We start from the raw sequence: 447,869 nt of genomic DNA on the forward strand, positions 1-447,869 counted from the left end.
AATTTTTCCAGTAGTGCGACAGGGGGTAATAACTCGTTGATCTCTTTAATACGTAAATCGTCGTTCTGATAATTCATGATTATTCCAGCGTTGCCATACTTATCTAAATGAATGCAATCCCTCCAATCTATATCCTCAGCCTAAAAGTGTAAACGGGCTTTTACACTTCGGACGGATTAATCCTGGAATTCAGCTAAAAAACGCCAGAAAGTAGCGAAAAACGAGATCTAACCTACAATTTTTAACTGTAACTACTCTGTTTATGATTCTTTTCAAGATTCTCTGCTGAGCTTTTGCGCTCGCCTGGGATCTTTAACCATTGCCTGACCCTTTGACTGGCATATGCACTGTTGGAAGACGTTATCCGACATCTCAACCAAAACAGGAGCATCTTATGAAAATGACAAAACTGGCTTCACTTTTTCTGACCGCTACGCTCAGCCTTGCCAGCAGCGCTGCGCTGGCCGCCGATACCGGCACCCAAAGCAATAATGGCCAGGCGAATGCCGCCGCCGACGCCGGACAGGTCGCTCCGGACGCAAAAGAAAACGTGGCCCCAAATAATGTTGATAACGACAATATCAATACTGGCGGCACCATGCTGCATCCGAATGGCTCTTCCATGAATCACGAAGGAATGACCCAGGATGAGGTGCACAAAAACACCATGTGTAAGGACGGACGCTGTCCGGACATGAACAAAAAAGTGGAAACCGGTGATGGTATGAACAACGATGTTGATAGCAAAACCGATGGTACCACGCAGTAAAACTGGCAATAGGGCTAATAATGGGAGAGCGCTGGCTCTCCCTTTTATTTTATTCGGCCAGAAACGGTATGATGTCATACAGTTAAGATGAAAATAACAAAGGGATGACATTATGGCGCACTCACACTCTCATTCTGCTCCTCACCTGCCCGAGGATGGTAATGCTCGCCGCCTGCTGCTCGCATTTTGCATTACGGCGGGCTTTATGTTGCTGGAGGTAGTGGGTGGAATTTTATCCGGTTCACTGGCGCTGCTCGCTGATGCCGGACATATGCTGACTGATGCCGCCGCGCTGTTGTTTGCGCTACTGGCCGTTCAGTTTGCCCGACGACCGCCGACTATCCGCCACACCTTTGGCTGGCTGAGACTGACGACGCTGGCCGCATTCGTCAATGCGATTGCATTAGTCGTGATTACGATTTTAATCGTCTGGGAAGCCATTGAGCGCTTCTACACGCCGCGTCCGGTGGCGGGCGGCATGATGATGATCATCGCCGTCGCCGGATTGCTGGCCAATATCCTGGCCTTCTGGATCCTGCACCGCGGCAGCGAAGAGAAAAACCTGAACGTTCGAGCCGCGGCACTGCATGTGATGGGCGATTTGCTGGGTTCGGTCGGAGCCATTGTCGCGGCGGTGATTATTATCTGGACCGGTTGGACGCCAGCGGACCCCATTCTGTCAATACTGGTTTCGCTACTGGTCCTGCGGAGCGCGTGGCGCTTATTGAAAGATAGCGTGAATGAGTTACTGGAAGGAGCCCCGGTTTCACTGGATATCGCGGCACTGCAACGCCACCTCAGCAGAGAGCTTCCTGAAGTGCGAAACGTTCATCATGTACACGTGTGGATGGTAGGTGAAAAACCGGTCATGACCCTGCATGTTCAGGTGATTCCGCCGCACGATCATGACGGACTGCTGGAACGCATCCAGCATTTTCTCATTCATCATTACCAGATTGAACACGCCACCATTCAGATGGAATATCAGCCCTGCCACGGGCCGGACTGCGATCTGAATCAGAAAGTGTCCGACCACTTACATCACCACCACTAATGGGACAGCGCGTGTGAGCCTCGTTCTCGCGCGCTGTTAATCCACATCCGGCTGCCGTTGAGCGCAATGAAGGTCAGGAGCAGGTACTCGAGCGACATCGCATAAACTCCCTGCAGGGCAAATATCACCACGCTAATCACATTGATCATAACCCATAACAGCCAGTTCTCGACATATTTGCGGGTCATCAGGATCATCGCCACAATCGACAGCACCATCATGCAGGAATCCCAGAACGGGAAGGCATCCGGCTGTAATGCCGGAACGACAACCTGTAAACCCAGCATCTGCATGACCGTCACCGCAGTACGGGTCAGAAAGGCAAAAACCGGGTCGATATAGACCGTCATCAGACCGATCGCCACCACGCAAACCGCCAGCCAGCCCAGCGCCTTAGGCAGGGGTAGCCAGCGAATCTTGAGTTCCGCTTCGTTCTGCGTGGTCTGTCGCGACCACGCATACCAGCCGTAAATGTTGGCGACGAAAAAGAAAAGCTGCAACAGCAGGCTGGCGTAGAGCTGGATCTGAAAAAAAATGATCGCAAACAGCGTGACGTTGATCAGGCCAAAAGCGTAGTTGCTGATCTTCTCCAGACTGGCGAGGCCAATACACAGTAAACCGGCGATAGTGCCTACCGCTTCGATCCACGACAGATCGTACCCCCCTGCGCCAATGGGAATATGTACCAGAATGTTCTGCGTGCTAAAAAAGTCCATCTTTTCCCCCAGAGCGTATGATTATCTACGCACGTAGTGTAGCCGCAAATTCCAGCATCCGGTTTAACGGCGCTAATGCGCCTTCTCGCAACGCCTCATCAACATGTATCTCATGGGCCTGCCCCATCTGTTCGAGACCCTCAGCAATTGCTTTGAGGCCGTTCATCGCCATCCACGGACAGTGCGCGCAGCTGCGGCAGGTGGCACCTTCTCCGGCAGTGGGCGCTTCCAGCAGCTCTTTACCCGGTACCGCCTGCTGCATTTTGTAGAAAATACCCCGATCGGTAGCGACAATAAGCTGCTGATGCGGCAGCGTTTTGGCTGCATTAATGAGCTGACTGGTGGAACCGACTGCATCGGCCATATCCACTATCGCCTGCGGTGATTCCGGATGAACCAGGATCGCAGCGTCCGGATACAGCCCTTTCATGCGACTCAGCGCCTGCGTCTTAAACTCGTCATGAACAATGCACGCCCCCTGCCAGCAGAGGACATCCGCTCCCGTCTGCTTCTGGACATATTTCCCGAGATGGCGATCCGGTGCCCAGATGATTTTTTCACCCAAACTATCCAGATGCTCAATCAGTTCAACCGCGATACTGGACGTCACCACCCAGTCGGCGCGAGCCTTAACCGCCGCAGACGTGTTGGCGTAGACCACGACGGTGCGATCCGGATGAGCATCGCAGAACGCGCTGAATGCGTCGATCGGACAGCCAAGATCCAGCGAGCATTCCGCCTCGAGGGTTGGCATTAAAATGGTTTTTTCCGGGCTGAGAATTTTGGCCGTCTCACCCATAAAGCGTACACCTGCTACGAGCAGCGTCGAGGCAGGATGATTGGCGCCAAAGCGGGCCATTTCCAGTGAGTCAGAAATACAGCCGCCGGTCTCTTCGGCCAGTTGCTGGATTTCGGGGTCGGTGTAATAGTGGGCAACCATCACCGCATCACGCTCCTTCAGCAGTCGTTTGATTTTTTCGCGATAGAACGCTTTTTCATCAACGCTTAGCGGTACCGGCTTTGGGGGAAACGGATAAATTGCGGTTTCAGGGTCAAACATCACGCTCATCATGCTTTCTCGTTTTACTGGCTTAACGAATTAACCGACTTAAGACGTGATGCATGTCATGATCGGTTATATTTGTTTTATATGCTAAACAAGATAGCGGATTGAGCGGCAAAAGTCACAACAATTGCGTTTGCTAACGCCGGATGGCGACTGACGTCTGATCCGGCCTACGCGACTGGTGGGTCGTGCAGGATGACTCGCTTCGCTCGCCCTTCGGGCCGTCGCCGCAGGCGGCTCCGTTGTCTCACTTCGTTCGACCCGAACCTGCTGCAGGTTCGAATCGTCACATTCAGCGCATAGCAAAAAGGCGACCCCTTGCGGGATTTTCTTACTTAATCATTCAGGATGGTGGGTCGTGCAGGATTCGAACCTGCGACCAATTGATTAAAAGTCAACTGCTCTACCAACTGAGCTAACGACCCATTCGGGTGTTGCCTGAAAGATTTGTTTTTTTACTCGGCACCAATTTAATATTTGATGTTAAATTGGTGGGTCGTGCAGGATTCGAACCTGCGACCAATTGATTAAAAGTCAACTGCTCTACCAACTGAGCTAACGACCCGAGTGGTGGGTGATGACGGGATCGAACCGCCGACCCCCTCCTTGTAAGGGAGGTGCTCTCCCAGCTGAGCTAATCACCCGATACTACGCTGGTAAAGATGTTTCCATCTTTAAGTGGTGGGTCGTGCAGGATGACTCGGCTTCGCCTCGCCCTTCGGGCCGTTGCTTTCGCAACGTTATCCTTCACGTTCTGCTATCGTGTCCACCAGAACGATTGGTGGGTCGTGCAGGATTCGAACCTGCGACCAATTGATTAAAAGTCAACTGCTCTACCAACTGAGCTAACGACCCACTTTTATGCGGCTTTGGGTATGTTTCATATCCCTTGGCAACGGCGGCATATATTACTGATTTAAGATTTGAGCGCAACAAAAATTTCGATGTAGATCACTCAACTGCTTAGGAATCGCACGACGCGACCAGAAATAATTCGATTTCTGGTCGCATGCTGTGCATTACATCGCGCCCAGACGTTTCTGCGCCTGTTTTGCGCCTTCGGTGCCTGGGTATTTGCTGATAACCTGCTGATATACCGCTTTTGCTTTCGCAGCGTCACCTTTGTCCTGCATGATCACGCCGACTTTATACATCGCGTCTGCAGCCTTAGGTGACTTCGGGTAGTTTTTCACCACCGAAGCAAAATAAAACGCGGCATCATCTTTTTTACCCTTGTTGTAATTCAACTGACCAAGCCAGTAGTTGGCATTCGGCTGATAAGTCGAATCAGGATACTTTTTGATGAAGTTCTGGAACGCCACAATTGCATCATCCTGGCGGGATTTATCCTGCACCAGGGCAATTGCCGCATTGTAATCGGTATTCGCGTCACCACTTTGTACTGGCGCACCCGACGTCGCAGCACCTGAATCAGGCGCAGGCGTCGCTGCAGCTCCGCTTTGATCGCCGCTTGCAGGCTGCGCGGAAGCGCCACCGCTGCTCAGACTGTCCATCTGTAACAGGATCTGCTTCTGACGCTCAACTACCTGATTCAGTTGATACTGACTTTCCTGAATTTGACCACGCAGGGAGTCGATATCGGACTGATTATCAGAGAGTTGCTGCTGGAGTTGGGTTAAAAGCTGACTGTGAGCGTTAGAAATACGCTCGAGTTGAGTGACACGGTCTTCGACCGAGCCTGAGCCGACACTACTGATTGGCGCCTGAGCAAAAGCGGCCCAGGGGGCCGCTATGCCAACCAGTAACGACAGACTCAACAGATGATGTCTGAAGTTACTGCTCATGCAATTCTCTTAGTAAACCAGTACGGCACGACGGTTTTTGGAGTAAGCCGCTTCGTCGTGACCCAGTACTGCAGGTTTTTCTTTACCGTAAGAAACGATGGAGATCTGGTCAGCAGAAACGCCTTTACCCTGCAGGTACATCTTAACAGCGTTCGCACGACGTTCACCCAGGGAGATGTTGTACTCAGGAGTACCACGTTCGTCCGCGTGACCTTCTACGGTGACTTTGTAAGACGGGTTGCTACGCAGGAAGTTAGCGTGTGCATCCAGCATTGCAGCGAAGTCAGAACGGATATCGTACTTGTCCAGATCGAAGTAAACGATGTTGTTCTGCTGCAGCTGTTGCATCTGCAGACGAGCCTGCTCTTCGGAGGACATGTTGCCGCTGCCGTTTGCATCCATACCAGTGCCGGCACCCAGCATGCCTTCGCTGCCGTCATTGCTGGCGTTCTTGTTAGAAGAACATGCCGCAATTGCCATAACAGGCAGAGCGATCATCAGCCCTTTCAGCACTTTGTTCAGTTGCATTTCAATGATTCCTTTATTAATCAATTATTTATTATCACAGATACGGCGACCAGGCAGGGAATTTGACCTGTCCATCAGTTGCCGGAAGACGCGCTTTGAAACGCCCATCTGTAGAAACCAAATTCAGCACGGATCCCATCCCCTGAGAAGAGCTGTAGATTACCATAGTGCCGTTAGGTGCCAGACTTGGCGTTTCGTCCAGGAACGTTGACGACAGAACTTGTACGCCACCCGCTACCAGATCTTGTTTGGCAATGTGCTGCTGACCATTGGCCGAACTTACCATTACCATAAATTTGCCGTCGCTGCTGACATCAGCATCCTGGTTTTGTGAACCTTCCCAGGTAATACGCTGCGGAGCACCGCCGTTAACATTAACTTTATACACCTGCGGACGACCCGCCTGATCCGATGTAAAGGCCAGGTTCTGGCTGTCCGGGAACCAGGTCGGTTCCGTATTGTTGCTGCGACCATCGGTCACCTGACGAATCTGGCCAGAGCCAATATCCATCACGTACAGGTTCAGACTCCCGGTTTTAGACAGGGCAAACGCCAGTTTGCTGCCATCCGGAGAAAACGCTGGCGCACCGTTGTGACGCGGGAATGACGCAACCTGACGGACCGCGCCGTTAGACAGCGTTTGAATGACCAGCGCAGAACGACCGCTTTCGAAGGTGACATAGGCCAGTTTAGAACCGTCTGGAGACCAGGCCGGAGACATCAACGGCTGCGGTGAACGGTGAACCACAAACTGGTTATAGCCATCATAGTCAGACACGCGCAGTTCATACGGGAACTGGCCGCCATTAGTCTGAACAACATACGCAATACGGGTACGGAATGCGCCTTTAATGCCGGTCAGCTTCTCAAACACTTCGTCACTGGCAGTATGGCCGGCATAACGCAGCCACTGCTTGTTGACTTTGTAAGAGTTCTGAGCCAGTACAGTACCCGGCGCACCGCCGGTGTCAACCAACTGGTAAGCGACATTGTAGGAACCGTCCGGATTCGGAGTCACCTGACCGACCACGACCGCGTCAATCCCAAGTGCAGACCAGGCAGCAGGCTGAACGTCCTGCGCAGTCCCTGGCTGTTGTGGCAAACGAGACCGATCTAACGGATTGAATTTACCGCTGTTGCGCAGGTCCGCGCCAACGATGCCACCGATATCTTCAGGTGCCGCGCCCGGCCCCGCCCACTGGAATGGCACAACGCCAATCGGGCGCGCCGAGTCCACCCCCTGGGTGATCTCGATACGTACTTCTGCGTGCAGCACCGCTGCCCACAGCATGAGAAAACCAAATGCTACTCGTAATGCCTGCTTCATCATATCTCCCTTATCCAGGCGATCAGCCCACGATAATTTAGCAGAATGTTAACAAACTCAAATACACAAAACTACCAGAACCCAGCGACTACCGCAGATTGTTTCCCCGCCATAACGGGGAAAGTTTAGCTTACGGTTTAAAGTCCAGAGGTGCGTTTTTAAACACTTCATATACCGCCTGGCTCGGTGGTTTTGGAATCTTCGCTTGTCGGGCTGCAGCAAGCGCTGCCTGACAAAGCGCGGGATCGCCACCTTCAGACTGGATGTCGAGCAGCATACCGTCAGAAGCCAGTTTTATCCGCAGCGTACAGGTTTTACCTGCATAAGACGATGCGTCGTAGAACTTGCTCTCAATGGCAGATTTAATCTGCCCGGCATAGTTGCTGATATCCGCGCCTGATGCGCCATTATTTTTAGTATTACCACTCCCCGCAGGAGAAGCGTTGTTCCCTTTTGCCCCACCGCCGGTTTTCGGCGCATTCTTACCGGAGCTGAGATCGCCAAGCAGATCGTCAACGCCAGAGGCCGCAGCCGCTTTTTCAGCAGCGGCCTTTTTGGCCGCAGCGGCTTTATCGGCTGCTGCTTTCTTATCGGCAGCAGCTTTCTCAGCTGCAGCTTTTTTATCAGCGGCGGCCTTTTCTGCAGCGGCTTTTTTCTCAGCTGCGGCTTTCTCCGCGGCGGCGGCTTTGGCTGCAGCCGCTTTTTCCGCGGCAGCTTGCTTAGCGGCTTCGGCCTCGGCTTTCTTCTTCGCATCAGCAGCGGCTTTAGCGGCTTCAGCTTCTGCTTTCTTCTTCGCGTCAGCCGCGGCTTTTGCCGCCTCTGCTTCGGCTTTCTTCTGTGCGTCCGCTGCGGCTTTCTTCGCCGCTTCTGCGGCTTCTTTCACCTGTGCGTCTGCTTTCGCTTTGGCATCCGCCGCAGCTTTCTTCGCCGCTTCTTCAGCCTGTTTCTGCTGTTCCTGCGCTTTCTTCGCGTCAGCTTCAGCCTGCTTCTGCTGTTCCTGAGCCGCTAAACGTTCTTTCTCGATCTGCTTAAGCCGTTCCTGTTCGGCAGCCTGCTTCTCACGAAGCTCTTCCGCCTGCTGCTGCTCCAGTTTTTCACGTTGCTCTTTGGCACGCTGCGCACTTGACTGTTGCTGCTGCTGACGTTCGTACTGCTGAACCACGGCGCCAGGATCAACCATTACGGCATCGATGGACGAACCACCGCCGCCGCCGGCTGAAGCCTCAATATGCTCATCGAACGAACTCCAGATCAGGACTGCAAATAGGATGACATGCAGCACCGCTGAAATAATTATCGCCCGTTTGAGCTTGTCGTTTTGTTCGGTTGCCTTTGACACTCTCGGTTCCCAAAAACTGTTCGCCTGTTACACGCTCTCTTTCAAACCAGAGACGCAAATGATCAGATAGGCTGCGTCATTAAGCCAACCGACTTCACACCCGCACTGTGCAACAAGTTCAGCGCTTTAATTATTTCATCGTAAGGCACGTCTTTCGCGCCCCCGATCAAGAAGACCGTTTTCGGATTGGACTCCAGGCGACTTTTCGCCTCGGCAATCACCTGTTCCGGCGGCAGTTGATCCATACGATCTTTCTCAACCACCACGCTGTACTGCCCTACTCCGGAAACCTCAATAATGACCGGTGGATTATCGTTACTGCTCACGGCCTGCGACTCGGTCGCATCCGGCAGATCGACTTCCACGCTCTGCGTAATGATCGGCGCTGTCGCCATAAAGATAAGCAGTAGCACCAACAGAACGTCGAGCAACGGTACGATGTTGATTTCGGACTTCAGGTCGCGACGACCTCGTCCACGCGATCTGGCCATGGCTTACCCCTTGTTGCTTTCGCTAACGGTAAACGCCTGACGGTGCAGAATCGCGGTGAACTCTTCCATAAAGTTGTCGTAATTCAGTTCCAGCTTGTTAACACGCTGATTCAGACGGTTGTAGGCCATGACCGCCGGGATTGCCGCAAACAGACCAATCGCCGTAGCAATCAATGCTTCCGCGATACCCGGCGCAACCATCTGCAACGTGGCCTGTTTTACCGCCCCGAGCGCGATAAACGCATGCATGATCCCCCACACCGTACCGAACAAACCGATATACGGACTGATGGAACCCACGGTGCCAAGGAACGGAATATGCGTTTCCAGCGTTTCAAGTTCACGGTTCATCGAGATCCGCATCGCACGAGATGCGCCTTCCACCACGGCTTCTGGCGCATGGCTGTTTGCCCGATGCAATCGTGCAAACTCTTTGAACCCGCTATAGAAGATTTGTTCCGAACCCGCCAGATTATCACGGCGTCCCTGGCTCTCCTGATACAGGCGAGACAGTTCAATTCCGGACCAGAATTTGTCTTCGAACGCTTCGGCTTCACGCGCGGCGGCGTTAAGAATACGCGTCCGCTGGATGATAATGGCCCAGGATGCGATTGAAAAACCAATCAAAATCAACATGATAAGTTTAACCAGAAGGCTTGCCTTCAGGAACAAATCAAGGATATTCATGTCAGTCACTGCTTAAACTCCGCGACAATAGACTTGGGAAGCGCACGAGGCTTCATTTTGAGTGGATCAACGCAAACAATCAGAACCTCAGCCTCATTGAGCACGGAGTTCTCTGCGTTGACAATGCGTTGCGTGAAAACCAAAGAGGTGCCACGCATTGACGTAATTTCTGTTTGGATTTCGAGCATATCGTCGAGTCGCGCAGGCGCATAGTATTCCAGCGTCATTTTTCGCACCACGAAGGCAACTCGCTCAGCCAGCAGCACCTGCTGACTGAAGTGATGATGACGCAGCATCTCTGTGCGTGCTCTTTCATAAAAAGCGACGTAACTGGCGTGGTAAACCACACCACCGGCGTCGGTGTCTTCGTAGTAGACACGTACCGGCCATCGAAATATATACTTACTCATTCCTGCTGCCTCTTTGTTGGCTTCGTCCACTCACACCAGTCACTTACTCCTGTAAGCTCCTGGTGATCCGCGCACTTGCCGCCGCGATGCATCAAGAATGCTGTTGTATATAGCGTTGTATTCACTTTACATCCCGGTAATGCAACAAAAGTTAGTGCTTTTAAACGTTGCTACTATACGCGCGCGATCGAGGCTTGGGAATGGGGTGAGGTTAAGGGAGAGTAAAAATTTATGGGCTTATGCAAGCCCATAGATCATTAAGGATGTTTCTTATTCAAAAGAAGAAGAAAATGAGACCGATAATAAGCACGATATCGGCGAGTAGCGGAGAGAAAATTCCCTGCCAGTGCGCAGCGCGAGGACGAAAACCCACGCCATGAATGATGCCTGCACAGACCGCCCACATCAGCAGCAGTCCATGCCATATTTCCAGCCCGCTGGTTTTTGCTGCGAAGCGGGAGGGATCCCAAAACATACATCCTGCTAACACTAACGCCATCACCAAAGAAAGCGCCCGTAACGGGCGCTTGTCCATCGCGTTATATTGCATCGCGATCAGGGTGGTCATCAGTGTTCTTCTTGACCGTCTTTGCTTGCCTCGACGTGCTCAAGGGCCAGCGCGGTGATGATCCCAAATGCACAGGCAAGAAGCGTTCCCAGAATCCAGGCGAAATACCACATAATTAGCTCCTTACTTAGTACAGAGAGTGGGTATTGTTTTCAATGTGCTCTTTGGTGAGGCGACCGAACATTTTCCAGTAACACCAGGCGGTGTAGATGAGAATGATCGGTACAAACACCACAGCAACCCAGGTCATCACATTCAGCGTCAACTGACTGGACGTCGCATCCCACATGGTCAGGCTCGCATTCATCATGGTGCTTGAAGGCATCACGAACGGGAACATCGCAATACCGGCAGTCAGGATGATGCAGGCCAGGGTCAGAGACGAGAACAGGAATGCCCATGCCCCTTTTTCCATACGGGAAGTCAGAATCGTCAGCAAGGGCAACGCCACACCCAGTGCCGGGATCAGCCACAGGATCGGTGCATTATTGAAGTTGACCATCCAGGCCCCCGCTTCACGCGCCACTTCTTTGGTCAGCGGGTTAGAGGCCGCATAATGATCAACCGCAGAGGTCACCACGTAGCCATCAATACCGTACATCACCCAAACACCAGCCAGCGCGAAGCAAACCAGCGTAACCAGCGCTGCAATCTGCGACGTTGCACGTGCACGCAGGTGCAGTTCACCCACGGTACGCATCTGCAGATAGGTCGCGCCCTGAGTAATGATCATCCCCACACTCACCACGCCTGCCAGCAAACCAAACGGATTTAGCAACTGGAAGAAGTTACCGGTGTAGTACAAACGCAGATACTCGTCGATATGGAACGGTACACCCTGCAACAGGTTGCCGAATGCCACGCCGATCACCAGCGGCGGCACGAAGCTACCCACGAAAATGCCCCAGTCCCACATATTGCGCCAGCGGGTATCTTCAATCTTGGAGCGGTAATCAAAACCGACCGGACGGAAGAACAAGGACGCCAGCACGAGGATCATCGCCACATAGAAACCAGAGAACGCCGCAGCGTAGACCATCGGCCAGGCCGCAAACAGCGCGCCGCCCGCGGTGATCAGCCATACCTGGTTACCGTCCCAGTGCGGGGCGATGGAGTTAATCATAATTCGACGCTCGGTGTCGTTACGACCGAGGAAACGGGTGAGCATGCCCACCCCCATGTCGAAGCCATCGGTGACCGCAAAACCAATCAGCAGAATGCCAACCAGCAGCCACCAGATAAAACGTAGTACTTCATAATCGATCATTTGACGACTCCTGTCTTAGCGTGCCGGCTGAGTAGTCGCAGTGGACTGCTCAAAGTGATAGCGACCGGTTTTCAGGCTGCTTGGGCCAAGGCGTGCGAACTTGAACATCAGGAACAGTTCAGCCACCAGGAACAGGGTATAGAGGCCACAAATCAGGATCATGGAGAACAGCAGGTCGCCGACGGTCAGCGACGAGTTCGCCACTGCGGTTGGGAGTACCTCACCAATTGCCCACGGCTGACGGCCATATTCGGCGACAAACCAACCGGCTTCTACTGCAATCCACGGCAGTGGAATACCGTACAGCGCGGCGCGCAGCAGCCATTTTTTCTCGCCGATGCGGTTACGAATCACGCTCCAGAAGGAAAGCGCAATGATCGCCAGCAGCAGGAAGCCACATGCCACCATGATACGGAAGGCGAAATAGAGCGGCGCAACGCGTGGAATAGAATCTTTCGTCGCCTGTTGAATCTGTGCTTCCGTTGCATCAGAGACGTTCGGAGTATAGCGTTTCAGCAGCAGACCATAACCGAGGTCTTTCTTCATGCTGTTGAACCGATCGCGAACAGCCTGGTCGGTCGAACCGGCACGCAGTTGCTCCAGCAGTTCATACGCTTTCATCCCGTTACGGATGCGCTCTTCATGCTGTACCATCAGGTCTTTCAGACCAATAACCGGCGTATCGACAGAACGCGTGGCAATGATGCCCAGTGCATAAGGGATCTGAATTGCCAGTTTGTTTTCCTGCGTATCCTGGTCAGGAATCCCAAACAGGGTAAAAGCAGCCGGAGCAGGCTGAGTCTCCCACTCTGCTTCAATGGCCGCGAGTTTGGTTTTCTGCACGTCGCCCATTTCGTAACCGGATTCATCACCCAGAACGATAACAGACAGCACGGCAGCCATACCAAAGCTTGCAGCGATTGCGAAAGAACGTTTTGCGAAAGCGACGTCGCGCCCTTTAAGCAGGTAGTAAGCACTGATACCGAGGATGAACATCGCACCAGTCACGTAGCCAGACGCCACGGTGTGAACAAATTTCACCTGGGCTACCGGGTTAAGGACCAGTTCAGAGAAGCTCACCATCTCCATACGCATGGTTTCGAAGTTGAAATCCGATGCGATAGGGTTCTGCATCCAGCCGTTTGCGACCAGGATCCATAGAGCTGACAGGTTAGAACCTAAAGCAACCAGCCAGGTTACCGCCATGTGCTGAACTTTGCTCAGACGATCCCAGCCGAAGAAGAACAGACCTACAAAGGTGGATTCGAGGAAGAAGGCCATCAGACCTTCGATCGCCAGCGGCGCACCGAAGATATCCCCAACGTAGTGAGAATAGTATGACCAGTTGGTCCCGAACTGGAACTCCATGGTCAACCCTGTTGCCACACCCAGAGCGAAGTTGATACCAAACAACTTGCCCCAGAACTTAGTCATATCTTTATAAATCTGTTTGCCGGAAAGGACGTAGACCGTTTCCATAATGGCCAGCAGGAACGCCATACCGAGCGTCAGTGGCACAAACAGGAAGTGGTACATCGCGGTCAAGGCAAACTGTAAGCGCGACAGTTCGACTATATCTAACATCATGACTCCTTGCTCATCGCATGAAGACTCCGAGAGTAACCCCGTTAGAAAGGGTCACACGCATGCCCCAATACAAATTTATTTGCGCGCTTTCGCCGTTATCGTTTTCCTGGAGAAGGAAACAGAAAGGGTGAAAGGTTACAAACATGTTAATAAAAAACTCAAATTGATCCCGCAATTATATTACGCCGCAAAATCCTTACAATAAACAGGTTTTTATTGAGGAAGATTTGCATTTTTCGACAGTGATCAATTTATAGCGAATTTATCACTTTTCCACCAATTTGATCGGCGACAATTTAACGTGTTTCTCCACCTTTTTCCAACGTTTAAACATTGATTTAAATCAAAAACAGTGCTTTTTGTTAATCGTGTTTAAATTGAGTGATCGTAGTGAAAAACATGTTGCCGACATGTGTCTTTGCGGAAGGGGATGGTTAACATGTGAAAATGTATATATAAAAAAACAGTGTTTTAATTAACGCGGTAACGGCATTTTCCGTGGCCCTGACACGCTCAATTTAGCGTAGTCAATTTTCAGTTATTTTCCAGAGACGAAGAATTTGCACGTTGTTATTCACAATTATTTTACTTTTACAGAAAAATGAATTAACACCACATTGTTATTATTCCGTTAACAATAAAATAATGCTGTGAGCAGCACCGATCTGTTTGCTGATTATTCCGCCAGGCATGCTTCTGCCCGTCCAGCATGTTGACGAAGAATCGTTCTCCTCCCCGGGCATGAACTCTCATTTAGCCAGGTTCAGCACCCCGTCAGTCCAACAGTCCGACATGATACGTTTGCGGAACTGACTTACGTGAAACGACAAGAAATGACCAGAATGTGACACGGTGTTGCCTGGAATGGTGTACAGCTTAAATGAATAATACAAACGCACTCGGAACAAATTATTATCTTTTCATTAACAGTTATTTTTATGTCTATATTAAGGGTTCCGTTAATTCCGTTACCTATCTCACACTTCTTCTTCTGAAGTTATTTAAAGATGCCTTTCGCTAACAGACAAATAAACAGGATTCAGATCACAAACATGAAACTCCGTTTAATAGATACCTTTTTATTAAAATATTAATGCGTTGAAATTACAACCACAACCACATGAAAGTAAAGGGGTTTTATTTTAATTTCATAGAACAGTCGTTTTTCGAAAGATATTTTGAAAATAGATCAATTGCATCCATCACGCCTCCCCACGACACTCCGTCTCTATTAAAACATTTCAAAACATTTTATTTCTTACCCTGAGTCCTGGAGAGGATTACCCATGAAAAAATCAACACTCGTTATTGGCGTCATTGGTGCTGATTGCCATGCCGTTGGCAATAAAGTTCTGGACCGCGTTTTTACTGCCCATGATTTTCGCGTAATCAATCTGGGCGTAATGGTAAGCCAGGATGAATATATTGATGCCGCAATCGAAACCGGCGCCGATGCGATTGTCGTCTCTTCCATTTATGGCCACGGCGACATTGATTGCCTGGGTCTGCGCGAGCGCTGCATCGAACGCGGTATAGGCGATATCCTGCTTTACGTCGGCGGCAACCTGGTGGTCGGCAAGCATGACTTCGCAGATGTCGAAGCCAAATTCAAAGAAATGGGCTTCCAGCGCGTCTTCGCCCCAAGCCACGATCTTGAAGATGTATGCCAGTTGATGGCAGCGGATATCAACAAGCGCCACGGCGTTGAACAGCGTTGTCTGGAAGAGGCCATCTGATGCAAACCGTCTCTGTCGATATCGGCTCGACGTGGACCAAAGCTGCCCTCTTCGCAAAGGAGGGGGATGCGTTAACACTGGTTAACCACGTTCTGACTCCGACGACGACCCATCATCTGGCGGACGGTTTTTTCGCCAGCCTGAACCAGGTGTTGAACGTTGCCGATGCGCGCCCGCTGCTCAACAGCGGTGAAGTGACCCTGAAGTACTCCTCGTCGGCGAAAGGCGGTCTTGCTGTCGCCGCAATGGGACTGGTGCCGTCGATCACCCTGGAATCGGCAAAAGTCACGGCGCATTCTGCGGGGGCAAAAATCGCCCAGTACTATTCGTACAAGCTAAATCGCCATGATATTCAGGCGCTGGAAGCCTCACCACCGGATATTCTGCTGTTCACCGGCGGCACCGACGGCGGCGAAGAGAGCTACGGTCTGGCCAATGCGCATGCGCTGGCGGAGTCCAGCCTCGACTGCGCCATTATCTACGCCGGAAATCGCGACATTCAGGACGATATCCAGGCGATTCTGGGACACAAAGATCTGACTACGGTAGACAACATTCTGCCCGATCTCGATCACCCGAATCCCTTCGCCGCACGTAAGGCGATTTGTGATGTTTTCCTGTCCCGCATTGTGAAAGGCAAAGGCCTGGATGTGATTGTCGGTGAAACCGGCGAAGAACCCATGCCAACGCCCTGGACGGTATACGAACTGGTCAAAGCCATCAGTGAAGTCGATAGCGCATGGAAAGAGTTCATGCTCATCGACATGGGCGGCGCAACCACCGACGTCTATTCCGCCAGCGCCAATACCCTCTCGCCCGATACCGTGCTGCACGGTGTCCCGGAGCCCTTTGTTAAGCGCACCGTGGAGGGCGATCTCGGCATGCGCGTCTCCGCCGTAGTAGTAGGCGAAAGCACCCAGGAACTGGTGAAGGTGGTATTCGCTCAGCAGCCGGCGCGCCAGGAGGCCTTCTATGGATACCTGCGGCATCTGGTGGCGCATCCTGATTATCTGCCGCAGAGCGAGGACGAAAAATACTTTGATTCTCTGTTAGCCGGGCTGTGCGTCGGTTACGCCGCAGAGCGTCACGCAGGCACCAAAAAGCAGGTCTGTACCTGCGTTGGCAACGTCGATTTACAGATGGGACGCGACCTGACCACCGTGCGCAAAGTGGTCGGCTCGGGCGGCTGGCTCTCCCGCGCCAGTCAGTTTGATATCCATCACTGGCTCAAATATCGCGAACTGGACGACGACGGTAGACGCATTCTTTTACCCACTCAGTTTGAGTACTACCGCGATGCAAAAGGTCTGCTCCCGCTGCTGGCAAACGTTGCCAGACTGGATCCCCAGGCCGCTGCGCGCACCAGCATTCACTGTTTAACCCTATAAAACCTAAGGCAGCGACGAATGGAACTTCGAAATAAAAAATTAACCCATGACGAATTTATGACCGAACGGCATCAGGTATTGCAAACGTGGCATACCGGCAAAGACGTCGAACATTTTGAAGATGGCGTGAAGTATCAGCAGACCATTCCTGAGAAAAAACGTTTCTCTCATGCCTTGTTGAAGGCGGATCAGGAAGGGAAAACCCTGAGCCAGCCGCGTGCGGGTGTAGCACTGATGGACGAGCACATCGCGCTGCTGAAAACCCTCCAGGCAGAGTGTGACCTGCTGCCGAGCACCATCGATGCCTATACGCGTCTGAATCGTTATGAAGAAGCCGCCATTGGGATCCAGAAATCCATTGAGGCCGGGACGTCAAAGCTCAACGGACTGCCGGTGGTTAACCACGGCGTGGCGGCGTGTCGTCGGATGACCGAAGCGCTGGAGAAACCGATTCAGGTCCGTCACGGTACGCCGGATGCGCGTCTGCTGGCGGAGATCGCCATGGCCAGCGGCTTCACCAGCTATGAAGGCGGCGGGATCTCCTACAACATTCCTTACGCCAAACGCGTTACGCTGGAAAAATCCATTCGCGACTGGCAGTACTGCGACCGTCTGATGGGACTGTATGAAGAACACGGCATTCGCATTAACCGCGAACCGTTCGGCCCGCTGACCGGCACGCTGATCCCGCCGTTCATGTCTCACGCGGTGGCGATTATTGAAGGTCTGCTGGCCCTGGAACAGGGCGTGAAGTCCATTACCGTAGGCTACGGCCAGGTGGGCAGTCTGACGCAGGATATTGCCGCGATCCAGTCACTGCGCGAACTGTCCCACGAGTACTTCCAGAATTACGGCTTCAATGATTACGAGCTGAGTACCGTCTTCCACCAGTGGATGGGCGGCTTCCCGGAAGACGAATCCAAAGCGTTCGCTATTATCTCCTGGGGCGCAGCGGTCGCCGGCATGTCTGGTGCGACCAAAGTGATCACCAAGAGCCCACATGAAGCCTTTGGTATTCCAACGGCGGCGGCAAACGCCCAGGGGCTGCGCGCGTCACGTCAGATGCTCAACATGGTCAGCGACCAGAAATTCCCGCCGTGTGCTGCGGTAGAGCAGGAAGTGGATCTGATTAAGAGCGAAGTTCGTGCGGTCCTGAAGAAAGTGTTTGAACTGGGCAACGGCGATGTCGCACGCGGCACCGTGCTGGCCTTCGAAGCAGGCGTGCTGGACGTACCTTTCGCCCCGGCCTCCTGTAACGCAGGAAAAATCTTGCCGGTTCGCGATAACGCCGGCGCGATCCGTATTCTGGAAGCAGGCTCAGTTCCGCTGCCGCAAGACATTCTCGCCCTGCACCACGATTACGTGGCCGAGCGTGCCCATTATGAAGGACGTAAACCCTCATTCCAGATGGTTGTTGATGACATCAACGCTGTATCCCACAGTCAATTAATAGGAAGACCATAATGAAAATTAAACAGGCGCTTTTCACCGCTGGCTACTCCTCATTCTATTTTGATGACCAGCAGGCGATCAAAAATGGCGCAGGTCATGACGGGTTTATTTATACCGGCGAGCCGGTTACCCCAGGCTTTACCTCTGTGCGCCAGGCTGGCGAGTGCGTTTCCGTACAGCTGATTCTGGAAAACGGCGCCGTCGCAGTGGGTGATTGCGCCGCGGTGCAGTACTCCGGTGCCGGTGGTCGCGATCCGCTGTTCCTGGCGGAACATTTCATTCCGTTCCTCAACGATCACATTAAACCGTTGCTGGAAGGTCGCGATGTAGATGCGTTCCTGCCGAACGCCCGTTTCTTCGACAAACTGCGCATCGACGGTAATTTGCTGCATACCGCCGTTCGTTACGGTCTGTCACAGGCGCTGCTTGACGCCACCGCGCTGGCCTCGGGCCGCCTGAAAACGGAAGTGGTGTGTGACGAATGGCAACTGCCATGCGTACCGGAAGCCATTCCTTTATTTGGTCAGAGCGGCGACGACCGCTATATCGCCGTCGACAAGATGATCCTCAAAGGTGTTGACGTCCTGCCGCATGCGCTGATCAACAACGTTGAAGAGAAGCTCGGTTTCAAAGGCGAAAAACTGCGTGAGTATGTGCGCTGGTTATCCGACCGCATTCTCAGCCTGCGCAGCAGCCCGCGCTACCACCCGACGCTGCATATCGACGTGTACGGCACCATCGGTCTGATTTTCGATATGGATCCGGTGCGCTGCGCTGAGTATATCGCCAGCCTCGAAAAAGAAGCCCAGGGTCTGCCGCTGTACATTGAAGGCCCGGTTGATGCAGGCAACAAGCCGGATCAGATCCGCATGCTGACGGCCATCACCAAAGAGCTGACCCGTCTGGGTTCCGGCGTGAAAATTGTCGCCGACGAATGGTGTAACACCTATCAGGACATCGTGGACTTCACCGATGCCGGCAGTTGCCACATGGTGCAGATCAAAACCCCGGATCTCGGCGGCATTCACAACATCGTTGACGCGGTGCTGTACTGCAACAAACACGGGATGGAAGCTTACCAGGGCGGTACCTGTAACGAAACCGAAATCAGCGCCCGCACCTGCGTACATGTGGCTCTCGCCGCACGTCCGATGCGTATGCTGATCAAGCCTGGCATGGGCTTCGATGAAGGTCTCAATATCGTATTCAACGAAATGAACCGCACCATCGCGCTGTTGCAGACTAAGGATTAAGAGATGGCACGCACATTTAAGATCTTATCGCCGACGGCTATCCTGGGTTATGGCTTCCCGGAAGAGAGCTTTCGTAAAGCCATGGAAGAGTCACCGGATCTGATCGCCGTTGACGCAGGCTCCTCCGATCCTGGCCCCCATTACCTGGGGGCGGGTAAACCGTTTACCGACAGGGCCGGAGTGAAACGCGATCTGCGCTATATGATCACGGCGGGCGTTAAGAACAACATTCCGGTGGTGATCGGCACCGCCGGGGGATCTGGTGCTGCACCGCACCTTGAGTGGTGTCGGCAAATTATCCTTGAGATCGCACAGGAAGAAAAACTGTCCTTCTCAATGGCGCTGATCCCATCGGATGTGAATAAAGAGGTAGTTCATCAGGCGCTGGATAACGGCAAAATCACCGCGCTGGACTTTGTTCCGGCACTGACCCACGAGGCGATCGAAGAGAGCACCTATATCGTGGCGCAGATGGGGATCGAACCGTTCCAGCGTGCCCTGGAAGCGGGTGCGCAGGTGGTGCTGGGCGGACGTGCTTACGATCCGGCCTGCTTCGCGGCGCTACCGATTATGCAGGGCTTTGATGAAGGTCTGGCGCTGCACTGTGGCAAAATTCTGGAATGTGCGGCCATTGCCGCCACCCCAGGTTCCGGTTCCGACTGCGCGATGGGGATTATCGACGACAACGGCTTTACGCTGAAGACGTTCAACCCGAAACGCAAGTTCACCGAAACGTCGGCGGCGGCACACACCCTGTATGAGAAGTCCGATCCGTACTTCCTGCCAGGTCCGGGCGGCGTGCTGAACCTGAAAGGGTGCAGCTTCAAAGCGGTAAACGATGGCGAAGTGTACGTCAGCGGTTCCCGTCATGAAGAAACGCCCTATGCACTGAAACTCGAGGGCGCGCGTCAGGTGGGCTTCCGTTGCCTGACCATCGCCGGTACCCGCGATCCGATCATGATTGCCAGCATCGACACCATTCTCGAAGAGGTTAAGGCCAGTGTGGCACGTAACCTCTCGCTGAATGATGACAGCATCCGCATGACGTTCCACCTGTACGGCAAAAACGGCGTGATGGGTAATCATGAACCGGTGCAAACCGCCGGGCATGAACTGGGCATTTTGCTGGATGTGGTCGCGCCAACGCAGGATATCGCCAACAGCGTCTGTTCGCTGGTACGTTCTACTCTGCTGCATTACGGCTACGAAAACCGGATCGCCACGGCAGGCAACCTCGCCTTCCCGTTCTCGCCATCCGACATTCAAAGCGGGCCGGTGTATGAGTTCTCAATCTATCACCTGATCGAAGCCAGCGACGCCCTGCGTTTTGACTTCCATATCGAACAGGTGACGCCGGAAGGAGTTCAGGCATGAAACACGCTATTTGCACCCTGGCGCAGGTGATTCGTTCCAAAAACGCCGGACCGTATGAACTGGTGTTAGATATTTTATTTAAAACACGCGAAGACTATCAGCGGGTAAAACGTTCTGAGCAATTAACCCCGCAGTTAATTGCCCGCTTATATAACGTTGAACCTGATTTTATTCATCGCATCGTCTGGTTTGACCCTGCGAATGCCGTAAAAATCGTGATGCCTCGCGATATTATTTCCGGCAACGTTGGTGACAATGATGTTTATGGCGCGCAGCAGCATGCGCCGTTATTAAGTATTGAGTTCGATCTGTAGCAAATAAAATACAACAACGTCCATTGGCGTACAGGATTTCGCTGTATCACTGTATTCCAGATAATTCATGCGGTTGGTCACAACCAGCGTGCGCCTGAGCTGCTGTCCAGGCTCAGGCGCACGCTACCCTACAACACTTCACAGACCAGCCTTGATCCGATGGAGTAATAATGAAGAAAATAAGTCTAACCAAAATGATCATATTAGGCCTGATCCTCGGCATGATTGCCGGGGTGGTCATTAATAATATGGCATCGGCAGATACAGCAAAATCGTACGCGCAGGATATTTCTATTTTTACCACCATCTTTTTACGTATGGTAAAAATGATTATCGCGCCGTTGGTTATTTCAACCCTGGTGGTCGGGATCGCGAAAATGGGCGATGCCAAAACACTGGGACGTATATTCTCAAAAACCTTTTTCCTGTTTATCTGTGCCTCACTGTTGTCGATTGCGCTGGGTCTGGTCATCGTCAATCTGTTCCAGCCAGGTGCGGGCATTAACTTTGTCGCCCATGACGCGGCGGCAGTGGCGGGCGTACAGTCAGAGCCGTTTACGCTGAAAGTGTTTATCTCTCACGCCGTGCCGACCAGCATCGTCGATGCAATGGCGCGTAACGAAATCCTGCAAATCGTGGTGTTCTCCATTTTCCTCGGGTGCAGCCTGGCCGCCATTGGCGAAAAAGCAGAACCGATCGTGAAAGTGCTCGATTCGCTGGTTCACGTCATGCTGAAGCTGACTGGCTACGTCATGTTGTTCGCCCCGTTAACCGTATTCGCCGCTATTTCTGGGCTGATTGCCGAACGTGGACTGGGTGTGATGGTTAGCGCCGGGATCTTCATGGGCGAATTCTACCTGACACTGGGCATGCTGTGGGCGATTCTGATCGGCCTGTCGACGGTGATTGTCGGTCCCTGCATCAGCCGCCTGACGAAAGCGATCCTCGAACCGGCGCTGCTGGCGTTTACCACCTCCAGTTCTGAAGCCGCGTTCCCGGGAACCCTGGATAAGCTGGAAAAATTTGGCGTCTCATCCAAGATTGCCAGCTTCGTGCTGCCTATCGGCTACTCCTTCAACCTCGTGGGTTCAATGGCCTACTGCTCGTTTGCCACGGTCTTTATCGCGCAGGCGTGCAACATTGAGCTGAGCATGGGTGAGCAAATCACCATGCTGCTGATCCTGATGTTGACCTCCAAAGGCATGGCGGGCGTACCGCGTGCCTCGATGGTGGTCATTGCCGCTACCCTCAACCAGTTCAACATTCCGGAAGCTGGTTTGATCCTGCTGATGGGCGTCGATCCGTTCCTCGACATGGGCCGTTCTGCGACCAACGTGATGAGTAACGCGATGGGCGCCGCGATTGTCGGTCGCTGGGAAGGTGAACACTTCGGTTCCGGCTGCCGGGGTACGGCACCGGTCAAAACGCCAGAACAGGAGCGTCCTGCAACTGAGCAGTCAGAAGTGGTGATGTCCTGATGATATAAGGTTGCCGGATGACGCCAGGGCTTATCCGGCCTACACATCCAGCATTAACCTGTAGGCCGGATGGCGCTTATGCCCATCCGGCCTGGAATCAGCCATTTTTTAGGTCGGATACGGCGCAACGCCGCCCTCCGGCGATATCAACCTTTACGTGAGAAGTAACATGTCTAAACCCTTTGTCTGGCAAGAACTCTTTGTACAAAGCAAAGAGAGTACGGAATACGAATTACTGAGCAATCAGCATGTTACGGTGACAGAATTAGATGGCGAAGAGGTCATCAAAGTGGCACCGGAAGCATTAACGCTGCTGGCGCAACAGGCATTCTATGAAGCATCGTTCTTTCTGCGCTCCGGACATTTAAAGCAGATCGCCAGCATCCTGCACGATCCGCAGGCCAGCAGTAATGACAAGTATGTCGCGCTTCAGCTGCTACGTAATGCGGAAGTGTCGGCGAAAGGCGTGCTGCCGAACTGCCAGGACACGGGTACGGCGACGGTAGTCGCCAGCAAAGGCCAACAGATATGGACCGGCGGCGATGACGCCGAAGCGCTCAGCAAAGGGATTTACACCACCTTTAAGGAAAATAACCTGCGCTATTCGCAAAACGCCCCGCTGGATATGTATACCGAGGTCAATACCGGCACCAACCTGCCGGCGCAGATCGACATCAGCGCCACGCCAGGTAACGAATACCGTTTTCTGTTCGTCAATAAGGGCGGCGGTTCAGCTAACAAAGCGGCGCTGTTCCAGGAGACCAAATCGATCCTGCAACCGGAAAAGCTCACCGCCTTCCTGATCGAGAAGATGAAATCGCTGGGCACCGCAGCCTGCCCGCCATATCACATCGCTTTTGTCGTCGGCGGTCTCTCCGCAGATCAGGCGCTCAAAGTCGCCAAACTGGCCTCAACCAAGTATTACGACAACCTGCCCACCAGCGGTAACGAACTGGGTCAGGCGTTTCGTGACACGGCGCTGGAATCCACGCTGCTTAATGCCAGCCGTGAATTTGGCATTGGCGCGCAGTTTGGTGGCAAATATTTCGCCCATGATATTCGCGTGATTCGTCTGCCGCGCCACGGCGGCTCCTGCCCGATCGCGATGGCGCTCTCCTGCTCTGCCGATCGCAATATCAAAGCGAAGATCAACAAACACGGGATCTGGCTGGAAAAACTCGAGCATAACCCGGGCAAATTTATCCCGGAATCCAGCCGCATCGAGAACAGCGCGCAGAGCGTAAACCTGGATCTGAACCGTCCGCTGCGCGAGATCCTGCATGATTTATCCGCCCTGCCCGTCGGCACGCGACTTTCGCTTAACGGCCCGATCGTGGTTGCCCGCGACATCGTTCACGCCAAACTTAAAGAGCGTCTGGACAACGGCGAAGCGCTGCCAGGGTACATGAAAGATCACATCGTCTACTACGCAGGCCCGGCCAAAACGCCGGATCAGATGGCCTGTGGTTCGCTCGGGCCAACCACCGGCGGGCGCATGGACGGTTATGTCGATGCCTTCCAGGCCGCTGGCGGTAGCCTGGTTATGCTGTCAAAAGGCAACCGCAGTTCACAGGTGACCGAGGCCTGCCATAAACACGGCGGATTCAACCTCGGCAGCATCGGCGGCGCCGCAGCCTTGCTGGCGCAACAATATGTGAAAAGCCTGCGCTGCCTCGAGTATCCCGAACTGGGAATGGAGGCGGTCTGGATGATGGACGTTGAAAACCTGCCGGCTTTCGTGCTGGTGGACGATAAAGGGAACAATTTCTTCAGCCAGTTTGAACAACAGCACCGTTGTGCATCCTGCCCGGCGGGACATTAAGGAGCGTTTATGCAAGCGCGAGCCAATGGCGACCGTCATCGCCAGCGTCAGCAAAAGCTGAAAGAACAGGTAGATATCCGCGTGGCCGCCGCCACGGAACAGAAAGGAATTGTGATCGTTTTCACGGGTAATGGAAAAGGGAAATCCACGGCCGCCTTTGGCACCGCTACCCGTGCAGTAGGTCATGGTAAAACCGTTGGCGTCGCGCAGTTTATCAAAGGCCAGTGGGATAATGGCGAATACAATACCCTGCATCCGCTGGGCGTTGAGTTTCACATTATGGGTACCGGGTTTACCTGGGAAACGCAAAACCGTGAGACAGATATTGCGGCGGCGCTTGCCGTCTGGGCAGAGAGCAAGCGCATGCTGGCCGACGCGCATTACGATCTGGTCGTGCTGGATGAACTCACTTACATGCTGGCATATCACTATCTTGATACCGAAGAGGTGATTGCCGCCATCCGGGAACGCCCGGCACAGCAGAGTGTGATTGTGACCGGACGAGGGTGTCACGCGCAGTTACTGGAGCTTGCCGATACGGTGAGCGAATTACGCCCGATCAAGCATGCGTTTGACAGCGGAATTCAGGCTCAGGCCGGAATTGACTGGTAGTGATCTCATTGCCGGATAGCGCATGCGCTTATCCGGCTTACCATTAACCTGTCACCCGCCCTCAGCGTTCCAGGTGAGATACCACTGATTTTTGCAACAGCCAGTCGCGGAATACCTGTAAATGACGGGATTCCGCTTTTTCTTCCCGCCAGGTCATAATGAAACGATTACCCGTGCGCATAGGCACATCGCAGGGGATCACCATATCTCCGTTGTCCAGATCGTGCTGGATCGCAAAGCGCGGGAGCAGCGCAACCCCCAGATTTGATCGCACTGCTGCGATCAGCATCGACAGCAGATCAAATCGCGGCCCCTTGTTGGCCAGAGGACTACTGACATCCGACAGGGCGAACCACTCCTGCCACCCGTTAATTCGCGTACTTTGATGCAGCAATGGAAACTCATTAAGCAACTCTTCAACAGCCAGTTTCTGGTTAGGCTGTGACAGCAGACTGCCGCTACAGACCGGCAGAATTTCCTCTTCGAAAAGATACTCCACTTCTGACCACGGCGAACAGAAGTCCTCACGCATAATAGCCGCATCATATTCACGGTTGAGAAAATCACCCATGTTCGCCAGCGAATGAATATTAACGATAATATCGGGGTTAAGTTTGTTGAATTCACGCAGATTGGGGATCAGCCAGTGGGTACTGAACGTCGGATTGACTGCCAGTTCAATGACTTCGACCGTAGGCTGCCAGGTCATAATGGTATTCGTATCACGCTCAAGTTTATTTAGCGTTTCCTTAACAATGCTCAAATAATGCTTCCCGGCCGCGTTTAGAAAAATCCGCTTTTTAGCATGACTAAATAATGCAGTATGCAGAAAATCCTCAAGTGCATTCACCTGGCGAAATACGGCACTTTGCGTTAATGCTAACTCCTCCGCCGCACGCGTATAACTTTCATGACGTGCCACTACTTCAAACGTCACCAGTAATTCAGTCTTTGGTATCTTTCCTCTCATAACGTCTTCCATATGCCGCGTACAAAAATAGTTTAATTTATAAAAAATAAATGCAACCGACTCCCGATTGGCCTGAGAGTTATATTTTATTTCCTACCTGGATGTCATTGATCCACTCCATGATTTATTCACACATAAGGCGAACAAATAATAACCAATAATACGCAAGACTGACCATAAACACAATTTAATTAAGGTTATTTTGCGACAAATAGCGTCAATAAGTTCTTAATAATTTTTCAAGACAACTTGTTTATCGGAGAAAAAACTTTGTGGGTTTAATCAATATTATTTACTTATTATTTCAGGAGAATTCAGTTCATTAAACGATAAGCAAACGATGGCGTTTTTCCATCTGCTTTTACCCTTTTTACCGTTTTTCCCGACAATAATTAAGGACGACATATGAAAGATTCCGGAAAAGTCTGGCTGGTTGGCGCAGGCCCAGGTGATATCAGCTTACTGACCCTTAAAGCCCTGCAATGCATTCAACAGGCTGATGTCATTATTTACGATCGGCTGGTTAACCCCAAAATACTCGAGTGGTGCACAGCAAGCTGTACCTGCATCAACGTTGGCAAAAGTCCGGGTTATCATTGCGTTCCTCAGGAGGAGATCAATGCTCTGCTTATCCAACATGCCCGGATGCAGCGGAACATTGTGCGCCTGAAAGGCGGCGATCCTTACGTGTTTGGCCGCGGTGCCGAAGAGGTGGAGTGCCTGGTCGAGGAAGGCATTGCCTTCGAGGTGGTACCGGGCATCAGTTCCGCTATTGGCGGGTTGGCTTGCGCCGGGATCCCAGTAACTCACCGTGACCTGGCATCGGGCTTTCATGTCGTGACGGGGCATACCCGCGAAGGCAATCAACAGCAGGACTGGCGGCAGCTCGCAAAGCTCAACGGTACGCTGGTGATTGTCATGGGGATCGCTAATCTGCCGTTTATCTGCGAAGAACTGCTAATGGGCGGCAAATCACCGGACACACCCGCCGCGATAGTGATGTCGGCCACCCGGGATAATCAGCGGCGCTTAACCTGTACGCTCGGCACATTGCTCACGAAAGCGCAGGAAGCGAATATTGTCCCGCCTGCGCTGATTGTGGTCGGCGACGTTGTGCGTCTGAGTGACCGTCTCTCTTTTATTCCAGAGGTGATGGAACGCGCTTACAGCGAAAGCTGTTCATGACGGAATGACTGCGGAGACGTCTGGTGAGCCGCCCGGAACACCCGACAAAAATAGCTGGTCTGCGCATACTGAAGTTTCCGGGCGATGCTGTCGATAGAGTTCGTCGGATCGCACAGCAACTCACTCGCCCGCTGCATTTTTTTCTGACTTACCCAGGTTTTAAAATTCACGCCCTGCCGTTTCTTAAAGAAGCGGCTAAAGTAGTTGGCGCTTAAACAGACATGCGCAGCCACCGACTCCAGCGTCAGTTCCTCATATAAGTGCTCATCAATATAGCGCAGCGCGGCGACCAGTTTCTTTTCATGGCGCGAAAGTTCCATTGCCGACAGGCGCAGGTCGCTCAACTGCACATCGGCAGTGTCTAACGTTTTACGCTGGACCGGGTGAAGATTATTAATAATAAACCTGAGCAGGTTTGCCGCCGCCATCAGATGATTATTTTCAACAATCGCAACCTGATTCCAGGCTGATTTAATTTTGGGATCGAAAACCCACTGTCGATCGTCATCAATGACAATGGTTTTATATTCCGGATACTTTGCACGAACCTGACCACAAATAATAAATCCCAGCAGGTGCCCCTGACTAATTAACGGCATAGAGAAAAAGCTTAACCCTGCATGACAGCAGAGTATTCTGACTTTTTCTTCTTTTAACCCTTCAAAGGCACAATATTTGTCACATTTGTGACAACTTTTTTGGTATTGCGGATGCGCGCGCAGTAATGAACAGAACGAATTAAAATTATGACAGGCAGAAATTTCCCGACCATGAATGTCCACAACCACGGCAGCAAGTCCTGTGGCCTTAGAAAACACCTCTGCCAGTGAATAAAAAGTGTGTAAGACATCGTCCTGATTATGCTGAGGCACGTTCCGCTCCGTCAGTGGTCTGGATAACGTCGCTACTATGCTTAATTTATCCAGGTGAAAAAATGACCCTGACCGCAAAAAATAATCTCATTTATTCAGGTGATTATGATCAAATTGCAAGAGTGGCGTCCTGTCTCCTCTACATCTTTCCCGTCACTGTTGTGACAACATTTCCCAAAGATTAACGAATCTTCACATCACTCTGTGAGTATCATTTCAATTTGAAATGGCATTTTTATCATTATTTTCAATTAGTTATTTGAAAACAATTCAATTTTATAATGTGTTTATTTGTGAGAATCATCATGTGAATGTGAAACGCCCTCCTGAATAATGGACGCAATTACCAGACAATCTGAACGGAGTGGATGTATGCCCGTCACGACAGGTGTTATCGCCGACGACTTTACTGGCGCAACGGATATCGCAAGTTTTATGGCTGAACAAGGCTGGCGGGTCGCGCTGTTGCCCGGAATGCCAGACGCCGCACAGCGGTGGGATGAAGAGGTCGATGCGATTGTCATCTCGCTTAAAAGCCGTTCTCTGCCGGCTGACCAGGCCATCGATCAGTCATTACGCTGCTGGCAATGGCTGCGCAACGCGGCTCGCGCACAGCAGATTTACTTTAAATATTGTTCCACTTTTGATTCCACCCCGGACGGCAATATCGGTCCTGTCAGCGATGCGCTGATGGATGCGATGCACGCGCCGTACATCATTCACTGTCCTGCCCTGCCGCAAAACGGACGCACGGTGATCCACGGTCATCTGTTTGTGAACGGCGTATTGCTGAACGAATCCGGCATGGAGAAACATCCGCTCAACCCGATGACCGATGCGAACCTGATTCGTCTGCTCGCGGCGCAAACGACCCGCACCGTCGGGCGCATTGACCTCAGCACAATTCAAAAAGGTGTGGAAGCGGTCACTCACGCGCTGGACCGCTACCAGTCTGAAGGTGTACGTCACGTGATCGTGGATACCTTCAGCGAAGCCGATCTGCAAACCCTCGCTCAGGCCTTACGCCGTGCGCCATTGCTGGCGGGCGGTTCTGGTCTGGGAGGCGCACTGGCCGCTTGCGCCGCACCACAGCGTGGGCGGGAAGTGGCGCATCCTTTCCCGCTGCCGGCAAAAACGGTGGTTTTTTCCGGAAGTTGCTCCGCCATGAGCAACCGCCAGGTGAATCGCTACAAAGCACAGGCTACCTCCCGTCAGCTTGACGTGGCGCGCTGCCTGGCAGACGCAGAGCGTTACAGCGATGAGCTGTCGCTGTGGGCAATGGCGCATGTCGATGATCCGTACGCGCCGTTGATTTACGCCACCCAGCCGCCAGAAGCGCTGAAACGTATTCAACAGGAGTACGGCGACCAGCAGGCCAGCCGGGCGATTGAACATACCTTTGCCAGGCTGACGGCCAAACTGCAGGCCGCGGGCGTGAACGGATTTATCGTCGCGGGCGGCGAAACCTCCGGTACCGTGGTGGAAGCGTTAAAGGTGAAGCGACTGACGGTTGGAAAAGCGATCGCCCCCGGCGTCCCATGGGTGTTTTCCGCCGAGCCGCCGCTCGCGCTGGCGCTGAAGTCGGGCAACTTCGGTGATGAAGACTTCTTTTTTACCGCGCAGGAGTATGCATCATGAGTCAGCTTAACGAACAGCAACTCCGTGAACAGCTGGTGCATTACGGTCGCTCCCTGTTTATGCGCGGTTTCAGCAGCGGTGGTTCGGGTAACCTGAGCGTAAGGCTGTCGGACGGCGGCTATCTGGTCACACCGACCAACTCCTGTCTGGGAGAACTGGACGCCGCTACGCTCAGTAAACTGGATGCCAACGGCGTTCACCTGAGCGGTGACAAACCGTCAAAAGAAGTGCCCATGCACCTGGCCTGGTACCGTCATCGTCCGACTTGCGGCGCGGTGGTCCATCTGCATTCACCGTGGCTGACTGCCCTTTCCTGTCTGCCGTGCAGCACACCGGAAAACTGTCTACCGCCGTTAACGCCGTACTACGTGATGCGCGTCGGGCAGTTGCCACTGTTGCCCTATTTCAAACCTGGCCATGAAGGTATTGCCAGCGCACTCAGTGAGATTGCGGCTGACCATACCGCCGCACTCCTGGCAAATCATGGTCCAGTTGTCAGTGGTCGCTCACTTCGTGAGGCGGTATTTAATGCCGAAGAGCTGGAAGACAGCGCCCGTATCTGGCTGACCTTAAAGCCCCTCGGCTACGTGCCGCTAACGGCGGAAGCGGTGGCTGAACTCGAACAATCCCGGCGAACATGAGGTGAGATGATGATCCCCGAACAACGACGTGATTTTATCTACCGCTACGTGCATGAAAAAAATGTCGCCTCGTTTAATGAACTGGCGGACCTGATGAGCGTGTCGCATATGACCGTGCGGCGCGATATTCAGTTACTGGAAGAAGAAGGAAAAGTCATCTCGATCAACGGCGGGGTGAAACTCAACAATCTGCTGAAATCGGAGCTGCCGTGGCGGGAAAAAGCCGAGTTGCATCATGAGGTGAAGCGGCGGATGGGGCAACTTGCCGCCATGCTGATAGAGCCCGGGCAAACACTGTATCTGGATGCGGGAACGTCGTTATTTGAAGTAGCGAAAGCCGTCGCCGCCAGCCATTGCTTTAACCTGACGGTGGTGACAAACGATTTCTCCATCAGCCACTATCTGATGGACATGCCACACATCACGCTGTACCACACCGGAGGACTGGTGGATCAGCGTAACCGTTCCTGCCTCGGGAAAAGCGCCGCCAGTTTTCTGCACACGATAAATATCGACGTGGCGTTTCTCAGCTCCTCCTCGTGGGATATCGAGCGCGGTATGTCGACCCCCAGCGAGGGCAAAGCCTCGGTGAAAGAGGCGGTGCTTACCGTCTCCCGCCGTCGGGTGCTGGTTTGCGACAGCAGTAAATTTGGCAAATACGGGATGTTTCATATCTGCTCTCTGAATCAACTGACCGACATTATTTCGGATAACCGGTTGCCCGACGTGGCGCAGGACAGCATTGCCAGTCAGGGCGTGAAACTGCATCTGGTTGATTGCCAGGAGGGAACGCATCATGCTGAAGTTAGCGGCTAATCTCGACTGGCTGTTTTGCGAACGGCCCATTGCGGCGCGCTTTCAGGCCGCAAAGGCGGCGGGTTTCCACGGTGTTGAAGGGCTGTTTCTCTGGCAGCATCCGCTGGATGTGCTACTGGCGGCACAGCGGGAAACCGGCCTGCCGGTAGCGTTGATGAATGCGCCAGCCGGTAACTGGCAGGCCGGCGAACGCGGGCTGGCCTCCCTGCCGGATCGTGACGAGGCGTTTCATCGCAGTCTGCTGATTGCCCGCGATTACGCCACGGCACTGGGCTGTCGCAAGGTGCACGTCATGGCCGGACTGCGCGTGGCCGGACATTCCACCAACGCCCAGCATGAGCGTTTAACCGAGCGACTGCGTATCGCCTGCGACGTCATGGTCGAGGCCGATATCGACGTGCTGATTGAACCGCTAAATCAGGAAGATATGCCTGGTTATTTCGTCGACAACTTCCCACTGGCTGAAAGACTTATTCGCGACGTGGGCAGAAAAAATATCGGCTTACAGTTTGATATTTACCATTGCCAAAAAATACACGGCAATGTTGCGCATCTTATTGACCATTATTTACCAATTATTAAACACTTCCAGATTGCTTCTGTGCCCGGTCGCCATGAACCGGGAACAGGAGAATTAAACGAAGCATGGCTCTTTGATTTTATTAAACAGACAGGTTATCAGGGCTGGATCGGTTGTGAGTATAAACCGTCAACACCAGGGCCCGAATCGTTACGCTGGATGACACCGTACTTATAATTTTAATATCTCTGTACCGGAAAACCGGAGGAACACATGTCGGATACTGTTATTATCTCGCTGGCACCCGTTGCCGCGGATTGCCCCAGAGTTATACCCGAAGAACTGGCACAAGAAATATTGGCCAGTGTCGAACATGGTGCGGCCATCGTGCATTTACACGTTCGTGATAAGCAAGGTCGCCTGACGTCAGACACCACCGATTTTCAGGCGACGATCGACCACGTCATGCGCCATTCTGACCTGATTATACAGGCCTCCACCGGTGGCGTCTCTGCCATGTCGATTGCCGAGCGCTGTGCGCCGCTGAACTGTCCCGGCGTCGAAATGGCATCGCTGAACGTCGGTTCCGTTAACCTCGGCGACGCCGTCTACTTTAATCCCGGACCGGACGTCGAATATTGTTCACAACAAATAACCCAACGCGGCATTATTCCTGAATTTGAAGTCTTTGAAATTGGGATGATTAATAACATTCTGGCGCTGGAAGAAAAAATACCGTTCAGAAAACCCATGTTATTTAATATTGTGCTTGGACACCGTGGAAGTTCGCCGGCGACGGTTGATGCGTTAATTGCCTTGCGTAGCATGATTCCACGCGATGCTTTATGGGGAATTACCCATTTTGGCCGCCACAATTTCGATATTATTGCAGCAGCGGTCGGCATGGGTGCCAGTGAAGTCAGAATTGGTTTTGAAGACAGTTATTATTTAAGCGCCGAAGAGAAAGCTCAACATAATTATCAGCAGGTTGCCAAACTCGCCACGCTTATTCGCAGTATGGATAAAAAGGTCGCCACGCCGGATATTGCGCGGCAAATGTTAGCTATTCCACCACGGCAGTAGTAACGAGAGAAAGGACATTTCATCATGACTATCACGACCGTTATTCACAAAACCGGACTGGGCGTCTGTATCGCCGGTGGCGCACTGGCGGCTATTGGCGCGCTGATGCAGTCTCCCGCCCTCTGGCAGCCGGGGCTGGTGATGCTGACGGTAGGCTTCGCGGCAGGCGCGGGCTACTGGACAAATCTTCGCAGCTATCAGTTTACCCTGTGGATCATCGCCGGCTTTGTTGCGGCGATGACCTGGTCAACCGATCTGATCGTCTGGGGCGGATTCAACATCACCCATAAATGGATCGTCTTTTTAGTGATCCAGGCGACCATGTTCAGCATGGGCACTAAACTCACGATCCAGGACTTTATCGACGTCGCTAAAATGCCATGGGCGGTGTTTATCGGCACCTTCTGTCATTTCGTCATCATGCCTCTGCTTGGCCTGAGCATTACGTTGATCTTCGACTTCCCACCGGAAGTCGCGGTAGGCATTCTGCTGATTGGCTCCTGCCCCAGCGGGCTCTCTTCCACCGTCATGGTATATATCGCAAACGCCAACCTGGCGCTGGCGGTCTCTATTGCCGCTGTCTCAACGCTGGCGGCGACGGTCATGACCCCGCTGTGGGTGAATCTGCTGGCGGGTTCGATGATCGACATCCAGCTCACGGCGATGGTGATGGACGTCGTGAAAATCGTACTGATCCCGATTGGCGCAGCGATTTTACATGACTACCTGAAAACCTACGCCGGTGTGCAGGGTCGTCGAACCGTGCAAATTCTTGCCGGGATCAGCGCCATCTGGCTGCTGTATATGATTGCCGGCGGCTGGGACTCACTGTTTGGCAGCGCCAGCGCCGACGCGCAAATGTATGCGGTGGTGCTGAACTTTGTGGCGGGTGGGATCATCTGGGCGCTGTTCTATAACTGGCTGTATGGACGTGTGGACGGCGTTAAGAAGATCATGCCGACTATCTCGATGATGGGCATCATTTTCTTCACCACCACGGCGGCAGCGGCCGGGCGCGACAATCTGGTTCAGGTCGGCTTCCTGCTCTGCTTCGCCATGCTAATGCACAACCTCGGCGGCTTCCTGATTGGCTATCTGATGAGCCGCTGGATCTTCCGTATGGATGTCCAGTCAGCGCGAACGGTGGCCTTCGAAGTCGGTCTGCAAAACGGCGGGATGGCATCAGGTCTTGCCGCCGCCATGGGCAAACTGGCCACCGTTGGTCTCGCCTCTGCGGTCATGACGCCGCTTGGCAACGTCAGCGGCTCGCTGCTGGCTAACTACTGGCGCAAAAAGGATGCCCGACAGGCGCAGGCCCAGAGCGAGAGTTCGCCTGCTCAGCCGGTATCAGAACCTCTGTCAAAAGGATAACTTACAATGATGACTCTAACCCAGGAACAGGCTCGACGCGCCGTAGACTGCGCGCTCGATCTCGCCGACACCCGTTATGCGCAACGTCCGCTCAGCGTGGCCGTGTGCGACGCCCACGGCGAGTTACTGAGCTTTGCCCGTATGGACAATGCCAAACTGTTGACCATTGAGCTGACGCAGCGTAAAGCGCGCACCAGCAGCCGTTTAGGCTGCACCACTCAGGCGTTTTTACAGCGTCTGCAAAACGAGGCGCTGGATATCAGCTACTTTGCTGACCCACGTTTTACCGCGCTGCCCGGCGGCGTACCGATTCTTCACAGCGGTAAATGTCTGGGGGCCGTCGCGGTGGGCGGACTGTCCGCGCAGGAAGATCACGATGCGGCCATGGCCGTTGCCGAATGTTTGCTCAAGGAGATCGCAGAATGAAAAAGATCGCTATGCTTCACACCAGCTCCGCCACGCTCGCCATGATGCAGCAACTGATCGGCGACATCATGCCAGAAGCGGACGTGATGCACCTCGTCGAAGAGTCGATGATCAAGCAGGTGATGAAGGCCGGTGGCGTGACGCCGAACATTGCGGCACGCATTGCCGACTACGTTCACATAGCCGAAAAAGCGGATTGTGAGATTTTCATTACCGCCTGTTCGTCCATTGGCACAGCGGTTGAGCAGTGCCAGTTTATGACGCCGCTGCAACTTGCGCGTATCGACTGCGCAATGGTGGAAAAAGCCATTAGCCTGGGTGAGAACATTGCCGTACTGGCCACCGTCGCCACGACCATGAAACCAACGCTGGAGTATGTCCAGCGCAAAGTGCAGGCCAGTGGTAAGCAATGCACCGTGACGCCAATATTGATGGAAGAGGCCTTCCATGCCCTGCTGGCGGGCGACATGGAAACCCACGATCGCATCGTCAGTGAAGGATTGCACAACGCGTATAAACAGGCTGATGTGGTGATGCTGGCGCAGGCGTCGATGGCACGCGTTCTGCAGCAGCTTCCGTCTCCGCCCGTCCCGGTGATGACCTCTCCGGAAAGCGGCATCCGTTGGCTGAAAACGCTAGCCGCAAGCGAGTAAGCGCCTGATGACGATGCTGGCGCATCTTAACAGGCCTACATCCGTAGGCCGGATAAGCGACAGCGCCATCCGGTAAACCTGCAGGCAAAAAAAAGGCCATCATCAGATGGCCAACCATGTCGAAAATGGACCAACCCTTTCCCCTGCATCACGGGTAAATGCAGGGGGTGGGCTGTTTTATTGCTTTTACTTAATGACGGCTTTCAGCGCTTCGCCGATATCGGCCAGGCTGCGAACGGTTTTCACACCAGCGGCTTCCAGAGCCGCGAATTTCTCATCCGCAGTCCCTTTACCACCAGCGATAATGGCCCCAGCGTGACCCATACGTTTGCCTTTCGGCGCGGTCACACCGGCAATGTAGCCAACAACCGGTTTGGTGACGTGATCTTTAATGTAGGCAGCCGCTTCTTCTTCCGCGCTACCGCCGATCTCACCGATCATCACGATCGCTTCAGTCTGCGGATCTTCCTCGAACAGTTTCAGAATATCGATGAAGTTAGAACCCGGGATCGGGTCACCGCCGATGCCCACACAGGTGGACTGGCCGAAACCGTAGTCGGTGGTCTGCTTAACCGCTTCATAGGTCAGCGTACCGGAACGAGAAACAATACCCACTTTACCCGGCTTATGAATGTGACCGGGCATGATACCGATTTTGCATTCGCCTGGGGTGATAACACCCGGGCAGTTCGGCCCGATCATGCGCACGCCAGCTTCATCGAGTTTCACCTTCACGGTCAGCATATCCAGCGTCGGGATACCTTCGGTGATGGTGATGATGAGCTTAATGCCTGCGTCGATGGCTTCCAGAATGGAGTCTTTGCAGAACGGTGCCGGCACGTAGATAACAGACGCGGTGGCGCCCGTCGCTTCTACGGCTTCACGCACGGTGTTAAATACCGGCAGGCCCAGGTGCGTGGTGCCGCCTTTGCCTGGCGTTACGCCGCCAACCATCTGCGTACCGTAGGCAATTGCCTGTTCGGAGTGGAATGTCCCCTGGCTACCGGTGAAGCCCTGGCAGATAACCTTGGTATCTTTATTAATTAAAACTGACATTATTTCCCCTCCACTGCGGCAACAACCTGCTGAGCTGCATCCGTCAGACTTTTCGCTGCAATAATATTCAGGCCGCTGTCAGCCAGTTTCTTCGCGCCGAGTTCGGCGTTGTTGCCTTCCAGACGGACCACCACCGGAACGTTAACACCCACTTCCGCTACCGCGCCGATGATGCCGTCAGCGATCAGGTCGCAACGCACGATACCACCGAAGATGTTAACCAGAACCGCTTTAACGTTGTCGTCAGAGAGGATAATTTTGAACGCTTCGGTGACGCGCTCTTTGGTGGCGCCGCCGCCCACGTCAAGGAAGTTAGCCGGTTCGCCGCCGTGCAGTTTCACGATGTCCATGGTGCCCATCGCCAGACCTGCGCCGTTAACCATGCAGCCGATGTTGCCATCCAGCGCGACGTAGTTCAGTTCCCACTGTGCTGCCTGCGCTTCACGCGGGTCTTCCTGAGACTGATCGCGCATTTCACGCAGATCCGGCTGGCGGAACAGCGCGTTGCCGTCAGCGCCCAGTTTGCCGTCGAGGCAGATCAGGTCGCCCTGTTTGGTGATGACCAGCGGGTTGATTTCGATCAGCGCCAGGTCGCGCTCAAGGAAAATGGTCGCCAGACCCATGAAAATCTTAGTGAACTGCTGAACCAGTTTGCCTTCCAGACCCAGTTTGAACGCCAGTTCGCGTCCCTGATACGGCATGGGGCCGGTCAGCGGATCAAGCGCCACTTTGTGGATCAGGTGCGGGGTTTCTTCCGCCACTTTTTCAATTTCAACGCCGCCTTCAGTGGAGGCCATGAAGACCACGCGACGGGAGCTACGGTCAACGACCGCGCCCAGGTACAGTTCTTTATCAATATCGGTCGCCGCTTCAACCAGAATCTGGTTTACCGGTTGACCGCTGGCGTCTGTTTGATAGGTCACCAGACGTTTGCCCAGCCAGTGTTCAGCAAAAGCGCGAATCTCTTCTTTGCTTTTGACCACTTTCACACCGCCCGCTTTACCGCGGCCACCTGCGTGAACCTGACATTTTACTACCCACGGACCTGCACCGATTTTCGATGCCGCTTCTTCAGCTTCACGCGGGGTAGTACAGGCATAACCCACCGGCGCCGGTAAGCCATAGCGGGCAAAAAGTTGTTTTGCCTGATATTCATGTAAGTTCATGTGTTCTGTCCATCCTTCAGGTAATCGTTATCTTAAACCGTAGGCCTGATAAGACGCGGTAGCGTCGCCATCAGGCATCTCATCAATGCCGGATGGCGGCATAAACGCCTTATCCGGCCTACGGGCAGGTGATACTCTTGTTTACTACACGTCCAGCAGCAGACGCGTCGGATCTTCCAGCAGTTCTTTGATCGCCACCAGGAAGCCCACGGATTCGCGACCATCAATCAGACGGTGATCGTAGGACAGCGCCAGGTACATCATCGGCAGGATTTCGACCTTACCATCTACCGCCATCGGACGATCTTTAATCGCGTGCATCCCGAGGATCGCGCTCTGCGGCGGGTTGATGATCGGCGTGGACATCAGGGAACCGAACACGCCACCGTTTGTGATGGTAAAGTTACCGCCCGTCAGATCTTCCACCGTCAGCTTACCGTCACGACCTTTGATAGCCAGCGTCTTGATGTTTTTCTCGATGTCAGCCATACCCAGCGTATCAACATCACGCAGAACCGGAGTCACCAGGCCGCGCGGCGTGGACACCGCCATGCTCACATCGAAGTAGTTGTGGTACACCACGTCGTCGCCATCGATAGAAGCGTTCACTTCCGGATAACGTTTCAGTGCTTCCACTACCGCCTTCACGTAGAAGGACATGAAGCCCAGACGGATACCGTGACGTTTTTCAAACGCTTCACCGTACTGCTTACGCAGATCCATGATCGGCTTCATGTTGACTTCGTTGAAGGTCGTCAGCATAGCGGTGGAGTTTTTCGCTTCCAGCAGACGCTCGGCCACGCGCTTGCGCAGACGGGTCATCGGAACACGTTTTTCACTGCGTGCGCCCAAAGCAGGCTGTGCCGCAGGGGCGGCTGCCGGGGCTTTGGCTTCAGCTTCGGCTTTCGCAGGCGCTTTCGCCAGATGTTTATCCACGTCTTCACGGGTGATGCGACCGCCCACACCGGTGCCTTTGATCGCACTGGCATCGAGGCTGTGCTCAGCCAGCAGGCGACGGATCGCCGGGCTCAGCGCATCGTTGTTTTGCTCTTCCAGAGAAGCCTGCTGACGCTGCGCCGGAGTAGACGCTTTTTCTTCGGATTTGGCGCTGGTTTCTTTACCGGCGCTGTTGCCTTCACGCAGGCGACCGAGGATCTGGCGCGAGGTCACGGTCGTGCCTTCATCTTCCAGAACCGCATCCAGAATGCCGTCCGCTGATGCCGGTACTTCCAGTACCACTTTGTCAGTTTCGATTTCTACCAGCACTTCGTCACGAACCACCGCATCACCCGGTTTTTTGTGCCAGGTGGCAACAGTCGCGTCCGCTACGGACTCAGGCAGGTCGGGAACAAGAATATCTACGCTACTCATTATTTATCCTTTAATTAATCGACGTTCAGCGCGTCATTAACCAGATCTTGTTGCTGTTTCTGGTGAACGGACATATACCCTACCGCCGGAGAGGCGGAGGCCGGGCGACCTGCATAACGCAGAGCGGACCCAAATGGAATTACTTCACGGAAATGATGCTGGCTGCAGTACCAGGCGCCCTGGTTGAGCGGCTCTTCCTGACACCAGACAAAATCATGTACGTGAGCGTACTGTTTCAACACGTCCTGCATCGCCTGATGCGGGAATGGATAGAGTTGTTCGATGCGCACAATGGCGACATCTTTCTGATCGTTTTTGCGACGTTGTTCCAGCAGATCGTAATAAACCTTACCAGAACACATCACCACGCGCTTCACGCCTTTCGGATCGATATCATCGATCTCACCGATGGCCGGCAGGAAGGTGCCGTTAGCCAGTTCGTCAAGGCTTGAAACCGCCAGCGGATGGCGCAGCAGCGATTTCGGCGACATCACCACCAGCGGACGACGCATCCCGCGCAGCGCCTGACGGCGCAGCATGTGATACACCTGCGCGGGGGTAGACGGTACGCACACCTGCATGTTTTGCTCAGCGCAAAGTTGTAGATAGCGTTCCAAACGCGCGGAGGAGTGCTCCGGCCCCTGCCCTTCGTAACCGTGCGGCAGCAGCATCACCAGGCCACACATCCGGCCCCATTTCTGCTCACCGGAGGAGATGAACTGGTCGATCACCACCTGCGCACCGTTGGCGAAGTCACCGAACTGCGCTTCCCAGATGGTTAGCGTGCGCGGTTCCGCCGTGGCATAGCCGTATTCGAATGCCAGTACCGCTTCTTCAGATAACACGGAGTCCCAAACGCGGAAGGAGCCCTGTCCGTTATGGACATGCTGCAACGGCGTCCAGGTAGAACCGTTGGTCTGGTTGTGGATCACCGCGTGGCGATGGAAGAAGGTGCCGCGACCCGAGTCTTCGCCGGACAGGCGAATCGGGATCCCTTCGTCAACCAGCGTGGCATAGGCCAGGGTTTCTGCGCCGCCCCAGTCGAACGGTTTTTCACCGTTCGCCATCAGCTGACGGTCGCCATAGATTTTGGCCACGCGGGACTGCATCTCAACCGCTTCTGGCACCGTACTGATGCGTTTCGCCAGTTCCTGCAGACGCTTCATTTCCACTTTGTTCGGGTAGGCTTCATCCCACTCATGGTTGAGGTATGGCGACCAGGTAAAGGAGTGCATGTTCATCGGGCGCCACTCTTTCACCACGCATTCGCCCGCGTCCAGCGCGTCACGATACAGGTTGACCATTTCAGTGGCGTCTTCCAGCGTCGCAACCTTATCCGCTTCCAGCTTGTCGGCATAGATTTTGCGCGGGGTTGGGTGCTTTTTGATTTTCTGATACATCAGCGGCTGGGTTGCACTCGGTTCGTCGGCTTCGTTGTGGCCGTGACGGCGGTAGCACACCAGGTCGATGAAGACATCGCGTTTGAAGGTGTTACGGAAGTCCAGCGCCAGGCGCGTAACAAACGCGACCGCTTCCGGATCGTCCGCATTTACGTGGAAGATCGGCGCCTGAACCATTTTACCGATGTCGGTGCAGTACGGGGTGGAACGCGCATCCAGCGGGTTGGAGGTGGTGAAGCCCACCTGGTTGTTGATCACGATGCGAACGGTGCCGCCCACTTCGTAACCTCGCGCTTTCGACATGTTCAGGGTTTCCTGAACCACACCCTGCCCGGTTACCGCAGCATCGCCGTGAATGGTAATCGGCAGGACTTTGTTGCTGCTTGGCTCGTCCAGACGATCCAGACGTGCGCGCACGGAACCGATCACCACCGGGCTGACGATTTCCAGGTGCGACGGGTTAAACGCCAGCGCGAGGTGAACCAGGCCGCCTTCGGTTTCAATATCCGACGAGAAGCCCATGTGGTACTTCACGTCGCCAGTGCCGAGATGTTCTTTATGTTTGCCCGCAAATTCGTCGAACAGGTCCTGTGGCTTTTTACCCAGCACGTTGACCAGTACGTTCAGACGACCACGGTGCGCCATTCCCAGTACCACTTCACGGGTACCGCTGTTGCCAGCATGGCGAATCATCTCTTTGAGCATCGGGATTAACGCATCGCCACCTTCCAGCGAGAAGCGTTTCGCGCCCGGGAATTTCGCCCCCAGATAACGTTCCAGTCCTTCTGCTGCGGTCAGTTCGCTCAGGAAGCGTTTTTTCTCTTCACCGCTGAACGCGGCGCGACCGGATTCAATCCGCTGTTGCAACCAGCGTTTCTCTTCGGTGCTGGTGATGTGCATGTATTCGGCGCCAATCGGGCCGCAGTAGGTTTGTTTGAGCGCAGAAATCAGCTCGCCCAGCTTCATCGTCTCTTTGCCGCCGGCAAAAGAACCTACGTTAAAGCTTTCCTGGAAATCGGCCTCTGTTAGATCGTGGAAGGAAGGATCCAGATCTGCCACAGTTTCTTGCTGCCACAGTCCCAGCGGATCGAGATTCGCATGCTGGTGACCACGGAAGCGATAAGCGTTGATGAGCTGCAGGACTTTTACCTGCTTCACATTGGTGTCAGGGTCGGAAATCGAAGAAGAGTAACGTGAGGCATCCTTCGCCAGACGACGGAAATAATCACGCGTTTTTGAATGGAATTGATCCGGTTTGACTCCGGTGCCAGGTAACTGCTGGAACGTCGAACGCCAGTTAGCGTCTACCGAGTCAGGATCGGTTAAGAAGTCTTCATAGAGCTGTTCTATCCAGCTCTGGTTTGCGCCAGAGAGGTAAGAAGAGTCCAACCAGGCTTTCAAAGCGCTGTTCTGCATCGTGATCCCTTAAGCATTTATATGCTTACTTCGCCGTGGATACTACCACGCATACGTCGTATGCGTGCCGGGGTTCACTTGTTACGGACTGTCGTGTGATCTGCGTCCGCTAAGGAACCTTTAAAAACTGTCAAACATAAGGGGCAGTTTTTAGAGGTTTCCTGCAATGATTTGCCTGATGGCGCTTCGCTGATCAGGCCTACGGGAAGGTACCCCGTAGGCCGGATAAGACGTTTACGTAGCCATCCGGCAACGGTTACTTACGCACTGCGTTGCAACAGCATCGACTTAATATGGCCGATGGCGCGCGTCGGGTTCAGCCCTTTAGGACATACACTGACGCAGTTCATGATGCTGTGACAGCGGAATACGCTGAATGCATCGCTTATCCCTTCCAGACGACTGTCAGTCTCGGTATCGCGGCTGTCGATCAGGAAGCGATAGGCCGCTAACAGACCCGCCGGACCGATAAACTTATCCGGATTCCACCAGAAAGATGGGCAAGACGTTGAGCAGCAGGCGCACAGAATGCATTCATACAGCCCATCGAGTTTTTCCCGCTGCTCTGGCATCTGTAAATGTTCACGAGCCGGAGGATTTTGCCCATTATTCAATAAGTAAGGTTTAATCTTCTCATATTGTGCATAGAATTGCCCCATGTCTACTACCAAATCGCGGATCACCGGCAAACCTGGCAGTGGACGGATGACAATTTTCTTGCCGGGCTGAACCAGCGCTGAGACCGGCGTGATACAGGCCAGACCGTTCTTCCCGTTCATGTTCAGACCATCTGAACCACACACGCCTTCACGGCAGGAGCGACGGAAAGAAAGACTGGGGTCTTTCTCTTTGAGCTGCATCAGCGCATCCAGCAGCATCATGTCACGCCCTTCTTCGCCTTCCAGGGTGTAATCCTGCATGCGCGGAGCGTCATCCACATCCGGGTTATAGCGATAAATTGAAAACTCGAGTTTCATTGTCCTGTCTCCGCATTAGTAAGTACGAATCTTCGGCGGGAATGCCGGGCGCAGTTTCGGTTCCATGTTGACTTCACGTCGGGTCATGGATTCCGTCTCTGGCAGATACAGGGAATGGCACAGCCAGTTTTCATCATCTCGCTCCGGGAAATCGAAGCGGCTATGCGCGCCACGGCTCTCGGTACGGAAGTTGGCGGACACTGCGGTTGCAAAGGCAGTTTCCATCAGGTTATCGAGCTCCAGACACTCTACGCGCTGGGTATTGAATTCGCTGGAGGTGTCGTCCAGACGGGCATTTTTCAAACGCTCGCGGATGGCTTTCAGCTCTTCGAGCCCTTTCGCCATCGCATCGCCTTCACGGAAGACCGAGAAGTTATGCTGCATACATTCTTGCAGCGCCTTACGAATCGCCACCGGATCTTCACCATCACGGTTGTTGTTCCAGCGGTTCAGACGCGCCAGGGACGCATCGATTTCGTCTTCTGTGGCATCGCGCAGTACACCCTGCTCGGCAATAGATTCCTGCAGATGCAGACCGGCCGCACGACCGAATACCACCAGATCCAGCAGTGAGTTACCGCCCAGACGGTTCGCGCCGTGTACCGATACGCAGGCAATTTCACCCACCGCGAACAGTCCTGGGATCACCACGTCTTCGCCCTGCGCGTTCACCGTCAGCGCCTGACCGGTCACTTTGGTCGGAATACCGCCCATCATGTAGTGACAGGTGGGGATTACCGGAATCGGCTCTTTTACCGGGTCAACGTGCGCAAAGGTACGGGACAGTTCCAGAATACCCGGCAGGCGCGACTCGAGAACCTCTTTACCCAGATGATCGAGTTTCAGTTTGGCATGCGGTCCCCATGGGCCATCGCAGCCGCGACCTTCACGAATTTCGATCATGATAGAACGCGCTACCACATCACGACCCGCGAGGTCTTTCGCATTCGGCGCATAACGCTCCATGAAGCGCTCGCCGTGTTTGTTCAGCAGATAACCGCCTTCACCACGGCAGCCTTCTGTCACCAGGACGCCCGCGCCGGCAATACCGGTTGGGTGGAACTGCCACATCTCCATATCCTGAACCGGGACACCTGCACGGATTGCCATCCCCACGCCGTCACCGGTGTTGATATGGGCGTTGGTGGTGGACTGATAGATACGGCCTGCGCCGCCGGTTGCCAGCACGGTCGCGCGGGCTTTGAAGTAGACCACTTCACCGGTTTCGATACACAGTGCGGTACAACCGACTACTGCGCCATCCGCATTTTTCACCAGATCCAGCGCATACCACTCGGAGAAAATGGTGGTATGGTTTTTCAGGTTTTGTTGATACAGCGTATGCAGCAACGCGTGACCGGTACGGTCAGCCGCCGCTGCTGTGCGTGCCGCCTGCTCGCCGCCGAAGTTTTTCGACTGACCGCCAAACGGACGCTGATAGATGCGGCCATCGTCAAGACGGGAGAAAGGCAGGCCCATATGTTCCAGTTCCAGAATCGCTTCCGGACCGGTTTTACACATATATTCGATAGCGTCCTGATCGCCGATGTAGTCCGACCCTTTAACGGTATCGTACATGTGCCATTCCCAGTTATCTTCATGGGTATTACCGAGCGCGACGGTGATGCCGCCCTGCGCAGAAACGGTATGGGATCGGGTTGGGAACACTTTGGACAGCAGCGCACAGGTCTGGCCGCTTTGGGAAATTTGCAGCGCCGCGCGCATACCTGCGCCGCCTGCACCAATGACTACAGCATCAAATTCTCTGACTGGCAGTTTCATTACACACCCCACACCACAACAAATCCATAAATCACGTAAACCACCAGAGCAACGACGATAGCCAGTTGCAGCGGCAAACGAATCGCCAGGGGTTTAACGTAGTCGGTCAACACCTGCCACATGCCGATCCAGGCATGAATCAAGATGGAAAAAAGAGCCAGCAGGGTGAAGACTTTGGTGAATGCCGATGAGAAGAAACCGGTCCAGACTTCCCAGGTGAGTGAACCGCTTGTGGCGAAGAAACCCACCATATAGATGATGTAGAGCGTCAGAACGATAGCGGTAGCACGGACCAGGATGAAGTCATGTACGCCATTGCGTCCTAATGCGGAGGCGTTGCTTACCATACGAGGACTCCTGCGAGAAGTGAAAGCACGACGGTGATAACAAATGAGATTTTGGCAGAGCGTTTACCCGCTTCGAATGTTTCTTCCAGATAACCAAAATCCATCATCATGTGACGAACACCGACCACGACGTGATACGCCAGCGCAGTAAGGATGCCCCACATAATAAATTTAACAAAAAAGCTACCCATGATGGCGGATGCCTGTTGGAATCCTTCAGGGGAAGAGAGGCTGGTGCCCAGTAACCACAACAGGATCCCGACCGCCACAAAGGTGATCACTCCGGAAACGCGATGGAGAATGGACGCTATCGCCGTGATTGGGAACCGGATCGTTTGCAGATCCAGATTGACAGGTCTTTGTTTTTTCACATTTCTTATCATGAATAACGCCCACATGCTGTTCTTATTATTCCCTTTGGACTTCGGGTACAGAGAGTGAATCTTCTGTAGCCTGAAAGACGACGGGATTTCCTTCCTCCGGTCTGCGTGCGGGTCAGACAGCGTCCTTTCTATAACTGCGCGTCATGTAAAACACTCCTTTCAGATGCTAAAACGACACGTTACAACGCTGGGTGGCTCGGGATTGCAGGGGTTTCCGGAGACCTGGCGGCAGTATAGGACGTTCACAAAATCATTACAATTAACCTACATATAGTTTGTCGGGTTTTATCCCGAACAGTGACACAGGTCACGATAACAACATTTATTTAATTTTTAATCATCTGATTTGACAATCATTAAACAAAGTTGTTACAAACAATACCAGAAAAGGCATATAATGCGTAAAAGTTATGGGGTCACTCTTTAACCTGCAAATAAGTTATGCAACAGTAGGAAGATATTGACCGATCCCTTCAGTACAGTTAATAGTGATAGACAGGTTGAATAATTCGGATTGCTAAGTTGTTGATTTGTTGCTAATTCACCATGAGTTAACTGATTTACCTGCAAGCGCCCATTGCTCTGTACCCTGGTTTTCTCCTCTATCCAGAGCGGCGAGCCGAATAACAAACTGGTAACGGTTGATTGATGTATCGATGGCAAATCTCACCTGAGTAGTCTTAAGCAATAAGGCGCTAAGGAGACCGTAAATGGCTGACACAAAAGCAAAAATCACCCTAAATGGTGATACGGCTATTGAACTGGATGTGCTGAAGGGCACGCTAGGTCAAGATGTTATTGATATTCGTAGCCTGGGTTCAAAGGGGATGTTCACTTTTGACCCTGGATTCACCTCTACTGCATCCTGCGAATCCAAAATCACGTTCATCGACGGCGATGAAGGCATTTTGTTGCATCGCGGCTTCCCGATCGATCAGTTGGCCACCGAGTCTAACTATCTGGAAGTGTGCTACATCCTGCTGAACGGCGAAAAACCGACGCAGGCAGAATATGACGCGTTCAGAACCACCGTAACTCGCCATACGATGATCCATGAGCAAATCACCCGCCTGTTCCATGCTTTCCGTCGCGATTCACATCCGATGGCGGTCATGTGCGGGATCACCGGTGCGCTCGCCGCGTTCTACCACGACTCTCTGGATGTTAACAATCCGCGCCACCGCGAAATTGCGGCATTCCGTCTGCTGTCCAAAATGCCGACGATGGCGGCGATGTGTTACAAATATTCTATCGGCCAGCCGTTTGTTTACCCGCGTAATGACCTTTCCTACGCCGGTAACTTCCTGAACATGATGTTCTCCACGCCGTGCGAAACCTATGAAGTGAACCCGGTACTGGAACGTGCGATGGACCGTATCCTGATCCTCCACGCCGACCACGAACAGAACGCGTCCACCTCGACCGTGCGTACTGCCGGTTCGTCTGGCGCGAACCCGTTTGCCTGTATCGCGGCGGGTATTGCTTCCCTGTGGGGACCGGCACACGGCGGCGCGAACGAAGCGGCGCTGAAAATGCTGGAAGAAATCAGCTCGGTTAAACACATTCCGGAATTTGTTCGTCGTGCGAAAGACAAGAATGACTCTTTCCGCCTGATGGGCTTCGGTCATCGTGTTTACAAAAACTACGATCCGCGTGCGACCGTGATGCGCGAGACCTGCCACGAAGTACTGAAAGAGCTGGGTACCAAAGATGACCTGCTGGAAGTGGCGATGGAGCTGGAACACATCGCGCTGAACGACCCGTACTTCATCGAGAAGAAACTCTACCCGAACGTCGACTTCTACTCCGGTATCATTCTGAAAGCGATGGGGATCCCGTCCTCCATGTTCACGGTTATCTTCGCCATGGCGCGTACCGTTGGCTGGATTGCGCACTGGAGCGAAATGCACACCGATGGCATGAAAATCGCACGTCCGCGTCAGCTGTACACCGGCTACGAAAAACGCGATTTTAAATCTGACCTTAAGCATTAATCGTCAGACTGCCGGATGGTGATGCTACTGCGTCTTATCCGGCCTACGGTAGTCACTTCGTAGGCCGGATAAGTGTTAGCGCCATCCGGCAACTTCCCTGTCTTTTCTTGACCCTCGATATATTAATCTTCTCTGCCCTTCTCTATGATTTACGGATAGTTTGTTCATTTTCTTCCGGGAGCACAGGATGCCAGTTCTGCAGTGGGGCTTGTTGTTTTTGCTGTCACTTCTTTTGTCCCTGCTCTTCCTCTGCATTCATCTTCCGGCGGCGTTACTGCTCGGCCCAATGATTACCGGTATTCTGTTCAGTCTTCGTGGTATTACTCTACGACTCCCTCGCTGCACGTTCCTCGGTGCGCAGGCCATTCTCGGCTGCATGATCGCACAAAATCTTTCGGTCTCCTTGTTAACCACCCTGGCGGCAAACTGGGCGGTGGTACTGGCGATTCTGCTGGTGACGCTGCTCTCCAGCACAATCGTTGGCTGGCTGCTGGTTCGCTACAGTTCGCTACCGGGCAACACCGGGGCGTGGGGCTCGTCACCCGGCGGCGCGGCGGCGATGGTTGCAATGGCCCAGGACTACGGCGCCGATATCCGTCTGGTCGCCTTTATGCAGTATCTGCGGGTACTGTTTGTCGCGGGCGCGGCGGTGCTGGTGACCCGATTCATCATGGGCGACAGCGCAGAGGCCGTCAGCCAACAGATTGAGTGGTTCCCGCCGCTGAGCGGCAATTTGTTCACGACGCTGCTGTTAGCGGCGGTAGCCAGCGTTATTGGACGGATGCTACGCATTCCCTCCGGTACGATGCTGGTACCGATGCTGGTCGGCGCAGTGCTGCACGCCAGCGGCGTGATGGTAATTGAACTGCCGGAATGGCTGCTGGCGATAGCCTATATGATTATTGGCTGGCAGATTGGTCTCGGGTTCGACAAGCAGGTATTTTTTATGGCGCTACGACCGTTACCACAAATCCTGCTCTCTATCTTCGCCTTACTGGCGATTTGTGCGGCGATGGCCTGGGGCCTCGCCCACTATATGCAGATTGATTTTTTAACCGCCTATCTCGCCACCAGCCCCGGCGGGCTGGACACGGTTGCGGTGATTGCCGCCGGCAGTCACGCCGATATGTCGCTAATCATGGCGATGCAAACCCTGCGCCTGTTCAGTATTCTCCTCACTGGCCCCGCCATCGCCCGTTTTATTTCAGCAAAGGCGCCACGACGGGCGCATTAATGCTGGCAATGCGGACACCAATAGAACGGGCGCGAAGAGAGCGTAGTTTTCGCGATGATCCCGCCACAGCGTTCGCAGGATTTACCGTCGCGGTGAAACACCTTAAAACGAAACAGCGCGCCATGATGTTTGTCGCCATCCGCCTGGCCGCGGGTGGTATACGACAGGCGTGGAATATCCAGCAACGCATGCGCTAACGCCGTCAACTGCGTATCGCTGAGATCGCGAGCTTTATGCTGACCGGTTAGCCCCACCTGCCAGAGGATCTCCACGCGCAGATAGTTCCCCAGTCCGGCGAGAAAGGCCTGGTCCAGCAACAGACCGGATAACTGGCGATTGCGAAAACGCGGCGAGAGTAACCGTGCTTTCACCGCGTCAGGCGTCATACGCAGGTCCAGCACGTCCGGCCCGACCCGTTGCAGGAAGGGATGCGTAGTGAGCTGTTCCGGCGTCAACATTTCAATGTCAGACGCGCTGTAGAGCAAAATGGTTTTATCCGCGGTTTGCAGTTTAACGCGCAGAATACGAGTGGTTTGCGGCATGTCACCCGTGTCCACCACGCGCCAGACGCCATACAGCTGGTTATGGCTGTAGAGCGTCAGACCAGCGGAAAAATGGGTCAGCAGCGCTTTGCCACGCGTTTCCATCGCCGTGACGGTCTGTCCCACCAACGGAGATTGATACGGTTTTAACTGCGCAAAGGCAAACCAGACATCCGTCAGAGGTTTACCTTTGATTGCCGCCTCCAGGTTATCCGCCGCACGGCGGATCTCCGGGCCTTCAGGCATGGGTCTGTCCTTATCTGAGAAAATTAGTGCGTGGCGCCACCTGTCACGGCGATGTCATCATCGACCTGTAATGCGGTAGCGATCGCCACTTCCAGCGCCAGACGCACCGTTTCCGCCGCCATACTGGGTGCACCCGGATGCGCCGCCGCCTGCTGCGGCAGATAAGGGATATGGATAAATCCCCCCTTCACCTCCGCGATACCGCTCAGTTTATGCAGCAATCCGTACATCACATGGTTGCAAACAAATGTTCCCGCGGTCTGTGAGACCGACGCTGGTACGCCCGCTTCACGCATCGCCGCCACCATCGCCTTGATGGGCAGCGTGCTAAACCAGGCCGCGGGCCCACCGGCAACAATCGGCTCATCCACCGGCTGCTGGCCTTTATTATCCGCAATACGGGCGTCGTCGACGTTGATCGCCACGCGCTCAACGGTAATATCCGTTCGCCCACCCGCCTGGCCGATGGCCAGCACCAGCGACGGAGAGAGCGTATCAATAGCGGAATTCAGCACACTGAGCGACTCGCCAAACACACACGGTAACTGGCGCGCCACCACGCGACATCCGGCGATGATAGCATTGTCGAGTTGCGAGACCACTTCCCAGGAAGGGTTAATCTGCTCGCCGCCAAAGGGTTCAAACCCGGTGATTAATACCGTTTTCATCCGTCCTCCTTACAGGAACATCAGGAAATACATCAGGAACACGTTGACGAACAGGAGCAGTATGCCGGTCGGCACCTGCGCTTTAATGACCGCGTTTTTATCTGGCAGTTCCAGCAGCGCGGCGGGCACGATGTTAAAGTTTGCCGCCATCGGCGTCATCAACGTACCACAATAGCCGGAGAACATCCCGATAGCCGCCATCACCGCCGGGTTTCCGCCGTGCTGGAGCACCAGAATTGGAATGCCGATTCCCGCGGTGACAATCGGGAAGGCGGCAAACGCATTGCCCATCACCATCGTCAGCAGGGCCATCCCAATGGTATATACCGCCACCGCAATAAAGCGACTGTCGACGGCCAGATACGCTTGAGTAAGATACGAAATTCCGCTGCCGACGCCTGCCGCCGTAAACAGCAGCCCTAACGTTGCGAGGATCTGCGGCAGAATAAATGCCCAGCCGATGGAATCCAACAGGCGGCGCGCCTCCTGAATCGGCTGATGCACCTTCTCATGGGTCATTTTGACAGCCATGCCCAGACCAATCAATGAACCAACAGTCATCGAGAATAGCGTCACCAGTGTGGCATGATTACCCGGCCCAAACAGGGCGTCCTGCAATCCCGGTATATGGTTAAACATCAGCACGCCAATCACGGTGACCACCGGAATGGCCAGCGCCGGATAAAACAGGCGATTCCCCAGTCGCGTGGCGCTCTCTTCACGCTGTTCGCGGGTGCGCTGATGATAACTCCCCAGCTTTACGCCGCCAAAACCGGCGATCAGCGCCATGAGCACCACCGCGACGCCTACGGCAATGTTAACCGTGCGTTTGTCGCCCACCAGTTGATACGTCCAGTCGCCGAGCAGGAACAACAGCCCGTAGACGCCCCAGAATAACCCGGTCGTTAACCGACGCGGATTCGCTTTATCCTGCCAGGACATAATGGCGACAATCAGCAGAACGATCCCCGCCAGCCAGTAGAGGTAGCTTTGCTGAAAATTCATTGCGCCTCTCCTTTGCAGGTATCAACAGAACCGGCTTTCGCCATTTCGCGTTGCAGATAGTTATCCAGCCGCCACAAACGCGCGCCATGAATAAGGAAGGCGCACAGGGCCGTTGGGATCCCCCACAGGGCAATATGCAGCGGCTCGGTCTGAATGCCGCCGGATTCCAGCATGAAGTTGTGCATGAAGATAATCGCCCCGAACGCGACGAAAATATCCTCACCAAAAAAGAGCCCCACGTTATCCGTCGCCGCCGACATCGCCCGCAGGCGATACCGCACCGCGCCGGGCAATGCCCCGTATGTTTTCTCCGCGGCACCTTCCGCCATCGGCGCCAACAGCGGACGCACCATTTGCGGATGGCCGCCCAGGCTGGTCAGCCCCAGCGCAGCGGTGGCTTCACGAATAAACAAATAGACAATCAGCAGACGACCCGAGGTGGCGCTCTGAATTTTAGCAATCCACGCCTGCGCACGCTCCTTCAGACCGTGACGCTCAAGCAAACCAATAACCGCCAGCGGGATCAGCAGGATAAACGGCAGGTTGCGGGTGTTGAGAAAACCTTCGCCCAGTTTTTCGAGGATCGTGGCGATCGGCATCTGTGCCGCCAGTCCGGTGACGATCCCGGCGACAATGACCACCAGCACCGGGTTAAAACGTAAAAGAAATCCAACCACAATGACGGCGATGCCCATCAGTGGCCAGAGCGTTATTGCATCTCCCATAATCCATTCCTGTATGTTGTGTTTTGTTGTGGTGTTTTTTATATGCGCCGTCTCTCTCTGGAGACAACGTCAATGGTATTTACGCGACTATCGCGATCCTGCGTTCATCAAATGCCGCACGTAGACGGCGAGCGAAGGCCAGTGCGTGCTCGCCATCCCCGTGTATACAGACCGTCTGAGCAACCACGTTCGCCCACTCGCCGGTGAGGCTTTTTACGCGTCCGGTTTCCACCATTCCCAGCGTTTGCGCCAGCGACTGTTCTTCGTCTTCAATTAGCGCGCCCGGTTGGCTACGCGGCACCAGACTGCCGTCCGCCTGATAGCCGCGATCGGCGAACACCTCCTGGCGCGTGACGAGACCGAAACGCTCGCCTGCACGGATCAGCTCGCTTCCCGCCAGGCCGACCAGAATCAGCGCCGGATCGCAGGCGTGCACCGCTTTTGCTATGGCATCCGCCAGTTGTGGATCTTTTGCCGCCTGGTTGTAGAGCATGCCGTGAGGTTTCACATGGCGCATGACGCCGCCTTCCGCCCGGGCCATTGCCGACAGCGCTCCGATTTGATACAGCGTTTGCGCGTAAACCGTTTCCGCGGGCAGCGTCATTGCCGTGCGGCCAAAGTTTTCCCGGTCCGGAAAGCTCGGGTGCGCGCCAATAGCCACGCCATTTTTCAGCGCCTCGCGCACGCTCGCCAGCATGGTTTGCGCATCGCCGGCATGAAAGCCGCAGGCAATGTTGGCCGATGAGACCAGCGTCAGCAGTTCTGCATCGCTGGCACAGCCTTCACCGAGGTCCGCATTTAAATCAATGTTCATCGTTGAGTCGCCATGTGAGTTGTTCAAGATAGCGCTGTTGGTCCTGCCGCGCTTTCAGCGCCTCCTCCAGCGAACACAGAACAAAGTGAATGGGTTGACCGAGCGGGATCTGCGCCAGGTGATACATGTCGGCCTCGATAATACAGGCAATGCGCGGATAGCCGCCGGTCGTCTGGGCATCGTTCATCAGCACAATCGGCTGCCCATTGTGCGGTACCTGAATCACGCCGGGCAGCAGACCGTGTGATACCAGTTCCCGATCCGTCGTTCGCGTCAGCGGTTGTCCCTGCAAGCGGTAGCCCATCCGGTTACTCTGCGCACTGAGATGCCACGGCGATCGCCAGAACGACTCCTGCGAAACGGCGTCAAATTCGTGGTACTCCGGCCCCGGCAGCGCCCGAATGCGATTTCCCCACAGCAGCTGTTTTACCCCTCGCGCTTCCCTGAACAAGCGCCGGGGTTTGCCGATGGCCAGCCGGTCGCCATCTTTGAGCAGACGTCCTTCCAGCCCGCCAATGCCCACTTTGAGATCGGTACTGCATGACCCCATCACGTCCGGCACGTCGATGCCGCCCGCGACAGCAAGATAGCTACGCATACCGTGATGCGGACGCTTCAGCGCCAGTCGCTGGCCCGCTTTCACCGGCAGACGCCAGCCCGTCCAGACGGGGTGATTATCCAGTTTCGCTTCACAACCCGCACCGGTCAGGGCAAACCAGCCGTCAGTTTCAAACTCCACAACCAATTGTCCGAGGGTAATTTCCAGCACTGGCGCACTGGACGCATTGCCCACCAACAGGTTGGCGATTTGCATCGCGGGCTTATCCAGCGCGCCACAGTGGCTGACGCCTGACTGACGAAAACCGTGGCGGCCGCCGTCCTGAACCGAAGTGTACAATCCAGCGCGAATAATATTCAGCATACCCCCTCCTTCTGCGGGATAAAGCGCACGCTATCGCCTGGCCGCAGGAGAACCGGTTCCGCTTTTTTCGGGTCGAACAGGGACAGTGAAGTATGACCAATCAATTGCCAGCCGCCTGGCGTTGGTAGCGGATAAATACCGGTTTGCGGCCCACCAATACCCACCGATCCCGCCGGAACGATCAGCCGTGGCTCTGCGCGTCTTGGCGTGTGCAACTGCTCTGGCAAGCTACCGAGATACGGGAATCCCGGCTGAAAACCTAAAAACCAGACCACGTACTCGACCGACGCGTGCAGTTCCACTACCTGCTTTTCACTCAGACCGCTGTGACGGGCGACTTCCGCCAGATCGGGGCCACCTGCGCCGCCGTAGGTCACCGGAATTTCGATGTAGCGCGAGTCAGGCTCCAGCGCCTCACTCTCCTCCCACCAGCGTTGCAGGCGTTCGATCGCATCCAGCGCCAGCGATTGCGGGTCGCGCAGGATCACGGTGATATTGTTCATTCCGGGAATAGCCTCGACCACGTTTGGCGTCTCAACCAAACGCTGGGCCAGTCGCCAGATACGTTTCTGACTCGCCAGTGTCACCGGCGGCTCAAGCTCCAGCACCACCGCCGTTTCACCTAACAGATAACAACGCGCTCGTTGCACTTGCGTTCCTCTTGTTCTTACCACCCGCTTTATCAGGCGTTATTGTCGCAGCCAGCCGGGACCCGGACAGCACGCAAAAACCGGAGCGTACAGGGAGTACGTGAGGGTTTTGAGCACAGCCCAGGGCCAAAATGGCAAGTAAAATAGCCCTTATAAGGCGGATTATGCAGGGTTTGGAATATCAATAAACGTCACATCCAAATCGGTGTTCTCTGTCAGCCATTCGCTGAGCGCACGGATCCCGCCGCGTTCGGTGGCGTGATGCCCGGCAGCGTAAAAATGTAGCCCCTGTTCACGGGCAGAGTGGATGGTTTGTTCGGAAACTTCGCCGGTAATAAAAGCGTCAACGCCTGACTGCGCGGCACTGTCGATGAAGCTTTGTCCGCCGCCGGTGCACCAGGCGACGCGTTTGATAGTATCCGGCCCGGTGTCGCCACACCACAGCGGTTTGCGTCCAAGACGCGCTTCGATCCACGACGCCAGTTCCAGCCCAGGAACCGGCATCGCCAGTTCTCCCCAGGGAACCAGCGGCTCGATTTCCCCCATCACGGTGATCCCCAACAGGGCCGCCAGTTGTGCGTTGTTGCCCAGTTCGGGATGCGCATCCAGCGGCAGATGCCAGCCGTAGAGGTTAATGTCATTCGTCAGCAGCGTTTTCAGGCGATTGCGCTTCATCCCGCGAATCACCGGGGATTCGCCTTTCCAGAAATAACCATGATGAACGATGACCGCATCGGCCTGTAGACGCACAGCTTCATCCAGTAACGCCTGACTGGCGGTCACACCGGTGACGATTTTCTGCACCGTTTCTTTGCCTTCAACCTGCAAACCGTTTGGCGCGTAGTCGCTGATAGCGGCGCTGTTCAGTTTCTCGTTGATCAGTTGTTCCAGTTCGGTGTTTTTCATCATCGATCCCTTGTTTATTTATGCACTCCGTTAACATAGCGTCCCTGTGCCTGTTCGTCGATAGACAATTATGAGCCCTATTAAGAAACTATTGCCTCCGCCGTCACCATAAAAAAGGGGGCGTGTTTACGCCCCCTTTCCTGAATAGTTATGGGATTTTGACCGCATAGTCACCGTCAGCTTTTTCGTGCGGCCTCATAGGCGGTAAGCGTCTCCTGACGTGCCTGTTTATGATCGACAATAGGCTGTGGATAGTTGAGCGACACGCCCTCTTTTATTGCCCATTTCCACGGCTCGTGAATCGCCTTGCCCGGCACAGCGCTAAGTTCCGGGATCCACTGACGGATAAACCCACCCTCGCTGTCGAACTTTTCGCCCTGCGTCGTCGGGTTAAAAATACGGAAATACGGCGCGGCGTCGGTTCCGGTGGAGGCAGCCCACTGCCAGCCGCCATTATTCGCAGCGAGGTCACCATCAATAAGTTGTGACATGAAATAGCGCTCGCCTTTACGCCAGTCGATCAGCAGATCTTTCACCAGGAAACTGGCCGTAATCATCCGCAGCCGGTTGTGCATCCAGCCGGTGGCGTTCAGTTGTCGCATCGCCGCATCAACAATCGGATAGCCCGTTCTCCCCTCCTGCCAGGCCAGTAAATCATCCGCACTGTCCCGCCAGCGCACGCGATCGGTCCAGAGAATAAAAGGGCGGTGTTTGCACAAATTAGGATGGTACGTCATCAGATGGCAATAAAACTCACGCCAGATAAGTTCGTTTAGCCAGACGCTGCCCGCGCCGCCGTCCAGCGCCTGCGGCTGTTCCGCCAGCAGGCGATGCAGACACTGACGTGGTGATAATCCCCCCGTTGCCAGACTGGCGGATAAACGACTGGTGCCCTCAATGGCCGGGAAGTCACGACGCTCGTCATACTCGCTCACCCCCTGCTGGCAAAACTGGCGTAGCCGGGCAATCACGTTTTTTTCTTCTACCGGGAAGAGGGTCTGGTCAAAATCCTGCTGCGGATAGTTGAGAGTGAGCGGAGACAACGATGGCAAAGCCGCATTCCTCTCACGTCGCGCAGGCGCGGAAACGCACTCCGGAATCCCTTCCTTTAGCCGTTTTAACCAGGCATTTTTAAACGGCGTGAAGACTTTATACATCTCATTGTTTCCCGTCATCACCGAACCTGGCGGCAGGATCACGCTATCATCGAACCCTTCGCAAACCACATTGGGCAGCGCGCTTTCCACTGCCGCATCGCGCTCGCGTTCATCCACTTCGTACTGATAGTGGTAGTACAAATGGCTGACGTTATGCTGTTCACATACCGCTTTCACCGTTTCAATGCTGGCCGCAAAATCATTGACCTCTTCAAAGAGCAGCGGAATGCCTTTTTCCGCCAGCGCCTGTTGTAAGGCGTTTAGCTGAGCCTGGATCAAGGCGGCCTGACGCGGTGACATCTCATGGTTTGCCCACTGTCCGGGCGTGGAGATAAACAGCGCCACGACGCGCGTGGCACGGTGACGGCAGGCAGCAGCAAGGGCAAGATGGTCATGCAAACGGAGATCGCGGCGAAACCAGACCAGATGGGTGGACATAACACTCCCGAAAGAAAAAAATCAACTCCCGTAGCGCAGTCGCAGGGCTTCTGGCCAGGGATCAAAGTAGCGTTGCCCGGAGAGATACGCATCCGGATATTCCGCCATATAGTGTTTGAGCAGCGTCACAGGCGCAAGCAGCGGCTGCGTAGCACGCCGGTAGCCATCAATGAGGGACGCCAACTCCTGCCGCTGACGGGCATTGAGTTGTTTGCGAAAATAGCCCTGAACGTGCATCAGGACATTAGTATGGTTACGTCGGGTGGCTGGATGGGACATCAGTTTCATCAGGCGCAGACGATATTCAATAAAAAAGTCATTGAGACTTTCCCACTCGTGTATCGCTGCGACAAAGCGCCCCAGTTCGCGATATTCCGGCTGTGAATGGGCCAGCAGCAGAAGTTTATAACGGCTGTGGTAGTCAATCAGCGCGCCACGCGTGAGTCCACGTTGACGCAGTCCATGCAATTCATGCAGGGCATAAATCCGCGCAACAAAATTTTCCCGTAATTGTGGATCGTGCAATCGCCCGTCCTCTTCAACAGGAAGCCACGGGTAAGATGCCATCAGGACGGAGGTGAAGATACCTCGACCGGCTTTGCGATTGTTTTTCCCATCGGCGTCATAAACACGAACGCGCTCCATCCCACAACTGGGTGATTTCGCACAGACAATATAGCCACAAAGGTGTTCGAAACGGCTGACGCGCTCTTCACTGAACGCGGTCATGGCCTGAGTTAAATCGCCTTCACGCCGATCGCTGAAACGCAATGCGATCGCCTCTTCCATTTTGACTAAACGCAATGCGGGGCGCGGCACCGGGAGGCCAATCGCCATTTCCGGACAGACGGGTTCAAAGTGCACCCACGGTGAAAGCTCTTCGACTGCAAAGCTCAGGCGTTTATGTCCACCATCAAAGCGAACCGCCTCCCCTAGCAAACAGGCGCTAATGCCTACAGGGATTTTCTCGCTCATGATGCCTCCTTTTCATTTCTGAAATAAGTGTAGACACTGAGGCATAAAAAAACCGCCACATTGCTGTTGGCGGTTTTTCTGAATGCGATTGTCTTAGTAAAAATCGCAGGTGGCTTTTTCAGCCTGATCCATCCACACCGGTTTATCGCTGGTTTTTGACCAGACACGATGTAAATAGCTGTAAAAACGGGCGCGGTCTTTCCAGAACAGCATTACCGGCAGTGCCAGTACCCCAGCCACAACGGCGAAAGTACGGCGCAACAATACAACATGTACTGGATATTCTTTGTACAACTCCATGATTCTCTCCCCTTTATCTGGCCGGTAATCATCACCGGTAAAGTCAAATTGGTTATCTGCTGAAAATAGTACCGCTTTGCGTGTAATTTTACTACTCATCCGACCACTTATTTTTAGCTATTTAAGCTTTATTTACATTCATCGCGTAATTAAGTTACAAGAAAGTTAAATTAATACTAAACATTAGTTAGATAATGGTCTTTGCCATTTTTATACTTTTTTTACATCCCCGACACCGATTTTTGCGACATCTTTGCAGCCAGATATTTACGCTTTGTTCATCACATTTAGGCCACGGGAGGTGCACTGTGAGTGCAGGCGTGATAATCGGCATCGTGTTGATTTTCTTATTATTAGGTTACCTGGTGTATGCATTGATCAATGCGGAGGCGTTCTGATGGCTGCGCAAGGATTTTTACTTATCGCCAGTTTTCTGCTGATTCTGTTCGTACTTGCCAGGCCGTTAGGCGCGGGCCTGGCGCGGCTTATCAACAATATCGCGCTGCCCGGTACGGCAGGCGTTGAACGTCTGATCTGGCGCGGGCTCGGCATTTCGTCGCACGAGATGAACTGGAAGCAGTATCTGCTGGCGATCCTCGGCCTGAACGTACTGGGGCTGGTAATTCTTTTTCTGTTGTTATTGTGGCAAAACCTTCTGCCGCTCAATCCACAGCAGTTGCCTGGCCTGTCGTGGCATCTGGCGCTCAACACCGCAGTCAGCTTTGTTGCTAACACCAACTGGCAGGCCTACAGCGGGGAAACCACCTTAAGCTACTTCAGTCAGATGGCCGGGCTGACGGTACAAAATTTTTTATCCGCCGCAACCGGGATCGCCGTGGTGTTTGCCCTGATCCGCGCCTTTACGCGCCAGAGCATGAGCACGCTGGGCAATGCGTGGGTCGATCTGGTACGCATTACGCTGTGGGTCTTATGCCCCATCGCGCTGGTGATTGCACTGTTCTTTATTCAGCAAGGTAGCCTGCAAAACCTGCTGCCCTATCAACCCTTCACCACCCTGGAAGGCGTGCAGCAACTGCTGCCGATGGGGCCAGTGGCCTCGCAGGAAGCCATCAAGATGCTGGGAACCAACGGCGGTGGCTTCTTTAACGCCAACTCGGCGCACCCGTTTGAAAACCCAACTGCACTGACCAACATGGTACAGATGCTGGCGATCTTTTTAATTCCAGCCGCGCTTTGTTTCGCCTTTGGTGACGCGACAGGCGACCGTCGTCAGGGACGGATGCTGCTATGGGCCATGTCGCTCATCTTTATCGTTTGCGTTGCCGTGGTGATGTGGGCAGAGGTTCAGGGGAATCCGCATCTGCTGCAATGGGGTGCTGATTCCAGTCTCAATATGGAAGGCAAAGAGAGCCGCTTTGGCGTGCTGGTAAGCAGCCTGTTTGCGGTGGTGACAACCGCGGCCTCATGTGGGGCAGTGATCGCCATGCATGATTCGTTTACCGCACTCGGCGGCATTGTGCCAATGTGGTTGATGCAGATTGGTGAAGTGGTGTTCGGCGGCGTGGGTTCGGGTCTTTACGGCATGCTGCTGTTCGTGCTGCTGGCGGTGTTTATCGCCGGGCTGATGATTGGCCGCACGCCAGAATACCTGGGCAAAAAAATCGACGTTCGCGAGATGAAAATGACCGCACTGGCGATTCTGGTGACCCCAGCCCTCGTTTTACTCGGCACCGCGCTCGCCATGATGACCGGGGCGGGGCGCAGTGCCATGCTCAACCCCGGCCCGCACGGCTTTAGCGAAGTGCTATACGCCGTCTCTTCAGCGGCCAACAACAACGGCAGCGCCTTTGCCGGTCTGAGCGCCAACACCCCGTTCTGGAACTGCCTGCTGGCATTCTGCATGTTTGTCGGACGCTTCGGGGTCATCATCCCGGTGATGGCCATTGCCGGCTCGCTGGTGGCGAAAAAAAGCCAACCGGCCAGTCCAGGCACGCTGGCAACCCACGGCGCGCTATTTATCGGCTTGCTGATCGGTACGGTGCTGTTAGTCGGCGCCCTGACCTTTATTCCTGCACTGGCGCTTGGCCCAGTGGCTGAACACCTTTCCTTACGCTGAGCGATGCGGAGCACAATGTTATGAGTCGCAAACAACTGGCGCTGTTCGAACCGTCCCTGGTCGCTCAGGCGCTGATGGACGCAGTGAAAAAATTAAGCCCACACACCCAGTGGCGTAATCCGGTGATGTTCATCGTCTGGATTGGCAGCCTCCTGACCACCGTGATTACCGTTGCGATGGCGACAGGACAGATGACGGGTAGCACGCTGTTTACCGGAGCGATCAGTTTGTGGTTGTGGGTAACCGTACTGTTTGCCAACTTTGCTGAAGCGCTCGCCGAGGGACGCAGTAAGGCGCAGGCTAACAGCCTCAAAGGGGTAAAAAAGACGGCTTTTGCCCGCAAACTGCGTGAGCCGAAGTACGGCGCAAAAATGGATCACGTCCCGGCCGATGAGCTGCGTAAAGGCGACATCGTGTTGGTGGAAGCAGGCGATATCATTCCCTGTGACGGCGAAGTGATTGAAGGCGGTGCCTCCGTAGATGAAAGCGCCATCACCGGCGAGTCCGCGCCGGTCATTCGCGAATCCGGCGGCGATTTCGCCTCGGTGACCGGCGGGACGCGCATTCTCTCCGACTGGCTGGTAATCGAATGTAGCGTGAACCCCGGTGAAACCTTCCTTGACCGGATGATCGCCATGGTCGAAGGCGCCCAGCGCCGTAAAACGCCCAACGAGATCGCCCTGACTATTCTGCTGGTCGCCCTGACGATTGTCTTTTTGCTGGCAACCGCAACGCTGTGGCCGTTTTCTGCCTGGGGCGGTCACGCGGTCAGCGTCACGGTGCTGGTCGCCCTGCTGGTTTGCCTGATCCCGACAACAATCGGCGGGTTGCTCTCCGCAATTGGTGTCGCCGGAATGAGCCGTATGCTCGGTGCGAACGTCATCGCCACCAGCGGACGCGCAGTGGAAGCCGCAGGCGACGTGGACGTGCTGCTGCTGGACAAAACCGGCACCATTACGCTCGGTAACCGTCAGGCCTCGGACTTCCTGCCTGCGCAGGGTGTCGATGAAAAAACGCTGGCCGACGCCGCACAGCTCTCTTCATTAGCCGATGAGACGCCGGAAGGTCGCAGTATCGTGATCCTCGCCAAGCAGCGCTTTAATCTGCGTGAACGTGACGTGCAGTCGCTGCATGCCACTTTCGTCCCCTTTACTGCCCAGAGTCGTATGAGCGGCATTAACATCGACAACCGGATGATTCGTAAAGGCTCCGTTGACGCCATCCGCCGTCATGTCGAGGCGAGCGGTGGGCAGTTCCCGGCGGATGTCGAGCAGAAAGTGGACAGCGTTGCCCGTCTGGGAGCTACGCCGCTCGTGGTGGTGGAAGGTTCCCGGGTGTTAGGCGTGATCGCGCTGAAAGATATCGTCAAAGGCGGGATAAAAGAGCGTTTTGCCCAGTTGCGTAAAATGGGGATTAAAACGGTGATGATAACCGGCGATAACCGCCTGACCGCCGCCGCCATCGCCGCCGAGGCGGGTGTAGATGACTTCCTTGCCGAAGCGACACCGGAAGCCAAGCTGGCGCTCATCCGTCAGTATCAGGCGGAAGGTCGCTTAGTGGCGATGACCGGGGATGGTACTAACGACGCGCCGGCGCTGGCGCAGGCTGATGTGGCGGTTGCCATGAACTCCGGTACGCAGGCAGCAAAAGAAGCGGGCAACATGGTCGATCTTGATTCCAACCCGACCAAGCTTATTGAAGTAGTGCACATCGGCAAACAGATGTTGATGACGCGCGGTTCACTGACCACCTTCAGTATCGCCAACGACGTGGCGAAGTACTTCGCGATCATTCCGGCCGCTTGTGCCGCGACCTACCCACAGTTAAATGCGCTGAACATTATGCGTCTGCATTCGCCTGATTCGGCCATCCTGAGCGCGGTAATTTTTAACGCCTTGATCATTGTCTTTCTGATCCCGCTGGCGCTGAAAGGCGTGAGCTACAAACCGCTTTCCGCGTCCGCCATGCTGCGCCGTAACCTGTGGATTTACGGACTGGGTGGTCTGGTGGTGCCGTTTATCGGTATCAAAGTGATTGATTTACTGCTGACCCTGCTGGGTCTGGTGTGAGGTGTCTGATGAGTGGCTTACGTCCGTTGTTTTCAACAATGCTTTTCCTGCTGCTGCTGACAGGCGGCGTGTATCCGCTGCTGACCACCGCGCTGGGGCAATGGTGGTTCCCGCATCAGGCCAACGGTTCACTGATTCGGGATGAGCACGGAGTGCGGGGTTCTGCACTGATCGGGCAGAATTTTACCTCTGAAGGCTATTTCCAGGGACGACCGTCGGCTACCGCTGAAATGCCCTATAATCCCATGGCATCTGGCGGCAGTAATCTCGCCGCCAGCAACCCGGAGCTGGATAAACAATTGCAAAGCCGGATCGACGCTCTGCGTGCTACCAACCCGCAGGCCAGTCGTAGCGTACCAGTAGAACTGGTGACTGCCTCCGCGAGCGGTCTGGACAACAACCTGACCCCCGCCGCGGTGGCGTGGCAAATCCCACGTGTGGCCCAGGCCCGCCATCTCACCATTGAACAGGTGACGCAACTGGTTGCAGAATACACGCAGAAACCGCTGGTGAGCTTTATCGGTCAACCGGTCGTGAATATTGTCGAACTTAATTTAGCGCTGGATAAGCTGTGATGGTCAATGATGAACCGGCACGCCCCGATCCCGATCGCCTGCTGGAGCAGGCGGCTGCTCCACATCGGGGAAAACTAAAAATTTTCTTCGGTGCCTGTGCGGGCGTCGGGAAAACCTGGTCAATGCTGGCGGAAGCCCAGCGCCTGCGCGCACAGGGACTCGACATCCTGATTGGCATAGTGGAGACCCACGGACGCAAAGAGACCGCCGCCCTGCTGGACGGTCTCAGCATTCTGCCGTTGAAACGCCTGGCGCGCCACGGACGTCATATCAGCGAGTTCGATCTCGATGCGGCGCTCGCCCGCCGTCCGGCACTGATCTTAATGGATGAACTGGCGCACAGTAACGCGCCAGGCTCGCGCCATCCCAAACGCTGGCAGGATATCGAAGAACTGCTCGATGCCGGTATCGATGTCTTTACCACCGTTAACGTGCAGCATCTCGAAAGCCTGAACGATGTGGTCAGCGGCGTGACCGGGATTCAGGTGCGCGAAACCGTACCGGATCCGTTTTTTGACGCTGCCGACGAGGTGGTGCTGGTCGATTTACCTCCTGACGATCTGCGCCAGCGCCTCAAAGAGGGCAAAGTTTATATCGCCGGACAGGCCGAGCGCGCCATCGAGCACTTTTTCCGTAAAGGCAATTTAATTGCGCTGCGCGAGCTGGCGCTGCGTCGCACAGCCGATCGGGTGGACGATCAGATGCGCGCATGGCGGGGCCGCCCAGGTGAAGAGAAGGTCTGGCATACCCGCGACGCCATTCTGCTCTGCATTGGTCACAACACCGGCAGTGAAAAACTGGTGCGCACCGCCGCGCGTCTGGCGTCGCGACTGGGCAGCGTCTGGCACGCCGTCTATGTCGAAACCCCCGCGCTGCATCGCCTGCCCGAAAAGCAGCGGCGTAATATTTTGCACGCCCTGCGACTGGCGCAAGAGTTAGGCGCGGAAACCGCCACGCTTTCCGATCCCAGTGAAGATAAAGCGGTAGTCCGCTACGCCCGTGAGCATAATCTGGGAAAAATTGTACTGGGGCGGACGACCACGCGGCGCTGGTGGCATCGCGATTCTTTTGCCGACCGGCTGGCGAAACGTGCGCCAGAACTGGATCTGATGGTGATCGCCCTGGACGAACCGCCGGTTCGGGTGCTGACGTCGATGCCCGACACCCGCACCTTTAAGGACAAATGGCGCGTACAAATTCAGGGTGGACTGGTCGCCGTTGCCCTCTGCGCCCTCACGACTTTTATTGCCAGCCAGTGGCTGGCCGCTTTTGATGCCGCAAACCTGGTGATGCTCTATCTGCTCGGCGTGGTGGTCATCGCCCTCTTCTATGGTCGCTGGCCGTCGGTATTTGCCACTTTTATTAGCGTGGTCAGCTTTGATCTGTTCTTCATCGCGCCGCGCGGCACGCTCGCCGTCTCGGACGTACAGTATCTCCTCACCTTCGGCGTCATGCTGACGGTCGGACTGGTCGTGGGTAACCTGACGGCAGGGGTGCGTTATCAGGCACGCGTTGCGCGCTACCGGGAACAGCGCACACGTCATCTTTATGAGATGTCGAAAGCACTGGCGATGGGACGCAGCGCACAGGATATCGCCAGCACCAGCGAGCAATTTATCGCCTCCACCTTTCACGCCCGCAGCCAGATTTTGTTGCCAAATGAAGAGGGAAAACTGGTCGCCCTCACCCACCAGCAGGGAATGACGCCCTGGGATGATGCAATTGCCCGCTGGAGCTTTGATAAAGGGTTACCGGCAGGTGCCGGCACCGATACTCTGCCCGGCGTGCCATACCAGATCCTGCCGTTACGCAGCGCAGACAAAACACACGGTCTGGTCGTTGTCGAACCGGGCAATCTGCGCCAGTTGATGATCCCCGAACAGCAACGACTGCTGGAAACCTTTACCCTGCTGGTGGCGAATGCGCTGGAACGCCTGACCTTAACGGCCAGCGAAGAGCTGGCACGGTTGGCCAGCGAGCGGGAAAGCCTGCGCAACGCCCTGCTCGCGGCACTGTCTCACGACCTGCGTACCCCGCTGACCGTATTGTTTGGTCAGGCGGAAATTCTCACCCTCGACCTCGCCAGTGAAGGCTCTTCACATGCCAGACAGGCCAGCGAAATTCGCCAGCACATACTGAATACGACCCGTCTGGTGAATAATCTGTTGGATATGGCACGGATTCAGTCCGGTGGTTTTAACCTTAAAAAAGAGTGGCTGACGCTGGAAGAAGTGGTGGGCAGTGCGCTGAAAATGCTCGAGCCCGGTCTGATTCATCCTGTCAACCTCTCCTTGCCCGCGCCACTGACCCTCATTCACGTCGATGGCCCGCTGTTCGAACGGGTGCTGATTAACCTGCTGGAAAATGCCATCAAGTATGCCGGACCGCAGGCGGAGATCGGCATCGACGCGCACGTTGAAGACGAGCATCTGCAACTCGACGTCTGGGATAATGGGCCGGGCATCCCACAAGGTCAGGAACAGCACGTTTTCGATAAATTCTCCCGGGGGAATAAAGAGTCCGCGGTGCCTGGTGTCGGGCTGGGGCTGGCCATCTGTCGGGCGATAGTGGAAGTGCACGGCGGGGCAATTGCCGTCTATAATCGCCCTCAGGGCGGCGCCTGCTTCCGTGTTACACTGCGGCAAGAGGCTCCGCCAGAACTTGAAAATTTTCATGAGGATATGTGACAAACGTTCTGATTGTTGAAGATGAGCAGGCCATTCGCCGCTTTCTGCGTACCGCGCTGGAAGCCGATGGGCTGCGCGTATACGACGCCGAGACCCTTCAGCGCGGTTTACTGGAAGCGGCAACGCGCAAGCCCGATCTTATTATTCTCGATCTCGGTCTGCCGGATGGCGACGGCATTGATTTCATTCGCGACCTGCGACAGTGGAGCGCCGTCCCGGTGATCGTGCTTTCTGCCCGCAGCGAGGAGAGCGACAAAATTGCCGCGCTGGATGCGGGGGCCGACGACTATCTGAGCAAACCTTTTGGTATTGGCGAGTTACAGGCACGCCTGCGCGTTGCCCTGCGCCGTCATTCCGCCACTCCCTCTCCCGAACCGGTAGTGCGCTTTTCCGATGTGGTAGTGGATCTCGCCGCGCATCTGATTCATCGCGGTGAAACAGAAATCCATTTAACGCCGATTGAATTTCGCCTGCTGGCCGTGTTGCTCAACAATGCCGGAAAAGTGTTGACTCAGCGCCAGTTGTTGAACCAGGTCTGGGGGCCAAACGCCGTCGAGCACAGCCATTATTTGCGTATTTATATGGGGCACCTGCGACAGAAACTGGAGCTCGATCCCGCGCGACCACGCCATTTTATTACCGAAACCGGCATTGGCTATCGTTTTATGCCGTGAATGGTTATTCATTTATTTTAAATAAACCATAAATAATATTTTAGTCATTTCTTGTGGCGCGATTTATATATTTATCGACGCAAGAAAAATCTTAATAAATATATTAAAAAACATATTTATAACATATAAACAACAATGCCGTAGCTTATCGCACGATATGCATAATTCGCGACTAAATATTTTGAAAATGATCGTTCAATATTGATCTTCTTCACAGAATAGCGCCATTTCCTGGATAAAATACCTTCACCTTCTACTGATACAGAAAAGGTAATCAAAATGGAAAACAATAGTCGTACAATGCCCCATATCAGGCGAACAACACATATTATGATGTTTGCCCACCGTAATAGCTTTGACTTTCATTTCTTTAATGCCCGTTAGTCTTTCGACTATGGGCACTCCAGCATACAGGTCTTCCTGACTCGCTGTATCACAGGCTCACGCCTGTATTCCTCAGTGCTCACACTGCTTAAACCTTGATTTGCCTGTAACCGGACAGGTAAGGTTTTTTGCATCCTAAAAAAAGCAATTTACTGATTTATTTATCAGGGGACAAACGTTGCTTTTATTCCGGCGTTATCAGTTTCTCATTCGAGAAATTGAGGACCTGCTATTACCTGAAAATAAAGAGATGAAAATGTCTGAATTAAAAATTGCCGTGAGTCGTTCTTGCCCTGACTGTTTTTCTACACAACGCACGATTGTGAATGTTGATGAAAGTAATTTTATTGACGTGGCTGCCGTGGTGTTGTCTGTCAATGATATTGAACGTGGGAAACTCGATGAAATTGACGCGACCGGCTACGGCATTCCCGTGTTTATCGCAGCAGAAGAGGAAGAGCGTGTACCGGCGGAACATCTGCCACGCATTTCGGGCGTATTCGAATGCAATGAAGCCCGCACCGCTTTCTATGGTCGTCAGTTAGAAACCGCTGCAAGCCATTATGAAACGCAATTACGTCCTCCTTTCTTCCGCGCGCTGGTTGACTACGTTAACCAGGGAAATAGCGCATTTGACTGCCCCGGACATCAGGGGGGCGAGTTTTTCCGTCGTCACCCGGCAGGTAATCAGTTCGTGGAGTATTTTGGCGAAATGCTTTTCCGCTCTGACCTGTGCAACGCCGACGTGGCAATGGGCGATTTGCTGATCCACGAAGGCGCGCCATGCATCGCTCAGCAACACGCGGCGAAAGTCTTTAATGCGGATAAAACTTACTTTGTGTTGAACGGAACGTCCTCATCCAACAAAGTGGTGCTGAACGCGCTGCTGACTCCCGGCGATCTGGTGCTCTTCGACCGTAACAACCATAAGTCAAACCACCACGGCGCGTTACTGCAGGCGGGCGCAACGCCGGTGTATCTGGAAACCGCACGTAACCCGTACGGCTTTATCGGCGGGATCGATGCCCATTGTTTTGAAGAGAACTACCTGCGCGAACTGGTCAGTGAAGTGGCGCCGCAGCGCACTCGCGACGCACGTCCATTCCGTCTTGCGGTTATCCAGTTAGGGACCTACGACGGCACGATTTATAACGCGCGTCAGGTGGTGGATAAGATTGGTCACCTTTGCGATTACATCTTGTTCGACTCCGCCTGGGTGGGCTATGAGCAGTTTATCCCGATGATGGCGGATTGTTCGCCGCTTCTGCTGGAACTGAACGAAAACGATCCGGGTATTCTGGTGACGCAGTCCGTTCACAAGCAGCAAGCGGGCTTTTCCCAAACCTCACAAATTCACAAAAAAGACAGCCATATCAAAGGACAGTCACGCTATGTGCCCCATAAACGCATGAATAATGCGTTCATGATGCACGCCTCTACCAGCCCGTTCTACCCGCTGTTTGCGGCGTTGGATATTAACGCCAAAATGCACGAAGGCGTCAGCGGGCGCAATATGTGGATGGATTGCGTCGCCAATGGTATCGACGCGCGTAAACTGATCCTCGATAACTGCCACCATATCCGTCCGTTTGTGCCGGAATTGGTTGATGGCAAACCGTGGCAGTCTTATCCGACTGCGGAGATCGCCAACGACCTGCGTTTCTTCCACTTCGTTCCCGGTGAACACTGGCATGCGTTTGAAGGTTATGCCGAGCATCAGTACTTTGTTGACCCTTGCAAACTGCTGCTGACCACGCCGGGCATCAACGCACGCAATGGCGAATACGATACCTTCGGCGTCCCGGCGACTATCCTGGCCAACTTCCTGCGTGAAAATGGCGTGGTCCCGGAAAAATGCGACCTCAACTCAATCCTGTTCCTGCTGACCCCAGCGGAAGACATGGCGAAACTGCAGCAGCTCGTCGCCCTGCTGGTGCGCTTCGAGCGACTGCTGGAGTCTGACGCGCCGCTAGCCGAGGTACTGCCGTCTATCTACAAACAGCACGAAGCGCGCTATGCCGGTTACACCCTGCGCCAGCTATGCCAGGAGATGCACGACCTGTATGCGCGTCATAACGTGAAGCAACTGCAAAAAGAGATGTTCCGTAAGTCACATTTCCCACGCGTCAGCATGAACCCACAGGATGCCAACTACGCCTATCTGCGCGGTGAAGTCGATCTGGTGCCGCTCCCAGAGGCCGAAGGTCGTATTGCCGCTGAAGGCGCGCTTCCTTACCCGCCGGGCGTACTGTGCGTAGTTCCAGGCGAAGTCTGGGGCGGTGCGGTACTGCGTTATTTCAGCGCGCTGGAAGAAGGGATCAACCTGCTGCCCGGTTTCGCGCCGGAACTTCAGGGTGTGTACCTCGAAGAGTGTGATGGTCGCAAACAGGTGTGGTGCTACGTGATTAAACCGCGTGAAGCACAGAACGGCCTGTTGAAAGGAGAAGCATTATGAGTAAATCCAAATCCAATAAAATGGGCGTGATGCAGCTTACCATTCTGACCATGGTCAATATGATGGGCTCCGGGATCATCATGCTGCCGACCAAACTGGCTGAAGTCGGCACCATTTCGATTATCTCCTGGCTGGTGACAGCCGTCGGTTCCATGGCGCTGGCCTGGGCATTCGCCAAGTGCGGAATGTTCAGCCGCAAATCAGGCGGCATGGGTGGGTACGCGGAATATGCGTTTGGTAAATCCGGCAATTTCATGGCGAACTACACCTATGGGGTATCGCTGTTGATTGCCAACGTCGCCATCGCGATCTCCGCTGTGGGCTACGGTACCGAACTTTTCGGCGCCACACTCTCCCCGGTGCAAATCGGTCTCGCTACCATCGGCGTACTGTGGATCTGTACGGTCGCTAACTTTGGCGGTGCGCGCATTACCGGTCAGATCAGCAGCATCACTGTCTGGGGGGTGATCATTCCGGTTGTCGGTCTGTGCATCATCGGCTGGTTCTGGTTTAGCCCAACGCTGTACGCCAACTCGTGGAACCCGCATCACGTACCGTTCTTTACCGCTGTCGGTTCGTCTATCGCGATGACGCTGTGGGCGTTCCTTGGTCTGGAGTCCGCCTGTGCGAACGCGGAAGTGGTGGAAAACCCAGAAAAAAACGTACCGATTGCTGTACTGGGCGGGACGCTGGGCGCGGCGGTGATCTACATCGTCTCCACCAACGTGATTGCCGGGATTGTGCCGAATATGGATCTGGCGAACTCCACCGCGCCATTTGGCCTGGCGTTTGCTCAGATGTTCACTCCAGAAGTGGGTAAAGTGATCATGGCGCTGATGATCATGTCCTGCTGCGGTTCACTGCTTGGCTGGCAGTTCACCATTGCGCAGGTCTTTAAATCCTCTGCCGATGAAGGCTATTTCCCGAAAATCTTTTCTCGCGTGACCAAAGTCGATGCGCCGGTTCAGGGAATGTTGACGATCGTCATCATCCAGAGCGGCTTATCGCTAATGACCATCAGTCCGTCGCTGAACAGCCAGTTTAACGTGCTGGTCAACCTGGCCGTGGTGACAAATATCATTCCGTATATTCTGTCGATGGCCGCGCTGGTGATCATTCAGAGAGTGGCGAATGTGCCTGCTGCAAAAGCAAAAACGGCAAACTTTGTCGCCTTCATCGGTGCGATGTACAGCTTCTATGCGCTCTACTCGTCAGGTGAAGAAGCGATGTTGTATGGTTCCATCGTGACCTTCCTCGGCTGGACGCTGTACGGCCTGGTATCACCACGCTTTGAGTTGAAAAATAAGCACAGTTAAAGCTAGCTAAACAAAAAAGGAGCCTTTCGGCTCCTTTTTTAATTCAGTGGTAACTCAGGCGTTTTTCAGCACTTCGCTGACGATTTCGACCGCTTCCTTCTCGATCTGCTTGCGATGCTCTTCACCAAGGAAGCTCTCGCAATAGATCTTGTAGGCATCTTCGGTACCAGACGGACGTGCCGCGAACCAACCGTTATCGGTCATCACCTTCAGACCGCCAATCGACGCTCCATTACCCGGTGCTGCCGTCAGACGTGCGGTGATCGGGTCACCGGCCAGCGTACTGGCACTAACCATCTCCGGAGACAGTTTAGACAGCGCCGCTTTCTGTGCCGACGTTGCGCCTGCCTGCAGACGGTTGTAGCTCGGCGCGCCAAAACGGGCCGCAAGCTCATTGTAGTGCTCCTGCGGGTTTTTCCCGGTGACGGCTGTAATTTCCGCCGCCAGCAGGCACATGATGATCCCGTCTTTATCGGTAGACCACGGCGTACCGTCGAAACGCAGGAAGGATGCCCCCGCGCTCTCTTCTCCGCCAAAGCCAAAGCTGCCGTCAAACAGACCATCAACAAACCATTTAAAGCCCACCGGGACTTCGACCAGTTTACGACCCAGATCGTTAACCACGCGGTCAATCATTGCCGAAGAGACCAGCGTCTTACCGACAGCCACCTCTTTACCCCACTGCGGACGATGCTGGAACAGGTAGTTGATAGCCACCGCCAGGTAGTGATTCGGATTCATCAGCCCTGCCGGGGTGACGATACCGTGACGGTCATAATCCGGATCGTTGGCGAACGCCAGGTCGAACTTATCGCGCAGCGCCAGCAAACCGGCCATGGCACATTCGGAGGAGCAGTCCATACGGATCGCGCCATCTTTATCAAGATGCATAAAGCGGAAAGTCTGATCAACCTGATCGTTTACGATAGTCAGATTGAGTTTGTAATGTTCAGCGATACGCTTCCAGTATTCGATGCCGGAACCGCCGAGCGGATCCACGCCCAGCGTCAGACCGGCTTTCTGAATCGCCGCCATATCGACGATATCCGCCAGTCCCTCAACGAACGGCTGTACCAGGTCCTGCTCTTTGACATGACCGGACGCCAGCGCCGCATCCAGAGAAATACGCTTCACGCCTTTCAGATCGTCAGCCAGCAGCGCATTCGCGCGATCTTCCACCACTTTCGTGACGTTGGTATCTGCCGGGCCACCGTTAGGCGGGTTGTATTTAATGCCACCATCTTCCGGCGGGTTGTGGGACGGGGTAATCACAATACCGTCAGCCAGCGGCCCACCTTTTTTGTTGTGGACCAGAATGGCATTCGAAACCGCGGGCGTTGGGGTAAAACCGTTGTTCTCCTGAACAATCACGTCGACACCGTTCGCTGCGAGCACTTCAAGTACGGAGATAAACGCCGGTTCGGACAGTGCATGGGTATCTTTGCCCACGTAGCACGGCCCCGTAATGCCGTTTTTCGCACGTTCTTCCGCGATAGCCTGCGCAATCGCCAGAATATGGGGCTCGTTGAAACTATGACGGCCTGCACTGCCACGGTGTCCGGAGGTGCCGAACTTCACCGCGTGTTCCGCATTTCCTTTTGCGGGCTTCAGTACATAGTATTGAGCCGTCAGTTGCGCGACGTTAATCAAATCACTCTGTTGCGCAGGTTTGCCTGCGCGGTCGTGGATTGCCATTGCCTGGTCCTTCTCTGCATGGATTAAATTGTTCCGCAAACCTTTTCAATCAATTCCGCCGGGAATTGCATTGACTGCATGATGTGCTCAATCATGCTGCATTTACGGCCGGTGTTGGTGTTGGTGATCACCCAATACGGCGTGCCGGGCACGTGTTTTGGTTTGGTTTGGTTACCATTTTTCAGTAGCGTCTGTTCATCAGCCGCGAAGTAGACACGCGTACGGCCATGCAACGATTCCGTTGCCTCAGCGAACGCGTGTTGATCCAGTGTATAGAGTGTAGTCAGCACCAGCATAAAGCGGTTAACGGCTTTCTTCTGTTCCGCATATTCATCGGACAGAAGCAGCTCACGCATAGCGCGCACTTTATCTTTGACAAGATTGACGGGTTTCGCCTCCGCAACAACCGGTTGCGCGGCGCGAACCTCTTTTGTCACTGGCGTGACGGGCTGTGATGCGGCGGAAAACTTCAACATACGCCGTAAAATCTCGGATGCGCTCTCGCCGATATGCTTCGTGTGGCTGGCAATATAGCTGTAGAGTTCATCATCAACTTCAATCGTTTTCATCTTAATCCAGTGCGGTGTCTTATCTGATCTGAAATACAAATCGTTGGGAGTATAGGGGCAAATCCCAACGGCGAATAGCGTCAAACCTGGCTTAACAAAAAACTCGGAGAAAACCGAAGTGGTTGCAGCCCAGTGGCAGAATGGTCAACATAATACCCTAACCCGACAGAGCGAAAAAAAGAACTTTGCCATGAAATTGAATATCCGAGCGCAATCCGCACAAAACCTGCACAATAATTCTCCCATCGTACTGGTTCACGGTTTATTTGGCAGCCTGGACAACCTGGGCGTACTGGCGCGAGACCTGGTGAATGACCATGACATCATCCAGGTTGATATGCGTAATCATGGTCTTTCTCCGCGTGACCCGGTGATGAACTACCCGGCGATGGCGCAGGATCTGCTGGATACGCTGGATGCGCAACACATCGATAAAGCCACCTTTATTGGTCACTCGATGGGGGGTAAAGCGGTAATGGCGCTCAGCGCGCTGGCCCCGGAACGTATCGCCCGTTTAGTGGCGATTGATATTGCCCCGGTGGATTACCACGTCCGCCGCCACGACGAAATTTTCGCCGCCATCAACGCGGTGACGGCGTCGGAAGCAAAGACCCGCCAACAGGCTGCCGCTATCATGCGCGAGCATCTTCATGAAGAAGGCGTGATACAGTTTTTACTGAAATCATATGTTGACGGCGAGTGGCGCTTCAACGTGCCGGTGCTGTGGGAGCAGTATCCGCATATCGTTGGCTGGGAGATAATACCAGCCTGGGATCATCCGGCACTGTTTATTCCCGGCGGCAATTCCCCTTACGTCACCGAAGCGTATCGCGCGGATTTACTGGCACAGTTCCCGCAAGCACGTGCGCATGTGATAGCCGGGGCCGGCCACTGGGTGCATGCCGAAAAGCCTGAGGCCGTGCTGCGCGCCATCCGTCGTTATCTTAATGAAACGGCTAACTGATTAAAAACTCAGCGTCCGTGCGCGATTACGCGTGCGAACGTTGGCGCGCCTCATTCGCTGATGTATGATGGCGCGCTATCCAGCCGGGCAGAGGCCTGGCTGATTGTTTCCCCGAAGTCACCAATATCATGGCCAAAGAACAAACGGACCGTACGACACTAGATCTGTTCGCGCACGAGCGTCGCCCGGGACGACCGAAAACCAATCCGCTTTCGCGCGATGAACAGCTGCGCATTAACAAGCGTAATCAACTCAAACGCGACAAAGTTCGCGGTCTTAAGCGTGTCGAACTCAAACTCAACGCGGAAGCGGTTGATGCGTTGAACGAGCTGGCGGAATCCCGAGAGATGAGCCGCAGTGAACTGATCGAAGAGATATTGATGGCCCAACTGGCGGCACTACGCGGCCAGGATCTCGCCTGAAATCATCCCATCTCCCACTTTCGTGTAGCATGGAGTGCACTCGTGTGCGTTTGCTATTTCCGCATACCTGACTGTTCTGCTATGATTGCCCTTATCTGTGGGCAATTCGCCACCACCATTTCAATAAGTTTCAAGAGGTTACTTTACTCATGGCAATCACTGGCATTTTTTTCGGCAGCGACACCGGGAACACCGAAAATATCGCAAAAATGATTCAAAAACAGCTTGGTAAAGACGTTGCCGATGTGCATGACATTGCAAAAAGCAGCAAAGAAGATCTCGAAGGCTATGACATTCTGCTGCTTGGCATCCCAACCTGGTATTATGGTGAAGCGCAGTGCGACTGGGACGACTTCTTCCCTACCCTCGAAGACATTGATTTCAATGGAAAACTGGTCGCGCTGTTCGGTTGTGGCGATCAGGAAGATTATGCAGAATACTTCTGCGACGCATTAGGCACGATCCGCGATATTATTGAACCGCGCGGTGCAACCATCGTGGGTCACTGGCCGACCGCAGGCTATCATTTTGAAGCCTCCAAAGGTCTGGCGGATGACGACCACTTTGTCGGTCTGGCGATTGACGAAGACCGTCAGCCGGAACTGACCGCTGAACGTGTGGAAAAATGGGTGAAGCAGATTTCTGAAGAACTGCACCTCGACGAGATCATCAACGCCTGATGTACGGCGGCGCAGACAATGTTTGCGCCGCATCAATAGACAGAACCAATCAAAATAATTGCTACAAATTTGTAACTTTCTTGCCCATCCCTGTACAATGTGCAGGAGTTTTTAGGTGGCGCTCTCATTTCCAGGCAATACCGACTATTTATTAACATTTGCCAGAGGCTTGCAGTTTTCATTTAGACACGGCAGTCCTATAATGAAACGCATTATCTCGAGTGCAATTTCTGTCACTTCTTGTATGAAGTGAATCGTTTAGCAACAGGACAGATTCCGCATGACTGACAACAATACCGCATTAAAGAAGGCTGGCCTGAAAGTAACGCTTCCTCGTTTAAAGATTCTGGAAGTTCTTCAGGAACCGGAAAACCACCACGTCAGTGCGGAAGATTTATATAAACGACTGATCGACATGGGTGAAGAAATTGGTCTGGCGACCGTGTATCGCGTGCTGAACCAGTTTGATGACGCCGGGATCGTAACCCGCCACAATTTTGAAGGCGGCAAATCCGTTTTTGAGCTGACCCAGCAGCATCATCACGATCACCTTATTTGCCTCGATTGCGGCAAAGTGATCGAATTCAGTGATGATTCTATTGAAGCGCGCCAGCGTGAGATCGCGGCAAAACACGGCATTCGTCTGACCAATCATAGCCTTTATCTGTACGGCCACTGCGCTGAAGGCGATTGCCGCGAAGACGAACACGCGCACGACGCGAAATAATTTGCATGATTCTGAATAAGCCAACCTGTCGGTTGGCTTTTTTTATGCGCGCCATTCACCACTCTGCGCTTTCTTCTGGCTGCATGTTGCTTTAATGTAAAATTTCCCCTTGCCTTGTCCGGAGAATAGAAATGGAACTTCGCCAGCTACGTTACTTCGTCCGTATTGTGGAAACCGGCAGTATGGGCAGTGCAGCGCTCGATCTCGACATCGGCGTCTCAGCGCTCAGCCAGCAGATGACGCGACTGGAAAATGAACTCGCGATTCGTCTGTTACAGCGAACCTCGCGCGGCGTAACGCCAACCAACGCGGGTCTGGCCTTTTACTCACAGGCACAGCTGGCGCTGCGTCACGCTGATGATGCTATTCTGGCCGCGCGAGAGGCGCGTCTGTCCGGGCACGTCAGCGTTGGCATGGCCCCCAGCACGGCCTCTGTCCTGGGAATGCCATTTATTCATGCTATGCGGGAACATTACGCCGACGTTCGCCTGCATGTAGTGGAAAGCCTGTCGGGTAACCTGGAGCGGATGATCAACACCCGTCAGATCGATCTGGCCGTCGTTTTTCAAAAAGAGAAGATCCTGCGCTGGAGTGCCAGGCCGGTTCTTGAAGAGCGTCTTTTTCTGATTGGCACGCACGAGCTGCTGGCGGATATTCCCGATGACACCATAACTCCCGCTCAACTGGCGAATATTCCCCTTATCATGCCAAGCCTGGGCCATGGACTCCGCGGCCGGCTGGAGGCCATTTGTCAGGAACACGGACTGAAGGTTGATATCGCCACGGAAATTGACGGTCTGACATTACTGATGCGCGCCGTTCGCAATGGACTTGGTGCCACGCTGCAACCCGGTGCCGCCATTTCTCATCTTGAGAGGGAAGCGCTAAGAGTGATCGGCGTCCATAATCCCATACTCAGTCGCCCCAATTACCTGGTCAGCCTGTCTGACGACGAACTCACCCCCGCCGGGCTCGCCGCCCGCGTGATGCTCACAAAAGTGATGCGTGAACTTGTTGAAACCGGTCGTTGGCCGGGTGCCACCCTTTACGCTCACTAAACAGGTCTTTAGCTTTTCGTCATAGCGCCCACACAACCCACGCGTATACATTTCAATTACAAATTTAACAAATAGTTAAATGGTAATGGAGTAAACGATGGTGGATGTACTGGTGATTGGCGGCGGTAATGCCGCGTTATGTGCCGCCTTAACCGCCCGTGAGGCAGGAGCTTCCGTGTTGCTGTTAGAGGCTGCGCCCCGGGAATGGCGCGGCGGCAATTCTCAACACACGCGCAATTTACGCTGTATGCACGATGCGCCACAGGATGTGCTGGTCGAGAGTTATCCCGAAGAGGAGTTCTGGCAGGATCTCTGGCGTGTCACTGAAGGCAATACCGATGAAGCCCTGGCGCGCCTGGTGATCCGCACCTCATCGCAATGTCGCGACTGGATGCGCCAGCACGGTGTTAACTTTCAGCCTCCACTCTCTGGCGCACTGCACGTGGCGCGTACTAATGCCTTCTTTATGGGCGGCGGTAAAGCTCTCGTGAATGCCTATTACCGCAGCGCAGAGAAGCTGGGGGTTAAGATTCGCTACAACTCGCCGGTACAGGCGCTTGAATTGCGCCATGGTGAATTCGTCGCCGCCCTGGCAGGGAACGAGCGCATTGAGGCCAAAGCCTGCGTCCTCGCCGCTGGCGGGTTTGAATCCAACCGCGAATGGCTGCGCGAGGCCTGGGGAGAAAACGCGCGTGGCGAATGGCCCGCCGATAACTTCCTCATTCGTGGCACCCGCTTTAATCAGGGTGTGTTGCTCAAATTTATGATCGACGCCGGGGCTGACATCATCGGCGATCCGTCCCAGTCCCATTGTGTTGCCATTGATGCCAGAGCCCCGCTGTATGACGGCGGCATTTGTACCCGCGTGGATTGCGTCTCGCTTGGCGTGGTGGTCAATCGGGACGCGGAGCGCTTTTACGATGAAGGCGAAGATTTCTGGCCGAAACGATATGCCATCTGGGGGCGTCTGGTTGCCCACCAGCCCGGTCAGATTGGCTACTCCATTATTGACAGCAAAGCGATCGGCCACTTTATGCCGCCGGTTTTCCCGGGTGCGCAAGCCAACACGCTGGATGAACTAGCCCGCCAGCTGGGGCTGGATCCCGAACGCTTTACCCATACCGTGGAGCGCTATAACCAGGCCTGTCAGCCGGGTCAGTTTGATCACACCACGCTGGACAACTGTTCAACGACAGATCTGACGCCACCGAAAACCCACTGGGCGCGCCCCATTGATACGCCGCCCTACTACGGTTATGCCCTGCGTCCGGGGATCACCTTTACCTATCTGGGACTGAAAGTGAATGAACACGCTGCGGTCCACTTTGCAGGCGTCCCCAGCCGTAACCTGTTTGTTGCTGGTGAGATGATGGCGGGCAACGTGCTGGGCAAGGGCTATACCGCCGGTGTCGGCATGTCCATCGGTACCACGTTTGGTCGCATCGCGGGTCAAGAAGCCGCGCGGGCAGCACGTAAGGAGGCGCGCCATGAAGCAGCTTGAAAAACTGATTATCGAAGCCAAAATTCTCACCGAGCCGGAGGCTGAAGTCGAGCGGGTGATGCAGGTGTGTAACGCCTGTCGCTATTGCGAAGGCTTTTGCGCCGTGTTCCCGGCGATGACTCAACGGCTGGAATTTGGTAAAGCGGACATTCACTATCTGGCGAACCTGTGTCACAACTGCGGTGCCTGCCTGCATGCCTGCCAGTACGCGCCGCCCCATGAATTTGCGATCAACGTACCAAAAACGATGGCGGAAGCGCGGCTGGAAACCTGGCAACACTACGCGCAACCGGCGGCCTTCGGAGCGCTGTATCGCCGGGCGGGCGTCACCGTGACGCTGGCGCTGGTCTTTGGTCTGATCCTCTTTTTACTCCTCACCATGGGGCTGAAGGGATCGCTGCTCCACCCGCCGTTGGCCGGTGATTTCTATCAAATCTTCCCGCACAACCTGCTGGCATGGATGTTTGGCTCGGTTTTCGTACTGGCGATCGGTTTACTGATGGCAGGGGTGATCCGTTTCTGGCGTGAGATTTCTCCCGTCGGGCCGCGCCCGGCGGAAATTGCTGAAGCCTCGCACAATGCACTGACGCTGAAATACCTCGACGGCGGACATGGCAAAGGCTGCAACGAAGCAGATGATGCTTTCACGCTGATGCGCCGTCGTTTCCATCATTTCACCTTCTACGGTTTTATGCTCTGTTTCGCCGCGACCGTGGTGGCGACTGGTTACCACTATTTTGCCGGATGGGAAGCCCCCTATCCATTCTTCAGCGTGCCGGTCATGCTTGGCACGCTCGGTGGAATCGGTTTAGTCATTGGTCCGGCGGGCCTGCTGTGGTTAAACCTTAAACGCTCACCGCTGCATGGCGACGCGCGGCAGAAACCGATGGATCGCGGATTTATTTTACTTCTGTTCCTGACCAGCCTGACCGGTTTAGGTTTGCTGGCGGGAAGAAACACCTCATGGATGGGTATCCTGCTTGCCATTCATCTTGGCGTGGTCATGGCGCTTTTTTTAACCATTCCATACGGCAAATTTGCCCACGGATTTTACCGCTGCGCCTCTTTACTCAAATGGGCGATTGAGAAGCGCCGTGGAAAACAGGCGGGGGTCGCAGGCGACTGACCCGCATACTCTTACCTCTATACATAATTATGATAAGACAGTGGAGCAACCTCAATGACTCAACAACCATCGCGCGCCGGCACGTTCGGCGCAATACTGCGTGTGACCAGCGGTAATTTTCTCGAACAGTTCGACTTTTTTCTGTTTGGGTTTTACGCCACCTATATCGCTAAGACGTTTTTTCCCGCTGAAAGTGAGTTCGCCGGTCTCATGCTTACCTTTGCCGTTTTTGGCTCTGGTTTTTTAATGCGTCCGATTGGCGCGGTAATTCTGGGGGCGTATATCGACAGGATAGGCCGCCGGAAGGGGCTGATGGTGACCCTGGCGATTATGGGCTGCGGCACGCTGCTCATCGCCCTCGTTCCGGGTTATCAGACTATCGGTCTGCTGGCTCCCGTGCTGGTCCTGGTGGGGCGTCTGCTACAGGGATTTTCTGCCGGCGTCGAACTGGGCGGCGTCTCTGTGTATCTTTCTGAGATTGCAACGCCTGGCAATAAAGGTTTTTACACCAGTTGGCAATCAGCCAGTCAGCAGGTGGCAATCGTGGTCGCCGCGCTGATCGGTTACGGTCTGAATGCCACGCTGGGGCACGATGAAATCTCCGAATGGGGCTGGCGCATCCCGTTCTTCATTGGCTGCATGATTATTCCGTTGATTTTTGTTCTTCGACGCTCGTTACAGGAAACGGAAGCCTTTTTACAACGTAAACACCGTCCCGACACCCGGGAAATTTTTACCACCATTGCTAAAAACTGGCGCATCATCACTGCAGGTACCCTGCTGGTGGCAATGACGACCACGACCTTTTATTTTATTACCGTCTATACCCCCACCTACGGAAGAACGGTGTTGAACCTGAGCGCGCGTGACAGCCTGGTAGTCACCATGCTGGTGGGGATTTCTAACTTCATCTGGCTGCCGATTGGCGGGGCCATCTCTGACCGGATCGGGCGTCGCCCGGTGCTGATGGGTATTACCTTGCTCGCCCTCGTCACCACCTGGCCGGTGATGAACTGGCTTACCGCTGCCCCTGACTTCACCCGCATGACGCTGGTGCTGCTCTGGTTCTCGTTCTTTTTCGGCATGTACAACGGCGCGATGGTTGCCGCACTGACCGAAGTGATGCCGGTGTATGTCCGAACCGTGGGTTTTTCGCTGGCCTTTAGTCTCGCCACGGCAATTTTCGGCGGCCTGACGCCGGCCATTTCCACGGCGCTGGTCCAGTTGACCGGCGATAAGAGTTCTCCGGGGTGGTGGCTCATGTGCGCTGCGCTGTGCGGGCTCGCCGCGACGGCAATGCTGTTTGTTCGTCTCAGCCGTGGTTATCAGACAGCAGAGAATAAGCTCTGAAACGCAAACGGGCGGAGAAATCTCTCCGCCCGCTTTATGTTGTCTCTGACACTTACTTCGCCGTATTGTTACTGCGAATTTCCTGCCAGATCTTATCGCAATCGGCTTTCACAGCCTGATCGTTACCGGTACGCGTTGCCTGAATACACTGCTGGTAATCCAGCACGCGAACACTTTCCTGATTCGCAAATTGTTGATGCTGTTTTTCTTTTTTCAGCACATCCAGCACGCTCTGACAGGCTTCGATTTTCTCTGGCGATCCCTGTGCCGTGTTGATACAGGCGCTGTACGCCTCTTTCAATCGGCTGTCTTCTTTCGGGGCCGTTGACGGTGCGCAGGCCACCAGTCCCGAGGCCATTACGGCGATGAATATCAGTTTTTTCATAGCATGGTCCTCAACGATGCGGCAGGCACAGGGCCTGCCGCTGATGGCATTAGAAGATGGTGAACGGTGCAATCACAATGAACTTCACGTCGCGCTCATCCTGGAAGATGTTGCCGTAACCGCCGCCCCAGCTCGGGATGTTGGAGTGATTGTCATATTCGGTGAAGTGCAGTTTAAACATGGTGCCTTTCGCACGACCGTCCTGCAGGGTGTAGACCGCATCCAGGCTGTATGAAGACTCTTCGATGGTACGGTTTTTGTCATAGTACGCATCCGGGCTGCTCTGCCAGGTAGACGGTTTCGCGTCCCAGGCATACACATACGAAGCCCCGACTGCCCAACCCGGCAGGTTCCAGTTTTTCAGATCATACATCGCGCCAAAGAAGACGGCTTTTTCGCCGTTGGCGTTGAAGTCTGAACGGTTATCCCACCAGATATCCAGACGACCGTTGGACGACGCATAGGTTGGAGTCATACGTTGCAGGAAGAATCCTTGCTGCCCTTCGGCCTTAACCCATGTCCCTTCCAGACGCAGGTCAACCACTTCTGCCACTTTGTAGCCGAAGGTCAACGCCTGCAGCCAGGCCGTACCGTCATAGATATCGCTGGCGCTGCGGTCATCGACTTTGTCACGCGCACCGTAGAACTGGTAGCTGGTGGAGAACGGATTTCCGCCTAAATCAAATTTATAGCTGGCTTTGGCGAAGTACTGATCGACATAACCTTCGGACTGACCAAATGCGGCTTCCAGCACCAGGTCATTTTTAAAATCATATTTTGCGCCGACAGAATGGAGATAATCGACTTTGGTCTTTTTATCGCCCTGGTAGAATTTATCGACTTCAGTGTGCCACGGCGCTTTATATTCGTTGGCCCACATATAGGAGAAGCTCAGTGCGCCCGCATCGCCGTAGTCAAAGTTTGCGCCAGCTTCGGCCCCCTGATAGGTACCAGGCATAAAGCTCCAGTGCGGCGCTAACAGCGTCTGACCGGTAGGCTGAATATAACCGGCACGAGCCCAGGCAGGACCGAATTTGAATTTCGCGGCGGCCTTGTACAGACTGATTCCGCTCTTATCACCGGAGTAGTCTTCATCGTAACCTTTGTTCTTTTTCGAGAACGCGATTTCGTTAGGATGGCCGCTGTCGCCGTTTTCCGCCATTTCAATAGCAGTAAACGCCGCCACATCGAGACCGAACATGTCGGCTGCATAGCCGGACTGGAAATCCAGGTTGGCGTTCCAGGTCGCGTGAGAAAGGTTGGTTTTATACTTATCTCCGTCGGTGACATCTTTACGGTCACGCTCACGCTGCCAGTAATAGATGCCGCCCGTCAGGGTTGAATCATCGATAAAGCCTTCGGCCTGTGCCTGCGGAACAACGACCAGACCCGACAGTGCTGTGATACCGGCGATAGCCAACGCCAGCGCACTACGTTTGCCACTAAACGTACGCATATGTTAATCCTCTTTGACGTATAAATTGCTGTTGCCAAAGGCGAAACAGCGAAAAAATAAAAAAGTAAAGGTAGCACTGAGAAAAACCTCACTGACTACAGTGATAGACTATTTTTCGCGACGCGAATTATCAATACCTTTCTGTAACGAGAATGTAAGAGTATGAGCAACCGCACATATTTCATCGCTTCCTGTTACATTTTATTCATCCGACAACAAATGCTATAAACAATGTAAATTTCCGTTGTTTTCCAGAAAGATGAAAGCGGTTTCATACTATTACCTGTTAATTATTCATGTTATCGATAACAGCTGTTTGTTAATGGCATTATTTTATGAATGGGAATTAATTCGCTTCGCAAAGCGAGATATTTTGTTGAGCAGAAGATGAAAAAAACGCCGCAGGATGCGGCGTTTGAAAGGTGAGTTGTGGCAGCTTATTCGCCGACTTTCGCCCAGGTGTCACGCAGGCCAACGGTGCGGTTAAACACCAGCTTCTCTGCGCTGGCGTAACGGCTGTCCAGGCAGAAGTAACCTTCACGCTCAAACTGGAACGCTTTCCCTGCTACCGCAGCGTTCAACGATGGCTCAGCAAAGCCCTGCTTGATCACCAGCGATTCCGGGTTCATCACGGACAGGAAATCTTCCGCCGCGCCAGGGTTCGGTACGCTGAACAGACGATCGTAGAGGCGAATTTCGATCGGCAGCGCATGGGCCGCGCTAACCCAGTGGATCACGCCTTTCACTTTACGCCCATCCGCCGGATCTTTACTCAGGGTATCCGCATCATAGGTACAGAAGATGGTGGTGATGTTGCCTTCGGCATCTTTTTCCACGCGTTCTGCTTTGACTACGTAAGCGTTACGCAGACGCACTTCTTTCCCCATCACCAGACGCTTGTACTGCTTGTTCGCTTCTTCACGGAAGTCCGCGCGATCGATCCAGATTTCACCACTGAACGGAACCTCACGGGTCCCCATTTCCGGTTTGTTCGGGTGGTTAGGCATGGTGACCAGTTCGCTTTCGCCCTGCGGGTAGTTTTCGATAACCAGTCTTACCGGATCGATAACCGCCATCGCACGCGGCGCATTTTCATTAAGGTCTTCGCGGATACAGGATTCCAGCGACGCCATTTCGATCGTATTGTCCTGCTTGGTCACACCAATGCGTTTGCAGAATTCACGGATCGCTGCGGCGGTATAGCCACGACGACGCAGACCGGAGATGGTCGGCATACGCGGATCGTCCCAGCCTTCAACGTGCTTATCAGCCACCAGCAGGTTCAGCTTACGCTTGGACATCACGGTGTATTCAAGATTCAGGCGTGAGAATTCGTACTGGCGCGGGTGAACCGGAATGGAGATGTTATCCAGCACCCAGTCGTACAGACGACGGTTATCCTGGAATTCCAGCGTACACAGAGAGTGCGTAATACCTTCCAGCGCATCGCTGATGCAGTGGGTGAAGTCGTACATCGGGTAGATGCACCACTTGTTGCCGGTCTGATGGTGCTCGGCAAATTTAATGCGGTACAGAACCGGATCGCGCATCACGATAAATGGCGACGCCATATCGATCTTCGCACGCAGGCAGGCTTTACCTTCTTCAAAGCCGCCGGTACGCATTTTTTCAAACAGCGCAAGATTCTCTTCGATGCTGCGATCGCGGAACGGACTGTTTTTGCCTGGCTGAGTCAGCGTGCCACGGTATTCGCGGATCTGCTCCGGTGTCAGCTCATCGACATAGGCCAGACCTTTGTTGATCAGTTCAACCGCGTAGGCGTGCAGTTGATCAAAGTAATCTGAGGAGTAGCGAACGTCGCCAGCCCAGTGAAAACCTAACCATTCAACGTCGTTTTTGATCGAATCAACGTACTCGATATCTTCTTTTACCGGGTTGGTGTCATCGAAGCGCAGGTTGCACTGGCCCTGGTAGTCTTGCGCGATACCAAAGTTCAGGCAGATGGACTTCGCGTGACCAATGTGCAGATAGCCATTTGGCTCCGGCGGAAAACGGGTATGGATCGTGGTGTGCTTACCACTGGCCAGATCTTCATCGATGATCTGACGAATAAAGTTACTCGGGCGGGCTTCAGCCTCACTCATCGTGGATTCCTCAAAGCGTAAACAACGTATAACGGCATATGATCTTATAAGCCGGACTGACTGACAACCTTTAGTTACTGAAAAAGTGGCGTTGAAGAAAAATAGGCGGGAATTTGCTGCAAAAAAAAGCGGCGGAGGTTTCCCCCGCCGCTTCATGTTATCGGATGGCGTCTTATGCCTTATCTGGCCTGGCCTTTAATCTCATACAGTGGCGTTTGACCGGCAACCACGTGACCGTCGGCTTTGATCACCAGGCCGCTGAAGTCGTCGATGTTGCTGCACACCACCGGACTGATCATAGAGCGCGCGTTCGCGTTCAGGTAATCCAGATCCATTTCCAGAATCGGCTGACCCGCCGTCACTTCTGCGCCCTCTTCCACCAGACGTTTGAAGCCCTGCCCGTTCAACGCGACGGTATCGATACCCATGTGGACAACGATTTCCGCACCTTTCTCTGTTTCCAGGCAGAACGCATGGTTGGTATTGAAGATTTTCACAATGGTGCCGGCAGCTGGAGAAACCACGGTTTTATCCGTTGGTTTTACCGCAACGCCGTCACCTACCGCTTTGCTGGCGAACGCTTCGTCAGGCACCTGTTCCAGCGCAACCACCTCACCGGTCACTGGTGACACCAGTTCAGCGATGGTTACCGCATTCGGCACGGCCTGCGGTTTTGCTGTTGCCTGAGCTGCAGGCGCTGCTGAAGCTTCAGCCGCCGCTACCGGACCGGTTGTTTTCATCGCGTTGGCGATTTTCTCAGCCACGAAGCCGACGATAATCTGCACGCTGGTTTTGTTCAGACGAATCACACCAGAGGCACCCAGGCGTTTCGCCATGCCTTCATTCACCAGCGATGAGTCTTTTACACTCAGACGCAGGCGGGTGATGCAGGCATCGATACCTGTGAGGTTCTCAGAACCGCCGATGGCAGCAATGTACTGACGCGCCAGCGCAGAAACGTCCTGCTCTTTATCGCTGCTCACATTGAGGTCCTGACCATCCGCTTCGCTGCCCGCTACGGCCAGTTCGCGTCCCGGCGTCATCAGGTTGAATTTGGTGATAACGAAACGGAATACCACGTAGTAAATGGCAAAGAACACCAGACCCTGCGGGATCAGCATCCACCACTGGGTCGCCAGCGGGTTACGGGAAGAAAGCACCATATCCACCAGACCCGCGCTGAAGCCGAAGCCGGCAATCCAATGCATGCTCGCCGCGATGAATACGGAGATACCGGTCAGGATAGCGTGAATCACATACAGAACCGGCGCAACGAACATGAAGGAGAATTCCAGCGGTTCAGTGATACCGGTGAAGAATGCGGCAAACGCACCGGCCATCATGATACCCAGCACTTTCGCCTTGTTCTCAGGACGTGCGCAGTGGTAGATAGCCAGCGCCGCCCCCGGCAGACCGAACATCATGATTGGGAAGAAGCCCGCCTGATAACGACCGGTAATCCCGACAACCGCTTTACCCGCTTCAATAGACTGAGCACCGCCGAGGAAGTTAGGAATGTCGTTAATCCCCGCAACGTCGAACCAGAATACGGAGTTCAGCGCGTGGTGCAGACCCACCGGAATCAACAGACGGTTGAAGAAGGCGTAGATACCCGCACCGGTTGAGCCCAGTTTTTGAATATGTTCACCGAAGTTAACCAGACCGTCGAAAATCACCGGCCAGATGTACATCATGATGAACGCCACGATGATCATCACAAACGAGGTGAGGATCGGCACCAGACGGCGCCCGCTGAAGAAGGAAAGCGCTTTCGGCAGTTCAACGCTGCTAAAGCGGTTGTACAGCTCAGCAGAGATGATACCGACAAGAATACCCACGAACTGGTTGCTGATCTTACCAAAAGCGGCAGGAACCTGGTCAGCAGGGATCTTCTGAATCATGGAAACCGCAGCCGGGGAACAGAGTGTGGTCAACACCAGGAAGCCCACAAAACCGGTCAGCGCCGCAGCACCGTCTTTATCTTTGGACATACCGTAAGCCACACCGATAGCAAACAGTACAGACATGTTATCGATAATGGCGGAACCGGACTTAATGAAGAACGCCGCAAGGGCGTTGTCTCCACCCCAACCTACCGGGTCGATCCAGTAGCCGACCCCCATCAATATTGCCGCCGCAGGCAGCGTGGCGACCGGCACCATTAGCGCACGGCCTACCTTTTGCAAATAACCTAGAATACTCACTTTCTTCCCCCTTTGAGACCCCGTTAAGGCTCGCTTTAAGCTGTGTTTTTATTTTGTCACTAACTTATTGAAATTCAGTTGTTGCTTTACTGGCATTGTGAGTGTGTAAAAATTTAATTCGTACCGCAAATTAAAAGCGTCTTTTTTGTGAGTTTAGTCACCAAATATCGTTATATTCACTCCCTTTTACTGGCTATGTGGGAAAACTTATTTTATCATTCAAAAAATCAAGACAGATTGACCCAGCTGATGCATGCCAGGTTACGCTTTACCATGCACCTATGCACAATCCGTCAACGGCTTACATTTACTTTCTGAGGTGAAGAATGAGACTGATTCCCCTGACGTCCGCTGAACAGGTCGGCAAATGGGCTGCACGCCATATCGTTAATCGCATCAATGCGTTCAAACCGACAGCCGATCGTCCGTTTGTGCTGGGTCTGCCGACAGGCGGCACGCCGCTGACAGCGTATAAAGCCTTAGTCGAAATGCACAAAGCGGGCCAGGTTAGCTTCAAACACGTCGTGACCTTCAATATGGACGAATATGTCGGCTTGCCAAAAGAGCATCCGGAAAGCTACCACAGCTTTATGCACCGCAATTTTTTCGACCACGTTGATATTCCAGCAGAAAATATCAACCTGCTCAACGGCAACGCGCCGGACATCGACGCCGAGTGCCGTCAGTATGAAGAAAAAATCCGTTCCTACGGTAAAATCCACCTGTTCATGGGTGGCGTCGGCAATGATGGTCATATCGCGTTTAACGAACCGGCTTCTTCGCTGGCCTCTCGTACCCGTATCAAAACCCTGACGCATGACACCCGTGTGGCAAACTCCCGTTTCTTTGACGGCGATGTGGAACAGGTACCGAAGTACGCGCTGACCGTTGGCGTGGGTACTCTGCTGGACGCTGAAGAAGTGATGATTCTGGTGCTGGGGCATCAGAAAGCGCAGGCGCTGCAGGCTGCGGTTGAAGGTAATGTGAACCACATGTGGACCATCAGCTGTCTGCAACTGCATCCGAAAGCGGTGGTGGTGTGCGATGAGCCGTCCACAATGGAACTGAAAGTTAAGACGCTGAAATATTTCAACGAGTTAGAAGCAGAGAATATCAAAGGTCTGTAATGTAGTCTCCGCCCTGTTTTATGTTCAGGGCGGCATTTTTTAGAAATCGGGGGTCGGAATGTATGCTTTAACCCAGGGCCGGATCTTTACCGGTCACGAAATTCTTGATGACCATGCGATTGTTGTCGCCAATGGCCTGATTGACCGCGTTTGTCCTGTGGCAGAACTGCCGCCAGAGATCGAACAACGTTCAGTGAACGGGGCCATTCTTTCCCCCGGCTTTATCGATGTCCAGCTTAACGGTTGCGGTGGCGTGCAGTTTAACGACACAGCAGAAGCCGTTACTGTTGAAACGCTGGAGATCATGCAAAAAGCCAACGAGAAATCGGGCTGCACCAACTACCTGCCTACGCTGATTACCACCAGCGACGAACTCATGAAGCAAGGCGTTCGCGTGATGCGTGAATACCTGGCGAAGCATCCAAATCAGGCGCTGGGCCTGCACCTGGAAGGCCCCTGGCTGAACCTGGTGAAAAAAGGGACGCACAATCCGAGCTTTGTCCGTCAGCCTGACGCTGCGCTGGTCGATTTCCTGTGCGATAATGCCGACGTGATCACTAAAGTGACGTTGGCACCGGAAATGGTCCCTGCGGACGTGATCGGCAAGCTGGCGAACGCCGGGATTGTGGTTTCTGCCGGTCACTCAAACGCCACGCTGAAAGAAGCAAAAGCCGGGTTCCGTGCAGGTATCACCTTTGCCACGCATCTGTTCAACGCCATGCCTTATATCACCGGACGCGAACCGGGTCTGGCCGGCGCGATTCTGGATGAAGCTGACATCTATTGCGGCGTGATTGCCGACGGTCTGCACGTTGATTATGCCAACATCCGCAACGCTAAACGGCTGAAAGGCGACAAACTGTGCCTGGTGACGGATGCGACTGCGCCAGCAGGGGCAAATATTGAACAGTTCATTTTTGCTGGTAAAACAATATACTACCGCAATGGACTTTGTGTAGATGAGAACGGGACGCTGAGCGGTTCGTCATTAACCATGATTGAAGGCGTGCGTAACCTGGTTGAACATTGCGGCATTGCGCTCGACGAAGTGCTGCGCATGGCAACCCTCTACCCTGCGCGCGCCATTGGTGTTGAGAAACACCTCGGCAGCATCACAGCGGGTAAAGTGGCGAACCTGACCGCTTTCACACACGACTTTAAAATCATCAAGACCATCGTTAATGGTAACGAGGTCGTTACTGAGTAAGAGAACGTATGACACCAGGCGGACAAGCTCAAATAGGTAATGTTGATCTCGTAAAACAGCTTAACAGCGCGGCCGTTTACCGCCTGATTGACCAGCATGGGCCAATCTCGCGGATCCAGATTGCCGAGCAAAGCCAGCTTGCCCCCGCCAGCGTAACCAAAATTACGCGTCAACTGATTGAACGCGGACTGATCAAAGAAGTCGATCAGCAGGCCTCCACCGGAGGCCGCCGCGCCATCTCTATCGTCACCGAAACCCGCAGTTTTCATGCCATTGGTGTACGTCTTGGACGCCACGACGCAACCATCACCCTGTTTGACCTGAGCAGCAAAGTGCTGGCGGAAGAACATTATCCTCTGCCCGAGCGCACGCAGGAAACGCTGGAACACGCCTTGCTCAATGCCATTACCGCCTTTATTGACAGCAATCAGCGCAAAATCCGCGAGCTCATCGCCATTTCTGTGATCCTGCCGGGGCTTGTCGACCCCGAAAGCGGCAAGATCCACTATATGCCGCATATTCAGGTGGAGAACTGGGGACTGGTTGAGGCACTGGAAAAACGATTTCTCGTCACCTGTTTTGTCGGTCACGATATCCGCAGTCTGGCGCTGGCAGAGCACTACTTTGGTGCAAGCCAGGATTGCGAAGACTCCATTCTGGTGCGCGTTCACCGTGGTACAGGTGCCGGAATCATCTCTAACGGACGAATTTTTATTGGTCGTAATGGCAACGTTGGCGAGATTGGCCACATCCAGGTTGAACCGCTGGGCGAGCGCTGTCACTGCGGCAACTTTGGCTGCCTGGAAACCATTGCCGCGAATGCGGCGATTGAACATCGGGTCCTCAATCTGCTCAAGCAAGGCTACCAGAGCCGCGTTCCGCTGGAAGACTGTACGATCAAAACCATCTGCAAGGCGGCCAATAAGGGCGACAGCCTGGCTTCCGAGGTGATCGAGCACGTCGGGCGTCATCTGGGTAAAACCATCGCGATCGCCATCAACCTGTTTAATCCGCAAAAAGTCGTGATTGCCGGTGAGATCACCGAAGCCGATAAAGTGCTGTTACCCGCGATTGAAAGCTGCATTAATACGCAGGCGCTAAAGGCGTTTCGCACGAATTTACCGGTGGTGCGTTCCACGCTGGATCACCGCTCGGCCATTGGTGCGTTTGCGCTGGTAAAACGCGCTATGCTCAACGGTATTTTGCTCCAGCATTTGCTGGAAAACTGATGCGCTCTTATAGTATCGGATTATTAACACATCTCCTGGGTAGTTCATGACCATCAAGAATGTCATTTGTGATATCGACGGCGTGCTGATGCACGACAATGTCGCCGTACCCGGTGCGGCGGAGTTTTTGACTGGCGTAATGGAAAAAGGCCTGCCGCTGGTGCTGCTGACAAATTATCCGTCGCAGACCGGCCAGGATCTGGCAAATCGCTTCGCAACCGCGGGCGTTAACGTGCCGGACAGCGTGTTCTACACCTCCGCAATGGCGACCGCTGATTTCCTGCGTCGTCAGGAAGGTAAAAAGGCCTATGTCGTTGGTGAAGGCGCGCTGATTCACGAATTGTATAAGGCCGGTTTCACCATTACTGACGTCAATCCGGACTTTGTCATCGTTGGCGAAACCCGTTCCTATAACTGGGACATGATGCACAAAGCGGCTTACTTTGTGGCAAACGGCGCACGCTTTATCGCTACCAACCCGGACACCCACGGTCGCGGGTTTTATCCGGCCTGTGGCGCGCTCTGCGCCGGGATCGAGAAAATTTCCGGTCGCAAACCCTTCTACGTCGGCAAACCGAGTCCGTGGATTATCCGTGCGGCGTTAAACAAAATGCAGGCACACTCGGAAGAGACGGTGATTGTTGGCGATAACCTGCGCACCGATATTCTCGCCGGCTTCCAGGCGGGGCTTGAAACCATTCTGGTGCTCTCCGGCGTTTCCACGCTGGATGACATTGACAGTATGCCGTTCCGCCCAAGCTGGATTTATCCCTCCGTCGCCGAAATCGACGTTATTTAACCCAGACCACGTCCCAGGACGTGGTTTTTCATTTTCGCCTCCCGGAAAAATAAATTCATTCAACAAAAGCGGCACAAAACTGATGATTCATCAATGAATACGCTCAATATGTAATCTTTTTTCACTAATCAACAATCACCATTGCGTTTTTTCTTTTTCGGACCGCAAATCCCTTGCGCCTCTTGTTTCTTTGCGGCATTTTCTTTAGCAAGCAAACACAAAAAGCATTACGCAACAGGTTAACGGAGAAGGTTATGTGTTCAATTTTCGGCGTATTCGATATTAAGTCAGATGCAGGTGAACTGCGTAAAAAAGCGCTTGAGCTGTCACGCCTGATGCGCCATCGCGGCCCGGACTGGTCCGGTATTTATGCCTGCGATAAGGCCATTCTGGCCCATGAACGCCTGTCGATTGTCGACGTCAACGCCGGCGCACAGCCACTGTATAACGATAAGAAAACTCACGTGCTGGCCGTCAACGGTGAAATCTACAACCACCAGGCGCTGCGTGCAGAATATGGCGATCGCTACGCGTTCCAGACTGGTTCAGACTGCGAAGTAATCCTCGCGCTGTATCAGGAAAAAGGCGTTGAATTTCTCGACGACCTGCAAGGGATGTTTGCCTTCGCGCTGTATGACAGCGAGCAGGATGCATATTTGATTGGCCGCGACCACATTGGCATTATCCCGCTGTATATGGGCTACGACGAGTTCGGCAACCTGTACGTCGCGTCAGAAATGAAAGCGCTGGTGCCGGTTTGTCGCACCATTAAAGAGTTCCCGGCGGGAAGCTATCTATGGAGTAAAGACGGTGAAATCCGTCAGTACTATCAGCGTGACTGGTTCGATTTTGACGCAGTAAAAGATAACGTTACCGATAAAAACGAACTGCGTCAGGCGCTGGAAGATTCCGTCAAAAGCCACCTGATGTCAGACGTGCCTTACGGCGTGCTGCTCTCTGGCGGCCTGGACTCCTCCATCATCTCGGCGATCACCAAAAAATTCGCAGCTCGTCGTGTCGAAGATGATGAACGTTCTGAAGCCTGGTGGCCGCAACTCCACTCCTTCGCCGTCGGTCTGGAAGGGTCTCCGGATCTGAAAGCCGCGCAGGAAGTGGCAAACCATCTGGGAACCGTACATCATGAAATTCACTTTACGGTACAGGAAGGGCTGGATGCGATCCGCGACGTGATTTATCACATCGAAACCTATGACGTCACCACCATTCGCGCCTCTACACCGATGTACCTCATGTCGCGTAAAATCAAAGCGATGGGTATCAAGATGGTGCTTTCAGGCGAAGGATCGGATGAAGTATTCGGTGGCTACCTCTATTTCCATAAGGCGCCGGACGCTAAAGAACTGCACGAAGAGACCGTGCGCAAGCTGCAGGCGCTGCACATGTTTGACTGCGCGCGTGCCAACAAAGCGATGTCGGCATGGGGTGTGGAAGCGCGCGTCCCGTTCCTTGATAAAAAATTCCTCGATGTGGCGATGCGCATTAACCCGCAAGATAAAATGTGCGGCAACGGCAAGATGGAAAAACATATCCTTCGTGAATGTTTCGAATCCTATCTACCGGCAAGCGTCGCATGGCGTCAGAAAGAGCAGTTCTCTGATGGTGTAGGGTATAGCTGGATCGACACCCTGAAAGAGGTGGCCGCAAAGCAAGTTTCCGATCAGCAACTGGAAACCGCCCGCTTCCGCTTCCCTTACAACACACCGTCTTCAAAAGAAGCATATCTGTACCGTGAGATCTTCGAAGAGCTGTTCCCGCTGCCAAGCGCTGCAGAATGTGTGCCGGGTGGCCCTTCCGTCGCCTGCTCTTCTGCTAAAGCGATCGAATGGGACGAAGCATTCAAAACCATGAACGATCCATCCGGTCGCGCAGTCGGTGTTCACCAGTCTGCATATCAATAAGCTACACTGAGGAAAAAGGGCCTTCCAGGGCCCTTTTTTGATCCTGAAAAACACGTCAGAAAGCGATTGATAACCAATAATTGCCGAATATTGCGTCACGCTGTTCGCAACCTAACCAAACAGTCACATTCCGGCCGTTTTCGATGAAAAAGAGGTTGACGCTTCAAGGCTCAATACGCATAATGCGCCCCGCAACGCCGATAAGGTAAGCGCGAAAAAAAGATGGCTACGTAGCTCAGTTGGTTAGAGCACATCACTCATAATGATGGGGTCACAGGTTCGAATCCCGTCGTAGCCACCATCTTTTTTGCGGGAGTGGCGAAATTGGTAGACGCACCAGATTTAGGTTCTGGCGCCGCAAGGTGTGCGAGTTCAAGTCTCGCCTCCCGCACCATTCCCATAAAAGCGTTGCACGGATGGGGTATCGCCAAGCGGTAAGGCACCGGTTTTTGATACCGGCATTCCCTGGTTCGAATCCAGGTACCCCAGCCATCTTTCTTCGAGTTTGCGGTTTACCGCGACGGTCATTGGGGTATCGCCAAGCGGTAAGGCACCGGTTTTTGATACCGGCATTCCCTGGTTCGAATCCAGGTACCCCAGCCATCGAAGAAATACCGTATCTGGCTACGTAGCTCAGTTGGTTAGAGCACATCACTCATAATGATGGGGTCACAGGTTCGAATCCCGTCGTAGCCACCATATTCAGAACACGTTAGTTTTTCATGCGGGTTCAAAACAATTTGTTGGGGTATCGCCAAGCGGTAAGGCACCGGATTCTGATTCCGGCATTCCGAGGTTCGAATCCTCGTACCCCAGCCAAATTTGAAAGACGTTCACCATGTGAATGTAAGAAGTGCCTGAAATTTTAAATTGGGGTATCGCCAAGCGGTAAGGCACCGGATTCTGATTCCGGCATTCCGAGGTTCGAATCCTCGTACCCCAGCCACATTAGAAAAGCTCGCTTCGGCGAGCTTTTTGCTTTCTATGATTTACCTGACCGGCGAATAAGCCTGATAAGCATTGCGCCATCAGGCTTTCATTAACGCTACAACCCTAATGCGTATTTCAGCGCCTGACGTTTTAACACGCCAGCACGTTCAGCCGCCATTAGCCCAAGGTTACGGATTATCCGCAGCGGCTGCAGGTCATTACTGAATCCGGCATAGAATAGATCCATCCCGCTTTGCATGATGAAGTTATCCGCCATGCGCCGGGTCTGGTAGCGTTTCAGAACCGGCTGACTCGCCCAGGACTCGCCATAGCTGCGGGCATTCACCAGCACATCGATGAGCACATCCACATCGCGATACCCCAGATTTACCCCCTGCCCGGCCAGCGGATGAATGGTGTGCGCCGCATCGCCCACCAGCGCCAGCCCAGGCTGCACATATTGCAGTGCATGACGGCGTGTCAGTGGAAACGCGCCAGCCGCGACGGGCATCACCGGCCCCAGACGCGCCGGGAAATGCTTCGTAATCTCTGTCTGAAGCTGCGCCATATTGAGCCCCTGCAACTGGCGGATCCGCGCCGGGGAGTCATACCACACCAGCGATGCCCAGTTATCGAACAGCGGCAAAAACGCGCGTGGGCCATCCGGCGTAAACTGTTGCCAGGTACTGTCGCCAGGGTCATTCTCGCACTGCACGGTAACCAACATGCAAGATTGCGCATACTGCCAGGCGTGAATGCCAATGCCGGCCATCTGCCGCACCTGCGAATTTGCGCCATCCGCGCCAATCACCAGTTTTGCGGTGATTCGCTCGCCATCCGCCAGTTCCAGCTCACAACGTTCGTTATGGCGATGCAGCGCAATCAGCGAAGCCGGAAACTGTAGCGTCACTTTCGGATGCGCTTCCAGTGCCTGCCAAAGCGCCTGTTGCAGAACATTGTTCTCAACCATATACCCGAGCAGCGGTAGCTTCAGTTCGCTGGCGTCAAACACCACATGCGCGTTTTCCCACTCCCAGGTTTCCAGTCGACGATAAGGATGACTGCGCATCCCCTGCACAGCATCCCAGACGCCAAGTCCCTTCAGCAGAGAAACCGAAGCGGCGCTGATCGCCGAAATACGCACGTCCGGCTGGCTGTCCGCAACAAACGGCGCGGGTAAGGCGTGTTCAATCACCGTCACCGTGAAGCCGTGTTGTGCCAGTCCCAGCGCCAGCGCACCGCCGACCATTCCCCCGCCGACAATGGCAATTTCCGTTGGTTGATTTGTCATGGTCAATCATCCTGTTGCATGAATAAGACAAGTTTACAGGATTTTTTACCCCTTGAGGCTGATAACGGTCATACTGGTCACCAGGGCAGCAAAGCATTACACTATGCGCCCTGCAATTCAGCCACTATTTCGCAAGAGCAAGTCGATGACCAAAAAACTCCATATTAAAACCTGGGGCTGTCAGATGAACGAATACGATTCATCGAAGATGGCCGATCTGCTGGATGCCACTCACGGGTATCAACTGACCGACGTGGCGGAAGAAGCGGATGTGCTGCTGCTGAATACCTGCTCAATCCGCGAGAAGGCTCAGGAGAAAGTCTTCCATCAGTTGGGCCGCTGGAAGCTGTTAAAAGAGAAAAACCCCGATCTGATCATCGGCGTCGGCGGCTGTGTGGCGTCTCAGGAAGGCGATCATATTCGCCAACGCGCGCACTATGTCGACATCATTTTCGGGCCGCAGACGCTGCATCGCCTGCCTGAGATGATCAACTCCGTTCGCGGCAACCGTAGCCCGGTTGTCGACATCAGCTTCCCGGAGATCGAGAAGTTTGACCGTTTGCCGGAACCGCGTGCAGAAGGTCCGACCGCGTTTGTCTCTATTATGGAAGGCTGCAATAAATATTGTACTTACTGCGTGGTGCCTTACACCCGCGGTGAGGAAGTCAGCCGCCCGTCTGACGATATCCTGTTTGAAATTGCTCAGCTTGCCGCTCAGGGTGTACGTGAAGTCAATCTGCTTGGCCAGAACGTCAACGCCTGGCGTGGACAAAACTACGACGGCACCACCGGTTCGTTCGCCGACCTGTTGCGCCTGGTTGCCGCCATTGACGGTATTGACCGCATCCGCTTCACCACCAGCCATCCGATCGAGTTCACCGACGATATTATCGACGTCTATCGCGACACGCCGGAACTGGTGAGCTTCCTGCACCTGCCGGTTCAGAGCGGTTCAGATCGTGTGCTGAATCTGATGGGGCGTACCCACACGGCGCTGGAATATAAAGCGATCATCCGTAAGCTGCGTGCCGCGCGTCCGGACATTCAGATAAGCTCCGACTTTATCGTCGGCTTCCCGGGAGAAACGACCCAGGACTTCGAGCAGACCATGAAGCTGATTGCTGACGTTAATTTCGACATGAGCTACAGCTTTATCTTCTCTGCACGTCCGGGAACGCCGGCCGCCGATATGGTGGATGACGTGCCGGAAGATGAGAAGAAACAGCGTCTGTATATTCTGCAGGATCGGATTAACCAGCAGGCGATGGCATGGAGCCGTCGGATGCTTGGCACCGTTCAACGCATTCTGGTGGAAGGAACATCGCGTAAGAGCATTATGGAGCTGTCGGGTCGTACCGAAAATAACCGCGTGGTGAACTTCGAGGGCACGCCGGAGATGATCGGTAAATTTGTCGATGTGGAAATTACCGATGTCTGGACCAACTCACTGCGTGGGAAAGTGGTGCGCACCGAAGACGAAATGGGTCTGCGTATTGCAGAAACCCCGGAATCGGTGATTGCGCGAACCCGTAAAGAGAACGAGACTGGCGTCGGGTTCTGGCAGCCTTAATTCTGCGAAAACGTCAAAATGCCCGATGGCGCTGCGCTTATCGGGCCTACAAAGCACGATGCTTCATAGGCCCGAAAGGCTCTTGTATTTCCTTTCTACGCCCCCATCTTTATTCCAGTGCTTGCGCCTTTAACTCGTGGCGTGAATAATTTCCTGACAGGCCGGTGAATGTTCATCTTCCGGCTCCCTATGCATAAGAGGAACAGTTTGAACACAGACACTCGCGAAATTACCCTTGAGCCTGCAGACAACGCCCGCCTGCTGAGCCTTTGCGGCCCGTTTGATGACAACATTAAACAGCTGGAACGCCGTCTCGGCATTGAGATAAACCGCCGTGACAACCATTTTAAACTGACCGGTCGCCCGATTTGCGTCACCGCGGCGGCGGATATCCTGCGCAGCCTGTATGTCGATACTGCGCCGATGCGCGGCCAGACGCAGGATATCGAACCGGAACAAATCCATCTCGCCATTAAGGAAGCGCGTGTGCTTGAGCAGAGCGCCGAGAGCGTCCCCGAGTATGGCAAAGCGGTCAATATCAAAACTAAGCGTGGTGTGATTAAACCACGTACGCCTAACCAGGCGCAGTACATCGCCAACATTCTCGACCATGACATCACCTTCGGCGTCGGTCCTGCCGGTACAGGGAAAACTTATCTCGCTGTCGCCGCCGCCGTAGATGCCCTTGAGCGTCAGGAAATCCGCCGTATTCTGCTAACCCGTCCAGCGGTTGAAGCCGGGGAAAAACTGGGCTTCCTGCCAGGCGATTTGAGCCAGAAGGTTGACCCTTACCTGCGCCCGCTGTATGACGCCCTGTTCGAAATGCTCGGCTTCGAGAAAGTTGAAAAGCTGATTGAGCGCAACGTGATTGAAGTGGCTCCGCTGGCCTATATGCGCGGTCGTACGCTGAACGACGCCTTTATCATTCTTGATGAGAGCCAGAACACCACCATCGAGCAGATGAAGATGTTCCTGACCCGTATCGGCTTTAACTCGAAGGCGGTGATTACTGGCGATGTCACCCAGATTGACCTGCCACGTAACATCAAATCTGGCCTGCGCCATGCTGTTGAGGTTCTGGCGGAAGTCGAAGAGATCAGCTTTAACTTCTTCCACAGTGAAGACGTTGTGCGCCACCCGGTGGTTGCCCGCATCGTTAACGCCTATGAAGCATGGGAAGAAGCCGAACAAAAACGTAAAGCCGAGCAGGCTGCCGAGCGCAAGCGTGAAGCTCAGGAACAGGAACAGAAATGAGTCAGGTGATCCTTGATTTGCAGCTAGCGTGTGAGAATAACAGCGGTTTGCCAGAAGAGAGCCAGTTTCAGAGCTGGCTGAATGCGGTTATCCCGCAATTTCAGGAAGAATCAGAAGTGACGATTCGCCTGGTGGATGAAGCCGAAAGCCACGACCTTAATCTGAACTACCGTGGGAAAGATAAGCCAACCAACGTGCTCTCTTTTCCCTTTGAAGCGCCGCCGGGTATTGAGCTGCCGCTACTCGGCGACTTGATCATCTGCCGCCAGGTCGTTGAACAAGAAGCGCAGGAGCAAGGTAAGCCGCTGGATGCTCACTGGGCGCATATGGTCGTCCACGGTAGCCTCCATTTACTGGGTTACGATCATATCGAAGACGACGAAGCAGAAGAGATGGAAGCCCTTGAGACAGAGATTATGCTTGCTCTGGGCTATGAGGATCCGTACATTGCCGAGAAGGAATAGAATGCCGGATAAGGCGCATGCGCCTTATCCGGCATACGTTCTTTCATTTTGTAAGCCTGATATGCAGAGCGTCATCAGGCAGACCATGCCGTCAACTGCTGAGTTTGCGCAGGACGAGCGCTCCATTAACTAACAAGAGAACCCATACGACGCCATGAGCGACGACAATTCACACAGTAGTGACACGTTAAGCAGCAAGAAGGGATTTTTTTCCCTGTTACTGAGCCAACTTTTCCACGGTGAACCGAAAAACCGTGATGAACTGCTGGCGCTGATCCGTGATTCCGGGCAAAACGAGCTTATCGATGAGGATACGCGCGACATGCTCGAAGGGGTGATGGACATTGCGGACCAGCGCGTTCGCGACATCATGATTCCCCGCTCCCAGATGATTACCCTGAAACGCAACCAGACGCTGGACGAATGCCTTGATGTCATTATCGAGTCCGCCCACTCGCGTTTTCCGGTGATCAGCGAAGACAAAGATCACATTGAAGGGATTCTGATGGCCAAGGATTTGCTGCCGTTTATGCGCAGCGATGCCGATGCCTTCAGCATGGAGAAAGTGTTACGCCAGGCCGTTGTCGTCCCGGAGAGCAAACGCGTTGACCGTATGCTCAAAGAGTTTCGCTCTCAGCGTTACCATATGGCTATCGTCATCGACGAATTCGGCGGTGTCTCCGGTCTGGTAACCATTGAAGACATCCTCGAACTGATTGTTGGTGAAATCGAAGATGAGTACGACGAAGAAGATGATATCGACTTCCGCCAGCTCAGCCGACATACCTGGACTATTCGCGCGCTCGCGCCGATCGAAGACTTCAATGACGCCTTCGGCACCAGCTTTAGCGACGAAGAGGTCGATACCATTGGGGGTCTGGTGATGCAGGCGTTTGGTCACCTGCCCGCACGGGGTGAAACCATTGATATCGATGGTTACCAGTTCAAAGTGGCCATGGCCGACAGCCGTCGTATTATTCAGGTTCACGTCAGAATTCCGGATGACTCTCCCCAGCCAAAACTGGACGAATAAAACCGAACGGGAAGAAGAACTCAATGGCTTTTGCCTCATTAATTGAACGCCAGCGCATTCGCCTGCTGCTGGCGTTATTATTCGGTGCCTGCGGTACGCTGGCTTTTTCTCCTTATGACCTCTGGCCCGCTGCGATTGTGTCGCTGATGGGTTTGCAGGCATTAACCCTCAATCGTCGCCCGCGTCAGTCGGCCGCTATCGGTTATTTCTGGGGACTAGGACTCTTCGGAACGGGGATCAACTGGGTTTACGTCAGCATCGCGCAGTTTGGCGGGATGCCTGGTCCGGTCAACGTCTTCCTTGTTGTGCTGCTTGCGGCCTATCTTTCGCTGTATACCGGGCTATTTGCCGGCGTACTTGCGCGTCTGTGGCCGAAAACCAACTGGCTGCGGGTCGCCATTGCCGCGCCGGTGGTCTGGCAGCTCACCGAATTCCTGCGAGGCTGGGTGCTGACCGGATTTCCCTGGCTGCAGTTTGGCTACAGCCAGATCGACGGCCCGCTGAAAGGGCTGGCGCCGGTAATGGGTGTTGAAGCCATTAACTTCCTGCTGATGATGGTCAGCGGCCTGCTGGTCCTCGCCCTGGTGACCCGCAACTGGCGTCCGCTGGTGGTCGCCATCGTCCTTTTCGCGCTCCCTTTCCCGCTCCGCTACATCCAGTGGTTTACGCTGGAGCCAGCAAGAACCACCCGTGTGTCGATGGTTCAGGGCGATATCCCGCAGTCGTTGAAATGGGATGAAGGCCAGTTGGTTAATACGCTCAAGATCTACCTGGATGCGACGCAGCCTGAGATGGGGAAATCGCAGCTGATTATCTGGCCGGAATCCGCCATTCCGGATCTGGAAATCAACCAGCAGCGTTTTCTGGAGATGATGGACGATCTGCTGCGTTCGAAGAACAGCTCGCTGATCACCGGTATTGTCGATGCGCGACTGAACAAGCAGAACCGCTACGACACCTACAACACCATCATCACGCTGGGGAAAGACAATCCTTACCGCTATGACTCCACCAATCGCTACAACAAAAACCATCTGGTGCCGTTTGGCGAGTTCGTACCGCTGGAATCCATTCTGCGCCCCTTAGCGCCATTCTTTGACCTGCCGATGTCCTCGTTCAGTCGTGGACCGTATGTTCAGCCGCAACTGCATGCGCACGGTTTAGCGCTGACCGCCGCGATTTGCTACGAGATCATCCTCGGCGAACAGGTGCGCGATAACTTCCGTCCGGATACGGACTATCTGCTGACCATCTCCAACGATGCGTGGTTTGGTAAGTCGATTGGTCCGTGGCAGCATTTCCAGATGGCGCGGATGCGATCGCTTGAACTGGCGCGGCCGCTGCTGCGCAGTACTAACAACGGTATTACGGCGGTGATTGGCCCGCAAGGCGAGATCCAGGCGATGATCCCGCAATTTACGCGCCAGGTGTTGACCGCCGATGTGACGCCAACCACGGGCTTAACGCCCTACGCCCGAACCGGCAACTGGCCACTGTGGCTCCTTACCGCACTGTTCGGTTTTGCCGCCGTGTTAATGAGTTTGCGTCAACGTCGCAGATAACACAGTGCACCCTCAAATATAGGCCGGATAAGGCGGTACGCCGCCATCCGGCGGGTGTGCCACATCGTGCCTGATGGCGCTACGCTTATCAGGCCTACATCCCCCCCCGAAAACCATTCTGGCACGCACATTGCTTTGGTAAACAAGGCAAACCTGTTTTTGGCGTTCAGCGCAACTAAGTCGCACTAAAGCAGTTCACCGGTAGCACCGAAACGGTGCAATGAGAGATTTTTGCCTCTAAACGGTGCGGCGCACTTCGCAAAAATAAACAATAACGCAGCAAAATCTTTACATTAAGCCAGACTAAATGTTAACAAACAGGTAAAACACTGCACGCTTAAGTTGCAGGTGATAACAACACAGACACTCACAATAGGTATCACTGCGTCGACGGCGCAGACGATAAGGAGTTGGATATGCAATTACGTAAGCTAGCCACAGCAATGCTGGTTATGGGACTGTCAGCCGGTCTGGTACACGCGGAAGACGCCGCACCTGCCGCAGGCAGCACGCTCGACAAGATCGCCAAGAATGGCGTTATCGTCGTCGGTCACCGTGAATCCTCCGTGCCGTTCTCTTATTACGACAATCAGCAGAAAGTGGTGGGTTATTCTCAGGATTACTCCAACGCCATCGTTGAAGCCGTGAAGAAGAAGCTGAACAAACCCGATCTGCAGGTTAAGCTGATCCCAATTACCTCTCAGAACCGTATCCCGCTGCTGCAAAACGGCACTTTCGACTTTGAGTGCGGTTCCACCACCAACAACCTTGAGCGCCAGAAACAGGCTGCTTTCTCTGACACCATCTTTGTCGTCGGCACACGTCTGCTGGCGAAAAAAGGCGGCGACATTAAAGACTTCGGCGATCTGAAAGGCAAAGCGGTGGTGGTGACCTCAGGCACCACCTCTGAAATTCTGCTGCACAAACTGAACGACGAGCAAAAAATGGATATGCGTATCATCAGCGCTAAAGACCACGGTGACTCTTTCCGTACCCTGGAAAGTGGTCGCGCCGTTGCCTTTATGATGGATGATGCCCTGCTGGCCGGTGAGCGCGCCAAGGCGAAGAAACCGGATAACTGGGAAATCGTCGGCAAACCACAGTCTCAGGAAGCTTACGGCTGCATGCTGCGTAAGAACGATCCTGAGTTCAAAAAGCTGATGGATGACACCATCGCTCAGGCGCAGACCTCCGGTGAAGCCGCGAAATGGTTTGATAAGTGGTTCAAAAATCCGATCCCACCGAAAAACCTGAACATGAACTTCGAACTGTCGGACGAAATGCAAGCGCTGTTCAAAGAACCGAATGATAAAGCACTTAACTAACTAGAACGAAATGGGGCGGGGACTCCTTGCCCTCTCGATTGCTATGCAGCACGGACAGACTATATGCCTGATGGTCGTTCCCCATCAGGCCTGAAAACCGAAATACGCTGGATAACAATCTTCGAGGGTAGCGCTGCTACCCTTATTTTTTCGGAGTAGATGTATGTCAATAGACTGGAACTGGGGCATTTTTTTACAACAAGCCCCATTCGGCAACACCACCTATCTCGGCTGGCTCTGGAGCGGTTTCCAGGTCACCGTCGCACTATCCATCACCGCCTGGATCATTGCCTTCCTGGTCGGTTCTTTGTTTGGCATTTTACGTACAGTCCCGAATCGCTTCCTTTCCGGGATCGGCACCCTTTATGTGGAACTGTTCCGTAACGTACCGTTGATTGTCCAGTTCTTCACCTGGTATCTGGTGGTACCTGAACTGCTGCCAGAAGATCTTGGCATGTGGTTTAAGGCGGAACTGGATCCTAACATTCAATTCTTTCTCTCTTCCATGCTCTGTCTGGGATTGTTCACCGCGGCGCGCGTCTGCGAACAGGTTCGTGCCGCCATTCAGTCACTGCCGCGCGGTCAAAAAAACGCGGCGCTGGCGATGGGTCTGACCCTGCCGCAGGCCTACCGCTACGTGCTGTTGCCTAACGCCTATCGCGTGATCGTGCCGCCGATGACCTCTGAGATGATGAACCTGGTAAAAAACTCCGCCATCGCCTCTACTATCGGTCTGGTCGATATGGCCGCACAGGCCGGTAAGCTGCTGGATTACTCGGCACATGCCTGGGAATCGTTTACCGCCATTACCCTGGCGTACGTGTTGATTAATGCCTTCATCATGCTGGTGATGAGTCTGGTGGAACGTAAAATCCGCCTGCCTGGCAATCTGGGAGGCAAATAATGTACGAATTCGACTGGAGTTCTATTGTCCCTTCACTGCCGTATCTGCTGGACGGCCTGCTCATCACGCTGAAGATTACTCTGACAGCGGTGGTCATCGGTATTGTCTGGGGAACGTTGCTTGCGGTCATGCGCCTTTCCAGCTTCGCGCCTGTCGCCTGGTTTGCTAAAGCGTACGTTAACGTCTTTCGTTCCATCCCGCTGGTGATGGTACTGCTGTGGTTCTATCTGATTGTGCCAGGGCTATTGCAGGACGTACTGGGTCTGTCGCCGAAGACCGATATTCGTCTGATTTCGGCGATGGTCGCGTTTTCGATGTTTGAAGCCGCCTATTACTCCGAAATTATCCGTGCGGGTATCCAGAGTATTTCCCGCGGACAGTCAAGTGCGGCGCTGGCGCTGGGGATGACCCACTGGCAGTCAATGAAGCTCATCATTTTGCCGCAGGCGTTTCGCGCGATGGTGCCGCTGCTGCTGACGCAGGGTATTGTCCTGTTCCAGGATACCTCCCTGGTGTACGTTTTAAGCCTCGCGGATTTCTTCCGCACCGCGTCTACGATTGGCGAACGTGACGGTACACAGGTCGAAATGATCCTGTTTGCCGGCGCCGTCTACTTTGTTATCAGCCTGAGCGCGTCGTTGTTGGTCAGCTATTTGAAGAAAAGGACAGTTTAATGATTACCCTGAAAAATGTTTCTAAATGGTATGGTCACTTTCAGGTGCTGACCGACTGCTCCACGGAAGTGAAAAAAGGCGAAGTGGTGGTGGTCTGCGGCCCATCAGGTTCCGGAAAGTCAACGCTTATCAAAACCGTTAACGGCCTGGAGCCTGTGCAAAAAGGTGAAATCACCGTCAACGGCATTATGGTCAACGACAAGAAAACCGATCTGGCGAAGCTACGTTCACGCGTCGGGATGGTGTTCCAGCACTTTGAGTTGTTCCCGCATCTGTCGATTATCGAAAACCTGACCCTGGCGCAGGTAAAAGTGCTTAAGCGTGATAAAGCCCCGGCACGCGAAAAAGCGCAGAAGTTACTGGAACGCGTGGGCCTTGCCGCACATGCCAATAAGTATCCTGCGCAGCTTTCCGGCGGCCAGCAGCAGCGTGTGGCGATTGCCCGCGCGCTGTGTATGGATCCTATCGCCATGCTGTTCGATGAACCCACTTCCGCGCTCGATCCGGAGATGATCAACGAAGTTCTCGATGTAATGGTTGAGCTGGCCAATGAAGGGATGACCATGATGGTGGTGACCCATGAAATGGGCTTTGCCCGCAAAGTGGCGAATCGGGTGATCTTTATGGACGAAGGGAAAATCGTTGAGGACTCGCCGAAAGAGGCGTTTTTCGCTAACCCGAAATCCGAACGCGCAAAAGATTTTCTCGCCAAAATCCTGCATTAATCTTTCCGGCGCGCATGTCAGAGTGCGCGCCACCTCACGCTTTCTTGCCTCGCTCCTCGAATCATTTTCACCCCGGCGTTACCCTTGCCACAAAGTAGCACTCATAAGGAGCAACAATGGCACTGCCAATAATCATAGATTGCGACCCGGGTCATGATGACGCTATCGCACTGGTTCTCGCCCTCGCCTCACCGGAACTTGACGTTAAAGCCATCACCTCATCCGCAGGCAACCAGACGCCCGATAAAACGCTGCGCAATGTATTGCGGATGTTAACGCTATTGAACCGCACAGACATTCCAGTGGCGGGCGGCGCGATAAAGCCCTTGATGCGTGAGCTGATCATTGCTGATAACGTCCACGGTGAAAGCGGACTGGATGGCCCGGCTCTGCCGGAACCGGGCTTTGCGCCGCAGCCATGTACCGCCGTTGAGCTGATGGCAAAGACGCTGCGTGAGAGTTCAGAGCCCGTTACCCTTGTCTCAACCGGACCGCAAACCAACGTCGCGCTGTTGCTGAATGGCCATCCTGAACTGCATAGCAAAATCGCCCGTATCGTGATCATGGGCGGCGCAATGGGGTTGGGCAACTGGACGCCTGCCGCCGAATTCAATATCTATGTCGACCCGGAAGCCGCAGAAATCGTCTTCCAGTCGGGGATTCCGGTGGTGATGGCCGGTCTGGACGTCACGCATAAAGCGCAAATTCATGTCGACGATACCGAACGCTTCCGCGCCATTGGTAACCCGGTTTCCACTATCGTGGCTGAACTACTCGATTTCTTCCTCGAGTATCATAAAGACGAGAAATGGGGATTCACCGGTGCGCCGCTACACGACCCGTGCACTATCGCCTGGCTATTGAAACCCGAACTGTTTACCACGGTTGAACGTTGGGTTGGTGTGGAAACGCAGGGGAAATACACGCAGGGGATGACCGTAGTGGATTATTACTTCCTGACGGGGAATAAACCGAATGCCACCGTGATGGTGGATGTGGATCGTCAGGGATTTGTGGATCTACTGGCAGAACGCCTGACGTTTTACGCGTGATCAATGCCGGATGGCGCTGACGCTTATCCGGCCTACGTCATTAGTCACCGTAGGCCTGATAAGTTACGTCAATATCCCATGTTCTTTATCACGGCTCGAAGGGTCGTCGCTGGAACTGATCGTGTCCGCATTTCGGGCACAATGGCAGTACGTCCGGCGTATACACCGCTAAGTGGAAATGACACTTCTCGCAGACCAGATTCCCCAGCCCTACCACTTCGCCGCTGTGATATACCCCATGATGACTGAGGTCCTGAAAAACTTCGCGCCATTCGAGCTGCGTTTTGTCCGTGATATCCGCCAGTTCCTGCCACAGGCTCTCTTTGATCACCCGCATAAAGACGCTGTCGGACTCCTCTTCCAGACTCTCCTCATAGCTGATGGCGAACTCTTCCAGGTCGCGTCTGACGGCGCGCGTCAGCTCGTCCACTTCGGTTCGCGTTAACTCCCCTGCCTGCAAAACCTGCTGACGCGCCTGTTCCACCAGCGCATCGATGTCACGCTCGCCATTGCGCAGACGTTCACTTAATGACGTCACCAGTTCACGGTAGTATTGAGCAACCTTGTTCATCGTTTCGCCTCCTGGGTCGTTAACTGTCTATAATAATAGACGTTATTTCGGTCGCGCTTTGCAAGACTGTCCACAGAGTGTGTAAATTCGTGCAAGGATTACCGTTGCGTGAATTCGAACCTGAATGCGCGAAAGGCTGTTTTGACGCGGGCGTTTGGGCTATGCTATGCGGATCTGAAACACCACATCGAAAGCTACGTTTGTAGCTGTATTGAAAACAGGACCACTGGCTGCCATGCAAGAGCAATACCGCCCGGAAGAGATAGAATCCAAAGTACAGCTTCACTGGGATGAGAAGCGCACATTTGAAGTTACCGAAGACGAGAGCAAAGAGAAGTATTACTGCCTGTCTATGCTTCCCTATCCTTCTGGTCGACTACACATGGGCCACGTACGTAACTACACGATCGGTGATGTGATCGCCCGTTATCAGCGCATGCTGGGCAAAAACGTGCTGCAGCCTATCGGCTGGGACGCCTTCGGCCTGCCTGCGGAAGGCGCGGCAGTGAAAAACAACACTGCGCCGGCACCATGGACCTACGACAACATCGCCTACATGAAGAACCAGCTTAAAATGCTGGGCTTTGGCTATGACTGGAGCCGTGAACTGGCGACCTGCACCCCGGAATACTATCGCTGGGAGCAGAAATTCTTCACCGAACTGTACAAAAAAGGTCTGGTCTACAAGAAGACCTCGGCAGTCAACTGGTGCCCGAACGATCAGACTGTACTGGCAAATGAACAGGTTATCGACGGTTGCTGCTGGCGCTGCGACACCAAAGTTGAGCGTAAAGAGATCCCGCAGTGGTTTATTAAAATTACCGCCTATGCCGATGAACTGCTCAACGATCTGGATAAACTGGATCACTGGCCTGACACCGTGAAAACGATGCAGCGCAACTGGATTGGCCGTTCTGAAGGTGTAGAAATCACCTTCAACGTGAACGATTATGACAACACGCTGACCGTCTACACGACCCGCCCGGACACCTTTATGGGGGCCACCTACCTGGCGGTTGCCGCTGGTCACCCGCTGGCGCAGAAAGCCGCAGAGAACAACCCTGAACTGGCAGCCTTTATCGACGAATGCCGTAACACCAAAGTGGCCGAAGCCGACATGGCGACCATGGAAAAGAAAGGCGTCGATACCGGCTTTAAAGCGGTTCACCCGCTGACCGGTGAAGCGATCCCGGTGTGGGCAGCTAACTTTGTGCTGATGGAATACGGCACCGGCGCGGTCATGGCCGTACCGGGTCACGATCAGCGCGACTACGAATTTGCCACCAAATACGGCTTAACCATTAAACCGGTTATCCTGGCAGCTGACGGTTCTGAGCCGGATCTTTCCGAACAGGCGCTGACGGATAAAGGCACACTGTTTAACTCCGGTGAATTCAGCGGTCTGAGCTTCGAAGACGGTTTCAATGCCATTGCTGACAAGCTGACGGCTCTGGGCGTAGGCGAGCGTAAGATCAACTACCGTCTGCGCGACTGGGGCGTTTCCCGTCAGCGTTACTGGGGCGCACCGATCCCGATGGTGACGCTGGAAGACGGCACCGTGCTGCCAACGCCGGAAGATCAATTGCCGGTGATCCTGCCGGAAGACGTCGTAATGGATGGCATTACCAGCCCTATCAAAGCCGATCCTGAGTGGGCGAAAACCACCGTTAACGGCCAGCCTGCACTGCGCGAAACCGACACCTTCGACACCTTTATGGAGTCATCCTGGTACTATGCGCGCTACACCTGCCCGCAATATCAGGAAGGGATGCTGGATTCCAAAGCCGCTAACTACTGGCTGCCGGTTGATATTTACATTGGCGGTATCGAACACGCCATCATGCACCTGCTCTACTTCCGTTTCTTCCACAAACTGATGCGCGATGCCGGCATGGTGAACTCTGACGAACCGGCTAAACAGCTGCTGTGTCAGGGGATGGTACTGGCAGATGCGTTCTACTATGTGGGCGAGAACGGCGAACGTAACTGGGTTTCCCCGGTAGATGCGATCGTTGAGCGCGACGAGAAAGGCCGCATCGTGAAGGCGAAAGACGCGGCGGGCCATGAGCTGGTGTATACCGGCATGAGCAAAATGTCTAAGTCGAAAAACAACGGTATCGACCCGCAGGTGATGGTTGAACGTTATGGCGCAGATACCGTGCGTCTGTTCATGATGTTCGCCTCTCCGGCAGACATGACGCTGGAATGGCAGGAATCCGGCGTGGAAGGCGCTAACCGCTTCCTGAAACGCGTCTGGAAGCTGGTATACGAACACACGTCCCGTGGCGACGTTGCGCCGCTGAGCGTTGACGCGCTGACAGAAGATCAGAAAGCGCTACGTCGCGATGTACATAAAACGATCGCTAAAGTAACCGATGATATCGGCCGCCGTCAGACCTTCAACACCGCGATTGCCGCCGTGATGGAGCTGATGAACAAGCTGGCCAAAGCCCCACAGGATGACGAGCAGGATCGCGCGCTGATGCAGGAAGCGTTGCTGGCCGTTGTGCGTATGCTCAACCCGTTCACCCCGCACGTCTGCTTTACGCTGTGGCAGGCGCTGAAAGGCGAAGGCGACATCGACAACGCGCCGTGGCCGGTCGCGGACGACGCCGCAATGGTCGAAGACTCCACGCTAGTTGTCGTCCAGGTTAACGGCAAGGTGCGTGGCAAAATCACCGTTCCGGTGAATGCGACAGAAGAACAGGTTCGTGAACGTGCGGGCCAGGAACATCTGGTCGCTAAATATCTTGATGGCGTTACCGTGCGTAAAGTGATTTACGTACCGGGTAAACTCCTCAATCTGGTCGTTGGCTAAGCGCGGGAGGAAGCGTGCGATATCTGGCAACATTGTTGTTATCTCTGGCGGTGTTAACCACCGCCGGATGTGGCTGGCACCTGCGCAATACCACGCAGGTTCCGGACACCATGAAAACCATGATTCTGGACACGGGGGATCCGAATGGTCCGTTAAGCCGTGCGGTGCGTAACCAACTGCGTCTGAATGACATTGAGCTACTGGATAAGAGTTCGCTGCGTAAAGACGTACCGTCGCTGCGTCTGGGCCGGGTCAGTATTTCGAAAGATACCGCGTCTGTCTTCCAGAATGGGCAGACCGCGGAATATCAGATGATTATGACGGTGAATGCGTCAGTATTGATTCCTGGTCACGATATTTATCCTATCAGCGTCCGGGTATTCCGTTCGTTCTTCGACAACCCGCAGATGGCGCTGGCGAAAGATAACGAGCAGGATATGATCATCAAAGAGATGTACGACAGAGCGGCGGAACAGCTGATTCGTAAGCTGCCAAGCGTACATGCTGCGGATCGTCTCTCATCGCAAGAAGAAGTTGCCGTTGACGATAAAGCAGCGGCCCCCGCGTCCACTCCAACGCGTGTCTCCAGCACGCTGGGTAACGGATGATTCGGTTGTACCCTGAACAACTCCGCGCGCAACTCTCTGAAGGGTTGCGCGCGGCGTATCTGCTACTCGGAAACGACCCGCTGCTGTTGCAGGAAAGCCAGGATGCCATCCGTCAGGTTGCGGCAACTCAGGGGTTCGACGAACACCACACGTTTACTGTCGACAACAATACTGACTGGAACGCATTGTTCTCGCAATGCCAGGCGATGAGTCTGTTTGCCAGCCGTCAGACGCTATTGTTGTTGCTGCCCGAAAATGGTCCGAATGCCGCGATTAATGAACAACTGGCGACACTGGTTCAACTGCTGCATGACGATCTGCTGCTAATCGTGCGCGGAAACAAGCTCACTAAGGCGCAGGAAAACGCGACCTGGTTTAGCGCGCTGGCCGACCGGGCCGTACAGGTCAGTTGTCAGACGCCGGAACAGGCACAGCTTCCGCGTTGGGTAGCGGCGCGCGCAAAGCAAAATAATCTGCAACTGGACGACGCAGCGAATCAACTATTGTGCTATTGCTATGAAGGTAACCTGCTGGCACTGGCGCAGGCGCTGGAACGTTTGTCCTTGTTGTGGCCCGACGGTAAGCTCACCCTGCCTCGCGTCGAGCAGGCCGTTAATGACGCTGCCCACTTCACCCCCTTCCATTGGGTGGATGCGCTGGTCATGGGCAAAAGTAAGCGCGCACTGCACATTCTTCAGCAGTTACGTCTTGAAGGTAGCGAACCGGTTATTTTGCTGCGTACCCTGCAACGTGAACTGTTGCTGCTGGTTACGCTGAAACGCCAGTCGGCCCATACCCCGTTGCGCACGCTTTTTGATAAGCATCGCGTCTGGCAGAACCGTCGGGGCATGATCGGTGACGCGCTGAACAGACTTAGCCCGACGCAATTGCGGCAGGCAGTACAATTACTGACCCGTACGGAAATAACGCTGAAGCAGGACTATGGTCAGTCGGTCTGGGCGGAGCTTGAAGGGCTCTCACTGCTGATTTGCCACAAAGCGCTGGCTGAAGTTTTTATTGATGGCTGATATGAAATCGTTACAAGCTCTCTTTGGCGGCACCTTCGATCCGGTGCACTATGGTCACCTCAAGCCCGTGGAAACGCTGGCCAATCTGATTGGTCTGTCGCGGGTGATCGTGATGCCCAATAATGTTCCCCCTCATCGTCCGCAGCCAGAAGCCACCAGCGCACAGCGGAAAACCATGCTTGAACTGGCGATTGCCGACAAGCCGCTGTTTATCCTCGATGAGCGCGAACTGAAGCACGACACCCCTTCTTATACGGCGCAAACGCTAAAGGCCTGGCGTGAAGAGCAAGGCCCGGATGCCCCGCTGGCGTTTATTATTGGTCAGGACTCGTTGCTGACCTTCCCGACCTGGCATGACTATGAAACCATTCTCGACAATACCCATCTGATTGTCTGCCGTCGTCCGGGCTATCCGCTTGAAATGGCGCAGGAACAGCATCAGCATTGGCTGGATCAACATCTGACGAATACGCCGGACGATCTGCACCTGCTACCAGCCGGGAAAATCTATCTCGCCGAGACGCCGTGGTTCAATATTTCCGCCACGATCATCCGGGAACGCCTGGAGAACGGTGAACCCTGTGATGACCTGATGCCGCATGCGGTGCTGGACTATATCAATCAGCACGGACTGTATCGCTAAGCACTTCAGTTAACGCCGCCAGCAGGCGGTTATTCTCTTCCTGACTGCGTATTGCCACGCGGAAATAGCGTCCATCAAGACCCGGATAATTGGCACAACTGCGGATCAGAATATGTCTCGCCAGCAAAGCGCGCTGAAGATCGGTTTCGCAGCGCAGCAGAAGATAATTCGCCTGGCCTGGATACACCGTCAGTTCCGGCAGCGCACATAACTGCTGATAAAAACGTCCGCCCTCTTCCCGCAGCCACTGCCACGTCGTTTGTTGATATGCGGTATCCTCCAGAACCTGCTCCCCTGCCAGGGCGGCAAAAGCGTTGACTGACCACGGCATCTGACGTGCTCTCAACGCCGCGACCGCCTGCACATCGCTATTGATGAGATATCCCAGCCGCAGCCCCGGGATGGCATAGAATTTTGTCAGTGAACGCAGAACCCAGATATGCGGGTTATCCTTTAACAGCGGAATAAATCCCGCTTCGTCAGCAATAAAATCGATAAATGCTTCATCAAGAATCAGCGCAATATTCAGCGCCTGACAGCGCCCGGCAATCGCTTCGAGTAACGCCCGCTCCGGCAGTAATCCGGTGGGATTGTTAGGCGTGCACAAAAACAGACAGTCCAGCTCTGCCGTTAACGCATCAAGAATCGCCCCGGTTAGCTGCCATCCATCCTCTTCACGCAGCATGAACGTATCAATGACGCATTCCCCCCACTGCAACGCGCGCCGGTATTCGGCAAATCCCGGCGCGACGACCATCGCTCGCCGCGGTTTCAAATTGTTCACCAGGGTAAAGATCGACTCGGTCTCACCGTTTCCGGCGAGGATCCATTCGGCTGGCACCTGATGATGTCGGGCCAGCGCCTGATGCAGGTGGCGGTAATCAACGTCAGGATAGCGCTCGGCAAGGTGTAAATTGTCGACAATGGCGCGTTTTACCGATTCTGGCATACCCAGAGGATTAATATTCGCGCTAAAATCCAGCAACTTCTCGGGCGAGATCCCGAGGAACTCAGCCGCCTCACGGGTGTTACCGCCGTGGGCGCTTTTGAATAGAGGCATCGTGCCGCTCCTGGCAAAAGAGACTATTTTAGAGAAAACAGCACGCGCATTCAGGGCGAATGTCATGTTTTGCGCGAATACGTATCACGAGGGAAAAATGCGACTCTGGCTAGTTCGTCATGGTGAAACCGAGGCAAATGTGGCGGGATTGTACAGCGGTCATGCCCCAACATCGTTGACCAGACGCGGCGTGGCGCAGGCGCAAACGCTGAATGCGCTGCTTCGCCAGGTCCCCTTTGAGCAGGTACTGTGTAGCGAGCTGGCGCGCGCGCAGCACACGGCGCGCTTAGTACTTCAGGGGCGTGAACTGCCGCTGCATGTAAAGCCTGAGCTCAATGAGATGTTCTTTGGAGACTGGGAGATGCGTCATCACCAGGATCTGGCTCGCGAAGATGCCGAGAACTATGCGGCATGGTGTAACGACTGGCAAAACGCGACACCAACCAATGGGGAAGGATTTCAGAGCTTCGCCCAGCGGGTTGAGCAGGCAATTGCGCTCCTTGCTGACTATCAGCACCATGAACATGTGCTGATAGTCAGCCATCAGGGTGTTCTCAGCCTGTTAATCGCCCGGTTGCTTGCCATGCCTGCCGCGGCGATGTGGCATTTTCGCGTTGAGCAGGGCTGCTGGAGCGCCATTGATTTTACTGGCGATTTTGCCACGCTTCGGGTTCTCAACAGCAGGGCAATATGGACGCCAGGTGAGTGAAACATCTGTTTTTTACCGCCAGGAACCTTCCGCCCATTGACACCCCCGGACAGGCTGCTATTCTCCGCTGCCAGACTTTTCCCGCCCTTCAGCGTTTTGCAGAAATTGTTTTACAAAAATGGCGATGCATTCTGTTGCATGGGGTGGGATGATAGCCCACTTTTAAAAACCGCCCGGTGACATTTGTCCCGAAAAGACTGTGGGTTCAGGTATACTGACAGGCTTATTAATACTCATTCATGCACCCAGGGGGAAAACTTGCAGGGTAAAGCACTCCAGGATTTTGTTATCGACAAAATTGATGACCTTAAAGGTCAGGACATCATCGCCTTAGACGTTCAGGGCAAATCCAGTATCACCGACTGCATGATCATCTGTACCGGTACCTCCAGCCGTCACGTCATGTCTATTGCTGACCACGTCGTTCAGGAATCTCGCGCGGCTGGAATGCTGCCGTTGGGCGTGGAAGGTGAGAGCGTCGCCGACTGGATCGTCGTTGACCTGGGTGAAGTGATTGTCCACGTTATGCAGGAAGAGAGTCGTCGCCTGTATGAGCTGGAAAAACTCTGGAGTTAATGCGTGAAGCTTCAACTTGTCGCGGTAGGCACGAAAATGCCCGACTGGGTACAAACCGGTTTTACCGAGTATCTGCGGCGCTTTCCTAAAGATATGCCTTTTGAGCTGATCGAAATTCCGGCCGGCAAACGTGGCAAGAACGCGGATATCAAACGTATTCTCGACAAAGAGGGTGAACAGATGCTGGCTGCCGCTGGTAAAAACCGCATCGTCACCCTGGATATTCCCGGTAAACCCTGGGACACGCCGCAACTGGCGACCGAGCTGGAACGCTGGAAACTGGACGGGCGTGATGTCAGCCTGTTAATTGGCGGGCCGGAGGGATTATCCCCTGCCTGTAAAGCCGCGGCAGAACAAAGTTGGTCGCTCTCTGCGCTAACGCTTCCTCATCCGCTTGTCCGGGTGCTGGTGGCAGAGAGCCTGTATCGGGCGTGGAGCATTACCACTAATCACCCTTATCACCGTGAATGATCACTGAGCTTGAGTAGACTAAGCAGCGGATGAAATTACAGAATTCTTTTCGCGACTATACGGCTGAGTCCGCGCTATTTGTGCGCCGGGCGCTGGTCGCTTTTTTGGGTATCTTACTGCTCACCGGCGTGCTTATCGCCAACCTGTATAATCTACAGATCGTCCGTTTTACCGATTACCAGACTCGCTCCAATGAAAACCGAATTAAGCTGGTGCCCATCGCCCCCAGCCGCGGCATCATCTATGACCGTAACGGTATTCCGCTCGCGCTGAACCGCACTATTTACCAGATCGAAATGATGCCCGAGAAGGTCGACAACGTGCAGCAAACGCTGGATGCCTTGCGCAGCGTCGTCGATCTGACCGATGATGATATTGCAGCATTCAAAAAAGAACGCGCGCGGTCCCATCGCTTTACCTCTATTCCTGTCAAAACCAACCTTACCGAAGTACAGGTTGCGCGTTTTGCCGTGAACCAGTACCGCTTCCCGGGTGTGGAAGTGAAAGGCTATAAGCGCCGGTTCTACCCGTACGGTTCCGCGCTCACCCACGTCATTGGCTACGTGTCGAAGATTAACGATAAAGACGTTGAGCGACTGGATAAAGACGGCAAACTGGCGAACTACGCTGCGACGCATGACATCGGGAAACTGGGGATTGAGCGCTACTACGAAGATGTGCTGCACGGTCAAACGGGATACGAGGAAGTCGAAGTCAATAACCGTGGCCGCGTCATCCGCCAACTCAAAGAAGTTCCACCGCAGGCCGGACACGACATCTACCTGACGCTGGATCTTAAACTACAGCAGTATATCGAGACGCTGCTTGCCGGCAGTCGCGCCGCCGTGGTGGTGACCGACCCGCGCACCGGCGGCGTACTGGCGCTGGTTTCGATGCCAAGCTACGACCCGAACCTCTTCGTCGACGGTATCTCCAGTAAAGACTATTCCGGCCTGCTTAACGATCCGAACACACCGCTGGTCAACCGTGCAACGCAAGGGGTTTATCCACCTGCGTCGACGGTAAAACCGTATGTTGCCGTGTCGGCATTAAGCGCAGGTGTTATCACCCGCAATACCAGCCTGTTTGATCCTGGATGGTGGCAGTTGCCAGGCTCAGAAAAACGCTACCGTGACTGGAAGAAGTGGGGTCACGGACACCTGAACATCACCAAATCACTGGAAGAATCGGCGGACACCTTCTTCTATCAGGTCGCCTATGATATGGGGATCGATCGCCTCTCTGAGTGGATGGGCAAATTCGGATACGGTCACTATACCGGCATCGATCTGGCGGAAGAGCGTTCCGGCAACATGCCTACCCGCGAATGGAAGCTCAAACGCTTTAAAAAACCCTGGTATCAGGGTGATACCATCCCGGTTGGCATCGGTCAGGGCTACTGGACGGCAACCCCGATTCAGATGAGTAAGGCGCTGATGATTCTGATTAACGACGGTGTGGTGAAGGTACCTCATCTGCTGATGAGTACCGCTGAAAATGGCAAGAAGGTTCCCTGGGTACAGCCGCAGGAACCACCGGTCGGCGATATTCACTCTGGCTACTGGGAACTGGCGAAAGACGGTATGTATGGCGTCGCCAACCGTGGCAACGGGACCGCACATAAATATTTCGCCAGCGCGCCGTATAAAATTGCCGCTAAATCCGGTACCGCGCAGGTCTTTGGCCTGAAAGCGAATGAAACGTATAACGCCCATAAAATTGCCGAGCGTCTGCGTGACCACAAACTGATGACGGCATTTGCTCCGTATAACAATCCGCAGGTGGCCGTCGCTATCATCCTGGAAAACGGGGGGGCGGGCCCGGCAGTAGGGACCATTATGCGTCAGATTCTTGACCACATCATGTTGGGCGATAACAACACCGATCTGCCAGCGGAAAATCCGGCGGTTGCAGCGGCGGAGGATCAATAACCATGACGGATAATCCGAATAAAAAAACATTCTGGGATAAAATCCATATCGATCCCACCATGTTGCTGATTTTGCTGGCGCTGCTGGTGTACAGCTCACTGGTTATCTGGAGCGCCAGCGGCCAGGACATTGGCATGATGGAGCGTAAAGTCGGTCAGATTGCGATGGGCCTGGTGATCATGGTGGTCATGGCGCAGATCCCACCCCGCGTTTATGAAGGCTGGGCGCCGTATCTCTATATTTTCTGTATTATTTTGCTGGTGGCGGTCGATGCCTTCGGGGCGATATCCAAAGGCGCGCAGCGTTGGCTGGACCTCGGTATCGTACGTTTTCAACCTTCTGAAATCGCCAAAATCGCGGTACCTCTGATGGTTGCCCGTTTTATCAACCGCGACGTCTGTCCACCGTCCCTGAAGAACACCGCCATCGCGCTGGTGCTGATTTTTATGCCGACACTACTGGTGGCGGCGCAACCTGACCTCGGGACCTCTATTCTGGTCGCCCTTTCCGGGCTATTCGTGCTGTTCCTCTCCGGTCTGAGCTGGCGTCTAATTGGCGTCGCTGTGCTGCTGGTCGCGGCGTTTATCCCGATCCTGTGGTTCTTCCTGATGCATGATTATCAGCGTCAGCGTGTGATGATGCTGCTTGACCCGGAAACCGACCCGTTGGGTGCCGGTTACCACATTATTCAGTCTAAAATTGCGATCGGTTCCGGCGGTCTGAGCGGTAAGGGTTGGTTACACGGTACCCAGTCGCAACTGGAATTTTTGCCCGAACGCCACACCGACTTTATCTTCGCCGTCCTGGCGGAGGAACTCGGCCTGATCGGGATATTGATCCTACTGGCACTGTATATTCTGCTGATTATGCGTGGCCTGTGGATTGCCGCCCATGCACAAACCACCTTTGGTCGCGTGATGGCCGGTGGACTAATGTTGATTTTATTCGTTTATGTCTTCGTGAATATTGGTATGGTGAGTGGGATTTTGCCTGTTGTAGGCGTTCCGCTTCCGTTGGTCAGTTACGGAGGCTCAGCACTGATCGTGTTGATGGCCGGGTTCGGGATTGTCATGTCGATCCACACCCACAGAAAAATGTTATCGAAAAGCGTGTAAGGGGTGCGCAATGCGTAAGCAATTGCCTGGAGTCTGCGTCGCAGCAGGAATTATGCTGCTCGCGGCATGTACGAGTGATGATGGTCAGCAACAAAATACCGTCGCGCCGCAGCCAGCGGTATGTAATGGACCCGTCGTTGAAATCAGCGGGGCCGATCCGCGTTTTGAACCGCTCAACCCGACCGCTAATCAGGATTACCAGCGAGACGGTAAGCGCTACCAGATTGTGCAGGATGTTTCGCGCTTTAGTCAGGCAGGGTTCGCGGCGATCTACGATGCCGAGCCAGGCAGTAATCTGACCGCTTCAGGCGAAGCGTTCGATCCGATGCAGCTCACCGCAGCGCATCCGACGTTACCGATCCCAAGCTATGCGCGGATCACTAACCTGGCCAATGGGCGGATGATCGTGGTGCGGATTAACGATCGCGGACCCTATGGCAACGATCGCGTGATTTCACTGTCACGCGCCGCAGCCGACCGTCTGAACACTTCCAATAACACAAAAGTCCGGATTGACCCGATTATTGTCGCACAGGATGGTTCATTGTCTGGTCCGGGTATGGCCTGTACCACGGTGGCGAAACAAACTTATGCCCTGCCCGCACGTCCGGATCTGAGCGGCGGCATGGGCGGCGCCTCCTCCGCACCGGAAGCGATGCAGCCTCAGGGTGACGTTCGCGCCATCAGCAATTCCACACTGCAAAGTGGGGATAACGCCGGCGCACCGGTTCAGAGCAGCGGTTTCCTCGGTGCGCCAACAACCCTGGCCGCTGGCGTACTGGAAGGCAGTGAACCGACGCCAGCGCCACAGCCCACGGCTGCGGCTCCCGTTAGCGCACCAGCCAGTACGCCAGTAGCAGCACCCGCCGCGACGCCTGCGCCTGCCGCTGCTTCCGCCAGCGGTAGTTACGTAGTCCAGGTCGGTGCAGTGAGCGATCAGGGGCGAGCGCAACAGTATCAACAACGCTTAGGGCAGCAGTTTGGCGTGCCGGGACGCGTCACGCAGAATGGCGCCGTGTGGCGTATTCAGCTCGGACCGTTCGCCAGTAAAGCGCAAGCTAGCGCGCTGCAACAGCGATTACAATCTGAAGCCCAATTACAGTCCTTCATTACCGGCGCACAGTAACGTAACAAGGGGCATCTGAAGTGTCAGTTTCTGTAAATGACGTTAACAACGTTAACAAAGTCATGCGGAAAGTCAGATGCCTGCCGGTACTGCATTTGCTATAGTAGGGCACTTTTTTTAATTCCATCACGGACGTCGTAGTTCAGACCATGAAGACCACTTTTTCCGCTCGTTTCCTGCAGCGCATGGCGCTCACCACGGCTCTTTGTACAGCCGCTATTTCAGGCGCGCATGCCGATGACCTGAATATCAAAACCATGATCCCGGGTGTTCCGCAGATCGACGCGGAGTCTTACATCCTCATTGACTATAACTCCGGTAAAGTGCTGGCGGAACAAAACGCCGATACACGTCGTGACCCGGCCAGTCTGACCAAAATGATGACCAGCTACGTTATCGGTCAGGCAATGAAAGCAGGCAAGTTTAAAGAGACGGATCTGGTCGCTATCGGTAACGACGCCTGGGCCACGGGGAACCCGGTCTTTAAAGGCTCATCACTGATGTTCCTGAAGCCGGGCATGCAGGTTCCGGTATCGCAACTGATTCGCGGGATAAACCTGCAGTCCGGTAACGACGCCTGCGTTGCAATGGCAGACTTTACTGCCGGCAGTCAGGATGCGTTTGTCGGTCTGATGAACAGCTATGTGAACGCGTTGGGTCTGAAAAACACCCATTTCCAGACGGTTCACGGTCTGGATGCCGACGGTCAGTACAGCTCCGCTCGCGATATGGCGCTGATTGGCCAGGCGCTGATCCGAGACGTTCCTAACGAATATTCCGTCTACAAAGAGAAAGAGTTCACCTTTAACGGTATCCGTCAGTTGAACCGCAACGGTTTGCTGTGGGACAACAGCCTGAAAGTCGATGGCATCAAGACCGGTCATACCGATAAAGCAGGCTACAACCTGGTGGCCTCGGCGACCGAAGGTCAGATGCGTTTGATCTCGGCGGTCATGGGCGGGCGCACCTATAAAGGGCGTGAAACAGAAAGCAAAAAACTCCTGACCTGGGGCTTCCGTTTCTTTGAAACGGTTAACCCGCTGAAAGCTGGCAAAGAGTTCGCATCTGAACCGTCCTGGTTTGGTGATACCGATCGCGCCTCCTTGGGGGTTGATAAAGATGTGTATCTGACCATTCCGCGTGGCCGCATGAAAGACCTGAAAGCCAGCTATGTACTGAATAGCACGGAGCTGCATGCGCCGCTGCAGAAAAATCAGGTTGTCGGTACCATCAACTTCCAGCTTGACGGTAAAACCATTGAGCAGCGCCCTCTGGTCGTGCTGCAGGAAATCCCGGAAGGTAACTTCTTCAGCAAAATCATTGATTACATTAAATTAATGTTCCATCACTGGTTTGGTTAAAAATTGAACACTTGAAAGTGTGATTTCCATCCCCATATACTAAGCATCAGTAAAACTCCCGCCCTCTGGCGGGAGTTGTTATTTATTTACGTTACGCCGGAGCTGACATGAAAACCAAACTTAACGAACTGCTTGAATTCCCTACTCCTTTTACTTACAAAGTTATGGGGCAGGCGTTACCTGAGCTGGTTGAACAGGTGGTTGAAGTGGTACAGCGCCATGCGCCAGGTGATTACTCTCCGACGGTAAAACCCAGCAGCAAAGGCAATTACCACTCGGTCTCGATTACCATCAATGCGACCCATATTGAGCAGGTTGAAACGCTGTACGAAGAACTCGGTAACATTGAAATCGTCCGTATGGTTCTGTAATACAGCTTTGGGCCCCGACCATGTTCGGGTGCCCACCTCGTCTCGTCTTCGCTGTGATATACTTCCCTTCCTCATTTGTTACTTCTCTACGGAGATGCTGTTTTGTCTCAGGATAAAATACTGGTCCGCCAGCTCGGTCTTCAACCCTACGAACCCGTCTCCCAGGCCATGCACGATTTTACCAACACCCGCGATGAACAGACTCCCGATGAAATCTGGCTGGTTGAGCACTATCCGGTTTTCACCCAGGGTCAGGCAGGAAAAGCGGAACATGTTTTAATGCCCGGCGATATCCCGGTCATTCAAAGCGATCGCGGTGGGCAGGTGACTTACCATGGACCAGGCCAGCAGATTATGTACGTTCTGTTGAACCTGAAGCGGCGTAAACTGGGTGTGCGGGAATTGGTCACGTTGCTGGAACAGACCGTTGTGAATACGCTGGCGGAGCTGGATATTGACGCTCACCCGCGTGCCGATGCCCCTGGCGTTTATGTCGGTGAAAAGAAAATATGTTCCCTCGGTTTGCGTATTCGTCGCGGTTGTTCATTTCACGGACTGGCATTAAACGTTAATATGGATCTGTCACCTTTCTTACGAATTAATCCCTGCGGCTATGCTGGAATGGAAATGGCAAAAATATCTCAATGGGATAGTCAGGCCACGACAGATAATATCCAACCACGATTATTAGCCAATATTTTAGCGCTGCTAAATAATCCCTCTTACGAATATATTCCTGCTTAACTTATTGAATGCAATGGCCCAAAAAGTCGTGGGTCATTGTCCCTCTTCCAATTCAAATGCTTTACAATTCCTCCTGGTTTCTATATTTTCTGTCTGTCTTAGCTTGAATTTTTAACGAGTTTACTCCGTCATAAAAAACGACGTAGGATTTTTCTTTATACAACGTTAAACCTTCAATCAATTGCCATAAAAAGGTTATCGATACCGCGAGATGAACAATAGTGGTGCAAACGCATGCTTACAAAAAATACAAGCATCACTATTATTTATAATGTGAATTAAATTGGAGTTAGAACGTGAGTGAAAATAGTAAGCCGAAAGGACATTTCAACGAACAACGACCCGAAGATAAGCCGCAAATTTTCAGAACGCTGAGAAATATAGACCTGAACCTGCTGACTATTTTTGAAGCCGTTTATGTTCATAAAGGAATCGTCAACGCCGCGAAAATTCTTAATCTGACTCCCTCAGCGATCAGCCAGTCCATTCAGAAACTGCGCACCATATTTCCCGATCCTCTGTTTATTCGAAAAGGCCAGGGCGTGACGCCCACTACCTATGCCACCCATCTGCACGAATATATTAGCCAGGGACTGGAGTCCATTCTCGGGGCATTGGACCTTACCGGCAGCTATGATAAACAACGGACGATCACGATCGGGACCACGCCGTCAATCGGCGCGCTGGTGATGCCGACGATTTATCACGCCATCAAAACTCGCCATCCGCAGTTGCATCTGCGTAACATCCCCGTCCATGACGCCGAAGCACAGCTCAGCCAGTTTCAAAGCGATTTGATTATTGATAACCACATCTACAGCAACCGAGCGGTAGAGAATCATGTTCTGTTTTCTGACAAAATCGAACTGGTTTGCCGTCAGAACCACCCTTCCCTGACACGCGCCCAGGCCCCTGAGGCACTTAATGGAGCAGAACATAGTCTGCTAATGATTGAAGGGCAAAGTTTCACACTCCTGCGCCAGCGTATCCAGGAACTGTTCCCCGATCGGCAAATCAGCTTTAGCAGCTACAACATTTTCACGCTGGCATCGCTCATTGCGCACAGCGATCTGGTGGGAATTATGCCCGCACGCTTCTTCACGCTCTTCAGCCACTGCTGGCCACTTCAGCGGATCCCTCATCCCTCACTGAACCATGAGAAAATCGACTTTTCACTGCATTACAATAAGCTGAGCTTACGCGATCCCGTGCTGGAGAACGTCATTACAGCGATCTGCGACGCCTTCTGAACGGAAATGTTGCGACCAGGTCAAAACTGATGCCAGGAAAATGGCACAAAACAACAACTATTTTACATTTTGCCAGCCGCTCAGGCTGCTTTCAGGCCCGTTTCGATGATATACTGCGTATAGTGAATTCAAAAATAGTTGATAAATACAACATTCCCTTGAATTGAAACGCTTTCCCTCGTTATTCGCAACTGGAACACGCACGCTATGAGTAAACCCATTGTGATGGAACGCGGTGTTAAATACCGCGATGCCGATAAGATGGCCCTTATCCCGGTCAAAAATGTGGCGACAGAGCGCGAAGCTCTGCTGCGCAAGCCGGAATGGATGAAAATTAAGCTTCCAGCGGACTCCACTCGTATCCAGGGCATCAAAGCAGCAATGCGTAAGAATGGCCTGCATTCTGTTTGTGAAGAAGCCTCTTGCCCAAACCTGGCGGAGTGTTTCAACCACGGTACCGCCACGTTCATGATCCTCGGTGCCATTTGTACCCGCCGCTGTCCATTCTGCGATGTGGCCCACGGTCGTCCGGTGTCGCCGGACGCTAACGAACCGGTTAAGCTGGCACAAACGATTGCCGATATGGCCCTACGCTATGTGGTAATCACCTCTGTTGACCGTGATGATCTGCGTGACGGCGGCGCTCAGCATTTTGCCGATTGCATTACCGCAATTCGTGAGAAAAGCCCTACGATTAAGATTGAAACGCTGGTCCCCGACTTCCGCGGCCGTATGGATCGTGCCCTGGAGATTCTGAACGCCACACCGCCGGACGTTTTCAACCATAACCTTGAAAACGTACCACGTATCTATCGTCAGGTTCGCCCGGGCGCAGACTACAACTGGTCGCTTAAATTACTGGAACGTTTCAAAGAAGCGCATCCGGAGATCCCGACCAAATCCGGTCTGATGGTGGGTCTCGGTGAGACGAATGCGGAAATCATTGAAGTGATGCGCGATCTGCGTCGTCACGGCGTAACAATGTTGACGCTGGGGCAATATCTGCAGCCGAGCCGTCACCACCTGCCGGTTCAGCGCTATGTCAGCCCGGACGAATTTGAAGAGATGAAAGCGGAAGCCATGGCGATGGGCTTTACCCACGCCGCCTGTGGACCGTTCGTCCGTTCGTCTTACCATGCCGACCTGCAGGCAAAAGGGATGGAAGTGAAGTAATTCTGAAATAAATACTTACATTTCGCCCATAAAAAACCCGCTTAATCGCGGGTTTTTTCTCATCAGAGTAAAACGGTTATGCCTTTGGCTCCGGTTATTACTCTTTATGAGAGAGTTTCTCAGCCTGAATGCTGCCGTCTGCGTCTTTTTTCGCGCCCGCATCTTCATCATTCATCGCTTTCTTGAAGCCTTTAATCGCCGTGCCCAGGTCTCCACCCAGTGTACGTAACTTCTTGGTACCAAACAGCAGAACGACCAGTGCGGCCACCACCAGCAATTTGGTAATACTAATCTCACCCATAGATACCTTCTTAACTTGAAACAGGCGGCGTAGCGCGCCCTTAGTAACCTGAGAATATTAACGGTCATTTGACGCGCGCACACAATAGCAATCTGTAACAAGGTGAATCAAGTAGTGTTTAAAAAAACGTCATAATAATTGCGGTGGCACAAATCTACGGTTACGTAATACCGGTAATTGCGCCCGCACCTGACGAATCCGCTCAGCGGAGATCTCTGTCATGATAAGCGCCGGGACATCAGCCGCCGCCGCAATCGTCACCCCAAAGGGATCGATAATACGACTCTGGCCGATGTTTTTATTCCCACACTCCCCTGCGGCAATCATATAACAGGTGGTATCGAGCGCGCGGGCAGCCAGCAGTGTCGACCAGTGATGTTCCTTCAGCGCCCCTCTGACCCAGGCCGCTGGTAGCACCAGGACTTCCGCGCCCTGCAACGCCAGCGCCATCGACAGCTCGGGAAAGCGCAGATCGTAGCAGGTCATCAGCCCTACTCTGAATCCATCCACGTCAAGCAGCGGCGCAATAACGTTGCCGGCATCAACATTGCGGGACTCCTGAATAGAGAAAGCATCATAGAGATGTAGTTTGGCGTAGCTTGCCACGATTTTCCCCGCGCGCAGCGCCACCAGCGTGTTCACCGCACGACCAGCCCGCGAGGGAACATGAACGGTGAGAATGGTGGTCATCGTATTCGATGCGCTTTCCCTGCGTAGTTGTTTCAGGAAATCCCCCTCTACAGGCTGGGCAGATTTCACCGACAGGTCGGGATCCGCATCGTCTCGCGCCAGTAATGCCTCTGGCAGAACCAGCAATGACGCGCCGTTTCCCGCCGCCTGCGACATGAGCGTGACGCAGGTTTCTGCGTTCTTTTCCCACACAGGACTCACGGCAAATTGCCCTGCAGCAACTAACATAATGCCTCCGGTCAGGTTTATCAGGCTCGCCAACGGCGATTATTCAGCGTTACACTTATCTTATATACCAACCAAATAGCAGGATTAAGCAGTGTTACAACTTCTTTTAGCGGTTTTTATTGGCGGTGGCACAGGAAGTGTAGCGAGATGGATGCTCAGTATGCGGTTTAACCCCATGCATCAGGCGATACCAATAGGAACCCTGACCGCAAATTTACTGGGTGCATTCATCATTGGTATGGGGCTGGCATGGTTTAGCCGAATGACTAATATCGATCCAATGTGGAAGGTCCTGATCACCACCGGCTTCTGTGGCGGGCTGACAACCTTCTCCACCTTTTCGGCGGAAGTGGTCTTTTTGCTTCAGGAAGGTCGAGTGGGCTGGGCAATGCTAAATGTGTTGGTCAACCTGTTGGGCTCATTTGCGATGACGGCGCTGGCATTCTGGCTATTTTCCGCCTCCAGCGCTCACTAAAGATCAAAAAAAACCCGCTAATAAGCGGGTTTTGAAATCTGGCTGACGTAAGCTTACAGAGCAGTTACGTTTGCAGCAGAAGGGCCTTTGGCACCGTTAGTGATTTCGAACTCTACACGCTGACCTTCAGCCAGAGTTTTAAAACCATTGGTCTGGATTGCAGAGAAGTGTACGAACACGTCTTTGCTGCCATCTTCCGGAGTAATGAAACCGAATCCTTTGGACTCATTAAACCACTTAACGTTACCTTTAATCTTAGACATCAAAATTACCTTTACATGAAAAATAGACACAAATGCTGTGTCGGGTACCAGTACACCAATTGTGGTTCACTTTGTCCAGTCGAACTTTGGCAAAAAGTGATAAATGTCGCTTTATTTTTTGAGATAAGCTTATATCACTCTGTTTTATATGGAAATTACTACCAACACTCGGTTCAGAACTGAAAGCGCATCCATGCAAAGTAGACGTTACCGTTGTTATAAGTACCGGGGATGTAGGTCATCTGAAACGTAGCCGGGCCATAACCGATGGAAGCCAATGGCAGCAGAACAGGAAGAGGAATGTAATTCCAGTTATCACGCGCCGTCACACCGGCGGTAAAACCTAATCCCAGATGGAAATTGTCATCCGGCAGAGGTCGCCACGTACTTTCCCAGCCATAACCACCAATCGGCTCCCATTTATTCCATGAATCTTTGAAAGCCATAATGTAAAGACCATGCCAGTTTCCCTTTTCATCCCAGCGAGACTGACCAAAACCACCGCCCCACGGACGCTCGTTATAACGATCGGTTTTTTCTTTATCATAGGCAAAACGCGCATGCCAGGTGATGGCGGGAATATACAGATCATAATGCTCAGGCTGCTGCCAGGTTTCGGCAACATTGTCTGTAAAGGTATTAAACCACCCTTTTTCTTCAGCCACTGCACGTGGCAGTATCGCTAACTGAATAAAAATAAATGAAAAAAGGAGAATATATTTTTTAGCTGTACTCACAACGTTTATTACCATTCTTAAGTTCAGTTTTTATTATACCAATAACAACTTGAATGAAACCTTAACAGCGGCAGCGCTGACATGAATCAGATTGTTCTAAGATTTTGAATGCCACAATTAAACCTTGTTTTTTGTGGCATTATTTTTCGCTGGATTATCAGTCAGATGTAGTATGATTTTTCTCCATTCACGTTGTAAACACTCATTTACTGCCATTCATTAACATCATCACCACACAAACAAGACAAAAAAGAAACAATCGAGATTTTTCCAGGGAACCGGAAAATAAAATATTTCACCTTCATCACGGCAACGAAAAAAAATAGACAGTAACCAACGGTTAATCGTTCTGTTTATTGATTTTAATCAGCAAGTAGAAAGTACTTATTCGGCACATTTTCACACCAACTTATTGGCATTTTCTTAATTTCAATTCTGGGTGTCCACGCGACAGGGGAAACAATGTTGACATTTATCGAACTCCTTATTGGAGTTGTGGTTATAGTGGGTGTAGCGCGCTACATCATTAAAGGGTATTCGGCAACCGGCGTGCTCTTTGTTGGCGGTCTGGCGCTGCTGATTATTAGCGCCCTGATGGGCCATAAAGTGCTACCTTCCAGTGAAGCCACCACGGGCTATTCTGCAACGGATATCGTTGAGTACATCAAAATCCTGCTCATGAGTCGTGGCGGCGACCTCGGCATGATGATCATGATGCTCTGCGGTTTTGCCGCTTACATGACCCACATCGGCGCGAACGATATGGTCGTGAAACTGGCTTCGAAGCCTTTGCAGTACATCAACTCACCTTATCTGTTGATGATTGCCGCCTATTTTGTTGCCTGTCTGATGTCCCTGGCGGTGTCTTCCGCCACCGGACTCGGCGTACTGCTGATGGCTACACTTTTCCCGATCATGGTTAACGTGGGAATTAGTCGCGGCGCCGCGGCTGCCATTTGTGCTTCCCCTGCCGCCATTATTCTTTCTCCTACCTCCGGCGACGTGGTGCTGGCTGCCAAAGCAGCCGAAATGCCGCTGATCGATTTTGCCTTTAAAACCACGCTGCCTATCTCCATTGCGGCGATCATCGGGATGGCGCTTGCCCACTTTTTCTGGCAACGCTATCTGGATAAAAAAGAGAATGCTGCCCACGAAATGCTGGATGTAAACGAAATCACCACCACGGCGCCCGCGTTCTACGCCATTCTGCCGTTTACGCCAATTATCGGGGTGCTGATTTTTGATGGTAAATGGGGACCGCAGTTGCACATCATTACGATTCTGGTGCTCTGCATGCTTATCGCGGCGGTGCTGGAGTTCGTCAGAGGTTTTAACACCCAGAAAGTGTATTCCGGACTGGAAGTCGCGTATCGCGGTATGGCTGATGCTTTTGCGAACGTGGTGATGCTGTTAGTGGCGGCAGGCGTTTTCGCACAAGGTCTGAGCACGATTGGCTTCATCCAGAGCTTGATCTCCATCGCCACCTCGTTTGGATCGGCGAGCATCATTCTGATGCTGGTACTGGTCATTCTGACCATGCTGGCAGCAATGACCACCGGCTCCGGTAATGCGCCGTTCTATGCCTTCGTTGAAATGATTCCTAAGCTGGCGCACTCCTCGGGCATCAACCCGGCGTATCTGTCGATTCCAATGCTGCAGGCGTCCAACCTGGGCCGTACGATCTCCCCGGTCTCCGGTGTCGTTGTGGCGGTGGCAGGGATGGCGAAAATCTCGCCGTTTGAAGTGGTAAAACGCACCTCCGTACCCGTCATGGTCGGGCTGTTGATCGTTATCATCGCGACCGAAGTGATGGTGCCGGGTACTTCATCCGCAGTAACGGGAGGCTGATTCAGAACCCATGCCGGATGATGGCGCACAATGTCTCATCCGGCCGTACGTCACCCTTAACCGTGGTAAATACGCTGCGGTCTCCCCACCTTGCCGTGCACGATTTCCGCAATAACCAAATGCCGACTGGCGCAATATTCGAGGTACCGTCTGGCGGTCGTACGGCTGATGGTCAACGCCTGCGCGACGGTTTCAGCGGTGTGTTGTACTTGCGGATCGTCAAACAGTTTTTTCACCGCATTTAACGTTAACGCATCAATACCGGTGGGCAACTCATCTTTGGGCTCGCCTCGCGCATAGGCATTAAACATTTCATCAATCTGTCGCTGGCTGGCACTGTCGTTTTCTGCCAGCATCCGTCTACGCTGCTGGTAACGGGTGAGCGTCTGCCCCAGGCGTTCATAGGCGATGGGTTTGATCAGATAATCAAACGCGCCGCTGCGTACCGCGTCGGCCACCGTTTCCATATCGCTGGCAGCGGTGGTAAAAACCACCCCGCCTGGATAATGCGACGCCGTCAGCTCATGCAGCAACGAGATCCCCTTGCCGTCCGGAAGGTAGTTATCCAACAAAATGAGACCCGGTTTAAACCGTTCAATCATCATTCTCGCCTGCGCCAGATTACCGGCTAACCAGATCTGATTAAAACCAGGAATATGGCGGATGTACTCTGCATGCATCTCGGCAAGCAGCATTTCATCTTCAACGATTAATAGGGTTAATGGTTCTGTCATTGTTCTTTTTCACTTTCGGAATAAAAAGAGAGAATAAGGTGCCGCAAGGATCGTTATCTTCCAGAGTAATCGTTCCACCACAGCGCCCCACATAACTTGCAATCAGATACAGTCCGATGCCGTGCTCACCCGGTTCATCGGAACGGGTGCTTACACCCTGTTCGAATATTTTTTCGCGCAGCGCCTCAGGGACACCGCATCCCTGGTCGGCAACTTCGATCACCACATCATCGCCTTCATCGCTCAGATACAGTTCCACGACCTTATCCCCCTCCGCGGTTCGCAGACTGGCTTCAAAGGCATTGTCGAGAAGATTGCCGACAATCGCTGCAAACTCGGTACTGTCCAGCCCTTCCGGCAACTGCTGAAGCTGGCTGCCGGGAACGATCGTCATTTTGAGACCCAGTTCACGCGCGCGCTGAACCTTACCAAATAGCAGGCCCGCCACCTGGCGATCGGCAAATGCCTCGCGCAGGCTGTCGATCAACTGTTGCTGCGCCTGCGATTCCCCCTGCACCATCTCCCTGACCCGATCGTACTCTTTCATTTGCAGCAGGCCATTGAGCGTTGACATCCAGTTTAGGTGCTCATGGCGCAACGTTCGCAGACTCTCCACATATTGCTTAATCTGCGTCAACTGCGCGTTCAGGGTGGCAATTTCATCTTTGCTACGGAAGCTGATAATCGCCCCCAGCAGCTCATCACCTGAACGGATTGCCTCACGGTTGGCGATAACGCTCAGGCCATTGAAATTCATCATCGCGTCCACACGCCTTTCAGCAATCTGTTCGGTAAAGAAGTCCGATGGATTTACCACCTCATCAATCGGTTTGCCCAACCATTGTCGACCCGGTGAACGCAGGCCGAGCATCTTTCTCGCACTGCGGTTAATGGCCGTAATATAGCCGTCCGGATCGACGGCGATCAGCCCTTCATACACTGAGCTAAACAGCGCTTCCTGCTGACGGACCACCCGGGCAATTTGCTTGGGTTCCATCCCCATCATCTGGCGGCGGATATGGGCGGCGAAAAACCAGGAGAGCAACATCAGAACCACCAGCAGCAGAACAAACACGCCAGCCATCGGCAGAATGAAATCCAGTCGCCAGCTGTCAATTTTGCTGACCAGATAACCAATAGAGACCACGCCGATGACTTTACCGCCATCATCAAAGATTGGCGTTTTTGCCCGCATCGCCAGCCCGATGGAGCCAGTCCCGGTAATGAAATAGCTTTCACCCCTCTCCAGCGCGCCCGGCTTGGTGAACTGCATCGGGTAGCCAATTTTCTCCGGGTTAGGATGATAAAGCCGGATAGAGTGACTATCGCCAATCACCACATAGTCAAAATCGGTGTCGCTCTGCAGTTTCCCGGCAATCATCGCCAGTCGTTTGGTATCGCGGTCCTTCACCGCCGCAATAACGCTATCGTTAGCCGCGATAATCTTCGCCTGGTTCATCGCCATATCACGGACATGCGTACTTAGATAATCTTCAAAACTGGCGGAAAAATACTGCGCCAGCGCGGCAATAATGAACACCGAAAAAACAAGAATAAGCAGAAAAATACGCAACGGAAATGCCAGTCGGCGAAAAAAAGAAAACGGCTTTTTATTTTTTTGAACCAACATGACTGTTCCTTAACGGGCATTATTCGGTTTAGTTCGCCAGCAAATGTAATAAAAATGTTTTATCTGCATAGACAGATAATAAAGTCGATCGTTACAGATTCATCACGTTAAATCAATTAAGTCACTTAACTCCACGTCACAAACTGCGATAAGAATAATTAAAAAACTTAAAACCATTAAACCCATAAAAACCATCTAAGTGTTTGTGAAATAAATCAAAATTTACCTCAAAAATACTCCTTACGATGTATGTGTCCGGGGAAAAAAGAAATAAACCGTTGCAAAATCGTCTTTTCCCCGGAATGAAAACAAAACGTTATCAAATCGTTTTTTCATACAACATACGCATAAAGCTGGCAACAACAATATCTTTCCAGGACTTATTTACTATGTTTGCTAATAATGTGTTCACGCGCGTCAGACGCTCAGAAAATATAAAAATGGCGGCGATCACGCAATTCCTGAAAGAAAATGATCTGAGCGTCGATACCACCGTTGAAGTTTTTATTACCGTTACTCGTGATGAAAAACTCATCGCCTGCGGCGGTATCGCTGGAAATATCATCAAGTGCGTAGCTATTAGCGAATCGGTACGCGGCGAGGGGCTAGCGCTAACACTGGCGACAGAGCTTATCAATCTCGCCTACGAAAGGCACTGCACGCATCTCTTCATTTATACCAAAACTGAGTATGAAACGTTGTTCCGGCAGTGCGGATTTTCAACGCTAACCAGCGTTCCCGGCATCATGGTGCTGATGGAAAACAGCGCTACGCGCCTGAAACGCTACGCGGAGTCATTGAGCAAACTGCGTCATGACGGTAAGAAAATTGGCTGCATCGTGATGAATGCCAATCCGTTTACTAATGGACACCGCTATCTGATCCAACAGGCGGCGGCGCAGTGCGACTGGCTTCATCTGTTTCTGGTGAAAGAAGATACCTCCCGTTTCCCGTATGAGGACCGACTCGATCTGGTCCTCAAAGGTACGGCGGACATTGCGCGCCTCACCGTGCATCGCGGTTCGGAATACATCATTTCGCGAGCCACCTTCCCGTGCTACTTCATCAAAGAACAGAGCGTCATCAACCACTGCTACACCGAAATCGATTTAAAAATTTTCCGTCAGTATCTGGCTCCCGCGCTGGGGATCACCCATCGCTTTGTCGGTACGGAACCATTTTGTGGCGTAACCGCCCAGTATAACCACGACATGCGTTTCTGGCTGGAAACGCCGACCCTCCCCGCCCCGCCCATTGAACTGGTGGAAATCGAGCGGCTGTGTTTCCAGGAGACACCGATCTCGGCCTCTCTGGTGCGCAAACTGCTCGTGAAAAAAGATCTCACGGCTATCGCGTCGCTGGTGCCTTCAGCCACTTTGCAATACCTGCAAAGCATGCCTGAGCGCACACCCGCTCACGCGACAGTCCGCCAAAAGACCCCCGCATTAGTAACAGGTGAAAAATGAAAATAAACCAGGCTGCCGTCGCAGGCACACTTGAGTCCGGTGATGTGATGATACGCATTGCCCCTCTCGATACGCAGGATATTGACCTGCAGATCAATAGCAGCGTTGAGAAACAGTTTGGTGAAGCCATTCGCGCCACCATCCTGGATGTTCTGGCGCAGTATGACGTACGCGGCGTGCAATTGAATGTCGATGATAAAGGCGCACTGGACTGCATTTTACGTGCACGACTGGAAGCATTACTGGCGCGCGCCAGCGGCATCCCGGCTCTGCCCTGGGAGGATCGCCAATGATTTCCGCTTCTCTGCAACAGCGCAAAACCCGCACTCGCCGCAGCATGCTGTTCGTCCCAGGCGCCAATGCCGCAATGGTCAGCAACTCCTTTATCTATCCGGCAGATGCCCTGATGTTCGACCTGGAAGACTCCGTCGCGCTGCGTGAAAAAGACACCGCACGTCGCCTGGTCTACCACGCGCTGCAGCATCCGCTGTATCACGACGTCGAAACCATCGTACGCGTTAACGCGCTGGATTCCGAATGGGGAGTCAACGATCTGGAAGCGGTCGTTCGCGGCGGCGCTGACGTGGTTCGGTTGCCGAAAACCGATACCGCTCAGGATGTTATCGATATCGAAAGCGAAATTCTGCGCATTGAAAAAGCCTGCGGTCGTGAACCGGGTAGCACGGGTCTGTTGGCTGCCATCGAGTCACCGTTAGGCATCACTCGCGCCGTGGAAATTGCCCACGCCTCTGAACGTCTGATCGGTATCGCGCTGGGAGCTGAAGATTACGTACGCAACCTGCGCACAGAACGTTCACCAGAGGGCACTGAATTACTGTTTGCCCGTTGCTCCATTTTGCAGGCCGCACGCTCTGCCGGGATTCAGGCCTTCGATACCGTCTATTCCGATGCCAACAACGAAGCGGGTTTTCTGCATGAAGCCGCCCATATCAAACAGTTGGGTTTTGACGGTAAATCGCTGATCAACCCCCGCCAGATTGACCTGTTGCACAACCTGTATGCCCCGACGCAAAAAGAAGTGACACACGCGCGTCTGGTCGTGGAAGCCGCAGAAGCCGCCGCCCGCGAAGGTCTCGGGGTGGTTTCCCTGAACGGCAAGATGGTCGACAGCCCGGTGATTGAGCGCGCACGTCTGGTGCTCTCCCGTGCAGAACTTTCCGGCATCCGCGAAGAATAAGGCAAAAACAATGACCCAGAAAAACGAACAGTCTCAACGACAGGAACGGGTAGCGGCCTGGAGTCGCCTGGCTGAAAGCGACCTTTCCACCTATACCAGCACCGCGAAACAGGTTCTACAGGCACAGAAACCGCGCGACCAGAAACTGTGCGCAAGCCTTGAAGAGGCTATCCGCCGTTCCGGTTTGCAGGATGGCATGACAATTTCTTTTCACCATGCATTTCGCGGCGGCGACCTGACCATCAACCTGGTGATGGCCACTATCGCCAGCATGGGATTTAAAAACCTGACGCTGGCCTCCAGTTCCCTGAGCGATTGCCATGCACCGCTGGTCGACCATATCCGTAACGGCGTCGTTAGCCGCATTTACACCTCCGGTCTGCGCGGACCGCTGGCAGAAGAGATCTCTCGCGGCCTGCTCGCAGAACCCGTTCAGGTTCACTCCCACGGTGGTCGCGTGCATCTGGTACAGAGTGGCGAACTCAGCATTGACGTCGCCTTCCTTGGCGTCCCGTCCTGCGATCCGTTCGGGAATGCCAACGGCTACACCGGTAAAGCATGCTGCGGCTCACTCGGCTATGCCCGCGTTGATGCTGAAAGCGCGAGTCAGGTGGTGCTACTGACGGAACAACTGCTGCCTTATCCGCATAACCCGGCCAGCATTACCCAGGACCAGGTTGATCTGATCGTACAGATAGACCAGGTCGGTGATGCCGATAAGATCGGCGCTGACGCCACGCGAATGACCACCAACCCGCGCGAACTGCTGATTGCCCGCAGCGCAGCAGAGGTCATCGCCCACTCCGGTTATTTCAAAGAAGGCTTTTCCCTGCAAACCGGTACGGGTGGTGCCTCACTGGCGGTCACTCGGTTCCTGGAAGACAAAATGCGCAGCCGCGATATCCGCGCGGATTTCGCCCTGGGCGGCATCACTGCCACCATCGTCGATCTGCATGAAAAAGGCTTAATTCGTAAACTGCTGGACGTCCAAAGCTTCGACCGCCATGCCGCAGAGTCACTGGCACGTAACCCGAATCACATCGAAATCAGCGCAAACCAGTATGCCAACTGGGGTTCAAAAGGGGCCTCCGTTGACCGTCTGGATGTGGTCGTGCTGAGTGCGCTGGAAGTCGACACTCAGTTTAACGTCAACGTACTGACCGGTTCTGACGGCGTCATTCGCGGCGCATCCGGCGGTCACTGCGATACCGCTGTTGCCGCCGCGCTGTCGATTATCGTCGCACCGCTGGTTCGTGGACGTATTCCAACGCTGGTAGATAACGTACTGACCTGTGTCACACCCGGTTCCAGCGTCGATATTCTGGTTACCGATCATGGTATTGCGGTTAACCCGGCACGTCCAGAACTGGCGGAACGCCTGAAGGAAGCGGGGATGAAAGTGGTTTCCATTGAGTGGCTGCGTGAACGTGCACAACAGCTCACTGGCGAACCGCGTCCCATCGAATTCACCGACCGTGTGATTGCTGTGGTCCGCTATCGCGACGGCTCAGTGATCGACGTTGTTCATCAGGTGAAGGAATAAGCCATGCACCTGCTTCCTGAACTTGCCACCCGCCGCGCGATTTCAATTCCCGAGCTGCTCGTCAGCCGGGATGAGCGACAAGCACGGCAATACGTCTGGCTGGCGCGCCATCCCATTCCACTGGTCTCCTTTACCGTGGTAGCGCCTGGCCCGATTAAAGACAGCGAGCTCACCCGTCGCCTCTTTAATTACGGTGTGACCGCGCTACGCACGCTGGCGGCACAGGCGGACTGGCACATCAGGGAGCAGGCTGCACTGGCCTCAGCCAGCGGGCCGGAAGGCATGCTCTCGATTGAGGCACCGGCCCGTGACATCAAGCTCGCAACGATTGAGCTTGAACACACCCATCCTCTGGGACGTTTGTGGGACATTGATGTACTCACTCCCGGAGGCGAAATTCTCTCCCGCCGCCATTTCGCGCTTCCCGCCCGCCGCTGCCTGCTGTGTGAGCAAAGCGCTGCAGAGTGCGCGCGTGGGAAAACCCATACGCTCTCCGATCTGCTCACCCACATGGAGGCGCTGCTGCATGCTGCCGATTCCCAATATGCCCGTTGAAACCACCGCCCTTCCCCGCACGCTGTTTGACGCGTACGCCCATCTGGCGTGGCGCGCAATGCTGACGGAAGTGAACCTGTCGCCAAAACCCGGGCTGGTCGATCGTCTGAACTGCGGCGCGCATAAAGATATGTCGCTGACGGATTTTCACCGCAGCGCGTTGGCGATTCAGGCCTGGCTGCCGCGTTTTATTGAATACGGCGCATGCTGCGCACAGATGCCGGCCGACACCGTATTAAACGGCTTACGCCCGTTAGGCATGGCCTGTGAAGCGGACATGTTTCGCGCCACCGCCGGTGTGAACACCCATAAGGGCAGCATTTTTTCTCTCGGTCTGCTGTGTGCCGCCATTGGCCGTCTGCATCAACAGCAGCAAACCATTACCCCGGAAACGATCTGTATCACCGCCGCCCGCTTTTGCCGCGGACTGACCGAGCGCGAACTGCGCAACAACAATCAACAAATCACGGCAGGCCAGCGACTTTATCAGCAACTGGGATTAACCGGCGCACGCGGCGAAGCCGAAGCGGGATACCCGTTGGTTATCCACCATGCGCTTCCGCATTATCGCGCCCTGCTAGCCGGGGGACGCGATCCCGAGCTGGCGTTGCTGGACACTTTACTTCTGCTGATTGCGCGCAACGGCGACACCAACGTGGCCTCGCGCGGTGGCGCGGCAGGACTGCGCTGGATACAGCAGCAGGCAAACGCATTGTTACAACAAGGGGGCATCCGAACCCCCGCCGATCTCGATCGCCTGCATCAGTTCGACAACCACTGCATTGAACGCAATCTCAGCCCTGGCGGCAGTGCCGACCTGCTGATCGTGACGTGGTTTTTAGCCCAGATTTCTCAAGTTAAACATTTACAAAATTATTGAAAAGATCCTTTCCGGAGAATCACTTATGTCTTTATCGAAAGATAGTATATGGAAGTTGTTGGCCCCCCTGGTCGTTATGGGCGTCATGTTTCTTATCCCTGTCCCGGACGGCATGCCCCCTCAGGCATGGCATTACTTCGCCGTTTTCGTGGCGATGATCGTCGGTATGATCCTGGAGCCAATTCCGGCTACCGCGATCAGCTTTATCGCCGTGACCATCTGCGTAATTGGCAGCAACTACCTGCTGTTTGATGCCAAAGAGCTTGCAGACCCGGCATTCGACGCCGGTAAACAGGCGCTGAAATGGGGGCTGGCAGGATTCTCCAGCACCACCGTCTGGCTGGTATTCGGTGCGTTTATCTTCGCTCTGGGCTACGAAGTCACCGGTCTTGGCCGTCGCATCGCGCTGTTCCTGGTGAAATTCATGGGCAAACGCACCCTGACGCTGGGCTATGCGATTGTCATTATCGATATTCTGCTGGCGCCGTTTACGCCATCCAACACCGCCCGTACCGGGGGCACTGTGTTCCCGGTAATCAAAAACCTGCCGCCACTGTTTAAATCGTTCCCGAACGATCCATCCGCGCGTCGTATCGGCGGTTACCTGATGTGGATGATGGTTATCAGTACCAGCCTGAGCTCTTCGATGTTCGTCACGGGCGCGGCACCAAACGTGCTGGGCCTGGAGTTTGTCAGCAAAATCGCCGGTGTGCAGATCAGCTGGCTGCAGTGGTTCCTCAGCTTCCTGCCGGTCGGTATCATTTTGCTGATCGTGGCACCTTGGCTCTCTTATGTTCTCTATAAGCCTGAAGTCACACACAGCGCGGAAGTCGCCGCCTGGGCGGGTGATGAACTCAAAACCATGGGCACCCTGACGCGCAAAGAGTGGACGCTGATCAGTCTGGTTCTGCTGAGCTTAGGGTTGTGGGTTTTTGGTGGTGAAGTGATCGACGCCACCGCCGTCGGTTTGTTAGCCGTTTCTTTGATGCTGGCGCTGCATGTGGTGCCGTGGAAAGACATTACCAAATACAACAGCGCCTGGAACACGCTGGTGAACCTTGCCACCCTCGTGGTGATGGCAAACGGGTTAACCCGCTCCGGTTTTATTGACTGGTTCGCCGGTACCATGAGCACCCATCTGGAAGGGTTCTCGCCTAACGCGACGGTAATTGTATTGGTGCTGGTGTTCTACTTTGCTCACTACCTGTTTGCCAGCCTGTCGGCGCACACAGCAACGATGCTGCCGGTTATTCTGGCGGTCGGTAAAGGTATCCCGGGCGTGCCGATGGAACATCTGTGTATCCTGCTGGTGCTGTCCATCGGGATCATGGGCTGTCTGACACCGTACGCAACAGGCCCTGGGGTCATCATCTACGGCTGTGGCTATGTGAAATCCAAAGATTACTGGCGTCTTGGCGCCATCTTCGGGGTGATTTACATTGCGATGCTGTTGCTGGTTGGCTGGCCGATTCTGGCGATGTGGAGCTAGTTCTGACGTAAAACGCTGAATGGATCAAGGCCCGCGGGGTAAAGACACCTCGCGGGCCTTTTTTATGGTTAAATAGATACTATTCAGATTTTATATAAGTTCAGAATCATCATGAAACCGACCTGGCAAAAATGGGTGTGGCTCGCCGCCCCACTCCTCCCCCTTTCTACCGCCGTTGCCAACGAATTACAGGCCACGCGGTACGGCGACTTCGACCGTTACGTGCTGGCGCTTTCCTGGCAGACGGGCTTCTGCCAGAGCCAGCACGAACGTGACCGCCACGAGCCTGACGAGTGTCGCCTGCAAAAAGAGACGGCCAACAAAGTCGATTTTCTGACCGTACACGGTTTGTGGCCAGGATTGCCGAAATCAGTCTCTTCACGCGGAGTCGATGAACGCCGCTGGATGCGTTTTGGCTGCGCCACGCGTCCGATCCCTAATCTGCCGGAAGCACGTGCCAGCCGCAAATGTTCCGCTCCAGAAACAGGACTGTCGCTGGAAACCGCCGCAAAACTCAGCGACGTAATGCCGGGAGCGGGTGGACGTTCTTGTCTCGAGCGTTATGAGTATGCGAAACATGGCGCCTGCTTTGGCTTTGACCCGGACGCGTACTTCGGCACCATGGTGCGGTTGAACAAAGAGATCAAGACCAGTGAATTAGGGGCATTCCTGGGCGAGAATTACGGTAAGAGCGTCAGTCGTCGCGCCTTCGATGCAGCGATAGCCCGACGTTGGGGAAAAGAGGCTGTCAAAGCGGTTAAACTGAGCTGCCACGGCAATCCGGCTTATCTGACAGAGATCCAGTTTTCGCTGAAGGCCAGTACCATCAACGCACCGCTCTCCGCCGACTCGTTTGCCCCACAACCTCATCCTGGAAACTGTGGTAAGCAGTTCATCATCGACAAAGTGGGTTACTGATCTTGCGATCCGGCGTGAAATCCGCGCCGGGTAATCTATCAGCGTTTCGCGCGAGCATCCGGACGCACCAGATCAAAACGGTGAGACTCGCTGATCGCATAGTAGGCCGTTGGTCCACCGGCGCGCAGCACGGGCTGTGCTTTTGCGGTCTGGTAAATACCCTCTTCCAGCAGCGTTTCGGCAATATGAATCCCGACAACTTCTCCCAGGATAAGCCAGGTTTCGATGGCTTCCCCCTGCGCGGTCGTCAGTTGAATACTCTGTGACAGGCGACATTCGAAATTCACCGGACTTTGCGCAACGCGTGGCGCTTTCACCAGACGACTTTCCGCCTTCGTCAGCCCGGCGGCAAAAAATTCATCTTCGCCATGCGGCAGACTGGCGGAGGTTTCATTCATCGCGCTGGCTAACTCCCGGGTGGTCAGGTTCCAGACAAACTCGCCGGTTTCCATGATGTTACGCACGCTGTCTTTCCAGCCGGTGCTGGCAAAACCGATAATCGGCGGATGATAATTGAAACAATTGAAGAAGCTGTAGGGAGCCAGGTTATCCCGACCTGTCGTGTCCTGAGAGGCTATCCAGCCAATCGGCCTGGGGCCAACAATAGCATTCAGCGGGTCGTGCGGCAGGCCGTGTCCCTGCGAGGGTTGATAGAAATACATAGTATGCTCTGATGAATTTAACGTCAGCGAAACACGAAATGCGCTCCGCTCATCCCCCTGATGGAAGAGGATCAGCGTAGAGCAATCCGTTAAAAATTACGACTGAATAAAGTTGAGCAGGTCCTGATTTATCTGCTGCTTATGAGTGGTGCAGATGCCGTGGGAACCGCCCGCATAGACCTTCAGCTGCGCGTCAGGCAGTATTTCCGCCGCCACTTTACCGCAGGTCTCAAACGGGACAATCTGATCGTCATCACCATGAATAACCAGCGTCGGAATGGTCATTTTGCGCAAGTCTTCGCGCAGATCCGTTTCCGAGAACGCCTTGATGCAGTCGTACAGCGCTTTTATTGAGCCCTGTAATCCCTGCTCAACAAAGCTTTCACGTACCGCTTTTGACTCCTTCGCTCCGGGTCGGTTATAGCCATAGAAGGCAGAGGTAAGCTCATAGAAAAAGGCGGCGCGATCATTAACAACGCCTTCACGGATGCCGTCGAACACCTCTTTCGGCACACCGTTCGGGTTAAAATCAGTTTTCACCATGATGGGCGTTACCGCGCCAATCAATACCGCTTTCGCCACCCGCTGCGTCCCGTGTCGCCCTATATAACGCGCCACTTCGCCACCGCCAGTCGAGTGACCGACATGCACCGCGTTTTGCAGGTTCAGGTGTGCAGTCAGTTCAGCCAGATCGTCGGCATACTGATCCATCGTGTGCCCCTCCCACGGTTGCGCGGAGCGCCCATGCCCGCGCCTGTCGTGGGCGATCACCCGAAATCCTTTCGAGCCAAGAAAAAGCATCTGATCTTCGAAGGCATCTGCCGTTAACGGCCAGCCGTGGCTGAAGACAATGGGCTGTCCACTGCAGTTACCCCAATCCTTAAAATACAGATAGCTGCCATCTTTGAGAGTAATTTTGTCGTACTGGCTCATGAGATCTCCTGTAACGGAACACTGAGAAAGTGATGCGCCCGCGACGCGCGCTTAAAAAGCATAATGCAAATTTGAGAACGATCACGTTTATCGAATAAAATTCATACTAGTAATGCTTTTTTGGCTATTTACCCGAATGTGAACTAAATCACTTCAAACCCAGGGTAAGTCTCAGTATCATCGGGAGAGTTAAACCCTTGCCGCCAGACGGTGAGGGTTTTCTTTTGGGAATATTACCTGCGGCAAAACGCAGTACTGACGACATGGAGTAAAAATGTCCAGACCAACTATCATCATTAACGACCTTGATGCAGAACGCATCGATCGCTTGCTGGAGCAACCCGCGTATGCAGATTTACCGATTGCCGACGCGTTAAATGCCGAGCTTGATCGTGCCCAAATGTGTTCGCCAGAGACCATGCCGCATGACGTCGTGACCATGAACAGTCGTGTTAAATTCCGCAATCTCAGCGATGGCGAAATTCGCGTGCGCACGTTGGTTTATCCTGCGGCGATGACTGACAGCAGTACGCAACTTTCAGTAATGGCACCTGTGGGTGCAGCGCTGTTGGGCGTGCGTGTGGGCGACACCATTCACTGGGAACTACCGGGCGGCGTATCCACCCACCTGGAAGTGCTGGAACTGGAATACCAGCCAGAAGCGGCAGGCGACTTCCTGCGTTAATCCCATCTGCATAAGCGATTTTCCGCTTTACCCAGAGGATGCGCTCGCATCCTCTTTCCGTAAGTTACGTAAAATCACCCATTCTTCCTGGTTCGCCTCTGCCCAGACTGATCCACACTGAATCGGTTTCATTGGCAGGTGCGGTCATGAACGAAACATTCAGCATATTACTGGGATTCTTCATCATGGCGGCGATCATCGTCGGTGCCGTACTTTACCTGGAGAATCACTGGTAACGAATGAAGAAAAATCCCCTGCAGAACGCAGACAGAATTATTATTATATGCTTGAATGATTTAAGTATTAATTAACAGGGAGAAACGGGTATGTATAAGACAATCATTATGCCGGTTGATGTTTTTGAAATGGAACTCAGCGATAAGGCGGTTCGCCACGCTGAATTTCTGGCGCAGCAGGATGGCGTCATTCATCTTTTGCACGTGCTGCCAGGTTCTGCCAGCCTGAGCCTGCATCGCTTCGCCGCCGACGTTCGTCGTTTCGAAGAACACTTACAGCATGAAGCCGAAACCCGGCTGCAAACGATGGTCGGCCACTTCAGTATCGACCCTTCTCGTATTAAGCAACATGTTCGTTTTGGCAGCGTTCGTGACGTGGTTAATGAGCTCGGTGAAGAACTGAATGCTGACGTCGTGGTCATTGGTTCGCGTAATCCATCGATTACCACACACCTGCTGGGTTCTAACGCCTCAAGCGTGGTACGTCATGCCACGCTGCCGGTGCTGGTTGTGCGTTAATCATTCTGTGACTGACAAAAAAAGAGGTGCCAGTTGGCACCTCTTTCATTTTGCAGGTGTAGTCTTACTTTCTTTTTTATGCCGTCTTCGTACGAATCAGATAATCAAAGGCGCTCAGAGACGCTTTCGCCCCTTCGCCGGTTGCGATGATAATCTGCTTGTACGGTACAGTGGTGCAGTCACCCGCCGCGAATACGCCCTTCACACTGGTTTCGCATTTCGCGTCGATGATGATTTCACCCATCCGGTTGCGTTCAATCGCCCCTTCCAGCCAGGTGGTATTCGGCAACAGGCCGATCTGAACGAAAATCCCCGCCAGTTCAACGTTGTGAACGTCTCCGCTCACGCGGTCGCGGTATTCCAGACCAACCACTTTTGTGCCATCGCCTTTCACTTCCGTGGTCTGGGCGTTCAGAATGATATCGACGTTTTTCAGACTGCGGACTTTATCCTGCAGAACCTGATCCGCCTTCATTTCCGGGGCAAATTCCAGCAGGGTCACGTGTTCCACGATCCCCGCGAGATCGATCGCCGCTTCCACGCCAGAGTTACCGCCGCCGATCACTGCCACGCGCTTGCCTTTAAACAGAGGGCCGTCGCAGTGAGGACAATAGGTAACGCCTTTGGTACGATATTGATCTTCGCCAGGAACATTCATGTTGCGCCATTTCGCACCAGTGGCAATGATGATGCTGCGTGCTTTCAGCACCGCACCAGAAGCCGTTTCAATCTGATGCAAACCGCCTTCGCTGGCCGCCGGCACCAGTTTGCTGGCGCTCTGGCTGTCAATGACATCCACGTCATAATCATCGACATGAGCCTTCAGCGCACCAGCCAGCTTCTGCCCTTCCGTTTTCGGGACAGAGATGTAGTTTTCGATATCCACGGTATCGAGCACCTGACCGCCGAAACGCTCACCCATCAGGCCGGTACGAATTCCTTTACGGGCGGAGTAGACCGCCGCCGCCGCGCCCGCAGGGCCGGAACCGACAATCAGAACATCATATGCCTCACGCTGACTCAGCTCTTCTGCGGCACGTTTTTCTGCGCCGGTATCCACTTTCGCCACGATTTCCGTTAGCGTCATACGACCCTGACCAAACTCTTTGCCGTTAACGTAGACGGCCGGAACGCCCATCACATTTCGCTCAGTGATTTCGTTCTGGAACGTACCGCCATCAATCGCCGTATGCTTGATGCGCGGGTTCAGCACCGCCATCAGGTTCAACGCCTGCACCACGTCAGGGCAGTTATGGCAGGAGAGTGAGTAATACGTTTCAAACTCAAAATCGCCGTCAATATCGCGGATCTGCTCAAGCAAAGACTGCGATTCTTTTGACGGGTGTCCACCAGTCCACAGCAATGCCAGAACCAGTGAGGTAAATTCGTGCCCTAACGGAGAACCCGCAAAGCGAGGTCCCTGATCAGAACCTGGGTTGGTGATCAAAAAAGAGGGCTTGCGCACGGGCAGGCTATTGTCTTCTTTAAACGTGACTTTCTCTGACAGTTCGGCGATTTCAGCCAGCAGTTCCTTGATTTCTGCCGATTTAGCGCTGTCATCCAGCGTAGCAATCAGCTCAACAGGTTTGGTCAGTTTCTCAAGATAAGCCTTGAGCTGGGTTTTCATATTAGTGTCGAGCATTGTTCTTCCCTCTCTGAAAACATCATCATGCAAGCTGATTTGGCTGAGTCTGCATCAATACAACTTGCGTCATGGTGCTGAATAAAACGGGCACCCAAAAGCACCCGTCTGTGAGGCAAATTCCCAGTATTTCTTGTCACAGGAAGGCGGCAAGCTTATGAATCCCCGGGAGCTTACATAAGTAAGTGACCGGGGTGAGTAAGCGCAGCCAACACACCTGTGACATGAAAGACGCCGGAATTTTTAGATTTTACCAACCAGATCTAAAGATGGAGCCAGCGTCGCTTCGCCTTCTTTCCACTTAGCCGGGCACACTTCGCCTGGGTGAGAAGCAACATACTGAGCGGCTTTGATTTTACGCAGCAGGTCAGAAGCATCACGGCCGATACCTTCAGCGGTAACTTCGATCGCCTGGATGATACCCTGCGGGTCAACAACGAACGTTGCGCGGTCTGCCAGACCTTCGTCTTCACGCATGTTGTCGAAGTTACGGGTCAGGGCGCCAGTCGGGTCGCCGATCATCGCGTATTTGATTTTAGCGATGGTGTCAGAGCTGCTGTGCCATGCTTTGTGGGTGAAGTGGGTGTCGGTAGAGACAGAGTAAACGTCTACGCCCAGCTTCTGCAGTTCTTCGTAATGGTCTGCAACGTCACCCAGTTCGGTCGGGCAGACGAAGGTAAAGTCAGCCGGATAGAAGAAGAAGACGCTCCAGCGGCCTTCGGTATCTTTCTCGGTTACTTCGATGAATTCACCGTTTTTGAACGCCTGGTTTTTAAAAGGTTTAATTTTGGTATTAATCAAAGACATCTGTACTTCCTCCATGTTTTCGTTGAGAGATAAGTTACCGAAGATTGACTGACAGGGCTAATGCGTTTCCTTTATCAAATCAATAAGCGTTAGCTAACAAACCTCTCAATTCAACGTTGTGAACGTGCTACGACGCAAAGTAAAAAGGGCCACCTTTGCAGGCAGCCCCGTTACCTGAACTACCCGTGGGTAACTTCAGCGCCAGTGAAACTGGCTATGTGTTGCGCTCTACATTACCTTAACAAAGGCTGTAACAGCGAGAAGGATTACACCACCCCACTCCTGAAAGGGCAACGTTCCAGCCTGAGGTCTTACCTATGGCTGTGATAGGTTTCCTCACCTCTCGCTACATCGCTCTGATTTATAAGGATAAAAGATGTTAAACCGTATACTTTTGCTCTCCTTCTTCCCTCTCTTTGCCTGGGCCGAAGATCTGCCAGCACCCGTTAAAGCGATAGAAAAACAAGGAATTACCATTATAAAGTCTTTCGAGGCGCCAGGTGGGCTGAAAGGCTATCTTGGAAAATACCAGGATATGGGGGTTACTATCTACCTGACGCCGGATGGCAAGCAGGCCATTTCAGGCTACATGTACAATGAAAAAGGCGAAAATCTGAGTAATCAGTTGATAGAGAAAGAGATCTATGCGCCTGCCGGACGAGAAATGTGGCAGCGCATGGAAAAAGCCAACTGGTTACTGGATGGCAAGAAAGAGGCTCCGGTGGTGCTCTATGTGTTTGCCGATCCTTTCTGTCCGTACTGCAAACAGTTCTGGCAACAGGCTCGCCCGTGGGTGGCGTCCGGCAAAGTACAATTACGCACGCTTCTCGTCGGCGTCATCAAGCCAGAAAGTCCGGCTACCGCCGCTGCCATTCTGGCATCGAACGATCCGGCAAAAACCTGGCATGATTATGAAGCCTCTGGCGGAAAAATGACGCTCGCTGTGCCCAAAGCGATTTCTCCCGAGCACATGAAGACACTCAATATGAACCAGAAAATCATGGATGATTTAGGCGCAAACGTCACACCCGCGATTTACTATATGAGTAAAGAAAATGTACTCCAGCAGGTCGTTGGCTTACCTGAAAAAGCGCAACTGGATGCCATGATGGCGCAACCATAATTAATACGGGTAATTATATGCAATCAAATATAATTACCCTGAATAATTCTCATAACAGGTTGTAAAAATCACTTCGTTATTTAAGCATCACTGAAGTAACGCTCACGCCAGAAAGAAACATTTCTTTGCAATAATCCGTAGTTTTTAACCACACAAGCTTGTATAGCGCGCATGTAATATCAATTAATATATATTAATAACCAATATATTAAATACACGTTAATTAATTTATTGAATTAATTTAAACATTGCACACCCACAAAAAAGACTTATATTATAGAGGGATATCTATTCCAGACGTACGACTTTAACGTTTAAGGATAAGCGATACATGTCAGTTTATAAAATAGCATTAAACCAGAATGTTCTTGAAGCCGCCGAAGAACGCATCACCTGGACTCTCGAAAATCTTCCTCGTTTGTGCGTCTCCTTTTCCGGTGGTAAGGATTCCGGCTTGATGTTACATCTGACGGCAAATCTTGCACGTAAGCTACACAAAAAAATCAATGTGTTGTTCATTGACTGGGAAGCGCAATTTTCCTGTACCATTAATTATATTTCCGCGTTACGCGATATGTATGCCGATGTCATCGACCATTTCTATTGGGTTGCCCTTCCCCTCACCACCCAAAACTCACTGTCTCAGTTTCAACCTGAATGGCAATGCTGGGAACCCGATACTCAATGGGTTCGTCAACCGCCGCCAGACGCCATCACCGATCCGGGCTATTTTCCTTTCTATCAACCCGGCATGACCTTTGAACAGTTTGTGCGTGAATTTGCTGACTGGTTTTCGAATAAACGCCCGGCAGCCATGATGATCGGGATTCGGGCCGATGAGTCCTATAACCGTTTTGTGGCTATCGCCAGCTTACGTAAACAACGTTTTGCCGATGACAAACCCTGGACAACAGCCGCACCAGGTGGGCATACCTGGTACATCTACCCGCTGTATGACTGGAAAACAGCCGATATCTGGACCTGGTTTGGTCGCACGAATCTGCCCTGTAATCCGCTCTACACCCTGATGCATCAGGCCGGAGTCCCGGCCCGTTACATGCGAATTTGTGAGCCATTTGGCCCTGAACAGCGCCAGGGATTATGGCTCTATCATGTTGTTGAACCGGAAAGATGGGCAGCGATGTGCGAGCGCGTGAGTGGCGTCAGAAGTGGCGGGATCTACGCCGGACAGGATAATCACTTCTATGGCCATCGAAAAATTCTCAAGCCCGATCACTTGAGCTGGCAGGACTACGCCATGCTGTTACTGCTCAGCATGCCAATCAACACGGCTGAGCATTACCGCAACAAAATCGCCGTCTATTTACAGTGGTACAAGAAAAACGGCCTCAGCGAGATCCCGCAAACGCAAACTGGCGATATTGGTTCGAAAGATATCCCCTCCTGGCGACGTATCTGCAAAGTGTTATTGAACAATGATTACTGGTGTCGGGCGCTCTCTTTCAGTCCAACTAAACCAAAAAGTTACCAGCGTTATAGCGAACGCATGAAAGCGAAACGCAAGGAATGGGGAATTTTATGCAACAACGATTAACTCAGGACCTCCTTAGCTATCTCTCTGGCTTATCTGATGACGAACGAATAAAAGCCATCAATGAGTTCAGAAAGGCGATTCACAGCGTCAGTCCGTTTCGTGACGAGCCGGTTGACTGTGTGCTATGGATAAAAAACGAACACATTTCGCCTAATGATTACAATCCCAATAACGTCGCTCCGCCGGAGAAAAAGCTGCTGCTGAAATCTATAGAAGCGGATGGTTTTACCCAACCCATTGTTGCCACCCAATCCAGCCCGGAAGAGTATGAGATCGTCGATGGTTTTCATCGCCATGAACTGGGGAAAGGCAAAGCCTCGCTCAAATCCCGCCTCAAAGGCTATTTACCCATTACTTGTCTGGAGGGGGAGCGTCATGACCGCATGGCGGCGACCATTCGCCACAACCGCGCCCGAGGCCGTCATCAGATCCACGCCATGTCGGAGATCGTACGTGAACTGGCATTACTGGGATGGGAAGACGAAAGAATCGGTAAGGAATTAGGGATGGACGAGGACGAAGTCCTGCGCCTGAAACAGATCAATGGTCTTCAGGAGCTGTTTGCCAGTCGTCGATTTTCAAAAGCCTGGACGGTGAAATAAGCTGATTATGCCGGATGACGGACTTATCCGGCCTGAATCCCCTCGCGTTCAACAGCAGCGTGCTCCACCTTTTCCGCCATAGCGCGCATCCTGACGCTCACGGAAAAACTCCTCATAGGTCATGGGCGTCTGATCCGGATGGGTGAGCCGCATATGCTCAACGTAGTTATCATAATCCGGCACGCCAATCATCAGTTTCGCGGCCTGGCCCAGATATTTACCGGCTTTCGAAAGCGTATCAAACATCATTACCACCTGTCAGAGACCCCCTCTCCCGGTCGGGAGAGGGGCATAATTACACGTTAGTGCGCCCCTTTGGCCTGCGCAACAATCTCTTCCACATTTTCCGGCATCGGCTCATACGGCGTCTCTTTCGCCGTCGGCTTGTCCTCTTTAAGCGCGGCGAGCGCTGTCTTAATGGAGAACAGCGCCAGTACCACAACTACCACCATGAAGAAGATAGTCAGGCCCGCATCCAGACGGTTGTTAAACACCAGTTGTGCCAGCTGCGATTCCGTGTACTGCGGCGGGATGTTGCCGCTGTCGATCATCGCCTGGAATTTATTGGCAATCGCCAGGAAGCCCACTTTTGTATCCGGGCTGAAGGATTTCTGCCAGCCCGCCGTCAGGGTACAAATCAGTAGCCATGCGGTCGGCACCAACGCCACCCACGCATAACGCTGACGTTTCATCTTGAACAGGACAACCGCACAGAGCATCAGCGCCATACCTGCCAGCATCTGGTTGGCGATACCAAACAGCGGCCACAGGGTGTTAATGCCGCCTAACGGATCCACCACGCCCTGATGCAGGAAGTAGCCCCACGCCAGCACGCACAACGCGGTCGCCAGCAGGTTGGCAGGCAATGAATCCGTACGTTTAAGGCCAGGAGAAACCACGCCCAGCAGATCCTGCAGCATAAAGCGTGCCGCACGCGTCCCCGCATCGACCGCCGTCAGAATAAACAGTGCTTCGAACAGAATGGCAAAGTGATACCAGAAGGCCACATCCATCATCCCACCCAGCGCGCCGTGCAGGATATAGGCCATCCCCACTGCCAGCGTAGGCGCACCACCCGCACGGGAGATGATCGACTGCTCGCCCACCTCGTTGGCAATCTGATGCAGCGTATCCGGCGTAATGGCAAAGCCCCAACTGCTGACCACCTGAGCGGCAGACGCCACCACGTCAGCAGTACCGGCAGGCGCCAGCACGGCCATTGGGCTATTCATGGCAAAATAGACGCCCGGATCGATGATACAGGCAGAAACCAGCGCCATGATGGCGACAAACGATTCCATCAACATGCCGCCGTAGCCGATAAAGCAGGCCTGCCCTTCGTTCGCCAGCATTTTCGGCGTCGTGCCGGAGGAGATCAGCGCATGGAAGCCCGAAACGGCACCACAGGCGATAGTGATAAACAGGAACGGGAACAGGTTACCCGTCCAAACCGGCCCGGTGCCATCGACAAATTTTGTCAGCGCGGGCATCGTCAGCGTTGGGCGCATGATCAAAATGCCCACCGCCAGACCGACAATGGTCCCGATTTTCAGGAAGGTTGAAAGGTAGTCACGCGGCGCCAGCAGCAGCCACACCGGCAGTACCGCCGCCACAAAACCGTAGCCCACCAACATCCAGGTTAACTGGACGCCGGTGAAGTCGAAGTACGGTGCCCAGGTTGGACTTTCCGCGACCCAGCCACCGGAAATAATGGCAAACACGAGGAACACCAGACCGATAACCGACACTTCGCCGATACGGCCCGGACGCAGATAGCGCAGATAGATCCCCATAAAGATCGCCAACGGGATGGTAAACGCGACGGTATAGGTTCCCCACGGACTGTGGGTCAGCGCTTTCACTACGATCATCGCCAGCACTGCGAGGATAATCACCATGATCATGAAGCAGGCCACCAGCGCAATTACCCCTGCGGTTGGGCCCATCTCTTCTTTGACCAGTTCACCGAGTGAGCGTCCATCGCGACGCGTCGACACGAAGAGCACCATGAAATCCTGTACCGCCCCGGCTAATACCACACCAGCCAGCAGCCAGATCATCCCCGGCAGATAACCCATTTGCGCAGCCAGTACCGGCCCGACCAACGGACCTGCGCCGGCAATCGCCGCAAAATGATGACCAAACAAGACTTTTTTGTCGGTGGGAACGTAGTCAAGCCCGTCGTTATGACGTACCGCTGGCGTCATTCGCGTCGGGTCAACCGCCAGTACATTTTTGGCGATATACAGACCGTAGAAACGATAGGCAATGAGATAGACACAGACCGACGCCACGACTATCCACAGTGCGTTGATCTGTTCCCCACGGTTTAACGCAATATAACCCAGAGCAAATGCACCCATTACCGAGAGCACTGTCCAGATGAGGTATTTCCCTGATTTATTCATGGTTGTTATCCGTTTGCGTGTTCCAGAGAAGGTAGATGTTACATTTTGTTTCTATAACATCTTTTCTGGTTTTAACAACCTGACAACCCAATAAACCTGAAGTATCACCGACTATTTACATTGCATTGTTAACTGGATCACTTCATTCACCAGCCAACACTGCAATCACATGACATTACGTGTGCTCAACCCAGCACCGCAGTTCCCAGACGACAGGTACAGCACCGCCGCCCTTGCTCATCAAACACAACGATTTCCCAACTCTGGCTTTGACGTCCCAGATGAAGCGGCTGACAAACACCGCGCACCTTGCCCTGCGAAACCGCACGGTGATGGGTGGCGTTCAGTTCTGTCCCAACCACGCACTGCCCGTCGCGGGTCATTAAATAACCCGCCATTGAGCCTAACGTTTCGGCCAGCGCCGCCGAGGCCCCACCGTGCAGTAAACCAAACGGCTGGTGTGTGCGGATATCCACTGGCATTTCGGCTTCCAGCACGTCGTCACCCAGTCGGGTATAGACAATGCCCAGATGCGCCACCATCGTGTTCTGGCTGGTGGCGTTCAGTTCATCAAGCGTTAAATGACGTTTCCAGATCATCGTTACGCTCCCAGCGTGGAGCCGCCGTCCACCACAATATCCTGTAGCGTAATGTGGCTGGCCAGATCGGAAGCAAGAAACAGAATGGTATTGGCGATCTCCTGTGGTCGGGCGATTTTGCCCAGTGGGATGCCGAGCTTGAACTGCTCGCCAAAGCCGCGTATACGCTGCTGTTCCGCGTCATCGCTGACCCACAGCGTCCGCTGCATGTCGGTATCCGTAGAACCCGGGGATACCAGGTTACAGCGCACGCCGCTGCCCGCCAGTTCCAGCCCGACGGTCAGCGCCAGACTCTTCAGTGCGGCCTTCGACGCGCCATAGGCGCTCATGCCGATGCGCGGTGTATGTGCGGCATCAGAAGCCACAGTCACGATCGCTCCCCCCTGCTGACGGCGAAATTGCGCCATGGTCTGCTGAAACAGGTTAAAGGCCCCACCGACATTGACGGCAAACGTCTGCTGCCAGTCCTGCGGACTGAGCGAGTCGGTCGCCCCCATACGTAAAATCCCGGCAGCGTTCACCAGCACGTCCAGCCGTTCGTTGTGCGCCAGCACGCGCTGGCAGATCTCAGCCACCTCTCCGGCATCCGCCACATCCATCACTTCAGTGGCAAACGGATAATCCTGTAAAGCGAATTCGCAGTCAAAACCCGTGACCTGCGCGCCGGCCTCGACGAACGCCTGCGCCGTCGCGTAACCAATCCCTTTACCCGCGCCGGTGACCCACACCGTTTTGCCGCGAAAATCGAATCCGATCATTAGCGCACCTCGCGGGAAAGCAGCGCCCACCAGGCATCAATGGTCGGGTTTTTCGCCAGCATCACGAAGTCGATATCGCCATGCACTTTACGCCAGCGCGCTGCCAGCGCCATCATCCGTACCGAGTCCAGACCGTAATCGATCAGGTTCTCGTCATCCATCGGTTCATCGGACTCATCAAGCAACGGTAAAATCAGCGCCCGCAATTCATCTTTGCTGGCCGGTACCGGCGCAGGCAGTAACTCCTGGGTCATCACCACGCGGCCCGCTCGTCCTGCAACGTACTTCAGTGACATAAGATGCTCTTCACGGCTGAAATCCGCCAGCGCATCCGCCACCATAAACGGCTTGATATCCCGCATGAAAGCGTCTGTTGCCGTGGTCATACAACCAATGTGCGCATAGACCCCAGTGATAATCAGCTGATCGCGGCCAGTTTCTTTCAACATCAGTTCCAGCGGGGAACGGTGAAACGCGCTGTAACGCCATTTCACCAGCACGTTATCCGCTTCATCCGGAGCCAGCGCAGCGACCACTTTTTGCTGCTCCGGCGAGCGCGTCAGTCCCGGCCCCCACATATCGTTAAGGAGGGCGCGATCTTCATCGCTCTGCTCCTTCGGCTGCGCGGTGTAATAAACGGGAATATTATGCGCTTTACAGTAGTTGCGCAGAGCGGCGATATTGGCGATCACCTGCGCCATCATCGGACAGTTTTCCCCCCAGAAGCTGACGAAGTAGTCCTGCATATCGTGGATCAATAGCGCCGCACGGTCCGGCTCGAATGCCCAACTGACCTTATTGGCCGGAATATCAAGCGCGCCAGGTAGCGCGTAAGCCTGCAGTTTAGGAATTGCCATTGTGTATTCTCCTTCAGGCCGAACGTGTTGCCAGCCACTGACGTAATTGTTTTTTATCGACTTTTCCAACCGGGGTCAGAGGCAGCGCCTCAACGGTTTCCACCCGGTCCGGTAACTTGAATTCGGCGACGCCCTGCTCACGCAGGAAGCGACGCACTTGTACCGCGCGCAGCGGTTCTTTCACCACCAGATATGCACAGCTTTTCTCGCCCATCAGCTCGTCTTCCATACTGACCAGCGCCGCATGGATCACCGACTGATGACGAAGCAACAGGTTTTCGATCTCTTCCGCCGCAATCTTCTCGCCGCCTCGGTTGATCTGATCTTTCTCTCGTCCCTGAACGGTGATGTAGCCATCCTCGTCGATAGAGATCAGATCGCCTGAGCAGTAAAAACCGTTGGCGTCAAACGCGCTGGCGTTATGCTGTGGGCTTTTGTAATAACCGCGGAAGGTGTATGGACCACGCGTCATCAGTCGTCCCGTTTCCCCCTGAGGTAACGGGTTGCCGTCGGCATCTGCCACCCACACTTCATCATCCGGACACATTGGACGCCCCTGGGTATTGATTATCCGCTCCGGGCTGTCGTCGAGACGGGTGTAGTTCACTAAACCTTCCGCCATGCCGAAAACCTGCTGCAACTGGCAGCCGATTTCAGCCGGGATCCGCGCCGCCAGGGATGCGGAAAGACGTGCACCGCCAACCTGCAACAGCATCAGCGAAGCCAGTTGCGCGTTACTGCCCCACTCGTTAATCGCCTGTAACCACAGGCTGACCGCTGGCGGCACCAGCGCCGTCGCGTTAATCTGATGTTTTTCGATCAGCGGGAAACACAGCGTGGCGCTTGGATCATCGGCCAGCACAACCGTTCCGCCTGCAAGAAATACGCCCAGCGAACCGGGTGAGCTCATGGCGTAGTTATGTGCGGCAGGAATAGCGCATAAAAAACGGGTATCGGCAGTGAAGTGACAGATTTCATTACTGCGACGCACGCTGTAGTAATAGTCGTTATGGGTTCGCGGGATCAGCTTTGGCGTTCCGGTCGTGCCGCCGGAGAGCTGGAAGTAAGCCACCTCATCCGCCGGCGACGGCGTGGCGATAAATGCGTCTGCCGGCTGGTTTATCGCCGCTTGCAGACAGTGCTCTCCGCGGTCATTGAGCAGATGCACCACGCGGATAGAATTATGCTGAGCAATAAACGTATTCAGAAAATCATTGTCGGTAAACAGCGCGTGCTGACGATCGGCAATGAGCAGCGTGGGCTCGATTTGTGTCGCATACGCGGTAAGTTCGGTGCGTTGATGGCTGAACAGGGCAAGCACGGGCGCAACGCCAAGCTTCAGCAGCGCAAAGAAAGTGATATACAACTCCGCCACGTTGCCCAGTTGTACCAGCGCGGTTTCGCCGGATGTGATCCCCTGACGGCGTAGCGTACAGGCGAGATTATCCGCCGCCTGATTCAGTTCACGATAGCTCAACTGACGCTCACCCTCGATGACCGCCGTATGGTCGCTTTCTGCATGGCGGGTCAAAATATCCGTCAGCGGCAGATCCTGCCAGTAACCTTTTTCGCGGTATCGCCGGGCGAACTCGTCAGGCCACCGGGTGAAAGGAATGCTCATCATCGCTCCTTAATGCAATCCAAAAACGTTCAACATGGTGGAGAGTTTGACGCCGGTTTCACGCCACTCTCCCACCGGCGAAGAGGCCGGGACGATCCCTGCACCTGCAAACAGACGCACCTGGTTTTTACGTAACGTCGCACAGCGGATGGTCACTACCCATTCACCGTTACCTTCGGCGTCACACCAGCCCACGATGCCGCCAAACAGTTCGCGGTCAAATGGCTCCAGTTCAGCAATCAACTGTTTCGCTGCCTGATGCGGGAAACCACTCAGCGCAGGCGTCGGGTGCAGCAGACAAGCCAGCGTCAGGGCGTTTTCTCCGGCATTGGCTTTGCCTTCAAATGGCGTACCGAGATGCCAGAGCGTAGGGGTGGTAATGAGCTGCGGTGAAGACGGCAGTTGCAGATCCTGACTGCGATCGCGCAGCACGGTTTTCATCGCCTGCGTAACCAGCTCGTGTTCATGACGATCTTTCTCAGAGGCCAGCAGGCGGTTTCCGGCTTCCCGGTCAAGCACATCATCAGGCTGACGGCGCGCGGAGCCCGCCAGCGGCAGAGAGCTGAAGCGATCGCCCTCTTTGCGCAGCAACAGTTCCGGGCTCGCGCCCAGCAGAACGCCGCCATCGCGCAGCGGGACATGGAAGTTGTAACTAACCGGGTTTTGCGCCACCAGACGTTCCAGCAACGCACCGCTGTTGATCTCAGCGTCGGTGGTGATGTCAATCAGTCGTGACAGCACCACTTTGTCGACGTCCGGCGTCGCCGTCAGCGCGGCTGCACGCGCGACCATCTCTTCAAACGTCTCCTGCTCGGGGATCGCGTTGCGTGCCATAACGTTCAGTGTCTGATGATCGGTAAAGTAGCGTGATGACTGCTGCTTTTCCTGGCGAGAAAAGGTCTGCCAGCTCTGGGGAATAAACAGCGATGATGGCTGGCGGGTATCGAACGGAATCGCCCCCACTATAATCGGTTTTGCGATACCCTGCGCTTTGGCTTCGGCAAACAGTGCTTGTAATTTTTGTTGGAAGGGGCTGTCTGGCGAATCGCCGTTAACGGCAGGTTCATCGAAGCGGGCGAAGCATCCTGACGTCGTAAAGCTCCGATACGGCGACATAAAGAAAAAGCGATGGGGCGCAAGTGTTGCCATGGTCTGCTGCACTTCCTCGGCCAAAGACGTATCCATATCATCCTCCAAAAAATGATAAAGGTTTTAATAATGATTATCATTTATATTTTCGGTCGCTAACCTAAAAGCAAACAGGCAACATGTCAACTCTTGAGGTAGCACAAAGTGCGACTAACGCTTGCATCCCTTACGCTTAATAATGAAAATGAGAAGCATTAATAACTCAGCACAGGAACTGATTTGTGAGACTGCCTTCCCTGCCCAGCCTGCTCGTTACGCTCTTCGTTTTCGGATTCTCCTCAGCCCACGCCGCGGATTGGCCGCGTCAGGTGACGGATGTTCGCGGCAGCCACACGCTGGAACACAAACCTGAACGCATCGTTTCGACCAGCGTCACGCTGACCGGCTCATTGCTGGCGATTGATGCACCGGTCGTCGCCAGCGGGGCGACAACACCAAACAATCGCGTGGCTGACGATCAGGGATTTTTACGTCAATGGGGCGACGAGGCAAAAACACGCAAGCTGACGCGCCTGTATATTGGCGAACCGAACGCCGAAGCGGTGGCAGCACAAATGCCCGATCTCATTCTGATTAGCGCGACTGGCGGCGACTCCGCCCTGGCGCTGTACGATCAGCTCTCGCCTATTGCCCCGACGCTTATCATCAATTACGACGATAAAAGCTGGCAGTCACTGCTGACACAGTTAGGCGAGATTACCGGCCAGGAGAAACAGGCTGCCGCACGTATTGCGGAATTTGATAAGCAGCTAACCATCGTTAAGCAGCAGCTGACGTTGCCGCCACAACCGGTGAGCGCGCTGGTCTACACCGCCGCCGCCCACAGAGCCAATCTGTGGACGCCAGAGTCCGCGCAGGGAAAAATGCTCGAACAACTCGGCTTTACGCTGGCAACGTTGCCTGGCGGACTGCAGCCCAGTCAAAGTCAGGGGAAACGTCACGATATCATTCAGCTTGGCGGTGAAAATCTGGCAGCCGGACTGAACGGAGAAGCGCTGTTCCTGTTTGCCGGCGACGAGAAAGACGTACAGGCGATTTACGCCAACCCTCTGCTGGCACACCTGCCTGCGGTACAGAACAAGCGCGTCTATGCCCTGGGCACCGAGTCTTTCCGCCTCGATTATTACAGTGCGATGCGGGTGTTAAACCGCCTCGCCGCGCTGTTTTAATTGCTATTACCGGAGCGGCTAACGCGTTATCCGGCCAGTCCCATTCTATGCCGGTTCCGGCGGCATCTGCCGGAATCGACGCAGCTCGCTGAGTAACAGCAGCAGTAGCAGCCCCACAATCACCAGACCAAAGCCGCTGACGCTCGCTGAGGCCACCGGCGTCATAATAGCTCCCAGACCGCCTAATAACGCGGCACCAATGGCATCTCCTGTCACGTTCTGCGCCGTCCACAGGCCATTGATACGCCCTAACATATTTTCTGGCGTCTGCGTTTGCAGCATTGTGTACTGCAACAGCGAACTGATGGCACTCAGCCAGCCAAACAGCGCCAGACACACCACGCCTAACGCCCAGACGGGCATCAGGGCAAACAGGCCAATGGCCAGAAACGCCCCCACGCTCGAGGCCAGCATGATTAACCCCGGGCGCACGCTGTGCGCCAGTTGCCCACTGGTGAGTGCGCCAACCGCCGCCCCGAGAGGAATGGCGGCGTACAATACGCCAATCTGCGCCGCTGACATCTGCCAGCTTATCGCCAGCGCCGGATAAAGCACGCGCACGGCGCTTGCCATCGTCAGCAGACCGCCAAGCAGTGCAATGCCACCAATCAGCGGACTGGCAAGCAGGAAGCGAAACGCCGTCAATAGGGATTTCAGCGGATGTTCACGCTGCTGCGGTGGGGGCGGCAGCGCCGGAAGGCTCAACAGCGGTAATAAGGTGATAAAGGTCCCTGCCGCCGCCAGACCGTAGTTCCAGGCCACACCGCCGGAAGCGAGCAACAGTCCGCCCAGCATAGGCGAAATCACCGAGCCCAGACGCACGGTCAGCATGGTAATCGCCCCTGCCTGCATCAGGTTTTCGCGCCCTACCAGCGCAGGCGTTGCCGCCAGCAGTGCCGTCACGCCCAGCGAAGCAAAAAAGCCGTCCCACAGGCCCAGCAGATAAATCGCAATCAACGAAGGCTCCGGCAACATGGCGTTCAGACACAGACCAATGAAGCCAATACCGCAAGTCCCACGCGCCAGCAGGATCACCTTTTTGCGTTCATAGCGATCGGCCAGCACGCCCCCTACCATCAGCCCGACAAACATCGCGCTACCGGTCAGTGTTACCGAGAGACCCACCTGCCAGGTCGAATGCGTCATCATCTGGATCTGCACGGGTACCGCGACGCCGAGCAGTCCGAGCGAAACAATAGAGATAAAACGGGCCAGGAAGACTGCGCGAAATGCCGGGTGTGTCTTCAGTAAACTGAGGTTGAGCAACCAGGATTGTCGATTCATTACAACGCCTTAATGCGATCTTTTTTTCATTATCCATTCAATGGCTGCACATGCTAACATAATCAAATAAGATCGATAACGATAATTACTATCATTATCAGGGAAGTTGATATGTCATGTTCTGTTTCCGTGACGCGTGCCATTGCCGTGCCCGGATTGTTGTTATTACTGGTTAGCGCCACGGCATTAAGTCTGACCATCGGTGCAAAATCCTTACCCGTCTCCGTGGTGCTGGACGCGCTCACCGGCACCTGTCAAAGTGCCGACTGCACTATCGTGCTGGACGCCCGCCTGCCGCGAACGCTGGCAGGACTGCTGGCGGGGGGGGCGCTGGGACTTGCCGGAGCGTTAATGCAAACCCTCACCCGCAATCCGCTGGCCGATCCTGGGCTGCTTGGCGTCAACGCCGGAGCCAGTTTTGCCATCGTGCTGGGTGCGGCGCTGTTCGGTTTTTCCACTCCACAGGAACAACTGGTGATGGCCTTTATCGGCGCGCTGGTGGCGTCACTGATTGTGGCGTTTACTGGCAGTCAGGGTGGCGGTCAACTGAGTCCGGTACGTCTGACGCTGGCGGGCGTCGCGCTCGCCGCGGTTCTGGAAGGTCTCACCAGCGGTATTTCCCTGCTGAATCCTGACGTTTACGATCAGCTTCGTTACTGGCAGGCTGGTTCACTGGATATTCGCAATCTGCAAACCCTCAAAGTGGTTATTGTGCCGGTGCTGATAGCCGGTGCCACTGCGCTAATGCTCAGTCGGGCGCTGAACAGCCTGAGTCTGGGAACTGATACCGCCACGGCGCTTGGCAGCAAAGTCGCACGCACACAGCTCATCGGCCTGTTAGCCATCACCGTCTTATGCGGTAGCGCCACGGCGATTGTCGGACCGATTGCGTTTATCGGCCTGATGATGCCGCACATGTCTCGCTGGCTGGTCGGTGCCGATCACCGCTGGTCGCTTCCCGTGACGCTGATCGCCACCCCAGCCCTGTTGCTTTTTGCCGATATCATTGGCCGGCTGATTGTTCCCGGCGAATTGCGCGTGTCAGTCGTGAGCGCCTTTATTGGCGCTCCGGTGCTGATCTTTCTGGTTCGTCGTCGTCCGCGAGGTGCCGCATGATGTACGTATCACGTCGCCTGCTGATCGCGTGCCTGCTTCTGACGGTCGGCTGCCTGATCTTCGCGCTCTGGGGTCTGCGTAGCGGTGCGGTGACGCTGGAAATCCCGCAAATTATTGCCGCGCTATCCGGCGATGCGCCGCGCAGCCTGACGATGGTGGTGACCGAGTGGCGCTTGCCGCGCGTGCTGATGGCGCTGCTGATCGGTGCCGCACTCGGCGTCAGCGGAGCGATTTTTCAGTCCCTGATGCGTAACCCACTCGGCAGCCCGGACGTAATGGGCTTTAATACCGGAGCCTGGAGCGGCGTGCTGGTCGCGATGGTACTGTTTGGCCAGCATCTGACGGCTATCGCGCTGGCAGCGATGGCCGGCGGCATTCTGACGTCACTGGTGGTCTGGCTGCTGGCCTGGCGTAACGGTATCGAAACCTTCCGCCTGATCATTATCGGCATCGGCATTCGCGCCATGCTGTTTGCATTTAACACCTGGCTGTTACTGAAGGCTTCGCTGGACACAGCACTGACCGCTGGATTGTGGAATGCCGGCTCGCTTAATGGTCTGACCTGGGCAAAAACCTGGCCTTCCGCACCCATCATCATTCTGATGCTGGCAGGTGCCGGACTGCTGGTGCGCCGCATGCGTCTGCTGGAGATGGGGGATGATAGCGCCTGCGCGCTGGGGGTCAGCGTGGAACGCTCGCGACTCGCTTTGATGCTGGTCGCCGTGGCGTTAACCGCGGCTGCCACCGCGTTGGCCGGACCGATTTCCTTTATTGCGCTGGTTGCGCCGCACATCGCCCGCCGACTGAGCGGCACCGCGCGGTGGGGGTTAACCCAGGCCGCGCTTTGCGGCGCGCTGTTACTGCTGGCGGCCGATCTGTGCGCACAGCAACTGTTTATGCCTTATCAACTTCCGGTGGGCGTCGTCACTGTGAGTATCGGCGGTATTTACCTTATCGCTTTGTTAATTCAGGAGTCCCGCAAAAAATGACCGAATCAGTAGCCCGTTTGCGCGGCGACCAGTTAACGCTGGGTTATGGAAAATTCACCGTTGCCGAAGACCTTAACGTCACCATTCCCGATGGTCATTTCACCGCCATTATCGGACCAAATGGCTGCGGGAAATCGACGCTGTTGCGAACCCTCAGTCGGCTGATGACGCCGGCAAACGGTCATGTCTGGCTGGATGGCGAGCCTATTCAACACTATCCCAGCAAAGAGGTCGCTCGCCGCATCGGTCTGCTGGCGCAAAATGCCACAACCCCGGGCGATATCACCGTACAGGAACTGGTGGCGCGCGGACGCTATCCGCATCAGCCGCTGTTTACCCGCTGGCGTAAAGAAGATGAAGATGCTGTGACGCAGGCCATGCGCGCCACTGGTATTACACATCTGGCGAATCAAAGCGTGGATACCTTGTCCGGAGGACAGCGTCAGCGCGCATGGATAGCGATGGTATTGGCACAGGAAACGTCAATCATGCTGCTCGATGAACCGACCACCTGGCTGGATATCAGCCATCAGATTGATCTGCTGGAATTGCTGAGCGAACTGAATCAGGAGAAAGGCTACACCCTCGCCGCTGTACTTCACGACCTCAACCAGGCCTGTCGCTATGCCACACATTTGATTGCGCTGCGTGAAGGAAAGATTGTCGCCGAAGGCGCGCCAAAGGAGATTGTCACCGCAGAGCTAATTGAAAAAATCTATGGGCTACGCTGCATGATCATTGATGATCCTGTGGCGGGCACACCGCTGGTGGTGCCGCTGGGCCGCCGTTAGCCGCAGGCCGGAAGGCGTTGAACCTTCCGGCCGTCAATCAGACCAGATCTCTTTGACCGCGGCCTCATCCCTTTTACGGGATACCATAGCATGATGGAGAAGCACGCCAGCACAGGCCACAATCCCTCCCATCAATGCAGCCAACACGACCACGATCATTCGACCCGGCCCCTGTTTTTTTACCGGTAAAGATGGCTCAAGCTGATATTTGAACGGCGAGAATTCCACATCATGAACATTGACTGACTCCAGTTGTTCAACATAATACTGCCGGTTTTTTAACTCCGCATTCAACTCAGCCACATCCGTGACCGATTTTTCAATCTCCAGCTTTCGCTGGATCCCATCAGCGCCCAGAGAAATAGAAAAATCAGGATCGTCTTTCACCGCCTGGCCATTGCTGTAAACCGGTTTTTTAATTCCGGCGGCATTTGCAATCTCCAGTGAATAATTGAGTCGTTGAATATTGGTATCCAGCTGATTTTTAAGTTTAACGCGGTCAAGTGCCAGGCGTTCTTTCTCAAAACGCGTTTTGACTTCTAATTGATTGCGGATATTTTCCAGTGAATCCTGTACCACCATCTCGGCAATAAACTGGATATACCCTGCCAGTACCTGTTGTGCCTCTTCTTTGGCCGGAGCCGTAAAACTCAACACCCATGACGTATACAGTGCCGTTTCATTTTTCTTTCCGGCATTGCTGTCCACGGCTTTCATTTTTTCGCTCAGCGCGACGATGGCCCGATGCAGTTCCAGCTCATTGATTTCCGCGCCTTTTAATTGATCCATTACATACGGAGATGAGCGTAAATATTGCTCCAGCAATGAAAAGGACTGAAATTTCTTGATAAAGAGATTGAAGGTGTTACTGCGATCGACATTGATATCAAGATCCAGAACGCGTAATCCCGTCAGCGTTCTTTGTAAATCCTGCCACTGGATTGATTCGGCGGGCGTCACCACGGCTTCACTGGTCCAGCGTTGAGGCAAAAAGAATGTGACGAATAACCCCACGCACGCAAACGCGAGTGTACACACAATAATACGTTTTTTAGCCTGCCATAAAATATCAATCAGCTTTAATAAATCGATTTCATTACTCTGAGAATGGGGCAACGGAAAACCAGTAAACTCCGTATTTTTACCCTGCTTAATATTAAGTGACGGCATACTGTACGTCCTGTTGCATGTTCCACGAAAGCTAATTCCTGCTAACAGCGTAACAAACCCCCATAATATTCCGAAATACTAATGCATGGATAAAGCCAAATTCAGATGTTGCCCCCTCTGAAGGAAATATTCTTAATACAAAGAATTATCGCAATAAAAGATCCCCCGTAACGATGGCACGTGGTTACGAGGGATGCTTAGAGGACGAAATATTATTCAGCTATGCTTATATTTATTGCAGCATGCGGCGATGATAGGGCCGATATTTTCAAAGGCGGATGGGGAGATAATCTCCACATGCGCGCAATCCTGACGATATACCTCCAGCTCCGCAATCCACGGCGCCCAGCTGCGTTCCGGGCTTACGCCATCCGGCAGAGTACGCTCGGCAACAAACAGCGTCGCACGGCCATCAAAGGGGACGCTGTGCGCGCTGGTGAGTAAGCGGACGGCATCAGCGTAATTCCCTTCAATGGTGCTAAACAATTCGCCTGACGCGTTCCCCTGCTGCGCGGCCAGAAAGGCTTCCCGCTCGCGGTCAATTTCCGCCAGCACTTCCGGATCGAGTCCATTGGCCTCTTTTTCTGACCAGTTCTGCGTTTCCGGCGGCCAGGTATCCAGCAGACCGAGGAAAGCGACCGCTTCACCCCGCGCCCGCAGACGTGCGGCAATACCCTGTGCCAGCGTGCCGCCAAGCGAATAGCCCAACAGGTAATACGGGCCATGCGGCTGTTGTTCAAGGAGCGTCGCCAGATGGTGTTCGCAGACCGCGTCCAGATTGGCTGACGTCTGCATCGGCCCTTGTGGACGCGGCGACTGAATTCCCGTAATCGACCACTGTGGACTGAGATAGCGCGACAGTACGCTAAACTGCCAGGCAAATCCCGACGCCGGATGGAAGCAAAACAGCGTTGGGCCATCACTTTTACGTAGTGGCAGCAGCGTTTCAAACCCAAGACGTTGTGTCTGTACGTCATCGTCCGCATCCAGTAACGCCGCCAGCTGCGCCACCGTCGAGGACACCATGACCTGCCCCGGTGTCACCTGACGGGCGAAGGTCCGGCTCAGTTGCGCTGCCAGCTTCATGGCCAGCAGCGAATGACCACCCAGCGCGAAGAAATCAGCTTCAACGTCGTTGACGTCACAGCCCAGCAGTTCACTGAATGCCTTCGCCACCATCGTTTCGCTGCCAGGCTGCGGGACTCTCCCTCTGGCGCCCGGCGTTAATTCCGGCATCGGTAACGCTTTACGATCCAGCTTGCCGTTGGCGCTGAGCGGCAGTTGCGCCAGTTGCAGTAACACCACCGGCACCATATGCGGCGGGAGTTTTTCACGCAGCAGCGCCTGGAGCGCGGGGATATCGAGCGGAAGACCTGACTGCGAGACCAGATAACCTACCAGTTGGCGGGCATCGCCTCCCGTTGCTGCCGCCTGATTAAAGACGCAGGCGTGAACCACCGCCTGTTCAACATCAGGCAACGCCTGCATCACTCGATCGATTTCGCCCAGCTCGATGCGCTGACCGCGGATCTTGAGCTGATCGTCACTGCGTCCCAGATACTCCACCGCACCGTTTTCCAGCCAGCGCGCGACGTCTCCGGTACGGTACATTCGCTCCCCCGGCGCAAACGGATCGGCGATAAAGCGACTCGCCGTGAGATCCGGTCTGCCAAGGTAACCCTGCGCGAGCTGGATACCGGTCAGGTAGAGATCGCCCGCTACGCCGACGGGAACCGGATGCATCATCGCATCCAGGATCCGCAGTCCGGTATTCCACACCGGGAAGCCAATCGGTACGCTGCTACCGGTGACTTTTGCCAGTTCATTGCCCCAGGCTGGATACCAGCTGACATCAACCGCCGCCTCCGTTGGACCATACAGATTATGCAGCGGGGCATGCGTCAGTTGCTCCCACTCACGGCATAAATCGGCGGGTAAGGCTTCGCCGCTGCAAAAGACATGCTTTAACGTTGCGCAGCTTTCACTGGCGCGCTCTGGCGTCAGCGAGGCGACGAATGCCGCCAGCATCGACGGCACAAAGTGAGTCGTCGTCACCCCGTGGTGGGCAAAAAAGCGCTGCATGGCCAGCGGATCGCGGTGTGCTTCTGGCTCAGCCATCACCAGCTTCGCCCCGGCAATAAACGGCCAGAAGAATTCCCACACCGAGACGTCAAAGCTGCACGGGGTTTTTTGCGCCACCACGTCTTTCGACGTCAATCCATATTGGTTTTGCATCCACAACAGACGGTTAACGATGGCGGTTTGCCCAACCATCACCCCTTTCGGTCTGCCCGTTGAACCCGAAGTAAAGATGATGTACGCCGTATGCTGCGGTTGCGATAACCCCAGCGGCGCGCTATCGCCTGCCGTCAGCGGTTCGTTATAGCAGAGGCTTTCCAGCCCCGGAATATCGCTAAAGCGCGATAGCTGTTCCGCCGTGGCGATCAGCAGCTTCGGCCGCGCGTCTTCCAGCATCATCCGTAGGCGATCGTCAGGATAACCGGTGTCTAACGGCAGCCAGGCCGCACCGGCTTCAACAATCCCGTGCAGTGCCAGCGTCAGAAAGACGGAGCGTGGTAAAGCCACCGCGACGCTGTCGCCCGGTTGCACACCGCGTTCGCGCAACACACCGGCGAGCGCCACCACCTGTTCGCGCATTTCGCGGTAGCTGAACTGATAGCGGGCATCCGCCAAAGCGGGCGCGTCCGGCGTTCTGCTCGCCTGTTCCGCCACCAGCGCACTGAGCGTCGTGGAAGGGATGTCAACCGCCGTGGCATTCACCTGTGCAATCTGCTGATATTCAGCCGGAAGCAGCAGATCGGCATCACCGCAGCACAGAACAGGGTTAGCGGCAAACTGTTCGATTAACGCCATCAGACGTGACGCATGCTGTTTGAGCGTCGCTTCATCATAACGTTGCTGGTTGGCGAGAAGCTCAATGCTTAGCCCGCCCTCTTCATCCGGGAACAGTGCCAGTTCCAGATCGTTAACCGGCCCCGTCGCCAGCGTATGGGTTAGCGCTGAAACGCCGGGCATGTCCAACTGATAGTCGAAGACTTTGACGTTAAACACCGGACCAAACAGCGGCGCGTCCCCCGCCGCTCGCCCACTGTCGCGGACGATTTGCTCTGCATCGTAACGCTGATGACGACGCATTTTCTTAAGCTGAGCGGACAACCGTTTTGCCAGTTCAGGCAATTTTTCTGCGGCATCAATACGCACGCCCAGCGGTAACACGTTGAGCACGGGCCCGGTAGCGGTCAGCGCCGCCGAGCCCATGCGGCGCATAAAGATAAAGCCTGCCGCGTATTCCATCCGATTACACAGCCGTCCCAGCCAGAGCGCCACCAGCGCCAGCGCCAGATCGGTTCGCTGAACGTCAGGCAGTTGCGCCGCCAGGTGGCGAAACGCACCTTCCGGGGCATCGAGCTTCATACGGTAAATTTCAGACGTCGCTGCTCGTCCCGGCAGCGGTGCGGGTGAAAGCGACGCCGGCGGCGGAAGCTGTTTACGCTGTTCAGCCCAGAACGCGCCGTCACGTTGCGAGGCCTCACTCTGGCGATACTGCTGATACTCTTCCACCACCTCGGCAAACGGCGTGAAGGGGGAATCAGGCGTCGCGTCACCACGACACCATGCGCTGTAAATCGCGGTGATTTGGCGGGTAATCGCCGGGAAACTGAAGCCATCAACCAGTAAATGGTGATAGCGCTGATACCAGTACCACTGGTCGTCACCAACCTGGATCAACTGATGATGCACCAGCGGCTTGCCGCCATCGACGCGCAAATTTCGTTGCAGGTCAGTCTGCATCAGCGCCAGCGCGGCATCATGTGGGTTCTCGGCGGAGCGGAGATCGCAAATCTGCGGCTCAGCAAACATAAAGGCGTCATCGACCCATTGCCAGACGTCACCGTTATCCTCGGTAAAACGCAGCCGTAAGGTATCAGCCTGCTGCAGACCGGTGGCCACTGCGCGCGCCAGCAGTTGCGCGTCCAGTTCACCGGTTAACGCCACATAATGTGCGACGCTCCAGGCAGAAGATAATGCGGAGAGCTTTTCGGCCATCCAGATGCCAGGCTGTGCGGCAACCAGCGGTAAACGACGACTCATTGCGCCTCCTGCGAAACGGCATAATGGCCGGGAATTAACGTGGTCCAGTGTTGCGCCAGCCATTGCTGGCAGGCTTCCTGAGACTGCGGTTCGCATATCACCTGCCAGCCAGCAGGTAATGCACAGTGTTGTGGCCAGAGGCTAAACTGCTGCTGCGAATTTTGCAGAATGTAGAATTGTCCCTGCGGGTTATCGAAGGGATTACTGAATTCCATACTCAACTCCTGTCGTGGAAAATCACTCGCTCAGCGCAGCGGCTTCCAGAGGTCGATCAACCCCTGCGTCAGGCCGCCACGCCAGCAAAGTGCATCATGTCCGCCGTCAACCTGACGCCAGAAAACCGACTGCTGTGTGGTCTGTAGTTGTGTGTAGAGCGCCTGATTCGCGCGAAAGATAACCGGTTCGCGGACTCCCGCCTCGAGGACAATCCGCAGTCCCTTCGCGGACAACTTACCGGCGCGAAGTTGTTCAATAATCAGTCCGTTTTGTTGGCCGCCACGATGGGGCCACCAGTAAGAACCCGACTGACTGAGCACGCAGCCAAAGCGTTCCGGCCAGTGCAGCCCCGCAAACATCGATGACAGCCCGCCAAAACTTTGTCCTGCAACGATCGTACGTTCCGGACGATCGCTGAATGGCGCAACGCGCCGGACCTGCGGCAATAATTCGTGTTGAACCGCCAGCCAGAAATCCGCGTTACAGGGAAGTTCACGGCTGCGGTGCGTGGTATCGATGGCATCAATAAGCAGATAAACCGCCGATGGAAGTTTCCCCCGCTGGGTGAGTGAAGTGAGTGCAGGCCAGACCGGCATACTCTTTGCCCAGAATTGCCCATCGAGAAGAATCGCCAGAGGGCGTTCATCCGGTTGCGCATCGCCGGTCATAAAAACCCACACACGACGCGTATTACCCAGACGCGCGCTGTTCCAGTGCAGAACCACCGGCGATGACGCTGGCGTTTGTGGGTCGTCCCAGCCAGGTTGCGCAGGGGCCTGCGGCATTTCAAGCGCCGACACGGCGTGCCCTCGCCCCCCTGTCCAGCTCACAGGATTAAGCGGATCGGCTATCGCCTGCGGCAACAACTGTCGCCAGCCTTCGCGCAGCGCAGTGCGATCCCGCGCTTGATCCGCCTTTAGCGACGCAAACGTATCGTCCCGCGTAGAGGGAATAAAGCAGTAGCTGCCGCGCCAGTTGGCGCTTAACACGGTCTGCCAGTGCCAGACATCTGTTCCGGCAATGCGCTGCATCGTCTGGGGAAAGACATTCTGGTGATGATCGGTCACGCCGGTGATGTATACCCAGACTCGCTGAATAGCAGAATGTAACTCACTCCCCTGCGGATCGCGCCACCAGAAGGTCACCCGGTAATTTCCGTCTGCTTCACGCGTCCATTGCGGACCGTTTTTTGACTGCCACCAGGCCTCACTGCCTACCGTTAACGCCGTCACCGCCATAACCTCATGTTTATTGTGATCTTTTTCATTGATTGATGAAATATATTGATAATATTATTGATAACTATTTGCATTTGCAATAGCGTATTGACGCGCCGTGGGAAGCGCGAACAGTTTTTAACCAACCGCACTGCGGGCTTTTCTGGAACGGAGGGTTTTCGCAGAGGCGGGCGACATCGGGCCGGATACCAATCTCAGGCGTCTGGTACACGTGGCTAAAGAAAAGCAGGAAATACAATGAACAAGAAGATTCATTCCCTGGCCTTACTGGTCAATTTAGGGATTTACGGGGTAGCGCTGCCTGCTATGGCAGAAGAAACCGCTGATAGCACCGCCGTCTCTCATGAAGATACTATTGTGGTTACCGCCGCCCAGCAGAACTTGCAGGCTCCTGGCGTGTCGACTATCACCGCAGATGAAATTCGCAAAAATCCTCCCGCTCGCGACGTCTCTGAAATCATTCGTACCATGCCAGGCGTTAACCTGACCGGTAACTCCACCAGCGGCCAGCGCGGCAATAATCGTCAGATTGACATTCGTGGTATGGGGCCAGAAAACACCCTGATCCTGATCGACGGTAAACCGGTGACCAGCCGTAACTCCGTACGCCTCGGCTGGCGCGGTGAGCGCGATACCCGTGGCGATACATCCTGGGTACCGCCAGAGATGATCGAACGCATTGAAGTCCTGCGCGGGCCTGCCGCCGCGCGTTACGGTAACGGCGCTGCGGGTGGCGTGGTGAATATCATCACCAAAAAGGGCAGCAACGAGTGGCACGGCTCCTGGAATACCTATTTCAACGCGCCGGAACACAAAGAGGAAGGCGCGACCAAACGCACTAACTTTACCCTCAACGGCCCGCTGGGCGGGGATTTCAGCTTCCGCCTGTTCGGTAACCTGGATAAGACACAGGCCGATGCGCGTAACATCAACCAGGGCCATCAGTCTGAACGAACCGGCACCTATGCCGACACGCTGCCAGCCGGCCGTGAAGGCGTCATCAACAAAGATATTAACGGTGTGGTGCGCTGGGACTTCGCGCCAATGCAGTCAATAGAACTGGAAGCCGGTTACAGCCGTCAGGGTAACCTGTACGCCGGAGATACGCAGAACACCAACACCAACCAGTTGGTGAAAGATAACTATGGCAAAGAAACCAACCGTCTCTATCGTCAGAACTACTCGCTGACCTGGAACGGCGGTTGGGATAACGGCGTCACCACCACGAACTGGGTACAGTACGAACACACGCGCAACTCCCGTACACCGGAAGGCCTCGCGGGGGGGACCGAAGGGATCTTCGACCCGAAAGCGTCACAAAAATATGTTGATGCCGACCTGAACGACGTCACGCTGCACAGTGAAGTCAGCCTGCCGTTCGATTTTCTGGTTAACCAGAACCTGACGCTGGGTACAGAATGGACCCAGCAGCGCATGAAGGACATGCTATCCAACTCGCAAACCTTTATGGGCGGTGATATTCCAGGCTCCAGCAGCACCGACCGCAGTCCTTATTCAAAAGCGGAAATTTTCTCGCTGTTCGCCGAGAACAACATGGAGCTGACCGACAGCACCATGCTGACGCCGGGACTGCGTTTCGATCACCACAGCATCGTGGGCGACAACTGGAGCCCATCGCTAAACCTGTCACAGGGGCTGGGCGACGACTTCACCCTGAAGATGGGCATTGCGCGAGCGTATAAAGCGCCAAGCCTGTATCAGACTAACCCGAACTACATTCTGTACAGTAAAGGCCAGGGCTGCTATGCCACGGGTGCCGCGACCGGAATCGGCTGCTACATGATGGGTAACGACGATCTGAAAGCAGAAACCAGCATTAACAAAGAGATTGGCCTTGAATTCAAACGTGATGGCTGGCTGGCGGGGGTGACCTGGTTCCGCAACGATTATCGCAACAAGATCGAAGCCGGTACGGTACCAATGGACCGCACGTCCATTACCAGCAAAGGCAAAACCACCTACACCGATATCTATCAGTGGGAGAACGTGCCTAAAGCGGTGGTCGAAGGGCTGGAAGGGACGCTGAACGTACCGGTGAGCAACACCGTTAACTGGACCAACAACATCACTTACATGCTGCAGAGTAAGAACAAAGAGACCGGCGAACGCCTGTCGATTATTCCGGAGTACACGCTGAACTCAACGCTGAGCTGGCAGGTACATCAGGATGTTTCTCTGCAATCCACCTTTACCTGGTACGGCAAACAAGAGCCGAAGAAATACGATTACCAGGGTAAACCGGTGACCGGTTCAGATAAACAGTCCATCAGCCCGTACAGCATCGTGGGTCTGAGCGCGACCTGGGACGTGACCAAAAATGTCAGCCTGACCGGTGGCGTGGATAACGTCTTCGACAAACGTCTGTGGCGTGAAGGTAATGCGCAAACGACCGGTAGCACGACCGATGTCTCTTATATGCGTGGCGCGGGCGCGTACACCTATAACGAACCGGGTCGTACGTGGTACATGAGCGTTAACACGCACTTCTGATGCCCTCTTCCCTCCTCCCCCCGGAGGAGGGTTTTTGATGACGCAATGCAGACAACTCACTCTCTTCTCACTCTGGCTCACCACACGTTACATTGTGTCACGTTCGAGCCGCACACCTTTCATGAGCACGATCTGCTGTGGCTGCCTCATCATGCGCAACTGGCACCTGCCGGGCGTAAACGTAAAGCCGAACACCTGGCCGGCCGTATTGCCGCCGTTCATGCGCTACGCGAATGGGGTCATAAAAACGTACCGGGAATGGGCGAACAACGACAACCGTTATGGCCGGAAGGCCTGTTTGGCAGCATCAGCCACTGCGCGACTACCGCGCTGGCTGTGGTTTCCTGTCAACCAGTCGGCGTTGATAGAGAGGAAATATTTACGCCGCAGACAGCGGCAGAACTGGCGGACAGTATCGTCTCAGAGACAGAAAAATCACGGCTTGCAGGAAGCGGATTACCTTTTGAACAGGCGCTCACGCTGGCGTTTTCTGCCAAAGAGAGCGCCTTTAAGGCAACCCAGGGGCGAACGCAGGTAGGCTGCGGATTCATGCACTATCACATTCTGGACGTTCAACATGACCAGATGCGATTACGAGCGTTCGACCAGACCTGGTGGGTACAGTGGCTCGCTTCCGATAGCCATGTCGTTACCGTGGCAACGCGTTAACTTTCAAAGCATTTCCCGCGCCTGGGCCGCTATCGACTCGGCATCAAAACCATGGTGCTGGCGCATCCAGCCGCGATCGGCCGCCGCCGCGTATTCACCATCCGGGATGCCTAAGCGCTTCAGAACCGCACCAGTGCCTGCTTCAGCCAGAACTTCCGCCACCAGGCTTCCCAGTCCACCGTTGATATTATGCTCTTCAACGGTGATCACCGCTTTACAGCCTTTCACTGCCGCTAACAAGACTTTGGTATCACACGGACGAATGGACGGTACACTTACCACCGTCGCCTGAATACCGGAATCGGCTAACAACGCGGCCGCATCAACAATTTCGTGGACAGTAGAACCTGTTGCCACCAGCGCCAGCGAGTCGCCTTCACGTAAGGTCACTACGGCGCCCGGCACAAAACGATAGCTCTCATCATGCAGTTCCGGGAGCGCTTTTCCGTCCATGCGAATGTACACCGGCCCTTTGTAGCCAAGGGCATAGTCGATTACCTGTCGACACTCTCGCGGTGAAGAGGGGGCGAAAATCTGGATATTGCCAAACCCACGCATAATGGCGATATCGTCGATAGCGTGGTGCGTGCTCGCCAGCGGACCATAGCTGGCCCCCGCATTCAGGCCAAACAGTTTCACGTTGGTATTGTTGTAGCAAACGTCAACTTTAATTTGCTCATTGGCACGGGAAATCAGGAATGGCGCCGCGTTACAGGTGACTGCAACCTTGCCGCCGAGCGCAAGCCCTGCCGCCGTCCCGACCATGCTTTGCTCGGCAATCCCCACGTTGACCAGCCTGTCCGGAAACCGCTTAATAAAGGGACCAATTTTCGCGGTGGATGTTGAGTCAGCCACGACCGGCACCAGATCAACGCCATTTTCTACTGCATCAATAAACGCCTGAACCATCACGTTTGCGAGGTGTTCTGCATTACTCATCTTTTAACTCCTCCAGAGCCAGTTCAATCTCTTCACCTTTTGGCACCCGGTGGTGCCACTCAGGACGCCCCTGGATAAACGAAATACCTGCGCCTTTTGTAGTATTGGCAATCACGACGTTCGGTTTCCCTTCCTGCTTCAGACCTTCCAGCGTACTGACAACCGACGCCATATCATTTCCCTGGCATTCGGTAACCTGCATGCCGAAGGCACGCCATTTATCCGCAAGCGGATCGGTGTTCATGATTTCACGCGTGGGTCCGGCCAACTGGAGATTATTCTTGTCATTAATGATCACCAGGTTATCCAGTCCATAATGCGCGGCGGCGAGCGCGGCTTCCCAGTTGCTACCTTCCGCCAGTTCACCATCACCGGTAATTAAAAAGATACGGCGAGCACTGTTACTTTTCTTCGCCGCCAGCGCCAGCCCCACCGCGACAGGCAAACCGTGGCCCAGCGCGCCGGTGTTCAGTTCAATACCCGGCGTTTTCTGGCGTACCGGATGGCCCGGAAGATGAGAATTGGCGTGTTGGTATGTGTTCAGCCAGTCAACAGGGAAAAAACCGGCCTCTGCCAGAACACAGTAGTAACAACCTACCGCATGGCCTTTGGACTGAATGTAGATGTCCCGCTCCCCATCGTCGATGCGATCCGGGGCGACATTCAAAATGCGGAAATAGAGTGCGGTGAGCAGTTCAACCTGAGACAGGTCCGCACCGGTATGCCCTCCTGCAGGGCTATAGGCGTTTAATTTGACGATGTGACGACGCACCGCTCGCGCTGTGCGTTCAAGAGTCTGGATATCGTAGTGCCAGGGATTCATGTAACACCTCTGAATTTATTTTCAATATGGAATATTTATTCCATCAGGGACTAAAAAAACCAGAAATCCCTTTGCTTCACACCACACGGCTTACGCCACGGTATCTTACTCAGGAACATTCTGCCTCCTCACCGCGACTACCTTGACGTCGGGAATAATCAGTTGACCTGAAACCACCTTGAATATATATTCATAGATGATTCTTTATTCAATTATGCAACCACATTTCCGTATTTGTCCATCCCTGTTTTTGAGGATTGGTTAAAGTTAGAGCTTTATCACACTTACCTGTCTTTTGTTTTCGCGTATGATAAAAGTCTCTAAGATAATGGCTGTACGTAAATGATTTTCGGGGAAATATATGGCTAAGCAGGACGAACAACGGCTATTGGTTAAAATCGCCACCCTTTACTATCTTGAAGGACGCAAACAGTCCGATATTGCTCAACTTCTCTCGCTTTCTCAGTCGTTTATCTCCCGAGCCATCACCCGCTGTCAGAAAGAAGGGGTAGTAAAAATCAGCGTTGTGCAGCCCTCAAATATCTTCCTGAATCTTGAAAAAGGGATCGAAGATCGCTACGGACTCAAACAGGCGATTGTGGTGGATACCGAAGACGATGCCACCGACCACAGTATCAAACGCGCCATCGGTTCTGCTGCCGCCCATTATCTTGAAACCCGCCTGCGACCCAAAGATCTGGTGGGCGTCTCCTCGTGGAGTTCAACCATCCGGGCGATGGTTGACGAAGTCCATACTCAGAATCTGAAAGCTGGCGGCGTGATCCAGCTACTCGGCGGCGTCGGACCAAACGGCAATGTGCAGGCCACCATTTTGACCCAGACGCTGGCGCAACATCTTAACTGTGAGGCCTGGCTACTCCCTTCGCAAAGTATTGAGGGGTCGGTTGAGGAGAAAAATCGTCTTATCGCCAGCAAGGATGTCGCCGAGGTGATCTCGCGTTTCGATAATGTCGATATCGCCATCGTAGGGGTGGGGATTCTGGAGCCGTCCCAGTTGCTTAAGACGTCGGGCAACTATTACCACGAAGATATGTTACAGGTACTGGCCGATCGCGGTGCCGTGGGAGATATCTGCCTGCACTACTACGATAAAAACGGCCAGCCGGTCTTACAGGATGATGAAGATCCGGTCATTGGCATGGCGCTCGAGAAAGTCAAAAAATGCCCTAACGTCGTGGCATTGGCAGGAGGAACTGACAAAGTTGCTGCCATCAAAGGGGCGTTGAACGGGGGCTATATCGACGTATTGATCACCGATTATCCTACCGCGCGAATGTTAGTAACAGCCTGATCTTCCCACATCTTCGGTCTTTGCGAAAAAAGAGCTCGCCGCAAAGACCGTATAAAAATCCCTATATTTCAATAAACTGAAAGGATTCACCTCCACGTAACTGTCGCGTGAACCTGATATTCTTCCCGCTGTGTAAGTGTGATTCTCAGCACAATTGATGATTTTTTCTATAGCCCTACTGAAAGATTCTGGCTAAGGTATTAAATAAATAATCAGCATCGAATATATATTCAGACAGTAAAAATACACAATGTCACAATCAAGCCTGATTAAGTAATGACGCGACAGTGAGGGAGGCCCCTTTCCCTTTAACGCCGGGACGCAATGTGACTCAGGAGATAATCAATCTATGTGTGCAGCAAAGAAAGAGTTCATCATTGCGCTGGATGAAGGTACCACCAACGCTAAGGCGGTCGCACTGGACGCACAAGGCCAGGTGGTCGCCAAATTTTCTCAACCGCTGGCCATTCAGACTCCGCGTGAAGGCTGGGTGGAGCAATCCGGCGAGGTATTGATTGAAGCATCTCTTGATGTTATTGCAAAAGCGATAAGTCACGTCGGCGCTGACAATGTCGCGGCCCTGGCGATCAGTAATCAACGTGAAACCGCCATTGGCTGGTATCGCCTGACGGGTAAACCACTGAATTCCGCCATCACCTGGCAATGCACACGCAGTGCGGCGTATTGTGAAGAACTGCGTCACGACAACAAAGAACACCTGATCAAAACCACCACCGGCCTGCCAATTGCACCGCTTTTTTCCGCCTCGAAAATGCGCTGGCTACTGGAGTCGGTAACCGATGGTCCGCAGCTTGCGGCCGAGGGGAAAATCTGTCTGGGCACTATCGACAGCTGGCTGCTGTGGAATTTAACCGGCGGCGAGGCCTTCAGTTGCGACTACTCTAACGCGGCCCGCACCCAGTTACTCAATCTGCACACCGGGCAGTGGGATGACACCATGCTGGAGCTATTCCACATCCCCCGCGCCGCGTTACCGGAAATCAAACCCTCCAGTGGATTATTTGGCTATACCCGCGGCCTGAGCGGCATTCCGGATGGTATCCCGGTGATGTCGATGGTCGGTGACTCGCACGCTGCGCTGTTTGGTCATGCCCTCGGCGAGATGGGGTGCGTCAAGGCCACTTACGGCACCGGATCCTCCGTAATGGCGCCGGTGACCTCTGCCCAGTGTGATATTGGCGCGCTGGCGACCACCATTGCCTGGCACGACGGTGAGAACATCATTTACGGCCTGGAAGGCAATATTCCGCACACGGGCGATGCGGTGGCGTGGATGGCAGATAGCACCGGCTTGAGCGAACTTTCTGACGCCGAACTGGCGCATGAACTGAATACGCTCCCCGCCTCCGTCGAGTCAACCCTGGGGGTGTACTTCGTCCCGGCCTTAACCGGTCTCGGCGCGCCATGGTGGGATGACAGCGCGCGCGGTGTGATCTGCGGGCTAAGTCGCGGCGTCAAACGAGCCCATCTGATCCGGGCCGCCCTTGAGTCGATCACCTATCAAATCGCCGATGTGGTGGTTGCCATGCAGCAGCATGAGGACTTTAGCTTGTCGGCGCTGATGGTTGACGGCGGCCCAACAAAGAATGACTGGTTAATGCAGTACCAGGCAGACCTGCTGGGTTGTCCGGTGATGCGCAGCGACGTGCCTGAACTGTCGGCCATTGGCGCCGCGTTACTGGCGCGCAAAGCGCTCAACCCTGGCTCGCTCACTGATTTAAAAGCTTTTTTAACCGTACACAGCGCATTTCAGCCCGATATGGCCCGCCATCATCGCCTGCAAAAAAGATGGCAGGAGTGGCGCAATGCGGTGAACAGAACACGATGGAAACCGGCCCCGTCCGCCTGACGCCTCACCAGGGAAGATGCGTGACACCCCCGACTCATTAACAGAAGGAGAACTCCGGCCCATTAGCCCTGCTTTATAAGAATTCATGCTTTACGTTGTTTCACCGTACCCGACAATAACAACACAGAGAGAACATTGTCATGAAATTACGTTTAACGCTGTTAACCGCTGCAACCCTGACCGCATTGTCTTTTACTGCTCATGCCGCAGAGAAAGGGACAATTATGATTATGGTGAATTCACTGGATAATCCGTATTACGCGTCAGAAGCCAAAGGCGCCAGTGAAAAAGCCCAGGAGTTAGGCTACAAAACTACCATTTTGTCGCACAGCGAAGATGTAAAAAAACAGAATGAATTGATTGATACCGCTATCGGCAAAAAAGTTCAGGGCATCGTTCTGGATAATGCGGATTCAACGGCCAGCGTTGCCGCCATTGAAAAAGCGAAAAAAGCCGGTATTCCCGTTATATTAATCAACCGCGAAATTCCCGTTGATGATGTGGCGCTAGTGCAAATTACCCATAATAACTTCCAGGCAGGTTCTGAAGTTGCCAACGTTTTCGTTGAGAAAATGGGGGAAAAAGGGAAATACGCCGAGCTGACCTGTAACCTCGCCGATAATAACTGTGTTACCCGCTCGAAATCTTTCCATCAGGTTATTGACCAGTTCCCGGATATGGTCAGCGTCGCCAAACAGGATGCGAAAGGAACGCTCATCGACGGTAAGCGAATTATGGACAGCATTCTGCAAGCCCACCCGGATGTGAAAGGCGTCATCTGCGGTAACGGTCCTGTTGCGCTGGGCGCAATCGCCGCGTTAAAAGCCGCAAATCGCAATGACGTTGTGGTCGTCGGCATTGACGGCAGCAACGATGAACGCGATGCGGTGAAAGCCGGTACATTGCAGGCTACCGTCATGCTTCAGGCTCAGGCTATCGCCGCACAAGGCGTGACCGATCTGGATAACTACCTGCAAAAAGGAGTGAAACCAGAGAAACAGCGCGTCATGTTCCGCGGCATTCTCATCACCAAAGATAACGCAGATAAAGTACAGGATTTCAATATCAAGTCCTGATCTCGGGTAGTTGCGCCTCTGCGGAGGCGCAAAGGAGAGCATTATGTCTAAAAAAGCCTGGCTGGCGCTGGTCGTGTTGACCGTGGGTGGATGCCGCATCGTCTCGCAGCAGGAACTTGCGGATCTTAAATCTCCGCCTAATCCCCATATGTCCAATATAGACCAAACGTGGCAAAACAAAATTGTGCCGCAAATTGTTGGGCAGGCTCGTCCGGTGGCGGATTTAATGGCTGCTTTACAGGCCGAGAAGGATTTCGATAGTGCCTGTAAAAAACTGGGCTATCGCGCTCAGGAAGAGAACCCTTGCATTTTTTACGTCAAAGTCGAAGGCAAAATTGGCACCATTGATACCGCTTCCCGCAGCGGAAAAATGACCGTCGCGGATAAAAGTGGCAGCAATATTATTGTTCAGATTGGTCCAACGCTACGCGGCACACATTTACGCGACGCCTGGAAAGGCGCAACTTACGGTGATTTCAACGACCAGGTGTTGTTCGGCGAGTACGGTCGCGCCATTAACGACCAGGCGATAAAAATGATTCAGGCGGCCCCGCTTAAAACCGGCGAATCCGTACAAGTATATGGCGTATTTTCCGCATGGGATATTCCGCAGACCATCCCGGATATTACGCCCGCAAAAATTGAACCTGCAGGAGGACAATAACATGCAACAGCAAGATATCGTCGCTCCCCATCCCGTCGAATCAGAAGTGATTATCGAAACCCGCAGCCTGTCTCGTGTCTATCCTGGCGTGGTGGCATTAGATAACGTTAATTATCGGGTATATCGGAATAAAGTGAATGTTCTGATCGGAGAAAATGGTGCGGGTAAATCCACCATGATGAAAATGCTTGCTGGTGTCGAAACCCCATCCTCCGGTGAAATTTTTTTGGATGGTACGCCTGTTACGATGAATTCAACGCATCAGGCCGAAAAATTGGGTATCAGTATTATTTTTCAGGAATTGAATTTATTCCCGAATATGAATGTCATGGACAATATTTTCATGGCTAACGAGTTTTTTCAGAAAGGAAAAATTAACGAAAAGTATCAGTACGCGCTGGCACAAAGCCTGCTAAAGCGACTGGAACTGGATGTTGATCCATACACGCCCTTAGAAGAACTGGGGATTGGCCACCAGCAACTGGTTGAGATTGCCCGCGCACTCTCGAAAGATACGCGCGTCCTCATCATGGATGAACCCACTTCCGCGCTGAGCCAGTCTGAAGTCAAAATCCTGTTCAACGTGATTGAACAGCTCAAGCGCCGCGGCGTAACCATTATCTATATTTCCCATCGTCTGGAAGAGCTGATGGAAATTGGTGACTACATCACCATTTTCCGCGATGGTCGCTTTATCAGCGAGCGTCCGGTCAGCGATGCCAGCATTCCGTGGATCATCGAACAGATGGTGGGTGATAAGAAAAAACACTTCGATTATCAACCGGCCCCGCAAGGCGACACGGTTCTCGCGGTACAGGGGCTGACAGCGCTCCATGCCAGCGGCGGCTATAAGCTCAATGACGTGTCGTTTAGCCTGAATAAAGGCGAAGTGATTGGGATCTACGGTCTGCTGGGCGCCGGACGCACTGAACTCTTCAAGGGGCTGGTGGGCCTGATGCCCTGCCAGAGCGGCAGCGTTCAGCTCAACGGTGAGTGCATCGATAAAGCCCACTTCCAGTCACGACTTAAAAAAGGGCTCGCGCTGGTGCCGGAAGACAGACAGGGCGAAGGCGTCGTTCAGATGATGTCGATTCAGTCCAATATGACGCTCTCTGACCTCAGCCTGCAGGGTTTTCGCCGGGCCTGGAAATGGCTGAACCCGCACAAAGAACAGGACAGCGTGAAGAAGATGATTCAGCAACTTGCCATCAAAGTGAGCGATCCCGAACTGCCTATCACCTCACTCAGCGGTGGAAACCAGCAAAAAGTGGTGCTGGGTAAAGCGTTAATGACGCAGCCGCAGGTGGTGTTCCTCGATGAACCGACCCGCGGCATCGACGTAGGGGCGAAAACGGATGTGTATCACCTTATCGGCAAAATGGCACAACAAGGACTGGCAGTCATGTTCTCTTCATCAGAGCTGGATGAAGTGATGGCGCTGGCGGACCGCATTCTGGTGATGGCTGATGGCCGGATCACCGCTGATGTCCCCCGTCATGCAGTCACCCGCGAGAAGTTGATCGCGGCTTCTACACCGCAAGATTAATCAGGCTGGAATCCATCATGAACCAGAAATATATGATTTACATGTACCTGCTGAAGGCCAGAACGTTTATCGCTCTGCTGCTGGTCATCGCATTCTTCAGCGTGATGGTACCGAATTTCCTGACCACATCTAACCTACTGATTATGACCCAGCACGTTGCCATTACCGGCTTGCTGGCGATTGGAATGACGCTGGTGATCCTGACTGGCGGCATTGACCTGTCGGTCGGCGCCGTTGCCGGTATCTGCGGCATGGTGGCGGGTGCGTTACTCACCAATGGGTTACCCATCTGGGGCGGCAACATTATCTTCTTCAACGTGCCGGAAGTGATCCTCTGTGTCGCCATCTTTGGCGTTCTCGTTGGGTTCGTCAATGGCGCCGTCATCACCCGCTTTGGCGTTGCGCCTTTCATCTGTACTCTCGGTATGATGTATGTTGCCAGGGGCTCAGCCCTGCTGTTTAACGACGGCAGCACCTACCCCAACCTTAACGGTATGGAGGCGCTGGGAAATACCGGTTTTGCCACCCTTGGCTCCGGCACATTGCTTGGAATTTACCTGCCTATCTGGCTGATGATCGCCTTCCTGGTGTTGGGCTACTGGATCACCACCAAAACCCCGCTTGGTCGCTACATCTACGCGATTGGCGGTAACGAATCCGCCGCGCGACTCGCCGGCGTACCTATCGTCAAAGCCAAAATTTTCGTGTACGCCTTCTCCGGGTTGTGTGCTGCCTTCGTTGGGCTGATTGTCGCCTCCCAGTTACAAACCTCTCACCCGATGACCGGCAACATGTTTGAGATGGACGCCATCGGCGCCACCGTTTTAGGCGGGACCGCGCTCGCGGGTGGTCGCGGACGCGTATCTGGATCCATCATCGGGGCCTTCGTCATCGTTTTTCTGGCCGATGGCATGGTGATGATGGGCGTCAGCGATTTCTGGCAAATGGTCATTAAGGGCGTCGTTATCGTCACCGCCGTGGTTGTCGACCAGTTCCAGCAAAAGCTACAGAACAAAGTCATTCTGATGCGTCGTCATGAAGAAAAAGAGGCGACAGCACCCTCAGCAAATACCGTATCCAGTTAAGTAGCATCACTGCGCCGGGCATTGCGTGTCCGGCTTATACAGGGGAAAGAAATATGCAACGTGATTTTCATGGTAAGACGGTCGTCATCACCGGTGCATGCCGGGGAATTGGCGCGGGTATCGCCGAACGTTTCGCCCGGGACGGCGCAAACCTGGTGATGGTCTCCAACGCTGAGCGCGTTCACGAAACGGCAGAACAGCTGCGCCAGCGCTACCAGGCTGACATTTTATCACTACAGGTTGATGTCACTAACGAAGAACAGGTGCAAGCACTGTATGAGCAAGCTGCTGCACGCTTTGGCTCGATTGATGTCTCTATTCAGAACGCGGGCGTGATCACCATTGATTATTTTGACCGGATGCCGAAAGCGGATTTTGAAAAAACCCTCGCCGTCAATACTACTGGCGTGTGGCTCTGCTGCCGGGAAGCGGCGAAATATATGGTTAAACAGAATTACGGCTGCCTGATTAATACCTCTTCCGGCCAGGGACGTCAGGGCTTTATCTATACCCCGCACTACGCCGCCAGCAAAATGGGTGTAATTGGTATCACGCAAAGCCTGGCGCATGAACTGGCACCGTGGAACATTACCGTCAACGCCTTCTGTCCGGGGATCATCGAAAGCGAAATGTGGGATTACAACGATCGCGTCTGGGGCCAGATCCTCAGTACCGATGAAAAACGCTATGGCAAAGGTGAACTGATGGCGGAATGGGTTAAGGGCATCCCCATGAAACGCGCAGGTAAACCTGAAGATGTCGCCGGACTGGTTGCCTTCCTGGCCTCTGACGATGCGCGCTATCTTACCGGACAAACCATCAACATTGATGGTGGCCTGATTATGTCGTAATACCCGACGGGTATTTGTGAAGAGAGTTATCACTATGATCGCAAAAGATTTTGCTCAACAACTGTTTAACCTACAAGGACGCGTCGCTTTCGTCACTGGCGCCGGTAGCGGCATCGGTCAGACCATAGCCTGGGCGCTGGCCAGCGCGGGCGCACGGGTTGTCTGTTTTGATCTGCGCGAAGACAGCGGGCTGAAAGAGACCGTTGATCATATCGAAGCAATAGGCGGCCAGGCGGCATGCTATACGGGGGATGTTCGTCAGCTCAGCGATCTACGCGCCGCCGTCGCCCTCACCAAAGAGCGGTTTGGTCGTCTGGATATCGCGGTCAACGCTGCCGGTATCGCCAACGCCAACCCGGCGCTGGAAATGGAAAGTGAACAGTGGCAGCGCGTTATCGACATCAACCTCACGGGCGTATGGAACTCCTGTAAGGCCGAAGCGGAACTGATGCTGGAATCTGGCGGCGGCTCAATCATCAACATCGCCTCTATGTCCGGAATCATCGTCAACCGTGGCCTTGAACAGGCGCATTACAACAGTTCGAAAGCGGGGGTTATTCATCTCTCGAAAAGTCTGGCGATGGAATGGATTGAGAAAGGCATTCGCGTGAACTCAATCAGCCCGGGTTACACCGCGACACCGATGAACACCCGCCCTGAAATGGTTCATCAGACGCGTGAATTTGAGAGCCAGACGCCGATTCAGCGAATGGCAAAAGTTGAAGAGATGGCAGGCCCGGCGCTGTTCCTCGCCAGTGATGCGGCCTCGTTTTGCACCGGCGTCGATCTCGTCGTTGATGGCGGATTTATCTGCTGGTAAACAGAAATTCGCCCGCAGCCATGACTGACTGCGGGCGATGTGATAAAGCGGGTGCCGTCTCATCCAGACCTGACAAGCGGATATGCGGGGATAGTTCCCCGCATAACGGCTACTTCTTCGATTCGTAAGCGAGAACTGCCTTAAACTCAATACCATGTTCCCTGACGCTGAACTCACAGAGTGAGTCCCTCACCAGGAGCGTGAATCCCAGCACTGTAATGCAGAGTGCGATGACTGTCATTAAGGCATATTTCGTCAGCATGTATTGCCTCCATGCGAAGAAGAGACTACCATCCGAATTGTTCAGGTTTGGAATGGTAGCCTCAAGGTTGATAGAACTATCTCCTTGGGGCTTTCTTCTTTCCAGACCTCAGCAACGGCCTGAAGCTGGAAAGCATCAGGCACCCGCCGTTATCGTACTCTTCTTCTATCTCGATACTGTATATTTATACAGCCAAACTTCATTTTCGGAAAACATTTAGACAGCCCTACATGCCCGGGAACAGCACGCCATTTCCTGGCGCTTCGCGATCCAGATGAATGAAGTTCAGATGACGTTCATACTGGTCGAGAATATCGGTAATCACCTGCTCTTTGCTGTAATCCATCAGGTCATTGCCCTGACTGCCTTCCAGCAGGAACGTCTCCAGACGGTAATAGGTCGATTTCCCGCTGCGAGCACGGTAGGTAAAGCCCGGAATCGCATACTGCTGCGGCCAGATTTGATAGATAAAGTTACGCTCATCTCCCATGTGCACCCGCAGATCAAGGTGCCCCAGACTTTCGCCTTCGACCGGCGGCAGACTTTTCAGTTCTACGTGCGCACCACGCAGTGTTAACTCTTGCGCCACCTCTTGCATCGCCGGGAAGCACACGATTTCCATCATCTCGCGGGTGTAGCGCGTACCAGGATAGTTCATCAACCGCGCCAGGCGTTTTTTCCAGCTCAATCGATCCTGCATGCCCATCGGCCGCGGCGCCGTATTCCTGCTCGCGCTCTCACGGCGATAATCTTCCACTTTCAGTGACTTATACAATCCCGCCATGATAAAGAAGATAACAAAACTGAACGGTAGCCCCATAATGACCGTCGTATTTTGCAGGGCTGAAATCCCGTTCGTCATCAGCATACCCAGCGTCAATAAACCGATCGCCACCGACCAGAAGACACGCAGCCATGACGGGGCATCGCTATTGATATCTTTCAGTTTCGAGGTGAAATTCCCCAGCACCAGCGCGCCGGAATCCGCTGACGTCACATAGAACAGTAGCCCGGTGATCGTGGCAACCGAGGCGCTGAAGGTAAACGCCGGATACTGCGCCAGCAGACTGTAAAACCCTCGTTCCGGATGCGCCATCGCCTCCTGGGCAAAACCTGCATCGCCATGGATAATTTCATACAGCGCGCTGTTGCCGAACACCGACAGCCACAGCAGCGTAAAGGTGAACGGAATAATCAACGTACCGAAGACAAACTGACGAATGGTACGCCCGCGAGAGATTCGCGCGAGGAACAGGCCGACAAACGGCGACCAGGCCACCCACCATGCCCAGAAAAACAGCGTCCAGTTATTCATCCACTCAACCGGACGATCGAAGGCAAAGCTGTTGAGCGTCATCCCCATAAAGCGATTCACATAGTCGCCCACGTTGAGCACCAGCGCGTTGAGCAGAAATGAGGTGTCGCCCATAAACAGGACAAAGAGGATCAGCCCCAACGCCAGCAGAACGTTAAGCTCTGAAAGTACGCGGATACCCTTATCCACTCCGGAAGTGACCGAAATCGTGGCGATCACCACCGAAAGCACAATCAGCGCCGCTTTCGCCGCCATCGAATCCGGGATATCAAACAGCACGCTCAGACCGTAGTTGAGCTGAACCACACCAATGCCCAGCGTGGTGGCAATACCAAAAATAGTACCGATGACAGCGGCAATATCGACACTATGTCCAATCGGCCCGTTAATGCGTTTACCGAAGATCGGATAAAGCGCAGAACGGATGGTCAGCGGCAGATTATAGCGATAGCTAAAGTATCCCAGCGCCATGCCCATCAGGGCATACATTGACCAGCCGGTCAGGCCATAGTGGAAGAGCGTCCAGACCATCGACTGACGCGCCGCTTCAATGGTTTGCCCTGCCCCTTCCGGCGGCTGCATGTATTGCGTCACCGGCTCCGCCACGGAGAAAAACATCAGGTCGATACCAATCCCGGCGGCGAACAGCATAGCCGCCCAACTGAGCAGACTGAATTCCGGTTTCGACTGCTCCGGCCCGAGTTTAACCGAACCAAAACGCGAGCAGGCGATGAAAACCACAAAGACAATGTACAGCGTGGCCGCCAGCAAATAGTACCAGCCGAACGTTTTTGAAACCCAGTTCAGCGTCCGGCCAATCCAGACGGCGGAGAAATCGCTAAAAAAGATGGTGGTCAGGGAAAACAACAAAATCAGCCCGGCGGACGTGTAGAAAACCACCGGATTGATTTTGTCCTTTTCTCTGCGCTGTGGAAGGTCTGACATCCAGTATCCTCACATTTTTTGTAACTATTAAAAATCAAATTCGCAACAATTAAGACACATTTTATATTGAACGTCCAATCAAAAACCGTTTTAATGGTTAAACAAAATTGATGAATGGAGTCCCAAAATGCCCAAACTGGGGATGCAGCCGATACGCCAGCGGCAGCTGATTGACGCCACGCTGGAAGCGATAAATGAAGTCGGGATGCATGATGCGACGATTGCGCAAATCGCCCGGCGTGCCGGTGTTTCAACCGGGATCATTAGCCATTACTTTAAGGATAAGAATGGATTGCTGGAGGCAACGATGCGCGACATCACCAGCCAGCTGCGTCATGCCGTTTTGCATCGACTCCATGCGCTACCGGGCGCGCGCGCCGAGCTGCGATTGCGCGCCATCGTGGCGGGAAACTTTGACGAGACCCAGATCAGCCACGCCGCAATGAAAGCCTGGCTGGCGTTCTGGGCCAGCAGCATGCACCAGCCGATGCTGTACCGCCTGCAGCAGGTCGCCAGTAAACGCCTGCTGTCAAATATCGTGGCCGAATTCAAACGCGAGCTACCGCGTGAACAGGCTCAGCAGGCGGGCTACGGATTAGCGGCGCTGATAGACGGGTTGTGGCTGCGCGCGGCCCTCAGCGGAAAGCCGTTTGACCTGAGCCTCGCCCAGGCGCTGACCACCCATTACATCAGTCAGCACTTACCCAACGCCACTGACTAACCGAGGAGAAACCATGTCCCGAATGGCAGAACAACAGCTTTACATTGATGGTGGCTATACCCCCGCCGCCAGCGGTCGCACTTTCGAGACGATCAATCCTTTTACTGGCGAGGTACTGGCCACCGTCCAGGCCGCAGGACGTGAGGATGTCGACCGCGCGGTAAAAAGCGCGCAGCGCGGACAAAAAATCTGGGCGGCGATGACCGCCATGGAACGCTCGCGCGTTCTGCGCCGGGCGGTGGAGATTCTGCGCGAACGTAACGACGAACTGGCGACGCTGGAAACGCGGGATACCGGCAAACCGTTCAGCGAAACCGCCAGCGTCGATATCGCCACGGGAGCCGACGTACTGGAATACTACGCCGGGCTGATCCCCGCGCTGGAAGGCAGCCAAATCCCCCTGCGCGAGACTGCGTTCGTCTACACTCGCCGCGAGCCGCTGGGCGTCGTCGCCGGGATTGGCGCATGGAATTACCCGATCCAGATCGCGCTGTGGAAATCCGCGCCGGCGCTGGCGGCAGGCAATGCCATGATCTTCAAACCCAGCGAAGTCACCCCGCTGACCGCCCTGAAGCTGGCAGAAATCTACAGCGAAGCCGGTCTGCCAGACGGCGTCTTTAATGTCCTGCCGGGCGAGGGCGCGGAAACGGGCCGCTATCTGACTGAACATCCGGGCATTGCCAAAGTCTCCTTCACCGGCGGCGTCGCCAGCGGTAAAAAAGTGATGGCGAACGCTGCCGCATCCTCACTCAAAGCGGTGACGATGGAACTGGGTGGGAAATCGCCGCTGATCGTTTTTGAAGATGCCAACATTAACCTTGCCGCAGATATTGCGATGATGGCGAATTTCTACAGCTCCGGTCAGGTCTGCACAAACGGGACGCGCGTGTTTATACCGGCACGGATGAAAAGCGCATTCGAGCAGACCATTTTGTCTCGCGTGGCGCGGATCCGCGCAGGCGATCTGTTTGATTCCGCCACTAACTTTGGCCCGCTGGTTAGCTTCCCGCATCGTGAAAACGTCCTGCGCTACATCGAAAACGGTAAAAACGAAGGTGCGACGCTGCTCTGCGGCGGCGATGTGCTGAAAGGCAAAGATTTCGATCATGGCGCCTGGGTTGCCCCAACGGTGTTCACCGACTGCCGTGATGAGATGACTATCGTACGCGAAGAGATCTTCGGCCCGGTGATGACGATTCTGACCTACGAGAGCGAAGACGAGGTCATCCGCCGCGCCAACGACACCGACTACGGTCTGGCGGCAGGCGTGGTCACTGAGGATCTCAACCGCGCGCATCGCGTCATTCACCAACTGCAAGCCGGGATCTGCTGGATCAACACCTGGGGGGAATCGCCCGCAGAAATGCCGGTTGGCGGCTACAAGCATTCCGGTATCGGGCGCGAAAACGGTGTGATGACGTTGCAAAGCTACACCCAGGTGAAATCCATCCAGCTCGAGATGGCCCCCTTCCAGTCCGTATTTTAAGCAGGAGGTTTCATTGCATTTTGACTACATCATTATTGGTGCCGGTTCTGCCGGCAACGTCCTGGCAACACGACTGACAGAAGACAGCTTTACCACCGTTCTGCTTTTGGAAGCAGGCGGTCCGGATTACCGTGCGGATTTCCGCACCCAGATGCCGGCAGCGCTGGCCTTCCCGTTGCAGGGGAAGCGCTATAACTGGGCGTATGAGACCGAACCTGAACCGCATATGAACTACCGTCGCATGGAGTGCGGACGCGGCAAAGGGCTGGGCGGCTCCTCGCTAATTAACGGCATGTGCTACATTCGTGGCAACGCGCTGGATCTCGACAACTGGGCAGAAGAACCCGGACTTGAGCACTGGAGCTATCTCAACTGCCTGCCCTACTACCGCAAAGCGGAAAGCCGCGATGTCGGCGCGAATGACTATCACGGCGGCGATGGCCCGGTCAGCGTAACCACCTCAAAACCGGGCGTAAACCCGCTGTTTGATGCGATGATCGAGGCAGGCGTCCAGGCAGGTTATCCGCGAACCGATGACCTGAACGGTTATCAGCAGGAAGGTTTTGGCCCAATGGACCGCACCGTCACGCCCCAGGGACGTCGCGCCAGCACGGCCAGAGGCTATCTGGATCAGGCGAAAAAACGGCCGAACCTTACCATCGTGACCCACGCGCTGACCGACCACATCCTATTTGACGGTAAAAAAGCGGTCGGTGTGGAGTGGCTCGAAGGCGACAGTACGATCCCCGTCAGCGCGACGGCCCGAAAAGAAGTGCTGCTGTGCGCAGGCGCGATTGCTTCACCACAGATCCTGCAACGCTCTGGCGTAGGGGATGCCGCGCTGTTAAAAGCGCATGCCATTCCGCTGGTTCACCCTCTGCCTGGCGTCGGTGAAAACCTTCAGGATCATCTGGAAATGTACCTCCAGTATGCGTGTAAAGAGCCCGTCTCGGTCTACCCTGCCCTGCAATGGTGGAACCAGCCAAAGATCGGCGCTGAATGGTTATTTGGCGGAACGGGCGTCGGCGCCAGCAACCATTTTGAAGCGGGGGGTTTTATTCGCAGCCGGGAAGAATTCGCCTGGCCCAACATCCAGTACCATTTCCTGCCGGTGGCGATTAACTACAACGGATCGAACGCGGTGAAAGAGCACGGTTTTCAGTGCCACGTTGGCTCGATGCGCTCGCCGAGTCGCGGTCATGTACAAATCAAATCGCGCGATCCGCGTGAGCATCCGGCAATTCTGTTTAACTACATGTCGACAGAGCAGGACTGGCAAGAATTCCGCGATGCAATTCGCCTTACCCGTGAAATCATCAACCAGCCGGCGCTGGATAAATTCCGTGGACGAGAAATAAGCCCCGGCATTGACTGCCAGAGCGACGAACAGCTGGATGCGTTTGTGCGTAACCATGCAGAAACAGCGTTCCACCCCTGTGGCACCTGTAAAATGGGCTTTGATGAGATGGCCGTAGTCGATGGCGAAGGCCGCGTGCACGGCGTGGAAAACTTACGCGTGGTGGATGCCTCAATCATGCCGCAGATTATCACCGGCAATCTGAATGCAACGACCATCATGATTGGCGAAAAAATTGCCGATGCCATTCGCGGCCGCGAGCCGCTGGCGAAAAGTACCGCGTCATATTATGTGGCAGGCGATACGCCGGTACGCAAACCGGCACAACGCTAAGGCGATGTCCGCTCTGGAGACAGAGCGGACTGCCGATTATGGCAACCGACACTGCGCTAACGTTTGCCGCTGCTGGCCGTGCTCGTCAAAATTCTCCGGCGCTAACCAGCGCTGTAATGCGCGGTCACGCTCAGGCCACTCACTGTCAATCATCGACAACCAGTCGCTGTCCCGATTGCGGCCTTTGCGGACAATTTTCTGGCGAAAGCGGCCTTCAAACACAAAACCTAAACGCTCTGCTGCCCGGCGCGACGCCAGGTTCAGCGAATCACATTTCCACTCCACGCGACGATACCCCAGCGCAAACGCATACCGCAACAGCAGCCAGACGGCTTCAGTGCCCAGTACGCTATTTTTCATCCGCGGCGACCAGGTGACATGGCCGATTTCAACGCTGCCGTGATCGCGTTCGATCGCCATAAAGCAGACTAACCCCACCGCACGTTCAGCGCGGATATCCACCACGGTGAATGGCACCAGTGTGTCATCATTCGCTTTCCCGCTGAGCCAGTGGAACGTCGCCTCAACGCTGTCGGGGCGACTGCTCGCCAGCCACGTCCAGTCCCGCTCGTCTTCGGCCTGCGCATAGGCGTCGAACAGTTCTCCGGCATGACGTTCTGGATCGAGTGGCACAAGGCGACAGTAACGACCTTCCAGCACGGTTCGTTGCAGAACCGACGCGCCATGCCAGTCCGGCAACGCGTCACCAACCGTCTGACCATACTGATTAATTTCCGGCACAGCTTACTCCTTACGCAACGGTAAAATTTGGTTATAACAGTTCCCGATCCGTCTTCAAAGCGCCACTTTCAGATTTCTTCTGCCGCGGCGGATCTGCCCATCGCTTCTATACTGAAAGCAAATCATCAGGGGAAACAACGCCATGCCACTACCCGATTTTCACGTCTCACAACCGTATACCCTCGGCATTGAACTGGAAATGCAGGTGGTCAATCCGCCTGGTTATGACCTGAGTCAGGACTCGTCGACGCTGATTGCAGCGTTGAAGGATCGCGTAAGCGCCGGAGAGGTGAAGCACGATATCACCGAAAGCATGCTGGAGATGGCCACCGACGTCTGCCATAACATCGATCAGGCCGCCGCGCAGTTTTCTGCCATGCAAAAGGTGATCCTCGAGGCAGCGGCTGATCACCATCTCGAGATTTGCGGCGGCGGCACCCATCCGTTTCAGAAATGGCAGCGCCAGCAGGTGTGCGACAACGAACGCTACCAGCGCACGCTGGAAAACTTTGGTTATCTCATCCAGCAGGCCACCGTATTCGGGCAACACGTTCACGTTGGTTGCCAAAGCGGCGATGACGCCATTTATCTGCTACATGGACTGTCGCACTTTGTCCCACACTTTATTGCGCTTTCGGCCGCCTCACCCTATATGCAGGGCGCCGACACCCGTTTTGCCTCATCACGCCTGAATATCTTTTCCGGCTTTCCCGATAATGGCCCGATGCCATGGGTCCGCAACTGGCAGGAATTTGAAGGACTCTTCCGTCGGCTCAGCTATACGAGCATGATCGACAGCATTAAGGATTTGCACTGGGATATTCGCCCCAGCCCGCATTTTGGCACTGTCGAAGTGCGGGTGATGGATACACCGCTGACCCTGTCGCATGCGGTGAATATGGCCGGATTAATCCAGGCCACTGCCCATTGGTTGCTGACCGAGCGCCCGTTTAAGCATCAGGAACAAGATTACCTGCTGTATAAATTCAACCGTTTTCAGGCCTGTCGCTATGGGCTGGAGGGCATTCTGACCGATGTGCATACCGGCGCTCACTACCCGTTGTCAGACGATACGCTGCGTCTGCTGGAACATGTGGCTCCATCAGCGGATAAAGTGGGCGCCGCCAGCGCTATTGAGGCCTTAGCCCGCCAGGTGAAAAACGGTCTTAATGAAGCGCAGACCATGCGCGAATTTGTCAGCGAAGGCGGTTCGCTCATCGGGCTTGTGAAAAAACATTGTGAGATCTGGGCAGGGTAAGCGGAGCGGGTTTGCGTTAGCGGAGAAGATCCCGGACAATGGCTGTTTTAACTCAAGTTTAACAATGCCATGAAACACCCGCTTGAATCCCTGATGACCGCCGCCGGTATTCTGCTGCTGGCTTTTCTCTCCTGCCTGCTGCTTCCCGCGCCGACGCTGGGACTGGTGCTGGCGCAAAAGCTGGTTGTGACCTTCCACCTGATGGATCTCAACCAGCTCTATACGCTGCTGTTTTGCCTGTGGTTCTTAGCGCTTGGCGCTGTTGAATATTTCGTGATTCGTTACATCTGGCGTCGTTGGTTTTCGCTGGCTCACTAGGCCGGTGAAATCCCGCCGCCGCGTCGTTGAGTTTCAGTGCGTCTGACTGTGGTTTTCTTTACGGTAGGCGCCCGGCGGCTGGTTAAACGTGCGGGTAAAAATGCGGGTAAAGGTCTGCTGGGAGTCAAACCCGTAGCGCAGACAAATGTCATACACTTTTTCGTTGGACTCGCGCAGATCGCGTGCCGCCAGCAGCAGTTTACGCTCGCGAATATAGCGCCCCAGACTCTCCCCTTTGTACTGCAAAAACAGACGCTGCAAATGCCACTTGGAGTAACCCGCATGGCGTGCGATGTCGTCAATGCGCAGCGGCTGATTCAAATTATCATCGATCCACTCGACAATGCTGTCGATAACCTGAGCAGAAATGGTCATTCGTAACTCCTCTCCTGCAATTGTGTAGCCTGCTCCCACCATGGGGTGAACCCTTGCGCCGGGTCGTTCAGCTTCAGCGGTTCACCCTGCATCGGAGTGAGCAGACGGTAGGCTTTATTGCGACTGGCCAGCGCCAGCCGTTTGTAAGGGTCATCCCAGCTATGCTTTGCCAGCACAAAGCGTCCGGCATGACCGGGCAATATCGCTTTTGCCCGCAAATCCAGAGCCGCCTGCGCGGTCTCTTCCGGCATCATGTGAATATACTTCCAGTCCTGGTCATATTGACCATTCTCCATGATGGCAAGGTCAATGCCGCCAAACTGTTCGCCAATCGCCCTGAAATGTGGGCCATAACCCGAGTCACCGCTGTAATAAATTTTCTGTTCCGGCGTTTCAAACAAAAAACTGGCCCACAGCGTCTGGTTGCGCTTTATGCCACGTCCGGAAAAGTGTCGTGCGGGCAACACATGAATCATCAGCGAATCGTCGACCCTGACGGACTGATTCCAGTCACGCTCTTCAATAATGTCGCCATTCATTCCCCAGTAACGCAGATGCGAGCCAACGCCCAGCGGCGTGAGCACACGTTTCACCTTTGGCATTAACGCGGTGATGGTGGCGTAATCCAGATGGTCATAATGATCGTGAGAAATGATCAGCAGGTCGATTGCCGGCATTGTCTGCGCCGTCCACGGGTACTCGCCGGCGAACGCTTTGTTGAGGAACGAAAACGGTGCGGCATAGCTGCTCAAAACCGGGTCGATCAGCATTCGTTTGCCATCCAGTTGCAGATACCACGAGGAGTGCCCCAGCCAGATCAGGGTATTCTGCTCAACCGGCAAGCTGGCAAGATCGGTGGCAACCAGCGGTAACGGCTGCGCAGGCCGCGCGTTTTCACGCTTCGCGACCAGAAACTCCCACCATGCTGCGAGCATACTTTTGTTTCCGGTATAGCCCGGCGTGGGCACCTGATTATGGAATTGCCCATCACGGTAGTTTGCAGATTGTTCTACCTGGCTAAGCTGAGCGCCCTGCGGCGCCTGGCCGAAGCCTGCATTGAGGACAAACGGTAACGTTGCTGCACTGGCAATGAGCATAATAACGACCACACAAACGCAGAGAGGCTTCATATCCTGACCTGTAAAACGCGCTCCGGTCCGATGGTTTGCGCGGCTGACTCTTGATTATGAGTGAGTAAGCACTCATTATAGAAATCGGAAGTTTCGCGTCAAGATGATTTTCAATCTTTGACATTCACCGTTGCGGCGCTGCAAAGGCCGTGTTTCAATCACCTTTTTAGACAATCTTAAGGGTAAAGTGTAGTGGCTCGTCCGAAGAGTGAAGACAAAAAACAGGCATTACTGGAGGCTGCAACCACGGCCGTTGCGCAATCCGGGATCGCGGCATCAACCGCCGTGATTGCCCGCAACGCAGGCGTGGCAGAAGGAACGTTGTTTCGCTATTTCGCGACAAAAGACGAGTTAATCAACGAGCTTTATCTTCACCTCAAACAGAGCCTTTGCCAGTCGCTGATCGAGGATCTCGATCGTTCACTGACGGATACCAAAGTGCTGACCTTTTACATCTGGAGCAGCTATATCAGCTGGGGCCTCAACCATACACAGGGACATCGCGCCATTCGCCAGTTAGCGGTCAGCGAAAAAATCACTAAAGAGACAGAACAGAAAGCTGACGATCTGTTTCCGGAATTGCGCGATCTCTGCCACCGCTCAGTGTTGCCGGTCTTTATGTCCGATGAGTATCGCGCCTTCGGCGACGCGCTGTTTTTAACGCTGGCGGAAACGACGATGGAATTTGCCGCCCGCGAACCGGCTCGCGCCAGCGAATTTATCTCCCTGGGCTTTGAAGCGATGTGGCGCGCCCTCACCCGTGAGGAAGCATAATGGAAGAAAAAACGCTGTACGCATGCGCGAAACGTCTGGCGCTGGCGTTTCCCTTTACCGAACACTGCTGGCCGTTCGGCCCGGAATACGACGTGTTTAAAGTGGGCGGCAAGATTTTTATGATCGTTACCGAATTTAACCACCGCGCGGTGATTAACCTGAAAGCCGATCCTGAGAAATCTCTGCTAAATCAACAGATTTACCCAAGCATTACTCCCGGTTACCACATGAACAAAAAACACTGGATTTCCGTCGCCCCCGGCGATGACATCAGTGAGTCATTGCTGGAAGAACTGGTCAACGATTCGTGGAATTTAGTCGTCGATGGTCTGGCTAAACGCGACCAAAAACGAATCCGCCCTCTCTGATTGGTCGTGAAAGCCGAAAACTGTTTTCGCATTATCTCTCTTATCATCGCTCAGAGAACCTTGTACTCTGCGAGTAGTAAAACCAACCGGGAGTAGTTATGGATATCGTTTCAGTGGCCTTAAAGCGCCACTCCACCAAGGCATTCGACCCTAATAAAAAGCTGACTGCTGAAGAAGCAGAGAAAATCAAAACGCTGCTGCAATACAGTCCGTCCAGTACCAACTCTCAGCCGTGGCACTTTATCGTTGCCAGCACAGCGGAAGGCAAAGCGCGTGTGGCCAAATCTGCCGCCGGTAACTATGTTTTCAACGAGCGAAAAATGCTTGATGCTTCGCATGTCGTGGTGTTCTGCGCCAAAACGGCCATGGACGATGCGTGGCTGGAACGCGTGGTCGATCAGGAAGAGGCCGACGGTCGTTTTGCTTCTGCCGACGCGAAAGCCGCCAACCACAAAGGACGTACTTTCTTCGCCGACTTGCACCGGAAAGATTTGAAAGATGACGCGCACTGGATGGCAAAACAGGTTTATCTGAACGTCGGTAACTTCCTGTTAGGCGTTGGCGCGCTGGGTCTGGACGCGGTACCAATCGAAGGCTTTGACGCAGCCATTCTCGACGCGGAATTTGGCCTGAAAGAAAAGGGCTTCACCAGTGTGGTCGTGGTTCCGGTAGGCCATCACAGCGTCGAAGATTTCAACGCGTCTCTGCCCAAATCTCGCCTGCCGCTGGAAACCACGCTGACAGAGGTGTAATTCACTCAGCGTCCCTCCGTTTGCATAATTTCCCCTCAGCGGTCATCATTGACCGCTGTTTTATAAAGGAGAAGTTATGCAGGAATTAATTACCCAGGTCGAAGATTTAGCGGGTATTGAGATGAATCACACCACCTCGCTGGTGATGATTTTCGGTATTATTTTTCTTACTGCCGTTATTGTGCATATTATTTTGCACTGGGTGGTACTGCGCACATTCGAAAAACGCGCCACCGCCAGTTCTCGGTTATGGTTGCAAATCATTACTCAGAACAAATTATTCCATCGCCTGGCGTTTACCCTACAGGGGATTATCGTCAATATTCAGGCGGCGCTGTGGTTGCAAAAAGGTAGTGAAGCGTCAGACATTCTGACCACCTGCGCACAGTTGTGGATCATGATGTATGCACTGCTGTCGTTGTTTTCATTACTGGATGTCATCTTAAATCTGGCGCAAAAAATACCGGCCGCCTCTCAGCTTCCGCTCAAAGGCATATTTCAGGGCATTAAACTGATTAGCGCGATTATCGTTGGCATTCTGGTGATCTCGCTGTTAATGGGTCAATCCCCGGCGATCCTGATTAGCGGTCTGGGCGCGATGGCGGCCGTGCTGATGTTGGTATTTAAGGACCCGATTCTGGGGCTGGTTGCCGGCATTCAGCTTTCAGCCAACGACATGCTGAAACTGGGCGACTGGCTGGAAATGCCGAAATACGGCGCGGACGGCGCGGTGATTGATATTGGTTTGACGACGGTGAAAGTCCGTAACTGGGACAATACCATCACCACCATACCCACCTGGTCACTGGTTTCAGACTCGTTTAAAAACTGGAGCGGCATGTCGGCCTCCGGCGGTCGGCGTATTAAACGTAGTATCAGTATTGACGCCACCAGCATTCATTTTCTGGATGATGATGAAAAGCAGCGCCTGTATAAAGCGCGCCTGCTTAAGCCTTATCTGGATACCCGCCATCAGGAAATCGATGAATGGAATCAACAACTGGATGCGCCTGAATCGGTACTGAACCATCGCCGGATGACCAATATTGGGACGTTCCGCGCCTACCTGAACGAATATCTGCGCAACCATCCGCGCATTCGTAAAGATATGACCTTAATGGTGCGTCAGTTAGCGCCAGACGATCATGGTTTACCCATCGAGATTTACGCTTTTACCAATACCGTGGTCTGGCTGGAATATGAAAGCATTCAGGCGGATATTTTCGACCATATATTTGCGGTGGTGGAAGAATTCGGCCTACGTATCCACCAGTCGCCCACCGGCAATGATATTCGCTCGCTGACAGGCGTTTTCACCAAATAACTCAGGTACTGGCGCGTGAAATAAAGCGCCAGTCCATCATCACCCTTTCCGTTGGCGCATCCGGATTATCGATTTTGTTGAGCAATAAGGTAACCGCTTTGCGACCAATCTCGCGCGACGGCTGTTCAATGGTGGTAAGTGACACCATCTCAGAGAGTTCAGTGCCATCGAACCCAACCACGGCGATATCCTGCGGTACGCGAAGACCCGCCTGCTCGATGGCGCGCAGTGCCCCTGCCGCCAGCGTATCGGAAACGGCAAACACCGCATCCGGAGGATTCTCTTTCAGCAGCTTTTGCATCGCCGCCATCCCGGCCGCTGAACTGAGGTCGCTGGCATACTCCACCGCCTGATAGTCCAGATCGCGCAAATGAATCACGCTCTTATAACCGCGTTCGCGCAGACGGGCATATTTGTAGCTTAAATCATGGTTAATCAAGGCGATCCGCTTACGCCCGCTGTCAGCAAGCTGGCTCACCACGTGCTGCGACGCGTCCACATCGTTGATCCCGACACAGGAAACCGTCCCCGCATCGGCATATTCAGCACACTGAACCCAGGCCGCGTTGCCGATTAACTCCGCAAGTTCCGGCAGTCGGGAGAAGGCATCCATGGTGATAATACCGTCGACGATTTTCCCTGACAGCAGGCTTAACCCTGAGCGGGAACGATCGATATCGGAACCCGAATTGCACAGCAGAATCCGGTAGCCATTTTTCTCGGCCTCGGCTTCGATCCCTTTGACCACCTCGGCGCAAAACGGGTTGGCGATGTTGGATACCATCACCAGAATCATGTGGCTGCGCGCGGTGCGAAGTTGACGTGCCAACAGATTGGGCTGGTAGTTGCTCTCCTTGATTGCCTGCAAAACCCGCTCACGGTTTTTCGCTTTCACGCTGTCGCTGTTGTTCAACACGCGCGACACCGTCGCCACCGAAACCCCGGCCAACTGAGCGATTTTCTGAATAGACATAACGACGACACATCCTGCGGTTAGCGTTTTATGCAGGCTATCATAAATTCGTTGCCCGGCGAACCGGGCAACGCGTCATCGCTCAACACGTACCCAGCGCTGCTGCTGATGACTTTTTACTATCGCATCAATGATATACATCACATTCGCGCCATCGTGGAAGGTGGCAAACAATGGCTTTTCCGGCATTTTGCCTTCCTGAACGGCACGGTAGAACTGCGCCATCATATTTTTGAAGGCATCGGGCCAGCCTTCAATATGTCCGCCGGGATAATGCGCGCTGTCGGCGACATCGCGGTTCATCAGTGCAGGATCATCGCTCAGGATCTGATTCGCCTGCGCCCGACGGCCGACCCATAACTGCTGCGGCACCTCCTGATCCCAGGCGACGGACTGCTCGCTACCGTTGATTTCAAATGTCAGGCCATTTTTGTGCCCGGCGCTAACCTGTGATACGCGAAAACTGCCCTTGCTGCCATCATCAAAGCGGAACAATACCGAGGCGAAATCTTCAGTGCTTACCGATTTATCTTCATACCGGGCGTTCGGGTCATGAGCAAAGGTCTGGCTGCCCGCGACATTCGCCTTGCGCGTCGGCCAGACGATCGCGAGGTCGGCCATCACCTCCGTGATGCGCCGACCGGTGACAAACTGCACCGTATCGCACCAGTGGGAACCAATATCCGCCACGGCACGCGACGCCCCGCCGAGGGCCGATTCCACCCGCCAGTTGTAGTCGGTTTCCAGCAGCATCCAGTCCTGTAGATAGCTGCCATGCGTGGCAAACAGTCGCCCGATACTCCCTGCGCGCATCATGCTGGCGGCCTGTCGCACCATCGCAAACTGACGATAGACAAAGCTGACGCCGTGCACCACGCCAGCCTCTTCCGCCAGCGCCACCAGCTCACGCGCCTCTTCCGCCGTCATACACAGCGGCTTTTCAGAAAAGACGTGCTTGCCTGCCCGCAAGATCTGCCGGTTAATCTGCGCATGCAGATGGTTAGGCGTGCAGTTATGCACCACCTGCAGATTCGGATGCGCGAGCAGTTCCTCAACGCTGCCATAGGCATGCGGCACGTTCAGTGCCTGCGCCTTTTCCTGTGCCTGGGACAGACTTCCGTCACACAGCGCCACTACCTGAACAAACCCGAGGCGGCGCAGCGCTTCGACATGTGCAGGTCCAATAAATCCGCTGCCAATAATGCCGACATTAATCACTGGCACCTCCGGCAGCAAAATCATCAAACGCCCGACCGGAGACCGGAATAATATGGCGGCGGATGAATTCGCTGCCTTCGCTGGCCCCGATCTCGCCGTCTTTCAGGCAGCATTCCCACTCCAGCACCGCCCAGCCGTCAAAGTCATACTGCGCCAGCTTGCTGAAAATACCGTTGAAATCGATCTGCCCGTCACCGAGTGAGCGGAAGCGCCCTGCCCGGTTGATCCACGGTTGATAGCCGCCGTATACCCCACTACGTCCGTTCGCCCGGAACTCTGCATCTTTCACGTGAAACGCTTTGATGCGCGCGTGGTAGATGTCGATAAAGGCCAGGTAATCCATCTGCTGCAACAGCATATGGCTGGGATCGTAAAGAATGTTGCAGCGCGGATGGTTGTCGAGAAGGTGCAAAAAACGCTCGAACGTGACGCCATCGTGCAAATCCTCTCCGGGATGAAGCTCAAAACAGACATCCACACCGTGCGTATCAAACGTATCCAGTATCGGCCGCCAGCGGTTTGCCAGTTCGCTAAACGCCTCCTGAAAACGCTGTTCATTGTGCGGCGGCCACGGATAGAAAAATGGCCAGGCCAGCGAACCGGAAAATGTGGCATGCGCATTAAGTCCCAGTTTTGCCGACGCCGCGGCCGCCTGTTTCAGCTTCTGCGTGCCCCACGCCCGGCGCGCTGCATCGTTACCACGCACCTCTGCTGGGGCAAAGTGGTCAAAGGCGTCGCTGTAGACCGGATTGACCGCAATCAGCTGTCCTTCCAGATGGGTCGACAACTCGCTGATAGCTACCCCGTATTCCGCCAGCTTACCGTTGATGTCATCACAATAGGCCTGGCTTTGTGCCGCCTTTGCCAGATCGAAAATATGCGGCTGATGACAGGGGATTTGCACCGCTTTATAGCCCTTGCCAGCCGCCCACCCCGCCAGTCCCTCCAGCGAGTTAAACGGCGCGTGATCCCCGATAAACTGTGTCAGAAAAATACCCGGCCCCTTAATCGTTCTCATACCACCTCCTGAAAATTACGCCTTGTCATCGTCATACCTGAACGAGAACAGGAAAATCAGTGCAATCACCGCGGCCGCTACCGCTGGGATCCACCAGAATGTGACCCACGCCTGCGGCACGGTTTGCCCGGCAACCAGCCGGTTATACAACGCCCCGGAGATCTGCGAGCCCAGCAGCATTCCAATGCCATAGGTGAACATCACGATCATGCTCTGTGCCTGACCTTTAACCTTTTCACCCGCCACACGGTCGGTGTAGATAAAGCCGACAACAAAGAAAAAGTCATAGCATACGCCGTGCAGCAGAATGCCGAGATACAACAGGAAGCGCCCCTCTTCGCTTACGCCAAGCGCAAAGAATGCATAACGGACGAACCACGCCAGCATGCCGATCAGCAGCATATATTTCACGCCCAGACGGCGGAACAGCAGTGGGATCACCAACATGAAGACGATTTCTGACATCTGCCCAAACGACATCGCGCTGCTGACATCCGCAATACCGGCATCCGCCAGATAAGAGGCGGTGTAAGCGTAATAGGTGCCGAGTGGTACCGAGATCAGCGTTGCGCACAGCGAAAAGATAAAGAAATGGCGCGTTTTGAGCAGCGCAAACGCATCGGCACAAAACAGATCGCGCACCTGCACCGGTTGTCCCTTCGCAGGGGCCGGCGTATGCGGCAGCGTCAGACTGTACAATGCCAGCAGTACGGAGCTGATCGCCGCCACCTGGAAGATGGTTATGCTGGATGCCACACCGGTGACGCCGATGAAAATCCCCGCCACGATCCAGCCGATAGTGCCAAACACGCGTACCACCGGGAAGGTTTTATCGACATTCGACAAACTGTGAAACGCAATGTTATTGGTCAGCGCCAGCGTCGGCATATAACACAGCGTATAGCCGAACAGCAGGCCAATCAGCAACGCCCCGTTCTGGGCAATCAATGCTCCCGGCACAAACCACAGGATCACCGCTCCAGCCAGATGCATCACGGCCATCACCTTTTGCGAGGCAAAGAAGCGATCCACCAGCATACCGAGCACAAACGGCGAAAGAATAGAGGCGATCGGACCTGCGGAAAACGCATCGCCAATCAGCAAAGACATATTGTGTTGCGTCATGACCAGACCGAGCGTCACCGACCAGCTTCCCCAGATAAAAAACTGTAAAAACATCATCAGCGACAGTCGGGGTACCAGCAGCCGCTGCTGCCCTATCGCCTTTCCACTACTTTCCGTTGTTGACACCATTTTGAGCCTCGTCATGAAAAAGTAATCGATTACAAACCGCATCAAATAAAAAGTAATCGATTACAAAAACAAGATCCTGTGGATCGAAACAGAATTGGGAGAAGGGTCACGTTAAAGATGGAAAATGGCGGTAACGGGTAACAGGTCATATCGGCCCGGTAAGCAAATCGCCACCGGGCTTCAACAGGTTACTTTTTACGGGACAGTTTGAACGCAACAAACAGGAAGATAACCCATACCGGCAGTAACAGCGCTGACAGACGCATGTCGTCGATGGTGCACATCAACACGAGGATCATCGCCAGAAAGGCAATACAGATGTAGTTCCCTGCCGGGTAGAGCAACGCTTTGAACTGGGTATCGCGCCCTTTGCGACGCATCGCGGCGCGAAAACGCAGATGCGCCAGACAGATCATGATCCAGTTCAGCAGCAGCGTCGCCACCACCAGCGCCATCAGCAGGCCAAACGCCTCCTTGGGCAGCAGGTAGTTAATCAGCACCACCAGCGAGGTGATAGCGCCCGAGAGCAGCAGTGAGTTCACCGGCACGCCGCGACGGCTGACGCGAGTCAGAAACTTCGGTGCATTGCCCTGCACTGACAGACCAAACAGCATACGACTGTTGGAATAAACGCCACTATTATAAACAGACAGCGATGCCACCAGAATCACGAAGTTCAGCGAGGAAGCCACCACGTTGCTATTCAGATCGTGGAAAATCATCACGAACGGGCTGCTGTCCGATTTCACTTCTACCCACGGGTAGAGCGCCAGCAAAACCACCAGTGAACCGATGTAAAACAGCAAAATGCGATACACCACCTGGTTGACCGCTTTCGGAATGCTTTTATGCGGATCGCGAGCTTCTGCCGCGGTGATGCCGATAAGTTCCAGCCCGCCAAAGGAGAACATAATTACCGCCAGCGACAGAATCAGCCCTTCCCAGCCCGTCGCCAGGAAACCGCCGTGCTGCCACAGATTATCGATAGTCGCCCGCTCGCCACCGTGGCCCGAGAACAGCAGCCACAGGCCAAAGCCGATCATGCCGATAATCGCCAGTACTTTGATGAGCGCAAACCAGAACTCGGTTTCACCGTACAAACGGACATTCACCAGGTTGACGGCGTTAATGATGATAAAGAAGGCGGCGGCCCAGACCCAGGTGGGGACGTCGGGTAACCAGTATTGCATATAGATACCGGCGGCCGTCAGTTCCGCCATCCCGACCAGCACAAACATGACCCAGTAGTTCCAGCCTGACAGAAAGCCCGCAAATGGTCCCCAGTATTTATAGGCAAAGTGAGCGAAGGAGCCCGATACCGGCTCTTCAACGACCATTTCACCGAGCTGGCGCATGATCAGAAAAGCAATAACCCCGGCGATGCCGTAACCCAGCAGCACGGCTGGCCCCGCCATCTGAATAGCCGGACCGATCCCCAGAAACAGCCCGGTACCAATCGCGCCGCCAAGGGCGATTAACTGAATATGTCGATTTTGCAAACCACGTTGCAGCGTCGGACTCTGTTCCGACGACGCTTCAGAACGGCCGTTGCCTGAAGCGGATGACGCGTCTTTCACGCCCTACCCCTGTCTCTTTTTTAGAAGGGGCACGTTTTAACACTTCATGCTGGAGGTAGCAAGTTAAAGGCACTGGAATGGATGGGGGCATCCTTGCCCCTGATAACGAGGTGGAACTCAGAACTCGTAGCCAACAGACACTTTGAAGGTGCGCGCTTCCCCCTGGGTAACATACGTGCCGGAATCATCAACACTGGCCCAGTAGTTTTCGTTGGTAACGTTGTCGATACCCGCACGAACGGTCATCTGGTTTTGGTTCTGGTTAAGTGCAAAGCGATAGCGCATGCCCAGGTCCAGAGTAGTGTAGCTGTCGAGCTTTTTGCTGTTGGCCAGATCTGCATACTGAGAACCGGAGTGGTTCACACGCGCAGTAGCGGTCAGCCCCTCAATGGGTTTGATGTCATATTCGGCACCCAGCACAGCGTAAAAATTAGGTACGCCGATCGCATCATTGCCCTGATTCAGGCCATTATTGGTTTTAGTCATCTCCGCCTGCAGCCAGGTGGCGCTGGCGTTCAGTCGCATACCCAGCATCGGCTCACCGAAGACGTTCAGCTCAACGCCGCGGTTACGCTGTTCGGCATCCAGACCGTAATGTTTGGTTTCGCTATCGAGGATCGCCGACGGCATCTTGATCTCAAACAGCGCCAGCGAGCCGCCAACGCGCCCGAAGTCCGCCTTCACGCCCACTTCATTCTGCTTTGAATGGACAATGCCAGTACTCTGGCCATAGTTGGTTGCGGTATTGGGTGCCGTTTTACCGGGCTGTAACGCTTCGGTATGGTTGGCGTAGAAAGAGATCGTCTCCCATGGCTTGTAGACGATGCCGTATGTCGGCATCCAGCGGCTACCATCAAAACCGTCGGCGGCGTTTTCCGCACCAGTGACTTTGTCATAGCCCCGGATCACCACTTTCTGATGGCGTGCTCCGACGGTAAACAGCAGTGTGTCATCCAGCACGCCCAGGGTATCGCTCAACAGCCAGCCCTGAGTCCGCGTGCGTCCGCTGGTCAACGGATCGCTGTAATTACCGCCCTTACCGTTCGAGTTGGTGCTGGCCGGCGCATCAACGCCGCTGTTGTGGTAGATGTTGGTATATGGGTTATCTGCCGCTTTAGACATCTTCCACGCGATTTTTTCGTTTTTGCTTTGCGCCGAGTAGCCAATGTTCACTTTGTGCGAGACAAAGCCCGTATCGAAATTGCCACGAATTCCCGCCATGCCGCTGACCGTGTCGCTGATACGGTTGGTATCGAGACGACTGGCAGTGGCCGTCCCGCTCTTATCCAGCAGTTTTGGCGCGCTGTAGAGACCCTCCTCGTGCGCGTGCTGGGCACCCAGTCCGGTGTAGGCAGTCCAGTTGTCGGTGATGTCGTATTCGCTACGCCACATGCCGAACTCATTTTCAATGTCGCTATACGCCCATTTCTGCGAGAAGTTGCGGTCATTTTTTGGCGGCGTCGGAACGAAATCGACCGCAGAAATGTTGACGCTGGTTGGACTGCCGTGGAAGGTTTTCTTCTGATAACCCACGTCCAGTGAGGTGCGGAAGTTATCGCCTTGGTAGTCCAGACCGGTGGAAAGCAGCGTGGTGCGACGGCGATCGTCCTGAATTCGGGTTTCGCCCTCACGGTGGACCAGATTCACCCGTGCGCCAAACTGGTCGTTGTCGCCAAAGCGACGACCGGCATCCAGCGTGGTGCCAATCTGTGAATCAGAGGTGTAGTCCACGCCAACTTTGGCCTGCGGGATATCGCCTGCATGTTTCGGCTCAAGGTTGATCATTCCGCCGACCGCAGAGCTCGCGGCGCCGTTCAGCAGAGCGTTTGCCCCTTTGAAGATTTCAATGCGATCCACCATCTGCGCATCCACCACCTGACGCGGCAGGACGCCGGACAAGCCGCCAAAGGTCATATCATCGCCGTCAAATTTCAGACCACGAATGCGGAAACTTTCCGCGCTGTTGCCGTAGCCCTGGACATACTGCACGCCCGCATCGTTTGCCACGACGTCGGCGATGGTTTTCGCCTGCTGGTCCTCAACCAGTTTAGAGGTGTAACTGATGACGTTGAACGGTACGTCCATCGCACGTTGTTGGCCGAGCATCCCCAGCCTGCCGCCGTTGGCGACTTGTCCATCAAGAAACGCTGGCAGCGGCGTATCGCCACCGGGTTTAAAATCATTGTTCGTGGTCGCCTGGACCACAATGGTGTCTTCCGCTTTTTTCGCGCTATCTGCCGCCCAGGACGTGCCAGAGATCGCGCCAATCGTCAGCGCCAGAATAGTTTTGGTGTTGTTCATGTGAATGCCATCAAAAAGAGTCAATGTGTCGGGGACGAGATTCGCCCCCGGCTGTTTTTATTATTTATTCAGCTCAATACGCACAACGCTGTCCGGCGCATCGGTTGAGTGGTCTTTATTAAATTTCTGTTTCACGGTGACATACAGCGTCTGACCGTCAGCAGAGAGCAGCAGGCTGTTTGGATTCGGCGGCAGATCCCAGCTTTTCTTCACGCTGTAATCGGTCGCGTTGAGACTGAGCAGTTTCCCGGAATCACGCTGGGTGATGTAAATTTCGTTGCGTTTCGCGTTGAATTTCACCGCCAGAGAATCCCCCACGTCCAGTTGTTTCAGCACCTTGCCGGTGTGAATATCGAGAACCAGCGTGGTTTTCGCTTTGGAGTTATCGGTTACGAACAGGCGCCCGGTTTGCGGATCTTCCGCCATATTCAGCAGCAGCGCCGGTTTGTCGCCCAGCGGCTTCCAGCGTTTCTCAACGCGCTGATTACGCGGGTTGATGACCAGGATCTCGCCACCGCCATTCGCGGCGTAAATGCGCTGGGTCGTTTCGGCGTAGTGCAGACCGGTCATCCATTTGCCAGTGTTTTTGATGCGCGTTTTCAACTTCAGCGTTTCAGCATCGACCACCCAGATCACCGCAGGATCCGCGACCGCGCCGATATACAGCAGGCCGTTATGCAGCAGCACCTGACGTGCGCCATACGGGAAACCTTCCGCGTTCCGCTCCGGGAACAGGACGCGATTTTTGACTTTACCATCCGCAGTGTTCAGCGCGCTCAGGCCACCGTCCAGCGAGTTGGTGACGTACACCGTTTTGCCATCTGGCGAAATCGCCATACCAAAGTTTTTCAGATCTGTGTGGCTGCGACCGATCGTCTTAAGGGTTTTAGCATCTAGTTTGTATACCACCCCGCCCTGAACATCTTTAAAGCCTTCGGCGCTGGCGACATACAGCGCATCCCCGGCAGGATTTAACGCCATCTCATACAGGCCATCCGCCAGAGAGCGTTTTAACGAATCGTTCGCCACCGCTGATGTCGCCGTTTTTTCAACGGTATTTGTAGGCGTGGTGGTGGGCGTGGTAGCCGCGCAACCGCTTAATGCCGCTGCGATCAGCACGGCCAGCGCAGTAATATTTTTCTTCATTCCAGGGTTCCTTACCAAAATAGGCACATTAAACAATAAAGAGAATGAGAACTATACTTATTCTCTTTATCGAAGCAAGCGTATTTCGCGCAAAAAATACCCTTAATGAAACAGAGGTTCGAATTGTGAGAGCTCAAACGAAAATGACGAGTGAACGAGAATTTCTGCGAATTATTCTGGACGAACAGGCCCCGCAGGCCACAGAATGCGATTTGCACTTTTTTTATATTTTTCAAACGAATGACTTAACCTAAATATCGTCATTCATGTGTCGGTCACGCCAGGCAACGGTGTCATGAATAAAATCATCAAACGACTCGAAATCATTAAAAGCGCCATCGAACTTGAGGATGAAGAGATCATCCAGCAGCAGCTTGTGCATCTGCAGCGAGAATCTGACGATCCCATAATAACGGTAATTGCCCATGCTATCGAGACGCGTCGGTTCAGTGATGCAATGCGTGAAATTGCCACCTGGCTCCAAAATCAGCGCGCCATAACCAGCTGGCAGGATCCGGCGATTGCCGCCAGCAAGCTGGAATTAAAAGCGCTGGAAAGTCAGTTGCGTGAGCTGATCGACACCCGTAATACCCGCATTCAGATTCTGGATGAGTTTAACGACCAGTATCATCTGCGCCTCGGGCCATTAATGAGCCGTATTCTCGAACTGCGTAAACAGCTTGCCGCCAGCGCCCTGCGCCGGGAGGAAGCGGAACGCCGACGTCGAGAAAAAGATTACCTCTCCTGTCAGCAGTACATCTCTCTGGCTGTCGATCGGTTAGCACAGCTCAAACAACAGTGGATGGGCATGGACTCGGCCTCTCGTGCGGCTGTCGACATTCGTCAGCGCATTCAGCAGCAAACGGAGCTGATTACCGATCTGCTCGCCGAAATCCGTGAACTGGAAGCCGATTTTTCCCGTCAGGATGACAGCGACACGCGGCAGGCGCAGGAAGAGGCGACGCATGAATATGAGGAGTATCAGGAACAGCAGCAGGATGCTCAGCACCGATTCGCACGCGATCAGCGTCTTTCAACGGATGAGCGCAATGAGCTTAAGCGCCTGTGGCGTCAGGCCAGCCGTCTGTGTCATCCGGACCTTGTCGCGGATGAACTGAAAGAGAAGGCGCATCAGATGATGGTGCAGCTTAATCTGGCGCGGCAAAATGCCGATCTGGCGGCCATTCGCGCTCTGCTTACCCAATTGCAAAGCGGTCTGGAACCAATGATGGCCAGCGATCGGCTGAACAATCTCGACCATCTGCGGCAGAAAATCCAGCAGCTGCGGATCCAGATTGACGCGTTGCTGAAAGAGATCGCCGCGCTGGAAGCGGAAAATGCCTGGCGTCTGGCAACCTCGGTTCGTGATAAAGAAGCGTACTTTTCCGAGCAGGAGCGCGCGTTGGCCGAGCTTCGCGATACGCTGGAGACCCAGGTTAAACACGTTGAACAAGATCTGCTGGCGGGTTAACACTTTTTGCCCCACATAGTCGCCCGTGAGTGCTGGCCTGCCTGTCAGGCCCAGAATCAGCACAAATAATCAAAAACCACATTTAACTTCAACATCCAAGTGATAGGTGAAATTTTATTACGGATAAACAATTTTTTACGGATTTATTCACTCAAAAGACATTGATATTAAGAATATTCCGCAGACATAAAATTTTTAAGCTGATATTGTCCAGGAATATTCTTAACTCACGCTCCGCCGCATCGTCACTTTTATTCCCTGTCGCCAGACGGCACGCCTTTACCTCCTGCTCTCTCCACTATTTTTTCAGACTTCCCCGCAATCTCGCCATTATTTCCCCACCTTTTTTCAGCAATCCATAAGTGAAATCTATCAATCATTCTCCAGCAGGCGAAATAAACGATTTATCTTAAATTTTAACAAAGCGTAATATTTCAATTAAGAATAATCCCAATACGAAATGCGGATTTAAACCGTTTCCCGAACAGGGAAGAACCCTTTTTTAATACGTTAAAGAGGGGCAGGATGCTATCGCCGATTCAAGGAGAATTTAATGTCAAAAGCTATTTTTATGGGTGATAATTATTACACATGGCTTGGCATGAAAAATATCCTGCGTGGCACATTAATCTATCATGGCATGCAATATTATGCAGCGAACTCATCGCCCTCTTCCCTCCCGGTTATTCAGAATAATGATTGCCTCATTATTCACCCCGAACAGACGGATATTCTGAAATACGCCAGCATTATTCGCCGTCTCTCCTCGCGTTCGTCATTGATGTTTTTTGTACTGACAGATGCCGAAACCTTTGCGGTATTTCAGACCATTTGCGGCATGCAGATGCACTTTATCGACCACACGTTGAGCCTTGACGCATTGCACCGGCGGATGACTCAACTCATCAATGGCAAGAACACGAGCGTGAACCGACCGCTGGATAATGCCATGAGCGTTAATGAATTTAACGTCATGATGATGTATTCCCGGGGCTGGTCGTTGTCCAGAATTGCCACTATTGCGCATAAAAGCGAAAAAACCATCGGTACCTATAAAAGCAATATTGCCAAAAAATTGGGACACAGCAACAGCCATCTTAAATATATGTTCTCCCATTATCGCTAACACACTACTAAGGAAATAAGACACGGACGACTGACCATTATTTAAGGCGTTATCAATCACTAAAAATTATTCCGCCCTGCGGAAGGGACGCCTGTTTTCGAAATTTACCAACCCAGGCCAACTCATCGCGAGCCAACCCTAACCACAAACGCAACGTGTCAACCAACTAAAAACAGAAATGCAGACGAGGTTATTATGAATAAGGTTTACAACATCATATGGAATGCGGCTCTCGGGCTTTGGGTTGTCGCCTCCGAATTATCGAAAGGGAAGAAAAAAAGCCGCTCGCGTAAAGCAGGGTTACTTATTGTTTCTGGTTTACTCGCTGGCGTTTCACTGACTGCCGTCGCCGCGCCGATCGTAACCGATGGCACGCGCGATATCGCCGTGGATTACCAGAGTGGCATCTCCGCAGGCGTTCATCAGGATGTATTCAACTACGGTTTTTTATATGAAAACCACACCGGTGGCAGTGAACTGAATATTACCGGCGCTATCCCCAACATCGCCTATGGACAGAGCGGCATCGTGGAATCTTCCACCATCCGGGATCTGCTGGAAAGTGGCAAAATTACTATCACCGCCACCAACCTCGCCCACGAGCAAAAATCCATCACCACCATTGAAGAACTGGCGGAATACCTCAGTCATACGCAGTCGTCTACCCCGCAGCAAAGCGTGGAATTTCAGGTGATTGACCCGGCCGATCCCGAGACGACCTCCACCCTGAAAGTGTTTGATAGCGCAAGCCTGGCAAGCTTTATCAGCGTCTCGCAGATTGGCGATGCGGTGCTTAACACGTATGACGCCAATGTATCGCAAATCTATAAGCAGTTTGGCTTTGCCCTTGCGAAAGATGGCGCAACCGCCAATCTCAACATTGGCGATAATTCACTGAACGTCAGAGAAAATGCTATCCGTCTGCTGGCAAAAGACTCTTCTCTGCTCAAAGCGCAAGACCCGAACAGCAAGGTTAACTGGCAATCCGATAACTACGTCCAGTTTGGTGCTGCGCCGGTTGTTCCGACCAAAACCTTTGCCGGTTCAAAACAGACCACCGTGTTTGGCAATGACATTACCTTAATGACCTACGGCTACAACGAAGAGGGCAAAGTCGTTGAAACGGGTAACCGCACCTTTTCTATCAAAAGCACGGCGGATCTGGCGAATTTCAACAACTGGCTGATTGGTGCCGGCAGTGAGAGCGCCAAAACACCCGACGGGCAAGATATTAGCCAGATCCAATTGTGGCTGGATTCTGGCGCCATGAGTAAAGTGTCTGATGCACAGAAATACTACGCAAGTCTTATCAATCAACTGCTGACCTCCAGCACCAATGCCGACCTGCTGACCTGGGATTACGATGTCTGGACTGACGGGCAAGCGCACACCAATAACACCACGGCGGCCACAGGGGAGCTGCATGCCATTTACGCGAATGGAGCAGGCACCACCGGCACATTGGCTTTGGGCACGATTCTGGCTGTCGATGGCAGTATCAATGGGGCAATGAAGGCCGATGGCGGTGGTTCTATTCTCAATGAGGGAGCCCTGAATGTTCTGCGGACCTCAACCGGACAAGGGCTGGCAATTGGCATGCTGGCCAGCGATGCCAGCGCCACTAACCGCGGCACGATCAACTCCGGGTTATTTATCGACAAAGATGGCAATCAGAACGTCAACAGTTACGGTGCCTTCGGGATGCAGGGACTGGGAAACAGCAGCGTGGTCAATGAAGGTACGATTAACCAGGCCATCACGACAAACAATTACGGAACTGCGGCCGCAGCTGACCCGTGGTCGACCGATACCCCTAACAGTTCACTGACACTCGCTATCGGGATGCAGTTGTCGGGTGAAACTACCGGTATTAACAAGGGTGAGATTAACGTTGTAGACGGACGCAATAACGGCGCTTCATTTGGCAAGGGAACGGCTTACGGCGTAGAAGTGTCCGGTGATGCCACCTTCACGAACACCACAGGCGGTACGATTTACCTTGGGCGTAATGTTGACAATCCCGCTGAAGATATTGCAATGGGCGGCGGTGCCAGCCCCGGGGCCGGGATCCTGACCAGAAGCTCAGGCGATGTCACCAATGACGGAACGATCACCCTTGGAAAAGGTGTACGTAACGCCGCCGGGATCTTGGTAGGCAACGCCACCGGGAATGTTACCAACACCGGTAACATCACCCTCAATGGTGACTCGACGTCCGGCACCAGCCAGAACTTCGGTATTTCCGTGCGCGACAGCGGCAGCGAAAACGGCCAGCAGATCCGCAACGACGGCAAGATTAACGTCAACGGCCACAACAACATCGGCATCCACCTGACCGCCAGTTCGAAGAACGCGCATGTCACATCCAGCGACACCGGGGCGATCACGGTCGCGGGCGACGGCGGCACATCGAACCGTAACTATGCGATCTGGGCTGAAGGAAGTACCACATCTCAGGCAATCGTCGACGTGTATTCCACAATCACGCTGGAAGAAGTCGGCAACATTGGCGTTCATGCCCGCGATAATGCGGTCGCTAACATTAACAGTACCAGCAGTCCGCTGTTCAAAAACAGCGATCAGATTGGTTACTACCTGTACGGCAAAGGCGCGACCGCCAATATCGGCGAAGCGGTGATGAACGATAACGGCCAGGCCCGTACTACGTTGTTCCGCATCGCTAACGGCGCAAATTTTGCCGGCAATACGTTTGACCCGCAGACGCACCTGTCATCAAAACTCGAAATGACATTAACGGGTGAGAAATCCATTGGCGTTTTTGCGACCGGTAAAGGCAGCACTGTGGATACGGGTGAAGCGACATTTACGGTTAGCGGCGACGGTGCGGCGGCACTGCTGCTCGAAGGGGGTGCAGAGGGTACCATCAGCGATAAGACCCTTATTGAACTGACCGGCTCAAATACCACTGCCGGGATTGTCGATGGTCAGGCGCATCAGTTGAACGGTAAAGCACAGGATGCCCCTGTCGAAACCATTCTTAACTCCAGCGCCGTCATTAAATCCCTGGATACTGGACTGAACGTCATCGCCTATGTGGCGAAGAATCTCGGCAACATCGTTCTGCAACAGGACGCGGTTATCGATCTCGCCAGTAAAGACAGTATCGGTGTCGACGTGCAGGAAGGAGGACGGTTGACGAATAACGCCTCTCAGGCATTGCATGTCAGCAACGGTATTGGCGTTCGCGCCTCTGGCAAAGATGCGCAGATCAAAAAGCTCGGTGCGATTGAGGTCGATGACGGTACCGCAGGCGTGCTGTTGACCAATGGCGCGACGCTGAATATTTCTGCAGGAAGCGGTGGATTAGCCGATACCATTACGACCAGGGGCACGGCGGATGGGATTCGCCTTGAAGCGGGTGCAGGGTCGCTGACCGCCGAAGGCGTCACCATCAGCGCATTAGGCAGCGGCGCAGGAATTCAGAACCATGCCGAAAGTTCGGATATCACGCTAAACGATGTCACGATTAACGCCAATAATGGTCCCGGGATCCGCACCAGCGTGGCGCTGAACGTGAAGGACGGCGCCAACAACACCATCAATGTGACCGGCTCTGGCGCTGGATTTGCCTTTATGACAGAAAGCGGCGGCGACGCCACCGGCGATTTGACGATCGGCACCGGCTACAATGTCCTGGTACACAACGACAGCGACGATGCCACAGGCTACGGGATTGATGCCCGCACCAACGGCAAACTGACCACCCGCGCCAATATCACCGTTCAGGACGCGACGGGCGGTTCGGCGATTCTGGCAAAAGACGTTTCTGCCATCATTAACAGCGGAAACATCACCTCCAACAGCCTGAACGGTCCGGTGGTAGATGCCAGTGGCGACAGCAGTAAAACCATCACCAACACCGGGGCGATCCTCGCAGCCACCGATCAGGCTGTCGCGATTCAGTCCGGTAAAGGCAATGACACCATCAACATCAGCGGCGGCAATACCCGCGGCGTCATCAATACCGGTGCCGGTAGCGATAATTTTATCTGGAACAGCGGAACGTTCGCCGGGGAAGTAAACTTTGCGGGGACAACCAACAACAAAGCCAACATCGGCAACGTATCGCTGGCGAACACGCGTCACATCACCACATTAGCCGGTACGGGTAACGCTCTCACCTTCACGAATACCACCGGTAATATCGGTACGCTGCTGGCGGATGACCTCAGCCTGGGAACCCACATCGGCAGCGGCTGGAATACCTTAACGTTGACGGGTGCGCAGACTGACATGCGCATCGTGGATAGTCTGACGCTGACTGATGGCACCCTGGCCGTTAACAATGGCGCGACGCTGCGCACGGGCGACCATCGCGATGCCAGTAATACCGGGGCGACCATTGGTAACTACAGCATCACCACCAGCGGCAACGCCAGCAACATCATCTTTGATACGCTGGGCAATGGCGCTGATAGCCAAATTTATCAGGGCACTATCAGCGGTAGCGGCAACTTTGTTCGTGCAACGGGCGGCACGACCATCTTTACCACCGATAATAGCTACAGCGGTTCCACTACGATTAATCAGGGCGGGATTTTACATCTCGGTCAGGGCGGCACGACCGGCGGCATCAACCCGGTTTCGCAGATCGTTGATGACGGTATTCTGACCGTTAACCGCAGCAACAACGTCCTGCTTAACGGAGTGATTTCTGGCATCGGTGCGCTAGAGCAAATCGGTAAAGGCATCACCCGTTTAACCGGCGCCAACCGTTATTTAGGGGAGACTACCGTCGACAACGGCACGCTGTTGGTTAACGGTAATCAGTCAGCCGCGACGGGCATGACAACCGTGAACGGCATTGCAACCCTGGGCGGCACCGGGACTCTCGGCGGCAGCGTTATGATGAATGACGCCACCACGCTCAGCGCAGGCGACGGCGGCGCGGGTACGCTGAAGATCAATGGAAGCCTGCAACTGGGCAATAAAACCACCTCTGCATTTGAGCTGGGGCAGGCCTTCGTGCCAGGCGGCGCACAAAACGATCTGGTCGATGTCGCAGGCAATTTACTGCTCGACGGCACGCTGAACGTCAGCCAAAGCGCGGGCGGCACGTTTGGTCCAGGCGTCTATCGTCTCTATAACTACGGCGGCACGCTCGACAACCAGACGCTGGAATTGGGCGATGTCCCGGCGGGTCAGGATAAGAGCAATCTTTTTGTCCAGACGGTGCTGGATAAGCAGGTCAACCTGGTCAACGCCAACGGCGTCACGCTGCAGTTCTGGGACGGCGCGCAGACGGGTGAAAACCACGGTAAAACCGGGATTGAAGGCAACGGTAAAATCGATGGTGGCGATGGCAAATGGATGGCTATCGGAAGCCTGGGCGATAACAACTGGACGCAGCAGGACGGTATCGGCAACGCGCCGTGGGCGCAAAAAGCCTTCGCGGTCTTTACCGGCAACGCCGGTACGGTAGAGGTCGATCAGAGCGCAGGCAACGTTCAGTTCTCCGGCGCACAGTTTGACGCAGACGGCTACGTTATCAAAGGCGATGCGCTGAACGCCTGGGAAACTACCGCGGGTAGTAATGAACTGATGCTGCGCGTCGGTGCCGGTGGCGCAGGCGAAAACTTCACCGCAACGATCGCATCGGCGATCCGCGAAGGTGACAGTGCGGATCGCCTGACGCTGGTCAAGACCGATCGGGGGCGTCTGATCCTCAGTGGCGATAACACCTATCATGGCGGCACGCGCATCGACGGCGGCACGCTGCAAATCTCGGCGGATAATAATCTGGGCCAGGCGGGAACCGGCGTCACCATCAACAACGGTTCAACGCTACAGCTGGGCGCGGATTTCACCACCCAACGCACTCTCACCCTGGGGACGTCAGGCGCGGACGCTGTGTTCGATCTGAATTCGCACCACTTCTCCCCTGTTGGCGATATCGCGGGTGCGGGCAACCTGAAAGTCACCAGCAGTACCCATGATGCGGCCAGCACGTTGTCGCTCGATCGGGCTAACAGCTATCAGGGTACGACGCAGATTGAAGGTACCGGACAAGCTAACAACGTCACGGTCAATGCCAGCCAGACAGGAACATTTGGTAGTAACGCCAGCAGCACGGTGAGCGTGACGAAAGGCGCGACGCTGAACGTCAGCGGCGCAGCCACCCATCTGCAATCTCTGACCCTGGACATTGCCGACAGCCTGTTAACGCTAAAAGACACGGTCACTGCCGCCGACGCGACGCTGAATCTGCACGGTAAAGCTACGGCGCGGATTACAGACAATGCCACCGCAGGACAGTCGACCATCAACGTGTCAGAAGAAAGTACCCTTGCGCTGGAAGAGGATGCCAGCGGCGGCAGCGCCACGGTGACCAACAGCGGATTGATGTCCTTTGCCGATCGCGCGCTGGCGGAAATGACCACCGTGAATAACCTTTCCGGTGGCAATGTGGATATCAGCAACGTCGACAGCGCGACGTCCATCGGTTCACTGTCCGGCGCGGGCAACGTTATGTTGGGTGATAAAACGCTCTCTCTCGGTAATCTGGGTCTCAACGACACCATCAGCGGCATCATCCGCGGTGACAGTGGCAACCTGGTGAAAATCGGCGACGGAACGCTGACCTTAACGGGCGACAACACCTGGACTGGCACCACATCGGTCGATGAGGGCGTACTGCTGGTCAACGGCAATCAGGCGGCAGCGACGGGTGACGTTACGGTCAAGGCGGGTGCGACGCTGGGAGGCAACGGCATTATTGGCGGCGCGGTGAATGTTGCGGATAACGGCCATATTACTGCCGGTTCCACACTCAATAGCGTCGGCAAACTGACCACCGGCACTCTGACGCTGAATGACCTGTCGCAACTGGATTACCAGTTTGGTCAGGCATATACCCCGGGCGGCGCTTTCAACGACCTGATTAACGTCAACGGCGATCTGGTGCTCGACGGCAAGCTCAACATTGAAACCTCGCCCGGCGGCAGCTTTGATGTCGGCGTTTATCGTGTCATTAACTATTCCGGCACGCTGACCAATAACGTGATGGATATTGCCAACGCCCCGGCGGCGGCAGACAGTCTGTACGTGCAGACATCGGTTAACAATCAGGTCAACCTGGTCAACCACGGCGGTCTGACTCTGCGCTTCTGGGACGGCACCGGCGGTGAAAATGGTGAACTGAAAAACAACGGCGTGATCAACGGCGGCGACGGTATCTGGCAGTCCAGTCATGGCAACGATAACTGGACCACCGATGAATCCACGCCGGAAGGCGCGTTGAACGCGCCGTTCACCGATGCCGCTTTCGCCGTCTTCCAGGGAGTGGCAGGCAACGTCACCGTGGATAACAGTCTGGGCGATGTGATCATCAGCGGCGCGCAGTTTGCCGCAGATGGCTACCGTGTAGCGGGCGATGCCATCACCACCGACACGGCCAACACGCTGATTCGCGTCGGCGACGGCACCGTCGATGGCGCAGGGTATGTCGCCACCATCGATAGCGAGATCCGCGGCACCGGCGGCGTCAATAAGAGCGACCTCGGCACGCTGATCCTGACCGGTGAGAACAGCTACAGCGGCGGTACAACCATTACGGCCGGCACACTGCAGGTTACCGGCGATAAAAACCTCGGCGCAGCCAATACCGGGATCACCTTTAACGGCGGCACGCTGAAGTATGGCGATGCGTTTAATACCGCCCGCCAGGTGACGCTGGAATCCGGCGGCGGAACCTTCGACACCAACGGCTTCAACGTCGAACTGTTGACCGACGTTGAAGGCAGCGGCCAGTTAACGAAAACCGGCCAGGGTACGCTCATGCTCACACTCGACACCACCTACACTGGCGGCACCCACGTCGTGCAGGGCACGTTGCAGTTGGGTAATGGCGGTGAGATCGGCAGCGTACAGGGCGATATCATCGCTGACGGCGTACTGGATGTGAAACGCTGCAACAGCTATACCCTGAGCGGCAATATCAGCGGCGAAGGACAGTTCCACCATACCGGCAGCGGCACCACCACGCTGGAAGGCGCGAACAGCTACAAAGGCGCAACGCTTGTCACCAACGGGGTTTTACAGGCCGGTGGCACCAACACACTGAGCGCAGCGTCTCATCACTATGTGGCGAGCGAAACCGCGCTGAAAACACAAGGTTATGACCAGACGATCGCCGGATTAACCAACGGCGGCAACGTGTCGCTGACGGGGGCGGCAATCGGTTCCGCGTTGACGGTGAAAGGCGATTACAGCGGCAAAAACGGGACGCTTGAATTAGCCGCGGCGCAAAACAGCGGCGGTCAGGGCATTGCGGACCGACTGGTGATCGATGGCGGTAAGGTCAGCGGCAGCACGCTGCTGAAAGTTGACGGCTCCAGACTGGGCGCGCCGACGGTGGGCGATGGGATCGAAGTGGTGACGGCGAAAAACGGCGCCACCACCACGGCACAATCCACGCGTGACGGTTTCTATCTGGCGAGTAACCGGATGTCTGCCGGGGCGTTTGAATACCAGTTGTATGCCGGGAACGTGGAAGGCATGGGTGAAAACTGGTATCTGCGCAGCGCATACCGTCCGGAAACCATGCTCTATTCCGGTCTCGCAAGCGTAGTGCGTCAGGGCGACCTGAGCCTGTTAGGCAACATGCACCAGCGAATGGGAGACGACGCACGACCGGGTCTCGATGAAAACAACCGTGCGTGGGCGAGAATGATTGGCTACTCCGGTAAAACCAAACTGGACGATGTCACCGGCACGCAGACCACCAGCCACACGATGGGGATTCAGGCAGGGGTTGACCTTTACGCGGATACCAGCTGGAAAGCCGGTGTTTACACCAGCATTCTGGATATCGACAGCAGCGTCAAAGGTAGCAACGCAGGCAGCGCGGGTAAAGGCGGTAACATCGACGACAACGCGTTCTACCTGGGTGGCTACGCCACCTGGTTCTCCACCGATGGGATGTATGTGGATAACGTCCTGCAATACGGTAACCATGACGCCCGCCTGTCGGCATCCGGAAACCATGGCTCTCATACCGTGAAGGGCCACACGCTGACCGCCTCGACGGAGATCGGCAAAGCATTCCGTTTGGGGGCAAGCGCGTGGAGCCTGGAACCACAGGCGCAGTTGATCTATCAGTACAGCGATTTTGATGACAGCACGCTGGGCGGCGCGGCGAAGACGAAGGTCAGACTCGATACTGCCGATGCCTTTACCGCCCGTGTCGGGCTGCGGCTGAAAGCGGACTACGACACCCGTCACGGTAAGATTCAGCCATATGGTCGCGTCAACCTGTGGCAGGGCCTGGGGTCAAAAGATAAAACCCACTTCAGCAATGCTGTTGCCACCACAACGCTGGAATCCTCGCAGCAGTACTCCAGTACCGAAGTGGCGGCAGGGCTGAGCTGGAACATCGACCGCGACCTGCAGGTGTACGGCGAACTGGGAACGCAGTTCAACAACGGCGGGCATAAATCGCAGGTAGAAGCGCCGATCAATGCCTCCATTGGCTTTAAAAAGTCGTTCTGATAACGCCTGAAATGAAAAATCCCTCTGTGATGCAGAGGGATTTTTTGCCCGGTGGCAACTCAGGATAAAAATGCCAGTAGGTAGGCCTGATAAGCGAAGCGTCATCAGGCTTAATGGCAAACTCAGGATAAAAATGACAGCGGATGGTTAAATCTGACGATCAGTTTATTCAGTTCAGCAGAATGGGCCAGACCCAGCTTCGCGATGATTCGCATTTTATGGGTTTGTATCGTTTTATAACTCACACTGACCAGATCCGAGATTTCATTTGGCGAATACCCGTTCACCAATAAACTGAGAATTTGCTGTTCACGATCGCTCAGCCGTTTTTGTGAACGGAATAAACGGGGATTCCAGCACTCCCCGGTCAGGGTCGTCAGTCGCCCAAAGTCACGCAGCGGTGATTTATCGGTCAGCACAATGACCTTTTCGACATACAGCAACTCAATGCACAATTTCGCCAGACGGCTATCGGCAACGACCACCACGGCATTATCATAAACTTTAAAGCGGTTCTTATTTAAATAGCTGACAAAATCCGCATAAGACTGCTCGTGGCTGATGATATTAAAAATCATCAGCCGGTGGCGATAGCGCGCAGAGTAATCCACCATCACTTGCCAGGGAACATTCATTACTTCAGCGTTTTTGCTTTTTAAATACGTTGAGACACTGCTGCCGACGAAATCTTCATTTCCACACATCAACATAAAGTTCACCTTCCTTTATAAACTTTTCAATTTATTACTCATCAAAAAATGAATAATGACCTTTTCGACATCCAACGCGTCGCGAGGATGTTTAAATTCGAACTTGCAGGAGATCTGCTGACAGGAATAAAGCTGATTGTTCTCATCAAATTCATTGATGGCAACAACGTTGACAACCCGGAGATCGCAACGCAAACGACCAAACTGTTCAAAATCAAGAAATGCCCCTTTAATCAGTGCATTTTTATAAAGAAAGCGGGTGTTTATTTTTTGTGAAATCAGTGCGCAACCACCGCGGGAGATATTTTTAATCTGTAGTGAATAATTCTCACCATTTTTATAACGTCCAGAACAGTAAAAATGATATCCCTTTAAAAAAGAGAAACGCTGATGCTGGCGACGCTGAACCAACAGGATTACTTCGGGTATGTGATACGCCAGTCCGCACTCCAGTTTATCGGTCAGCGACTGACTGAACCGGGCATTGAACCTGATAATGCCGCTGTCGCTGTGCAAGATAAAAGACTGAATAGTAGAGAGTGGGATGTCACTATTGCTGGCAATCACGAAGTAGTCGAAGTCAACCTTTTCTAATTGAGTAACCACGCTGGTGTCTTTAAATTTCAGTTCCACCTTCGTTTTTCTGAGAAGCTCTTCGCGAATAATGGCCACGATCTCAAACTTATTGTCCTTTGCCATCCCAAATCCCATAGTAAAATCCTTATTTTATATTTCAGATACTTCTCATTCGTGTTTAATGATAAAAGGCTAAAACTGGCTCCCGCTGATGGTTTTTTGATTACCATAAGGGATTACCTTTCAGATATTTCGCATGATATTAAGTTTTTGACTATTTTTACTGATTAATTGATATGTAAAAACATTCAGTGAAGTGTAAAAGTGGCCCGGTTTATGCGTAAAAGAGGATGAACTTAACAAAAACTTGATAACAAAAATGAATAAAATGCGATTAACTGCACGATTATGAAATATAAGACTGATGTTTATACTATTTGCAACACAAGGATGCAGATTGTGCTTTTTATGCACAACCTGCTGAGAGGTAACCACCAAATGAAATATCTGCAGGAAGCAATGAACAATAAATGGAGATTCAGGAAGGGATAAACGTCATTACCAGAAAAAGCATTTTACAGTATTGCGGAATATGTCAGAGAGAATGAAAAACGACCGTCAGAATGATTTTATCCGGCCTGCTTCCATTCAGCAGGCCGGATGAGGAAGGTGTTAATGTGATAATTTGCGGTGACGACGCATCCACATCAACTTATAAGCTGCGGGGATAATAAACAGTGACAGCAGCGGTGCCGTAATCATACCGCCGATCATGGGCGCAGCAATCCGACTCATCACTTCCGAACCGGCTCCTGTCCCCCACAGGATCGGCAGCAGACCGGCAATGATTACCGCCACGGTCATTGCTTTGGGCCGTACCCGTAACACCGCGCCGTGATACAGGGCGTCATCCAGTTTCTGCGCGCTGAACGTCTGCGGGTTGTCCAGCGAAGGATCGGCCTCTATGGCATGGCGCAGGTACATCAGCATGACCACGCCAAATTCCGCAGCAACACCCGCCAGCGCGATAAACCCGGTTCCTGTCGCCACTGACAGATGGAATCCCATCCAGTACAGGAACCAGATCCCGCCCACCAGCGCAAACGGTACGCTGGTAATAATCAGCAGGGCCTCCCCGACCCGGCGGAAAGCCAGATACAGCAGGACGAAGATAATCATCAGCGTCATGGGCACCATCAGCTTCAGCTTATGGTTCGCTCGCTCCAGCAGCTCAAACTGCCCAGAAAACGCGACGCTGGTTCCGGGCTTCAACTGGACGTTATCGGCAATCGCCTTTTTCAGATCGTTGACCACGGAGACCATATCCCTGTCGCGTGCGTCAATATAGATCCAACCGGTGGGCCGCGCATTCTCGGTTTTTAGCATCGAGGGTCCCGGTGTGATATTGACGGTAGCCACATCCCCCAACGTTATTTGCTGCTTCATCGGTGTCAGGATCGGAAGCTGGCGCAGCGCCTGCGGGCTGTCACGAAAGCGCTGCGGATAACGCAGATTGATCGGGTAACGGGCAATTCCCTCAACGGTCTCCCCGACCATCGCCCCCCCCACCGCAGAGGTAATAAACAATTGTACGTCACCCACCGTCATGCCATAGCGGGCAGCTTTCTCACGGTTAATATCGATGTTGAGATAGCGGCCGCCTTGCAGACGCTCGGCGAGCGCGGACGTCACGCCAGGAACTGTTCGGGCAACCTCTTCAATCTGCCCGGCCATTGCATCAATATCGGCCAGCACATTCCCAGAGACTTTAATCCCAATCGGACTCTTAATCCCGGTCGAGAGCATATCAATACGGTTACGAATCGGCGGCACCCACAGGTTTGCCAGTCCCGGCAGACGAACGGTGTTGTCCAGTTCCTCAATGATTTTGTCCATCGTCATCCCCGGACGCCACTGATCCTGCGGTTTGAGTTGAATCGTGGTTTCCACCATCTCCAGCGGTGCCGAATCCGTAGCGGTTTCCGCTTTCCCGGTTTTGCCAAAGACCCTGGCGACTTCCGGCACGGTCATAATAAGCTTATCGGTTTTCTGTAACATGCTTGCGGCTTCTGCCGCCGAAATCCCCGGCAGCGTGGACGGCATATACAAGAGATCGCCTTCGTTAATCTGCGGTAAGAACTCGCCCCCCACTTTACTCAGCGGCCAGGCAACCGTCAGGATCGAGAGCACAGCCACCAACAGCGTCGTTTTCGGCCAGTGCAATACTTTCAGCAATAGCGGATGGTAAATGCGGATCAAAAAGCGGTTAAGCGGGTTGCTGCTTTCCGCCGGAATTTTACCGCGGATCCACAGCCCCATCAGGATCGGGATCACCACGATCGCCAGAAATGCCGCGCCCGCCATCGCATACGTTTTAGTAAACGCCAGCGGCCCGAACAGGCGTCCTTCCTGCCCTTCCAGGGTAAAGATGGGAATAAAAGAGAGCGTGATGATCAACAGGCTGATGAACAGCGCCGGGCCAACCTCCACTGACGCGTTGGTGATTACCTTCCAGCGCGTTTCATTATCAAGCGCTTCGCCCGGATGCTGATGTTCCCACTCTTCCAGGCGCTTATGCGCATTTTCAATCATTACAATGGCGGCATCCACCATCGCCCCCACCGCGATGGCGATCCCGCCAAGCGACATAATATTGGCGTTCAGCCCCTGGAAATGCATCACAATAAAGGCGATACACAGCCCCAGTGGCAGCGAAATGATCGCCACCAGCGCGGAACGTACGTGCCAAAGAAACAGCGCGCAGACCAGCGCCACGACGATAAACTCTTCCAGCAGCTTATGGCTGAGATTGGCGATGGCGCGGTCAATTAACTGACTGCGATCGTAAGTGGTTACCACTTCCACCCCTTCCGGCAGGCTACTTTTCAGCGCCTCGAGTTTATTTTTAACCGCCGAAATCACCTCACGCGCATTTTTACCGGAGCGCAAGATAACCACCCCGCCAGCCACTTCGCCATCCCCGTTGAGTTCGGCAATCCCCCGGCGCATTTCCGGGCCGATTTGCACGCGCGCCACATCCCGCAGGTACACGGGTACCCCGTTTTCCCCTGACTTCAGGACGATGTTATTGAAGTCATCCAGCGTTTGCAGATACCCACTGGCACGGACCATGTACTCGGCTTCAGACAATTCCACCGACGAGCCGCCCGCCTCCTGGTTAGAGGCATCCAGCGCCCCTTTCACCTCCGACAGATTGATGCCGTACTGAGCGAGTTTCATTGGGTCGATCACCACCTGATACGCTTTCACCACGCCGCCCACGGAGGCCACTTCCGACACATTCGGGATGGTTTTCAACTCATATTTCAGAAACCAGTCCTGCAACGAACGCAGTTCCGCCAGGTCGTGCTTACCGCTGCGATCGACCAGCGCATACTCGAAGATCCAGCCCACGCCGGTGGCGTCTGGCCCCATTTCCGCACTGACGCCCGCCGGCATTTTACCCTGCACCTGGTTGAGATATTCCAGCACGCGAGAACGCGCCCAGTACGGATCGGTGCCATCTTCAAAAATGACATAGACATACGAGTCGCCAAACTGCGAGAAGCCACGTACCGTCTTAGCGCCCGGCACGGACAGCATGGTGGTGGTCAGCGGATAGGTCACCTGATTCTCGACAATCTGCGGCGCCTGCCCAGGATAGCTGGTTTTGACGATCACTTGCACATCGGACAGGTCGGGCAGCGCATCCACCGGCGTGTTAACGATGGTCCAGGTCCCCCAGACGCTGAGAAAGAGCGCGCCGATGATCACCAGAAAGCGGTTGGCGACCGAGCGGCGAATAATCCATTCAATCATCTGCGTTCTCCTCAGTGCGCATGGGCCGCATGACTGGACGAGGCCGGCGGTTGCTGCGCGCGCATCCGATCCAACGCCCCCGAGATGTTAGCTTCTGAATCAATCAGAAACAGACCGCTGGCAACCACCCTCTCACCTTCAACCAGCCCGGAACGGATCGCCGTTACCTCTTGCGAGGACTGGTAGACAGAAACGGGTTTAGGAACAAAACGCCCTTCAGCGTCCACCGTGATCACCCGCTGCTCGCTGCCGGTATCGATCAGCGCTTTAGACGGGATCAGCAGCATCGGCTCGCTTTCCGTTTTCAGATTGAGATAAGCATTCATCCCCGGTTTTAGCGCTTCGTCGGGGTTCTCGACTTCCAGACGCAGTTGCAGCGTTCGGGTAGTGGCATCGGCGCTGGGCAGTAGTGTCCACTTGCGGAAAGTGAAAGACGTGTCCGGACGCGCCGGAACGGTCAGCGAAAAGGGTGACGCGTCTTTAATCAACCACGCGATGGATTCAGGCACGGCGGCGGTTACCCACACCGGGTTCATCCCCTGAATTTTCGCCACCACGTTATCTTTGGCGATGTTCATGCCGGCGCGTAAATCAAAGCCGGTAATCACCCCATCAATGGGGGCCGTAAGGGTAAAGCGCGTCTGAATTTTGCGCGTTGCTGTCAGACGCCGAATATCCGCGTCCGGCATTCCGGCCAGCCGCAGTCGCTCCAGAATTCCCTCAACCTGCGTCGCCGTGCCGCCCGTCTCTTTGAGCAGCAGGTATTCACTCTGCGCTTCCACCCAGTCAGGGATCGTCAGTTCGAGCAGCGGCGCGCCTTTTTTCACCTTATCACCCACGGTGAGCGGCCAGACTTTCTCGACAAATCCGGCGGCCCGCGCCTGCATAATGACAAACTGATACTCGTTGTAGCTGACGTTGGCCGGGAACGTCTGGGCAAAGGTGAGAGGTCCACGACGCACAGCCTCGGTTTTCACACCGAGGTTTTGCGTTTGCGTCGGATCGATACGGACACCCGGCGCTGTAGCGCTGGCAGACTCTTCATCGGCATATTTCGGCACCAGATCCATATCCATAAAGGGCGATTTGCCGGGTTTATCGAAGCGGGTATTCGGGTACATCGGGTCGTACCAGAACAGCACCTTGCGGGCTTCTTTTTCCGAGGCAGGCGGTGTATTCGCCGACGGGGGCGCAGCGGTCAAATACGCATAGCCGCCCACGGCGATAATGCCGCCCGCCATCATGCTGCCGATAATCAGCGCGATTTTTTTCATGAGGTCATGCTCAACGTTAAAATAAGAGAGAATTACTGGCTTTTAATATCCTGCAATAAAGAGAGATTGCCCTGCTGAATAAACGTAAACGCCACGTTGTCGCCAGGTTTAATATTGTTGAGCTGCGTTTGCGGCGTAATGGTAAAACGCATGGTCATGGCCGGCCAGTTCAGCGCGGGAATCGGGCCGTGTTCAATAGTGACTTTTTTACTTTCCGTATCAATGCTTTTTACCACGCCGGTAGCGCTGACCGTTGGGCTTTGTTCGGCAACAGGCATGGCGCTCATCATATCGCCGTGATGATGCTCATTGGCCTGGGCGTTAATTGCCAGCGTAGAGAAAATTGCCAATACGGCCGCTTTACATACTGTGTTCATGTCAATCTCCTGTGATGTCTTAAGATTTATTCCAGCCAACCGCCGCCAAGCGCGGTATAGAGCGTAATTTCGTTAACCTGTCGGGCGTAATTAAGATCAAGCAGGGTTTGCTGCGTCGAAAATAATGAACGTTCGGCGTCCAGCACTTCGATATAGCTCACCGCACCGTTGCGATAGAGCGCTCTGGCACGCTGAAGGGTGATTTGTAGCGAGGTCAGATATCGTTGCTGACCGCGAATCTGATCGGTAAGGCTCTGGCGCAGCGCCAGCGCGTCAGCAACCTCTTTGAACGCGTTCTGGATCTTCTGCTCGTAATTGACCACCGACTGCTGCTGGCGGATTTCAGCCAGATCGAGGTTGGCCTGATTACGTCCGGCGTTGAAGATCGGTAACTCCACCTTCGGAATGAAATTCCACATCCCGCTTGCCGCCGAAAACAGACTGGAGAGATCGCTGCTGCTGCCAGCGATCCCGCTGGTCAGCGTGATGGAGGGGAAAAACGCCGCCCGCGCCGCGCCGATATTGGCGTTTGCCGCCATTAGCGCATGTTCGGCTTCCATGATATCCGGACGCTGCAACAGGATGTGTGATGAGAGCGACGGTGGTATCACCACGCCGTTAATATCGCCGACGTTCTGTCGCGTGTCGTCCGGCAGCGTGCCGTAGCTACCCAGTAACAGCTGCAACGCGTTATTCGCCTGCGCCAGTTCCCCCTGACGTTTTGCGATATCACTGCGGGTACTTTCAATCACGCCACGCGCCTGCTCTAACGCCAGCACGTTGGTACTGCCGGTAACCAATTGTTTTTCCACCAGCGCATAGGCGCGCTCATAGTTGCTCAGCGTGTCTTGTGCCACCTGAAGCTGCGCGAAGGCCAGACGCTGATTGAACCAGCCCTGCGCCACGTTGGACACCAGCAGAATATGCACCGCCCGGCGCGCCTCTTCACTGGCGAAATAGCGCTGTCGGTCGGCTTCACTCATGTTTTTCAGCCGGCCAAAGAAATCCAGATCAAAGCTCAGGTTCAGTCCGGCCTCATATTCACGCGTACTGCGGGTGTCGCCTTTCAGTTTTCCACTCCAGTTTCCGCTGCTTTGTGCATTCAACTGCGGATAGCGATCGGCATCGGTTACCCGGTATTGCGCCCTCGCCTCCTGCACTTTCAGCGTCGCCATGCGTAAATCACGGTTGTTACGCAGCGCCTCGTCAATCAGCGTTTTTACCTGTGGATCGACAAAAAACTGCCGCCAGCCGCTGTCCTGAAAGCCCGCCGGTGACGTCACCAGTTGGTTCTGGCTGAGAGAAAACTGCTGCGGTACCGGGAGCGCCGGGCGCTGGTAGTCCGGGGCGAGTGAACATCCTGCCAGCAGTAACGCCATTGAGAGCGTGAGAAGCTTAAAATTACGCATAAGCCTGATTTTCATGTGGGTTGATATCAGCAACTTTACCTGGCGCTCTCTGTTCAAGGCGTGACAGCAAAATGACAAAGCTGTCATTTTCCCAGAATGCGATTGCTATCCGATCTGGCTTCTCTAGAATTGAGAGGCCCATGACAGTCGCGTGGCGAAGGAGGATGAGTTGAAGATTTTGATCGTCGAAGATGAGAAGAAAACCGGTGAATACCTGACCAAAGGGCTGACGGAAGCCGGCTTTGTTGTCGATCTTGCTGACAACGGTCTTAACGGCTATCACCTGGCGATGACCGGTGATTATGACCTGATTATCCTTGATATCATGCTGCCCGACGTCAACGGCTGGGATATTGTCCGGATGCTGCGCGCCGCGAATAAGGGCATGCCGATTCTGCTGCTTACCGCGCTGGGAACGATTGAACATCGGGTGAAAGGACTGGAGCTGGGGGCGGATGATTATCTGGTGAAGCCGTTTGCCTTTGCCGAACTATTGGCGCGTGTCAGAACGCTGCTTCGCCGGGGGGCGGCGGTAATTGTCGAAAGCCAGTTTCAGGTGGCCGATCTGATTGTTGACCTGGTGAGTCGCAAAGTGAGTCGTAGCGGCACCCGCATCACGCTCACCAGCAAAGAATTTACCCTGCTGGAGTTTTTCCTGCGCCACCAGGGAGAAGTATTACCCCGCTCGCTGATTGCCTCTCAGGTGTGGGACATGAATTTTGACAGTGACACCAACGCCATCGATGTGGCCGTGAAGCGCCTGCGCGGTAAAATTGATAACGACTTTGAGCCAAAGCTGATTCAGACCGTGCGTGGCGTGGGATATGTGCTTGAGGTACCGGATGGTCAGTAAACGGTTATCCCGCCCTTTTTCGCTGGCGACGCGCCTGACCTTTTTTATCAGCCTCGCGACCATTGCCTCCTTTTTTGCCTTTGCCTGGATCATGATTCAGTCGGTAAAAGTGCATTTTGCCGAACAGGACATCAACGATTTAACCGAGATCAGCGCTACCCTCGAACGCATCCTTAGCCCCTCCGACGAGCCGGAATCCCGCCGTCTGGAAATCCTGAAAAACGTGGTGGCCGGTTACTCAAACGTCATTATTTCGCTGGAAAATGCTAACCAGCAGGCGCTCTTTCATTCGCCTCATATGCCGGATATCCGTCAGTTTCTTGCCCGCGCCACGGTGGATAAAACCGTTCCGGGCGGCAACGTCTATTTGATTAACGGTCCGTCGATGCAGATGGCAGGCCACGGCACCCATTCCAGTTGGCGCATGATCCGCTTGCCGATCGGACCGCTGGTAGACGGTAAGCCGACCTATACCCTGTATCTGGCGCTGTCGATCGATTTTCACCTGCATTACATTAACGACCTGAAAAACAAGCTGATCATGACCGCCTCGATCATCAGCATGTTGATCATTTTTATTGTGCTGTTTGCCGTTTATAAAGGCCACGAACCGATCCGCAGCGTCAGCCGACAGATTCAAAACATCACTTCGAAAGATCTCGATGTGCGTCTGGATCCTCACTCGGTACCGATTGAACTGGAACGGCTGGTGCATTCGTTTAACCACATGATCGAGCGTATCGAAGACGTTTTCACCCGTCAGTCTAATTTTTCTGCTGATATTGCCCATGAGATCCGCACCCCCATTACCAACCTGGTGACACAAACAGAGATTGTTCTCAGCCAGCCCCGCAGCCAGAAGGAGCTGGAAGAGGTGCTCTATTCCAACCTCGAAGAATTGAGCCATATGGCGAAAATGGTCAGCGATATGCTGTTTCTGGCCCAGGCCGATAACAACCAACTGATCCCGGAGAAAAAAGCGCTCAATCTGGCAGATGAAGTCAGTAAAGTGTTCGACTTTTTTGAAGCGCTGGCGGAAGAACGGGAGGTTGGACTGCATTTTGAAGGGAGTCCATGCCTGGTTTCCGGCGATCCCGGCATGCTGCGTCGGGCGATAAGCAACCTCCTCTCCAACGCGATGCGCTACACGCCACCGGGCCAGTGCATTACCGTCCGGCTGAAAGAGACGGACGACCAGGTGCACGTCATTATTGAAAACCCGGGAACGCCCATCCCCGCAGAACATCTGCCACGATTGTTTGATCGCTTTTATCGCGTGGATCCGTCCCGCCAGCGCAAAGGAGAAGGCAGCGGCATTGGGCTGGCCATCGTGAAATCCATTGTCACGGCGCACCACGGAAACGTGTCGGTGACCTCGGATACCCGCGTTACCCGTTTTATTCTGAGTTTGCCAAAAGAGCAGGTCTGACTGGCCTGCACCTCAGGGTGTAGTTTCCATTTTGAGTACCGGCAACGCTAAGATTCATCCTAAAAAAACAGCAGGTTGTCTTTACTTATTTTTCATCATCACATGTTATTCACATTTGTATCACTTTCTGAGTTTTGCCACTCCGCTTCTGTAGCGACACGGTTGACTCTCACTCTTCGCTCTTCTGCCCGCTAACCCCCTGCCCGCTCTCCGACAAACCAACCCTGGCCATGCAGATCCTCATCACTAAAACTTCAAACTACTGCACAAAATGCTTTACTAAAATGCAATAAAAATCCGAAAAGATGCCTTTCTAAAAATATTGAAACATCACAGAAAAAAGGTCTCAGACTTTGCAATGAGCAATCAGGAACTTATCATTCCTTCCCTCTTCCTGCATCATTGTTAATATTGCGTTGATATTTTTTAAAAAGGGTAAACTTTTAATTATTGCATGCGCAATAAAACTAAATTTACTTTGCATTGAGAAACCATTCTTCGAATGCTACTGTAAAAATACATACCAACAGTTATAAATATAAACAGGAGATGACGTAAAAGCTTATGCAATATAACCTCCTGTGGCTTGTTTGGGGGCTTTGGATTTACCTCATCATCCATTACGGCGTAGGTGATCAACATTTTTACATCACATTGAAGTCCCGATGGAAGATTGTTGCCGCAATTATTTTAAGCTGTGGTTTAATTTATGCTGTTTATTTACTTTCATCATTGACGGGGATCCGGACCATGTTTAAACGTAAAGGACAAAACACGACTTTTGCTGATACCAACTCAGATATTAACATTGCATCTTCTCTTAATGCTTCCCAGGTTTCCTACCTTGGTGACGACGTTGAAATCACGGTAAAACCTTCTCAAAGTGTACAGATGGAAGCCACCGTTGCTGTTATTCCTGAAACCTGCATTATTAAGGGCGAACTGAACTCGACCAGCGACATTCACGTAAATGGTCGTATAGACGGTATCATTCGCTCTGAGAAAACTGTCCATATTTTAAAAAGTGGACACGTCGAAGGTGATGTTATTGCGTACGCTATCGCCGTTGATGGTGTACTGAATGGAAACTGCATTGGTGGTGAGGTCAGTATTAATGCACAGGGCATCGTCAATGGTCAGGTGAAAAGTGATTCTCTGGCTATTCACAAAAATGGTCGCTTCTATGGCAACTCCTCACCACGCGAGGAGGAAGAAGAACATGAACATGCGTTTATTTCCGCAATGGACTCGGTGAAAGAAAACACTGTCGATATCTCAGACTTTTATAGAGAATAATATATTCATCGGTATGCCGGATAACGGCGACATCTTATCCGGCCTGCGACGAAAATAATGCAGGTGCGAAAATAACCGTTCTGAGAGATAACCGGATCGGTATTGCCATTGATTTTATTACACAGAAGGCACTGCTCCATCAGGGGCCAGTAGCACAGGAAAATTAATTGTGGATAACCTGACCATCAATATCAATAATACCCGCAGTGACATTGAATATATTACTGCGCTGGACGGCGATCAGGAAGATGCCTTTTTAATCTGGCCGGTGTGACACTCCTTAATTCAACGACGAGCGGTGTAACCGGGGATGTGATGGGTGCGTATGCCAAACGCGTTACCACGTGGCGGTATACACGACCGCCTCTGTCTTTTTCGCTTATTGCAGGCATCTGAGACGATATCTTTATTATTTGCCCGGTGCATACCTGACAGGCAAATGAGTACACAATTTCGTTTCTTCGTGATAAAAGTCCGACAGATTCCGTTGATAGTCTGACGGCGTTACACCACTGAGCGCTTTAAAGTCTTTGGTGAAATGGGCCTGATCATGGTAGTCCAGATCGCAGGCAAGCGTTCTGAGAACCTGCTCTCCCCGATTGATGCGGCGACACGCTTCGTTGATTCTGAGAATTCGGGCAAACGACTTCCAGGATAATCCGATACGCTCCTGACATAATCGGTTGATATGTCGGGGGCTGTAAGACGTCATCTCGCTCAGGGCATTTAGACGAAGCATTCCGCACGCAGAGGAAGAACAGGCCAGTATCTGCCGCATAAGCACGCTTTCTGTGACTCTATCGCAATGGCGGACTAATGCATCATCAATAGCCTGAAGCAGGAGCGGGTATGAATCGTGATGCAATTCAATAACAGGACGAAATAGCGGTTCCAGAGAAGGGGCGATGGTTCCCAGACGCTCCTGCCGGTTTTGCAATTCATATAGAGGCAGGCCGCCCAACAGCCCAAACGCGCCGCCAGGCAAAAACTCAACCAGAATCCGCAGATCGATCGTGTTAAAGTCCCGCGTCACCGGTTGCGGTTGGCAGCCAGGCCCCCAAAGTAGCAACTGCACTCGCTCACGGGTTACAGTGAAAACAAGGCAGCCGCTGGCGTCAGGAATAATCGTCAGTGGCTGTTGCGATGGTTGCTCACAAACACAGCGTAATTGCACGGTATAGTGGGAAACCATGTGACGTAAAGGCTCAGACGGCGCGAAAAAGAGCTGCGTCGCCGCACCGTGTCGATTGCCGATAATGGGTTTAAGTCTGCCTGAAAATGTGTTCATCGTTGTTCAGATGACGCAATAGCATAGCGTTGACGATGCGATCTCTGGGTAATGACAGGATAATTTTTATCTTCCCTCACTGAAAATGTCCCTTTTTTACAACGAAAAGTCTGGGTTATATCGTACCTTATCCTCATCAACTGCAATAAGTCTTATCATTATGCAGTTAGTGTATAACAATGCAATCACGCTTCAAAACATGAGGTGACTATGTCCAGTATCCCAAAAGGAATTAATGTGCTATTTGTCGCAGGATTTGGTCCTGTCACGAAAAATACGGATGAAAGCGCTGCTTTATATAAAGACATATTACAATTGCCGCTTGAGACTATTGACGGTTATGATGGGTATCTGCACTCACAAAACATTCCCGGAGTGAAGTATTTTGCCATCTGGCCACTTGATAAAGTCGCTCTTTCTTGTTTTGGCTCATCTGAATGGCCAGAAAATTTGCCTGTTCCTCAAGCCTGGCTCGAATTTGACGTTGACGACATACAATCCGCTTCCGAAATATTAAAGGAAAATGGATGTCAGTTACTGACCTGTATGCAGGAGGAACCCTGGGAACAAACTGTCACCCGTTTTCTCAGTCCTGAAGGGATCATCATGGCAATTTCCTGTACCCCATTTTTGCGAAAGGCCTCAGAACAGGAATAGTGAGTGAATGCGCTCGCATCGCCAAACGGCCATCCGGTTTCCGGATGGCCTTTCTTCATGGTGATGCATGCTTGTCTCAATGCGTTAACCAGCGAATATAATCAATCAACCAATAACAGACTATTCCCGATATAACGGAAGGCATCATGCTTTAATCCATTCTAAATAATGCTGAAGTGTGTGTTAAATCTGTGACAATTCATTTGAATAAACCGACCCAGGAAATTATCGCAGTAATTACGCCGGGGCAAAACAGGTGATAACAAGAACATTCCGTTATATACTTCTCGCGCGCCAGGGCATGAACAACCTGGCCATTGCCGCGGTCAGTTACCATACACAATATGTCTGCGGTATCCTCCGCTTTGACCGTGCGAAAAGGAGTGAGTAATGGACTATGTACAGCAGATGCGCAGTATGATTGGTCATCGTTTACTATTACTGGTGGGTTCTAATGTCGTTCTGACAGACCAAAATCAATGTATCCTCCTGCAGCATCGACGGGACGGAACATGGGGCCTTCCAGGAGGGCTTCTTGAACCGGGTGAGTCTTTGGAAGAAACAGCTATACGTGAAGTTAAGGAAGAAACAAACCTTGAGGTCCACAACCTGACCTTACTGGGCGTTTTTTCCGGTCCGGAATATACATTTACTCTTCGCAACCAGGACAAAATCAACGTAGTTACCTCCCTTTTCTGGTCTGGTGACTGGACTGGAAAAATGGTGAATAACCCTGAAGAAGGGCTGGAGCTAGCTTTTTTTTCTCCAAATGATTTACCGGAAAATATGGACAAAGAATATCAGGTTTATATCAGCCATTATCTGGCATGGTTAAAATGAACCATCCGAACGTGTGATAGCTCATGCCTGCATAAATCTTGACAAATAACCCATCGGATACGGAGGACACGCGGTCATCGAATGCCAGCCGGTCCTGGTCTTCTGCGGCCATCTTCGTTTCATTGCGATGCCATTTCCGTCAGTCATCTTCTCCGAATAGTGAACAGCCGAATCATCGCCAGAAGCCTGACTCACACGGCTATCAGGTTGGGTTTCGCAATATCAACCAGACGTTGAGATAATAAAATTTTGTTCTAAGACCTGGTATATCTGGATTTAGTAGAGTTTAAAAGAGGTTGGTGCAGGTGAAAATGGCGCCCCCTACAGGATTCGAACCTGTGACCGACGGCTTAGAAGGCCGTTGCTCTATCCAGCTGAGCTAAGGGAGCAGTGAACTGCAATGCGGATGATACAAAACTGGTCGGTATTATACGTTCACAACTTTGACGGTCAATGGCTTTCCTCTCAACTGCTTGAGTTGTGAGCATACTCCTTTTCCACAGGGCATATCCCCCACGGATCGCCATCTAAAACCGCGCCGACTGTAAGCGGTAACTGACAACCGTCTTCACTTCTGACAGAATAGCGCCATCCCCTTTGACGTGAAGTAACAGATGGAATCCTCTCTCTGATGGCAGCAAAGATTATTGACGGTAAAACGATTGCGCAGCAGGTGCGCTCTGAGGTTGCTCAAAAAGTTCAGGCGCGTATCGAGGCCGGACGCCGAGCCCCTGGCCTGGCTGTAGTGCTGGTAGGCAGTAACCCGGCTTCGCAAATTTACGTAGCAAGCAAGCGTAAAGCCTGTGACGAGGTGGGATTCGTCTCCCGCTCATATGACTTGCCGGAAACCACCAGCGAGGCGGAATTGCTTGAGCTGATTGATACGCTCAACGCCGACAACACCATCGACGGTATTCTGGTACAGCTACCGCTTCCGGCGGGCATCGATAATGTCAAAGTGCTGGAGCGGATTGATCCGGATAAAGACGTTGATGGTTTCCATCCGTACAACGTCGGTCGCCTGTGTCAGCGCGCCCCGCGTTTACGCCCCTGTACGCCGCGCGGGATCGTCACTCTGCTCGAACGTTACAACATCGATCTGTATGGTCTGAATGCGGTCGTGATCGGCGCCTCTAACATCGTCGGTCGTCCCATGAGTATGGAACTGCTGCTGGCCGGTTGTACCACCACGGTAACCCACCGTTTCACCAAAAATCTGCGTCACCACGTTGAGCATGCCGATCTGCTGATCGTTGCCGTCGGGAAACCAGGTTTTATTCCGGGTGACTGGATCAAAGAAGGCGCTATCGTGGTTGATGTCGGCATCAACCGTCTTGAAAATGGCAAGGTCGTCGGCGACGTGGTGTTTGAAGATGCAGCCGCGCGTGCCTCGTACATTACACCCGTACCGGGCGGTGTGGGTCCGATGACGGTCGCCACACTTATCGAAAACACGCTACAGGCGTGCGTTGAATATCACGATCCTCAGGATAATTAATATGGCGACATTTTCTTTAGGCAAACATCCTCACGTTGAACTGTGCGATTTGCTGAAGCTGGAAGGCTGGAGTGAAAGCGGCGCCCAGGCGAAAATTGCCATTGCCGAAGGTCAGGTAAAAGTTGACGGTGCGGTTGAAACCCGCAAACGTTGCAAAATCGTGGCCGGTCAAACCGTGAGTTTCGCCGGTCAGAGCATCACCGTAACGGCCTGAGTTATCTGATTTCTCACCCGATCTCTCCTCCGGGGATATCGGGTGAAACTCCCTCTTCCCTTCCCTATCGCCCTATGACCATAATGGTTAATTATCGATCAACTTCAAATAATCACGATTTCATTTGATACAGCGTGAGATTTTAGTTGCGCAAAATCCCTGCCTTCATCACGATAAGTAGAACGTTCTACTATAACGTTCTACTTACAATAACAGCGTCAATAAAAACGCTTCTCGGGGGAAATCAGCATGAGTCTGATATCAGGGTTTGTTAAATCATTGTCTAAATTATCGATGATTGGTCGCGCGTTAATGCTACCAATTTCACTGCTTCCCGCTGCGGGTCTGCTGTTGGCCTTCGGGGATAAATTCCATCTGCCACTGATGATGAACGCGGGCGGCGTTATCTTTGATAATCTGCCGATGCTGTTCGCCATCGGCTCTGCCGTCGGTCTTGCCTCAGAATCGGGTATCGCGGCGCTGTCGGCGGCGGTCTCGGTGTTTGTCACTAACATCACCATCAGCACAGTGCTAAGCATCACGCCGGAGATGGCCTCCCAGGGCGGAAAATATGCAATGGTGGTCGGTATCCCGACCTTGCAAATGGGCGTCTTTGGCGGTCTGATCTGCGGTATTCTCGCCGCCTGGTGTTACAACCGCTTTCACACCATGCAGTTGCCGGAATTCCTCGGTTTCTTCTCCGGTAAACGTTTTGTGGCGATCGCCACCGCGTTTCTCTCCTTTGTGCTGGGACTGCTGCTGCCCTACATCTGGCAACACATTCAGTCCGGTATCGATGCGCTTTCGGTGGTCGTCAACGGCGATAATCAGGCGGTCTCAACCTTTATCTTTGGCCTGGTTGAACGTGCGCTGATCCCCCTCGGTTTACACCACATCTGGTATCCCTCATTCTGGTATTCCTTTGGCGATTACACCACTCAGGCAGGCCAGGTGATCCACGGCGACCAGACAATCTGGTTCAAAATGCTGGAGGAAGGGGTCAAATCCTTCAGTAGCGATACCTATCAGAACGCCGGTAAGTTCATGCAGGGCGAGTTCCCGCTGATGCTGTTTGCCCTGCCTGCGGCGTGTCTGGCGATGTACCACGAAGCGCACACGAAGAATAAAAAAATTGCGGCCGGTATTCTGTTCTCGGCGGCACTCACCTGCTTCCTGACAGGGATCACCGAGCCGGTTGAGTTTACCTTTATCTTCGTGGCACCGATTCTGTATGTTTTCAACGCCGTGATGGCGGGTCTGGCTTACATGACCATGTACCTTCTGCATGCGCATATTGCCAAATCGTTCTCCGCCGGTTTCATCGACTACCTGTCGTTTGGCATTCTGCCGTCCTTCAATGGCTATCAGACCAACTTCCTGAATGCCATTATCATTGGCGTGCCGATGGCATTGATTTACTACTTTACCTTCCGCTTTGTCATTCGCCGTTTCGATATCAAAACGCCAGGTCGTACCGAAGTGACCGCCAATGCGAACGACAAAACGGATACTGAAATTGCTACTGAAATCATCGGCCTGCTGGGCGGCGCGCAGAACATCGATTCCGTCGGTTCCTGCATCACCCGTCTGCGTCTGGAAGTGGCTAAAAGCGACGTGGTCGATAAAGACGGTCTCAATAGCCTCGGTGCCCGCGGCGTGGTCTTTGTTGGTGACAATGGTATCCAGGTGATTTTCGGCGCCAGAGCACAGTTTATTGCCCAGACCATGTCCACGATGATCGGCAAATAATAAGATGCCTGAATGACACGTCTCCTGTACGCTGGGAGACGTTGTCGTATCTGGCTGATAACCGGTAATTTTCAGGGAGCGATTTTGAAGAAAGTCAGCATTATTGATGTCGCAAAGCAGGCGGGCGTTTCAGTCTCGACCGTTTCGCTGGTGCTACGCCAGAAAGGGAAAATCTCAGAGGCAACCATTGAGAAGGTCCATGCTGCCATCAATACGCTTGGCTATGTCCATAACATCGCCGCGGCAAATCTTCGCGCCAATACCTCCAACCTGATCGGCTTGATCCTGCGTGATTTCAGCGACAGTTTCTCCATCAAAGTGATGGCAAGTATTGTCCAGGAGCTGGAAAAGCAAGGCTTTATGGTTTTTCTGGGGCAGCCACAGGATGATCGGACAAGCCTTGAGCGCTGTTTTCTCTCTTTCAAGCAGCAAGGTGTGGCTGGCGTCATTTATCTCTCGTCGGACCCCACCCGTACAGCGTTACCTGAACAGGTGCGCCAGTGCCCTTTACCACTAGTTGTCGTATCGCAATCGCTGATTGAAGAAAACTGCAATCTGGTAATGCGCGATAATCGTCAGGCGGCAAGCCTTGCCACTCGCTATCTGATTGAACGCGGGCACCGTAGCATTGGCTATATTGGCGGTCGACCAGACTGTCTGATCCGCCAACAGCGATTACAGGGGTTTCGCAATACGCTGGCACAAAATGGCATGGTCTATAAAGAAGAATCGACACCTGCTTGTGACGATGATACCCACGCCGCCAGCATTGCCACCCGCCATCTGCTGGAACAAAATAACACTATCACCGCCCTGCTTTGCCACTCACCCGCGGCGATGATTGGCTCTATCTCCGGCATTCATCAGGTTGGACGCACCCTCGGTAAAGACGTATTCCTGACCCAGCAGGTGGCGCTGATTGGTTTTGAAGATATGCTGCACGTGAATCTGACCTCGCCGTCATTAACCTATGTATCATCCGCCAGTGAAGAGACCGGACGCCAGGCGGCAACACTCATGATACGCAAGCTGAAAGAACCAGAATTGCAATGCCAGCGTATTACGCTTTCAGGTCAGCTTATCGCCCGGGAATCGGCCTAAAAAAAGCGGCCCCAGTACATGTCTGGCGCCGCGGGTGTTAGTGAGTGACATTAACAATTCGCACGTCGTAGACCATTGTGGAATTTGGCGGAATATTTGGTGGGCTACCGGCTTCGCCGTAAGCAAGCTCGGGTGGTACTACCATTTGTAGTTTGCCCTTATTGTTCAACTTGCTAATCGCAGTCTTAAACAGAGGCGGGAACTGTTCCAGCGGAAGCACCAGCACTTTGCCTGATTTATTCATATCCTTAATGACGTTACCGTTCGACAGGCTTTCAGTTACCGCAATAGCAACGGTATCGGAGCTCTTAATAACCCCGCGTCCTTTTTCTGTTATGCGATAGTAGTAACCCATATCCGCACGCTTCACGCCTGGTTTTTTACTATAGGCGGTGATGAACGTTTTCCCCTCGTCTTCTGAGGTGGAAGGTTGCGGCTGTTTGCCTGTAACGCTGGCATCCATGTCTTTCAATTCTGCCAACATTTTTTCCTGAGGGATTTTAAACTTCCCGCGCATCATATCCGTAACACCGCTGACAACCTGTGGCTGCGAAAGTTTAAAGCCATCGCTTTCCACTTTTTTCATCGCATTCAGCACGTCATGGCCCCAAAATGCACCGAGGGCATAAGCACGGATATCTTCTTTACTGGTGGGAACGGGCGTTTCAGGATCCGTATGCAGAGAAGCGAGTTGTTTGCTCTGACTTTCCAGTTTGCTATTTGCCTCTTGCCATTTTTGTTCAAACGCCGCGCGATTCACCTCACTCTCGCTTAACGCTTTACTTACCGCCGCGAGTTCTGTGGTTTTAGCATTCTGCTGTTCGTTAAGCCCGGCCATTTTTTTAGTGAGTTCCGCCGCCTGGTTTTGAGACTCAGTTAAAGATTGCTTCAGATTTATAACTTGCTGACTGTCCTCAAGGTGGCTGGCATTCATTTCCACCACTCGCTTATTCGCCATTTCAAGCTGTTGCGAGGTGCTTTGCCACTTTTTCTCCGCATCAGCACGCTTTATGTCACTGTCCGCTGATGCTTTTTTCGCCGTGGCAAGTTCCACTTCTTTAGCATCCTGTAACGCTGTCAACGCTGTGAGCTTTTTCGTTAGTTCAACATTTTGCTTCTGGATGTCAGCCAGAGATTGTTTCAACTGCTCGACTTCCTGCCCGTCATCCAGTCTCCCCGCTGACAGCTCAGCAATCCGTTTATTGGCGTTTTCCAGTTGCTGCGTAGCGCTTTGCCACTTCGTTTGCATATCAGCAAGCTGCTTCTGACTCTCTTTTAATTGCTGCCGGGCTTCGTCTGATTTAGACGAGCCCTCCTGAGCCTGCGCAATTTGTCGGGTCAACTCGGCAATTTTTTTTTCCTGCGCCGCCTTCAATGCAGCTATCTGGGCATTCAACGCATCTGCTTGCGCCTGCGAGGTCTGCAAACGATAGCGGGCACTTTTAGGAACAGATGTTGCTCGCGGCTCCTGGGCAGAAACAACAGGTTCAGGAAGCGTGACCTTTTTCTCCAGTAATAATGAAGGGATTTCACTGGACTGTGAGGTAATTGAATCGAGAGATTTTACGGCACCTGACGTATCACTTGCCTGAACCTGCAGAGCAATCGAACCGCCCAAAATCATCGGCAGAGCGATGATTAACGGCTTCATTCTGAATGCGTTCATTTCATATTCTCCACGCGATTAATGAGCGCCTGCCTTACAGCCTGCTCAATATCACTGCAGATTTTCTGCGTTTTGAATTTATAGAATGCATCCATCGTATCTTTCGTTTGCGCAGTAATATCTTCACGTACACCCGTGTAGACTGACGCACTTGTGAGTAGCTCATCAAAGGCGGCTTTTTTCTGGGCATAAAGTCTTTGGTTAATTTTCGATAACGCCACCAGTTCTCGCTGACAGCTTGAAACAGATCCCGTCTCGGGAGGCGTAGATTCTGGTTTAACGCTTTGTGTTGCCGGGGCCATCGGCGTTATCGCAGGCACAGATTCACTACCCGTAGAGGGTACAGAGAGTCCAGTCGTTTTCTCAACAGGTTGAGCGTTTTGACAGCCACTCACCGCCAACAGGCTCGATATAAACAAGAATGAAAATAAATGCCGTATAGCATGTTGGCGCAATCTGCCCGTGACGTTCACAATATTAACCCTTTTAAATGATTATTACAGGAATGCATTACATGAAAGAATATACCGCCTTATAACTCACCATACGCAGGAGGGATGCAAAGCATTATCCGTAAAGCTTATACGCTGGAGTGCTCAAAAAGAATATCTCTACAGAGTTTTTACAGTCCAAAATTGGATCATTGAAATTAATAACATACAAAAAACAGCTAAATAAATAACGTAAAATATTTTCCACTTAATAATAAAAACAGGTTTACCCGCTCCCCAACCCTACTGCTAAAATAGTTATTTTATGGATAGCGATAATATGCCTACTGTCATCACCCACGCCGCCGTCCCCATTTGCCTTGGGCTGGGTCTGGGACTGAAAGTCATTCCTCCACGTTTACTGTTTGCCGGGATCGCGCTTGCGATGCTGCCGGACGCCGATGTGCTGTCATTTAAACTCGGAGTATCCTACGCAAACGTGTTTGGACATCGTGGATTTACCCATTCACTGCTGTTCGCGCTGGGGGTTCCCCTGCTCTGCGTATGGATGGGACGACGATGGTTTAAAGCCGGGTTAATGCGCTGCTGGCTGTTTTTGACCGTTTCGCTGCTGTCGCACAGTCTGCTGGACTCAATCACCACCGGTGGCAAAGGCGTCGGCTGGCTGTGGCCGTGGTCGGACGAACGCTTTTTCGCACCGTGGCAGGTGATAAAGGTCGCGCCGTTTGCCCTGTCGCGCTACACCACGCCGTACGGACATCAGGTCATTATTTCCGAGTTACTGTGGGTATGGTTGCCGGGCGTACTGCTGATGGGGGTGCTGCGGTGGTATAGACGTCATTAATAGTGCCTGATGGCGCTACGCTTATCAGGCCTACCGATCATTCCATCGTAGGCCGGATAAGGCGTTAGCCACCATCCGGCAAGAACATTACTTACGACGCCAGGTGGTACCCTGCGGACCATCTTCCAGCACGATGCCCATTTCGTTCAGACGGTCGCGCGCCGCATCCGCAGCCGCCCAGTCTTTGGCTTTACGGGCATCCAGTCGCTGTTGAATCAGCGCTTCAATTTCCGCGACCTCACTGTCATCAGCCTGAGCACCGCTTTGCAGGAACGCTTCCGGATCCTGTTCCAGCAGACCCAGCACGCCAGAAATCTTACGCAGGTGAGAAGCCATCGCATTCGCGGCAGCCTCGTCTTCGCCCTTCAGACGGTTCACTTCACGCGCCATGTCAAACAGCACGGAGTACGCTTCCGGAGTGTTGAAATCGTCGTTCATTGCCTCGACAAAACGCGCTTCAAACGCCTCGCCACCGGCAGGCGCAACGGATTTATCTGTCCCGCGCAGCGCCGTATACAGACGTTCGAGAGCAGAACGCGCCTGCTTAAGGTTCTCTTCGCTGTAGTTCAACTGGCTACGATAGTGGCCGGACATCAGGAAATAGCGCACGGTTTCCGCATCGTAGTATTTCAGCACGTCACGCACGGTAAAGAAGTTACCCAGCGATTTGGACATCTTCTCGCGGTCAACCATCACCATCCCGGAGTGCATCCAGTAGTTCACATACTCACCGTCATGCGCGCAGGTGGACTGGGCAATTTCGTTTTCGTGGTGCGGGAACATCAGGTCAGAACCGCCGCCGTGAATATCAAAGTGATTACCCAACTGTTTGCAGTTCATCGCGGAACACTCAATGTGCCAGCCAGGACGGCCTGCGCCCCACGGAGACGGCCAGCTCGGCTCGCCCTCTTTGGACATTTTCCACAGCACGAAGTCCATCGGGTTGCGCTTCACATCCACCACGTCCACACGTGCACCAGCCTGCAGTTGATCCAGATCCTGGCGTGACAGTTGCCCGTAATTCGGGTCGGTAGGGACATCGAACATCACGTCGCCATTGTCCGCCACATAGGCATGACCTTTAGCTATCAACTGCTCGGTGATTTCAATGATTTCGGCGATATGGTGGGTTGCGCGCGGTTCCAGGTCCGGACGCAGAATATTGAGCGCATCAAAGTCGTTGTGCATTTCGGCGATCATACGATCCACCAGCGCGACAAAGCTTTCGCCATTTTCATTTGCGCGTTTAATGATTTTATCGTCGATATCGGTGATGTTACGCACGTACTTCAGCGTGTAGCCCAAAAAGCGCAGATAGCGTGCCACCACGTCAAACGCCACAAAGGTACGGCCATGGCCAATATGACAGAGATCGTAAACGGTAATACCACACACGTACATGCCGACTTCCCCGGCATGAATGGGTTTGAATTCCTCTTTTTGGCGCGTCAGTGTATTAAAGATTTTTAACATCGAAGATTCCGTGTAAGACGTGTGTGGATAACAAAGTCTGTATAATACCCATAATTGGGACGGGAAGCAGCACACTTTGCGAGGTGATCGCAGCGTGCGGTTATGCTATAACACCTCCCTAACTCTGACCCTTAGCTGGGTTAAAGCACCACTATATCGGAACAGGATGCAAAAATGGTTACTTTCCACACTAATCACGGCGATATCGTAATCAAAACGTTTGATGATAAAGCGCCTGAAACAGTTAAAAACTTCCTGGACTACTGCCGCGAAGGTTTTTACAACAACACCATTTTCCACCGTGTGATTAACGGTTTTATGATTCAGGGCGGCGGTTTTGAACCTGGCATGAAACAGAAAGCCACCAAAGACGCTATCAAAAACGAAGCCAACAACGGTCTGAAAAACACCCGTGGTACGCTTGCAATGGCGCGTACTCAGGCTCCGCACTCCGCCACAGCGCAGTTCTTCATCAACGTTGCCGACAACGACTTCCTGAACTTCTCCGCCGAAAGCATGCAGGGCTGGGGCTACTGCGTATTTGCCGAAGTCGTTGAAGGTATGGACGTAGTTGACAAAATCAAAGGCGTTTCTACCGGTCGCAGCGGCATGCACCAGGACGTACCGAAAGAAGACGTGATTATCGAAAACGTGACCGTCAGCGAGTAATTGTGACGACACTGTTTATTGCAGATCTTCATCTCTGCACGGAAGAACCGGCGATCACCGCCGGTTTTCTGCGTTTTTTAGCCAGCGAAGCCCGTCAGGCCGACGCGTTGTATATCCTGGGCGACCTCTTCGAAGCCTGGATTGGCGATGACGATCCCAACCCATTGCACCGTGAAATAGCCGCCGCTATTAAAGCGGTTGTCGATTCCGGCGTCCCCTGCTTCTTCATTCACGGTAATCGTGACTTCCTGATTGGCAAACGCTTCGCCCGCGAAAGCGGTATGACCTTGCTTCCCCAGGAAAAAGTGCTCGATCTGTACGGTCGCCGGGTACTTATTCTGCATGGCGATACGCTGTGTACCGATGATGTGGGTTATCAGGCATTTCGTGCAAAAGTCCATCAACCCTGGCTGCAAGCGCTGTTCCTCGCCCTGCCGCTGTTTATACGCAAGCGTGTGGCCGCCAGAATGCGTGCTGATAGCAAAGCCGCCAACAGCACTAAATCACTGGAGATCATGGATGTTAATAAACATGCGGTTGTCGCCGAGATGGAAAAATACCGCGTCCAGTGGCTGATTCACGGCCATACCCATCGCCCTGATGTTCATGCGCTCACCGTCAACGGCGAACCCGCCTACCGCGTCGTATTAGGTGCCTGGCATAGCGAAGGATCGATGGTCAAAGTCACAGCGGACAACGTGGAACTGATTGCTTTCCCGTTTTGAGAAAAAAACACCCTCATTATAAAATGATGACTCAGATCATTATCTTCTAAGTTTGGATGGCTATGCTAAAACAAACTTAAGAATTAAGGGTGATGATGAATATCGATCAGGATTTTATCCGTACTACGGTACACAGTTTTCATCGAAGTTTAATGAGAGATGGTTTTTTATGTGACCATTCAGAACTTTTGCCTTTAAATGGTAACTATGATGACGAAGTTTATCAAAAAATATATGCTTTAAAATACCTTCCGGCCTATTATTTTGAGTACTGTATTTTAGCCAATTTACTTTTGGAAAGGCTAAATAAAAATAGCGTAACCGACATCAATATTGCCTCAATGGGATGTGGGTTATATCCCGATTACTTTGCTCTTCTGCATAATCTTGGCGGCATTAACTTTAATTATTATGGCTACGATGTATGTCATTGGAAAGCAAGGCGATTGCTGCCAGAAGGAAATGACAATCTATATCTGACATCGCGTTCTGTTAATCAAATCAGCACTAAGATTCTGGGGAAATTTGATGTATTTATTTTCCCAAAATCAATTAAGGATATTGAGCAGTCATCAGATATTGAACAGCTCGCTCAGGAAATTTCAAAAACTAAAAAAGATAAGCTCTACTTTCTCAATTCTTATGTCAATACTTCTCTTGATCAAACCAGTGCACATGTCAAAATTTTCGAACACATCCATAATGAATTAATCCGCCATGATTTTCGTACCGCGGATAAACACACCGTCACTCAATACATGGGGAATGCCAATACGGGTTTAAAAGCGATAGATGTTCACTTTGATTATCCAAAAGAATGTATAGTACTTTGCCAGGACAAAGATAATGACTGTCGATGCAAGGTCAGAGATTACCCGATATTAACTAACCGATATCTTGACTATCAAATACTGGAATATACGCGATGATCATTAGTGCCAGCCGTCGCACCGATATACCCGCTTTCTACAGTGAGTGGTTAATGAACCGCATTCGTGCAGGTTTTTTACTGACCCGGAATCCCTTTAACTATCACCAGGTCTCTCGGGTGTCATTGCTTCCTGAAGATGTTGATGCAATCGTATTCTGGACACGCAACCCCACGAAACTGCTCCCTTATCTTGATGAACTCTCTGAGATCGGCCATCGTTTTTACTTCCAGTTCACCCTCACCGGATATCCGCGGTTAATTGAGTCTAAAACCTTAAATCCGCATAAAGCGCTCGAGGTATTCAAACGACTGTCAGAAAAGATTGGCGCTGAAAAAGTCATCTGGCGCTATGACCCTATTTTGTTTTCAAATCTTCTTCCATTTGACGAACATGTCCGCCTGTTCAGTAAAATCGCCACCGAATTAGAAGGCCATACCCGACGCGTTGTGATTAGCTTCGCTGATTTTTATCAAAAGACGGAAAAAAACCTTAAAGCGATTGATTCACTCATTTACAGCGATATCACACAAAATCATGAACTCTGCTTAACGCTGTCGCAAAAATTATCAGAGATTGCCCGACAACACGGGTTGGATATCTACTCCTGTGCCGAAGAGGTCAATCTTACCGGGCAAGGCATTCAGCATGGGAAATGTATTGATGAGGCGCTAATTAATGACCTGTTTGGCTTATTAATACCCAATAGCAAAGATTCAGGTCAGCGTGAGGCCTGTGGGTGTGTGAAGAGTATAGACATCGGTACCTACAACACCTGTCTGCATGGATGCCAATATTGCTACGCGACCTATAATCAGCATCAAGCCAACAGCAATTTCAAAAAACACTCTCCAGAGAGTCCCTTTTTGTTAGGCGGTACAGATGGAGTTGATCCTCTTCTATTAGAACCGGTACGTTTTCAGCCACCACTATTTTGATATCCCCGGAAGCCTTAAAATCAAGGCACGCAACCGTTTTCCTTGCTGATATAACGTGCTATTCTTTGTGGCCTCAAAAGCAGTGTGTCCCGCACCACAGGAGTTTTCAGACGCATGTCTTCCCGCAATAACCCGGCGCGTGTCGCCATCGTGATGGGGTCCAAAAGCGACTGGGCTACCATGCAGTTCGCCGCAGAAATCTTTGAAATTCTGGATGTCCCGCACCACGTAGAAGTGGTTTCTGCCCACCGCACGCCCGATAAACTGTTCAGCTTTGCCGAAAGCGCTGAAGAGAATGGCTATCAGGTGATTATTGCTGGTGCGGGTGGCGCGGCCCATCTTCCTGGGATGATTGCGGCGAAAACGCTGGTGCCAGTACTGGGCGTTCCGGTACAAAGCGCGGCGCTGAGCGGCGTCGATAGCCTGTACTCTATTGTACAGATGCCGCGCGGTATTCCGGTCGGTACGCTGGCGATTGGTAAAGCGGGCGCGGCTAACGCGGCGCTGCTGGCGGCGCAGATTCTGGCGACGCATGATACCGCATTGCACCAGCGTCTGAACGACTGGCGCAAGGCGCAAACGGATGAGGTGCTGGAGAATCCGGATCCTCGAGGTGCGGCATGAAACAGGTCTGCGTACTGGGCAACGGGCAGTTAGGCCGGATGCTCCGTCAGGCGGGTGAACCGCTGGGCATCGCCGTCTGGCCGGTCGGGCTGGATGCGGAACCGGCTGCCGTGCCTTTTCAGCAAAGCGTAATTACCGCAGAAATCGAGCGCTGGCCGGAAACCGCGTTAACGCGTGAACTGGCGCGTCATCCGGCCTTCGTTAACCGCGACGTATTCCCCATCATTGCTGACCGGCTGACGCAAAAACAGCTTTTCGATAAGCTCGGTCTGGCGACCGCGCCGTGGCAGTTGCTGGCAGACAAAAGCGAATGGCCTGCTGTCTTTGACCGTTTAGGCGAACTGGCGATCGTGAAACGTCGCGTCGGCGGTTATGACGGTCGCGGTCAGTGGCGTTTACGCGCCAGTGAAACCGATCAACTGCCGGGCGACAACTACGGCGAATGCATAGTTGAACAAGGCATTAACTTTTCGGGTGAAGTGTCCCTCGTCGGCGCACGTGCGCATGACGGCAGCACGGTGTTCTACCCGCTGACGCATAACCTGCATCAGGACGGTATTCTGCGCACCAGCGTCGCCTTTCCACGCGCTGACGCCAGACAGCAGGCGCAGGCCGAATCGATGCTTTCGGCCATCATGCAAGATCTGGGTTACGTCGGCGTGATGGCAATGGAGTGTTTTGTCACGCCGGAAGGTCTGCTGATCAACGAACTGGCCCCGCGCGTACACAACAGCGGTCACTGGACGCAAAACGGCGCCAGTATCAGCCAGTTTGAGCTGCATCTGCGGGCGATTACCGGCCTGCCGATGCCGTCACCGGTGGTGGACAGTCCATCAGTCATGGTGAATCTGATTGGCAGCGATCTGAATTATAACTGGCTGAAACTGCCGCTGGTGCATCTGCACTGGTACGACAAAGAGGTGCGTCCGGGGCGTAAAGTCGGTCACCTGAATCTGACCGACAGCGATACCGCGCGTCTGAGTGCGACGCTGGAAGCCCTCGCGCCGCTGCTCCCGCCAGAGTACGCCAGCGGTATCCTCTGGGCGCAAACTCAGCTTAAATAAACCTTCATTACGGGTAAAATGCGGGGAAGTTTAACTTATACTTCCCCGCGCTCTCCTTCCGCGCGTAAAATCCCGTCCATTGCTGTTTGTCTTTTTCAGGATTTCTCATGAACGATGGAACGGACTATCGCGCGATTCTTACCGCCGATACGCCCTTAATCGATGTCCGCGCGCCGGTTGAATTTCAGCAGGGTGCCATACCGGGCGCGATAAATTTACCCTTAATGAATGATGACGAGCGTGCCGCCGTGGGTACCTGCTATAAACGCCAGGGGCCAGAGGCTGCACTGGAGCTTGGTCATCAACTGGTCTGCGGCGAGATTCGCCAGCAGCGTCTGGACGCCTGGCGCGAAGCCTGCCGGCAACACCCCCAGGGCTATCTCTGCTGCGCCCGGGGCGGTCAGCGTTCGCACATTGTCCAGCAGTGGCTACGTGAATCCGGCGTGGATTACCCGTTGATCAACGGTGGCTACAAAGCGCTACGCCAGGCCGCGATTGCCGCCACGGAAGAACAGGTCCAAAAACCGATCGTGCTGATTGGCGGTTGCACCGGCAATGGCAAAACGCAACTGGTGCAACAGCAGGAAAACGGGGTGGATCTTGAGGGATTGGCCCATCATCGCGGCTCCTCATTTGGCCGCACTCTGGAACCGCAGCTCAGTCAGGCGAGTTTCGAAAATCTGCTGGCGGTGACGTTGCTCAAAAAACAGACCACACGCTGGGTACTGGAAGATGAAGGTCGAATGATTGGATCTAACCATTTGCCGGAATGCCTGCGCGAGCGCATGGCGCAGGCCACTATCGCCGTGATTGACGATCCGTTCGAACGGCGTCTTGAGCGCCTGCGTGAAGAGTATTTTGTGCGAATGCATCATGATTTTACCCACGCGTATGGCGAAGAACGGGGATGGCAGGAATACAGCAACTATCTGCATCACGGGCTTTCTGCAATTCAACGGCGTCTGGGTTTGCAGCGGTTTAACGAGTTAACCGCAAAGCTGGGCGTGGCGCTGGAGACACAGCGTCATACCGGCAGCACCGAAGCGCATTTCAGTTGGTTAGTGCCGCTGCTGGAAGAGTATTACGATCCGATGTATCGCTATCAACTGGAAAAGAAAGCCGGAAAGATTGTCTTTCGTGGAACGTTCGAAGAGGTGGCGGGCTGGCTGAGCCACTAAGAATTGCCGGATGGCGACGCTCACGCGTCTTATCCGGCCTACAAATCACCACAGTCCTGCAGGCCGGATAAGCCTCAGCTCCATCCGGCACACAAATCACCACAGTCCTGCAGGCCGGATAAGCCTCAGCGCCATCCGGCACACAAATCACCACAGTCCTGCAGGCCGGATAAGCCTCCGCGCCATCCGGCGCACAAATCACCACAGTCCTGCAGGCCGGATAAGCCTCCGCGCCATCCGGCACACAAATCACCACAGTCCTGTAGGCCGGATAAGCGCCAGCGCCATCCGGCACACAAATCACCACAGTCCTGTAGGCCGGATAAGCGCCAGCGCCATCCGGCACACAAATCACCACAGTCCTGTAGGCCGGATAAGCGCCAGCGCCATCCGGCACAGCATCATACTTAGAAGTCGTAACGCAGGCGTACCAGGTTCATATCACCCAGGTCGTCGGTGCTGGAGGTAAAGACATGTTCGTAATCAACACGGAAACCGTAATCCAGTTGGAAGCTGATACCCACGCCATTATCGGTACGCAGGTAATTGCGACCATTCACATATTCAATGCGGTCCCCCATGAAGTACGGCTGAATGGATTTCAACGCATACTGGTTGATTGGGAATTTATAGCCCGCAAAATATTCCAGCCCCCACGCATCACCGGCAAAGTAGTCATGTGCTGACACTTTCCTGGTGGTCATGAAGTTCTGATACCAGCCGCCGCCCAGTGAGAAGGTCCAGTTATCCGGTGTCCAGCTCAGCGCGGTACCCACGATATTCTGATCGTACGTTTTGCTGCCGTTACCGCGCATTTCCGCACGCGTGTAGTTCCACGCCGTACCCCAGCTCAGATCGTCAGTGATGTGATAATCCGCACCCAGTGAACCACCGCCTTTACGCTTGTAGTTCAGGCCATTGTTCGGGTTGTAGTCGTCGCTGAACAGATAAGAGGCGTAGAGATCAACATCGCCGACCGTTTTCTTATATTTCAGCATTTTGCGGGAACGGTAAGAACCATCATAGTCGCCGTTAATCCCGTTACCCGGAGCCTGACCAATCATGTCGTAGTCCCAGATATCGGTTTTCGCACCGACTACATCGTAGTAGATGCTGTTCTGTTGACCGAAGGTCAGCGTACCCCAGGTATCGCTCTTCAGACCGGTGTACAGCATACGACGCGTGGTGTCATGCGCGCCGTCAGCATAGTGGTTATCCCAGTTGAACTGCGCCGGAATGTTAACACCCAGTTCGTAGAAGCTGATCCAACTAATGTCATCAAACAGATAGTAATCTGCCGCGAAGCGGAAACGGGTACCGCCGTCAAAGCCATTGCGTTTATAGCCATTTGCGCCGTCATCGCCCGTCATATTCTGGAACTGAGGACGAATACTTCCGCCAACGGTAAAGTTAAGACGGCTCAGCGGATTGCCCGCCTGTGGATCTTGTTTCAGAACGGTGATTTCCGCCTGAGAGGCGAAAGACGTCAATGCCACTGCTGCGCCGATCGATGCCGCCAGCGCTGTTGTTTTTATAGTCATTATTTTTCCTTGATAGATTTCCTGCTAATTATTCAGCGATTGAATATTAACTGGTATTAACACTGACGTGTTGGCGGGTTTTTAATGATTTGTGCCGTTAAACAGCGAAGGGTTATCAATTTATGCTACTAAGAAAGTACGCGCCAGCATAAAAACCGGCGCGTCATTATCACGATGTTAAACAGTAAACTGCCGGAACAACGCTTTCCCTTTCAGCAGACGGACACCGAGCCAGCCTCCGCAAAGAGAAAGTAAAAGCGCACCGCAGACCGGCAGAACAATCCACAAACGCCAGTCAGGTTCCCACGGGAAGTCAAATACCTGAGTTTGCAGCACTGCCAGCGCGGTTTCCGCGCCGATGGATGCCACCAGCCCGGAGACCAGCCCCAGCATGGCGAATTCACACCATAGCGTGGTACGCAGGAGTTTCTTGCCCGCGCCTAACGTCCGCCAGACCACCAGTTCCTGATGACGCTGACGCATACCGACCTGCACCTGCGCCAGTAACAACAGCATGCCGCAGGCGGTCACCAGCACCACCATCACCTCCAGCGCCCGGCTAACCTGCTCCAGCACCTGCCCCACCTGCTTAAGGATCGCGCCGATGTCTAACAGGCTGATGGTCGGGAACTCTCGGTTAAGCTGCGTCAGCATGCCGTTGCCGTTTTCCCAGCGGAAGCTGGTCAGCCAGCTTTGCGGCTGACCATCCAGCGCGCCGGACGGGAAGATAAAGAAAAAGTTGGGTCGCAGGCTCTCCCAATCTACCCGACGCAAACTGGTTACCTTCGCACTGAAGGCCTGGGTGTCGCCCATAAAGGTGACGCTGTCGCCGAGTGAAACGTTCAGCCGTTTTGCCAGTCCCTCTTCCATCGATACCTCGCCTTTTTCTGGCGGCCAGTGACCGGCGGTGACAGGATTGTGATCCGGGCGGGCATCCTGCCAGGTCAGGTTTAGCTCACGATTCAGAGACTCATCTTGTCCACCTTCTGTCGACGTGTTGTTTATTGCCGTCAACCTCGCCCGCACAATCGGGTAGAACGCTTCCGGGATCACCTGATGCTCGGAGAGAAATGCTTTCACCTGTGGCACCTGATCCGGGGCAATATTGATCAGAAAATAGTTTGGACTTTCCGGCGGAAGCTGCTGCTGCCAGCGATCAAGCAGATCGCCGCGTAATACCAGCAACAGCGCCAGCAGCATAAACGACAGCGAAAACGCCGACAATTGGCTCAGCGTCGACCACGGCTGACGCAGCAGGCGACTGACCGAAAGGCGTAGCGGCAGCGCCGATAGCGTCATCCCCCGCAGGACGTTCAGCAGCATCCACCCCAGCACGCCACAGAGCAGCGCCAGTACCACCGCCCCCGCCAGCACCGCCCACAGCAGCGGGCTGCCGCCCATTAACCCGGCCAGTAACACCACCACCACAACGGTTACGATCGGCAAATAGAATTTCAGCGGCCAGACGCTGGCCACCACATCACGACGTAATACGCGCAGCGGCTGGGTGGCTAATAACAAGCGATAGGGACGCAACCCGACCAGCAGTGAGATCACCGTCATGGTGCCCAACGCCCAGATCCACGGCCAGGAACTGGCAGGCGGCAGCGCGGCAGGTAATACCGGTTTGAGCAGCGCCATTAACAGCTTTTCGAATAGCAGACCGATCGCCCCGCCCGTCACGGCGGAAAGCGCCAGAACCATCAGCCACTGCCCGACGATAAGTTTTCGCAATTGCACCCTACCCGCGCCGAGCGTTTTCAGAATCGCCACCAGATCGTAGCGACTGCGACAGTAGTGATTCATCGCCACCGCCACCGCAGCGACGGCCAGCAGCAGCGTTAACAGTGCCGAAAGAAGAAGAAATTGTTGCGAACGCTCAAGGGATTTGCCCAGCGCGCCTTCGTCCTGTTCAAGTCCGTACCAGCGATGCTCCGGCTTTAGTTGCGGTAGCAACCACTTTTCATAGCCATCAAGCTGTTGCGGCGTGCCGCCAAATTTATAGCGCCATGTGACGCGACTGCCGGGCTGTACGGCACCGGTTTTCGCGACATCCGCCGTATTCATTAACAGGCGCGGGGCCATCTGGAAGGGGTTAAAGCCGGAGTCCGGCTCCTGTACCACTTCACCGGCAATGCGCAACGTGGCATCGCCGACATCAAGGGTGTCGCCGGTTTTCAGATTCAGCAACGCCATCAATCGCGGTGCCAGCAGTACCGTTCCCGGCTGCGGCGTGAGCCCTGGTGGGTTGGTTTCCAGCTCGCCGTACATCGGGTAGATATCATCAACCGCTTTGACATTCGCCAGTTGGGGCGTGTCACCGGCAAAGGTCATGGTGGCAAACGTCAGTTGTTCCCCGACCTTCAGACCGCGCTGACGCGCTTCGTCAAGCCACGCCTGCGGCACTACGCGTGAGCTACGCAGTGCCCGGTCGCCGGCCATAAACTCACGGCTTTGCTGACTTAATCCTTTTTCCATCCGGTCGCTGATATTGCCCAGCGCCAGCACGCAGGCCACCGCCAGACTCAACGCCAACCAGACAATCAACAGCGACGGCGAGCGCCATTCGCGCCAGAACCAGCGTGCAATCATGCCTCCTCCTGCAACTGTCCATTCACCAGACGCAACCGCCGGTTGCAGCGCGCCGCCAGTTGCGGATCGTGAGTCACCAGGATAAGCGTGGTACCGTGTTCGCGGTTAAGAGAAAAGAGTAGATCGGCAATCTTCTCGCCAGTTTGCCGGTCGAGATTACCCGTCGGTTCATCGGCAAACAGGACGTCCGGGCGACCATTAAAGGCACGTGCGAGTGCCACGCGCTGCTGCTCACCGCCAGAAAGCTGCGCCGGAAGATGGTCCAGACGCTTGCCCAGCCCCAGTTGTTCAAGAAGGGCTTTCGCTCCCGCTTTAGTTTGTCCGCTGTTTTCGCCGCGCAGCAGTGCGGGAAGTTCAACGTTCTCCAGCGCATTCAGCGTGGGAATCAACATAAATGACTGAAAGACAAAACCGACATGCTGTGCACGCAGTTGAGCCCGAGCCTCTTCATCCATCTGATGCAACGGTTTCCCCACCAGATTGACGTCACCGTCGGTACCGTCATCCAGCCCGGCGAGGATCGCCAGCAGCGTGGATTTCCCTGAACCCGATTCGCCAATCAGCGCAATGGTCTCAGCGCGTTTGACAACCAGGTCAACTCCGGTAAGGATGGAAAGCTCGTGCTCCCCCTGACCGACGGACTTCTTAAGATGATGAACTTCAACAATGTTTTCCGCTGGCATTTGCCTTTCCTGTTCCTGATCCTGTTTACCTGTCGGGCCGCTGCGGCTGACACGTTGTTAATCCTCGGCGACAGCCTGAGCGCCGGATATCGAATGTCCGCCAGCGCCGCCTGGCCTGCGCTGCTCAACGATAAATGGCAGAGCAAAACCACCGTGGTGAACGCCAGTATCAGCGGCGACACCTCCCAGCAAGCGCTGGCGCGTCTGCCTGCGCTACTCAAACAGCATCAACCGCGCTGGGTACTGGTCGAGCTGGGCGGCAACGACGGACTGCGTGGATTTGCGCCGCAACAGACCGAACAGACGCTGCGTACCATCGTGCAGGACGTCAAAGCAGCGAACGCCGAACCGCTGCTGATGCAAATTCGCCTGCCCGCAAACTACGGTCGTCGGTATAATGAAACCTTTAGCGCACTCTATCCAAAGCTCGCCAAAGAGTTTGATATTCCTCTGTTACCCTTTTTTATGGAAGAGGTCTATCTAAAACCGCAATGGATGCAGGATGATGGTATTCATCCTAACCGCGATGCCCAGCCCTTTATTGCCGACTGGATGGCGAAGCAGTTGAGTCCTTTAGTAAAACACGAGTCTTAATTCAACGGAGATCCTGACAGGTAAAGTTATGCAAAAATCGGTCTTAATAACAGGCTGTTCCAGCGGTATCGGCCTGGGAAGCGCGCTTGAGCTGAAGCGTCAGGGCTTTCAGGTTCTCGCCGGCTGCCGCAAACCCGACGATGTCACGCGCATGAATAACATGGGATTCACCGGCGTATTGATCGACCTCGACTCTCCCGAGAGCGTGGATCGCGCCGCTGACGAGGTGATCGCCCTGACCGATAACTGCTTATACGGGATCTTTAACAATGCCGGATACGGCGTTTACGGTCCGCTGACCACCATCAGCCGCGCACAAATGGAGCAGCAATTTTCCGCTAATTTTTTTGGCGCGCACCAGCTCACCATGCGCCTGTTACCGGCGATGCTGCCGCACGGCGAAGGTCGGATCGTGATGACCTCCTCGGTGATGGGGTTGATCTCAACGCCTGGGCGCGGTGCCTACGCGGCCAGTAAATACGCGCTGGAAGCCTGGTCAGATGCGTTGCGCATGGAGCTGCGTCACAGCGGAATTAAAGTCAGCCTGATTGAACCCGGCCCCATCCGTACGCGTTTTACTGAAAACGTCAATCAGACACAAACGGATAAACCGGTGGAAAACCCCGGTATTGCCGCACGTTTTACGCTGGATCCTGACGCAGTTGTCGACAAAGTGCGCCATGCTTTTGTCAGCGATAAACCCAAAATTCGCTATCCCGTTACGCTGGTGACCTGGGCCGTTATGCTGCTTAAACGCCTGCTGCCGGGACGCCTGATGGACAAAATTTTGCACGGATGAGTTGAAGCACGCGCTTAAGCCCCCATGTAAAAAAGAAATCGACACAAGAGAGTGACTCCATGTCCACACAGAATATTGTCAACATTAACGAATCTAACCTGCAGCAGACCTTAGAACTGTCGATGACCACGCCGGTCCTGTTCTACTTCTGGTCTGAACGCAGCCAGCACTGCCTGCAATTAACGCCGGTGCTGGAAAGTCTTGCCGCGCAGTACAACGGCCAGTTTATTCTGGCAAAGCTCGACTGCGATGCCGAGCAGATGATTGCCTCTCAGTTTGGTCTGCGCGCCATTCCGACCGTCTATCTGTTCCAGAACGGTCAGCCGGTTGACGGCTTCCAGGGACCGCAGCCGGAAGAGGCGATCCGTGCCCTGCTCGACAAAGTGTTGCCACGTGAAGAAGAGCTGAAAGCGCAACAGGCCATGCAACTGATGCAGGAAGGCAACTACATTGAAGCGCTGCCGCTGCTCAAAGATGCCTGGCAACTCTCTAACCAGAATGGTGAAATCGGCCTGCTGCTGGCGGAAACACAAATCGCCCTCAACCGCTCTGAAGACGCAGAAGCCGTGCTGAAAACCATTCCGCTACAGGATCAGGACACCCGCTATCAGGGGCTGGTTGCGCAAATTGAACTACTGAAACAGGCGGCAGATACGCCGGAGATTCAGCTACTGCAACAGCAGGTAGAGGAAAACCCGCAGGATGCCGGACTGGCAGCGCAATTGGCGCTGCAACTGCATCAGGTCGGACGCAACGAAGAAGCGCTGGAACTGCTGTTTAGCCATCTGAAGAAAGATCTCGCTGCCGCGGACGGTCAGGCGCGTAAAACGTTCCAGGAAATTCTTGCCGCGCTGGGTACCGGCGATGCGCTGGCGTCAAAATATCGCCGTCAGCTGTATGCCTTGCTGTACTGATGGTATTTGCCCGATGGCGCTACGCTTATCGGGCCTACAATAAGCACTCATCCGTAGGCCGGATAAGGCTTCAGCCGCCATCCGGCGATCTCTGTTACGATTTCTTTAAATGCGTCACCACCAGTTGGTGACGCGAATTATAGAACTTTCGATACGTTAAATAGCAGGCAATGATGGTCGACAGACTCGCCGTTGAGAGTAGCATAAACGTCACCATGATCTGATATTTAATCGCTTTAACCGGATCGATACCGGCAAAGATCAGCCCCGACATCATCCCCGGTAAACTCACCAGTCCGACCGTTTTCGCGGAGTCGATCGTCGGGATCAGCGAGGCGCGAATACTATCGCGGATCAAGCCAGCAGAGGCCATTTTCGGCGTGGCGCCAAGGCTGAGTTTCTCCTGAATCCGCTGCTGCTCGCTGCTGAAGCGCTGCCCCAAATTGTTGTAACACAATCCAACAGCCACCATCGCATTACCGGCAATCATCCCGGAAATGGGGATCACCTGCATAGGGATAAATTCAATCGATCCTGACAGCACCAGCACCGCCAGCGTTAACCCTGCCCCCGTCGTGATGGCAATGAACGAGGAAATAAACGCTTTATCAATATATTTACTGCGTTTCTGCGCGTTATACGCGGCGTTAAAACAGATAAATAATACCATCACTACCGTCAGGACAGCATGATTCACCGCGAAGATATATTTCAGGACATAGCCGACGATAATAAGCTGAACCACGGCGCGAGCGACGCTCCAGAGAATATCTTTCTCCAGCGCCAGTTTCTCTTTGTGGCTTATCAGCATCGCCACCACCACCAGCATCATCGCTAATCCCAGTGACTCGTTGGTAATATTATGTTCATTCATTTCGTGCTTCCTGCATTTCTCCGGCATGCGGCATCAGCGTGATTATTTCATCCGCATGATTAATTTCATCTTTATCGTGAGTCACCCACAGTACGCCTGTCTGCTTGTCGCGAGCATAGTGATGAATAATCTCATTTACATTGCGCTTATTGCTTTCATCCAGCGCGCTGGTGATTTCATCAAGCAGTAAAACCTGCGGCAAAAACTGTAAATTGCGGATCAGGGAAATGCGCTGTTTCTCTCCACCGGAAAGTTCGTTGATATTTTTCGCCAGAATCGTCTCCGGCAGTTGAAAGCGGGCCAGGTCCGCCAGAAAAACCCCAGGGTCAGGACGCCGGTTACGGATTTGCCAGGGGAAGATCAGATTATCGTAGACGGTATCGCCAAAAAGCGCGGGCGTCTGGGCGCAATACGAAACCTGTTGGCGATAATGTTCCGGGTTGAGCGTGGCGATCTCCTCCCCGACAAAGAGGATCTCGCCGCTAGTCGGACTGAGTAACGACGCAATAATCTTTAGTAAGGTACTTTTTCCACAGCCGGAAGGGCCGGTTATTAATTTAAAATCACCGGGGTGCAAGTTAAAACTGATGTTATTCAGAATTTTCGTTGTCCCGACCTGGTAGCCCACATTGTTTAGCTGCAGCAAAATGCTATTTTCACGCATTATCTATCCTGTTTTCGCGTTTTATCGCAAAATAGTGTATCCCTCTAATTAACGAGAGGGGAACTCTCTTTAATGAATCAGGTATAATTTCAAGAGTACCGTCGCCAGTCTCGACATCATGGACAGTTCAACAGGAGGTTTTCAATGCTTATCGTTATTCCTATTCTCATTTTTGTCGCGCTGGTGATTGTCGGTGCCGGTGTGAAAATTGTTCCCCAGGGATATCAGTGGACGGTAGAGCGATTTGGCCGCTATACCAAAACCCTGCAACCGGGTTTAAGTCTTGTGGTGCCGTTCATGGACCGGGTTGGCCGCAAAATCAATATGATGGAACAGGTTCTGGATATTCCATCTCAGGAAGTGATCTCAAAAGACAACGCCAACGTTACCATTGATGCCGTCTGCTTTATTCAGGTCATTGATGCTCCACGTGCGGCCTATGAGGTCAGCAACCTGGAGCTGGCGATCATCAACCTGACCATGACCAACATCCGTACTGTTCTCGGTTCTATGGAACTTGATGAGATGCTCTCCCAGCGTGACAGCATCAACACGCGGCTGTTGCACATTGTCGATGAAGCGACCAATCCCTGGGGCATCAAAGTCACCCGTATCGAAATCCGCGACGTGCGTCCGCCCGCAGAGCTTATCTCTTCAATGAACGCCCAGATGAAAGCAGAACGTACCAAGCGCGCCTATATTCTGGAAGCCGAAGGGGTTCGTCAGGCGGAGATTCTGAAAGCGGAAGGGGAAAAACAATCGCAGATCCTGAAAGCAGAAGGCGAGCGCCAGTCGGCCTTCTTACAGGCAGAAGCCCGTGAACGTTCTGCTGAAGCGGAAGCCCGCGCAACCAAAATGGTTTCGGAAGCCATCGCCTCCGGGGATATTCAGGCAGTGAACTACTTTGTGGCGCAGAAATATACCGAAGCGCTACAGCAAATCGGCTCGTCCAGCAACAGTAAAGTGGTAATGATGCCACTGGATGCCAGCAGCCTGATGGGTTCCATTGCCGGGATTACTGAACTGATCAAGGACAGCGCCAGCGCACGGAATAAATGATGATTAGCTTAATCGTGGAACACCCACATATTTTCTGGCTGAGCCTCGGCGGCCTGCTTCTGGCCGCTGAAATGCTGGGCGGTAACGGCTATCTGTTGTGGAGCGGCGTCGCGGCGGTCATTACCGGCATTCTGGTCTGGCTGTTGCCCGTCGGCTGGGAATGGCAGGGTGTTACCTTTGCTGTTTTAACGTTGTTAGCCGCCTGGTTTTGGTGGAAGTGGATGGCGAAACGCGTTCGCGAGCAAAAACCCGCAGACGGTCAGCTCAATCAGCGTGGTCAGCAACTGGTTGGCCGCCGGTTCGTTCTGGAATCTGACCTGGTCAACGGACGCGGACATATGCGGGTTGGCGACAGTTCATGGCCGGTCAACGCCAGCGACGATCTGCCCGCAGGAACGCACGTTGAAGTGATCGCCGTTGAAGGTATCACGCTCTATATCAGACCCCTTCCCCGATGAAGCAGATGACAGGAATCGAATAATGGTCAGGAAGACGCCTCTGGCATTAAGTTTTTGCGCACTACTGACGAGCGCCCCACAGGCATTCGCCTCGTTTGACATGGCAGACTGTACGTGGAGCGACGAACGTTGTCTGCTAAAAGGCGACCCTATTCTGACGCCCGGTAATGATTCTCGCGATAACCTGTTGCGCCTGCTGAGTGAGGCAAAGTCGTTTGCTGTGCCCGTTCAGTCGATGCCTGCGGATATCAGCCGTTCACGCGATTTCTATTTTGCTTATCATCCGCAGTGGGATGACGTTGATGTCCAGGCGGACTCGCCTGAACAAACGCAGAACGCGCCAGACCCGATCGTCCAACAAATGGCTACGCTGCAGGTGGAGCCAATCGAATTCAAGCACGACGGTGAGCAGGAAAACCGTTTCGTCTCCAACAATGCCGACAGCGTCAGCCAGTTTTTTGCCGCGCTGCTGAACGATGCCGCGCTAACGGCGGAGCAAAAGCAGGCGCTGGCGCAGGCGCGCCTGGGGCTATATTCCGGGGCCAGCGCGGAGCAGATTACAGCGTCTCTCACCACGCTTCCTGTGGATTCACCTGCTCTGGCGTATAAAACCTATCTGACCGGCGCGGCCCATTTTTACGCGGGCGAATACGAAAGCGCGGCGCAGACCTTCACATCGCTGCTTAAGCACGATCGCCCGTGGCTGGCGGAAACCGCGCAATATATGCTGATGCGCACAGCGCTCAACAAAAGCAGCCAGAACAGCGTCGGCGAATATGGCGATTTTGATATCGCACGAATAAACCGTGAAGACGCCCTACTCGCGCAAAAGGAGGCCCAGACCTATCTCCAGCGCTGGACGGAAGGCCGCTATGCCGATTCCGCACGTGGCATGCTGCGCCGTATCGATTGGTATTTGCAGGACTGGACAACCCTTGCGGGATTGTATGAACAGGCATTCCAGCAGGCCACCGATGCGCAGGCGCTGCGAAACCTGGTGATTGAATACGATAACGTCTATGGCATGCAGTTTTACGATCAATCCGTTCAGGAGGCATTTGCCGATGCCCCCCTCGTCAGCTATACCGAGATGCTGCGCGCCCTTCGCCTGGACAGCGATCGGAAACCAACCCTGACCCAGGCCAACCTTGATGCCAGCAAGCCGGTTTTTGACAAGAGCGGAAAACTGCCGCTGTGGCGCAATTTACAACTCAACCTGTGGCTGGCGACAGATAACTATGCCGCCATTCTTCAGGCGGTCACTCCGGCGCAAAAACTTCCGCCTCACGATATCCTCGCCTTCAGCGAACAGGTTCTCTATGGTAATGCGCTGATGGGACAAAAGCAGTGGCCAGCGGCGCGCGATTTCTGGTCGATACTGCTGATGCTGAGCCAGGATAACGAACAGCAACAATATGTGCAGGCAAAACTGGCGGCCACGCTGGTCTACAGCGGTGATACAGCGGCGATTTTTGCCCCGAACAGCGCCGTCACCAGTTTGCGCTATCGCTCCCGGGTACTGAAAACCGTGGCGATGCCTGAGCAGTTACGTCAGCAGGTCAGCCATGGACCGAATAACGAAGAACGTACTATCGCACTGCATACGCTGCTGGTGCGCGATCTCACTGAAAACCGCTTTAGCGACTGGCTGCAGGACCGCAAACTTACCAGCGTCATCACGCAGCCGGCGATCGGTGAGGCGTTCGATGATGTCAATCTGAGTGCGTTTGACTGGAACGGCGACGCCGCCGAAATCGGTTACGTGTGCCGCAGCCTCAATGATACCGTCGGCACGCTGAGCAAAAATCCCGATGACGCCCATGCGCTGAACTGTCTGGGCGAATTCTTCCGCACCTCGCAAACCCATGTCGATTTGTGGAAAGACAGCGCAGGTAATGGTGAACTGGAATCCGCTATCCATCAGAAAGATCCCGTCGGACAGTTTAATCGCCAGCGTTATTATCAGCAGGTCATCGCCTCGCCGAAAGCCGAGCACGAAGACAGAAGTTACGCGCTGTATCGCGCCATCATGTGCTACGCCCCGTCCGGCGCGAATGAGTGCGGCGGAGAAGAGGTGGACAAATCGCAGCGTAAAGGCTGGTTCACGCAGTTGAAAACTCAGTATCCGGGTAGCCCGTGGGCGCAAAAACTCAAATACTACTGGTGATTGCGTTACTGGCGGAACAGGCGCAGGCGGCAGAGACGGTTACCGCCCGCGAACACCCTGCATTCTGGCTCTGGTCGGGGGTGAAAGCCAGCGACGAACTGAGAGACGCCCGGACTGTCTATTTGCATCAAGGGGACGTAATGATACGGGAGAAGGGTGCAGAGTTTCAGCGCCTGGGACTTCCTGTCACTCGCCTGACGTTTCCGTCCATCTGGCTTACCGTGCGCTTTACCACGCTCGACGTCCCGGACACGATCCCGGCTCGCATCGTGCGGCTGATGCAGCGCTGGCAGGCGGCAGGAAATCAGGTCGTGGGGCTACAGGTCGATTTTGACGCCGCGACGCATCAACTCGCCGACTATGCCCGCTTTCTGCAATCATTGCGCCAACAACTGCCGCCCGACTTTGCTCTTGGAGTCACCGGATTGCTGGACTGGGCGAAAACGGGAGATATCGCGACGCTGAACGCGCTGCCGGTGGATGAACTGGTAGTGCAGAGCTATCAGGGACGGCACACGGTAACGAATTATCAGGACTACCTGCCCGCTCTCACCCGACTGCGTATTCCGTTTAAGCTTGGTCTGGTACAGCACGGCAAGCGAGATCGCCTGGCGGAAGCACCGTTACAAACGTCGCCGTGGTATCGTGGTACAGTGGTCTTTATGCTCAATCCCGACGCGCGTTAAGCCTGCGCCTTGTGGTGGCAACAGCCAGAAAGGTTATCGATAATCGGGCATTCCGCGCTGTCATCGCCCGGACATGATTCCGCCAGCGCCAGCAACTGTACGCGCATCGACTGTAATTCGCTGATATGGCGTTCAATTTCCGCCACTTTCTCCAGCGTTCGCTTTTTGACATCCGCACTATGACGCCCCGGATCGTTGAACAGATTTACCAGTTCACCGCACTCTTCAAGATTGAATCCGACCTGGCGCGCCTGGCGCAGCAGCGTCAGCTCATTGAGATGCTGTTGGCCGTACGTGCGATAGCCGTTTTCGCCACGCAGCGGCGGCGTGACCAGCCCTTTCTCTTCATAAAAGCGGATCGCTTTACTGGTTAAACCGGTTTTTTTTGCTACATCGCTGATATTCACAAGTCCTCCGCACCTTAAGCTGTGGCATGCTGTCATTATAACGTACTTGTTGCTGACACCACACGCCCCCTCCCTTTTGATGCCCGTATCCTCCTGGCATTTCACATTTTCCCGTAACCGTCGAGCGTTCGTACTAATAAACAGTGAAGCACATCGAAGCAGGCGTACCTTTTTCTGTAACAATTGCCTGTTATAAGTGATCGCTTTCGCAATTTTAACTCTTTTATTTGATCATTCTACGCGGGTAGATTTATTAATCTCCGGTAAAAATATAATATCTACGCGAGTAGAACATGAAGAGAACAAACCTGCGACGTATGTCGACAGATAACTTCAAGGAGTTCTTATGAACACGCATTCATCCTCTGTTCCCCTGACGGATAACCTACAGGCAGCTCAGGAGCGGCTGGAAACCCCCGAAGGGCGCCGCGAGTTTTGGCGAGCAACATTTTCCTGCTGGTTAGGTACCACGATGGAATATGCCGATTTTGCCCTGTACGGCCTTGCCGCAGGCATTATCTTTGGCGATGTCTTTTTCCCGGAAGCGACACCCGTCATGGCGTTACTTTCCAGCTTTGCCGCCTATTCTGTCGGGTTTATTGCTCGCCCTATCGGTGCATTACTGTTCGGCTGGATAGGCGATAAACATGGTCGAAAAATTGTCATGGTTATCACGATTGGATTGATGGGCATGTCGACCATGCTAATAGGATTAATCCCCAGCTACGCCCAGATTGGCGTCTGGGCGCCGGTGTGCCTGGTTATCCTTCGATTTTCTCAGGGCCTGGGAGCCGGCGCGGAGCTCTCAGGCGGTACTGTGATGCTCGGTGAATATGCTCCAGTTAAACGCCGTGGGCTGGTTTCCTCGATTATCGCGCTGGGCTCGAACAGCGGAACATTGCTGGCTTCTCTGGTTTGGCTCATCGTCCTGCAAATGGACAAAGATGACTTACTGAGCTGGGGCTGGCGTATTCCTTTTCTTTGCAGCATTCTTATCGCCGCTACAGCGTTATTGATTCGTCGCCATATGCGCGAAACGCCCGTTTTTGAACGTCAAAAAGCCCTCCTGCAGGCCGAGCGAGAAAAAGTTCTTCGCGAGGGAAAGGCACAGCAACAGCATGATACACGTAGCTTCTGGAAACGGACGCGTGCGTTCTGGACCATGGTCGGATTACGCATTGGCGAGAATGGCCCTTCCTACCTGGCTCAGGGATTTATCATTGGCTATGTCGCGAAGGTGCTGATGGTGGATAAATCTGTGCCGACCATGGCGGTGTTTATCGCATCGGTTCTGGGATTCGCCATTATTCCTCTGGCGGGCTGGCTGTCCGATCGATTCGGCAGACGGATCATCTATCGTTGGTTCTGCTTGTTACTCATCCTGTATGCCTTTCCGGCATTCATGCTGCTGGATTCTCGTGAGCCGTGGATTGTTATCCCAACGATCATTACCGGGATGGGAATCGCGTCACTGGGTATTTTTGGTGTTCAGGCTGCCTGGGGCGTTGAGCTTTTCGGTGTCACGAATCGTTATACTAAAATGGCATTTGCAAAAGAGCTTGGTTCCATTATGTCTGGCGGGACAGCGCCACTTATCGCCTCTGCACTGCTCTCGTTTTATGGACACTGGTGGCCAATCGCTCTCTATTTCGCTCTTATGGCCACAATTGGACTGGTAACCACTTTCTTTGCACCAGAAACGCGTGGGCGGGATCTTAACTTACCCGAGGATGCGATTTGAGGCTAGAGAACGTGAGATGCGCGTTCTTTACCAAAGATTTTTGGGTCATAACGCCTTATGCTGTCTGGAAAAAATCACTCTGAACGCAATCAGGTAGGTGCCTTGTGACTCAATCACATTTACAACGCGTAACACGTGCTGACGTGGCAAAAGAAGCGGGAACGTCCGTCGCTGTCGTTAGTTACGTTATTAATAATGGCCCGCGCCCTGTTGCCGAAGCGACCCGACAACGTGTACTACAGGCCATTAAGAAAACTGGCTATCGACCCAATGGCATCGCGCGGGCGCTGGCTTCAGGGAGTACACAAACTTATGGGCTTGTCGCACCTGACATCTCGAACCCGTTTATCGCCTCTATGGCTCATGCTCTGCAACACGAAGCATTTGCTGATGGCAAAGTACTCCTGCTGGGTGATGCAGGCGACAGTAGCTGCCGTGAACGTGAACTCATTAATAATATGTTGCACCGCCAGGTTGACGGGCTGATCTACACCAGTGTCGATCGCCATCCTTATATCAATTTGATTCAGGAAAGCGGTACCCCCTGCGTCATGCTCGATCGCGTGGATCCTGGGCTTAACGTCAGCGTTATCCAGGTTGATGAACAACTGGCGGCGATGCAGGTAACACAACATCTGATTGATCACGGATACCGTGATATCGGCATCATCTGTGGTCCGCGTGAAATGCTGAATACTCAGGATCGTATCCGCGGCTGGCAGCAGGCGCTGGAAGCCTCATCGTTAATGGTCAATCCCTCATGGATTTTTTCGACCAACTATACCCGCGCGGGGGGTTACGAGGCGACTAAACGCATGCTGCAGCGCCAGCCGCCGCGCGCGCTGTTCGCGACGAATGAACAGCAGGCACTGGGTTGTTTACGCGCCCTGGCGGAACATGGACTGCGCGTTCCTGAAGATGTTGCACTGGTCTGTTTTAACGCGACACATGAATCGGCTTACAACGTCCCTTCTTTAACCGCCGTTCGACAACCGGTCGATAAGATGGCCCGTGCGGCAATTGACATGCTGAAAAATTGGGATGGAAAGGTTCGCCGCGTTGAATTTGAGTTTTATTTACGAACAGGAGAGTCATGTGGCTGCCAGGGACATGAAGTACAACCCGAGACAACGTGAAAATAAACCGATGCGTATAATTATTGACTGCGATCCCGGCAATGGCATTCCCGGCGCGAATATCGATGACGGCCTGGCGCTGGCGCTGGCGATCGCCGCTCCGCAAATCACTCTGGAGATGATCACCACTGTCGCAGGAAATACGCCGGTAGACGTGGGATATGCCGTCGCTAAAGATCTCATTACGCAATTGGATATTCCCGTTTCGGTTTACCGTGGTGCCTCGCGCGCACTCCGGGAAGATCCGCATCCCTGGCGTGAAAAACTGGATCAGGGTGTCGATCAGTTTGGCTTACGGCAACTCTGGTCTGAGGTTCCTGCCCCGGCATTGTGTCAACAGGTAACTTCCCATGCACCTGAGGCAATAGGTGAACTCATCTGTAATAACCCTGATGAGATCACGTTGGTTGCTACCGGTCCACTCACCAATGTGGCCATTGCCCTACAGCTTTACCCGCAGATTGTTCACGCGGTCAAAAATATCGTTGTTATGGGCGGCGTATTCAATGTGCCGGGCTACCTGAAAGATACAAATTTTGGTCTCGATCCTGAGGCAGCTCATGCGGTGCTTACCAGCGGCGCACCAGTCACGCTGGTCCCGATGGATGTGACCACGAAAACTCAAATGCTTCACGCTGATTTGGATCGTCTGGCAACAACAGAAAACGGGCTTAGCCGTTATCTGGCGCAAACCATTCGCCCGTGGATCACATACTCTATGCAAACCCGCAATCTGCCCGGATGTTGGATCCACGATGTGTTAACCGTTGCCTGGTTACTGGATCCCTCTCTGGCAACGATGGAGGAAGATTATCTGGATGTCTCTCTGGAAGGCATCACGCGCGGTATGACCTGTCGCTATGGACGTGACACGTTGCGTCTCAATGTTGGGATCCCTGAACCAAAAGGTTCGCCGGTAAAAATTCTGCAGAGCGTCGATAACCGGCGACTTCTTTCGCTGATTGAGCACTATATCCATACCTACAGCGCATAGTGTTACGGGTCAGAAAGGGCGACCTTCCTGCGCGGTTTGGGGTGAGTTTTTCCGGAGGAAATATGAATACGTTATCCTTCCTCTTATTCGGTGAAGGAGAATCTCTCGTAATTACACTGGGCAAAATTTGCGTCGCTTTTATCCTCGGTGGGATCATCGGTCTTGAAAGAGAATCAAAAGGAAAGCCTGTCGGATTTAAAACGTGCGTCATCATTTCAGTCGCCAGCTGCGTTCTGACAATCGTCTCTATTCAGTCAGCAGAATATTACGCGGAAATCTCGATGAACATACGTAGCGATCCGATGCGCCTGGCCGCACAAATTATCAGCGGCGTGGGCTTTCTCGGTGCGGGTGTTATCCTTCATCGCCATGATGACGCCATATCCGGGCTGACAACCGCAGCCATTGTATGGGCTTCCGCAGGAGTGGGAATTACCAGTGGCGCCGGTTTTTATATGCATGCACTGATTGCCACAGGCTTATTCCTGCTGGCCATAAAACTCAGCTATTTTGTGATCTTTTTACAAACCAAAAATCAATTACCCGGTAAAGTAAAGATTCGCATTATTCTTGACGAAAAATCAGGACTACAAACGCTGGTGGAAAGTATTAATCAGCAAAAAAACATTATTGAAGCTATCACCATCCGCGATGTCAAAAAGGGGAAAATAGAGGTTAACCTTAAGGTCGTGATTAGAAAAAAAATGACCTTACCGGAACTTTACAACAACCTTTCTACCCTCGAACATGTTTGCGCCATCGCGCTGGAGCATTAAAAATAAAGGGAGAAAACAAATCCCTTGACCTTCCCCTTGCTGGGAGGTTTCAAGTGGCGCAGCACCGTAAGACACTGCGCCAATTCAGCATTTTACAGACTTAACTAGCCCTCAAAACCCCCGTATTGCCTCCAGAGTGTGGACACAATGTGGACATTCCACTTAGGGGATTGTAGCTCACTGCATCCAGTAAATAGTCCGGTGCAAAGTGGGTTTGCGAAATATCAGAATGACCCAGAATGCGTTGTAACGCGATAATGTTTCCCCTCTTCATCATGAAATGCGTTGCGAACGTATGGCGTAACGCATGCGCGGCCTGCCCGCCTGGCAAATTGGGTTTAGACTCTTTCATGCGTAGGTAGAACGTTTTGTAACTAACGCGAAACAACCTTCCCGACTCCTGAATTTTTACTATCTTTGCAATGTCATCTGATATGGGAACAACTCGTCTTTCACCGTTTTTGGTGATCGTAAACATGACCTTGTTTCCGACGATATTTTCAGCCTTAAGCTGATAGGCTTCACCCCACCGGGCACCGGTCGCCAGTAACAGAACGGCGATGCGGTAATAATCACCAGAGCAAAGAGACAACAACCGATCCACTTCCGATTGTGTGAAATATGACATTTCTGTTTTTGGCTCTTTCAATGCCGAAATTGCCGCAACAGGATTTTCACCGTGAAACTCGTCGATTTCTGCCATCGCTTTAAACACTCCACTTAGTGCGAAAAGGTCGTAGTTAATTGTTGAAGCCTTGCTCCTCTCCTCCAGTCTGTATGTACGGAAATCGATAACGGCCAGCGATTGACCCAGGTCAGACTTAATAATGACAATATGGCAATCACCTGGCATCCCCGCAACAAAGCGACCGGCAGCCGTTGCAGAATTCACCGTTTCAGCGTCAGGCTGAAAGTGCATCTCCGAAACTGACTTCCGGCTTACACCTTCCAAAACTTTCCAAGGTTGAGGTACCAGGCGAGGATGTTTCGGGCACTAATATCGCCGATCCATTCCACCCACAAACCATCGTATGGCCTTCCGTTCGTTCAACACCGCCCAGCCACGGAAACCACAGCACGCTGACAGAAGCGGATCAGAAACGGAAACGACGCTACACCGTACCCGCCGAAGCAATTTGGAGCTTAAAAATTGTGCACAAGAATTTTGAGCAAACCATACCACCAGCCCGCGCCGCTTCAGGGGTTCTATAGTCTCGAGCTTTTGCAAACTGCGGAAGATTTTGCAGCACTATGCAACACTCGCTGCATCAGTTGGCGCTAATCTATTGGTTAACCATATGTTTTAATAGGATCGTTTTAAATTCTGTGACGATCAAAAGCAAATCGAACGAGTATGGAAATAATCGGCAGCAAGCGTGCAAAGCCTTACGAGGCGCGGGTTGTAGGAAAACAGTTATGTTTTAAATTTTGCAAAACACCGCAATAATGAAAAAAGGATCCTCCAGGTGTCCAGGTATGCCCCACCGCTTTGCGGGACATACTGACCATGTACTGATGCTTACACAACTCTGGGCAAAAGGGAAAAGCTTATTGTTTTGCTGTCTGTTCGTACTGCCGTTTGATCACAGTGCTTCGACTCTCAACATACTTATACATAACAGGCGCAACTATACCCGCTGTAATAATGGCGCAAATTTGCCAAATATAATCACCATAATTATATAAATAATGTTTAGATATTGTTTGAGCAATCCCATGTATTAAATAAAGAGAAAAGCTACATGTTCCAAGCATAGTAATGGGACGTGATGTTAGCAATCCAAAGTAATCACACCCGCACTTAATTGTATAAAATACAATAAACATATAAAGTGGAGTCGTTGTGTTATAAGCATGCTTGGTAAAATATAAGGCTAAAAAAAGCAACAATGCGCATATTAGATCTGACGGCCTTTTGTTAGTTTTTATTGTTGCAACCAAAAAACCCGCAAGAAAGTACATGATATAACTTAGGTACTGCTCATTACCAATGAGATACTTATAACCTAAGACAAGCACCATTAGAGAAATGACAAATACTTCCTTATACTTTATTTTTTTCAAAATTATATATATAAGTGGTATCGCAAAGTACAAGCGTAATTCCCACACCAATGTCCAAAAAACACCAGACGTTGCAATCTGGAGAGACATACCATTGATATCCGCTCCGGGTGCTTTGAAAATAAATGGAAGTGAAGATATAAACCATTCCCAGACAGGAGTGTGTCCACCCACATTCATGATAAATGTTGTGATGTAAATAATCAACAACGTTGCAATTACTGGTGGGTATATCCTCATAAACCGTGAAATAGCGAAATCTTTAACATTGAATGATTCTGCAAGTGCTTTTCTGAAAAATAGAAATGCGGAAAGCATAAAAAAAACACCAACAGATAACTCACCAGTTAAATATATAGTTCTTTTAACATTACTTATAGTGATGTAATCAAGAGACCAATAGAAATCAGATTCTCCGCCAGCACGCCAGTATAAATGAAAGACGGCAACCATGGCAGCACAAATTCCGCGCAAACCATCAAGTGCGGCATACTTATGTTTTTGCGGTTTAATACCCAGAGACTTCGATGTAATAAAGACGGTCACAATTAATATGCTAAGATAGAATCCGTATTCAAGTATATATTTCATTATGTTTCTTGTTTAATCTCATTATTTTTGTGGATATTAACATTTCTTTCATCAATGGTGAATCATCACTGTCGTGACTTACGTGTCGGCTCACAGCGATGTCACAAAGAAGCCTCGCAGCATAGCGAGGCTTTGTCATTGTAATGTGGACACTTTTGTCGAAGTGTGGACGCTATGTGGACACTGATTTTAAAAATCCCTTTCAATCAGCAATTTAAACACTTGACCTTCCCCTTGCTGGAAGGTTTAACCTTTATCACAGTCAGTTAATCCCTGTAATAAAGGAGTGTAGTGATGTCTCAAACTATCGACCTGACTCTGGACGGCCTGTCCTGCGGTCACTGCGTCAAACGCGTAAAAGAGAGTCTTGAACAACGCCCGGACGTGGACCAAGCGGAGGTTACCGTGACCGAAGCGCACGTCACCGGCACCGCCAGCGCCGAAGCACTTATCGACACCATCAAACAAGCCGGTTACGGCGCAGAGTTAAGCCACCCAAAGGCTAAACCGCTGACGGAGTCATCAATCCCGTCGGAAGCGCTGGCAGCGGTCCCTCCTGAGCTTCCGGCAGCGACGGCTGAAGATGAGAGCCAACAGTTGCTGTTAAGCGGCATGAGCTGCGCCAGCTGTGTTTCCCGGGTACAAAATGCGCTACAAAGCGTTCCCGGGGTCACGCAGGCACGGGTAAACCTCGCGGAACGTACTGCGCTGGTGATGGGCAGTGCGTCCGCCGCTGATTTAGTTCAGGCGGTAGAAAAAGCCGGTTATGGCGCGGAGGCGATTGAAGACGATCTCAAACGCCGTGAGCGCCAGCAGGAAACCGCCATCGCAACGATGAAACGCTTCCGCTGGCAGGCGATTGTCGCTCTGCTGGTGGGCGTGCCGGTGATGGTCTGGGGGATGATCGGCGATAACATGATGGTGACTGCCGACAACCGCAGCCTGTGGCTGGTGATTGGCCTGGCGACACTTGCCGTGATGGTCTTTGCGGGCGGCCATTTTTATCGCAGCGCATGGAAAAGCCTGATGAACGGCACCGCGACGATGGACACCCTGGTGGCGCTGGGCACCGGCGTAGCCTGGTTATATTCCATGAGCGTCAACCTGTGGCCACAGTGGTTTCCGATGGAAGCGCGTCATCTCTATTATGAAGCCAGCGCGATGATCATTGGTCTGATTAACCTCGGACACATGCTGGAAGCCCGCGCACGTCAGCGCTCGTCTAAGGCGCTGGAAAAATTACTCGATCTCACGCCGCCAACGGCGCGGGTAGTTACAGAAGAAGGTGAAAAGAGCGTTCCGCTGGCAGAGGTTCAGCCGGGGATGTTGTTGCGCCTGACCACGGGCGACCGCGTGCCGGTTGACGGTGACATCACCCAGGGCGAAGCCTGGCTGGACGAAGCAATGCTCACCGGCGAACCCATCCCACAGCAAAAAGGGGAAGGCGACAGCGTCCACGCGGGTACCGTCGTGCAGGATGGCAGCGTGTTGTTCCGCGCCAGTGCGGTAGGCAGCCATACCACGCTGTCGCGCATTATCCGCATGGTGCGCCAGGCGCAGAGCAGTAAGCCGGAAATCGGTCAGATGGCCGATAAGATTTCCGCCGTGTTTGTCCCGGTCGTGGTGCTGATTGCGCTGGTGAGCGCGGGCATCTGGTATTTCTTTGGCCCGGCCCCGCAAATTGTCTATACCCTGGTGATTGCCACGACGGTGCTGATCATCGCCTGTCCGTGCGCGTTGGGCCTCGCGACGCCAATGTCGATTATTTCCGGCGTGGGTCGTGCGGCTGAGTTTGGCGTACTGGTACGTGATGCTGATGCTCTGCAACGCGCCAGCACTTTGGATACGGTGGTCTTCGACAAAACCGGGACGCTGACCGAAGGCAAACCACAAGTGGTTGCGATTAAAACCGTTGGCGGTACTGACGAGGCGCAAGCACTGCGCCTGGCTGCGGCGCTAGAGCAGGGCTCCAGCCACCCGTTGGCACGGGCTATTCTCGACAAAGCGGGTGACGGCGCACTGCCGCAGGTCAACAATTTCCGCACCCTGCGTGGATTAGGCGTTAGCGGCGAAGCGGAAGGCCATACGCTGTTGCTCGGCAATCAGGCGCTGCTGAATGAACAGCAGGTTGACACCCGCGAACTGGAAGCTGAGATTTCAGCTCAGGCTTCCCAGGGCACCACACCGGTATTGCTGGCGATTAATGGCAATGCGGCGGCGCTGCTGGCCGTGCGCGATCCGCTGCGTAGCGACAGCGTGACCGCCCTTCAACGACTGCACCGTGCTGGCTATCGTCTGGTGATGTTGACCGGCGATAACCCAACGACGGCCAATGCTATCGCCAAAGAGGCGGGCATTGATGAGGTGATTGCCGGCGTTCTGCCGGACGGTAAGGCCGATGCCATCAAGCGTCTGCAAAGTCAGGGACGCCAGGTGGCGATGGTCGGTGACGGTATCAATGATGCACCGGCGCTGGCGCAAGCCGATGTCGGGATTGCCATGGGAGGCGGCAGCGACGTGGCGATTGAAACTGCCGCGATCACGCTGATGCGCCATAGTCTGATGGGCGTGGCAGATGCCCTGTCCATCTCACGGGCCACGCTGCGCAACATGAAACAGAATCTGCTCGGGGCGTTCATCTACAACAGCATCGGTATTCCGATTGCGGCCGGGATTCTGTGGCCGTTCACCGGCACGCTGCTGAACCCGGTGGTTGCCGGTGCGGCGATGGCGCTCTCATCGATTACCGTGGTGAGCAACGCGAATCGACTGCTGCGCTATAAACCAAAAGAATAAGCAATGCCGGATGAGGCGCTTTATCGCCGCCATCCGGCAATTCACACATTGCACACCCCTGGGCCACGCGTTAGCATGGTCATCTGATTAGGGAGGTCGCATGGATCTGTTTTACCGGGTAAAAACATTTTTCGCAGCGCTATCCGGCCATCGCTATACCTGGCCCGCCATTGATGTTTCGTTGCCCGGCAACCGCCATTTCCATCTGATTGGCAGTATTCATATGGGCAGTCGCGATATGTCCCCTCTCCCTGCCAGACTGCTCAAAAAGCTTAACAATGCCGATGCGTTAATTGTTGAGGCCGACGTCTCCGGCAATGACAGCCCTTTTGCCGACCTGCCCGAGTTTGCCGCACTGGAAGAGCGCATCAGCGCGGAGCAGTTGCGCAATCTGCATAACGCCACCGATGAACTGGGGATCTCTCCGGCGCAGTTTTCCACGCAACCGTTATGGCAAATCGCGATGGTGCTGCAGGCCACCCAGGCGCAACAGTTGGGATTGCGCCCGGAATACGGTATTGATTATCAGCTGTTGCAGGCCGCAAAGAAGGCAGAAAAACCGGTGATTGAACTGGAGGGCGCCGCCAGTCAGATTGCCCTGTTGTGCGAACTGCCTGATAACGGTCTGGCGCTGCTGAATGATACGTTGACCCACTGGCACACCAACGCCCGGCTGCTGCAACAGATGATGAGCTGGTGGCTGAAAGCGCCGCCGCAGGACAATCACCTGGCCCTCCCGAACACCTTCAGTGAGTCGCTGTACGATGTGCTGATGCATCAGCGCAATATCGCCTGGCGGGATCGCCTTGCGGCACTGCCTGCGGGCCATTATGTGGTGGCTGTCGGTGCGCTACATCTGTATGGAGAGGGAAACCTGCCGGAGCTGATGCGATAAAAAAGTGGCCAATATTGCTATTGGCCCGTCAAAGAGGAATTTCATCTTTATTATTATGCCGTCGTTTAATACGACGGTGTATGTCGATTGTCGCTCAAACTCTGCATCCTGCCAATACAATTGCGCAAGATGGTACTATTTTTTAGACAATCATCAGAGGTACGCTTGACTTGTCATTTGGTTTAGCCAGGAAAAATAGCTATGACACCCGCAGTTAAATTACTCGAAAAAAACAAAATTACGTTCAGGATCCACACCTACGATCACGATCCGGCCGAAACCAACTTTGGTGATGAGGTGGTGCGCAAGTTAGGACTGAATCCCGATCAGGTGTACAAAACACTGCTGGTTGCGGTGAATGGCGATATGAAACATCTGGCGGTTGCGGTCACGCCCGTGGCCGGGCAACTGGATCTGAAAAAAGTCGCCAAAGCGCTCGGCGCAAAAAAGGTCGATATGGCCGATCCGCTGGTGGCACAACGCACAACCGGATATCTGGTCGGCGGCATTAGTCCGCTGGGACAGAAAAAACGCCTGCCGACGCTTATCGATGCGCCAGCCAAGGCGTTTGACACCATTTTTGTCTCAGGTGGCAAACGCGGACTGGACATTGAACTGGCGGCGGGAGACTTAGCCACTATTCTGGAGGCTAAATTCGCCGATATCGCCCGCCGGGATTAAGCGATTTTAGAATGATTGCCTGATGGCGCTACGCTTATCAGGCCTGCAAATCGCACTGACCTGTAGGCCGGATAAGGTGCCAGCACCGCCATCCGGCACTCCGCCCGGTTACTGCCAGCTGACTTCTCCCTTCGGTTCAAATGCACTGGCATCCAGCGGTGAGTTCTTCTGAATGTACTCTTTCAGCACCTCCGCATCGATAAACCCGGTGTTGACGTACCCTGGTTTGTTATCAATACGCGGATAGCCGTCGCCGCCAGTCGCGTTAAAGCTGAGCGTCGCCATGCGGTAGGTTTTCGCCGGGTCAACCGGCTCGCCCTTAATTTTCAGATCGTTGAGCTTGCCGTCTTTTGCAACAAAACTGACGTTAGCAAACTGCGGATAAGCGCCGGAATCCGGCTTCATCTGCGCCACGGCCGTCAGATAATCCGTTACGTCCTTACCGTTCATATCGGCATACACAACTACGTTGCCGAACGGCTGGACCTTCAGCACGCTTTTATAGGTGATATCCCCGGCTTCGATCGAGTCACGAATGCCGCCGCCGCTCATGACGCCAAAATCGGCACTGGTGCGCGCCATTTGCGCAGCCAGAATTAAATGCCCCATGTTGGTCTGCACAAAGCGGACCTTGCTGCGATCGCCTTCCAGTCGGTCATTCACCGCACCGATTTTCACATCCAACTGGGCTTTCCCTTTATTCTGGAACGGTGACAGCAGCGAGAGCATCTGCGCGTTCTCAGCGATTTCCGGGGTGTAAAGTACGTGCTCACTTTTCCCGTCTTCCCAGGTCACTTTCTTCTTCAGGTTCACCGGGATCAGCTGATAGTTGACCATTTTCATCTCGCCGTTACGGAACTCAAAGTCCGCGCGGCCAACATATTTTCCCCACTCATGCGCCTGTACAATCCAGATCCCGTTCTGTTTGTCCGGCGCGCATGGCGTACCCGGAACGTAATCCACCTGTTTTTTATTTTCCGCCGCCATGCATACCGGATCCTGTGAGTGACCACCCACAATCATCGCCAGCGCACCCTCTGGCAGACTGCGCGCCATTTCAACGTCACCCGGCGCGTTCGAACCATGGTTGCCGTTGTCGTAGTGCCCCATATGTGTAGTGGCAATAATGACGTCAGGCTTTTCATTCATCTGTAATTCCTGAATCACCACCTTTGCCTCTTCCGCTGGTTTGCGAAATTCGATGTCGGTGAAGAATTCAGGGTTACCAATTTTCGCTGTGTCGTCAGTGGTCAAACCAATAACCGCGATGTTCAGGTCCTGACGCTTAAAGATGGTCCAGGGTTTAAACAGGCGTTCACCGGTACTTTTCTGGTAAATATTGGCTGAGAGAAACGGGAACTTCGCCCATTTCTCCTGCTGACGCAGGACGGTGAGCGGATTATCAAATTCGTGGTTGCCGACGGCCATCGCGTCATAGCCAATCAGGTTCATCCCACGAAAGTCTGGCTCAGCATCCTGTAGATCCGATTCGGGAACACCGGTGTTGATGTCACCGCCGGAAAGCAACAGGACACTGCCCCCTTCGGCAGCCACCTCGCGACGGATCCCGTCCACCAGTGTTTTTTGCGCCGAAAGACCGTATTCGCCGTATTCGCTGCGCCAGAAATGGCCATGATGATCGTTAGTATGCAGGATGGTGATTTTATAGGTCTTATCTTTTTCATACGCCTGAGCAGGCTGACTTGCCAGCGTGAATGCGGCGAACAGTGCCAACGCCACACCCCGTTTCAAAAATTTCATGTTTCTCTCCCTGACTCCATTTCAACCGCAGAAATTACAATTATCTGAAATAATAGTCGAATAAGTTTTCAGAATTGAGACTTCCTTCAAACCTCGTCCGCAGGTATGTTAGTCAGGTAATAATCACAATGACGATATTCCCCTGTGCGCAACCTCATTTACGTTGCATCCGGGCAGCGTGAAAGATAAAGCGCATACATCGCAAATCAGACAGAAGTGAATTTCTATGGCAATAAGTGAACAAACCCAGCCAGCGCCTGGTGCGTCCGCGCCAGTCGCTAAGGCACGTACTTCGTTCGGCATTTTAGGTGCGATCAGCCTTTCACACCTGCTTAACGATATGATTCAGTCGTTAATTCTGGCGATCTATCCGCTATTACAGTCCGAATTCTCACTGACTTTTATGCAGATCGGGATGATCACCCTGACCTTCCAGTTGGCCTCTTCGCTACTACAACCGGTGGTTGGCTACTGGACCGATAAGTACCCAATGCCATGGTCGCTGCCAATTGGCATGTGCTTTACGCTAAGCGGTCTGGTGCTGTTGGCAATGGCCGGCAGTTTTGGCACCGTACTGCTGGCTGCCGCGCTGGTGGGCACCGGCTCTTCGGTATTCCACCCGGAATCGTCCCGTGTGGCGCGGATGGCCTCAGGCGGACGCCACGGTCTTGCCCAATCCATCTTCCAGGTGGGCGGTAACTTTGGCAGCTCCCTCGGTCCGTTGTTGGCGGCAGTGATTATCGCCCCTTACGGCAAAGGTAATGTGGCCTGGTTCGTGCTTGCGGCGCTGCTGGCAATTGTGGTGCTGGCGCAGATCAGCCGCTGGTATGCCGCGCAGCATCGCATGAGTAAGGGGAAACCGAAAGCAACGGTTATCAATCCGCTACCGCGCAATAAGGTGGTACTTGCGGTCAGCGTCCTGCTGATCCTGATTTTTTCGAAATACTTCTATATGGCGAGCATCAGCAGCTATTACACCTTTTATCTGATGCAAAAATTCGGATTATCGGTACAAAACGCGCAATTCCACCTCTTTGCCTTCCTGTTTGCGGTTGCAGCAGGAACGGTTATCGGCGGGCCTTTAGGCGATAAGATTGGCAGAAAATATGTCATTTGGGGCTCTATCCTAGGCGTCGCGCCGTTTACGCTGATTTTACCTTATGCCACCCTACACTGGACCGGCATTTTAACGGTGATCATTGGTTTTATCCTCGCTTCTGCGTTTTCCGCCATTCTGGTGTACGCCCAGGAGCTGTTGCCGGGGCGTATCGGTATGGTTTCTGGTCTTTTTTTTGGTTTTGCCTTTGGAATGGGTGGCCTGGGAGCCGCAGTGTTAGGTCTGCTTGCGGACCATACCAGCATCGAGTTAGTCTATAAAATCTGTGCTTTCCTGCCACTTCTGGGGATATTGACCATATTCTTACCTGATAACCGGCATAAAGCCTGAGTTTTTTGCGGCTAAAGCTAAACTTTAGCCGCGCGCTATGCCTGCTGTCATAAGCCTTTGCCCTGTCTATAGCCCACTCGTTTTCCGATCCGTGCTTTTTCCGCCTCAAAATGCAGTTTTCTTCAAAATTCAATAATTATTCATAAACATAATAGTCAAAATTGTCATAAACTATTACCTGGAATTTTGGAAATCAGCTACCAAAGGAGACGGAATGCATCACGCCACCCCGCTTATCACCACCATTGTTGGCGGCCTTGTGCTCGCTTTTATACTCGGCATGCTTGCCAATAAACTACGTATTTCTCCTCTGGTGGGATATCTGTTAGCGGGCGTTCTGGCCGGTCCTTTTACTCCTGGCTTTGTCGCGGATACCAAACTTGCGCCGGAGCTCGCTGAGCTTGGCGTTATTCTGCTAATGTTCGGCGTCGGTTTGCACTTTTCGCTTAAGGATTTGATGGCGGTAAAGTCGATAGCCATTCCCGGCGCGATCGCCCAGATAGCCGTGGCGACGCTGTTGGGTATGGCCCTTTCCGCCATGCTGGGCTGGTCGCTGATGACCGGTATCGTCTTTGGTTTATGTCTGTCAACCGCCAGTACCGTGGTGCTGCTGCGCGCGCTTGAAGAACGACAACTGGTCGACAGTCAGCGAGGACAAATTGCCATCGGCTGGCTGATTGTTGAAGATCTGGTGATGGTGCTGACGCTGGTCCTGCTGCCCGCCGTGGCCGGAATGGTGGAAAAAGGCAACGTCGGTTTCGCCTCGCTGGCCGTCGACATGGGCATTACCATCGGTAAAGTTATCGCCTTTATCGCCATTATGATGCTGGTTGGCCGCCGTCTGGTACCGTGGATTATGGCGCGTAGTGCGGCAACCGGCTCCCGCGAACTGTTTACGCTGTCCGTACTGGCGCTGGCATTAGGTATCGCTTTCGGCGCGGTGGAACTGTTTGATGTCTCCTTCGCGTTGGGTGCGTTCTTTGCCGGGATGGTACTGAATGAATCGGAACTAAGCCACCGAGCGGCCCACGACACCCTGCCGCTGCGCGACGCGTTTGCCGTCCTGTTCTTTGTCTCCGTCGGTATGCTGTTTGACCCGCTGATTCTCATTCAACAGCCGCTGGCCGTGCTGGCAACGCTTGCCATCATTATCTTTGGTAAGTCGGTCGCCGCCTTCTTCCTGGTTCGTCTGTTTGGTCACTCTCCGCGTACCGCGCTGACCATTGCCGCCAGCCTGGCGCAGATTGGTGAGTTTGCCTTTATTCTCGCCGGTCTGGGGATGGCGCTGAACCTGCTGCCGCAAGAAGGGCAAAATCTGGTGCTGGCGGGGGCGATTCTGTCGATTATGCTCAACCCGGTGCTGTTTGCCCTGCTGGAAAAATATCTGGCAAAAACCGAGACGCTGGAAGAACAGACGCTGGAAGAGGCTATCGAGGAAGAGAAACAAATTCCAGTGGATATCTGCAACCACGCGCTGCTGGTCGGTTTTGGCCGCGTTGGCAGTCTGCTCGGTGAAAAACTGATGGCCGCAGGTATTCCGTTAGTGGTTATCGAAACCTCACGGACACGCGTGGATGAGCTGCGCGAGCGCGGGATCCGCGCGGTGCTGGGAAACGCTGCCAATGAAGAGATTATGGCTCTGGCGCACCTGGATTGCGCCCGCTGGCTGATCCTCACCATCCCGAACGGCTATGAGGCTGGCGAAATTGTTGCCTCCGCCCGCGAAAAGTGCCCCAATATCGAGATTATCGCCCGCGCCCATTATGACGATGAGGTGGAGTACATTACCGAACGTGGGGCGAATCAGGTAGTGATGGGTGAGCGCGAGATCGCCCGTACCATGCTGGAACTGCTGGAAACACCGCCAGCCGGTGAAGTCGTGACGGGATGACCGTCGTTGCATCGGCTCGTTTGCCTGATGGCGCTTCGCTTATCAGGCAAACGTGATGACACAGATAATGGTAACCGTAGGCCGGATAAGGCGTCTACGCCGTCATCCGGCATGATGGCTTAGCGATCCCAGTACGACTCTTCGAGGCTATCCTCACGCTCCGGTAATCCCCGCGTCAAACGCGGAGAGTGTTGGTTCAGCACCTGATAACTCACGCGATTGGCATATTTACACACCTGCGCTAATGACGAATAGGTCAGCCAGGTGAACTTATGCTTGCTGGAATTCGGTACATTCGAACGGTGGTAGCTGTTGGCGGTAATATCGTGCAGCAGTGCTGCCAGCGCGCCATCACCTGCGCCATTGGTGTTCATGATCTTTTCCGGGCCACCCATATACGGCGCGATATGGGAATAAACGCGCAGCGGATGGCGACAGTCTTTATGACGCATCGCACGGCTGAACTCATACTGGTTAAATTCGGCAATCGCGCCCGGCAGCAGCGGGTGCTGGGTTTTGCGTTTAGCTTCCTCTTCGGTAAAGCCCGCCATGTACAGCCCTACCGGTCCGGCAGTACACAATACCAGATCGACCCAGTCCAGCGCTTTGTCAGACGCCAGCAGCGGATCGTTTTCGCCGGTCAACGCTTCAGCCTCTTCTTCATTCATCGCCAGAATTGAGACGTTCTCCTTCAGGAAATCCTGCCACCATTGCGGGTTATCGGCGATAACAAATTTAGTTCCGAGCGTCAGCACCACCGGCACATTGTGCTTTTTGGCATACTCAATGGCCTTCATGGTGGCTTCCGGCATCGGCTCGCCCGGCTTACAGCGCACCAGATAGGAGGTCAGTACCAGCGCCGATGCCCCGGCAATCACCGATTCCGGAATGCTTTCCGCACGCAGTTGGTTCATGTGCCCTGGGCTGATGGCAAACGTTCGTTCGCCGGATTCGCCAATCAGGGTAAAGCAGCGGCCAATCGGTCCATCAACGCCCTGCAGATAATTGAGATCGGTCCGGCTGGAAGTGTTGCACAGATAGCGGTAAGCGTAACTGCCAATCTCAATGTTACTGCACATCACCCCCAGCAACACCGAACGGTCATCGGCCAGCACGGAGTAGTTGTGCATAGTGTTACCAATGGTCCCGCCGGCAAACTGATGGGTGATCAGATTGTCACGCACCAGTTCCTGATACAGCGCTTCGGCCACATCGTCCTCAATCACCAGCGAATGCCCGGCGCTTAGCCCATAACGTTGCACAAACGAATCATCCACTTTCGCTTCAATATCTACCAGCGTCTGGTCAATCCCCACCACCCATGCGGCGCTGGTTTCATTTTCAGCCTGGATTTGTTGCAGCAGCGGATCGCGTGCGTTGACGGGGAAATAGTGTTTGGATTTGCGTTTACCGGGAAATTTCATGACTGTTTTTACGGGTGGCTAACGGAGCGGTGAATGGTAGCACATTCCCCTTGCGACGACAGAGTTTCAATATCGGACGAACGGATCGCAGTTTCCCCGGGGGAAGTTTTTACAATGGGCCGATTTCACAAGGAGCGTTTTATGAAACCGGAAAACAAACTTCCCGTACTGGCGCGCATTTCAGATGAGATGCAAGCCGTGCTGAATGTGCATCAGGACGATCTGCCCCCCTGGCCGTCCGCCGATGACGTGGCAGCCATGCGTCAACACTACATTCTTGAGCGCCGATTCTGGAACGCGGACGCACCGCAGATGCCAACGCGAGAATATGCCATTCCCACACGCTGGGGAGAGGTGATAACGCGCCTGTACAGCCCAACGCCAGACAGTCGGGCAACGTTGTTCTATCTGCACGGCGGCGGTTTTATTCTCGGCAATCTGGATACCCATGACCGCATCATGCGCCTGCTGGCACGTTATACCCAGTGCACGGTGATTGGCATTGACTATTCGCTGTCGCCTGAAGCGCGCTTTCCGCAGGCCATAGAAGAGACCATTGTCGCCTGTCAGTTTTTTCATCAGCGGGCGGACGACTATCAGTTGAATATGACGCATATTGGCTTTGCCGGTGATTCCGCGGGTGCCATGCTGGCGCTTGCCAGCGCGCTATGGCTGCGCGATAAGCACATCGCCTGCGGAAAGGTAGCGGGCGTGCTGTTGTGGTACGGCCTGTACGGTTTACAGGACTCGGTGAGTCGACGACTGATGGGCGGCGACTGGGATGGTCTCAGCCGCGAGGATTTGAAGATGTACGAAGAAGCGTATCTGCGAAATAGCGACGATCGTGAGTCGCCGTACTATTGCCTGTTCAACAACGACCTGACAGAAGCGGTGCCGCCCTGCTTTATCGCCAGTGCGGAGTTTGACCCGCTGATCGACGACAGTCGCCTGCTCTTTCAGACGCTGGTTGCACACCAGCAGCCCTGCGAATACAAAATGTATCCCGGCACACTGCACGCCTTTCTGCACTACTCGCGGATGATGAAATCTGCTGATGAAGCATTACGCGATGGCGCGCGTTTCTTTACTCAGCAGATTAACGCAGCACGTTAACGGTACGCGGCCGTCAGTTTTAGCATCATATCGATATGTTCCGGCGTGGCATTCAGCGCCGGAATATATTCATACTTTTTACCGCCCGCTTCGAAAAAGATCTCTTTATTCTGCACCGCAATTTCTTCCAGCGTTTCCAGACAATCTGCCGCGAAGCCCGGACACATCACCTGAACATGCCCCGTTCCCTTTTCGCCTAACATCTTCAGCGTTTCGTCAGTGTAAGGCGTCAGCCATGGCTCACGGCCAAAGCGCGACTGGAAGGTCATCATTACCTTTTCTGGCGGCAGCCCGAGTGCAGAGACCAGTTCACGGGTGGTGTCGCGACAGCGCTGCGGATAGTCGTCGCCTTCATCAGCAAAACGCTGGGGGATGCCGTGATACGACAGCAGCAGTAAATCCGGTTCGCCGTGTTTGGCAAACGAGGCTCGCGCACTGTTCGCCAGCGCATCAATATAGGCGCGGTCATCGGCGTAATCGCGAATAAACGAAATGCCGGGAATACGCCGTTTACGCGCCAGAATGCGCGCCAGCTCATCCCAGACCGCAGCGGCGGTGGAGCAGGAATATTGTGGGTAGAGCGGCAGCACGACGATGTGATCAACGTGATTCGCCAGCAGTTCGTCCACCGCGCTTTCCAGCGACGGCGAGCCGTAACTCATGCCCAGCGCCACCGGCGTGTCCGGTAAGCGCGCAGCAAGCGCCTGCTGCTGTTGCTGGCTATAGACCATCAACGGCGAGCCGCCTTCCATCCAGACTGACTGATAAAGCTTTGCCACACGCGGAGCGCGCAGTGGCAAAATCACGCCGCGCAGCAGCGGCCACCACAACACACGGGGCGTATCGACAACGCGTTTATCGCTTAAGAATTGCCGGAGATAACGTGTTACTGCCGCCGGAGTGGGGGCATCGGGAGTCCCAAGGTTTGCCAGCAGGATACCGGTTTTCGTCTGACGCATTACCGCCTCTTATCGATTCAAATTGTTGATAATTGTAGCGGAAAAGCGCGTAAGAAGAACTAATTGCTGTGAGAGGTCATGCGGATAGTTGCCTGATGGCGCTAACGATGCCGGTAGGCCGGATAAGGTGTTTACGCCGCCATCCGGCACCGATTGCCTGATGGCGCGGCGCTTATCAGGCCTACAAGATAATGGCAGGCCTGATAAAAGGTGAACGACGCGAAAAACTTAGCCGAGGATTTTTTCCAGCGCCGCACGCACGTCAGCTACGGCCAGAGTCCCGTCAACTTTCGCGTATTGGGTGTTACCCGCGGCCGCTTCTTTCTGGTAGTAACCAATCAGCGGTGCCGTCATCTGATGGTATTCCACCAGACGTTTACGAACCGTCTCTTCCTGGTCATCTTTACGGGTGGTCAGTTCTTCGCCGGTCACATCGTCTTTTCCTTCCACTTTCGGCGGATTGAATTTGATGTGGTAAACACGGCCAGAAGCAGCATGCACGCGACGACCCACGATACGGTCAACGATCAGCTCATCCGGTACGTCGAATTCGAGAACATAATCCACCACGATGCCCGCTTCTTTCATGGCGTCAGCCTGCGGAATCGTGCGCGGGAAGCCATCTAACAGAAAACCATTACGGCAATCTTCCTGCGCGATACGCTCTTTTACCAGCGCGATCACCAGCTCATCGGTCACCAGCTTGCCGGCGTCCATGATGTCTTTCGCTTGTTTGCCCAGCTCGGAGCCAGATTTCACGGCGGCACGCAGCATATCACCGGTGGAGATTTGCGGAATACCATACTTCTCCATGATGAACTGAGCCTGAGTTCCTTTACCCGCGCCCGGAGCGCCAAGCAGAATGATACGCATTACGAAAATCCCCTTAAAGGTTGTCGATATTTTTTAAAAAGCGCTAAACGATACCACCATCACGCCATTGGCTCAAGGAAGCGGGGTAAGGCTGAAACGGTTAATGAGGGGAAGATGCGCGAAAAAAAGCCGGATAGCGGTGCAATCACCTTATCCGGCCTACAAAAGCAGATTTAACCGTAGGCCGGACAAGCGTCAGCGCCATCCGGCATTACAAAGCCGTGCTCAGGACACCAGCAACTGATTCATACGGCGGATGAACTGGTTTGGATCTTCGAGTGTACCGCGCTCAGCAAACAGCGCCTGATCCAGCAGCAGTTCAACCCATTCCTTAAACTGTCCTTCATCCTGGGTATCCGCCGTACGTTTCACCAGCACGTGGTCCGGGTTAAGTTCAAAGATGTATTTCACTTCCGGCACGTTCTGACCCGCTGCGGCAAACAGTTTCGCCATCTGCGTGCTCATTTCGTCCGCGTCGGTGGTGACGATCGCTGGCGTATCGGTCAGACGGTGCGTCAGACGCACATCTTTAACCCGGTCGCCCAGCAGGTTTTTCACGCGCTCAACAAACGGTGTCAGCGCTTTTTCCGCTTCTTTCGCGCTTTCGTCAACCTCATCAGCCAGCTTGTCGATCGACTCGTCCGCTTTGGCGACGGACTGGAATGCTTTACCGTCAAACTCGGTCAGGTAGTTCATCATCCACTCGTCAATACGATCGGAAAGCAGCAGTACTTCGATGCCTTTCTTACGCAGCAGTTCCAGATGCGGGCTGCTCTTCGCCGCCGCGTAGCTGTCTGCAGTGATGTAGTAAATCTTCTCCTGCCCTTCTTTCATGCGAGAGACGTAGTCTTCCAGCGAGACCGTCTGCGCAGAAGAGTCGGTATGTGTCGACGCGAAACGCATCAGTTTGGCGATGGTTTCCTGGTTAGCATGATCTTCCGCCGGCCCTTCTTTCATCACCAGACCAAACTGCTGCCAGAACGTCTGGTATTTTTCAGCGTCATCTTTCGCCAGTTTTTCCAGCATCTGCAAGACGCGTTTGGTCAGTGCGCTACGCAGGTTGCGGGTAACGCTGCTGTCCTGCAGGATCTCACGAGAGACGTTCAACGGCAGGTCGTTAGAGTCGATAAGCCCGCGCACGAAACGCAGATAGTTCGGCATGAACTGTTCGGCGTCGTCCATGATAAAGACGCGCTGGACGTACAGCTTCAGCCCGTGTTTGTGATCGCGATTCCACATGTCCCACGGTGCCTGAGACGGGATATACAACAGACTGGTGTACTCCTGCTTCCCTTCTACGCGGTTATGGCTCCAGGTCAGCGGATCGGTAAAATCGTGCGCAATATGCTTGTAAAACTCGTTGTACTCGTCGTCTTTGATTTCCGACTTGTTACGGGTCCACAACGCTTGCGCCTTGTTGATTTTCTCCCAGGAAACGACGGTTTCGCCGTCTTTCTCTTCCTGCTTTTCAATTTCAACGGGCAGCGCGATATGGTCGGAGTATTTGCTGATGATGGAACGTACGCGCCAGTCATCAAGGAACTCGTCTTCGCCTTCGCGCAGATGCAGGGTAATTTCCGTTCCGCGATCGTCTTTGGTGATATCGGCAACGGTGTATTCGCCTTCGCCCGCCGACTCCCAGAACACGCCGTTCTCCGGCTTATCACCGGCCGCACGGGTGCGAACGGTAACTTTATCTGCAACGATAAACGCAGAATAGAAGCCAACGCCAAACTGACCAATCAGTTGGCTGTCTTTTGCCTGATCGGAGCCCATGGATTCAAGGAAAGATTTGGTGCCGGACTTCGCGATAGTCCCCAGATGATCGATCACGTCATCACGGTTCATCCCCACGCCGTTATCGGCGATGGTCAACGTACGCTTATCTTTATCGAAGGAGACGCGCACGCGCAGTTCACCGTCGCCTTCATAGAGGTCCGGGTTCGACAGCGCGCGAAAACGCAGCTTGTCTGCCGCATCGGAGGCGTTAGAGATAAGCTCACGCAGGAAGATTTCTTTATTGGAATACAGAGAATGGATCATCAGGTGCAGAAGCTGCTTTACTTCTGACTGAAAACCACGAGTTTCTTGTCCTTTCATGTAGATCTACCTCAACAATGCCATTTTCAATGGTAAAAACACGTTGAGGATGAAATGGGGACAGGCGGGAAGGATTTCAAGCGGAGGCCGCGAGCGCAGCCTCCGTTTGGTCAGAATTTAATCTTGTGACGTCCGGCCAGAGAATGCGACAGCGTGGTGCCGTCCACCATCTCCAGTTCACCGCCGACCGGCACACCGTGAGCAATACGGCTGGCGTCAACGCCATATTGCGCGCAGAGCTCAGCAATGTAGTTCGCCGTCGCTTCCCCTTCGACCGTGGGGTTGGTCGCGAGGATCACTTCACTGAGTTGCTCGCAGGACAAGCGCTGCTCAAGTCTGTCGAGACCGATATCATCCGGCCCGATGCCATCGAGCGGCGACAAATGCCCCATCAGCACAAAGTAGCGTCCGGAAAACTGCCCGGTCTGCTCGATCGCATAGATATCCGCCGGACTTTCGACCACACAAATTTGACCGTTTTCCTGACGACGCGGATTCGAACAGATATTACAGACGTCCTGCTCGGTGAAAGTGCGACAATCGGCGCAGTGGCCGATTTCCGACATCGCCCGGGTGAGCGCTTGCGCCAGGCGCATCCCGCCGCTGCGGTCACGCTGAAGCAACGTAAACGCCATGCGCTGCGCCGACTTTGGGCCAACGCCCGGCAGACAGCGCAGTGCTTCCATAAGCTGAGTTAACAGCGGGCTGGTTTGCATCAGAACGGCATCTTAAAGCCTGGCGGCAGTTGCATACCGGAGGAGACAGACGCCATCTTTTCTTTCTGCGTCTCTTCGATACGGCGCGCAGCATCGTTGAACGCTGCCGCAACCAGATCTTCCAGCATCTCTTTGTCATCTTCGAGCAGGCTTGGGTCGATCTCCACGCGACGGCAGTTATGCGCGCCGTTGATAGTCACTTTCACCAGACCCGCGCCAGATTCACCGGTCACTTCCAGCTTTGCGATCTCTTCCTGCATCTGCTGCATTTTTTCCTGCATCTGCTGGGCCTGCTTCATCAGGTTACCCAGACCGCCTTTACCAAACATAGGCTTCTCTCTCAATCACGTTAAGGGATGACAATCATAAGCGACGCTTACGATCAAATGGGACGAATACTCTCTTCATCCAGATCCGCATCGAAGAATCGACGCAGGGTCTGGATGTTGTTATCCGCAACTATCGACTCGCGCGCCTGCGCAAGTTTCTCTTCATAAATCGCCTGACGCCACTCCAGCGGCGTTCGCACCGCCGGATTATCATCTTCTACGATGGTCAGTTCAACCGCTGATCCCGCAAGCGCACTCAGCGCCTGCGCCAGCTTTTGCTGCGCACCGCTGGAATTCAGGTGACGCTGGCTGGAACGCAAATGCAGACAGACCGCATTACCATTTTCTTCTTTCCAGGCATTAAGCGCGACCTGCTCAACCAGTTTTGGCAGTGAAAGCTGACTCACCTGCGCCGCCCATGGGTCGCGTTCAATCGCTTCTGCCGCCAGCTTCGCTGCAAGTTCCGGCGTTTTCTCATGCTCCAGCGCTTTCTTCAGCGCTTTCGGCGTGGCCACCACCTCTTTCACTTCCGCAACCGGTGTGGTCGCCTTCCAGCGATAGGCTTCTTTCTTCGCCGGAGCCTGTTCGAGCGCAGACGGCGCAGGACGAGCCTGCACACGTTCTGATACCGAAGCCAGTCTTTCCAGCGCAGCGTTATTCACCGGCCGCGCGCGGGGTGCGGCTGCCGGTTCACTCTTTTTTGCTTTGGTTGCTCCCTGCGCACGTTGCAGTTGGTTACGCGCCGCCAGCACCTGACTGGTGGATTCGGGCAAGGGTACTGCCGGAGCCGGTTGCGCGGGTGCAGACTGCTGCGGCACCTGGGTCGGCGTCATCACCGCCGTTGGCGCGACAGGGGCAAACGATTGTCGAGAAACCTCGGGTTCCGGTAGCGGCATACGCGGATGAAACGCCAGCGCCCGCAACAAGGTCATTTCAACGCCCATGCGTCTGTCTGGCGCGTACGGCAGTTCTTTACGACCGATCAACAGCGTCTGGTAATAAAGCTGAACGTCCGCAGGCGGCACGGTGCGCGCCAGTTCACGCATGCGCACTTCAATTGTCGCCATCTCGCTGCCGAGCGCGGCAGGAGACAACTGGACCAGCGCGATACGGTGCAGCAGAGCAAGCATTTCAACCAGCAGCGCTTCCCACTCGATTCCCCGCGCTGCGGCCTCATTGACCAGCGTCATCACCCGTTCGCCGTCGGCGGCGATTACCGCCTCCACCAGCGACAGCGCCTGATCGTCATCCAGCGTGCCGAGCATCGCGCTCACCGCCTGGGTGGAAACCTGGCCGTCACCGCTGGCTATCGCCTGATCGGTCAGACTCAACGCGTCACGCAGACTGCCGTCTGCCGCACGGGAAAGCAGTTGCAGCGCACGCGGCTCGTGAGCGATCTGCTCTTCATTAAGAATATGTTCAAGTTGATGGCGGATCTGGTCAACATCCAGCGCTTTGAGATGGAACTGCAGGCAGCGGGACAAAATCGTTACTGGCAGTTTTTGCGGATCGGTTGTCGCCAGCAGGAATTTGACGTGCGACGGCGGCTCCTCGAGCGTTTTGAGCAGTGCGTTAAAACTGTGTCGAGACAGCATGTGCACTTCGTCGATCAGATAAACTTTGAATCGACCGCGCGCCGGCGCGTACTGGACGTTATCCAGTAGATCCCTTGTGTCTTCAACTTTGGTGCGCGAGGCGGCATCGATCTCAATCAGATCGACAAAACGCCCTTGCTCGATTTCACGGCAGTTATCACACACGCCGCACGGGGTGGCGGTGATGCCGGTTTCGCAATTCAGTCCCTTTGCCAGCAGACGGGCAATAGAGGTTTTACCGACACCCCGGGTACCGGAAAACAGATATGCATGGTGAATACGCCCTAACGACAAGCCGTTCGCCAGTGCGGTCAGCACATGTTCCTGGCCGACGACGTCAGCAAAGGTTTGTGGGCGCCATTTTCGGGCTAAAACCTGATAACTCATTGGCTGGCTCTGAAACGCTGGAAGGTGGATTCATAGGGGGGAATGCTAACACAACCTCGCACATTCAGCGAGGTTGAGAGGTGATATTCAGGCGTCATCGTTGCAGCCAGTTTGGTGACGGACAGCGCGCAAAAACCGGAGCGTACTGACAGTACGTGAGGATTTCGAGCACTGACCGGGGCCAAAATGGCAAATAAGATAGCCTGAATCAGTGCCCCGGGAAGGGAACCAGGCTATAACAGTTAATGCCCTGCTGCGCCAGGCGCTGTTCGCCGCCGAGGTCAAACAGATTGATGATGAACGCCGCATCGGTCACGTCACCGCCCAGACGACGGATCAATTTCACGGTTGCTTCAATCGTGCCGCCGGTCGCCAGCAGATCGTCAACTACCAGCACCTTATCACCAGCGTGGATCGCATCAGCGTGGATTTCCAGTTGATCGGTGCCGTATTCCAGTTCGTAGCTTTCAGCGATCGTTTCACGCGGCAACTTGCGCGGTTTACGCACCGGCACAAAGCCAACGCCGAGACCCAACGCTACCGGCGCGCCAAACAGAAAGCCGCGTGCTTCGGTACCGACAACTTTGGTGATGCCTGCATTTTTGTAACGCTCAACCAGCAATTCGATGCTAAGCGCGTAAGCTTTCGGATCTTCCAGTAAGCTTGTGACATCACGGAAAAGAATGCCCGGTTTCGGGTAATCCTGAATGCTTTTAATGCTATTTTTGAGAAACTCAAGCTGCTGTGCAGTTGCGGTCATAAGTTTGTGCCTGATTAATACGGTGTTACTTCACGGCGCACTATACACTTCATCCTTCAAGCTGTCTCTTTGTTGACTGCCTTCATTCATCCCAGCCACTTACTTATGTAAGCTCAGGGATTCATTCAGTCCGCCTCGATGCACCTTGAATGCCAGTGTGTGTATAGAAGGTCAACATTCATTTGACCCGGCGCGCCTGTGCTCGAAAACGGTCGAATTTACTGGCTACCGCTTGCAATTGCAACCGCGATTATTGCACTTCAGTGCTTTTGTTGCTTTTCGTCAATCACTGGTATTCGCCACATAAATATCAGCAGGCAGACCAGGATCACCAGTAGCAGGATCCGCACCCACCACATCGGCGTCAACCACAGCGATACGGCGAAGGTGAGGAGGATCATAATGATCGCGCGGGGCTTAACGCCCGGCGGCATTGCCTTATATTTCTGCCAGAATCGCAAATAGCTACCAAACCACGAACGGTAGAGTAACCAGTCATGGAAACGTGGCGATGAGCGGGCAAAACACCAGGCTGCCAACAGGATAAACGGTGTCGTCGGCAGTACAGGCAACACGACGCCCAGCGTCCCTAATACGACCGCCAGCCAACCCGTGATGATTAAAAGGATTCGTTGCATAATAAAGGCATATCGCAAACCAGAACGCTACTTTAGCATAACAGTTATCATTTTCATCGGAGTGTTACATTGAAAACCGCCATGCTGCTGCAAACGCTGGAAGATCGACTCGCCCTGCTGCGCCAACGCTGCGCACCGGTGGCGCAGCATGCCACGATCGGCGCCCGTTTCGATCGCCATCTTTTTCAGACTCGCAGCACTCTGCTTCAGGCCTGTCTGGATGAAGCAGAAGGCCATCTCCAGGCGCTACGCCAGGCGGTAGCACAGCAGCAACTGCCGCAGGTTGCCTGGCTGGCTGAACATCTGGCGTCGCAACTGGAAGCGATCTCCCGCGAAACAGCCAGTTGGTCCCTGCGAGAGTGGGACAGTACCTCGCCGGGCGTGGCGCACTGGCAGCGTAAACGTATTCAGCATCAGGAATTTGAACGGCGTTTGCAGGAGATGACCGCGCAACGCAAGGCGCGACTGGCTCAGACCACCCGTCTTGATGAACAACAAACGCTGCAACGCGAAGTGGAAATCTATGAAGGTCGTCTGGCGCGCTGTCGCAAGGCGCTCGACAATATTGAACGTGTCCTGGCGCGTTTAACCCGCTAATACCTGGAGACGCTATGTCACTTGAAAACGCCGCGGATGAGGTCAAACTGGCCGTCGATTTGATCGTCCTGCTGGAAGAAAACAATGTCGCCCCGCATACCGTTTTGAAAGCGCTGGAAATGGTTAAACGGGATTATGAAAAAAAAGTGGCTCAAATGGCTGACAAACCGGATTGAGTTGTGCCTGATGGCGCGCAAACGCCATCAGGCATTCGGGAGTTTAATTAAACCGCAGGCGCCGGATCATCGCCTTTGATCTCGCGTTTAACCTCTGTGACCTCATCGCCCTTTTCGTTGCGCAGATGCACTTCAAGCTGGTTAAAGGCGATATCAATGTTGTTTTCACGACACAGACGATCGATCGACCGGTTCAGCTCATCAACCGTGTGGCTGCGATCGCGCAGTTCACGCACGTACAGACGCAGTTCGTGATCCAGGGTACTGGCGCCGAAGGTGGTAAAGAACACCGCCGGCTCAGGATCGTGCATCACTTTCGGATGCTCCATCGCCGCCTGAAGCAGGACTTTCTTCACTTTATCCAGATCCGAACCGTAAGCCACGCCGAGGCGGATCACCAGACGCGTGGTGGTATCAGACAGCGACCAGTTGATCAGGCGTTCGGTGACGAACGCCTTGTTCGGGATGATCACCTCTTTGCGATCGAAATCGGTAATGGTGGTAGCGCGGATACGGATCTTGCTGACGGTACCAGAGAACGTGCCGATCGTCACCGTATCGCCGATCCGCACCGGGCGTTCGAACAAAATGATCAACCCCGAGACGAAGTTACCGAAAATCTCCTGCAAGCCGAAACCGAGACCGACCGATAAGGCCGCTGCCAGCCACTGTAGTTTATCCCACGACACGCCGAGCGAACCGAAGACCGTCATCGCCCCGACAGCAATGATAATGTAGTTAAGGATCGTGGTGATGGCGTACGACGCGCCCTGGCGCATTTTCAGGCGCGACAGCACCAGCACTTCCAGCAGACCCGGCAGGTTGCGGATCAACGCCCAGGCCACCATTGAAGCAAGAATGGCAAATAGCAAGCTGCCCATCGTCACGCTTTTCACTACCGCCGCGCCAGCTTCGGTGCCGTTGTAGTGCCAGAGCGTAATGCTATCGAGATAGCTGAACACGGTGATCAAATCGGACCAAATCGCCCAGAACACCACCGCGAACAGTGAAACCATCAGCAACATCGTAATGCGCAACGTTTGCTGGTTCACCTGCTCGAGTGCTATGGTCGGTTCTTCCTGCGGTTCCGCTCCTTCGGCCCCCTCTTTCACCAGATTCTGACGACGCGCCAGCGCACGACGCCAGGCGATACGCCGCGCCGCGACGCTTAAACCGCGCAGCACCGTCTGGTACAGCAGGTTCCAGATGATGACCAGATAAACGGTCTCAATCCAGCGGCCCGACAGGCGCAGCGTAGTGTAGAAATAGCCGGTTGCCGTCAACACCATCAGCGCAATCGGGATGATTGACAGGACGGTGATCGTCACCAGGCGCAAGCCATGCGACTCTTTATCACGCCAGCTTTCGCGGCACATCGGCCACACCAGAAACGCGATCAGCAGCAGGTTGAGGAAAATCATCGCCTGCCCCAGCACATCGTCCATCAGATGCAGTGGAGAAAGCTCAGCCACGACGGACCAGAAGTGCAGCGGCAGCAGCGCCAGGCTAATGCGTACAATCTGGCGACGCCAGTGGCTGGTCAATTGCGCGGGCATACCGAAATGGCGAATCGCCACGCCGTCTTTTTCGAGCACTTTCCAGCATAACCCGAAGACCAGCCAGAAGATCGCCAGTTTTTTACTGAATGCCCACAGCAGGTCGCTGATGTTTAACTGCATGGTCAGCAAAATCAGGCCGACAGCCAGAATCAGCAGGCATATCGGCAACGCACGGACCAGATCGATCAGAATCGCTTTCGGTGTGTTTAGCTGACTGTCATTGCGCAGCGAGCCGACCGCGGCGGCGAGTTTCTGCTGCCAGGCTTTCAGCCACTTCAGACGCCAGCGAATCAGTCCGGCAATCAGCAGGAGCGGCAGCCCGGCCAGGAAGGCGATAAACACCGCCGGCCACGCTTTTTCCCAGTTCACCGTGATTTTCATCGACTTGAACTGATCTTTCAGCGACTGCGGGAAGGCTTTGATCCAGTCCCAGTCCATTGGCCGGTTGCTGTTCACCCAGAAGATTTGCTGGGTCAGGATCTCTTTCAGGCTTTTCGAGACGCTCATTAACTGCTGCTGATTGATTTGCAGGTTAATGGCCATCATGAGCTGATTGCCCAACTGCTTATTAAGCTGGTCCAGCAGTTCACGGCGCATATCAACAACCTGCAACAGCGCATCGTGGACTTCGTCATTCACCTCGTTGCTGTGACCTTCTTCCAGTTTGGCCACGAACGCATCGTTCTGGAACAGCGCGTCTCGCTGCTGATTGACTTCAAACTGTTCAAGACGCAGGTCCGCAATGCGATTGGTCATGTCAGAGAGTTCATCTGCCGACGGCAGCGTTTGCTGCTGCTGATAGAGGATACGCGACAGCAACAGACTGCCTTTCAGCACCGCGATTTGTTCTTTGATATTACGTTCGGATTGCAGCGCCCGGTCCAGCCAGTTCTTAACTTTGATGTTTTGCTGCATCAGCGAGTTGCCATTTTCCGTCGCCGTGATCAGGCGCTGGCTGAGCTGGTGGTTAATTTCCAGTTCCTGTTTCACCAGCGGGTTATCCTGAATGCGAGCAGCTTCATCTGGCGACATCGCCTCCTGCGCCGTTTTTTCCGTTAAGGTCAGGCGCTTACTGTTGACCGCTTCCTGCAATAGCTGTAGCTGATGCTCAAGCCGGTTGCTATTGGCAGTGACGTAGTCTCGCTGCTTTTGCAGGGTATCCTGCAATACCGTATTACCTTCCAGACTTTTTCGCTGTTGATCGATCTGGGTATTCAGCAACGCTTGCTGCGCCTGTAAAAGCACCTGCTGAGTGGGTCGCAGCGCCGCTTCGCCCACGTTGGTGCCGTCCAGTCGGTTGCGGATCTGCTGGAGCTGCTGAGAAGCCGTATACATCGCGTTTTGTACACGCTCTGGCTGCGTTTGCAGAGAGACCAACTGGCTGTTATAGGTGGCGAGATCGTTTTGCGCGTTCTGTAAATCATCCAGCACCTGCGCAACACGCATCTCTAACTGACGCAGTGATAGCGTACTGAGAACCTTACGGGTTTCATCATCATTATCCACATCGCTGAGGGCATTCAGCGCCTCTGTCGCCTGACGCATTTTTTCCGGCGCCTGCGCCACGCGCTGACGGAGCTGTGCCGTCTCGTCCTTCACCCGGTCGATTTTTTCAAGCGTGGCAATCGTCTCTGTGAGATCCTGCTGAACCAGCTTATCCTGCGCCGAGAGATCTTTTTGCTTATTGAGCGTATCCAGTTGGCTTTGCAGGTCAGCCTTCGAAGGCAGGTCGCTGTTCGATGGCGCACGGGCAATTGCCAATGACTGGCAAGACAGCATAAGGATGAAAACAGCCACCGAGATAAAAACAAAGTGCTGTGAACGTTTATAGAGCTGCAACATAGTCATGTGAATGAAGGTTTCTGAACCGAAAAGACGACCGAAAATAGTCAACGCGCAAGAATATCACGGCTGTGTCGGACAGAATAGCGGCAGCGAAACCGACCAGGATAATTCCTGGAGTCGCGTCAGGACACGGCGTCAGGTACCGTCGACCGCAGCGTGGGACAAAATGTTAACATTTCCAGCAGAACGGCGACGTAATCCCGGGCTTCTTTTTTGAGATCAAACGATTGTGGGGCAAAGAGCCAGTTTTCCATCAGACCCGAAACCGTAGCGCGCATCATCACCGCCGCCCGCCGCGTAATCAAATTTTCAGGCAACATTTTTGCATGAATACAGTGGGTTAAAGTTTGCTCGATCCGATCATAGCTCTCAAGACAGATGTTTCTTTGCGCCTGCTGAACTATAGTCATTTCTCCCACAAATTCACATTTGTGGAATATAATCTCCATCAATAAACGTCGCCGTTCTTCTGTCACGGTAGATTCAAGGAGATGAACGAGAATTTCTCTTAATACTGATAGTGGATCGTCGGGGAATTTTGCCTGATACTCAGTCTCAAGCTCACCAATACTGGATTCTGATAGTTCCCAGATTTCACTAAATAAATCCGACTTGTTTTTGAAATGCCAATAGATTGCACCGCGAGTCACGCCAGCGGCTTTTGCAATCTCCGCCAGCGAGGTGGAAGATACCCCTTGTTGCGAGAACAATCGTAGCGCTACATCCAGGATGTGTTGTCGTGTTTCCTGCGCTTGTTGTTTGGTTTTTCGTGCCATATGTCGGTGAATTTACAGGTGTTAGATTTACATACATTTATGGATGTATGTACCATAGCACGACGATAATATAAACGCAGCAATGGGTTTGTGGACTTTTGACCATTGATCAATTTGAAATCGGACACTCGAGGTTTACATATGAACAAAAACAGAGGGTTTACGCCTCTGGCGGTCGTTCTGATGCTCTCAGGCAGCTTAGCGCTTACAGGATGTGACGACAAACAGGCCCAACAAGGGGGCCAGCAGATGCCAGAAGTTGGGGTTGTGACGCTCAAAACCGAACCTCTACAGATCACAACTGAACTCCCGGGTCGTACCAGTGCTTTCCGAATTGCGGAAGTTCGTCCTCAGGTGAGCGGTATTATCCTGAAGCGTAATTTCGAGGAGGGTAGTGATATCGAAGCAGGAGTGTCTCTCTATCAGATTGATCCTGCGACGTATCAAGCTACTTATGAAAGCGCGAAAGGCGATCTGGCGAAAGCCCAGGCCGCAGCCAGCATCGCTCAGGTAACGGTTAACCGTTATAAAAAGCTGCTGGGAACGCAGTACATCAGTCAACAAGATTACGATCAGGCGCTGGCCGATGCGCAACAGGCGAATGCTGCCGTGGTTGCCGCGAAAGCCGCCGTTGAAACAGCGCGCATTAACCTGGCGTACACCAAAGTGACCTCTCCTATTAGCGGCCGTATTGGTAAATCGGCCGTGACGGAAGGCGCACTGGTGCAAAACGGCCAGGCGACAGCGCTGGCAACCGTGCAGCAGCTCGATCCTATCTATGTTGACGTGACGCAGTCGAGCAACGACTTCCTGCGCCTGAAACAAGAACTGGCTAACGGAACGCTGAAACAGGAAAACGGCAAGGCGAAAGTCGAACTGGTGACCAGCGACGGCATTAAATTCCCGCAGACCGGTACGCTTGAGTTTTCAGACGTGACTGTCGATCAGACCACCGGTTCTATCACCATCCGCGCCGTCTTCCCTAATCCGGATCACACCTTACTGCCAGGAATGTTTGTACGTGCACGTCTGGAAGAAGGAACCAACCCTACTGCGTTACTGGTACCGCAACAAGGCGTGACCCGTACGCCGCGTGGCGATGCAACAGCACTGGTTGTGGGGGCTGATGACAAGGTGGAAACCCGTCAAATCGTTGCCAGTCAGGCGATTGGCGATAAATGGGTGGTCACTGACGGACTTAAATCGGGTGATCGCGTCATTATCTCTGGTTTGCAAAAAGTTCGCCCTGGCGTGCAGGTAAAAGCGCAGGAAGTAACATCTGACAATCAACAACAAGCCGCGAACGGTGGCAAGTCAGAGCAAACAAAGTCTTAACTTAAACAGGAGCCGTTAAGACATGGCTAAGTTTTTTATCGATCGCCCTATCTTTGCATGGGTTATCGCCATCATCATCATGCTGGCAGGGGGTCTTGCGATCCTCAAATTGCCGGTGGCGCAATATCCAACGATTGCTCCACCTGCAATCACGATCTCTGCGAGCTATCCTGGTGCTGATGCGAAAACGGTTCAGGATACCGTGACGCAGGTTATCGAACAAAATATGAATGGTATCGATAACCTGCTCTATATGTCCTCAACCAGTGACTCTTCAGGTACCGTTCAGATTACGATTACCTTTGACTCCGGTACGGATGCGGATATCGCTCAGGTTCAGGTGCAGAACAAGTTGCAACTGGCGATGCCGTTACTGCCGCAAGAAGTACAGCAACAGGGCGTGAGCGTTGAGAAATCCTCCAGTAGCTTCCTGATGGTTATGGGGATGATCAGTACTGACGGCTCTATGACGCAAGAAGATATCGCGGACTATGTCGGTGCAACGGTTAAAGATCCTGTCAGCCGTACCAGCGGCGTGGGTGATGTCCAGTTGTTTGGTGCGCAATATGCGATGCGCATTTGGATGGATCCGACCGAGCTTAATAAATACCAGTTAACGCCGGTCGACGTTATTGCGGCAATCAAAGCGCAAAACGCCCAGGTCGCAGCCGGTCAGCTCGGTGGTACGCCGCCGGTAAAAGGTCAGCAGCTTAACGCATCCATTATTGCCCAAACCCGTCTGACCTCGACCGAAGAGTTCGGCAAAATTTTGCTGAAAGTGAATCAGGATGGTTCTCGGGTTCGCCTGAGTGATGTGGCTCGTATTGAACTCGGTGGCGAGAACTATGATGTCATCGCGAAATTCAATGGGCAGCCGGCATCGGGTCTTGGGATCAAACTGGCAACAGGCGCGAACGCGCTGGATACGGCAAACGCAGTACGCGCGACAATTGCGAAACTGGAACCTTTCTTCCCGCACGGTCTGAAAGTCGTTTACCCGTACGATACGACACCTTTCGTTAAAATCTCGATTAACGAAGTGGTGAAGACACTGGTCGAAGCTATCGTACTGGTATTTATCGTTATGTACCTGTTCCTGCAAAACTTCCGCGCGACGCTGATTCCTACCATCGCCGTGCCGGTCGTTCTGTTAGGGACATTTGCAATACTGGCAGCATTTGGTTTCTCAATAAATACGTTAACCATGTTTGGTATGGTTCTCGCGATAGGCCTGCTGGTTGACGATGCCATCGTGGTGGTTGAGAACGTCGAACGCGTCATGGTTGAAGAGGGATTACCGCCTAAAGAAGCAACGCGAAAATCGATGGGTCAGATTCAGGGCGCCCTGGTCGGTATCGCGATGGTATTGTCGGCGGTATTCATCCCAATGGCTTTCTTTGGGGGTTCAACCGGGGCGATTTATCGTCAATTCTCTATTACCATCGTTTCGGCAATGGTGCTTTCTGTACTGGTGGCGATGATCCTGACCCCTGCGCTTTGCGCCACTATGCTTAAACCTGTGGCTAAAGGCGATCATGGAGAAGGCAAAAAAGGCTTCTTCGGCTGGTTCAACCGCATGTTCGATAAGAGCACGCACCACTACACCGACAGCGTAGGCAACATCCTGCGCAGTACGGGTCGTTACCTGCTGCTGTATCTGATCATCGTGGTCGGCATGGCGTTTCTGTTCGTTCGTCTGCCAAGTTCCTTCCTGCCAGATGAAGACCAGGGTGTATTCCTGACCATGGCACAGCTTCCGGCTGGTGCTACGCAGGAACGTACGCAAAAAGTCCTTGATGAAGTCACGGACTATTACCTGAAGGATGAGAAAGCCAACGTTAACTCTGTGTTTACTGTAAACGGCTTTGGTTTCTCGGGTCGTGGCCAAAACACCGGCCTGGCGTTCGTTTCTCTCAAAAATTGGGAGGATCGTCCCGGTGAAGAAAATAAAGTGCCTGCCATTGCAGCACGTGCAAGTGCGCACTTTGCTTCCATTAAAGATGCAATGGTCTTTGCCTTTAACCTGCCAGCAATCGTGGAACTGGGTACCGCTACCGGTTTTGACTTCCAGTTAATTGACCAGGCAAACCTTGGCCATGACAAACTCACGCAGGCGCGTAACCAGCTGTTCGGCGAGATTGCGAAGCACCCCGATCTGTTAGTCGGTGTTCGTCCTAATGGTCTGGAAGATACCCCGCAGTTCAAAATTGATATCGACCAGGAAAAAGCGCAGGCGTTGGGTGTTTCCATTAGCGATATTAATACCACGCTGGGTGCCGCATGGGGCGGAAGCTACGTAAATGACTTTATTGACCGTGGTCGTGTGAAGAAAGTTTACGTGATGTCCGAAGCGAAATACCGCATGTTGCCGAACGATATTGGCGACTGGTATGTGCGCGGCGCAGATGGACAGATGGTACCGTTCTCTGCCTTCTCATCATCACGTTGGGAATACGGTTCACCGCGTCTCGAACGCTATAACGGTCTGCCTTCGATGGAAATCTTGGGTCAGGCGGCCCCCGGTAAGAGTACTGGTGAAGCAATGGCAATGATGGAAGAGCTGGCAAGTAAGCTACCATCCGGTATCGGCTACGACTGGACGGGGATGTCCTATCAGGAACGTCTATCCGGTAACCAGGCCCCTGCCCTGTATGCCATCTCACTGATCGTCGTCTTCCTGTGTCTGGCTGCGTTGTATGAGAGCTGGTCAATTCCGTTCTCCGTTATGCTGGTGGTTCCGCTGGGGGTTATCGGTGCGCTGTTGGCTGCCACCTTCCGTGGATTAACCAACGACGTTTACTTCCAGGTTGGCCTGCTCACCACCATTGGGCTATCGGCGAAGAACGCGATATTAATCGTCGAATTCGCCAAAGACCTGATGGATAAAGAAGGCAAAGGTCTGGTTGAGGCAACGCTGGAAGCGGTACGTATGCGTCTACGCCCAATTCTGATGACGTCTCTGGCGTTCATTCTGGGCGTTATGCCGCTGGTTATCAGCTCCGGTGCCGGTTCCGGTGCGCAGAACGCCGTAGGTACTGGCGTAATGGGCGGGATGGTCACCGCGACGGTTCTGGCTATCTTCTTCGTTCCGGTCTTCTTTGTAGTGGTACGCCGCCGCTTCAGCCGGAAAAGTGAAGATATTGAGCACAGTCATACCGTAGAGCATCACTGATACTCATCTGATAAAAGGTCGCGCAAGCGACCTTTTTTTCGAATGAAATCCGCAAAAGCGCTTATTGATACCTTGTTGACTTTTGGTTGGGGATAATAAAGGTTATAATCCACAAGAGGATAAAGGCTATTTCTGACAATTTGGCTTATGGCTTATTCCCTGCTTAATAATTCATTATTAAGACAATTCCTGGGGATAAATCTGTCTTTGACCTGGCGCCAGTGCGAGCGATGAGGATGAGAAAGAGTAGATAATCTGATGAATTGCAAAATAATCACGTAATTATCTCATTCCGCAATGGGTTGGCGACATGCTATAATGGCTAAAAGGTATGAATCTGTGCTTTCTCTCGTATTACATTAATTGTAATTTTTCGTAATATAACGATGAAATCTTTTTTAGAGTAGATTATAGTTAAATCATCAGGCGTAGAAGGCAGTTCCAGGTCAGTTAGTTGTACCCATCCCGAAAGGTGTTCGGTTAGTTTAAGCCACTAAGAAGGGGATGCGTTATGGATGAATACTCACCCAAAAGACATGATATAGCGCAACTTAAATTTCTTTGTGAAACGCTTTATCACGACTGTCTTGCAAACCTTGAAGAAAGCAATCATGGCTGGGTTAACGACCCAACCTCGGCGATCAACCTTCAACTCAACGAACTGATAGAGCATATTGCAACCTTCGCACTTAATTATAAAATTAAGTATAATGAGGACAATAAGCTGATTGAACAGATTGACGAATATCTGGACGACACATTTATGTTGTTCAGCAGTTATGGCATTAATGCGCAGGATCTGCAGAAATGGCGGAAATCGGGTAATCGCTTGTTCCGCTGCTTTGTGAATGCCACCAGGGCTAATCCTGTTAGTTTGTCTTGTTAAAAATTATTACAATCATAGGTAAGATTTATGTCCGATAAACCATTAACTAAAACTGATTATTTGATGCGTTTGCGACGCTGTCAGACAATTGACACACTTGAGCGTGTGATCGAGAAAAATAAATATGAATTATCTGACAATGAATTGGCTGTATTTTACTCAGCCGCCGATCACCGTCTCGCAGAATTGACGATGAATAAACTTTACGACAAAATCCCTTCCTCCGTCTGGAAATTCATTCGTTAATTTGATTACTGTCCATCAGGAAATACGGATGTTTTCCTGGGGAACATTCTTCATACTTGCAATAACAATAGCATGACTATTGTGACCTCTATCACGGTATAGTTCAGGGATCGTTCCCTGATTATCGCTGTCCCTCTACTGTATTGCCTCACAGGTGAACAGTCAGAGAGCGCAGAATGAGTGAAGAGAAACGGAAAATGATAGCGGGTGAACGGTATCACCCGGCAGATGAAACCCTGCGCCAGGACCGACTGCAGGCGCGTCGATTCGTTCACCGCTACAATCACACCGCCCCGGAAGAAAAAGCAGAACGGCTGGCTATTCTCCACGCCCTGTTAGGCCAGTGCGACCACCCTTATATCGAGCCGTCATTCCGCTGTGACTACGGTTACAATATCTTTCTGGGAAAAGAATTTTACGCAAACTTTGACTGCGTCATGCTCGACGTCTGTCCGATTCATATTGGTGATAACTGCATGCTGGCTCCCGGCGTTCATATCTACACCGCCACACATCCGCTGGATGCGGCAGAGCGCACTAGCGGGCTGGAATTCGGCAAACCCGTCACGATTGGCAATAATGTCTGGATTGGTGGACGTGCGGTCATCAATCCCGGCGTCAGCATTGGTGACAACGTGGTTGTCGCCTCCGGTGCGGTAGTGACCAAAAACGTACCTGACAACGTGGTAGTAGGCGGTAACCCGGCACGGATTATTAAAACACTGTAACCAAAATTGTAACTGTTATGCTAAATAGTGGTTAATCTGTTACTTTTTTCACGTTAATTGCCCACTTAAAATAGGGCGTTCCCCTGTAAGTAGCGAAAATCACGAAGGCAAAAAATGACAGAAATACAACGCCTGCTCACCGAAACCATCGACGATCTGAACGTGCGTGAGAAGCGCGATAACAAGCCCCGCTTTAGCATCAGCTTTATCCGCAAACATCCCGGTTTGTTTATTGGGATGTATGTCGCCTGGTTTGCCACGCTGGCGGTTATGCTGCAATCAGAGACGCTGGTTGACTCAGTCTGGCTGCTGGTGGTGCTGTTTGTCATCCTCAACGGTTTTTTCTTTTTTGATGTCGCCCCACGCTATCGCTATGAGGATATCGACGTGCTGGATTTCAGGGTGTGTTACAACGGCGAATGGTACAACACCCGGTTTGTGCCTTCTGCGCTGATTAGCACCATCCTTCACTCCCCGCGCGTTGCCGATGAACACAAAGCACAATTGCAAAAGATGTTGATGCGTAAGGGCGAACTGTCGTTTTACGACATCTTCACCCTTGCTCGCGCAGAAGCCACGTCATAACCGGTTAGTGATGCCGGACAGGCATTTTCCCTATCCGGCCCTCTCCTCTCTTTAACGCCGTTTTTTTCTTCCCTGTACCGCTTTAAAGCGCGGGTTGCTCTTACAAATCACATACAGACGCCCTTTCCGCTTGACTATCTGACAGTCCGGATGGCGCTGCTTTGCGCTACGTAATGAATTCAAGACCTGCATAGTATCCTCATCACTTTCGATATTGTGTAATAATATAACATTACTTTATCGTTGAACGCACGACAGTTCAAACCTTTCTGCATAACGCACGTTCTTTCGCGGTGAAAACAGCAAAAACCCTCACGCTCATCAAAAAAACGTGCAGATTAACGACATCATTTACAGGGCTTTTTTCACGATCGGATATACTTTCTCTACAATGCGTTATTAAGGATATTTGCGTGAGAACACGACATCTGGTCAGTCTGGTGACAGGAGTGCTTATCCTCGCCGTGTTGGTGCCGGTCGGTTTGAGTATTTGGCTTGCTCATCGCCAGGTCGAAAAGAAATTCATTGAGGAACTGGACACCTACTCATCGCGCGTCTTTGAACGCACCGAGCGCGTGGTTATTCAGGCCAAAGACGCGTTAAAGCAGATCGAAACCGTGAGCAGCGCACCCTGTTCACGTGAACACTTACTGGCGATGCGACGTATCTCCTACAGCTATCGCTATGTTCAGGAAGTGTTATATCTGGAAAATAACATGCCGCGCTGTTCCTCACTGGAACAGGAGAGCCATACCGCCGCTTTTCCTCCGCCCATGAAAATCACCGATGATGGTTACCGCGCATGGTTTACCGCGCAGAATGATCTGGGAATCGAACGCTATATGGCTGCGCTGGGAACCGAGCATTACATCGTCATGATCGATCCGGCCTCCTTTATTGATGTTGTCCCCTTTGGCGCATGGCAGATCGATGTTGCAATTATTGGCGTAAAACGCAATACCGTCATTGCCAGCAGCAGTGCGCTTGCACCGAATATCCTGCAATTTACCCAGGAAACCACGCCTCGCCACCTGGAAAGTCATGGCATTATTTATGAAATGCGCCCCTTCCCGGAAATGGGCATTACCATCGTCAGTTGGGCTTCCACCCTTCCGCTGCAGAAAATCTGGTATCGGCAGGCGCTGATCTGGGTTCCCATCGGTATTCTGATCGGTTTGCTGGCTGCCGCCTTTATTCTGCGTATTCTGCGCCGCCTCCAGTCCCCCCATCACCGTTTGCAGGACGCCATCAATAACCGGGACATTAAGGTTCACTACCAGCCCATCATTTCGTTATCTAGCGGGAAAATCGTCGGTGGGGAAGCGCTGGCGCGCTGGCCACAAACCGATGGTAGCTACCTGTCACCCGATATTTTTATCCCCCTGGCCGAACAGACCGGACTGACCGGGCAACTCACCCGGTTAATTATCGAAACGGTGTTTGAGGATATGGGGAAATGGCTGAAGCAGCATCCCGAACAGCATATTTCCATTAACATTGAAGCGGCGGACCTCGCCTCTGAAAAACTCCCGACACTGCTGAGTAAACTGCTTAACCGGTATCAGCTTGCCCCCTCACAGATTGCTCTGGAACTGACGGAACGGGGATTTGCCAATCCGAAAACCAGTTCCCCCATCCTCGCCCGCTACCGTAAGGCGGGACATGCCATCTATATTGATGATTTCGGCACCGGCTATTCCAGCCTCAGTTATTTGCAGAATCTGGACGTGGACATCCTGAAAATCGACAAATCGTTTGTCGATGCGCTGGAGTACAAGAACGTGACGCCGCATATCATTGAGATGGCTAAAACGCTGAAGCTAAAAATGGTGGCGGAAGGGATTGAAACGGCCAATCAGGAAGACTGGCTGCGCCAGCACGGCGTCCATTACGGACAGGGTTGGCTTTACAGCAAAGCGCTGCCCAAAGAGGCCTTTATTCTGTGGGCGGAAAAACGCTTATAACGCGGAGATGGCTGGCGGCACGCCGCACAGCCAGTCACGTTAATCGTCGAGAATAGGTGAGAATCCGCCGTAAATCATGCGTTTACCATCAAACGGCATCGACTCACCGAACGCCTTCATGCGCGGATCGGACATCATCTTCTGATTCGCCTCATCCCGCACTTCTTTCGACGGGTATTCAATCCAACTGAATACCACCTCTTCGTGATCCTCGGCTTTCACCGCCATGCGAAAATCGGTGAGTTTGCCATCTGGCACATCGTCGGCCCAGCATTCCACAATGCGGAGCGCACCAAATTCCTTGAACAGCGGTGCTGCTTTTGCCGCCATCGCCTTATAAGCCTCCTTGTTTTCGGCAGGTACGGCAAGGACAAAACCATCCACGTACTTCATGAGAATAACCTCCGAAGTTTACTGCGCAGCAAGCCGATTCCAGCCGCGTCAGTCGTGAATAAGTGTAGTCGCCCTCTGCTTACTATGCCGTCTGAATCCGGGCCCGAGGTTTATAGCGAAACCACGGCAGGCAGATCTGGATCAGCGGCCCAATCGCCAACGCATACAGCACGGTTCCGACGCCAAGCGTACCACCGAGCAGCCAACCGCTCAGTAAAACAGAGACTTCAATCGCCGTTCGGATTGTACGTACCGACCATCCCGTGCGGGCGTGAATACCGGTCATCAGACCGTCTCTCGGCCCGGCACCAAAGCCCGCGCCAATATACATGCTTGTCGCCAGCGCGTTCACCACCACGGCCGCCACCAGCATAAGGCTACGCACAGCGAGTGAGGAAAACGCCGGCATCACTGCCAGCGCGGCATCAGCGGCAAGTCCTATCACAATCACGTTGCTGAGAGTGCCCAGACCGGGACGTTGACGAAGAGGGATCCACAACAGAAGTACCAGCGCACCGACAATAATCATCACCACGCCAATCTTGATCGAGAACAGATTCGCCAGCCCCAGATGGAACACGTTCCACGGATCGGCACCTAAATCCGCGCGCACGAACATCGCGGTTGATACCCCATACAGAGCCAGCCCCAAATAAAGTTGAACCAGACGACGCCCCATTTTCACCCTCCTCGTTCAGATAGCCTTCATCATCGCTGTAATTGGCACTATGATTAATGACCAGTTTTGAAAAAGTGGACTGCAATGTCATCACGTCGTTATGGAAGCCAATCTCTCCAGCGCCTGCTTGGGCACTGGCAGGACAGCTCGGCAAGAACTCCGCTCTGGCGGCAACTGGCTGAAGCGTTACGTCTGCTGATCCTCGACGGGCGTCTGGCGCTCGACAGCCGTTTGCCCGGGGAACGCGAACTGGCTACGGTACTTGATGTCAGCCGGACCACCGTAGCCAGCGCGCTGGCGCAATTGCGGGAAGAGGGATATCTGGAGAGTCGTCATGGCAGTGGGTCGCGCGTAATTCTGCCAGGTCATATCCGTGAAGTGCCGACGCGTGCCGGTACCACGATGGCGTTAGATCTCTCCACCGCCGCCCTCAGTGCGGGGCCTGAAATCCATCAGGCTTATCAACAGGCGCTGGTTGCGATGCCGCCGCATTTGCTGACGTCGGGCTATCAGCCACAGGGATTACTCTGTTTACGTGAGTCACTTGCCCGTCAGTACTGTGCGCGAGGCCTTCCGACAACGGCGGATGAAATCATGGTGGTCAACGGTGCGGTCAGCGGTCTGGCGCTTATCCTGCGCTTATTGACCGGACCCGGCGATCGGGTGGTGGTTGATCATCCGACGTACCCGCTGGCGATTGCGGCCATTCAGGGCGCTTCCTGTCGCCCTGTGGGCGTGTCATTACCCGAAAAGGGTTGGGATACGGATGGACTTGCCGCCACCATCGCCCAGACGGCACCGAGAATAGCCTATCTGATGCCGGATTTTCACAATCCCACCGGGCGGTGTATGGATGATGAGACGCGACAAGTCGTTGCGAATATCGCCGCCCGTACGCGTACGACGCTGGTAATCGACGAAACGATGATGGACCTCTGGTACGACGCCCCACCGCCTCCGCCGATAGCAGCATATCACCGCGACGCTCCGGTGATTATGCTGGGCTCGGCGAGCAAGAGTTTCTGGGCAGGATTACGACTGGGCTGGGTACGTGCGCCATCACGCACCATCACGGCGCTGGTGCAGACGCGGGATACGGTCGATTTGGGCTCGCCAGTCATCGAACAACTTGCCACCACGTGGCTACTGGATCATGCCGATTCCTTTTTGCCGCAGCGCAGGCAGCAGCTTGCCGCACGCCGCGCGCTCTGCGACACGCTGATGCGCACGCACTTCCCCGAGTGGCGTTATCAACAACCACAGGGCGGTTTATCCTTCTGGGTGGAGCTGCCGGATACGCTGGCGACGCTTTTCGCCACGCGGGCGGAAAGCGTCGGGATTCAACTGGGGACAGGCACCCGCTTTGGGCTTGCGGGCGCGTTTGATCGTTTCTTACGTATGCCGTTTGCCTTGCCGGAAGAGACTCTTCGCACGGCGATTACCACTCTGGAGCCGATCTGGGAAACACTGCGTCTGCAGTCCAGTAGCGGTAAGATGCGTAAGATTATTTAATGCTGACGGGGCACCGGAAAACCCTTGAGCGAAATCACAAAGTTATCGCCCTCTTTTTTTATTTTGGCACCGGCATCACACCAGTCTGAGGCAATGCGGAAAAATTCATCACTGCCGACATTCCAGCTCAGACAAACATGCTTAACATAACCCGAGCGGAGCAATTCACAGGCTTCGCCATAGTTACTGGCGATGGAGAGCGTTTGCTGTTTCATTTTTTCTTCTTCAGTAGTCTGCGCAATGCTTTGATTTCTTTAGGAGTCAGTGGCTCAACCAACGACTCTTCCGTGTGTTGACTATCGATATCGCCAGCCGAGACCCCCACCTCTGCCGCAACGTCGAAGGCAATCAGCAGCAGTTTTTCTGTCGTGATGCTTAAATTCTCATTATTGAGTTCAGCGTAATGACGCAGTTTTTCTTTTAACGTCTCATCAATTTTGACATTCAGTACTGCAGTAGCCATCGTAAGAATCCTTGTGGACAGGCAAAAGCACGGTTCCGGCGACGACTGAATCGCCACGGCGTGAAAAGAGAATTGAGCGCCAGGATTTAACATCCCAAAAACACTCTGCCAGTATTTGATGACAAAAAAATGACAAAACCATGACAACAACAAGAAGAAAAACGAAGATGTGATGCCGCGCGGCACAAATGGGTGGGGGCCCTGCCAGCTACATCCCGGCACACGCGTCATCTGCCTTGGCTGCTTCCTTCCGGACCTGACCTGGTAAACAGAGTAGCGTTGCGGGAGAACCAACAGAGCCCCCATTGAGAGCGTTGTTAACCAACGCGCAGGCGCATTATCACTGCTGCCCCCTGTAATTGCAAGCCATCGGCGGTCAGATGCTGGTTTCTTGCGCAATGGAACTTCCCGCGCCCGCCATTCCAGATTATGCTGAAGGATTACCGCAGGAAGAGACCATGGACAGACAAGACACTTTCCCTCAGCGCGTCTGGCAAATTGTTGCCTCTATTCCCGAAGGCTGCGTTACGACTTATGGCGACGTCGCGTTGCTCGCGGGTTCTCCGCGCGCGGCCAGACAGGTCGGCGGCGTACTCAAACGCTTACCTGAAGGCAGCACCCTACCCTGGCATCGGGTGGTGAATCGGCACGGCGCAATTTCGCTAACCGGTCCGGATCTACAGCGACAACGGCAGGCATTACTGGCGGAAGGTATTGTGGTGTCCGGGGGCGGGCAGATCGATTTGCAGCGGTATCGCTGGCATTATTGACCCTCTCCGGGGGGAGAGGGTCAGACAGGCTTTAGTACTGCGTCGGGGCAGGCACCGCTGAAGACGGGTTGACCTGCGTGGGCGAGGTTGAAGGCACAGTCGTTGCTGCCCCACCGCTTGCCTGCACAGGAACTTCCGTCTGCTGAACCGGTACCAGCGTCAGATCGGCTTTCGTGCCGCCCTGATTGATGACCGGCTGAACGGTATCGGTAATAAACACCAGTTTGTCATTCACCGTAATTGCCGCACTCAGCAGAATACGGGCATTCGGCTGCACGTCAGCCGGGTTAAACGGCAGGACGAAGCTGAATGGCGCCTGTTTCCCTTCGGTACGAACCGCTTTCTGGGACAACACTTTCGACGGGGCGTCGGCGAGCGATGCATCTGACAGGGTCACGGTCAGCACGGCGTCAGGCGGCAATGCCACTTTCTGACGGATCCATACGGTACCCGAGACATTAGGTTGTGCAATAGCAGGCTGTGTGGCCGTTGCTGAAGTATTTGGGTTCGGCGCTGGCGTCTGGATATCTGCGCTTTTATCCGCACAGGCGGCCAGAGCAACCGCAACCGCTAAACCACTTACCATGTGCATGAGCTTCATTAAATTCTCCTTATCATCTCTGCACCAGCGGGCTTTCCTCCCGCCGGAAGAGTGGTTAACAAAAACGTAACGTAGCTAAGTGTGGCACATATCACTTATTTTTGCCTGGAATCGGTCAGTTTTTCAGACTATTGCACCCATCGGACCACTTCCAAAATTGCGTTATACTTTCCTATCTCGCTTCGGCGTCGTTGTTACCTGGAGAGCATGTATGAGTCAGGCACTGAATAATTTGCTGACATTGTTGAATCTGGAAAAAATTGAGGAAGGACTCTTTCGGGGCCAAAGTGAAGACTTAGGGTTGCGTCAGGTATTTGGTGGACAAGTGGTCGGTCAGGCGCTGTATGCGGCGAAAGAAACGGTACCAGAAGAACGCCTGGTCCACTCGTTTCACAGCTATTTTTTACGCCCCGGCGATAGCCAGCGACCGATTATTTATGACGTGGAAGTCCTGCGCGACGGTAACAGCTTCAGCGCCCGCCGCGTTGCCGCTATCCAGAACGGGAAGCCCATCTTTTATATGACCGCCTCATTCCAGGCGCCGGAGCCCGGCTTCGAACATCAAAAAACCATGCCGTACGCCCCCGCGCCGGAAGGATTAACATCAGAAACCGACATTGCCCGCACAGTCGCGCACCTGCTGCCGCCAATTTTAAAAGATAAATTTCTCTGCGATCGCCCGCTGGAAGTACGTCCTGTTGAATTTCACAACCCGTTAAAAGGCCATGTGGCAGAACCCACACGCCAGGTGTGGATCCGCGCAAACGGTGCGTTACCCAACGACATCCGCGTCCATCAGTATCTGTTGGGCTACGCCTCCGACCTCAATTTCCTGCCCGTTGCCCTGCAACCTCACGGCATTGGTTTCCTGGAAAAAGGGATTCAGATTGCCACGATCGACCATTCCATGTGGTTCCACCGTCCGTTCGATTTGAACGAATGGTTGCTGTACAGCGTGGAAAGCACGTCAGCCTCCAGCGCTCGCGGGTTTGTCCGTGGCGAGTTCTACACGCAGGATGGCAAGCTGGTGGCCTCGACCGTGCAGGAAGGGGTGATGCGCAATCACAACTGAAAAAAAGCCGGATAGCGCTCACGCGTATCCGGCTGGTTCAGTTTGCCGTTTGCAGGCCGGATAAGATGCGTTAGCATCGCCATCCGGCACATTAACAAATCAGGCGTTGTAGGCATTCTCGCCGTGGCTGTTCACATCCAGCCCTTCGCGCTCTTGCTCTTCCGGTACGCGCAGACCGACGGTAAGATCCGCCAGTTTGTAGCCGATGAAGGCCACGACGCCAGACCAGACGATGGTGATAGCAATACTCTCAAGCTGTACCAGCAGCTGATGACCCATCGTTACCCCTTCAGCGAAGCCCACGCCGCCCAGCGCGCTTGAGGCAAAGACCCCGGTCAGAATACAGCCGACAATCCCGCAGACACCGTGAACGCCGAACACATCGCACGGGTCATCAACACGCAGCAGACGTTTGAGTATTGTCACGCCCCACAGCCCGGCTACGCCCGCCACCACGCCGATGATTAACGCACCGCCGACGCCGATGTAGCCACAGGCAGGCGTCACACCAACCAGACCGGCAATCGCTCCTGAGCACGCCCCCAGCAGAGACGGTTTACCGCGCAGCGCCCACTCGCCGAAGATCCAGCCGAGGATCGCGGCGGCCGTGGCAACAACGGTATTCACAAAGGCCAGCGCGGCAATTTCGTTCGCCGTCCCCGCCGATCCGGCGTTAAAACCGAACCAGCCAATATAGAGGATCGCGGTACCGGTAAAGACCATCGGCAGGTTGTGCGGTTTGAAGGCTTCTTTGCCGAAACCCACGCGTTTGCCAATCAGGTAAGCCCCCACCAGACCTGCAATCGCGGCGTTGATATGCACGACAGTACCGCCCGCAAAGTCCAGCGCACCGTGCGATCCCAGCAAGCCGCCGCCCCACACCATATGGGCAATCGGAATATAAGAGAGCGTCAGCCAGACCACCACGAAGATCAGGACGGCAGAGAAACGGATGCGTTCCGCCAGCGCACCAACAATCAGCCCGACCGTGATGCAGGCAAATGATCCCTGGAAAGCAACGTGAATATACTGGTAGATACTGCCCATTACGGCGGTCAACTCAATGTTTTTCAGCATCACCCAGTTGAAGTTACCGAAGAAGCTGTTTCCTTCCCCGAACGCCAGAGAATAGCCGAACACCACCCACATAATGCACACCAGCGCAAAGGTGACGGTGACCTGCGTCAGCATCGACAGGACGTTCTTCCCGCGGATCAAACCGCCATAGAACAGGGCGATACCCGGTATGGTCATAAACAGCACCAGCGCGGTACAAATCATCATAAAGGCGTTATCGGCTTTATCTGCCACTGCCGGAGCAGCCATTGCGAGACCTGGCAGCAGCGCCAGCGAAGCAAGGCCCGTTTTCATCGTTGCTATCTTCATTTTGTCGTTTCCCGTTACTGTGTGCCAGGCTTTACAGCGCCGCTTCGTCAGCTTCGCCGGTGCGAATACGAATGACGCGTTGCAGCTCCGCGACGAAAATTTTGCCGTCGCCAATTTTTCCGGTATAGGCCGCCTTGCTGATGACATCGATCACTTCATCCAGTTGGTCGTCGGCAATGGCCACATCAATCTTCACTTTAGGCAGGAAGTTGACGCTGTACTCTGCACCCCGATATAACTCGGCATGACCCTTCTGACGTCCGAACCCTTTCACTTCGGTGACGGTCAGCCCTTGAATACCAATAGAAGAGAGCGCTTCGCGAACGTCTTCCAGTTTGAACGGTTTGATTACCACGGTAACCAGCTTCATAGATCCCCTCCAGTCAGAATTCGGCATATGGTGCGACTACACGACTGAGGTATTGCAAGGGGTATGCCAGAATTGAAAAAGCGGAGTCAGTGTCTGTTCTACAGCCTGTCTGGCAGGCGATTCAGAAAGGAAAGCAGAGCGGGAAAAGAAAAACGCACCATGACAGTGCATGATGCGTTACATTTTTGCACCACCGCCGAAACGGCCCGGCAGCGGCGGTGCATCAGGCGGGAAGCGATTCCTCGCGAACGCTGGCTGCCAGCTCTTCGCCGGCAAGCTGGAGCTGATACATCTGCCAGTAGCGTCCTTGCGCCGCAAGCAGTTGCTGATGCGTACCACGCTCTACCGCTTGTCCACGATGAAGCACCAGAATGGTGTCCGCCTCCACAATGGTCGACAGCCGGTGCGCAATCACCACCAGCGTGGTGTGTTCGCGTACGGCGGCCAGCGCGTGCTGAATGGCCTGCTCAGTACCCGAATCAATACTGGCTGTCGCTTCGTCGAGGATCAGGATCTGCGGCGTTGCCACCAACACCCGCGCCAGCGCCAGCAGCTGTTTCTGCCCGACAGAGAGAGTATTCCCCTGTTCGCCAAGTTGGGTATGAATGCCCTCACTCATCCCGCGCGCCAGCTCTGCCAGTTGCACCGTCTCCAGCGCCTGCCACACCTGCTCTTCGGTGATATCCCGCCCCAGCGTCACGTTCGCCAGGAATGAATCCGCCATCACCACCGGATCCTGCTGTACCATCGCCACACCCTGACGTAACACGCTATGGCTCAGCGAATGTAATGGGCGGCCGTCAAGGCGAATCTCCCCCTGACTTAGCGGGTAGTAACCCATCAGCAGGCTGGCGAGGGTACTTTTACCGCTGCCGGTATGCCCCACCAGCGCGACAAAACTGCGGGACGGTACGGAAAGACTGACATTTTGCAGCACCAGATTATCGTCGCGATAGGCGAACGACACATCCTCAACGTCAATCTGTCCGGACGCCAGCGGGCGCGGGTCCTGCCCGTAACGCTGGCGCGGCCCGTCCATCAGTTCAAACACGCGCTCCCCGGCCACCACGGCCTGCTGCAACATCGACTGCTGGGTGGTCAGTTCGATCAGCGGTTCATTCAGGCGTCCCAGATAACTGATAAAGGCGTAGAGCACCCCCACTTCTATTGTCCCTGCCGAGGTAAAACTGAACAGCATCAGCAGGCCACAGAGAATCAGCGCGGAAAACAGGCTCAGCAGAGGCCGCAATAAGAAGCCATCTAAACGCAGCGTCTGCATACGTGCCAGATAATGCGAGCGGCTGGCTTCACCCATGCGTTCACCAAAACGCGCCTGCTGGCGAAACTGCTGAATCACGCTCATACCGTTGATGACTTCGTTGAAGCCGTCGTTGATATCAGCGAGATAAGCCCGCACGCGGCGGACAATCGGCGTGCTGTAACGCTGATAAATAATCATCACCACCAGCACCGCCGGGAAGATCAGGACTGCCACCAGCGCCATGCGCCAGTCGAGACTGAACATCGCCACCAGCATCGCGCCAATCAGCGCCGCGCTGCGCAGTACCGTCGCCACCACCGTAACATACAGATCGCGGATCACTTCGGTATCGTTGGTGACGCGCGAAATGAGTTGCCCGACGGGCTGCGTGTCAAACTCACTCAACGGCTGGCGCAGCGCGGCATCCATCACGTCGGTACGCAATTGCTGCACTACGCCGACTGCGGCGCGGTTAAACAACAGCGACTGTGCATAATGCAGGCTGGCGGCGAGAATCTGCAGCCCGAGATAGGCGGCAATCAGCCCGGCCACCATTCCCAGCGGCAGGTTATTTTTAGCCACCATATTGTCGATAAAATAGCTGATCAGCAGCGGCCCGCTGACTTCTGCGGCCGCCGCGACCCATAGCATAATCACCGCAATGCCTAGCGGTTTTCGCCACGGAGATCCATAGGCCAGCAGGCGTTTGAGGGTCGGCCATAACTGCCCAAAACTACGCATTTGCCGCCTCCTCGTCATTTTCCGGCGCATCATCGAGCGCCGCTTCCAGTTGCTGATAGCGGTACATATCGCGATACCAGCCCGTCTGCTGCACCAGCGCCTCGTGGTTGCCGCGTTGAGCGATATGCCCGTGCTGCATCACGATGATTTCACTCGCTTCGGTCAGCGCCGAGAGACGGTGCGCGCTGATAATCACCGTTCGTCCTTCTCCCCACTGGCGCAGATTGTGCAGTATCTGATGCTCCGTGCGCCCGTCCACCGCCGACAGAGCGTCGTCCAGGATCAGGATTTCGGCATTCAGCAATAGCGCCCGCGCAATAGAGATACGCTGTTTCTGCCCGCCGGAGAGCATCACGCCACGCTCGCCGACTTCGGTGTCGTAACCCTGCGGCAGGCGGAGGATATCCTCATGTACGCTGGCTAAACGCGCCACATGTTCAATGTCCTGCTGGGTGGCGCCAGGGCAGCCCAGCGCAATATTATTAGCGACAGTATCCGAAAACAGAAATGGCGTCTGACTGACCACCGCCAGCCGGCTGCGCCAACTGTCCAGTTGCAGGCGCGGCAGAGGAATGTCATGAAAGCGGATATCCCCCTGGGTGATATCGAAATGGCGCTGAATCAGCGACAACACGGTACTTTTACCCGCGCCGGTCGGCCCGCAGATGCCCAGCATCTGCCCAGGCTTAAGCTGAAAATTGACGTTTTCCAGCGTCGGATGCGCGGTTTGCGGGTAGCTAAACGCGCGGATCGCCACCGCCAGCGTACCCCGCCCTTCCGGCACCGGTTCGCTCCCATCATTCACCACCGGCGCTTCGGCCAGCATCGCACGAATACGACCGTAAGCCGCGCTGCCGCGCTCCACGATGTTAAACATCCATGCCAGCGCCAGCATCGGCCAAATCATCAGCCCGAGATACATCATAAAGCTGGTCAGTTGTCCCAGCGTCAGCGAGCCTTGCACAACCATCCAACTGCCGCCGCCGATAGCCAGCAGGTTCGCCGTGCCGATGGCGATATAAATCGTCGGATCAAAACGGGCATCGATACGCGCCACGCGCATGTTTTTCTTCCCGGTATCATCCGCGTCAGCCGCAAACAGCGCGGACTGCCGATCTTCCAGCCCAAAGGCTTTGATCATGCGAATACTGGTCAGGCTCTCCTGGGTACGGTCATTGAGACTGGAGAACGCCGCCTGCGCCAGTCTGAAACGGTCATGCAGACGATCGCCGTAGCGTTTGATCATCAGCGCCATCACCGGCATCGGCAGCAGGGCAAACAGCGTGAGCTGCCAGCTGATCTGCGTGGACATCACGATCAGCACCGCACAGCCCATCACCAACGAGTCCACCAGCGTCAGAACCCCTTCCCCGGCGGCAAAGACCACGCGATCAACGTCATTAGTGGCGCGAGCCATTAAATCACCCGTGCGGTGGCGCAAATAAAATTCGGGATGCTGGCGACTGAGCTGGCGGTAATAATCTTCGCGTAGCTCCACCGCCAGTTGGTAAGAAGCACCAAACAGCAGCACGCGCCAGACGTAGCGCAGCAGATAGACCACGATGGCAATCAGGGCGATGGTGCCAATCCACATCATGATCTGTTGCGCCGTGAAGTGTTGTGTGGACACGCCATCCACCACAATACCGACCACTTTTGGCGGAATGAGTTGCAGAATAGCGATGAGGATAAGCAAGGCAACCGCCCCGAGGTAGCGACGCCACTCCCGGCGAAAATACCAGCTTAATTGAGCAAATAATCGCACGTAATATGTCCTGACCTGATTTTCCGGCAAATCGTGCCGGGAGAGTTATTCGATTGGCAGCGCAGTTGTGTATTTAATCTGTTCCATGGCAAAGCTCGACGTCACGTCCGACAGACCGGGAACGCTGTTTACCAGACGCTTGTAGAAGTCGTCATATCGCTTCATGTCGGCCACCTGAACCCGCATCAGGTAGTCGTACTCCCCGGCCATGCGCCAGAAGCCCAGCACTTCAGGCATCTCACTGACCACCGTCACGAAGCGGCAATACCAGTCACTGCTGTGATGCTGGGTTTTGATGAGCACAAAGGCGGTTAATCCCAGCCCCAGTTTTTCCGGGTCCAGCAGCGCGACTCTACCGACGAGAATCCCCTCATCTTCCAGGCGCTTGAGGCGCTTCCAGCAGGGTGTGGTGGTCAGATTAACGGCATCTGCCAGCGCCTGCAAAGAGAGGGTGCAGTCCTGCTGCAATAATGCAAGCAGCTTACGGTCAATTTTATCTAGCATACCGGCCCCTCAGAGAAGAATTTTCTCCATACATTCTATTTTAAAGGCTAAATGGCAACAATTTTTTCCGTGCTTTTCGCTACTCTTGGCACAAAATGACAAATGGATATTAATGATGAACAGCACCTGGGTTAAAAATGCCATCAATGAGATTAACGCGGATTATCAGCGCTCGGCTGACACGCATCTCATCCGCCTGCCGTTACCCGCCTTTGAAGGTATCCAGCTCTATCTGAAAGATGAAAGCACCCACCCGACCGGCAGCCTGAAGCACCGGCTTGCGCGTTCGCTGTTCCTCTATGGGTTGTGCAACGGCTGGATTAAAGAAGGTACGACCATTATTGAATCCTCTTCCGGATCAACAGCGGTCTCCGAAGCCTATTTCGCCCGTCTGCTGGGACTGCCATTTATCGCCGTCATGCCCGCCTGCACGGCCAAACGAAAAATCGAACAGATCGAATTTTACGGCGGACGCTGTCATTTCGTGGACAGCGCCTGCGAGATTTATGCCGCCTCAGAACAGTTGGCGCACGAGTTGAACGGCCATTATATGGATCAGTTCACCTATGCCGAACGCGCCACCGACTGGCGCGGTAATAACAATATCGCCGACAGCATCTTCCGTCAGATGCAGTGCGAGCCGCATCCCGTACCAAAACACATTGTGATGAGCGCCGGAACCGGTGGGACCTCCGCGACCATTGGTCGCTACCTCCGCTGTCAGGGTTACGATACACAATTGACGGTGGTGGACCCGGAAAACTCGGTTTTCCTGCCTTTCTGGCAAACGCGTGATGCCACGCTGCGCAGTCCTGTCGGCAGTAAAATTGAGGGAATTGGACGCCCGCGCGTCGAACCGTCGTTTATTGCCGACGTAGTCGATGAGATGTTGCGTGTCCCTGATGCCGCCAGCGTAGCGACCGCGCACTGGCTGGAAACGCAGTTGGGCCGTAAAGTGGGAGCCTCAACAGGCACCAACATGTGGGGCATGCTGCAACTCGCCGCCCGCATGCGTGAAGCCGGAGAAACCGGTTCGCTGGTGACGCTCCTGTGCGACAGCGGCGAGCGCTATCTGGACACCTACTACCATGCCGAATGGGTAAGTACCCATATTGGCGATCTCACTGCGTCGAAAGCAGAACTCGCCCGGTTGCTGAATGTGAATTAAATCAAAAAAAACCGGGCTGAACGCCCGGTGCTGGTAGGGTCTCTCATTCGGGGGAATAAGGAAGATTTGGATAGTCCAGCCAATGTGTCAAAAAGTGTGATACCGCCTGATTGCGACAATGACCAATCACCGGTAAATGAGGAAGCTCAGCAATAAGTTGCGGCATGGCATTGCCCATGATCAGGCCATGCCCGACGCTGCCGAGCATTTCGCGATCGTTCATGGCGTCACCAAACGCCATGCAGTCCGCCAGGGTCAGACCCAGATGCCCGCTCAGTACCTCCAGCGCAGAACCTTTGTTACAGCCCACCGGCAGCACTTCCAGACAATCGACCGCTGAGAAGCAAAGATGCGCTCGCGCACCTAACACCTCTTCAAGCTGAATTTTCAGCCGCGTCAGATCGTCGTGATCGCTACAGAAGCAGATTTTGGTTACCCGATCTGCCGGGATTCGCGCAACATCCACAATCTGATAGCGAAACCCGCTATAGACATGGGCGTGCAGCATTTCAGGGATCTCTTGTGCGGTAAACCAGCCGCTATCGTTGAAGACATGCATGCTCGCCTGCGTGTCCCAGCGCTGATGCAGGACGATCTCCGCAACACCCGGCTCCAGATCCTGACGATGCAACACCTCGCCTTCCAGCGAGTGGATACGCGTCCCGTTGCCGGTAATCAGAAAAGCATCGAGCGAAAAGGTGCCGAGAATATGGCGCATTTCCAACACATGGCGCCCGGTAGCAAACGTCAGGGTGATGTCGCGTTCGCGCAGTCGCGCCAGAGTGGAGAGCGTTTCATCACCCAAAAGATGATTCGGCATCAACAGGGTGCCATCCATATCAAATGCAGCCAGGCGCGCCATCTCTTTCTCCACTCGGTGACGGATTAACTTGTGATTGAGTATTACCTGATATATACGGAAGTAATAGTGAATAGATAAAAGGAATTGTTCCGGGTTTATATGCGACTTCTCAATCGGCTTAATCAGTACCAGCGCCTCTGGCAGCCCTCTAACGGCGAACCGCAGAACGTGACCGTGGGAGAACTGGCTGAACGCTGCTTTTGTAGCGAGCGGCATGTCCGCACGTTGTTGCGCCAGGCGCAGGAATCGGGCTGGCTGGTCTGGGAGGCACAGTCCGGACGCGGTAAACGCGGGTTGCTACGTTTTCTGGTGACCCCGGAATCATTACGCACCGCAATGATGGAACAGGCGCTGGATAAGGGCCAGCAGCTTAGCGTACTGGAGCTGGCACAACTGGCGCCCGGTGAACTGCGGGCCATGCTGCAGCCCTTTATGGGGGGTCAATGGCAAAACGACACGCCTACGCTGCGTATTCCCTATTACCGTCAGCTTGAACCGCTACATTCCGGTTTTCTTCCTGGTCGCGCCGAGCAACATCTGGCGGGGCAGATTTTCTCCGGCCTGACCCGTTTTGACAGCCAGACGCAGCGTCCCTGTGGGGATTTAGCCCATCACTGGGATATCTCCGCCGACGGGTTGCGCTGGGATTTCTATATTCGCTCGACGCTGTTCTGGCACAACGGCGACACGGTAGAGACCGCGCAACTGCATCAGCGATTGCTGATGCTGCGCGAACTCCCGGCGCTGAACCGACTGTTTATCAGCGTGAAGCACATTGAGGTGACGCATCCTCAGTGCCTGACGTTTACCCTGTTCCGCCCGGACTTCTGGCTGGCGCATCGCCTGGCAAGCTACGGTAGCCTGCTGGCCCATCCGGAACACCCCGTCATTGGGACTGGGCCTTTCCGTCTGACGCTGTTTACGCCGGAACTGGTACGTCTGGAAAGCCATGAGCATTACCATCTCGCACATCCGCTGCTGAAAGCCATTGAATACTGGATCACTCCCCAGCTTTTTGAGCAGGATCTGGGAACCAGTTGTCGCCACCCGGTACAGATTACCATTGGCAAACCTGAAGAGCTCGCTACGGTAAGCCCGGTGAGCACTGGTATCAGCCTCGGTTTTTGCTATCTCACACTGAAAAAAAGCCCCCGCCTGACGCGACTACAGGCTCGTCGACTGGTCAGCCTCATTCATCGTTCTTCGCTGTTGCAAACGCTGGATGTAAGGGAAAACCTGATTACCCCTTGCAACGAACTGTTACCTGGCTGGGCCATTCCCCAGTGGGAGGGGATGAAAGCCGTTGAGCTGCCGAAAAAAATAACGCTGGTTTATCATCTGCCGGTGGAACTGCATACCATGGCAGAACGCCTGCGCCATACGCTGGCAACCCTGGGTTGCGAACTGACGTTGATTTTTCATAACGCGAAAACCTGGGATGGCTGCCAACGGCTTGCCGAAGCGGATCTGATGATGGGAGACCGCCTGATTGGCGAAGCGCCCGAGTATACACTCGAACAGTGGCTGCGCTGTGATTCACTCTGGCCGCACGTGCTTGATGCCTCGGCGTTCTCACATCTTCAGGCCACGCTGGACGCGCTACAAATCAGACCGGAAGAGGATCATCGCCATGCCGCTTTGCGGCACGTTTTCGCCAGCCTGATGGATGACGCCACGCTGACGCCACTGTTTAACTATCACTACCGCATCAGCGCGCCGCCGGGTGTGAACGGGGTACGCTTGAATCCGCGCGGCTGGTTTGAATTCACCGAAGCCTGGCTACCGCCTCCAGCATCGTGAAGAAGCTGGTCGACGAGCAATGCAGGCGTTACCATAGCCGCTTTAGTGATTGATCAGGATTAGCCATGAAACGTGCCGTCGTAGTTTTCAGTGGAGGCCAGGACTCCACCACCTGTCTGGTGCAGGCGTTGCATCAGTATGATGAAGTGCATTGCGTGACCTTTGATTATGGTCAGCGCCATCGCGCGGAGATTGATGTTGCACGCGATCTGGCCCTGAAATTGGGTGCACGCGCGCACAAAGTGCTGGACGTGACGCTGCTCAGTGAACTGGCGGTCAGTAGCCTGACCCGTGACAACATCCCGGTTCCGGATTACCAACCGGATGCCGATGGGATCCCGAATACCTTTGTCCCGGGACGCAATATACTGTTTCTGACCCTGGCAGCGATTTATGCTTATCAGGTAAAAGCAGAAGCGGTAATTACCGGCGTCTGTGAGACCGATTTCTCCGGTTATCCTGACTGCCGTAATGATTTTGTCGAAGCGCTGAATCACGCCATCAAGCTGGGCATGGCGAAAGATATCCGCTTTGAAACGCCGCTGATGTGGATTGATAAAGCGGAAACCTGGGCGCTGGCAGATTATTGGGGCAAGCTGGATCTGGTGCGGAAAGAAACGCTGACCTGCTACAACGGCATTAAGGGCGACGGTTGCGGCCACTGTGCGGCCTGTAATCTGCGTGCGAATGGCCTGAATCATTACCTGGCGGATAAACCAGCCATCATGGCGGCAATGAAGCAGAAAACAGGGTTAAAGTGATCGATTTGCCGGATGGCGGTGTACGCACCTTAATCCGGCCTGGCGACATTCACCGTTGTCAATATCGCCCGTAGGCCTGATAAGCGAAACGCCATCAGGCTCCTTTCCGTTACTTCACCATCTGCTCCAGTTTTTCACGCAACTCTCCTTCCAGCGGCAGCGCTTTTTGCGATTTCAGATCGATACAGACGAACGTAATGAGCGCATCAGCCACCACCTGTCCTTCCGGTTCCAGCGTAATCACCTGGCTTAGGATACCGCTTTTCCCGTTGAGTTGTTGCACCTGGCTGGTGACAGTCAGCAGGTCACTTAACACGGCAGGACGGCGGTAGTTGATATTGATGTTGACCACCACGAAAGCGATATTATGCGCAGTCATCCACTGGAAACTGTCACTGTTTTCCAGCCCTTCCCAGCGCGCTTCTTCCAGAAACTCCAGATAACGCGCATTGTTGACGTGCTGGTAGACATCAAGATGATAACCACGAACTTTGATTTGTGTTTGCATAGCGCTAAAACCTTATGTTTTTGTTATACGTAAGACATGAACAGAGAGGTCATAACTGGTATGACCTCTCATAGTCTGGCAAATTTTAGCCACTGCGCAAGTTATTAAAGTGTTAAAATCGACAGATTACGCTCTACCAGCGAATTCCCCATCCCCGGCACCTGCTTGAGATCTTCCACCGTTTTAAACGGGCCGTACTCCTCACGATAGCTGACTATCGCCTGCGCTTTCTTCAGGCCGACACCGTTCATCGCTCGCGCCAGTTCTTCTGCCGATGCGGTATTGATGCTGACCCTGGTGCCCTCTTCAGTGCTGGCTTTCGCCGGAACTGCGGCTTTGTTTTGCCCTGCGACCGGCGCGTTTGCGCTGGTCTCCACCGCCGGGCTTTTTGCTGCCGCTGTCGATGACGCTGCCAGTGCGCTTTGTGTCACGCCCGCGCAGGCGAAGGAAAGGGTGATAAGTAATGCTTTGATTCCATGTTTCATACTGTTTTCTCCTTGTGTGTTAACAGTGGAATCACGATAGCGAGGGAGAAACCAACGAACAAATAGCAAATTGCAGAAATGGAAAAGGCCGCGAAAGCGGCCTTTTGGTGTTACAACAATTGTGCAATGATTTGCGAGACGCCTCGATGATTACTGCTGCTGATCCATCGCGTCGCCGATTTTGATTTTTGCGGCTTTGCGCAGGTTACTCATCAGCGCTTCAAAGACAATCTGCGCATTGTTCTGGGTGATCCCCTGAACCATGGCTTTTTTCTGTTCTTCCGGCATGGATCCCGCTTTCACATCGTCCAGCGCCAGCAGAACCACATTGCCCTGCATATCGTTGGCAATGCCATAGCTTGGCTTATCTTTCGCCGGCAGGCTCAGTCCAAACGCCGCCTGGCTAACTGGATCCTGGCCCGTACGGCTCAGCGTTTTAGACTCACCAAAGCTCAGACCCGCTGCTTTCATCGCTTCTGCGCCTTTACCGGCCTTCAACTCAACCAGCAGTTTTTCCGCATCCAGTTTTGCCTGCTGCTCTGCTTTGTTGTGCTTAACCAGCGCGGTAACCTGATCTTTCACGTCAGACAGCGGCTTCACGGCTTCCGCTTTGTGATCGCTGATACGCAGAACAAACGCGCGATCGCCATCCACGGTGATGATATCGGAGTTTCTGCCCGGCGCGCCGTTTTCGCCCACCAGAGCGCCATCAAAAATGGCATCTGATACCGGTTTGAAATTCAACTCTTCCGGCAGACTGTCGTGACTGAACCAGCCCGTCTGTACCGCTTTCACGCCCGCCGCCTGTTCAGCACCCGCCAGAGATTCCGTATCATTATTCGCCGCATCGCTCACTTTCTGCTGTAAAGCAAAGTAAGCATCCAGCGCTTTTTCCTGTTTCACTTTCGCTGCGATGTCATCGCGGACTTCGCTCAGCGGTTTCACAACCGCCGGTTGAATGTCGTCCAGACGCACAACCAGGAAGCCGACAGAAGATTTAATCACGCCTGAAAGCTGGCCCTTCTCTTTCAGTCCGGCATTTTTCAGCTCATCCGGCGTGGTGGCGTCTTCCAGCCAGCCCATATCGCCGCCGTTGCGGGCTGAAATGATGTCGGCAGATTTCTCTTTCGCCAGCGCAGCAAAGTCACCGCCTTTGTTCAGCGCGTCCAGTATCGCTTTCGCTTCATCTTCCGTTTTAGTCTGGATGATGCTGTAACGGTTACGCTGCGCTTGGGTAAACTGATCCTGATGCTGATCGTAATAAGACTGGATGTCTTCATCACCGACTGGCTTTTGCATTGAGGCTGCGTCCAGCTTGATGTAGCTGACGCGGAACTGTTCCGGCGTCATGAAGCTATTTTTGTGCTGCTCGTAGTAGCTGGCTACTTCCTGATCCGTCACCGACTGCTTCGCTGCAAGCGCATTAACATCAATCGTGGCCTCACGAACGACGCGTTGCTGAGAGACCAGCGCCGCCAGCTCATCGGTCTCGCCTTTGAGCATAAAATCCGTACCCGCGACGCCGCTGATGAGTTGCTGCGTGGTCAGTTGGTTACGCAGCGCCTGGGCATACTGGTCAGCGGTCATCCCCATCTGATTTACAATCGCGTTGTAGCGGTTGTTATCAAACTTGCCATCGACCTGAAATGCCGGCGTAGAGAAAATAGCCTGTTTCACCTGCTCGTCGCTGATACCCAATTTGAGTTCGCGGGCATATTGGTCAAGCAGCGCTTCATCAATCAGACGATTGAGCGTCTGCTGACGCAGCGTTTTCATGTAACCTTCGTTTGCCGCGAGCTCAGAGTACTGGTCGCCCAACTGTTGCTGCATGCGATTACGTTCGCTGTTGAACGCATTCTCAAACTGCCCACGGCTGATTTCCTGGTCATTCACTTTAGCGGCGTAGTTGTTGCCTCCGCCAATCAGGTAACCACTCACGCCGGTCAGAATGAACGACACGATAATGATTCCGAAAATAATCTTGAGCACGAGACTGTTAGCAGCCGTGCGTAAGCTGTCCATCATGGTGTAACCACACTCCGCTGTAGGTGAATATACACTTCGCGCAGCATAGCGTTGCCTGAACGCTGCGCATAAAAGCCTATTGTGACAAGAAACGGGGGCGATTGTCAGCCCACAACGTGTAGAAAATCGGTTCAAAAATAAAAAAGGCACATCAATTGATGCGCCCTTGTACTGAGTCCTGTCCCCGGAAGGGGATCACGCTTAGTTTACTGCGTCTTTCAGTGCTTTACCTGCACGGAAACCAGGTACTTTGGCGGCAGCAATGGCGATCTCTTTACCTGTTTGCGGGTTGCGACCAGTACGGGCAGCACGCTCTTTAACAGCAAAAGTACCAAAACCTACCAGCGCAACGTCATCCCCTTCTTTAAGAGATTCGGTAACAGAAGCAATAATTGCGTCTAACGCACGCCCTGCCGCAGCTTTGGAGATATCAGCCCCTGCAGCAATTTTGTCGATCAGTTGAGATTTATTCACTCTTCTCTTCCTCATTATAATTTATATCGCACCAGAATCCTTCAAAGTGCGACCGCGCAGCAGTTATATCAGGCCTGCCATGCCCTTACAACACCCGATAATGATGGCAAGCCCAATCCGTCATCTAAATTAGCTATACAAAAAAAGGCTGGCAAGTACGAAATGGCCTGCCAGCCCTGTTTTTATTAGTGCTCTTTGCGCAAGGTCACTATTTTGCCGTCACAACCTGCATTCCAGAGGGTTCATTTTGCAATGCGAGGGTCAGAACCTCTTCAATGCGTTTTACCGGATGAATGTCCAAATCAGCGATAACATTGTCCGGAATCTCTTCCAGGTCACGTTTGTTTTCATCTGGAATTAAGACCGTTTTAATACCACCGCGGTGCGCAGCCAGAAGTTTTTCTTTTAGCCCACCGATCGGCAATACCTGACCACGCAGGGTGATCTCACCGGTCATCGCCACATCGGCACGCACCGGGTTACCGGTCAGGCAGGAAACCAGCGCGGTACACATTGCAATACCGGCGCTCGGGCCGTCTTTCGGCGTCGCCCCTTCCGGTACGTGAACGTGAATGTCGCGTTTTTCGTAAAAGTCCGGATTAATACCCAGTTTTTCCGCACGCGCGCGCACCACGGTCAGCGCAGCCTGAATGGATTCCTGCATCACTTCACCCAGCGAACCGGTGTAGGTCAGCTTGCCTTTGCCCGGTACACACGCGGTTTCGATGGTCAGCAGATCGCCGCCCACTTCCGTCCACGCCAGACCGGTCACCTGACCCACGCGGTTTTCATTGTCCGCGCGACCATAGTCAAAACGCTGTACGCCCAGGTAGTCATGCAGGTTATCGCCATTGATCACAATATGTTTCAGCGATTTATCCAGCAGCAACTGCTTAACCGCTTTACGGCACAGTTTGGAGATTTCACGTTCCAGACTGCGCACGCCAGCTTCACGAGTGTAGTAACGAATGATGCCGATAATGGCGCTGTCGTCGACCGTCAGCTCACCTTTCTTCAGTGCGTTACGCTCAATCTGCTTCGGCAGCAGGTGCTGTTTCGCAATGTTCAGCTTTTCATCTTCGGTATACCCGGACAGACGGATCACTTCCATACGATCCAGCAGTGGTGCTGGAATGTTCATGGAGTTGGAGGTCGCGACAAACATGACGTCGCTGAGATCGTAGTCCACTTCCAGGTAGTGATCGCTGAACGCCACGTTCTGCTCAGGATCCAGCACCTCAAGCAGTGCGGATGCAGGATCGCCACGCATATCAGAAGACATTTTGTCGATCTCATCGAGCAGGAACAGCGGGTTTTTAACGCCCACTTTCGCCATTTTCTGGATCAGTTTACCCGGCATAGAGCCGATGTACGTCCGACGGTGACCGCGAATTTCCGCTTCATCACGCACGCCGCCCAGCGCCATGCGGATGTATTTGCGCCCGGTCGCTTTGGCGATGGACTGGCCGAGAGAGGTTTTACCCACCCCCGGTGGTCCCACCAGGCACAGGATCGGTCCCTTGATTTTGTTCACACGGCTTTGTACCGCGAGATACTCAAGGATACGGTCTTTCACACGCTCCAGACCATAATGGTCGGTATCAAGGATTTCCTGCGCCTGACGCAGGTCTTTTTTGACCTTGCTACGCGCATTCCACGGCACCTGTACCATCCAGTCGATGTAGCCCCGAACCACGGTCGCTTCCGCCGACATCGGAGACATCATTTTCAGCTTCTGCAGTTCAGCTTCCGCTTTCTCTTTCGCCTCTTTCGGCATTTTTGCCGCGTCGATCTTACGTTTCAGCGCTTCGTTTTCATCCGGCGCGTCGTCCATTTCGCCGAGTTCTTTCTGAATCGCCTTCATCTGCTCATTCAGATAATACTCACGCTGAGATTTCTCCATCTGCTTTTTCACGCGGTTGCGAATGCGCTTCTCAACCTGCAGCAGATCGATTTCAGACTCCATCATCGCCATCAGATACTCCAGACGCTCATTCACGTCTGACATCTCCAGCACGGACTGCTTATCCGCCAGCTTCAGCGGCATATGGGCCGCGATGGTGTCAGCCAGGCGCGCCGGATCGTCGATGCTATTGAGCGACGTCAGCACTTCTGGTGGGATTTTCTTGTTCAGCTTGATGTAGCCTTCGAACTGGCTGATCGCCGTGCGTACCAGCACTTCCTGTTCGCGCTCGTCAATAGCAGGCGAATCAAGGTACTCCGCTTTCGCAGAGAAGTGTTCGCCGTTATCAGACAGCGCAGAAATACGCGCACGCTGCAATCCTTCGACCAGCACTTTAACGGTGCCGTCAGGCAGTTTCAGCATCTGCAAAATAGAGGCCACGGTTCCGACGGTGAAAAGATCGTTTACACCCGGCTCATCCGTTGATGCTTCTTTCTGGGCGACCAGCATAATTTTTTTATCATGGTCCATAGCCGCTTCCAGACAACGGATAGATTTTTCCCGCCCTACAAACAAGGGTATGACCATGTGCGGATAAACCACCACATCGCGCAACGGCAATACGGGGATTTCAATGCGTTCAGAACGCTCAGGATTCATAGAGCTCTCTCTTAGTTTAGTGTCCGCCAGGTAATCAGATGACATAGCTGTGCTTCACGCCACCTTTAACATGTATGTCAGTATATGGGGATGTTTCCCACACATTCAACGCCATGATTACGGAAAAATAAAAGGGGAGATAAAATCCCCCCTTTTTGATTAACTGATTGTAAGCGCTGGCTAATTATTCACCAGATGCCTGCTGAGCTTCCGGCTTGCCGTAAATCAGCAATGGCTTGCTCTGGCCGCCGATCACCGACTCATCAATCACCACTTTTTCGACGTCTTCCATCGAAGGCAGATCGTACATGGTATCCAGCAGCGCGGCTTCAACGATGGAACGCAGACCACGGGCACCGGTTTTACGCGCCATCGCTTTGCGGGCAATCGCATCCAGCGCTTCGTCGCGGAATTCCAGGTCAACGCCTTCCAGATTAAACAGCGCCTGATACTGCTTGGTCAGCGCGTTTTTCGGCTCTTTCAGGATCTGGATCAGCGCCTCTTCACTGAGTTCGCTCAGCGTCGCCACAACCGGCAGACGACCAATGAACTCAGGAATCAGACCAAACTTGATCAAATCTTCCGGTTCAACCTGCGAAAGCAGTTCGCCTTCGCTGGCTTTGTCGGATTTTGCTTTCACCGTCGCGCCAAAACCAATACCGGAGCCGGTTTCAACACGATTGGCGATCACTTTATCCAGGCCGGCAAATGCACCGCCACAGATGAACAGGATCTTAGAGGTATCTACCTGCAAGAATTCCTGCTGCGGATGCTTACGTCCCCCCTGCGGTGGAACGGCAGCAACCGTTCCTTCGATCAGTTTCAGAAGCGCCTGCTGAACGCCTTCGCCAGAAACATCACGGGTGATGGACGGGTTGTCAGACTTACGGGAAATCTTGTCGATTTCATCGATATAGACGATACCACGCTGCGCTTTCTGCACATCGTAGTCGCACTTCTGCAACAGTTTTTGAATGATGTTCTCAACGTCTTCGCCCACGTAACCTGCTTCGGTCAACGTGGTGGCATCCGCCATCGTAAACGGAACGTCCAGCAGGCGCGCCAGTGTTTCCGCCAACAACGTTTTACCGGAACCGGTCGGCCCGATCAGCAGAATGTTACTTTTACCTAACTCGACGCCATTGCTGGTATCGCCGTTACGCAGACGTTTGTAGTGGTTGTATACCGCGACCGCCAGCACTTTCTTCGCCTGTTCCTGACCAATGACGTAATCGTCAAGGTGGTTACGGATTTCATGTGGCGTCGGCAGCGCACTGCGCTCACGATGTGGTGCAACTTCCTTAATCTCTTCGCGAATGATGTCGTTACACAGATCGACACATTCATCGCAGATATACACGGATGGACCGGCAATGAGCTTACGCACTTCATGCTGGCTTTTGCCGCAAAAAGAGCAGTACAACAATTTGCCCGAGCCATCTTTGCGTTTATCTGTCATGAGTTAAAACCTCTTCTTTGTTCTTTGTGCCGCACACGACGACGCAAATGCCATTCTCAGGCGCAACTCGCTTTGTCGCGTTGTGCCGCCCCTGGTAAGTATAGCGGCAGAGTTGCGCCCCGGGCATCAATTACGATGGGTCAAAATCGAGTCGACTAAGCCATACTCAACTGCCTCAGCGGCAGAGAGGAAGCGATCGCGCTCAGTATCACGCTCAATCTGTTCAAGAGATTGACCCGTATGGTGTGCCATAAGTTCGTTCATGCGCCCTTTAACTTTCAGGATTTCACGGGCGTGAATCTCAATATCTGTCGCCTGACCCTGGTAGCCGCCTAACGGCTGGTGAATCATCACGCGGGAGTTCGGCAAGCAGAAACGTTTACCTTTCGCCCCAGCGGTCAGCAAGAACGCGCCCATTGAGGCCGCCTGGCCCATACAGATGGTGCTGACATCTGGCTTAATAAACTGCATGGTGTCATAAATCGACATACCTGCGGTGATTACGCCGCCCGGTGAGTTAATGTACAGGTAGATATCTTTTTCCGGGTTTTCCGCTTCCAGGAACAGCATCTGCGCCACGATCAGGTTAGCCATATGATCTTCGACCTGGCCGGTCAGAAAAATGACACGTTCCTTAAGTAGACGAGAGTAGATATCAAAAGAGCGCTCACCACGTGAGGTCTGTTCAATGACCATCGGCACCAGCGCCATATGGGGTGCAAAGTTATCTCGTTCGCCGCTGTATGACATTTCCGTCTCCTGGATAAAAAATGAAAAAACCTGCTGTACCGATTGTAACCTTATGGACGGATTATCAGCTAGTCCCTCTGTTATGGGTACGGCATCGCCTTAATTCAAGCATAACAATCTTTTGCTTTAACGCTAACACCGAAAAACGCTTTTTCGCACGCTTCCATGCAAAAGTCATGACAAAAAAAAGACCCGCCACCTGAGGGGGACGGGCCTTTGTGCGAAATTCGCGCGCTTAAGCGGAATTACGCCTGCTGGTTCATCAGCTCATTGAAGGTCGTGGCTTTTTCAGTCACCTTAGCTTTCGCCAGAACCGCTTCAACAGCCTGTTCTTCCAGAGCGACGTTACGCATGTTGTCCATCAACTCTTTATTTTTGCTGTAGAACTCGATCACTTCTTTCGGATCTTCGTAAGCAGAAGCCATCTCTTCGATCAGGCCCTTCACGCGATCTTCATCCGCTTTCAGTTCGTTGGTACGAATCACTTCGCCCAGCAGCAGCCCCACGACTACGCGACGCTTAGCCTGCTCTTCGAACAGCTCACGCGGCAGTTCCAGCGCTTGTTTCTCGTTACCACCGAAACGCTGAGCAGCCTGACGACGCAGAACGTCGATTTCGCTGTCAACCAGTGCCGCAGGAACGTCGATGTCGTTTGCTTTCACCAGACCGTCGATTGCCTGAGATTTAATACGGTTACGCACTGCGCCTTTCAGCTCGCGATCCATGTTTTTACGGACTTCAGTACGCAGACCGGCAACAGAACCATCCTCAACGCCGAAACGCTTGATAAATTCTTCAGTCAGTTCCGGCAGCTCACGCTCTTCCACTTTCTTCAGGTTGATGGCGAACTTCGCCGCTTTACCCTTCAGGTTTTCAGCGTGGTAGTCTTCCGGGAAAGTCACGTCGATAGTGAACTCTTCGCCTGCTTGGTGACCTTTGATACCGTCTTCAAAGCCCGGGATCATACGACCCTGGCCCATCGCCAGTACGAAATCGGACGCTTTACCGCCTTCGAACTCTTCGCCGTCTACAGAACCGGTAAAGTCGAGGGTAACGCGGTCTTCTGCATCTGCAGCGCCGTCTTTATCTTTCCAGGTCGCCTGCTGCTTACGCAGGGTGTCCAGCATCACATCAACATCTGCGTCGGTGACTTCAACAACCGGTTTTTCGACTTCGATTGCGTCCAGACCGGTCAGTTCAACTTCCGGATAGACTTCGAATTCTACCGCGTAGGTGAAGTCTTCACCCAGTTTGTATTCGCCCGGAACGTAGTTCGGTGCGCCAGCCGGATTGATTTTTTCTTTAATGATGGCATCAACGAAGTTGCGGCTCATCAGGTCACCCAGAACGTCCTGGCGAACAGATGCGCCATAACGCTGAGCAACAACATTCATCGGTACTTTGCCTTTACGGAAGCCGTCAATACGCACTTTCTTCGCTACGTTGACCAGCTCGCTTTTAACAGCGGTCTCGATGCTGTCAGCAGCGATAGTAATCGTTACACGGCGGCCAAGGCCTTGAGTGGTTTCAACTGAAACTTGCATCTTGTTACCTCAAAAAATCACAGTGCTCGGTCAACTCTACTCCGCAAGCACAGATTATTAGCTTCGCGGAACCGGGATGTTCTCTTAATCAATCACATTCCCTGTCGTCAGAATCATCCCGAAGACATTCAAATAAGACGCGGCATTATAGCGGCATCACTTTTATGAGTCGAGAACGGTTATTGCGCGTTGCTGCGGCATTTTTCACAATTCCCGGCTATTGTTGCCCTGAAAAGGCTTTGACCTGCGCAAAATTAAGACAAAACAAAACGGCCCGCAGGCCGTTTTCACATAATCTTTAGCAACATACTGGAAAAGCGCCAGCGGTTGCAAATACGTTTTTAGGCGATGCTTCCCGCACCACGACATGGCGGTGACGCAAAGATCGTATCCTGCAACCCTTCCCACTCTTTAATGGTATAGGTATGCAGCGCCAGCGCATGGACCGTTGAGGACAGTTCTGCGGTTAACGTACCGTAGATCATCCGATGACGATTTAAAAAACGCTCGCCGGTAAAGCGATCGCTTACCAGAACGACTTTAAAGTGGCTTTCTGAACCAGCCGGGACATTATGACGATAGCTTTCATCCACGACCTCGAGGAACACGGGTTGGAACGCTGCCCTTAATTTTTCTTCTATTTGCTCACGTATCATCATGATATATCTCCTCAAACGGCGCTGAGATGTCACCCATCTCTTTAAATATTAGCCGCTTTTACCGGTTCCATTACACCATTACAACAAAAATTTAGCCTTCGTCTGATTTTCGCCGCCAGGGCGATGAAGTTTACTGATTAAACCCGCTGGGTGATGGCATAAATACCAGATTTGATCTCTATAAACGCATTATTCGGACAACATAATGAATTTACATGCGTTACCCACTTCCCCTCGCCGTTGGCGATGTTATGATGGCGGGAATTATTCTCTATCCATATGATTAAGAGTTACTGAGAGCACGAACATGTTAAAAAAAATCCTCTTCCCGTTAATCGCGCTTTTCATGCTGGCAGGCTGTGCGACACCGCCAACCACGATTGACGTTTCGCCTAAAATCACGCTTCCACAGCAGGATCCGAGCCTGATGGGCGTGACCGTTAGTATTAATGGTGCCGATCAGCGTCCGGACCAGGCGCTGGCGAAAGTGACCCGCGACAATCAACTGGTAACACTGACCGCCTCCCGCGATCTGCGTTTCCTGTTACAAGAAGTACTGGAAAAACAGATGACCTCGCGCGGCTATATGGTCGGTCCGAACGGTGCGGTGAACCTGCAAATCATCGTCAGTCAGCTGTATGCTGATGTGTCTCAGGGCAACGTTCGCTATAACATCGCCACCAAAGCTGATATCGCGATCATCGCGACGGCAGCCAACGGCAACAAGATGACCAAAAACTACCGTGCCAGCTACACGGTTGAAGGTGCGTTCCAGGCGACCAACAAGAATATCGCCAACGCGGTTAACAGCGTGCTGACCGATACTATTGCTGATATGTCTCAGGACACCAGCGTCCACGATTTCATCAAACAGAACGCTCGATAAATTCAGCCCCCTGACCCGGCACCGCGCCGGGTCAGCTTTATATGCCCATGCCCAGTCATTACTTTCGCATTTTTCAGCAACCTAAATCAGCTATTCTGCTGATGTTGGGTTTTGCCTCCGGCCTACCGCTCGCGCTGACCTCCGGTACGCTTCAGGCGTGGATGACGGTCGAGAATATCGATCTGAAAACCATCGGTTTCTTTTCGTTGGTCGGTCAGGCCTACGTCTTTAAGTTTCTCTGGTCCCCGGTCATGGACCGCTACACACCGCCCTTTTTAGGTCGTCGTCGTGGCTGGTTGCTGACCACCCAATGTCTGTTGTTATTATCTATTGCGGCGATGGGTTTTCTGGAGCCGGGTAGCCAGTTGCGCTGGATGGCGGCGCTGGCAGTGGTGATTGCTTTTTGTTCGGCGTCGCAGGATATCGTGTTTGATGCCTGGAAAACGGATGTCTTAGCCGCTGAAGAACGCGGGACCGGTGCGGCAATCAGCGTGCTCGGCTATCGTCTCGGGATGTTAGTGTCCGGCGGGCTGGCGTTGTGGCTGGCCGATCGCTGGCTCGGCTGGCAGGGCATGTACTGGCTGATGGCGGCGTTGCTGATCCCCTGCATTATTTCTACCCTGCTCGCCCCCGAACCGACCGACACCATCCCGGTACCGAAAACGCTGGAACAGGCGGTAGCCGCCCCACTGCGTGATTTCTTCGGTCGCAACAACGCCTGGCTGATTTTGCTGCTCATCATCCTTTATAAGCTGGGCGATGCCTTCGCCATGAGCCTGACCACCACCTTTTTGATTCGTGGCGTGGGCTTTGACGCTGGTGAAGTGGGCGTCGTCAATAAGACGCTGGGACTGATCGCCACCATTATTGGCGCGCTGTACGGCGGGGTCCTGATGCAGCGGCTGACGCTGTTTCGCGCCTTATTCATTTTCGGCATTCTGCAGGGCGTCTCCAACGCCGGTTACTGGCTCCTTTCGGTGACGGACAAACATATGTTCAGCATGGCTGCTGCGGTGTTTTTCGAAAACCTGTGTGGAGGAATGGGCACGTCGGCCTTTGTCGCGTTGCTGATGACGCTGTGTAATAAGTCGTTTTCCGCCACTCAGTTCGCTCTGCTGTCGGCACTGTCTGCCGTCGGGCGCGTCTATGTCGGCCCGGTTGCCGGTTGGTTTGTCGAAGCGCACGGCTGGTCGACGTTTTATCTTTTCTCCGTCGTGGCCGCCGTTCCGGGTCTGATATTGCTGTTAGTGTGTCGGCAAACGCTGGAGTACACGCGACAGAGTGAAAGTTTCCTGCCGCGAACAGAATTCCGTTCGGCCTACAGTCTGGCGTTATGGATTTTGATGGCAGGATGCGCGTTGCTTGCCGTCTGGCTGCTGCTGCTGTCAATGAACGCAATGGACTTTACTCACTTCTCCTTCCTCGCCGGACTGCTGGAAGTCGCGGTAACGGTCGCCATTTTTGGCATCGTGTTTGGTGGATTACTCGACTATCTGGCGCTGCGCAAAACGCGACTGGTGTAAGCGCCCCTTTATTTAGCCGTTGTAATCACCCTGCGTAATTATATCGGCTAAATAAGCAGCAACTGAAAAAAATAATATTTGTTGTTTTGTGCGCAATAGAATCTGGAAATTATTGACGCCTTTTATAGGTTTTATTTTCCTTACTCGATTCAGCCTGAACATATTTATTTTTTGTATTTTATTTGTCTTTTTATTGATAATCATTTGTTAATTAATTGTTTTATTTTTGCATTGGTTATACCAATTGCCCTCCCATCACCTCCCTGGAGTCTCCTTTCGTTATAACGTGATGTTGCAACAGGTTCTTAATGCTGAGACGACATATCTTGCAACATATGTGACACGGGCGGCAGAACCCGGTAACACAGATCCAATGATGTTTACAGTAATGTAACCTTCCCGTAAAATGCCCACACACTTTAAACGCCACCAGGTCCCGTGGAATTGAGGTCGTTAAATGAGACTCAGGAAATACAATAAAAGTTTGGGATGGTTGTCATTAATTGCAGGCACTGCATTACTCAGTGGCTGTAATTCTGCGCTGTTAGATCCCAAAGGACAGATTGGACTGGAGCAACGTTCGCTGATACTGACGGCATTTGGCCTGATGTTGATTGTCGTTATTCCTGCAATCTTGATGGCTGTAGGTTTTGCCTGGAAGTACCGTGCAAGCAATAAAGATGCGAAGTATAGCCCGAACTGGTCACACTCCAATAAAGTGGAAGCCGTGGTCTGGACGGTGCCTATCTTAATCATCATTTTCCTTGCCGTGCTGACCTGGAAAACCACTCACGCTCTTGAGCCAAGCAAGCCGCTGGCGCATGACGAGAAGCCCATTACCATCGAAGTGGTTTCCATGGACTGGAAATGGTTCTTCATCTACCCGGAACAGGGCATTGCAACCGTGAATGAAATCGCCTTCCCGGCGAACACTCCGGTGTACTTCAAAGTGACCTCTAACTCCGTGATGAACTCCTTCTTCATTCCGCGTCTGGGTAGCCAGATTTATGCCATGGCCGGTATGCAAACTCGACTGCATCTGATCGCCAATGAAGCCGGTACCTATGACGGTATCTCCGCAAGCTATAGCGGCCCTGGCTTCTCAGGCATGAAGTTCAAGGCTATCGCAACAGAGGACCGCGCCGCATTCGACCAATGGGTTGCTAAAGCGAAACAGTCACCGAACACAATGAGCGACATGGCTGCGTTCGAGAAAGTGGCTGCACCAAGCGAATACAACCAGGTGGAATATTTCTCCAACGTGAAACCCGATTTGTTTAAAGACGTTATTAACAAATTTATGGCTCACGGCCAGAGCATGGACATGACCCAACCAGAAGGTGAGCACAGCTCGCACGAAGGGATGGAAGGCATGGACATGAGCCACGCGGAAGCCGCCAACTCAAGGGGCTGAGGAAGAATACGATGTTCGGAAAATTATCACTGGATGCAGTCCCGTTCCATGAACCTATCGTCATGGTTACGATCGCTGCCATTATCGTCGGGGGTCTGGCTTTATTAGCCTTGATCACTTACTTCGGTAAGTGGACCTACCTGTGGAAAGAGTGGCTCACGTCCGTTGACCACAAGCGTCTTGGCATCATGTATGTCATCGTCGCTATCGTGATGTTACTGCGTGGTTTTGCCGACGCCATCATGATGCGTAGCCAGCAGGCGCTGGCCTCTGCGGGTGAAGCGGGCTTCCTGCCGCCTCACCACTACGACCAGATCTTCACGGCTCACGGCGTGATCATGATCTTCTTCGTGGCAATGCCTTTCGTTATCGGTCTGATGAACCTGGTGGTTCCCCTACAGATCGGTGCGCGTGACGTTGCGTTCCCGTTCCTGAACAACCTGAGCTTCTGGTTCACCGTTGTCGGCGTAATTCTGGTTAACCTGTCTCTGGGCGTCGGTGAGTTCGCGCAGACCGGTTGGCTGGCCTATCCGCCACTCTCGGGAATAGAGTACAGTCCCAGCGTCGGGGTCGATTACTGGATCTGGAGTCTCCAGCTATCCGGTATTGGTACGACGTTAACCGGTATCAACTTCTTCGTGACTATTCTGAAGATGCGTGCACCGGGCATGACCATGTTCAAAATGCCGGTCTTTACCTGGGCATCACTGTGCGCGAACATCCTGATTATCGCGTCGTTCCCTATCCTGACGGTTACCGTCGCGTTGCTGACCCTGGATCGCTATCTGGGCACCCATTTCTTTACCAACGATATGGGCGGCAACATGATGATGTACATCAACCTGATTTGGGCATGGGGCCATCCGGAAGTGTACATTCTGGTTCTGCCGGTGTTCGGGGTGTTCTCCGAAATCGCGGCGACCTTCTCGCGTAAACGTCTGTTTGGTTACACCTCGCTGGTCTGGGCGACCGTGTGTATTACCGTACTGTCGTTCATCGTCTGGCTGCACCACTTCTTCACCATGGGTGCTGGCGCGAACGTAAACGCCTTCTTCGGTATTACCACCATGATTATCGCCATCCCGACCGGGGTGAAGATCTTCAACTGGCTGTTCACCATGTATCAGGGCCGCATCGTTTTCCACTCCGCTATGCTGTGGACGATTGGCTTTATCGTGACCTTCTCAGTCGGCGGGATGACCGGCGTTCTGCTGGCGGTTCCGGGCGCGGACTTCGTCTTGCACAACAGTCTGTTCCTGATTGCGCACTTCCATAACGTCATCATCGGCGGTGTGGTCTTCGGGTGCTTCGCCGGTATGACCTACTGGTGGCCAAAAGCGTTTGGCTTCAAGCTGAACGAAACCTGGGGTAAACGCGCCTTCTGGTTCTGGATCATCGGCTTCTTCGTGGCCTTTATGCCGCTGTACGTGCTGGGCTTTATGGGGATGACCCGTCGCCTCAGCCAGCAGATTGACCCGCAGTTCCACCCCATGCTGGTTGTTGCCGCCTGCGGCGCCGCGCTGATTGCACTGGGTATCCTGTGCCAGCTGATTCAGATCTTCGTCTCTATTCGCGACCGCGAGCAGAACCGTGACCTGACCGGTGACCCGTGGGGGGGGCGTACGCTGGAGTGGGCAACATCGTCTCCGCCACCGTTCTACAACTTTGCCGTTGTGCCGCACGTTCACGAGCGTGATGCATTCTGGGAAATGAAAGAGAAAGGTGAAGCGTACAAGCAACCTGCGCATTATGAAGAAATTCATATGCCGAAAAATAGCGGTGCGGGCATTGTGATTGCGGCGTTCTCTACCGTCTTCGGTTTCGCCATGATCTGGCATATCTGGTGGCTGGCGATTGTAGGCTTCGCAGGCATGATCATTAGCTGGATTGTGAAAAGCTTTGACGAGGACGTGGACTACTACGTACCAGTCCCGGAAGTCGAAAAACTGGAAAACCAGCATTTCGATGAGATTTCTAAGGCAGGGCTGAAAAATGGCAACTGATACTTTAGCGCACGCGACTGCCCACGCGCACGAACACGGGCACCACGACGCAGGCCAGACCAAAATCTTCGGATTTTGGATCTACCTGATGAGCGACTGCATTCTGTTCTCTATCCTGTTCGCAACCTATGCCGTTCTGGTGAATGGCACCGCAGGTGGCCCAACGGGTAAGGACATTTTCGAGCTGCCGTTCGTTCTGGTTGAAACTTTCCTGCTGTTGTTCAGCTCCATCACTTACGGCATGGCGGCGATCGCCATGCACAAGAACAACAAGAGCCAGGTGGTTTCCTGGCTGGCGTTGACCTTCTTGTTTGGTGCCGGCTTCATCGGGATGGAAATCTATGAATTCCATCATCTGATTGTTAACGGTATGGGCCCGGATCGCAGCGGCTTCCTGTCAGCGTTCTTCGCGCTGGTCGGCACCCACGGTCTGCACGTGACCTCTGGTCTTATCTGGATGGCCGTCCTGATGGTGCAAATCGCCCGTCGCGGCCTGACCAGCACCAACCGTACTCGCATCATGTGCCTGAGCCTGTTCTGGCACTTCCTGGATGTAGTGTGGATCTGTGTGTTCACTGTTGTTTATCTGATGGGGGCGATGTAATGAGTCATTCTAACGTGAGCAGCGGCGCGTCCCATGGCAGCGTAAAAACCTACATGGCAGGTTTTATCCTGTCGGTAATCCTGACGGTCATTCCGTTCTGGATGGTAATGACGGGTGCTGCCTCTCCGGCCGTAATTCTGGGGACTATCCTGGCAATGGCAGTGGTGCAGATTCTGGTGCATCTGGTGTGCTTCCTGCACATGAACACCAAGTCTGATGAAGGCTGGAACATGACGGCTTTTGTCTTTACCGTGTTGATCATCGCCATCCTGGTTGTCGGTTCCATCTGGATCATGTGGAACCTCAACTACAATATGATGATGCACTAAGAGCGGCGGTTATGATGTTTAAGCAATACCTGCAAGTAACGAAACCAGGCATCATCTTTGGCAACCTGATCTCGGTGATCGGGGGATTCCTGCTGGCCTCCAAGGGCAGCATCGACTACCCCCTGTTCATCTACACGTTGGTCGGAGTGTCACTGGTTGTGGCGTCGGGTTGTGTATTTAACAACTACATCGACAGGGATATCGACAGGAAGATGGAAAGGACCAAAAACCGGGTGCTGGTTAAGGGACTGATCTCTCCTGGCGTCTCGCTGGTATACGCCACCCTGCTGGGTATTGCTGGCTTCATGCTGCTGTGGTTTGGCGCGAACCCTCTGGCCTGCTGGCTGGGAGTGATGGGCTTTGTGGTTTATGTGGGCGTTTACAGCCTGTATATGAAACGCCACTCGGTCTACGGGACGCTGATCGGCTCGCTCTCCGGCGCCGCGCCGCCGGTAATCGGCTACTGCGCAGTAACCGGTGAGTTCGACAGCGGTGCGCTGATTCTGCTGGCGATTTTCAGCCTATGGCAGATGCCGCACTCGTATGCCATCGCGATTTTCCGCTTTAAGGATTATCAGGCGGCTAACATCCCGGTTCTGCCGGTGGTGAAAGGCATCTCAGTCGCTAAAAACCACATCACGCTGTACATCATCGCGTTTGCTATCGCAACGCTGATGCTCTCTCTGGGCGGCTATGCCGGATATAAATATCTGGTGGTTGCGGCAGCGGTGAGCGTCTGGTGGTTAGGCATGGCGCTGCGCGGTTATAAAGTAGAAGATGACAGAGTCTGGGCGCGCAAACTGTTCGGCTTCTCCATCATCGCCATTACTGCGCTCTCCGTGATGATGTCCGTCGACTTTATGGTGCCGGATTCACATAATCTGCTGACCTACGTCTGGTAAGTTCATCATCATTTAAAAAGGGCGCTCCAGCGCCCTTTTTATTTAGTAAAAATATTATTCAGTCATAGAGCCATTTCCCCGCCTCCGCTGATTCCGCAAACATCCTTACGGTTAAAGGCAAGCGTGTTGCCTCTACGTCTGCTCTTTTGGCTTTGAACCAGCGTGTCAGAAGTGGTGTATTTTGCCAAGGGAAATAAGATCGCCAGTTAACACAAGATAAATCAACATTGAATTCCTTCTCGTACCGGTCTAAAGCGCTGTGAAGGTCATCACCGGGAGCATCAAACAAATCTGAGTCAAGCTCTAGAGGGATCTCTTTCCAGTCATCATCCAATTCACTCGAAATCTCATCCCTGAACATCTCAAGAACATCGTTAGTTATCGTCATTAAAAGGAGGTCCACTTTATACGATCGCCTGGTCGGGCAATCATGTTATATTTCTCTTGTGTACGATTTGAGATTCGGTATAGCGTTGTTACAAGTGAAGCCCAACCGAGCCAAGGGGTATAACGTGCGATAACGGCTGCAAGACTCGTCGTAGTTCTTATCTTTACACCTACAGGTGTTTTTACTCTTATCCCAAAAGGCGTTTTAACATCCTTCAAAATCATACGTGCATATTTCGAAATAACGCTAGTTCCCTTAATAGCCCCATCTGGTTTCGTTCTTGTTCTTAACCATGGTTGACCTGCAAGGATCGCAGCCCCAGAGACGGAATCAATCCCCATCTCGTTACAGAATTCTTCCAGGAAAATGATGTCGAGTAATTCACCCGGCGTTAAGTTAGTCGAGCCGTGATAAAAGTACGTCCCATTTGCTTCTTCCGTCGTATCCATTCGCCGCTCCTTGCACTATCTGACAATGCTTTCAATGTAAACAGCCGAAAAGTAATGTCAAATAAAATAATTTAAAAAAAACTAATAACATATGTTATTAACTCATAATTCCTTCTACACCGATCCGCATAATGTTGTGGTTTACCCCATTCCTTCCCCGCTTTACACTAGTCGCGAAATTAAGACTGAGGTGGGAATGAACGATTATAAAATGACGCCGGGTGAGTTGCGCGCCACCTGGGGTTTAGGGACCGTGTTTTCTCTGCGCATGCTTGGCATGTTTATGGTCCTGCCGGTTCTGACCACATACGGCATGGCGCTACAGGGTGCCAGCGAAGCCTTAATCGGGCTTGCCATCGGCATCTATGGTCTGGCACAGGCCATTTTTCAGATCCCTTTTGGACTGCTCTCCGACCGTATCGGTCGTAAGCCGCTGATTGTCGGCGGACTTGCTGTGTTTATCCTCGGCAGCATCATTGCCGCGCTGTCAGACGCGATCTGGGGCATTATTCTTGGCCGAGCGTTACAGGGGTCGGGCGCGATCGCCGCCGCGGTGATGGCGTTGCTGTCAGACCTCACCCGCGAACAAAATCGCACGAAAGCGATGGCGTTTATTGGCGTAAGCTTTGGCATCACTTTCGCGATCGCTATGGTACTTGGACCAATAATTACCCATGCTCTGGGACTCAATGCGCTTTTCTGGATGATTGCGGTCCTGGCGACGCTTGGGATCATCATTACGCTGTGGGTTGTGCCCGACAGTGCCAACCACGTGCTCAATCGCGAATCGGGGATGGTGAAAGGCAGTTTCAGCAAAGTGCTCGCGGAGCCCAAACTACTGAAGCTCAACTTCGGCATCATGTGTCTGCATATTCTGCTAATGTCCACCTTCGTTGCCCTGCCCGGCCAACTTGCCGACGCCGGTCTGCCTGCCGCCGAACACTGGAAGGTGTATCTGGTGACGATGTTGATTTCCTTTGGCTCGGTCGTGCCGTTTATTATCTATGCCGAAGTGAAGCGGCGGATGAAACGGGTGTTCCTGTTCTGCGTGGCGCTGATTGTCGTCGCGGAAATTGTACTCTGGGGCGCGGGTAACCATTTCTGGGAACTGATTCTCGGCGTGCAACTGTTCTTCCTCGCCTTCAACCTGATGGAAGCCCTCCTTCCTTCACTGATCAGTAAAGAGTCTCCGGCGGGCTATAAGGGAACGGCGATGGGCGTCTACTCCACCAGCCAGTTTCTCGGCGTCGCGCTGGGCGGTTCACTGGGCGGCTGGGTCGACGGGATGTTTGACGGACAGACGGTTTTCCTTGCCGGGGCGTTTTTAGCCGTTGCCTGGCTCGCTGTCGCCAGCACCATGAAAGAGCCGCCGTATGTCAGTAGCCTGCGGGTGGTCATTCCACCGGAGATTGCCGCCGATGACGTGCTGAGACAGCGTTTACTGGCAACAGAAGGCGTCAGTGAAGTGTTGATTGCACAGCAGGAACATTCCGCCTATGTGAAAATCGACAGCAAAGTGACCAACCGCTTTGAAGTTGAGCAGGCCATCAGCCAGACGTAAAAAAGAAAACGGTCCGGAGAGCCGGACCGTTAAGATTAATCGCGGAAGTTTTTAAACTGGAACGGCTGTCCCAAATCGCCGCCGCGCACCAGCGCCATCACGGACTGGAGGTCATCACGGGATTTGCCGGTCACGCGAATCTCCTCGCCCTGAATCTGCGCCTGCACCTTCAGCTTGCTGTCTTTAATCAGCTTAACAATTTTCTTCTGCACGGCGCTCTCGATGCCCTGCTTCAGCTTCGCTTCCACAAACCAGGTTTTCCCACTGTGGACGAACTCTTCCGGGACATCGAGGGATGCCCCTTCAATGCCACGTTTAAGCAGCTTGGCACGCAGAATGTCCAGCAACTGGTTGACCTGGAAATCGGATTCGCTCAGCACTTTGATGGTCTTATTGGCATCATTGAGTTCAATGGTCGCTTCAACGCCACGAAAATCAAAACGTGACTCTACTTCACGAATGGCGTTATCCACACCGTTACGTGCTTCCTGAAGATCGACTTCAGAAACAATATCGAAAGATGGCATCTTTTCCTCTCCCTTCATTTTTGATGCGAAGCATAATACCTGCAAAGTCTCTCAACAGACAGCGCTATACTATGTTAGCAAACACCTGGTGCTGTTGCGGGTGAGGAGGAAGAATGAAAATTACCGTACTGGGGTGCGGAGCCTTAGGACAATTATGGCTTTCGGCCCTCTGCAAACAGGGACATGACGTACAAGGTTGGCTGCGCGTTCCGCAGCCCTATTGCAGCGTGAATGTGATTGAAACGGATGGGTCGATTTTTAATGAATCCCTGACGGCAAACGATCCGGAGTTTTTAGCCACCAGCGATCTGCTGCTGGTAACGCTCAAAGCGTGGCAGGTTTCCGACGCGGTCAAAGCCCTTGCGTCGACACTGGCGGAAACGGCGCCCATTCTGTTGATCCATAACGGCATGGGAACGATTGAAGAATTGCGCAATATTCACCAACCGCTACTGATGGGGACGACCACTCATGCCGCACGGCGCGATGGCAATGTCATCATTCATGTCGCGAGCGGCACCACGCATATTGGCCCGGCGCGCGAGCAGGATGGCGATTTCAGCTATCTCGCCGATTTGCTGCAATGCGTACTGCCTGACGTCGCCTGGCATAATAATATTCGCGCCGAGATGTGGCGCAAGCTGGCGGTGAACTGTGTGATTAACCCTCTCACCGCGCTGTGGAACTGCCCGAATGGCGAACTGCGCAACCATCCTGAAGAGGTCAACCTGATTTGCCAGGAAGTCGCGGCGGTCATTGAACGCGAAGGTCACCATACATCAGTCGACGATTTACGCTATTATGTCGAGCAAGTTATTGACAGTACGGCAGAAAACATCTCATCCATGTTGCAGGACATTCAGGCTCTGCGTCATACCGAGATTGACTACATCACCGGATATCTGCTGAAACGCGCCCGTGCGCACGGAATTGCGGTGCCGGAAAACAGCCGCCTGTTTGAATTAGTAAAACGAAAGGAGAGTGAATATGAGCGCATCGGCACTGGTATGCCTCGCCCCTGGTAGTGAAGAAACCGAAGCGGTTACCACTATCGACCTGCTGGTTCGTGGTGGCATCAACGTCACCACCGCGAGCGTCGCCAGCGACGGCAGTCTGACCATTGTCTGTTCACGCGGCGTAAAACTGCTGGCGGATGCGCCGCTGGTTGCCGTGGCCGATGGCGACTATGACATCATCATCCTGCCGGGCGGCATTAAAGGCGCCGAGTGTTTTCGCGACAGTACGTTATTAGTCGAAACCGTTAAGCAATTTCACCGATCCGGACGGATTGTCGCCGCTATTTGCGCGGCAGCCGCTACCGTACTCGTACCGCACGACATCTTCCCCATCGGCAACATGACGGGCTTTCCGGCGCTGAAAGACAGCATTCCCGCTGAACAATGGCAGGATAAACGCGTGGTCTGGGACCCGCGGGTGAAGTTGCTCACCAGCCAGGCCCCGGGCACCTCAATCGATTTTGGTTTAAAGATTATTGACCTGCTGGTTGGGCGAGAGAAAGCTCATGAAGTCGCGTCACAACTGGTGATGGCGGCAGGCATTTATAATTACTACGAGTAGTTTGATTGCCGGGTGATCTCACTGCCACCCGGCACAATCATTCAAAACCAGGGCGCGGAACTCATCACATTGCTGTAAAACAGCATTCTACCGGCCAGTTCCCCCGTGATGATTAATGCCACCCATACCCAACTGCGCATCCCGCCGTTCAGACGTGATATCCCCCACACTGCGACACACACGCTGGCGAAGAGCTGCCACCAGAGCAGAGGGCTTGACGCATCGGCACCCGGAACCTGATAGCGAAGACACAGCGCGCCGGCGCTCAGTACAATGCCAGCGACAATCCCCGTATTACAGACCGTAGAAAGTGAAAGGTGCCAGTACGCTCTGGCAATGGAGACGCTCATAAACCCCGTCAGCAGCGCCGTTCCCAGGAACGCGGCTGGCGTCGCAGCGTTATGCCAGAGCGGGTGTAGCGGCATTTGGTAATAGACCTGCGACGTCACCAGAATGGTGCCCAATCCCACCAGTGCCGTTACGCCGCCCAGCAGGGTAACCCCGCGCTGTGCTGGCCTGAACCAGCACAGCAGTAGCCAGCAAAACATCGCGCCATTAAGCGCAATACAGGCGACCACTTCCCGACTAAGCCAGGAACTCCGTAATCCATTCAGGGAGCGATAAGCCCCTTCAGGCGATCCCAGATGCGCCAGCGAAGCAAGCGATCCTGCTACGGTGATAACCCAGAACAGCAACGCCAGCGTGCGGTAGTGGATTGGGCTGAATTCTTCTACGCACAATAACTGACACAGTGTCAGCGCCAGTACCCCACCGATTCCCCATTGCACGAACACGGTGAAGAAGACCAATGGCAATTCATAATGTTCCATTTCGTTCTCCTCAATCCCGCGGCGGAATAATGACAATGTTAGGCTGACTGATCGTGTGATCGGGCAGGTTGTAGCGTTTTTCCAGCACCGCCCACTGCGTCGTATGCTCTTTACGCAACTCCGCTATCTCGCCAAAACGTAATACGCCTGCCGGACAGGATTCTACGCAGCGCGGCTGCAATCCTTCATCGAGTCGTTCAGCACACAGATTACACTTACTGGTTTTCCCTTCGGCGGGATCGTACACCGGGGCACTCCACGGGCAGGCCATGATGCACATCCGACAACCGATGCACCGCTCATGATCCTGTACGACAATGCCGTCTGCTCGTTTGCTGTACGTCCCGGCCGGGCAGACTTTCATGCACTGAGGGTCATCACAGTGGTTGCACGACATGCTGATGAAGGCCTGCGTGTTGGGCTCATCCGTATGACGCTCGCGAACCCGACGCCACAGTACCCCGAGCGGCGTCATGTTTTCCGATTTGCAGGCCATGCTACAGGTTTTACAGCCGTAGCAGTTTTGCATATCAATAAGAAATCCATACTGTTTCATCGTGATTAAGCCTCCCTTCTCACATCGACGAGCGTACTGTTGCAACAGTGCCCATTCCCCAATACTTCTACCTGATCGTTAGTCACATGGCTGCTGCTTCCCCCCTGCTGCTCCCACCAGCCGTTATCCAGACTCACGACTCCGCGTTTGATATGGGTGGTCACGTCGGCAATCGCCCGATGCTGACCGCGATGATTGAACACCACGACCCACTCTCCGGGCTGAATCTGACGCTGGCGGGCATCTTCCGGGTGGATCATCACGTTCGGACGGTTACGCTGAACCTCCAGGATCCACTCGTTCATCCCGTGGCTGGAATGCACGCTGCGCGCCAGTTTGCGCTGCACTGCCATTAACGGGTAGGTTTGGGCGAGCTCAGGCGATCCTTTGACCGATTCTTTCACCTGCATCCAGGTCACTACCGGCAGGAAATCTTTTTTCGTCCACTCCTCGATGTACAGATGCGCTTTGCCGGTCGAGGTGAGGAACTTACCGTCTTTGAACGGGATCCAGTCGTCTTCAACAGGACAAACCGGCCCTTTTTTCAGCATGTCGCGGGTAATGCCCGAGCCTTTCAGGCAGGTGTCGATATAGTGCTCAATAGGCTGGTTGAAAACCTCGCCAAAGCCAAAACGCTCCGCCAGGCGAGCAAATATCCAGTAATCAGGCCTGGCTTCTCCTGGCGGTTCCACTGCCTTCTCCATCAGTTGCACATAGTGGCTGCGCACGCCCGCCATTAAACTAACATCCTCAAAAATGGTCGTGACGGGGAGTACCAGATCGGCGTACAGCGCAGACGAGCTCATCAGGTTATCGGCTACCACCACAAACGGCACTTTCTTAAAGGCCTCTCTCACCTGATTGGTATTGGGCAGTTGGGTCATCGCGCCCAGCGTCATGTTCCACCAGAATTTAATTGCGTGCGGTTTTTCGTTAACAACCCAGTCACCGATTTTGGGAATAGGAATGGGGGGAATTTTGGCCGCATTCGGCGCGGGAGGAACGATGGGCGAGAATTTTGCCATCTGTCGAACGCCACCCGCATCGCAGACCCCTGCCCCGGCTTTACCGATATTGCCGGTAATCAGCGCCAGATAGAACTGGCTGGCCGCAACGTACGTACCGAACTCGGTTCGTTGCGCGCCAGACATGTTCTGCACGATCATCGCCGGCTGCGTTGCGGCGTAATCTCGTGCCAGACGGAATACCGTCTGCGCGGGCACGTCAGTCTCTTCCTCCACTTTCTGCGCGGTCCAGGGTTTTGCCTGCGCCCAGACGTTATCCAGCACGGTGGTAAATTCACTGTTAGCAGGCAACTCCTCACTCAACAATGCGGGTATCACGCCGGGCTCATCATGCCGTCTCAGGGTCTGACTTTGAGTATCAAAGACCAGATAACTGTCCGCGTCATTGGGGTCGGCACGCATTAACTGCTGCTGTTTATCCACCAGATACACCGCACCGGTATGCGCGCGCAGGAAATCCGCGTCATAGCGTTTTTCCTGCATAATGATGTTAATCATCCCTAACGCCAGGGCGATATCGGTACCCGGCACGATCGGTACCCACTCGTCGGCTTTGGCCGCCGTTTCGTTAAATCGCGGGTCAATCACCACCAACCGTGCGCCGTTTCGCTGTGCCTGAGAATAGTTTTTAAAATAGGCATGCATGGTGACCGCCGGGTTATTCCCCCAGCACAAAATGTAGCGACTGTCTGCAATGGTGTCGCGGGTATCAGCATAGCGCAGGCCAACCATCGGCATCATCGCAGCGGTGACCGCCGCGCAACAGAGTGAACCGGCGGTTTTGGTACTGCCGCCGAGATAATCGAAAAAGGCTTTGGCCATATCGTTTTTGATGGAGTCCATGTTCCCGGATGCGGCAGTCAGCAGTAGGCCTTTGTTTCCGTCGGTGGCAATGGTTTCTCTGATTTTCTGTTCAATGAGATCCAGCGCGGCGTCCCAGGCGATCGGTTTAAATTTCCCCTCGCCTTTTTCTCCTGTTCGCAGCAATGGTTGCGTCAGCCGTAATGGGTGATAAACCCATTTGGTGCGGCTAATTCCTCGTAAACAGCATTTCACGTTGAAGCCTTTCGTCGCTTCAATTTTCATTAACCGGTCTTTCCAGACGTACGCTGTCAGGTTGCAGTGCAAACATTCCATCGCACAGGTCGAACGAAACGTCTGGTAATCCGTTTGTTTAAGACGAACCCGGGGCAACGGTGAACCGTTGGCCTGACGGAGCGTCAGAAACGTCGGCGCCAGTGAGGATAACCCCACCACACCGAACCCTTTTAACAGGGTTCTTCTTTTTAATTGGATATTGCTCATTGCGTCCATGTTCTTGCCTCTAAAAAAGTTCATTATTAGTTAACCCATGTTCACCAGTGATTAACCTGATACAGGTCAACATCTAACCATTTAGGAGTAGTGAGCGTTTTAAATTGCGAAGGCGGTACTGATTTCAGCCGCGATGGTATACTCGCGAAGAATCAAAAAAGAGAATGCATATGGCTGAAACATCGCAAGGGGTCAATTCGGTTGATATCGCCGTCAACATTCTGGCGTTTGTTGCCAGTCAAAATGGTCAGGCACGCGCCATCGATATCGCCACGGGATGCAACCTGTCGAAAAGTCGTTTACACAAGTATCTGGTCTCACTTTGTCGAACCGGTATGCTGGGGCAAAACGAAAAAGGACTTTATTGCCTTGGGACAACCCTCCTTCAGATGGCGGGTAAGTCAACGGCTGCACGCGATCCGGTGAGTGAACTCAATATGGCGCTGATCGCGTTTCGCGATACTTTTAATCACTCTACCGGCGTGGTGGTTGAGACGGACGGCGGATTAGTGCTGAAACACTACAATCGCAGCTTCCGCAATGTAGATATCGATTTTCTGCCCAACACACCCGTTCCGCTTCACGCCAGTTCCGCGGGTCAGGTGTTCATGAGTTATTCGGACTATCAGCCGCAAAATCAGGCACAGATCCAGTTGATTGAACAAATACGCGCTCGGGGCTACGCGGTACGCCACAATCCGACACAGGGGATCCCTGGTGCACAGTCGATTGCCTGTCCATTACGGAATAAAAAGGGAGAACTGGTGGCGATTGCCGTGACGATGGGGTTCTTCAGTACAGACGACATGCCGCAGATTGCCGGGCATTTAGTGAGAAGCGTCGAAGCGCTTCAACCGCAGCAGTAAAATTCCCCCAGCGCAGATGGCTGGGGGAAATCGTGGTTACGGGCGATATACCTTCACATTCACAAAGCCCTGCTCACGCAGATACAGCGCCTGCAGACGGCTCATCACGCCGCGCTCGCACCACAGCAGCCAGGTTTTGCTCTGGTCGAGATCGCCGAATTGCGTACTCAGCTTGTAGAACGGCAGCGAAACCACATCCACGCCATCCACCTTCAGCGGTTTATCGTCCTGCTCATCGACAGAGCGGATATCCAGAATCACGTCGTTCGGGCCGAAGCCGCTGACGGTTTCGACTTCCACGACCTCCTGCTGAGTCTGCTGCGCGATTTCGCGAATATCGACATTGCTGGCTTCTTCAACCACCTTATCGAGGATGCTGAAGTCAAAGTTCTGTTCTTCCGCTTCAATCTTCGACTTGATGGCTTTCACCGTCGGACTTTTTGAAATTACGCCGCAGTATTCCGGCATGGTGCGGGCAAAATCTTCAGTCCCAATCTGGCGCGCCAGATTGATGATGTGCTCTTTATCGTAAGCGATCAGTGGACGCAGAATCAGCGTATCGGAGACATTATCGATCAGACGCAGGTTGGTCAGCGTCTGGCTGGAGACCTGTCCCAGCGCTTCGCCGGTGACCAGCGCCTGCACGCCATAGCGTTCTGCCACTTTCGACGCCGCACGAACCATCATACGTTTCAGCACTACGCCCATCTGACCGTCATCGACTTTCTCGAGGATCTCACCGACCACCGGTTCAAAGTTGATGGCGACAAATCGCACGCGATGCGAACTGCCGAAGCGGTTCCACAGATAGTGCGCCACCTGACGAACGCCGATTTCATGCGCCGCGCCGCCGAGGTTAAAGAAGCAGTAGTGAACACGGCAGCCACGACGCATCAGCATATAGCTGGAAACGCCGGAGTCGAAGCCGCCGGAGATCAGCGACAGTACGTCTTCCTGCGTCCCGATCGGGAAACCGCCGATCCCTTCGTAGCGGCCTTTAATCAGCAGCAGACGATCGTCTTCGACTTCCAGATGGACTGTCACGTCCGGGTTGGTCAACTTCACGCGCGCTGATTCAATATGCTGGTTTAAACCGCCGCCAACGTAACGTTCCACATCGATAGAGCTAAACTCGTGTTTACCGCGACGTTTAACGCGCACGCAGAAAGTTTTGCCTTCCAGCCGATCGCGGTATTGTGCCAGCGCCTTCTCGAAAATATCGTGCATGTCGGTAAACGGCACGTCTTCGACTTCAAGAATGTGGTGAATTCCCGGGATACGGGTCAGCGCGTCGCGGATGGCCAGACGCTGATTTTCATCTTTTGCGCGAACTTCGATGTTATCCCAGTGGCGAACAACGGCGAGGGTCCCATCATAGTGCTTTAAAACGTTACGAATGTTCCCGGTCAGCATTTTTATAAAGCGCAAACGCACAGATTGGCTTTTGATGGTGATTTCCGGGAACAATTTAATGATAAACTTCATGGCAGCAATGGTTCTTGAGCAAGTCTTAATGACTTGTTATGGGAAAAAGTACAGCAGCCCATACCCGCGGCTGCATCCAGGCGCGGAAGTATATCACTATCACGCGGATCCTGTGCACATCCCCTTACCATTGTGCGTTATTTGCTTATCAGTACGAGTCCGTTACCATAGTCTCGTGCTGCCATTACAGAGAGTCAGACATTCATTATGCCGAAGAAAAATGAGGCGCCGGTCAGCTTTGAAACCTCGCTGAACGAGCTGGAGCAAATTGTAACGCGTCTGGAAAGTGGCGATCTGCCGCTGGAAGAGGCGCTCAACGAATTCGAACGTGGCGTGCAGCTGGCACGTCAGGGACAGGTGAAATTGCAACAGGCTGAACAGCGTGTGCAAATCCTGCTGTCTGACAATGAAGACGCATCCCCTACGCCTTTTACAGCGGATAATGAATAAATGGATTTTTCGCAGCAGCTTCAGGCCTGTGTCGAGCAGGCTAATCAGGCGCTGAGCCGTTTTATTGCCCCACTGCCCTTTCAGAACACTCCCGTGGTTGAAACCATGCAGTATGGCGCATTATTAGGCGGTAAACGTCTGCGTCCGTTTCTGGTGTATGCCACCGGTCAGATGTTTGGTATCAGCCTGAGTACCCTGGATGCCCCGGCAGCAGCCGTTGAGTGCATTCACGCTTACTCACTGATCCATGACGATCTGCCGGCAATGGACGATGACGATCTGCGTCGCGGCTTGCCAACCTGTCACGTCAAGTTTGGCGAGGCAAATGCCATTCTGGCAGGTGATGCCCTGCAAACGCTGGCGTTCTCGATTATCAGCGATGCCCCAATGCCGGAAGTCGCTGACCGCGATCGGATCGCGATGATTTCCGAACTGGCGAGCGCCAGCGGGATCGCCGGCATGTGTGGTGGTCAGGCGCTGGATCTCGACGCCGAAGGTAAACAGGTCCCGCTGGAGGCGCTGGAGAAAATCCATCGTCATAAGACGGGCGCACTGATTCGCGCCGCGGTTCGCCTGGGGGCGTTAAGTGCCGGAGAAAAAGGCAGAAATGCGCTGCCAGTACTCGACAAATACGCAGAAAGTATCGGCCTGGCGTTCCAGGTTCAGGATGACATTCTGGATGTGGTGGGCGATACTGCAACGTTGGGTAAACGTCAGGGTGCCGACCAGCAGCTTGGCAAAAGTACCTATCCTGCACTTCTGGGCCTTGAGCAAGCCCGGAATAAAGCCCGGGATTTAATCGCAGAGGCTCGCCAGTCGCTAAATCAACTGGCCGCGCAGTCACTCGATACCTCGGCACTGGAAGCGCTAGCGGACTACATAATCCAGCGTAATAAATGAACACTCTGTCTTACTTAAAGGCCTCTGATGAGTTTTGATATCGCCAAATACCCTACCCTGGCACTGGTCGACTCCACCCAGGAGTTACGACTGCTACCAAAAGAGAGTCTGCCGAAACTGTGCGACGAACTGCGCCGCTATTTACTCGACAGCGTCAGTCGTTCCAGCGGCCACTTCGCCTCCGGGCTGGGCACGGTTGAACTGACCGTGGCGCTACACTATGTCTATAACACCCCGTTTGACCAGCTCATCTGGGATGTGGGTCATCAGGCCTATCCGCACAAAATTTTGACGGGGCGTCGCGATAAAATTGGCACCATCCGCCAGAAAGGCGGTCTGCACCCGTTCCCCTGGCGCGGTGAAAGCGAATACGATGTCCTGAGCGTGGGTCACTCTTCCACCTCCATCAGCGCCGGCATCGGCGTGGCGGTTGCTGCGGAAAAAGAGGGCAAAGATCGCCGTACCGTCTGCGTGATTGGCGACGGGGCGATTACTGCCGGAATGGCGTTTGAGGCGATGAACCACGCGGGCGATATCAAACCGGATATGCTCGTCATCCTCAACGATAACGAAATGTCGATTTCCGAGAACGTCGGCGCGCTGAACAATCATCTCGCACAGTTGCTCTCCGGTAAGCTCTATTCTTCCCTGCGTGAAGGCGGCAAGAAAGTCTTTTCTGGCGTACCGCCGATCAAAGAACTGCTCAAACGCACCGAAGAACATATCAAAGGTATGGTCGTGCCCGGCACGCTGTTTGAAGAGCTGGGCTTTAACTACATTGGTCCGGTGGACGGTCACGATGTATTGGGGCTTATCACCACGCTGAAGAACATGCGCGACCTGAAAGGCCCGCAGTTCCTGCATATCATGACCAAAAAAGGCCGTGGTTATGAGCCAGCGGAAAAAGACCCGATCACCTTCCACGCGGTGCCGAAATTCGATCCCTCCAGCGGTTGTCTGCCGAAAAGCAGCGGCGGTCTGCCAAGCTATTCGAAAATCTTCGGCGACTGGCTGTGCGAAACGGCGGCCAAAGACAGTAAGCTGATGGCGATCACCCCAGCCATGCGCGAAGGCTCCGGCATGGTCGAATTCTCGCGCAAATTCCCGGACCGTTACTTTGACGTGGCGATTGCCGAGCAGCACGCGGTGACCTTTGCCGCCGGACTGGCGATTGGCGGTTACAAACCGGTTGTCGCCATCTACTCAACCTTCCTGCAACGTGCCTACGATCAGGTGCTGCACGATGTGGCGATCCAAAAACTGCCGGTCATGTTTGCCATTGACCGTGCGGGGATCGTCGGCGCGGACGGACAGACCCACCAGGGAGCGTTTGATCTCTCTTATCTGCGCTGCATCCCGGAGATGGTCATCATGACCCCGAGCGATGAGAACGAATGCCGCCAGATGCTGTTTACCGGTTATCACTACAGCGATGGCCCGACGGCGGTGCGTTATCCGCGCGGTAACGCCGTAGGCGTTGAGCTAACGCCGCTGGAGAAACTGCCGATCGGAAAAGGCGTGGTGAAGCGTCACGGCGAAAAGCTGGCGATCCTAAACTTCGGTACCTTAATGCCGGAAGCGACGAAAGCCGCAGAATCTCTCAACGCCACGCTGGTCGACATGCGCTTTGTGAAACCAGTGGATGAAGCGCTGATCCTCGAAATGGCAGCGCGTCATGACGCGCTGGTCACCGTGGAAGAAAATGCCATCATGGGCGGTGCGGGCAGTGGCGTAAACGAAGTGCTGATGGCGCATCGCAAACCGATTCCGGTGCTTAACATCGGCTTGCCGGATTACTTCATTCCGCAAGGAACGCAGGAGGAAGCCCGCGCCGAGTTGGGTCTGGATGCTGCGGGCATTGAGGCCAAAATCAAGGCCTGGCTGGCATAATCCCCCCTTCGCTCCTGCTATGCTTAACTCATAACGAGCATAACAGGAGCGAAATAATGCAATACAACATCTTAGGAAAAACGGACCTTCGGGTTTCCCGCCTTTGTCTGGGCTGCATGACGTTCGGCGAGCCGAATCGCGGTAACCACGCCTGGACGCTTCCCGAAGAGAGCAGTCGCCCTATCATCAAACGCGCCCTTGAGGGCGGTATTAACTTTTTCGATACCTCGAACAACTACTCAGCCGGCAGCAGCGAAGAGATCGTCGGTCGCGCTCTGCGCGATTTCGCGCGTCGTGACGAGGTGGTGGTCGCCACCAAAGTATTCAACCGGGTGGATGATCTGCCGGAAGGTTTATCCCGCGCGCAAATTCTGCGTTCTATCGATGACAGTCTCAGACGACTGGGGATGGACTACGTCGATATCCTGCAAATTCACCGCTGGGATTACAACACGCCGATTGAAGAGACGCTGGAAGCGTTAAACGATGTGGTCAAGGCCGGGAAAGCACGTTATATCGGCGCGTCATCAATGCACGCATCACAGTTTGCCCAGGCGCTGGCGCTGCAAAAACAGCACGGCTGGGCGCAGTTTGTCAGTATGCAAGACCACTATAACCTGATCTACCGCGAAGAAGAGCGTGAAATGCTGCCGCTTTGCTATCAGGAAGGCGTGGCGGTGATCCCGTGGAGCCCGCTGGCCAGAGGGCGCCTGACGCGTCCGTGGGGAGAGACCACCGCCCGCCTGGTTTCTGACGAAGTGGGAAAAAAGCTGTATAGCGAAAGCGACGAAAATGATGCGCAAATTGCCGCACGGCTGACCGGTGTGAGCGAAGAACTTGGCGCGACACGCGCTCAGGTGGCGCTGGCGTGGCTGTTGAGCAAACCGGGCATTGCCGCGCCGATTATTGGCACCTCACGGGAAGAACAGCTCGATGAGTTGCTGAATGCCGTGGATCTCACGCTGAAACCTGAGCATATCGCCGAACTGGAAACGCCGTACAAACCGCATCCGGTGGCGGGATATAAATAAGGAAATGTGCCCGATGGCGCTTCGCTTATCGGGCCTACACACGATCCCAGGCCGGAAAAGGCGGTTACGCCGCCATCCGGTAAATCGCAACGCGTTAAATCACGCCAATCGGCCAGTGATGCCCGATGAAATAGAGGATCCCGGCAGAAATCACCCCGGCAACAATATCGTCCACCATGATCCCCATCCCGCCATGCACATTGCGATCGAACCAACGGATCGGCCACGGCTTCCACATATCGAGAATACGGAAAATCACAAACCCGGCGGCGACCCACTGCCAGTCATTGCTCGGCAGCGCCATCAGCGTGATCCACATTCCGATGAACTCATCCCAGACGATGCTACCGTGATCGTGCACCCCCATGTCTTTTGCCGTCTGATGGCAAAGATAGACACCAATACAGATCCCCAGCATCACCACCAGCGAATAAAGCTGCCACGGCAGAAAAGTCATCAGATACCAGAAGGGGATCGCCGCCAGCGATCCCATCGTGCCGGGAATAATCGGACTGAGGCCGCTGCCAAATCCGGTAGCCAGTAAATGCCACGGGTTAAGCAGATTCAGACGGCTTTTGGCGACATCTTTATGGCGTGGCAAAATGGTCATATCCTTTCCAGTCAAAGGTGACAGACGTTCCGTCACGCATGAAATGAATCCCTTCCACATCCGCACTCATCTGCCCGATGCAGGTAAAGGCAACGCCAAGCTGGCCCATAGCCACCTCCAGCGCACCGCGATTCAACTCCGGTACCGTAAAGCATAACTCATAGTCTTCACCGCCAGACAGCGCCCAACGCAGCGCCTGTTCAGTTTCGACGTGACGCGTCATCGCGTCTGACCAGGGCAGCGCATCAAGATCGACTCGTGCACCGCAGGCGCTGGCTTTAACAATATGTCCAAGATCGGAAATCAATCCGTCGGAGAGATCAATCGCCGCGCTGGCCAGATCGCGCAGCGCCTGGCCCTGCAAAATACGCGGCGTCGGGCGCAGGTGGCGTTTTAGCAGATATTCACGATCGCCAGCATCCGCTACCTGCAAGCGATTCTGCAAAATAGCCAGACCCGCCGCGCTATCGCCCGGCGTGCCGGTCACGTAGATCCAGTCGCCCGGTTTCGCCCCAGAACGTTTCAGAGCGCGTCCGGCAGGAACAAAGCCGTGGATACCCAGCGTCATCGCCAGCGGCCCCCGTGTGGTGTCGCCGCCAATCAGTTGCATATCATAGTAATTCAGGAGTTCAAACAGGCTGTCGCTGAAGGTCTCCAGCCAGCGTTCGTCCACCTCGGGCAAAGTGATCGCCAGCGTCAGCCACGCCGGATCCGCGCCCATTGCCGCCAGATCGCTTAAATTCACTGCCAGCGCTTTGTACGCCAGATCGGCAGGATCAATGTCGGTCAGGAAGTGGTTGCCCGCCACCAGCGTATCAGTGCTGATCGCCAGCGTCTGTTTATCGGGGATGTTCAGAAGTGCGCAGTCGTCGCCAATACCGGTTTCGACGTCAAGACGAGAGCTTCTGACACGGTCAAAATAACGGGCAATCAGGGAAAACTCGCCGCATGCCATACGTTATGCCTCAGCAGAAAAAATGAAAAAGCCGCCAGAGGAGAGGAATTGCTTCCACTTCGCTGACGGCCTGGAGATTACTTTTTGTTGGGGCGAATCGCAGGCGCTGCTTTATCCAGAACGCCATTGACGAACTTGTGGCTGTCTTCCGCACCGAACGTTTTCGCCAGTTCGATCGCTTCGTTGATGGCCACTTTGTATGGCACATCACTGCGTTTTGACAGCTCGAACAGCGCAATACGCAGTACAGCTTTTTCCACCTGACCCAGCTCTTCCAGCAGACGAGACAGATAAGGCTTCATCAGGCCATCCAGGTACGCGCTGTTAGTCGCCACCCCGGACAGCAGTTCGCGGAAGTACATGACGTCAACATCTTTCACGTCCTGTTCTGCCAGGAACTGGTATTCAACATCAGCGATGTCGTTCTGGGACAACTGCCAGGAGTAGAGCGCCTGAACGGCACACTCACGAGCGCGGCGACGAGCAGCAGGTTTCACGGATTTCCCCTTACAAAAATCAGGCCTTAATGGCTTTCAATACATTAATCATTTCAAGCGCGGTCAATGCAGCTTCCGCGCCTTTGTTGCCAGCTTTGGTGCCAGCACGTTCGATAGCTTGTTCAATGCTTTCGGTAGTCAGGACGCCAAAGGCGACCGGAATTTCGCTGTCCTGAGCGACATGCGCCAGGCCATTGCTTGCACCGCCAGCGACATATTCGAAGTGAGCTGTGCCGCCACGAATAACCGTACCCAGCGCAATCACCGCATCATATTTACCGGTTTTCGCCAGCGCGCCCGCTGCCAGCGGCAGTTCGTAGGCACCTGGAACCCAGACAACGGTAATATTTTCATCTTTGACCTGGCCAATACGTTTCAGGGCGTCAATTGCACCTTCCAGCAGGCTGTCGTTGATAAAGTTGTTGAAACGCGCAATGGTGATGGCGACGCGAGCGTCCGGAGTAGCAACGTTAGCTTCAATAATGTTCATATTCTTCCTTCGGGTTCGATATGGCCCCGTAAGGGGGGCGGATTTTATCATAATATTCTGTGCGCTGCTTCTTATTATTCGAAAGCCTCACGCAGGGGTTAAATGCAGGCAAACGTCCGGGCCCACCTGGCGTATCTCATTGAATTTGAAATGGGGGGCGTTAGCCAGTTTCTCAAGTCCTGGCAACACACATAATCCCCTGGCATCACTGCCTAACAGTGTAGGCGCAAGATAGACGATAAGCTCGTCAACCACACCGGCCTGTAAGAGGGCACCGGCGAGTGTCGGCCCTGCCTCTACCCACAGACTGTTAATCTGCTGTTTGCCCAGCAGCATCATCAGTACCACCAGATCCAGATGACCGTTATGCTCTGGCACAATCATCGTACGGACCGAATCGGGCCAGACACGCGCATCTTCTTTTGTGCGCGCAATCCAGGTTTCCCCAGGCTGTTGCACCAGACGATGTTCAGGCATCACGCGGTTCTGGCTGTCTATCACAATCCGCACCGGCTGGCGCACGGCATCCTGCGGATAAACCGCCTGCGTCGCGTCGCCCAGTTCGGACCAGCGCACGGTGAGCTGCGGGTCGTCTGCCAGCACCGTCGCGCTACTGGTTAAAATGGCGTGGCTTTGCGCGCGCAAACGCTGAACGTCACGGCGCGCCTCTGGTGAGGTAATCCACTGGCTTTCGCCGCTGGCCATCGCCGTGCGACCATCCAGCGAAGCGCCGAGTTTCAGTTGCACATACGGAAATCCGGTCCGCATGCGTTTGAGGAAGCCTTTGTTTAACGCTTCAACTTCGCTCATCATCAGCCCATGGCTGACGTCGATACCCGCCTGTTGCAGGCGATATAACCCGCGTCCCGCCACTTGCGGATTGGGATCCTGCATCGCCGCTACCACACGAGAAACGCCAGCGGCAATCAGCGCGTCACAACACGGCGGTGTACGACCGTGATGGCTGCATGGTTCGAGGGTGACGTAAGCCGTTGCGCCTTTGGCCTTATCGCCGGCCATGCGCAGGGCATGCACTTCCGCATGCGGTTCGCCGGCACGGTGATGATAACCTTCGCCGACAATCTCGCCTTCGTTGACGATCACGCAGCCGACATTAGGGTTGGGATGGGTGGTAAACCGCCCGCGCTGCGCCAGCTTCAGCGCTCGCGCCATGTATAACTCATCCTGCATGGCTTAATCCTGTAGGCGAGCGATCTCTTCGCCAAATTCTTTGATATCTTCGAAGCTGCGGTAAACGGAAGCAAAGCGGATGTAGGCGACTTTATCGAGTTTTTTCAATTGTTCCATCACCAAATTGCCAATCATTTTGCTGGGAACTTCGCGCTCGCCGGTGGCACGCAGTTGCGATTTGATGTGATTCAACGCCATTTCGACGTCGTCGGAACTCACCGGACGTTTTTCCAGCGCGCGCTGCATTCCACTGCGCAGCTTTTCTTCATTAAACGGTTCGCGCACGTCGTTGCTTTTCACAACGCGCGGCATCACAAGTTCTGCCACTTCGAAGGTGGTGAAACGTTCATTACAAACCAGACACTGCCGGCGGCGGCGTACTGAAGAGCCCTCGCCCACAAGACGAGAGTCAATTACCTTGGTGTCTACGGCGAAACAGAATGGGCAATGCATACGGCGTCCTGACCTGGTGGTTAACAGAAATCTATTTTAACCTGAACTGGCGTGACAACAAAGGCGCAACGCTTTTGAGACAATGGATCGATGTCTTAGCACAATTTACGATCTACCATTAGGTCATCGCGAATAGTCAGGAAATAAGAAAGATGACAAGACGTTACCTAAGAATTCTCCTGGTGGGAAGTCTCTTTAGTCTGAGCGCCTGCGCGCAACAAAGCGAAGTACGCCAGATGCATCAGAGCGTTTCGGCACTCAATAAAGAGATGAATCAGCTTAATCAGGAAACCGTAAAGATTACCCAGCAAAACAGCCTGAACGTCAAATCAACCAGCGGCGTTTATCTGCTACCGGGTTCGAATACCCCGGCACGTCTGAACAGTCAGATCGGTACACTGCGCATGTCGCTTATCAACATCGCGCCAAACGCGGCTGGCACCCGGGTGACGCTGCGTATTCAGGGGGAGTCAAACGATCCGCTGCCAGCGTTTAGCGGCACCGTTGAATACGGGCAAATTCAGGGAACAACTGACAATTATCAGGAAGTGAATGTGCAGAATCAGTTGATTAATGCGCCGGCTAGCGTGCTGGCACCCAGTGATGTAGACATCCCGCTGCAACTGAATAACCTGACCCCCGATCAATTAGGGTTTGTGCGTATCCACGACATCCAGCCTGTTACGCAATAAACTTCCTTGCGGAACGTTTTGTGCGTTCCGCAACATCCACTCCCGATCTTTTGTGACTCCTCTGACATCCACGTCATTTTTTGCCAACGTTGGCAATTGGCATGAAAGTCAGTACAATCCCCGCGCCAAAGTACGCAAACGTGAACGCAATCGATTACGCAAATGATAGAACTGTGAAACAAGACATATTTTTGTGAGCAATGATTTCTATAATAGGCTCCCAGAAACACGAAATATTCAGAAACGCTATTTGCGCCTTTTTCACTCCCGTCAGGGATTTCAAACAGTGGCATACATATGAAAAAAACATTACTTGCAGCCGGTGCAGTGCTCGCGCTCTCCTCGTCATTCACCGTCAACGCTGCGGAAAATGACAAACCGCAGTATCTTTCTGACTGGTGGCACCAGAGCGTTAACGTCGTCGGGAGCTATCACACTCGTTTCGGACCGCAGATCCGTAACGATACCTATCTGGAATATGAAGCCTTCGCTAAAAAAGACTGGTTCGATTTCTATGGTTACATGGATGCGCCAGTATTCTTCGGTGGTAACACCGACGCGAAAGGGATCTGGAACCACGGTTCTCCGCTGTTTATGGAAATCGAACCGCGTTTCTCCATCGACAAGTTGACCGGTACTGATCTCAGCTTCGGTCCGTTTAAAGAATGGTACTTCGCCAATAACTACATCTACGACATGGGTCGTAACAAAGAGGGTCGTCAGAGCACCTGGTACATGGGTCTGGGAACGGACATTGATACTGGCCTGCCGATGAGCCTGTCTCTGAACGTATATGCCAAATACCAGTGGCAGAACTACGGCGCTGCAAATGAAAACGAGTGGGACGGCTACCGTTTCAAAGTGAAATACTTTGTACCGATTACCGAACTGTGGGGCGGTAACCTGAGCTACATCGGTTTCACCAACTTTGACTGGGGTTCTGATCTCGGCGACAACGACTTCTCCGATCTGAACGGCAACAAAGCGCGTACCAACGACTCTATTGCCTCCAGCCACATCCTGGCGCTGAACTACGACCACTGGCACTACTCTGTTGTTGCCCGTTACTGGCACAACGGTGGTCAATGGAACGACGATGCTGAGCTGAACTTCGGTAAGGGTAACTTCAACGTGCGTTCTACCGGCTGGGGTGGTTACCTGGTTGTCGGTTACAACTTCTGATAACCTTCCCTTCTGCAAAAGCCAGCCTGAGCGCTGGCTTTTTTATGCGTGCGTTTCGTTGCGGATCTTGCGTAAAAAATCGCTCAGTGAACGGTCGGCGCACTCGCAAAATCGTCTGTCGAGCGGCGTGATGCTTAAACAGCGATCGACACGAAAACAGCGATAATCTTCGCGTCTCTCGCACCAGGCCACCAGCAGCCAGAACTTTCCTTCGAAGAAGATCCCTAACGGCTGCACGTCCCGCCAGGAAAGCTGCCCCGCCTCATCGCGGTAATGCAGCGCCAGCACCTGCTGGATAGTCACCGCCCGGTGGATCACATCGAACGCGCTGCGTGAATGGTGTTGTCTGCCAAAATCTGGTGCGAAGATACGCGCCTGCTCGGCTTTGCGCCGACTTTCTTCCGGCAAAATCGCCAGCACCTTTTCCTGCGCCGACTCCAGTTCTCTGGAGAGCAAATCGCCGCCCCAGGTGTGTAGCAGACGAATGGCGGCAATCAGTGCTTCAGATTCCCGGTGCGTCAACATCAGCGGTGGAAGATCAAAGCCCGCCATTAGCCGATAACCGCTGCCCGCCTCCCCTTCGACCGGCACGCCGGAGAGCGAAAGATCCCGGATATCGCGATAGATCGTGCGCTCGGAAACCTCAAGCCGCTCCGCCAACAGCGCTGCCGTTGTCAGCCGTCTGCCACGCAGGATCTGGACGATTTGAAACAAGCGGTCAGCGCGACGGGACATAGTTGCTCTCTGTGATTAAGCCGGTTGATGTAAACCCACACGATTGCCTTCGCTGTCAGTAAACAGCGCGATGGTGCCAATCTCTTTACCAAGATCGAGCGGGCCAAACACACACTGGCCGCCAGCGGTCGATACGCGATCCAGCGCCGCCGGGAGATCGTCCGTGTGCAGATAAACGATCGCCCCCTGCAATGAAGGTGCGATGCCGTCAAACTTCGCCAGCGCACCGCCGGTAGCCGGATCGTCATACGGGAAAACCGCCAGATCGGCAAAGTCCATTTTTTCGCGACGCAGCGACAGCCCCATAACCGGCTCATAAAACGCAATCGCACGTTCCATATCTGTTACGGGAATTTCAAACCAGTTAATAATGCTTTTCATCATTCCTCCTGCCTGTGTGGGTAAGTTCAGGAAGAGGATAAAACAGGTCTCCTGACAGCATAGTGTCAGTAGGGTTTGCAGGACAAGAGAAAGGCAGAAAAGAAAAATCCCGATCGAATGACCGGGATTTCTGAGCGTTAACGGAAAATCGGGTTACGGCAGAATTGACGGCTGGTCCGCCCCTTCTTTTTCGACTTTCTGTTGCAGCATATGTTCACGCTTCATGCCGAGCTTCAGCGCCAGCGCCGATGCCACGTAAATGGACGATGCCGTACCGATGGACACCCCGATCAGCATGGTCAGCGAGAAGCCTTCCAGCACCGGACCACCGAACAGGAACAGCATCAGGATCACCATTAACGTCGTACCGGAAGTAATCAATGTACGGTGCAGCGTCTGGGTCAGCGACACGTTAAAGATTTCGTAAGGGGTTCCGCGACGAATTTTGCGGAAGTTTTCACGAATACGGTCAGAAACCACGATACTGTCGTTAAGCGAGTAACCGATAACGGACATCAGCGATGCCACGATAGTCAGGTCGATCTCGATATGGAATAACGACAGGATCCCAAGCGTAATGATAACGTCGTGCGCCAGCGCGATAACCACGCCTGCCGCCAGTCGCCACTCAAAACGGATACCGACGTAAACCAGGATAGAGATGAGCGCCGCCAGCAGCGCCATCGCACCGGTTTGCGCCAGATCCGCACCTACGCTCGGTCCAACGAACTCAATACGCTTCACCGCCGCATTCTGGTTGGTGGATTCGTTGATCACACTCAACACTTTGCTGCCCAGCACCTGGCCGCCGTTTGCCCCTTCGGTCGGCGGCATACGCACCATGATGTCGTGGCTGCTGCCGAAGTTCTGTAAAAGCGGATCAACAAAGCCCGCTTTTTCCAGCGCGTCGCGCATCACGTCCATCTCAGCCGGTTTTTCCAGCGTAATTTCAATCACCGTACCACCGGTGAAATCGAGACCCCAGTTAAAGCCGCGCACGCCCATCACGATGATGGCTAACACCAGCAGCAGACCTGAGATGCCGAAAGCCCAGTAGTCCCAGCGCATAAAGTCGATGACTTTACGGCCGTGGTTCAATTGTTCAACAGTATATTCCTGTGCCACTTCGCACTCCTCAGATTGACAGCTTTTTGACGCGCTTGCCGCCATACAACAGGTTTACGATGGCACGAGTACCGACGATCGCGGTAAACATCGACGTCGCCACACCGATACCGGTAGTAATCGCGAACCCTTTAATTGCCCCGGTGCCGACAGCGTACAGGATGATGACCTTAATCAAGGTCGTAATGTTCGCATCAAAGATGGAACTGAACGCGCCCGCATACCCTTCGTTAATCGCCTGTTGTATCGAACGTCCGTTGCTCAACTCTTCTTTAATACGTTCGTTGATCAGCACGTTCGCATCGACGGCGACGGCAAGGGTTAAGACGATCCCCGCAATCCCCGGCATACTCAACGTTGCCCCCGGCAGCAGCGACATGATGCCGACAATCAGTACCAGGTTAGCGATCAGCGCGCTGGTCGCAATCAGGCCAAATTTCTTATAGAACAGAATCATGAACAGAATGGACACCGCCAGACCGGCCAGACACGCTTCCAGACCCTGCTTGATGTTCTGCATCCCGAGGGTTGGACCGATGGTCCGTTCTTCAACAATCTGAATCGGCGCAATCAGCGCACCGGCACGCAGCAGCAGAGAGAGCTGACGCGCTTCGTTCGGGTTGTTGATCCCGGTAATACGGAAGCTGTTACCCAGACGAGACTGGATGTTGGCGATGTTAATCACCTCTTCCTGTTTCACCAGTACCGCACGACCGTTAGCGTCTTTCTTACCGCTGTCTTTGTACTCCACAAACAGGGTCGCCATCGGTTTACCGATATTGTCCTTGGTGAAGTTAGACATGATGTTGCCACCTGCGCTATCCAGCGAGATGTTCACCTGCGGTTGGTTGTATTCGTCCTGACTTGAAGTGGAGTCAGTGATATGGTCCCCGGTCAGGATCACGCGTTTGTACAGCACGACAGGCTGACCTTCACGCGTCTGCTTCACTTCGGAATCGCCCGGCACACGACCAGAAGCCGCCGCAGACTGATCAACGTTGGTGTTGACCAGACGGAACTCCAGCGTTGCTGTCGCGCCGAGAATCTCTTTCGCCCGCGCCGTATCCTGAATACCCGGCAGCTCGACCACGATCCGATCTGCGCCCTGGCGTTGTACCACCGGCTCGGCGACACCCAACTGGTTCACACGGTTACGCAGGATATTAATGTTCTGTTGCACCGCATATTCACGCGCTTCGCTCAAACGCGCATCGGTCATCACCGCACGCAGCGCATTACTGCCCTGACTGGTGATCACCAGATCCTGATGACGCTTGCTGAGGTAAGCAATCGCTTTATCACGTGCGTCAGAATCGCGGAAGTTAATACTAAGACCGTAATTGTCTTCTTTCCGGACGGTCGTATACGGGATGCCTTCTGTACGCAGATCGCTGCGCAGGCTATCGATATTTTGTTCCTGCAGTTTGCCCAGCGCGGTATCCATATCCACTTCCATCAGGAAGTGAACGCCGCCACGCAGGTCGAGACCGAGTTTCATCGGTTCTGCTTTGATGGCTGCCAACCAGCGCGGGGTTGCCGGAGCAAGGTTAAGCGCCACGACATATTTGTCACCCAGCACGTCCACCAGCGCTTCACGTGCGCGCAGTTGGGTGTCGGTGGTATCGAAGCGCGCAAGAATCGCGCCCTCTTCCAGTGCCACAGACTTAGCGGTAATTTTTTCTTTTTGTAACGTATTCTGGACCTGGATCAGCGTTTGCTCACTGGCGGCGACACCGCGCGCGCCAGTGATTTGAACGGCCGGATCCTCACCATACAGGTTGGGAAGTGCATACAGCAGACCGACGATAATGACGACGATCAGCATGATGTACTTCCACAAAGGATAACGGTTTAACACGGCAGTTCCCTTAGGGAAAAGTTACTATTACAGCGCCTTCATGGTGCCTTTCGGCAGAACGGCAGCTACGAAGTCACGTTTGATAACCACTTCAGTGGTATCGTTCAGTGCGATAGCGATGTAACCAGATTCTGCAACTTTGGTCACTCGGCCTACCAGGCCACCGTTAGTCAGGACTTCATCACCTTTCGCGATGGAGGCCATCAGGTTTTTATGCTCTTTGGTACGCTTCTGCTGTGGACGCAGGATCATGAAATAGAAAATCAGACCAAACACCACCAGCATCAGAATCAGAGACATCGGGCTGCCCTGCGCCGGAGCACCTGTTGCCGCTACCGCATCAGAAATAAAAAAGCTCATTCAAATTCCCTCATTATTAAAATTAATCAACGTTCAAAGGTGGAACCGGTCGACCCTGACGTTGGTAAAAATCGGTCACGAAGCTCTCTAATTTACCCTCTTCAATAGCCTTGCGTAAACCCGCCATCAAGCGCTGGTAGTAACGCAGGTTATGAATCGTGTTGAGTCGCGCGCCCAATATTTCGTTGCAACGATCAAGATGATGCAAGTAGGCACGTGAATAATTGCGACAGGTGTAGCAATCACACTCAGCATCGAGTGGACTGGTATCGCTCTTATGCTTCGCATTGCGAATTTTTACCACGCCATCCGTCACAAACAGGTGACCATTACGCGCATTGCGGGTCGGCATCACGCAGTCAAACATATCGATACCGCGACGCACGCCTTCAACCAGATCTTCAGGTTTACCGACGCCCATCAGGTACCGCGGTTTATCTACCGGAATTTGCGGGCAAACATGCTCGAGGATGCGATGCATATCTTCCTTCGGTTCACCCACAGCCAGACCGCCGACAGCGTAGCCATCAAAGCCAATCTCTACCAGACCTTTCACAGAGATATCACGTAAATCTTCGTAAACACTGCCCTGGATGATGCCAAAAAGCGCATTTTTGTTGCCCAGACCGTCAAAACGGTCGCGGCTGCGCTTCGCCCAGCGCAATGACATCTCCATCGATCGTTTAGCATAGTCCCAGTCCGCCGGGTACGGCGTGCATTCGTCAAAAATCATGACAATATCGGAACCGAGATCGTACTGAATCTCCATCGACTTTTCCGGATCGAGGAAAATAGGATCGCCGTTGATCGGATTACGAAAGTGCACACCCTGTTCGGTGATCTTACGAATGTCGCCCAGGCTGAAAACCTGGAAACCGCCGGAGTCGGTCAGAATCGGGCCTTTCCACTGCATAAAATCATGCAGGTCGCCATGCAGCTTCATGATCTCCTGGCCAGGACGCAGCCAGAGATGGAAGGTATTACCAAGGATAATTTGCGCGCCGGTTGCTTCAACTTCTTCCGGCGTCATGCCTTTAACGGTGCCGTAAGTCCCTACGGGCATAAAAGCAGGCGTTTCAACGACGCCACGATCAAACACCAGGCGGCCACGGCGGGCGCGTCCGTCGGTGGTATCCAGTTCAAATTTCATTTTTTCTCCAGTACGTCAGAAAAACAGTCCAACGTGTCAACCTGCGCCACGGATTTACTCCCCAACGCGTTCATTCAGAGCTTGCGGATTGTACGTGATAAACATCGCGTCACCGTAGCTAAAAAAGCGATAATTTTGTTCTACTGCGGCCTTGTAGGCATTCATCGTATGCTGATAACCGGCAAACGCCGAGACCAACATTATCAATGTCGATTCAGGCAGATGGAAATTGGTTACCAGTGCATCAATCACGTTGTATTGATAACCAGGATAGATAAAGATTTGCGTGTCGCCAAAGAACGGTTCAATGAGCGCATTCTTCGCTGCCTGTGCCGCGCTTTCCAGAGAACGCACGGAGGTTGTACCTACCGCAATCACCCGGTTACCCCGCGCTTTCGCCGCCAGAACCGCATCCACCACCTCTTGCGGCACTTCCGCATATTCGGAGTGCATGATGTGATCTTCGATGGTATCCACGCGCACGGGCTGGAATGTCCCCGCGCCGACGTGCAGCGTGACAAATGCCATCTCAATCCCTTTATCGCGCAGTTTCGCCAGCAGCGGTTCGTCAAAGTGCAGGCCGGCGGTCGGCGCGGCAACGGCACCCGGTTTTTCGCTGTACACCGTCTGGTAAAGCTCACGATCGGCGTCTTCATCCGGACGGTCGATATACGGCGGCAGCGGCATATGACCAATGGTATTGAGAATGTCCAGCACCGGACGCGCGTCGTTAAATTCGACTTCAAACAGCGCGCCGTGGCGGGCGATCATCGTCGCGTTAATACTTTCATCATCACCGAGCAACAGTTCTGCGCCCGGCTTCGGCGCTTTGGAGGCGCGAATGTGGGCGAGGATACGTTTGTCATCCAGCATCCGCTCGACGAGAACTTCAATTTTGCCGCCGCTGGCTTTACGGCCAAACAGGCGCGCCGGGATCACGCGGGTATTATTAAAGACCAGCAGATCGCCAGGGTTGAGCTTATCGAGCAGATCGGTGAAAGTACCATGCGTCAGCGCGCCCGTCGGCCCATCCAGCGACAGCAAACGGCAGCTACTGCGCTCCGGCTGCGGGTAGTGGGCAATCAGGGATTCAGGTAATTCAAAGGAAAAATCGGTAACGCGCATGACACAGACTCAGACTAAAATAAGAGGCGGGTAGTCTAGTGCCGGGGCGCGCTCCCTGCAACCGTTACCCACTTTTGGACAAATAACAGACAATGAATTTTCTCGCTCACCTGCATTTAGCCCATCTCGCCGATAGTTCGCTTTCCGGCAATCTGTTGGCCGATTTTGTCCGTGGCAACCCGGAATCACAGTATCCGCCAGACGTCGTAGACGGCATTCTGATGCACCGTCGTATTGACGTGATGACGGATAACCTGCCGGAAGTCCGCGAGGCGCGCGAATGGTTTCGCAGCGAAACCCGTCGCGTCGCGCCGATTACGCTGGACGTGATGTGGGATCACTTTCTCTCGCGCCACTGGGCACAAATTTCCCCTGAGTTTCCGCTACAGGCGTTTGTTGGCTATGCCCACGCGCAGGTCTCCACTATTCTGCCCGCTTCGCCGCCGCGCTTTGTCAATCTGAACGATTATCTGTGGTCGGAAAGATGGCTGGAACGCTATCGCGATATGGATTTTATCCAGAACGTGTTGAACGGGATGGCAAACCGTCGTCCACGTCTGGATGCGCTGCGTGACTCATGGTATGACCTCGACCATCATTATGATGCGCTGGAAGAGCGGTTCTGGCGCTTTTACCCGCGCATGATGGAACAAGCCAGGCAGAAAACGCTCTGATACCTGTTGGATCAGTAAGCCGGATCGAGCGAAACCGCTATCCGAACCTACTGAGAATATTGATAGGTAAAAGCTCACGGAACGATTGTCAGCGCCTCTTTGTCATATTCGCCATCACCTTCTATACTGGCCCGCGTTGCGTTCCAAAAACCCTTAACTTTGCAGGAGAATATTATGGTACTGGTGACTCGTCAGGCTCCGGATTTCACAGCAGCTGCGGTACTCGGTAGCGGTGAAATTGTTGAAAACTTCAATTTCAAACAGCACACCAACGGCAAAACGACCGTTCTGTTCTTCTGGCCGATGGACTTCACCTTCGTTTGCCCGTCTGAACTGATCGCGTTCGACAAACGTTATGAAGAATTCCAGAAGCGCGGCGTTGAAGTGGTTGGCGTTTCTTTTGACTCTGAATTCGTCCACAACGCATGGCGTAACACCCCTGTCGATAAAGGCGGCATCGGTGCAGTGAAATACGCAATGGTTGCTGACGTTAAGCGTGAAATTCAGAAAGCCTACGGCATCGAGCACCCGGAAGCGGGCGTTGCGCTGCGTGGTTCTTTCCTGATTGACGCAAACGGCGTGGTTCGTCATCAGGTGGTTAACGACCTGCCGCTGGGCCGTAACATCGACGAAATGCTGCGTATGGTTGACGCGCTGCAGTTCCACGAAGAGCACGGCGAAGTGTGCCCGGCACAGTGGGAAAAAGGCAAAGAAGGGATGAACGCGTCTCCGGACGGCGTTGCAAAATACCTGACTGAAAACGTCTCCAGCCTGTAATCGACATGAATTAAAGAAAAGGTTCGCCACGGCGAGCCTTTTTTGTCTTCTGACGTCTAAGTCTTACCCTCTCGCAACACCGTTTTAACTCATCACGATACAAATATTGATACCGTAAATGAGTAAAATCGCCCTCCAGGCCGATTTTTGCAAAGTCGTTCAAACTTTGTAAAAAAAACACCCCGTTCTTTGTGATTAACACCTCATTTCTTCATTTTAAATTCAGACCTTTGACTGCTTATCTTTACTTTCGATTTCTTTCCCGCAAAAAAGAGAAGATGTAACCCATTGATATAAAACAATATAAAAATAAAACCGTCTGTCGACTGAAAAACGCTAACATTCCTCTGGTGTGATCGACTTCAACATTTAAAAATCCATATGTGATCTGACCCATAATTTTTGTTGCTATATTTGGCCATGATCAAGTTCAGAAATATGAACGCATTAAGGATCGGATGATGGACATTATTTTTAACCCAGGACTGATTACGCTTAAACAGAATATTTCCAGCCCCGAGCAGGCTATTGAACTGGCTGGCTCGTTACTGGTTCGGCAAAATATTTGTCGCCCGGAATATGTCAATGAAATGGTTAAGGTCTACCGGAATTTCGGTTCGGCTATTGTTATCGACTACGGCCTGGCGATGCCCCATGCCCGGCCAGAAAAAGGCGCATTACTTACCGGATTTTCTTTAGTCACCAGCCAACAACCGGTCGCCTTTGGTCATGAGGAGTTTGCTCCCGTTAACGTCATCATCGCCATCGCAGGTGCGGATGCCGATAGCCATATAAAAATGATCCAGCTGATCGCCTCATTGATTGAGTCCGATATCGTGACCTTTCTTCAGCAGGAGAATGACATTAATTCAGTATTACATTTCATCCAACAACAAATGGAGTAGTCATTATGTTAGTTATCAGAACAGTTTGTGGTAACGGTATTGGCAGTTCATTAATGGCTGCGAATAATGTCAAAAAAATATGTGATGAATTAGGCATCAAAGCCGACGTTGCTTCCGTTGATTTCGCTAACGCCGTAGGAGAAAAAGCCGATCTTTATGTCACAATTAAAGAGCTGGCAAACCAGTTCCCTGCGCACTGTAACGTCGCGATTATTCGTAGCTATGTGCATAAAGCGAAAATTGCTGAAGATATTACCGAAGCACTCACCAAAATTGCTGCAACTCACTCTTAATCATTATTGAGGGAACGATCATGCAGGCTATTCTTAGTTTCTTATCAGAAATATTTAGCCAACCCGCATTCCTTATGGGGATAATCGCCTTTGTCGGTTTAGTGGCGCTGCGCTCTCCCGGGAATAAATTACTCACTGGTACCTTAAAACCAATTTTAGGGTATTTAATGTTAAGCGCAGGTGCTGGTGTTATCGTTGCCAACCTGAACCCGCTTGGCGGAATTATCGAAGCCGGATTTAATATTCGTGGCGTTATTCCCAATAACGAGGCCATTGTTTCTGTTGCGCAGAAAGTCCTCGGAGTGGAAACCATGAGTATTTTGCTGTTAGGCTTTATTTTTAACCTCATCATTGCTCGCTGTACTAAGTACAAATATATCTTCCTGACCGGACACCACTCATTCTTTCTGGCGTGTCTGTTTTCAGCGGTACTACAGGCAGCAGAATTCCGCGGCTGGATGCTGGTCTTAATTGGCGGATTCTTGCTCGGCTCATGGTCGGCCATTTCTCCGGCTATTGGTCAGCGTTATACCAAACAGGTAACCGAAGACGGCGGTATTGCCATGGGGCATTTTGGCTCCCTGGGTTATTACATCTCCGCCTGGATCGCCACAAAAACCGGTAACCCGTCAAACTCATTCGCCGATACTGAAATCTCAGAAAAATGGGGCTTTCTGCGCGATACCACAGTTACTACCGGAATTGTGATGTTCATTATCTACTTTGTCTGCAGCGCCGTCGCCGGCACTGACTATCTTCGTACGATAACGGATCAGAACATGTTGATCTTCTCTATCCTTACCGGTCTGCAGTTTGCGGTAGGTGTCGCCATCGTCTACAACGGCGTGCGCCTGATCCTCGGCGATCTGGTTCCGGCATTCCAGGGGATTAGTCAGAAGCTGATTCCTGATTCAATCCCTGCCGTTGACTGCGCGGTCTTCTTCACCTTTAGCCCAACAGCGGTCGTCGTGGGCTTTATCAGCTCATTTGTCGGCGGTCTGGTCGGTATGCTCATGCTGGGCGGACTGGGGATGGCGCTGATTATACCGGGCATGGTACCGCACTTCTTCTGCGGCGGGACTTCCGGGGTATTCGCCGACAAACTTGGCGGTAAACGCGGCTGCATCATCGCCTCCTTTATTGGCGGCATATTCCTTGCGTTCCTTCCAGCCATGCTGCTCCCGGCGTTGGGTAACCTGGGCTTCGAAAACAGTACCTTCGCTGACTTTGACTTCGCCGTATGGGGAATCATTATCGGTAACGCCTTCACCCAGTTTGGTCAAATCACTATCTATTTGATTTGTCTGGCGCTTATCGTCGCGCTGCTGGTGCCATTCTGCTTCCGTTCGGTTCGCGTCGTCGGTGACACGCTCAGCTATGAGGAGCTCACTGCGGATAAGAAAAATGAATAAGCAGTTTCATTTTTCCCTGCGGGAAGGGATAACTTCCCGCAGCTGACAACATAATCAGGAGTTGTTATGGCTATCTTGTCCATCGGGTTTTCATGTTTTGATCAATTTTTCTTTTTGAACGAATGGCCGCAGGAAAATACCAAGAATTTCTGCCATGACTTTATTGAAAGTGGCGGCGGTCCGGCGGCAAATGCCGCGTGGCTATTGGGATTATGGGGAGAAGATGTTTATTACATCGGCCATCTGAACCAGGACCTTTACGGTCAGCGTATTATCGATGAGTTTGCACAAGCGGGGGTTGATACCAGCCAGGTCGTCTTCTCCGATGAAATGATCACGCCGCTGGCATCGGTGCTGGTTAACCGCTTAACGGGATCGCGGACGATTATTACCCGTAAAATGCAGACGCCTCCATCGCTGACCTATGACCAAAAGCTGAGACTTGATGATTTAGCTGAACGGTTGATTGCATCAGACGAGCCCGTAACGCTGTTAATTGATGGTCATGAAGCAGAAATCAGTGAGTACTTAATAAAGAAACTCCCATCGGCACGTGTGGTCATGGATGGCGGTTCATTGCGTGACAGTAATATTAAGCTTGCGGCCTGGACCGATTATTTTGTGGTCAGCGAACATTTTGCCCGTGACTATATGGGATATCGCGCCCTGAGTACCGAAGCAGAAATTAAAGCAGCGCTGATCGAGCTAAATAAAATTTGTCGCGGAGAAGCCTTTATTACTCTCGGGGAAAAAGGTTGTGCGCTATTAAAAAATGGCATGCTGCAAATTGTACCTGCCTGGCTGTGCAATGCCGTTGATACCACCGGCGCAGGAGATGTATTTCACGGAGCCTTTACTTATGGCGTTCATTACTCATGGCACATTGATAATATTATCTTATTTGCCAGTCTGACCGCCGCAATTTCCATAGAAAAAAAAGGCGTCCGCGAATCCATGCCGGACCTTGCTGTTGTCCACAACTCGTTAAATAGCTATGAGAGAAATTTAAAGCAATATTTTGACGAATAATTACTTTTAATAAATATCATGAGGTGATTATGTTAGTTTCTATGAAGGACATGCTTCAGCATGCCCTACGGGACGGTTATGCCGTAGGGCAATTCAATATTAATAATCTGGAATGGGTCGGTGCCGTATTAAGCACCGGGCAACAGCTGCGCTCTCCGGTTATTTTAGGTGTTTCCGGCGGTACGGTTAAACATATGCTGGGATTAAAATGTATTCATGACATCGTGGTTAATGCGATGGATTATTTAAACATTGATATTCCGGTCGCACTGCATCTGGATCATGGAACCACCCGCGAAGCCTGCGAAGCGGCTATCGAAGCCGGATTCAGCTCCATTATGTTTGATGGTTCGCACCTGCCGTTTAGCGAGAACCTGGCCATTACCCGTCATCTGGTTGAGCTGGCCCACAGCAAAGGCATTTCGGTTGAAGCTGAGTTGGGTACCATCGCCGGCAGTGAAGACGGTATTGTCAATTCCGAGGTTATTTACGCCGATCCCCAGGAATGCTACACCCTGGTCAAAGAAACCCAGGTCGATTGTCTGGCGGCCGCGCTGGGTTCAACCCATGGACTGTATAAAGGCAAAGCTAAACTCGGGTTTACGGAGATGCAAACCATTTCCGGGCTGGTAAAAGTGCCCCTGGTATTGCATGGCGGCACCGGTATTGCCGACGACGACATGCGTAAAGCCATTGCCTGCGGTACGGCAAAAATTAACGTTAATACCGAAAATATGTACGCCTGGTGCCAGGAAGTGAAAGCGATATTTGCTGCTGATACCGGTCACGACGTAAATGACCCGCGGAAGGTGATCAATCAGGGGCTAAAACCGGTACGTGAGATGATAGCGCGGCGCATCGAACTTTTTGGTTCGCAAAACCGCTATTAGATACGTTTGGCTTTATCGGGTGACGCCATCTGAGGGAGAAGCCCGCCGCCGGTCAACGCCGGGGCGGGCAATATAATACGGATGCCGAGCCTTTTTATCGCTTACTGTGTACCGTCCTTTTTGACTTCCCGCCAGATACGCCAGGCCATCAGTGCCAGGACAGTAACGCCAAGTATCAGCGCACCCCACACTAACAGGGTTTTCCATTGGCTCTGTTGTTCAGCAGCCGATGTTGCCGTCAGTCGCGCCTCGCCGCCGAGAGCGACCTCATTCTGAGGCATGGCCCGTGGCAGAGAGTCCAACTCCTGCGTTTTACGCAGCGATGCCGGGATCAGCAGTTCAAGATCAAGATCCGCCTTTTGCGCCGCCCGGTTGCCCCAGGCCAGCATGTAAGGTCCTTTTCCCTGAGTATTGAACACCAGTTGATAACTGTCACGCGCGCCACTCAACGCAGGCAGCCTCTCCGGCAGGTGGGCGTTAATGGTCGTCATCCGAACGGCGTCAACCAACTGACCGGAAAGACGAATATCCTGCGAACGTTTGCCGTTCAGGCGATAAAGCACGGTTTTCGTCAGCGGTTGCCAGGGCGCTTTTTCAGCGCTACGCCAGGCCAGTTCTACCGGTAAAACCCCTTCGTCATCCAGATCGATTCTGAGCGACGTCAGCGGCTGCGGCTGCGCCCAGCGCCAGATCGCCTCGTCATTGGACACCTTCTCCGCTTGTGCGCCGATCTCGATGCGTGCGGATTCCGGCGCGCGGTTTTCGGCAATGGCGGTCACGCTGTTTAACGTTAGCGCCGGGCTTTGCGAGTCAAGGATCACCAGCAGATAACGATTCCCCTCGGCAGACAGTCTCAGGCTGGCGCTAATGGTATCCATTTTCAGCCGATCGTTATCACGCGTCAGCGCCATCAACGGCGCCTCTTCCTGCACGGACCGCCAGTAGCGTAAATCACGGCTGGCATAAACCGACGCTTTCCCCTGCCAGTTGCCCGTCGGGGTATCCCAGTTCAGGCGCAGTTGCTCCAGGAAAAAGTCGTCCTTCATCTCCTCCGGCAGCATCAGTAAATAGCTCTGTCCGACCGTTTTAACGTCATCACTTTCCAGATGAATTTCAATACCGGTCTTCGAGCGTAAAACAAAAGATTCCCCACTACGTCTCCCCTCCTCACGCGGCGGGACGGGTGACATATCCAGAGGGAAAAGTCGCAATGTGACCGTCTGCGGCGTAACGGGTTGCGCTTTCTGCGCCACCAGCGTAAACGGCACCGTCTCCCCTGCATGATTAAAGACGCGAACATCGCGCAAATCTGGCCAGGCGGTCCCCTGATACACCGCCTGCGGGAGCGAAACGCGATACCACGGCGATGTGCCGAGGGTTTCCAGCATAACGCCCGTCGCGTAATCCGCCGGGGATTCCTTCACGTCATCACCACTGACGGCAGTTCCTGTCACGCCCAGCAGCACGCTACATAATACCGCTTTCATCCATTTCATTTTTCTTCTCCAGCTTTGGGCGGTAGCGGTGAAAAATACCCGATAATGAGCACCAGGATAGCCACACCGATAAACGCGACCGCGCGCGCCAGGCCACCGCCACCCGCGCTGTCCACCAGCATCAGTTTCACAATCACAATCCCCAGCAATACCGCCCCGCACAGCCATTCCCGGCGAGAGCGATAGCGGGTCGCGCGCAGCATCACCACCAGCGCCACCAGCATCCAGAATAAAGCAAAACAGGTCTGAATCAGCCGCGAATCCCACAGGGACGCCATGTTCCACGCCACGTCGCCATACCAGGCCAACGCGCGCAGCAGCATACCGTTCAGCCACCAGAAGCCGAGAGCCACCATCGCAACCACAGGCCATGGACGACATACCGATAGCTGCACCGGGAAAAAGCGCAGGGAAGCGCGATAAAACACCATCAATCCCAGCAGCGCGAACGCCGCCCCCTCTTCCAGCGGGTTAATTAGCGGCAGATATGTCTGACGATAAACCACGCCGTCCTGCAAATTCGTCATCACTAACAGAACGGCCAGCGTCGCCGCGACGGGGATCAGCGCCTGGCAGGCATACAGCGCGGGCCAGACCCGGAACGGCCAGAACTGACGACGAACGGCTATCGAGACGAAGAAAATCAACGCACCGCCTGCCGCCATCGCCACACCGCTTCCCCAGGCCGCCATGCCCCACGGCAGATCGCGAGCAAACCAGAACAGTTCCGCCGCCAGCACCAATAGGATCATCCAGAAGACAGAGAGATGCGCCAGTCGGGAAAGCGGTGGCGACAACGCCTCCGCATCACGCCAAAGCAACGCCACCGCGGCCGGTAATGCCAGGCACCAGGCCAGATTCTGCCAGCCTGCGGCAAAAATCTGCTGCTGAGAAATCTGATACCCCACCACCACCAGCATCATCGGCCACAACAGCCATTTGCAGGCATCCAGTTCCTGCCACGCCAGGCGGGCAGCGGCAAATCGCCAGCCCCAGACCGACACCGCCATCAGCGCCAGCACGCCCGCCATCACCTGAGAATGGGTGTTCAGCAGCCACTGTGCCGCGCCAGAGAGCGCCACAATCCAGAAGATCACTCCGCCCGCCAGCAATCCCCCGCTAGCGCGTAGATCAATCTTACGCCACAGCCACGCCCCTGCCAGCCAACAGACGCTGAGTACGGCAAAAATAAGCATCATAGAACGCGCACTGGTGCCGTTCTCCATCACCCACAACGCGCTGCCGAGTGCCAGTACCAATAACGCGGTGCCGCTGTAACTCATGCGTCGTTGCTGCTGTTGTACCCCCAGCCACAATATCCCCAGCCCTTCCAGCGCCCAGGCCATGGCCGTCCACTGCGCCGAAAGCGCCAGCGGGATCGCAAGAGTGGTAAATGCGCCCCCCAGCGCCAGCGCGGCCAACACCAGTGGACGCCCCAACGACGGATAACGACGTAATGCCAGCCATGCCAGCATCAGATAAAAACCGCCGTAGCCCAGCGCACTAAGCGCCGGACCATATTCCCAATGGCGGGTAATGGCGTATTGCATGCCAAAACCAACAAGTGGCGGTGCGAACAACAAAACGCCATCGATAATCTGCTTGCCCTTCGTCTGCGCTCGCAGGGACAACGCCACGCTCAGCACACCAAAAAGCAGAACATTGGCAATCAGGAACAGTTGACAGTTCAGGTAATACGCTGGCTGATAGTCATTCAGCCCCCAGAGACCGCCTACACCGAAGGTAAAGAGCAGCCCGAGCAGATTCAGCTCGCGCCAGTGTTGCCAGATGCTGATCGCCAGAATGCCGACCGAAAGCAATAGATAGAAGGAGAACAGCGCCACATAGTTGCCGCTTCCCGTCGAAAGCAGCAGCGGAGCAAGGTAGCCACCGAGGCTCGCCAGCATCGCCAGACTGAGCGCTTTTTGCAGAATTGCCAGTCCAACGCTCGCCGCGCAGATAACCACCAGCAGCACAAAGGCCAGCGTCATCGGTAGCATTTGCCAGAGGCGAAACGCGCCAAATACCGTGAGATAGAGCGCACCTGTCGCCCCGCCCTGCAAAATGAGGGCATAGATCGGCTGTTTATGCCGCAGACGCCAGCCTATCGCCAGCAGGACAATCGCAAACAGCGCCGCCGCAGTCAGACGCAGCTCAAGCGGGAAAAGGGAGTGCTCGACCGTATAGCGCAGCAGGAAAGAGAGACCGAGGAAAAGAAGCAGGATCCCCAGTTTCGCCAGCGGATTACCCTGCATAAACCAGCGCGCCAGCGATGACATCACGCCGCCAAAGGCGGAGGGCGGCGCACCAGTGTCAATTGCTTCTTTTTCAACGATTTTCTCGGCAATTGCCGCGTTCTGCGGCGTATGCGAGCGCCAGGGATTAACGTGAGGCGGTTTGGGTTCAGTTTCGGGCACCGCCACAGGGATCGGGGCTGGGTCACTCTCCATGACCGTCTCCGCAGGCTGCACCGGTGCCGCTGCCGTCGGTGTAATCACGGGCGCAACAACGCCGCGTTGTTCCAGGTCTTCTACCCGTTGGCGTAACCGGGCAAGCTCATCGCGCATCGCCGAACTGCGATTGAAGGCGACAATCGCCAGGATGGGCACCACCACCAGCGCGAAGAACAAAAAGACGCAGCCAAGGATTAAAAGGTCGTCCATGTATCCACCTTCACTGTATTAAGACAGTCCAGAATGACACAAATTGTTGCATTTGTGCCATATCTGTTAGCAGAGTGAACCCCTTTTCAGAAAATACAGTCAGCCTCTGCATACAGGCAGAAGCTGTCAGGTGGGATTAAAATGCAAAGCACGAGCAGCCGAGCGCGCCCCAGAAGGCCCGATCGTCAGACACCGGGATCCCCGACTGGCGGGCGATATCATGCTGATGACCGTGTACGCCACAGCTCCCGCAGCACTGATGCATCTGCACCACGGCGCCCACTTTCGCAGCGGCTGGTGGCGCCGCGCGATAGTGCCCCGGCACCTTCACCACCGGAGACCAGTCCGGAACGACCGGGATCGCTGGCGGCGCCAGCGGAGTAAACGGTCCGGCGGCATACACCACTTTGCCATCGACAATCGTCATTACCGACTCAATACCTTTGATCTCCTCTTCCGTGACGCTGAAGTAGTCTTTTGACAGCACCACCAGGTCGGCCAGTTGATCGTTGGCAATGCGCCCTTTTTTGCCCTGCTCGCTGGAAAACCAGGCGCTCCCGGCCGTCCACAGTTCCAGCGCCACGTCGCGCGGTAAACGGTTGTTGTCGTCATACATCGCCGTACCGCCGACCGTGCGCCCGGAAACCAGCCAGTACAGCGCCGTCCACGGGTTATAGCTGGCAACGCGAGTGGCATCCGTTCCGAGCCCCACCGGCACTTCTGCAGCCAACATTTTCGCCACCGGTGGCGTCTGTTTCACCGCCTCTTTACCATAGCGATCGATGAAGTATTCGCCCTGGAAGGCCATACGATGCTGTACCGCAATGCCGCCGCCCAGTGCTTTCACGCGATCGATATTACGCTCGCTGATGGTCTCGGCGTGGTCGAAGAACCAGTGCAGACCGTTGAACGGAATATCACGGTTTACTTTCTCGAACACATCCAGCATTCGACTTATCGACTCATCGTAAGTGGCATGCAGACGGAACGGCCAGCGATGCTCCACCAGATGGCGCACTACGCGCTCCAGTTCATCCTCCATCCCTTGCGGCAAATCCGGGCGCGGTTGCAGGAAATCTTCGAAATCCGCGGCGGAGAAAACCAGCATCTCCCCAGCCCCGTTTGCACGGTAGAAATCGGTTCCCTGGCCCGGCTTGAGCATATCGGTCCAGCGCTCAAAGTCTTCCAGTTCCTGCTTCGGCCGCTGAGTAAACAGGTTATAGGCAATACGCACCGTCATCTGATTTTTGGCATGCAGTTGCTCGATGATCTCGTAATCTTCCGGGTAGTTCTGAAAACCACCGCCAGCATCGATGGCGCTGGTCAGTCCGAGACGATTCAGTTCGCGCATAAACTGGCGGGTAGAGTTCACCTGCATCTCCAGCGGCAGCTTTGGCCCTTTCGCCAGCGTCGAGTAAAGGATCATCGCGTTAGGTTTGGCGATCAGCATTCCGGTGGGATTACCGTTGCCATCACGGACGATCTCGCCGCCTGCCGGGTCGGGTGTCGCTTTGGTGTATCCCACGGCTTTCAGCGCCGCGCGGTTTAACAGCGCACGATCGTACAGGTGCAGCACGAAAACGGGAGTATCCGGCGCGGCGTCGTTAAGCTCTTCCAGCGTCGGCATCCGGCGTTCGGCAAACTGAAATTCACTCCAGCCGCCCACCACGCGAACCCATTGCGGCGACGGGGTTCGGTCTGCTTGCTCTTTCAGCATACGGAGCGCATCAGCCAGGGAAGGCACCCCTTCCCAGCGCAGCTCAAGGTTGTAATTCAACCCACCGCGGATCAAGTGCAGGTGGGAATCATTAAGTCCCGGAATCACGGTATGACCTTTCAGATCGACCACCTGCGTACCATCAGCGGCAAAACGCATCACCCGATCGTGCGTTCCCGTGGCGAGAATTTTTCCGTCCTTGATCGCCACGGCCTCAGCCTGAGGACAGTGGCTGTCGAGGGTATGTATTTTTCCGTGGGTCAGAATTAATGAGGCAGTTTGAGACATAACACTCTCCTGACGAGCCGATCAGGCTTTTTTCAGCCAGCCGGCAAATAAACGGGTTACGATGGGCATCCACAACCAGACCACCAGCGCAACCACACAGGCATCGTTGATCAGATGCAGTAACAGCGTTCCCTTCAGCGAAGGCAATAGCATGCCGGTCAGCCACGGCACCAGATTGGTACTGGGGAAAATAACCAACAAGGTGATCAGAAACTGCTTCCAGCGTAGTGGTTGACGAACATGCGGCGCGGGAGGCGTAAACCAGAATGCTGCTTCGGTATGGATCTCGGTTTTATCTCCCTCGGCCAGCAGCGGAGCGATCTCCTCGACCAGCTGTCGCCGTGTATCTGACTGCGTCCAGTTGTAGAGATGCTCAAGCGTGTCGAAGCGAATAATGATGTTCCAAAGATTCTGCCCGTCCGTCGGGCGAATCACATTCGCTCCAAGATGTCCGGGATAGGCTGCCGCGACGGGCATAATTTTCCCCAACCATAGCTCATAACGCCCCGCCTGGTCGGGCTGCAGCGTATGCGTAATCACCAACGTCACATGTTTATTCTGCGCCATGAAAAGTTCCTTGCTGAAGGTTAATGGCGGGTTGCCCCACCATCAGACTGCTGACAAGGAAGAAAAAAACGTGCTTTTTCTTCCTTGTGATCATCAGCCGAAAATCAATGAATTGATTTTCCTGGTTTTTAATTCAGAATCAGGCTTTGCGTTCTGGCGCGCCATGCACCATGGTGTAGGCATAATCCACGCCCATGCCATAGGCGCCGCTGTGTTCACGAACCAGATCCATCACCGCGTCATAGGTCTCTTTACGCGACCAGTCACGCTGGTACTCCAGCAGGACCTGCTGCCAGGTTACCGGTACAGCACCGGCCTGCACCATGCGATCGATCGCGCGTTCATGCGCATCAACAGAAGTGCCGCCGGAAGTGTCCGTTACCACATACACTTCATAACCGGCTTCCAGCGCCATTAGCGCCGGGAAGGTCAGGCATACTTCGGTCCACAGCGCAGAGATAATCAATTTTTTACGGCCGGTCGCCGCCACCGCTTTCACGAATGCCGCGTCTTCCCAGGAGTTCATAGAGGTACGTTCGATAGGTTTCACATCCGGGTGCACAGCCAGTAACTCAGGCCAGATGTACCCACTAAAGCTTTTTGTTTCGACTGAAGTATAAATAACCGGCACATTAAATATTTTGCCTGCCTTCGCCAGCGCGACGGTATTATTTTTCAGCGTCTGACGATCAATATTCGCTACCCCAAATGCCATTTGCGGCTGATGGTCAATAAAAATAAGCGTCGAGTTAGATGGATTAATCAGTTCCCGAATAGACATAATATACTTCCTTAATCAATGAGTTAGAAATTGACGTCTGGTATCCGCCGTCAGCCATCAAATCCTGAATCAGAAAGCCTGTTTAGTATAGTTGGAAATTTCTAACGACTTATTAAAGAAAATTTACCATCCCGGGAAATGCCCTTATTCCGCCGATATATTCTCGTACCTTCAAAAATTTGCGGTTATTCGGTCTAATTTCTTCACTGGTTTTGTTACTCGCCATTCGGTACAACAGTGTGGTTTAAATTTAAGGATATTTTCAGGCTATGCGCATTAATCTGGACGTTTTGCTTATCCTCGACGCCATCGACAAGCACGGGACGTTTGCCGCTGCCGCCGAATCGCTGTTTAAGACGCCTGCGGCGCTCAGCTATATGATTCAGAAGCTGGAAAAAGACCTGAACATCGAGCTGCTTGACCGCTCCGGGCATCGGGCTAAATTCACCGATACCGGACTGATGATGCTGGAAAAGGGGCGCTTGCTGCTCAGCGCGGCAAAAGACCTGGAAAAGCAGGCGCTGCAACTCAGTTCCGGTTGGGAAAAAGAGCTGGTCATTGCGCTGGATGTCTCCTTTCCCTTCGACGTGCTGTTACCTCTCATCGACGCCTTTCACGCGTTGAACAAACAGACGCTGCTTAAATTTTCATACCACACGCTGGCCGGGTCATGGGAAGAGCTCACGCATAATGGCGCGGATATCATTCTTGGCGCCATTAACGAACCACCGACCTCCGCCGCGTGGTCCTACAAAATGTTAGGCACTCTGGATAATGTCTTTGTGGTGGCGCCCCATCACCCGTTGGCCTCATTTTCTGACAGACTGACAAATGAACAACTCTGTCTGCACCGCGCCATTGTCATCAGCGACAGCGCGCGCTTTTGCCATCCGCTACAAACCAACCTGATGGAAGAACAGCCACAGATCCATGTCGATGATTTTCACTGCAAAGTGGCGCTGCTGCGCGCCGGGTTGGGCTGCGGGTTTCTTCCGCGGCATATCGCCAGCCCGTGGCTTGCCACGGGCGAACTGATTGAAAAAAGCGTCTTCTCGTTTCGTGAAAAAGATGTCGCCTATATGGCATGGCGCGATAGCAGCAACGGGTTGGCGCAACATTGGTGGCGGGAAACGCTGCTTGCCAGCCCCGATATCACGCGGCTGTATCAGTGATTCACCCAGAGCGTGGCAGAAATTGCCGGCAATGTCAGAATATCGTCAGACAGTTGCCCTTTCCCCTCTTTGCCGCACCATTCTTTCACGTTGAGCAGCGGTGACGCCGGGAGTACCACTTCACACGCCTCGCCGCGGTTAATGGCTACCAGCACGCGCTGCTGCTGGTAGACGCGCAAAAATACGACGACGTTGTCTTCCGCATAGACCACCAGGCACCCACCATAGCGTAGCGCCGGAATGCTATGCCTCAGCTTCGCCATCCGTTGGTATAGTGCAAGCAATGCGGCATCCTGTTTTTCCGCCTGCCAGGGGAACGGCTTACGGCAGAACGGATCGTTATCGCCATCCAGCCCCACCTCATCGCCGTAATAAATGCAGGGGACGCCGGGCCAGCTAAACAGCCAGACTACCGCCAGCGGCAGGCGAGCGACATCTTTGCCCAGCAAAGATTTGAAACGTGCAGTATCGTGGCTGTCGAGCTGGTTGAACATCCGCAACTGCTGTTGATGAGAGAGCCCCGCGCGGTAGTTTTCCATCCACGTCATACAGGTTTGTGCATCAATTTGTTGGGGATCGTAAGAAATATCGGTATTGGCAAGAAAGCCCCACAGCGGGAAGGTGAAACCGCGGTAGTTCATGGCAGCATCTTCTGCATCCGCCTGCAACCACTGCCGTGCGTCACCAAAATGTTCACCAAAAACGTAGGCTTCTGGTTGCGTTTCCTTCGCCGCCCGGGAGATCCCGGCGACATGCTGAAGGTTATTACGCGCACCGCCCGCTTCTCCCAGCATATGCACGACGTCGAGCCGCCAGCCGTCCATGTTCCACGGCGCTTTCAGCCAGTGACGAACAATGCTGTCTTCACCACGATACATTTCGTTGACCAGACTTTCGGACTGATAATCCAGCTTCGGCAGACTGGAGTAGCCCAGCCAGTCCAGCGCAACACCGTCCGGCGAAAAGTGGTACCAGTCACGCCAGGGGGAATCCGGATAGTGGCACGCGCCGCCAGAGCCGCGATGATGACGATCGAACCACGCATGTGAGTCGCCACTGTGGTTAAATACGCCGTCCAGCACCAGCCGCATCCCTTGCAGTTGGGTTTTCAGCCGCAGACGCATCAGCGCCGCATCGCCGCCAAACTGCGGGTCAACGTGACGGTAATCCTCAGTATCATATTTATGCACGCTCGGTGCGGTGAATACCGGGTTCAGGTAAAGCGCGGTGACGCCCAGCTTTTTCAGGTACGGCAGCTTTTCGCTGATGCCGTCGAGGTCGCCGCCATAAAACGTGGATCCGCCAGCTTGCGCGGTCAACGGTTCATCCCAGTCACGCAGCACAATCTCCTGCCCGGCGGCGTGATGGTAATAGACTCTATCCTGCTGCGCTTCGCGTGATGGGCTACGGGCAAAACGGTCGGGAAAGATTTGATAGAAAACCTGATCTGCCACCCACTGCGGCCCGCAGTCCGGTGCATCCACGGCAAATTGCTCCAGACGGGCAGGCGGAAAACGACTGAATCCTTGCGGCGTAAACCACAACTGGCGATCGATCCAAAGCAGCTTGAAGCTGTAACGTCGACGCGGCTGCCCACTGCGAAGATCAATCGCCGCACGCCAGGCAGTCACTCCTGGAGACGGCTGCGTGCGCAATTTGTGCATCACCAGCGCGGTTTCTTCATTGTCATTTTCCGCACGTAGCGTGACGCGCGACGGCAGGTTCTCCCCTGTCAGCCAGAGCGTAATGGTCAGTTGGTCTTTGTTTTGCTTAACAAATGGGGCAACCGGTAGGTGCCAGGCATTCAACATCACATATCCCCTTTGATGAAAATGAGCTCACCTTGCCATAGCGATTTACAGGATAACTCATCATCTGAAGGTTTATTGGGGGAGGAGTTCGGGGGAGGAGAAATGACCGGATGGCATTCACGCCACCCGGCACAATGTTACTGCGCTTCCGCCATCTGGCGATCGTGGCGACGCTTGAATATCCAGCCAATCATCAGCAGAACAATCCAGCCACAGCCAACATACAGCGAGATGCGGGTGTCCGGATGATAACCAATCAGCCCGATGATAAAGACGAGGAAAATCAGGCCTGCGATGGTCGTTGCCACGCCGCCCGGCACTTTAAACTTCAGTGCTTTCACCGCTTCCGGCGGCAAACGACGACGGAAGGCGATTTGTGACAGCAGGATCATAATCCACACCCATACCGTCGCGAAGGTCGCCAGCGACGCTATCACCAGGAAGACGTTCTCCGGCATGATGTAGTTCAGATATACCGCGAACAGGAGAGCGGTAGTCATCACCATTACGGTGACCCACGGGATCCCCCGTCGCGAGGTTTTGGCGAACACTTTCGGCGCACTGCCCTGTTCCGCCATCCCATGCAGCATACGGCCGACGCCAAAGACGTCAGAGTTAATCGCCGACAGTGACGCCGTCAGCACCACAAAGTTGAGTATGCTGGCGGCAAAGGTGATACCGAGATGCTGGAAGGTCAACACAAACGGGCTGCCATCGGTGCCTACCTGGTTCCACGGGTAGAGAGACATAATGACGAACAGCGTCCCCACGTAGAACACCAGAATACGCATTGGCACCGAGTTAATCGCGCGCGGAATGGATTTCTCCGGGTCTTTCGCCTCACCGGCGGTGATACCGATGATTTCAATACCGCCGTAGGCAAACATCACCATCTGCAACGACATCACCATCCCCAACCAACCGTTGCTGAAGAAGCCGCCGTTGGTCCACAGGTTATGGATCCCGGTCGGTTGTCCGCCGTTGCCAATCCCCCAGATGATGATGCCAAAGCCGGCCACAATCATGATGATAATAGTGGCGACTTTAAAGAAGGAGAACCAGAACTCCAGTTCGCCGAACACTTTCACGCTCATCAGGTTGATGGCGCAAATGATCAGTACCACGCTGAGCACCCAAATCCAGTGCGGCACCGTCGGAAACCAGACGCCCATATAGATGCCGAACGCGGTCACGTCGGCAATGGCGACAATCAGAATTTCAAAACAGTAGGTCCAGCCGGTAATGTAACCAGCAAGTGGGCCGAGGTTTTCCTGCGCATAGCGCGAAAAGGAGCTGGCAGAAGGGTTGTGTACAGACATTTCACCCAACGCGCGCATAATGATATACGCTGCCACCCCACCGATAATATAGGCCAGCAGCACGCTCGGACCGGCCATTTTGATGGCGTCCGCAGAGCCATAAAATAGCCCGGTGCCGATTGCTGAGCCCAGGGCCATAAAGCGAATGTGTCGGGTACTTAGCCCACGCTTCAGCTTGTTATTACTTTCCATCGATTCCTAACCCATCAACACAATAAAAAACCACGGGGCCAGTAATAGCCCCGTGGTTAAAACACTTTTTCCGCAATCTTAGTGTGCGCTGGAGGTCACCTGTCGACCTGCTGCGCGATCCCAGATAATCGCCAGGACCACCATCACGACGGTGGGCATTAACCACGCCAGACCTTGTTCCGCCAGCGGCAAGCGCTGGGTCCAGGCCGGTAGCACGTCGCCGATTGCCGATGCTTTAATACCATCAAGGATACCAAAAATCAGGCTGATAAACATTGCCGGCGCAATGACGCGGGTCGAATTATGCCACCATGAGCGGGTAAAACTTAATACAACCAGTGCGATACACGGCGGGTAGATCGCCGTCAGCACCGGAATTGAGATCTGAATCAGATGGCTGAGCCCCAGGTTGGAAACCACCATCGAGAAGCCGCCAAGCATAAACACCAGCGTACGGTAGGACAGCGGCACATACTGGGCGAAGAATTCCGCACAGGCGCAGGTCAGGCCAACTGCCGTCACCAGACAGGCGATAAAGATCAGCGCCGCCAGCAGCAGGCTACCCGCACCGCCAAAGGTGTGCTGAACATAGGCGTGCAGGATTGCCGCACCGTTCGCCGACTGATCAACCAGCGTGGCGCTGTCAGACCCGAGGCGGAACAGCGCCAGGTACAGCAGCGTTAATCCAACACCCGCCATCAGACCTGCCCAAACGGTATAACGGGTCAGCAGACGGGCTTCCGTCACGCCACGAGAACGCGCAGCGTTAACAATAACGATGCCAAAGACCATCGCCCCCAGCGTATCCATCGTCAGGTAACCATTAACGAAACCATTGGAGAAGGCCGCCGTCTGATAGGCTTCCATCGCATGGCTGATCGGGCCGGCAGGCCAGATAATGGCCGCAACGGAGAGCACAATCAGCGCCAGAATCTTCAGCGGCGCCAGGAAGTTACCCACGGTATCCAGCAGTTTGCCCGGATACAGCGACACCAGAATGACGATTGAAAAATAGACCACGCTGTAGATAAACAGCGGCATGGCCGCGTCGCCGGTCAACGGCGCGATACCCACTTCAAAAGAGACCGTCGCGGTACGCGGTGTAGCGAATAGCGGTCCGACGGCCAGATAGCAGACGGTCGCCAGCAAAACGCCGGCCACTTTACCGATAGGGGTGCTCAGGCTGTCAACACCACCCCCCACTTTCGCCAGCGCGATAACGGTCAGCACCGGTAGCCCAACAGCGGTAATCAGGAAGCCGACTGCCGCCATCCAGACGTTTTCGCCTGCCTGCAAACCAACCATAGGAGGAAAGATGATGTTCCCTGCGCCGACGAACAGCGCAAAAGTCATAAAGCCCAGCGCAATAATATCGCGCGATTTTAACTGATGGGTCATAAAGCTTACGGCCTGTGGATGTGGTGTTGATTAAATTAACGTAGTGTCTTTCCCAGCGGGAAGAAACAGCGGTTTTTTTAAGCTATTCCAGAGGGATATATCCCATAACCTGGAAAGCAAAGAATAGTTTTTCGATTTACCGCCTGAATACAGTCAGTCTGACAGCATCTGGGGCGCAATTTAAACGCTTATAACGTTTTAAAGCAAGGAGGGATCCAAAAACCGGAAGATTATAGCGATATCAAATATCATACCAGTGTAAAACACCATACTAAAGAAAAAGTCATGGCTTATCATGCGAACAAAAAACAACCAGACGTTGATAAATTCAGCACAGTCATCTTAGTCGCAAAGAAAATAAGCCAGCATTAGCTGGCTTATGGAAAGAAAACCTTACGATTGCACTTTAAGCACTTTTTTTGGCAATTAATCGTTCCGGCAGCACAAAACTAAAGCACGTCCCTTTACCCAGTTGACTGTCGATGATCAGGCGACTGTCGTGATGATTCAGCGCGTGTTTGACGATAGCCAGTCCCAGTCCGCTGCCGCCCGTTTGCCGCGATCGCGCTTTATCAACGCGATAAAATCGCTCTGTTAACCGCGGGATATGTTCCGGGGCAATGCCCGGTCCGTTATCTTCCACGCTAAACTCCGCGCCGTGTGACACCATGTGCCAGCGGACGGTGACATGGGTGCCCGCGGGAGTATGGTTCACGGCGTTATACACCAGGTTGGACATCGCGCTGCGCAGTTGTTCTTCATTTCCCAGCACTTTAAGCTGGTTATCCACCTCAAAACTGAACGTATGCTTCTGCTGACTGAGCGTCTGCGCCTCGCGTTCAACCATCCGTAGCATCATAGGGACATCGACCTGCTCATTGAGCAGAAGCGTCGGCGCGGCTTCGATTTTCGACAGCGTGAGTAACTGCTTCACCAGACCTTCCATGCGCGAGGTCTGTTCGCGCATCGTTAACAGCGCTTTTTCACGCGTTGCCCCTTCCAGCGTCTGCTCGTGCATCATCTCAAGATAGCCCTGCAATACCGTGAGCGGGGTGCGCAATTCGTGGCTCACGTTGGCGAAGAAATTGCGTCTCGCGCCTTCGAGCTGGTGCATCTGGGTCATGTCACGCGCTACCATCAGCAGTTGCTTATCGGTATACGGCATGACGCGGATTTCCAGGTGTCGACCGGTATTAAGCACCAGATTTAAGGGTCGGCTGAAATCCCGCAGCTTGAGGTACTGCGTAAACTCCGGATACCGCAGCAGGTTGAGGATGTTCTGTCCGCTATCGTCTGGCCAGCGTAAGCCCAGCACCTGTTGCGCCAGACCGTTACACCAGAAGATCCCGCCTTCTTCGGTGGTTAACACCACCGCATCGGGCAGCGACTCCGCCCCGCTGCGAAAGCGTTTAATCAGATTGCCCAGCTCGCGGCGGCGCTTTTTGTTGCGCAGTTGCATCTGATGCAAACCATACAGCAGCGGTTCCCAACTGCCTCGCCCCGGCGGCGGCGTCATGCTTCTGTCGACCCACAGCCACCATGAGAGGCGTAATAAATTCCAGAAATGCCAGATAAGCAGTCCTGTTACCGATGCCAGTAAAAACCACGGCAGGTAACCAAAAAATGCGCTTAGGATCAAGGCCGGGATACAGCAAAGTATCAGTTCCAGCACCAACCTTTTCCATGACAGCCGTTCCAGCACGGGTCACTCTCCCTTCAGAGCCAGGCTCTTGTTCTTGCCTTTCAAAAACGGGTCGAAAAACGATACCCTGTCCCGCGAACCGTCTGCACCATCCGATCGTGACCGCTGGCTTCCAGCGCCTTACGCAGACGGCGTATATGCACATCGACCGTGCGATCCTCAACGTAGACGTTGGTTCCCCAGACGTGATTCAGCAACTGTTCGCGGCTGTAGACACGTTCCGGATGAGTCATAAAGAAATGGAGAAGTTTAAATTCCGTCGGCCCCATGTCGAGGGGATTTTCACCGGTCATCACCCGGTGCGAGGTGGGATCCAGACTCAGCCCCTGCATCTCAATGACCTCTTCCACCGCCATCGGTGAAATCCGGCGCATCACCGCTTTGATGCGGGCAACCAGCTCTTTCGGAGAGAACGGTTTAGTAATGTAATCGTCCGCGCCGGTTTCCAGGCCGCGTACGCGATCTTCTTCTTCCCCTCTGGCGGTCAACATCATGACCGGAATATCCCGGGTCAACGCTTCGCGCTTGAGGTGTTTAATAAACTGTAGACCAGAACCGCCAGGCAACATCCAGTCAAGGAGGATCAAATCGGGCCAGGGTTCATTAAGCTGGTTCACCGCACTGTCATAATCTTCAGCTTCAACGGGTTGAAAGCCATTTTGCTCAAGCACGAAACAGACCATTTCGCGAATTGGAGCTTCATCTTCTACGACCAGAATACGTCTCGCCATGATTTGCCCTGTTATATAAGTTGCTTATCATCTGTCTTAATGCGGCGCCATTATGCGTCAGTTTTATGACAGATTTATGAAATGCGTGCTGACGTTAACCTTAGGTTGTTGATTTATGACACCCGAGAAACGAGATATTACAGTCCCCGAATGGTTATAATCCCCTTTATGCTTTTTTGCCATGGAACCGTTATGCGCATCCTTCACACCTCTGACTGGCATCTGGGTCAAAATTTCTACAGCAAAAGCCGCGCCACTGAACATCAGGCCTTTCTTGACTGGCTGCTGGTAACGGCGGTTGCACAGCAGGTGGACGCGATCATCGTGGCTGGCGACATCTTCGATACCGGCTCGCCGCCAAGCTATGCCCGCGAGCTCTATAACCGTTTTGTGGTCAACCTACAGCAAACGGGCTGTCATCTGGTGGTATTAGCAGGAAACCATGATTCCGTTGCCACGCTGAATGAATCCCGCGAGATCCTGGCATTTCTCAATACCACGGTTGTGGCCAGCGCCGGTCACGCGCCACAGATCCTGAATCGTCGTGACGGTCAGCCCGGCGCAGTGCTCTGCCCGGTGCCGTTTTTACGCCCGCGCGACATCATCAGCAGCCAGGCGGGACTCACCGGCCAGGAAAAACAACAGCATCTGCTGGGTGCCATCACCGACTATTACCAGCAGCAATATGAGGCAGCCTGCGCGTTACGCGGCGATCTCGCCCTGCCGATTATCGCCACCGGTCACCTGACCACCGTCGGCGCCAGCAAAAGTGACGCCGTTCGTGACATTTATATCGGCACGCTGGATGCGTTCCCGGCACAGAACTTCCCGACCGCCGATTATATCGCGCTGGGCCACATCCACCGGGCGCAAAAAATTGGCGGTACGGAGCATATCCGCTACTGCGGCTCCCCCATCGCGCTGAGTTTTGATGAATGTGGCAAAAACAAATACGTGCATCGTGTGGACTTTCAGGGCGGCAAGTTAGCCAGCGTAGAGGAGCTCACCGTTCCGGTAACGCAACCGCTGGCGGTGTTGAAAGGCGATCTCGCCGCCATTACCGAACAGCTGGAGCAGTGGCGTGATAGCGAGCAAAGCCCTCCTGTCTGGCTGGATATTGAAATCACTACCGATGAATACCTGCATGATATGCAGCGTAAAATTCAGGTACTGACGGAAACGCTGCCCGTTGAGGTACTGTTAGTCCGCCGAAGTCGGGAGCAGCGCGAGCGCATGTTGAGTAACGAACGCCGGGAAACGCTGAGCGAACTGAGCGTGGATGAGGTATTTACCCGCCGTCTGGCGCTGGAAGAACTTGAGCCGCCTCAGTGCCAACGCCTGACGTCGCTTTTTCACCGTACACTACAGACACTGTCCGGGGAGCATGAGGCATGAAGATTCTCAGTCTGCGTCTGAAAAACCTCAACTCGCTGAAAGGGGAATGGAAGGTCGATTTCACGGCGGAACCCTTTGCCAGCAACGGTCTGTTCGCCATAACCGGTCCCACCGGGGCGGGCAAAACCACGCTGCTCGACGCGATTTGTCTGGCGCTGTATCACGAGACGCCGCGCCTGAACACGGTGTCACAATCGCAAAACGATCTGATGACCCGCGATACGGCGGAATGCCTGGCGGAAGTGGAGTTTGAAGTCAAAGGCGAAGCGTATCGTGCGTTCTGGAGCCAGAACCGTGCGCGCAACCAGCCCGAGGGGAATTTGCAGGTTCCGCGCGTTGAACTGGCGCGCTGCGCCGACGGGAAAATCCTTGCTGATAAAGTGAAAGACAAACTGGAGATGACAGCAGCTTTAACCGGGCTGGATTACGGCCGCTTTACCCGCTCGATGCTGCTCTCGCAGGGGCAATTCGCGGCTTTCCTCAATGCTAAGCCGAAGGAGCGTGCGGAACTGCTGGAAGAACTGACCGGTACGGAAATTTACGGCCAGATCTCCGCCCAGGTTTTTGAGCAGCACAAAACCGCACGCACCGAACTGGAAAAATTACAGGCACAGGCCAACGGCGTCACGCTGTTAACACCAGAGGCGCTGCAGACGCTGACAGAAAGTTTGCAGGCGCTCACTGACGAAGAGAAACAACTGGTCGCCCAACAGCAGACCGGACAACAACAGTTAAACTGGCTGACGCGACAACACGAGCTACAGACCGACGCAAATCAGCGTCAGATGACGTTGCAGGTTGCACAGGAAGCGCTGGTAAACGCCCAGCCACAGTTGGCGACGCTCAGTCTTGCACAGCCAGCCAGAGCATTACGCCCACTGTGGGAGCGAATTCAGGAGCAGTCCGCTACGGTTTCCCGAACTCGTCAGCATATTAACGAAGTAAATACTCGCTTACAGAGTCGATTCACACTGCGCAATCACATCCGCCGCCAGGCAGAGCGGCAGTCCAGTGCCCTGCTCGCCACGCAACAGACGCTGAATGAGTGGCTAAATGAACACGATCGCTTTCGTCTGTGGAGCAACGAGTCAGGAGGATGGCGTGCCCTGTTTGCTCAACAGGCCAGCGATAACGTTCAACTGGCGAAATGGCAGCAGCAACAGCTCAACGATAGCCGCAAGCTGGAATCTCTGCCGCCGGTGACGCTTAATCTGTCGGCAGATGAGGTTGCGGCGGCGTTGGCGCAGCACGCGCAGCAGCGTCCTCTGCGCCAGCAGTTGCTTTCGCTCCACGGTCAGATCGTTCCCCGACTGGCGCGTCTGAATCAGCTTCAGGCGGCGATGGCGCACAACAAGCAGGAACTGGCCCGGCTCAACACGCTGCTGGAGGCAAAACGTCAGCAGTATAAAGAAAAATATCAACAGTATCAGGATGTTAAAACGCTCTGTGAGCAGGAAGCGCGGATTAAAGATCTGGAAAGCCAGCGTGCGTTGCTGCAGTCCGGCCAGCCCTGCCCGCTGTGCGGTTCCACCGCGCATCCTGCTGTCGCCACGTATCAGGCACTCGAACCCGGCGTGAATCAGGCGCGACGCGACGCGCTGGAAAAAGAGGTCAAAGTGCTGGCTGACGAAGGTGCCGCCCTGCGTGGACAATCAGAGGCGCTAAACCAGCAGCTACAGCGTGACCAAAACGAAGCACAGACGCTGGCTAAAGAGGAGCAAGCGCTCACTCAACAGTGGCAAACCACAATCGGCGCACTGAACGTTACGCTACAGCCGCAGGATGACATTCAACCCTGGCTGACGGCGCAGGACGAACACGAGCAGCAACTCTACCTGCTCAGTCAGCGGCATGACCTCCAGGCGCAAATTAGCGTCCATGCACAACAGGTGGCGCAGTTCCGCCAGCAAATCGTCCAACGCCAGGCGACGCTGGCAGCGCAGTTAAGCCGCTATACGTTGTCACTTCCTGAGGAAGGCAACGAGGAAAACTGGTTAAACGCGCGCGCGGCAGAGGCACAAACATGGCAGCAGCGGCAGACGGAATTGACGGCGCTACAGACGCGCATCGCGCAACTCACCCCGCTGCTTGAGACGCTGCCCGCCGTCGATACCGACGCTGAAGATGATGCAAGCGTGACGCTGGAAAACTGGCGTCAGGTTCATGACGAGTGCGTGTCGCTGCATAGTCAATTGCAGACATTACAGCAGCAGGAGAAGCAGGAGATTCAGCGCGCTACCGACGCGCAGGCGCAGTTTGATGCCGCGCTTGAGCACAGTGTGTTTAGCGATCAGGCGGCATTTCTTGTCGCGCTGCTGGATGACGAGGCGGTCACGCGTCTGGAACAGCTAAAACAGTCGCTGGAAAACCAGGTTCAGCAGGCACAGACGCTCGCCGAACAATCGGCGCAGGCGCTGGCGATGCATCAGCAACAGCCGCCGGCGGGTCTGGATCTCACACAGTCGATTGAGCATGTTCAGCAAGCCGTGGCGCAGCTTAACGATCGGGTACGCGACAACGCCACGCGTCAGGGCGAAATACGTCAACAGCTAAAACAAGATAGCGATAATCGCCAGCAGCAGCAGGTATTGATGCAACAAATCGACAACGCGATGCAACAGGTTGAAGACTGGGGCTATCTGAATGCGCTGATCGGCTCTAAAGAGGGGGATAAATTCCGCAAATTCGCCCAGGGGCTGACGCTGGATAATCTGGTCTGGCTGGCGAATAACCAGTTGACCCGCCTGCATGGTCGCTATTTACTGCAACGCAAGGCCAGCGAAGCGCTGGAGCTGGAGGTGGTCGACACCTGGCAGGCCGACGCCGTGCGCGATACCCGTACCCTTTCCGGTGGCGAGAGTTTCCTGGTCAGTCTCGCGCTGGCGCTGGCGCTCTCCGATCTGGTCAGCCACAAAACGCGCATTGACTCGCTGTTCCTTGATGAAGGTTTCGGCACGCTCGACAGTGAAACACTGGATACCGCCCTGGATGCGCTGGATGCGCTCAATGCCAGCGGCAAAACCATTGGTGTAATTAGCCATGTGGAAGCGATGAAAGAACGAATTCCGGTGCAGATCAAGGTGAAGAAAATCAACGGACTGGGCTACAGCAAACTCGATCGGATGTTTGCAGTGGAATAGTAGAAATTGTAGGCCGGATAAGACGCACAGGCGTCGCCCTCCGGCCTCCTCTTACCTTATCCCTGTGGCCACAACCACGCGGCGCCGCGCACGCCGCTGGAGTCACCGTGCAGGGCTTTGCGCACCGGCGTTTCGCACTCCCCACCGAACACAAACTGTTTAATCAGCGGCGGAACCGTTTTGTACAGGCGGTCAATGTTGCTCATTCCGCCGCCAAGAACGAAAACATCGGGATCGAGAATATTCACCACATGGGCCAGCGATTTCGCCAGCCGCAGCTCATAGCGGTTGAGCGCCAGTTCGGCAAGCGCGTCCTGTTCCTCCACCAGGCGGATAATCTCGCTGCCTTTTAGCGGGTTACCGCTCAGGCGATGGTAATCGGTGGCGAACCCGGTGCCTGAAATAAACGTCTCAATACATCCCTGTTTTCCACAGTAGCAAGGGACTTCTTCACGGTAGCGAAGCTCATCCTCGTCCATCCACGGCAAAGGATTGTGCCCCCACTCGCCCGCCGTTCCGTTGCCGCCGATGTGCGCCCGACCATTGATCGCCACGCCCGCGCCGCAGCCAGTGCCGATGATCACGGCAAAAACCGTCTGCGCACCGGCGGCGGCTCCGTCTACCGCTTCAGAAACCGCCAGACAGTTTGCATCATTCGCCAGACGAACATCACGTTGCAAACGTGCGCTAAGGTCTTTATCAAACGGCTGGCCGTTCAACCAGGTGGAGTTAGCATTCTTTACGACGCCGGTGTAAGGCGAAATGGAACCCGGTATTCCTATCCCTACCGTCCCTGTTTGTCCGGTGGCTTGCTCCGCCATCGCCACCAGCGTGGCGATGGTTTCGATGGTTTGCTGATAGTCATTTCGCGGCGTCGGCAAACGATGACGGAACAGTTGCTCCCCTGCCTCACTGAGCGCGATCGCTTCCGTTTTGGTGCCGCCTAAATCAATACCAATACGCACACGGTGTTCCTCTTTTTTTGGGAATATCAACAGAGTAGAGTGAGGCATTGGGAATGGCAATGCAAGCCCGCCCACAATTCGTTACTATACGCGCTGGATTTAACGACAAGGCCGTGGAAATTATCATGCTGTGGTTCAAAAATTTAATGGTTTACCGTCTTAGCCGCGATATTTCATTGCGTGCCGAAGAGATGGAAAAACAGCTAGCCTCGATGACGTTTACCCCTTGCGGTAGCCAGGATATGGCAAAAACAGGCTGGGTGCCGCCAATGGGATCGCACAGCGATGCGTTGACCCATACCAACAACGGCCAGATTTTGATTTGCGCGCGTAAAGAAGAGAAGATCCTGCCCTCTCCGGTGATCAAACAGGCGCTGGAAGCGAAGATCGCCAAACTGGAAGCGGAGCAGGCGCGTAAGCTGAAGAAAACTGAGAAAGACTCGCTGAAGGATGAAGTACTGCATTCACTGCTGCCGCGCGCCTTTAGCCGCTTCAGTCAGACCATGATGTGGATCGACACCGTCAACGGGTTGATCATGGTGGACTGCGCAAGCGCGAAAAAAGCGGAAGATACGTTGGCGCTGCTGCGTAAGAGCCTTGGTTCTCTGCCGGTGGTTCCGCTGGCGCTGGAAAATCCGATTGAACTGACGCTCACCGAGTGGGTGCGTTCTGGCACCGTGGCTCAAGGCTTCCAGTTACTCGACGAAGCCGAGCTGAAAGCGATGCTGGAAGACGGCGGCGTGATCCGGGCGAAGAAACAGGATCTGGTGAGCGACGAGATCGCCGTCCATATTGAAGCCGGTAAAGTGGTGACTAAGCTGGCGCTCGACTGGCAGCAGCGGATTCAGTTTATGATCTGCGATGACGCATCGATTAAACGTTTGAAATTCAGTGATGAACTGCGCGATCAAAACGAAGATATCGACCGGGAAGATTTCGCCCAGCGTTTTGACGCGGACTTTATCCTGATGACCGGCGAACTGGCCGCATTGATTCAGAATCTGGTAGAAGGTTTAGGCGGCGAAGCGCAGCGCTAAACGAAGATTCCCTCTCCACACGGAGAGGGAAGAATATTACAGATAGCGACAAAGATATGAGGTCGGTTCTGCGACCTGTAAATGAAACTCGCTATGGCCCGGGACGTTGAATACCTCTCCTGCGGCATATACTTTCCATTCGGTAGTATCCGGCAATAACACATTCAACGCACCGCTTACGACCGTCATCTCCTCAGGCTCCGCGGTGCCGAAGGTGTATTCACCTTCCAGCATCACCCCTACGCTGGCACGGCCAGTACTGCTGCTGGTAAAGCCGATTGATTTCACTTTGCCGGAAAAGTATTCGTTACTTTGAAGCATAAACGGACCCTGTCTCTTTGGTAAATTGACAACCAATATAGGGGGCAGCCCTTTGGCGTGTCACGCAAAATTACACCAGCAGTTCTGAAGCCAGCCGCGCAATCAGCACATTAGAGAGTAGCACCGGGACATCGAGCGATTTTTGCAGGACATCGCGGTGGTGCTGATGAAAACCGAGGCAATCGAGCATAATGACATCAGCGCCTTGCTCCAGCAGCGCTTTGCCGGCATCAATCAACTGTTGCGTGCTTCCATGTACCGGATTTGCCAAAGAATAGACAGGCGGAGACTGCAAAACCTGCCATTTCTCCGTCTGGGCCGCCATCAGCTCTTCCACCGGCACAATCACCCCCACCTGATGCCCATCGACAATCGAGGCCACCAGCGGCGGAATAATGCGCAGCGGCTCCAGCAGAATGCTGTTACGCGCCGTCATGCTTTTAATTGAAGCCGTACTCATCAACAGAATGACATCGTAGCCCTGGTTATCCAGCACTTCGACGACGCTTTGCAGGTCGCGCTCCACTTTCTGGCGCGAGACATAAGCCAGTTGATTATCGTTAAGCAGAGTGAGCAGCGGTTCCTCGCCGGAATCGATTGCGTACTCAGCCAGAACGTCATCACGACTCATTTTTCCCAGCAGACTGTGATGGGTGATATGTTGTTCGTCGATGTACTCAGTCAGAAGCGGTAAAACTTCACTCATGGGTACAACACCGATTGTGAGGATAGCCAACGACGCACTCATTTTTTCCACCTTCTTTTTTACTTCGTCGTTTATTCCCGGGCAAATGCGCTGCACCACTGCCGACACTTACCTTTGCAAATGCAAAAAAGCGTAGCAGGCGCAGCACAAATCGCTGTGTAAAGATTCCAGATCATTCCAGTAATAGGTTGTTATTGTTTGATGTTAGTTTTCAGGTACAACGATTCATCGGTGAAAAATGTGATGCAGGTTGGGTTTGCTCTCACTCAGATTCCCTTCCGAGCCGCTCAGTCGTCAGGTTTTTTCCGGATCTTCATAACGGGCTTTCGCATCCATCGCTTCCTGCGCGCTGGGATGCTCGCTAATTAACGAATCCGGTTTCGGGTGATCGGCGCGCAACTGATACCAGGTGACCGTCTGTCCCGGCAACCCTTTCTCAATGGTGACAATATACGCTTCACGTGGATAAGGCGGTTTAGTTGGCATAGCGCTTCCTTCTGTCGAATGAAGTTTAAGTATAGACCCCGCCTTGTTTGCACAGCGCGCTCTGCACCAGCCTGCGCTGAATTTCAGAAATCACCTGGTCAGGTGAATTTGCCGCATCAATAATGAAATGGGCCGCCTCGCGATACAAAATATCCCGCTGTTCCAGCACCTCCTGCACCTCTTCGCTCAAAGGTTTACCGGTCAGGGTGGGACGCAACTCCTCTTCAGGCGAGGCCTCAAGACGATTCACCAGCGTCAGGACCGGCGCGCTTAAATAAATGACGATGCCATTATCACGCATAAAGTGGCGGTTATAGTCAGTGAGAATAATTCCCCCACCGGTCGCGACTACTGTTGACGGTGCAGTCACCGCCTCCAGCGCTGCCGTCTCTCTGGCGCGGAATCCCGACCAGCCTTCACGTTCGACGATTTCCGCCACGGTCATTTGTACCTGCGACTGCAACCATTGATCGGTATCGACAAACCGACAGCCAATTGCCGTCGCCAGCGCCATGCCAACCGTTGTCTTTCCACAGCCGCGTGGGCCAACAAGATAAAGCGGTTGCGTCATAGTGGGCATTCCCCAGAAAGCCGCAAAGCGGCAGGATAAGATGTCATTAAAGGAATAATCATACCATCAAACTAGTACAGCGTTAAGTGTAAAGAATTTATTCCAATTGAAGTAAAAATATCAGTTCACGCCTTACTATATCAAGAAATGACGCTGAGGAAAGTGTAAAAAATAAATTACATTCATGCTTTTCTACGCTGAACTTCCAGCCACCACTTTTCCAGTTCCGCCGCAAAATGCTGACGATCGCGCGCAGAGAGGCTATCCGGGCCGCCCGTCTGGATCCCGCTGGCGCGTAATGTATCCATAAAATCGCGCATCGTCAGGCGTTCACGAATGGTCGATTCGGTATAGCGCTCACCACGCGGATTGAGCGCCGATGCGCCTTTCGCCAGCACTTCGGCGGCCAATGGGATATCGGCAGTGATAACCAGATCGCCCGCCGCACACTGACGCACAATCTCATTATCCGCTACATCAAACCCCGCAGGCACCCGCAGCGTACGGATATACGGCGACGGCGGCACACGCAGGCTCTGGTTCGCCACCAGAATCAGCGACATTTGCATGCGCCCGGCAGCACGATAGAGGATCTCTTTAATGACGTTCGGACACGCATCCGCATCAACCCATATGGTCATACTGACTCCCGTTTCTTGTGCAATCCGCTATTGTCTCGTGCTTTTACGCTGCGGCAAAGTGCTGTTTCTCCTTCATGCGTCTTTCAATCCGCGCTAAGCTAGGCTTTATCAAACAAAACAACAACTATCACCCATAGGGAGTGACGAGATGGAGAAGAAAATCGGTTTTATCGGCTGCGGTAATATGGGGAAAGCGATCCTCGGCGGCCTGATTGCCAGCGGTCAGGTGCTGCCTGGCCAGATCTGGGTCTACACCCCTTCCCCCGATAAAGTTGCTGCGTTGCACGACCAGTATGGAATCAACGTCGCACAGTCCGCCCAGGAAGTCGCCCAGGTAGCGGATATTGTTTTCGGCGCCGTGAAGCCGGGTATTATGATCAAAGTGCTCAGCGAGGTAACCTCCAGCCTGAATAAAGAATCGCTGGTGGTCTCTATTGCGGCAGGCGTGACCCTCGATCAACTCGCCCGCGCGCTGGGACATGACCGGAAAATCGTACGCGCGATGCCAAACACGCCGTCGCTGGTCAATGCCGGGATGACATCGGTGACGCCAAACGCGCTGGTTACCCCGGAAGATACCGCAGATGTGCTGAATATTTTCCGCTGCTTTGGCGAAGCCGAAGTGATTGCTGAGTCGATGATTCATCCGGTGGTTGGTGTAAGCGGCTCCGCCCCGGCGTATGTCTTCATGTTCATCGAAGCGATGGCAGATGCCGCTGTACTGGGGGGGATGCCGCGCGCGCAGGCTTATAAATTTGCCGCTCAGGCGGTCATGGGATCCGCGAAGATGGTACTGGAAACGGGCGAGCATCCTGGCGTACTGAAAGATATGGTCTGTTCGCCTGGCGGCACGACCATTGAAGCGGTTCGCGTACTGGAAGAGCGAGGATTTCGTGCGGCGGTGATTGAAGCGATGGCGAAGTGTATGGAGAAGTCAGACAAACTCAGTAAATCCTGAGTGAACAACCGGACGTCAGGCCGCCACTTCGGTGCGGTTACGTCCGGCATTCTTTGCTTTGTAGAGCGCCAGATCGGCCGATTTCAGCCATTCCCGATAATGACCAAACTGTGGCGTTAACGGCGCAACGCCAACGCTGATATGCAAAATGACCTGCGGCGCGCAGGCCAGACGTAAGTCACGTAACCCCTCATGAACCCGCGACATCGCCGCGATGGCACTCTCGGCTGGCGTACCGCACATAATTACCGCAAATTCATCACCGCCAAAACGCCCAATCACATCGCTCCCGCGCAGGCTGATTCTCAGCTGTTGGGTCAGCGCCAGAATGGCTTCATCGCCAACGTCATGGCCCCAGGTGTCGTTAATACTTTTGAAGTGGTCGATATCAATGATCAGTAGCGTGGCATCCCGATGCTGGCGACGGCAGTGTTCAAATTCGTTGCGCAGTAATATTTCCCAGTGTCGCCGGTTGTAGACCCCAGTCATGCCATCACAAGTGCTCATCACCTGCAATCGGCGCTTATGCTGCGCCAGTTTTGTCGCCGCCTGATAGCTGATCCAGGAGAATAACAGCGGGTAAATCACGATGATCGGTAATGTCAGACCGCCTTCCAACGGCGCGCTTCTTAAGGCCAGGGAGACGCCCGTCAGTTGCAATGTGACCAGACAGGCGACCACCATCAGGGCAAATCCGGCAACAAACAGTCGTACACCGCCTGCGCCCATCAGATTCATACAGATGATCATCAATAACGCGGCGGAAGGTAGCGCATTGACGCCCATCAGTCCCATCCACATTCCAGCGAGTACCGCATCCGTTTTTAAATTAGTAAATTCCCGACTTAACGGGTCGACGGCTCTGCTGGCGATTTGCCAGGCCAGATGTGGCCAGACGAACGCCCACCCCACCAACAACAGCCACCAGACACCGGGTACCGGATTTGTGACCAGCGCCGCGGCGACAGGGAAAAACATTCCTCCCAGCGCGACTGCGCGCGGCACTCTCACTCGCCGGGCAAACCGCAGTCCGGAACGTTGGTGGTCATTTTGCGGCGATGAAAGAGACCCTTCATCCAGGTCGACCATTTTTTTGTAAAAGTTTTCGTCATTCATTATTTTTTGGGAACATTCTGAAACAATTTTCCCAAATTATAGAGACGGGTCTGGCGGGGAAAGTATGATATTTCGGGTGAGCATTTTTCCTTGCTCACCCGTAAGCACTAGGTCGGCGCTACGCCGCTTTCTTCAGGCAGGCACTCATAAACTTACTGCGATCGTCACCTTTCAACGATTGTTCCGTCGCCTGGACGTTGCATTCACGCATTTTTTGCTGTTGCGGCGTCAGGCTTTTTTCACCAGGAGCGGATTTACTGTTTTTAAGGCAATCACTCATGTACGTCTTACGGGCATCGCCTTTCAACGCCTTCGCCGTCGCCTGTTGATTACAGGTGGTCATGCGCTGCTGCTGCGGGGTTAATATCTTCTCTGCCGCACCAACGGTCGTTAAAAAGATCAGGCCAAACAATAGGGTAACCAGTAATGTTATTTTCATAGCACCATCCTTTTTTGAGTATTCACTCGACTATCTCCCGCGAGTCAACGCGGGGATATTCAGATAAGTCTGGCTGCTAACGATAAAAAAACCACCCGGCAGCAAAAGTTATCCTGCCAGGGGTTGGATTATTTCAGACCTAACGCCGCTTTCATGGTGTAGAACAGGTCCGTTTGATCGGTCAGCCCCACCACGTTGGCCGCATGAGGGCCGTAGGCCGCAATGCGCAACTGGCTACCGGTATGCTCCTGCGATTCCTCTTCGGAGTTGCCATAGCTGATCACCATCACAGCGCCATCTTTGGTGTTTAATGCCTGAGTCAGACCCGGCGCTTTTGTCTCCGGCGCGACGATCTGGCTGGCGTGAGCGTGATCGGCGGTAACGATCACCAACGTGTTACCCTCTTTCTTCGCAAAGGCCAGCGCGCGCTGCACCGCTTCGTCCAGATCCACCGTCTCGCCGATTTGTCCACAAGGGTTGGCGGCGTGATCCTGTTTATCGATGGAGGCCCCTTCAACCTGCAGGAAGAATCCCTTCTCATTTTTGCTCAGCAACTCAATGGCTTTGTCAGTCATTTGCGCCAGCGTCGGTACGGTCTCATCGCGTTTTGGATTCGGCGTACAGGTTACGGCAGGCTTATCAATATTGCCGTGATAAGACGCTTTTGGGCCTTCCCAGCGCACAGGCATGTTGCCGTCAGAGAACAGTCCCAGCAACGGTTTATCCTGACTGGCTTCGTCGACAGCCGCCAGCGAGGCCGCATCGCCGACCAACTGGTAACCACGGGCCTCGGCCTGTTCACGCAGCGTTTTGCCCTGCCACTCACCCGCCGTTGCGGTTTCGGCGAACGTTTTCGCACCGCCGCCCAGCGTGACATCCGCGCGAGCATTCAGCAGTTGTTCAGTGATTGAGCCTTTACCGCCTTTTTCCAGCGCATTCGTCGGGCATTTCTCGCTCGTTACGCTCGGTCCATAGCATTTACGTGACGTCACATGCGCCACCAGCGCGGCTGGCGTGGCATCCTGCAACTCTGCGGTTGAGACGTTACCCGTCGCCAGCCCCGCCGCTTTCGCCATTTCCAGCAGCGTCGTATGTTCTTTTTCGTGAATGTCGACGCCCAGCGCACCGTTGTAAGTTTTCACGCCAGTTGTCCATGCGGTTGCTGATGCAGCAGAATCCGTCACGTAATCCGGTTTACCGGTTTTTTTATTCAGCGCATAGTGGGTGTATTGTCCGGTCAGCGGTAAGGCATCAATCCCTTTAAAATACCCACCGGCGCCTTCAGCATAATTTCGCGCAGCCGTAATTTCCGAATCACCCATCCCATCGCCAATCAATAAAATAATATTTTTAGCCGGTTTATCATTCAGCGATTCGCGCAATGCTTGTGTTTGATCGGCCGATAATCGGCGTGCTCCGCCAGGCGTTGTAATATCACCCCGTGCGGAGCGGTTGTCCAGAACCGCCATTGACGACGTTTCAGAATGGCTAACAGGGATATACAACAGCGGTAACAATGCCAGAGCAATAGCGCTTTGTTTCACTTTATTTTCTCCATGTACTTAATACACTTAAAATAAAAACAAAGCGACTATAGTTCTCTGATATGACAAGCTTATGACAGCACAGAAACGGGATAATGCTAGTAACGAGGATGCCTCAACAACTTCTGTACATACTGGCGCAGCAACTCCTTATCGTTATCCGGAACGCTGGCATCGGGCTTTACGCCGTCAAGCGCGCCCTCGACCTGATGAATCAGCATTTGCTGCTCGTTCTGAGCCATATTGCGCAGCATTGCTGTAACGATAATCTCTAATGCTTCTACCTGAGCAACCAGTTCTTTCGACTCTTCCTCTTTCTGGGCAAGCTTAAGCAACAACTCAGCTATTAGATTTTTCATGACCGCATTTCCTTATCCAAAGAAGGCTGACGTTATCACTATGAATCCATGCTGCCTAGAGTCTGGAAGTAGTATTTTTATAAGAAAGGAAAGACTTTGCGTAAATAATCACAGAATAGGGTGAGCGAAACGTTTCTCGCGCGAAAACAGAACGCTAAATTAAAAGCCAGAAATAAAATAGTCACCCCTGGCCATAATCGAAAGTTATGATAAAAAATGACTGGTTTTACTTAAGTCATATTTTTAACCGCTTCACGCCCGCTTGCGGATATGTCGCCGCTGACGCAGAACCAGGGCTAACTGACAAATGTTAATCATCACGATAATGGCGGTGGCAATAAATACCCAACGGAATCCTGCCATGGCTGAAACCGTCGCGCCCATCAGCGGGCCAGCGACATTGCCAAGATACATAAACGATTGGTTATATCCAAAAATACGCCCGGTTACTTGGTCGCTGGAGTATTTGACCAGCAGTGTCTGAACCGCAGGCAGCATGGCGCCATCGGCAAAACCGAGCAGAAAGCGTAGAACCCCGAGCTGGAAGGGCGTCGTGACCCACGACATGGCAAAAAACAGCACTACCGCACAAATCAGCGTCGCCATCAGGATCCTTTCGGTACCAATGCGATCCCCGAGTTTACCCAGACGGGGCGCAGAGATAAGCGCCGACACCCCAGGCACCGAGGCGATCAACCCGCTCAGAAAAGCAATATTATTACTGTCCGGGGCCATCGACTTAATAAATAGCGCCAGAATCGGGCTGATTGAGCCATTACATAACTGAATCACCAGGGTGGTGAAAAACAGACTGATCACCAGCGCCGGATAAGGTAATGACGCAAATACGGCTTTCCCACTCAACCGTTCGCTTTTTTTAAGCGTCGGGCGCACGCCTTCTTTAATCAAAAAGAGCGTGACCATAAAGCTGACAACCAGTAGCAACGCGGTGATAAAAAAGACCGGGCGTAAACCCACATGATCGGCAATAAAACCGCCCATCAGCGGACCGCCAATCACGCCGCTAATTTGCGCGGTTGCCAGCGTACTGAGCGCCCATCCGCTACGTTCACGGGGCACCTGAGACGCCACCAGCGCCATCGCGTTTGGAATATAACCGGACGTTAACCCCATGATGCCGCGCAGCAAAAAAAGCTGCCAGACGTTGGTAGCAAAGGCCTGCAGCAGTATCGCAATCGCCATACCCAGCGACGCGCGCAGCAGCATCAGCTTGCGACCTTTACGGTCAGCCAGGCTGCCCCAGAGCGGAGAAACCATCGCGGAAATTAAGAATGTGACACTGAACGTCAGACCGGACCACATCGAGAGCGCTTCGTGGGAGGTGACCCCCAGCTGCGAAATATAGAGCGGCAGAAACGGCAGAATTTGACTGATTGCCAGACCGGTGAAAAAGCAGCCAAACCAGACGGAAATGAGATTAACTTTCCAGGATTCCATAAACGCTCATCATGATAAATAGCAGAAAACGCCGGCTAGTTTAGCAATCTCCACGTCTGTCAGGGGATTCTCAGATGCGGTGCCGTGTAATTTGACATTTTATTTTCCCGTTCACCAGAATTGTGAAACACATCACATTAAAACCCGACAAGCCGCAGGGCTTTATGCTTAGCGACAGAGACCTGCGCCTCGCATCCCGAGGTGAAAATGGTTGGCGTGGGCGGCATTGTAGTCCGGCCCCAGACCATTGCCATAATATTGACAGCTCGCACTGAGCAGCGCCCGCAGCCACGCTGCGCTTTCTTCCTGTTTCCAGCCGCGCAGCACGGTGACGTGCCGCCCGTCTGCGAGAATAAAGCCGCTGATATCGAGGGCCTGTGCGCTGGCATGTTCGCTACGGCGAGCATCTGGTCGATGGTAGATATTGCGGCAGGCATAGCTGCCGAGGTGCTCGATCCGGGTCAGTTGGCTCATCATCAGACGTTCCGTCAGCGGTGCAGCCTGCTGCGTGACATACAGCGCAGAACGCAGTGCTAACGGACAGGAAGCAAGAAAGCTGCTGCTCAGTTTGACGGCGCCAAAATCCCGCACCCGTACTACATCGGCTAAAGGACACTCGCCAGCGCTGTCAGCCACGGGCTGCGAGGTGATCAGCTTCTCCTCGTTTGCCTGCTGTAACAGCGTCTGACAGCGCGCTGGCGTCAGACGTTTAAGCTTAAATTGCGTAAGCCAGTTTGGCGGATCGGATAACTCAAGGGGAGCGAACGGATCGTAATAAGACGGCAGATAGCGATATCCCACGCCACACGCCACGCTCAGAATCACCATCGTCAGCCAGACTTTTCCTCTCACGCACCCTCCCGTGTAATTCTCCCTAACATTATGGCAGAAGCCCGCGAATCCCTCGTTTTGTCGTGGTAATGTATACGCTTTGCGTTCGAAGGAATGGGTTTAAGATGGCAAAGTTGCGGGTAGGAATCGTATTTGGTGGGAAATCAGCGGAACATGAAGTGTCATTGCAATCGGCAAAAAATATTGTCGATGCCATCGACAAGACCCGCTTTGACGTCGTGCTGTTAGGCATTGATAAGCAAGGGCAGTGGCACGTCAGCGATGCCAACAATTATCTGCTCAATGCAAACGATCCGGCGCATATTGCGCTGCGTCCTTCTGCGACCAGCCTTGCGCAGGTTCCGGGCAGACACGAGCAACAGTTGATTGATGCGCAGAATGGCCAACCGCTGCCGACCGTGGACGTGATTTTCCCGATTGTGCACGGCACGCTGGGGGAAGATGGTTCACTGCAGGGAATGCTGCGCGTGGCAAATCTTCCCTTCGTTGGTTCCGACGTGCTGGGCTCAGCGGCGTGCATGGATAAAGACGTCACTAAACGCTTGTTGCGTGATGCAGGACTGAATATCGCGCCGTTTATTACGCTGACGCGAGCCAACCGCAACACAATAAGCTTTGCCGAGGTAGAAGCCCGTCTTGGCCTGCCGCTGTTCGTTAAGCCCGCCAATCAGGGCTCGTCTGTCGGCGTCAGTAAAGTCACCAGCGAAGCGCAATACGCGCAGGCGGTCGCCCTCGCATTCGAATTCGATCACAAAGTGGTGGTGGAGCAAGGGATCAAAGGACGCGAGATCGAGTGCGCCGTGCTGGGTAACGATCACCCGCAAGCCAGCACCTGCGGCGAGATCGTGCTCAATAGTGATTTCTATGCCTATGATACTAAATACATTGATGATAACGGCGCGAAAGTGGTGGTTCCTGCCGCTATCGATCCGCAAACCAATGACAAAATCCGCGAGATTGCCATTCAGGCGTATCAGACGCTGGGCTGCGCCGGCATGGCGCGCGTCGATGTCTTCTTAACCGCCGACAATGAGGTGGTGATCAATGAGATCAACACCCTGCCTGGTTTTACCAACATCAGCATGTACCCAAAACTCTGGCAGGCCAGCGGTCTGGGTTACACTGATTTGATCACTCGTTTGATCGAACTGGCGCTGGAGCGACACGCTGCAGATAACGCGCTGAAAACGACGATGTAATCTGCGCTTCCCGGTAAGCCTGATAGCGGTTTGTTGTCAGGCTTACGCCGCGTCATCCTCCACGCGACGACGAATAATCAATCCTGCCAGCCAGAAACTGACTATCCAGGTCACCAGACCCACGGCATAGGTTTGCCAGCCTTTGGCTTCAAACCCCAACAGCCCGACAACGCCGTTCAAAATGAAAATCAGGCCGATAGCAAAGGCGTAGTAGTGCCAGTCACGGCGTATTTTTAGGGGCAGGTTCATGGCAACTCCCAAGCGAAAAAAAGTATCGTCGCATATTACGGGAAACCGGTCTGTGCCGTATGCGGAATTTCTTAAATGTTGCAAAATTTAATTTAAGGTAATCAATTTGTGACGACTGGCAAAAATCTACAATCCAGGAACCATCCCAGACTGAAATTACCATCATTCTGATATTGACAAACGCGATGACCTGTCACACTCACGGTAAGTTACTGGCATGGTGTCAGAGATGCAGAATTACTCGCGGAGGTCATTTATGGCTGATTTCACTCTCTCAAAATCCTTGTTTAACGGGAAACATCGAGAAACCGCCTCTACGCCAGGCAACATCGCTTATGCCGTGTTTGTACTGTTCTGCTTTTGGGCCGGGGCGCAGATCCTGAACCTGCTGGTCCACGCGCCAGGCGTTTATGAACATCTGATGCAAGTGCAAGAGACGGGGCGTCCGCGCGTGGAAATTGGGCTGGGAGTCGGAACCATCTTTGGTCTGGTGCCGTTTCTGGTCGGCAGTCTGATTTTCGGCGTCATCGCCGCCATTCTGCACTGGCGCTATCGCCGCCAGTAATGGCGCGGCGGTTATTGTCCCATGCACTTCGCCCGACGTTCGTCGACCCGTTTTGCAAACCAGGCTGTGGTGAGATTACGGGTGATTTTCGGGCTTTCCAGTTGAATACCTGGCAGCATTTCACGCGGTAATGTCTTCCCTGTCTTTGCTTGTGCCAGTGTAAACACCTTTTCGTAAAGCGCCGTTTCTTCAAACGCAAGACTGTCGCCTTTCTCCAGTTGGCGGCGGATCGCGCTCTCGCTAAGATCCAGTTTTCCCGCCAGTTTACGCACCGCCAGCTCTGTTTTACCGGCCTCTTTACTGCCGTAGGCGATCAGATCGCCATCCAGCGCCAGTTTGACGCCGCTGGCTTTACTGACCGCGTTCTGAAACGCGGCGTTTCGACTGGCGTACCATCCGGCGTTAAAGTCGGCAAAGCGGAAAATCGGCGCGCTGTAGTTGGCCGGGTAATTGAGCAGGTGGTAGGTTCCAAACCAGAGTCCACCGCGACGGCTGAACACTTCCTGACGCACCGTGCCATCCCTCTTCCACGGATACCCGTTGCTGTGCTGCTCGGCAAACGCAATGCTGACCTGCATCGGACCACCGGTATGGACCGGATTCAGTGAACCAAACAGCGTCTGCCCCATCGGCACCATATTAATAAAGTCATCAAAAATGGCGCTGAGCTGTTTTTCCGTTTTTACCGTGTCCAGACGCTCACTGTAGCTTTTCCCGTTCGGAGACGTGATTTTCAGCGCGGTATGCACCAGGAAAACCGGAATATGCATCCGTTCAGCACGCCGGTCTATCTCCTTCCAGGCAATGTTGTTCAGTCCCGGAACGACGGGATCGGCCTGATAATTCGACTCCTGCTGCGCGACTGCCAGCACCGAACAGATATTTTCCATGGTCGGCGCCAGCTTCTGGCTTTCAAACGTTTGGGCGATATCCTGCGCCCAGCCGTCCCGATCCTTCACGCTGGCCGGCATTTTCTGGCGCACCACGCTCGCGACATCGACCGGTTTCTCGCCTTTTTTTAGCGGTTGCGAAGGCTGACTGCTACATCCTGCCAGCACCAGTCCAGCCAGCAAGGAGAAAGGGTAAAGACGAGACACCGCCGACATAACGTTTCCTTTTGTTAACCAAGTGTATGGGTGACAGCCTGAATATCCCGCTCGTCCAGCTCGCGCTCAAAACTGCGCAGACGTTTATAGATAGACATCAGTTCGACCAACGTTGTCCACGAGTTGATCAGGTACTGGAACGCGCCCCGCACCTGGCTAAAGACGTTGGTAATTTGCGTCATCAGACCCAGGGTAATCGTACCGGCAACAATCGACGGAAACAGCAGGAACAAGCCGAAAACGTTGTCCACCTGCAGGTAGAGAATGCGCGCGATATTGAAATACATATAGTGAAAATAGAGACGGAAATAGTTCTGACGAACCGCGCTGAACAGCTCACGAACCGTCGGCGGGTTGGCGCGATTGGCATCATCTTCCCCGTACACCAGCTCTTTACGGTAAGCCGCTTCCACCCGCTGATTTTTAAATTCCAGTCCCGGAAGTTTGATCCCGACCACCGCCAGCAAACCGGTGCCCATCAGTGACCAGACGATTGCCGCAATCACCAGACCATAAGGCACATGGCCGACAATTGGCAGTTCAGGCACGTGCGGAGAAAGCGCAACCAGCACCGGCAGAAAGGCGATCAGCGTCATAATAGCGTTGATAAAGCTCACGCCCATGCTTTCCAGCGTGGAGGCGAAACGCATGGTGTCTTCCTGCACACGCTGCGCAGCCCCTTCGATATGGCGCAAATGCTGCCACTGCGCCATGTAATATTCGTTCATCGCCGTACGCCAGCGGAACACATAGTGGCTGACAAAAAAGTTGTTCAGCACGCTAATCACTACGGCAATCAGCGCAATGCCAAGAAAGATCCCCAGTTCGTTATAGAACTGGCTCATGGTGACCTTATGTGGCGTGCTCAGAGCGGTCTGGATCAGATCGTAAAAGGGAGCATACCAGGCGTTAACGGCCACCCCGACTTCAACCAGAAACCAGGTGACGAAGATAATCAGCGAGGTGCCAAGAATTGACCAATACTGCCAGCGATGCGGACTATAAAGAAACCAGAACAACGCGAACAGCCCGACGCAAAGCACATAGTAGGCATAAAAAATCAGGTAGCTCAGCGACCAGAAACGAGCGGCGCTAATCGGCACGGTCCCCGTTGCGCCGGTCAGCCGCGCAACCCAGTCCCCGCCGCCGGCTTGCCAGAAAATAACCGCGACTAATGCCCAAATAAAAGCCGAAAGGAAAAATGGCCCTGGCTTTGGGAAAAAAGACTTAAACATGATGCTCTCCTGCTAACTTCTTATCGTTATGACAACTGCTGTGTTTTTGCCGCTGCGCGGGCTAAAAATAAACGGCCACAACAGGCGAAACCGCCCTTTGTGACCAACATGGCGGCGCTTAGTTCGTTTTCCAGTCCAGGAGAATTGTTTCTACGGGTTTCACATATACCGGATTGCCCGGCACAATCAGATTGCGCCAGACATCATTATGGTGGGCAATCAGCGTCTGGGCAGGTGCGGCCGGGCGATGGGCGGTGGTATGGGCATCTTCCGCAACCGTAATGCGATAACCTCGGCTGGCGCCATTTCTGATGGTGGTATCGACGCAATAGTCCGTCGCACAGCCGCAGATGACAAAGTGTGAAATCGCCTGTTCGCGGAGTAACGATTCGAGCGCTGTTTTGTAAAAAGCATCGCACGCGGTTTTCGTGACATATTTTGCATTTGCAGGGATGTCCAGTTCAGGCAGTAGCGCGAACCCTGCGCTCCCCTCCTCCAGTCCTCCCGCTTCGGTATGCTGAATAAAAATGGTGAGATCGGCCGCCTGCGTCAATTGATTGATTCGTTCCACGCATGCTTCCCGATGAATACGCGGCGTGGCAAACACGCCGATTTGCATATCGACAACCATAACAACCCGTTTTTCAGACATCGTCAGCCCCATCAAAAGTGGTAATGAAAGATTATTGCACGCCCCGGATCACAAAAGTGGACTTTCTTTCGCGGCAAAAGCGCCGCGTTTACGCGCCGTTACGTTTTTCTCACTATCCTTGCTCAATTAGCGCTTTGCAATGTACCGTTGCGTAGTATAAATACGCATACACACCATCCTTCAGGCTGCCTCTTTGTTGGCTACGCTCATCATCCCCGCTCACATCGTTTACGATGTCGCTGGGAATTGACTCATTTGCCGACTCGATGCTTCCCGAATGATTTCGTGTAACGTCTATCACTTCATTTCATTCATGGACAACACCGTTGAAACGTAGTCTGCTTTTTTCTGCCGCGCTGTGTGCGGCGTCATTGACCTCAGTCCAGGCGGCTCAACCTGTCGCCGACCCGGTTTTTGCGTCTGATATTGTTGAGCGTTATGCCGATCATATTTTTTATGGCAGCGGGGCAACGGGGATGGCGCTCGTTGTAATCGACGGTAACCAGCGCGTCTTTCGCAGCTTCGGCGAAACCCGCCCGGGCAACAATGTACGTCCGCAACTGGATTCGGTGATTCGCATTGCCTCCCTCACCAAGCTGATGACCAGTGAAATGCTGGTCAAACTGCTCGATCAGGGGACGGTCAAACTGAACGATCCGCTGAGCAAATATGCCCCCGTCGGCGCGCGCGTACCGTCGTATGAGGGAAAACCGATCACGCTGGTCAACCTGGCGACGCACACCAGCGCACTGCCCCGTGAACAACCCGGCGGCGCGGCAAAGCGCCCGGTGTTTGTCTGGCCGACGCGTGAACAACGCTGGAGCTATCTCTCCACGGCGACGTTGAAAGCCGCCCCAGGGTCACAGGCGGCCTATTCCAATCTGGCGTTTGACCTGCTGGCGGATGCACTGGCAAACGCCTCTGGTAAACCCTATGCCCAGCTTTTTGAAGAGAAAATCACCCGCCCGCTCGGCATGAAAGACACTACTTATACCCCCTCTCCCGATCAGTGCAAGCGTCTGATGGTGGCGGAGAAAGGAGCCAGTCCGTGTAATAACACGCTGGCAGCCATCGGCAGCGGTGGGGTTTATTCAACACCAGGGGATATGATGCGCTGGATGCAGCAGTATCTTTCCTCTGATTTTTATCAGCGCAGTAATCAGGCCGACAGAATGCAGACGCTAATTTACCAGCGTGCACAGTTAACGCGGGTCACCGGTATGGATGTTCCGGGTAAAGCCGATGCGTTGGGTTTAGGGTGGGTCTATATGGCGCCGAAGAATGGACGCCCGGGAATCATTCAAAAAACCGGCGGTGGCGGCGGGTTCATTACCTATATGGCGATGATTCCGCAAAAAAATGTGGGGGCGTTTGTCGTCGTCACTCGCTCTCCGCTTACTCGTTTCACAAGCATGAGCGACGGTATTAATGAACTGGTAGTCGAACTGAGCGAAAATACACCACGCGTGGTTCCGGCGTCTTAATTAATAATCAGAAGGCAAACGGTTGATGCCCATCAGTTTGCCTTTATTCATTTCGATATAGCCACCTTTACGCAATGCAGCCAATACCTCAGCCACTACGGAACGAGAAATACGCGTACGCTGGTGGATATAATTCATCACCCCAATTTTGGCGCGTAAACTTTCATCCCACTCGATCATTGAGAAAAGGGTGGTTCGGATCTGTTCGTAGGAGTTATTACCAATTAACTGTCTGTCACGCTGCTGCAGGATCCGGTTCTGCCAGGTTAACCAGTAGAAAGCCTCACGCCATAATTGATTTTTTTCTATAATTTCAACAACTTGAGATGATTTAATTTGATACCCCGAACATACTCCCTCGCTGACGAGATCGTACTGAACATCATGTTTCATCACCCCATTGGTTAGTCCCATAATAAAAGGTGCCTGAGCAATACCAACAAGAATGTGTTCATTACGTCTTAAGGAGATAATCCCTTCCTGAATCACGAATGTCGTGTCAGCGTTCTTTTCCGTGGAGTAGAGAAGATGTTTTTCATTAACGTATGAAAAACGGGTGCCATATTTAGACAAAAACTTATCGAGCTGTTCAAATTCTTTTAACGGTTTTTTCAGAGATAACATCTGCGCGTTCCTTGCAGGAATGCCCGCCAAATCCTTGACGGGCATTTTTTAGATTAACGACGCGATAGCCATTCCCGTTAGGGAATGATTACCAGGTATATTTAACGCCCGCGTTAGCCGCCCAATTCTGATCAACATCGCCGCCACCGAGGTAATTCGCATCGGTATAAGCGCTAAAGTTTTTGGTAAAGCTGAACTGTGTACCCAGACCAACACGAACCGCAGAACCTTCAGTGCCATTGTCGATGGAATCACCGTTGACATCAGCATCGTTGTTCGCATCGTCATACACGTAGGCCAGTTTGAAGTAAGGCGTCAGCGCCTGATCCTGGCTGTAGGTAAAGGTATAGCCGGTATCCACACCCAGTTCATAACGCATGCTATCGTAAGACTGGCCATCTTCGTGCATGTTGTTGCTCAGCTTCATGTCGTCATTCGACTGGAACAAGCCAGATACGCTGCCGTACGGCGTAACATAACCGGCATCACCGACTTTCCAGTCGTAACCAAGTTTCAGACCAAAGCCCCAGGCGTCAGCAGAGCTATTACCGTCAACATACTGACCGTTGCTCATATTGGCAGACAGGTCGTTGTTGAAGTGGGAGTAACTCAGGTTGCTGTCAACAAAGATGTTGTTGGCAAAGTGTGCGGAAGAGTAGAGATAGGCAGACTGGCTGTCCTGATCCACCTGACCGGAATGGTCGCTCATATCGCCTTTGGCGAAACCTGCGGCAGCACCCACAATCCACTTCGCGTTGTTACCATCAATTTTGGTGTCAACACCGACCATGATGCCATTGACATCCTGATCGTAATTAATGGTGCCATTGTCGCCATTGAAATTACCACCAAAGTAGCTCACCCATGCGCCGCCGTTATCCGCCAGACCATGACGTGAGTTGGTCAAACGAGTACCAACGGTATCTTGCTCCAGGTTCCAGATATTGGTGTTTGCGGACGGAATGCTCAGCGCCATATTGGCGTAATCCGTCAGTTCCATCTGCTGCATGACAACAGTATTACCCTGTTGCTGAGCCTGATAAGTGTAAGCGCCAAGATCCGCTTTGTTCGCAGCAGAGAAGGTCGCAGTGCTGTTCTTATCGTTAACGTAGATCAGCTCTTTACCTTTGTAATCCGCAACAGAACCTTCGCCAGTGGCATTATCAATACGTACTTTGTAGTTACCGGCAGCCGCTGCCACGCCGTCGCCCAGGTTATCCACTTCAGACTGGTCAGCAGTGTAGGTATCACCATTGCCATTAATGGTCAGGTGACCATCGGAATTCATGGCGATAACACCGTAGCCATAATTCGCCTGTGTGGTATCCCAGGTACGGTCGTTGACCAGATCGGCATTCAGAACGTAGTTGTTGCTGTGAATGTCAAATACACCAGCATGAATATTGCCATTGGCATCAGTTGCGCTGGTCACATTCAGGGTATCAGCCTGTAAGGCGTAATCAGCGCTGTTACCCACATCCAGTACGCCGTTATTGGTGACGTTAATGGTATTAGCGTAGAGTGCCGCATCATCGACGTTCCAGCCAGCTGCCACATCATCAGAGATGGTGACGGTACTGTTGTCGACAGTCAGGGTATCCGTTGCCACATGACCGTCTTCGTTGATGTTCAGCGCTGCGCCACCGGTCAACGCAATGGTGTCAGAAACCAGCGAGGAATCAGCAACATTAACCACAGATCCACTATTGATGCTCAGGGTGTCAATCAGGGATTCTTTCGTGGTATCCCACTGTGAACCGTTGTTCAGCGTAACGTTGAACAGGCCGCTCTGATAGACGTCTTTACCCACAACGTGGCCATTTTCATCATAAGCGGTATTGCCATTGTCAACGCCAAAGGTTGAATTCGGCCACAGGCTGTTAGCGGTGATATCAATTAGCGTAGAGGTGGCATCGGTACCGGCCGCAACATTGTCATAAACGCCATCGCCATCGGTATCCACCTGATGTACGGACATCGCCGCACCGACCCACTTGCTGCCGTTATCTAAGGTCAGATCCAGACGATCTGTACCATCCCAACCATTGGTATCAACGGTCGTATCGGCATCGCGGTAGCTGTCTGCACCATTCGGGAAGAAGTTGTGGTCGAAATTGCTGGAGAACACCACATCGCCCATCAGGGTAGAATTACTGAAAGTTGCGGTGGTCTGCATTGCGTTGTCAGCCGCCGGATTGGCCGTAACCGCCAGAGCGACGTCATCGGCAGTATATGAACCACTGTAATCGCTGGCGTTATTGTTGTTGCCAAACCAGCCAGACTCTCCTTCATCAGTAAAGGAACCCGACGTCACGGTGGAATCCGTCACCGTGATAGTATTGTTAAACACTTCACTACTGTTCACGCCAGTGCTAACGGTGTTGTCGTCAACATCATTCCATTGATAGCCCTGGGTCAGACTAATGCCGGCAACATGCGAGTTGTTGCTGATAGCCAGGTCAACTTCCTGATCCAGGGTGATCGCGGTACCCAGATCGTAAACATCAACCACATGCGTATCGGCAGTGCCATCAGTATGGGTACCGTTGTAGGTATAATGCTCGTAGTTATCGTCGATCGTTGAGTTATCAACGGTCAACGCCAGACGATCGTAGACATAGCCCGTCGCATCGCGACCAGTGCAGTCGTCCGACATGCAGGCGGACGTCACCATCCCGTGAACAGTACTGTTTTTAATCGTCAGGCTATTGCTATTGGTGTTGGTAGAAAGACCATCATCCAGATAGTAAGTTGAAATCACACCGTTAACGGTCGCGTTATTGATTACCGGGTAGATATTCCCGTTATACACGCTATCAGCCGCATAGTTGTTCCAGCCAACATACCCCTCGTAATAGACGCCGTCCGCGTATGTCGCGTCGTTATAGTGATGAAAGGTGTTATACGTTGTTCCAGAAATATCTGTTGAAGCATTTGCCTGAGAAGTGATTGCCAAAGTGCAGGCTAATGCTAATTGTGAGACGACAAGTTTCTTTTTCCAGGAGTGCATTTGTTATCCCTCCTCAGGGACATAATAGTGTTGATCCATCAATTATCAATGCAGAGAAAACATTACGTTTTGCGAGGAGGATTATGCGGCGTCCACAATGAAAGTTTAAATTAAAGTTTCATCGAAGTCCGGATTCAGACAATATCAAAAATTTCAATTCCATTCAAGAACAAAACAAAAATAATATTACAATACAATATGTTATAAAAAATAAAACTGTAATCCATATCTTGGAGAGATTATTTAAACGAACAAAAATAAAAATAATGAATAAATAAACCCACGCTTAATGCAACCACCAAAAAATCAAGAACAATAGTTTATCAACATAAGCACAAAATCATTAATTACACACATCAATATGAATAATTAGTGATGCATAGTAAAATATTGCACAGTCTATTCTGTGAGTTAATTATAAAAACAAAAACATAAGGCCCATTTTCGTAAAACACTCACCCGCAGCTTCAGGTATACTATGGCCTTCAATTTCACAAACATCAGGCATCTCATGACAGACTTAATCCATCGCCCTCGCCGTCTGCGCAAATCTGCAGCGCTGCGCGCCATGTTTGAAGAGACAACACTCAGCTTGAACGATCTGGTGTTGCCGATCTTTGTTGAAGAAGAACTCGACGACTACAAAGCCATTGAGGCCATGCCCGGCGTTATGCGCATCCCGGAGAAACATCTGGCGCGCGAGATCGAACGCATTGCCAACGCCGGCATCCGTTCCATCATGACCTTTGGCATCTCTCACCATACTGATGACACCGGTAGCGATGCCTGGAAAGAAGACGGCCTGGTGGCGCGAATGTCGCGCATCTGCAAGCAGACGGTGCCTGAAATGATCGTCATGTCCGACACCTGCTTCTGCGAATATACCTCCCACGGCCACTGTGGCGTGCTGTGTGAGCACGGCGTGGATAACGACGCAACGCTTGCAAACCTCGGGAAACAGGCCGTTGTCGCAGCAGCAGCAGGCGCAGACTTCATTGCGCCTTCCGCCGCGATGGATGGTCAGGTGCAGGCGATTCGCCAGGCGCTGGATGCGGCAGGCTTTACCGACACAGCCATCATGTCCTACTCCACCAAATTTGCCTCTTCGTTCTACGGTCCGTTTCGTGAAGCGGCAGGCACCGCGCTGAAAGGCGATCGCAAAACCTATCAGATGAACCCGATGAACCGTCGTGAAGCAATTCGTGAATCGCTGCTTGATGAAGCGCAGGGCGCGGACTGCCTGATGGTAAAACCGGCGGGTGCCTATCTGGACGTACTGCGCGACATCCGCGAGCGCACGGAACTGCCGCTCGGCGCGTATCAGGTCAGCGGTGAATATGCGATGATCAAATTTGCCGCCATGGCGGGCGCTATCGATGAAGAAAAAGTGGTGCTGGAAAGTTTAGGTGCCATCAAACGCGCTGGCGCGGATCTGATCTTCAGCTACTTCGCGCTGGATCTGGCAGAGAAAAAAATCCTGCGCTAAGTTTTTCCTGAACATGCCGGATGGTCCCGCCATCCGGTCCTTCCCCAAAACGTCACTCAAACGTCATACAAGCGACACTTAACGCTTCTACTGTCAGCACAGGAAGAAGGAGGTGTTGTTATGTTCAGTCTCGATAACGTACTCAGCGACCTTTGGCCCGCGGCAAGGACCGCGCCCTGGCAGAAGAAGGTGTTACAACGCGTATTGTACGAGAAAGAGTTTCAACAGTTTGCCGCCCGCCACCGTCATCTGAAAGGCGTGGATATGGTGGAGCAAGTCCTGGAACATCTGCAAATACGTTGTGAAATCCCCGAGCACCATATTGAAAACATCCCCGAAAATGGCCCACTGGTGATTATCGCCAACCACCCCACCGGCGCGCTGGACGGACTGGCGCTCATCTACGCCCTCTCCCGCGTGCGTCGTGATATCAAAGTGGTGACCAACCGACTGCTTTCTCATCTGGCGCCCCTGCGCTCTCTGTTCATCCCGGTAGACAATATTCAGGGGCGCACGCCGAAATCATCGTTGCAGCAAATGGATAGCCACCTGCAGGCTGGCGGCGCGCTGGTTTTCTTCCCGGCGGGTGAAGTCTCACGGCTGACGCTAAAAGGAATCGCTGAACGCCGCTGGCATTCCGGATTTATCCGCATGGCGGAAAAGTACCGGACGCCGCTGCTGCCGGTACATATTCAGGCGTATAACAGCCCGCTGTTCTATACCTGCGGGCTGGTTTCTTCCAGCGCCACGCTGCTGCTGTTAATGCAGCAAATGTTTCGCCGTCGCGGCAGCACACTTCCCATACGGATTGGTCAACCAATTGCCTGGACGCAATGGTCCACCCGCAAAAGCAGCGTGCGCGAGCAGGCGGAAAAGTGCCGGGAACACGTGATAGCACTGGGCAATGGTCGACCCGGTTTCTTTCGTACTGAATCGACGATCGCCCCACCGGAAAACCGGGCGCGACTGAAACGCGAGCTGACGCAGACGGAATGTCTGGGAAAAACCGCCGACGGTAAACGGATTTATCTCTGGCAGCGCAACGGGCAGGAGGAAGCGGCGGTCCTGCGCGAGCTAGGACGATTGCGTGAAATCGCCTTTCGTGCAGTGGGTGAAGGAAGCGGCAAACGCAGAGATATCGATCGCTACGATGATGACTATCTGCATCTGATCTTATGGGACGAGGAGGATCTGGAGATCGTCGGCGCTTACCGGTTTATCCCCTGCGCGCAGCAGCTGGAAAAACAGGGGCCTGAGGGACTCTACAGCCACAGTCTGTTTGACTACGATGAGCGGATGACGGACATCATGCAGCACGGTATTGAGCTGGGACGTAGCTTTATTCAGCCGCGCTACTGGGGACGCCGCGGGCTGGATTATCTCTGGTCCGGGATCGGCGCATACCTGGCGCGCTACCCGCAGTATCGTTACCTGTTCGGACCCGTGTCTATCTCCGGAGGATTACCGCCGGATGCGCGCGATCTGCTGGTTGCCTTCTATCGTCTGTGGTTTCCGCCAACGCATCCGCTGGCCGTCTCACGCCAGCCGTATCCCGCTTCGCTACCGAATGTACTGGCGCAGTTTGCTGGCAACGACTACTGCGAAGATCTGACACGGCTGAAATCGCTGCTGGGCAATCTCGGCTGCGGCATTCCCCCGCTCTATAAGCAATACTCAGAGCTCTGCGAACCCGGTGGCGTACAATTTATCGATTTCGGCAGCGATCCGGCCTTCAACAACTGTGTCGACGGCCTGGTGCTGGTGGATTTGACCTATCTGAAGGCTAACCGTTATCAGCGATATATTGGCGAGCACTTGTGATTTTTGCCGGGTGGCGGCTTCGCCTTACCCGGCCTACCGTTTCGTAATCACCGTAGGCCTGATAAGCGAAGCGCCATCAGGCAATCAGCCTGCACGGAAATAAGGTTTATCCCCCAGAATGGTGGCCCGATGCATAATCCTTCGTTGCGGCAGGTAATCGGCATTCGCGTAATGCTGCGTCACGCGATTATCCCAAATCGCCACATCATTCGGCTGCCAGCGCCAGCGCACCTGAAATTCCGGTTTGGTAATATGCGCAAACAGAAAACTCAACAGCGCCTCACTCTCTTTCTCCGTAACATCAACAATGCGCGTGGTGAAACCTTCATTCACGAACAACGCTTGCTTACCACTGACCGGATGGGTTCTCACCACCGGATGTAGCAATGGCGGATGCTTTGCCACTGCTTCACGCCAGCGCTGATGCTCCTCCTCTGTTTTGCGGTACTTATATTCCGGGAAGGACTTGCGGAAATCATGTTCCGCCCGCAGACCGCTCAGCAACTGACGAAACGGTGTTGACAGTGCCTCATACGCCGCAATACCGCTGGTCCACAACGTATCGCCGCCGGTTGACGGTAGCTCCTTTGCCGCCAGAATCGCCCCGGCAGGTGGCGTATCAATAAACGTCACGTCGGTGTGCCAGTTGTCATTATCCGGCGGATTATCATTGTGCGTGTCCAGCACGATGATCTCTTCCACGCCCTCAGCATGTGGATAAACCGGGTGAATATGCAGATCGCCAAAACGCAGGGCCAGCGTGCGCTGCTGCTGTGGCGTGATTGCCTGCTCGCGCAGGAACACAACCTGATGGCGCAGCACCGCATGGTAAAGCTGTTCAAACTGGTTATCGCTCAGAGGACGGGTCAAATCCGCCCCGACGATCTGTGCGCCGATGTACGGCCCCAGCGGGGTAATGCTCAGACGTTCACTCATTGGACTTCTCCATGCCAGGGCGTCAGACGGCGCTGAAGCGCACGCAGACCCAGTTCTAAAATAAAGGCGATAATCGCAATCACCGCGATCCCCGCCAGCACCACGTCGGTCGCCAGAAATTCCCCTGCCGACTGCACCATAAATCCAAGTCCTCGCGTTGCTGCGATCAGTTCTGCTGCCACCAGGGTTGACCAGCCCACGCCGAGTCCGATGCGTAATCCGGTGAGGATCTCCGGCAGCGCGCCGGGCAGGATCACAAACCACAATACCTGTCTCCGACTCGCCCCCAGAGAGCGGGCGGCGCGGATGCGTACCTGCTGCGCGCTCTTTACTCCCGCCAGCGCAGACATGGCGACCGGGGCAAAAATCGCCAGGTAGATCAACAGAATCTTCGAGGTCTCGCCAATTCCGAACCAGATCACCATCAGCGGCAAATAAGCCAGCGGTGGTACCGGACGATAAAGCTCGATAATTGGATCAAGAATGCCGCGAACCGTTGGGCTAAGTCCCATCGCTATCCCGACCGGGATGCCAATCACCACGGCCGCCAGCAGCGCCAGCACGATGCGGGTCAGGCTGGCAGCCAGATGCTGCCACAGCGTGGCATCCATAAATCCTTGCGCACCAGCGATGGTGATAAGCTTTTGCAACACCTGTTGCGGCGGTGGCAAAAACAGCGGGCTAATCAGTTGCAGCGCCGCCACCGTCCACCACACCACCAGAATCACCGTTATCGTCGCAAGGCTCAGTGTAATCTGGCGCGAGAACGGCCAGCGCCACTTCAGCGCGCGTTGTCGCGGTTTGTCGTTGATCACCACAGTCATGAGAAGGCCTCCCGTTGTTCGAAAACACGGCTTAAGACGTATTCGCGGGTTTCGATAAACTGCGGATCGGACTTAATGCTGCGACTTGCCTCGCCTGCGACAAAGCGACGAGCAAAATTGAGCGGCAGTCGCTCCAGCACGCGCCCCGGCCCTGGCGACAACAAAACCAGTTCGGTAGCCATAAATACCGCCTCTTCAATATCGTGGGTGATCAATAACACCTGTTTGCCGGTCTCATGCCACAGCCGAAGCAGCAAAGTTTGCATCTGCTCGCGGGTAAAGGCGTCCAGCGCACCAAAGGGTTCATCCAGCAGTAGCAGTTGCGGATTCGCCGCCAGCGCGCGGGCAATGCCAACGCGCTGGCGCTGACCGCCGGAAAGCTGCCAGATCAAGCGTTTTCCCGCCCCTTCCAGCCCAACTCTTTTCAGCATCTCTTGTGCGATACTGATACGCTGCGCTTTCTCCATACCCGCCAGCTGTAAACCAAACGCGACGTTATCCTGCACGTTGCGCCACGGCAGCAGCCCCTCGTGCTGAAACACCACGCCGCGCTCCGCACCCGGCCCGTCAATGCGTTTCCCCGCCAGTTGAATGCTGCCGTGGTGATACGGGACAAATCCGGCAATCAGATTCAACAACGTCGTTTTTCCGCAGCCTGACGGTCCTAAGACCACCAGCAATTCGCCGCTGTCGAGCGTCAGATTGATATCTTCCAGCGCCGGTTTACCGCCGTAATCGGCATACAGATGAGAGAGTTGCAGCATCCGCGCCTCCTTTATCGCACAAAGCGATCGGTGACATACTGGCTGTAATCGCTGGCCACCGCCGGCACTTTGCCCTGCTCTTTCAGAAACTGCGCGGTGTCGATGATCGCTTTGTTCACCGGTCCGGTCAGCTCGGCCGTTTGCTGTTGTGGTGTGAGATAGGTATTGCCTTTCACCAGCCCCGGCACATCGGCTTCCGGCACGCCGCTCAGACGCGCCAGCTTGCTGATGTTTTCCGGCTGTTTCAGCCATTCATCAGGATTCGCAATATAGGGCTGCTGCGTGTCGATGGCGCTTTTCGCGAAGGCTTTCACCACTTCCGGATGCTTCTCGGCAAAATCTTTGCGCACCACCCACACATCCAGCGTCGGGGCACCCCACTCACCGACTTTTTCCGAATCAGTCAGCACCTTACCGTCTTTTTCCAGCGCGTTAACCGCAGGTGCCCAGACATAGGCGCCATCAATATCCCCGCGCTGCCAGGCGGCGATAATCGCTGGCGGCTGTAGGTTCACAATCTCCACCTGACCGGGTTTGATCCCCCAGTGTTTAAGCGCGGCTAACAGGCTGTAATGGGTGGTAGAGATAAACGGCACCGCGATACGTTTGCCGATCAGGTCTTCCGGTTTGTTAATCTCTTTTTTCACCACCAACGCTTCGGAGTTACCGAGTTTTGACGCCAGCAGGAATACCTCGATCGGTACCTGCTGACTGGCGGCGACCGCCAGCGGACTGGAGCCGAGATTGCCGATCTGTACGTCGCCGGAGGCCAGGGCGCGAACAATACTTGCGCCGCTGTCGAATTTGCGCCAGTCGACGGTGGCGCCGCTCTCTTTAGCAAAGGTGTTATCCGCCTGCGCCACCTTCGCCGGTTCAGCGGAGGTTTGATACGCGACGGTGACATTCACCGCCTGCGCCTGAAAGGTGATGAATGCCAGTGCGGCAAGAAGTGTATTACGCGATGAACGTGCCATATTGTCTGCTCCCCTGTCTTGTTATGGGGGCAGTATTTCGTTGCGGCCGGATTTGATAAAGGAATTAAAACTTCTTGCTAAGAACAAAGCGTTTTTAGAAAAAAAACGGGAATGGTTAGCCGGGATATGACTTTCATGACACCCCGTACGAAACATAAAGCGACGGAACCCTTTGATGAAGTGACATGAAAACACATACCACCAGCCCCTCAAATATTGCCATTTTGTTACATCCATTCCATAACTGTACCTGATTGATTGCCAGCGTAGCGGCGCCAGGCATCATAGGATCATTATCCGGCAAGAGAGCAAAATCATGATACGTGTGGTGCTGGTGGACGACCATGTGGTGGTGCGTTCCGGCTTTGCGCAGTTACTCAGCCTCGAAGACGACCTCGACGTCGCAGGCCAGTACAGTAGCGCGGCGGAAGCCTGGCCTGCTTTATTGCAGGACGACGTTAACGTCGCGGTGATGGACATCGCCATGCCAGACGAAAACGGTCTGAGCCTGCTGAAACGTCTGCGGGCACAGAGGCCGCAGTTTCGCGCCATTATTCTTAGCATTTATGACACGCCAACCTTCGTGCAGAGCGCGCTGGATGCAGGTGCCAGCGGCTATCTGACCAAACGATGCGGGCCGGAAGAGTTAGTACAGGCCGTGCGTTCCGTTGGTCTGGGAGGACATTACCTCTGTGCTGATGCGCTGCGGGCGTTGCGCGGCGGCGAACCAACCTCGCCGGTACTGGGGGTTCTGACTCCACGCGAACGGGAAGTGTTTGATTTACTGGTCAAAGGCGACAGCGTAAAGGAGATTGCCTTCAAACTCGATCTCAGCCATAAAACGGTGCATGTCCATCGCGCCAACGTGCTGGGCAAACTGAATTGTCACAGCACCATCGAGCTGGTTCATTTCGCTCTCGACCATCAGTTGCTGGCGGGTCATTGATGTCACGTCACCTCCGTCACGCCGTTATCTCGCTGTTTATTGTGCTGGCCTGGGGGACCGGCTGGTTGATGTTGTGGACGCTCGGTTTCTATCTGACGCATAACGGTCAGCAGGCGGCGCTGTTCCTGCCGCACGGCGTCTACCTGGCGCTACTAATCCTGCTTTCGCGTCGCTACTGGCCAGCACTGGTGCTACCACCGATGCTGACGATGCTCTGGCTGCACAGCGAACAACTGCTCAATGGCTATATTCTGCTGGCCACGCCGCTCATCAGTGTCATTCCCGCCAGTCTCGCGCAAACTTTCTGGTATCGGTTTCCCCTTTACTGGCAGCGGTTGACGCTGCTGCTGGCTACAGTAACAGCCACCTCATTGCTCAACGCTGCGCTGTTGTCGCCGTTTGTCAAAAGTCCGGCGATGCTGCTCGGGCTGGCGTCGTTTACCGGCGGCGTGTTGCTGACGCCGTTCGTCTATCTGATCTTCGAGTTTCTGCGCCAGCAGCATCGCTATCACCTGCTGGGGCTGGACACCAATAACCCACCGTTGAGAACCTCATTAATCATCTGGTGCAGTCTGTTTTTTATCATTGGCATCGGTACCCAGATGGTGCTGTCGCCCGAGATTGAACGCCTTCTGTTAATTGTGGTGTTCCTGCCTAACGTGGTGATGGCGTGGAAGTTCGGCTGGCAGGGCGGCGTGCTCTCAGGGCTGCTGGGCAGCATGATGATCACCATTGCCCGCCAGGTCGGCGTGGGGTTCAGCAACCTGGTTGAACTGGAGATTTTTCTCGCAACGCAGTCGCTGCTCGGCATTGGTCTGGGGATTGCCATCAGTCGTCAGCAACATCTGGCGCAAAACCTGCACCATTATCGCCAGCGACTGGAAGCGGAGCTGGCGGCACGACGGGCGCTGGCTGAAAAACTGGTGCATACCGAAGAGGATACGCGCAAGAGCCTGGCGCGTGAACTGCATGACGAGATTGGGCAGAACATTACCGCCATTCAGATCCAATCACAACTGGTGAAACGGGCGCACGATCCGGCGCAAGCCCAGGCCGCCGCCAGCCAGATCAACGATCTCGCCCGTAGAATCCATCACTCCACCCGTCAGTTGTTGCGCCAGCTTCGCCCTCCCGCGCTGGACGAACTGTCGTTCAAAGAGGCATTGCTCCATCTGCTCAATGAGTTTGCCTTTACGGAGCGCGGCATTCGCTGCCAGTTTGATTATCAGCTCACCACCACCCCCGAGAATGAAACCGTGCGCTTCACTCTCTACCGGCTGTTACAGGAGTTGCTCAACAACGTCTGTAAACACGCCGGAGCCAGTGAGGTGCGCATTGTCCTGCGCCAGCAGGGAGATATATTGCATCTGGACGTGACCGACAACGGCGTAGGGATCAGCGCAGACAAAATGGCCGGGTTTGGCATTCAGGGGATGCGCGAGCGGGTCAGCGCCCTCGGGGGGGAGCTGGCGCTGGAATCGCGGCACGGTACACGGGTAAGTGTTAACTTGCCCACAAATTTGCAACAAATCGCCTTCTGACCAGGAAAAAGTCTTAGTCACTCCGGACTTTCTCTCATCCCCTTTCGGTTTCTCTTTCTTATAGTCAACAAAACGGAGACGGCTATGCACGCAGGCGCAGCAACTGAAATCAATCAACGTTACCGGACGCTGCGTCCGCGGCTACTGATGTATATGGTCATCGGATACGCCGCGTTTTATCTGACGCGAAAAAGCGTCAACTACGTGCTGCCCGCGCTGCAAACCGATCTCGGGCTGGATAAAAGTGACATCGGTCTGCTGGGTTCCCTGTTTTATCTGACCTACGGCCTGTCGAAATTTACCGCCGGGCTGTGGCACGACAGTCACGGACAGCGTTGGTTTATGGGCGCTGGCCTGTTCGCTACCGGCTTGCTGAACGTGGTGTTTGCCTTTGGCGAGTCGCTGACGCTTCTACTGGCGGTCTGGACGCTGAACGGATTTTTTCAGGGCTGGGGATGGCCACCCTGCGCCCGCCTGCTTACCCACTGGTATTCGCGCAACGAACGCGGCTTCTGGTGGGGCTGCTGGAATATGTCAATCAACATTGGCGGGGCGATTATCCCGCTGATTAGCGCCTTCGCCGCCCACTGGTGGGGCTGGCAGGCCGCGATGCTGATGCCAGGGATAATCAGCATGGCATTGGGAATTGGGTTAGCGCTGCAACTAAAAGGCACGCCCCAGGAAGAGGGCTTACCGTCCGTCGGCAACTGGCGTAACGATCCGTTAGAACTGCGCCAGGAGCAGCAGAGTCCGCCGATGGGACTGTGGCAAATGCTGCGTACCACGATGCTGAAAAACCCGATGATCTGGCTGCTGGGCGTTTCGTATGTGCTGGTCTATCTGATCCGCATTGCGCTCAACGACTGGGGCAACATCTGGCTGACGGAAAGTCATGGCGTGAATCTGTTGAGCGCCAACGCCACGGTGATGCTGTTTGAAGTTGGCGGACTTCTCGGCGCGCTGTTTGCCGGTTGGGGGTCAGACCTGCTGTTTAGCGGTCAGCGGGCGCCAATGATTTTGCTGTTCACGCTGGGTCTGATGGTCTCTGTCACCGCCTTATGGCTGGCACCGGTTCATCATTACGCCCTGCTTGCAGTCTGTTTCTTTACGGTGGGCTTTTTTGTCTTTGGCCCACAAATGTTGATTGGCCTGGCGGCGGTGGAATGTGGACACAAAGCGGCGGCAGGATCAATCACCGGTTTTCTTGGCCTGTTCGCCTATCTGGGGGCAGCGCTGGCGGGCTGGCCTTTGTCGCTGGTCATTGAACGCTACGGCTGGTCAGGGATGTTCAGTTTGCTCTCTGTCGCCGCCGTACTTATGGGTTTACTGCTGATGCCGCTGCTGATGGCGGGCATCACCACCACTCTCAGTCAAAGGATAAAACAATGAAAATGACCCTTACCTCTACTCTGATTGCCTCCGCCGTTGCGCTGGCGACCTTATCGGGCGCCGCACACGCGAAAGGTCGCCTGGTGGTGTATTGCAGTGCCACCAACGAGATGTGCGAAGCGGAAACCAAAGCCTTTGGTGAAAAATATGACGTGAAAACATCGTTTATTCGCAACGGCTCCGGCAGCACGCTGGCGAAAGTCGATGCCGAGAAGAAAAACCCGCAGGCTGACGTCTGGTACGGCGGCACGCTGGATCCGCAGTCTCAGGCCGGTGAAATGGGGCTGCTGCAGCCCTACAAATCCCCGAACCTGGAACAGGTGATGGAGAAATTCCGCGATCCGGCGAAAGTGAAAGGTAATCTTTCGTCGGCGGTCTATGTGGGGATCCTCGGTTTCGGCGTCAACACACAGCGCCTGAAAGAGAAAAACCTGCCGGTACCGAAATGCTGGAAAGATCTGACCAAACCGGAATACAAAGGCGAAATTCAGATTGCCGATCCGCAAAGCTCCGGTACCGCCTACACCGCACTGGCGACCTTCGCCCAACTCTGGGGTGACGATCAGGCCTTTGATTACCTGAAACAACTGAACGCCAACGTCTCGCAGTACACCAAATCCGGTATTGCTCCGGCGCGTAACGCGGCTCGTGGCGAAACCGCCATCGGCATTGGCTTCCTGCATGACTACTCGCTGGAAAAAGAACAGGGCGCGCCGCTGGAGCTGATTTCCCCGTGTGAAGGTACCGGTTATGAAATCGGTGGCGTCAGCATTCTGAAGGGGGCTCGCAACCTCGATAACGCCAAACTGTTCGTTGACTGGGTGCTGTCGAAAGAGGCGCAGGAACTGGCGTGGAAGAAAGGTAAGTCCTATCAGATCCTGACCAACACTACCGCCGAAACCTCGCCGAACTCGCTGAAGCTCGACGACCTGAAGCTTATCAACTACGACATGGACAAATATGGCTCAACAGACGTCCGTAAAGCGTTGATCAATAAATGGGTCAGCGAAGTGAAGATGGGTAAATAAGCCCACACGATGAATTCCTGACGTTAAGGTTACGTAGGCCGGGTAAGGCAACGCCGCTACCCGGCAATCATCGTCACCCTGAATGCCGGATGGCGCTCACGCTTATCCGGCCTGTTCGGGATTGAACACCGGAAAACGTATGTCACACACACTTGCACTCCATCCTGTGAAAAAGCGGGATGCGATTTTCCTTTGGGTTTTACTCGGCTGGCTGGCATTCGTCCTGTTGCCGAGCTGGAGCCTGGATTACGGTCTGCTGGAATCCACGAGCGATGAAATCCTCGAGGCCTACGGCTGGTCACAGTTCAATATCAGCTGGTTATGGTATCTGTTGCCGAGCCTGTTACTGATACGCCCATTCCACGAAGCCCGGCGCGAACAGCGTAGCCGCCACTACCTCGATGCAGGCTGGGCGTTTTTGTGTATCGCCTTTATCGTCATCAGCGCCACCGTGGAAGGGCGCGGTTTAGGCTACGCCACCATCGTGCTGTTTGTCGCGCTGGGGGCGATCATGACGCTGGCGCTGACCCGCCTCGAATGGCTGGGCGGCGATCGGTTTGTAATCGGTTCACTGGTCACCATCGTGGCGCTCATCGGCATCTTTATCGTCTGGCCGAGCATCGCCATTTTCATCCCGATGTTCACCAACGACGCCGGAGAGTTCGCGCCGCTGGCGTTTATGAATGTGCTGTCGCAGGCGCATATCATTCAGGTCATTCTCAACTCTATCGCCCTGTCGATTGCGGTGGGTATCGGCTGTACCTTCTTCGGCCTGGTGCTGGCGATTTATACCACCCGTATCGCCCAACGCAGCGCTATCATTGGCCGTATCTTCTCAATTCTGCCAATCGTCACCCCGCCGTTTGTCGTGGGGCTGGGCGTCACGTTAATGATGGGGCGTTCCGGCTATGTAACCGAATTGATGGTCGAGTGGTTCGGCCTCACCAACACCAACTGGTTGTACGGGTTTACCGGCATCTGGCTGGCACAGGTGCTGGCGTTTACGCCAATGGCATTTATGATCCTCGACGGCGCGATTAAAACTATTCACCCGTCGCTGGAAGAGGCGTCATACACTCTGCGCGCCAGTCGCTGGCAGACGTTTAACGGTGTGTTTGTCCCTCTGCTGAAACCGGCGCTGGCGAACGCCTTTCTGATTGTCATCGTGCAGTCGTTGGCCGACTTCAGTAACCCGCTGGTGCTTGGCGGTAACTTCGACGTGCTGGCAACGCAAATTTACTTCTACATCACCGGCTCGCAGCTCGATTACCAGGCCGCCAGCACGCTGGGGGCGTTCCTGCTGCTGTTCTCGCTGCTGGTGTTCTGCGTACAGTATATGTGGATTGGTAAGCGCTCTTACGTCACCGTTTCCGGTAAATCGTACCGTGGCGACGTGCAGCCGCTGCCGGTCACGCTGGTCTGGAGCGTGGTGGCGATTCTGGCGGTATGGATTGCCTTCAACGCCCTGCTCTATGGCAGCATTTTCTACGGCAGTTTCACCGTGAACTGGGGCGTGGATTACACCCTGACGCTGGATAACTTCATCAAGCTGTTTGGTCAAGGGATGAGTGATGGCGCATGGCCTTCGTTGCTTGATACGCTGCTGTACGCCGGGATTGCCGCGCCGATCACCGCCGCCTTTGGTCTGCTGATCGCCTGGATTGTGGTGCGCCAACAGTTCAAAGGCAAAAAGACCATCGAGTTCACCACCATGTTGTGCTTTGCCGTTCCGGGCACCGTGGCGGGCGTCTCGTATATACTCGCCTTTAACAGCGCGCCGGTGTACCTCACCGGTACGGCGGCGATTGTTATTATCTCCATGGTGATGCGTAACGTCCCGGTCGGTATTCGCGCCGGGATCGCCGGACTCGGCCAGATCGATAAATCACTGGATGAAGCCTCGCTCAGTCTGCGTGCCGGGAGCTTACGCACCATCACGCACATTCTGTTGCCGCTGCTGCGCCCGGCAATCCTTTCGGCGCTGATCTACAGCTTCGTTCGCGCCATCACTACCGTCAGCGCCATCGTCTTCCTCGTCACCCCGGATACCCGCGTGGCAACGGCCTATATTCTGAACCGCGTGGAAGACGGCGAATACGGCGTGGCGATTGCCTACGGATCGATTCTGATCGTGGTGATGCTGGCGATTATTTTCATCTTTGACTGGCTGATTGGGGAAGCGCGTATTTCCCGGTCCAAAGCCAAAAACCAGGCGTAATGGAGCGCACTATGAGTCAGAAAAATTTCGTTGAACTGCGCAACGTCACTAAACGATTCGGCAGCAACACGGTCATCGACAATATCAATCTCACCATCCCGCAAGGGCAGATGGTGACGCTGCTTGGCCCGTCCGGCTGTGGTAAAACCACCATTCTGCGCCTGGTGGCGGGGCTGGAAAAACCGAGCGAAGGGCAGATTTTTATTGATGGAGAGGACGTTACCCATCGCTCTATTCAGCAGCGTGATATCTGCATGGTGTTCCAGTCGTATGCTCTGTTCCCCCATATGTCACTGGGGGAAAACGTCGGCTACGGTCTGAAGATGTTAGGCGTGTCGCGCGCCGATGTGAAAACACGAGTGAAAGAGGCGCTGGCGATGGTCGATCTGGAAGGATTCGAGGACCGCTATGTCGATCAGATTTCCGGCGGTCAGCAGCAGCGCGTGGCGCTGGCGCGCGCGCTGATCCTCAAACCGAAGGTGCTGCTGTTTGATGAACCGCTGAGTAACCTCGACGCCAACCTGCGCCGCAGCATGCGGGACAAGATCCGCGAACTGCAAAAGCAGTTTGATATCACTTCATTGTACGTTACCCACGATCAGAGCGAAGCCTTTGCGGTTTCCGATACCGTGCTGGTGATGAATAAGGGGCATATCATGCAGATCGGTTCGCCGCAGGATCTCTATCGTCAGCCTGCGTCACGCTTTATGGCGAGCTTCATGGGAGACGCCAACCTGTTTCCGGCGACGTTCAGCGAGGCGAGTGTGGATATCTTTGGCTATCGCCTGCCGCGCCCGGCGCATTTTGTGGCGCAGGGTTCCGGCACGGTAGGCGTACGCCCGGAAGCGATCACCTTAAGCGATCGCGGCGAGGAGAGTCAGCGCTGTGTGATCCGTCATGTGGCCTATATGGGGCCGCAGTATGAGGTCACGGTGGAATGGCACGGGCAGGAAATTTTGTTACAGGTCAACGCGACCCGTCTGCAACCGGATATTGGCGAGCAGTATTTCCTCGAAATCCATCCGTATGGGATGTTTGTTTTAGCGGACGCAGCGTAGGTTTGTTGTTTTCCATGCCGGATAAGCGTAAGCGCCATCCGGCAACCGCTGTATATGTTTACCAGGGAGATCTTTCCGTTCACCTTATGTGCGTCGCCTCTCTGGAATTATCGTGTACGTGAACGGGCAAGGGAGGCTCGCCGCCGCCTCCCTTGCAACCCAGGCTCCCGGCGGGAAAATTGTCGCTTCGCGATACCCTCCGCTTATTCCTCCGGGCTACCGGGTCGGGCGCGACTCAGCATCCCTGCTTCGCGCGCCCTGAACCCGCATCCTTGCGGGTTCCCCCGACCCTGCGGAAACACGTCGGCAATTTTCAGCCGGCCCCATCCACACCCTACCATCTCCGCAGCTTGCTTTTTTACAGCGAAATGACTTTACCTGAAAGGCAGAGAATTGAAGCGATGCCGTTGTTCCGGCGTGAAAATCGATGAGCCGTTAACGGCTGACCGGGTCCGCCCGCAGGAAAGCGGGCGGAGGGGACGGCCTGCAGGGACGCAGGCTCGGCCCCGACCCGACAGGCAGACGGCATAAGGCGAATGGACCACGAAGTGGCGATTTTCCCGGCCGGGAGCCGGGATTGTTAAGGGCGTGGCGGAGAACGCCCTTAACACGTTCGCGGGTGAGTTGTTTCCAGAGAAGCAATGAACATAAGGCGAACGGAACCCTTCTCAGAAATGACATGACGCATGTCTGATGGCGCTGCGCTTATCACGCCTATGGTGATCCCGTTACTCCTGCACCAGCCGCAGTCGTCCGCGTGGCGCACTTAATACCGGAAAAGGCGTAACAATAAGGAACAGTATGGGTCGCCAGCTCATAACGCCTCCACTTCAAGGGGTTATCTACACTCTGGCAGGGGCAAAGCAGCCTGACACTCAGACGAAAGCAGGAATACTGCGCTATGGTTCATACGAAGGGGTGATAGTTGAGAAGGTACTCGTAAGCACAAGGGCACGTTAGCGATAAACCGCCATCCCGGCCAGAAAGCCGGAATGGCGAGAGGTACATCGCATGACTAGAACTGGTATTTAATCCCCAGCACCCCACTCGTATCGTGAAAGCCGTTATTACCTATTTGTTGTGCAACGTTACCCCACACGCTGAGATCCCGGGTTAACCGCCCCTCGACGCCCACTTTCACCTCACCGACGTTTCGACTTCCCTGAAGCGTGGTGCTCGTGTCATTCATTCTGACGCCGTACTGTTTCGTGTTGTGTATCCAGTTCGCTTCGATAAAGGGTTCAAACTCACGCACATCCCCTTTTTCCGTGGTGCTTTTTCCATTGGCGTAAAGGCGCATGCCCAGACGGGTCTGAATATTGTTATCGCCCTGCCCCTGCACCCGTGTGCCGTTTTTCTCTGTATGGTCGTTCGCTTTCACCCCCATCCATGTGACCTGTGCCTGTGGTCGCAGATAGACATTACTTTCCATGTCGCCTGCCGTCGTGAATGAACCCATATGGAAAGCGTAGCCCGATTCCAGCGACGCCGTCAGCCCCTTGCTTTTGTAGCTTTCCTGCGCGATCTCATCCCCTTTAACCGTATTGTCAAACCAGTTATAAAGAACCCAAGAATCGACATACAACCCCGTTTTATCGACGGCATTCTGATACCAGGTTCCGTACAAACCGGTGCTGTAGCCGCTCACCTCACCCTGCGAGCGGTAGCCTGACAGGCTGTTATGGATGTTGTTATCCTGCTTACCATAACCGGCCATAACGCCTAACTGATAGCTGTCTGTTCCGTTTGTGCTGCCCTGGATCAGCGCGCCTCCAACCTGCACGACAACGCGGCTGGATGAAGAGGTGTTCTGATCGTCTGACATCCGGTTCTTGCTACGCCCACCTGATGTCCGCAGCCACAGGCTGGTCATATGACGCTCCCCGGTGTCGGGATCGGTATACCATGCCCCCCCTTGTCGGTCCTGCAATCGGGTGTTAAACAGCGAATTCGCTGCCGCCAGGTTGCTGGCATAACTTCCCCCTTCAGGTCGATAGACATGAACTGCATCAGAGCCACCGCCAGCGTTATTGCCAGAATCCGGGATGGTATCAGGATCCGGACGATCGTTATCGATGACCTCAGGGGAATCGTCAGGATCAGGGCTATCAGTCAGACTGGTTAAATACCAGTTATTCCGATCGCTACCAGAAGCCGTTCCCTGCTTCATGTGATATTCATAGCTTCCCGCTACGATACGGCCTTGTTGCACAAAGGCATCCGCCGTCGAATGACCGGTCTCAATAATTTTAATCCCATCATGCAATAGCGCCCCTGTGCCATTCTCATTGCTAACCTGCACATAGGTCGTACCGGTTGCGTTGCCGGTAACTATCAGCTTGTCCGTGAGACTGTCGTCGCCGCCGAGAACCGTGCCCAGTGAAAGCGTGCCGCCGTTACCCACATAGTCGCCATTGATGGTCAGCGTATTTCCGGCGCTGGTCGGGCTATTGTTGAGAATCATGTTGCCGCTGTTCGTGACATTCCCGGTCAGTACGACGCTGAGAGGAGATGCAGGCGGAACACCATAATCATCAATCAGCAAAGTGCCACGGTTATCCAGCACATTGACGGTCTGGCTGTTGCCGTTAAGGTTAAGCGTCCCTTCCTCGCCGACGGTAACGCCAGCAGTCCTGGCAAATGCATTCGACGTCGTCGTCTTCAGCATGCCTTCGCTGATTTGAGTCGCCCCCGTATAGGTATTTTCCGCTGACAGTATCAGCGTGCCTTCTCCCGCTTTGGTCAGACTTTTACCGTCCCAGGCCGGGTTGACGTGCACCGTATTGTCAGCCAGGGCGACGCCGAGATCGAAGGTTCGGCCCTCATCCAGCGTGAACGTTCCGTGCGCGTCGGAATCCTGGCCATTCCAGTACAGGGAATACTGGATGGTCCGGGCGCCGGTGTTGATATAGGCGAAGTCCGGCTGGTTCATGCCCGCCACAAGAGCATTGCTGTAAGAAAACGTCCCGGTAATACCGTTGGTGGTTTCAACCAGAAGAATGTCTTGCATGTCCCAGTGAGAGATATTGGCATTCAGCGATGCGTTATCACCAACCAAGAGAGACGCCGCCTTGAGGCTGACACCTTCGCCAAGGGTGAGCGACGCCCCTTCAGCAAACGACGCGTTACCGGAAAATTCAAGAGGACGTTCCGTCAACGTCATGCTGGCCGCCTGACCCACCGTCAGATTACCGTTGATGGCTCTGTTTGCCGCGTCATTGTTGACGATCTGCAACGTTGTCGCGCTGTCGCTCGTACCGTCTGCCAGACTGACATCGCCGGTGATCGTCGAGCCGGTATTCAGCGTCAGCATATTGCTGCCGCCGGTAAAACTGATAGCCGCGCCCGCTTCGCCACCGCTCCTGTAGGGCGCACCGCCAGTGATAACGTGGTTATTGATTATCGTCAGATTACTGCCGGATATTGCGTCACCACCTGTGCCATCCGCGCCGCCATTGCTGCTGTAACTGCCTTTGCCCCCGACGACAGAACCGCTGTTGTTAATCCTCAGGTTGTCACCGAATATTCCGACGCCGCCGTTGCCGCCGTCGCTGGTGCTAGTATTATTTTGGCTGCCGCTGTAACGACCCTTTCCACCCGTGATGACGCCGCCAGCCAGATTGCTGATGGTCAGGTTGTAACCGGATATAGCCGTGCCGCCGTCAGCACCGTCAGGGCTTGTCGTATCGCCGCCGGCAAAAGCGCCTTCGCCACCGGTGATGGAGCCAGCATTGGTGATTGTCATGGTATTGCCAAGTATTCCCGCACCGCCTGCGGAAGGTATCCCGGCACCACCGAGGCCGTCCAGACCGCCAGTGCCGCCTTCACCGCCGGTAATCGAACCGCCGGCTAAATTATCAAGGACGATCTCGCTACCAGATATTCCCGCGCCAGCATTGCCGCCATTATTGCCTCCGCCGCTAAGCCCCCCTTCACCACCGACAATGGATCCGCTGTTGGTGATTCTCAGATCGGTACCCGATATCCCCGCCCCGGCATTGCCGCCGAGCGCTTCATAGCCAAATCCCCCTTCGCCACCGATGATGGATCCGCCATTGGTTATGGTCAGAGCGGAACCTGATATGGCATCGCCCCCTAAGCTTCCGGAATTGCCTCGCCCTCCCGTAATTGACCCACGGGCAATATTGTCAATGACCATATTGCTGCCGGATATTCCGGCACCGGCATTGCCACCTTCAACCCCATCGTAACCATATCCCCCTCCGCCGCCGAGAATAGCGCCGCTGTTGGTGATGGTCAGCGCGGAACCCGCTATGGCATCGCCTCCCTCGCCACTGGAATTACCGTCACCACCGGTAATACGGTAAGTATTAATAATCGTCAGATCGGTACCTGATATGCCAGCGCCGCCAATACCGCCCGTACCACCGTTATCATCATAGCCGTAACTGCCATCGCCTCCGGTAATCGCGCCATCGTTGGTTATCATGAGACGGTCACCAGAGATACCCGCACCGCTAGCGGAATATCTCCCCCCTTCACCACCGGTGATGGAGCCGGTACGAGAATTGGCTATAGACAGATCAGTACCCGATATTCCCACACCGCCTGCACCAATGCCGCTAACGCCATAGCTCCCCTCACCACCCGTAATCCTTCCGCTGTTAGTGATTGTTGCATTATTACCGGACATTCCGTCGCCGCCGTCGCCGCCCGCGTCACCATCACCGCCGGTTATTGTGATGCCACTACCGACGCTTACGCTGTTATCCGCCGCGCTCGTTTCCGGGTTCGGTGATAAGACATACCCGGCCCCGGCGCCATCACTGCCGCCGCTCGTCCCGTGAGTCCCTGTGTTGGATTGCGCCGTATAAGGAAATGAACCATCAACATAAATCGTGGCACCTGTTGCCGATCCGGAGGATATGAAGATCGATGCGATCAATAACGCTATTTGGTTTCTGCGAAAATGTTGCATTAATAACTCCCTTGCTAATCTTCACAAAAATCCGTTAATTTCCAGCTCTTGTTAAATCAATAAACAAAGTAGAAAAAACCAGGAAACAAAAAATTAGCAATAAAAATTAAATTAAATTCAAAGAAAATAAAGATTGTATTGGAAGCTATCAAATCCATATCGAAGAGTAAACGCGATAAATCATTTCAAAAAAAAATCTTAAATCTTCACTACTTAACTATTTCACAATATTAAATCATATAAAACAATGAGATAAATGGAATTACGCAAAAATGCATTTAATGTAAACATGGCCATTAAGAAAAATACCAAATTTAATTTGTGATAAAAACAAGATGTTACATTCATCGCCAGCGATATAAACCCGTCAACGTTTAAATCCCTTTATGTTTTTTTATTTCATCTTAACCCCGTTAAATAAGATGGGGTATTTAGAAAAGACACACCTATTTTTATTATCATTTTTGCAAGGCTTCTCAATTACGCACCTGACTGAAGAAATAATCTCTCCTGACAATCGCGCGTAAATATCTCTGCGACGCCACGAAAAAGCAGCATTGCACTCTTCTGTTTCACTATTGGGATTCACCCCGTTGGCCCAATCTCATCGCTATTCGCCCATTTGCCCCTGTTCAACTTTTGGCTAACACGCCAGGATGACACCACAGCCTCTCACGTGGAGTATCGCTATGAAGATTACCCATATTCGTAACGCCACCCAGTTGATTACTTTTGGTGGTAAAACCTTTCTTGTCGATCCGATGCTCGCCCCGCAAGGGGCGTATCCCGGCTTCCCCGGCACGGCGCGGGCCGAAATCCGCAATCCTGGCGTGGAGCTTCCCTGCGGCATCGATTCCCTTTTACATGCCGATGCGCTGATCGTCACCCATCTCCATGCGGACCACTGGGATGACGTCGCCGCAAAAGTCGTGCCGAAAGAGAAACCGATTTATGTGCAAAACGACCAGGATGCGCAAATCCTGCGGGAACAGGGTTTCAGTCAACTCACCGTTCTGACCGACGATACCCGATTGGGTGAGATCACCCTGCGCAAAACGGGCGGGCAGCATGGCTCCGACCGGCTGTATGCCATTCCCGCTATGGCCGAGCGAATGGGCGATGCCTGCGGGATTATCTTCCAGCATCCACAAGAAAAAACGCTGTATCTGGTCGGCGATACGATCTGGCGCGAGGAAGTCGAAGCCAGTATGGTTTCTTTCCAGCCTGATGTGGTGGTACTGAACGCCGGGTTTGCGCACGTGATCGGTTTTGGTGCCATTATCATGGGAGCAGAAGATGTGCTGAAAACCCACTTCGTACTGCCCGATGCGCAGATTGTGGCGATTCACATGGAAGCGATAAACCACTGCCTGTTGACACGCACCGCGCTCAGAGAATACGCCCGCGATAACCAGATTGCAGAATATGTCGTGGTGCCAGAAGATGGGGAAACCCTGACGTTTTAATCCCAGCAGAGGAAATGCATGCGCCCCGTTACCGTCGCGATCGTCGCTGTTGATGATTTCAGTCCGTTTCACTTCTCAGTGCCGTGCATCATGTTCAGTGAAAAAGCGGCGGCGAAGAAGCGCTTTGAGGTACTGATTTGCGCTGAAGTCCCGGGTGTTGTCACCTCTGTGGAAGGTTTTTCCGTCACCGCCCCCCAGGGACTGGAGGCGGTGACCACTGCCGATATTGTGATTGTTCCCTGGTGGGGAACAACCTCGCATCGCCCGCCACAGCCGCTGCTCGATGCGCTGGTGCTGGCCCGCCAAAACGGCGCACAGGTGGTCGGGTTGTGCCTCGGCGCATTTGTACTCGGTTATGCAGGACTGCTGGACGGCAGACGCGCCGCCACCCACTGGGAGTTTGAAGCCGATTTTCAGGCGCGGTTTCCCGACGCGCATCTGGACATCAACGCCCTGTACGTCGACGATGATGGCATCGTCACCTCGGCTGGCACCGCTGCCGCGCTCGACTGTTGTCTGTACCTCATTCGCCAGCGGTTTGGCAGTACGGTGGCGAATCAGATTGCGCGCCGAATGATTGTGCCACCGCATCGCGAGGGCGGCCAGGCGCAGTTTATTGCTCAACCTGTGGCGAAGAATACCCATGATCAACGGATTAACGGTCTGCTGGACTACCTTCGCCAGCACAGCCATGAACAGCACGACCTGGACTCGCTGGCGCAAAAGGTGATGATGAGTCGCCGCACCCTGACCCGTCACTTTATGAAAGCAACGGGCAGCAGCATTGCAGAATGGCTGATCGCTGAACGCCTGCGCCGCAGCCAGGAGCTGCTGGAATCCTCCCGGCTTCCCGTCGAGCGTATTGCCGCTGAGGTCGGGTTTCTGTCGCCGGTGACCTGGCGTCAGCATTTCAAATCTCGCTTCGGCGTCAGCCCGGCAGAATGGCGAAAAACCTTTCAGGGTGTGGCATCATAGCGCGCAGAACATATTGAATTCAGGGGAGTGAATTGTGAAACCGGTAACGCTATATGATGTTGCAGACCACGCTGGTGTCTCCTATCAGACCGTCTCCCGTGTGGTAAATCAGGCGAGCCACGTTTCCGCGAAAACCCGACAAAAAGTGGAAGCCGCCATGGCGGAGCTGAATTACATCCCCAATCGCGTCGCCCAACAGCTGGCCGGAAAACAAACGCCGCTAATCGGCGTGGCAACGTCCAACCTGGCGCTGCATGCCCCTTCGCAAATTGTCGCATCCATCAAATCACGTGCCGACCAGTCCGGCGCCAGCGTGGTCATTGCCATGGTTGAACGCCACGGTGTCGACGCCTGCAAAGCGGCGATACATAACCTGTTGGCACAGCGGGTTACAGGGCTGATTGTCAACTATCCCCTTGATGAAGACGATGCCATCGCCGTCGCTGCCACCTGCGGTACGGTCCCCGTTCTGTTCCTCGATGTGTCTGATCCTTCACCGATCAACAGTATTATTTTCTCGCATGATGATGGTGCACGACTGGGTGTTGAACATCTGGTCCGCAACGGCCATCAGCGCATTGCCCTGTTAGCCGGCCCTCGTTCTTCCGTTTCGGCGCGCCTGCGCCTGGCGGGCTGGCATAAGTACCTCGCCCGCCATCAGCTGCAGCCGGTCGCGGAACAGGAAGGCGACTGGAGCGCGATGTCCGGTTTTTTACAAACACAGCAAATGCTGAGCGCAGGCGTCATCCCCGGCGCGATGTTGGTAGCTAACGATCAGATGGCGCTGGGCGCGATGCGGGCGATCAGCGAATTTGGGCTGCGCGTGGCGAACGACATTTCGGTGGTGGGTTATGACGATACCGAAGACAGCGCCTGCTACATCCCGCCACTCACTACCATCCGGCAGGATTTTGCCCTTCTTGGCCAGACCAGCGTCGATCGCCTGCTGCAACTTTCCCGCGGCGAATACGCCCCAGGGAATCAACTGCTGCCGGTCACCCTGGTAGAGCGAAAAACCGTCCTGCCCCCCGAAAATCAGCACGCCTCCCCCCAGGCGCTGGCGGACTCGCTGATTCAACTGGCGCGTCAGGTAGCGTTACTGGATCGTTCAGAATAATGTGAGTCAGTTCACTCATTAGGTTCCTCACGCTTTACAGCTTTCTGGCCTCCCTCGTATGTTAAATGAAATTGTGAGCGAGTAACAATTATTAACAGGATACAGCCATGACATTCACTCCGCATTCACTCGCCGCCGTACTGGCCCGACGTGACTGGGAAAATCCCGGCGTCACGCAGCTTAACCGTCTGGAGGCACATCCTCCTTTTGCCAGTTGGCGCAACGCGGCTGATGCACGTTCCAATACCCCCTCTTCCTCCGTTCGCAGTCTGAACGGCGCGTGGAAATTCAACTGGTTCGCCTCACCGGAAGCGGTGCCGGAAAGCTGGCGTCTGGGCGATCTGGATGATGCCGATACGATCGCGGTGCCATCAAACTGGCAGATGCACGGTTATGACGCGCCCATTTATACCAACGTGACCTACCCGATCCCGGTGAACCCGCCATATGTGCCGCGTGAAAACGCAACAGGATGTTATTCGCTCACATTCAGCCACAACGAAGCCGAACATCGCGATGGACAGACGCGAATTATCTTTGAAGGTGTGAATTCCGCTTTTCATCTCTGGTGTAACGGGCGCTGGGTAGGCTACGGGCAGGACAGCCGCCTGCCGTCTGAATTCGATCTCAGTGATTTTCTGGTCGATGGCGACAACCGTCTGGCGGTCATGGTACTGCGCTGGACCGACGGCAGCTATCTGGAGGACCAGGATATGTGGCGCATGAGCGGCATTTTCCGCGATGTCACTCTGTTAACCAAACCCGCCACGCAAATCAGCGATTTGCGCATCACCACCCACCTCAACGCGGATTTCAGCCGGGCAATCTTTGCTGCCGAGGTCAGAATGCACGGTGAGCACCGCGACAGTCTGCGCGTGACCGTGCAACTGTGGGATGGCGATGTGCTGACAGGCGAGCGTACCGCCCCTTTTGGCAGCGAAATTATTGATGAGCGCGGTGCGTATACCGATCGCACAACCGTGCGTCTGGATGTCGACAGCCCAAAACTGTGGAGCGCCGAAACACCGCATCTTTATCGCGCGGTTGTGCAGCTCCATACGGCTGACGGCGCGCTGATTGAAGCCGAGGCCTGCGATGTCGGCTTCCGTCAGGTCTGCATTGAAAACGGCCTGCTGTTGTTGAATGGCAAGCCGCTGCTGATTCGCGGCGTCAACCGTCATGAACATCATCCTGAAAACGGTCAGGTGATGGACGAGGAGACGATGGTGCAGGACATCATTCTGATGAAGCAGAACAATTTTAACGCCGTGCGCTGCTCCCATTATCCGAATCATCCACGGTGGTACACGCTCTGCGATCGCTATGGTCTGTATGTGGTGGATGAGGCCAACATCGAAACTCACGGCATGGTGCCGATGAACCGTCTGAGCGACGACCCGGACTGGTTGCCCGCCATGAGCCAGCGTGTGACGCGCATGGTGCAACGCGATCGCAATCATCCGAGCATTATCATCTGGTCGCTGGGGAATGAATCGGGTCACGGCGTCAACCATGACGCGCTGTACCGCTGGCTGAAGTCAGAAGATCCGTCACGCCCGGTGCAGTATGAAGGCGGCGGCGCGGACACGGCGGCAACGGATATCATTTGCCCGATGTATGCGCGCGTCGATCAGGATCAGCCGTTCCCGGCCGTGCCGAAGTGGTCAATCAAAAAATGGCTGTCGCTGCCCGGCGAACAGCGCCCGCTGATCCTCTGCGAATATGCCCACGCAATGGGTAACAGCCTTGGCGGATTCGCCAAATACTGGCAGGCATTCCGCCAGTACCCGCGCCTGCAGGGCGGCTTCGTCTGGGACTGGGTCGATCAGTCGCTGATTAAATACGATGACGAAGGCAACCCATGGGCCGCGTACGGCGGCGACTTTGGCGACATACCGAACGATCGCCAGTTCTGTATGGACGGGCTGGTGTTTGCCGATCGCACGCCGCATCCGTCGTTGTTTGAGGCGAAACACGCTCAGCAGTTTTTCCAGCTCACGCTGTTGCCAGGCACGCAACGTCAGATTGAAGTCACCAGCGAGTTTTTGTTTCGCCATAGCGATAATGAGATTTTGCGCTGGTCGATTGCGCTGGACGGCAACTCCATTGCTTCCGGGGAGGTCACGCTGGATATCGCGCCGCAGGGTCGTCAGCGCATCACCCTGCCGGACATCGCACCGCCTGACACGGCGGGTCAACTCTGGTTGACGGTACGCGTCGAACAACCAAAGTCAACCGCCTGGTCGCCTGCTGGCCATGTCAGCGCCTGGCAGCAGTGGCCACTGGAGGAAAAACTCAATGTAACACGTCCAGAGCCGGCAACCTCAGCGCCGAAACTTAGCGTCAGCGATACGGCCTTTATCGTGGCGACAGGCAATACACGCCGGGAATTCTGCCGCCAGCAGGGCACCTTAACGCAGTACTGGATTGACGAGGAAGCCCAGTTACTGACGCCACTGCACGATCAATTCACCCGTGCGCCGCTGGATAACGATATTGGCATCAGCGAAGCGAACCGCATTGACCCCAACGCCTGGGTCGAGCGCTGGAAAGCAGCAGGACATTATCAGCTCCAGCCGCTACTGCTGCAGTGCGATGCCAACCTCCTGACGGATGCGGTACAAATCGACACCGCTCATGCCTGGCAGTATCAGGGCGAAACCCTGTTTATCAGCCGTAAAGCCTGGCGCATTGACGGTCACGGCGAAATGCAGATCACCGTTGATGTCGATGTCGCTCGCGGTACGCCACATCCGGCACGTATCGGCCTGACCTGCCAGTTGGCGCAGGTATCAGAACGGGTGAACTGGCTGGGGCTCGGTCCGCATGAAAACTATCCGGACCGTCGGTCTTCCGCCTGTTTTGACCGCTGGGATTTATCACTGGATGAGATGTATACCCCTTACGTTTTCCCAAGTGAGAACGGCCTGCGCTGCGGTACGCGTGAACTGAAGTACGGTGCGCACGTCTGGCGTGGCGACTTTCAGTTCAACATCAGCCGCTACAGTCAAAAACAACTGATGGAGACCAGCCATCGCCATCTGCTGCAACCCGAAGCGGGCGCCTGGCTCAATCTTGATGGTTTCCATATGGGCGTTGGCGGAGATGACTCCTGGAGTCCTTCCGTATCGTCGGAATATCAGCTAAGCGCCGGACGTTACCATTACCAGGTGAAGTGGGGATAACACGGGATTACACCATAATTAACCGCTTGAACAGAAGTTGCTGCACGTCCTGACGATGCGCCAGAATCGCATGGGCAGTGACGATCGTTCCTTCAACGGAATAGAGAACGCGATAACCGTCAGCATGGTTAAATTCACGGTATTTCGCACAGCCAATTTTAATCAGTTCAGGGCAAATCTGACTTCCCAGGGGAAATTGCCCCACGATCTTTTCGAACTGCCCAAGAATATCCGCAATAATGGATCGCGTTTCTAATCCTGCCCGGCGGAGGTGAGTGGCAATATCGTTGATGCAATGCCTGGCCGTCAGCGTATACGTAAAAGTCATCTTAGGTTCCATTTAAGATCCTTCAACCCTTCGGCGTGTTGTCATTCAGCAAGTTCATCCAGCAACTGTTCCTTGCTGAACACGCGCCCTTCAGCCTTGTCTTTTTCCGACAGGGTAAGCAGTTTTAACAACGCAATGGCGTTCTCACGTTCCTGCTGCTGGTCGTATGATTCGATAACATAAGCCGGTACGCCATTCTGTGTCACCAGGATGGGTTCAGAGAGCTCGAGCGTCGCCGCATTTTTTTTAATGTAGCTAATGGTTTCGATTTTCATCTTCAGTTTGTCCTCGTTATTCATCAGTTCAAATATAGACCATATTCAGACCGGCAACAATAGGCCGGGGTGCCGCTAACGCGGCTTATCGGCCTATTGGGTTGCAGAACCGATAAGCGCAGCGCCTCCAGGCAATTCATGAATGTTTACCCGTTACTCCTCCATCGCCTGGCGGATTTGTTCTAACGATGTGGGATCGTCAATGGTCGTCAGATCGCCCGGATCGCGGCCTTCGCAAATCGCCTGGATCGTGCGGCGGAGCATTTTGCCGGAACGCGTTTTCGGCAGTTGCGAAACAAACCAGACGTGGGCAGGTCGACCAAAGTTGCCAATCTGACTGTCCACCAGCGCCATGATCGCCTTCTCTTCCGAATGCGCCACGTCGCGGTCTTCAAGGCTATCACTCTGTTTAGGAATGACAAACGCCACCGCCACCTGCCCTTTCAACGCATCTTTCACTCCAACCACCGCCACTTCCGCCACGTTCGGGTAACTGGAGATACTCTCCTCGATTTCCCGCGTGCCCAGCCGGTGCCCGGCGACGTTAATCACATCATCCGTTCGACCAAGAATGAAGTAGTAGCCATCGGCGTCGCGGATCCCCCAGTCAAACGTGGCGTACACCTGACGATCGAACAGCGACCAGTACGTCTTCACAAATCGTTCATCATCGCCCCAGATAGTCTGAATACAACCCGGCGGCAAAGGCCCTTCGATCACCACCATCCCCTTCTCGTTGGCACCGCAGGGTTCGCCGGTCGTCTCGTTGAGCAACTGCACGTTATATCCGTACATTGGCACGCCGGGACTGCCGAGGCGCGACGGTCGGTCATCCAGCGCCCGGGCGATCGCCATGATCGGCCAGCCGGACTCCGTCTGCCAGTAATTGTCGATTACTGGTACGCCCAGCGTTTGCGTCACCCAGCTCGCGGTCGGTTCATCCAGCGGTTCGCCCGCCAGATAAAGCACCTCCAGCGACGAGAGATCGTGATTGCGGATCTGCGCAGTCGGGAACTTTTTCAGCACGCGAATGGCGGTCGGCGCCGAGAACATCCGGTTAACCTGATATTTCTCGACGATTTTCCACCACACCCCGCAGTCCGGATAGGTCGGCAGCCCTTCATACACAATGGTTGCCATCCCCGCTAACAGCGGCGCATAAACAATGTAGGAGTGTCCGACGACCCAACCGATATCCGACGCGCAGAAGAACACGCCACCCGCTTTACCGCCAAAAATGGTCTCCATTGAGGTCGCCAGCGCTACGGCATAGCCGCCGACGTCGCGCTGCACGCCTTTGGGTTTGCCGGTGGTGCCGGAGGTATAAAGAATGCAGGAGGTTTCACTGGATTCCAGCCACGTCACTTGCACCGTGGCACCGAGATGCTGCTGACGCAACGTCGCAAAGTCGAGATCGCGACCGGCCACGCGCGCCATTTTCGCCAGCCCGCGATCCACCAACAGCACCTGTTTCGGCTGATACTGAGCCTGATCGATCGCCTCATCGAGCAGCTTTTTGTAGGGTAACACTTTACCGCCGCGCGCCCCCGCATCGGCAGAGACGATCAGCACCGGCTTCGCGTCATCGATGCGCGCCGCCACGCTGTGCGAAGCAAAACCGCCGAACACCACCGAGTGGATCGCACCAATCCTTGCGCAGGCCAGCAATGTGATCTGCGCCTCGGCGATCATCGGCATGTACACCAGCACCCGATCGCCGCGCTGCACGCCGAGCGATTGCAGCATCGACGCCACCACGTTCACTTCGTCATAGAGCTGACGGAAGGTAAAAGTGCGCTCCTCTTCGGTCTCGGACGAGACGGCGATCAGCGCCAGCGCATCCGGTTGTTTCTCCAGCCAGCGGTCGACAGCGTTATGACACAAATTAGTGGTACCGTCGCAAAACCAGCGGGCAAACGGCGGATTGCGATGATCCAGCGTACGGGTAAACGGCTGCTGCCAGTCAATGCGCCGGGCCTGCTCGGCCCAAAACGCCTCCGGTTGCGTAACAGAACGCTGGTAAAATTCGCTAAAAGACATAATGCTCTCCTGTTGAACTTACGCCTGATGAAGCGGGCTCTAGATGACATAAAGGTCCATGTACTCATTGACCGGCATCTGCTCCAGGCGAGTTCTGTCCAGGGAGACATCCAGGATGCGCTGCTGTTGGCGAGTCGGGAACTGGCGCGCCAGGTTAATTTTGAACTTTTCGACAAGTTTCGGGATCCCGTCGGTACGACGACGTGCATGACCAATCGGGTACTCCACGACCACCTCGTCAAACTGCGAACCATCTGTGAATTCCAGGGTGATAGCGTTGGCGATAGCGCGTTTTTCCGGATCGTGATAATCCGCAGTAAACGCCGGGTCTTCAACGCAGCGGATCTTCTCGCGCAGGGAATCAATCCGCTTGTCCTGCGCCACGCCGTCCTCATAATCCGCCGCCGTTAAGCGTCCAAACAACAGCGGGATCGCCACCATATACTGAATGCAGTGATCGCGATCGGCCGGGTTATTCAGCGGTCCCTGCTTATCGATGATGCGAATGCAGGCTTCGTGGGTGCGAATGGTCACTTTTTCGATATCCGCAGCGCTTTTACCTGCAGCCTGCATCTGCGCGTACAGCGTCATTGCTGCTTCAACCGCCGTCTGAGAGTGAAACTCAGCCGGGAAAGAGATTTTGAACAGCACGTTTTCCATGACGTAGGAGCCGTATGGACGCTGGAAGCGGAACGACTCGCCTTTGAAGGAAACGTCATAAAAACCCCAGGTCTTCGCCGTCAGCGCCGACGGATAACCCATCTCACCGGTTTTAGCCATCAGCGCCAGACGCACCGCGCGCGAGGTCGCATCGCCTGCAGCCCAGGATTTACGCGTGCCGGTATTCGGTGCATGGCGATAGGTGCGCAGCGACTGTCCGTCGACCCACGCCAGCGATACCGCGTTGAGGATCTCATCACGCGTCAGCCCCAGCAGCTCGGCGACCACGGCGGTGGAGGCCACTTTGACGAGCAGAACGTGGTCGAGCCCCACGCGGTTAAAGGCGTTTTCCAGCGCGATACAGCCCTGAATTTCGTGCGCCTTGATCATCCCGGTCAGCACCTGTTTCATCGTCAGCGGCGCTTTACCCGCCGCGACCGCGTTGCGTGACAGCCAGTCCGCTGTCGCCAGGATCCCACCGAGGTTATCGGAAGGATGGCCCCACTCCGCCGCCAGCCAGGTGTCATTGAAGTCCAGCCAGCGGATCATTGCGCCAATGTTAAACGCGGCCTGAACCGGGTCGAGCTGAAACTGAGTCCCTGGCACGCGCACGCCGTTGGGCACCACGGTTCCAGGAACAATCGGCCCCATCAGTTTTTTACAGGCCGGATACTCCAGCGCTTCCAGACCACAGCCCAGCGTATCGAGCAGACAGTAGTGCGCGGTGTCATACGCCACCTGTGAGGTGACGTCGTAGTTCATCACGTAATCAACGATATCAACGATTTCACGGTCGAATTCCGGGCGGACATTTAAAATTTGAGCGGACATAAGGTACGTTTCCTGTTTTTTTATCTTTAGAGGTAATGAATTACTGGCGCTGATCCAGCGCGACAAAGGGGCGGTCTTCCGGGCCGGTATAATTGGCGGAAGGACGAATGATTTTATTGTCCTGGCGCTGCTCGATGATGTGCGCTGCCCAGCCGGTGACGCGGGCGATGACAAACAGCGGGGTAAACATTTCGGTGGGAACGCCCATCATGTTGTAGGAGACCGCCGAGAACCAGTCGAGGTTAGGGAACATCTTCTTCGTTTCCCACATTACCTCTTCCAGACGATCGGCAATGTTGTACATCTTCAGCGAGCCACCCTCAGTAGAAAGCTGCTTCGCCACGCGTTTGATCACCTGATGACGTGGATCGGCAAGGGTGTAAACCGGATGACCAAAGCCAATCACCACCTCTTTGTTTTCCACGCGCCTGCGGATATCGGCTTCGGCCTCGTCCGGCGTTTCGTAGCGCTGCTGAATCTCCAGCGAAACCTCATTCGCCCCGCCATGTTTCGGGCCACGCAGAGCGCCAATCGCGCCGATAATCGCCGAATAGACATCCGAGCCGGTGCCGGCAATCACGCGGCTGGTAAAGGTGGAAGCGTTGAACTCATGCTCGGCGTACAGCACCAGCGAAATGTGCATGGCTTTTTCCCAGCTCTGCGACGGTTTTTCCCCGTGCAGCAGGTGCAGAAAATGGCCGCCAATGGAGTCGTCATCAGTTTCCGGCTGGATACGCTCGCCGTTGTGGCTGTAGTGATACCAGTAGAGAAGAATGGAACTGAGCGAAGCCAGCAGTTTATCGGCAATATCACGCGCCCCGGAAACGGTATGCCCCTCTTTTTCCGGCAGCGTACAGCCCAGCGCCGATACGCCGGTGCGCATGACGTCCATCGGATGCGACGCCGCCGGCAGCGCTTCCAGTACGGTACGGACGTTGGCCGGTAATCCGCGTAACGCTTTGAGTTTACTTTTGTAAGCCTGAAGTTCGTCCCGGGTCGGGAGTTTGCCGTGAATCAGTAGATGTGCGACTTCCTCAAATTCGCACTGCTCAGCGAGATCGAGAATATCGTAGCCGCGATAGTGGAGATCGTTGCCGCTTTTACCGACGGTGCACAGCGCGGTATTGCCCGCCGGTACGCCGGACAGCGCGACGGATTTTTTCGGCTTAATGACATGGGTATTATTTTGCAGGATTGTTGTGTCGCTCATGTTGTCCTCGTCATTATTATCATGTGTAGGGTATTGAGGGGGTTCGTCCAGGCCGGATAAACGCATTGCCATCCGGCATTGCCTGATGGCGGCTACGCCTTATCAGGCCTACTTTTGGGTATATAACGCGTCGAGTTTCTCTTCGAACTGGTAGTAATTGATGCTTTCGTACAGTTCGTTGCGGGTCTGCATAATGTCGATAACGCTCTTTTGCGTCCCTTCCTGACGCAGCACGTTGTAGACCTTTTCAGCGGCCCGGTTCATGGCGCGGAATGCCGAGAGCGGATAGAGCGCCATCGCCACGTTCGCACTGCGCAGTTCGTCGGTCGTGAACAGCGGCGTAGCGCCAAATTCGGTGATATTGGCAAGAATGGGCACCTGGACTGCATCGGCAAACTGGCGATACATCGAAAGCGCTGTAATCGCCTCCGGAAACAGCATGTCGGCACCCGCTTCGACATAGGCCTGCGCACGATCGATCGCCGCGTCTAACCCTTCCACCGCCAGGGCATCGGTACGCGCCATGATCACAAAGTTGGGATCGGTACGGGCATCCACCGCCGCACGTATGCGATCGACCATCTCCTCTTTCGAAACGATCGCTTTATTCGGACGATGTCCACAGCGCTTGGCGCCGATCTGATCTTCGATATGTAGCGCCGCCGCGCCGGCTTTGATCATCGACTTCACGGTGCGCGCAACGTTAAACGCTGACGAACCAAAGCCGATATCGGCATCCACCAGCAGCGGAAGCGGACAGACATCGGTGATGCGGCGAATGTCGGTCAATACGTCGTCCAGGGTGGAGATCCCCAGATCCGGCAGTCCCAGCGAACCGGCCGCGACGCCGCCGCCAGAAAGATAAATCGCCTGATACCCGGCACGCTGAGCCAGCAGCGCATGGTTGGCGTTGATGGCGCCGACGATTTGTAAGGGGTTTTCTTTGGTGAGTGCAGCGCGAAATGCCTGACCCGGAGAATCCAGAGACATAGTCCATCCTCGTGTTATCAACTTGTAACTAACCGTTGAATCACATAAAGCAAGGGCTATGCCAAAGGCGCCATGAAAGGAGGAATTTTAATAATCATCTATAAAACAATGAGATAATTAACATCCCAGCGTAATGAGCGAAAAAAGCGTGTCAGCTAACGTTTCATAAAACGTTCCGACCGGTTTCATTGCAACAATATTGAAACAAGACTACACCCAATACTCTGTCCTTTACTTTTTGAGTTGGCTATGGCGACGACAAATCTTCCCCTACGGGTGAATGATGACAAACCGGTTATCTGGACGGTCTCGGTAACGCGGCTGTTCGATTTGTTTCGCGACATCAGCCTCGAGTTCGATCACCTGGCGACCATTACGCCAATCCAGCTCGGTTTTGAAAAAGCGGTCACCTATATTCGTAAAAAGCTGACAACCGAACGCTGTGATGCGATCATCGCCGCCGGATCCAACGGCGCGTATCTGAAAAGTCGCCTGTCGATACCGGTGATCCTGATCAAACCCAGCGGGTTTGACGTTCTGCAGGCGCTGGCAAAGGCCGGGAAACTGACCGCCTCCATTGGCGTGGTGACTTACCAGGAAACGCTGCCAGCGCTGATGGCCTTCCAAAAAACCTTTAGTCTGCAACTGGAACAGCGTAGCTATATCACCGAAGAAGATGCGCGCGGGCAAATTAACGAACTGAAAGCAAACGGCATTGAAGCGGTGGTTGGTGCGGGGCTGATCACCGATCTGGCGGAAGAGGCTGGCATGACCGGTATCTTTATCTATTCCGCCGCCACGGTACGCCAGGCCTTCAGTGATGCGCTGGACATGACCCGCCTGACCCAGCGACGTCACGGCCATTATGTCTCCGATCAGGCGCTGCGTACCCGCTATGAACTGGGGGATATTCGCGGCGAGTCCGCACAGATGGAACAGGTGCGCCATACCATTATGCTGTACGCCCGTTCGTCCGCCTCCGTTCTGATTCAGGGGGAAACCGGCACCGGAAAAGAACTGGCGGCTCAGGCCATTCACCGGGAGTTTTGTACCCGTCCGGGCGCGCGCGGCGACAAAACGACGCATCCGTTCGTCGCAGTGAACTGTGGCGCGATTACCGAATCGTTACTGGAAGCGGAGCTGTTTGGCTACGAGGAAGGTGCCTTCACCGGGTCGCGACGCGGTGGCCGTGCCGGGCTGTTTGAAATCGCCCACGGCGGAACGCTGTTTCTTGATGAGATTGGCGAAATGCCGCTGCCGCTGCAAACCCGACTGTTACGCGTGCTGGAAGAAAAAGAGGTCACCCGGGTGGGTGGACATCACCCCATTCCGGTGACTGTGCGGGTGATTAGCGCCACCCACTGCAATCTGGAAGAGGAGATGAAACGAGGGCTGTTTCGTCGCGATCTGTATTATCGCCTGAGTATTTTACGCCTGTCGTTACCGGCCCTGCGGGAGCGCCCCGCCGATATCGTGTCACTGGCGGAAGGTTTTTTAAAACAGTCACTGGCCGCACTCGCCGTACCGTTTAGCGAGTCGGTACGCGCCGGACTGGCGCAGAGTGCCGGTCTTCTCTGGCAATATCACTGGCCGGGAAATATTCGCGAATTGCGTAATATGATGGAACGGCTGGCGCTGTTTTTAAGCGTTGAGCCGATGCCGCAACTGGATGAGCATTTATTACAGCAGTTGCTGCCGGAACTCATGGAGATCGAAACACCGTCATTCCCCCCCCCTTCAGCCACGCCGCAGCAGGTGCTGGCACAGTTTAACGGTGATAAGCGTGCCGCAGCTCGCTATCTGGGGATCAGCAGAACCACCTTCTGGCGCAGGCTGAAGGAATAAATTGTCGGATGGCGACGCGCAGCGCCTTATCCAGCCTACAACTCACAGCAGGTCAGAACCATCCGACAATCTTACAAATTACTTTTTCTTGTAAATATTGGCGGTACCATGGATTTTATTGTCGGTCTGGCCGGAGGTCAGCACGACGACATCAGCACCTTTTTCATCCGCTTTTTTGAGCAGATCTTCTTTCGCGTCCTGGGTAGACGTTTCATTGCTGGTATTGATGTTACCAATCAGGGTGTACTGCGACTCCACCTTCTCAAACTCAGCCTTTGTTAACAACTCCGCTGCAAACGCATTTGTCGCCACAAAAGCCAAGGCACCAATCAAGACTTTATATCCAGTTTTCATAGTAAAGCTCCAGGTTATGTTATGACGCTATCATCACCCCTGAATCCATGCAGCGGTTCAAGGATGATTAATAACTAGTTCAGCTTCCAGGAAAAATCCAGGGCCCTTTCCAGGATATGTTGCTTTTGTGGTTTCAGACTGCTCAGTACTTTTTTGCGCTCTACGGTAAAGTTAAGTCACTTTCCGCATATTAATAAAAAGAGGATCCACATCCCTGTTTTTAAATAAATCATATTTGTTGCGTAAGTATGAATAACCTCGTTCAGAACAACTCCACTTAAGATTATTATTAAAATCCATACTGAATTATTGGTAATAATCTTAAAACCAAAAAATAAAACTCAGATTATTACCAATGTAAAAATTGACATCCATCAAAACAATGATAATTAGTCAGCCTAAAATTCTTAAATAAAATTATTACCGTACGTAATTAAACATATTAAACCGATATCTCTACTAATGTTAAGCCTGCGCATCTATTCAGTCCGCCTTATCGAAAAACTCATCTATCTTGTTGTTTTTATCCTTATATTTGCATTATTCCTGGATGGGAAGCCAAAAACAATAAAGATTGATAATCAAATAATTAGCAACCACTTAAACATTTTCACTCCATTAACGACGGTTAATAGACTCAACCTATCAATATCTATTACAAGCCTGCGGTAAAACGATTACGCTATATCGTCTGTGACAAATAATATTAAAAAACATCAGAATTTTCTTTACATGAGCAACCCCACAAATGGCCGTGTATTCAGGACTGGCTTTTCTTGCTCATGCTACGGCGTAATATTTGAATCTTAAGGAAGAGTCAATATATGAAAATAAATGCACAGAAATTCCCTGAAACACTATTAGCCATTTCTATTTCCATTGCCTTAACGTCCACCGCGGCGGCCAATAATAATATTACTCCGCCAGCGGGAATAAATGACACGGTGATTATTAATGATGGCAAAACTATTACGCTTTCCACCACGGAAAATACCGATCCCGCGTGGGATAACTTCCGCAGTCTCTGGGTCGGTGATAACTCTGACGGCTCGCTGCTGATCGATGGCCGGGATATTGCCACCGCCGCCGGTATGATCGGGAATGCCGCGAACGGCAGCGTGACGCTGACGAATGGTGCAACCTGGACCCTGGGCAACCTGAATCTGGTACTTGGGACCCATGATGGTTCAGGAACGCTGCTGGTGAGTAACGGCAGTAAAATCAGCGGCATTGATGAACTGCGCATTGGAGAATATGCCGCCAACGCGCAGGGAACGGTTACCATCGATGGCGCAAATTCGTCTGTCTCATCCGTCTGGAGCGTGGTTGGCGATCAGGGGCGCGGCAACCTGGTGATTACCCGCGGCGGTTCTCTCTCCTTAAGCGAACACATGAATATCGGCTACGTTGGCAATACGAGCAGCACCAGCCGTAATGGCTACGGTGTCACCCTCGTGGACGGTGAAAACTCGCTGCTGGATGTGACCGAAGGCATTTACCTCGGGGGGTTCGCAACAACCCCTAATGACGCCACCGGGATCCTCACCGTCAGCAATGGCGCAACGGTCCGCTCGGGTAGCTTAATCTGGCTGGCGGTAGGAGAAGGCAGTACCGGCATCCTGAATATCGGCGGTGCAAAAGGAGAAGCGCAACAGGCGGCGGGAACGCTGGATCTGCCGTGGATCTACCTTGGCAACACCAGCGGTATGAACACAGCGGAACTCAATTTTAACCACAACAGCGACGACTTCGTACTCTCAGCCAAAATCACGGGCATCGGAGAAGTAAACCATGTCGGCTCAGGGACAACCACGCTGACAGGCGCCAACACTTATCAGGGCCTCACTCACGTCGCGAACGGCACGCTGCGCGCTGGGGTAGAAAACACCCTGAGTGCAAGATCGGATTACCGGGTGGACAGTGGCGCGCAGTTGGATCTTAACGGCTATTCGCAGACCCTGAATTCTCTGGAGCTGGCAGGCACGGCGACACTCTCATCCCCGTCGCAGGTAAAAGCGGCCTTTACCCCGACCACAATGACAATTAACGGCGATTACACCGGGAATAATGGCCTGCTTGCCCTGCAAACAGTGCTCGGCGATGACAGTTCCGCCACTGACAAGCTGGTTGTAAAAGGCGATACCAGCGGCACCACACGCGTCAGCGTCAGTAACGCCGGCGGTAACGGGGCCCAGACGGTTGAAGGTATTCAGATTGTCGAAGTGGAAGGCACATCAAACGGAACCTTTGTCAAAGAAGGTCGTATTGTCGCGGGCGCTTACGATTACAGTATTGTCAAAAGCAATAACCAGAACTGGGTTCTGACCAGTCAGGCCAGCGTGACGCCTCCATCTCCGGTTACGCCGGGTGAACCAGAGCCGCCTGTGCCACCCGCACCGGAAGGCCCATCTCAGTATCGCCCGGAATCTGGCAGCTATCTGGCGAACATCCTTGCCGCCAACACGCTGTTCAACACCCGTCTTCACGATCGTCTGGGTGAAACCCAGTACACCGACGCGTTAACCGGCGAGCAGAAGGTCACCAGCCTGTGGATGCGCCACATCGGCGGACATAACCGCTTCAGGGACGGTTCCGGGCAAATCAGCACCCAGAGCAACCGCTATGTGATGCAACTGGGCGGTGATATCGCGCAATGGAGCACCGACGGTCTCGATCGCTGGCACCTGGGCCTGATGGCCGGTTACGCCAACAGCAAGAGCCGCAGCCGCTCCAGCCTGACCGGCTACACATCACGCGGGGAGATCAGCGGCTACAGCGCCGGTCTGTACGGCACCTGGTATGCCAACGACGCCGATAAAACCGGTGCTTATGTCGATGGCTGGATGCTCTACAACTGGTTTGACAACAGCGTGTCCGGCCAGGGACTGGCGTCTGAAAAGTATGACTCGGACGGTATCACCGCCTCGCTGGAAGCCGGTTACACCTTCCGTCTCACAGAGAGCAGCAACGGTCGGGACAGCTACTGGCTGCAACCTAAAGTCCAGGTGACCTGGATG

General features: G+C 53.8%; 397 protein-coding genes, 12 tRNA genes, 2 other RNA genes and 1 other annotated feature (1 of these 412 only partly in view). Of the genes, 213 read left to right on the forward strand and 198 right to left on the reverse strand.

Features of this window, described 5'->3' with window-relative positions; all coding sequences use genetic code 11:
• Positions 1 to 77: the 5' end (the start) of a 3-deoxy-7-phosphoheptulonate synthase AroG gene (gene aroG / locus KE671_RS07735; protein WP_206162443.1), read on the reverse strand. 976 nt of this gene lie to the left of the window's left edge; the window shows 77 of its 1,053 coding nt (coding positions 1–77); it begins with the start codon at positions 75 to 77; its stop codon lies off the left edge, out of view.
• 317 nt (positions 78 to 394) lie between these two features.
• On the opposite strand from aroG, the gene KE671_RS07740 reads away from it, so the two are divergent.
• Both KE671_RS07740 and zitB read left to right on the forward strand, forming a co-directional pair.
• Positions 395 to 769: a YbgS-like family protein gene (locus tag KE671_RS07740; RefSeq protein ID WP_206162444.1), complete on the forward strand. Its 375-nt coding sequence runs from the start codon at positions 395 to 397 to the stop codon at positions 767 to 769.
• Positions 770 to 881: 112 nt separating this feature from the next.
• Positions 882 to 1,823, forward strand: coding sequence for a CDF family zinc transporter ZitB (zitB, locus tag KE671_RS07745; protein WP_206162445.1), 942 nt, complete (start codon positions 882 to 884; stop codon positions 1,821 to 1,823).
• Here the strand turns inward: zitB and pnuC are convergent.
• From pnuC to cydA, 18 genes are all read right to left on the reverse strand, one after another.
• On the reverse strand, positions 1,820 to 2,539 hold the full coding sequence (gene pnuC / locus KE671_RS07750) for a nicotinamide riboside transporter PnuC (protein WP_206162446.1): 720 nt from the start codon (positions 2,537 to 2,539) through the stop codon (positions 1,820 to 1,822). The genes zitB and pnuC overlap by 4 nt on opposite strands.
• Before the next feature lie 25 nt (positions 2,540 to 2,564).
• The gene (gene nadA / locus KE671_RS07755) at positions 2,565 to 3,608 is read right to left on the reverse strand and encodes a quinolinate synthase NadA (protein ID WP_206162780.1); all 1,044 of its coding nucleotides are present in this window, start codon (positions 3,606 to 3,608) and stop codon (positions 2,565 to 2,567) included.
• Between the two features lie 176 nt (positions 3,609 to 3,784).
• Positions 3,785 to 3,918, reverse strand: a non-coding RNA gene (locus KE671_RS07760) — RtT sRNA.
• Positions 3,919 to 3,954: 36 nt separating this feature from the next.
• A tRNA-Lys gene (locus KE671_RS07765) sits at positions 3,955 to 4,030 on the reverse strand.
• Positions 4,031 to 4,094: 64 nt separating this feature from the next.
• Positions 4,095 to 4,170 (reverse strand) — tRNA-Lys (locus KE671_RS07770).
• Positions 4,171 to 4,173: 3 nt separating this feature from the next.
• Positions 4,174 to 4,249 (reverse strand) — tRNA-Val (locus KE671_RS07775).
• Positions 4,250 to 4,384: 135 nt separating this feature from the next.
• Positions 4,385 to 4,460, reverse strand: a tRNA-Lys gene (locus KE671_RS07780).
• 164 nt (positions 4,461 to 4,624) lie between these two features.
• Positions 4,625 to 5,410 (reverse strand): cell division protein CpoB, encoded by a 786-nt coding sequence (cpoB, locus tag KE671_RS07785; RefSeq protein ID WP_206162447.1) that lies wholly within the window; start codon positions 5,408 to 5,410, stop codon positions 4,625 to 4,627.
• A 9-nt stretch (positions 5,411 to 5,419) separates the two neighbouring features.
• On the reverse strand, positions 5,420 to 5,938 hold the full coding sequence (pal, locus tag KE671_RS07790) for a peptidoglycan-associated lipoprotein Pal (protein ID WP_006685431.1): 519 nt from the start codon (positions 5,936 to 5,938) through the stop codon (positions 5,420 to 5,422).
• Between the two features lie 34 nt (positions 5,939 to 5,972).
• Positions 5,973 to 7,265, reverse strand: coding sequence for a Tol-Pal system beta propeller repeat protein TolB (gene tolB, locus KE671_RS07795; protein ID WP_043001339.1), 1,293 nt, complete (start codon positions 7,263 to 7,265; stop codon positions 5,973 to 5,975).
• 130 nt (positions 7,266 to 7,395) lie between these two features.
• Entirely contained in the window at positions 7,396 to 8,604 is a 1,209-nt protein-coding gene (gene tolA / locus KE671_RS07800; protein ID WP_102602241.1) for a cell envelope integrity protein TolA, read from the reverse strand.
• A gap of 62 nt (positions 8,605 to 8,666) precedes the next feature.
• Complete coding sequence (gene tolR, locus KE671_RS07805) at positions 8,667 to 9,095, reverse strand: colicin uptake protein TolR (RefSeq protein WP_042320591.1); 429 nt, start codon at positions 9,093 to 9,095, stop codon at positions 8,667 to 8,669.
• Positions 9,096 to 9,098: 3 nt separating this feature from the next.
• Positions 9,099 to 9,791, reverse strand: a complete 693-nt coding sequence (gene tolQ, locus KE671_RS07810) for a Tol-Pal system protein TolQ (protein ID WP_080343208.1) — start codon at positions 9,789 to 9,791, stop codon at positions 9,099 to 9,101.
• Positions 9,788 to 10,192, reverse strand: a complete 405-nt coding sequence (gene ybgC, locus KE671_RS07815; protein ID WP_206162448.1) for a tol-pal system-associated acyl-CoA thioesterase — start codon at positions 10,190 to 10,192, stop codon at positions 9,788 to 9,790. The genes tolQ and ybgC overlap by 4 nt, the downstream gene beginning before the upstream one ends.
• A gap of 274 nt (positions 10,193 to 10,466) precedes the next feature.
• A complete protein-coding gene (gene ybgE, locus KE671_RS07820; protein ID WP_206162449.1) occupies positions 10,467 to 10,760 on the reverse strand; it encodes a cyd operon protein YbgE in 294 nt (97 codons plus the stop codon).
• Positions 10,760 to 10,873, reverse strand: a complete 114-nt coding sequence (cydX, locus tag KE671_RS07825; protein WP_042320599.1) for a cytochrome bd-I oxidase subunit CydX — start codon at positions 10,871 to 10,873, stop codon at positions 10,760 to 10,762. Before cydX ends, ybgE begins: the two co-directional genes overlap by 1 nt.
• Before the next feature lie 14 nt (positions 10,874 to 10,887).
• On the reverse strand, positions 10,888 to 12,027 hold the full coding sequence (cydB, locus tag KE671_RS07830; protein WP_206162450.1) for a cytochrome d ubiquinol oxidase subunit II: 1,140 nt from the start codon (positions 12,025 to 12,027) through the stop codon (positions 10,888 to 10,890).
• A gap of 15 nt (positions 12,028 to 12,042) precedes the next feature.
• Positions 12,043 to 13,611, reverse strand: a complete 1,569-nt coding sequence (gene cydA, locus KE671_RS07835; protein WP_206162781.1) for a cytochrome ubiquinol oxidase subunit I — start codon at positions 13,609 to 13,611, stop codon at positions 12,043 to 12,045.
• 1,289 nt (positions 13,612 to 14,900) lie between these two features.
• Between cydA and glmS the strand changes: the two genes are divergently transcribed.
• The 9 genes from glmS (at position 14,901) to cobO (ending at position 25,043) form a co-directional block, all read left to right on the forward strand.
• Positions 14,901 to 15,350 (forward strand): methylaspartate mutase subunit S, encoded by a 450-nt coding sequence (gene glmS / locus KE671_RS07840; protein ID WP_042320605.1) that lies wholly within the window; start codon positions 14,901 to 14,903, stop codon positions 15,348 to 15,350.
• A complete protein-coding gene (glmL, locus tag KE671_RS07845; protein ID WP_206162451.1) occupies positions 15,350 to 16,738 on the forward strand; it encodes a methylaspartate mutase accessory protein GlmL in 1,389 nt (462 codons plus the stop codon). Before glmS ends, glmL begins: the two co-directional genes overlap by 1 nt.
• Positions 16,739 to 16,756: 18 nt before the next feature.
• Positions 16,757 to 18,202 (forward strand): methylaspartate mutase subunit E, encoded by a 1,446-nt coding sequence (locus KE671_RS07850; protein WP_206162452.1) that lies wholly within the window; start codon positions 16,757 to 16,759, stop codon positions 18,200 to 18,202.
• Positions 18,202 to 19,443 carry a methylaspartate ammonia-lyase gene (locus tag KE671_RS07855; protein ID WP_206162453.1) on the forward strand — a complete coding sequence of 414 codons (1,242 nt, stop codon included), beginning with the start codon at positions 18,202 to 18,204 and terminating at the stop codon, positions 19,441 to 19,443. Before KE671_RS07850 ends, KE671_RS07855 begins: the two co-directional genes overlap by 1 nt.
• A gap of 3 nt (positions 19,444 to 19,446) precedes the next feature.
• Positions 19,447 to 20,817, forward strand: coding sequence for an acyclic terpene utilization AtuA family protein (locus KE671_RS07860; protein ID WP_206162454.1), 1,371 nt, complete (start codon positions 19,447 to 19,449; stop codon positions 20,815 to 20,817).
• The gene (locus KE671_RS07865) at positions 20,814 to 21,131 is read left to right on the forward strand and encodes a DUF4387 domain-containing protein (RefSeq protein ID WP_042320615.1); all 318 of its coding nucleotides are present in this window, start codon (positions 20,814 to 20,816) and stop codon (positions 21,129 to 21,131) included. Before KE671_RS07860 ends, KE671_RS07865 begins: the two co-directional genes overlap by 4 nt.
• A gap of 170 nt (positions 21,132 to 21,301) precedes the next feature.
• Positions 21,302 to 22,609 (forward strand): dicarboxylate/amino acid:cation symporter, encoded by a 1,308-nt coding sequence (locus KE671_RS07870; RefSeq protein WP_206162455.1) that lies wholly within the window; start codon positions 21,302 to 21,304, stop codon positions 22,607 to 22,609.
• A 169-nt stretch (positions 22,610 to 22,778) separates the two neighbouring features.
• The gene (locus tag KE671_RS07875) at positions 22,779 to 24,431 is read left to right on the forward strand and encodes a class I fumarate hydratase (RefSeq protein WP_206162456.1); all 1,653 of its coding nucleotides are present in this window, start codon (positions 22,779 to 22,781) and stop codon (positions 24,429 to 24,431) included.
• Between the two features lie 9 nt (positions 24,432 to 24,440).
• A complete protein-coding gene (gene cobO, locus KE671_RS07880; RefSeq protein WP_206162457.1) occupies positions 24,441 to 25,043 on the forward strand; it encodes a cob(I)yrinic acid a,c-diamide adenosyltransferase in 603 nt (200 codons plus the stop codon).
• Positions 25,044 to 25,104: 61 nt separating this feature from the next.
• Here the strand turns inward: cobO and KE671_RS07885 are convergent, their stop codons facing one another.
• Positions 25,105 to 26,013 (reverse strand): LysR family transcriptional regulator, encoded by a 909-nt coding sequence (locus KE671_RS07885; RefSeq protein WP_061076878.1) that lies wholly within the window; start codon positions 26,011 to 26,013, stop codon positions 25,105 to 25,107.
• Between the two features lie 405 nt (positions 26,014 to 26,418).
• On the opposite strand from KE671_RS07885, the gene cobA reads away from it, so the two are divergent.
• Positions 26,419 to 27,198, forward strand: a complete 780-nt coding sequence (cobA, locus tag KE671_RS07890; RefSeq protein WP_206162458.1) for a uroporphyrinogen-III C-methyltransferase — start codon at positions 26,419 to 26,421, stop codon at positions 27,196 to 27,198.
• Here cobA and KE671_RS07895 read toward each other — a convergent pair.
• Positions 27,177 to 28,070 (reverse strand): PocR ligand-binding domain-containing protein, encoded by an 894-nt coding sequence (locus KE671_RS07895; protein WP_206162459.1) that lies wholly within the window; start codon positions 28,068 to 28,070, stop codon positions 27,177 to 27,179. The genes cobA and KE671_RS07895 overlap by 22 nt on opposite strands.
• A 372-nt stretch (positions 28,071 to 28,442) precedes the next feature.
• Between KE671_RS07895 and otnK the strand changes: the two genes are divergently transcribed.
• Genes otnK through KE671_RS07935 form a run of 8 tightly spaced genes read left to right on the forward strand, consistent with a single transcriptional unit; the run spans position 28,443 to position 35,218 of the window.
• Positions 28,443 to 29,708 carry a 3-oxo-tetronate kinase gene (gene otnK, locus KE671_RS07900; RefSeq protein ID WP_206162460.1) on the forward strand — a complete coding sequence of 422 codons (1,266 nt, stop codon included), beginning with the start codon at positions 28,443 to 28,445 and terminating at the stop codon, positions 29,706 to 29,708.
• Positions 29,705 to 30,349, forward strand: coding sequence for an aldolase (locus KE671_RS07905; protein WP_206162461.1), 645 nt, complete (start codon positions 29,705 to 29,707; stop codon positions 30,347 to 30,349). Before otnK ends, KE671_RS07905 begins: the two co-directional genes overlap by 4 nt.
• Positions 30,350 to 30,355: 6 nt before the next feature.
• A complete protein-coding gene (locus tag KE671_RS07910) occupies positions 30,356 to 31,165 on the forward strand; it encodes a DeoR/GlpR family DNA-binding transcription regulator (protein WP_206162462.1) in 810 nt (269 codons plus the stop codon).
• Positions 31,146 to 31,922 carry a hydroxypyruvate isomerase family protein gene (locus KE671_RS07915; protein WP_206162463.1) on the forward strand — a complete coding sequence of 259 codons (777 nt, stop codon included), beginning with the start codon at positions 31,146 to 31,148 and terminating at the stop codon, positions 31,920 to 31,922. Before KE671_RS07910 ends, KE671_RS07915 begins: the two co-directional genes overlap by 20 nt.
• A 36-nt stretch (positions 31,923 to 31,958) precedes the next feature.
• Positions 31,959 to 32,768: a 3-keto-5-aminohexanoate cleavage protein gene (locus KE671_RS07920; protein ID WP_206162464.1), complete on the forward strand. Its 810-nt coding sequence runs from the start codon at positions 31,959 to 31,961 to the stop codon at positions 32,766 to 32,768.
• A gap of 24 nt (positions 32,769 to 32,792) precedes the next feature.
• Entirely contained in the window at positions 32,793 to 34,139 is a 1,347-nt protein-coding gene (locus KE671_RS07925; RefSeq protein WP_206162465.1) for a bile acid:sodium symporter family protein, read from the forward strand.
• Between the two features lie 6 nt (positions 34,140 to 34,145).
• On the forward strand, positions 34,146 to 34,565 hold the full coding sequence (locus KE671_RS07930) for a GlcG/HbpS family heme-binding protein (RefSeq protein ID WP_206162466.1): 420 nt from the start codon (positions 34,146 to 34,148) through the stop codon (positions 34,563 to 34,565).
• Positions 34,562 to 35,218: an aspartate/glutamate racemase family protein gene (locus KE671_RS07935; protein ID WP_206162467.1), complete on the forward strand. Its 657-nt coding sequence runs from the start codon at positions 34,562 to 34,564 to the stop codon at positions 35,216 to 35,218. Before KE671_RS07930 ends, KE671_RS07935 begins: the two co-directional genes overlap by 4 nt.
• 186 nt (positions 35,219 to 35,404) lie before the next feature.
• Here KE671_RS07935 and sucD read toward each other — a convergent pair whose 3' ends face one another.
• From sucD to sdhC, 8 genes are all read right to left on the reverse strand, one after another.
• Entirely contained in the window at positions 35,405 to 36,274 is an 870-nt protein-coding gene (gene sucD / locus KE671_RS07940; RefSeq protein ID WP_206162468.1) for a succinate--CoA ligase subunit alpha, read from the reverse strand.
• Positions 36,274 to 37,440, reverse strand: a complete 1,167-nt coding sequence (sucC, locus tag KE671_RS07945) for an ADP-forming succinate--CoA ligase subunit beta (protein WP_206162469.1) — start codon at positions 37,438 to 37,440, stop codon at positions 36,274 to 36,276. Before sucC ends, sucD begins: the two co-directional genes overlap by 1 nt.
• A 144-nt stretch (positions 37,441 to 37,584) precedes the next feature.
• Complete coding sequence (odhB, locus tag KE671_RS07950; RefSeq protein WP_206162470.1) at positions 37,585 to 38,811, reverse strand: 2-oxoglutarate dehydrogenase complex dihydrolipoyllysine-residue succinyltransferase; 1,227 nt, start codon at positions 38,809 to 38,811, stop codon at positions 37,585 to 37,587.
• A 14-nt stretch (positions 38,812 to 38,825) separates the two neighbouring features.
• Entirely contained in the window at positions 38,826 to 41,627 is a 2,802-nt protein-coding gene (gene sucA / locus KE671_RS07955) for a 2-oxoglutarate dehydrogenase E1 component (RefSeq protein ID WP_206162471.1), read from the reverse strand.
• A gap of 260 nt (positions 41,628 to 41,887) precedes the next feature.
• A complete protein-coding gene (gene sdhB, locus KE671_RS07960; protein WP_043001368.1) occupies positions 41,888 to 42,604 on the reverse strand; it encodes a succinate dehydrogenase iron-sulfur subunit SdhB in 717 nt (238 codons plus the stop codon).
• A 15-nt stretch (positions 42,605 to 42,619) separates the two neighbouring features.
• The gene (gene sdhA / locus KE671_RS07965) at positions 42,620 to 44,386 is read right to left on the reverse strand and encodes a succinate dehydrogenase flavoprotein subunit (RefSeq protein WP_206162472.1); all 1,767 of its coding nucleotides are present in this window, start codon (positions 44,384 to 44,386) and stop codon (positions 42,620 to 42,622) included.
• Positions 44,386 to 44,733 (reverse strand): succinate dehydrogenase membrane anchor subunit, encoded by a 348-nt coding sequence (gene sdhD, locus KE671_RS07970; protein WP_046477550.1) that lies wholly within the window; start codon positions 44,731 to 44,733, stop codon positions 44,386 to 44,388. The genes sdhA and sdhD overlap by 1 nt, the downstream gene beginning before the upstream one ends.
• Complete coding sequence (sdhC, locus tag KE671_RS07975) at positions 44,727 to 45,131, reverse strand: succinate dehydrogenase cytochrome b556 subunit (protein WP_043001371.1); 405 nt, start codon at positions 45,129 to 45,131, stop codon at positions 44,727 to 44,729. Before sdhC ends, sdhD begins: the two co-directional genes overlap by 7 nt.
• 695 nt (positions 45,132 to 45,826) lie before the next feature.
• Here sdhC and KE671_RS07980 point away from each other — a divergent pair.
• Both KE671_RS07980 and KE671_RS07985 read left to right on the forward strand, forming a co-directional pair.
• A complete protein-coding gene (locus tag KE671_RS07980; RefSeq protein ID WP_043001372.1) occupies positions 45,827 to 47,110 on the forward strand; it encodes a citrate synthase in 1,284 nt (427 codons plus the stop codon).
• A gap of 187 nt (positions 47,111 to 47,297) precedes the next feature.
• Positions 47,298 to 48,344, forward strand: coding sequence for an AbrB family transcriptional regulator (locus tag KE671_RS07985; protein ID WP_206162473.1), 1,047 nt, complete (start codon positions 47,298 to 47,300; stop codon positions 48,342 to 48,344).
• Here the strand turns inward: KE671_RS07985 and nei are convergent.
• From nei to KE671_RS08040, 11 genes are all read right to left on the reverse strand, one after another.
• Positions 48,341 to 49,132 (reverse strand): endonuclease VIII, encoded by a 792-nt coding sequence (gene nei / locus KE671_RS07990; protein ID WP_206162474.1) that lies wholly within the window; start codon positions 49,130 to 49,132, stop codon positions 48,341 to 48,343. The genes KE671_RS07985 and nei overlap by 4 nt on opposite strands.
• Before the next feature lie 23 nt (positions 49,133 to 49,155).
• The gene (gene pcp / locus KE671_RS07995) at positions 49,156 to 49,800 is read right to left on the reverse strand and encodes a pyroglutamyl-peptidase I (protein WP_206162475.1); all 645 of its coding nucleotides are present in this window, start codon (positions 49,798 to 49,800) and stop codon (positions 49,156 to 49,158) included.
• Between the two features lie 9 nt (positions 49,801 to 49,809).
• A complete protein-coding gene (locus KE671_RS08000) occupies positions 49,810 to 50,805 on the reverse strand; it encodes a DUF979 domain-containing protein (RefSeq protein WP_206162476.1) in 996 nt (331 codons plus the stop codon).
• Positions 50,802 to 51,530: a DUF969 domain-containing protein gene (locus KE671_RS08005; RefSeq protein WP_206162477.1), complete on the reverse strand. Its 729-nt coding sequence runs from the start codon at positions 51,528 to 51,530 to the stop codon at positions 50,802 to 50,804. The genes KE671_RS08000 and KE671_RS08005 overlap by 4 nt, the downstream gene beginning before the upstream one ends.
• 79 nt (positions 51,531 to 51,609) lie before the next feature.
• On the reverse strand, positions 51,610 to 52,344 hold the full coding sequence (gene pxpA / locus KE671_RS08010) for a 5-oxoprolinase subunit PxpA (RefSeq protein ID WP_206162478.1): 735 nt from the start codon (positions 52,342 to 52,344) through the stop codon (positions 51,610 to 51,612).
• Complete coding sequence (gene pxpC, locus KE671_RS08015) at positions 52,334 to 53,266, reverse strand: 5-oxoprolinase subunit PxpC (RefSeq protein WP_206162479.1); 933 nt, start codon at positions 53,264 to 53,266, stop codon at positions 52,334 to 52,336. Before pxpC ends, pxpA begins: the two co-directional genes overlap by 11 nt.
• Entirely contained in the window at positions 53,260 to 53,916 is a 657-nt protein-coding gene (pxpB, locus tag KE671_RS08020) for a 5-oxoprolinase subunit PxpB (protein ID WP_206162480.1), read from the reverse strand. The genes pxpC and pxpB overlap by 7 nt, the downstream gene beginning before the upstream one ends.
• 162 nt (positions 53,917 to 54,078) lie before the next feature.
• Positions 54,079 to 54,822, reverse strand: coding sequence for a type 2 GTP cyclohydrolase I (gene ybgI / locus KE671_RS08025; protein WP_206162782.1), 744 nt, complete (start codon positions 54,820 to 54,822; stop codon positions 54,079 to 54,081).
• A 176-nt stretch (positions 54,823 to 54,998) separates the two neighbouring features.
• Complete coding sequence (gene phrB / locus KE671_RS08030; RefSeq protein WP_206162481.1) at positions 54,999 to 56,417, reverse strand: deoxyribodipyrimidine photo-lyase; 1,419 nt, start codon at positions 56,415 to 56,417, stop codon at positions 54,999 to 55,001.
• Positions 56,418 to 56,438: 21 nt separating this feature from the next.
• On the reverse strand, positions 56,439 to 57,392 hold the full coding sequence (locus tag KE671_RS08035) for a YbgA family protein (protein ID WP_206162482.1): 954 nt from the start codon (positions 57,390 to 57,392) through the stop codon (positions 56,439 to 56,441).
• A gap of 93 nt (positions 57,393 to 57,485) precedes the next feature.
• Positions 57,486 to 57,692, reverse strand: a complete 207-nt coding sequence (locus tag KE671_RS08040) for a YbfA family protein (RefSeq protein WP_206162483.1) — start codon at positions 57,690 to 57,692, stop codon at positions 57,486 to 57,488.
• Between the two features lie 308 nt (positions 57,693 to 58,000).
• Between KE671_RS08040 and kdpF the strand changes: the two genes are divergently transcribed.
• From kdpF to potE, 9 genes are all read left to right on the forward strand, one after another.
• Positions 58,001 to 58,090, forward strand: a complete 90-nt coding sequence (kdpF, locus tag KE671_RS08045) for a K(+)-transporting ATPase subunit F (RefSeq protein WP_042285393.1) — start codon at positions 58,001 to 58,003, stop codon at positions 58,088 to 58,090.
• Positions 58,090 to 59,769: a potassium-transporting ATPase subunit KdpA gene (gene kdpA, locus KE671_RS08050; RefSeq protein ID WP_206162484.1), complete on the forward strand. Its 1,680-nt coding sequence runs from the start codon at positions 58,090 to 58,092 to the stop codon at positions 59,767 to 59,769. Before kdpF ends, kdpA begins: the two co-directional genes overlap by 1 nt.
• 20 nt (positions 59,770 to 59,789) lie before the next feature.
• A complete protein-coding gene (kdpB, locus tag KE671_RS08055; RefSeq protein WP_206162485.1) occupies positions 59,790 to 61,838 on the forward strand; it encodes a potassium-transporting ATPase subunit KdpB in 2,049 nt (682 codons plus the stop codon).
• An 8-nt stretch (positions 61,839 to 61,846) separates the two neighbouring features.
• The gene (kdpC, locus tag KE671_RS08060; protein WP_206162486.1) at positions 61,847 to 62,413 is read left to right on the forward strand and encodes a potassium-transporting ATPase subunit KdpC; all 567 of its coding nucleotides are present in this window, start codon (positions 61,847 to 61,849) and stop codon (positions 62,411 to 62,413) included.
• Positions 62,413 to 65,100: a two-component system sensor histidine kinase KdpD gene (gene kdpD / locus KE671_RS08065; RefSeq protein WP_206162783.1), complete on the forward strand. Its 2,688-nt coding sequence runs from the start codon at positions 62,413 to 62,415 to the stop codon at positions 65,098 to 65,100. The genes kdpC and kdpD overlap by 1 nt, the downstream gene beginning before the upstream one ends.
• The gene (gene kdpE, locus KE671_RS08070; RefSeq protein ID WP_061076848.1) at positions 65,097 to 65,774 is read left to right on the forward strand and encodes a two-component system response regulator KdpE; all 678 of its coding nucleotides are present in this window, start codon (positions 65,097 to 65,099) and stop codon (positions 65,772 to 65,774) included. Before kdpD ends, kdpE begins: the two co-directional genes overlap by 4 nt.
• Before the next feature lie 279 nt (positions 65,775 to 66,053).
• On the forward strand, positions 66,054 to 66,158 hold the full coding sequence (gene speFL, locus KE671_RS08075) for a leader peptide SpeFL (RefSeq protein ID WP_114149115.1): 105 nt from the start codon (positions 66,054 to 66,056) through the stop codon (positions 66,156 to 66,158).
• Between the two features lie 256 nt (positions 66,159 to 66,414).
• Positions 66,415 to 68,613: an ornithine decarboxylase SpeF gene (speF, locus tag KE671_RS08080; protein WP_206162487.1), complete on the forward strand. Its 2,199-nt coding sequence runs from the start codon at positions 66,415 to 66,417 to the stop codon at positions 68,611 to 68,613.
• On the forward strand, positions 68,610 to 69,929 hold the full coding sequence (potE, locus tag KE671_RS08085; protein ID WP_206162488.1) for a putrescine-ornithine antiporter: 1,320 nt from the start codon (positions 68,610 to 68,612) through the stop codon (positions 69,927 to 69,929). The genes speF and potE overlap by 4 nt, the downstream gene beginning before the upstream one ends.
• A 54-nt stretch (positions 69,930 to 69,983) precedes the next feature.
• Here potE and pgm read toward each other — a convergent pair whose 3' ends face one another.
• Both pgm and seqA read right to left on the reverse strand, forming a co-directional pair.
• Entirely contained in the window at positions 69,984 to 71,624 is a 1,641-nt protein-coding gene (pgm, locus tag KE671_RS08090) for a phosphoglucomutase (alpha-D-glucose-1,6-bisphosphate-dependent) (protein WP_152405470.1), read from the reverse strand.
• Between the two features lie 23 nt (positions 71,625 to 71,647).
• Entirely contained in the window at positions 71,648 to 72,193 is a 546-nt protein-coding gene (seqA, locus tag KE671_RS08095) for a replication initiation negative regulator SeqA (RefSeq protein WP_043001391.1), read from the reverse strand.
• A 190-nt stretch (positions 72,194 to 72,383) separates the two neighbouring features.
• Between seqA and ybfF the strand changes: the two genes are divergently transcribed.
• The 8 genes from ybfF (at position 72,384) to tcuC (ending at position 80,021) form a co-directional block, all read left to right on the forward strand.
• Entirely contained in the window at positions 72,384 to 73,157 is a 774-nt protein-coding gene (ybfF, locus tag KE671_RS08100) for an esterase (RefSeq protein ID WP_206162489.1), read from the forward strand.
• 128 nt (positions 73,158 to 73,285) lie between these two features.
• Positions 73,286 to 73,579 carry a LexA regulated protein gene (gene ybfE / locus KE671_RS08105; RefSeq protein WP_044326665.1) on the forward strand — a complete coding sequence of 98 codons (294 nt, stop codon included), beginning with the start codon at positions 73,286 to 73,288 and terminating at the stop codon, positions 73,577 to 73,579.
• A 149-nt stretch (positions 73,580 to 73,728) separates the two neighbouring features.
• Positions 73,729 to 74,259 (forward strand): flavodoxin FldA, encoded by a 531-nt coding sequence (fldA, locus tag KE671_RS08110; protein WP_003022839.1) that lies wholly within the window; start codon positions 73,729 to 73,731, stop codon positions 74,257 to 74,259.
• 280 nt (positions 74,260 to 74,539) lie between these two features.
• A complete protein-coding gene (gene fur, locus KE671_RS08115; RefSeq protein WP_046477500.1) occupies positions 74,540 to 74,986 on the forward strand; it encodes a ferric iron uptake transcriptional regulator in 447 nt (148 codons plus the stop codon).
• Between the two features lie 131 nt (positions 74,987 to 75,117).
• A complete protein-coding gene (tcuR, locus tag KE671_RS08120; RefSeq protein ID WP_206162490.1) occupies positions 75,118 to 76,044 on the forward strand; it encodes a LysR family transcriptional regulator in 927 nt (308 codons plus the stop codon).
• A 97-nt stretch (positions 76,045 to 76,141) separates the two neighbouring features.
• Complete coding sequence (gene tcuA, locus KE671_RS08125; protein ID WP_206162491.1) at positions 76,142 to 77,545, forward strand: FAD-dependent tricarballylate dehydrogenase TcuA; 1,404 nt, start codon at positions 76,142 to 76,144, stop codon at positions 77,543 to 77,545.
• Positions 77,532 to 78,671 carry a tricarballylate utilization 4Fe-4S protein TcuB gene (gene tcuB / locus KE671_RS08130; RefSeq protein ID WP_206162492.1) on the forward strand — a complete coding sequence of 380 codons (1,140 nt, stop codon included), beginning with the start codon at positions 77,532 to 77,534 and terminating at the stop codon, positions 78,669 to 78,671. Before tcuA ends, tcuB begins: the two co-directional genes overlap by 14 nt.
• A 54-nt stretch (positions 78,672 to 78,725) precedes the next feature.
• Positions 78,726 to 80,021 carry a tricarballylate/proton symporter TcuC gene (gene tcuC / locus KE671_RS08135; protein WP_206162493.1) on the forward strand — a complete coding sequence of 432 codons (1,296 nt, stop codon included), beginning with the start codon at positions 78,726 to 78,728 and terminating at the stop codon, positions 80,019 to 80,021.
• A gap of 52 nt (positions 80,022 to 80,073) precedes the next feature.
• On the opposite strand, the gene chiQ is transcribed toward tcuC, so the two are convergent.
• The 4 genes from chiQ to nagE all read right to left on the reverse strand — a co-directional run bounded on the left by chiQ (position 80,074) and on the right by nagE (position 86,171).
• Positions 80,074 to 80,406, reverse strand: coding sequence for a ChiQ/YbfN family lipoprotein (gene chiQ, locus KE671_RS08140; protein ID WP_206162494.1), 333 nt, complete (start codon positions 80,404 to 80,406; stop codon positions 80,074 to 80,076).
• Positions 80,407 to 80,455: 49 nt separating this feature from the next.
• The gene (chiP, locus tag KE671_RS08145) at positions 80,456 to 81,862 is read right to left on the reverse strand and encodes a chitoporin ChiP (RefSeq protein ID WP_042320675.1); all 1,407 of its coding nucleotides are present in this window, start codon (positions 81,860 to 81,862) and stop codon (positions 80,456 to 80,458) included.
• A 437-nt stretch (positions 81,863 to 82,299) separates the two neighbouring features.
• Positions 82,300 to 83,967, reverse strand: a complete 1,668-nt coding sequence (gene glnS / locus KE671_RS08150) for a glutamine--tRNA ligase (RefSeq protein WP_206162495.1) — start codon at positions 83,965 to 83,967, stop codon at positions 82,300 to 82,302.
• Positions 83,968 to 84,146: 179 nt separating this feature from the next.
• The gene (nagE, locus tag KE671_RS08155) at positions 84,147 to 86,171 is read right to left on the reverse strand and encodes an N-acetylglucosamine-specific PTS transporter subunit IIBC (protein WP_206162496.1); all 2,025 of its coding nucleotides are present in this window, start codon (positions 86,169 to 86,171) and stop codon (positions 84,147 to 84,149) included.
• Positions 86,172 to 86,497: 326 nt separating this feature from the next.
• Between nagE and nagB the strand changes: the two genes are divergently transcribed.
• The 12 genes from nagB to KE671_RS08215 all read left to right on the forward strand — a co-directional run bounded on the left by nagB (position 86,498) and on the right by KE671_RS08215 (position 93,398).
• Positions 86,498 to 87,298, forward strand: a complete 801-nt coding sequence (nagB, locus tag KE671_RS08160) for a glucosamine-6-phosphate deaminase (RefSeq protein WP_206162497.1) — start codon at positions 86,498 to 86,500, stop codon at positions 87,296 to 87,298.
• 58 nt (positions 87,299 to 87,356) lie between these two features.
• Positions 87,357 to 88,505: an N-acetylglucosamine-6-phosphate deacetylase gene (nagA, locus tag KE671_RS08165; RefSeq protein ID WP_206162498.1), complete on the forward strand. Its 1,149-nt coding sequence runs from the start codon at positions 87,357 to 87,359 to the stop codon at positions 88,503 to 88,505.
• Positions 88,506 to 88,513: 8 nt separating this feature from the next.
• Positions 88,514 to 89,734, forward strand: coding sequence for a DNA-binding transcriptional regulator NagC (gene nagC / locus KE671_RS08170; protein WP_043001404.1), 1,221 nt, complete (start codon positions 88,514 to 88,516; stop codon positions 89,732 to 89,734).
• 46 nt (positions 89,735 to 89,780) lie between these two features.
• On the forward strand, positions 89,781 to 90,533 hold the full coding sequence (nagD, locus tag KE671_RS08175) for a ribonucleotide monophosphatase NagD (protein WP_042320681.1): 753 nt from the start codon (positions 89,781 to 89,783) through the stop codon (positions 90,531 to 90,533).
• A gap of 254 nt (positions 90,534 to 90,787) precedes the next feature.
• Positions 90,788 to 92,452: an asparagine synthase B gene (asnB, locus tag KE671_RS08180; RefSeq protein WP_206162499.1), complete on the forward strand. Its 1,665-nt coding sequence runs from the start codon at positions 90,788 to 90,790 to the stop codon at positions 92,450 to 92,452.
• Positions 92,453 to 92,676: 224 nt separating this feature from the next.
• Positions 92,677 to 92,753, forward strand: a tRNA-Met gene (locus KE671_RS08185).
• Between the two features lie 8 nt (positions 92,754 to 92,761).
• Positions 92,762 to 92,846: transfer RNA gene (locus KE671_RS08190), tRNA-Leu, on the forward strand.
• A gap of 23 nt (positions 92,847 to 92,869) precedes the next feature.
• Positions 92,870 to 92,944: transfer RNA gene (locus KE671_RS08195), tRNA-Gln, on the forward strand.
• A 36-nt stretch (positions 92,945 to 92,980) separates the two neighbouring features.
• Positions 92,981 to 93,055: transfer RNA gene (locus tag KE671_RS08200), tRNA-Gln, on the forward strand.
• Positions 93,056 to 93,074: 19 nt separating this feature from the next.
• Positions 93,075 to 93,151 (forward strand) — tRNA-Met (locus KE671_RS08205).
• Positions 93,152 to 93,196: 45 nt separating this feature from the next.
• Positions 93,197 to 93,271, forward strand: a tRNA-Gln gene (locus KE671_RS08210).
• Positions 93,272 to 93,323: 52 nt separating this feature from the next.
• A tRNA-Gln gene (locus KE671_RS08215) sits at positions 93,324 to 93,398 on the forward strand.
• A 99-nt stretch (positions 93,399 to 93,497) separates the two neighbouring features.
• Here the strand turns inward: KE671_RS08215 and ubiF are convergent.
• Entirely contained in the window at positions 93,498 to 94,673 is a 1,176-nt protein-coding gene (ubiF, locus tag KE671_RS08220) for a 3-demethoxyubiquinol 3-hydroxylase (RefSeq protein WP_206162500.1), read from the reverse strand.
• A gap of 145 nt (positions 94,674 to 94,818) precedes the next feature.
• On the opposite strand from ubiF, the gene miaB reads away from it, so the two are divergent.
• From miaB to rihA, 10 genes are all read left to right on the forward strand, one after another.
• Positions 94,819 to 96,243 (forward strand): tRNA (N6-isopentenyl adenosine(37)-C2)-methylthiotransferase MiaB, encoded by a 1,425-nt coding sequence (gene miaB, locus KE671_RS08225; protein ID WP_206162501.1) that lies wholly within the window; start codon positions 94,819 to 94,821, stop codon positions 96,241 to 96,243.
• A 207-nt stretch (positions 96,244 to 96,450) separates the two neighbouring features.
• The gene (locus KE671_RS08230; protein ID WP_206162502.1) at positions 96,451 to 97,497 is read left to right on the forward strand and encodes a PhoH family protein; all 1,047 of its coding nucleotides are present in this window, start codon (positions 96,451 to 96,453) and stop codon (positions 97,495 to 97,497) included.
• Positions 97,494 to 97,961, forward strand: a complete 468-nt coding sequence (ybeY, locus tag KE671_RS08235) for an rRNA maturation RNase YbeY (RefSeq protein WP_206162503.1) — start codon at positions 97,494 to 97,496, stop codon at positions 97,959 to 97,961. The genes KE671_RS08230 and ybeY overlap by 4 nt, the downstream gene beginning before the upstream one ends.
• A gap of 154 nt (positions 97,962 to 98,115) precedes the next feature.
• The gene (gene corC, locus KE671_RS08240; RefSeq protein ID WP_192477918.1) at positions 98,116 to 98,994 is read left to right on the forward strand and encodes a CNNM family magnesium/cobalt transport protein CorC; all 879 of its coding nucleotides are present in this window, start codon (positions 98,116 to 98,118) and stop codon (positions 98,992 to 98,994) included.
• 23 nt (positions 98,995 to 99,017) lie between these two features.
• Positions 99,018 to 100,556, forward strand: a complete 1,539-nt coding sequence (gene lnt, locus KE671_RS08245; protein WP_206162504.1) for an apolipoprotein N-acyltransferase — start codon at positions 99,018 to 99,020, stop codon at positions 100,554 to 100,556.
• 416 nt (positions 100,557 to 100,972) lie between these two features.
• Positions 100,973 to 101,881, forward strand: a complete 909-nt coding sequence (locus KE671_RS08250) for an amino acid ABC transporter substrate-binding protein (protein ID WP_206162505.1) — start codon at positions 100,973 to 100,975, stop codon at positions 101,879 to 101,881.
• A 163-nt stretch (positions 101,882 to 102,044) separates the two neighbouring features.
• Positions 102,045 to 102,785: a glutamate/aspartate ABC transporter permease GltJ gene (gene gltJ, locus KE671_RS08255; protein WP_042320690.1), complete on the forward strand. Its 741-nt coding sequence runs from the start codon at positions 102,045 to 102,047 to the stop codon at positions 102,783 to 102,785.
• Positions 102,785 to 103,459: a glutamate/aspartate ABC transporter permease GltK gene (gene gltK / locus KE671_RS08260; RefSeq protein ID WP_152405492.1), complete on the forward strand. Its 675-nt coding sequence runs from the start codon at positions 102,785 to 102,787 to the stop codon at positions 103,457 to 103,459. Before gltJ ends, gltK begins: the two co-directional genes overlap by 1 nt.
• Positions 103,459 to 104,184 (forward strand): amino acid ABC transporter ATP-binding protein, encoded by a 726-nt coding sequence (gene gltL / locus KE671_RS08265; RefSeq protein WP_206162506.1) that lies wholly within the window; start codon positions 103,459 to 103,461, stop codon positions 104,182 to 104,184. The genes gltK and gltL overlap by 1 nt, the downstream gene beginning before the upstream one ends.
• Before the next feature lie 116 nt (positions 104,185 to 104,300).
• On the forward strand, positions 104,301 to 105,236 hold the full coding sequence (rihA, locus tag KE671_RS08270) for a pyrimidine-specific ribonucleoside hydrolase RihA (RefSeq protein WP_206162507.1): 936 nt from the start codon (positions 104,301 to 104,303) through the stop codon (positions 105,234 to 105,236).
• 88 nt (positions 105,237 to 105,324) lie between these two features.
• On the opposite strand, the gene KE671_RS08275 is transcribed toward rihA, so the two are convergent.
• A complete protein-coding gene (locus KE671_RS08275; protein WP_206162508.1) occupies positions 105,325 to 105,807 on the reverse strand; it encodes a zinc ribbon-containing protein in 483 nt (160 codons plus the stop codon).
• Between the two features lie 235 nt (positions 105,808 to 106,042).
• On the opposite strand from KE671_RS08275, the gene leuS reads away from it, so the two are divergent.
• From leuS to nadD, 4 genes are read left to right on the forward strand one after another with little or no spacing between them, the layout of a single operon-like run.
• The gene (gene leuS / locus KE671_RS08280; protein ID WP_206162509.1) at positions 106,043 to 108,625 is read left to right on the forward strand and encodes a leucine--tRNA ligase; all 2,583 of its coding nucleotides are present in this window, start codon (positions 106,043 to 106,045) and stop codon (positions 108,623 to 108,625) included.
• 14 nt (positions 108,626 to 108,639) lie between these two features.
• Positions 108,640 to 109,233 carry an LPS assembly lipoprotein LptE gene (gene lptE / locus KE671_RS08285; protein WP_206162510.1) on the forward strand — a complete coding sequence of 198 codons (594 nt, stop codon included), beginning with the start codon at positions 108,640 to 108,642 and terminating at the stop codon, positions 109,231 to 109,233.
• Positions 109,230 to 110,261, forward strand: coding sequence for a DNA polymerase III subunit delta (gene holA / locus KE671_RS08290; protein ID WP_206162511.1), 1,032 nt, complete (start codon positions 109,230 to 109,232; stop codon positions 110,259 to 110,261). The genes lptE and holA overlap by 4 nt, the downstream gene beginning before the upstream one ends.
• A 1-nt stretch (position 110,262) precedes the next feature.
• On the forward strand, positions 110,263 to 110,904 hold the full coding sequence (nadD, locus tag KE671_RS08295; protein ID WP_206162512.1) for a nicotinate-nucleotide adenylyltransferase: 642 nt from the start codon (positions 110,263 to 110,265) through the stop codon (positions 110,902 to 110,904).
• On the opposite strand, the gene cobD is transcribed toward nadD, so the two are convergent.
• Complete coding sequence (cobD, locus tag KE671_RS08300) at positions 110,879 to 111,964, reverse strand: threonine-phosphate decarboxylase CobD (protein ID WP_206162513.1); 1,086 nt, start codon at positions 111,962 to 111,964, stop codon at positions 110,879 to 110,881. The two genes, nadD and cobD, sit on opposite strands and share 26 nt — an antisense overlap.
• Positions 111,965 to 112,061: 97 nt before the next feature.
• On the opposite strand from cobD, the gene KE671_RS08305 reads away from it, so the two are divergent.
• The 11 genes from KE671_RS08305 (at position 112,062) to lipA (ending at position 122,791) form a co-directional block, all read left to right on the forward strand.
• Entirely contained in the window at positions 112,062 to 112,673 is a 612-nt protein-coding gene (locus KE671_RS08305; RefSeq protein ID WP_206162514.1) for an adenosylcobalamin/alpha-ribazole phosphatase, read from the forward strand.
• Positions 112,674 to 112,931: 258 nt separating this feature from the next.
• Entirely contained in the window at positions 112,932 to 113,249 is a 318-nt protein-coding gene (gene rsfS, locus KE671_RS08310) for a ribosome silencing factor (protein ID WP_012904988.1), read from the forward strand.
• Between the two features lie 3 nt (positions 113,250 to 113,252).
• A complete protein-coding gene (gene rlmH / locus KE671_RS08315; RefSeq protein WP_003022725.1) occupies positions 113,253 to 113,720 on the forward strand; it encodes a 23S rRNA (pseudouridine(1915)-N(3))-methyltransferase RlmH in 468 nt (155 codons plus the stop codon).
• A gap of 29 nt (positions 113,721 to 113,749) precedes the next feature.
• Positions 113,750 to 115,651 carry a peptidoglycan DD-transpeptidase MrdA gene (mrdA, locus tag KE671_RS08320; protein WP_206162515.1) on the forward strand — a complete coding sequence of 634 codons (1,902 nt, stop codon included), beginning with the start codon at positions 113,750 to 113,752 and terminating at the stop codon, positions 115,649 to 115,651.
• 2 nt (positions 115,652 to 115,653) lie between these two features.
• The gene (gene mrdB / locus KE671_RS08325) at positions 115,654 to 116,766 is read left to right on the forward strand and encodes a peptidoglycan glycosyltransferase MrdB (RefSeq protein WP_061076819.1); all 1,113 of its coding nucleotides are present in this window, start codon (positions 115,654 to 115,656) and stop codon (positions 116,764 to 116,766) included.
• Between the two features lie 10 nt (positions 116,767 to 116,776).
• A complete protein-coding gene (rlpA, locus tag KE671_RS08330; RefSeq protein ID WP_206162516.1) occupies positions 116,777 to 117,892 on the forward strand; it encodes an endolytic peptidoglycan transglycosylase RlpA in 1,116 nt (371 codons plus the stop codon).
• A 149-nt stretch (positions 117,893 to 118,041) separates the two neighbouring features.
• Positions 118,042 to 119,253: a D-alanyl-D-alanine carboxypeptidase DacA gene (gene dacA / locus KE671_RS08335; RefSeq protein WP_206162517.1), complete on the forward strand. Its 1,212-nt coding sequence runs from the start codon at positions 118,042 to 118,044 to the stop codon at positions 119,251 to 119,253.
• Positions 119,254 to 119,360: 107 nt separating this feature from the next.
• Positions 119,361 to 119,624 carry a DUF493 family protein YbeD gene (gene ybeD / locus KE671_RS08340; RefSeq protein WP_042320704.1) on the forward strand — a complete coding sequence of 88 codons (264 nt, stop codon included), beginning with the start codon at positions 119,361 to 119,363 and terminating at the stop codon, positions 119,622 to 119,624.
• A 102-nt stretch (positions 119,625 to 119,726) separates the two neighbouring features.
• Complete coding sequence (gene lipB, locus KE671_RS08345) at positions 119,727 to 120,368, forward strand: lipoyl(octanoyl) transferase LipB (RefSeq protein WP_206162518.1); 642 nt, start codon at positions 119,727 to 119,729, stop codon at positions 120,366 to 120,368.
• 296 nt (positions 120,369 to 120,664) lie between these two features.
• Positions 120,665 to 121,618, forward strand: a complete 954-nt coding sequence (locus tag KE671_RS08350; RefSeq protein WP_206162519.1) for a YbeF family transcriptional regulator — start codon at positions 120,665 to 120,667, stop codon at positions 121,616 to 121,618.
• 207 nt (positions 121,619 to 121,825) lie between these two features.
• Positions 121,826 to 122,791: a lipoyl synthase gene (gene lipA / locus KE671_RS08355; protein WP_206162520.1), complete on the forward strand. Its 966-nt coding sequence runs from the start codon at positions 121,826 to 121,828 to the stop codon at positions 122,789 to 122,791.
• 97 nt (positions 122,792 to 122,888) lie between these two features.
• Here the strand turns inward: lipA and tatE are convergent, their stop codons facing one another.
• Positions 122,889 to 123,092: a twin-arginine translocase subunit TatE gene (gene tatE, locus KE671_RS08360; protein WP_043001430.1), complete on the reverse strand. Its 204-nt coding sequence runs from the start codon at positions 123,090 to 123,092 to the stop codon at positions 122,889 to 122,891.
• Between the two features lie 129 nt (positions 123,093 to 123,221).
• The gene (locus tag KE671_RS08365; RefSeq protein ID WP_206162521.1) at positions 123,222 to 124,010 is read right to left on the reverse strand and encodes a deaminated glutathione amidase; all 789 of its coding nucleotides are present in this window, start codon (positions 124,008 to 124,010) and stop codon (positions 123,222 to 123,224) included.
• Positions 124,011 to 124,101: 91 nt separating this feature from the next.
• Here KE671_RS08365 and crcB point away from each other — a divergent pair, with 91 nt between their 5' ends.
• A complete protein-coding gene (gene crcB / locus KE671_RS08370; protein WP_206162522.1) occupies positions 124,102 to 124,485 on the forward strand; it encodes a fluoride efflux transporter CrcB in 384 nt (127 codons plus the stop codon).
• Between the two features lie 53 nt (positions 124,486 to 124,538).
• Here the strand turns inward: crcB and cspE are convergent, their stop codons facing one another.
• Together cspE and pagP are read right to left on the reverse strand one after the other, a co-directional pair.
• Complete coding sequence (gene cspE, locus KE671_RS08375; protein WP_000034826.1) at positions 124,539 to 124,748, reverse strand: transcription antiterminator/RNA stability regulator CspE; 210 nt, start codon at positions 124,746 to 124,748, stop codon at positions 124,539 to 124,541.
• 173 nt (positions 124,749 to 124,921) lie between these two features.
• Entirely contained in the window at positions 124,922 to 125,500 is a 579-nt protein-coding gene (gene pagP, locus KE671_RS08380; RefSeq protein WP_206162523.1) for a lipid IV(A) palmitoyltransferase PagP, read from the reverse strand.
• 447 nt (positions 125,501 to 125,947) lie between these two features.
• Between pagP and dcuC the strand changes: the two genes are divergently transcribed.
• The gene (gene dcuC / locus KE671_RS08385; RefSeq protein WP_206162524.1) at positions 125,948 to 127,333 is read left to right on the forward strand and encodes an anaerobic C4-dicarboxylate transporter DcuC; all 1,386 of its coding nucleotides are present in this window, start codon (positions 125,948 to 125,950) and stop codon (positions 127,331 to 127,333) included.
• Positions 127,334 to 127,389: 56 nt separating this feature from the next.
• Here dcuC and dpiA read toward each other — a convergent pair whose 3' ends face one another.
• Together dpiA and dpiB are read right to left on the reverse strand one after the other, a co-directional pair.
• The gene (gene dpiA, locus KE671_RS08390) at positions 127,390 to 128,067 is read right to left on the reverse strand and encodes a two-component response regulator DpiA (protein WP_206162525.1); all 678 of its coding nucleotides are present in this window, start codon (positions 128,065 to 128,067) and stop codon (positions 127,390 to 127,392) included.
• On the reverse strand, positions 128,036 to 129,697 hold the full coding sequence (dpiB, locus tag KE671_RS08395; RefSeq protein ID WP_206162526.1) for a sensor histidine kinase DpiB: 1,662 nt from the start codon (positions 129,695 to 129,697) through the stop codon (positions 128,036 to 128,038). Before dpiB ends, dpiA begins: the two co-directional genes overlap by 32 nt.
• A 389-nt stretch (positions 129,698 to 130,086) precedes the next feature.
• On the opposite strand from dpiB, the gene citC reads away from it, so the two are divergent.
• The 8 genes from citC to rna all read left to right on the forward strand — a co-directional run bounded on the left by citC (position 130,087) and on the right by rna (position 137,746).
• Positions 130,087 to 131,163, forward strand: a complete 1,077-nt coding sequence (citC, locus tag KE671_RS08400; RefSeq protein ID WP_206162527.1) for a [citrate (pro-3S)-lyase] ligase — start codon at positions 130,087 to 130,089, stop codon at positions 131,161 to 131,163.
• Entirely contained in the window at positions 131,160 to 131,456 is a 297-nt protein-coding gene (gene citD, locus KE671_RS08405; RefSeq protein ID WP_152405512.1) for a citrate lyase acyl carrier protein, read from the forward strand. The genes citC and citD overlap by 4 nt, the downstream gene beginning before the upstream one ends.
• Positions 131,453 to 132,361 carry a citrate (pro-3S)-lyase subunit beta gene (gene citE / locus KE671_RS08410; protein ID WP_206162528.1) on the forward strand — a complete coding sequence of 303 codons (909 nt, stop codon included), beginning with the start codon at positions 131,453 to 131,455 and terminating at the stop codon, positions 132,359 to 132,361. Before citD ends, citE begins: the two co-directional genes overlap by 4 nt.
• 10 nt (positions 132,362 to 132,371) lie before the next feature.
• The gene (citF, locus tag KE671_RS08415) at positions 132,372 to 133,904 is read left to right on the forward strand and encodes a citrate lyase subunit alpha (protein ID WP_206162529.1); all 1,533 of its coding nucleotides are present in this window, start codon (positions 132,372 to 132,374) and stop codon (positions 133,902 to 133,904) included.
• Between the two features lie 3 nt (positions 133,905 to 133,907).
• Positions 133,908 to 134,459, forward strand: coding sequence for a citrate lyase holo-[acyl-carrier protein] synthase (gene citX, locus KE671_RS08420; RefSeq protein WP_206162530.1), 552 nt, complete (start codon positions 133,908 to 133,910; stop codon positions 134,457 to 134,459).
• Positions 134,431 to 135,339: a triphosphoribosyl-dephospho-CoA synthase CitG gene (gene citG / locus KE671_RS08425; protein WP_206162531.1), complete on the forward strand. Its 909-nt coding sequence runs from the start codon at positions 134,431 to 134,433 to the stop codon at positions 135,337 to 135,339. Before citX ends, citG begins: the two co-directional genes overlap by 29 nt.
• 25 nt (positions 135,340 to 135,364) lie before the next feature.
• Positions 135,365 to 136,828 (forward strand): anion permease, encoded by a 1,464-nt coding sequence (gene citT, locus KE671_RS08430; protein WP_206162532.1) that lies wholly within the window; start codon positions 135,365 to 135,367, stop codon positions 136,826 to 136,828.
• 111 nt (positions 136,829 to 136,939) lie between these two features.
• On the forward strand, positions 136,940 to 137,746 hold the full coding sequence (gene rna, locus KE671_RS08435) for a ribonuclease I (RefSeq protein ID WP_206162533.1): 807 nt from the start codon (positions 136,940 to 136,942) through the stop codon (positions 137,744 to 137,746).
• Positions 137,747 to 137,784: 38 nt separating this feature from the next.
• Here rna and KE671_RS08440 read toward each other — a convergent pair whose 3' ends face one another.
• Both KE671_RS08440 and KE671_RS08445 read right to left on the reverse strand, forming a co-directional pair.
• The gene (locus tag KE671_RS08440) at positions 137,785 to 138,408 is read right to left on the reverse strand and encodes a flavin reductase family protein (protein ID WP_206162534.1); all 624 of its coding nucleotides are present in this window, start codon (positions 138,406 to 138,408) and stop codon (positions 137,785 to 137,787) included.
• A gap of 96 nt (positions 138,409 to 138,504) precedes the next feature.
• The gene (locus KE671_RS08445; RefSeq protein ID WP_206162535.1) at positions 138,505 to 139,341 is read right to left on the reverse strand and encodes an alpha/beta fold hydrolase; all 837 of its coding nucleotides are present in this window, start codon (positions 139,339 to 139,341) and stop codon (positions 138,505 to 138,507) included.
• A 274-nt stretch (positions 139,342 to 139,615) separates the two neighbouring features.
• Between KE671_RS08445 and rnk the strand changes: the two genes are divergently transcribed.
• From rnk to uspG, 3 genes are all read left to right on the forward strand, one after another.
• Entirely contained in the window at positions 139,616 to 140,026 is a 411-nt protein-coding gene (gene rnk / locus KE671_RS08450) for a nucleoside diphosphate kinase regulator (protein ID WP_043001447.1), read from the forward strand.
• 146 nt (positions 140,027 to 140,172) lie between these two features.
• Complete coding sequence (gene yldA, locus KE671_RS22925; protein ID WP_271788437.1) at positions 140,173 to 140,262, forward strand: small membrane protein YldA; 90 nt, start codon at positions 140,173 to 140,175, stop codon at positions 140,260 to 140,262.
• Positions 140,263 to 140,352: 90 nt separating this feature from the next.
• Complete coding sequence (gene uspG / locus KE671_RS08455) at positions 140,353 to 140,781, forward strand: universal stress protein UspG (RefSeq protein WP_206162536.1); 429 nt, start codon at positions 140,353 to 140,355, stop codon at positions 140,779 to 140,781.
• Positions 140,782 to 140,857: 76 nt separating this feature from the next.
• Here uspG and ahpF read toward each other — a convergent pair whose 3' ends face one another.
• On the reverse strand, positions 140,858 to 142,423 hold the full coding sequence (gene ahpF, locus KE671_RS08460) for an alkyl hydroperoxide reductase subunit F (protein ID WP_206162537.1): 1,566 nt from the start codon (positions 142,421 to 142,423) through the stop codon (positions 140,858 to 140,860).
• 243 nt (positions 142,424 to 142,666) lie between these two features.
• Positions 142,667 to 143,230, reverse strand: coding sequence for an alkyl hydroperoxide reductase subunit C (gene ahpC, locus KE671_RS08465; RefSeq protein WP_004859485.1), 564 nt, complete (start codon positions 143,228 to 143,230; stop codon positions 142,667 to 142,669).
• Positions 143,231 to 143,606: 376 nt separating this feature from the next.
• Between ahpC and dsbG the strand changes: the two genes are divergently transcribed.
• From dsbG to KE671_RS08480, 3 genes are all read left to right on the forward strand, one after another.
• Complete coding sequence (dsbG, locus tag KE671_RS08470; RefSeq protein WP_206162538.1) at positions 143,607 to 144,353, forward strand: thiol:disulfide interchange protein DsbG; 747 nt, start codon at positions 143,607 to 143,609, stop codon at positions 144,351 to 144,353.
• Between the two features lie 331 nt (positions 144,354 to 144,684).
• Positions 144,685 to 145,908, forward strand: coding sequence for a phosphoadenosine phosphosulfate reductase (locus KE671_RS08475; RefSeq protein ID WP_206162539.1), 1,224 nt, complete (start codon positions 144,685 to 144,687; stop codon positions 145,906 to 145,908).
• On the forward strand, positions 145,893 to 146,510 hold the full coding sequence (locus KE671_RS08480) for an IbrB-like domain-containing protein (RefSeq protein WP_061076796.1): 618 nt from the start codon (positions 145,893 to 145,895) through the stop codon (positions 146,508 to 146,510). Before KE671_RS08475 ends, KE671_RS08480 begins: the two co-directional genes overlap by 16 nt.
• Before the next feature lie 48 nt (positions 146,511 to 146,558).
• On the opposite strand, the gene KE671_RS08485 is transcribed toward KE671_RS08480, so the two are convergent.
• The 7 genes from KE671_RS08485 to entC form a co-directional block, all read right to left on the reverse strand.
• A complete protein-coding gene (locus KE671_RS08485) occupies positions 146,559 to 146,756 on the reverse strand; it encodes a YbdD/YjiX family protein (RefSeq protein ID WP_206162784.1) in 198 nt (65 codons plus the stop codon).
• A gap of 56 nt (positions 146,757 to 146,812) precedes the next feature.
• A complete protein-coding gene (gene cstA, locus KE671_RS08490; protein WP_043001454.1) occupies positions 146,813 to 148,918 on the reverse strand; it encodes a pyruvate/proton symporter CstA in 2,106 nt (701 codons plus the stop codon).
• A 185-nt stretch (positions 148,919 to 149,103) separates the two neighbouring features.
• Positions 149,104 to 149,517 (reverse strand): proofreading thioesterase EntH, encoded by a 414-nt coding sequence (gene entH / locus KE671_RS08495; protein WP_206162540.1) that lies wholly within the window; start codon positions 149,515 to 149,517, stop codon positions 149,104 to 149,106.
• A gap of 2 nt (positions 149,518 to 149,519) precedes the next feature.
• Positions 149,520 to 150,275: a 2,3-dihydro-2,3-dihydroxybenzoate dehydrogenase gene (gene entA / locus KE671_RS08500; protein WP_206162541.1), complete on the reverse strand. Its 756-nt coding sequence runs from the start codon at positions 150,273 to 150,275 to the stop codon at positions 149,520 to 149,522.
• Positions 150,275 to 151,132 carry an isochorismatase gene (locus KE671_RS08505; RefSeq protein WP_206162542.1) on the reverse strand — a complete coding sequence of 286 codons (858 nt, stop codon included), beginning with the start codon at positions 151,130 to 151,132 and terminating at the stop codon, positions 150,275 to 150,277. The genes entA and KE671_RS08505 overlap by 1 nt, the downstream gene beginning before the upstream one ends.
• 13 nt (positions 151,133 to 151,145) lie before the next feature.
• Entirely contained in the window at positions 151,146 to 152,753 is a 1,608-nt protein-coding gene (gene entE, locus KE671_RS08510) for a (2,3-dihydroxybenzoyl)adenylate synthase (protein ID WP_206162785.1), read from the reverse strand.
• Positions 152,754 to 152,762: 9 nt separating this feature from the next.
• Positions 152,763 to 153,938, reverse strand: a complete 1,176-nt coding sequence (gene entC / locus KE671_RS08515; RefSeq protein WP_206162543.1) for an isochorismate synthase EntC — start codon at positions 153,936 to 153,938, stop codon at positions 152,763 to 152,765.
• 191 nt (positions 153,939 to 154,129) lie between these two features.
• Here entC and fepB point away from each other — a divergent pair, with 191 nt between their 5' ends.
• A complete protein-coding gene (gene fepB, locus KE671_RS08520) occupies positions 154,130 to 155,071 on the forward strand; it encodes a Fe2+-enterobactin ABC transporter substrate-binding protein (protein ID WP_241029817.1) in 942 nt (313 codons plus the stop codon).
• Between the two features lie 45 nt (positions 155,072 to 155,116).
• Here fepB and entS read toward each other — a convergent pair whose 3' ends face one another.
• Positions 155,117 to 156,355, reverse strand: coding sequence for an enterobactin transporter EntS (gene entS / locus KE671_RS08525; RefSeq protein ID WP_206162545.1), 1,239 nt, complete (start codon positions 156,353 to 156,355; stop codon positions 155,117 to 155,119).
• A gap of 111 nt (positions 156,356 to 156,466) precedes the next feature.
• Between entS and fepD the strand changes: the two genes are divergently transcribed.
• From fepD to fepC, 3 genes are read left to right on the forward strand one after another with little or no spacing between them, the layout of a single operon-like run.
• Complete coding sequence (gene fepD, locus KE671_RS08530) at positions 156,467 to 157,471, forward strand: Fe(3+)-siderophore ABC transporter permease (protein WP_206162546.1); 1,005 nt, start codon at positions 156,467 to 156,469, stop codon at positions 157,469 to 157,471.
• Entirely contained in the window at positions 157,468 to 158,460 is a 993-nt protein-coding gene (gene fepG, locus KE671_RS08535) for an iron-enterobactin ABC transporter permease (protein ID WP_206162547.1), read from the forward strand. Before fepD ends, fepG begins: the two co-directional genes overlap by 4 nt.
• Positions 158,457 to 159,251: an iron-enterobactin ABC transporter ATP-binding protein gene (gene fepC / locus KE671_RS08540; RefSeq protein WP_206162548.1), complete on the forward strand. Its 795-nt coding sequence runs from the start codon at positions 158,457 to 158,459 to the stop codon at positions 159,249 to 159,251. Before fepG ends, fepC begins: the two co-directional genes overlap by 4 nt.
• A gap of 33 nt (positions 159,252 to 159,284) precedes the next feature.
• Here the strand turns inward: fepC and wzz(fepE) are convergent, their stop codons facing one another.
• The 4 genes from wzz(fepE) to fes all read right to left on the reverse strand — a co-directional run bounded on the left by wzz(fepE) (position 159,285) and on the right by fes (position 165,988).
• Complete coding sequence (gene wzz(fepE), locus KE671_RS08545) at positions 159,285 to 160,421, reverse strand: LPS O-antigen length regulator Wzz(fepE) (protein ID WP_206162549.1); 1,137 nt, start codon at positions 160,419 to 160,421, stop codon at positions 159,285 to 159,287.
• A 216-nt stretch (positions 160,422 to 160,637) separates the two neighbouring features.
• Positions 160,638 to 164,534, reverse strand: coding sequence for an enterobactin non-ribosomal peptide synthetase EntF (entF, locus tag KE671_RS08550; RefSeq protein ID WP_206162550.1), 3,897 nt, complete (start codon positions 164,532 to 164,534; stop codon positions 160,638 to 160,640).
• Positions 164,531 to 164,749 carry an MbtH family protein gene (locus KE671_RS08555; protein WP_206162551.1) on the reverse strand — a complete coding sequence of 73 codons (219 nt, stop codon included), beginning with the start codon at positions 164,747 to 164,749 and terminating at the stop codon, positions 164,531 to 164,533. Before KE671_RS08555 ends, entF begins: the two co-directional genes overlap by 4 nt.
• Before the next feature lie 30 nt (positions 164,750 to 164,779).
• Complete coding sequence (gene fes, locus KE671_RS08560; protein ID WP_206162552.1) at positions 164,780 to 165,988, reverse strand: enterochelin esterase; 1,209 nt, start codon at positions 165,986 to 165,988, stop codon at positions 164,780 to 164,782.
• Positions 165,989 to 166,225: 237 nt separating this feature from the next.
• Between fes and KE671_RS08565 the strand changes: the two genes are divergently transcribed.
• Both KE671_RS08565 and entD read left to right on the forward strand, forming a co-directional pair.
• Positions 166,226 to 168,499, forward strand: coding sequence for a TonB-dependent siderophore receptor (locus tag KE671_RS08565; protein WP_206162553.1), 2,274 nt, complete (start codon positions 166,226 to 166,228; stop codon positions 168,497 to 168,499).
• A 45-nt stretch (positions 168,500 to 168,544) separates the two neighbouring features.
• On the forward strand, positions 168,545 to 169,168 hold the full coding sequence (entD, locus tag KE671_RS08570; protein ID WP_206162554.1) for an enterobactin synthase subunit EntD: 624 nt from the start codon (positions 168,545 to 168,547) through the stop codon (positions 169,166 to 169,168).
• 3 nt (positions 169,169 to 169,171) lie between these two features.
• Here the strand turns inward: entD and KE671_RS08575 are convergent, their stop codons facing one another.
• The gene (locus KE671_RS08575; protein ID WP_206162555.1) at positions 169,172 to 170,107 is read right to left on the reverse strand and encodes a transketolase family protein; all 936 of its coding nucleotides are present in this window, start codon (positions 170,105 to 170,107) and stop codon (positions 169,172 to 169,174) included.
• Complete coding sequence (locus KE671_RS08580; protein ID WP_206162556.1) at positions 170,100 to 170,930, reverse strand: transketolase; 831 nt, start codon at positions 170,928 to 170,930, stop codon at positions 170,100 to 170,102. The genes KE671_RS08575 and KE671_RS08580 overlap by 8 nt, the downstream gene beginning before the upstream one ends.
• 361 nt (positions 170,931 to 171,291) lie before the next feature.
• Between KE671_RS08580 and KE671_RS08585 the strand changes: the two genes are divergently transcribed.
• The 8 genes from KE671_RS08585 to KE671_RS08620 all read left to right on the forward strand — a co-directional run bounded on the left by KE671_RS08585 (position 171,292) and on the right by KE671_RS08620 (position 180,154).
• Positions 171,292 to 172,242 carry a sugar-binding transcriptional regulator gene (locus tag KE671_RS08585; protein WP_206162557.1) on the forward strand — a complete coding sequence of 317 codons (951 nt, stop codon included), beginning with the start codon at positions 171,292 to 171,294 and terminating at the stop codon, positions 172,240 to 172,242.
• A gap of 349 nt (positions 172,243 to 172,591) precedes the next feature.
• On the forward strand, positions 172,592 to 174,112 hold the full coding sequence (locus KE671_RS08590; RefSeq protein ID WP_206162558.1) for an FGGY family carbohydrate kinase: 1,521 nt from the start codon (positions 172,592 to 172,594) through the stop codon (positions 174,110 to 174,112).
• 140 nt (positions 174,113 to 174,252) lie between these two features.
• Positions 174,253 to 175,188, forward strand: a complete 936-nt coding sequence (locus KE671_RS08595) for a D-ribose ABC transporter substrate-binding protein (protein ID WP_042320820.1) — start codon at positions 174,253 to 174,255, stop codon at positions 175,186 to 175,188.
• A 43-nt stretch (positions 175,189 to 175,231) separates the two neighbouring features.
• Complete coding sequence (locus tag KE671_RS08600; protein WP_206162559.1) at positions 175,232 to 175,852, forward strand: DUF2291 family protein; 621 nt, start codon at positions 175,232 to 175,234, stop codon at positions 175,850 to 175,852.
• A gap of 1 nt (position 175,853) precedes the next feature.
• Entirely contained in the window at positions 175,854 to 177,398 is a 1,545-nt protein-coding gene (locus KE671_RS08605; protein WP_206162560.1) for a sugar ABC transporter ATP-binding protein, read from the forward strand.
• 17 nt (positions 177,399 to 177,415) lie between these two features.
• The gene (locus tag KE671_RS08610; protein ID WP_042320824.1) at positions 177,416 to 178,483 is read left to right on the forward strand and encodes an ABC transporter permease; all 1,068 of its coding nucleotides are present in this window, start codon (positions 177,416 to 177,418) and stop codon (positions 178,481 to 178,483) included.
• Between the two features lie 53 nt (positions 178,484 to 178,536).
• On the forward strand, positions 178,537 to 179,334 hold the full coding sequence (locus KE671_RS08615; protein ID WP_206162561.1) for an SDR family oxidoreductase: 798 nt from the start codon (positions 178,537 to 178,539) through the stop codon (positions 179,332 to 179,334).
• Between the two features lie 34 nt (positions 179,335 to 179,368).
• The gene (locus KE671_RS08620) at positions 179,369 to 180,154 is read left to right on the forward strand and encodes an SDR family oxidoreductase (RefSeq protein ID WP_206162562.1); all 786 of its coding nucleotides are present in this window, start codon (positions 179,369 to 179,371) and stop codon (positions 180,152 to 180,154) included.
• A 109-nt stretch (positions 180,155 to 180,263) separates the two neighbouring features.
• Here KE671_RS08620 and KE671_RS08625 read toward each other — a convergent pair whose 3' ends face one another.
• Entirely contained in the window at positions 180,264 to 180,416 is a 153-nt protein-coding gene (locus KE671_RS08625; RefSeq protein WP_206162563.1) for a Hok/Gef family protein, read from the reverse strand.
• 226 nt (positions 180,417 to 180,642) lie between these two features.
• Entirely contained in the window at positions 180,643 to 182,676 is a 2,034-nt protein-coding gene (locus KE671_RS08630) for a choline transporter (RefSeq protein WP_206162564.1), read from the reverse strand.
• Positions 182,677 to 182,803: 127 nt separating this feature from the next.
• Here KE671_RS08630 and betI point away from each other — a divergent pair, with 127 nt between their 5' ends.
• Genes betI through betA form a run of 3 tightly spaced genes read left to right on the forward strand, consistent with a single transcriptional unit; the run spans position 182,804 to position 186,573 of the window.
• Positions 182,804 to 183,397 carry a transcriptional regulator BetI gene (gene betI / locus KE671_RS08635; RefSeq protein WP_206162565.1) on the forward strand — a complete coding sequence of 198 codons (594 nt, stop codon included), beginning with the start codon at positions 182,804 to 182,806 and terminating at the stop codon, positions 183,395 to 183,397.
• A gap of 13 nt (positions 183,398 to 183,410) precedes the next feature.
• On the forward strand, positions 183,411 to 184,883 hold the full coding sequence (betB, locus tag KE671_RS08640) for a betaine-aldehyde dehydrogenase (protein ID WP_206162566.1): 1,473 nt from the start codon (positions 183,411 to 183,413) through the stop codon (positions 184,881 to 184,883).
• Between the two features lie 13 nt (positions 184,884 to 184,896).
• Complete coding sequence (gene betA / locus KE671_RS08645; protein ID WP_206162567.1) at positions 184,897 to 186,573, forward strand: choline dehydrogenase; 1,677 nt, start codon at positions 184,897 to 184,899, stop codon at positions 186,571 to 186,573.
• Between the two features lie 36 nt (positions 186,574 to 186,609).
• On the opposite strand, the gene KE671_RS08650 is transcribed toward betA, so the two are convergent.
• A complete protein-coding gene (locus KE671_RS08650) occupies positions 186,610 to 187,314 on the reverse strand; it encodes a GNAT family N-acetyltransferase (protein ID WP_206162568.1) in 705 nt (234 codons plus the stop codon).
• 142 nt (positions 187,315 to 187,456) lie between these two features.
• Here KE671_RS08650 and KE671_RS08655 point away from each other — a divergent pair, with 142 nt between their 5' ends.
• Complete coding sequence (locus KE671_RS08655) at positions 187,457 to 188,572, forward strand: YbdK family carboxylate-amine ligase (protein WP_206162569.1); 1,116 nt, start codon at positions 187,457 to 187,459, stop codon at positions 188,570 to 188,572.
• Between the two features lie 69 nt (positions 188,573 to 188,641).
• Entirely contained in the window at positions 188,642 to 188,890 is a 249-nt protein-coding gene (locus tag KE671_RS08660) for a DUF1158 domain-containing protein (RefSeq protein WP_206162570.1), read from the forward strand.
• Between the two features lie 33 nt (positions 188,891 to 188,923).
• On the opposite strand, the gene KE671_RS08665 is transcribed toward KE671_RS08660, so the two are convergent.
• Together KE671_RS08665 and KE671_RS08670 are read right to left on the reverse strand one after the other, a co-directional pair.
• Positions 188,924 to 189,265, reverse strand: a complete 342-nt coding sequence (locus KE671_RS08665) for a RamA family antibiotic efflux transcriptional regulator (protein WP_206162571.1) — start codon at positions 189,263 to 189,265, stop codon at positions 188,924 to 188,926.
• Positions 189,262 to 190,395, reverse strand: a complete 1,134-nt coding sequence (locus KE671_RS08670; protein ID WP_206162572.1) for an MBL fold metallo-hydrolase — start codon at positions 190,393 to 190,395, stop codon at positions 189,262 to 189,264. The genes KE671_RS08665 and KE671_RS08670 overlap by 4 nt, the downstream gene beginning before the upstream one ends.
• 192 nt (positions 190,396 to 190,587) lie before the next feature.
• Between KE671_RS08670 and KE671_RS08675 the strand changes: the two genes are divergently transcribed.
• The 4 genes from KE671_RS08675 to KE671_RS08690 all read left to right on the forward strand — a co-directional run bounded on the left by KE671_RS08675 (position 190,588) and on the right by KE671_RS08690 (position 193,613).
• Positions 190,588 to 191,169, forward strand: coding sequence for a TetR/AcrR family transcriptional regulator (locus KE671_RS08675; protein ID WP_206162573.1), 582 nt, complete (start codon positions 190,588 to 190,590; stop codon positions 191,167 to 191,169).
• On the forward strand, positions 191,169 to 191,537 hold the full coding sequence (locus KE671_RS08680; RefSeq protein WP_206162574.1) for an MmcQ/YjbR family DNA-binding protein: 369 nt from the start codon (positions 191,169 to 191,171) through the stop codon (positions 191,535 to 191,537). Before KE671_RS08675 ends, KE671_RS08680 begins: the two co-directional genes overlap by 1 nt.
• Positions 191,538 to 191,635: 98 nt before the next feature.
• Complete coding sequence (gene nfsB / locus KE671_RS08685) at positions 191,636 to 192,289, forward strand: oxygen-insensitive NAD(P)H nitroreductase (protein WP_206162575.1); 654 nt, start codon at positions 191,636 to 191,638, stop codon at positions 192,287 to 192,289.
• Between the two features lie 76 nt (positions 192,290 to 192,365).
• Positions 192,366 to 193,613 (forward strand): mechanosensitive ion channel family protein, encoded by a 1,248-nt coding sequence (locus KE671_RS08690; protein ID WP_206162576.1) that lies wholly within the window; start codon positions 192,366 to 192,368, stop codon positions 193,611 to 193,613.
• A gap of 1 nt (position 193,614) precedes the next feature.
• Here KE671_RS08690 and KE671_RS08695 read toward each other — a convergent pair whose 3' ends face one another.
• The 7 genes from KE671_RS08695 to KE671_RS08725 form a co-directional block, all read right to left on the reverse strand.
• On the reverse strand, positions 193,615 to 194,586 hold the full coding sequence (locus KE671_RS08695; protein ID WP_206162577.1) for a LacI family DNA-binding transcriptional regulator: 972 nt from the start codon (positions 194,584 to 194,586) through the stop codon (positions 193,615 to 193,617).
• Between the two features lie 75 nt (positions 194,587 to 194,661).
• Positions 194,662 to 195,804 carry a Gfo/Idh/MocA family protein gene (locus tag KE671_RS08700; protein WP_206162786.1) on the reverse strand — a complete coding sequence of 381 codons (1,143 nt, stop codon included), beginning with the start codon at positions 195,802 to 195,804 and terminating at the stop codon, positions 194,662 to 194,664.
• Complete coding sequence (locus KE671_RS08705; protein ID WP_206162578.1) at positions 195,797 to 196,822, reverse strand: sugar phosphate isomerase/epimerase family protein; 1,026 nt, start codon at positions 196,820 to 196,822, stop codon at positions 195,797 to 195,799. Before KE671_RS08705 ends, KE671_RS08700 begins: the two co-directional genes overlap by 8 nt.
• A 15-nt stretch (positions 196,823 to 196,837) precedes the next feature.
• Positions 196,838 to 198,076 (reverse strand): MFS transporter, encoded by a 1,239-nt coding sequence (locus KE671_RS08710; protein WP_206162579.1) that lies wholly within the window; start codon positions 198,074 to 198,076, stop codon positions 196,838 to 196,840.
• Positions 198,077 to 198,264: 188 nt separating this feature from the next.
• Complete coding sequence (pheP, locus tag KE671_RS08715) at positions 198,265 to 199,653, reverse strand: phenylalanine transporter (RefSeq protein WP_206162580.1); 1,389 nt, start codon at positions 199,651 to 199,653, stop codon at positions 198,265 to 198,267.
• 117 nt (positions 199,654 to 199,770) lie between these two features.
• The gene (locus KE671_RS08720; protein WP_206162581.1) at positions 199,771 to 201,954 is read right to left on the reverse strand and encodes a TonB-dependent receptor; all 2,184 of its coding nucleotides are present in this window, start codon (positions 201,952 to 201,954) and stop codon (positions 199,771 to 199,773) included.
• Positions 201,955 to 202,014: 60 nt separating this feature from the next.
• Complete coding sequence (locus KE671_RS08725) at positions 202,015 to 203,100, reverse strand: YncE family protein (protein ID WP_206162582.1); 1,086 nt, start codon at positions 203,098 to 203,100, stop codon at positions 202,015 to 202,017.
• 295 nt (positions 203,101 to 203,395) lie between these two features.
• Here KE671_RS08725 and KE671_RS08730 point away from each other — a divergent pair, with 295 nt between their 5' ends.
• The 3 genes from KE671_RS08730 to KE671_RS08740 all read left to right on the forward strand — a co-directional run bounded on the left by KE671_RS08730 (position 203,396) and on the right by KE671_RS08740 (position 215,207).
• Complete coding sequence (locus KE671_RS08730; protein WP_206162583.1) at positions 203,396 to 204,571, forward strand: DnaJ family molecular chaperone; 1,176 nt, start codon at positions 203,396 to 203,398, stop codon at positions 204,569 to 204,571.
• Between the two features lie 553 nt (positions 204,572 to 205,124).
• Entirely contained in the window at positions 205,125 to 205,697 is a 573-nt protein-coding gene (locus KE671_RS08735; RefSeq protein WP_206162584.1) for a LuxR C-terminal-related transcriptional regulator, read from the forward strand.
• Between the two features lie 195 nt (positions 205,698 to 205,892).
• A complete protein-coding gene (locus tag KE671_RS08740) occupies positions 205,893 to 215,207 on the forward strand; it encodes an autotransporter-associated beta strand repeat-containing protein (protein ID WP_206162585.1) in 9,315 nt (3,104 codons plus the stop codon).
• A 122-nt stretch (positions 215,208 to 215,329) separates the two neighbouring features.
• Here the strand turns inward: KE671_RS08740 and KE671_RS08745 are convergent, their stop codons facing one another.
• The 6 genes from KE671_RS08745 to KE671_RS08770 form a co-directional block, all read right to left on the reverse strand.
• Entirely contained in the window at positions 215,330 to 215,917 is a 588-nt protein-coding gene (locus KE671_RS08745) for a helix-turn-helix domain-containing protein (RefSeq protein WP_241029781.1), read from the reverse strand.
• A gap of 15 nt (positions 215,918 to 215,932) precedes the next feature.
• A complete protein-coding gene (locus KE671_RS08750) occupies positions 215,933 to 216,628 on the reverse strand; it encodes a flagellar brake protein (protein ID WP_206162586.1) in 696 nt (231 codons plus the stop codon).
• 537 nt (positions 216,629 to 217,165) lie between these two features.
• Complete coding sequence (locus tag KE671_RS08755) at positions 217,166 to 220,312, reverse strand: CusA/CzcA family heavy metal efflux RND transporter (RefSeq protein ID WP_206162587.1); 3,147 nt, start codon at positions 220,310 to 220,312, stop codon at positions 217,166 to 217,168.
• 11 nt (positions 220,313 to 220,323) lie between these two features.
• A complete protein-coding gene (locus tag KE671_RS08760) occupies positions 220,324 to 221,586 on the reverse strand; it encodes an efflux RND transporter periplasmic adaptor subunit (protein ID WP_206162588.1) in 1,263 nt (420 codons plus the stop codon).
• 32 nt (positions 221,587 to 221,618) lie between these two features.
• On the reverse strand, positions 221,619 to 221,963 hold the full coding sequence (gene cusF / locus KE671_RS08765) for a cation efflux system protein CusF (RefSeq protein ID WP_206162589.1): 345 nt from the start codon (positions 221,961 to 221,963) through the stop codon (positions 221,619 to 221,621).
• Between the two features lie 26 nt (positions 221,964 to 221,989).
• Entirely contained in the window at positions 221,990 to 223,372 is a 1,383-nt protein-coding gene (locus tag KE671_RS08770; protein WP_206162590.1) for an efflux transporter outer membrane subunit, read from the reverse strand.
• Between the two features lie 169 nt (positions 223,373 to 223,541).
• On the opposite strand from KE671_RS08770, the gene cusR reads away from it, so the two are divergent.
• The 3 genes from cusR (at position 223,542) to KE671_RS08785 (ending at position 226,950) form a co-directional block, all read left to right on the forward strand.
• A complete protein-coding gene (cusR, locus tag KE671_RS08775; protein ID WP_206162591.1) occupies positions 223,542 to 224,225 on the forward strand; it encodes a copper/silver response regulator transcription factor in 684 nt (227 codons plus the stop codon).
• On the forward strand, positions 224,215 to 225,654 hold the full coding sequence (locus KE671_RS08780; protein ID WP_206162592.1) for a Cu(+)/Ag(+) sensor histidine kinase: 1,440 nt from the start codon (positions 224,215 to 224,217) through the stop codon (positions 225,652 to 225,654). Before cusR ends, KE671_RS08780 begins: the two co-directional genes overlap by 11 nt.
• 564 nt (positions 225,655 to 226,218) lie before the next feature.
• The gene (locus KE671_RS08785) at positions 226,219 to 226,950 is read left to right on the forward strand and encodes a bactofilin family protein (protein WP_206162593.1); all 732 of its coding nucleotides are present in this window, start codon (positions 226,219 to 226,221) and stop codon (positions 226,948 to 226,950) included.
• Between the two features lie 409 nt (positions 226,951 to 227,359).
• On the opposite strand, the gene KE671_RS22800 is transcribed toward KE671_RS08785, so the two are convergent.
• Positions 227,360 to 228,238 (reverse strand): AraC family transcriptional regulator, encoded by an 879-nt coding sequence (locus tag KE671_RS22800; RefSeq protein ID WP_241029782.1) that lies wholly within the window; start codon positions 228,236 to 228,238, stop codon positions 227,360 to 227,362.
• 210 nt (positions 228,239 to 228,448) lie between these two features.
• Here KE671_RS22800 and KE671_RS08795 point away from each other — a divergent pair, with 210 nt between their 5' ends.
• Together KE671_RS08795 and KE671_RS08800 are read left to right on the forward strand one after the other, a co-directional pair.
• Positions 228,449 to 228,895, forward strand: coding sequence for a VOC family protein (locus KE671_RS08795; protein ID WP_206162594.1), 447 nt, complete (start codon positions 228,449 to 228,451; stop codon positions 228,893 to 228,895).
• Between the two features lie 390 nt (positions 228,896 to 229,285).
• The gene (locus KE671_RS08800; RefSeq protein ID WP_206162595.1) at positions 229,286 to 229,735 is read left to right on the forward strand and encodes an NUDIX hydrolase; all 450 of its coding nucleotides are present in this window, start codon (positions 229,286 to 229,288) and stop codon (positions 229,733 to 229,735) included.
• 312 nt (positions 229,736 to 230,047) lie between these two features.
• On the opposite strand, the gene KE671_RS08805 is transcribed toward KE671_RS08800, so the two are convergent.
• Positions 230,048 to 230,124: transfer RNA gene (locus tag KE671_RS08805), tRNA-Arg, on the reverse strand.
• Between the two features lie 242 nt (positions 230,125 to 230,366).
• On the opposite strand from KE671_RS08805, the gene folD reads away from it, so the two are divergent.
• From folD to malI, 4 genes are all read left to right on the forward strand, one after another.
• On the forward strand, positions 230,367 to 231,233 hold the full coding sequence (folD, locus tag KE671_RS08810; protein ID WP_206162596.1) for a bifunctional methylenetetrahydrofolate dehydrogenase/methenyltetrahydrofolate cyclohydrolase FolD: 867 nt from the start codon (positions 230,367 to 230,369) through the stop codon (positions 231,231 to 231,233).
• 1 nt (position 231,234) lies between these two features.
• A complete protein-coding gene (gene ybcJ / locus KE671_RS08815; protein ID WP_206162597.1) occupies positions 231,235 to 231,447 on the forward strand; it encodes a ribosome-associated protein YbcJ in 213 nt (70 codons plus the stop codon).
• Positions 231,448 to 231,696: 249 nt separating this feature from the next.
• Positions 231,697 to 233,196 carry a PTS transporter subunit EIIC gene (locus KE671_RS08820; RefSeq protein ID WP_206162598.1) on the forward strand — a complete coding sequence of 500 codons (1,500 nt, stop codon included), beginning with the start codon at positions 231,697 to 231,699 and terminating at the stop codon, positions 233,194 to 233,196.
• An 84-nt stretch (positions 233,197 to 233,280) separates the two neighbouring features.
• Positions 233,281 to 234,297: a Mal regulon transcriptional regulator MalI gene (gene malI / locus KE671_RS08825; protein WP_206162599.1), complete on the forward strand. Its 1,017-nt coding sequence runs from the start codon at positions 233,281 to 233,283 to the stop codon at positions 234,295 to 234,297.
• Between the two features lie 37 nt (positions 234,298 to 234,334).
• On the opposite strand, the gene KE671_RS08830 is transcribed toward malI, so the two are convergent.
• Complete coding sequence (locus KE671_RS08830; protein ID WP_206162600.1) at positions 234,335 to 235,963, reverse strand: FKBP-type peptidyl-prolyl cis-trans isomerase; 1,629 nt, start codon at positions 235,961 to 235,963, stop codon at positions 234,335 to 234,337.
• Positions 235,960 to 236,436, reverse strand: coding sequence for a hypothetical protein (locus tag KE671_RS08835; protein ID WP_206162601.1), 477 nt, complete (start codon positions 236,434 to 236,436; stop codon positions 235,960 to 235,962). Before KE671_RS08835 ends, KE671_RS08830 begins: the two co-directional genes overlap by 4 nt.
• 298 nt (positions 236,437 to 236,734) lie before the next feature.
• On the opposite strand from KE671_RS08835, the gene KE671_RS08840 reads away from it, so the two are divergent.
• Positions 236,735 to 237,259, forward strand: a complete 525-nt coding sequence (locus tag KE671_RS08840; RefSeq protein WP_206162602.1) for a metal-dependent hydrolase — start codon at positions 236,735 to 236,737, stop codon at positions 237,257 to 237,259.
• A gap of 87 nt (positions 237,260 to 237,346) precedes the next feature.
• On the opposite strand, the gene cysS is transcribed toward KE671_RS08840, so the two are convergent.
• Positions 237,347 to 238,732 carry a cysteine--tRNA ligase gene (gene cysS / locus KE671_RS08845; protein WP_206162603.1) on the reverse strand — a complete coding sequence of 462 codons (1,386 nt, stop codon included), beginning with the start codon at positions 238,730 to 238,732 and terminating at the stop codon, positions 237,347 to 237,349.
• A gap of 174 nt (positions 238,733 to 238,906) precedes the next feature.
• Between cysS and ppiB the strand changes: the two genes are divergently transcribed.
• The 7 genes from ppiB to mnmH all read left to right on the forward strand — a co-directional run bounded on the left by ppiB (position 238,907) and on the right by mnmH (position 244,859).
• Positions 238,907 to 239,401: a peptidylprolyl isomerase B gene (gene ppiB / locus KE671_RS08850; protein ID WP_042324369.1), complete on the forward strand. Its 495-nt coding sequence runs from the start codon at positions 238,907 to 238,909 to the stop codon at positions 239,399 to 239,401.
• Between the two features lie 2 nt (positions 239,402 to 239,403).
• Positions 239,404 to 240,126, forward strand: coding sequence for a UDP-2,3-diacylglucosamine diphosphatase (gene lpxH / locus KE671_RS08855; protein ID WP_206162604.1), 723 nt, complete (start codon positions 239,404 to 239,406; stop codon positions 240,124 to 240,126).
• 92 nt (positions 240,127 to 240,218) lie between these two features.
• Positions 240,219 to 241,055: a hypothetical protein gene (locus KE671_RS08860; protein ID WP_206162605.1), complete on the forward strand. Its 837-nt coding sequence runs from the start codon at positions 240,219 to 240,221 to the stop codon at positions 241,053 to 241,055.
• Entirely contained in the window at positions 241,052 to 241,993 is a 942-nt protein-coding gene (locus tag KE671_RS08865) for a DUF1848 domain-containing protein (RefSeq protein WP_206162606.1), read from the forward strand. The genes KE671_RS08860 and KE671_RS08865 overlap by 4 nt, the downstream gene beginning before the upstream one ends.
• A 114-nt stretch (positions 241,994 to 242,107) precedes the next feature.
• The gene (gene purE, locus KE671_RS08870; protein WP_206162607.1) at positions 242,108 to 242,617 is read left to right on the forward strand and encodes a 5-(carboxyamino)imidazole ribonucleotide mutase; all 510 of its coding nucleotides are present in this window, start codon (positions 242,108 to 242,110) and stop codon (positions 242,615 to 242,617) included.
• Positions 242,614 to 243,681, forward strand: coding sequence for a 5-(carboxyamino)imidazole ribonucleotide synthase (gene purK / locus KE671_RS08875; protein ID WP_206162608.1), 1,068 nt, complete (start codon positions 242,614 to 242,616; stop codon positions 243,679 to 243,681). Before purE ends, purK begins: the two co-directional genes overlap by 4 nt.
• Positions 243,682 to 243,788: 107 nt before the next feature.
• Positions 243,789 to 244,859, forward strand: a complete 1,071-nt coding sequence (gene mnmH, locus KE671_RS08880; RefSeq protein ID WP_206162609.1) for a tRNA 2-selenouridine(34) synthase MnmH — start codon at positions 243,789 to 243,791, stop codon at positions 244,857 to 244,859.
• Between the two features lie 407 nt (positions 244,860 to 245,266).
• On the opposite strand, the gene KE671_RS08885 is transcribed toward mnmH, so the two are convergent.
• The 3 genes from KE671_RS08885 to ybbA all read right to left on the reverse strand — a co-directional run bounded on the left by KE671_RS08885 (position 245,267) and on the right by ybbA (position 249,675).
• Positions 245,267 to 246,400 carry a porin gene (locus KE671_RS08885; protein ID WP_206162610.1) on the reverse strand — a complete coding sequence of 378 codons (1,134 nt, stop codon included), beginning with the start codon at positions 246,398 to 246,400 and terminating at the stop codon, positions 245,267 to 245,269.
• Positions 246,401 to 246,577: 177 nt separating this feature from the next.
• Positions 246,578 to 248,992 (reverse strand): putative ABC transporter permease subunit YbbP, encoded by a 2,415-nt coding sequence (ybbP, locus tag KE671_RS08890; protein WP_206162611.1) that lies wholly within the window; start codon positions 248,990 to 248,992, stop codon positions 246,578 to 246,580.
• A complete protein-coding gene (ybbA, locus tag KE671_RS08895) occupies positions 248,989 to 249,675 on the reverse strand; it encodes a putative ABC transporter ATP-binding protein YbbA (protein WP_206162612.1) in 687 nt (228 codons plus the stop codon). The genes ybbP and ybbA overlap by 4 nt, the downstream gene beginning before the upstream one ends.
• Here ybbA and tesA point away from each other — a divergent pair.
• Genes tesA through KE671_RS08910 form a run of 3 tightly spaced genes read left to right on the forward strand, consistent with a single transcriptional unit; the run spans position 249,643 to position 251,982 of the window.
• A complete protein-coding gene (gene tesA, locus KE671_RS08900) occupies positions 249,643 to 250,269 on the forward strand; it encodes a multifunctional acyl-CoA thioesterase I/protease I/lysophospholipase L1 (RefSeq protein WP_125339513.1) in 627 nt (208 codons plus the stop codon). The two genes, ybbA and tesA, sit on opposite strands and share 33 nt — an antisense overlap.
• Before the next feature lie 28 nt (positions 250,270 to 250,297).
• Positions 250,298 to 251,068: an SDR family oxidoreductase gene (locus KE671_RS08905; protein WP_206162613.1), complete on the forward strand. Its 771-nt coding sequence runs from the start codon at positions 250,298 to 250,300 to the stop codon at positions 251,066 to 251,068.
• 59 nt (positions 251,069 to 251,127) lie between these two features.
• Positions 251,128 to 251,982, forward strand: a complete 855-nt coding sequence (locus KE671_RS08910) for a co-chaperone YbbN (protein ID WP_206162614.1) — start codon at positions 251,128 to 251,130, stop codon at positions 251,980 to 251,982.
• A gap of 94 nt (positions 251,983 to 252,076) precedes the next feature.
• Here KE671_RS08910 and fetB read toward each other — a convergent pair whose 3' ends face one another.
• Positions 252,077 to 252,856: an iron efflux ABC transporter permease subunit FetB gene (fetB, locus tag KE671_RS08915; protein WP_206162615.1), complete on the reverse strand. Its 780-nt coding sequence runs from the start codon at positions 252,854 to 252,856 to the stop codon at positions 252,077 to 252,079.
• Complete coding sequence (gene fetA, locus KE671_RS08920) at positions 252,849 to 253,520, reverse strand: iron efflux ABC transporter ATP-binding subunit FetA (protein WP_206162616.1); 672 nt, start codon at positions 253,518 to 253,520, stop codon at positions 252,849 to 252,851. Before fetA ends, fetB begins: the two co-directional genes overlap by 8 nt.
• 144 nt (positions 253,521 to 253,664) lie before the next feature.
• Between fetA and KE671_RS08925 the strand changes: the two genes are divergently transcribed.
• Genes KE671_RS08925 through KE671_RS08940 form a run of 4 tightly spaced genes read left to right on the forward strand, consistent with a single transcriptional unit; the run spans position 253,665 to position 257,890 of the window.
• The gene (locus KE671_RS08925) at positions 253,665 to 254,579 is read left to right on the forward strand and encodes an SPFH domain-containing protein (RefSeq protein ID WP_206162617.1); all 915 of its coding nucleotides are present in this window, start codon (positions 253,665 to 253,667) and stop codon (positions 254,577 to 254,579) included.
• A complete protein-coding gene (locus KE671_RS08930; RefSeq protein WP_206162789.1) occupies positions 254,579 to 255,037 on the forward strand; it encodes an NfeD family protein in 459 nt (152 codons plus the stop codon). The genes KE671_RS08925 and KE671_RS08930 overlap by 1 nt, the downstream gene beginning before the upstream one ends.
• A gap of 22 nt (positions 255,038 to 255,059) precedes the next feature.
• Positions 255,060 to 257,204 (forward strand): hypothetical protein, encoded by a 2,145-nt coding sequence (locus tag KE671_RS08935; protein ID WP_206162618.1) that lies wholly within the window; start codon positions 255,060 to 255,062, stop codon positions 257,202 to 257,204.
• Positions 257,174 to 257,890: a DUF3142 domain-containing protein gene (locus KE671_RS08940; RefSeq protein ID WP_206162619.1), complete on the forward strand. Its 717-nt coding sequence runs from the start codon at positions 257,174 to 257,176 to the stop codon at positions 257,888 to 257,890. Before KE671_RS08935 ends, KE671_RS08940 begins: the two co-directional genes overlap by 31 nt.
• Here KE671_RS08940 and cueR read toward each other — a convergent pair.
• The gene (cueR, locus tag KE671_RS08945; RefSeq protein WP_044258912.1) at positions 257,887 to 258,297 is read right to left on the reverse strand and encodes a Cu(I)-responsive transcriptional regulator; all 411 of its coding nucleotides are present in this window, start codon (positions 258,295 to 258,297) and stop codon (positions 257,887 to 257,889) included. The two genes, KE671_RS08940 and cueR, sit on opposite strands and share 4 nt — an antisense overlap.
• A 346-nt stretch (positions 258,298 to 258,643) precedes the next feature.
• On the opposite strand from cueR, the gene KE671_RS08950 reads away from it, so the two are divergent.
• From KE671_RS08950 to KE671_RS08965, 4 genes are all read left to right on the forward strand, one after another.
• The gene (locus tag KE671_RS08950; protein ID WP_206162620.1) at positions 258,644 to 260,038 is read left to right on the forward strand and encodes an MFS transporter; all 1,395 of its coding nucleotides are present in this window, start codon (positions 258,644 to 258,646) and stop codon (positions 260,036 to 260,038) included.
• A 104-nt stretch (positions 260,039 to 260,142) separates the two neighbouring features.
• Complete coding sequence (locus tag KE671_RS08955; RefSeq protein WP_206162621.1) at positions 260,143 to 261,174, forward strand: LacI family DNA-binding transcriptional regulator; 1,032 nt, start codon at positions 260,143 to 260,145, stop codon at positions 261,172 to 261,174.
• A 10-nt stretch (positions 261,175 to 261,184) separates the two neighbouring features.
• Positions 261,185 to 262,168 (forward strand): nucleoside hydrolase, encoded by a 984-nt coding sequence (locus KE671_RS08960; RefSeq protein ID WP_206162790.1) that lies wholly within the window; start codon positions 261,185 to 261,187, stop codon positions 262,166 to 262,168.
• A 62-nt stretch (positions 262,169 to 262,230) separates the two neighbouring features.
• On the forward strand, positions 262,231 to 262,944 hold the full coding sequence (locus tag KE671_RS08965) for an MgtC/SapB family protein (protein ID WP_206162622.1): 714 nt from the start codon (positions 262,231 to 262,233) through the stop codon (positions 262,942 to 262,944).
• A gap of 100 nt (positions 262,945 to 263,044) precedes the next feature.
• On the opposite strand, the gene KE671_RS22805 is transcribed toward KE671_RS08965, so the two are convergent.
• Both KE671_RS22805 and KE671_RS08975 read right to left on the reverse strand, forming a co-directional pair.
• Positions 263,045 to 263,863 carry a phage integrase gene (locus KE671_RS22805; RefSeq protein WP_241029784.1) on the reverse strand — a complete coding sequence of 273 codons (819 nt, stop codon included), beginning with the start codon at positions 263,861 to 263,863 and terminating at the stop codon, positions 263,045 to 263,047.
• 629 nt (positions 263,864 to 264,492) lie between these two features.
• Positions 264,493 to 265,599, reverse strand: coding sequence for an acyltransferase family protein (locus tag KE671_RS08975; protein WP_206162623.1), 1,107 nt, complete (start codon positions 265,597 to 265,599; stop codon positions 264,493 to 264,495).
• A gap of 294 nt (positions 265,600 to 265,893) precedes the next feature.
• Between KE671_RS08975 and copA the strand changes: the two genes are divergently transcribed.
• From copA to ybaK, 3 genes are all read left to right on the forward strand, one after another.
• The gene (gene copA / locus KE671_RS08980; RefSeq protein ID WP_206162624.1) at positions 265,894 to 268,395 is read left to right on the forward strand and encodes a copper-exporting P-type ATPase CopA; all 2,502 of its coding nucleotides are present in this window, start codon (positions 265,894 to 265,896) and stop codon (positions 268,393 to 268,395) included.
• Between the two features lie 100 nt (positions 268,396 to 268,495).
• On the forward strand, positions 268,496 to 269,290 hold the full coding sequence (locus tag KE671_RS08985; protein ID WP_206162625.1) for a TraB/GumN family protein: 795 nt from the start codon (positions 268,496 to 268,498) through the stop codon (positions 269,288 to 269,290).
• Between the two features lie 201 nt (positions 269,291 to 269,491).
• Positions 269,492 to 269,971, forward strand: a complete 480-nt coding sequence (ybaK, locus tag KE671_RS08990; RefSeq protein WP_206162626.1) for a Cys-tRNA(Pro)/Cys-tRNA(Cys) deacylase YbaK — start codon at positions 269,492 to 269,494, stop codon at positions 269,969 to 269,971.
• A gap of 108 nt (positions 269,972 to 270,079) precedes the next feature.
• Here the strand turns inward: ybaK and ushA are convergent, their stop codons facing one another.
• Entirely contained in the window at positions 270,080 to 271,732 is a 1,653-nt protein-coding gene (gene ushA, locus KE671_RS08995; protein WP_206162627.1) for a bifunctional UDP-sugar hydrolase/5'-nucleotidase UshA, read from the reverse strand.
• Positions 271,733 to 271,958: 226 nt separating this feature from the next.
• On the opposite strand from ushA, the gene fsr reads away from it, so the two are divergent.
• Together fsr and ybaL are read left to right on the forward strand one after the other, a co-directional pair.
• Entirely contained in the window at positions 271,959 to 273,179 is a 1,221-nt protein-coding gene (fsr, locus tag KE671_RS09000; protein WP_206162628.1) for an MFS transporter, read from the forward strand.
• 214 nt (positions 273,180 to 273,393) lie between these two features.
• Positions 273,394 to 275,070, forward strand: coding sequence for a YbaL family putative K(+) efflux transporter (gene ybaL, locus KE671_RS09005; RefSeq protein WP_206162629.1), 1,677 nt, complete (start codon positions 273,394 to 273,396; stop codon positions 275,068 to 275,070).
• A gap of 119 nt (positions 275,071 to 275,189) precedes the next feature.
• Here ybaL and gsk read toward each other — a convergent pair whose 3' ends face one another.
• Positions 275,190 to 276,494 carry an inosine/guanosine kinase gene (gsk, locus tag KE671_RS09010; protein ID WP_206162630.1) on the reverse strand — a complete coding sequence of 435 codons (1,305 nt, stop codon included), beginning with the start codon at positions 276,492 to 276,494 and terminating at the stop codon, positions 275,190 to 275,192.
• Between the two features lie 141 nt (positions 276,495 to 276,635).
• Here gsk and aes point away from each other — a divergent pair, with 141 nt between their 5' ends.
• Positions 276,636 to 277,607: an acetyl esterase gene (gene aes / locus KE671_RS09015; protein ID WP_206162631.1), complete on the forward strand. Its 972-nt coding sequence runs from the start codon at positions 276,636 to 276,638 to the stop codon at positions 277,605 to 277,607.
• Here the strand turns inward: aes and hemH are convergent.
• From hemH to KE671_RS09055, 8 genes are all read right to left on the reverse strand, one after another.
• Positions 277,604 to 278,566, reverse strand: coding sequence for a ferrochelatase (gene hemH / locus KE671_RS09020; RefSeq protein ID WP_206162632.1), 963 nt, complete (start codon positions 278,564 to 278,566; stop codon positions 277,604 to 277,606). The genes aes and hemH overlap by 4 nt on opposite strands.
• A 228-nt stretch (positions 278,567 to 278,794) precedes the next feature.
• Positions 278,795 to 279,439, reverse strand: a complete 645-nt coding sequence (gene adk / locus KE671_RS09025) for an adenylate kinase (protein WP_206162633.1) — start codon at positions 279,437 to 279,439, stop codon at positions 278,795 to 278,797.
• Positions 279,440 to 279,664: 225 nt separating this feature from the next.
• The gene (htpG, locus tag KE671_RS09030) at positions 279,665 to 281,539 is read right to left on the reverse strand and encodes a molecular chaperone HtpG (protein WP_206162634.1); all 1,875 of its coding nucleotides are present in this window, start codon (positions 281,537 to 281,539) and stop codon (positions 279,665 to 279,667) included.
• Positions 281,540 to 281,649: 110 nt separating this feature from the next.
• Positions 281,650 to 282,255 carry a recombination mediator RecR gene (gene recR / locus KE671_RS09035; protein ID WP_206162635.1) on the reverse strand — a complete coding sequence of 202 codons (606 nt, stop codon included), beginning with the start codon at positions 282,253 to 282,255 and terminating at the stop codon, positions 281,650 to 281,652.
• Complete coding sequence (locus KE671_RS09040; protein ID WP_001515903.1) at positions 282,255 to 282,584, reverse strand: YbaB/EbfC family nucleoid-associated protein; 330 nt, start codon at positions 282,582 to 282,584, stop codon at positions 282,255 to 282,257. The genes recR and KE671_RS09040 overlap by 1 nt, the downstream gene beginning before the upstream one ends.
• Positions 282,585 to 282,637: 53 nt before the next feature.
• Entirely contained in the window at positions 282,638 to 284,566 is a 1,929-nt protein-coding gene (gene dnaX / locus KE671_RS09045; protein ID WP_206162636.1) for a DNA polymerase III subunit gamma/tau, read from the reverse strand.
• Positions 283,241 to 283,305 (reverse strand) — a sequence feature (DnaX frameshifting element). (Overlaps the previous gene by 65 nt.)
• A 208-nt stretch (positions 284,567 to 284,774) precedes the next feature.
• Complete coding sequence (gene apt, locus KE671_RS09050) at positions 284,775 to 285,326, reverse strand: adenine phosphoribosyltransferase (RefSeq protein ID WP_206162637.1); 552 nt, start codon at positions 285,324 to 285,326, stop codon at positions 284,775 to 284,777.
• 260 nt (positions 285,327 to 285,586) lie between these two features.
• Positions 285,587 to 285,964, reverse strand: coding sequence for a DUF454 family protein (locus KE671_RS09055; protein ID WP_206162638.1), 378 nt, complete (start codon positions 285,962 to 285,964; stop codon positions 285,587 to 285,589).
• 69 nt (positions 285,965 to 286,033) lie between these two features.
• Between KE671_RS09055 and priC the strand changes: the two genes are divergently transcribed.
• Together priC and rsmS are read left to right on the forward strand one after the other, a co-directional pair.
• Positions 286,034 to 286,561 carry a primosomal replication protein N'' gene (gene priC, locus KE671_RS09060; RefSeq protein ID WP_206162639.1) on the forward strand — a complete coding sequence of 176 codons (528 nt, stop codon included), beginning with the start codon at positions 286,034 to 286,036 and terminating at the stop codon, positions 286,559 to 286,561.
• Between the two features lie 14 nt (positions 286,562 to 286,575).
• Positions 286,576 to 286,737, forward strand: coding sequence for a pleiotropic regulatory protein RsmS (rsmS, locus tag KE671_RS09065; RefSeq protein ID WP_206162640.1), 162 nt, complete (start codon positions 286,576 to 286,578; stop codon positions 286,735 to 286,737).
• Positions 286,738 to 286,784: 47 nt separating this feature from the next.
• Here rsmS and mscK read toward each other — a convergent pair whose 3' ends face one another.
• Together mscK and acrR are read right to left on the reverse strand one after the other, a co-directional pair.
• Positions 286,785 to 290,144 (reverse strand): mechanosensitive channel MscK, encoded by a 3,360-nt coding sequence (mscK, locus tag KE671_RS09070; RefSeq protein WP_206162641.1) that lies wholly within the window; start codon positions 290,142 to 290,144, stop codon positions 286,785 to 286,787.
• A 119-nt stretch (positions 290,145 to 290,263) separates the two neighbouring features.
• On the reverse strand, positions 290,264 to 290,917 hold the full coding sequence (gene acrR, locus KE671_RS09075; RefSeq protein ID WP_206162642.1) for a multidrug efflux transporter transcriptional repressor AcrR: 654 nt from the start codon (positions 290,915 to 290,917) through the stop codon (positions 290,264 to 290,266).
• 141 nt (positions 290,918 to 291,058) lie between these two features.
• On the opposite strand from acrR, the gene acrA reads away from it, so the two are divergent.
• The 6 genes from acrA (at position 291,059) to KE671_RS09105 (ending at position 297,869) form a co-directional block, all read left to right on the forward strand.
• The gene (acrA, locus tag KE671_RS09080) at positions 291,059 to 292,252 is read left to right on the forward strand and encodes a multidrug efflux RND transporter periplasmic adaptor subunit AcrA (RefSeq protein ID WP_206162643.1); all 1,194 of its coding nucleotides are present in this window, start codon (positions 291,059 to 291,061) and stop codon (positions 292,250 to 292,252) included.
• Between the two features lie 22 nt (positions 292,253 to 292,274).
• Positions 292,275 to 295,424: a multidrug efflux RND transporter permease subunit AcrB gene (gene acrB / locus KE671_RS09085; RefSeq protein ID WP_206162644.1), complete on the forward strand. Its 3,150-nt coding sequence runs from the start codon at positions 292,275 to 292,277 to the stop codon at positions 295,422 to 295,424.
• Positions 295,425 to 295,935: 511 nt separating this feature from the next.
• The gene (gene tomB, locus KE671_RS09090) at positions 295,936 to 296,310 is read left to right on the forward strand and encodes an Hha toxicity modulator TomB (RefSeq protein ID WP_042324455.1); all 375 of its coding nucleotides are present in this window, start codon (positions 295,936 to 295,938) and stop codon (positions 296,308 to 296,310) included.
• A gap of 27 nt (positions 296,311 to 296,337) precedes the next feature.
• Positions 296,338 to 296,556 carry an HHA domain-containing protein gene (locus KE671_RS09095; protein WP_001280991.1) on the forward strand — a complete coding sequence of 73 codons (219 nt, stop codon included), beginning with the start codon at positions 296,338 to 296,340 and terminating at the stop codon, positions 296,554 to 296,556.
• Positions 296,557 to 296,732: 176 nt separating this feature from the next.
• Positions 296,733 to 297,284 (forward strand): maltose O-acetyltransferase, encoded by a 552-nt coding sequence (gene maa, locus KE671_RS09100; RefSeq protein WP_206162645.1) that lies wholly within the window; start codon positions 296,733 to 296,735, stop codon positions 297,282 to 297,284.
• A 114-nt stretch (positions 297,285 to 297,398) separates the two neighbouring features.
• Positions 297,399 to 297,869: a YlaC family protein gene (locus tag KE671_RS09105; RefSeq protein ID WP_206162646.1), complete on the forward strand. Its 471-nt coding sequence runs from the start codon at positions 297,399 to 297,401 to the stop codon at positions 297,867 to 297,869.
• Between the two features lie 51 nt (positions 297,870 to 297,920).
• Here the strand turns inward: KE671_RS09105 and ykgO are convergent, their stop codons facing one another.
• Complete coding sequence (gene ykgO, locus KE671_RS09110) at positions 297,921 to 298,061, reverse strand: type B 50S ribosomal protein L36 (protein ID WP_003859006.1); 141 nt, start codon at positions 298,059 to 298,061, stop codon at positions 297,921 to 297,923.
• A gap of 221 nt (positions 298,062 to 298,282) precedes the next feature.
• Between ykgO and KE671_RS09115 the strand changes: the two genes are divergently transcribed.
• Positions 298,283 to 299,833, forward strand: coding sequence for an EAL domain-containing protein (locus KE671_RS09115; RefSeq protein WP_206162647.1), 1,551 nt, complete (start codon positions 298,283 to 298,285; stop codon positions 299,831 to 299,833).
• 39 nt (positions 299,834 to 299,872) lie between these two features.
• Here the strand turns inward: KE671_RS09115 and KE671_RS09120 are convergent, their stop codons facing one another.
• Together KE671_RS09120 and KE671_RS09125 are read right to left on the reverse strand one after the other, a co-directional pair.
• Positions 299,873 to 300,226 (reverse strand): DUF1428 domain-containing protein, encoded by a 354-nt coding sequence (locus KE671_RS09120; protein ID WP_206162648.1) that lies wholly within the window; start codon positions 300,224 to 300,226, stop codon positions 299,873 to 299,875.
• 82 nt (positions 300,227 to 300,308) lie between these two features.
• Entirely contained in the window at positions 300,309 to 300,905 is a 597-nt protein-coding gene (locus KE671_RS09125; RefSeq protein ID WP_206162649.1) for a YczE/YyaS/YitT family protein, read from the reverse strand.
• 84 nt (positions 300,906 to 300,989) lie between these two features.
• On the opposite strand from KE671_RS09125, the gene KE671_RS09130 reads away from it, so the two are divergent.
• Positions 300,990 to 302,417, forward strand: a complete 1,428-nt coding sequence (locus KE671_RS09130) for a PLP-dependent aminotransferase family protein (protein WP_206162650.1) — start codon at positions 300,990 to 300,992, stop codon at positions 302,415 to 302,417.
• On the opposite strand, the gene KE671_RS09135 is transcribed toward KE671_RS09130, so the two are convergent.
• From KE671_RS09135 to ffs, 3 genes are all read right to left on the reverse strand, one after another.
• Positions 302,414 to 302,632 (reverse strand): hypothetical protein, encoded by a 219-nt coding sequence (locus KE671_RS09135; RefSeq protein WP_043001564.1) that lies wholly within the window; start codon positions 302,630 to 302,632, stop codon positions 302,414 to 302,416. The two genes, KE671_RS09130 and KE671_RS09135, sit on opposite strands and share 4 nt — an antisense overlap.
• Positions 302,629 to 302,880, reverse strand: a complete 252-nt coding sequence (locus KE671_RS09140; RefSeq protein ID WP_206162651.1) for a hypothetical protein — start codon at positions 302,878 to 302,880, stop codon at positions 302,629 to 302,631. Before KE671_RS09140 ends, KE671_RS09135 begins: the two co-directional genes overlap by 4 nt.
• Before the next feature lie 199 nt (positions 302,881 to 303,079).
• Positions 303,080 to 303,176, reverse strand: an RNA gene (ffs, locus tag KE671_RS09145) — signal recognition particle sRNA small type.
• Positions 303,177 to 303,260: 84 nt separating this feature from the next.
• On the opposite strand from ffs, the gene KE671_RS09150 reads away from it, so the two are divergent.
• Complete coding sequence (locus KE671_RS09150; protein WP_206162652.1) at positions 303,261 to 303,650, forward strand: MGMT family protein; 390 nt, start codon at positions 303,261 to 303,263, stop codon at positions 303,648 to 303,650.
• A 31-nt stretch (positions 303,651 to 303,681) separates the two neighbouring features.
• Here the strand turns inward: KE671_RS09150 and KE671_RS09155 are convergent, their stop codons facing one another.
• Positions 303,682 to 304,251 carry a YbaY family lipoprotein gene (locus KE671_RS09155; protein ID WP_206162653.1) on the reverse strand — a complete coding sequence of 190 codons (570 nt, stop codon included), beginning with the start codon at positions 304,249 to 304,251 and terminating at the stop codon, positions 303,682 to 303,684.
• Positions 304,252 to 304,462: 211 nt separating this feature from the next.
• On the opposite strand from KE671_RS09155, the gene tesB reads away from it, so the two are divergent.
• Positions 304,463 to 305,323, forward strand: coding sequence for an acyl-CoA thioesterase II (gene tesB / locus KE671_RS09160; protein ID WP_206162654.1), 861 nt, complete (start codon positions 304,463 to 304,465; stop codon positions 305,321 to 305,323).
• A gap of 99 nt (positions 305,324 to 305,422) precedes the next feature.
• On the opposite strand, the gene amtB is transcribed toward tesB, so the two are convergent.
• The 5 genes from amtB to decR all read right to left on the reverse strand — a co-directional run bounded on the left by amtB (position 305,423) and on the right by decR (position 311,350).
• The gene (amtB, locus tag KE671_RS09165) at positions 305,423 to 306,709 is read right to left on the reverse strand and encodes an ammonium transporter AmtB (RefSeq protein ID WP_206162655.1); all 1,287 of its coding nucleotides are present in this window, start codon (positions 306,707 to 306,709) and stop codon (positions 305,423 to 305,425) included.
• Between the two features lie 31 nt (positions 306,710 to 306,740).
• Entirely contained in the window at positions 306,741 to 307,079 is a 339-nt protein-coding gene (gene glnK, locus KE671_RS09170) for a P-II family nitrogen regulator (protein ID WP_002891893.1), read from the reverse strand.
• 223 nt (positions 307,080 to 307,302) lie between these two features.
• The gene (locus tag KE671_RS09175; protein WP_206162656.1) at positions 307,303 to 309,081 is read right to left on the reverse strand and encodes a SmdB family multidrug efflux ABC transporter permease/ATP-binding protein; all 1,779 of its coding nucleotides are present in this window, start codon (positions 309,079 to 309,081) and stop codon (positions 307,303 to 307,305) included.
• Positions 309,074 to 310,846, reverse strand: a complete 1,773-nt coding sequence (locus KE671_RS09180; protein ID WP_206162657.1) for a SmdA family multidrug ABC transporter permease/ATP-binding protein — start codon at positions 310,844 to 310,846, stop codon at positions 309,074 to 309,076. The genes KE671_RS09175 and KE671_RS09180 overlap by 8 nt, the downstream gene beginning before the upstream one ends.
• Positions 310,847 to 310,891: 45 nt before the next feature.
• A complete protein-coding gene (gene decR, locus KE671_RS09185) occupies positions 310,892 to 311,350 on the reverse strand; it encodes an Lrp/AsnC family transcriptional regulator (protein WP_206162658.1) in 459 nt (152 codons plus the stop codon).
• Positions 311,351 to 311,462: 112 nt separating this feature from the next.
• Here decR and KE671_RS09190 point away from each other — a divergent pair, with 112 nt between their 5' ends.
• Positions 311,463 to 312,518: a PLP-dependent cysteine synthase family protein gene (locus KE671_RS09190; protein WP_206162659.1), complete on the forward strand. Its 1,056-nt coding sequence runs from the start codon at positions 311,463 to 311,465 to the stop codon at positions 312,516 to 312,518.
• A 43-nt stretch (positions 312,519 to 312,561) separates the two neighbouring features.
• Here the strand turns inward: KE671_RS09190 and cof are convergent, their stop codons facing one another.
• Complete coding sequence (cof, locus tag KE671_RS09195) at positions 312,562 to 313,380, reverse strand: HMP-PP phosphatase (RefSeq protein WP_206162660.1); 819 nt, start codon at positions 313,378 to 313,380, stop codon at positions 312,562 to 312,564.
• A gap of 99 nt (positions 313,381 to 313,479) precedes the next feature.
• Between cof and KE671_RS09200 the strand changes: the two genes are divergently transcribed.
• Both KE671_RS09200 and queC read left to right on the forward strand, forming a co-directional pair.
• Positions 313,480 to 315,180 carry an SgrR family transcriptional regulator gene (locus KE671_RS09200; RefSeq protein WP_206162661.1) on the forward strand — a complete coding sequence of 567 codons (1,701 nt, stop codon included), beginning with the start codon at positions 313,480 to 313,482 and terminating at the stop codon, positions 315,178 to 315,180.
• A gap of 65 nt (positions 315,181 to 315,245) precedes the next feature.
• Positions 315,246 to 315,941, forward strand: a complete 696-nt coding sequence (queC, locus tag KE671_RS09205) for a 7-cyano-7-deazaguanine synthase QueC (RefSeq protein WP_206162662.1) — start codon at positions 315,246 to 315,248, stop codon at positions 315,939 to 315,941.
• A gap of 109 nt (positions 315,942 to 316,050) precedes the next feature.
• On the opposite strand, the gene fadM is transcribed toward queC, so the two are convergent.
• The 9 genes from fadM to bolA form a co-directional block, all read right to left on the reverse strand.
• Positions 316,051 to 316,449 (reverse strand): YbgC/FadM family acyl-CoA thioesterase, encoded by a 399-nt coding sequence (gene fadM / locus KE671_RS09210; protein ID WP_206162663.1) that lies wholly within the window; start codon positions 316,447 to 316,449, stop codon positions 316,051 to 316,053.
• 104 nt (positions 316,450 to 316,553) lie between these two features.
• Positions 316,554 to 316,934 carry a helix-hairpin-helix domain-containing protein gene (locus tag KE671_RS09215; RefSeq protein WP_206162664.1) on the reverse strand — a complete coding sequence of 127 codons (381 nt, stop codon included), beginning with the start codon at positions 316,932 to 316,934 and terminating at the stop codon, positions 316,554 to 316,556.
• A gap of 150 nt (positions 316,935 to 317,084) precedes the next feature.
• Positions 317,085 to 318,959, reverse strand: coding sequence for a peptidylprolyl isomerase (gene ppiD / locus KE671_RS09220; protein WP_206162665.1), 1,875 nt, complete (start codon positions 318,957 to 318,959; stop codon positions 317,085 to 317,087).
• Between the two features lie 201 nt (positions 318,960 to 319,160).
• Entirely contained in the window at positions 319,161 to 319,448 is a 288-nt protein-coding gene (gene hupB, locus KE671_RS09225) for a nucleoid-associated protein HU-beta (protein ID WP_152754439.1), read from the reverse strand.
• A gap of 193 nt (positions 319,449 to 319,641) precedes the next feature.
• Positions 319,642 to 321,996 (reverse strand): endopeptidase La, encoded by a 2,355-nt coding sequence (lon, locus tag KE671_RS09230; RefSeq protein ID WP_042285905.1) that lies wholly within the window; start codon positions 321,994 to 321,996, stop codon positions 319,642 to 319,644.
• 184 nt (positions 321,997 to 322,180) lie between these two features.
• Positions 322,181 to 323,455 (reverse strand): ATP-dependent protease ATP-binding subunit ClpX, encoded by a 1,275-nt coding sequence (gene clpX / locus KE671_RS09235; protein WP_042324505.1) that lies wholly within the window; start codon positions 323,453 to 323,455, stop codon positions 322,181 to 322,183.
• A gap of 126 nt (positions 323,456 to 323,581) precedes the next feature.
• On the reverse strand, positions 323,582 to 324,205 hold the full coding sequence (gene clpP / locus KE671_RS09240; protein WP_002891804.1) for an ATP-dependent Clp endopeptidase proteolytic subunit ClpP: 624 nt from the start codon (positions 324,203 to 324,205) through the stop codon (positions 323,582 to 323,584).
• A gap of 245 nt (positions 324,206 to 324,450) precedes the next feature.
• On the reverse strand, positions 324,451 to 325,749 hold the full coding sequence (gene tig, locus KE671_RS09245; RefSeq protein ID WP_206162666.1) for a trigger factor: 1,299 nt from the start codon (positions 325,747 to 325,749) through the stop codon (positions 324,451 to 324,453).
• Between the two features lie 341 nt (positions 325,750 to 326,090).
• A complete protein-coding gene (bolA, locus tag KE671_RS09250) occupies positions 326,091 to 326,408 on the reverse strand; it encodes a transcriptional regulator BolA (protein ID WP_206162667.1) in 318 nt (105 codons plus the stop codon).
• Between the two features lie 307 nt (positions 326,409 to 326,715).
• Between bolA and KE671_RS09255 the strand changes: the two genes are divergently transcribed.
• From KE671_RS09255 to cyoE, 7 genes are all read left to right on the forward strand, one after another.
• Positions 326,716 to 327,294 carry a lipoprotein gene (locus KE671_RS09255; RefSeq protein ID WP_206162668.1) on the forward strand — a complete coding sequence of 193 codons (579 nt, stop codon included), beginning with the start codon at positions 326,716 to 326,718 and terminating at the stop codon, positions 327,292 to 327,294.
• Between the two features lie 47 nt (positions 327,295 to 327,341).
• The gene (gene ampG, locus KE671_RS09260) at positions 327,342 to 328,817 is read left to right on the forward strand and encodes a muropeptide MFS transporter AmpG (RefSeq protein ID WP_206162792.1); all 1,476 of its coding nucleotides are present in this window, start codon (positions 327,342 to 327,344) and stop codon (positions 328,815 to 328,817) included.
• 457 nt (positions 328,818 to 329,274) lie between these two features.
• Positions 329,275 to 330,231: a cytochrome o ubiquinol oxidase subunit II gene (cyoA, locus tag KE671_RS09265; RefSeq protein ID WP_061076640.1), complete on the forward strand. Its 957-nt coding sequence runs from the start codon at positions 329,275 to 329,277 to the stop codon at positions 330,229 to 330,231.
• 11 nt (positions 330,232 to 330,242) lie between these two features.
• A complete protein-coding gene (cyoB, locus tag KE671_RS09270; RefSeq protein ID WP_206162669.1) occupies positions 330,243 to 332,234 on the forward strand; it encodes a cytochrome o ubiquinol oxidase subunit I in 1,992 nt (663 codons plus the stop codon).
• A complete protein-coding gene (locus KE671_RS09275; protein WP_206162670.1) occupies positions 332,224 to 332,838 on the forward strand; it encodes a cytochrome o ubiquinol oxidase subunit III in 615 nt (204 codons plus the stop codon). The genes cyoB and KE671_RS09275 overlap by 11 nt, the downstream gene beginning before the upstream one ends.
• Positions 332,838 to 333,167 (forward strand): cytochrome o ubiquinol oxidase subunit IV, encoded by a 330-nt coding sequence (locus KE671_RS09280; RefSeq protein ID WP_206162671.1) that lies wholly within the window; start codon positions 332,838 to 332,840, stop codon positions 333,165 to 333,167. Before KE671_RS09275 ends, KE671_RS09280 begins: the two co-directional genes overlap by 1 nt.
• An 11-nt stretch (positions 333,168 to 333,178) precedes the next feature.
• On the forward strand, positions 333,179 to 334,069 hold the full coding sequence (gene cyoE / locus KE671_RS09285; protein WP_195295774.1) for a heme o synthase: 891 nt from the start codon (positions 333,179 to 333,181) through the stop codon (positions 334,067 to 334,069).
• Between the two features lie 58 nt (positions 334,070 to 334,127).
• On the opposite strand, the gene KE671_RS09290 is transcribed toward cyoE, so the two are convergent.
• Complete coding sequence (locus KE671_RS09290; RefSeq protein WP_241029785.1) at positions 334,128 to 334,457, reverse strand: DUF1493 family protein; 330 nt, start codon at positions 334,455 to 334,457, stop codon at positions 334,128 to 334,130.
• On the reverse strand, positions 334,457 to 334,906 hold the full coding sequence (locus tag KE671_RS09295; protein WP_125368953.1) for an STM2901 family protein: 450 nt from the start codon (positions 334,904 to 334,906) through the stop codon (positions 334,457 to 334,459). Before KE671_RS09295 ends, KE671_RS09290 begins: the two co-directional genes overlap by 1 nt.
• 196 nt (positions 334,907 to 335,102) lie before the next feature.
• On the opposite strand from KE671_RS09295, the gene KE671_RS09300 reads away from it, so the two are divergent.
• The gene (locus KE671_RS09300; RefSeq protein WP_206162673.1) at positions 335,103 to 336,467 is read left to right on the forward strand and encodes an MFS transporter; all 1,365 of its coding nucleotides are present in this window, start codon (positions 335,103 to 335,105) and stop codon (positions 336,465 to 336,467) included.
• Positions 336,468 to 336,502: 35 nt separating this feature from the next.
• Here the strand turns inward: KE671_RS09300 and KE671_RS09305 are convergent, their stop codons facing one another.
• Positions 336,503 to 336,994: a YajQ family cyclic di-GMP-binding protein gene (locus tag KE671_RS09305; protein WP_043001587.1), complete on the reverse strand. Its 492-nt coding sequence runs from the start codon at positions 336,992 to 336,994 to the stop codon at positions 336,503 to 336,505.
• A 113-nt stretch (positions 336,995 to 337,107) separates the two neighbouring features.
• On the opposite strand from KE671_RS09305, the gene panE reads away from it, so the two are divergent.
• Together panE and yajL are read left to right on the forward strand one after the other, a co-directional pair.
• Entirely contained in the window at positions 337,108 to 338,019 is a 912-nt protein-coding gene (gene panE / locus KE671_RS09310; protein WP_206162674.1) for a 2-dehydropantoate 2-reductase, read from the forward strand.
• Positions 337,982 to 338,572: a protein deglycase YajL gene (gene yajL / locus KE671_RS09315; protein ID WP_206162675.1), complete on the forward strand. Its 591-nt coding sequence runs from the start codon at positions 337,982 to 337,984 to the stop codon at positions 338,570 to 338,572. The genes panE and yajL overlap by 38 nt, the downstream gene beginning before the upstream one ends.
• A gap of 41 nt (positions 338,573 to 338,613) precedes the next feature.
• On the opposite strand, the gene KE671_RS09320 is transcribed toward yajL, so the two are convergent.
• From KE671_RS09320 to KE671_RS09330, 3 genes are read right to left on the reverse strand one after another with little or no spacing between them, the layout of a single operon-like run.
• Positions 338,614 to 339,402 (reverse strand): dimethyl sulfoxide reductase anchor subunit family protein, encoded by a 789-nt coding sequence (locus KE671_RS09320; protein ID WP_206162676.1) that lies wholly within the window; start codon positions 339,400 to 339,402, stop codon positions 338,614 to 338,616.
• Positions 339,403 to 339,412: 10 nt separating this feature from the next.
• A complete protein-coding gene (locus KE671_RS09325) occupies positions 339,413 to 339,958 on the reverse strand; it encodes a 4Fe-4S dicluster domain-containing protein (RefSeq protein WP_241029786.1) in 546 nt (181 codons plus the stop codon).
• A gap of 5 nt (positions 339,959 to 339,963) precedes the next feature.
• Entirely contained in the window at positions 339,964 to 342,297 is a 2,334-nt protein-coding gene (locus tag KE671_RS09330; RefSeq protein WP_206162677.1) for a molybdopterin-containing oxidoreductase family protein, read from the reverse strand.
• Positions 342,298 to 342,467: 170 nt separating this feature from the next.
• Here KE671_RS09330 and KE671_RS09335 point away from each other — a divergent pair, with 170 nt between their 5' ends.
• Positions 342,468 to 343,163, forward strand: a complete 696-nt coding sequence (locus tag KE671_RS09335; protein WP_206162678.1) for an IclR family transcriptional regulator — start codon at positions 342,468 to 342,470, stop codon at positions 343,161 to 343,163.
• Between the two features lie 36 nt (positions 343,164 to 343,199).
• On the opposite strand, the gene thiI is transcribed toward KE671_RS09335, so the two are convergent.
• A complete protein-coding gene (gene thiI, locus KE671_RS09340; RefSeq protein ID WP_206162679.1) occupies positions 343,200 to 344,648 on the reverse strand; it encodes a tRNA uracil 4-sulfurtransferase ThiI in 1,449 nt (482 codons plus the stop codon).
• Positions 344,649 to 344,855: 207 nt separating this feature from the next.
• On the opposite strand from thiI, the gene xseB reads away from it, so the two are divergent.
• Genes xseB through yajO form a run of 4 tightly spaced genes read left to right on the forward strand, consistent with a single transcriptional unit; the run spans position 344,856 to position 348,919 of the window.
• Positions 344,856 to 345,098 (forward strand): exodeoxyribonuclease VII small subunit, encoded by a 243-nt coding sequence (gene xseB / locus KE671_RS09345; RefSeq protein ID WP_206162680.1) that lies wholly within the window; start codon positions 344,856 to 344,858, stop codon positions 345,096 to 345,098.
• Positions 345,099 to 345,998 (forward strand): (2E,6E)-farnesyl diphosphate synthase, encoded by a 900-nt coding sequence (gene ispA / locus KE671_RS09350; protein WP_206162681.1) that lies wholly within the window; start codon positions 345,099 to 345,101, stop codon positions 345,996 to 345,998.
• A 27-nt stretch (positions 345,999 to 346,025) separates the two neighbouring features.
• Positions 346,026 to 347,888: a 1-deoxy-D-xylulose-5-phosphate synthase gene (gene dxs, locus KE671_RS09355; protein WP_206162682.1), complete on the forward strand. Its 1,863-nt coding sequence runs from the start codon at positions 346,026 to 346,028 to the stop codon at positions 347,886 to 347,888.
• Between the two features lie 56 nt (positions 347,889 to 347,944).
• Positions 347,945 to 348,919, forward strand: a complete 975-nt coding sequence (yajO, locus tag KE671_RS09360) for an aldo/keto reductase (protein WP_206162683.1) — start codon at positions 347,945 to 347,947, stop codon at positions 348,917 to 348,919.
• A gap of 94 nt (positions 348,920 to 349,013) precedes the next feature.
• Here yajO and pgpA read toward each other — a convergent pair whose 3' ends face one another.
• From pgpA to nrdR, 6 genes are all read right to left on the reverse strand, one after another.
• The gene (gene pgpA / locus KE671_RS09365) at positions 349,014 to 349,529 is read right to left on the reverse strand and encodes a phosphatidylglycerophosphatase A (protein ID WP_206162684.1); all 516 of its coding nucleotides are present in this window, start codon (positions 349,527 to 349,529) and stop codon (positions 349,014 to 349,016) included.
• Positions 349,507 to 350,484 (reverse strand): thiamine-phosphate kinase, encoded by a 978-nt coding sequence (gene thiL / locus KE671_RS09370; protein ID WP_206162685.1) that lies wholly within the window; start codon positions 350,482 to 350,484, stop codon positions 349,507 to 349,509. The genes pgpA and thiL overlap by 23 nt, the downstream gene beginning before the upstream one ends.
• 77 nt (positions 350,485 to 350,561) lie before the next feature.
• Positions 350,562 to 350,981 carry a transcription antitermination factor NusB gene (nusB, locus tag KE671_RS09375; RefSeq protein ID WP_042285962.1) on the reverse strand — a complete coding sequence of 140 codons (420 nt, stop codon included), beginning with the start codon at positions 350,979 to 350,981 and terminating at the stop codon, positions 350,562 to 350,564.
• A 19-nt stretch (positions 350,982 to 351,000) separates the two neighbouring features.
• Positions 351,001 to 351,471, reverse strand: coding sequence for a 6,7-dimethyl-8-ribityllumazine synthase (gene ribH / locus KE671_RS09380; protein WP_001021161.1), 471 nt, complete (start codon positions 351,469 to 351,471; stop codon positions 351,001 to 351,003).
• Between the two features lie 87 nt (positions 351,472 to 351,558).
• Positions 351,559 to 352,662 carry a bifunctional diaminohydroxyphosphoribosylaminopyrimidine deaminase/5-amino-6-(5-phosphoribosylamino)uracil reductase RibD gene (gene ribD / locus KE671_RS09385; protein WP_206162686.1) on the reverse strand — a complete coding sequence of 368 codons (1,104 nt, stop codon included), beginning with the start codon at positions 352,660 to 352,662 and terminating at the stop codon, positions 351,559 to 351,561.
• A gap of 3 nt (positions 352,663 to 352,665) precedes the next feature.
• The gene (nrdR, locus tag KE671_RS09390) at positions 352,666 to 353,115 is read right to left on the reverse strand and encodes a transcriptional regulator NrdR (protein WP_042324561.1); all 450 of its coding nucleotides are present in this window, start codon (positions 353,113 to 353,115) and stop codon (positions 352,666 to 352,668) included.
• A 152-nt stretch (positions 353,116 to 353,267) separates the two neighbouring features.
• Here nrdR and KE671_RS09395 point away from each other — a divergent pair, with 152 nt between their 5' ends.
• Positions 353,268 to 353,807, forward strand: a complete 540-nt coding sequence (locus KE671_RS09395; protein WP_206162687.1) for a DUF3251 domain-containing protein — start codon at positions 353,268 to 353,270, stop codon at positions 353,805 to 353,807.
• Between the two features lie 297 nt (positions 353,808 to 354,104).
• Entirely contained in the window at positions 354,105 to 354,989 is an 885-nt protein-coding gene (locus KE671_RS09400; protein ID WP_206162688.1) for a nucleoside-specific channel-forming protein Tsx, read from the forward strand.
• Positions 354,990 to 355,031: 42 nt separating this feature from the next.
• Here the strand turns inward: KE671_RS09400 and KE671_RS09405 are convergent, their stop codons facing one another.
• The 7 genes from KE671_RS09405 to queA form a co-directional block, all read right to left on the reverse strand.
• Complete coding sequence (locus KE671_RS09405) at positions 355,032 to 355,724, reverse strand: helix-turn-helix transcriptional regulator (RefSeq protein WP_206162689.1); 693 nt, start codon at positions 355,722 to 355,724, stop codon at positions 355,032 to 355,034.
• A gap of 15 nt (positions 355,725 to 355,739) precedes the next feature.
• A complete protein-coding gene (locus tag KE671_RS09410; RefSeq protein ID WP_206162690.1) occupies positions 355,740 to 356,105 on the reverse strand; it encodes a VOC family protein in 366 nt (121 codons plus the stop codon).
• 153 nt (positions 356,106 to 356,258) lie between these two features.
• The gene (secF, locus tag KE671_RS09415) at positions 356,259 to 357,230 is read right to left on the reverse strand and encodes a protein translocase subunit SecF (protein ID WP_046476190.1); all 972 of its coding nucleotides are present in this window, start codon (positions 357,228 to 357,230) and stop codon (positions 356,259 to 356,261) included.
• Positions 357,231 to 357,240: 10 nt separating this feature from the next.
• Positions 357,241 to 359,088 (reverse strand): protein translocase subunit SecD, encoded by a 1,848-nt coding sequence (secD, locus tag KE671_RS09420; RefSeq protein ID WP_206162691.1) that lies wholly within the window; start codon positions 359,086 to 359,088, stop codon positions 357,241 to 357,243.
• A gap of 27 nt (positions 359,089 to 359,115) precedes the next feature.
• Positions 359,116 to 359,448 carry a preprotein translocase subunit YajC gene (gene yajC / locus KE671_RS09425; RefSeq protein WP_042324569.1) on the reverse strand — a complete coding sequence of 111 codons (333 nt, stop codon included), beginning with the start codon at positions 359,446 to 359,448 and terminating at the stop codon, positions 359,116 to 359,118.
• A 22-nt stretch (positions 359,449 to 359,470) separates the two neighbouring features.
• Positions 359,471 to 360,598: a tRNA guanosine(34) transglycosylase Tgt gene (gene tgt, locus KE671_RS09430; RefSeq protein ID WP_206162692.1), complete on the reverse strand. Its 1,128-nt coding sequence runs from the start codon at positions 360,596 to 360,598 to the stop codon at positions 359,471 to 359,473.
• A gap of 54 nt (positions 360,599 to 360,652) precedes the next feature.
• Positions 360,653 to 361,723, reverse strand: a complete 1,071-nt coding sequence (gene queA, locus KE671_RS09435; protein ID WP_206162693.1) for a tRNA preQ1(34) S-adenosylmethionine ribosyltransferase-isomerase QueA — start codon at positions 361,721 to 361,723, stop codon at positions 360,653 to 360,655.
• A gap of 92 nt (positions 361,724 to 361,815) precedes the next feature.
• Between queA and acpH the strand changes: the two genes are divergently transcribed.
• From acpH to fba, 7 genes are all read left to right on the forward strand, one after another.
• Positions 361,816 to 362,397 carry an ACP phosphodiesterase gene (gene acpH / locus KE671_RS09440; protein ID WP_206162694.1) on the forward strand — a complete coding sequence of 194 codons (582 nt, stop codon included), beginning with the start codon at positions 361,816 to 361,818 and terminating at the stop codon, positions 362,395 to 362,397.
• A 174-nt stretch (positions 362,398 to 362,571) separates the two neighbouring features.
• Positions 362,572 to 363,174: a peroxiredoxin gene (locus KE671_RS09445; RefSeq protein WP_043001608.1), complete on the forward strand. Its 603-nt coding sequence runs from the start codon at positions 362,572 to 362,574 to the stop codon at positions 363,172 to 363,174.
• Between the two features lie 461 nt (positions 363,175 to 363,635).
• The gene (locus KE671_RS09450) at positions 363,636 to 364,079 is read left to right on the forward strand and encodes a PTS sugar transporter subunit IIA (RefSeq protein ID WP_206162695.1); all 444 of its coding nucleotides are present in this window, start codon (positions 363,636 to 363,638) and stop codon (positions 364,077 to 364,079) included.
• A gap of 5 nt (positions 364,080 to 364,084) precedes the next feature.
• Positions 364,085 to 364,372: a PTS sugar transporter subunit IIB gene (locus KE671_RS09455; protein ID WP_004099415.1), complete on the forward strand. Its 288-nt coding sequence runs from the start codon at positions 364,085 to 364,087 to the stop codon at positions 364,370 to 364,372.
• 20 nt (positions 364,373 to 364,392) lie between these two features.
• Entirely contained in the window at positions 364,393 to 365,784 is a 1,392-nt protein-coding gene (locus tag KE671_RS09460) for a PTS ascorbate transporter subunit IIC (RefSeq protein WP_206162696.1), read from the forward strand.
• 66 nt (positions 365,785 to 365,850) lie between these two features.
• Positions 365,851 to 366,813: a carbohydrate kinase family protein gene (locus tag KE671_RS09465; RefSeq protein WP_206162697.1), complete on the forward strand. Its 963-nt coding sequence runs from the start codon at positions 365,851 to 365,853 to the stop codon at positions 366,811 to 366,813.
• Positions 366,814 to 366,842: 29 nt separating this feature from the next.
• Positions 366,843 to 367,703: a class II fructose-1,6-bisphosphate aldolase gene (fba, locus tag KE671_RS09470; protein ID WP_206162698.1), complete on the forward strand. Its 861-nt coding sequence runs from the start codon at positions 366,843 to 366,845 to the stop codon at positions 367,701 to 367,703.
• A 101-nt stretch (positions 367,704 to 367,804) separates the two neighbouring features.
• Here the strand turns inward: fba and KE671_RS09475 are convergent, their stop codons facing one another.
• The 5 genes from KE671_RS09475 to KE671_RS09495 form a co-directional block, all read right to left on the reverse strand.
• Positions 367,805 to 369,199: a DUF3999 domain-containing protein gene (locus KE671_RS09475; RefSeq protein ID WP_206162699.1), complete on the reverse strand. Its 1,395-nt coding sequence runs from the start codon at positions 369,197 to 369,199 to the stop codon at positions 367,805 to 367,807.
• Positions 369,196 to 371,862 carry a DUF2339 domain-containing protein gene (locus KE671_RS09480; protein ID WP_206162700.1) on the reverse strand — a complete coding sequence of 889 codons (2,667 nt, stop codon included), beginning with the start codon at positions 371,860 to 371,862 and terminating at the stop codon, positions 369,196 to 369,198. Before KE671_RS09480 ends, KE671_RS09475 begins: the two co-directional genes overlap by 4 nt.
• Before the next feature lie 136 nt (positions 371,863 to 371,998).
• Positions 371,999 to 373,867 carry an amidohydrolase gene (locus KE671_RS09485; protein WP_206162701.1) on the reverse strand — a complete coding sequence of 623 codons (1,869 nt, stop codon included), beginning with the start codon at positions 373,865 to 373,867 and terminating at the stop codon, positions 371,999 to 372,001.
• A gap of 21 nt (positions 373,868 to 373,888) precedes the next feature.
• Positions 373,889 to 374,434, reverse strand: a complete 546-nt coding sequence (locus KE671_RS09490) for an antibiotic biosynthesis monooxygenase (protein ID WP_206162702.1) — start codon at positions 374,432 to 374,434, stop codon at positions 373,889 to 373,891.
• A 139-nt stretch (positions 374,435 to 374,573) separates the two neighbouring features.
• Positions 374,574 to 375,215, reverse strand: coding sequence for a hydrolase (locus tag KE671_RS09495; RefSeq protein WP_043001616.1), 642 nt, complete (start codon positions 375,213 to 375,215; stop codon positions 374,574 to 374,576).
• A 269-nt stretch (positions 375,216 to 375,484) separates the two neighbouring features.
• On the opposite strand from KE671_RS09495, the gene KE671_RS09500 reads away from it, so the two are divergent.
• Complete coding sequence (locus tag KE671_RS09500; RefSeq protein ID WP_206162703.1) at positions 375,485 to 376,387, forward strand: LysR family transcriptional regulator; 903 nt, start codon at positions 375,485 to 375,487, stop codon at positions 376,385 to 376,387.
• Here KE671_RS09500 and malZ read toward each other — a convergent pair.
• The 5 genes from malZ to phoB all read right to left on the reverse strand — a co-directional run bounded on the left by malZ (position 376,381) and on the right by phoB (position 383,540).
• The gene (malZ, locus tag KE671_RS09505) at positions 376,381 to 378,198 is read right to left on the reverse strand and encodes a maltodextrin glucosidase (protein WP_206162704.1); all 1,818 of its coding nucleotides are present in this window, start codon (positions 378,196 to 378,198) and stop codon (positions 376,381 to 376,383) included. The two genes, KE671_RS09500 and malZ, sit on opposite strands and share 7 nt — an antisense overlap.
• A gap of 137 nt (positions 378,199 to 378,335) precedes the next feature.
• Positions 378,336 to 379,709 (reverse strand): proline-specific permease ProY, encoded by a 1,374-nt coding sequence (gene proY, locus KE671_RS09510; protein WP_206162705.1) that lies wholly within the window; start codon positions 379,707 to 379,709, stop codon positions 378,336 to 378,338.
• Positions 379,710 to 379,787: 78 nt separating this feature from the next.
• On the reverse strand, positions 379,788 to 381,107 hold the full coding sequence (gene brnQ, locus KE671_RS09515; protein ID WP_206162706.1) for a branched-chain amino acid transporter carrier protein BrnQ: 1,320 nt from the start codon (positions 381,105 to 381,107) through the stop codon (positions 379,788 to 379,790).
• A gap of 406 nt (positions 381,108 to 381,513) precedes the next feature.
• Positions 381,514 to 382,809, reverse strand: a complete 1,296-nt coding sequence (gene phoR, locus KE671_RS09520; protein ID WP_206162707.1) for a phosphate regulon sensor histidine kinase PhoR — start codon at positions 382,807 to 382,809, stop codon at positions 381,514 to 381,516.
• Positions 382,810 to 382,850: 41 nt separating this feature from the next.
• Positions 382,851 to 383,540, reverse strand: a complete 690-nt coding sequence (gene phoB, locus KE671_RS09525) for a phosphate response regulator transcription factor PhoB (RefSeq protein WP_206162708.1) — start codon at positions 383,538 to 383,540, stop codon at positions 382,851 to 382,853.
• A gap of 192 nt (positions 383,541 to 383,732) precedes the next feature.
• On the opposite strand from phoB, the gene sbcD reads away from it, so the two are divergent.
• Together sbcD and sbcC are read left to right on the forward strand one after the other, a co-directional pair.
• Entirely contained in the window at positions 383,733 to 384,935 is a 1,203-nt protein-coding gene (gene sbcD, locus KE671_RS09530) for an exonuclease subunit SbcD (protein WP_206162709.1), read from the forward strand.
• A complete protein-coding gene (gene sbcC / locus KE671_RS09535) occupies positions 384,932 to 388,075 on the forward strand; it encodes an exonuclease subunit SbcC (protein WP_206162710.1) in 3,144 nt (1,047 codons plus the stop codon). The genes sbcD and sbcC overlap by 4 nt, the downstream gene beginning before the upstream one ends.
• A gap of 56 nt (positions 388,076 to 388,131) precedes the next feature.
• Here sbcC and mak read toward each other — a convergent pair whose 3' ends face one another.
• Positions 388,132 to 389,040, reverse strand: a complete 909-nt coding sequence (gene mak / locus KE671_RS09540; RefSeq protein WP_206162711.1) for a fructokinase — start codon at positions 389,038 to 389,040, stop codon at positions 388,132 to 388,134.
• Between the two features lie 125 nt (positions 389,041 to 389,165).
• Here mak and rdgC point away from each other — a divergent pair, with 125 nt between their 5' ends.
• Entirely contained in the window at positions 389,166 to 390,077 is a 912-nt protein-coding gene (gene rdgC, locus KE671_RS09545; protein WP_044259030.1) for a recombination-associated protein RdgC, read from the forward strand.
• 36 nt (positions 390,078 to 390,113) lie between these two features.
• Here rdgC and ppnP read toward each other — a convergent pair whose 3' ends face one another.
• From ppnP to KE671_RS09570, 5 genes are all read right to left on the reverse strand, one after another.
• Entirely contained in the window at positions 390,114 to 390,398 is a 285-nt protein-coding gene (gene ppnP, locus KE671_RS09550; protein WP_042324593.1) for a pyrimidine/purine nucleoside phosphorylase, read from the reverse strand.
• Between the two features lie 70 nt (positions 390,399 to 390,468).
• A complete protein-coding gene (locus KE671_RS09555) occupies positions 390,469 to 391,146 on the reverse strand; it encodes an AroM family protein (RefSeq protein ID WP_206162712.1) in 678 nt (225 codons plus the stop codon).
• A gap of 252 nt (positions 391,147 to 391,398) precedes the next feature.
• Positions 391,399 to 391,590, reverse strand: coding sequence for a protein YaiA (gene yaiA, locus KE671_RS09560; protein WP_206162713.1), 192 nt, complete (start codon positions 391,588 to 391,590; stop codon positions 391,399 to 391,401).
• A 25-nt stretch (positions 391,591 to 391,615) separates the two neighbouring features.
• Positions 391,616 to 392,161: a shikimate kinase AroL gene (gene aroL, locus KE671_RS09565; protein ID WP_206162714.1), complete on the reverse strand. Its 546-nt coding sequence runs from the start codon at positions 392,159 to 392,161 to the stop codon at positions 391,616 to 391,618.
• 182 nt (positions 392,162 to 392,343) lie between these two features.
• Positions 392,344 to 392,802: a YaiI/YqxD family protein gene (locus KE671_RS09570; RefSeq protein ID WP_195295851.1), complete on the reverse strand. Its 459-nt coding sequence runs from the start codon at positions 392,800 to 392,802 to the stop codon at positions 392,344 to 392,346.
• 148 nt (positions 392,803 to 392,950) lie between these two features.
• Here KE671_RS09570 and proC point away from each other — a divergent pair, with 148 nt between their 5' ends.
• Positions 392,951 to 393,760, forward strand: a complete 810-nt coding sequence (proC, locus tag KE671_RS09575) for a pyrroline-5-carboxylate reductase (protein WP_061076598.1) — start codon at positions 392,951 to 392,953, stop codon at positions 393,758 to 393,760.
• A 15-nt stretch (positions 393,761 to 393,775) separates the two neighbouring features.
• On the opposite strand, the gene adrA is transcribed toward proC, so the two are convergent.
• The 6 genes from adrA to KE671_RS09605 form a co-directional block, all read right to left on the reverse strand.
• A complete protein-coding gene (adrA, locus tag KE671_RS09580; RefSeq protein WP_206162715.1) occupies positions 393,776 to 394,876 on the reverse strand; it encodes a diguanylate cyclase AdrA in 1,101 nt (366 codons plus the stop codon).
• A 118-nt stretch (positions 394,877 to 394,994) separates the two neighbouring features.
• Complete coding sequence (gene psiF / locus KE671_RS09585) at positions 394,995 to 395,315, reverse strand: phosphate starvation-inducible protein PsiF (protein WP_206162716.1); 321 nt, start codon at positions 395,313 to 395,315, stop codon at positions 394,995 to 394,997.
• A 128-nt stretch (positions 395,316 to 395,443) separates the two neighbouring features.
• Positions 395,444 to 396,859, reverse strand: a complete 1,416-nt coding sequence (gene phoA, locus KE671_RS09590; RefSeq protein WP_206162717.1) for an alkaline phosphatase — start codon at positions 396,857 to 396,859, stop codon at positions 395,444 to 395,446.
• 98 nt (positions 396,860 to 396,957) lie between these two features.
• On the reverse strand, positions 396,958 to 397,218 hold the full coding sequence (gene iraP / locus KE671_RS09595; protein WP_192477781.1) for an anti-adapter protein IraP: 261 nt from the start codon (positions 397,216 to 397,218) through the stop codon (positions 396,958 to 396,960).
• Positions 397,219 to 397,470: 252 nt separating this feature from the next.
• Positions 397,471 to 398,676 carry a multidrug efflux MFS transporter gene (locus tag KE671_RS09600; protein ID WP_206162718.1) on the reverse strand — a complete coding sequence of 402 codons (1,206 nt, stop codon included), beginning with the start codon at positions 398,674 to 398,676 and terminating at the stop codon, positions 397,471 to 397,473.
• Between the two features lie 168 nt (positions 398,677 to 398,844).
• Positions 398,845 to 399,504, reverse strand: coding sequence for an extensin-like domain-containing protein (locus KE671_RS09605; protein ID WP_206162794.1), 660 nt, complete (start codon positions 399,502 to 399,504; stop codon positions 398,845 to 398,847).
• 128 nt (positions 399,505 to 399,632) lie between these two features.
• Here KE671_RS09605 and ddlA point away from each other — a divergent pair, with 128 nt between their 5' ends.
• Positions 399,633 to 400,727 carry a D-alanine--D-alanine ligase gene (gene ddlA, locus KE671_RS09610; RefSeq protein ID WP_206162719.1) on the forward strand — a complete coding sequence of 365 codons (1,095 nt, stop codon included), beginning with the start codon at positions 399,633 to 399,635 and terminating at the stop codon, positions 400,725 to 400,727.
• Between the two features lie 42 nt (positions 400,728 to 400,769).
• On the opposite strand, the gene KE671_RS09615 is transcribed toward ddlA, so the two are convergent.
• A complete protein-coding gene (locus tag KE671_RS09615) occupies positions 400,770 to 400,976 on the reverse strand; it encodes a DUF2754 family protein (protein ID WP_206162720.1) in 207 nt (68 codons plus the stop codon).
• A 256-nt stretch (positions 400,977 to 401,232) separates the two neighbouring features.
• Here KE671_RS09615 and KE671_RS09620 point away from each other — a divergent pair, with 256 nt between their 5' ends.
• A complete protein-coding gene (locus tag KE671_RS09620) occupies positions 401,233 to 401,541 on the forward strand; it encodes a YaiY family protein (RefSeq protein WP_206162721.1) in 309 nt (102 codons plus the stop codon).
• Between the two features lie 11 nt (positions 401,542 to 401,552).
• Here the strand turns inward: KE671_RS09620 and KE671_RS09625 are convergent, their stop codons facing one another.
• From KE671_RS09625 to KE671_RS09635, 3 genes are all read right to left on the reverse strand, one after another.
• Positions 401,553 to 402,647, reverse strand: a complete 1,095-nt coding sequence (locus KE671_RS09625; protein ID WP_206162722.1) for a DUF1615 domain-containing protein — start codon at positions 402,645 to 402,647, stop codon at positions 401,553 to 401,555.
• 14 nt (positions 402,648 to 402,661) lie between these two features.
• A complete protein-coding gene (sbmA, locus tag KE671_RS09630; RefSeq protein ID WP_206162723.1) occupies positions 402,662 to 403,882 on the reverse strand; it encodes a peptide antibiotic transporter SbmA in 1,221 nt (406 codons plus the stop codon).
• A 118-nt stretch (positions 403,883 to 404,000) separates the two neighbouring features.
• Positions 404,001 to 404,534, reverse strand: coding sequence for an isochorismatase family protein (locus KE671_RS09635; protein WP_206162724.1), 534 nt, complete (start codon positions 404,532 to 404,534; stop codon positions 404,001 to 404,003).
• A 326-nt stretch (positions 404,535 to 404,860) separates the two neighbouring features.
• Here KE671_RS09635 and ampH point away from each other — a divergent pair, with 326 nt between their 5' ends.
• The gene (gene ampH, locus KE671_RS09640) at positions 404,861 to 406,018 is read left to right on the forward strand and encodes a D-alanyl-D-alanine-carboxypeptidase/endopeptidase AmpH (protein ID WP_206162725.1); all 1,158 of its coding nucleotides are present in this window, start codon (positions 404,861 to 404,863) and stop codon (positions 406,016 to 406,018) included.
• On the opposite strand, the gene iprA is transcribed toward ampH, so the two are convergent.
• On the reverse strand, positions 406,019 to 406,642 hold the full coding sequence (iprA, locus tag KE671_RS09645) for a hydrogen peroxide resistance inhibitor IprA (protein WP_206162726.1): 624 nt from the start codon (positions 406,640 to 406,642) through the stop codon (positions 406,019 to 406,021).
• An 88-nt stretch (positions 406,643 to 406,730) separates the two neighbouring features.
• Positions 406,731 to 409,652, reverse strand: coding sequence for an autotransporter outer membrane beta-barrel domain-containing protein (gene ehaB / locus KE671_RS09650; protein WP_206162727.1), 2,922 nt, complete (start codon positions 409,650 to 409,652; stop codon positions 406,731 to 406,733).
• 511 nt (positions 409,653 to 410,163) lie between these two features.
• On the opposite strand from ehaB, the gene hemB reads away from it, so the two are divergent.
• Positions 410,164 to 411,138, forward strand: coding sequence for a porphobilinogen synthase (gene hemB, locus KE671_RS09655; RefSeq protein ID WP_042324630.1), 975 nt, complete (start codon positions 410,164 to 410,166; stop codon positions 411,136 to 411,138).
• Positions 411,139 to 411,258: 120 nt separating this feature from the next.
• A complete protein-coding gene (locus KE671_RS09660; RefSeq protein ID WP_206162728.1) occupies positions 411,259 to 412,959 on the forward strand; it encodes a lysophospholipid acyltransferase family protein in 1,701 nt (566 codons plus the stop codon).
• Between the two features lie 84 nt (positions 412,960 to 413,043).
• On the opposite strand, the gene tauD is transcribed toward KE671_RS09660, so the two are convergent.
• The 4 genes from tauD to tauA are packed head-to-tail and all read right to left on the reverse strand — an operon-like array spanning position 413,044 to position 416,457.
• A complete protein-coding gene (tauD, locus tag KE671_RS09665; RefSeq protein WP_206162729.1) occupies positions 413,044 to 413,895 on the reverse strand; it encodes a taurine dioxygenase in 852 nt (283 codons plus the stop codon).
• On the reverse strand, positions 413,892 to 414,719 hold the full coding sequence (gene tauC, locus KE671_RS09670) for a taurine ABC transporter permease TauC (protein WP_206162730.1): 828 nt from the start codon (positions 414,717 to 414,719) through the stop codon (positions 413,892 to 413,894). Before tauC ends, tauD begins: the two co-directional genes overlap by 4 nt.
• A complete protein-coding gene (gene tauB, locus KE671_RS09675; RefSeq protein WP_206162731.1) occupies positions 414,716 to 415,483 on the reverse strand; it encodes a taurine ABC transporter ATP-binding subunit in 768 nt (255 codons plus the stop codon). Before tauB ends, tauC begins: the two co-directional genes overlap by 4 nt.
• Positions 415,484 to 415,494: 11 nt before the next feature.
• Positions 415,495 to 416,457, reverse strand: a complete 963-nt coding sequence (gene tauA / locus KE671_RS09680; RefSeq protein WP_206162732.1) for a taurine ABC transporter substrate-binding protein — start codon at positions 416,455 to 416,457, stop codon at positions 415,495 to 415,497.
• Between the two features lie 316 nt (positions 416,458 to 416,773).
• Between tauA and KE671_RS09685 the strand changes: the two genes are divergently transcribed.
• The 6 genes from KE671_RS09685 to fbpC all read left to right on the forward strand — a co-directional run bounded on the left by KE671_RS09685 (position 416,774) and on the right by fbpC (position 424,637).
• Positions 416,774 to 417,403 carry a response regulator transcription factor gene (locus tag KE671_RS09685; RefSeq protein WP_206162733.1) on the forward strand — a complete coding sequence of 210 codons (630 nt, stop codon included), beginning with the start codon at positions 416,774 to 416,776 and terminating at the stop codon, positions 417,401 to 417,403.
• A complete protein-coding gene (locus tag KE671_RS09690; protein ID WP_206162734.1) occupies positions 417,403 to 418,944 on the forward strand; it encodes an MASE1 domain-containing sensor histidine kinase in 1,542 nt (513 codons plus the stop codon). The genes KE671_RS09685 and KE671_RS09690 overlap by 1 nt, the downstream gene beginning before the upstream one ends.
• 60 nt (positions 418,945 to 419,004) lie before the next feature.
• Positions 419,005 to 420,333: an MFS transporter family glucose-6-phosphate receptor UhpC gene (gene uhpC, locus KE671_RS09695; protein ID WP_283093112.1), complete on the forward strand. Its 1,329-nt coding sequence runs from the start codon at positions 419,005 to 419,007 to the stop codon at positions 420,331 to 420,333.
• Positions 420,330 to 421,361: an ABC transporter substrate-binding protein gene (locus tag KE671_RS09700; protein WP_206162736.1), complete on the forward strand. Its 1,032-nt coding sequence runs from the start codon at positions 420,330 to 420,332 to the stop codon at positions 421,359 to 421,361. The genes uhpC and KE671_RS09700 overlap by 4 nt, the downstream gene beginning before the upstream one ends.
• A gap of 139 nt (positions 421,362 to 421,500) precedes the next feature.
• On the forward strand, positions 421,501 to 423,579 hold the full coding sequence (locus KE671_RS09705; protein WP_206162737.1) for an ABC transporter permease: 2,079 nt from the start codon (positions 421,501 to 421,503) through the stop codon (positions 423,577 to 423,579).
• Positions 423,580 to 423,590: 11 nt separating this feature from the next.
• On the forward strand, positions 423,591 to 424,637 hold the full coding sequence (gene fbpC, locus KE671_RS09710) for a ferric ABC transporter ATP-binding protein (RefSeq protein WP_206162738.1): 1,047 nt from the start codon (positions 423,591 to 423,593) through the stop codon (positions 424,635 to 424,637).
• A gap of 1,015 nt (positions 424,638 to 425,652) precedes the next feature.
• Here the strand turns inward: fbpC and KE671_RS09715 are convergent.
• A complete protein-coding gene (locus KE671_RS09715; RefSeq protein ID WP_206162739.1) occupies positions 425,653 to 429,576 on the reverse strand; it encodes an autotransporter outer membrane beta-barrel domain-containing protein in 3,924 nt (1,307 codons plus the stop codon).
• A 689-nt stretch (positions 429,577 to 430,265) separates the two neighbouring features.
• Between KE671_RS09715 and KE671_RS09720 the strand changes: the two genes are divergently transcribed.
• The 4 genes from KE671_RS09720 (at position 430,266) to KE671_RS09735 (ending at position 436,319) form a co-directional block, all read left to right on the forward strand.
• The gene (locus KE671_RS09720; protein ID WP_206162740.1) at positions 430,266 to 431,042 is read left to right on the forward strand and encodes an MBL fold metallo-hydrolase; all 777 of its coding nucleotides are present in this window, start codon (positions 430,266 to 430,268) and stop codon (positions 431,040 to 431,042) included.
• Between the two features lie 18 nt (positions 431,043 to 431,060).
• Entirely contained in the window at positions 431,061 to 432,017 is a 957-nt protein-coding gene (locus KE671_RS09725) for a GlxA family transcriptional regulator (RefSeq protein WP_206162741.1), read from the forward strand.
• A gap of 34 nt (positions 432,018 to 432,051) precedes the next feature.
• The gene (locus KE671_RS09730) at positions 432,052 to 433,134 is read left to right on the forward strand and encodes a LacI family DNA-binding transcriptional regulator (RefSeq protein ID WP_206162742.1); all 1,083 of its coding nucleotides are present in this window, start codon (positions 432,052 to 432,054) and stop codon (positions 433,132 to 433,134) included.
• Between the two features lie 107 nt (positions 433,135 to 433,241).
• Entirely contained in the window at positions 433,242 to 436,319 is a 3,078-nt protein-coding gene (locus tag KE671_RS09735; protein ID WP_206162743.1) for a beta-galactosidase, read from the forward strand.
• 7 nt (positions 436,320 to 436,326) lie between these two features.
• Here KE671_RS09735 and KE671_RS09740 read toward each other — a convergent pair whose 3' ends face one another.
• The 6 genes from KE671_RS09740 to prpB form a co-directional block, all read right to left on the reverse strand.
• Positions 436,327 to 436,659: a type II toxin-antitoxin system RelE/ParE family toxin gene (locus KE671_RS09740; RefSeq protein WP_206162744.1), complete on the reverse strand. Its 333-nt coding sequence runs from the start codon at positions 436,657 to 436,659 to the stop codon at positions 436,327 to 436,329.
• Positions 436,660 to 436,688: 29 nt separating this feature from the next.
• Positions 436,689 to 436,922, reverse strand: coding sequence for a type II toxin-antitoxin system Phd/YefM family antitoxin (locus KE671_RS09745; RefSeq protein ID WP_206162745.1), 234 nt, complete (start codon positions 436,920 to 436,922; stop codon positions 436,689 to 436,691).
• Positions 436,923 to 437,075: 153 nt separating this feature from the next.
• Entirely contained in the window at positions 437,076 to 438,962 is a 1,887-nt protein-coding gene (gene prpE / locus KE671_RS09750; RefSeq protein WP_206162746.1) for a propionate--CoA ligase, read from the reverse strand.
• 39 nt (positions 438,963 to 439,001) lie between these two features.
• A complete protein-coding gene (locus KE671_RS09755; protein ID WP_206162747.1) occupies positions 439,002 to 440,453 on the reverse strand; it encodes a bifunctional 2-methylcitrate dehydratase/aconitate hydratase in 1,452 nt (483 codons plus the stop codon).
• Between the two features lie 40 nt (positions 440,454 to 440,493).
• Positions 440,494 to 441,663: a bifunctional 2-methylcitrate synthase/citrate synthase gene (prpC, locus tag KE671_RS09760; RefSeq protein WP_206162748.1), complete on the reverse strand. Its 1,170-nt coding sequence runs from the start codon at positions 441,661 to 441,663 to the stop codon at positions 440,494 to 440,496.
• A gap of 108 nt (positions 441,664 to 441,771) precedes the next feature.
• Entirely contained in the window at positions 441,772 to 442,653 is an 882-nt protein-coding gene (gene prpB / locus KE671_RS09765) for a methylisocitrate lyase (protein WP_206162749.1), read from the reverse strand.
• A gap of 249 nt (positions 442,654 to 442,902) precedes the next feature.
• Here prpB and prpR point away from each other — a divergent pair, with 249 nt between their 5' ends.
• Positions 442,903 to 444,498: a propionate catabolism operon regulatory protein PrpR gene (prpR, locus tag KE671_RS09770; RefSeq protein ID WP_206162750.1), complete on the forward strand. Its 1,596-nt coding sequence runs from the start codon at positions 442,903 to 442,905 to the stop codon at positions 444,496 to 444,498.
• A gap of 78 nt (positions 444,499 to 444,576) precedes the next feature.
• Here prpR and yahO read toward each other — a convergent pair whose 3' ends face one another.
• Positions 444,577 to 444,852 (reverse strand): DUF1471 family periplasmic protein YahO, encoded by a 276-nt coding sequence (yahO, locus tag KE671_RS09775; protein ID WP_206162751.1) that lies wholly within the window; start codon positions 444,850 to 444,852, stop codon positions 444,577 to 444,579.
• 824 nt (positions 444,853 to 445,676) lie between these two features.
• Here yahO and KE671_RS09780 point away from each other — a divergent pair.
• A partial coding sequence (locus KE671_RS09780) for an autotransporter outer membrane beta-barrel domain-containing protein (protein ID WP_206162752.1) occupies positions 445,677 to 447,869 on the forward strand: 2,193 nt, incomplete at its 3' end.

It is taken from the genome of Citrobacter amalonaticus (assembly GCF_018252635.1).
GTDB classification, from domain to species: domain Bacteria; phylum Pseudomonadota; class Gammaproteobacteria; order Enterobacterales; family Enterobacteriaceae; genus Citrobacter_A; species Citrobacter_A amalonaticus_E.

Excerpts from the sequence above, each read along its gene's own strand:
- KE671_RS08555 (WP_206162551.1), bottom strand. The coding sequence starts at position 164,749 with ATGGAATTCAGTAATCCCTTCGATAACCCGCAGGGACAATTCTACATT.
- aes (WP_206162631.1), top strand. The coding sequence starts at position 276,636 with ATGAAACCGGAAAACAAACTTCCCGTACTGGCGCGCATTTCAGATGAG.
- tcuR (WP_206162490.1), top strand. The coding sequence starts at position 75,118 with ATGGAACTTCGCCAGCTACGTTACTTCGTCCGTATTGTGGAAACCGGC.
- entS (WP_206162545.1), bottom strand. The coding sequence starts at position 156,355 with ATGAATCGACAATCCTGGTTGCTCAACCTCAGTTTACTGAAGACACAC.
- KE671_RS08795 (WP_206162594.1), top strand. The coding sequence starts at position 228,449 with ATGTCCAGTATCCCAAAAGGAATTAATGTGCTATTTGTCGCAGGATTT.
- KE671_RS08695 (WP_206162577.1), bottom strand. The coding sequence starts at position 194,586 with ATGTCTATTCAGAAAATCGCTCAGTTGGCCGGGGTTTCGGTGGCGACG.
- KE671_RS09475 (WP_206162699.1), bottom strand. The coding sequence starts at position 369,199 with ATGAAATGGATGAAAGCGGTATTATGTAGCGTGCTGCTGGGCGTGACA.
- cstA (WP_043001454.1), bottom strand. The coding sequence starts at position 148,918 with ATGAATAAATCAGGGAAATACCTCATCTGGACAGTGCTCTCGGTAATG.
- brnQ (WP_206162706.1), bottom strand. The coding sequence starts at position 381,107 with ATGACCCATCAGTTAAAATCGCGCGATATTATTGCGCTGGGCTTTATG.
- yaiA (WP_206162713.1), bottom strand. The coding sequence starts at position 391,590 with ATGCCAACTAAACCGCCTTATCCACGTGAAGCGTATATTGTCACCATT.
- citT (WP_206162532.1), top strand. The coding sequence starts at position 135,365 with ATGTCTTTATCGAAAGATAGTATATGGAAGTTGTTGGCCCCCCTGGTC.
- mrdB (WP_061076819.1), top strand. The coding sequence starts at position 115,654 with ATGACGGATAATCCGAATAAAAAAACATTCTGGGATAAAATCCATATC.
- ddlA (WP_206162719.1), top strand. The coding sequence starts at position 399,633 with ATGGCAAAGTTGCGGGTAGGAATCGTATTTGGTGGGAAATCAGCGGAA.
- fbpC (WP_206162738.1), top strand. The coding sequence starts at position 423,591 with ATGAGTCAGAAAAATTTCGTTGAACTGCGCAACGTCACTAAACGATTC.
- KE671_RS07740 (WP_206162444.1), top strand. The coding sequence starts at position 395 with ATGAAAATGACAAAACTGGCTTCACTTTTTCTGACCGCTACGCTCAGC.
- fetB (WP_206162615.1), bottom strand. The coding sequence starts at position 252,856 with ATGAATGAACATAATATTACCAACGAGTCACTGGGATTAGCGATGATG.
- KE671_RS09570 (WP_195295851.1), bottom strand. The coding sequence starts at position 392,802 with ATGACCATATGGGTTGATGCGGATGCGTGTCCGAACGTCATTAAAGAG.
- KE671_RS07905 (WP_206162461.1), top strand. The coding sequence starts at position 29,705 with ATGAGTCAGCTTAACGAACAGCAACTCCGTGAACAGCTGGTGCATTAC.
- prpR (WP_206162750.1), top strand. The coding sequence starts at position 442,903 with ATGGCGACGACAAATCTTCCCCTACGGGTGAATGATGACAAACCGGTT.
- citF (WP_206162529.1), top strand. The coding sequence starts at position 132,372 with ATGACCCAGAAAAACGAACAGTCTCAACGACAGGAACGGGTAGCGGCC.
- sucD (WP_206162468.1), bottom strand. The coding sequence starts at position 36,274 with ATGTCAGTTTTAATTAATAAAGATACCAAGGTTATCTGCCAGGGCTTC.
- KE671_RS09135 (WP_043001564.1), bottom strand. The coding sequence starts at position 302,632 with ATGAAACAGCAAACGCTCTCCATCGCCAGTAACTATGGCGAAGCCTGT.
- KE671_RS08960 (WP_206162790.1), top strand. The coding sequence starts at position 261,185 with ATGCGTATAATTATTGACTGCGATCCCGGCAATGGCATTCCCGGCGCG.
- ybaK (WP_206162626.1), top strand. The coding sequence starts at position 269,492 with ATGACACCCGCAGTTAAATTACTCGAAAAAAACAAAATTACGTTCAGG.
- KE671_RS09635 (WP_206162724.1), bottom strand. The coding sequence starts at position 404,534 with ATGTCTGAAAAACGGGTTGTTATGGTTGTCGATATGCAAATCGGCGTG.
- KE671_RS08610 (WP_042320824.1), top strand. The coding sequence starts at position 177,416 with ATGAACCAGAAATATATGATTTACATGTACCTGCTGAAGGCCAGAACG.
- KE671_RS09290 (WP_241029785.1), bottom strand. The coding sequence starts at position 334,457 with ATGACGATAACTAACGATGTTCTTGAGATGTTCAGGGATGAGATTTCG.
- KE671_RS08365 (WP_206162521.1), bottom strand. The coding sequence starts at position 124,010 with ATGTTAGTTGCTGCAGGGCAATTTGCCGTGAGTCCTGTGTGGGAAAAG.
- mnmH (WP_206162609.1), top strand. The coding sequence starts at position 243,789 with ATGAACGATGGAACGGACTATCGCGCGATTCTTACCGCCGATACGCCC.
- ahpF (WP_206162537.1), bottom strand. The coding sequence starts at position 142,423 with ATGCTCGACACTAATATGAAAACCCAGCTCAAGGCTTATCTTGAGAAA.
- acpH (WP_206162694.1), top strand. The coding sequence starts at position 361,816 with ATGAATTTTCTCGCTCACCTGCATTTAGCCCATCTCGCCGATAGTTCG.
- holA (WP_206162511.1), top strand. The coding sequence starts at position 109,230 with ATGATTCGGTTGTACCCTGAACAACTCCGCGCGCAACTCTCTGAAGGG.
- KE671_RS08785 (WP_206162593.1), top strand. The coding sequence starts at position 226,219 with ATGCAATATAACCTCCTGTGGCTTGTTTGGGGGCTTTGGATTTACCTC.
- cydX (WP_042320599.1), bottom strand. The coding sequence starts at position 10,873 with ATGTGGTATTTCGCCTGGATTCTGGGAACGCTTCTTGCCTGTGCATTT.
- KE671_RS08670 (WP_206162572.1), bottom strand. The coding sequence starts at position 190,395 with ATGAAGCCTCTCTGCGTTTGTGTGGTCGTTATTATGCTCATTGCCAGT.
- nagC (WP_043001404.1), top strand. The coding sequence starts at position 88,514 with ATGACACCAGGCGGACAAGCTCAAATAGGTAATGTTGATCTCGTAAAA.
- KE671_RS09605 (WP_206162794.1), bottom strand. The coding sequence starts at position 399,504 with ATGGTGATTCTGAGCGTGGCGTGTGGCGTGGGATATCGCTATCTGCCG.
- KE671_RS09690 (WP_206162734.1), top strand. The coding sequence starts at position 417,403 with ATGTCACGTCACCTCCGTCACGCCGTTATCTCGCTGTTTATTGTGCTG.
- KE671_RS08840 (WP_206162602.1), top strand. The coding sequence starts at position 236,735 with ATGCCTACTGTCATCACCCACGCCGCCGTCCCCATTTGCCTTGGGCTG.
- KE671_RS09410 (WP_206162690.1), bottom strand. The coding sequence starts at position 356,105 with ATGAAAAGCATTATTAACTGGTTTGAAATTCCCGTAACAGATATGGAA.
- kdpC (WP_206162486.1), top strand. The coding sequence starts at position 61,847 with ATGAGTGGCTTACGTCCGTTGTTTTCAACAATGCTTTTCCTGCTGCTG.
- KE671_RS07850 (WP_206162452.1), top strand. The coding sequence starts at position 16,757 with ATGGAACTTCGAAATAAAAAATTAACCCATGACGAATTTATGACCGAA.
- ybeY (WP_206162503.1), top strand. The coding sequence starts at position 97,494 with ATGAGTCAGGTGATCCTTGATTTGCAGCTAGCGTGTGAGAATAACAGC.
- dacA (WP_206162517.1), top strand. The coding sequence starts at position 118,042 with ATGAAGACCACTTTTTCCGCTCGTTTCCTGCAGCGCATGGCGCTCACC.
- yajO (WP_206162683.1), top strand. The coding sequence starts at position 347,945 with ATGCAATACAACATCTTAGGAAAAACGGACCTTCGGGTTTCCCGCCTT.
- KE671_RS09500 (WP_206162703.1), top strand. The coding sequence starts at position 375,485 with ATGCGCATTAATCTGGACGTTTTGCTTATCCTCGACGCCATCGACAAG.
- hemH (WP_206162632.1), bottom strand. The coding sequence starts at position 278,566 with ATGCGTCAGACGAAAACCGGTATCCTGCTGGCAAACCTTGGGACTCCC.
- rnk (WP_043001447.1), top strand. The coding sequence starts at position 139,616 with ATGTCCAGACCAACTATCATCATTAACGACCTTGATGCAGAACGCATC.
- ybbP (WP_206162611.1), bottom strand. The coding sequence starts at position 248,992 with ATGATTGCACGCTGGTTCTGGCGCGAATGGCGCTCGCCGTCGCTGTTG.
- iraP (WP_192477781.1), bottom strand. The coding sequence starts at position 397,218 with ATGAAAAATCTAATAGCTGAGTTGTTGCTTAAGCTTGCCCAGAAAGAG.
- ribD (WP_206162686.1), bottom strand. The coding sequence starts at position 352,662 with ATGCAGGATGAGTTATACATGGCGCGAGCGCTGAAGCTGGCGCAGCGC.
- uspG (WP_206162536.1), top strand. The coding sequence starts at position 140,353 with ATGTATAAGACAATCATTATGCCGGTTGATGTTTTTGAAATGGAACTC.
- leuS (WP_206162509.1), top strand. The coding sequence starts at position 106,043 with ATGCAAGAGCAATACCGCCCGGAAGAGATAGAATCCAAAGTACAGCTT.
- fur (WP_046477500.1), top strand. The coding sequence starts at position 74,540 with ATGACTGACAACAATACCGCATTAAAGAAGGCTGGCCTGAAAGTAACG.
- KE671_RS08445 (WP_206162535.1), bottom strand. The coding sequence starts at position 139,341 with ATGAGCCAGTACGACAAAATTACTCTCAAAGATGGCAGCTATCTGTAT.
- KE671_RS08985 (WP_206162625.1), top strand. The coding sequence starts at position 268,496 with ATGGATCTGTTTTACCGGGTAAAAACATTTTTCGCAGCGCTATCCGGC.
- nfsB (WP_206162575.1), top strand. The coding sequence starts at position 191,636 with ATGGATATCGTTTCAGTGGCCTTAAAGCGCCACTCCACCAAGGCATTC.
- cydB (WP_206162450.1), bottom strand. The coding sequence starts at position 12,027 with ATGATCGATTATGAAGTACTACGTTTTATCTGGTGGCTGCTGGTTGGC.
- ybcJ (WP_206162597.1), top strand. The coding sequence starts at position 231,235 with ATGGCGACATTTTCTTTAGGCAAACATCCTCACGTTGAACTGTGCGAT.
- KE671_RS08615 (WP_206162561.1), top strand. The coding sequence starts at position 178,537 with ATGCAACGTGATTTTCATGGTAAGACGGTCGTCATCACCGGTGCATGC.
- fepG (WP_206162547.1), top strand. The coding sequence starts at position 157,468 with ATGATGTACGTATCACGTCGCCTGCTGATCGCGTGCCTGCTTCTGACG.
- tauC (WP_206162730.1), bottom strand. The coding sequence starts at position 414,719 with ATGACTGTGGTGATCAACGACAAACCGCGACAACGCGCGCTGAAGTGG.
- KE671_RS09490 (WP_206162702.1), bottom strand. The coding sequence starts at position 374,434 with ATGGCGCAGAATAAACATGTGACGTTGGTGATTACGCATACGCTGCAG.
- pcp (WP_206162475.1), bottom strand. The coding sequence starts at position 49,800 with ATGAAAACGGTATTAATCACCGGGTTTGAACCCTTTGGCGGCGAGCAG.
- KE671_RS22800 (WP_241029782.1), bottom strand. The coding sequence starts at position 228,238 with ATGAACACATTTTCAGGCAGACTTAAACCCATTATCGGCAATCGACAC.
- speFL (WP_114149115.1), top strand. The coding sequence starts at position 66,054 with ATGGAAAACAATAGTCGTACAATGCCCCATATCAGGCGAACAACACAT.
- glmS (WP_042320605.1), top strand. The coding sequence starts at position 14,901 with ATGAAAAAATCAACACTCGTTATTGGCGTCATTGGTGCTGATTGCCAT.
- chiP (WP_042320675.1), bottom strand. The coding sequence starts at position 81,862 with ATGCGTACGTTTAGTGGCAAACGTAGTGCGCTGGCGTTGGCTATCGCC.
- KE671_RS09275 (WP_206162670.1), top strand. The coding sequence starts at position 332,224 with ATGGCAACTGATACTTTAGCGCACGCGACTGCCCACGCGCACGAACAC.
- KE671_RS07910 (WP_206162462.1), top strand. The coding sequence starts at position 30,356 with ATGATGATCCCCGAACAACGACGTGATTTTATCTACCGCTACGTGCAT.
- rdgC (WP_044259030.1), top strand. The coding sequence starts at position 389,166 with ATGCTGTGGTTCAAAAATTTAATGGTTTACCGTCTTAGCCGCGATATT.
- KE671_RS09445 (WP_043001608.1), top strand. The coding sequence starts at position 362,572 with ATGGTACTGGTGACTCGTCAGGCTCCGGATTTCACAGCAGCTGCGGTA.
- KE671_RS09755 (WP_206162747.1), bottom strand. The coding sequence starts at position 440,453 with ATGTCCGCTCAAATTTTAAATGTCCGCCCGGAATTCGACCGTGAAATC.
- KE671_RS08565 (WP_206162553.1), top strand. The coding sequence starts at position 166,226 with ATGAACAAGAAGATTCATTCCCTGGCCTTACTGGTCAATTTAGGGATT.
- KE671_RS08035 (WP_206162482.1), bottom strand. The coding sequence starts at position 57,392 with ATGAGCGAGAAAATCCCTGTAGGCATTAGCGCCTGTTTGCTAGGGGAG.
- malZ (WP_206162704.1), bottom strand. The coding sequence starts at position 378,198 with ATGTTGAATGCCTGGCACCTACCGGTTGCCCCATTTGTTAAGCAAAAC.
- pxpA (WP_206162478.1), bottom strand. The coding sequence starts at position 52,344 with ATGAACATTGATTTAAATGCGGACCTCGGTGAAGGCTGTGCCAGCGAT.
- KE671_RS07855 (WP_206162453.1), top strand. The coding sequence starts at position 18,202 with ATGAAAATTAAACAGGCGCTTTTCACCGCTGGCTACTCCTCATTCTAT.
- dxs (WP_206162682.1), top strand. The coding sequence starts at position 346,026 with ATGAGTTTTGATATCGCCAAATACCCTACCCTGGCACTGGTCGACTCC.
- rna (WP_206162533.1), top strand. The coding sequence starts at position 136,940 with ATGAAACCGACCTGGCAAAAATGGGTGTGGCTCGCCGCCCCACTCCTC.
- dcuC (WP_206162524.1), top strand. The coding sequence starts at position 125,948 with ATGTTGACATTTATCGAACTCCTTATTGGAGTTGTGGTTATAGTGGGT.
- KE671_RS08305 (WP_206162514.1), top strand. The coding sequence starts at position 112,062 with ATGCGACTCTGGCTAGTTCGTCATGGTGAAACCGAGGCAAATGTGGCG.
- nadD (WP_206162512.1), top strand. The coding sequence starts at position 110,263 with ATGAAATCGTTACAAGCTCTCTTTGGCGGCACCTTCGATCCGGTGCAC.
- pagP (WP_206162523.1), bottom strand. The coding sequence starts at position 125,500 with ATGGTAATAAACGTTGTGAGTACAGCTAAAAAATATATTCTCCTTTTT.
- KE671_RS08725 (WP_206162582.1), bottom strand. The coding sequence starts at position 203,100 with ATGAAGAAAAATATTACTGCGCTGGCCGTGCTGATCGCAGCGGCATTA.
- tgt (WP_206162692.1), bottom strand. The coding sequence starts at position 360,598 with ATGAAATTTGAACTGGATACCACCGACGGACGCGCCCGCCGTGGCCGC.
- cysS (WP_206162603.1), bottom strand. The coding sequence starts at position 238,732 with ATGTTAAAAATCTTTAATACACTGACGCGCCAAAAAGAGGAATTCAAA.
- KE671_RS09460 (WP_206162696.1), top strand. The coding sequence starts at position 364,393 with ATGCAGGCTATTCTTAGTTTCTTATCAGAAATATTTAGCCAACCCGCA.
- phoB (WP_206162708.1), bottom strand. The coding sequence starts at position 383,540 with ATGGCGAGACGTATTCTGGTCGTAGAAGATGAAGCTCCAATTCGCGAA.
- tatE (WP_043001430.1), bottom strand. The coding sequence starts at position 123,092 with ATGGGTGAGATTAGTATTACCAAATTGCTGGTGGTGGCCGCACTGGTC.
- KE671_RS09040 (WP_001515903.1), bottom strand. The coding sequence starts at position 282,584 with ATGTTTGGTAAAGGCGGTCTGGGTAACCTGATGAAGCAGGCCCAGCAG.
- glnS (WP_206162495.1), bottom strand. The coding sequence starts at position 83,967 with ATGAGTGAGGCTGAAGCCCGCCCGAGTAACTTTATTCGTCAGATCATC.
- ampG (WP_206162792.1), top strand. The coding sequence starts at position 327,342 with ATGCCCAGTCATTACTTTCGCATTTTTCAGCAACCTAAATCAGCTATT.
- KE671_RS09740 (WP_206162744.1), bottom strand. The coding sequence starts at position 436,659 with ATGGAACCTAAGATGACTTTTACGTATACGCTGACGGCCAGGCATTGC.
- KE671_RS08905 (WP_206162613.1), top strand. The coding sequence starts at position 250,298 with ATGCAAAAATCGGTCTTAATAACAGGCTGTTCCAGCGGTATCGGCCTG.
- KE671_RS08860 (WP_206162605.1), top strand. The coding sequence starts at position 240,219 with ATGATGAATATCGATCAGGATTTTATCCGTACTACGGTACACAGTTTT.
- adrA (WP_206162715.1), bottom strand. The coding sequence starts at position 394,876 with ATGAATGACGAAAACTTTTACAAAAAAATGGTCGACCTGGATGAAGGG.
- pnuC (WP_206162446.1), bottom strand. The coding sequence starts at position 2,539 with ATGGACTTTTTTAGCACGCAGAACATTCTGGTACATATTCCCATTGGC.
- KE671_RS08935 (WP_206162618.1), top strand. The coding sequence starts at position 255,060 with ATGGTCAGGAAGACGCCTCTGGCATTAAGTTTTTGCGCACTACTGACG.
- tig (WP_206162666.1), bottom strand. The coding sequence starts at position 325,749 with ATGCAAGTTTCAGTTGAAACCACTCAAGGCCTTGGCCGCCGTGTAACG.
- KE671_RS09155 (WP_206162653.1), bottom strand. The coding sequence starts at position 304,251 with ATGAAGCTCATGCACATGGTAAGTGGTTTAGCGGTTGCGGTTGCTCTG.
- lon (WP_042285905.1), bottom strand. The coding sequence starts at position 321,996 with ATGAATCCTGAGCGTTCTGAACGCATTGAAATCCCCGTATTGCCGTTG.
- citC (WP_206162527.1), top strand. The coding sequence starts at position 130,087 with ATGTTTGCTAATAATGTGTTCACGCGCGTCAGACGCTCAGAAAATATA.
- cpoB (WP_206162447.1), bottom strand. The coding sequence starts at position 5,410 with ATGAGCAGTAACTTCAGACATCATCTGTTGAGTCTGTCGTTACTGGTT.
- KE671_RS08040 (WP_206162483.1), bottom strand. The coding sequence starts at position 57,692 with ATGGAGTTGTACAAAGAATATCCAGTACATGTTGTATTGTTGCGCCGT.
- gltL (WP_206162506.1), top strand. The coding sequence starts at position 103,459 with ATGATTACCCTGAAAAATGTTTCTAAATGGTATGGTCACTTTCAGGTG.
- ispA (WP_206162681.1), top strand. The coding sequence starts at position 345,099 with ATGGATTTTTCGCAGCAGCTTCAGGCCTGTGTCGAGCAGGCTAATCAG.
- KE671_RS07930 (WP_206162466.1), top strand. The coding sequence starts at position 34,146 with ATGATGACTCTAACCCAGGAACAGGCTCGACGCGCCGTAGACTGCGCG.
- gltK (WP_152405492.1), top strand. The coding sequence starts at position 102,785 with ATGTACGAATTCGACTGGAGTTCTATTGTCCCTTCACTGCCGTATCTG.
- KE671_RS09300 (WP_206162673.1), top strand. The coding sequence starts at position 335,103 with ATGAACGATTATAAAATGACGCCGGGTGAGTTGCGCGCCACCTGGGGT.
- KE671_RS08730 (WP_206162583.1), top strand. The coding sequence starts at position 203,396 with ATGAATAAAATCATCAAACGACTCGAAATCATTAAAAGCGCCATCGAA.
- KE671_RS08600 (WP_206162559.1), top strand. The coding sequence starts at position 175,232 with ATGTCTAAAAAAGCCTGGCTGGCGCTGGTCGTGTTGACCGTGGGTGGA.
- fsr (WP_206162628.1), top strand. The coding sequence starts at position 271,959 with ATGGCAATAAGTGAACAAACCCAGCCAGCGCCTGGTGCGTCCGCGCCA.
- rihA (WP_206162507.1), top strand. The coding sequence starts at position 104,301 with ATGGCACTGCCAATAATCATAGATTGCGACCCGGGTCATGATGACGCT.
- cyoB (WP_206162669.1), top strand. The coding sequence starts at position 330,243 with ATGTTCGGAAAATTATCACTGGATGCAGTCCCGTTCCATGAACCTATC.
- sbmA (WP_206162723.1), bottom strand. The coding sequence starts at position 403,882 with ATGTTTAAGTCTTTTTTCCCAAAGCCAGGGCCATTTTTCCTTTCGGCT.
- KE671_RS08605 (WP_206162560.1), top strand. The coding sequence starts at position 175,854 with ATGCAACAGCAAGATATCGTCGCTCCCCATCCCGTCGAATCAGAAGTG.
- yahO (WP_206162751.1), bottom strand. The coding sequence starts at position 444,852 with ATGAAAACTGGATATAAAGTCTTGATTGGTGCCTTGGCTTTTGTGGCG.
- ppiB (WP_042324369.1), top strand. The coding sequence starts at position 238,907 with ATGGTTACTTTCCACACTAATCACGGCGATATCGTAATCAAAACGTTT.
- fepC (WP_206162548.1), top strand. The coding sequence starts at position 158,457 with ATGACCGAATCAGTAGCCCGTTTGCGCGGCGACCAGTTAACGCTGGGT.
- KE671_RS09700 (WP_206162736.1), top strand. The coding sequence starts at position 420,330 with ATGAAAATGACCCTTACCTCTACTCTGATTGCCTCCGCCGTTGCGCTG.
- ppnP (WP_042324593.1), bottom strand. The coding sequence starts at position 390,398 with ATGCTTCAAAGTAACGAATACTTTTCCGGCAAAGTGAAATCAATCGGC.
- ribH (WP_001021161.1), bottom strand. The coding sequence starts at position 351,471 with ATGAACATTATTGAAGCTAACGTTGCTACTCCGGACGCTCGCGTCGCC.
- tesA (WP_125339513.1), top strand. The coding sequence starts at position 249,643 with ATGATGAACTTCAACAATGTTTTCCGCTGGCATTTGCCTTTCCTGTTC.
- acrR (WP_206162642.1), bottom strand. The coding sequence starts at position 290,917 with ATGGCACGAAAAACCAAACAACAAGCGCAGGAAACACGACAACACATC.
- KE671_RS08830 (WP_206162600.1), bottom strand. The coding sequence starts at position 235,963 with ATGAACGCATTCAGAATGAAGCCGTTAATCATCGCTCTGCCGATGATT.
- KE671_RS09395 (WP_206162687.1), top strand. The coding sequence starts at position 353,268 with ATGACAAGACGTTACCTAAGAATTCTCCTGGTGGGAAGTCTCTTTAGT.
- KE671_RS09615 (WP_206162720.1), bottom strand. The coding sequence starts at position 400,976 with ATGAACCTGCCCCTAAAAATACGCCGTGACTGGCACTACTACGCCTTT.
- KE671_RS08760 (WP_206162588.1), bottom strand. The coding sequence starts at position 221,586 with ATGAAAAAAATCGCGCTGATTATCGGCAGCATGATGGCGGGCGGCATT.
- KE671_RS08655 (WP_206162569.1), top strand. The coding sequence starts at position 187,457 with ATGCCACTACCCGATTTTCACGTCTCACAACCGTATACCCTCGGCATT.
- KE671_RS09200 (WP_206162661.1), top strand. The coding sequence starts at position 313,480 with ATGCGACTTCTCAATCGGCTTAATCAGTACCAGCGCCTCTGGCAGCCC.
- KE671_RS08480 (WP_061076796.1), top strand. The coding sequence starts at position 145,893 with ATGCAACAACGATTAACTCAGGACCTCCTTAGCTATCTCTCTGGCTTA.
- entF (WP_206162550.1), bottom strand. The coding sequence starts at position 164,534 with ATGAGTCGTCGTTTACCGCTGGTTGCCGCACAGCCTGGCATCTGGATG.
- pgpA (WP_206162684.1), bottom strand. The coding sequence starts at position 349,529 with ATGACCATTTTGCCACGCCATAAAGATGTCGCCAAAAGCCGTCTGAAT.
- KE671_RS08720 (WP_206162581.1), bottom strand. The coding sequence starts at position 201,954 with ATGAACAACACCAAAACTATTCTGGCGCTGACGATTGGCGCGATCTCT.
- cusF (WP_206162589.1), bottom strand. The coding sequence starts at position 221,963 with ATGAACACAGTATGTAAAGCGGCCGTATTGGCAATTTTCTCTACGCTG.
- hupB (WP_152754439.1), bottom strand. The coding sequence starts at position 319,448 with ATGAGGAAGAGAAGAGTGAATAAATCTCAACTGATCGACAAAATTGCT.
- tolB (WP_043001339.1), bottom strand. The coding sequence starts at position 7,265 with ATGAAGCAGGCATTACGAGTAGCATTTGGTTTTCTCATGCTGTGGGCA.
- folD (WP_206162596.1), top strand. The coding sequence starts at position 230,367 with ATGGCAGCAAAGATTATTGACGGTAAAACGATTGCGCAGCAGGTGCGC.
- entE (WP_206162785.1), bottom strand. The coding sequence starts at position 152,753 with ATGAGCATTCCTTTCACCCGGTGGCCTGACGAGTTCGCCCGGCGATAC.
- KE671_RS07870 (WP_206162455.1), top strand. The coding sequence starts at position 21,302 with ATGAAGAAAATAAGTCTAACCAAAATGATCATATTAGGCCTGATCCTC.
- KE671_RS09455 (WP_004099415.1), top strand. The coding sequence starts at position 364,085 with ATGTTAGTTATCAGAACAGTTTGTGGTAACGGTATTGGCAGTTCATTA.
- KE671_RS08800 (WP_206162595.1), top strand. The coding sequence starts at position 229,286 with ATGGACTATGTACAGCAGATGCGCAGTATGATTGGTCATCGTTTACTA.
- pxpC (WP_206162479.1), bottom strand. The coding sequence starts at position 53,266 with ATGCTGAATATTATTCGCGCTGGATTGTACACTTCGGTTCAGGACGGC.
- cof (WP_206162660.1), bottom strand. The coding sequence starts at position 313,380 with ATGGCGCGCCTGGCTGCATTTGATATGGATGGCACCCTGTTGATGCCG.
- KE671_RS09305 (WP_043001587.1), bottom strand. The coding sequence starts at position 336,994 with ATGCCATCTTTCGATATTGTTTCTGAAGTCGATCTTCAGGAAGCACGT.
- sdhD (WP_046477550.1), bottom strand. The coding sequence starts at position 44,733 with ATGGTAAGCAACGCCTCCGCATTAGGACGCAATGGCGTACATGACTTC.
- KE671_RS08975 (WP_206162623.1), bottom strand. The coding sequence starts at position 265,599 with ATGAAATATATACTTGAATACGGATTCTATCTTAGCATATTAATTGTG.
- KE671_RS09130 (WP_206162650.1), top strand. The coding sequence starts at position 300,990 with ATGTCATCACGTCGTTATGGAAGCCAATCTCTCCAGCGCCTGCTTGGG.
- dpiB (WP_206162526.1), bottom strand. The coding sequence starts at position 129,697 with ATGTTGGTTCAAAAAAATAAAAAGCCGTTTTCTTTTTTTCGCCGACTG.
- KE671_RS09720 (WP_206162740.1), top strand. The coding sequence starts at position 430,266 with ATGAAGATTACCCATATTCGTAACGCCACCCAGTTGATTACTTTTGGT.
- ubiF (WP_206162500.1), bottom strand. The coding sequence starts at position 94,673 with ATGACAAATCAACCAACGGAAATTGCCATTGTCGGCGGGGGAATGGTC.
- KE671_RS09600 (WP_206162718.1), bottom strand. The coding sequence starts at position 398,676 with ATGGAATCCTGGAAAGTTAATCTCATTTCCGTCTGGTTTGGCTGCTTT.
- tauD (WP_206162729.1), bottom strand. The coding sequence starts at position 413,895 with ATGAGTGAACGTCTGAGCATTACCCCGCTGGGGCCGTACATCGGCGCA.
- citG (WP_206162531.1), top strand. The coding sequence starts at position 134,431 with ATGCTGCCGATTCCCAATATGCCCGTTGAAACCACCGCCCTTCCCCGC.
- KE671_RS09335 (WP_206162678.1), top strand. The coding sequence starts at position 342,468 with ATGGCTGAAACATCGCAAGGGGTCAATTCGGTTGATATCGCCGTCAAC.
- citX (WP_206162530.1), top strand. The coding sequence starts at position 133,908 with ATGCACCTGCTTCCTGAACTTGCCACCCGCCGCGCGATTTCAATTCCC.
- KE671_RS08780 (WP_206162592.1), top strand. The coding sequence starts at position 224,215 with ATGGTCAGTAAACGGTTATCCCGCCCTTTTTCGCTGGCGACGCGCCTG.
- cobO (WP_206162457.1), top strand. The coding sequence starts at position 24,441 with ATGCAAGCGCGAGCCAATGGCGACCGTCATCGCCAGCGTCAGCAAAAG.
- panE (WP_206162674.1), top strand. The coding sequence starts at position 337,108 with ATGAAAATTACCGTACTGGGGTGCGGAGCCTTAGGACAATTATGGCTT.
- KE671_RS08485 (WP_206162784.1), bottom strand. The coding sequence starts at position 146,756 with ATGTTTGATACGCTTTCGAAAGCCGGTAAATATCTGGGCCAGGCCGCG.
- cspE (WP_000034826.1), bottom strand. The coding sequence starts at position 124,748 with ATGTCTAAGATTAAAGGTAACGTTAAGTGGTTTAATGAGTCCAAAGGA.
- mscK (WP_206162641.1), bottom strand. The coding sequence starts at position 290,144 with ATGACTATGTTGCAGCTCTATAAACGTTCACAGCACTTTGTTTTTATC.
- KE671_RS09255 (WP_206162668.1), top strand. The coding sequence starts at position 326,716 with ATGTTAAAAAAAATCCTCTTCCCGTTAATCGCGCTTTTCATGCTGGCA.
- ahpC (WP_004859485.1), bottom strand. The coding sequence starts at position 143,230 with ATGTCTTTGATTAATACCAAAATTAAACCTTTTAAAAACCAGGCGTTC.
- ybgC (WP_206162448.1), bottom strand. The coding sequence starts at position 10,192 with ATGAGTAAGTATATATTTCGATGGCCGGTACGTGTCTACTACGAAGAC.
- KE671_RS09400 (WP_206162688.1), top strand. The coding sequence starts at position 354,105 with ATGAAAAAAACATTACTTGCAGCCGGTGCAGTGCTCGCGCTCTCCTCG.
- KE671_RS08705 (WP_206162578.1), bottom strand. The coding sequence starts at position 196,822 with ATGAGAACGATTAAGGGGCCGGGTATTTTTCTGACACAGTTTATCGGG.
- yajC (WP_042324569.1), bottom strand. The coding sequence starts at position 359,448 with ATGAGCTTTTTTATTTCTGATGCGGTAGCGGCAACAGGTGCTCCGGCG.
- entA (WP_206162541.1), bottom strand. The coding sequence starts at position 150,275 with ATGATCGGATTCGATTTTCGCGGCAAAACGGTGTGGGTCACCGGCGCG.
- recR (WP_206162635.1), bottom strand. The coding sequence starts at position 282,255 with ATGCAAACCAGCCCGCTGTTAACTCAGCTTATGGAAGCACTGCGCTGT.
- KE671_RS09450 (WP_206162695.1), top strand. The coding sequence starts at position 363,636 with ATGGACATTATTTTTAACCCAGGACTGATTACGCTTAAACAGAATATT.
- acrB (WP_206162644.1), top strand. The coding sequence starts at position 292,275 with ATGGCTAAGTTTTTTATCGATCGCCCTATCTTTGCATGGGTTATCGCC.
- mrdA (WP_206162515.1), top strand. The coding sequence starts at position 113,750 with ATGAAATTACAGAATTCTTTTCGCGACTATACGGCTGAGTCCGCGCTA.
- tolR (WP_042320591.1), bottom strand. The coding sequence starts at position 9,095 with ATGGCCAGATCGCGTGGACGAGGTCGTCGCGACCTGAAGTCCGAAATC.
- KE671_RS09320 (WP_206162676.1), bottom strand. The coding sequence starts at position 339,402 with ATGGAACATTATGAATTGCCATTGGTCTTCTTCACCGTGTTCGTGCAA.
- KE671_RS08250 (WP_206162505.1), top strand. The coding sequence starts at position 100,973 with ATGCAATTACGTAAGCTAGCCACAGCAATGCTGGTTATGGGACTGTCA.
- gltJ (WP_042320690.1), top strand. The coding sequence starts at position 102,045 with ATGTCAATAGACTGGAACTGGGGCATTTTTTTACAACAAGCCCCATTC.
- cyoE (WP_195295774.1), top strand. The coding sequence starts at position 333,179 with ATGATGTTTAAGCAATACCTGCAAGTAACGAAACCAGGCATCATCTTT.
- clpP (WP_002891804.1), bottom strand. The coding sequence starts at position 324,205 with ATGTCATACAGCGGCGAACGAGATAACTTTGCACCCCATATGGCGCTG.
- KE671_RS08865 (WP_206162606.1), top strand. The coding sequence starts at position 241,052 with ATGATCATTAGTGCCAGCCGTCGCACCGATATACCCGCTTTCTACAGT.
- KE671_RS09330 (WP_206162677.1), bottom strand. The coding sequence starts at position 342,297 with ATGGACGCAATGAGCAATATCCAATTAAAAAGAAGAACCCTGTTAAAA.
- yldA (WP_271788437.1), top strand. The coding sequence starts at position 140,173 with ATGAACGAAACATTCAGCATATTACTGGGATTCTTCATCATGGCGGCG.
- KE671_RS07885 (WP_061076878.1), bottom strand. The coding sequence starts at position 26,013 with ATGAGAGGAAAGATACCAAAGACTGAATTACTGGTGACGTTTGAAGTA.
- betB (WP_206162566.1), top strand. The coding sequence starts at position 183,411 with ATGTCCCGAATGGCAGAACAACAGCTTTACATTGATGGTGGCTATACC.
- purE (WP_206162607.1), top strand. The coding sequence starts at position 242,108 with ATGTCTTCCCGCAATAACCCGGCGCGTGTCGCCATCGTGATGGGGTCC.
- KE671_RS09685 (WP_206162733.1), top strand. The coding sequence starts at position 416,774 with ATGATACGTGTGGTGCTGGTGGACGACCATGTGGTGGTGCGTTCCGGC.
- kdpA (WP_206162484.1), top strand. The coding sequence starts at position 58,090 with ATGGCTGCGCAAGGATTTTTACTTATCGCCAGTTTTCTGCTGATTCTG.
- KE671_RS08690 (WP_206162576.1), top strand. The coding sequence starts at position 192,366 with ATGCAGGAATTAATTACCCAGGTCGAAGATTTAGCGGGTATTGAGATG.
- glmL (WP_206162451.1), top strand. The coding sequence starts at position 15,350 with ATGCAAACCGTCTCTGTCGATATCGGCTCGACGTGGACCAAAGCTGCC.
- citD (WP_152405512.1), top strand. The coding sequence starts at position 131,160 with ATGAAAATAAACCAGGCTGCCGTCGCAGGCACACTTGAGTCCGGTGAT.
- tcuA (WP_206162491.1), top strand. The coding sequence starts at position 76,142 with ATGGTGGATGTACTGGTGATTGGCGGCGGTAATGCCGCGTTATGTGCC.
- KE671_RS08665 (WP_206162571.1), bottom strand. The coding sequence starts at position 189,265 with ATGACCATTTCTGCTCAGGTTATCGACAGCATTGTCGAGTGGATCGAT.
- KE671_RS08580 (WP_206162556.1), bottom strand. The coding sequence starts at position 170,930 with ATGAATCCCTGGCACTACGATATCCAGACTCTTGAACGCACAGCGCGA.
- KE671_RS09735 (WP_206162743.1), top strand. The coding sequence starts at position 433,242 with ATGACATTCACTCCGCATTCACTCGCCGCCGTACTGGCCCGACGTGAC.
- KE671_RS09485 (WP_206162701.1), bottom strand. The coding sequence starts at position 373,867 with ATGTCTCAAACTGCCTCATTAATTCTGACCCACGGAAAAATACATACC.
- KE671_RS09215 (WP_206162664.1), bottom strand. The coding sequence starts at position 316,934 with ATGAAACATGGAATCAAAGCATTACTTATCACCCTTTCCTTCGCCTGC.
- KE671_RS09495 (WP_043001616.1), bottom strand. The coding sequence starts at position 375,215 with ATGTCTATTCGGGAACTGATTAATCCATCTAACTCGACGCTTATTTTT.
- KE671_RS08740 (WP_206162585.1), top strand. The coding sequence starts at position 205,893 with ATGAATAAGGTTTACAACATCATATGGAATGCGGCTCTCGGGCTTTGG.
- queA (WP_206162693.1), bottom strand. The coding sequence starts at position 361,723 with ATGCGCGTTACCGATTTTTCCTTTGAATTACCTGAATCCCTGATTGCC.
- KE671_RS08735 (WP_206162584.1), top strand. The coding sequence starts at position 205,125 with ATGTCAAAAGCTATTTTTATGGGTGATAATTATTACACATGGCTTGGC.
- KE671_RS09095 (WP_001280991.1), top strand. The coding sequence starts at position 296,338 with ATGTCCGATAAACCATTAACTAAAACTGATTATTTGATGCGTTTGCGA.
- sdhC (WP_043001371.1), bottom strand. The coding sequence starts at position 45,131 with ATGTGGGCGTTATTCATGATAAGAAATGTGAAAAAACAAAGACCTGTC.
- odhB (WP_206162470.1), bottom strand. The coding sequence starts at position 38,811 with ATGAGTAGCGTAGATATTCTTGTTCCCGACCTGCCTGAGTCCGTAGCG.
- pgm (WP_152405470.1), bottom strand. The coding sequence starts at position 71,624 with ATGGCAATCCACGACCGCGCAGGCAAACCTGCGCAACAGAGTGATTTG.
- thiI (WP_206162679.1), bottom strand. The coding sequence starts at position 344,648 with ATGAAGTTTATCATTAAATTGTTCCCGGAAATCACCATCAAAAGCCAA.
- dpiA (WP_206162525.1), bottom strand. The coding sequence starts at position 128,067 with ATGACAGAACCATTAACCCTATTAATCGTTGAAGATGAAATGCTGCTT.
- ybfE (WP_044326665.1), top strand. The coding sequence starts at position 73,286 with ATGGCCAAAGAACAAACGGACCGTACGACACTAGATCTGTTCGCGCAC.
- glnK (WP_002891893.1), bottom strand. The coding sequence starts at position 307,079 with ATGAAGCTGGTTACCGTGGTAATCAAACCGTTCAAACTGGAAGACGTT.
- KE671_RS09150 (WP_206162652.1), top strand. The coding sequence starts at position 303,261 with ATGCTGGTTTCTTGCGCAATGGAACTTCCCGCGCCCGCCATTCCAGAT.
- iprA (WP_206162726.1), bottom strand. The coding sequence starts at position 406,642 with ATGTTATCTCTGAAAAAACCGTTAAAAGAATTTGAACAGCTCGATAAG.
- KE671_RS08710 (WP_206162579.1), bottom strand. The coding sequence starts at position 198,076 with ATGGTGTCAACAACGGAAAGTAGTGGAAAGGCGATAGGGCAGCAGCGG.
- dnaX (WP_206162636.1), bottom strand. The coding sequence starts at position 284,566 with ATGAGTTATCAGGTTTTAGCCCGAAAATGGCGCCCACAAACCTTTGCT.
- kdpD (WP_206162783.1), top strand. The coding sequence starts at position 62,413 with ATGGTCAATGATGAACCGGCACGCCCCGATCCCGATCGCCTGCTGGAG.
- sucC (WP_206162469.1), bottom strand. The coding sequence starts at position 37,440 with ATGAACTTACATGAATATCAGGCAAAACAACTTTTTGCCCGCTATGGC.
- KE671_RS07915 (WP_206162463.1), top strand. The coding sequence starts at position 31,146 with ATGCTGAAGTTAGCGGCTAATCTCGACTGGCTGTTTTGCGAACGGCCC.
- KE671_RS09190 (WP_206162659.1), top strand. The coding sequence starts at position 311,463 with ATGATGAACAGCACCTGGGTTAAAAATGCCATCAATGAGATTAACGCG.
- htpG (WP_206162634.1), bottom strand. The coding sequence starts at position 281,539 with ATGAAAGGACAAGAAACTCGTGGTTTTCAGTCAGAAGTAAAGCAGCTT.
- cyoA (WP_061076640.1), top strand. The coding sequence starts at position 329,275 with ATGAGACTCAGGAAATACAATAAAAGTTTGGGATGGTTGTCATTAATT.
- hemB (WP_042324630.1), top strand. The coding sequence starts at position 410,164 with ATGACAGACTTAATCCATCGCCCTCGCCGTCTGCGCAAATCTGCAGCG.
- KE671_RS09055 (WP_206162638.1), bottom strand. The coding sequence starts at position 285,964 with ATGCAACGAATCCTTTTAATCATCACGGGTTGGCTGGCGGTCGTATTA.
- amtB (WP_206162655.1), bottom strand. The coding sequence starts at position 306,709 with ATGAAGATAGCAACGATGAAAACGGGCCTTGCTTCGCTGGCGCTGCTG.
- KE671_RS09175 (WP_206162656.1), bottom strand. The coding sequence starts at position 309,081 with ATGCGTAGTTTTGGGCAGTTATGGCCGACCCTCAAACGCCTGCTGGCC.
- KE671_RS07925 (WP_206162465.1), top strand. The coding sequence starts at position 32,793 with ATGACTATCACGACCGTTATTCACAAAACCGGACTGGGCGTCTGTATC.
- KE671_RS09105 (WP_206162646.1), top strand. The coding sequence starts at position 297,399 with ATGACAGAAATACAACGCCTGCTCACCGAAACCATCGACGATCTGAAC.
- KE671_RS07865 (WP_042320615.1), top strand. The coding sequence starts at position 20,814 with ATGAAACACGCTATTTGCACCCTGGCGCAGGTGATTCGTTCCAAAAAC.
- prpE (WP_206162746.1), bottom strand. The coding sequence starts at position 438,962 with ATGTCTTTTAGCGAATTTTACCAGCGTTCTGTTACGCAACCGGAGGCG.
- KE671_RS07980 (WP_043001372.1), top strand. The coding sequence starts at position 45,827 with ATGGCTGACACAAAAGCAAAAATCACCCTAAATGGTGATACGGCTATT.
- KE671_RS08770 (WP_206162590.1), bottom strand. The coding sequence starts at position 223,372 with ATGCGTAATTTTAAGCTTCTCACGCTCTCAATGGCGTTACTGCTGGCA.
- acrA (WP_206162643.1), top strand. The coding sequence starts at position 291,059 with ATGAACAAAAACAGAGGGTTTACGCCTCTGGCGGTCGTTCTGATGCTC.
- prpC (WP_206162748.1), bottom strand. The coding sequence starts at position 441,663 with ATGAGCGACACAACAATCCTGCAAAATAATACCCATGTCATTAAGCCG.
- KE671_RS08440 (WP_206162534.1), bottom strand. The coding sequence starts at position 138,408 with ATGTATTTCTATCAACCCTCGCAGGGACACGGCCTGCCGCACGACCCG.
- KE671_RS08750 (WP_206162586.1), bottom strand. The coding sequence starts at position 216,628 with ATGGGATTTGGGATGGCAAAGGACAATAAGTTTGAGATCGTGGCCATT.
- ybbA (WP_206162612.1), bottom strand. The coding sequence starts at position 249,675 with ATGCCAGCGGAAAACATTGTTGAAGTTCATCATCTTAAGAAGTCCGTC.
- bolA (WP_206162667.1), bottom strand. The coding sequence starts at position 326,408 with ATGATGATACGTGAGCAAATAGAAGAAAAATTAAGGGCAGCGTTCCAA.
- KE671_RS08755 (WP_206162587.1), bottom strand. The coding sequence starts at position 220,312 with ATGATTGAATGGATTATTCGCCGCTCGGTCGCCAACCGCTTTCTGGTG.
- chiQ (WP_206162494.1), bottom strand. The coding sequence starts at position 80,406 with ATGAAAAAACTGATATTCATCGCCGTAATGGCCTCGGGACTGGTGGCC.
- asnB (WP_206162499.1), top strand. The coding sequence starts at position 90,788 with ATGTGTTCAATTTTCGGCGTATTCGATATTAAGTCAGATGCAGGTGAA.
- miaB (WP_206162501.1), top strand. The coding sequence starts at position 94,819 with ATGACCAAAAAACTCCATATTAAAACCTGGGGCTGTCAGATGAACGAA.
- yajL (WP_206162675.1), top strand. The coding sequence starts at position 337,982 with ATGAGCGCATCGGCACTGGTATGCCTCGCCCCTGGTAGTGAAGAAACC.
- KE671_RS08590 (WP_206162558.1), top strand. The coding sequence starts at position 172,592 with ATGTGTGCAGCAAAGAAAGAGTTCATCATTGCGCTGGATGAAGGTACC.
- proC (WP_061076598.1), top strand. The coding sequence starts at position 392,951 with ATGGAGAAGAAAATCGGTTTTATCGGCTGCGGTAATATGGGGAAAGCG.
- ybeD (WP_042320704.1), top strand. The coding sequence starts at position 119,361 with ATGAAAACCAAACTTAACGAACTGCTTGAATTCCCTACTCCTTTTACT.
- fes (WP_206162552.1), bottom strand. The coding sequence starts at position 165,988 with ATGGCGGTGACGGCGTTAACGGTAGGCAGTGAGGCCTGGTGGCAGTCA.
- adk (WP_206162633.1), bottom strand. The coding sequence starts at position 279,439 with ATGCGTATCATTCTGCTTGGCGCTCCGGGCGCGGGTAAAGGAACTCAG.
- fetA (WP_206162616.1), bottom strand. The coding sequence starts at position 253,520 with ATGCGTGAAAATAGCATTTTGCTGCAGCTAAACAATGTGGGCTACCAG.
- cydA (WP_206162781.1), bottom strand. The coding sequence starts at position 13,611 with ATGTTAGATATAGTCGAACTGTCGCGCTTACAGTTTGCCTTGACCGCG.
- nagB (WP_206162497.1), top strand. The coding sequence starts at position 86,498 with ATGAGACTGATTCCCCTGACGTCCGCTGAACAGGTCGGCAAATGGGCT.
- lipA (WP_206162520.1), top strand. The coding sequence starts at position 121,826 with ATGAGTAAACCCATTGTGATGGAACGCGGTGTTAAATACCGCGATGCC.
- tomB (WP_042324455.1), top strand. The coding sequence starts at position 295,936 with ATGGATGAATACTCACCCAAAAGACATGATATAGCGCAACTTAAATTT.
- entH (WP_206162540.1), bottom strand. The coding sequence starts at position 149,517 with ATGATCTGGAAACGTCATTTAACGCTTGATGAACTGAACGCCACCAGC.
- lnt (WP_206162504.1), top strand. The coding sequence starts at position 99,018 with ATGGCTTTTGCCTCATTAATTGAACGCCAGCGCATTCGCCTGCTGCTG.
- dsbG (WP_206162538.1), top strand. The coding sequence starts at position 143,607 with ATGTTAAACCGTATACTTTTGCTCTCCTTCTTCCCTCTCTTTGCCTGG.
- KE671_RS09620 (WP_206162721.1), top strand. The coding sequence starts at position 401,233 with ATGGCTGATTTCACTCTCTCAAAATCCTTGTTTAACGGGAAACATCGA.
- otnK (WP_206162460.1), top strand. The coding sequence starts at position 28,443 with ATGCCCGTCACGACAGGTGTTATCGCCGACGACTTTACTGGCGCAACG.
- phrB (WP_206162481.1), bottom strand. The coding sequence starts at position 56,417 with ATGTCCACCCATCTGGTCTGGTTTCGCCGCGATCTCCGTTTGCATGAC.
- KE671_RS09725 (WP_206162741.1), top strand. The coding sequence starts at position 431,061 with ATGCGCCCCGTTACCGTCGCGATCGTCGCTGTTGATGATTTCAGTCCG.
- KE671_RS09465 (WP_206162697.1), top strand. The coding sequence starts at position 365,851 with ATGGCTATCTTGTCCATCGGGTTTTCATGTTTTGATCAATTTTTCTTT.
- betI (WP_206162565.1), top strand. The coding sequence starts at position 182,804 with ATGCCCAAACTGGGGATGCAGCCGATACGCCAGCGGCAGCTGATTGAC.
- KE671_RS09625 (WP_206162722.1), bottom strand. The coding sequence starts at position 402,647 with ATGTCGGCGGTGTCTCGTCTTTACCCTTTCTCCTTGCTGGCTGGACTG.
- entC (WP_206162543.1), bottom strand. The coding sequence starts at position 153,938 with ATGGATACGTCTTTGGCCGAGGAAGTGCAGCAGACCATGGCAACACTT.
- KE671_RS09295 (WP_125368953.1), bottom strand. The coding sequence starts at position 334,906 with ATGGATACGACGGAAGAAGCAAATGGGACGTACTTTTATCACGGCTCG.
- KE671_RS08630 (WP_206162564.1), bottom strand. The coding sequence starts at position 182,676 with ATGTCAGACCTTCCACAGCGCAGAGAAAAGGACAAAATCAATCCGGTG.
- sdhA (WP_206162472.1), bottom strand. The coding sequence starts at position 44,386 with ATGAAACTGCCAGTCAGAGAATTTGATGCTGTAGTCATTGGTGCAGGC.
- nrdR (WP_042324561.1), bottom strand. The coding sequence starts at position 353,115 with ATGCATTGCCCATTCTGTTTCGCCGTAGACACCAAGGTAATTGACTCT.
- KE671_RS09705 (WP_206162737.1), top strand. The coding sequence starts at position 421,501 with ATGTCACACACACTTGCACTCCATCCTGTGAAAAAGCGGGATGCGATT.
- KE671_RS22805 (WP_241029784.1), bottom strand. The coding sequence starts at position 263,863 with ATGCACTTTCAGCCTGACGCTGAAACGGTGAATTCTGCAACGGCTGCC.
- KE671_RS09715 (WP_206162739.1), bottom strand. The coding sequence starts at position 429,576 with ATGCAACATTTTCGCAGAAACCAAATAGCGTTATTGATCGCATCGATC.
- KE671_RS08275 (WP_206162508.1), bottom strand. The coding sequence starts at position 105,807 with ATGAACAAGGTTGCTCAATACTACCGTGAACTGGTGACGTCATTAAGT.
- KE671_RS09325 (WP_241029786.1), bottom strand. The coding sequence starts at position 339,958 with ATGAAACAGTATGGATTTCTTATTGATATGCAAAACTGCTACGGCTGT.
- tesB (WP_206162654.1), top strand. The coding sequence starts at position 304,463 with ATGAGTCAGGCACTGAATAATTTGCTGACATTGTTGAATCTGGAAAAA.
- citE (WP_206162528.1), top strand. The coding sequence starts at position 131,453 with ATGATTTCCGCTTCTCTGCAACAGCGCAAAACCCGCACTCGCCGCAGC.
- entD (WP_206162554.1), top strand. The coding sequence starts at position 168,545 with ATGCAGACAACTCACTCTCTTCTCACTCTGGCTCACCACACGTTACAT.
- maa (WP_206162645.1), top strand. The coding sequence starts at position 296,733 with ATGAGTGAAGAGAAACGGAAAATGATAGCGGGTGAACGGTATCACCCG.
- KE671_RS09480 (WP_206162700.1), bottom strand. The coding sequence starts at position 371,862 with ATGGACGACCTTTTAATCCTTGGCTGCGTCTTTTTGTTCTTCGCGCTG.
- decR (WP_206162658.1), bottom strand. The coding sequence starts at position 311,350 with ATGCTAGATAAAATTGACCGTAAGCTGCTTGCATTATTGCAGCAGGAC.
- kdpB (WP_206162485.1), top strand. The coding sequence starts at position 59,790 with ATGAGTCGCAAACAACTGGCGCTGTTCGAACCGTCCCTGGTCGCTCAG.
- KE671_RS07985 (WP_206162473.1), top strand. The coding sequence starts at position 47,298 with ATGCCAGTTCTGCAGTGGGGCTTGTTGTTTTTGCTGTCACTTCTTTTG.
- nagA (WP_206162498.1), top strand. The coding sequence starts at position 87,357 with ATGTATGCTTTAACCCAGGGCCGGATCTTTACCGGTCACGAAATTCTT.
- KE671_RS08660 (WP_206162570.1), top strand. The coding sequence starts at position 188,642 with ATGAAACACCCGCTTGAATCCCTGATGACCGCCGCCGGTATTCTGCTG.
- nagD (WP_042320681.1), top strand. The coding sequence starts at position 89,781 with ATGACCATCAAGAATGTCATTTGTGATATCGACGGCGTGCTGATGCAC.
- KE671_RS08885 (WP_206162610.1), bottom strand. The coding sequence starts at position 246,400 with ATGACTATAAAAACAACAGCGCTGGCGGCATCGATCGGCGCAGCAGTG.
- sucA (WP_206162471.1), bottom strand. The coding sequence starts at position 41,627 with ATGCAGAACAGCGCTTTGAAAGCCTGGTTGGACTCTTCTTACCTCTCT.
- ushA (WP_206162627.1), bottom strand. The coding sequence starts at position 271,732 with ATGAAATTTTTGAAACGGGGTGTGGCGTTGGCACTGTTCGCCGCATTC.
- queC (WP_206162662.1), top strand. The coding sequence starts at position 315,246 with ATGAAACGTGCCGTCGTAGTTTTCAGTGGAGGCCAGGACTCCACCACC.
- KE671_RS08925 (WP_206162617.1), top strand. The coding sequence starts at position 253,665 with ATGCTTATCGTTATTCCTATTCTCATTTTTGTCGCGCTGGTGATTGTC.
- ehaB (WP_206162727.1), bottom strand. The coding sequence starts at position 409,652 with ATGCACTCCTGGAAAAAGAAACTTGTCGTCTCACAATTAGCATTAGCC.
- KE671_RS08930 (WP_206162789.1), top strand. The coding sequence starts at position 254,579 with ATGATTAGCTTAATCGTGGAACACCCACATATTTTCTGGCTGAGCCTC.
- ykgO (WP_003859006.1), bottom strand. The coding sequence starts at position 298,061 with ATGCAGGTCTTGAATTCATTACGTAGCGCAAAGCAGCGCCATCCGGAC.
- rsmS (WP_206162640.1), top strand. The coding sequence starts at position 286,576 with ATGTCACTTGAAAACGCCGCGGATGAGGTCAAACTGGCCGTCGATTTG.
- KE671_RS08820 (WP_206162598.1), top strand. The coding sequence starts at position 231,697 with ATGAGTCTGATATCAGGGTTTGTTAAATCATTGTCTAAATTATCGATG.
- KE671_RS08910 (WP_206162614.1), top strand. The coding sequence starts at position 251,128 with ATGTCCACACAGAATATTGTCAACATTAACGAATCTAACCTGCAGCAG.
- cobD (WP_206162513.1), bottom strand. The coding sequence starts at position 111,964 with ATGCCTCTATTCAAAAGCGCCCACGGCGGTAACACCCGTGAGGCGGCT.
- fba (WP_206162698.1), top strand. The coding sequence starts at position 366,843 with ATGTTAGTTTCTATGAAGGACATGCTTCAGCATGCCCTACGGGACGGT.
- sbcD (WP_206162709.1), top strand. The coding sequence starts at position 383,733 with ATGCGCATCCTTCACACCTCTGACTGGCATCTGGGTCAAAATTTCTAC.
- KE671_RS08505 (WP_206162542.1), bottom strand. The coding sequence starts at position 151,132 with ATGGCAATTCCTAAACTGCAGGCTTACGCGCTACCTGGCGCGCTTGAT.
- ybfF (WP_206162489.1), top strand. The coding sequence starts at position 72,384 with ATGAAATTGAATATCCGAGCGCAATCCGCACAAAACCTGCACAATAAT.
- KE671_RS08965 (WP_206162622.1), top strand. The coding sequence starts at position 262,231 with ATGAATACGTTATCCTTCCTCTTATTCGGTGAAGGAGAATCTCTCGTA.
- copA (WP_206162624.1), top strand. The coding sequence starts at position 265,894 with ATGTCTCAAACTATCGACCTGACTCTGGACGGCCTGTCCTGCGGTCAC.
- gsk (WP_206162630.1), bottom strand. The coding sequence starts at position 276,494 with ATGAAATTTCCCGGTAAACGCAAATCCAAACACTATTTCCCCGTCAAC.
- KE671_RS08595 (WP_042320820.1), top strand. The coding sequence starts at position 174,253 with ATGAAATTACGTTTAACGCTGTTAACCGCTGCAACCCTGACCGCATTG.
- KE671_RS08000 (WP_206162476.1), bottom strand. The coding sequence starts at position 50,805 with ATGAATTTTCAGCAAAGCTACCTCTACTGGCTGGCGGGGATCGTTCTG.
- tauA (WP_206162732.1), bottom strand. The coding sequence starts at position 416,457 with ATGGCACGTTCATCGCGTAATACACTTCTTGCCGCACTGGCATTCATC.
- xseB (WP_206162680.1), top strand. The coding sequence starts at position 344,856 with ATGCCGAAGAAAAATGAGGCGCCGGTCAGCTTTGAAACCTCGCTGAAC.
- KE671_RS08680 (WP_206162574.1), top strand. The coding sequence starts at position 191,169 with ATGGAAGAAAAAACGCTGTACGCATGCGCGAAACGTCTGGCGCTGGCG.
- prpB (WP_206162749.1), bottom strand. The coding sequence starts at position 442,653 with ATGTCTCTGGATTCTCCGGGTCAGGCATTTCGCGCTGCACTCACCAAA.
- KE671_RS09120 (WP_206162648.1), bottom strand. The coding sequence starts at position 300,226 with ATGAAGTACGTGGATGGTTTTGTCCTTGCCGTACCTGCCGAAAACAAG.
- pal (WP_006685431.1), bottom strand. The coding sequence starts at position 5,938 with ATGCAACTGAACAAAGTGCTGAAAGGGCTGATGATCGCTCTGCCTGTT.
- KE671_RS08620 (WP_206162562.1), top strand. The coding sequence starts at position 179,369 with ATGATCGCAAAAGATTTTGCTCAACAACTGTTTAACCTACAAGGACGC.
- tcuC (WP_206162493.1), top strand. The coding sequence starts at position 78,726 with ATGACTCAACAACCATCGCGCGCCGGCACGTTCGGCGCAATACTGCGT.
- sbcC (WP_206162710.1), top strand. The coding sequence starts at position 384,932 with ATGAAGATTCTCAGTCTGCGTCTGAAAAACCTCAACTCGCTGAAAGGG.
- cobA (WP_206162458.1), top strand. The coding sequence starts at position 26,419 with ATGAAAGATTCCGGAAAAGTCTGGCTGGTTGGCGCAGGCCCAGGTGAT.
- KE671_RS08585 (WP_206162557.1), top strand. The coding sequence starts at position 171,292 with ATGGCTAAGCAGGACGAACAACGGCTATTGGTTAAAATCGCCACCCTT.
- ybgI (WP_206162782.1), bottom strand. The coding sequence starts at position 54,822 with ATGAAAAACACCGAACTGGAACAACTGATCAACGAGAAACTGAACAGC.
- purK (WP_206162608.1), top strand. The coding sequence starts at position 242,614 with ATGAAACAGGTCTGCGTACTGGGCAACGGGCAGTTAGGCCGGATGCTC.
- apt (WP_206162637.1), bottom strand. The coding sequence starts at position 285,326 with ATGACCGCAACTGCACAGCAGCTTGAGTTTCTCAAAAATAGCATTAAA.
- seqA (WP_043001391.1), bottom strand. The coding sequence starts at position 72,193 with ATGAAAACGATTGAAGTTGATGATGAACTCTACAGCTATATTGCCAGC.
- ybaL (WP_206162629.1), top strand. The coding sequence starts at position 273,394 with ATGCATCACGCCACCCCGCTTATCACCACCATTGTTGGCGGCCTTGTG.
- ybgE (WP_206162449.1), bottom strand. The coding sequence starts at position 10,760 with ATGACCACCCTGATCGCGATGCAATATAACGCGATGGACAAGCGCCCG.
- sdhB (WP_043001368.1), bottom strand. The coding sequence starts at position 42,604 with ATGAAACTCGAGTTTTCAATTTATCGCTATAACCCGGATGTGGATGAC.
- ppiD (WP_206162665.1), bottom strand. The coding sequence starts at position 318,959 with ATGATGGACAGCTTACGCACGGCTGCTAACAGTCTCGTGCTCAAGATT.
- KE671_RS07875 (WP_206162456.1), top strand. The coding sequence starts at position 22,779 with ATGTCTAAACCCTTTGTCTGGCAAGAACTCTTTGTACAAAGCAAAGAG.
- KE671_RS08745 (WP_241029781.1), bottom strand. The coding sequence starts at position 215,917 with ATGTTGATGTGTGGAAATGAAGATTTCGTCGGCAGCAGTGTCTCAACG.
- proY (WP_206162705.1), bottom strand. The coding sequence starts at position 379,709 with ATGGAAAGTAATAACAAGCTGAAGCGTGGGCTAAGTACCCGACACATT.
- speF (WP_206162487.1), top strand. The coding sequence starts at position 66,415 with ATGTCTGAATTAAAAATTGCCGTGAGTCGTTCTTGCCCTGACTGTTTT.
- fadM (WP_206162663.1), bottom strand. The coding sequence starts at position 316,449 with ATGCAAACACAAATCAAAGTTCGTGGTTATCATCTTGATGTCTACCAG.
- KE671_RS08625 (WP_206162563.1), bottom strand. The coding sequence starts at position 180,416 with ATGCTGACGAAATATGCCTTAATGACAGTCATCGCACTCTGCATTACA.
- rlpA (WP_206162516.1), top strand. The coding sequence starts at position 116,777 with ATGCGTAAGCAATTGCCTGGAGTCTGCGTCGCAGCAGGAATTATGCTG.
- tcuB (WP_206162492.1), top strand. The coding sequence starts at position 77,532 with ATGAAGCAGCTTGAAAAACTGATTATCGAAGCCAAAATTCTCACCGAG.
- KE671_RS09125 (WP_206162649.1), bottom strand. The coding sequence starts at position 300,905 with ATGGGGCGTCGTCTGGTTCAACTTTATTTGGGGCTGGCTCTGTATGGG.
- KE671_RS07920 (WP_206162464.1), top strand. The coding sequence starts at position 31,959 with ATGTCGGATACTGTTATTATCTCGCTGGCACCCGTTGCCGCGGATTGC.
- KE671_RS08950 (WP_206162620.1), top strand. The coding sequence starts at position 258,644 with ATGAACACGCATTCATCCTCTGTTCCCCTGACGGATAACCTACAGGCA.
- KE671_RS09745 (WP_206162745.1), bottom strand. The coding sequence starts at position 436,922 with ATGAAAATCGAAACCATTAGCTACATTAAAAAAAATGCGGCGACGCTC.
- fepD (WP_206162546.1), top strand. The coding sequence starts at position 156,467 with ATGTCATGTTCTGTTTCCGTGACGCGTGCCATTGCCGTGCCCGGATTG.
- KE671_RS08005 (WP_206162477.1), bottom strand. The coding sequence starts at position 51,530 with ATGGGAGATGCAATAACGCTCTGGCCACTGATGGGCATCGCCGTCATT.
- clpX (WP_042324505.1), bottom strand. The coding sequence starts at position 323,455 with ATGACAGATAAACGCAAAGATGGCTCGGGCAAATTGTTGTACTGCTCT.
- tauB (WP_206162731.1), bottom strand. The coding sequence starts at position 415,483 with ATGCTGCAACTCTCTCATCTGTATGCCGATTACGGCGGTAAACCGGCG.
- fldA (WP_003022839.1), top strand. The coding sequence starts at position 73,729 with ATGGCAATCACTGGCATTTTTTTCGGCAGCGACACCGGGAACACCGAA.
- aroL (WP_206162714.1), bottom strand. The coding sequence starts at position 392,161 with ATGACGCAACCGCTTTATCTTGTTGGCCCACGCGGCTGTGGAAAGACA.
- KE671_RS09555 (WP_206162712.1), bottom strand. The coding sequence starts at position 391,146 with ATGAGTGCGTCGTTGGCTATCCTCACAATCGGTGTTGTACCCATGAGT.
- KE671_RS08575 (WP_206162555.1), bottom strand. The coding sequence starts at position 170,107 with ATGAGTAATGCAGAACACCTCGCAAACGTGATGGTTCAGGCGTTTATT.
- KE671_RS08475 (WP_206162539.1), top strand. The coding sequence starts at position 144,685 with ATGTCAGTTTATAAAATAGCATTAAACCAGAATGTTCTTGAAGCCGCC.
- KE671_RS07860 (WP_206162454.1), top strand. The coding sequence starts at position 19,447 with ATGGCACGCACATTTAAGATCTTATCGCCGACGGCTATCCTGGGTTAT.
- KE671_RS09660 (WP_206162728.1), top strand. The coding sequence starts at position 411,259 with ATGTTCAGTCTCGATAACGTACTCAGCGACCTTTGGCCCGCGGCAAGG.
- nadA (WP_206162780.1), bottom strand. The coding sequence starts at position 3,608 with ATGAGCGTGATGTTTGACCCTGAAACCGCAATTTATCCGTTTCCCCCA.
- KE671_RS07935 (WP_206162467.1), top strand. The coding sequence starts at position 34,562 with ATGAAAAAGATCGCTATGCTTCACACCAGCTCCGCCACGCTCGCCATG.
- KE671_RS09280 (WP_206162671.1), top strand. The coding sequence starts at position 332,838 with ATGAGTCATTCTAACGTGAGCAGCGGCGCGTCCCATGGCAGCGTAAAA.
- potE (WP_206162488.1), top strand. The coding sequence starts at position 68,610 with ATGAGTAAATCCAAATCCAATAAAATGGGCGTGATGCAGCTTACCATT.
- corC (WP_192477918.1), top strand. The coding sequence starts at position 98,116 with ATGAGCGACGACAATTCACACAGTAGTGACACGTTAAGCAGCAAGAAG.
- thiL (WP_206162685.1), bottom strand. The coding sequence starts at position 350,484 with ATGGCATGCGGCGAGTTTTCCCTGATTGCCCGTTATTTTGACCGTGTC.
- KE671_RS09140 (WP_206162651.1), bottom strand. The coding sequence starts at position 302,880 with ATGGCTACTGCAGTACTGAATGTCAAAATTGATGAGACGTTAAAAGAA.
- psiF (WP_206162716.1), bottom strand. The coding sequence starts at position 395,315 with ATGAAAATAACATTACTGGTTACCCTATTGTTTGGCCTGATCTTTTTA.
- zitB (WP_206162445.1), top strand. The coding sequence starts at position 882 with ATGGCGCACTCACACTCTCATTCTGCTCCTCACCTGCCCGAGGATGGT.
- nei (WP_206162474.1), bottom strand. The coding sequence starts at position 49,132 with ATGCCTGAAGGCCCGGAGATCCGCCGTGCGGCGGATAACCTGGAGGCG.
- KE671_RS09405 (WP_206162689.1), bottom strand. The coding sequence starts at position 355,724 with ATGTCCCGTCGCGCTGACCGCTTGTTTCAAATCGTCCAGATCCTGCGT.